Here is a 452,077-nt window from a genome sequence, read left to right as displayed (position 1 = left end):
GGAAAGATCGTGTTTACATCCGCAGAAGCGCAGGCCAGTGCCGCGCGCGGCGAGGCCTGCGTTCTGGTCCGCCGCGAAACCTCGCCCGAGGATGTGCGCGGGATGCATGCGGCCGTTGCGGTTCTGACGGAAAAAGGCGGGATGACCAGCCACGCCGCCGTGATTGGCCGTGGACTTGGCCTGCCCTGTATCGTTGGTGCCTCAGACATGCGGTTCCAGACCAAAAAGAAGATGCTGACCGCACCCGATGGTCGAGTTTTCAAGACCGGCGATATTCTGACCATCGATGGCAGTTCCGGTCAGGTGCTGGCAGGGCAGCCCGCCATGCTTGAGGCCGCGTTGGATGATTGTTTTCAGACCTTGATGGCGTGGGCCGATGCCGAGCGTGATATTGACATCCGCGCAAATGCCGACACACCGGCCGATGCGCAGACGGCGCGCAACTTTCAGGCGCAGGGGATCGGCCTGTGCCGGACGGAACATATGTTCTTTGAACCCGGTCGCCTGATCGTGATGCGCGAGATGATTTTTGCGCAAACGTCTTCGGGCAGGGCGGCTGTGCTGGAACGTTTGCTTCCGATGCAGCGTGAAGACTTTGTTCAACTGTTCAGAATCATGGAAGGGCAGCCCGTCTGCATTCGCCTGTTCGACCCTCCATTGCACGAATTCCTGCCAACCACACGCAGCGGCCAACGGGAATTGGCCGAGGCGCTGGATTTGCCGGTTTCCGATGTCGAGCGTCGGGTTGACGCGATGACGGAATACAATCCGATGCTGGGCCTGCGCGGTGTTCGTCTGGGTGTGACCGTTCCCGAAATCTATGACATGCAGGCGCGCGCGATCTTCGAAGCCACGCTGGATGCCAGAAAGAACGGCGCCCCCGTCGTGCCCGAAGTGATGATACCGCTGGTATCCGCGAAACGAGAAGTCGAACTGGTCAAGTCCCGCATCGATACGGTGGCGGCGGCGGTCGCGTCAGAACGCGGGCAGGAGTTTGAATATCGGCTGGGTGTGATGGTCGAAACACCGCGCGCCTGTCTGCGCGCAGAAGAGATCGCCCCGCAGACCGCGTTCATGAGTTTCGGAACGAATGACCTGACGCAGATGACCTATGGTCTGTCCCGCGACGATGCCGGCCGTTTCATGTCCGCCTATGTTCGCCAGGGTGTCTTCGGCGAAGATCCGTTCCACGTTCTTGATCCGGATGGGGTCGGGGAACTGCTGAAGCTGGGAGCCGAGCGGGGACGAGCCGCGAAACCGGATGTAACCCTGTCTGTTTGCGGAGAACATGGCGGAAACCCCGAATCAATCGCCATTTGCAGGGATTTGGGGTTCGACTATGTTTCGTGTTCGCCGTTCCGGGTTCCGGTCGCTCGGCTGGCTGCCGCTCAACTGGCGATTTCCTCCAGACTTGGGGGTTGACAGGGCCTGAAAACCCAAGGATTAGTGGGTTATCTGGACACTCGTAGGCGAAATTTATCTTCGCTACGGGCAAGATTCCACTTGCATTTTCCGAAAGACTGGACCTTTGCGCTCGATTGCGTTAAATGCCTCGTCGCGCCCGCCGGGGGAGGGTATGGCGCGTGAAGTGCCTGTGCGAGGTTATCTGATGCTACGTTACATAATGGCTGTTGCCACAATGGCGGCAACCGTGCTGCCCAGTGCGTCCTTCGCCGAGAGGGAAGCAATTGATACTGCAAAGAAAGAGCTTGTCGCCCGCAGCGAATTGCCGGCGCAAAGCTTTCGCGACTATTTCAAACTGTTCCAAGCGCGTAAGGCGGCCAAACCAGTTGAAGTAACATACTCCAAGGACTGGCTTGACCAGCAACCCAAGGCAACCGGTGACGAAAACTGGAAGTGCCTGTCCGAGGCATTGTACTTCGAAGCCCGTGGCGAAAGCGTGCGTGGCCAGTTTGCTGTGGCCGAGGTCATCTTGAACCGGGTCAAAAGCAGCCGCTTTCCAAGCTCTCTGTGTGGTGTGATCCGTCAGGGGACCGGCAAGAAATACCAGTGCCAGTTCACCTATACATGTGACGGTCGCAAAGAGGTCATCCACGAGAAGAAGGCTTATGAGCGCGTATCCAAGGTCGCTCGGGCAGCCATTGATGGTATTGGCCAAGAGCTGACCGAAGGGGCGACCCACTACCACACGACGGCGGTTCGGCCATCTTGGTCGCGGGTCTATAAACAGACCGCGCGGATCGGTGTGCACATTTTCTACCGCCACAACTATCGGACAGCGAGCAACTGATTGACGCACCCGCGCTGGAAGCTTGGTGGCGCGCGGCAGGTTGCAGTCTATATTGCGGGCCCAGGAGGCCCGTAATGCTTTTCACTCGACGACACATTCTGAAAACAGCCGCCGCCGCCACAATTCTGCCGGTTGCGGCCCGCGCCGGTTATCCGCCGCTCAAGGCGCATCTGAGCCGGCAGCGCGTTGCACCCGAAGGGTTTCCTGACACAACGGTCTGGAGTTACGGTGACACTGTCCCCGGAACGGTCCTAAGGGTCGAACAGGGCGCACGCGTTCAGCGCAAACTGGTGAATGACCTTCCGCAACCAACATCGGTCCACTGGCACGGGATCCGCATTGACAACGCCATGGACGGTGTACCCGGTCTGACGCAGGATGCCGTCGCACCGGGCAGTTCTTTCGACTATGACTTCGTTGCCCCGGATGCGGGCACCTATTGGTACCACGCGCACAACCAGTCGATGGAGCAGGTTGCCCGCGGGCTTTACGGGCCGCTGATCGTTGCAGAGGCCACGGCACCGGATGTCGATCAGGATCTGGTGCTGATGTTGGATGATTGGCGGTTGAACCCTGAGACCGCGCAGATAACGGATGATTTCGACAATGGCCATGATCTGAGCCATGCAGGCCGGCTTGGAAACATCCTGACCGTCAACGGATCATTCGATCCTGCGTTTGCGGTGCGAAGAAACGAGCGACTGCGACTGCGATTGGTCAACGCCTCCAATGCCCGGATATTTGATCTGGATCTTGATGGTCTTGCGGGGTGGATCGTTGCCTTGGATGGAATGCCCTTGGAAACACCACTGAGGCTGTCGGGCTCTTTCCCGCTGGCACCTGCGCAGCGCGCGGACCTGATTTTGGATGTCATCACCGAGGATGAAACGGCAAGCCTGGTCAGTGTCGAAAGAGATGGCTCCTATGGGCTGGCGCGGTTCGAAGTCGGTGGAACCGCTGCCGGGGCGCGCAGGCAGGGCGTGTCAGCATTGCCGCCTAACCCCTTGCCTGAGATCGGAAATATTCAAGAAGCACAAACGCACCAGATGCGTCTGCAAGGTGGTGCAATGCGCTGGCTGGAAAGTGCCCGGCTGGGTGAAACGGAACTGTCTGGCCGCGAGTTGGCGCAGTTGGGCAAGTTCTGGGCACTGAACGGGTACGCCGAGCGCCCGGAAGATCCTTTTCTGGATGCAGCCGTCGGCAGTTTGCACAGGATCGAGTTCGTGAATGAATCCGCGTTTGCGCACGCGATGCATCTGCACGGGCATCACTTCCGATTGATCCTGGGTGATGGTTCTCTTGGCCCCTGGCGTGATACCGTTCTGGTCGGGCGGGGACAGGCACGCCAAATCGCATTGATCGCGGACAATCCGGGGAACTGGTTGCTGCATTGCCATATGCTGGGGCACGCCGCGTCCGGGATGATGAGCTGGTTTCGGGTCTCGTGACGCCGCATTCGGCGGTTGGAATGGCGCTTGTTTGAATGCTATAGGCCCTCGCAACGCCTATAGTGGGCGAACTTTGAAACGAGCCCGAAAAGGCCTGACCCATGAGTTCTGAAATCCGTCTGGCATTCGCACACCCGTCCGAACGGTCCGAGGCGACGTCTCCTCGGGGGCCGTTGGATCGTATTTCGTTGCGCGACCATATCGTCGAAGTCGAAATCGGTGCCTTCCAGGCCGAGCGGGGAACAACCCAGCGGATCTGCTTCAACATCGTGGTCGAAGTCCGGCCTCTGACGGACCCGATTGATGATGATGTGGATCGCATCCTGTCATATGACCGGGTAACGGAATCCATCGCCTATGAGCTGGCAGCCGAACGCCTGAACCTGCTTGAGACATTGGCCGAACGCGTTGCGGAACGCATACTGCTTGAGCCTCAGGCTGTAAGGGTCTTTGTCCGCATCGAAAAACTGGATCGAGGTCCGGGCGCATTGGGGGTTGAGATCGTGCGCGGAAAAGACTCGGTCCATCATGAGGTGGCCGAAGAAGAACGCCCGCATCCCCGCCTTGTCTTCCTGTCGAATGACGCCATCGCCTCGGAAAACCTGAAGGGTTGGATCGATCAGTTGGAGAACCGCCAGCGCCCGCTGATCCTGTGTGTCGGGGCGTCGGAACTGGCGGCTCCGCAAACGGGTCATGCGATGACACAACGCCGAATTGATCTGTTGGCAATTGAACAGAATGCCTGGGTTCTGGCGGCACGGGATCATCGCTGTGTGGTGGTCTCAACGCGGACCGAATTGGATTGGGCGATGAAGAATGGCCAGATCTGTGTCTGGGCGCCATCCAAGATCGTACTGGACGCCGTTGACGGCCCGTCAGCCGCCCCGTCGGATGCCGTGGCGCTGGCTGCATGGTTCGCGGCGACCTTTGAAGCGAGCGAAATGATGGTGATCGGCGGCGCATTGCCGACGGAACCCAAAACGCCCTTGCGCGCTGTTGCGGTGGATCAGGCCCAGCTGTGAGAACCTATTTCAGACCACTGGTCCAGCATGGAGCGACCCGTCCCGCAGGCGCTGTGCCGCTGGCGGGGCAACCCCTTTGGTTCACCCATGTCGAGGCCCTGCGGCGCGGATCTGAACCTGAAATCGTCGCGGCCTCGGACGTTCCGTCAGATCACCTGAGCCGTTTGAGCCAACCGCGGGCTGACGTGGCGGGCCTTGATATGCAGGTGCCTCATATCATGGGGATTCTGAATGCCACGCCGGACAGTTTCTCGGATGGCGGTGTTCACAGCTCGGTGGATGCTGCTCGCGTGGCTGCGGTGAATATGGTGGCGCAGGGTGCCACGATCCTGGATATCGGCGGAGAGTCCACCCGTCCGGGTGCGGATTTTGTCCCGGCCGAGGAAGAAATCGCCCGAACCCGTCCGTTGATCGAAGCGATCCGGTCGGAAACAGGCGCATTGATTTCCATCGATACACGCAAGGTAGATGTCGCCAAGGCTGCCTGCGAGGCAGGGGCAGGGTTGGTCAACGATGTCTCGGGCTTCACCTTCGATCCCGAATTGGCGCCGTTCTGTGCCGCGCAGGGTGTGCCTGTATGTGTCATGCACATGCAGGGTGATCCGGCGACGATGCAGATCAATCCTCGATACGACAATGTTCTGCTGGATGTTTACGATTTTCTCGAAGGCCAGATTGCGCTGCTGGAACGTCTTGGCCTGAGCCGCGATCAGATCGTCGTGGATCCCGGGATCGGGTTCGGGAAGACCGAGGATCACAATTTGACCCTTCTGCGCAATATCAGCCTGTTCCACGGATTGGGCTGCCCGATCCTGTTGGGCGTGTCGCGCAAGGGCTTTATTGGTACCATCGGAAAAGAACCTCGCAAGACTGCCCGCGCGCCGGGATCAATTGCGGTGGCTCTGGCGGGATTGTCTCAGGGCGTGCAGATCATTCGCGTTCATGACGTGGCCGAGACCTCTCAGGCCTTGCGCCTATGGGCTGCTGTCCGGTAATCCGGTCGCACGGCAAATCACGGAGTGACACCTATGCGCAAACTGTTCGGAACCGACGGGGTGCGGGGCACCGCCAACACGCATCCGATGACGGCAGAGATGGCGTTGCGCATCGGGGCTGCGGTCGGGCGGTATTTCCGACGCGACGCGACAGGGGTGCACCGGGTTGTCATCGGTAAGGATACGCGCCTGTCCGGCTATATGCTGGAAAACGCGCTGACGGCCGGTTTGACGTCCACGGGAATGAACGTGTTGCTGCTGGGGCCCGTTCCGACACCCGCCGTTGGTCTCATGACCAGGTCCATGCGGGCTGATCTGGGCGTCATGATCTCGGCCAGCCACAACCCTGCCGAAGACAACGGAATCAAGTTCTTTGGGCCCGACGGCTACAAACTGTCCGATCAGGCCGAGGTCGAGATCGAAAAGCTGATCGACGAAGGCGTCAGACCCGCTCAGGCGCAGAATATCGGCCGGGCGCGCCGGGTTGATGACGCCCGGTTTCGCTATGGTGAACGTGTAAAATCGTCGTTGCCGCGGAACGTGAGTCTGGATGGTTTGAAAGTGGTGATCGATTGTGCAAACGGCGCAGCCCACCGCACCGCGCCGGAAGTTCTGTGGGAGCTGGGCGCAGAAGTGATCCCCGTGGGAATCGCGCCCAACGGCAAGAACATCAATCTCAACTGCGGATCGACCAAGCCTCAACTGGCCGCTGAAACCGTTGTCGCGCATGGTGCCGACGTGGGTATTTGTCTGGATGGCGACGCGGACAGGGTGGTTGTGGTCGACGAAACCGGCCAGGTGGCTGACGGCGATCAGCTTATGGCTTTGCTGGCGACGGCATGGAAGAAATCGGGCCAGTTGAAGGGCGACGCTCTGGTCGCGACCGTCATGTCCAACCTGGGTCTGGAACGCCACCTGACAGCGCAGGGTTTGCGCCTCGAGCGAACGGCCGTCGGCGATCGCTACGTGGTCGAACGGATGCGTGAAGGTGGGTTCAACCTTGGCGGGGAACAGTCCGGCCATATCGTGATGAGCGATTATGCCACCACCGGTGACGGGTTGATGGCTGGCCTGCATTTCCTGGCGGAAATGGTTCTGTCGGGGCGCAAGGCGTCGGATCTGTCCAAACAATTCGAAACCGTGCCGCAGTTGCTGAAGAATGTACGTTATTCCAGCGATCAAACCCCGTTGGAGGTGCAAAGTGTACAGGCGGCCATTGCCGATGCCGAGGCACGGTTGAATGGGCAGGGCCGGTTGTTGATCCGCAAATCCGGGACCGAACCGTTGATCCGCGTGATGGCTGAATGCGAAGATGATGGGTTGCTGACCCAAGTCGTTGACAGCATCGTCGCCGAGGTCGAGGCCGCCACAAGCTAGTGCCCGAACAGAACCTTGCGCAGGCTGAACCATTGACTGATGGCCATGCCTGTCAGTATCAGCGCAAGGGCGATGAAAAAGCGCAGGGGCAGGGCCTCGGACAGAATCCAGGCGCCGAATACCATTGACCAAATGGGCACCTGATAGTTCACCAGTGTCAGAAACACGGAACCTGCGCTGCGGGTGATGGACACGCGCAGCAGGGTGGCGAACGCCGTTGGCACCAAGCCCAGCACGATCAGAGCAAGTGTGGGGCGCGTGCCTTGCCATTTGGGCAAGCCTTCGGTCATCAGCATGATGGGCACCAACAACGCAGCCCCAACCAGCAGGGTCAGCGCAGCAAGCGCCAACGGGTCGACAGGCGGACAGCGACGGGTCAAAATCGACGAAGACGCATAGCACAATGCGGCAGTGATACAGGCCAATTGGGCCAGAGGTTCGGCCCCTTGGCCAAGCTGTGCCAGACCGGGGCCGATCAATACCAAAGCTCCCGAGAAGCCCAGACACACGCCCAGCAGGCGACGTAGATTGAGCGGCTCGTCAGAAAAGAAATGCGCAAGTGGCAATACCATTAGCGGAATGGCAGCCATGGACAGCCCCGCAAAGGCTGATGGCACGAATTGCTGCCCCCAGCTGAGCAGCATGAAGGGTACGGCAGTAGACAGCACGCCGATAAGGACAATCGAAACACTCAGCGCCGGCGTCAGAACCGGCAGCTTGCGACCGGTCACCGTCATCATCAGCAACAGGGTAACAGCGCCCAGCGTAGTTCGTGAGGTGGCGACCGTGATCGGCCCATAGCCTTCCAGCGCCATGGCGACGACCATGAAGGTCGCGCCCCAGATCAGGCCCAGCGTGAAGACGCCGCTCCAGTCCTGTCTTGTCGGCTGTTGCACCATTGGTTTGTCCTGTCGGGCAGCGCAAGTTCGCGAAATAGATTGGTCTGATCGGGCGTTTATGTGCCGCGCCACTTTTTTGTGCAAACGAAAAAGGGCGACCGCCGTGGCCGCCCTTATGCTGACTAAGGTCTGGCTTAGTTCTTTTCTTTGTCGACCATCTTTCCGGCCGAGATCCACGGCATCATGCCGCGCAGCTTGGCGCCGGTTTCCTCGATCATATGCTCGTCATTGGCACGGCGCGCCGCTTTGATGGTCGGCTGGCCTACGGCGTTTTCCAGCATGAAGTCACGAACGAATTTACCCTGCTGGATGTCGTTTAGAACCTCTTTCATACGCGCTTTGGTCTCGTCGTATTTCAGGATACGCGGCCCGGTGACGTACTGGCCGTATTCGGCGGTGTTCGAGATCGAGTAATCCATGTTGGCGATGCCGCCTTCGTAGATCAGATCGACGATCAGTTTCACTTCGTGCAGACACTCGAAATAGGCCATTTCAGGGGCGTAACCGGCTTCGACCAGAGTTTCAAAGCCGCAGCGGATCAGTTCGACCAGACCACCGCACAGAACGGCCTGTTCGCCGAACAGGTCGGTTTCACACTCTTCACGGAAGTTGGTTTCGATGATGCCCGAGCGGCCGCCGCCGATGGCCGAGCAGTAGGACAATCCGATTTCCAGCGCTTTGCCGGTTGCATCGTTGTGGACAGCGACCAGGCAGGGCACGCCGCCGCCCTTGGTGTATTCGCCGCGCACGGTGTGGCCGGGGCCCTTGGGGGCCATCATGATGACGTCGACGCCGTCTTTCGGCTCGATCAGGCCGAAATGTACGTTCAGGCCGTGGGCAAAGGCGATGGCCGCACCGGGCTTGATGTTGTCGTGGACGTATTTTTTGTAGGTCTCGGCCTGAAGCTCGTCGGGCATGGTGAACATGATCACGTCACACCAGGCCGCCGCTTCGGCGATGCCCATGACTTGCAAACCCTCGGCTTCGGCCTTCTTGGCCGAAGGCGATCCTTCGCGCAGGGCGACGACCAGGTTCTTTGCACCGGAGTCGCGCAGGTTCAGCGCGTGAGCGTGTCCTTGCGAGCCATAGCCGAGAATGGCAACTTTCTTGTCTTTGATCAGGTTGATATCGCAATCGCGATCGTAATAGACGCGCATTTCGCCGGTCCTTTCTGGTTAGGTTGCGGCGGTTGTATCTGCCTGTTCGCGCAATGGCGATAGGGTTGGGCTTGAGTATTTGCAAAAAAGATGAAGAATAATTCGTGATAATCGGAGAATGTAAAAAAATCATGCTTGATGATATTGATCGGCGCATTCTGCGCCACTTTCAAGCAGACCCGAGCCTGACAACAGCGGAACTGGCCGATCTTTGCCGGATCAGCGCGGGTGTCTGCTGGCGGCGGATCGAAAAGATGCAGGCCGCAGGGATCGTCCAAGGGCAGGAGGCCGTGATAGACTGGGCCGCGATGGGATATGCTGTCGAGGTCTCGCTTCGGATCACGCTTGACAAGACGCAGGCCCGAGCTTTCGACGATTTCACGCAGGCGGCGCGTGACGTGGCAGAGGTGATCGAAATTCAGACCTTTCTGGGTCGGGTCGATGTTCGTCTTTCCGTCATTGCAAGAGATATGAAGCACTATCAACAGCTCTATCGCGACCGGATTCTGACCCTGCCTCACATCGCCGATATTGAGGCCCTGATGCATATCGCGAGGGTCAAGCGGGACGAGGTACTGCCGGTATGATCGAATTGGATGAGATTGATCGCCGCCTTCTTCGCGCACTGCAACAGGATGCCACGCAAAGTGCCGGAGCATTGGGGCGCAGGTTCGGGTTATCCCAACCCGCAACGTGGCGTCGCATTCGCCGGTTGGAAGAGGCAGGAATAATCAAGGGCCGTCGGCTGCGTCTGAATGCCGAAGCGCTGGGGTTCGGTGTTACCGTCTTTCTGGGCATCAAGCTGGGGCGCAAGGGCCAAGTCAGTCTTGAAGATTTTGAGCGCGCTGTCAGTGCCATTCCCGAGGTGCAGACAGTCGAGCATGTGCTTGGACTGTATGACTATCGACTGCGTGTGGTGGCCCGAGACCTGGCCGATTTCGAGCGTGTATTGCGGCGCCGGATCATGACTCTGCCGGGTGCGGGCGATGTCGAGGCAAACGTGCTGCTGAGCGAAGAACGTCTGCCCGGTCCCATCGGCTGAACAGAGTCAGTACTTGGTGCGGATGCAATAGCCCGGATGATGCGTCATGCGCGCAAAGGTAAGCGGCCTGTCTTCTTTCCAGGTGGTGCGTTCCATTTGAATCATGGACGTTCCCGCCGTGGTGCCCATGAATTCTGCCAGTCGCGCATCTGCGGATATGGCGCAGAAAGCGACCTCGGCGTCGGTGAAAGGTGCGGCCGTCAACAGCCATTCATGTGGCCCCTGTTCGACCAGGTCCGCGTCCTCTACATCTGGAACAGCCTCGATGTTGATCCACCGTTCTTCCATCTGGAAGGGCCGATTGTCTGCATAGTGCATACAGATTACATGTAGAACACGCGCATCCGGTGCCACGTTGATCTGCGAGGAAAGCCATCCAGGGCTGGTGACCACATTTCTTTCAACAAGCGCATAACGATAATTTGCATTCTGGTTTTCGACCACTTGCCGCGCCAGTGACAATTCGAGTTTGGCGTGTTTGCTGGGCTCTTTCTTGACGCGTGTGCCGCTTTTGCGTTTGCGCTCGACAAAGCCTTGGTCGGCCAGTTCTCTCAAGGCTCTGTTCACAGTGGCCCGGGCGCAATTGAACTCCTCTGCCAGCTGGGTCTCCGTCGGCAAAAGCGATCCTTGTGGCCAGACACGGCTTTCAATGCGTCGTTTTACTTCGTCTCGAACGAACTGGAAGCTGATCCGCTTTTGTATCGTCACGGGTGAATCTATCCCTTCAAGTATAAAGTGTGCGCATCTGTTCAGAAGCAAGTAGAAGTGTAAAGGGGAAGTGACACTGGTTGGCGTCATTTTCCAGTTCTCAGGAAACTAAGTGAGAAAAATTAAGTGTTTGTTAAGCTTTACGTCAGGTCAAATTTCGCCGCGAAAAGGCTTTACCCGCACTGACAAAGCGGACAAGACTTCGAAAACGCTTTGGAAAGGATGCGCCATGCCAGGCTTGCTGGAAACCGTTGACCCGGACGGGCTCGAAGAATTCTCGGTCGTATTTACCGACCGTTCGTTGAACCATATGTCGCAGAAGTTTCAGCAGGTGATGCGCGACATTTCGGACATGCTGAAAGACGTGTACAACGCGGATGGCGTTGCCGTTATTCCCGGCGGTGGAACCTATGCCATGGAAGCGGTCGCCCGACAGTTCGCACGCGGCGCGGATGTGCTGGTGGTTCGCAACGGATGGTTCTCGTACCGGTGGAGCCAGATCATTGAGAGCGGCTCTCTGACAAACTCGACCACGGTCATGAAAGCGCGAGAGACTGGCAATGCCAGCCCATCGCCTTTTGCGCCTGCTCCGATCGAAGAGGTCGTCGCCGCGATTCGCGAACAAAAACCCGGCGTTGTTTTTGCGCCGCATGTCGAAACCTCAGCGGGGGTCATTCTGCCGGATGATTATGTGACCGCGCTGGCAAGCGCGGCGCACGAGGTGGGTGCATTGATGGTGTTGGATTGCATTGCGTCGGGTTGCGCCTGGGTGGACATGAAAGCCACCGGTGTCGATGTTCTGATCTCGGCGCCGCAGAAGGGGTGGAGCGCGTCGCCATGTGCCGGTCTGGTCATGTTGTCTGAACGGGGCGAGGCACGTCTGGAGCAGACCAGTTCCGACAGTTTCGCCCTTGATCTGAAGAAATGGCGGCAGATCATGCAAGCCTATGAAAACGGCGGCCACGCCTATCACGCCACGATGCCGACCGATGCGTTGCTGGCTTTCCGCGACACCATGGCAGAGACGCGTGAATACGGGTTCGAAAAGCTGCGTGCGGCGCAATGGGCGCTGGGTGACGGTGTGCGGTCGATGTTGAAGGACAAGGGCGTCGTTTCGGTCGCGGCCGACGGTTTTGGCGCGCCTGGAGTTGTGGTCAGCTACACCTCGGATCCCGAAATTCAGAACGGCAGGAAATTTGCGGCGCTGGGTATGCAGATTGCCGCTGGTGTCCCGTTGCAATGCGATGAGCCAGAAGGGTTCAGCACGTTTCGGTTGGGCCTGTTTGGGCTCGACAAGCTGTACGACGTGGACGGCACCATCGCGCGTTTGAAACGTGTGCTGGATCAGGTTCTGTAAGCAGCCCGGGCCTTAGCGAACGCCAAGGCCCATCTGCATCAACGTCTTGCGCACTGGTGGCAGGGAATAAAGTGCGCTCAGCCCCATCGCCCGTGCATCCCGCAGCGGGCGTGCCTCGATCATCGAGGCGCGGTTCAGCAGATCAATGCCTTTGACACGCATCTCGACCTCGGTGTGACGGCCCTTGTGATACGCGTCCAGCATCTGTGCGTCTCCCAGACTTTCGGGCCGGGCCTGCGCCAAATCCAGCAGGCAACGCAGATCGCCCAGCGACATGTTCAAGCCCTGTGCTCCGATGGGTGGCACCACATGCGCGGCCTCAGCCATCAGGGCGATGCGTTCCCCCGCCAGCCGTTCCGCCGATTGGCTGATGATCGGCCAGATCGTTCTGCGGGATGCCAGTTTCAGCGGGCCGAACAAACCGCAGGACCGAGAGGTCATGGCGGCCTCGAATGCATCGGGTTTCAGGTTCAGGAGTTCAACGGCCTTCGGTCCGCGTTCCATCCAGACGATGGCGGACGAGGGCTGCCCGTTCCAGTCCGGTAGAGGCACCAGCGTGAACGGCCCCCCGGATCTGTGAATTTCGGTCGAAACATTCTCGTGTGGAATTGGGTGCGACACCGCAAATGCCAGCGCCTTTTGCCCATATCGTGTTGTGTGCACCTTGATGCCGGCTGCTTCGCGCATTGGCGAGTTGCGACCATCGGCAGCAAGCACAAGCTTGCACCGGACGCGGCTGCCATCACTCAGGCTCACGCGGGCCTCGGCGGTTCGGGTAAACAGGCTGGTGGTCGCGGTGCCGGGACGGAAATCGACATTTGGCAACTCGGCCAGTCGGGCCACCATTTCACGGCGCAACAACCAGTTGGGTAGGTTCCAGCCGAAAGGTTGTTCGGAGATGTCGGCCGCGTTGAAGTCGCGAACGACGCGTGGCTCGGGCAAGTCGCCCCCGGCGTCAACGATCCGCATGACTTGCAACGGGGCCGCCTGTGCATCCAGTCTTGCCCACAGACCGCATTGTTCCAGCAGGCCGCGCGCAGGCTGCAAAAAAGCCGTGGTGCGCAGGTCTGACCCGTCCACGTCCCGCTCGGTGATTGGAGGGCTCGGATCAACGCAGATCACTTGAAAACCTGCCGTTCCGAATACCGCCGCAGCGGTCAGACCGGCGATCCCGCCACCGGAAATCAGGATGTCACAGCTGTCGGACATGGCGCCTCTCATCATTCTGGGCAGAACCTAGTTCGGATCTGCCCCGAGTGCCAAGTGACATCCTGTCCCGTATTTCAGCCCCGTGAAATCAGGATGAGGATCAGAAACATCAGCGGCACCATCATAAGGGCAGGGATGTAGAGGCCGGGAAGGCCGAACAACATGATGGAACAGCCCCACATGCTGAAAATCGCAGCGGCGGTGTAATACAAGTCTTCTGCCTTGGCGTTGACCGCCTCGCGCGCCAGCCATCCAAAGACGGGAATTGCAAAGAAAAGGCGCTGCCAGATCGGCAGGCGCAGCGGCATGTCAATCGCGCTCATCGGGGTCTCCATCTGTTCGTCGCTGCAGCGCATATAAGGACGCAGATGCGTGTGCAGAACGTGCAGATCGTCGCACTGTGACAGCCTATCGCAGGCGCGCCAGGAACGCGGTCAGATCGTCCGTGTGATGGTGGATGTGATCGGCTTCATGCGGGTCGGGAGAAACATGAACCGTGCGCATTCCCATCTCGTGTGGGGCCGCGAGATTGCGTGGTTCATCTTCGAACATGGCTGCCATTTCGGTCTGAAGACCGTCTTTTTCAAAAATCGCTTCGAACGCAGCTTTTTCGGGTTTTGGTCGGTACCCTGCATGTTCAACACCGTATATCGCGTCGAACAGGCCTGTCAGGCCGCGTGCCTCAAGGACTCGTTCCGCGTAGGGCGCGCTGCCGTTGGTGTAGACGATCCGCCGGCCGGGAAGGGCGCGGATGTGATCGGCCAGTTCCGCATCCGGGTCCATGTGGCTCATGTCAACCTGATGTACCGCGTGCAGGTAGGGGTCGGGGTCCAGATCATGTTCGGCCATCAACCCGGCCAGCGTGGTCCCGTATTCCCGCCAGTAATGCGCGCGTAGCCGGTCGGCTTCGGCCCGGTCAACACCGATGGCTTGCACCACATAGTCCGTCATCAGAACTTCTATCTGATCGAACAGCCGCATATGCGGTGGGTATAGGGTGTTGTCCAGATCGAACACCCATTGTGTGACATGACTAAACGAAGGTTTGACCATGGCTTGGGTTTAGGGCGCAGTCGGTCGGTTTTCAATGCTGTACTTGATCGCCGCCCCCTGTCACGGCTAGACATGTCCGAACGAGGAGACAAACGATCCCATGAGCCAGACCCGATCCCCGACCAAGGACGCCTACAGCCTTATCCTGGAAGCCATCGATGTGGGTGTTTACAAACCCGGTGATCGGTTGGTCGAAAGCGAACTGGCAGAGCGTTTCGGAGTGTCACGCACCCCGATCCGCGAAGCGTTGCAACGCCTGGAAACCCAATCCTTGCTGGAACGGGACGGGAGGTCATTGATCGTGGCGTCTCTGGACCACAACCAGATGGCCGAGCTTTACATCGTGCGCCGGGAACTTGAAGGTCTTGCCGCACGGCTGGCCGCAAAACACGCCACCGAAGAAGAAATCAAGGTTCTTCAGGACATGGTCGTCGAAGACGACAAGCTGATCGATGACCCAACGGCTTTGTCGCGCGCCAATCGACGGTTTCACGAACAGATTCATCTGGCGTCACACAACCGCTACCTGGTTCAGCAGCTTGATCTGGTCCATCGGACCATGGCTTTGATGGCGACCACTTCGCTGGCTGTTCAGGGGCGTGGCGAGATTGCGCAAAGTGAGCATAAGGGAATCGTCGAGGCCATCGCCGCCCGAGACGAGGAAGCCGCAGGGCGGGCGCTGAAGGAACATATTTCAATCGCCTTCATGACACGTCTGAAACAGGATGCCAGTCGTCGCGATAAATGAACGTCAGGCCAGCGTAACGTCTTCGCTGGCCTGTCCGTGTTGGGTTTTGTCCCAAAAAAACGGATTTGTCGCCAGTTCCCACAGCGCTTTGTAACCGGCAACCACCCCCAGAGGGAAATACAGACACATCGTCGGGACCCACGGCAGCAAAAACCGACGTTCACGCGCGGAAACGGCGATGACCCCAACGCATATGTTCAGCGCCTCGGTTGCCAGAAACAGGCAGATCAGCGCCGTCGTGATCTGTTGCGGCAGGATTTGCTCCATCGGATTGGGCATGCCCAGGGCGAATAGCCAGAAAATCCATAGAACAGGGGCCAGCAGGAACTGACCCAGAGTGCCCAGAAAGAACGCCTGTAGGCCGAAAAACTTCGCCGCACCCAAATCAGCATACAATTTCCGCGGGTCGCGCATGTGCACAAGATAGGTGACCATGAACCCCTTGAGCCAGCGTGAGCGTTGCTTGACCCACGGCCAGGCGCGGAAATTCGCCTCTTCGAATGTCGTGGTATCCACCATCTCGGTCCGATAACCGGCCCGGCAAAGCCGCACACCCAAATCGGCATCTTCGGTGACATTGTGGGCGTCCCAGCCGCCCAGTTCCAACAGCTTTTCGCGGCGGAAAAAGAACGTCGTTCCTCCAAGCGGGACGACCAGCCCCATACGTGCGATGCCCGGCAGGATCACGCGAAACCAGCTGTTGTATTCGATGGTAAAACAGCGTGACCGCCAGTTCGTGCGGGGGTTGTAGTAATCCAAAACACCTTGCAGGCATACCACCTCGGGCGAAGCTTGGGTAAAATGCGCAACCACACGTTCGATCTGATCTGGCTGTGGTGCGTCTTCGGCATCCCAAACGCCAACGATGTCACCACGGCAAAAATCCAGCGCGTAATTCATGGCGCGCGGTTTGGTGGTCAACCCGTTCAGTTCCGGGACTTCAACAACACGCATCCAACTGGGCAGAGCCACCCGCGCAAGGGCGTCGCGCGTCACGTCATCGGTTTCCTCAAGCACGAGAATGACGTCCAGCAGTGCTTTGGGATAGGTCAGCCTTTGAAGCCGTTGCACCAGAGCACTCGCGATTTCTCGTTCCTTGTACAGCGGCACCATGATGGACACGCAGGGGTGCCGAAGTGCGATTGCCGCCTCGGGTGGCTCGGTCGGCTTTTTCATGTGGTCGCTGAGACAGGCCAGCGCGCCGATTATCCGAAAGGCGGTAAAAAGAACCAAACTGCCTAGGGCTGCGCCCAACAAAACCATCAATCCAAACGAGGGGAACAGGGCGAAAAGAAACAGCACACCTAGCGTTGTTGCAGATGATACGAGCCGGGGCCCGGCGGTCCAGTTGCGGCAGCTTTGAGCGGCGTTCACCCGGGTTTCGGCCGCTTTTGCAAGTGTCCGCGAGAAGTGCTGTGCAATGACCCGGTCGATCTGATGAGAATCCGCAAGAACCGGCAGGATGGCATAGTCGCAATCCTGCATCTCGGCGACCACGGTTGCAAAACGATCGGGCCGGGCAGTGGCGACCAAAACCAGAGGGCCGATGCGCATCCAGGGAATGACATTGTGCTCAAGCCAGAAATCCACCGGCTTCAGGTTGCACAATCCGGGCATCGGTGGAATTTGTTCGAGGTCCGCGATCTGCCACCCGAACTGCGTGGATAGGGCCTTCAGTACGTCCTGCCTGGTGGCATAGCCCTCGCCAACCAGAATTTCGCCAAGCGGCGCTTTCTGCCTGGTCTGCAAGCTCAACGCATGGTCCAGTTGCGAGCGCGTGATGACCTCGGTTTCCAGCAGGCAAGTTCCCAGCGGTTTGCGAAATCCGGGCGCCGGGATCGGGGCAGCGGTTGTAAAGTCCTGGAGATTAAGTTCAACCATAAAGAAACCCTGGCACAGTTACCTGCGCTCAGGGTTGATCAAACAAGGTTAATGTGCCGTTAACTCTGGTAACTTAAGGGTTTATGCCTGCTCTTTTTTCTTTTCCATCGCATCGGCGAAACGCTCGAACAGATAGAAACTGTCCTGGGGTCCGGGTGACGCTTCGGGGTGGTATTGTACCGAGTATACAGGTCTGTCAGTCATTCGGATACCGCAGTTCGAGCCGTCAAACAGCGATCTGTGTGTCTCGACCACGCCTTCCGGCAAAGACTGCGCGTCCACGGCAAAACCGTGATTCATCGAAGTGATTTCGACCTTGCCGGTTTCCAGATCCTTGACCGGGTGGTTCGCGCCGTGGTGACCGTGGTTCATCTTGACTGTCTGACCGCCCAACGCCAGTGCCAGCATCTGGTGGCCAAGGCAGATACCAAAGACGGGCAGATCGGTTGTGTCCAGAATTTCCTTGATCATCGGCACAGCATAGGCACCCGTTGCAGCCGGGTCTCCGGGACCGTTCGACAGGAAAACGCCATCCGGCTGATGGGCCAGCACTTCGGCTGCGGTCGCCGTCGCTGGCAACACGGTTACATCACATCCAGCAGAGGCGAGACAGCGCAGAATGTTGCGCTTGGCGCCGTAATCGACAGCCACGACTTTGTGGGCAGGGGCCTCTTGTCGCTTGTACCCGTCAGGCCACGCCCACCGCATTTCATCCCAGCGATAGCTTTGGGCACAGGTGACTTCCCTGGCCAAGTCCATACCTTCCAGCCCGGCAAAACCGCGGGCCGCAGCAACCAGGGCTTCGATGTCGAAATTGCCCTCGGGGTCATGCGCCAGCGCCACATGCGGCGCGCCCTGCTGGCGGATGGCGCGGGTCAGTCGGCGGGTATCAACGCCGCCGATGGCGATGCGTCCACGGCGGGCAAGCCAGCCCTTGAGTTCCTCGGCCGAGCGCCAGTTGGACGGCTCGGTCGGATCCCATTTGACAACCATGCCAGCGGCGACCGGATCGCCGGTTTCGTCATCCTCCGGGTTCACGCCGACATTGCCGATATGGGGGAAGGTAAAGGTGACGATCTGCCCGGCATAGGATGGATCGGTCATGATTTCCTGATATCCGGTCATGGCTGTGTTGAAGCAGAGTTCGGCCACGGTCTGTCCGGTTGCACCGAAACCGAGGCCGTAAAACAGCGTTCCGTCGGCCAAAGCCAGACATGCGGTGGGCTTGGACGGGGCGTTCTGGGCCATGGCGCGACTCTCCTGCAAGGTAAACCGGCGCATACCTAAGGGGGTTAAGCGCCTGGGTCAAGTCTGTTCAATTTTTGGGCTATCGTTATTTTTCAATGGGTTAAGCCTGATCGCCCCCGGTTGTATCACGCTTTTTGTTTAGATATGTTCGGGGTTCCGTTGTCATGGGGATGGACAAGCCAAATGGATATGCGATCACGGGTGAATGCCGCCCTGAAGCAAGCTATGAAAGACAAAGCAGCCGAGCGTCTGTCGACACTGCGGTTGATCAACGCGGCCATCAAGGACCGCGACATCGCCGCGCGCGCCTCGGACAATGAAGAGGTCAAGGGCTGCGGTGATGCAGAGGTGCTTGAAATTCTTGGCAAAATGACCAAGCAACGCAAGGAAAGTGCGCGCGCCTATGAAGAGGGCGGTCGCCTGGACCTGGCCGAACGCGAGATGCAGGAAGTCGCCGTCATCGAAGAGTTTCTGCCCAAGCAGCTGGATGATGAAGAAGTGTCAAAGGCGATTCAGGCCGCGATCACTTCAACCGGTGCCGGTTCCATTCGGGACATGGGCAAGGTCATGGGCGAGCTGAAGACCCGCTATACCGGACAGATGGACTTCGGCAGGGTCGGACCCATGGTCAAAGACCAACTCTGTGCCGCATCAAACGGCGATTGCTGAGACATCAGGCTGAAACACCTACTGCGCGACAGGATCGCGCAGTTTCCTGGCCAGGTCGTCGTAGAGCGTGATACGCTCGTCTTCCGACAGAAACGCCCCGATTTCCACCTCACGCCCGTCTCCGACGAGCGTGACGTAATGTGGAACCGGGCCGCCTTCTTCGTACATTTCAGGTCGTGCCCAATAGCGATTGCACGACCATTCCTGTTGGTCCTTGCCAGGGGTGTGATGCACCAGGCGGGCTTGTGAATCGGACAAGGTAAAAACCTCAAACGTACTGCGCGCGCGATAGTTCGCCTGAATCGCCAGCCAAAGCCCAAGCACCGTCAATAACAGAAACGGTAACAGACCCCACAACACGACCGACCCAAGCACGGCCAACAATGGGATCAAACCGAACAGAAACACGGACAGGATGGCAATCATCGCCCCACGTCGCGGCAGTGAGTTATGCGGCCAGAGGCGCAGCTCGTGTACGGTTTCGGATGTCTGATTCCATTTGTAGGGCATACCGGAAACATATCGCAGTGCTGCGTCATGTCGACGGGTTTTGATCAGACCACGTGGCCCACCCGCGCCCACGACAAGGCGTCATCCAAACGGTCGTCGCCCCAGAATACCTCTTGCCTCACCACGAAGCTGGGGGCACCGAAAACACCCAGTTTCACTGCGATGTCTGTTTCAGCTTCCAGTGCCGCGACGATATCCGGGCTGCGTGCGCGTGCCAGTGTCAGACGGGGATCCTGCTGGCACCGCAGCAAAGCTTCGGACAGGACGCTTTCGCTGCCCGCTTCGACGCCATCCTCGAACCAGATGCGGTAAAGGTTTTGGGTAAATGACTTGCCCCATCCATCCATCATACCAAGCAGAGCGACCTGATTGGCCAGGGCAAGATCGGAAATCGGATAGGGTGCGGGCAGGCTGGCGTGGATGTGATACTTGGCACAGCGCCTTTCGATATCGCGCCACATATATGCGGATTTTTCCGGTTTTCCGGCAAACGGGATATTCTGCTGTGCTGACATGACCGTGCGCACATTGAAGGGCCGCCAATTCACGGTGGCGTCATGTTCAGCGCACCAGTCGTCCAGACGCATCACGGTAAGGAAGCTGTAAGTGCTGCCGATTGAATACCAAAAGTCGATTTCCGGCATTGCCGATCCTCCGACTGTTCTGTGGGGGTATCATAGCGGATTTTGATACACTTGGCGAACCGGCAGAGGTGAAAACGAAAAACCCCGCCACTTGGGCGGGGTTTCCTTGGATCAGATCGGGATCAGTGGGCGTGGCCTTTGTCCCAGTCTTCCTGCTTGGGCAGCTGCTCGAACGTGTGCTCGGGCGGCGGCGAGGGCAGGGTCCATTCCAGCGTGTCCGCGTATTCGTTCCACGGGTTCGGGCGTGTCTCTTTCGCGCCACGCATCAGGGCGTAGATCACGATGCCGAAGAACAGCAGGAACGAGGCGAACGAAATGAACGCGCCAATCGACGATACAAAGTTCCACTGGGCAAATGCCTCGGGGTAGTCGATGTAGCGACGCGGCATGCCCTGACGGCCCAGGAAGTGCTGCGGGAAGAAGGTCAGGTTGGCGCCGATGAAGAACATCCAGAAGTGAACCTTGCCCCAGAACTCGGAATACTGACGACCTGTCATCTTGCTGAAGTAGAAGTAGACGCCCGCGAAGATCGCAAAGACAGCACCAAGCGACATCACATAGTGGAAATGCGCAACCACGTAGTAGGTGTCGTGATAGGCGCGGTCTACGCCAGCCTGGCTCAGAACCACACCGGTCACACCGCCGACGGTGAACAGGAACAGGAAGCCGAAGGCGAACAGCATCGGTGTCTTGAACTCGATCGAGCCGCCCCACATGGTGGCGATCCACGAGAACACCTTGACCCCCGTCGGAACCGCGATGACCATCGTGGCCAGCATGAAGTAGGCTTGCTGACGCAGCGACATGCCGACGGTGTACATGTGGTGCGCCCACACGACAAAGCCCAGCACGCCGATCGCGATGATCGCCCAGACCATCGGCAGGTAACCGAAGATCGGCTTGCGCGAGAAGGTGGCGATGACATGGCTGATGATGCCGAATCCGGGCAGGATCACGATATACACTTCCGGGTGGCCGAAGAACCACAGGATGTGCTGATACAGGATCGGGTCACCGCCACCGGCCGGATCAAAGAAGGTGAAGCCGAAGTTGCGGTCCATCAGCAGCATGGTGATCGCGCCCGCCAGAACCGGCAGCGACAGCAGAATCAGCCACGAAGTGACGAAGATCGACCAGCTGAACAGCGGCACCTTGAACAGGGTCATGCCCGGGGCACGCATGTTCAGGAAGGTGGTGATCATGTTGATCGCGCCGAGGATCGAGGAGGCGCCCGATACGTGCACGGCAAAGATCGCAAGATCCATGGACATGCCGCCTTCGGTCGTCGACAGCGGCGGATACAGAACCCAGCCCACGCCCGAGCCGGCCTGGTCGTTGCCTCCAGGCGCCAGCAGCGACGCGACACCCAGCGAGGTGCCGGCGACATACAGCCAGAAGGACAGGTTGTTCATCCGCGGAAACGCCATATCCGGCGCGCCGATCTGCAACGGCATGAAATAGTTGCCAAATCCGCCGAACAGGGCCGGGATGACAACGAAGAACATCATCAGAACACCGTGATAGGTGATCATGACGTTCCACAGATGCCCGTTGGGTGTACATGGGTCGGCCATGAAGCCTTCCAGACACATGTACTGAACGCCCGGGTGCATCAGCTCGAGCCGCATGTATACGGTCATCAGAACCGAGATCAGACCGGCCAGCGCCGAAACGACCAGGTACAGAATCCCGATGTCCTTGTGGTTGGTCGACATGAACCAGCGCTGGAAAAAGCTGCGCTGATCTTCATGGTCGTGACCGTGAATGGCTGCGTCTGCCATTATAGGTGCCTCCTGTTGCAACTGCACCGCGCAGTCGGACCTCTCCAACGCGCGGGATTCCTGCTGTTTTTAGAATGTGACGAGGGCACCTTCAATGGCCGAGTTTGATCTGGATCAAGATTAATTGTCGCGGGCAGGCGGGTGCCGCACGATTTTCCGGCCTTGAACGTGGGTTATCTGGGCATGGCGGATGAGAATTCAAGCCCGGCCTGTCGATGCGGCACGGGCGCTGGCAGAGTTCCGCCTTGACCGTTGCCCGCACGCGTCTCAGAACTGTGCCAACACCCGCAATCCAGAGGTTTGAGATGGCTGATTACGACCCCGACAATATTTTTGCGAAAATCCTGCGCGGAGAAATCCCGTGCACGCGCGTGTACGAGGATGATGAAACGCTGGCTTTCATGGATATCATGCCGCGCACGGACGGGCATCTGTTGGTGATCCCCAAAACACCGTGCCGCAACGTACTGGATGCTACGCCCGAGCAACTGACGGCGGTTGTGAAAACGGTGCAGAAGATGGCCCGGGCGGTCAAGTCCGCCTTTGACGCGGACGGGGTGACGATTCAGCAATTCAACGAGGCGGCAGGCGGGCAGGAAGTCTTTCACCTGCATTTTCACGTCCTGCCGCGCCACGAAGGGGTTTCCATGCGCCCGCCGGGCAAGATGGGGGATTTTGACCTTATCGGAGAGCACGCGAAAAAGATCAGCGCCGCACTCGCCTGATCATTCGGCGCCATGTGGCCCCATGCATTCGCCGTGATCCTGAAACGCGTGCAGCACGGCACAGACATGGTCGTGTTGCCCGTCGCAGGCCGCTGAAATTCGGGTCAGTTCCGCCTCGAGGTTTTGCAGGCGGGCTATACGATCCCGGAGGTCGGCTAGTTGTTTTTCGGCAATTTCGTGCGCCCGGTTAAGATCGCTTCCAGACGCGCCCTCAAGGGACAGCAAGCCCACGACGTCGGCCAGTGGCAATCCCAGATCACGGCAATGGCGAATGAAGATCAGCCGTTTTAACGCGGCATCGTCATACCGGCGTTGATTGCCCGCGGTTCGCTCTGGCTTGGGCAACAGGCCTTTGTCTTCGTAGAACCGGATTGTGGGAATTTTCACTCCGGTTCGGTGCGACAAGTCCCCGATCGAGTACATTTTTTCGTTGCGACCTCTTGAACCTCTAGTGGCTAGAGAAATTACATGCTCTGGGAAGCCGTAACAAGGGACATGAAACGATATGGCACACCAGCATCCCCACACCGGGCATGGTCACAAGCACAACCACATCGATCCGGGCGCAGGTGATGCGCGCGTCGCCTGGGCGATTGCGGTGAACATGTTCCTGACATTGGCTCAGGTCATCGGAGGCATCATTTCGGGTTCTCTGGCCCTGATCGCCGACGCATTGCACAATTTTTCGGACGCAGTCGCGCTGATCATCGCCTTTGTCGCCCGCAAGATCGCCCGCCGCCCGGCAGATCCCCGGATGAGCTTTGGCTATGGCCGGGCCGAGGTGGTTGCCGCATTGGTCAATTACACCACGTTGATCGTGCTGTCGGTTTATCTGTTCTACGAAGGTGTGATGCGGTTTTTTGAACCCGAGCCGATCAACGGGTGGATTATGGTCTGGGTCGCCGCGCTGGCATTGGTGGTCGATCTCGTAACCGCTGCGCTGACGTATGCTCTGGCCAAGGAGAGCATGAATATCCGGGCCGCATTCATTCATAACGTTGCTGACGCATTGGGATCAGTCGCCGTGATCGTAGCGGGCACCGCAGTGATCCTGCTTGGCTGGACATGGGTGGACCCGGTGGTGACGATCCTGATCTCGGTTTACATCATGTGGCATGTCAAAGAAGAGATAGGTGAGACAGTCCGTGTTGTGATGCTGGGCGCTCCGCCCGACCTGGAGCCAGAGCAGGTTGCGGCGGCTATCGAAGAAACAGAAGGGGTGGCCGAAGTGCATCACGTGCATTTGTGGAGTATGCAGGAACGGCAGCCCGCGCTGACGGCTCATCTGGTCGTCGATGCGAACGCCTGGTCGAATGCCGAAGTGGTTCGGGACAGTGTCAGGCAAACGCTGCAAGTTCGTTTCGGGGTTGGCCACGCGACGCTCGAACTGGAACAGGCCGGCCGCGCCTGCGTCGGTTCGTCCCGATTTGGGCACCATGAGGAATAGCGGCGCCGCAAAGAGAATTGCCGTTCCGATTTGGGGTCGGAACGGCAGACTCGTAACCAAACACTTCTCGGATTTCGAGGGCGAGCCCTGGATCACCGGTTAACATACCACTCACTCTTGATTGGCAGTTCCATATTACTCGTTAACGGAGCCTTTGTATCTAGCTGAGTTAAAAAATGCTTAAAGACTTCCCTAAATCCACCGAATTCAGGGTTAATTGCCTTACGCATGGGAAACAGAGCCAGCCGGTCACAGGGATTGTTGTTTGCAACAGTGGCGCGCAGCGATTCGCTGCGCAGTGATCGGCAGATGGAATCAGGGTGCCACAGGGCCAAATACGTCTGCGAATGTCTTTTTCAGTGCGGCATCAAGGTCTGCCATCGTTACCGGCAAGCCCAGATCGACCAATGAGGTCACGCCGTATTCGCTGATCCCGCAAGGGACGATGCCGGAAAAATGGTCCAGATCAGGTTCGACATTCACCGAGATTCCGTGAAAACTGACCCATTTGCGCAGGCGCAGACCAATGGCGGCGATCTTGTCTTCCGCCGGTTTGCCGGTCGCCGTCAACGGCTTGTCATCACGCCGAACCCAAACCCCCACGCGCCCGTCACGAATCTCACCTTTTACATTGAATTCCGCCAGCGCCGAGATCACCCAGGTTTCAAGCTGCTTCACAAACTGACGCACGTCGCGGCCGCGTTTGTTCAGATCCAGCATGACATAGGCCACACGCTGACCGGGCCCGTGATAGGTGTATTCGCCGCCGCGTTTGCTTTCGTAAACCGGAAATCGATCGGGGTCGGTCAGATCCTCGATTTTGGCCGAAGTGCCGGCCGTATAAAGCGGCGGGTGTTCCAGCAGCCAGACGCATTCCTCGGCTTCGCCATTTGCGATTGCGGCGACGCGCGCCTCCATAAAGGCAACGGCGTCGTCATAGCTGGTCAGACCATCGGTGATTTTCCATTCCATGCCGGTCTCATATCCGTCTGGATCGGTCAAGAAAAGGGGTCAGGCGGCCTCGGACAGGCAACGTTGCAGCACCTGGGCATAGGTTTCAGAACCCTGCGCGCCGGTCAGCAGGTATTTCCCGCCAAAAACCATGGATGGCACGCCTGAAATGCCCCGGCTGGTCCAGAACTGCTGCTTTTCACGTACCGGGTCAATGTGTTTTCCGCTTTCAAGCGCTTGTTGCGCCGTATCCGCGTCCAGCCCGATGTATCGAACAACTTCCAGCAGAACATCCATATCGGAAACATCCCTCTGCTGAGTGAAATACGCGTCGAACAGAGCCAGCTTCAGAGGATGCTGCCGACCCAACCCTTCCGCCCAATCCAGCATCTGATGCGCCGCGAATGTATTCACCATTCTGCTGTCATCGTCGAAGTTGAAGGCAAAGCCGAGCTTGGCCCCGATCGAGGTAAGCCGGTTCCGGGCCTGCTGGCTTTGTTCAGCGGTCGTGCCGTATTTCTCCATGATATGTTCACGCAGATTCTGGCCCTCGGGCGGCATGTTCGGGTTCAACTCGAACGGATGCCAGCGAAGCCGGGCAAGGACACCCTGTTGCCGCAACGCCATGTCAAGCTGTCGAAACCCGACAACGCACCAGGGGCAAACAACATCCGAGACGATATCGATCTGAACGATCGGGCGGTTATCGGGCGAGGGCATCTGCGGCTCCTGTCAGGTCAATAGCGTGTTGTCCAGTGGCAGAGATAAGCCCGTGGTGAAGGAATTTAAACCACTGCGTTTTTGCCTCTTCACATCGCGCGCACCAACGTCTATACGCCGCTTTACCAAGTCATTGGCAGTGCGGTCGTGGCGGAATTGGTAGACGCGCAGCGTTGAGGTCGCTGTGGGGTAACTCCCGTGGAAGTTCGAGTCTTCTCGACCGCACCAACTTTCAGTGAAAGAACATGAAATTGAGGGCGGGTGCGAAGATTGCATCCGGTGTGGCGCCCGCTGTGCGATGTCCGAAAGGGTGGCCGAAGACATCGGTTCCACGTGAAAGATCCGCTTTCAGAACCTGAATCAGTTCCATGTTTTGGACGCTCATCGGGATGTTGAGGGTTCTACCCCGGTAGCACCCACCAAGGGTGTCAGCTTGGTCGGCCATTCTGAAACACGAACAGGCCGCAGCCTTGCTGAGCGTGAGGTTTCAGGTGTTCAGGTGACGGGCGCCGACGTCGGCAGCGCCCGCAAGTGGCGGGCGCAATCTGACCCATGACCTGAACCCAAGGCCTGGTCCTTTCTAGACCTTTTGGAAATAGACGCCCACACCATCGATTTCGTTGATCGCGGGTGGCTGATAACCCACTTCGTCAAGATAGTCATGAACGGCAGCTTTGGCTGCGGGAACCACGTGATAATCGTCAACGATGATCCAGCCGCCTTTCGAGACTTTGCCGAAAAGGTGCCGCAAAGGATCTATGGTTGATTCATACATGTCGCCGTCAAGACGCAGCACTGCAATCTGCTCGCTGGGCACCAGTGGCATGGTGTCTTTGAAGAAGCCCTCGATGAACACGACATTATCGTCCAGAAGCCCGAACTTTTCAAAATTGGCCCTTACAGAATCGGCTGACACGGCCAGAGCGTCGTACTTGTGGAAATCAGACCCCTTGTCGTGAGGATACAGTTCTTCATTCGGCTCGGGCAGCCCCTGGAAAGAGTCACACAGAACGACGCGTCTGTCATTCTGGCCATATGTAAAAAGAACCGCTTTCGCAAAGATGCTGGCACCGCCACGCCATACTCCGGTTTCGACAAAATCGCCGGGAATCTGGTTGCCAATGACGGATTCCACCATGGCGCGAACATTGGCCAATCGCTTGCTGCCTACCATAGTGAACGCAACAGACGGCCAATCCCAGCCGTATTCACGGTTTTTGGAGTTGTAATCCGGTTTGGTGTCTCCAAACAGAATTGGTGGGTCTTCATAGATCGTGCCATCCAGGGCACGGGCAACCGTGGTCAGATATTGTTCCCGAAGTTCCGCGAGCATAGAAAAAAACCTTGCATAGATGTCGGGCTGGTTCTGGCCTTTCTACTGTAAAGATTCAACAAGAATCGCGGGAAATGGCCTGGGGGCATGGCTAATCAGAGTCACATTTTCGGCAAAATGTGCCCTGTTCAACTCAGGCATGCGGTTTTATTCAGCTTCGGCGTGCAGAATGAAACATATCTTTTTCAACGCTGGGCAATACATGAAAGCTTGCAGCGATTTCGGCGATTATGCTCTGGCCCAGCCCATTTTCGGGGCCGTGCAACGCCTGCCTCGCGCTTCTTTCTGCGTTTGATGTAAAGGAAGCTTGTAAACCCGTGCCTTTCAGGAGATGAAGCACGCAAGCCATCAGGTAAGGGCATAGTGGTGAGCAGATTTACGGAAATTGTCTCGACTGTCTTGCGCTCGGTTTCGGGCGGTTCAAAAAAGAAGATAATTCAACCGGTAGTCTGGTCGGAGCGGAACAGATGTACCGTTGACGGTGTCAATTTTTTCGCCACGGTCGACATCGCGGAATACCACGAAATCACATCGAACGATAGCGAGTTTCTGCTGGTGAAAACCCGCGAAATGATCGAGGCCGAACTGGATTGCACCTCGAGGATAGATGTTCGCAATATCGTCGATATCGGAGTATGGCAGGGCGGGAGCGTCGTGCTCCTCGATCGTGTTTTTCGACCTGACAAACTGGTTGCTGTTGAGTATTCGACGCGCGAACTGCCTCACCTTGACGCCTATATCGAAAGGCATTCTCGACAGGACAACGTGCGTCTTTACAAGGGGGTAAGTCAGGCTGACGTCAATCGGTTCGGGGAATTGCTGGATGCAGAGTTCGGCAACGAGAAGATTGACCTCGTCATAGATGACGCTTCGCACCAGTATTTGGAAACCTTGTTGTCGTTCAACCTCGTTTTTCCGCGCATGTCTGAAGGGGGCGTCTTCGTCATTGAAGACTGGCAATGGTCCACGATGGACGAACATTACAACTCCGACTATTTCGACGGGAAAAAGGCGCTGGCGAACCTGGTGCTTCAGTGCGTCATGTCCTGCGCCTGCCGGCCAGATATCGTTCGCGAAGTCATCGTGAAAAATCACTCAGCTATGATTGTTCGGGGCGAGGCTGAACTGCAAAGCGGTGTTTTTGACATTACCGAGATCGCCCGCAATCGAGGCGAGATTATTCCCCTGGTACTATAGATCCGCATTGTGTCGGTGGGCGCGCTCTGCCGTCACGACGCCAGTCGTTGTGACACTGTATCTCTCAGTTCTGGTTTGGTTATCCGGCGGGCCAGACGCATGAACGGAACTTCGACGGCATAATAGATAACAGTTGCAATGGGTACTGCCACGGCAAGGGTAACTGCGCAGACCACGGGCACCACAAGATCCGGGTTGTCCGTAAGCGTTGCGGCCCATCTGGTCAGATGTGTCTTATAGATCAAAAACGGATGCATCAGATACAGGCTGTAACTGATCTTTCCCAGAAAACGCGTTGCAGAGTTGTACAGTGCAGAGACAGGTCGAAGCGCTTGCGATAGCACGAGACTTGCAGAGGCAACGCCCCAGCCCAACACAAACTCGAGCGGGACCGGCTTGTACAGTTTCTGTGCCTCATCAGGGATCGGCCCGAACAGAAACATGAAAACCAACCCGGCCAGACCCGCGACGAGGGTGGCATAGCCAAGAAGGCCCGCGTGCGAAGTCGGTGTCAAACGGTAGATGCACCAGACGATCAGGCCCAACGCAAAATACGGGGCATTCGTGAAAAAGCTGGTCCAATAGTAGTAATCGGGAACTTCGCCCTGACCAGACAAGTTTACAGACGCCCATCCCAAGCAGGCGAGCAAGAAGAGAATTATCGCTGACCAAATATTCCGCCAAATCCAAAGGAAGGGGAACAGAAGATAGAAGATGACTTCGACGCCGATTGACCAACCCGCCGGAACAAGACTGGTTTGTTCACTGGGGACAAACCCGAACAGAAATGTCATATTCCTGATGATCGTACCCGTTTCGGCTTGGACACCTATATACAGCCAGGCGAAAAGCATCAGGTAAAAGAGCGGGGTAATTCGAAAAAACCTGCGCAAGGCATAGGCCCAACTTCGATCAATGGAAACTCCATTTGGATAAGCCAGCGACATGGACATCGCGCTGATTATGAAAAACAGCGGCACCCCCATCGAAAAATAGTCGACGCCCCAGTCTGTGTAATCGACTCCAAGTGGATGAATGAGCACTGCGTGTACAAACACGACCGCAGCCGCTGCGATACCGCGCAGAGCATCAAGGCCATGCGCCCTTTGGTCTTTGAGATTACCTGTCATGATCTACTCGAGATGCCGCAACCTTGCTGCCAAATGACTTCGGCAGCAGTGAACACCAGCTATAGATGTCTGGCGCGCGAAGGCAATCCGAATGACGGTTTCAAGGCAGAGGCACGCTGCGGGATCGCTGTCTGCGGCGTCGTGGCCGTCTGCGGAGTTTTGCAGTTGGCAGTCACTGAACCGGCGGGCTCGTCCACTTGCAATGCAATTCCGGGGCCCGTAACAAAGCCGCAGGCAGGGATGCGCGCTATACATCTGCAAAGATGCGTTTTTTCCCGCTATCCTGAATTTGCGGGCCACGGGTACAGGTAGACGCGATGAGACTTGTCATATCCACGATGAAAGACGAAGGGCCGTTCATCCTGGAATGGATTGCATATTATCTTTCGATCGGCTTCACGCATTTTATCGTCAATTCGAACGATTGTTCCGATGGCACCGACGCGATTCTTCGGCGATGCCAGGAACTGGGGTTTCTGGCGCATATCGACAATCCCGGTCCGTGGGAATTTGGACCTCAGGCTTCAGCTTATGCAAACGCCATGGAACACCCCTGGAGCAAAGAGGCCGAATGGATATTGGTCTGCGACGTGGATGAATTTCTTGATATTCGCGTCGGCGACGGGACGCTGGACGATTTGTTTCGTGCATTGCCGCATGCGGACGGATTTGCCGCGATCTGGCAGTTGTTCGGGCACAACGGAATCGTCGAGTTCGAAGACAGGTTCATTGTCGAGCAATTCACCCGTGCGGGCGAGCTTGGCGCCGTCAGCCCCCATAACTTGCGGGCGTTCAAATCGCTGTTCCGCAACAACGGATCGTATCGCACGATAAGCACGCATCGACCGCGCGGCCCGATACCCAACAAGGCGGATCGATTTGCCTGGGTCGACGGGGACGGGGATCCGTTGCCGCCGGCCATGCGAAGACGCGGGTGGGCGTATTCATCAACGGGCGCCGGGTTTGGTCGCAGGCTTTTTCGGATGAACCACTATGCGGTGAGGTCCGTGGAAAGCTATCTGATGAAACGGTTGCGCGGGGATGTGAATACCTCGAGCTTTCATCCGAAGATGGAGGCAACCGGTCAGGCTTACTGGAAGCTGCATTGCTATAACGACATCGAAGAAACCTCGATCCTGTCCAAAGTCGCGCGACTGCGGGAGGTTTACGAAAAACAGCGATCCGATCCTGTTCTGGGGCAATTGCATCATCAGGCGGTTGCATTTCACAAGGAACGTATTGCAAGCCTCAGAAAAACCGAGGTGGCGCAGGATTTCGTTGCAAAGTTCAGCCGTTTTCGCAGCGGGCGCTATGTCAAGGCGCTGGACCTCGGCGTGATGGAAGAGGGCGATCTGTCCTTCAACGCCGAAATGTACAAGGACCCGGAAATCACATTTGCCCAGGTCGCGAAATGGACGCGGCTTGGCAAGATGTCCAAGCCTGAGAACTCCAGGCCATACAATTTCCCCTGGTTTGTTCGGCTCGACTCCCTCGAAACCTCGTTCGATTACGAAGAGGCCGCCGCGCAGCACGCGCAAATCACGGATGCCAAACAGGTTTCGGTGCCGTTTGATCCAAAGGATCCTGTCTACCTGCCTGCTGTCCCCCCGGAAGTTGAAAGAACAAAAGACCAGCGGCAGAGTTTTCTTCGATCGATCAGTGGCAAGAAGAACTGGGTGCTGATCGGACATGTTGAGACTGAAATCATTGAAGAAATACTTGACCTTGACGCTGTCGAGAGATTGACGGTCATAGGACCGTGGGGGCTGTCATGGGACGGTTTCACCTGCCCGGATGCAACCCAGGATCCCGAGCTACAGGCGTTGGACCGCACGTTCTATGCACTGCTGGAATACTTCCGCGACCCCATTCTTGCCGGACGATTGCGTGTCTACCGGGCGCTGCCCCCCTTGATGCTGAAGCTGTTTGAAGACGAAAGCGTCGGTGTCGTCATCATCCGCGGGGTGCGGGCAGAGCAGGTGATGACCCAGCTGTTGCGCCGCATCGACCGGGTTCTTGCACCCGGGGGCAGTATCGCATTCACTTCTTATCGCCGTCATGGTGGCGGGTCGTATACGGGTATGAATGCGGCAATAAACAGTTTTCTGGGGCGCAATGCTGCGCGGTACCGGGTAACCAGCTTGCAGCCACCGTGGCTTGGTATCGACAAGTTGCCACCACTTGACAAAAAGGATGCATAGCTTCTGGTTCTTGCGCCGACGGCGTGGTAGCCATGTTTCAATAAACAAAACGGGTTCTGCGTGAACAGGATACCCGTCTGCAAGTGAGGTCGAGATGTCAAACGAATCCAAGGTTATCGGTGTTGCGCCCGGCAGCCAGAAGAAACCGAAGGCTGACAAGGCGACCAAGCGCAAGAACAGCAAGGAAGCAATCCGTCGCACATTCCTTTCGCGTTTGCCAAAGGGGGGCTTGGCCGTTGAAATCGGTGTCTGGCAGGGTGAGTTCTCTCCGACCATTCTGAAACTGATCGAGCCCAGTCAGCTTTTTCTGATCGACCCATGGAAGCATATTGGTGAGGAATCGCACACAACCGCGTTTGTGGGCCGGACAGAAGATGAAAAGATGGAGGCCATCTTCCAGAAGGTCGTAAAGTCTTTCGAGGCCGAGATCGAAGAAGGCAAGGTTGGTATCATACGCGATTTTTCGGTACCTGCGTTGGAGCTTTTTGATGATGACAGCATCTCGTTTGCCTATGTTGATGGGGATCATTCATATGAAGGCGTGACCGCCGATCTGGCCGCTTTGTTTCCCAAGATCAAACCCGGTGGGATCATGGCATTCGACGACTACCACCGCCGCGGCTGGTGGGGCGACGGCGTGATCCGTGCGGTCAACGAGTTTCTGGGCCAGCACCCCCGAGAGCTGCGCATCCGCGCGATTGCCGGCGCGCAGATCGCCATCGAAAAGATTGTCCCGCAAGATGACAGCAAAGGTCAGAACGACTAGGCGGCGGGGATAAGTGGCAGCGATGGAAAAGCCTGAAAAGATCCTCATCACTGCGATGAAGAACGAGGGTCCTTATATTCTGGAATGGGTGGCCCATCACAAGGTGCTGGGGTTTGACCGGATCATTGTCTACACCAATGATTGTACAGACGGCACCAACCAGATTCTGAGACGCTTGCAGGACTTGGGGCATGTGGAGTTTCACAGGAACCGGGTTGGAACCGGTGGGATACATCGATCTGCGCTGAGGCAGGCACGACGCTTGCCGGTGGTGAAAGACGCAAAATGGATATATGTCGGCGACGCGGATGAATTCCTGAATATTCACGTTGGAAAATACAAGGTCGATGATCTGATCGAGGCAACGCCCGGCGTTGACGTCATTTCCATCCCCTGGAAGATTTTCTCGAACAGTGGTCGGCATGTTATGCGCGATACGCTGGTGACGCGGCAGTTCTACGATTGTGAACTGGATTTCGAACAAGGCGGGGCAGGGCGCCGGTTTGTCAAATCCCTGTTCCGGCAGGGTGATTTCTATCTTCGCTTCGGGTTGCACAACCCGCACCCCCGCCCCGAGCTTCAGGCTGGCGTGTTCCGGTCCGTGCCCGGAGGGCATGCCACGGAACCTGCCCCATTCGGCAACCATGTCTCGCCCCCGTTCGGTTTTGAAGTCGCACAGATCAACCACTATGCCGTCAGATCCACGCAGGCCTATCTGGCCAAGCGCAGCCGAGGTCGGGCAAATCATTCCTCGCAGACACTTGGAACCGAATATTGGGACCGCTGGAACCGTGGCGGTGCCAAAGATGAAACAATCCTGCGGTACAAGGATGAAGTGGATGCGGTGCTGGAAGAGTTTCGCGCTGATGACAGGCTTCGACGGCTGCATAGAAGAGCGTTCCGCTGGCACAAGGCGCTGATCAACGATCTGCTGAAACTGCCAGAGTATGATGAGCTGTACCAGAAACTTCTTGAAAAACCGGCTGTGGATTTTGTCGCAAAGGACCGCGGCGTAAGGGAGCGCCTGTCGGCAGGCTCTCCATCTTCTTCTGACGAAAACCGGACAGAGTCCTGACAACACAGCCCCTGGAGAAATAGACGAATGGTTGCGGATCGCTCTCTTCCGACGATTGGGATGCTGTGGATGGAAGGCAGCCTGAGCTTTCTGGAGCAGATGTGCATGCTGTCCTTCGTGGAATGTGGGCACAGGGTCGTTTTGTTCCACTATGGGCAAGTCGACAACGTTCCGGATGGTATCGAACTGGTGTCGGCAAACGAAATCCACGAGCCCAAGCAGTTCATCGTAAACAACCAGTTCAAGACGCCCGTGCCCCAATCCGATATCTTCAGATTGCATCTGATGAAGAAAACGGACTTTCTGTGGTGCGACACGGATGTGTTGGCGCTTGCCCCGATACCAAGGGCAGATCATGTCTTTGGGTATTTCAACCGTGATACCATCTGCAATGCCGTCATGCGGCTGCCATCCGACAGCCCCACGTTGAATGCGTATTCCGAATACTGCCAGGATCCCTATCCGATCCGCCCCTGGGTTAAAGGTGAAGAACGGGAAGAACTGGAACGCCAGAAACGCGCGGGTGAATTGCCGCATGCGTCAGATCAGGAACACAGCGTCTACGGCCCCGGTGTCATGACGTGGTTTCTGCGCCACCACGACGAACTGAAACATGCCAGCCCCATACCGGTCTTTTATCCTTTGCCGTTCAGACGGGCAGGGCAGGCCAATGACATTCACGTCCGAGAGTTCAGGGACGCGTACATCAAAGAGGAAACGCTTGCCGTACATCTGTGGGGGCGTCGGATGCGATGGTGGATTGCAAACGGGATCAAGCGGCATTCGTTTCTGGACCGACGTCTGAGGAACCTGGGTGTGCGACCCGGCGACGCGCCTTTGCCACGCCACGGCCGAGGGGGCCTGAAACCGGTGGAGTTTCCGGCAAACCTGCCCACGTTGCGCGCTACGACCGAAGAAATCCACGACGCCACCGGCGGCGTTGTTTCCGTTGCTCTGCTCTCTGACCGGGAAGACTATCTCAAGGCGGCGCAGGCTGATCTCGAAGCGATTGCAACTGACAACCTGTACGGTGCCAACACCCCGCCACGCGTCGGTTTTTCGCGCGGTTGGGAACATTACGGCAGTGGCCCTGCACGGCTGAATGCGCTTGGTATGTCTTTGTACAACTATGCGGATAGCCATCGGTCTTTGCCTGACCTGCGCGCGCCAAAGACATTCGCCGAAAAATTGGTGGTCATGAAGCTGTTTGGCGAAGTCCCCGATGCGTTGATCTCTGACCGGTCCAAATACTTGGGCAACGCCTCGGAACTGCTTGCCTGCCCACAGCGCATGTGGGAGGCGCATATTCCGGCATTGCCCGAAACACTCGACCTCGGGCCAGGCCAGTATTGGTTGAAAGGAACGATGAGTCCTGGTCACAAGCTGGCCCTGTCGTTTCCGCTGGATGGCACGCAGCGCGACGATGCCAACCAGAAACTGGCCGCGTGGCACAAGACGAAAACGCCCGAAGGGTTCTGGACAGGCGAATGGTGGCGTGCCACGCGGAAGCCCCTCTATTACATCGAAGAAGACTTGTCCGCCGGGGATCGACAGGCCGGCAGCTGGAAATTCTGGGTGATCGCCGGACGCGTGCAGCTGGTGCAGGTTGACCGTGACCGGGGGCGAGGCCGCATTCAAATGCTCCATGATCGCAACTACGATTACCTTGCAGATGAGTTGTATTCACCAACCAGCAACACCGTCGAACCCCGACCCGAGCGCTTTGAAGACATGATCCGGATCGCTGAAACCCTGGGGCAAGACCTTGAATGCGCCTGCATAGAGCTTCTCCCGGCCGGTGACAGGATTTGCTTGGGCGACATCATGTTGGCGCCGGTGTCGGGCAAGCACAAGATACGGTCGGATGCGCTGGATCTGCGTCTGGGTGCTGCGTGGACCGGAACTCGGCTGTTTCCCGGCTGAGGCTGGACGATCCCCTGATCTTTCATGCCGCCGGAACAGGCGGCAGGGCCTATTCGACTGCGATTTCCTGGCGCAGTTTTCCTGTTGTTTTGTCAAAGATCAGAATGCGATTGTCATCGGTTGCGACGGCATACCAGTTCGACCCGATGGTCAGGGCCTGCGCCCGGGCGCCGTCGGGCAGCTCGATCTGATCCGGCAAGGTGGGGGTGCGGTCCGATAGGCGGATGACAATCAGGGCGAATGTCACTAGAACCCCGCCAATCATCACCGCGGTCAACAGCATGACCATCCGCCGCAGCAGTCGCAGTTGCGGAGTTTCCTGCGGTTCTTGAGGTTCGGAAGGGACAGTCATGGGCACCCGCCAGATTGAGTTTCACATCGCGGCCGATCCGCCGCCTCGCCTTGATAAGGCGCTTTCCCGGGATGTGCCAGACGGGGAAAACCTGTCGCGCACCCGGCTGGCGCGTCTGATCGAAGAAGGGGCGGTTCAGATCGACGGTGCCGAGACACGCGATCCCAAGGCCAAGGTGGTCGAAGGGGCGCGGGTCACGATTGTCGTGGCCGAGGCCGAAGACAGCCATATCGGCCCCGAGGACATCCCGCTCGAGGTCGTATTCGAGGATGCGGACGTAATCGTCGTCAACAAACCCGCAGGCATGGTCGTACACCCTGCGCCGGGATCACCCAGCGGTACTCTGGTGAATGCTTTGCTCCACCATTGCGGAGACGATCTGTCGGGCGTCGGCGGGGTGAAACGCCCCGGTATCGTGCATCGCATCGACAAGGAAACAAGTGGCCTTCTGGTGGTCGCGAAATCAGATGCGGCGCATCACGGTCTGGCCACGCAGTTCGCAGCGCATAGCGTCGAACGGTATTACCGCGCGGTGTGTTACGGGGTGCCGGATGCCAACGATCCTCGTTTGCGCGGTGTCAAAGGGATCAGCTTTGAACCCGGCAACATCATGCGCGTGACAACGCAACTTGCGCGGCACAAGACCGACCGTCAGAGACAGGCGGTTCTGTTCCACGGTGGGCGCCATGCCGTGACGCGTGCGCGTGTTGTCGAAACCTTTGGAACTCCGGCGGGTCTTGCCCTGATCGAATGTTGGCTTGAAACGGGCCGAACCCATCAGATTCGGGTTCATATGGCCCACGCGGGACACGGGCTGGTGGGCGACCCGGTTTATGGCGGTAAACGCAAGCTGTCCGCCAAGGCTTTTTCCGCCGCCGCCGCGGGTTCTGTAAGCGCTTTTCCCCGTCAGGCGCTTCATGCCGCCGTTTTGGGGTTCGAGCACCCTGTCACCGGTGAATCCCTACGGTTCGAGGCTGATTTGCCGCAAGATATGCAATGCCTTGTCGAACGTCTGCGCACACCGCTGTCATAATTAGCAAAGTCCTGTGAATAGGGGCTTTTTACCTTTCCTTAACGCAAGATTAATTTCAGACTGTTAGCAGCACCTCTTGAATGGGAAGGGTTCCTTACCCATATCCTATGTTAAATACCTAAACATTTGTCGGAGGGACACAATAATGGCAAACTACGCAAATCTTCCCGCACCGACGCCCGAGGGCGGCCTGAATCGCTATATGCAGGAAATCCGCAAGTTTCCTCTGCTGGAGCCGGAAGAAGAATACATGCTGGCCAAGCGCTGGGTCGAAGAGCAGGACACTGAAGCCGCGCACAAGATGGTGACATCTCACCTGCGTCTGGCGGCCAAGATCGCCATGGGCTATCGCGGCTATGGTCTGCCGCAGGCCGAAGTGATTTCCGAGGCCAATGTGGGCCTGATGCAGGCGGTCAAACGGTTTGACCCTGAAAAAGGCTTTCGTCTGGCGACCTATGCCATGTGGTGGATACGTGCCTCGATCCAGGAATACATCCTGCGGTCTTGGTCTCTGGTGAAACTGGGCACGACCTCGGCGCAGAAGAAACTGTTCTTCAATCTGCGCAAGGCCAAGGCCCGTATCGGCGCATTGGAAGAGGGCGACCTGCGCCCGGAAAACGTCAAGCGGATCGCCACTGATCTGGGCGTGACCGAAGAGGAAGTGATCAGCATGAACCGCCGGATGTCCGGTGGCGATGCGTCCCTGAACGCCACGGTCGGGTCCGAAGGCGAAGGCACAATGCAATGGCAGGACTGGCTTGAGGATGAGGATGCCGATCAGGCCGGTGATTACGAAGCGCGCGATGAGTTGGAAGCGCGAAGGGAACTGTTGGCGGCGGCTTTGGATGTGCTGAATGATCGGGAAAAGGATATCCTGACCCAGCGCCGTTTGATGGATCAGCCTGTCACGCTCGAGGAATTGAGCACACAGTATAACGTAAGCCGCGAGCGCATTCGCCAGATCGAGGTGCGCGCATTCGAGAAACTGCAAAAGAAAATGCGGGATCTGGCGCGGGAAAAAGGCATGCTGGGCACCGCCTGACAGACTGGCCCTCGGGCCGACCCTGTCGCGTTTACGCGAAGACAGAAAACGCTCTCTGAAGATCAGGGGGCGTTTTTTTGCAAATGTTAGCAGCCACTGACGCTGAGGCGCGAAAAAGTGGTTGAAGACCGGAAGCTGTGCTACGAGAAAGTACAGTTTTCTTCTTTGATATTGTGGCAGGTCAAGCCTTCGGGGACCCTTTGGATGCGCACAATCTGAAACAAGCCGAGTACGGAGGGCGCAATGCAGAAACCGGTTCAATTTGGCGTATTGGGTGCCGCGAAATTTGCCCGCGAATACATGGCCCCAGCGATACATGCCGCCAACGGGGCGCGCTTGGCCGGGCTGGCAACGTCCGATGCCGCAAAGGCCGAACCGTTCCAGTCTTTTTGCCCGGATTTACACGTGTATGACAGCTATGATGCGTTGTTGGCAGACACCGGAATCGACGCAATCTACATCCCGTTGCCCAACCATATGCATGCGGAATGGAGCCTTAAGGCTTTGAAGGCTGGTAAGCATGTTCTGTGCGAAAAGCCCATGACCATGAAGGCGGATGAATTCGACGCGTTGATTCAAAAGCGGGATGAAAGCGGCCTGCAGGCCGCCGAGGCATACATGATCGTCCATCACCCTCAATGGCAGCTTGCAAGGAAACTGATCGCTGATGGTGCCATCGGCAATTTGGTACATGTGACCGGTGCATTCAGTTTCGACAATCGTTCTGACACTCGGAACATTCGAAACCGCGCGGAAACGGGCGGCGGAGGATTGCGTGACATCGGGGTCTACGTGATCGGTGGAGCACGCTTTGCAACCGGGCAAGAGCCTGTGTCAGTGCAGTCAGCGATCCGGTGGCAGGATGACATCGACATCTTTACCGAAATACGCGCGCAGTTCCCCGGATTTACCTATTCCAGCTATGTGTCCATACGGATGCATCCCCATCAGGAGATGGTGTTTCACGGCGAAGGTGGTTTGGTCCGTCTGACGACCCCGTTCAATGCACGTGTTTTCGGAGAGGCGCGGGTCGAACTGCACCGGCCGGGGCTTGAAGTTCAGGTCACTCGCTTCCCCGGAGCAGACCATTACAAGTTGCAAGTCGAGGCCTTCTGCCGTTCGATCCGGGACGGGGCGGAATACCCTTGTCCTTTGGAATTCTCACGCGGAACGCAAAAGGTGATTGATCGTGTATTCGAAGGCGCGGTTTCACTGTAACTTGCGTTGCGGCCAACGGCTCAGCTATTCTGCATGTCACAATTTCAGGAGATGACCGATGGCCGGAGGTTGGGCACGCGACGGCGCTGTGAGCGAACAGATCGAAGCGTCGATCTCAGATGAACTGGCGCGGATGCAGGCGCAAAAGCGGCCCCAGGGCGAAAGCATGACCCATTGTGCCGAATGCGAAGAACCCATACCGGAAAAGCGTCGCGTCGCGTTGCCGGGAGTAAAGTTGTGTCTGGATTGCCAGCAGGAACGGGACGGCGCGTTCAAGGCACGTGGCGGTGTCAATCGGCGGGGGTCGAAAGACAGTCAGTTGAAGTGATCTTGGGTATGGCTGCTATGAGCCCAAAGCGTCTAATGCTGCGATACGTATTAACTGGCATGAAGCGACATATAGCTATCGCCGTACCAGTCATTTTTCGGCTTGTGATATGACCAGAAAGCGGTTTGCCGCGTCCTGCGAAAACAGATCCCTCAGGCTGTCGGTGAAGTATTTCACGATGCGGCGTGGATTGTCTGGCAGGTATCCAAGAACAATTTTCAGCGGGTCGGTGGCCGGGTACAACGGCACCTCCAGGACGTTTTCGCCCGCGTAGGTCTCATGCGTTTTGGGGCGCATGTGCAACAGTGAACAGCCTACGCCCACGCCAACCAGACTTCGAACCATTTCGAGCGTCGTTGCAGTGCAAACCACATGCGGAGTGACTTCGGCGGCCTGGAACATACGGCTGTAGTAGTCGCTGATCACAGGCTGATCGAGGAGAATCATGGGCTCGCCATCCAGCTCGGAAAGGGAGACGCTGCTTCTGGATGCAAACGCGTGCTGTTTTGGGACAAGAAGGTAGCCGGGCACTTCTATCAGGGTCTCAAAGGCCACTTCCGGGGCCAAGCTTTCGGCAACACAAAGTATGACGTCGAAGTCACCGGACAGCAAACCGGCCTGGGCGGATTGGGTGTCACATTCGATGAACTTGATATCGACACGTGGATTGTCCGCCAAAAGATTTCGCGCGATGGCAGGTAAAAAAGCTGGGGCAACAGGCGCGTAGTATCCCACCCGCAATGTGCCGATCAATTGCGTACGCATCTCGGCGCCCTGGCTCATCAGTGCCTCGTATTCATCGAGCAGATGCCGGACACGGGCCATGATGATTTTCCCCGTGGATGTCGGCGCAATCCCCTTGGACCGGTGTCTGATGGTGAGCTGCATCCCAAAGGCCTCTTCCACCTGGTTGACCGCAGCCAGCACGGCGGATGGCACCACGTGCATCTTCTTGGACGCCTCTGTCAGGCTGCCGCTTTCAGTGGCCGCCATGAAATATCGAAGGGCTTTCAGACTAATATCCATACTCGCTCATAATTCACTATTTATGATCTTTGTATTTCAAATATTCAGTTTTTCAAAAGATATAATCCGGCTGATACTATCCAGAAATCTGAATTTCTGGAGGTGGCTCATGCAAAGCCATGCGCGGGTTGTCGTTGTTGGTGGTGGCATTGGTGGATTGTCGGCGCTTTATCACCTTGGTCTGGAAGGCTGGACCGACGCAGTCCTGCTGGAACGCAACGAGTTGACCAGCGGCACCACCTGGCATTCGGCGGCGCAATGCCCCAGTGTGGCGTTCAATCAACTGCTGCTGTTGCTGCGGGATTACACCATCAGGCTTTACAAGGAACTGGCCGATGATCCGGCCTATCCGATCAATTATCACCATGCCACGGGTGGCATGCGGCTTTTGACCAACCCCACTCACGTTGACGAAGTGCATCACATCATGTCCGTGGCCAAGGGGTTGGGGATCGAGTTCGATCTGCTTGATGCGGCCGAAGCAAAGCGGCGCAATCCCTTGCTGAATATCGACGGTGTTCTGGCGGCGATGTGGGATGAACAGGACGGGGACATTGATCCGGCACAACTGTGCCAGGCCTTGGCCGCCCGGTCTCGCAGGATGGGTGCGAAAATTCACCGCAACACACCCGTTACTGCGCTGAAACAACTGCCCAATGACGAATGGCTGGTGACGACAGAAAGCGGCACGATCACCGCTGAGCATATCGTGATCGCGGCCGGCTATCGCGCCAACGAAGTCGGCGCGCTGATGGGCATCGAATACCCCGTCATTGCGATGGAGCACATGTATTTCGTGACCGAAGACATCCCTGAACTGGTCGAGCGCGACACCCGCGTGCCCATGGTGCGCTGCCCGCGTGACACGTTCTATATGCGGCAAGAAAAAAAGGGGCTTCTGGTCGGCATCTACGAACATGACTGCAAGACCTTCGGGATGGACGGGATCGACCCTGATTTCGTCAATGCGCTCTGCCCTGATGATCTGGACCGCTTGCTGCCCAAGATGGAACCGATCTTTGACCGTCTGCCCTGTTTGCAGGAGGCCGGCATCAAATCCGTAGTGAACGGGCCGATTGCCTATGCCTCGGATGCCGGGCCGCTGGTGGGCAAGCAACCGGGTCTGCGCAATTGCTGGTCGATGAACGGGTTACGAGTGGGCATCGGCGAAGGCGGTGGCTACGGCAAGATGCTGGCGCAGATGATGGTGCATGGGGAAACCGAGTGGGACAGCTGGCAGCTTGATCCGCGCCGCATCACCAGTTTTGCCAATACCGAGTTCACCGCGCTGAAATCAATCGAGGATTACCGGCACGAGTTCCGCTGGCACCTGCCGCATGAACACCGCCCGGCCGGTCGCCCGGCCAAGGCATCTCCGCTTTACCCGGTGCTGAAAGCCAAAGGTGCCAAGTTCGGCGTCGTCAATGGCTGGGAGCGGACAGAGTTCTACAAACCTGACGCGGATTTCCAAACCACTCACGGATACGCATTCCAGAACTGGCACGATGTTGTGGGGGCCGAGATCGAGGCGCTACGTTCGGGTGTCGGGTTGGCCGAACTGTCAGGTTTCAACCATTACCGCATCAGCGGAACCGATGCGCTCGACTGGCTCAGCAGTCTAACCTGCTCCAAGGTGTCGACCCAAACCGGCAGGGCAAGCCTGTGTTTTTTCCTGACACCGAAAGGCAATATCTCGGGCGAGGCGACAATTGTGCCACTTCCGGACGGGAGCATCTTCTATGGCTCCGCCGCGTCTGCCGAGTATCATGACATGGACTGGCTGACCGAGCACCTTCCCAAAGGGTCGGATATTCGCATCGAAAGTCGCACCAACACCCATACGTTGATGGTGATTGCAGGCCCCAGAACCCGAGACCTGCTGGCCTCTGTGTCGCCGCGCACCAAATGGGGGCAGTCTGACTTCCCCTGGCTGACGGCGCGGCGTGTTTTTATCGGCCATGTCGAGGCGCTGGCTATCGCCATCAGCTTTTCCGGAGAGCAGGCGTTTGAACTGCACATACCCAACACTCAGCTTTATGCCGCCTATGACATCCTGACCAAGGCGGGCGAAGCGTTTGGGCTGTCGCATTTTGGCATGTTCGCAATTGACTCGATGCGCCTGGAAAAAGGGTATGGCCACTGGAAAGCTGATTTCATCACCGAGTTCAATCCGATCGAGGCAGGGCTGCATCGCTACGTAGACATGAACAAGGATTTCCCAGGAAAATCAGGGCTTAAGGCGCAAATCGACGCAGGTACCCGCAAGAAACGTGTAGTTCTGGAAATCCACAGCGCCAAGGGAACAGCACGTCCCGGCGAAGGAGTGTTCGCTGATGGTAATCCAATCGGATCGATAACCTCTGCCGCATGGGGCTATCGCACCGGGAAGAACCTTGCCATCGCATACATCGATCCGACTCATGCCGAAACCGGCACGGAAGTTGAGGTTCTGCTCATTGGCGAAACCATTCTAGCCACAGTCTGTCCACCCTGCCTTTTTGATGCTGAAAACGCCGTGCCCAGAGGTATCTCATGATCTGTGGCGCTCCAGATCCAGAGTGTTTTTCTACAATGGGGTCTACCGCAATGTGCCTATGGAAGGCATTAATTCGAACACAGCGAACGGCATTAAAGCCCGCTTCGCCGACCGTCATCCTCCGAAAATTCTGCGCCATGGACGAATGACCGCAATGGCGTATCGCATTGCAGCATTCTGAAGTGGTGGCCAACGGCGGCGCAGGGCCGTCCGTGAAGACGGCCCAAGCCTTCAGATTTCTACCGCCTCTGCGATCGCCAATGCATCCTCCAATTCGACGCCAAGGTACCGGACGGTGCTGTCCATCTTGGTGTGACCAAGCAGAAGTTGTACCGCTCGCAGATTTCCTGTCTTTCGGTAGATTTGCGCAACCTTGGTCCGGCGCATCGAATGTGTTCCGTACGCACTCGGCTGCAGACCGATCGGTTCCACCCAATCCCGAACCAGGCGCGCGTATTGTCGCGTGGAAATGTGAAGCCGTTCGTGGAAACGCCCAGGCCAGAGGTACTCCGATCCGGTCATCAGCGGTTGTTCCATCCAGCACAGCAGCGACTTTCGCGTGCCCTTGGTGATCTCAAAACGGACAGGCTTCTGTGTTTTGCTCTGAATGATTGAGGCGCGTTCCTTAACCTGACCAGCGGCGTAGACATCCGCGACCTTCAGTTTGACCAGATCGCACCCGCGTAGTTTGCTGTCGATCGCCAGGTTAAACAGCGCCAGATCGCGATGGTACGCGACAATTTCCAGGCGCACTCGGATCGCCCAGACATGTTTGGGCATAAGTGGGCGTTTCTGACCTATAATGCGTCCCTTGTTCCAAGCGGGCAGCGGGCTCGAATGGCAGGTAAGTTTGGTATTTGCATGGTGGTTCTTCCAATCCACCACGCCCTTCCACAACGCCAACCCGACGTTGACAGGGCAACCTATCATGGATTGGTGCTGACGCAGAAATTGGCCGCTCCGAGCCCATTTTGCCGGATGCTGCAGGCCAAATGGAGGCACGCAAATGCGCCAGAGCAGCCATTCAATTTCCAAGTTCAGGAAGGTGCCTGTGATGCAAGGGTAGGACGGAGCCTTGTGAGCGCGACAAATCGCAAACTGCGTCATCCGTTCGATACGCTATGCAGTTTACGGTATTCAGTCGGGGATTGCTGATGTTTCTCTCGAAACGCACGGTTGAACGGCCCAATGGAGGCGAACCCGACATCGTAGGCGATTGACAGCACAGGTGTATCGGCCCGCGCAGGATCGGACAGAACCTCACACGCCGCCCCTATCCGGTGTTCGTTCACGAATTGGGCGAAGTTGCGATACCCGAGCCCCTTGTTGATCACGCGTCGGACCCTGTGCTCAGGCGCATCCACGGCTGCTGCGAGCCGCGCGATTGTAAGCCCTTCCTGTCGCCAGATACCATCCGCCATCGCCGCCTCGACCCTTTGCAGAACTGCGGCATCGGCGCCTGACAGTGGCATGGCAGGTCGCGGTTCGGGCTCCCGCCGAAGGGGCCAGAGATCGGGTGCGATCCGCACGGCCCAGGACAGGAACAGCAGCGTCAGCACCAGAAATCCCGAGGCATGGAGCGGGTACATCACGGGTGGCAGATCGGCATCGAGCTTGAGGAACTCGACCACCGAGATTCCGAGGCCGGTCAGGGCCATGAGCGCCACGAACCACCTGCGGAACCGGCGGCGGGGTTCGACCAGATCGTCGGCGGCGGTGGACAGCGCGATATAGAGCAAGCCCGCATAGAGCAAGACGACAAGGATGCCCCGGAGCGTCGCCGCGAAGGGCAGGATGGGTGCAAGCCAGGCACCTACGGTGACCAAGACTGCCAGCACGCCGTGCCACGGCCGGTAAACCGGCCGGTCGAGGAATATCTCGGCCCCGGCCCAGACCGCCAGGACCGGCACCACACCGGCCATCATGACGAGACCGGTCTCGGCCCTGGTTCCGGAGAGCCCCAGGTTCGGCGACGACACAAGCAAGTAGGCACCAAGTCCGAGGCAGAGGGCAGGCACCGACAGGCCCCTGGGCCAATGGGCACGATTGGCCAGGAAGATCAGCGCACAAGTCGCCAGCGCCGTCACCGCGCCGCCCCTCAAGAAGAGATCAGCTCTCACCGTGAAGTCATCCATGGATCGAGCGAAGCCGAGACCAGTGATCCAGTCAACTGGTATGGGCGCACCGATTCCGGAAAAGCCACGTCGATTCCTGAAATCATTGAGCGATTTTCAAAGACAGCGAGAGCGGTAAACCGATGCGCTCCAATGTATCGGTCGGCATTTCAGACCGGAGACCATCATGGAAGATCAATGCATCATCAGCCATCTCGCCGGGATTTTCTCCGGCGTTCTTGCCACGGACCTTCTGCGCTACGCCGTCGGTGCAGGTGGCGTTTACCTGACAGTGAACCTGGCGCTGGCGGCCCGGCTCCGGGCGCGGAAGATCCGGGCCGATGAACCGCCGCAAGGCCAGATCGGCCGCGAAATCCTCGCAAGCCTGCGTACGGTTCTGATCTTTGCGCTGAACGGGACGTTGATCGTAGTCGGAGCGGAGGCGGGACTCGTCCCGATCTATGCCGAAATCGCCACCTACGGCTTGACCTATCTCATTTTCAGCACGGTGGTTCTGATCGTCGCCCATGATACGTGGTTCTATTGGTCGCACAGGCTGCTGCACTACCCGCCGCTCTTCCGGCGCTTTCACAGGTTGCATCACAAGTCGCACAACCCGACGCCCTTTACCTCCTACAGCTTCGATCTGGGCGAGGCGGTGGTGAATGCGGTCTACCTGCCACTGATCTTGCTTGTCCTGCCCGCGCATCCGGCGGCGATCCTGGTATTCGCCACGCACATGATGCTGCGGAATGCGATCGGGCATTCGGGCTACGAACTTTTCCCGGCCAACCGGTCCGGCAGGCCGCTGTTCGACTGGATGACGACCGTCACCCATCATGACCTGCACCACGCCCATGCCGGCTATAACCTCGGCCTCTACTTCACATGGTGGGACCGGCTGATGGGGACGGAGCATCCCGGCTATCGCGAAGCTTTCCGCCGGGCGGCCAAACCGGTTCCGGCACAGGGCGTCCGTAGGGCACTCCGGCGTGCCCTGGACAACGCCGAATGAAATCCCCCTGCTGGAGCAACAGAGATGAGGAAACCGGAATTCATCGCCCGTCAGAGCCGCCGACCTACAGGTCTGCTTGGTGCAATTGTCGCCCGGGTCATGGCGCGCGAGACACGTCCCGAGAACGAACGCGCGCTGCACCTCCTCGATCTGGCAGATGGCGACAGCCTCATCGACATCGGCTGCGGCCACGGCGAAACGCTTTTCGAGGCAGACGCGATGGTACGTCTTTCGGACAGCGCCGGCGTGGATTTCTCCGAGGTTATGCTGGAGCGTGCTCTCGCGAGGAACCGTGATGCGGTCTGGGACACGCGCCTGACGTTTCATTCTGCCGACACTGATGCGTTGCCCTTTCCGGACAAGCGGTTTGGCAAGGCGCTTTCGGTGCATACGGTCTATTTTTGGCCGGACCCGGCGACCCATCTTGCCGAGGCGTTTCGCGTTCTTCGCCATGGTGGGCGATTCGTGCTCTGTTACCGATCGACCGCCGACAGACGGGCTGTGCATGGGTTCCCCGACACTGTCTATCGTTTCCCGAGCGTTCAAGAATTGGAGGAGACGTTGAAGCTGGTCGGGTTCCTGGACCCAGAGACCACAACTGAGGAGATCACAGGACATTTGACGCATTGGAGTATCGCGGAGAAGCCGTGAAGCGAAGGGCCGCAAAGGCGGGCTGAGCCGTCGCTTCGGCTCGTGCTGCGAATTGGCGCGATGTCCGCGATCTGTGAGTTCGAGCAGTGCCAAATTTTGCACATGCGGCGAATGACCGGAATGCGGGCTGCGACCGCAGAATGCCAGCTGGGTGCCGAATGTCTCTTGTCGGCCGTAGAAGTAGGTTAGCTACGCAAGCTCGCTGGCCATCAATTTCAGATGGCGCATGTCTGTTCCACAGCACCCTCCGAATACTTGAACCGAAGGATTGCTCCGAGCAATCTTGGCAATCTGCTTACCAAGTTCAACGGGATCGCCTTCGTCCAGTTCATCTGCTTCGTCAAGTTCCGCATGAGAGCAAGTTGAAGCGTTCGCCACAATACCTCTCAGCCTCGGGTGGTTGCCAAGCGCTCCGGCGAAATGGGTCGGATGAGCGCAATTGACCATAAAAAACATTGCCGCCGTGTCCGATTCCCCATCGATCTGGTCAATTGCATCCACAAGTTTGGTTCCGTCCGCCAAGCATCCATCTGTCTCAACAACCAGAGACATGATGATCGGCAGACCAGCATCTCGGGCGGCGAGGATGCATCCTGTTGCCTCACTTGGACGGTTGAATGTATAAGCGGTAACCAGGTCGACAGTTGTGCCTTTCAGGCTGTGCATTTGAGCGGCATGGTATTGCCGTGCATCTTCGACGGATATCGGCGGGATGTCGGCGTAAGGATCAAAGCGTGGGCCTATACAGGCCGACAACAATACATCTTCGCGAGCGGCGGCCCGGCGCACGTCTTCCATTAGACTGACCGCATCTTTGTTCACCGCTACAAGCCGTTCTGCATCGTACCCCAAAGGTGCCGCCCGGTCGGCATTCGCCATCCATGTGGGCGCATCAAGAATACATCCGACATTCATTTCGCTGGCGAGATCGACAAGAGCCTGCATCTGACCGGCAAGTATCGCTCTAGTGTCAGGCTGTTCGAGCAAAGGAAACGAGGCAAATCCGGGTAGCTCAAGTCCATGATTGAATACCAGGTCGGTGCCAGTACCGGCATAAACCAGAAAGGTCTTGTCACCTTCGTTTAGGAGCTGTCGTGCCATTCTAATCTACACCCTTTTCCCTTTCTATTCACAAGAAACCTACATTTTCTCGGGTCTCCTGTGAACCTTTGGGCAGTGGAGTATTTTCTGTACGCATGCCCTAATCTGTCCGAGCAGCTCGCAAACATAGCGAATGTCTGGAAAGCGGGCTGCAGTTGCTGCAATCTAGGGGCATGTCGAGTGGCCGGTATGGGCCGTTCTTGTCGCCAACTGACGCCAAGATTGAGCAAATGCCGCGCCGCATCAGAGGTCCACAAAGAGCCCGAAACCACCGATGCTGCAAGATGCATAACTGGCAACCAAGCACGGAAAGCCGACATCGTCGATGACAAGCTCAAATCGCGCCGGCGACCAGCGGTGCTCTCAGCCTCACTATCATTGGACCTAAACCGACCGAGTAATTCCCCCATCAATCCGGGTATTCTGACCGGAAATGTAGGCTCCGCCATCCGAAGCCAGAAAGGCCACGACACTTGCGATTTCGGCAAGCGAGTTGCCGTAGCGGCCCATCGGGATCATTTAGCGGAATTCTTCCTTTTTCTGGCAGCCTGTCTAAGAATCCTGGCAGCACGTTGTTCATGCGGATGTTTTCGGCTGCGTATTTGTCGACAATGAGTTTTGTGAAGGCGGCAAGCCCGGCGCGCATCACGCCTGAGGTTGGAAACACCGGGTTCGGCTCAAACGCGGCAATGGTCGAAATATTGATGATCGCCCCGCCACCCTGTTTTTGCGTGATCAAAATGACGAGACGCGAGGGGCGCACGGCGTTCAGGAAGTAGGCCTCCATGCCCTCGTGCCAGTCCTCATCGTGAGCTCGAGGACCGGTGCGCGCGGTCCGTGACCGGCGGAGATTATCAAAACACCAATACGGCCCCAGTGGTACATGGCCGCATCGACCAGCTTTTGCAGGTCTGCTGCGGACTTGTTGGTGCCCGTGACGCCAGCACCGCCAAGTTCTTTGGCAAGCGCTTCGCATTTGCCGGAAGCCAACAGAATTCCGACCTTAAAGCCATCTGCGGCCAAGGCCCGCGCTATCTGCGCCCATGCCGGATCCGCCCGCTGTGATCAATGCAACGGTATCTACGGCCCTAGTCCTTTCCGGTGTCGTTTTCGTCGAGGTTGAGATGCGCCATCCCGCTGTTGCCAAGCGGCACAGCCGCGAATGGGCCGCCATGGTGCGTGTTGGCGGGATCGTGCGGGTCGAGCGGGCCATCTGCGGCATAGATTTCTTCGGCGAATTGTTCGGCATTGTCCTTGGGTCGGTAGCCCAAATGTTGCGCCTTGGCGTTGTCGACCGGCGCGCGGTCGTTGTTCGAGACGCCATAGACCACGCTGAAGCCGGTAATGGGCGTGGTGATCGCGCGTTCCACCAGGTGGATCAGGTCGTCATAGCTGAGCCAGGTTCCCACGGCGCGCGAATTGGTCGGCTGCGCGCAAGACAGGATGCGCATGCAGACCGCTTCCAACCCGCGTTTGTCCCAGTAGAGCGAGGCGAGGTCTTCGGCAAAACACTTGGCAAGCCCGTAGAAGGTGTCGGGCTTGTGTGGGGCGTCAATGCCAATGAAATCCGTCTTCTTGTGCATGCCAACCGCGTGGATGGACGACGCATAGACAACCCGGCGCAGCTTGTTGCGATAGGCGGCCTCCCACACGGTATATGCGCCGTAGAAGTTCGGCCCCCAAAGCACATCCATGGGGGCTTCGTCGCCAATTGCACCGAAATGCACCACCATGTCCGCGCCCTCCAGAAGGGCGACCATGGCGTCCAGATCGGTGATGTCGGCTTTCACATAGGTCTCGTTGGGCGCGAGGTTCGAGACACTGTCGGCAATGTCCGACGAGACGAATTCATCGCAAAGTTTGGACAGCGGCTCGCGCAGGTACGAGCCAAGGCGGCCAGCCGCGCCGGTGAGTACAATCTTTTTCATGGGTTAAGTCCTTTCAGGTCGCCAACAGCGCGGGCGATGCGATCCATCGCGGTGCTCAACACCTCTTCCGAGGCGGCTGTTGAAATGCGGAAAAACGGTGAAAGATCATAAGCGCTGCCCGGAACGGCGGCAACGCCAGCGGCCTTCAGTAGATAGGCTGTGACATCCGTATCGGTTGCGAGCGTCTCGCCCTGAGGGGTCTTTGCCCCGATCAGACCCGCGCAGCCGATCAGGCCGTAAAATGCGCCGCCCGGCGCGTCGAGTGTCAGCCCCGGGATTTTTGCCACACGCGCGACCACAAGATCACGGCGTGCTTCGAAAGCCCGACAGAAATTGCGGACGTCATCTTGCGGCCCGTTCAAAGCCGCCGCCGCCGCCGCTTGGGCGATGGAACACGCGCCTGACGAGATCTGGCTTTGCACCTTGGTCATCGCCGCGATCAGATCCTTGTGCCCTGCGCCATAGCCAATGCGCCATCCAGTCATGGCATAGGCTTTGGACACGCCATTGACCGTCAAAGTGCGGTCTTTCAAGCCCGGGCAAAGCGCCGCAAACGATCGGAACACGCGCCCGTCAAACAGAATATGTTCATATATCTCGTCCGACAGAACCAGCACGCGGTCATGATCGGCCAGCACGTCGCCAAGTGCCGCAATCTGGGCATCTGAATAGACCGCGCCAGACGGGTTCGACGGCTGGTTCAAGAGCAGCCACCGGGTCCTGGGCGTGATGGCGTCGCGCAATTGGTCGGGCGTCAGCAGAAAGCCAGCTTCAGCCGGGCATTCCAAAGGCACCGGCACACCGCCGAGGATGAGCACGATGTCCTTGTACTGACCGAAATAGGGAGCGCAGAGCAACACCTCGTCACCCGGCTCCAGCGTGGCCATGAAGGCGTTGAACAGTACCTGCTTGGCTCCGTTCGATACGATTACTTCGTCAAGCGCATAGTCCAGGTCGTTCTCGCGTTTGAACTTGTCCACGACGGCCCGCCGCATCGCAAGCGTGCCATTCGTGGGGGGATACTTCGTCTCGCCCCTGAGAGCGGCTTGATGTGCCGCCTCTTTGATATGGTCGGGCGTGTCGAAATCCGGCTCTCCAAGACCAAGATCAATGACATCTTCACCACGCGCCTTGGCCTCTTTCGCAGCCTGGCTGACCCAGGCCGAGGCGGACGGCTTGACCGGTTTCAGACGCGATGCCGCGAAACTCATTGCAACCCGCCTTTTGTTTGCGCCAGTGCCGCATCTGCGGCCCGCGCCAATAACCCCGTGTCTGTCGCAATGGCAACAAAGGTGAAGCCTTCGTTCAAAAGCTCAGCCGCAAAAGCGGGGTCCGTGACCAAGGTGCCGACCGGCATGCCTTTGGCAATCAGTCTTTGCGCAGCCGGTTTGATCAAGGCCCAAACATCCGGGTCCATCGGTTTGCCCAGTTTGCCAATATCGGCCGCAATATCCGCAGGGCCAAAGAAGATGCCGCTGACACCATCGACCGCGCCGATGGCTTCGGCCTGCTCGACGGCTGCGCGGGTTTCCAGTTGCAAGAGAACAGCGGTTTCTTCCTCAACCCGCACCACATAGTCGGAAACGCGCCCAAAGGCCGTTGCTCGGGTCGCACCAGACACGCCCCGAATGCCGCGAGGCGGGTAGCGTGTTGCGGCCACCGCACGTTCGGCCTCTTCCACCGATTGGATCATCGGAAACAACAGGCCCGGCGCACCCAGATCCAACAGCCGCTTGACGGCGACTGCGTCGTTCCATTCCACACGCACAAGGGCCGTGGTCGGGGACGCCGCAAAGGCCTGAAGCTGACCCAGCACGCTGAAATAGTCGTTGGCGCTGTGTTCCATGTCGATCAGCGCCCAGTCGTATCCGGCGGTCGAGACCACCTCTGCGGCGAAGTTGCTGCACAGGCTGATCCAAAGGCCAACCTGTTTCTCTCCGGCTGCAATGGCGCGGGTGAATGGATTGGCGGGAAGCTTCATCAGATAATGGCTTTCTCGATGATCGGCCTGTTTGCCGGGATCCGCTCGTAGTTGAACGGCGACAGATCAAGTGTGCGGTATTCGCCATAGGTCAGCCATTCGGCCGTCCCGCGCCCCATCGCAGGCGACTGCTGAAGCCCGTGGCCGGAGAAGCCATTGAGGAAGATGAAGTTCGAAAGCTCGGTGTGCGGCCCCATGATCGCGTTGTGATCAAAGGTGTTCATGGCATAGTGTCCGGCCCATTCGGCTTGCACCTTGATGGCTTCGAATTGAGGAATACGGGTCGCAAGGATGGGCCAGACGTGGTTTTCCCAGAGGGAATGGTCCATCGCATAGTCGTCATAGTCCACAGTCGGGTCATGGTCGGAATGGCCGCCGCACTGATATGTTCCGCCGCCGTTTTCGCGCACATGCACGCCCGAGGGGTCGATGGTCAGCGGCAGGTCCTGATCAAGTGGCTGTTCGGCCTTGAATATCCAGGAATAGCGTTTGCGCGGCTCGACCGGCACGTCGATGCCCGCCATCCGGGCGGTGCGCGCAGCGCGGGGACCCGAGGCATTGACGACCTGACCGCAGGCGACCACCTCGCCCGAGGCAAGAGTGACGCTTTCGACCTGTGTTCCGGCGGCGTTGCGGGTGATCGCCACAACTTCGTTCTGGATCCATTCGACGCCACGCTCGCGGCTTTGGCGTCGCCACCAATCATTTACGGCGCCCCCGTCCCAATAGCCTTCGTCCACCAGGTTGATAGACCCCAGCACGATGTCATCAACATTGTAAAAGGGATAAGCGGCCTTGATCTCTTCGGGCGTCATAAGCTGGGTGGCAGCACCGGCAGCCAGTTGCACTTGCTGATTTTCGCGCAGCACATCGGCAAAGCCGTCGTTGTCCGCAAAGTACATGTAACCGAAAGAGCGGATGCCAAGCTCCGGCACGCGTTCATCGCCGCCCATATAGCTGCGGATGTTTTTGACGAAGTCGGCGGCAAACTGGCTGATACGGACGTTCAACTCGGCTGAGAATTGTTGTCGCATGCAGGAGTTCGTGTGCGTGGTCGAGCAGTTCTCATAGGTCATGTCCCGTTCGACAACGAGGACCGAGCCATCGAAATCCTTGTTGTCCGACAGGAACCAAGCGGTCGAGGCCCCCATGATGGCGCCTCCGATGATGATCACGTCATAGCTTTGCTTTGATGGGCTTTGGTTGCTCATATCTGTTCCCCCCTGGCGACGGCAGATTGCACCGCCGCGATGTCCTCAGCGGACAAGCCATAGTCCGTCCGAGCCGTTTCTTCAGAAATATATCCCCGCGCCAGATCGCGTTTGACAAGCTCTTTCGGGCGTTCGGCCGGATCACCGTAGCCAGCGCCTCCCGGAAAGGCCATCACCACCTTACGCCCGTGTGGGACGAACTGCTTGCCCTTGACCCGCATGGCCGAGCCATCGTCCAGAGCGATGGTCGTTGGTGCACCGTTCTGGCCTCCTCGGCGGCCCCGAGCGGGGTGCTGGCTGCGGTCGAACATGGCTTGGATGTCAAACTCGTGGCCTTCCTGCGCGCCGACTTCCATGTATTGCCCCAAACCGCCGCGCGTTCTGCCCGCGCCGCCGCTGTCGGGGCGCAATTCCTTGCGCCAGATGATGACGGGACCTGCGTGTTCCGTGGCCTCGATGGGCATCGTCATCACGCCCGAAGGGAAGGCTGTCGCGTTCATGCCGTCGTGTTCGGGCCGTGCACCAGAGCCGCCCGAGTTGAAGGTCAGCACTTCAGACCGGCGCGCATCAGGCGGGGCAGGCGCGTCGGTGCGCGGGCGCAAGGAGACCTGGAAATTGCACAGACATCCGGCGCCTTCGGCGGGCACCAGGCCCGGCACGATCTTGTCAAAGGCGTCATAGACCGCGTCTGGCACGAAATGCCCCACGATATGGCGCAGGGCGACTGGCGCGGGGTGCAGCGCGTTGACGATGGAGTTTTCCGGCGCCGTGACCTCGAACGGCGCAAGTGAGGCGGCGTTGTTGGGGATTTCCGGCGCAATCGCCACCTTCAGCGCATAGCAGGCATAGGCCTTGGTATAGACCAGCGGGCAGTTGATGCCCTTCTTGTCCAGGCCGGAGGTGCCGGTGAAGTCGGTCACGATCCGGTCGCCTTCGACGCTGACCTTGACCTTGAGTGTGATCGGCACGTCGAAGCCGTCCATCGTCATCTCACCTGTCGCGGATGTCTGCGGCAGGGCGGCAATGGCTTCAATCGTGGCCCGGCGCGAGTTGTCGAGGATGAATTCGGCGATACCGTCCAGATGGTCGAGACCAAACTCCTCCATCATGTCGACCAGGCGGCGGTGGCCGATCTCGTTGCAAGTGGCGAGCGCGTAGATGTCACCGATCAACTGGTCCGGTTCACGAACGTTGCCCCGGATGATCCGCACCAACGTCTCATCCACCTCGCCCTTTTCAGCAAACTTCATGATCGGGATGTAGAGACCTTCCTCGTAAACGCTCTGTGCGTCCGCGCCAAAGCCGCGCCCGCCGATATCGACGATATGCGCCGTGCAGGCAAAGAACCCGACCAGGGTGCCGTTATGGAAAGAGGGCGTAACCATCGTGATGTCGTGCAGGTGCCCTGTGCCCTCCCACGGGTCATTGGTGATGTAGACATCACCCTCGAACATGTTTTGTCGCCCGATCCGACGGATGAAATGCGCGACGGCATCGGCCATAGCGTTCACGTGACCCGGCGTGCCGGTCACCGCCTGTGCCAGCATGTTGCCATGCGTGTCATACACGCCTGCCGACAGGTCCCCGGCCTCGCGGACCGAAGTCGAAAAGGCCGTTCGCACCAGTGCCTGAGCCTGTTCTTCCACGACCGAAATCAGGCGGTTCCACATGACCTGATAGGCGACTTTCGAGTGTTCTTGGGTCATTGGTGGGCTCCCTTGGCACCTTCTGATGCGCTCGGTTTGCGAGCGACGACGTCGATGCAGCCGTCAGGCTGCCGGATCGCATCCCGACTGGCGGGCACGATGATGGTCGTCTCAGCTTCGGTTACGGCGGCTGGTCCATGTGCGCGCTGGCCTGCCTCCATGCGGCTCCTGTCGATGACATGAGCCTCAAGGTATTTGCCCGACGCCGGATCAAAGAGCTGCCGCGTGCCGTTCAGAGCAACAGGCGTGCTGCCGTCTGTCGTTTCAATGCGCGCGACGTCTTCGGGTGGCGTCGTGGCGTTCACCGACCAGACGGTGATCTCGATATCCATGCCTGCGACGGGGCGGCCAAAGAGCTTTGTGTAATCCTCCTCGAACCGCGCTTGAAAGGTCGCGGCGTCGGGGTTCATCGCCTGTTCTTCGGTCAAGGCGATCGGGACTTCCCAACCCTGACCGGTGTAGCGCATGTAGACCTTGAACTCGGACAGGATCGGGCTGACTTCATCGCAGGTGCGCACAAAGCCTGTCGCCTCGGCCTTGAGATCGGTCAGCAAGCCCTTGATCTTGTCCGCATCGAAATCGCTCAGCTTCATATAGACCGACCGATTGGCCTCAAAGCTGAACGGCGCGCGCAGGAAGCCGATGGCCGAGCCGACGCCGGCACCGGGCGGCACAAGCAACCGCTCAACCCCAAGCTTTTCGCAAAGTCGCCCGGCATGCAGCGGGGCCGCGCCGCCAAAGGCGATCATGGTGTATTCGCTCAGGTCTTCGCCATTTTCGACGGCGTGAACGCGGGCGGCATTGGCCATGTTTTCGTCCACCACCTCGGCCACGCCAAAGGCCGCCTCGACCGCGTCCATATCCAGCCTGGCGCCCACATGTGCGCGCAACGCCTGTTCCGATTTATCGCGATGAAGGGCGATCGAACCACCGGCGAAATTGTTCGGGTCCAGTTTGCCCAGGACCAGATCGGCATCCGTCACGGCGGGTCGTTCGCCCCCGCGCCCATAACAGGCGGGCCCGGGCTCGGACCCGGCGCTTTCGGGGCCGACGCGGATCTGCCGCATCCCGTCCACATGGGCAAGGCTTCCGCCGCCCGCACCAATTTCGACCATATCAATCACCGGGATCGAGATCGGCATGCCAGAGCCCTTTTTGAACCGGTAGGTCCGCGCGACCTCAAAAACGCGACTGGTCTTGGGCGTCTGGTTCTTGATCAGGCAGATCTTGGCTGTGGTCCCGCCCATGTCGAAGGAGAGAACCTTGTCCAGACCATAGCGGGCCGCGATATGGGCCGCGAATACCGCGCCACCCGCAGGGCCGCTTTCAACAAGCCGAACAGGGAAATCCGCGGCATTCTGGATCGAGATGATCCCGCCACCGGAATGCATCAGGAAGATGCGACAGGCGACACCTTCGCCGCGCAGGCGGTCCTCCAGCCGTCCAAGGTAGGAGGCCATCAGCGGTTTGATATAGGCGTTGGCCACGACCGTGTTGAACCGTTCGTATTCGCGCATCTGCGGCGATACCTCGGACGAGATCGACACCGAAACATTCGGCAGCTTTTCGAACAGAACATCACGGACCAACTGCTCATGTTTGGGGTTGAGGTAAGAGTGGATCAAACCAACCGCGACGCTTTCGAAGCCCGCTTCTGCAATGCGGTCCACAACGGCTTCGACATCCGCACGTTCAAGCTCTACCAGGATTTCTCCCTTGGCATTCACGCGTCCGGGGACGGTGAATCGCATGTGGCGCGACAACAGCGGATCAGGAAGATTGAGGTTCAGATCATACTGCTCAAACCGGCTTTCGGTCCGCATCTCGATCACATCGCGGAAGCCTTCCGTCGTTATCAACGCCGTTTTGGCCCCGCGACGCTCGATCAGCGCGTTGGTGGCCAGTGTGGTCCCATGGATGATCTGTTCGATTTCGCTGGGGTCAATGCCCGCCTTGGTGCAGACCTGGTGCATTCCGTCGATGATCGCGTTTTCGGGGGCCGCGTAGGTCGTCAGGACTTTGACCGAATACTGTTCGCCCGCCTTTTCCAGAACGACATCTGTGAATGTGCCGCCAATATCGACGCCCATTCGAATGGATTCGGCCTTCATCTGTCTCTCCACATGCACACAAGGTCAGCATGTCCACATGGGACCATGGCAGATCAGAAATCAAATCAATTGATTTTCTTCACCCTATAGATTATTTTAATCTTCAGCTGCGCTCGGCCGAAGAGCCGCCGCAATGTCACTCGCCCTTTCGACAAACCGTGGCGCCCGGTCCGCGTTGAAGCGCGCGAAAAAGATCAAAGGCGGCGCAGTCCAATCCGAAATGAGCGAATTCAACCGGCCTGCGTCCAACTCCCCTTGCACAAGCGACCTGGGAAGAAGCGCCACACCCATCCCCTCGCTGACCATCGGCAGACATGCGGACAGCGCGCTGGAATGGACGATCTTGCCAGCATCGTAGCCACGCACCTTCGCCAATTCATGCAAGGCATTCCCCGCTGCCGTGTGACGCGCATGGGTCAATACAGCGCGGTCAAAGAAACGCCCGACCGAGGCTCCGCCCGCAAGGCCATCGGCAACTTCTTCATTCGCCACCCAGACATATGTTTCGCTGGAAAGCATTCTTTCGCCTGACGTCCGCGACGTAAACGGGGCATTCTGCAGGGCAAGGTCAAGCTGCCCTTCTCGAAGGCGTTCTTCGATTTGGCGAGACAAGTCGACCTGAAGTTCAACCCGAAGGTTAGGGTATTCCCGCCGCAGCTGGCGGAGGAAGGGTTGGAGCCAAGTACAGGCGACCAGTTCTGTCACACCAAGCCGCAAACGTTCTTCGATAAGCTCCTGTCGACCGGCCGCTTCCAGCAACGCCTCTCCCGCCCGAAGCACGTCCCGCGTCCGCTCAAGAAGCTCTTTGCCTTTGGTGGTCAGACGTACGGAACCGGCGTCGCGATAAAGAAGCGTGACATCCAAGGCAGCTTCCAATGCAGAGATCCGCGACGAGATGTTGGGTTGAGTTGTGCCAAGGGCAGCGGCTGCCGCTCTAAAGGTTCCCATGTCCACAACAAATGAAAAGGCTTCGAGCTGCTTAAGTGTGATCCGGCTTTTTATCATCTTCAATCTCATGATCAGTTTTCATGATCATGCACGGCACCGACTTTTCAGCAACTTCAATCGGGCAGACACCACTTTTCGAACACACGACTTCGTCCGCACGGCGTGCTGAGCAGACGTTGGTTTTGCTGAAGGCAAGGGCTGCTCCGTCCCGCGTAGCGGGCATTCAAGAGCTCCTTGGGTGCGACATCGCCGAGAATGGAGGGTTTCCGCACGGCGGATGTCGCTACCCACTGTCACGGGCGTCTCAGCTCTCCATCGCCTCCAACTCGTCAATGAAGCCTGAGATCATCGACAGGCCCTTGTCCCAGAATTTCGGGTCGCTGGCATCCAGCCCGAACGGGGCCAGCAGTTCCTTGTGGTGCTTTGATCCACCTGCGCGCAACATTTCGAAATACTTGTCCTCGAACCCCTCGGCGCCGCTTTCATAGACCGAGTACAGCGCGTTCACCAACCCATCGCCGAAGGCATAGGCATAGACGTAGAAGGGCGAGTGAACAAAGTGCGGGATATAGGCCCAGAAGGTCTCGTACCCGTCCATGAATTCGAATGCGGGGCCAAGGCTTTCGGCCTGAACGCTCATCCACAGGGCGTTGATGTCGTCCGGGGTCAGTTCCCCCTCGCGACGGGCGGCATGCAGCTTGCATTCAAAGTCGTAGAAGGCGATCTGGCGGACCACCGTGTTGATCATGTCCTCGACCTTGCCCGCCAGCAGCACCTTGCGCTGTTCGGGGGTTTCGGCCTTGTCCAGCATCTTGCGGAACGTCAGCATCTCGCCGAAGACGCTGGCGGTTTCGGCCAGCGTCAATGGCGTTGACGACAGCATCTCACCCTGATCGGCGGCCAGAACCTGGTGAACACCGTGGCCCAGCTCATGCGCCAGAGTCATGACGTCGCGCGGTTTGCCCAGGTAGTTGAGCATCACATAGGGGTGCACATCGGTCACGGTGGGGTGCGCAAAGGCGCCCGGGGCTTTGCCGGGTTTCACCGCAGCGTCGATCCAGCCTTTCGAGAAGAACGGGGCCGCGATGTCACCCATGCGCGGGTCAAAAGCGTTATAGGCATCCATTACCGTCTTTTCGGCTTCGTCCCAATTGACAATGCGCGTATCTTCCATCGGCAGCGGTGCATTGCGGTCCCAGACCTGCATGACGTCCAGACCCAGCCATTTGCGCTTCAGCTCATAATAACGATGGCTCAGTTTGGGATAGGCGGCCACGACCGCCTCGCGCAGGGCCTCGACCACTTCGGGCTCGACATCGTTCGACAAGTGACGCCCTGTTTGCGCGGTCGGCATCTTGCGCCAGCGATCGACGATTTCTTTCTCTTTGGCCTGCGTGTTGTGGACTCGGGCAAATGTTTTGATGTTCTCCTGAAACACGCGGGCCAGTTCGCGCGCCGCTGCCTCGCGTTTGGAGCGGTCCTGTTCTGTCAGCAGGTTCAGGGTGCCTTCGATGTTCAGTTCATTACCGTCCACATTGAACGTCAGACCGGCGATGGTTTCGTCGAACAGACGCTCCCACGCGTCGCCGACAACGCCCAGATCGTGCAGGAATTTCTCAAGCTCATCAGACAGCTGATAGGGCTTCATCGCGCGGATGCGGCGGAACACGGGTTCGTATCGGGCGAGATCCGGGTTGGCAGCAAAATGCGCCCCAAGCACATCATCTTCAATCCGGTTGATCTCGAGCGTGAAAAACACCAGAGGCGTTGTGAAAACGGTGATCTTTTCCTGCATGTCCGACAGGAACTTGGCCCGCTCTGCGTCAGTGGTCAGCTGATAATAGCGCAAACCGGCAAAGGACATGATCCGGCCTGCGATGGAGTTGATCTTTTCATTGCGCTGAACGCAGGTCAAAAGGGCCGCGGCGTCCAGTTCTGCAAGCTTGCCTTCATAGTCAGCAGCGAAAGCCGCACATTCGCCCTCCAGCCAGTCCAGGTCGCGCGCCAGTTCGGGCGCCTCTTCGGATGCGTAGAGATCCGTCAGATCCCATTCGGGCAGATTGCCCAGATTGTCGGCACCGCCCATTGCGTTTGCGTCACGGACGGGAAAGGGAAGGTCGCGCATGGATCACCTTTTGTAGACTGCTTTTGCAAACATCTAGGGCTGGCGCGCCCGGATCACAAGCGGCCAGTCCCGAAGGTGAAAAGGTTTACGATGAAACCAGCCTGGACGCCCCATTTGATTGGTTGGCCAGGAAATGCTTGGCAAGCTGGTCCAGAACCGGCCCCCGAACGTCGGGTGCTTCCATCAGCACCTCGTGTTCCCCGTCCGGGATTTCGATCAATGTGCCGTTCGGCCAATTGGCCATACGTGCCCGTATGGCCTTGCGATCGACGATTTGTTCGTGGCTGCCCAGAAAAGTCAGACAGGGTGTCTTCGGCGCGGGCTGTTCCATCAACCATTCACATTCGTCCAGCGACTCGCGCAGCCAGCGGTTTGAGGGGGCACCAAGTGCCAGTTCGGGATGCGCATTCAGCTGTTCTTGCATCATCCGGTACATGTCGGGGTCGCGGGTCAGCATATTCCCGTCGAAAGGTTGCGACAGGACATAGCTTTCAAGCGTTGTGGTCGGGGGGGTGCGTTCGCCAAGGCCAAGCGCCGTGCCCCAATAGGCCGTAACGCGGCTCAGGGGTTTCATCACCGGAGTGAAGAAAATTCCCCACATCGGGCCCGTGAACGCGCAAGCGGCAAAGCACCCTTTTTCGATGACGGCACGCAACCCGATGGCGCCGCCCATCGAATGCCCCACGACGTACCACGGTTTTGGCAAATCCAAAGCGTCTGCAAGGTCCAGGGTTGCCTGAACATCGTGCTGGTAATCGGTGAAATGATCGACATGGCCGATGCGTGGGTTTTCCAGCAGCCGATCCGCAAGACCCTGACCACGCCAGTCGACGGCCAGCACCGCGAAGCCACGATTCACGAATTCTTGGGCGGTATTGCCATACTTTTCGATGTATTCGGTGCGTCCGGGAAACACCATGACGGTGCCATGGGCGCGACCAACCGGACGCCAGTGACCCACGCGAATGCGTTTTTGGTCAGACGTCATCAACCAATGGGCCTGTCCACCGGCAGGTCCGCCGGCCACGTCTTCAAAAAAGGGGGCCGGCGACAACTCCATCAGGCCAGCACCGAGGCAAGCTTCATGGCAACACCCATGTCGCCATCAATGCTCAGCTTTCCGGACATGAACGCGCCGGTCGGATTCAGTTCACCGCTGAGGATCTGTTCGAACGTTTCTACGTCAGCGCTCATGGTGACACTGGCCTCTTCATCGCTGACCCGCGCACCGTTTTCGTCCAGAACGATCGAACCCAGATCGGTGATGGCAAACTTGGCCGTGTCATCAAACGCGCCGCCATCCAGTTTTTCGTTCAGCGCGGCAGCTGCCTTTTCAAGAGTCTCGCTCATGCTTTTCCTCATATTGTTAGTGCGCCGTGAATGGACATCCCCGGTCGCAACGCTACACTGACTATTGTTATGAGCATTGCAATTCACAATCTCAAAGGTACCGTTGCGGCACTTTTTGTCCTAGTCACGTTTTCCACCAGTTGTTTCGCGCAACAGGCGGATTCACGGGACGAGGATGAACTGCTGCAAAAGCTGGCACAGTCGACTCCCGAACAGGCAATTGCACTGGATCGGCAGTTGCAGGCGTTGTGGTCGCAATCCGGCTCGCCGTCGGCTGATCTGTTGCTGGAGCGGGGACGCGAGGCCTTGGACGAGGGCGATGTCGACGCTGCTCTGGATCACCTGACGGCGCTGACGGATCACGCGCCTGATTTTGCCGAAGGCTGGCATCTGCGCGCATCTGCCTTTTTCGGGGTCGAGCGGTTTGGTATGGCGGCCGCCGATCTGGAACATGTGCTGACGTTGAATCCAAATCACTATGAGGCGATTTACGGTCTGGGGCTGATCTTCGAAGTTGTCGGGGAACCTCGGAAAGCCTACGAAGCATATTCTCGGGCCTTGGCTATACATCCCCATCACGAAGAAGTAACCAATGCCGTGAATCGGCTGAAGCCTCAGGTTGAAGGCAAGGCGCTGTAGGGCTCGGGGCAGGGGGCGAATGTGAGCGGGTCATCCCGAATCGTGGCCGTACTTGGCCCGACCAACACCGGCAAAACCCATTACGCTATCGAGCGCATGCTGGGCTATCGGACAGGCGTGATCGGTCTGCCGCTGCGCCTGCTGGCGCGCGAGGTCTATGACAAGATCGTTGCGATCCGTGGTCCGTCGGTGGTGGCGCTGGTTACCGGCGAGGAACGGATCGTACCACCCCGCGCCCAGTATTGGGTGTGCACGGTTGAGGCGATGCCGGAAGGCATGGGCGCTGATTTTGTTGCCATCGATGAGATCCAGCTCTGCGCCGATCCGGAACGGGGTCACGTCTTCACCGACCGTCTGCTCAGGTCACGCGGCACGAACGAGACATTGTTCCTGGGCTCGGACACAATGCGTGGCCCCATTGCGGCGCTGGTCCCCCAGGCACAGTTCGTGCGGCGAGAGCGGATGTCGCAACTGGTCTACTCTGGCTCCAAGAAGATCAGCCGGATGCCCCCGCGCAGCGCCATCGTCGGGTTCTCGGTCGAAAACGTCTATGCCATCGCCGAATTGTTGCGCCGCCAGAAAGGTGGTGCTGCGGTGGTTATGGGCGCGCTCAGCCCGCGGACCCGGAATGCACAGGTAGACCTGTACCAAAACGGCGAGGTTGACTACCTGGTTGCTACGGACGCTATCGGGATGGGGTTGAACCTGGATGTGAACCACGTTGCGTTTTCATCCCTGTCCAAGTTCGACGGGCGCCGGATGCGTCCACTTGCGCCGAACGAGCTGGCGCAGATCGCTGGCCGGGCAGGTCGCGGGATGTCGGATGGCACCTTCGGCGTAACCGGAGAGGCCCCGCCGCTGGACGAGGGCGTGGCGCAGGCGATCATGGACAGCCGGTTTACGCCGATGAAAAAGCTGAACTGGCGGAATGCCGCCCTTCGGTTCGGCTCGATTGAAGCGCTGATCGACTCGCTTGAGGTCAGCCCGGATGATGAACACCTGATCAAGGCCCGCCCTGCCGACGACCTGAACGCGTTGAAATCGCTGTCGCAAGTGACCGAGGTTGTCGCCCGTGCAGGCGACGGCCCGTCCATCCGGTTGCTGTGGGATGTGTGCAGAATCCCTGATTTTCGCGGTATCAGCCATGCGGAACACGCCAGTTTGCTGGAGGTGATCTATGGCCATCTGCATGAACGGGGAACTATTCCCGACGAGTTCATGGCACGGCAGATCAGACGGATCGATCAGACCCACGGCGATATCGACGCGTTATCTAAAAGATTGGCATATATTCGCACGTGGACATATGTTGCGCAGCGAAAAGGGTGGGTTCGTGACGAATCACATTGGCGTGACGAAACCCGCATTGTAGAAGACAGACTGTCCGACGCTCTGCATGAGCGTCTCACGCAAAGATTTGTGGATCGGCGCACATCCGTTTTGTTGCGCCGGCTCAAGCAGAAGGAGGCCCTTTTGGCCGAAGTAAATGACAAGGGTGAAGTGACCGTCGAAGGCGAATTCGTCGGTCGTCTGGAAGGGTTCCGGTTCATCCCGGACAAAAGCGCGCAGGGAACCGAGGCGAAAGCTCTGAAATCGGCGTCTCTGCAAGCACTCGCGCCGCAATTCCATCTGCGCGCCGATCGCTTCTACAACGCGCCCGATACTGAAATTGATTTCACTGATCAGGGTGGTCTGATGTGGGGTGAATACGCCGTCGGCAAGCTGGTTGCCGGGGCAGAACCTCTCAAACCTATGGTCGAAGTTTTCGTTGATGAAGCCGCAGGGCCGGATGTCGAGCAGAAAGTGCAGCGCCGTTTGCAGCACTTCATCGACCGCAAGGTGGCCGCTCTGTTCGAGCCGCTGCTGAACCTGTCCCGCGATGAGGAACTCAGCGGCCTTGCCAAGGGTTTTGCTTTCCGCATGGTCGAAGCTCTGGGTATCCTGCCCCGCGCACAGGTCGCACAAGAGGTCAAGGATCTTGATCAGGACGCCCGTGGCGCCTTGCGCAAGCATGGTATCCGGTTCGGCCAGTTCACCATTTTCATGCCGCTGCTGCTGAAACCGGCCCCCACGCGTCTGCGTCTCGTGCTTTGGGCGCTGTCCAGCGGTTTGCAGGAATTCCCCGAAGCGCCACCTCCGGGCCTGGTGACCGTGCCGGTCGCAAAGGATGCACCGCAGGGCTATGACACCATGTGTGGCTACCGCGATGCGGGCGAGCGTTCGATCCGTATCGACATGCTGGAACGATTGGCGGACATGCTGCGCGCTGAAGACAGCCGCGGCGGGTTCGAAGCCAAACCCGATATGCTGTCGATCACCGGGATGACGCTGGATCAGTTCGCTGATCTGATGCAGGGGTTGGGATACAAGGCAGAACGCGGCGAGCGGCCGAAAGTCAAACCTGCACCGGTCGAACCGCCAGCGGCAGATGAGGCTGACAAACCGACCGCCGAAGAAGCCCCGGCAAGTGAAGTCGCGGCAGAAGAGGTCGCAGCACCCGCCGAGGCAGCAGCCGAGGCCACCGAAAGCACCGAGGCGGCAGCCGAGGCTGGCGCGGAAAGCCATCCCGCAGAACCAGTTTCTGACGAACCCGAGGTTGAAGTGTTCTATACCTTCACTTGGGCCCGTCAGCGACAGCCCAACCGGGCCCCGCGTCGCGAACAGGGACAGGGCAAGGGCAAACCGCGTGGCAAACCGCAGGATGGCCGTGGCAAACCTCACGGCAAGAAGGGCGGCAAACCTCAGGGCGCCAAGACCTTCTCGTCACGGCCTCCGAAAAAGGAAAAGGCGATTGATCCCGACAACCCGTTTGCTGCTGCGCTGATGGGTTTGAAGGACGGTAACTGATCCGAAATGGCCGAGGCCAGGCTGCGGGTTGACAAATGGTTGTGGCAGGCGCGGTTCTTCAAGACCCGCAGCCTGGCCGCCAAACAGGTCGGCGCCGGCCATGTCAGGTTGAACGGAAACCGGGTTCTGAAACCGGCGCAGGTCGTGGCCCCGGGCGACGTTCTGACCTTTCCTCAGGGCCGTATCGTCCGCGTCGTGCGCATCGAAAGAATCGGGGATCGCCGTGGTCCGGCCCCCGAAGCGCAAACGCTGTATTTCGATATGACAGAAAAACAGGACGTCCCGCCCAAAAATCCGGGGTTTGAGGGAAAAGGTCGCCCGACCAAGAAAGATCGCCGCTCACTTGATCTTTCTCGCACCAAAGATCGCTGATCATATCTTGAAGAGTAGGCCAGACTGAATTAGCTAAACGCTCAAACCGCAAACGGGAATCCGATCATGACCTATGTTGTCACCGAAAACTGTATCGCCTGCAAATACACCGACTGTGTCGAAGTATGTCCGGTGGACTGTTTCTATGAAGGTGAGAACACGTTGGTCATCCATCCCGATGAATGCATCGACTGCGGTGTTTGCGAACCGGAATGCCCGGCCGACGCGATCCGCCCCGATACTGAACCGGGCATGGATCAATGGGTCGAATTCAATCGCAAGTATTCGGAAATGTGGCCCGTGATCGTCACCAAGAAAGATCCGCTGCCCGATGCGGAAGAACGCGACGGTGAAGAAGGCAAGATGGAGAAGTATTTCTCGGAAGCACCGGGCGAAGGTGGTTGAACGATTCGCGCTCAAACCCCTGTTTGATGTGCAAAGAACACGGCACAACCTGTTGAAAACAGGTTGAATATGAAAATTTACCGCAGGGTAAACTTTCGGGTGTCGTATTTTTGTGATATACTCGGTTCTTGTATGATGACCGAGATTGGGATGCGCTCCACAAGTATGCTCGCTTTGGAGATTTGAATTTGTGACAATATCGCCGCCTGTCGGGGCTGAAACAGTCCCCGCATGTGGTGTTTTTGTTGTCCGTGTCCCGTCCGTAAGCAAGGAAAAAACTGAATGACAAAGTCGAAAAAGCTCGAGTTCCGCCCGAACGACTATGTTGTCTACCCCGCCCACGGCGTAGGCCAGATCATCTCGATCGAAGAACAGGAAGTCGCGGGATTCTCTCTGGAGCTGTTTGTCATCTCATTTGAGAAAGACAAGATGACTCTGCGCGTGCCGACCAACAAGGTTACCGAATCCGGTCTGCGGTCGCTCAGCTCGCCCGACGTGATCAGTCAGGCGATGAAAACACTGAAGGGAAAGGCAAAGGTCAAACGCGCCATGTGGTCGCGCCGTGCGCAGGAATATGAGCAGAAAATCAACTCGGGCGATCTGATCTCGATTGCGGAAGTGGTCCGCGATCTGCACCGCACGGACGATCAGCGCGAGCAGAGCTATTCCGAGCGTCAACTGTACGAAGCTGCCCTGGAACGTCTGACCCGCGAGGTCGCGGCCGTTTCTGGTGCGGGCGAGGTATCCGCCGCCAAACAGGTGGACGAAGTTCTGACCTCACGCGCTGCCTGATAGCGAACTCTGTGATTAAACGGGCCGCTCCAAGTTTGGGGCGGCCTTTTTTCGTGGCTTGGTGAATTCCGCGAGTGCCGCTAATTTCACTGTAGATGCAGCAAGCTACAGGGCGGACATGAAGCAGACAGTTAGATATCTGTATATCGGGCATGACCCGATTTCGGTCTGGTTTCGGTACGCGCTGATCCTGTTCGATGTTGCGACAATCGTTTTCTTTGTCGCGACGGCTCACGTCCCTCATGGTCCCGGGTTGGTTCTTGCAAGCCAGTTGATCGGTTTATTGATATTGTTGGACTTCTCTGCGCGGCTTTGGATTTCAAAAGACCGCTGGAAGTTGCTGCGCCAGATTTATACGCTGGCGGATATTGTCGTCATCGTCTCGCTGGTTCTGGATCCGTTCCTAACGGGCAACCTGGCTTTCCTGAGGATTCTGCGTGCCTTGCGCCTGATCCACTCATACCATCTGCTCAGGGACTTGCGACGCGACAGCAGCTTTTTTCGCACCCATGAAGACGCGGTGATTGCAGCAATCAATCTGATGGTATTTGTCTTTGCCACCTCTACGGCGGTTTTGGTGTTCTTCATTCCGGAAGACGTACAGACGCCTTACATAGATGCGCTGTATTTCACCATGGCGACCCTGACCACGACCGGCTTCGGTGACATCACGCTGGACACCCCTGGCGGGAAGCTGTTCTCGGTCTTCATAATGGTCGTGGGTGTCGCGTTGTTTGTCCGTTTGGCGCAGGCGATTTTCATGCCGCAGAAGGTACGTCACAAATGCCCAAGCTGCGGGTTGTATCGGCATGATCCGGATGCCGTGCATTGCAAGCATTGCGGTGGAACACTGCGGATCGAAACAGGCGGCGCGTCCTAAATCTGCGCGCTGATGGCAAGCAGAAACGCGATCTCTGCCAGTTGTTGCGATGCCCCAAGTATGTCCCCGGTCTGGCCGCCGATTTTCTTGCGCGCTGTCAGCGCCAAGATGGCTGCAACCAAGGCAGCAGATAAGATGGCGGTGATCGCCGCACCCCCGCACAGGAAAACGGCGATTGGAACGGCAAGGCCCAAGGACACGCTGACCGAAATCGCGCCGGGGGTTCCCACCGAATGGCTCAGCCCGGATTTTCTGGCGTTTGGCAGGGATGACATCAAAACCGGCATCAGGGCGCGTGAGAACACGCAGGCTGCCAGAATCGCCCAAATCGACCCGGTTGCCAAAATCGTGGCAACGGCCGAAACCCGAGCAAGCTGAGAAAAAACCAAAGCAAGAACACCATAAGTTCCGATCTGGCTGTCTTTCATGATTTCAAGTCGACGTTCAGGGGTGAATCCGCCCCAGAGCCCGTCGAACGTATCGGCAAGACCGTCCTCGTGCATCGCGCCCGTCATCATGATCAAAGTCGCAACCAACAAGGTCGCGGCAACAAAAGGGGGTAGATGAAAAACCATTGCCAACCATCCAACCAGACAGGCCATCCCCCCGACGACCAGCCCGGCGATGGGGAAGGCCCATGCCGCCTGTGCCTGCCGTTTGAACACAGGTTCGGGCAATCGGGGCAGGGGCAGGCGGGTCAGCAGCACCAGCGCCAGCGGAATATCCCACAGGGAAAAGGGATTGGTGTCGTTTTTTTGCACGCCCGTGCCTTTCGGGGTCTTGTTGGATTCATTGCTTCGGTTAAACACACTGGACCACTCTGATGCAATGAGGCTTTCATGTTGCCTGAACTGAATGATTTGAACGCGTTCCGCGCTGCGCTCGCAGCGGCTCCGGGGCCGGATGCCACCGCGGCGCAGGGCGCGGCAGAGCGAAACGGACAACTGACGAAACCCCCGGGTGCGCTGGGGCGACTTGAAGATTTGGCAATCTGGTACGCTGGATGGCGAGGAGATGCCCGGCCACAGATCACGGCGCCACAGGTCATCGTCTTCGCCGGAAACCACGGAGTCACCGCACAGGGGGTTTCGGCTTTTCCGTCGGAAGTGACCGTGCAAATGGTGATGAACTTCGAACATGGTGGTGCGGCGATCAACCAGCTGGCGCGGGCGGCCGGTGCGGCGATGGATGTACACGCGCTGGATCTGGACAACCCGACCGCAGATTTCACCAAGGCACCGGCCATGACGGAAGCCGAACTGCTGGATGCGCTGCGCACCGGCTGGCAGGCCGTGGACCCGCAGGCAGATCTTTTGGTCGTGGGCGAGATGGGCATTGGCAACACCACCCCGGCAGCCGCCATTGCCTGCGCGCTGTTCGGTGGTGACGCGGCCGATTGGACAGGTCGCGGGACGGGCGTCGATGATGCAGGGCTGACCAACAAGACCCGCGTTGTGGCCGAAGGTGTAGCGTTGCACAGGTCAGAGGATGGCCTTGAGATCCTGCGCTGCCTGGGAGGGCGTGAGATCGCAGCGATGGCCGGCGCGATTGCCGCCGCGCGGATATTGCGCATTCCTGTGATCCTTGATGGGTTCATCTGCTCGGCCGCCGCTGCCTGCCTGTTGAGGCTGTCGGATACCGCGCTGGATCACGCCGTGGCGGGCCACCAAAGCGCCGAGGCCGCGCACGGTGCCGTATTGGCGAAGCTGGGCAAGGAACCGCTGCTGAGCCTTGGTCTTCGGCTGGGCGAAGGCTCGGGCGGCGCACTTGCAATCAATATTCTCAAAAGCGCCGTGGCCTGCCATTCCGGTATGGCCACCTTTGCCGAGGCAGGAGTGTCTGACGGTTGACTCCTTGCCTGACCCGGGCACAGGCTTGGGTCAGGCGGATTTCTTGGCGTGCTTTTCAGCCAGTTCCAGCAGCGCGGTTTCCAGATCCTTTTCCAGCTGCTGGGCGCGCTCGATGTATTTCTGGTTTTCGGCTGTCGGCAGACCCGGGACCCATAGTTCGGCGAGATCGCGAACAGACATCCGGTCATGGTGATAAAAGGTCTGTTCCGCCTGTGCGGCCTCATACTCACTCAGCCCGATATTCTCCAGAACATAGCGGCCGGCGCGCAAGGAGCTGTCGAACAGTTCCCGCACGATGTCATTGGCGCCAGCCTGATAAAGCTCGTACACATGGGTCCGGTCGCGGGCGCGGGCGATGATGTGCAGGTCAGGGCGCTGCCGTCTGGCATAACTGACGAGCCGTGTGACTTGCTTGTGGTCATCCATGGCGGCGACAAGGACCGACGCTTTTTCCAACCCCGCAGCGCGCAGCAGCTCGGGGCGAGTGGGATCGCCCAGAAAGCCTTTGACGCCGAAACGGCGCATCAACTGAATGGTTTCGATGTTGTGGTCCAGCACGACCGTCTTGAATCCGCTGGCCCGCACCAGCCGGTTTACAATCTGCCCGAACCGACCAATCCCGGCGATGATGACGGGGCCTTTTTCGTCAATTTCGTCCGGCACAGGTTCTTTGGAAGTGTCGCCGATCTTTCGCGACAGAAGATCGTAGATGATGAACAGAAGCGGTGTGATCAGCATCGTCAAAGCGATGATCATCAGCAGTTTTTGGGACAGGTCGGGGGGGATGACATTCTGTTGCGTGGAAAATGCCAGCAGCACAAAGCCAAACTCACCCGCTTGCGCCAGCCCCAGGGTGAACAGCCAGTGATCGCGCCCACGCAACTTGAAGGCCTTGCCTACAAGATACAGGATGATCCCTTTTGCAAGGATCAAAAGAAGCGCCAGACCGATCAGGTCAAGGGGGTCATCAAAGAAATAGGCAACATCGATGCCGGCACCGACCGTGATGAAGAATAGCCCGAGCAGAAGCCCCTTGAATGGCTCAAGGTCACTTTCCATTTCATGTCTGAACTCGGAACTGGCCAGAACCACGCCCGCCAGAAAAGCGCCCAGGGCAGGGGAAAGCCCGACGAGGGTCATCAGGAAGGAAATCCCGACCACGATCATAAGCGCCAGGGCGGTATACATCTCGCGCAGGCGGGTCGCGTGGATGAAGCGAAACAGCGGGCGGGTCAGGTAGACACCGGCCAGAATGACAAACACAACTGCGCCGATCGTGACCAGCGTGACGGCCCAACCCGGCAAACCTTCGACCAGAGAAAGGCTGTGATGGTCCGCACCGTGAAGGTCTCCGGCCCCGCGGTCGATCGAACCATCCGACTCGATATGAGGCATGGCAGGTAAGGCCAGAAGTGGCAGCAAGGCCAAGATCGGAATGACAGCTATGTCCTGCGTCAACAGCACCGAAAACGTAGCTCGACCGCCATTTGTCTGCATCAGGCCCTTTTCAGACAGGGTCTGAAGAACGATTGCCGTCGATGAAAGCGACAAGGTCAGCCCGACGGCCAGAGCGACCGACCAGGGGTGGTTGGCGTACATTGCCACGGCGGCGATTGCAGCCGTTGACAACGCAACCTGCAACCCGCCCAATCCCAGCAATTTGTCACGCATATCCCACAGGGCGCGCGGTTCCAGTTCCAGACCGATCAGGAACAGCATCATCACCACACCGAATTCGGCAACGTGCTGAAGGTTTTCCGTTTCCGCGCCGACAAGCCCGAGAACAGGGCCAATGATGATCCCGGCGGCCAGGTATCCCAGCACCGATCCCAACCCCAGCCGTGCAGACAGGGGAACGGCGATCACCGCCGCCGCCAGATAGATCGAAGCCTGATATAGGAAAACGTCCATAAATGTCCTCTCGGGCCCGTTCAGGTGGGCAGGGGCGCGTCGCGTTTCAGTTGGTCCATTACGATCTGGCTCTGAACCCTTGCAACGGCAGGATGCGGCAGGATGATCGAATGTAGCAAGCTGTTGAGCGCGGAAAGATCGTCACAATAGATGTGCAGCAGGTAATCTGCCTCTCCGGTCATCGTCCATGCGCTGGTAATTTCGGGGCGGGTGTCGACCATGCGCGCGAAGCTTGCGGATTGTTCAGGGCCATGCGTCCCCAGATGGACTTGAACAAAACCTTGCACTTGCAGACCAAGTTTCAACGGGTCCAGCCGGGCGGCATACCCGGTGATGTACCCTTCGGCCTCAAGCCGCTGGCGGCGGCGTCCTGCCTGACTGGGCGACAGGTTCAGCATTTCGCCCAGCTGGTGCGCGGTCAGGTGTGCGTCCTTTTGCAGGGCGGAAAGCAATCGCTTGTCGGTCGCGTCCAGCATGTGCGGAAAAATCCTGCCTTTATTGACTTTTATGCGCGTTTTGCGCGCCTGTTGGCAGTTTACACGAAAACAATGCGCAGAAACAGCGTCATAAAAGTCATATTTTTGAATCAGCAAAGAAATTCCTGTTTTTGAAGGAGACGCGCCATGGGTCCTTTCCCACACAACGCCCCGAAATCTGTTATCAGCGAGGAAAACCCAGCCGGAACCGATGGGTTTGAATTCGTCGAGTTTGCCCATCCTGAGCCGCAGGAACTGCGGGACCTGTTCGCAAAGATGGGGTTCGACCTGGTGGCCCGCCACAAGGAAAAACCCGCCGTCGAGCTGTGGCAGCAAGGGGATGTCACCTATATCCTGAACGCGGATCCCGACAGCTTTGCCGCGAGGTTCGTGGACGAGCACGGCCCTTGCGCGCCATCCATGGGCTGGCGCGTTGTTGACGCGCAAAAGGCCTATGACCATGCGGTATCGAAAGGTGCGGAGCCTTACGACGGCGCTGACAAGAGCATGAATGTACCTGCGATCAAGGGCATCGGCGGATCGTTGATCTATTTCATCGATCAATATTACGACACATCGCCTTACAATCAGGAATTCGAATGGATCAAAGAATCCAAACCACGGGGTGTGGGTTTCTTCTATCTCGATCACCTGACGCACAACGTTTACAAGGGCAACATGGACAAGTGGTTCAAGTTCTACGGCGACCTGTTCAACTTTCGCGAAATCCGATTCTTTGACATTCAGGGCAAGTTCACCGGGCTTTTCAGCCGGGCGCTGACATCTCCTTGTGGCCGCATCCGTATTCCGATCAACGAAGATCGTGGTGAAACGGGTCAGATCGTGTCTTACCTGAAGAAATACAAAGGTGAAGGCATTCAGCATATCGCCGTCGGCAGTGACGACATTTACGCCTCGACCGATGCAATTGCGGAAAACGGCCTGAAATTCATGCCGGGCCCGAACAAGGCGTACTACGAGATGTCCAAAACCCGCGTGGCCGGCCACGAAGAGCCGCTGGACCGGATGATGAAACACGGCATCCTGATCGATGGTGAAGGCGTTGTCGACGGTGGTGAGACCCGGATTCTGCTACAGATTTTCTCGAAAACCGTCATCGGACCGATCTTCTTCGAGTTCATTCAGCGCAAAGGCGACGACGGTTTCGGCGAGGGAAATTTCCAGGCGCTATTCGAATCCATCGAACGTGAACAGATCGAAAGCGGCGAGATTTCCGCAGCCTGATTGCAACGCACTGACACGCCGGGGGCAGTTCATCTGCCTTCGGCGCTTTTATGTGACAGTTGTTGCGTCAGAAGATCGGATGCCGGTTTCAGCTGCGCGGCATCGCCAGGGTCACGTTGCGGCCCTTTTTCTGATATCGAAGCTCACTGTCGCTGATCGCGATGACTTTGCCGCCATCAAGGCGGTCTCCGACTTTCAGTTTTTTGTAACGCCCGCTGGGAAGTCGCACCAATGCGCGTCTGTTGGCTGGCGTGCCGTAGACCCCGATCAGGTTCAGCCTGCGCAGGTTGATTGCGTTGTCGATCGTGGCTTGTCGTGCGACCGACGCGGTCGAAGGGATTTTGGGTGCGACGGTCTTTGGTTGGAACGATCCTGCGTCATCGGATTTCTGATCCAATGCTGCGGTAGACCCCAGATTCGACCGGTTTGAAGCAGATGCTTTGGCAGGGGTCAATCCGGCTGGGCGGGACTTGGGGCGCGGGACCCTTACGACAGCCAGGGCCGTAGGTGCCTCATCGACCTGTGGCTTGACCTGAAGGCTTTCCGGGCGCGCTTTCGGTCGCTTGGATGCCAATTCCTCCAATGACCGGCCACCCAGCTGACCGCGCTCGAAACTCTCGACCAGATCAGCCGGGCGCGGCTTTGGCCGAATACCTGCCAATCTGTCGTCGGCTTCGTCAACCAGCGGTTCTTCTTCGAAACGAACCGGGGTTTCAGGCGGAACCTTGGAGGGGCGCCCCAGAAAAACAACGACCCCATCCGGATTCACGCTGCCTTCCGGTGTTGGCACGACCAGGCCGTTCGCATCCAGATCAAATCGTGTGCCAGCAATGTTTGGGGATACGTCGGGTTCAAAAGGAGCGTCGGTGTCAAAACTGGGGTCGGGCGGCAGGGCAACCGCATCCTTGAACAGATCGGCGTTGTCGAGCGATGCCAGATACAATTCCTGCGGTTCTACTGTCTCGGGTGTTTCCGGCGCTGCGGGCGCTGACGTGCTGACGCCCGTAACGGCCTGGACATCCTTCAGTGTCTCGGGATCCCGAGCGACGGAGTCCACCGCGGTGGGGGCAACCTTGAGGGCCTCCAGAATGGCTGCATCTGTTGCAGTCAGATCCGGCTGCGTGCCGGTCTCGGTTTCTGAGGCCGCTTTCTCAGGCTCTTCGGCGTCATCGGTCGCAAGCTTTGGAGCGACTTGTTGCGGGGCTTCCAGCGCAGCCGTGTCCAGCTCTGGTTCAGAGGCCGGAACCGCAATCTGCGCCGGGCTCTGTTCCGCCTGATCCTGTTCAGGGGCGGACCCCGATGCCAGCCATACGCCAACAAGCCCACCAACAAGAAGCACAGCGGCAAAGACAGGAATGGCAGACCGGTTTACCCCTGAAGATGTATCAAGATTGTTCGCTGTTTCCCGGGGTGCACGGAAAGCCTCGGGCGCGGCGGTGCCGGCAATCGGATGGGTGGGCAGGCCGGAATCATCGGCTTGTTCAACTGCGTCCATTTCCACCGGAGATGGCTGGTTTTCCGGGTGTGACAGATCGGAAGCGTCCGAGGTTTCGCGAAACAAGGCCTCACGCGGGAACGCGCCCTTGCTGTCTTGGGCGGTGAACGCCACCACAACAAAACCATGTTCTGCGGCAAAGGTCCGTGCTTCGGCCAGCGTTTCAACCGCCACGGCAGCAACACAGGTCGTGTCGCCTTCGGTCTGGCTGTCATAACTCAGTTCCGACAGGGCGTAAGGCGTGGCTTCGACCAGAGCACTTTCGATACGTTCCGTCCGGTCTTGCGATGGCAACCCATCAGTCGAAACCTGTAGAAACCGAACCTGATCTTCTGGCAGCACGAGCTTGCAGCTCAGATCATTTTCCAGCGCAAATGCTTTTTCCCGCAACGCCTGCATCTGCCCGGACAAGTCCTGAACATCCAGCGGAATCGTACCGATGACAAACCAGTCGTCATCGGAACGGTGGTGCAGTGTTATTCCGGTCGCAGAAAAAGACAGCGCAAAGGCGGGTTTCATATTCCGGAGGAACCATAATTATCAACGTCAATGCAAACGACTTTGCGTTTGCAGGCCGACATTAAAGCAGGAACCCGCCGAGGGAAAGAAAAAGGCGGTATCTCCTCTTGTATGGCCAAGCCCTGCCAACCCATCTTAGTACAGAACAAATTGGAGTGATAACCTTGAAGACATTCGCTTTTCTGGCCGCGATGATGGCGGCTACGGCTGCCGGGGCCGCTCATGCGGAAGAACGTCGCATCAACGTTGATGCAACCGGAACAGTGCAGATTGCTCCTGATATGGCGACGATAACCCTGGGCGTGACCCACGAAAACGCCGAAGCCTCGGCTGCGATGCAGGCGACGTCGGATGCCGTTTCCAAAGTTCTTGCGCGCCTGACCGAGATGGGTATCGAAGATCGTGACGTCCAGACACGGGACCTTTCATTGTCGCCCGTCTGGTCGGGTCGTCATGGACAGAATGGCGAGAAGCCTGAAATCACCGGCTTTACAGCGTCCAACCGCGTGTTTGTGCGTGTGCGCGACCTGACCCAACTGGGGAAGGTCATGGACGCGGTCATTCAGGACGGCGCCAATGATTTCGGGGGCCTGAGCTTTGGCGTGCAGGATCCCAAACCGATCGAGGCGCAGGCGCGCGCCAAGGCCGTCGGCGAAGCCACTGCCAAGGCCCAGCAGTTGGCACAGGCCGCGGGCGTGACGCTCGGCCCGGTTCAGTCGATCTCGGAACAATCGGCAGGTATCCGTCCGATGGCAGAAATGCGCGCGCTGAGCATGGCGGATGCGGGTGGTGTTCCCGTCGCGGGCGGCGAGGTTTCGATTTCCGTCAGCGTCTCGATGGAATTCGAGATTTCAGAATAGGGTCAATCCTTTGCACGGGCCATCAGCGGTTTGCGCTGCTGGCCCGTGCTGTCAAAATTGTCGGGCGACAGCCAGGCTTCGAATGCATCGCGAATGCGCGGCCATTCAGTGTCGATGATCGCGTACCATGCCGTGTCCCTGTTGCGGCCCTTGTAATGGGTCGCCTGCCGAAACACCCCTTCGAAAGCAAACCCCAGCCGTTCAGCGGCATTGCGTGACGGTGCATTCAGTGCATCGCATTTCCACTCGTACCGGCGATAGCCAAGCTCGTCGAAAACCCGTTTCATCATGAGGTACATGACCTCGGTCGATTGCGGCTTGCGTTGCAGCAGCGGCGAAAAGTGGATGTGACCGACTTCGATGGCACCCGCCGCGGGTTCGATCCGAAGATATGAGGCCATGCCCACCGGCACTTCGTCCGCATCCAGTACGGTATGAAACATCGGGTCCGCATCCATGCAGTTGGCGCGGGCCCAGTCTTCAAACTGCGGCTCACTGTCAAACGGGCCATAGGGCAGGTATGTCCAGTTGCGGCCATCCTTGTCATTTGCAAACGCCCGGAAAAGTCCGGGCGCATGGCGATTCACATCCAGCGGCACGACAGAACAGTACCGGCCTTCCATCGGTGTATAAGGCGGTGTCGGGCGCGGAAAGTCACCCGTCACCGGCAAACCGATGGGCTGGCCCAGTGCGTTTGTGGCGTGCCCGGCCATTGTCAGGCGCTGGCCTTGGCGAGGGCCTGATCTAGGTCCGCGATCAGGTCGTTCACGTCTTCGATGCCGATAGACACCCGCACGACACCCGGACCTGCCCCGGCAGCCTCTTGCTGTTCCGGTGTCAGTTGACGGTGGGTGGTCGAGGCCGAATGGATGATCAACGAGCGGGCATCGCCCAGATTGGCCACATGGCTGAAAATCTCAAGAGCGTTGACCAGTTTGATACAGGCGTCATAACCGCCCTTCACCGCAAAGGTGAACAGCGCACCGGCGCCACGTGGATACTGCGATTTGACCCGGTCTTTGTAAGGTGATGACGGCAATCCCGCATAGGTGACGTATTCCACCCGGTCATCCGCTTCCAGCCACGCAGCGATTTTCTGGGCGTTTTCAACGTGACGCTCCATCCGCAGCGACAGTGTTTCGATTCCCATCAGCGTGTAATGCGCCGCCTGCGGGTTCATTGTCATACCCAGATCGCGCAGGCCAATGGCAATACCGTGGAACGTGAAGGCCAGCGGGCCAAAGGTCTCGTGGAACTTCAGGCCGTGATAGGCTGGCTCGGGTTCGCTCAGTGACGGGAATTTGTCATTCGCGGACCAATCGAACTTGCCAGAATCCACGATGCACCCGCCGGTGACGGTGCCGTTGCCGGTCAGGTACTTGGTGGTTGAATGCACTACCAGCGTCGCGCCGTGCTCGATCGGACGGCACAGGTAGGGCGTGGCCGAGGTGTTGTCGACGATCAGCGGGATGCCCGCTGCATCAGCAACATCCGCCAACGCACGGATATCAGACACATAACCGCCCGGGTTGGCGATGGACTCGCAGAACACGGCGCGGGTGTTTTCGTCGATGGCATCCTTCACGGCATCCAGATCATCGGTGTCCACGAATTTGGCGGACCAGCCAAAGCGTTTGATCGTCTGGCTGAACTGCGTGACCGTGCCGCCATACAATCGGGTCGAAGCGACCACGTTGCAGCCGGGCCCCATCAACGGGAACAGCGCCATGATCTGTGCCGCATGCCCGGACGAACAGCACACCGCCCCGACGCCGCCTTCAAGCGTCGCCACGCGTTCCTGAAGAACGGCGACGGTTGGGTTGGTCAGGCGGGAATAGATAAAGCCCACCTCTTGCAGGTTGAACAGGGCCGCTGCATGGTCTGCATCACGGAACACATAGGCAGTTGTCTGATAAATCGGTGTCTGGCGTGCTCCGGTCGCCGGGTCGGGGCGGGCGCCCGCATGAATTTGCAATGTGTCGAAACCGTAGGTCGGGCCGTCAGACATCTTGAAAATCTCCTGTTGGTATCTGTCTTGCGGAATCTGTAGGCCATTGCCCGCCTGCGCACAACGATCCTGTCAGCGCAACCAGAGGCCTTTGCTTTTGATCGCATTGCGCAGCGCCTGTTCCCGCCGCGGCAGATTGTCCTGATCAAACAGGGCGCGGATTTTTGCGCCTTTGCCCTGAAGAACCAGCTTTTTCAGCGGGTCATATTGCTTGAGCACTTTTTTGACCTTGTTGGGGGCCACGACGGTTTCCAGCACATCGATAACATGGTCGCTTTCGCGGGCATAAAGCAGAGGGAACAGGCGATAGTGGCAGCTGACGGACCCATCCAGAAGCCCGTCAGGCAAAGCATCCCGCCCGCCGCCGAAAGAATGAATGACCAGCGGCAGGGCCGCCTGATCCAGCCATGGGTCAAGGTTCTGGCCCGTCAGTTCGGGAATGCTCTCATCCCGGATCGTTCTTGCGTAGTCCAGATAACGTTCACCGAACATCCTGGGGCATTTGTAAAAGAAGTAACCCGCGTTGAAGTAAAGGTAGCGCCGCCAGTAACCATCGGGTTGGTCCGGATCCACCGAGCTTTCGAAATCCAATCCGAAGCGCGCATAAAGCGCCCGCCAGATACCATCAAAGCCGGGGCCGTACAGCGTCGGCTTTGGCCACGTGCCCTCGACCTTCAATGACGCTCCGGGGCGGTCGAAATCGAACGGGACGCTTGTGATGTCGCCGGTGATCAGCGTGTCCGTATCAAAGAACACAAAGGGTTCCCTTTCCGGCAGGGCCAACAAAGCCTCGATCTTGTTGCCATAAGGGTAGCTTTCGCCAAAAACATGCGAGTCGAATGGCAGGATTTCGGCATCCAACTGTTTCAGGGCCTTCAGAACGTCTTCGTCCTGGATGCTGGGGGTGTGGGTCCAGCGCGGGCCCGGGTTGGGTGTGGCGACAAACAGCCTGCCTTTGAACCCGGGCGAACAATGGCGAAGCGAGGCCGCGAACAACAGGGCCTCATATTGCAAACGGTTGTTTTGCCCGACAACCGCGATGTTGAATTTCCGAGAATTTGCCTGCATCTATGCCCATTCCTGAAAGCTGCCGGAACCGGCACCCTTTGATCCGGATTACAGCAAGCGGGGTGGGGCGTCAAAAGCCGAAAGCTTGATTTCTTTTTATCTATGGCATTCCTCTCATCGCGCCGAGGAAGCGGCGAGCAAGGTCATTTTGCAGGTTTTCCGAGGTTGGCCCGGTTCCTGTCGAAAGGTGAAATCGGCGGTGAGCCATGCTCACAGAACCTTGTTTGCCAATCCCCGCACAGCCCTTTCTTGGCCAAATCCTGCATTTGGACCCAATGATTCAACGCTTTTCATGCTTAATCCGCAGGCGAAGTGCCCAAAAACACAGTTGTTTTAGCAAGGCTTTTCATTTTTTGATCATTTGGCAAATTTTACCAATTGATAAAAAATTTATTTGTGGCAAGCTGAGAGCATAACAAACATATCTACAGGGAGTAGAGTGATGGCACAGGGCCAGATGGCACCCGGTATCGTAGCCGGGCGGCTTTCAAGCGATGAGCTGACCTCGAATTTCACCGATCTGCATCCGCCACTTGCCCAGCATGAGGCCGCAGTAGCCGCAGATCGCTGTTATTTCTGCTACGACGCACCATGCGTAACGGCCTGTCCAACGGATATCGATATCCCGTTGTTCATTCGCCAGATTCAGGCCGGTCAGCCGCAATCAGCAGGGCGCACGATCCTGGAACAGAATATTCTGGGCGGAATGTGCGCTCGGGTCTGTCCAACCGAAACACTGTGCGAAGAGGCCTGCGTTCGCGAAGCCGCCGAAGGCAAGCCGGTTGAAATCGGGCGGCTGCAACGTTTTGCCACCGATGAAATCATGGCCTCGGGTGTGCATCCGTTCGAACGTGCGCCTTCTACCGGTAAGACAGTTGCGGTTGTGGGGGCCGGGCCTGCGGGTCTGGCCTGCGCCCACCGGCTGGCCATGCTGGGCCATGATGTGGTGATCCATGAAAGCAAGCCCAAGCCCGGCGGCCTGAATGAATACGGTATTGCGGCCTACAAATCGACCAACGATTTCGCACAGGCCGAGGTGGACTGGCTGCTGAAAATCGGAGGGATTTCAATCGAGACCGGATCGGTTTTGGGCGAAAGCATCTCATTGGATGGGCTGGTCGAAAACTACGACGCGGTGTTTCTGTCCATTGGTCTTGCTGGCGTCAACGCCCTGCGTGCGGACGGGGTGGACAAGGACGGTGTGCGGGACGCGGTCGATTTCATCTCGGACGTGCGGCAGGCCAGTGACCTTGCCGATCTGCCCGTTGGACGGAATGTGGTCGTCATCGGCGGAGGCATGACAGCTGTGGATGCCGCTGTGGAATCCAAGCTTTTGGGGGCCGAAAACGTCACGATTGCCTATCGCCGTGGCCGCGACGCCATGGGGGCCAGCCGGTACGAGCAGGACCTGGCAGCGTCGCATGGCGTTCGGATCATGACAAATGTTCAGCCAGTGGCCATCCACGGCAATGGTGCAGCAGCCGAAATCGAGCTGGAATATACATCCAGCCAGAACGGTCGGCTCATCGGAACCGGAGAAACGATCCGCTTGCCGGCAGATCAGGTGCTCAAGGCCATTGGTCAGACGCTGAAGGGCGCACCCGAAGGCCTGACGCTGGATGGCGGCAAGATCGCCGTCAGTGGGGCCGGCCGAACCTCCTTGGCTGGTGTCTGGGCCGGTGGTGACTGTGCTGCGGGTGGCGAAGACCTGACCGTAACGGCCGTTGCCGAAGGTCGGGATGCGGCAATGGACATCCACGCGACGCTCGTTTCGTGATAGGGTGGGGTATTCACCCCATTCCTTTCGCTGCTGAGGTATTCCCATGTCCCAGATCGAACAAGCCGTTGCTCAACACTATACCACCGGTGCACTGACCGAACGCGTCCGCGCGGCGCTGGAGGCCAGCGGCATCGATCCGGATGCGGCCACCGTTGCGGATCTTAAGGCTGGGGATGAGTTCCATACAGGCGGCGTTCTAGCAACCGACAACCTGTTTGCGCAACTTTCGCCGACCCATGCGACACGCGTCCTGGATATCGGATGCGGCATCGGAGGCACATCCCGGTACATAGTGGACAAATACGATTCAACGGTGACAGGGGTCGACCTGACGCCCGAGTTCGTGGAAACCGCAACTGCGCTCAGCGATTTGGTCGGGCATTCCGAAAAGACCAGCTTTCACGTTGGCAGTGCGCTGGACATGCCTGTGCCGGATGCCGGGTTCGACCTTGCCATCATGATGCATGTGGGCATGAATATCGAAGACAAAGCGGGGCTGTTCGCGGAAGTGTCACGGGTTCTGGCCACCGGTGGCACCTTTGCCCTGTTCGATGTCATGGGCGGAGAGGTGGATGAGCCGCTGGCTTTTCCGCTTCCCTGGTCCACATCGCCGGAAACCTCCTTTGTTCACGCGCCGGATGTATACAAGGACGCCGCGGCCGCGGCTGGTCTTGAGCTGGTTGCTGAAAATGACCGCACCGCGTTTGCGATCCAGTTCTTCGAAGATGTGTTTGCCAAGATAGCCAAGACCGGACCAGCGCCGCTGGGTATCCACCTGATGATGGGCGAAACGGCGCCCGAAAAGTTCCAAAACTACGTCAAAAACCTCAAGGCCGGGCGTATTCGCCCGACCGAAATGATATTCAAAAAAACCGGCTGAGCCGGGAAGGGAGAAGCCATGGCCGATCTGACGACAAACTTTCTGGGTATTTCCAGCCCCAACCCGTACTGGCTGGCCTCTGCGCCGCCGACGGACAAGGAATACAATGTGCGCCGCGCCTTCGAAGCCGGGTGGGGCGGGGTTGTCTGGAAAACGCTGGGATCCGAGGGACCTCCGGTCGTGAACGTGAATGGCCCGCGTTATGGCGCTATCTACGGGGCCGACCGCCGTTTGCTGGGCCTGAACAATATCGAACTGATCACGGATCGTCCGCTCGAGGTGAACCTCGAGGAAATGGCGCGGGTCAAATCCGATTACCCGGATCGCGCTTTGATCGCGTCGATCATGGTTCCGTGCGAGGAAGAGGCGTGGAAGGCCATTCTGCCGCGTGTGGCCGAAACCGGTGCGGACGGGATCGAGCTGAACTTCGGCTGTCCGCATGGGATGAGCGAACGCGGCATGGGCTCGGCCGTGGGGCAGGTTCCGGAATATATCGAGATGGTCACGCGCTGGTGCAAACAGTATTACGACCGTCCGGTCATCGTTAAGCTTACGCCGAACATCACTGACATCCGCAAGCCGGCTGCGGCAGCCAGAAACGGTGGCGCGGATGCGGTGTCACTGATCAACACCATCAATTCGATCACCAGCGTCAATCTGGACACGTTCAGCCCAGAACCGTCCATTGACGGCAAAGGCAGCCATGGTGGATATTGCGGCCCCGCAGTCAAGCCCATTGCATTGTCGATGGTGTCCGAGATCGCACGGGCCGAGGCGACCCGAGGCCTGCCGATTTCCGGCATCGGCGGCGTCACCACATGGCGCGATGCGGCCGAGTTCATCTCGCTGGGCTGCGGCAACGTTCAGGTGTGCACCGCTGCAATGACCTATGGCTTCAAGATCATCGACGAACTGACGGCAGGGCTGTCGGAATGGATGGATGAGAAAGGTTATTCCAGCATTGATGAGGTGATCGGACGTGCGGTGCCCAATGTCACTGACTGGCAGTATCTGAACCTCAACTACGTCGCCAAGGCCAAGATCGATCAGGATCAGTGCATCAAGTGTGGCCGGTGTTATGCAGCCTGTGAAGACACCAGCCATCAGGCGATTTCCATGTCCGAGGACCGCGTCTTCGAGGTGATGGATGACGAATGCGTCGCCTGCAACCTCTGCGTCGATGTTTGTCCGATCGAAGGCTGCATCGATATGGTGCCGATGGCAGCGGGCGAGGTTGACCCCCGTACCGGAAAAGAAGTTCAGCCAACCTATGCGAACTGGACGACGCATCCGAACAACCCGATGGCCAAGGCGGCCGAATGAGGGGATTGCGACAGATCATCAAGGGGCCGTTTTTTCGGCCCCTTTTTTCAAGGGCTCAGAAGTTTGCGATACATGGTATCAACAAAGGTTTCCGCGCCCTCGAACGGATCTTCGTTGCCCAGAATTGCACGAACCTGAACATCGAAATCGGCATAGTGCTGCGTCAAGGCCCAGATCGAAAACACCAGGTGGTAGGGATGCACCCGCGCGATTTTTCCCTGATCCATCCAGCCGGTAAGGATCGTGACTTTTTCGTCGACCAGTGCCTTGAGATCATTGGACAATGCATCATGAATGCGCGGCGCGCCCTGCACAAGCTCGTTGGCAAAAAGGCGGCTTTCCCGTGGTAGCTCCTGACTCATCTGCAACTTGCGCCGAATGTATGCCAGGATTTCCTCCAACGGATCGCCGTTTGCGTCCAGGTCGTGCAGCGGGGCCAGCCAGGTATCCAGCAGGCCGGACAGCAATTCAGTGTGGATCGCTTCTTTTGATGGGAAATAGTACAACAGGTTCGGCTTGCTCAGACCTGCTTCTGCCGCGATCTGATCAACGGTTGCACCGCGAAACCCGTGGGCCGAAAACACGTTCAGGGCAGCCTCTAGAATCGCGGCGCGGTTCTTTTTCTGAATACGGGTCGGTGCGCGGTCTTTTGGCATGTTTTCAACGTGTCTCTTTTTTCGTCGAACAGGTGCGGAATACACTGAAAATTTCAGCCGTGCCGCGCAAATTCTTGACTGATACCGAACCCGTGATAGCGTGAGTTTGACCATATGGTCAAATCAAGACACCAAAAGCGAGCCAAATCGCAAGCAAACAGGGAAGATGAACATGGCAGCTCCGGCGCAGAATCTCAGGATCAATGGCGACAGGTTGTGGGACAGCCTGATGGAGATGGCCAAGATCGGCCCGGGTGTTGCCGGTGGCAACAATCGCCAGACCCTGACGGATGAAGACGCGGAAGGCCGCGCCCTGTTCCAGAAGTGGTGCGAGGAAGCGGGCTGTACCATGGGGCTTGACCAGATGGGCAACATGTTCGCCCGCCGCGAAGGCACCGACCCGGACGCGCTGCCGGTTTACGTGGGATCGCATCTGGATACGCAGCCGACCGGCGGTAAATACGATGGTGTGCTGGGTGTTCTGGCCGGCCTGGAACTGATCCGGACGCTGAACGACCTGGGGATCAAGACGAAACATCCGATCGTCGCCACCAACTGGACGAATGAAGAAGGCACACGTTACGCACCGGCAATGCTGTCCTCGGGCGTGTTTGCAGGGATGCACACGCAGGATTGGGCATATAACCGCGAAGACGCTGAAGGCAAAAAGTTCGGGGATGAGCTGAACCGGATCGGCTGGCGAGGTGATGAAGAAGTTGGCGCCCGCAAGATGCATGCGTTCTTTGAGTTGCATATCGAACAGGGGCCGATCCTTGAAGCCGAAGGCAAAGATATCGGCGTCGTCACCCATGGTCAGGGGCTGAGTTGGACGCAGATCACGGTAACGGGCAAGGATGCGCATACCGGATCGACACCGATGCCGATGCGCAAGAATGCCGGGCTGGCCATGGCGCGGATCCTGGAGAAGGTCGACGAGATCGCATGGTCTCATGCTCCGCATGCGGTGGGTGCGGCGGGGCATATCGATGTCTACCCGAACTCACGCAATGTGATCCCGGGCAAGGTGGTGTTTACGGTCGATTTCCGCTCGCCCGAGCTGGAGGTGATCACCGACATGGAAAACCGCCTGCGGGTGGCTGCCGAGGATATCGTTGACGAGATGGGCCTTCAGATCGAATTCGAGAAAGTCGGCGGGTTCGATCCGGTGAAATTTGACGATGCTTGCGTGTCGGCCGTGCGAAACGCAGCTGAACGGCTGGGCTATTCGCATACCGATATCATTTCGGGTGCGGGGCATGACGCCTGTTGGATCAACCGGGTTGCTCCGACCGCGATGGTCATGTGCCCTTGTGTTGACGGGCTGAGCCACAATGAGGCCGAGGAAATCAGCAAGGAATGGGCGGCAGCCGGGGCGGATGTTCTGCTGCATGCCGTGGTCGAGACCGCCGAACTCGTGGAATAGGGGGCGCTGCCCCCGTCGCCCCGAGGGCGACACCCCCGGGATATTTTTGGCCAGATGAAGCAAGCGGCGCAGACCGCATCAGGGAGTTCAAAATGAGTACTGTCATCAAAAACGGAACCGTTGTCACCGCGGATTTGACTTACAAGGCGGACGTATTGGTCGAGGGTGGCGTGATCACCGAAATCGGTATGAACCTGACGGGGGACAAGGAACTGGACGCCACCGGCTGTTTTGTCATGCCGGGCGGGATTGACCCTCATACCCATCTCGAAATGCCGTTCATGGGCACCTATTCCAGCGATGACTTTGAAAGCGGGACGCGGGCGGCGCTGGCTGGCGGCACGACCATGGTTGTCGATTTTGCACTGCCCAACCCGGGTGAAAGCCTGCTGGATGCGCTGAAACGTTGGGACAACAAGTCGACACGGGCGAATTGTGACTATTCGTTCCATATGGCGGTGACCTGGTGGGGGGAACAGGTGTTCGACGACATCAAAACCGTGATCGAGACGCGCGGCATCAACACCTTCAAGCATTTCATGGCCTACAAGGGCGCGCTGATGGTGAATGATGATGAGTTGTTCGCCTCGTTCAAGCGACTTGCCGAGCTTGGCGGTACCGCTCTGGTACATGCCGAGAACGGGGATGTGGTGGCAGAGCTGAGCGCCAAGCTGCTTGCCGAAGGGAACACCGGCCCCGAAGCACATGCGTATTCCCGCCCGCCGCAGGTGGAAGGCGAAGCCACCAACCGGGCAATCATGATCGCGGACATGGCGGGTGTGCCACTGTATGTTGTACACACCTCGTGTGAAGAGGCGCATGAAGCCATCCGCCGGGCAAAAATGCAGGGTAAGCGAGTATGGGGAGAGCCCCTGATCCAACACCTGACATTGGACGAAAGTGAATATTTCAATCAGGATTGGGACCACGCGGCGCGACGGGTCATGAGCCCTCCGTTCCGCAACAAACAGCATCAGGACAGCCTGTGGAATGGCCTGCAATCGGGAACGCTGAGTGTGGTTGCCACCGATCACTGCGCCTTCACAACCGAACAGAAACGTTTTGGTGTTGGGGATTTCACCAAGATCCCGAACGGCACCGGCGGGCTGGAAGACCGGATGCCGATGCTGTGGACCCATGGGGTCAACACTGGACGCCTGACACCGAATGAATTCGTGGCTGTCACTTCAACAAACATTGCCAAGATATTGAATTGCTATCCTAAAAAGGGTGCAATTCTGGTGGGCGCAGATGCTGATCTTGTCGTTTGGGATCCTGAGAAGACCAAAACGATAAGTGCCGGTTCCCAGCAGTCCTCGATTGATTACAATGTGTTCGAAGGCAAAGAGGTCAAAGGTCTGCCGCGCTTTACCCTGACACGAGGACAGGTGGCGGTGCATGACGGTGAAATCCGCACGCAGGAAGGTCATGGGGGCTTTGTCGCGCGCGAGGCGAACACTACCGTCAACAAGGCGCTGAGCACCTGGAAAGAGCTGACGGCCCCAAGGCCCGTCGAGCGGACGGGAATTCCGGCGACCGGTGTTTGATCAGTCGGGGCGGCCTTGCAGGCGGCCCCGGCACCACTCTTCTCAAGGCAATAAAATGAACACTGAAAGCACGACCCAGCCCGTCATCGAGGCAAGGCAGCTGGACCTGACATTCCAGACCAATGATGGGCCAGTACAGGCGCTCAAGGACGTGAACCTGACAATTGAAAAGGGCGATTTTGTCAGTTTCATCGGGCCGTCCGGTTGTGGCAAAACCACCTTTCTACGCTGTATCGCAGCCCTTGAGACACCTACGGGCGGGACGCTGACCGTCAATGGCATGACGCCTGATGAGGCGCGTCGAAACCGGGCGTATGGGTATGTTTTCCAGGCGGCGGGCCTTTATCCTTGGCGCACAATTGCCAAGAACATAAAACTGCCTCTTGAGATAATGGGATTCACCGCTGTCGAACAGGATGAGCAGGTGAAGAGGGTCTTGGAACTCGTTGATCTGGAAGGGTTTGGCGGAAAGTTTCCCTGGCAGTTGTCGGGCGGGATGCAGCAGAGGGCCAGTATCGCGCGGGCCCTTGCGTTTGACGCGGATATCCTGCTGATGGACGAGCCGTTCGGGGCGCTGGATGAGATCGTGCGGGACCACCTGAACGAGCAGCTTCTTGAGCTCTGGGCGCGGACGGAAAAGACGATCGGATTCGTGACACACTCCATTCCCGAGGCGGTTTACCTGAGCACAAAGATCGTGGTGATGAGCCCGCGGCCCGGGCGGATTGCAGATGTGATTGACAGCCCGCTGCCCAAGGAACGACCGCTGGATATCCGTGACACTCCGGAATTCATTGAGGTCGCGCATCGCGTCCGAGAAGGTTTGCGGGGTGGGCATTCCAATGAAGACTAACCTGAATGCGGATAAAATCCGGCGCGCGGCACCAGGCGATGTGCCAGCCTGTGCCAGGGTTGTTCATGACTGGGTCACGCAAACAGACTGGATGCCCGACGAACTGCCGGTGGACGAGCTGGCGAAACTGATCAGTGACGCATTCGACGACCGTGAAATGTGGGTCGCCGGTGATCCGGTCGATTGCTACATGTCAGTGGACCCGGCACAGAACAAAATCGGCGCGCTGTATTGCAGCCGGACGGGGCAGGGTATCGGCAAGCGCCTTGTCGACAAGGCAAAAGAGGGCCGGGATTTTCTCTGGCTGACGACGCATCGGCCCAATACGGCGGCGCAACGCTTTTATCGCCGTGAAGGGTTTGAAGTGACGGCCGAGGAACCTCCTGTGCCACCGGATACCGTTCCGGTCTTCAGAATGGAGTGGCGTGCATGAAGCAGGTCATCGCCGTATTCACAGTCATCGCCGCAATTGTTCTGTTCTGGTACGTGGCCTGTATTCCGATGAACATAAAGGGCGTGTTGACCGAACAGGAACGTGCCGGGGCCGTCGTGCAGCCGCCATCCGCCAAGGACCGGCGTGACATGTCCGAGGTTGGTCTTGTTTTGAACAACACTTTCGCCATCCCGGCCACATGGGAACAGGACCGGCCTCGACTGCCGGCCCCGCATCAGGTCGCCATCGAGATGTGGGAAACGACGGTCCAGAAAAAGATCACCTCGAAACGGTCACTGATCTATCACGGCTGGGTCACGCTGAGTGCAACGATGCTTGGGTTTGCGATTGGCACCGGGCTGGGGATCCTTCTGGCCGTGGGTATCGTGCATAGCCGTGTAATGGACCTGTCGGTCATGCCATGGGCCATTGTCAGTCAAACCATTCCGATCATCGCGCTGGCGCCGATGATCATTGTGGTGCTGTATTCCGTTGGTATTCAAGGGATCATTCCCAAGGCGATCATATCGGCCTATCTGAGTTTCTTTCCGGTTGTCGTCGGCATGGTCAAAGGATTGCGCAGTCCTGATGCGATGCAGCTGGATTTGTTGCGGACGTATAACGCCAGCCGGTCTCAGGGTTTCTGGAAGCTGCGCCTGCCGGCATCCATGCCGTATCTGTTCACCTCGCTGAAAATCGGTATCGCTGCGTCGCTGGTCGGTGCCATTGTTGGTGAGCTTCCGACAGGGGCTGTTGCCGGTCTGGGCGCGCGGTTGCTTGCTGGCAGCTATTACGGTCAGACGGTACAGATCTGGTCGGCTCTGTTCGCGGCTGCCATTCTGGCGGCGTGCCTGGTCGGGCTGCTGGGGCTGATTGAACGGGCCGTACTGAAACGAATGGGGATGGCGCAATGATACTGGTTTTCTGTGCTGTCCTGCTTTGGCTCTTTGGCTGGTGGTTGAACAGCCGGTTGGCCAGCGGGCCTTACGCCGACACCCGAATGGTGCGGCTTCTGGCCCCGCTGATCTTTGGCCTGACGGTCATCGGGATCTGGGAACTTCTTGTGCGCGGGCTTGAGGTTCCACTGGTCATCCTGCCAGCGCCATCGGTGATTGCGGTGCGGTTTGCGGACAGCCTTCCGATCCTGTGGGCTGACTTTGTGCAGACCATCATCAAGGGCGCGCTCAGCGGCTATGTCATTGGGTGCATTGCCGCCTTTCTGATGGCGATTGCCGTGGACCGCTGGGATTTCCTGCGCCTGGGCCTGTTGCCGGTTGGCAATTTCGTGGCCGCCCTGCCGATTGTCGGAACCGCCCCCATCCTGGTGATGTGGTTCGGGTTCGACTGGCACTCCAAGGCGGCGGTGGTGGTTGTGATGGTGTTCTTTCCGATGCTCGTGAACACCGTGGCCGGGCTACGTGAAGCCACCTCGATGCAACGCGATCTGATGGAGACCTATGCCGCAACCTATTGGCAGAGCTTTTTGAAGCTGCGACTGCCTGCGGCGATGCCATTCATTTTCAACGGGCTGAAGATTTCCACCACTTTGGCGCTGATCGGCGCTATCGTGGCCGAGTTCTTCGGCTCGCCGACACTTGGTATGGGGTTCCGGATCTCAACCAGTGTCGGGCAACTGTCGTTGGACATGGTCTGGGCCGAAATCGTTGTTGCGGCACTCGCAGGTACAGCCTTTTATGGGCTGGTGGCGGGGATCGAAAAAGTGGTGACCTTCTGGCACCCGTCACAGCGCGGATAAAACAAAGAAATCAACAGACCCCGAAATTGGGGCACAACAAGCAACGAGGAGAAATGAAGATGAACAAGCTACTCAGCGGGGCGGTTGCCGCCTTTGGTCTGGCAGCCAGTGCGGCGCTGGCGGCGGATGAGGTGACATTGCAACTGAAATGGGTCACGCAAGCACAATTCGCGGGCTATTACGTTGCCAAAGACAAGGGCTTTTATGAAGAAGAGGGGCTGGACGTCACCATTCTGCCCGGCGGGCCTGACATCGCGCCGACGCAGGTGATTGCAGGCGGTGGCGCCGATGTCACCGTCGAATGGATGCCCGCCGCGCTTGCTGCCCGTGAAAAAGGGCTGCCGCTGGTGAATATCGCGCAACCGTTCAAAAGCTCTGGCATGATGCTGACCTGCTGGAAAGACGCCGGGATATCGTCGCCCGAGGACCTCAAGAACCGCACGCTGGGTGTCTGGTTCTTTGGCAACGAGTTTCCCTTCATGAGCTGGATGAGCCAGTTGGGCATCAGCACCGATGGCAAAGGCGAAAACGGCGTGGAAGTTCTGAAACAGGGCTTTAACGTCGACCCGTTGCTTCAGCGTCAGGCGGATTGCATCAGCACCATGACCTACAATGAATACTGGCAGGTCATCGATGCCGGTGTCAGCCCAGATGAGCTGGTGACCTTCAAATACGAAGACCAGGGCGTGGCGACGCTGGAAGACGGTCTTTACGTTCTGGAAGAGAACCTGAGCGATGCGGCTTTCGTCGACAAGATGGAGCGGTTCGTTCGCGCGTCGATGAAGGGTTGGAAATATGCCGAGGAGAACCCGGACGAAGCGGCGGAAATCGTTCTGGAAAACGATGCAACCGGTGCTCAGACGGAAGAGCACCAAAAGCGTATGATGGGTGAGATAGCCAAGTTGACCGCTGGGTCGAACGGCGCGCTGGACCCGGCTGATTTCGACCGCACCGTCAACACATTGCTGGCAGGCGGGTCTGATCCGGTTATCACCAAAACGCCTGAAGGGGCCTGGACGCATCAGATCACTGATGCAGCATTGAACTGACGCACGCCGTCAATTCGAAAAATTACAGCGCGGTCCCAAACGGGGCCGCGTTTTTCATTTTGAATGCCGGATATGTGTCTGTACTCGATCTGAAAACAGAGTAGTATTTACCTGTAAACGAACGCATTTCATACGAAATGTGAAGTTAATGGGAAGAAATGCAGGGATTTGCATCAGAATTCAGCTCTGCAATCGCGCTGATCTTTGAGGGAGACTCAGAGCTGTGGGCGATTGTGCTGTTGTCCCTGAAAGTATCCGTGTTTGCGGTTCTGATTTCTGCCCTGATCGGCATGCCCGTCGGCGCCGCCCTGGCCGTGGCGAGGTTTCCGGGGCGGCGGATGCTGATCGTTCTGATGAATGCCTTGATGGGGTTCCCACCCGTGGTCGTGGGGCTGCTGGTCTATCTGATGCTGTCCCGCTCCGGCCCGTTGGGTGTGCTCGAGCTTTTGTATACCCCGACGGCCATGATCATTGCTCAGGTCGTGTTGGTCACTCCCATTATTGCGGCATTGACCCGGCAGGTGGTCGAAATGCTGGCCGAGGAATACTCCGAGCAGCTGCGATCACTGGGCGTGTCACGGCTGGCATCGGTCCCTGTGCTGCTGTGGGATGCACGGCTGGCATTGGTCACGGCCTTGCTTGCGGGGTTCGGGCGCGCCATTGCCGAGGTGGGCGCGGTGATCATCGTGGGCGGCAACATCAACCATGTGACGCGCGTGATGACCACGACGATCGCGTTGGAAACCTCGAAAGGAAATCTGGCGCTGGCACTGGCCTTGGGGGCAATCCTGATCGGGATCGCGGTGGCCGTGAACGCGATGGTCAGCGCGGTCAGCCTGCGGGCCGAACAGGAAGGGGTGCGTCATGCGTGACCTGCGCTGCGACATGGTGAATTGCCTGAAGGTCGAGAACCTGCAAATCCGCAGTAATGGCAAGGCGTTGTTGGAGGTCTCGTCATTGGATCTGGATGGGCCGGGACCAACCTTGATTCTTGGCCCCAACGGCGCAGGCAAAAGCCTGTTGCTGCGCTGTCTGCACGGGCTGATCACGCCGGATCGGGGGCGGGTCGTCCAGGATGGAAAACCGCTTGGCGCGGCACATAAAGCCCGCCAGGCGATGGTATTTCAGAAACCGGTTCTGCTGCGTCGATCGGTTGCGGCAAACCTTGACTTCGTTCTCAAGCGTCAAGGCATGGGGCGAAGGGCCCGAAAGGCCCGCATCGCCGAATTGCTGACCGAAGGAGGGCTGGACGGCAAGGCCAGACAACCCGCGCGGTCATTGTCCGGAGGGGAGGCGCAGCGATTGGCGATTCTCCGTGCGCTGGCATTGAACCCCGAGACCTTATTTCTGGACGAGCCCACCAGCGCACTGGATCCAAGCGCGACCCAGATGATTGAACGAATGATATTGCGGGCTTCGGCTCGGGCTGTGCGGATCGTGATGGTGACCCATGATATCGGTCAGGCACGTCGTTTGGCCTCGGACGTGGTCATGATGCAGGGCGGGCATGTCGTGGAACACGGTGTGGCAAAACAGGTTTTGGATTCACCCGAAAGTGATGCGTCGCGCCGCTATTTGGCAGGCGGATTGGTTACATGAAATACAGAAAGCGGAGAGTGTGATGTTCCGGGAATCAATTCGGGCAGCGGTGGTGGCTTTGGGCCTGTTGACCAGCGCGGTTTCGGCGGAAGAGCCGTTTATTGTGGTGCAGTCGACAACGTCCACACAGAACTCGGGACTGTTGGATTACATCCTGCCGTGGTTCGAAGCTGATTCAGGTATCGATGTCCGTGTTGTGGCGGTTGGAACCGGTCAGGCCATCCGCAACGCCGTCAACGGGGACGGGGATGTTCTTTTGGTTCATTCCAAACCGGCCGAGGAGAAATTCGTTGCTGACGGTTGGGGCGTAGAGCGGAAGGATCTGATGTACAATGATTTCGTTCTGGTCGGCCCCAAGTCTGACCCTGCCGGAATTCGCGGCGGCGCCGATGTTTTGGCCGCGCTCTCAAAAATCGCCGAGGCGGAAGCGCCGTTTGCATCACGCGGTGACGACAGCGGAACGCACAAGGCCGAACTGGGCTATTGGTCCGCGGCCGGGCTGGACCCTGCCGACGCCTCGGGTACGTGGTATCGAGAAACCGGATCTGGCATGGGGGCGACCCTCAATGTGGCCGGTGGAATGGATGCCTATACGCTGACGGATCGGGCCACGTGGTTGTCTTTTGGAAACCGGGGAAACCTTGACGTTCTGGTCGAAGGGGATCCGCGCCTGTTCAATCAATACGGCGTGATCCTCGTGAATCCCGAAAAGCACGCGCATGTGCGGGCGGCAGCCGGCCAACGTTTCATCGACTGGCTGACGGGGCCGGACGGGCAGGAGGCGATCGCGTCGTTCAGGCTGGACGGGCAGCAGGTGTTCTTTCCCAACGCCGACTAAGCCGGCCTGTGGCGTGCGTATCCTGACAAGGTAAAAGGCGGGCGAGGGGTCATCCGCTGGCACCGTTGTGGTGTATCGTGCCCAGGCCTGACAGGTCGTAGCCACCGAATTCACGGGCCCGTTGCGCAAATTGATCCGAGCGCAGCAGAGTTATCAGTTTTTGCATTGGCGGATCAAAATATGACCTGCGCCAAACCGCCAGATCCAGCCTTTCGGAATGGGTGGGGACGAAACCCAGGTTGTAAAGCCCTGCCAAAGCACCCAGCCCGAAGCCGGCCTCGGCCTTTTCGCCGTGAAGGGCGATGGCCAGTTCTTCTTCGGTGCGCGCGCAGCCGGGGGTTACGTCCAGATCGTCTCGGCTCATGCCATGGGCTTCCAGCTGGCTATCGAAGAGGTGTTGGCTGGCCGCACTGTCCTGACGCATGATCACGCGGCGCGATTTGAGATCCTTGAACGTTTTGATATCCGATATGCCCGGGGCAAGAAGTAGCCCGCGCTTGCGCCGGGCGACTTCGTACAGCACCACCGGCCCTTCGCCCAAGGCGTCTCGCAGGGATTTTTCGTTGAACCCTCCGTCTTCGTGGATGTGCAACACAGCCGCCTGTGCGCTGCGTTCGCTCAGCCGTGTCAGCCCGTCAAAGGAGCCGTCGTAATAGGTGGCAAGCCCCGATCCGCTTTCACGCAGCGCCCAATCCAGCAGGGGATCGTGGCTGCCGGCAACAATCTGTGGCAGGGGCGGTTCGGCGACCTGCGGACCGGATCGCGACGCGTTGAGCCAGGCAATGATTTCGGCCCGCGGGAACAGCAGCTTGCCCATGGCGCGTACACAGGGCACCTCGCCCGAGGCGGCAAGATCATAAGCTTTGCGCTCGCCGATGCGCAGCAGATCGGCCAGTTCGCGGGTGGTCAGGTAGTGCGACATTCAGTCGAGGCGCACGGCAGAGCCGGACGTGGCGTCGGCGGCGGTGAACCCGATCCGATCCAGCACGGCAGGGGCTGCCACGGCAATGACGACCATTGCGGCGACCGCGGCAAGAAAGGCTTTCATGGTCTCCTCCAGTTCAGTTCCGGGCGCTTGTTGCGCGGCGCAGAAAAGCAATAAGATCCTGACGATCCTGAGCTTGTGTAATTCGCTGCATCGGCATCTTGGACCCTGGAATGTAATGGTCAGGCCCTTCGTCGAAAAGAGCATTTATTGTTTCGTCATTCCAAATGATATCAGAGCCTTGCAGCGTATCCGAGTACAAATATCCCGGTAACGTGCCCGCGCGTCTGCCGAAAACCCCGTGCAAGGAGGGACCTGCGCGGCGTTGGCTGTCGGGTGTCAGGCTGTGACAGATCGAGCATTTCCGCGCGAACTGACGCTCACCATTGTCCATCTCGTCGGGGTTTTGCAGAAAACTCGGCTCGGCAGAAGCCATCTGTTGCCGGTCGGACAAGGTGGTGACTGGCCAACTGTACATGGCCTCGTCAATTCCGCCCGCATGGATGTTTTCACCATCGACCGAAAAGGCCAGGGCCCAGACTGGCCCCCGCAACGTTGCGCGAAAGTCCTGCGCGATGCGCCAGTCCGAGGTATCGATGACCATGATATAGCCTTCACCGTCGCCCACGGCCAGAAACCGACGATCCGGGCTGAGCGCCAAGGCAAGGATCGGGCGACGATCCAGAGTGAAATCGCGTTCTTCACCGGTGGAAAGGTCCAGTATTCGGGTCACTCCGTCAACGGCACCGTAAGCGATCCAGTTGTCCTGTTCATTCAGGACCAGTTCGTTGATGCCGAACCCGTGTTCGATGAGCCGGGTGATCTCTTGTCCACTCCTTACGTCCCAAATGCGCAGCGATCCATCCATGCCCGCTGAATAAAGCTGTGTGCCGTCTGAAGAAAACACCACGGCGTTCACACCGCTTCCGGTCGGCCCAAGAGTTGTGGGGGCAGTTCCGTTCACGGGCCAAACCCCAATCGTTCCGTCCCAACTGGCGGTTGCGACGTGGGTCTTGGACGCTGCCAAACCCACGATCTTGCCCTGATGTCGCCCAACCACGTCGCCGCCGGGCCACTTGCGCAGGGTGAAGTCATCTCCGGCCGAGTAGATGGCCGTGCCATTGAAGGCAACGGCGTTCACGGCGGCTTCGTGACCTTCCAGCCATTCGGGGGTCCGATCAGCCCAGAGCCCGACGGAATTGTCGAAGCTGGCTGTTGCGATCCGCCCGTCCGGGGCTGTGGCGATCCCCATGATTGGGCCGCCGTGTCCCTTGAGTGTGAAGAATTCGGCCAAGGCGGGCAGAGGGATCAGCGCCAGGGCCAGAACCAGCCCCCGCATCTATTCAGCGGGCGAGGTGGCGGTCTTGCCAGCCTCTTTTTCCTGAACTTCTTCCAGCCACAAAGAGTGGTGTTCACGGGCCCATTGTTCTTCGACCTCGCCGGTGCCCATGGCGTCAAAGGCGCCCTCCATTCCGACAGAGCCGAGATAGATATGCGCCACGATGATCGCAATGAACACATAAGCAACCATCACGTGCCAGACTTGGGCATATTGCATTTCTTCCTGCGGCGACATCTGCACCGGCAGGTTCAGGCCCATCATTTGCGGAATACCGGTCGAATTGGCGATCTGGAAGGTTTTGGCAAACAAGGGCATCTCGAACGGGAACAGCAGCGACAGACCCGACAGGCTGATCGAGACGCCCAGCAGGATGCAGGCCCAGAATATGATTTTTTGTCCGGCGTTGAACTTCTTTGCCGGTGGGTGGCTGTTTTTGGTGAACAACCCGCCACCTGCGGCCAGCCATTTCAGATCGACGCGGTTGGGGATGTTGTGGGCAATCCAGTTTACCGTGACGATGATCAGGCCCAGCATAAAGGCCCAGGCCAGATTGTTGTGCAACCACTTGCAGCCCTGCGCGAGGGTCGCAAAGCCCTCTTTCCCGAAAACCGGAATCAGGAAGTCGCGCCCATAAAGCGTCAGCAGGCCCGTGATGCCAAGGATCAGGAATGACCCGGCAAACAGCCAGTGGCCGAAGCGCTCGAACCCGTTGAAACGCGTGACCGTGCGTCCGGTTTTCTCGCCGTCGATGCGAATCTTGCCGCGGATCAGGAAAAACAACAGGATAATGCCCAGCATCCCGGCAATGACATAGGTGCCGTATTCGCGCAGCGGTCCGGTGCGGAAGGTCAGCCACCACATGCCGCCATCCTGAATCAGCACGCTGTCTGCCGGACCATGAGAAGACACCGTCACATCAGCCGAGCCATAGCGCAAAGCGCGATACACGTCACTGTCCGAGGCCACACCGCGCGTGCCAAGCTGACCCAGCAACCCCTCGGCATTTCCCTGACCTGTGTTCTCGGAACGATAGCTGTTGTCGACGGTTTCACCTCGCTGCCGGGCGAGAATGTCTTCCAGGGTTGTTGCTCCGCCGGTCGAGGTGCGCTCATCTGCCGTGGGTTCAGAGGTCTCTTGCGCCCATGCGGCTCCGGTCAGAAAAATCGAAACCAGCAGATACTGGATCAGACGCATAGGGGTATCCTCCTGTGCAATTTCATATCAGCGGTCAAAACCGCCAATTTGCTGGTGAAAGACGGCGCCGACCGGTGCGAGCGCTTCGCGAAGATCATCCTTGGCCGGACCATACACGTCCAACCCCACTGGCGTCAGAAGGGCCAGAAACCGTTCAGCAAAATTGGCACCGAAGTTTTGCATATGTATCATGGCATCTTCGGAACTGGCGTAGCGTTCGAAGATATGGACGGCCGAACCGGTCATGTGCCATTCATAGCTTCTGGCGCCGGTCTCGTGCTGCGTGGCCGTGACCATTTCTGCCATAAGCGCTTCGAACTCATCCTTTTTATCCAGATCGAGGTCAAGCTTCAGCAGCCAGTAAACATCATTGGTCATGCGTGCCTCTCAAATATGTTTGGTGTGACGTTTCAGGAAACGGATCCCCGATCACATCACCTGAAAGGCCCCCCGCAAAGGGCGGGAGGCTGTTTTTTCAAGGCCGGACTTCAGCCGTCTTTCTGGTCGTAGGCCGTGCCCCAACCCCAGGCGCCCGAACCGAAACCGCGCGCCACGACGCGTTCGCGGTAAACTGCGGAAACCACGTCGCCGTCACCGGCGAGCAGGGCCTTGGTGGAACACATCTCGGCGCAGATGGGCAGCTTGCCCTCGGCGATCCGGTTGCGACCGTATTTGGCGAACTCTGCGGTCGAGTGCGTTTCCTCGGGGCCGCCGGCGCAGAAGGTACATTTGTCCATCTTGCCACGCGATCCGAAGTTGCCCGCCTGCGGGTATTGCGGCGCACCGAACGGGCACGCGTAGAAGCAATAGCCGCAGCCAATGCACAGGTCCTTGGAGTGCAGCACGACCCCTTCTTCGTTCTGATAGAAGCAGTCGACCGGGCACACCGCCATGCAGGGCGCATCCGAACAATGCATGCAGGCCACCGAGATCGAGCGTTCGCCCGGGTTGCCGTCATTGATCGTCACCACCCGGCGGCGGTTGATGCCCCACGGCACCTCGTGTTCGTTCTTGCACGCGGTTACGCAGGCGTTGCACTCGATGCAGCGTTCAGCGTCGCAGAGAAACTTTGCTCTAGCCATTTGTCGTCCTCCTTACGCTGCCCAGATCTTGCAGAGAGTCGCCTTGGTCTCCTGCATCTGGGTCACTGAATCATAGCCATAGGTCTGGGCGGTGTTGGTGCTTTCACCCAGCACATAGGGGTCTGCACCAGCGGGGTATTTCTCCCTCAGGTCCTCGCCCTGGAAATGGCCGCCGAAGTGGAACGGCATGAAGGCCACGCCGGCACCGACCCTGTTGGTCAGCATTGCCATCACCTTGACCTTTCCGCCCTCGGGACCTTCGACCCAGACCTGTGATCCGTCCCGAATGCCAAGGTTGTTGGCGTCGCGCGGATTGATCTCGACGAACATGTCCTGCTGAAGCTCGGCCAGCCACGGGTTCGACCGGGTTTCATCACCGCCGCCTTCATACTCGACCAGACGACCTGACGTCAGGATTATCGGGTAATCCTTTGAAAAGTCGTTCTTTTGAATCGATGCGTAAAGGGTGGGCAAGCGATAGGCCTGACGGTCCTCGTAGGTCGGATAGTCGGCCACCAGATCGCGCCGGTTCGTATAGAGCGGTTCGCGATGCAGCGGGATCGGATCCGGGAAGGTCCAGACAACCGCGCGGGCCTTGGCGTTCCCGAAGGGCGCGCAGCCATGTGCGATCGCGACCCGCTGGATACCGCCGGACAGGTCGGTTTTCCAGTTGGTCTTTGGCCCCGCCACGGCGTCGATGGCCGCGCGTTCCTCGGCCGTCAGATCACCGTCCCAGCCAAGATCCATCAGCATCTGCATCGTAAATTCAGGGTATCCATCCTGAATTTCCGATCCAACGCTATAGACCCCTTCGGCCAGCAGGTTGTCGCCGTCGCGCTCCACACCGAAACGGGCACGGAAGGTCAGGCCGCCTTCGGCCACCGGTTTGGACATGTCATAGAGGTTTGGTGTCCCCGTATGGCCCATTTCCGGTGTGCCCCAGCACGGCCACGGCAGACCATAGTATTCGCCGTCGTTTGGTCCACCAATGGCTTGCAACGTGGTTCTGTCGAACGTGTGCTGGTTGGCCATATGGCTTTTCAGACGTTCCGGCGACTGACCGGTATAGCCGATGGTCCATAGGCCCGCGTTGAACTCGCGCGTGATGCTTTCAACATTCGGGGTTTCGGGGTCTTCCATTTCGATATTGCGGAAGAACCGATCCGCCCAGCCGAACTTGTTGGCGAACTTGGCCATGATGACCTCGTCCGGCAGGCTTTCGAACAGCGGGTCAACCACCTTGTCACGCCATTGCAGCGAACGGTTCGACGCCGTGACCGAGCCACGCGTTTCGAACTGCGTACAGGCCGGCAGCAGGTAAACGCCATCGGTGCGGTCATGCAGAACGGCAGAAACGGTGGGATACGGGTCGATCACGACCAGCATGTCCAGCTTCTCCATCGCCGTCTTCATTTCCGTCATCCGGGTCTGAGAGTTGGGCGCGTGGCCCCACAGAACCATGGCGCGGACATTGTTGTCCTGATCCATGTTCGCCGGGTCTTCCAGAACACCGTCGATCCAGCGGGAAACCGGGATGCCGCGCTCGTTCTGCAACGGCTTGTCCTTGCCGTCCTTGTCCTTGATCGTGGCGAATTGACCGGCCAGCCACTCCGGGTCTTCTCCCCAGACGCGGGCCCAGTGACCCCATGCGCCTGCGGACAGGCCATAATAGCCGGGCAGGGTGTGGGACAGAACACCAAGGTCGGTTGCGCCCTGAACGTTGTCATGGCCGCGGAAGATGTTGGTGCCTCCGCCCGAGGTTCCCATGTTGCCCAAAGCAAGCTGAAGTACGCAATAGGCGCGGGTGTTGTTGTTGCCGTTGGTGTGCTGGGTGCCGCCCATGCACCAGACAACCGTACCCGGACGGTTGTTGGCCATCGTGCGGGCAACACGCTTCAACTGCGACCCCGGAGTACCGGTGACGCGTTCCACCTCGTCCGGATTCCACTTGGCAACTTCTTCGCGGATCTGATCCATGCCCCAGACGCGGGTGCGGATGAACTCTTTGTCTTCCCAACCGTTGTCGAAGATGTGCCAGAGGATACCCCAGATCAGCGCAACATCTGTGCCGGGGCGGAAACGGACATATTCATCCGCATGCGCCGCGGTGCGTGTAAAGCGCGGGTCGCAGACGATCAGCGGCGCGTTGTTCTGCTCTTTTGCGCGCAGAATATGCAGCAGCGAGACGGGATGCGCCTCGGCCGGGTTGCCGCCGATGATGAAGATCGCCTTGCTGTTGTGCATGTCATTGTACGAATTGGTCATGGCGCCGTAGCCCCATGTATTCGCAACACCCGCAACGGTGGTCGAGTGGCAGATACGGGCCTGATGGTCCACGTTGTTCGTGCCCCAATAGGCCGCGAACTTGCGGAACAGATAGGCCTGTTCGTTGTTGTGCTTGGCGGAACCCAACCAGTATACGCTGTCTGGCCCGGATTCTTCGCGGATGCTCATCATGCCGTCGCCGATCTCGTTGATCGCCTCTTCCCAGCTGATGCGCTTCCACTCTCCGCCTTCCTTTTTCATCGGATATTTAAGGCGGCGTTCGCCATGGGCGTGCTCGCGAACCGATGCCCCTTTGGCGCAGTGTGCACCCAGGTTGAACGGGCTGTCCCAACCGGGTTCCTGCCCGATCCAGACCCCATTCTGAACTTCGGCAACGACCGTACAGCCGACCGAGCAATGCGTGCAGACGGATTTGATATTTTCAACGGCTTGGTTTGCCGCTGTCTGGGCACTGGCTTGTGTCACGGTTCCACCCGTGGCGCTGATCGCGGCGAGGCCGCCGATCGTCAGGCCCGAGCCACGCAGAAATGCGCGGCGATCGACGGTTTTCTCGCCGACCTGGGACAGGATACTTGTCCGCTGGGGGCGTCTCGCAACCCCGTTGGTCTTTTTCCTAAGCATTTGTTTCCTCCCTTGCGCGCCGTGTATGCCACGGCTGGCTTGGTACTGCTGAAGCCGACGTCGGGGCCAATCGCAACCGTCAGTCGGGTGTGAAAACGTCCGATCCTAGAACCGGGTGCTCTCGATGTAGGCGCGCGTATGCGCGGTATCCTGAATGCGGGTATCGTCTGTCGGCAGTTCGGCCGCTTCGGCTTTCCCGGTCAGGCTGGCGGTGGCAACGGCAGCTGGTGCTGCGGTTCCGGCCAGTTTGAGGAAGTCGCGGCGTGTGGCGCCTTCTTCCTTGGTCTTGCTCATGGGCTCCTCCTGTCCCAATTGCGGTTTGGTGCCCACAGGGCACCGGCGATGTGCGGGCTACCCCGCCGTCATCCGGAACGCTTCGCGCTCGATCTCCATGAACACCCGACCGGCGGTGCCGACGGATGCATAGAGAACCGAGTTCTCGGCAGCTTCCAAATCCGAATAGAAATGTGCGGCCCAGGGGCCGATATGTTTGTTCCAGAACGCTTTCTGGTCACCAAGGGATGCCGGGCCGCCAAAACGCCCAACGATCATGCCTGCCATCATCTCCATCAATGAGGCGATGTTGTCCTCGGGCTCAAACACGTTCTGGGCGCGTGTGATCCCACGCACCGCCATGTCATTGCGAAGCTGCGCCAAAGGTTTCTCGTTCAGGAAGCCCGTGAGGTAGAAGCTGGCATAGGGCAGCAATTCGCCCCGACCCAAACCGATGAACAATGCATTGAATTCCCGTTCAGCGGCGGCGGGCTTGGTGACCTTGGCGACCCGCGCCATGGCTTGGATGGCCTGACCAAGATCAGTGTCATCACCGCTGAGGCCCGCCATTTGATCCAGCAGCATCTGGTCGGGCGGGCCGGCGAGCAGCAAGCCCAGAAAGTTGTAGAAATCCGCGCGCAGGCGATCCTCGGCTGAAACGTCCAGAGCGTGCGCGTCACTTGCGGTCATTCGGTCATCCTTCAAATTCAAATGTCATTCGACGTGGCACCGGGGGAAGGTCGACTTCTTCCGGCTCTTCCACCCGAGCGACGGAAACCGGCTCGGGAACGGGATCGGGTTCGACCGGCGCGGCCTCGGGTTCAGCGCGCATACCGGCTTCGCCTTCGGGTGCATCATCTTTGGCCTCTTCCGCGTCGGCCGCCAGTGCTTCGATATGCGCCAGCATGCCTTTGCCAACCTGATAGGCAGTCTGCATGTTTTCGATCACGCAGGCCGCATCGGTATAGTCCTCGCCGTAATCAACCAGCCCGTCGACATTGGCCAGAACCGGGTTCAGCCGCCACAGCCGACGCAGGGCGCGGCGACGCAGGCGATCGGGCACGGCCTTGGCCATGAAGCCCGAAACATCGTCACCGGGTTGCAGGGTCTCTGGGTCGGGAAGGTTGAACTCGGCCAGAATCTCGGCGTCATCCTTTTCTTCCAGCTCCGCTTGCCGTTCTGCGATTACTTGTTCTTCAAGGGCCAGCGCTTCGGCTTTGGCTTCGGCCTGAACGGCGGCCTTTCGGCGAGACCAGAAACCATCGGGCCGGGTCATTGCAGCGCCTTTCTCGGGGCGCGGTACACGTCCGACGTCTGCCGGATGCGCGCGTCACCCTTGCCGTCTTCAACCAGATCTGTCCGCTTCTTGTCGCGGCGGCGCTTGACGAACACTTCGTGCTGATGATGTTTCAGAGCGAAATCGCGAACCCAGGCAATCAACCCTTCGGTCATCGGGATCTTCTCGACAATTTCTTCGCCGGTATCCGCATAGTCCTGCCCCTCGAACGGAGAGGCGGTGATCAGCACTGCATTCAGGGGTGTTTCGCCCTTCAGTTCGTCCCGCAGCACAAGGTACAGCGAAGGCTGCCCATCCGACAGGTTGACCATGTAGGCTTCGGTTTCATCTGCCCAGAGCGTCAGGGGCAGGGTGGCCGCGTGATACTCGACCGCATCGCCTTCGCGGCGCAACTCCTGCCAGTCGGCCGGCCCGGCGCCGGGTAAAAGGGCCACGGCACGCCAGTTCCACCGGGCCCAACGTGTGACCCCGGGTGTTTTGCGCACGATGACGCCAACCGGCATTTCACTTTGGCTTGCGGCCTTGGCCACTGGCTCCTCCCCGAAAGGCTCTCACGTGCCTTTCCGCGTCCACTATGGTACACAAACTGGCTTTGTGCCAAGCCTATGCTCTACGACTTTGGTCGTAGTCCAAGGTAGCAACTGCGTGAGCAGGCCCCGTGAATGCTTGTGTTTCCTGGCATTTATTGCCGAAATTCAACCCTGTGCAGGAAATGCGGCAAGGGGTTGAAGTTGCTTTCCCGGGGGTACAGCCTAGTGTGCATGGAACCGGGACGGTTTCCCGAGGAGCGGATATGGCCACGAAACTTCTGCTATGTGATTGCGCCGGTACTCAGGCGCTGGACCCGGACATGATTGAGAGCGCTTGCAGTATCAGGTGTTCCAGAGTGCATACCGCGCTTTGTACATCCGAACTGCAATCAGCCGCCAAGCTGATGCAGGAAGGCGAAACAGTCATTGCCTGCCTGCAAGAGCAGGAAGTTTTTCGGTCACTGGCCGAAGATCTGAATATCGACGCGCCCGGGTTTGTCGATCTGCGCGATCGGGCCGGGTGGTCCGACCAAGGTGCGGATGCGACCCCCAAGATTGCCGCATTGGCGGCCGAGGCCGTTCTGGCGCAACCGGTAACACCCAGTGTGGATGTCTTCAGTGAAGGCACTTGTTTCATCATCGGGCCCGGTGCGGTGGCCTTTGATCTGGCTGAGCGTCTGGCGGATTCGTTGGCAGTGACCGTTATGACGACGGATCTCACGGAACCTCTGTCGCGTGACTATGACGTGGTGCGGGGGCGGTTGCGTTCGGTTTCCGGTGCGCTCGGTGGATTTTCGCTGCGTCTGGACGCGCTTCAGCAGGTCGTGCCCGGTGGGCGCGGCGCGTTTGCATGGACCGATCCAAAGGACGGCGCGCATTCCGCGTGCGACATTGTCATTGACCTGGCAGGAGAAACACCTTTCGTACAGGCCCCGGCCAAGCGCGAAGGCTATCTGCGGGCTGATCCCAGGGATGCGGTTGCGGTGGAAAGGCTGGCTTTTGAAGCCGCGCAATTGGTGGGAACATTCGAAAAGCCACTTTATGTGCGGGTTGAAGAAACCCTGTGTGCCCATTCCCGGGCCGGGCAGGTGGGCTGTTCCAACTGTCTGGATATCTGCCCAACCGGAGCGATTTCCCCGGCGGGCGAGTATGTTGCCGTCGATCCGATGGTATGTGCAGGCTGTGGTGCATGCGCCGCGCTGTGCCCTTCGACGGCCATAACCTATGAAGACCCACCTGTTTCGGCGCTGTTGTCGCGGATGCATATTCTGGCTCGCACCTATCGACGGGCCGGCGGCACCGCGCCTCGGCTGCTTGTCCATGACGCCCACGGGGCCGAGATGATTAGGTTGGCCGCGCGTTTCGGGCGTGGATTGCCTTCGGACGTCATCCCTTTGGAACTGAACGTGATATCCGGCTTTGGCCATGCCGAGATGCTGGCGGCTCTGGCGCATGGGTTTGCACGGGTGGATGTTCTTTTGGCACCGTCGACCGAACGCGAAGCGCTGAACCGGGAACTTGAATTGGCACATGCCATTGCAGGCCCAGAGGGCACCGGCCTGATTGATGAGGCTGACCCCGATGCGATGTCCGATCTGCTGTACGGGCAAGCGGTGCCCCGGCCTTTGTCCGATCCGGTTCTGCCTATGGGCAATCGCCGGCAAATTGCACGGCTGGCAGCGCAGGCGCTGAACCCGCAGGCCGACGCGCCTTTGCCATTGCCTGAGAATGCGCCTTACGGGGCGGTTGCAGTGAATACCGACAGCTGCACCCTGTGCCTCAGCTGCGTGTCGCTATGCCCATCCGGTGCCTTGATCGACAACCCGGACAAGCCGCAACTGAACTTCCAGCAAGACGCCTGTCTGCAATGCGGGATGTGCAAGACCATTTGCCCCGAGGATGCGATCACGCTTGTTCCACAACTTGATCTCAGCGACGCGGCCCTGTCACAGCAGGTTCTGAACGAAGAAGAACCTTTTGCCTGTGTGGAATGCGGGGCGCTGTTCGGCGTGAAATCCACGGTCGAGCGGATCATGGAGAAGCTGTCGGGCACGCACCCGATGTTCGCGACTTCGGATCAGGCGCGGATGATCCAGATGTGTGACGATTGCCGGGTGAACGTGCAGTTCCAACACCAAGACAATCCGTTCCAGTCAAATCCCAGGCCTCGGGTCGTCACGACCGAGGATTACTATTCAGACAGAAAGGATCACTGAAGCTTAAGGGGGGCGCCCAAATCTGCGGCGTCGATGCGCGATACGAACGCCAGAATCGCGTCAAGATCATCCAATGTCATCTCAACCGGGTGAATTGGGGAAGGGCGTTCGGGATCAAAAGGGGGCGTCAGCCCGTCGATCTGCGTGAATGCAGGGTGGGGGTTCAGGGCGAAAAACGCCTCGAACCGCCGCGACCAGTCAGGCATTGCGCGCAGAACGGCGAAAGAGGGCGTCGACCCCAGGCCATTCATACGGTTCCTTGGCCCGATGACATGACAGCGCCCGCAATGGGTCATCGACAATTCTTCGCCGAGTTGGGTGTCGCCTTCGACGATGTCACCGGACTCAACCTCGAAAATATCAAAATTGGCAGAGTAGGGCTCTCCGTCTGCCGGGGCAAAGCTTTCCACCGTGCGCTTGCCGATGTCCGACTTCAGCCATTCCAGAAAACGGGCCTGGCGGTCACTGTCTTCGATACGCAGGTGATAGATCACGTCGTTGCGGGCAAAGACCGGATCACCGGGCGGCGCGGTTTCCAGCACCATAACCCCGGCGTCGTCTGCAATAACACGGATCCCGGTCTTGAGAGAGAAGCGAGGAAGGATATGTTGCAACAGGCCAGAGTCTTTAACCTCGGCCGGGGCCGCAAGGCCAATCGCCTCTTGTGACCAAGAGGGGGTGGCAGAGAGCGTCAGGCTCAGGCACAAGAGGACAAAGCGCATGGCTCAACGTAACTTCGCGGGGCGGGATGCGTCAAATGAACAGACAAAGACGGAGACACGTGCAATGAGCGGCGAGTCGATATGCGCGCCCCTGTCAGCAGGGCACATCAAGGGGAACAAGCATGAGTGTTCGTGACGCGGTTCTGGCGAACCTGAAAAAGATCACCGACCCGGTATCCGGGCAGGACATCGTAAGCGCGGGCATCGTGCGCGCCCTGAATGTAGATGGCGACACGGTACGCTTCGTGCTTGAGATCGACCCGAAGCACGCGGAAAAGATGGAACCCGTCCGCGCCACGGCTGAAAAGGCCGCTCAGATGGTGGAGGGCGTTGTAAATGTTTCGGCCTTGATGACCGCGCATTCCGATAAGGCCCCGCCGGAACTGAAACCGAAACCCAAGCCATCGCAAACCGGGCCGCAGGCGGTGCCGGGTGTGGATCGGATCATTGCCGTTGCGTCCGGCAAGGGTGGGGTAGGCAAATCAACCGTTTCGGCCAACCTTGCCTGCGCATTGGCTGCGGAAGGGCGACGTGTGGGTCTGCTGGACGCCGATGTCTACGGGCCGTCGCAGCCCCGGATGCTGGGTGTCTCGGGCCGCCCGGCCAGCCCTGACGGCAAGACGATCCTGCCGCTGCGCAACCACGGCGTCACCATGATGTCGATGGGTTTGATGACCAATGAAGGTCAGGCGGTTGTCTGGCGCGGGCCGATGCTGATGGGTGCGCTGCAACAAATGATGAGCCAGGTGCAATGGGGCGCGTTGGATGTTCTGATCGTCGATCTGCCACCCGGTACAGGCGACGTGCAACTGACGCTGAGCCAGAAGTTCCAGGTGGACGGAGCCATTGTCGTCTCGACGCCGCAAGACGTGGCCCTGATCGATGCCCGCAAGGGGATCGACATGTTCAATCAGCTCAAGACACCCATCATCGGGATGATCGAAAACATGTCCACGCATATCTGTTCGAACTGCGGGCATGAAGAACACGTTTTCGGTCATGGAGGTGTCAAGTCCGAGGCAGAGGCGCTGGGCGTGCCGCTGCTGGGCGAAATCCCCTTGCATCTGGACATCCGGGTCGCCGCTGACGGAGGCGCGCCCATCGTGGTCAGCAAACCTGACAGCCCGCAGGCCGAGGCATTCCGCAAGATCGCCCGCGACATGATTGCCAAAGGCAACGCATGAGCCAGCCGGTTTTCCCACCCTTGCTGACGGGCCACCCGGTTCAGGGTGAGGAAGACCCGTTCGAGCGCGCGCTGGCAATGGCTGCGCTGGGCTGTGATGCGGGGACGGTGGTTTACAATATTCAGGCGGATTTCCTGCGGGTGGCAATTGTTTTTGCCCCCGAGGTGCCATTGCAGGATGCGGTGGTGATGTTGCCACTCTGCGCTGTGGGATTCCAGAACGCGCTGGGCGCTTTGGCCCCACCAGAAGTTGCGGTGCATCTGGGTTGGGATGGCTTGATTTGCGTGAACGGGGCGCGGTGCGGCCGGCTCCGCGCGGCTGGGTCAGCATCAATGCCCGAGGAAGAGCCGGACTGGCTGGTCGTCGGTTGGGAGCTGACGCTGTTGCAAACCAGTGATGCGCCGGGTGAAACCCCAGATATCACCGCGCTGTACGATGAAGGCTGTGCCGAGGTTTCTGCAACGCAGTTGGTGGAAAGCTGGTCACGACACATGTTGACCTGGCTCAACCGTTGGCAGGAGGATGGCAACGCGTCCTTGCACGCCGAATGGATGGGCCTGCTGCGCGGCGTGGGCGAACCGCTGATCGATGGTGGCGTATTCCTTGGAACGGATGAACGTTTCGGGATGCTGATCCGCGACGGGGTCGATACGCATCTGCGCCCCCTGACCGACTTGTTGGAGAACCGAGAATGAAACTGGCCCGAGCGATCCATTTCGACGAAAGCGACATGAACGTGTTTCATTCCCCGGCGCGCACCGGTGAGTGGTGCGTTTCGGGCGGGTTCGAGTTTTCGAACTGGGGTCAGGGTGATCTTGAAGGCAAGGCGCGACAGGCCTTTGCGAACGGTTGGCTGGGATTGGAAACCTTTGGCCGGGTAACTTTTGTGGCCGTGACGCAGATCGAAGCCGCAGAGAAAAACCAGATCACGCGTGATCTGGCCGAACATTTTGTGCAGTTCTATGGCGCACCTTCGGTCGAGGCCGCATTGGGCGTTGCGCAAGCTGAAATCGACCACATGTCAGAGTTGTGCGAAGACCATACGGCCAACACGCTGTTGACCGTCGCAAGGGAACTGACCGACACAGGCGTGCACGAAGCTTTTCGGGTCATCACTCCGCAGGACGCGGAGCTGGAGGCGTTGGCGGTTCACGGGTCGTTGGACGATTAGATCAGGTCGACAAACCCGCCGAACTGCCCGCGTTTGAAGATCAGGCCTTTGCCGGTGCGATACATGACCTGTTCCACCTGACCCACGATGATCAGATGATCCCCGGCGTCATGACGGGCATGAAGGCGGCAATCGAACCGGGCCAGACACTGGGCCAGATGCGGACGCCCGGCCTCATCCTCGGTCCAGTCCGCATGTGAGAAATCCGCCCCATCGCGTGCAAACCGCAACGCCTGTTCCTGCTGATCCTGCGCCATGACGTGGATCGAATAGAGATCACAGGTACTGAACGTATCGAATCGGAATGATTCCTTGGCCAGACACCACAGGACCAGTGGCGGCTCCAATGAGACCGAGGCAAATGAATTCACCGTAATGGCACGCGGACCGTTGTCGGATTGCGCGGTAATTACCGTGACGCCGGTGCCAAAGCATCCCAGCGCTTCCCGAAAGGCGGGGCTTTGATCCGGGGTCGGTGTAAAGGTCTTTTCGGTCATTGCGCGCTTAATCCTTGGCCGCGCATCAGGTGCCATGCGCCGCCCGGATTGTCCATGAAAAGCTGACTGCCGGGTGCAATTTATGCCGTCAGTTCAGATCTTCCAGCAAACGACCATGTTTGCGGGTTTCCATGATCACCTCTCCAAAAGTCGTCAGGCCACGGGCTTGCAGGATCGGCAGCATCTTGACCAATGCCTCGGCCGTGGCAACCGCATCGCCAAGTGCGGTATGGCGCAACGTTTCGGGGATCGTGATTTCCAGCCGTTCACACAAGGCATCCAGTGTGTGCGTGTCGCTTGCCCCGAACAGCACCGCAGACAGCAAAACCGTGTCGAGTATCGGATGATCCCATTCAACACCCATCCGATCGGCATAGCGGCGCAGGAACGCCATGTCGAACGGGGCGTTATGCGCCACGATCACCGCGTCACGCGAAAACTGATGAAATACGCGCCCGGCTTCGGCAATATCGGGCGCACCCTGAACCATGCGATCGCTGATCTTGTGTACCTTGGTCGAGGCAGGTGGAATTGGAATGCCGGGATCAACCAGCATGTCCAGATGCTCACCCTGAACGATTTTGCCGTTCAGAACGCGTACTGCGCCGATCTGCACGATCTCATCCTTGTGTGGCAGCAAACCGGTTGTTTCCGTGTCGAAGACCACGAAGCACAGATCCGACAGGGGGCGGTTCTCGAACGCATCATCCCCCGGCGTATTGAGAAGTTCGAAATCATAGACCAGCGGGCGGGCATCATCTGGTGACATTTGCGCTGCGCTGTCTTCGAAGACCAACATATACCCGGGTGCATCCCCCAAAGGTTTCATCCGGGCGGAATATGTCTGCCGCCCGTCCACGCTGGACAGGGTGCAATAGACGTCCTTTCCGGTTTTGCACATCTTGGCATAAGCGTCTGTCAGGCCGGTGGCTTCGAGATATTCGAAAAGAGAGGCGTTCAGACGAGGATGCGCGATCTGGGCGAGAACCTCGGCGGCCTGCCCATCGTACAGAACGATCTGGTGCTTCGGACTGGCCAGCAGCATGGCCACGGGGATCTCGGTCAACAGGGCTGTCAGGCGTTGTTTTTCTGCGGCCAGATGCGCGGTTTCGGCGGCCACGGCCTCGGCTGTGCGCATGGCGTTCGAGGCGAGTTGTTCCGCCAATCCCGCCGCAGCCGGGGCAAGATCGCCCAGATAACGCGCGGCCTGCATGTCCAGGTCGGTGCTTACACCGGCATGAGCACGGGCACGCAGCTGGGCGGAAAGCCGTTCGATCGGTTTGGCGACGTTGTCGTCAAACAGCAGCCAAACACCTGCAACCAGTGCCAGCAATCCAAATCCGATCAGGATTTCAGCAAAGACGAAATCATTCAAAAGATCAGGATTTCCCGCGCGGGAATAGGTGATCCAGAGAGCGGTGGCACTTATCGCAACCCCTCCAAAAGCCAGGAGGCAGAAGAACAGAAAAATCCTGAGCCTCAAACTCAATCCGGTCAGCATGATCACACCCCGCAAGTGGCTGCGATGACGGGGTCATTGGCTCCGGCTGCAATCCAGTCAGCGTTCACCAGACGCCCGTCCTCGGCAAATTCGGCACCATCCGCAAGGTTGGCGCGGCGGTTTTCTGCACAGTTCACGGCCACCGGCAGTTTCGAAACCGGAGCCCAGCGGCCAAAGAAGTAAAGATCGACAAGCCGTTGTTCCGGAACGTTTTCATTTGTCCGCACAGATACGGTGTCGATTGCCGCAAAGCGATCAACGAACGGCACCGCGTAGGTCCAGGGACGATAAAATGCGCGGCTTTCGACTTCTTGCACGATTGTCATCTCTTCGGGCAGTTGGTCGCGCGTGCGGTCATACCAGGAATATTCGCTGGTGATGGTCATTCCGATCATTCCAAGACCGGCCGCAACCGGAGTGGTCCATTTCGGCAAACGTCCTCCGGTCAGCTTGTTCAACAGAAGAACGATGCCTGCAAATGCGATCCCCGCAAAAACCGTGCCGATCAGTTCCAGAAACATGTGGTCTCTCCGTTCCTCAGACGCATGTCAGCCCAGCATTCCCTTGCCGTGGCCAACTGCCGATTGCATCGTTTTTACCACCACGAAAGCATCACGCAGATGACTTCGCTCAAAGTCCGACAATTCGGACGGTGGCAGGTAGTTGTCGGGCATCGCTCCGGATTTAACCAGCCGAACCTGATGCTCCAGCCGGGTTTCTGCGATCAGATCATAGGCATCCAGCAGGTCACGCGCACCAGAGGGGCTGAGCACGCCGCTGGACTCGGCTGCTTTCAGGCGGGCGCGGGTGTTGGCCTCGGTCAGCTCGCCTTGCAGCGCGTAGATGCGCGCCAGATCGACGACGGGAACCACTCCGTTGTGTTTCAGATCCAGCGTGTTGCGATGCTCGCCCGAGCGGATCGTCGCGAAACCGCGCAGCAGGCCCAAAGGGGGCGTATGTTTGAGCGAGTTCGAAATCATGTGCGCGACGAAGATCGAGTTTGCCCTGGCCGCTGCCAGAGTGTCCGCTTGCAGATCGGCAAACAACTCAAACGCGCCGCCGATGGGGCGCAGGTCGAACATGACCGAGGCCAGCATCTGCGCCTCGGGGTTTGGCTTGGCAATCCAGCCCTTGAAATAGTCGCGCCAGACACGAACCGGCTGACACCAGCGCGGATTGGTGGCCATCATGTCGCCGGGGCAGTAAAAATACCCGCAGACGTCCAGCCCGTCAGAGACGAATTTGGCCAGTTTGGTGAAATAGGACATATCGGCGTCGGTGACGCTGTCATCCAGCATCAGGCAATTGTCCTGATCGGATACGCCGGTCTGTTCTTGCCGCCCCTGTGAGCCGCAGGCAAGCCACAAATAGGGTACAGGGGGCGGCCCCAGTTCGGTTTCAGCCAGTTTCAGCAGGCGGCGGGTAACGGTGTCGGCAATATCGGTGATCAGCCGCGTGACAATCTCATGCCGGTTCCCACCAGCAACCAACTGAACCAGCAACTGCGGAATTTCCGCCGTCACCCGCGCCATTTCTTCAGCGCTGCCGGCCTTTGCGATCCGACCAACCAGCTCGGCCGAGTTGACGGCCTGATAATGGGTCAGATCGGTCTGTGTCACGATCCCGACCAGACGACCGCCTTCGGAAATCGGGATGTGGCCAATGCCGCGCTCCATCATGATGTGAAGAACATCCGAACCGACATCGCTGGGCGACAGGGTCACGGGGTTTGCGGTCATGATTTCGGAAACCCGTGTGGTTGCGGGCAATCCGTCGGCGACAAATTTGCCCGAAATGTCCCGCAGGGTGGCGATGCCCTGCAACTTTTCTCCATCGGTCACGCAAAGCGACGAGATATGTTTGTCGCGCATGATCCGTGCCGCTTCCTGAACCGACGTGTCCGCAGGGCAGGTGGCGGGATTGCGTGCCATCAGAACGTCAATCGAACTGGTCGCAAGGCTTTGGGGGCCGCTGCGATCACCTCGGGTTCGGTTGAAGAATTTGGCGACGACGTCGTGGTTGTCGATCAAACTCCGCACCAAATCCGGTGGCAGCACCACCAGGACCGATGGTGTATGCGCGCGGGCTTTGGTGGCGGCCTTGCCGTCTCTCAGCAGGCCGCGCTCACCAAAGGAATTGCGCAACCCCAGATGAGAAACGACTGCACCGTTCTCGTCGGTGATCTCAACCTGTCCTTCATAGATCACGAACACACCGGGCAGGGTATGGCCGAGTTCATAGACTGACGCGTTTTCCTCAACCTCCCAGACCTCGATCTGCTTGACGATCTGGTCCAGCGCGTCAGCGGGCAATGCGTCATAGGGATGAACGGATTTCAGAAACCGGACAATTTCATCGTGGGTCAGGGGCATCTGATGTCTCCGGTGTTCTGTTTGAAAAATCCCGCCCGGTGGTGTGCCGGGCGGGAACAGTGGATCGAAAGACGCGGTCGAAGGCAAGTGCCGACAACCGCATCATACTCAGTGATCCTGAGCTGCGCCCGCACCACGGGGAATGCGTACGCTTTCGACCAGATCCTTGATCTCCTGCGGAGTTTCCTTGGTCATGCCTGCAACGATGTAGGCCGTCGCAAAGTTGACCATGGCACCAATCGCGCCGAACGAGGTCGACTTGATCGGACCCAGCAGGGGGTCTGCATCGGTGAACGAGTTGGTGCCCGGAATGAACAGCCAGCCCTTGTGCAGGAAGATGTAGACCAGGGTGACGGTCAGACCAGCCAGCATGCCTGCAACCGCGCCGGTGTTGTTGATGCGGGTCGAGAAGATCCCCATCATCAGCGCCGGGAAGATCGAAGCCGCCGCCAGACCGAAGGCCAGCGCCACTGTCTGCGCCGCAAAGCCCGGTGGGTTCAGACCCAGATAGGTTGCGACAACGATGGCAACAGCCATTGCGATCCGCGCCGACAGAAGCTCGCCTTTTTCCGAGATCTGCGGGTTGATCGCACCTTTGATCAGGTCATGCGACACGGCCGACGAGATTGCCAGCAGCAGACCCGCAGCGGTGGACAGGGCAGCCGCAAGACCACCAGCCGCGACCAGACCGATCACCCAACCCGGCAGGTTGGCAATCTCGGGGTTGGCCAGAACCAGGATGTCGCGGTTGAACTTGGTCAGCTCGTTACCGACCCAGCCTTTTTCTTCGGCAAGTGCCTGCATGTCGGCATTCTTGTCGTTGTAGTACTGGATCTTGCCGTCGCCGTTCTTGTCTTCCCAATCCAGCAGACCGGTTTTCTGCCACGTGGCCATCCAGTCATAGCGGGCGTCATTGTCGATTTGTTCAACAGACACAGCTCCGCCTTCGATGCCGCCATTGGGCCACATCATGTCACTGATGTTCAGACGCGCCATGGCACCAACCGCGGGGGCGGTCAGATACAGCAGAGCGATGAAGACCAGCGCCCAGCCAGCAGACCAACGTGCGTCAGCCACTTTGGGAACGGTGAAGAAGCGCATGATGACGTGCGGCAGACCCGCCGTACCGATCATCAGCGACAAGGTGAACAGCACCATGTTCAGTGTGTTCGAGTGGTGGGCCGTGTATTCATTGAAGCCCAGCTCGGTCACGATGGCGTCCAGCTTAGTCAGCAGGGGTTCACCGCTGGCGGTGTCACCAAACAGACCCAGCGCCGGAACCGGCGTGCCGGTCAGCTGCAACGAGATGAAGATCGCCGGAATGGTGTAGGCGGTGATCAGCACGCAGTACTGAGCAACCTGGGTGTAGGTCACGCCTTTCATTCCGCCAAACACCGCGTAGGCAAACACAACCGCTGCACCGATCAACAGGCCCGAGGTGTTTGACACTTCGAGGAAGCGGCCAAAGGCCACGCCGACGCCGGTCATCTGACCGATCACGTATGTCACCGAGGCAACGATCAAGCAGATCACCGCAACGATACGCGCGGTCTGGCTGTAGAAGCGGTCGCCGATGAACTCGGACACGGTGTACTTGCCGAATTTGCGCAGATAGGGCGCAAGCAGCAGAGCCAGCAGCACGTAACCACCGGTCCAGCCCATCAGGAACGAGCTGTTGTCGTAGCCGGTGAAGGCAATCAGACCCGCCATCGAGATGAACGAAGCCGCAGACATCCAGTCTGCCGCCGTTGCCATACCGTTGGTGACAGGATGGATGCCGCGACCCGCAGCGTAAAATTCAGATGTGGACCCCGCCCGGGCCCAGATCGCGATGCCGATGTACAGCGCGAAGGATGCGCCGACAAACAGCAGGTTGATGGTAAACTGATCCATGGGGTTTACTCCTCAACACCGTATTCGGCGTCTAGCTTGTTCATGCGCCAGGCGTAGTTGAAGATCAGCACCAGAAAGACCAAAATCGATCCCTGTTGTGCGAACCAAAAGCCCAGATCGGTTCCGCCGACGGCGATCCCCGACAGCATCGGACGCAGCAGAATGCCGAATCCAAACGACACCAGCGCCCAAATCGCGAGGCTGATGTAGATGAGGCGCAGGTTGGCCTGCCAATAGCCCTTGTCGGACTCGGCAGTCTGCGCGGAGTTTGTTGAATGATCCGCCATCGCGGGTTCCTCCTTCGCTTCCTCGTTGGACGGCCCGATGCCTACATCCTCCAGTGCGTCGGGCCGCTTCTCACTTGCGCCAGACGCCACGTGACGTCAGGCAAAACTCCACCAGTCCGCCAAGGCGGTCTTTTGAAGTATTCTGTTTGGGATCAGAGCCTTGCGGCTCTTATCCACCCCCTAATTCATTGCTTCGCCAACGATCCCTTCAAGTTCATTGGCAATGTCTTCGATCCTGCCCATGGCGTTTGCACGCTTCAGCACGCCCTGACCGTCATAGTAGGCGATCAGTGGTGCTGTCTGCGCGTGGTACGCTGCAAGGCGCGAGGCCACCGTTTCGGCATTGTCATCCGCGCGGCGCTTGAATTCGGTATGACCGCATTTGTCGCATTTGCCTTCTTCGGCAGGCTTCTTGAACTGGTCGTGGTACCCTTCGCCACAGCCGGCGCAGGTGTAGCGGCCCGAAATACGGGTCACCATTTCTGCGTCTTCCACCTCGAGGCTGATCGCGGCGTTGATCTTCTGGCCGTTGGAGGCCAGCAGGCTGTCCAGCGCTTCGGCCTGAACCGTCGTGCGCGGGAAACCGTCCAGAATGACGCCCTTGGCGCAATCCGGCTGTGCCATGCGGTCGCGCAGGATGGCGATGACGATCTCGTCGCTGACCAGATCGCCGGCTTCCATTACGGCCTTTGCCGCTTTGCCGGCTTCGGTTCCGGCCGCGACGGCTTCGCGCAGCAGGTCACCGGTGCTGAGTTGAACAAGTCCGAATTTCTCTTCCAGCATCCGGGCCTGTGTACCTTTCCCGGCACCCGGAGGGCCGAGAAGGATGACAACGGCGGGCGTGGTGATCGTGGCAGCGTCCATCACATCCTCACTTGTTCGCACGGTTTTCGATCAGGTCTTCGACCACCGACGGATCGGCCAGTGTCGAAGTGTCGCCCAACGATCCGAAATCGTTCTCGGCGATCTTGCGCAGGATACGGCGCATGATCTTGCCCGAGCGCGTCTTCGGCAGGCCGGGTGCCCACTGGATCACATCCGGAGACGCAATCGGGCCGATCTCGGTGCGGACCCATGTGCGCAGCTCTTTCATCAGCTCGTCCGAAGGCTCGCGATCATTCATCAAGGTGACGTAGCAATAGATGCCTTGCCCTTTGATTTCATGAGGGTATCCAACCACGGCAGCCTCGGCCACAGCAGCATGCGCAACCAGCGCGCTTTCCACCTCGGCCGTGCCCATGCGGTGACCGGACACGTTGATCACGTCATCTACACGACCGGTGATCCAATAATCGCCATCTTCGTCGCGACGGCAGCCGTCACCCGTGAAGTAATAGCCTTTGTAATCCGAAAAATAGGTTTTCTCGAACCGCTCATGATCGCCCCAGACGGTGCGCATCTGGCCGGGCCAGCTGTCTTTGATGCACAGAACGCCCTCGACACCGTTGCCTTCGATTTCGACGCCGGATTGCGGGTCCAGAACCACCGGTTCGATGCCAAAAAACGGCTTCATGGCCGATCCGGGCTTCATCGCATGTGCGCCGGGCAGCGGCGTCATCAGGTGGCCGCCGGTTTCGGTCTGCCACCAGGTGTCGACGATGGGGCATTTGCCTTTGCCGACAACGTCGTTGTACCAGGTCCAGGCCTCGGGGTTGATGGGCTCGCCCACGGTGCCCAGGATGCGCAGGCTGGACAGGTCGCAATTTTCGACGAACTCGTTGCCCTGACCCATCAGCGCGCGGATTGCGGTGGGGGCGGTGTAGAACTGGTTCACCTTGTGCTTTTCGCAGACCTGCCAGAAACGCGAGGCATCGGGATAGGTCGGCACGCCTTCGAACATCAGCGTGGTCGCGCCATTGGCCAGCGGCCCATATACGATATAGCTGTGGCCAGTCACCCAACCCACGTCCGCAGTACACCAGTACACGTCACCTTCGTGATAATCGAATGTGATCTCGTGTGTCATCGCAGCATAAACCAGATAGCCGCCGGTCGTGTGCACAACGCCCTTGGGCTGACCGGTCGAACCCGACGTGTAAAGAATGAACAACGGATCTTCGGCGCTCATCTCGGCAGGGGCGCAGTAGTCGTCCGCCTCAAGCGCCATTTCGTTGTAGTCATAGTCGCGACCGTCGATCCAGGTGGTCTGACCGCCAGTGCGCTTGACCACAAGGCATTTCACCGTGTCCTTGCAGTGCAGCAGGGCGGCGTCTGCGTTGGACTTCAGCGGCGTTTTGCGACCACCGCGCGGGGCCTCATCTGCCGTAATCACGACCTTTGCGTCGCACCCATTGATCCGTGCGGCCAGAGCGTCGGGCGAGAAGCCCGCGAAAACGATCGAGTGAATTGCGCCGATCCGCGCACAGGCCAGCATGGCATAAGCGGCTTCGGGGATCATCGGCAGATAGATGACGACGCGATCGCCCTTGCGGACACCCAGGGATTCCAGAATGTTGGCCATCCGGCAGGTGCGCCGGTGCAATTCTGCGTAAGAGATATGCTGGGCCGGGTCATTCGGATCATCCGGTTCCCAGATGATCGCGGTCTGGTCGCCGCGGGTTTTCAGATGACGATCCAGGCAGTTGGCCGATACATTCAACGTGCCATCGGCATACCAGTTGATCTTGACCGAGCCAAATTCGTAACTGACGTCCTTGACCTGAGTGAAGGGCTTGATCCAGTCGATGCGCTTGCCTTGCTCGCCCCAGAACGTGTCGGGGTCGCTGATTGAGGCTGCGTACATGTCGGCATACTTTGCGGCATCGACATGCGCACGAGCGACGGTTTCTGCGGATGGCGGATAAGTCTTGGCATCTGCCTGGGCAGCGGTGGTCATCTTTGAGGCTCCTCCCTCTGGACTGGATTGCATGTGGATTTTTTGCCTGTCATTCAGGCAATGTCGATCCTGTTCCTCCCCAAGTTTGAATATTACCGCGTTCTGAAAATAAATAAATAAATTGGTGTAATCCTTGGATTTCTTTGTAAAGAAATTTTTGCAATTTGGATTAATTTGTAAAAAAGCTGGAAAGAAGATCGTCAAAATATAGCGAAAACAGAAACTTGAATGTAATGAGTATTGTGGGTGCTGCCTGTCAATTGTGTTTGCAAGGACGGCTGAGCTCAGCGCTTCTGTCGTTTTAGGTCATTTTGGGTCTACTTCCCAAAAATTACGCAAATCCCGGACAGGGTTGGCACGATCGAATGTTGGCGCTAGCTTGATCGACAAGCGCCTCGGTAGGGGGCGCACCTATGGGAGACGAAACTATGAAAAAGATGTTGAGCGGTGCCGCAATCGCCGCCCTTGCCGTTGCTTTTGTGACCGAAGCCGCCGCAACGGAATGGAACGCATCCGTCTGGGGCAAGCGCCGCGCCTTTACGGAACATGTAGAAAAACTGGCCGAACTGGTCAGCGAGAAAACCGGTGGCGAATTCACCATCAATGTCAGCTATGGCGGGTTGTCCAAACCCAAGGAAAACCTGGACGGGATCGAAATCGGCGCCTTCGAGATGGCTCAGTTCTGTGCTGGCTACCACCGCGACAAGAACCGGGCGATCACCGTATTGGAATTGCCGTTTCTGGGTGTGAACAACTTGCAGGAAGAAGTAGCGGTCAGCCATGCGGTATACGACCATCCGGCAGTCAAGGAAGAGATGGCACAATGGAATGCCCGCATCATCATGACCTCGCCAATGCCGCAGTATAACCTTGTCGGCACCGGCGAGCCGCGGGATGAACTTGCTGAATTTGACGGAATGCGGGTCCGGGCGACCGGTGGCCTTGGTCAGGCCTTCGAGGCGGTCGGAGGAGTGCCCACATCGGTTCCGGCGACAGAAGCCTTCAATGCGATGGAATCGGGCGTCGTCGACACCGTGGCCTTTGCCCAGCATGCGCACCTTTCGTTCGGAACGATCAACGAAGCGGACTGGTGGACCGCGAACCTGAATCCGGGAACGGTGAACTGCCCGGTTGTGGTCAACATCGATGCCTACGAGGCGCTGCCAGCCGAACATCGTGAAGCTCTGGACAGTTCGATCGATGAAGCGATCGACCATTACCTGGCGAATTACGGCGGCCTGCTCGAACAATGGGACAGCGTCCTGGAAGAAAAGGGTGTCCAGAAGGTCATGATCGACGACGCGGTAATTGAAGAGTTCCGCACGAAGGCCGCTGATCCGATCCGTGAAAAATGGATTGCGGACATGACCGCACAGGGTCTGCCGGCGCAGGACCTTTACGATCTTGTCCAGACGACGCTGAAGCAACAGCGCGGCGGCAACTGATCCACAAGGCCGGGTGCTTTCACGGCGCCCGGCAACAAACAACAAGGAATCACCGGAATGGCAGGACAAGCCACGGTTCTGGTAGACGGCAGCCGTCTGAGCCAGCTGGATCAGCGTTTGCTCGTGCTCGAACGGTTTCTGGCACTGATCAGCGGATTGGCGGTTTTTTCACTGATGGTGTTGGCCGTCGTGTCCGTCAGTGGTCGGAATGCACTGAATGCTCCTTTGCCGGGCTATGTTGACTGGATAGAACAGGCGATGCCTCTCATCGCTTTTCTGGGCATTTCATATGTTCAGCGCGATGGGGGGCATATCCGTATGGATATCGTCATTTCCCGCTTGCACGGACGAGCGTTGTGGCTGTTTGAACTGCTCTCGGTGGTTCTGATCCTGATCCTGATGCTGGCTCTGGTTTGGGGCAGCTGGTCTCATTTCGACCGGTCGTTTGATTTCGGCGCCCCAATGTGGAGCCGGGACAGTTCGATCGATATCGGCATTCCCTTGTGGCCGGCCAAGCTTCTGGCACCCGTTGCATTTTCCGTTCTCTGCCTGCGCCTTGCGCTGCAAGTCTGGGGGTATGGCCGGGCGTTCTGGCTGGGGCTGGACGCTCCGGCGGCCGTTCCGTTGATACAGGATGCAGCGGCGCTGGCAGCGGCCGAGGCCGAACAGTTCGAAGGGCAGGACTGATACATGGACACGATTGAGATTGGCCTCTGGGTCACAGGCGGCCTTCTGGTTCTTGTCGTGGCGGGCATGCGGGTTGCCTTCGCAGCCGGTTTGGCGGGACTTGTCGGACTGTTTTGGATTTTCTGGGCCAAGTTCGGTTACGATCCGGAACGGTTTGGCAAGGCGCTGACAGTGGCGGTCAAGACCGCGGGGCAGGTGCCACATTCCAAGGTCGCGTCCCACACTCTCAGCCTGATTCCGACCTTCATCCTGATCGGGTACCTGGCATATTACGCGGGGCTTACCCGCGCTTTGTTCGAGGCCGCAAAACGCTGGGTCGCATGGGTGCCCGGAGGGTTGGCGGTGTCGACCGTTTTCGCCACGGCCGGCTTCGCTGCGGTGTCCGGTGCTTCGGTCGCGACGTCCGCCGTCTTTGCCCGTATCGCGATTCCCGAAATGCTGAAGGTGGGCTACAACAAACGCTTCGCAGCCGGTGTGGTTGCCGCAGGCGGGACGCTGGCATCCCTGATCCCGCCTTCGGCCATTCTGGTGATCTACGCGATCATCGTCGAGCAGGATGTCGGGAAGCTGCTGTTGGCGGGTTTTATTCCGGGCGCGTTTTCCGCAATCGTATACGGCCTTCTGATCGTCGGGATCGCCGTGATCTTCAAATCCGTTGGCCCGCCGGTCACGGGGTTTACCTGGAAACAGCGCTTTGCGGCACTTCCCGGTGCCTTCCCGATTGTCGCCGTCATCCTGATCATCATCTGCTTTGTCTACAATCCGTTTGGTGAAAAGGCGTGGGGCACTCCGACGGAAGGCGGTGCCATTGGTGCCTTCATCGTGTTCTGTTTTGCCTTGTTCCACGGAATGCGCTGGGCCGAGCTCAAATCCGCGCTGTTGGAAACCGCCAAACTGACGGCGATGATCTTTTCGATCATCTGGGGCGTTCTGATCTATGTGCGCTTTCTTGGTTTTGCAGACCTGCCGGGTGCTTTCTCGGATTGGATCACGGGGCTCGAGATGTCGCCGATGATGATCCTCATCTGCATTCTGCTGGCATACGCGGTGTTGGGCATGTTCATGGATGCAATTGGAATGCTGCTTTTGACCTTGCCCGTGGTCTATCCGGCGGTGATGGCCTTGAATGGTGGTGAAACCGTCAGTGCCGCCGACAGCGCGTTTGGAATGTCCGGTCCGATGTGTGCGATCTGGTTTGGTATTCTGGTTGTCAAAATGGCCGAGTTTTGCCTGATTACACCACCTATCGGGCTGAATTGCTTTGTCGTTGCCGGTGTACGCCCTGACCTGAGTGTTCAAGATGTGTTCAAAGGCGTCACGCCCTTTTTCATCGCTGACGCCCTGACCATCGCAGCGCTCGTTGCTTTCCCGGGTATTGTCCTCTACCTGCCATCGCTTGCGGGATAGCTCGGAAGCGAGGCTCTGCCTCGCGCTCCGGGATATTTGTGGCCAGATGAAGTTCAGACCCCTTGCTTCATCTGGCTGAAAATATCCCGGGGGAGGCGCGCGCAGCGCGGCGGGGGCAGCGCCCCCAAGATTGCGTGCTATCCGGCTCGCATCAACATTCCGAACAGATCGCGGGGATCGTCCGGGTCGGCCAACATGTCCAGAGGTTCAAAGAAGGTTGTACCTTCAATCGCCTGTTTCACATAGCGCAGGGCCGAGAAATCCTCGATGGCAAAGCCTACACTGTCGAACAAAGTGATCTGCCGCTCATCGGTGCGCCCCTTGGCCGCGCCAGTGATGACCTGCCACATCTCAGTCACAGGGTGATCTGAATCCAGCGCCTGAATTTCGCCTTCGATCCGGGTTTGTTCAGGGTACTCGACGAAGATGTCCGAACGTAACAGGATGTCGCGATGCAACTCGGTCTTGCCGGGGCAATCGCCTCCGATGGCGTTGATGTGCACACCGGGCCCGACCATGTTGTCGGTCAGGATCGTTGCGTATTTCTTGTCTGCCGTGCAGGTGGTGATGATCTGGGCACCTTCGATGGCGTCTTCCGGCGTTTTGCAAGGGATGACTGTCAGGCCCTTGCCCTGCAAGTTCGCAGCGCATTTCGACGTGGCATTCGGATCGATGTCGTAAAGCCGAACGGTGTCGATCCCGCACATTGCCTTGAAGGCGAGGCACTGGAATTCGGACTGTGCGCCATTGCCGATCATGGCCATTGTCCTGGCATTTTTAGGGGCCAGATAGCGCCCGACCAATGCCGAAGTCGCCGCCGTGCGCAGCGCAGTCAGCATAGTCATTTCGGTCAACAGCGTCGGATATCCGGTGTAGACATCCGCCAGCAGGCCGAATGCAGTAACGGTTTGCAGCCCTTCGGAGGTGTTCTTGGGGTGGCCGTTTACGTATTTGAACCCGTACGCCTCGCCATCCGAAGTTGGCATCAGCTCAATCACGCCATGAGGAGAATGCGCTGGAATGCGCGGTGTCTTGTCGAAGCTTTCCCATCGTTTGAAATCGGCCTCGATCTGAGCGGCAATCTGCGTGATCATCTGTTCGACGCCAATGTGGTGAACCAGTCGCATCATGTTGTCGACGGAAACGAATGGTACCAGGGCCTTGTCTGAAGGTTGCATGGTGCTCTCCTATCGGCGGGCAAGGTGAACGCCTGCAATCATGCAGCGCACGGACCCACCGGCGGTTTCAATTGTTGGAACGGACAGCGGCAACGGTGTTGCACTGTCCTGGATTGTTGCGATTTGGTCTGGTGTGAGGGCGGCAAGTGCCCTGCTGGACAGGGCCAGCACCAACCCATCACGCCCGGTCAGTTCAATGGCGTTACCTGCGAACTCGGCGATTTGGTCGTGCGTCAGGTCAATGACCGTTCGACCGGATTCCTCCAGCCGGTTGCGAACGGTCACGCGGCGAGCCGGGTCCGATATCATATCGAGGCAGATCAAGGCGTAATGCGCGCCGATACCCATCAATACGTTGGTGTGATAAACGTCCCGGCCCTTGGCATCGCGGGCCTCAAAGGCGATTGGCTCATAGTTGAAATGTGTGCAGAACCGTTCCAACAGGACCGGATCGGCGCGATTGGACGTCACCGTGTAAGCGATGCGGGCCACGTGATCCAAAACCATCGCGCCGGTCCCTTCCAGAGCCAGGTTATCTTGTTCCAACCCGGAATAGTCGATGACATCCTGCACGCGGTATTCCTGTTTGAGCAGTTCGATTACATCGGTCCTGCGTTCGCGTCTGCGCGATGGCACGAACATCGGGTAGATCGCCACATGGCCGCCGGGATGCGTTGAGAACCAGTTGTTGGGAAAAACGCTGTCAGGTGTGTTGAGGTCGCCGAAATCGTCAAACACATGAACAGTGACACCGGCGTCGCGCAATTGCTGTACCGCCCGATCATGTTCATCCCTGGCCGCGTCCGATGTCGCCTCGGCAGATACGGTGCTCAGCGTTTGAAAGGCGTTGTCATCACGTGTTTCCGGGTTGGATGCAAAAGCGTGTGGCCGGATCATGACAACGGCGGATGGCGCTTGAAGTGACAGCATCAGAAACTCCGGGTTGGGCGATCGAAGATACGGCGACCCATCAGAGAGGCAGCCAGATCGACCATCAGTTTTGCGGTTCGGCCCCGGTCATCCAGAAACGGGTTCAGTTCGACCAGGTCCAGCGAGCAGACAAGCCCGCTTTCGTGCAGCAGCTCCATGGCCAAATGGGCTTCACGCTCGGTCGCACCACCGGGCACGGTCGTGCCGACTGCGGGTGCCACTGCCGGGTCGAGGAAATCGACATCCAACGACACATGTAGCAAAGCGTTTTCTGCCCTGACGCGATCCAGAAAGGCCAACAGGGGGGCTTTGATGCCGTTTTCATCGATGCTGCGCATATCTGCCAGCATGGCGCGGTCGTGTTCCAGCGCCGCCCGTTCTGCCGGGTCGACAGAGCGCAACCCGATCATGCCGACGCGATCCGTCGGTATGACGGCGGACAAAGGGGGAAAGTCCTCGAATCCGGGTCTGCCGGTGAAATACGCCACCGGCGTTCCGTGCAGGTTGCCGCTGCCGGTACTGTCCGGAGTGTGAAAGTCGCTGTGGGCGTCAAGCCATAGTACGAACAGGGGGCGATCGATCCGAGCAGCATGGGCGGCCATTCCGGCCACCGTCCCCATGGACAGGGCGTGATCACCCCCCATGAAAATGGGAATTCCCTGACCTGCCGCGTCTTGCGCAACCTTGCTGAGAGCGCGCGTCCACCCCACACATTCGGGCAGGGCGAACAGGTGCGGGTGTTGGGGAATGTCGACGATCTCGGCCCGCACGTCGCCCCAATCGTGAACGGTGTGACCAAGATCAGACAGCGCTTGATCCAACCCTGCCACGCGATACGCATCAGGGCCCATCCGGCATCCCTGACGACGTTTCCCGGCGTCCATCGGGGCGCCAACCAGTATGATATCCTTGAGTTCCATGTGTTCATTTAGGCCGTCGGACTGTCTTGCGTGAAGTCGGCAAAATGCTCAAAATGGTCTCGGAAAATCCTTTATGAGAAAGAGCTATGGACGAATTGGACAATCGGCTGCTCAATGCGTTGCAACGGGATGCACGGGCAAGCCTGTCAGAGCTGTCGGAAACACTGGGCGTGACGCGTACCACGGTGCGCAGCAGGTTGCAGCGGCTGAAACAGTCCGGTGAAATCGTCGGCTTCACCGTCTTGACGCGTCGCGATCTGGCGCAAAGCCCGGTGCGCGGGTTGATGATGCTCGAGATTGAAGGGCGTGGTACGGAACGCGTGATGGCCCGGATCGGAGCCATGCGTCAGGTGACGGCGGTTCATTCGACAAATGGCAGTTGGGATCTGATCGCCGAGATCAGCACCGAAACCCTGGCCGAACTGGATGAAGTTCTGTTTCAGATACGAAAAATCGACGGCGTGACGCGTTCGGAAACGAACCTTCTGCTGTCAACACGCAAGGGGCGGCTCTAGCGCTTTGAGATAAATACAAAATGTGCCAGTGTTGGTCTGCAAGTGAAGTCTTGATGACCGACGGGCGGGTGAGCCGGGCGTGGTATCTGTGATCGGAAACTGGCGGGGACGTGCAGCATGACCAATGCGGAAAGTGACGGTGAACCTCTGGCGGTGCACTGGGTTGAAAAGCTCACGGCCATGTTGGAAAAACCCTGGTTGCGGATTGCGATACCGGTACTTGTGACCGGGATCGCACTGACGGTTTTGCATGATTTGTCGGCGCATGTGAAATGGTCGGATGTCCAGACCGATGTCGCGATGACGTCGTGGAAACTCATGCTTTTCGCCTTGCTCTGGACTGCGTTCAGTTTTCTTTCTCTGTCGCTCTATGATGTGTTTGCCGTGCAGAGTGTGGCAGGCGGCAAAGTGCCTTTGCCTGTAGCCGGATTGGCAGGGGCCAGCGGCTATGCCGTATCGAACTGCCTGGGGTTTTCCTACATCACCGGAACGGCGATCCGATACCGGATTTATGCGTCTCTGGGATTGGATCTGGGGCGGGTGGCCGGGGTCATCGCAACGTCCTGGGTCGCGTTCTGGATGGGGCTTGTTCTGGTTCTGGGTGTGTTGCTGACCGTGCATCCGGACGGAATCTCCAAAGTGATGCCTGTCAGCGAAACGGTGGAAACCGCCATCGGATTGTGCCTTCTGGGGGCATTGGTCGCGATGTTCATATGGTTGTCCAGCGGGGGCAGGCGATTGGCCGTCGCAGGTATCGGATTTGACTTGCCGGGTGGCAAACTGGCCAGCCTTCTGACACTGGCCGCTATCGGAGATCTGGTTGGCGCGTCCATGGCGCTCTATGTCCTGATGCCGGACGATCTGGGCGTCGGCTATCCCTATTTCTTCACGATCTACATCGCCGCCATCGCCGTTGGAATCCTCAGCCACGCACCGGGCGGGCTTGGGGTATTCGAAGCCACGCTGATCGCGGGGCTTGGGGCGTCGGGGCGTTCGGATGTGATCGCAGCCTTGTTGCTGTATCGGGTCGTTTACACCTTCTTGCCCTTCGGTATCGCCAGCGTGTCCATAGCGGTCGCGTCGGCACTGACGCAGAGGCACAGGATCGGCGGGGCCGCGACATGGGTCTATCGGGTCATCCGCCCCATCGTTCCCATGGTTGCAGCCGGGGTTGCGGCAGTGGCCGGAGTGATCCTGCTGGTGTCCGGAGCGTTGCCAGCGGGCACGCAGAACCTTGGCGTTCTGAGAGAGGTTTTGCCGCTGTCCTTCGTCGAGGCATCGCACCTTGCCGGCAGTGCTGTCGGAGTGCTGCTTTTGCTGGTGTCTCGCGGTTTGTTTCGAAAGCTCTACCGCGCATGGGTGGTGGCAATGTTGTTGATGGTGGCCGGGTTCTTTGCCTCGCTGGCAAAGGGGCTGGACACTCACGAAGCGCTGTCGATGCTGGGCACGATTGGCCTTCTGGCGATGTTCCGCGGGGCGTTTTACCGGGTCAGTGGTGCGTCGATCTTCAGGCTGAATATTCCCTGGTTGGTCAGTGTCGTGGCGCTGCTGGCGGTGATTTTCTGGATCGGACTGTTCGCCTATTCCCATGTCGAGTACCAGAACGCCCTGTGGTGGGAATTTGCCTGGAACGGAGATGCTTCGCGCTTTTTGCGCTCCAGCCTCATCGTGGCGGTGATCGTGGGCATCGTGGCCGTGAACTCTCTGTTCGGGCGAGAGATTCCGACACCTGTGCGCACGGAAATCCCCGGAGTGGTCGAACGGCTGGTGATGGGGTGCGAAGATACCGAATCCCAAATCTCGCTTACCGGTGACAAACAGTTCCTGATTTCACCGGATGAGACCGCATTCATTGCCTATGCAGACACGGGCAACGCTCTGATCTCGAAGGGAGAGCCGGTTGGCGATGAAGCAGCGGGGCGGCAATTGATCTGGCAACTCAGGGAAATGGCGGACCGAGAAGGAAAACTGTGTGCCTTCTACAGTGTTTCAACCAAATACCTGCCGACATTTCTGGATCTGGGCCTGTCGATCCTGAAGATCGGCGAGGTCGCGCGGGTGCCGCTCAGGGATTTCTCGCTGGACGGAAAGTCGCGCAAACGGTTCCGGCAGGCCAGGAACCGGGCCGAGCGGGAGGGCTATGTATTCGAGATCATTCCGAAAGAAGACCTGGCCCCGGTCTTGCCGGAATTGCGCGCGATTTCAGATCATTGGCTGGCGCAAAAGGCAGGTGCCGAAAAGGGTTTTGCGCTTGGGGGATTTGACGATCAGTACCTGTCTTATTTTGATCATGCGGTTCTGCGTGACGGTGAAACAGGCAAGATCATGGCCTTCGCCAACCTGTTTCAGGGCGGCAATAAATCCGAGCTGTCACTGGATTTGATGCGCTATGAACCTGACAGCCCAAGCTTTGTCATGGACGCGCTGTTTGCAGAGATGATGAACTGGGGATCACAGCAGGGGTTCCATTGGTTCTCGCTGGGTGCGGCGCCGTTTTCGGGTATCGAAAACCGTCAGCTTGCCTCGCTTTGGAACCGCATCGGCGGCTTTGTCTATGAGCATGGCGAGCAGTTCTATCATTTCGAAGGGCTGCGCGCCTTCAAACAGAAATTCGATCCGGAATGGAGCCCCAACTATCTGGCCAGCCCCGGCGGGCTGGCCGCGCCCCGCATCCTTTACGAGGTCAATATCCTGATCTCGGGTGGTCTGCGCGGGTTGACCAAGTAGCGCTTAGTTCAGGCTGGCTCGGGTCGGGGTTTTTTCAAGCAGATCGCCCCAATCAGTGCGATAGGCCATTTCCGCCAGCACGGTTTCAGGCAGGAATTCCTGGTTCTGACGGATCTGCCATCCGCCTCCCAGACCCTTGTAAACCGCAACCAGATTGCTGGACACCTGCTGCCGCGCTTCGATCAGGTTTGCCTGCGACCGCAGAAGCGCGGTCTGGGTGTTCAGAATGCGTGAATAGCTGGCGATACCGTCCCTGTACTGGCTGACGGCGATATCAGCGGCCTTGCGTGAGGCATCGACGCTTTTCTGATAGAATCCAACCTGTTTGCGCGCCTGTGCATAGGCGACCATTGCGCTTTCCACCTCGGAATACGCGGTCAGTACGGTGTTCTGGTAATTGGCGATCAGCGCCTGATAGGCAGCGTCCTGAGCGCGGACATTGTTCTTGATGCGGCCATAGTTGAGCACGTTCCAGACCACGCCGGCACTGGCCAGACCGGTGGTGCTGTTGCCGCTGAACAGATCGCGCCCACCCGATGCCTGCAAACCGATCGCGCCCGACAGCACGAACTGAGGATACAGGTCAGCCATTGCGATGCCCACCTGCGCCGATTGAGTCGCGGCGGCCAGTTCTGCCGCGCGGACATCCGGGCGGCGGCGCAGAAGTTCTGCCGGCACGCCAACGGCCACATTTGTTCGCGCAAACGGGATACGGCCAGAATTTCCCAGAAGGCTGGTCATCCGGGACGGCGTGGTTCCCAGCAGCACGGCCAGGGCATTCTTGGTCTGTTGCAGGTCGCTTTCCAACTCGGGCACCAAGGCCTTGGTATTGTTGAGCAGCGCAGTGGATTCCTGAACGTCCAGTTCGGTCGTGACTCCGTTGTTGAATCGCAGCTGTGTCAGGTCCGCCGATTCCTGCTGCAATTTGATGTTTTCCCGGGCGACCGCCAAAGATTCCTGCAACGCGCGGATATTGACGTAGAGCGCGGCCACGTCGCCGGTCAGTGTCACCAATGCGTCATCATAGTTTGCGACCTGCAAGGCCAGATTTGACCGAGCCGCCTGAACACCGCGCCGCTGCGCGCCCCAGACATCCAGTTCCCACTGGGCATCGAACCCAACCTGCGACGTCGAAAACTCGGTATCCAGAGGGATGATCCGGTTGATATCGGCAACAGGGCCTAGGTTGTCGCTGATTTGCCGTCTCTGCAACGACCCGCCAATCGCTTGTGATTGTGGATAAAGCTCTCCAAAAGCGATCCCCAACTGCGCCCGCGCTTGCAGCACCCGTGCCCCCGCGACCTGAAGCGTCAGGTTCTGGGCATAAGCTTCGGCAATCAGCCGGTTGAGAGTCGGGTCATTGAATGTCTCCCACCATTTCACCACGGGTGCGCTGCGCGATGTCAGGCCGCTTTGGCCAACGCTTGGGCTGTTTACCTCGATCCATTGCTTCACGACCGGAGAGTTCGGGCGCACGAAATCTGGCCCCACGGGCGTGCAGGCCGCGAAAGTGGCGGCGCAAAGAGCGGTTCCCATCAACCGGCGGAGTGTCATGGCGCGCATCCTCAGATATCCAGCGGTCGGATGAAGTTGGCGAAGGAATAGAGACGGATGTTGATGCGTCTCAGGAACTCAAAGCTTTTGCCCTGTCCGGTGTAGATCGCCACTGCGGCGTGGCCGCCAGCCGGGAAAGTGTGCCCTTCAGGGACATCGACGGTGATCTGCACGGCAATTCGACCGGGCAGTTTCGGCAGTTCAAAGCCGGGCAGGCGGCCTGAAGGGATCAGTTGCCCCTGGCGCGTGGCCCACCAGATCGCCTCGACCTTGCCCGTCAGGATTTCGCCCGGGTAAAGATCAAGCGCCACTTCGACCTCTTGCCCCGGTTCCACGAATTTCAGGTTCTGCTGGCGAAAGGTCGCAAGAATATAGGGGCTGTCCTCGGTCACGAAACTGGCAATCGCGCCCAGTCGAACATCGCCCACGACCAGCCCGGGGCGGGCTTGCTGCGATACGATCATGCCGTTTTCAGGCGCATAGATCGTTGTGTTTTCAAGAAAATACTCAGCCTCGGCCAACTGCGCCCTTGCCTGAAGAATACCCGTGTTCACACCGTCTATCTGGGACTCCACGGCCAGTTGCGCCTTTTCCAGATTTGCTTCGGCCTGTTTCACGGCAGCAAGGTCTTCGGTCACTTGCTCGTTCCAGCGGTCCAGTTCGTCTTGCCGCGCTCCACCGGCGGGCACAAGAGTTTCATAGCGTGCTTGCTGAGACTGCGCATAGGCCAGTTGCGCTTTTGCGCGTTCAACAGCTTCGGTCGTCGCGATCACATCCTGTTCCAGAATCTTGGCATTCTGTTCAGCGGCGACCAATTGCGCCTTCGCATTGTCCACCGCCAGTGAAAACACCGTGTCGTCAAAGCGATAGAGCGGATCACCCTTGGTGACCGGTGTGTTTGGTTCCACAAGAACTTCGGTCAGGATCGTCGGCTGTGTCAGTTTGGGAATGATCTGTATGGTCGAACGCACCACGTGGCTGTCGGCCGAGAAGGGTTGAAAGAACCGCAATGCGACCAGAAAAATCAGCAACAGGTGCGCGCCAACCCAAAAGGATACGATGCCCCAGGCGATGTTGAATTTCAGCAGTTCCAGCTTGAAGAAAATAAGCCAGACGAAAATGATGTAAAATAACGTGATGCCAAGGGCGACGAACATGTTTTGTGACTTCCTTTGGCCTTAGCTTTGTTGGGGATCGTCTGTGTCCAGACGATCTTGATATTCAGGCCGGACATCACCACCCAGACGTTTGATTTCATCACGAATGGCGTCTTTTTCCTCGTCAGGGCCACGGCGAATGTCGACCGTAACGCCATCATGGAACGCCCACATAAAGGCATGGACCCAGGGCACCACGGCCAGAAATCCCATCCAGCCCATGATCTTTACCGCCTCGGCATGGGGATGGTTGCGTTTGATGGCGATCCGACCCGGAAGGCCCATGAGAAAGAGAAACAGTGCCATCACCGCCGCCAGAAGCAGGATCAATGCCACGAAAGTCAGATAGTCATAGTAGCCAAGCGGCTGTCCCAATAGTCCCATGCTCGCGCCTCCTTTTGGGGAAGGTTACGGTATCTTCAGTTGCCGGCGTCCAATTCGTCAATCAACTTGTAGCTTGTCGGCGGGTCGGCGCAGATACCCGGTCCGCATTCCAACAAGGTTGAACCCGCGTTCAGCACCGCCAATGCCAGCATGACGAAAAACGCGATCTTGGCCAGAGTATTTCCGCCGAACCTTGGTTCCTGACCAGAAGGGTCGGCGTATTGGCGATCAAACAACAGCATGATCGATGTGCCCAGCAACACAAGGAAAAAGGCGATCCCGGCCCAGGTATAGTAGTGCAGGCCCAAAACAGGTGAGCCATAGTGCCCGGTGCCGGGTACGATATGCAGAAGAATTTGGCGGATCGATACAGTGCCGCCATACAGGGCCGCAATCAGCACAATGGCATAGTGTTGCGGCCGTGGACCGTAGAGCAGGTTCAAACCAAGCCCCACGCCGACGGCAACGAACCCAACACGTTGCAGCAGGCAAAGCGGGCAGGGCAGTTCATACAGGACAAGCTGATAGAAAAACGCCAGCGCCAGTACAAGGCAGACGGCAAGCATACCGATCGCGTTGAGGGTGCGGGACAGTTCAGGTGTCATGGCAAGCCCCTCAAAGTTGAATTGTCAGCGGTGTGGTTGCGTGGAATTTCAGCCAGTAGATACACATGGCCAACGTGACGAAAAACAAGGCGTTGCCCGCCCTGGTCAACTTGAAATAGTTCAGCCCCATCGTGGCAATAAACAACGAAAACAAAAGCGCAATCATGGCCCGGTCCTCCCCTCCCGTGCACAAATTCCTGTATGAAGGATAGTGTCAGGCCGGGTCCCATCTGGCAAGCCGCGCAACTTGCCCGAACGTTGTTGTTTGCCCGCCTCTAGTCGCAGACGATGACGTCTGTTTGCCACTCGCGACAGTGCTCTGGCAGCTTTCCGGGCAGGGGAAGGTCGGTATAGACCGTGTCAAGTTCGGCGATTGATCCTATTCGCGCCGGGGCCGAGCGTTGAACCTTCGAATGATCGGCAACCAGAAAAGTGCGGCGCGCCTGTTCGATGATGGCCTGGCTGACCTGAACCTCCTGAAAGTCGAAGTCCAAAAGATCGCCATCCGTGTCCAGGGCCGAACATCCTATGACAGCGATATCGAACTTGAATTGCCGGATGGCCGATACGGTCAGGTTGCCGATCAGACCCCCATCAGACCGGCGCAGAACGCCACCGGCCAAGATAACTTCGCAGTCCGGGTTTTCGACAAGGATGTTTGCGACGTTCATGTTATTCGTCACAACCAACAGGTTTTTGTGGTCTAGCAATTGCCTTGCCACAGCCTCGGTCGAGGTTCCGATATTCATGAAGATTGACGCGCCGTCGGGGATATCAGCCGCACATGCCTGTGCGATACGGGTCTTGGCCTCCGCGTTCAGCGCGCGGCGGTCTTCATATCCGATATTTGAAACGCCTGATCGCAGAACGGCGCCCCCGTGAACCCGGTCCAGCTTGCCCGCATCTGCAAGCTCGGTCAGGTCGCGCCGGATCGTCTGAACGGTGACGCCAAAGCGTTCAGCAAGCCCGTCGACGGTGACACGCCCTTCGGTGCTGGCGATTTCCAGAATGTCGGATTGGCGAAAGGACAAGGACATGGGCGGTTCCGGTGCAGAGGATTGGTTTTCGTTTTTGTTCTTTTTGTTGATTTAGGCAAGCCGGATTGCTCAAAAATCATAACAGTGTTGCAAAAGGAAAATAAACGAACATAAACATTGACGAAGCGAAAGCCATTCTGGCTAATGCCCGCAACCGGGTCAGGCAGGGAATCAATGGATATGCAGTCAACGGACAACCAGATCACAGACCTTTTCATCATCGGTGGCGGGATCAATGGCTGTGGAATTGCTCGGGACGCCGCCGGGCGGGGTCTTTCGGTGATGCTGGCCGAGATGAACGATCTGGCTTCTGCCACATCTTCGGCCTCAACCAAATTGTTTCACGGCGGATTGCGATACCTTGAGTATTTTGAAATTCGGCTGGTGCGTGAGGCCCTGATCGAGCGTGAAACCCTGCTGCGCGCCATGCCACATATCAGCTGGCCAATGCGTTTTGTGCTGCCCTACCACAAGGACATGCGGTTTGATTCCGAAACGCCGACCTCGCGGTTGCTCAGCACGGTCATGCCGTGGATGCGCGGGCGGCGTCCGGCCTGGCTGATCCGGTTGGGCCTGTTCATGTATGACAATCTGGGCGGGCGCAAAATCCTGCCGGGAACGACATCATTGAACCTGCGGTCGGCACCGGAGGGGGGCCCGTTGCAGGACAAGTTCGAAACGGCTTATGAATATTCCGATTGCTGGGTCGAAGACTCGCGACTGGTGGTCCTGAATGCGCGTGACGCCGAGGCACGCGGCGCGCAGATCATGGTGCGGACCGAGGTGACCTCGGCCGAGCGGGTCGGTGATCTTTGGGAAGTGTCCATTCGGGATCGAAGCAGCGGTGAGACACGTTTGGTCCGGGCCAAAATGCTGATCAATGCAGGCGGACCCTGGGTGGGCGACATCATTCAAACCAAGATCCGCGTGAACTCTCGCGAGGGCGTACGGCTTGTGCGGGGCAGTCATATCGTGACGCCCAGGCTTTACGATCACGACAAATGCTACTTTTTCCAGGGTGAAGATGGCCGCATCATTTTCGCCATACCATACGAGCAGGATTTTACTCTGATCGGCACAACGGATCAGGACCATCCGGACCCGGCCACGAAACCGGTCTGCACCGAAGCCGAGCAGGATTACCTGTGCGCCTTCGCATCGAAATACTTCAAACGCGCCGTGACCCGCGACGATGTCGTTTGGACCTATTCCGGCGTACGGCCTCTTTATGATGACGGGGCAAGCAGTGCCACTGCCGCGACACGGGATTACACGTTGAAAGTCGACGCGCAGGGCGGGGCGCCTGTTTTGAATGTGTTTGGCGGCAAGATCACAACCTATCGCAGGCTTGCAGAAAGCGCGCTTGAGAAGGTTGGAGAGTTTTTCCCGAACCTGCCCGGCCCCTGGACCGCTGGTGTCGCTCTGCCGGGGGGGGATTTTCCGGTGGATGCTGTCGAAACCCTGAAAGGCGATCTTCTGGCGGCCTATCCCTTTTTGACCGATACCTGGGCTGCCCGCCTGATCAGAGCTTACGGGACAGAAGCAAGGGATGTTTTGGGAGATGCGAAACAGGTATCCGATCTGGGAGAGGACTTTGGCGCGACCCTGACCGCGCGAGAGGTCGCTTGGCTGATGGACAAGGAATATGCCCGTTCCGCCGAAGATGTGGTTTGGCGCCGCAACAAATTGGGCTTGCGGCTGAGTGCCGAGCAGATTTCGCGGATCGATCAATGGATGTCCGCACGGCCTGAGGATGAAAGCTAGCTTAAAAACGTCTGAAGCCGATTAGCGGAATTGCATAAAAGCCCCACCAGCTCAGGTGGGGCTTTTTTTGTTCAGGCGGCTTCTTCCGTAGGGTCGGGGTCCTTTTTGCTGCCCTTCAACCATTCTCGCAAGCCCTGCATCAGCGCGTAGAGCACGGGCACCACGATCACTCCAACCAGCGTCGCGGCCAGCATCCCGCCGAACACCGCGACACCGATCGCTTTCTGACTGGCGGCACCGGCTCCGTTGGCAGCCAGCAGTGGTACAACACCGAGGAGGAAGGACAAGGCAGTCATCATCACAGCGCGGAAACGCTGATACGCAGCCTCTGCGGCGGCCTCTTTGATGGAAAGCCCCTTGGCGCGTTGTTCCATGGCGAACTCGACGATCAGAATACCGTTCTTCGAGGCCAGCCCCACAAGCATGATCATTCCGATCTGCGTATAGAGGTTGATGTCACTGCCCACGATGGCCACCGCCGCCACGGCCCCAAACAAGGCCACGACAACGGAAAGCAGGATTGAAACAGGCAAGGTCCAACTTTCGTACTGACCCACCAGGAACAAATATCCAAACAGGATGGCAAGCCCGAGGATGATGATCACCAGACTGCCCGAGGCCAGCTGTTGCTGCGCCGTCCCTGTCCATTCGAACGCATAACCCGGGGGCAGGGCGGTTGCGGATTCCTCCGTCATCACGTTGATTGCGTCGCCGCTGGACAAGCCGGGTGCAGGGACCGCCGTCACCGTGGCAGACCGGAACAGGTTGTGGCGCTTCAGCAGAACCGGACCCAAAACGTTTTCCACGTCGATCAGTGTGCCCAGCGGCACCATGTCGCCGTTTTGAGAGCGGACATAGAGGTTCGCGATATCCTCGACATTGTCCCGATAGGTGCCATCGGCCTGAATCATCACGCGGTAGACGCGGCCGAACAGATTGAAGTCATTGACATAGTATGACCCCAGTTGTGCCTGCATGGTCTGAAAAATCTCGGCGACCGAGACATTCAGCGTTTTGGCTTTTTCGCGGTCCAGATCAACGAACAGCTGCGGGACGTTGGCGCGGAAGGTCGTATAGGCCTGCCCGATCTCGGGCCTCTGATTGGCCGAATACACGAACGAACCCACGGCCGAGGCCAGATCCTGCGGTGTGCCACCGCCGGTTTGCTGAACCTCCATTTCTACGCCCGCTGACATACCAAGACCCTGGATGGGTGGTGGGTTGAAGGCCAGGATCGAAGCTGCTGATTCACCATTCGCAATCGCCAGTACCTTGGCCAGAATGGCATCAGCGCTCAGATCGTCTTCTTGCCGTTCGCTCCAATTGTCGAGATTGACGAAAATCGCAGCGCCATTGGTGATCGTGCCGTTCAGCATCGAAAAGCCGTTGACAAGAACCGTGCTCGCAACGCCCGGGATTTCACTTATCTGTTCGTCCAGACGAGCAGTTACCGCCTCGGTCCGTTCCAGTGTGGCAGCATCCGGCAACTGAACATCAACGAACAAGTACCCGTTGTCCTCAAGCGGGATAAACCCGGCAGAGGTGTTGGACATGATTGTCCCCGTACCAAAACCAAGACCGACAACGATGGCCAGCGCGATGGCAGGGAAAACCAGCAGTTTTCGTACAATTGCCACGTAGCCGTTGCGCACGGTGCCGATGAAGCTTTCGAACATCGCAAGCACCCCTTTGGGAGGGCCGGATCTGGCACGTAGGACCAACCCGCACAGGGCAGGCGAAAGGGTCAGCGCGTTGATGGATGAGATAACGACTGCGGTCGAGATCGTGACCGCAAATTGGGAATACAACCGCCCCGAGATGCCGGGCATGAACGTCACCGGCACGAACACCGCCAGAAGAACCAAAGTGGTCGCGATGACCGGACCAGTTATCTGGCCCATGGCTTTTCGGGTCGCTTCAGCAGGGGGCAACCCTTCATCCGCAATGATGCGCTCCACGTTCTCGACGACGACGATGGCGTCGTCCACCACGATACCAATGGCAAGCACCAGGGCGAACAGCGAGATGGTGTTCAGGGACATCCCAAATGCCAGCAGGAAGGCAAAAGTGCCGATCAGGGACACCGGAATTGCCACCGCCGGAATGATCGTTGCGCGCCAGCTTCCCAGGAACACGAACACAACCGAAATAACCAGAATGAAGGTCAGGATCAGGGTCGAGACCACGTCGTTCAAAGAGGCCTCGACAAAGTCGGTCGTATTGAAGGGGACATCATATTCGACATCCGTCGGAAAGGCGCGGGACAGCCGCGCCAATTCCGCCTGCACACGTTCCGAAACCGCCAAAGCGTTTGCACCGGGGGCCTGATAGATGCCGATGACCGTGGCAGGAACCGCCTGAAAATAGCCCGAAGCCGCATAGTACTCTGCGCCAAGCTCTACCCGGGCGATGTCTTTGACGCGGACGATGGCGCCGGCGTCACCGGTTCGGATCACGATGTCACCGAATTCTTCTGCGGATGTCAGGCGGCCTTTGGATTTGATCGTGTATTGAAACGTCTGCCCTTCGGGTACAGGTGGTGCACCGATCGAACCGGCAGACACTTCGATATTCTGTTCCCGGATTGCATTGATGACATCCCCCGGTGTGATGGACAGCGCCGCCATCTTGTCCGGGTCCATCCAGATCCGCATGGCGTATTCAAGGTTGGTCAGAACATCGGCCTTGCCGACGCCCTGCACACGCGCCAGCGCATCGCGCAGATTGATCGAGGCATAGTTCGACAGAAACACACTGTCATAGGTCCCATCGGGTGAGGTCAGAGTGACCAACATCAGCATGTTGGTCGAGGATTTCTGTGTCACGACGCCGGACGAAGTGACCTCGGCTGGCAATGACGACATGGCCTGCGCCACCCGGTTTTGAACGTTGACCGATGCGATGTCGGGATCGGTGCCCACCTCAAAGGTCACATCCAGCGAATAGGACCCGTTGTCCGACGATCTGGACGTCATGTAGATCATGTCGTCCACACCGTTGACCTGCGCTTCGATCGGCGCGGCAACGGTGTTTTCAACGGTTTCGGCATTTGCACCGGTATAGGTGGTTGAGACGTTGACCACAGGCGGTGTGATATCCGGAAACTGCGCGACCGGCAGTACCAGGTACCCGATGCCGCCCATGATGGTCAGCACCAGTGAGATGACAAGCGCCAGCTTGGGGCGGCTTATGAACAGGGCTGAGAACATCTGTTACTCTCCCGGCTGCTCAGAGGCCACGACCGCGTCAACAGCGACACCGGGGCGGACCCGCTGCAAGCCCTCGACAATGACGCTTTCACCTTCACGCAGCCCGTCCAGCACAATAATCGCAGTATCAAAAGTGTCACCTGTTGTGATGTAGCGCTGTTCAACCATTTGCTTGTCGTTGACCACCAGGACAAAATCGCCCCGCTGATCGCGCTGCAAGGCGGCTTGCGGCACCAGAACCTGCAAGGTCGGTTCAAGCGCTTCGATCTGCACATTCACGAAAGCGCCGTCCAGGATCAGCCGGTCCGTATTGTCGAATTGGGCCCGCATCGTGATTGCCCCGGTCAATGGGTCGATACGGTTGTCAACGAATACAATTCTGCCGGTTTCATCCAACTCTGTTCCATTGGGCAGTTTGACATGGACGTTTGGGCTTTGCGGACTATCCGCAAGAGAGGCTGAGTTTTCGCCAACGGTCTGCAAAACCGAGGTAAAGAGCTTTTCGTTCAACGAGAAATTCACGTAGATCGGCGACTCGCTGACGATATTGACCAGAGGAGGGTTGTTTGGGCCAACAACATCGCCGACGCTTGTGGTGATCCTGCCGATACGGCCATCAAATGGTGCGTGGATCTGCGTATAGCTCAGGTCAAGCTCGGCCTGCCGGATCGCAGCTTTGGCTGCTTTCACCTCTGCCTCTGCGACCAGTTCATTGGCGCGGGCAATGTCGCGTTCCGATTCCGGCGTCGCGTCACGTTTGTAAAGCTCTTCTTTACGCGCCAGATCAACCTTTGCCAGCTCAAGATTCGCTTCCGCCCGGTTCAGATCGGCCTTTCGGGCCTCAAGCGTGGCCTCATACAGGTCGGGTTCGATGGTGAACAGCAGGTCGCCTTCCTTTACCGTCGCTCCATCCTCGACTTCGCGGCTGTTGAGAAACCCGTTCACGCGCGCCACGATATCGACTTTGTTGATTGCCTCGGCGCGCCCGATGAACGTGGCCTCGTCGGTGATTTCCTCGGTATAGGCCGCCGCTATGGAAACCTTTGGCGGTGCCCCTTCTTCTTGCGCGATCGCAGGATGCGCCAAACCCAAGGACATCAGCATGAATACGGCGGCCAAATGCCTGCTGGTCTTGTTGGGCGAAATGAATGCTGGGGACATGGCGAAAGCCTCGTTCGATGCAGAAACAAAAGATACCGACCCGGTCGCCAGGGCGACCCGAGTCGGAGGAACTTGGTCTCAGGATGACTTTTTTGTGCCGATATCTCAAGCGTGTTGAATCTTGAGTCGATCGGGGCCGATGTCAAAAATTTCAGCACTTATGCTGGCTTAGGTCCCGGCGTGGTCATCGGGCCCGAACGAGAAGGGGGCCGGAATGGCCCCCCCTGGTTCTTGGTATCGGATGGTTCAGTCGCGGGTCCCAGCGAATTTCTCTTGCCATTCTTCACGCTGTTCATCCGTTATTTTGGCGAACAGAACGTCGGGCACGGTGAAGTCGTGGCCGGACGGCAAAGCGTTCAACGCAGTGGCGACATCGTCCGGCCAGCTGGTATCCAGCGTGTTCATCGCGCTCAGCATACGGGCCGAGGTGTCGGGGATGAACGGCGCGCTGAGAACGGCGTAAAGCCGGATCAGGTTCAGGCCAAGACGTACCTGCGCGGCGGCCTGCTCGGGGTCTTCCTTGAACGTGGACCACGGAGCTGCGGCCTGTAGATATTCATTTCCTGCAACCCAGATTGCCCGTAGCTCCTGCGCGGATTTGCGAACTTCCATCGCCTCCATGTGGCCTTCATAGGCGCGGACGCGTTTGGTGAGCTCTTCGATCAAGGCCTGCTCGCGCGGGCCGAACTGTCCACCGTCGGGCACGGCCTCACCAAATTTCGAGCGGCAGAATTTGGTGATCCGGCTGACAAAGTTGCCCAGAACGTCTGCAAGGTCCTTGTTCACCGATTGCTGGAAGTTCTCCCATGTGAACTCACTGTCGCTGCTTTCCGGCGCATGGCTCAGCAGCCACCAGCGCCAATAATCGGCGGGCAGAATGTCCAGCGCCTGATCCATGAACACGCCACGGCCCTGGCTGGTCGAAAACTGGCCGCCGTCATAGTTCAGGTAGTTGAACGACTTGATGTAATCGACCAGCTTCCAGCGTTCGGGAGATCCGGTCTCTTCATTATGCGTATTGGTGCCTAGGATGGTGGCCGGGAAGGACAGGGTATGGAACGGCACGTTGTCCTTTCCCATGAACTGGACATAGCGCACATCATCCGCGCCCTTGTCGGTGCGCCACCAGCGTTCCCAATCCGCATCGGCCCTTCCGTTGGCGTCCGCCCATTCCTTGGCGCAGGCGATGTATTCAATGGGGGCGTCGAACCAGACGTAAAAGACCTTGCCTTCCATCCCCGGCCAATCCTGATCGCCTTTTTTGACCGGCACACCCCAGTCCAGATCGCGGGTGATGCCACGGTCCTGCAAGCCGTCACCGTCATGCAGCCACTTCTTGGCAATTGACGTGGTCAGGACCGGCCAGTCCGTCTTGCTGTCGATCCACGCATCCAGCTTGTCCTTCATCGCGGATTGACGCAGATACAGGTGCTTGGTCTCGCGCACTTCCAGATCGGTGGATCCGGAAATGGCCGAGCGCGGCTCGATCAGGTCCGTCGGATCCAACTGCTTGGTGCAGTTCTCGCACTGGTCGCCGCGCGCGCGGTCATAGCCGCAATTGGGGCAGGTGCCTTCGATATAGCGATCAGGCAGAAAGCGGCCATCGGCGTTGGAATAAACCTGTTTCTCGCTGACTTCGCGGATGAGGCCCGCGTCATCCAGCTTGCCCGCAAAGTGCTGGGTCAGGCGCTTGTTCTGTTCGCTGGACGAGCGGCCGAAGTGATCGAAGCTGAGCCCAAACCGGTTGGCGATATCGGCCTGAATCGCATACATGTCGGCGCAGTATTCCGCCACCGGCTTGCCAGCCTTGGCTGCCGCCAGCTCGGCGGGTGTGCCGTGTTCATCCGTGGCGCACAGGAACATGACCTCGTTCCCCCGGCCGCGCTGGTAACGTGCATACAAGTCGGCAGGCAATTGCGAGCCGATCAGATTGCCGAGGTGCTTGATCCCGTTGATATAGGGGATCGCCGAGGTGATGAGAATCCGAGCCATGATCCGTTTCCGCGTAACTGTCTGCGCGCCCGTCTACATGATGTGATCGTCCAGCAAAAGCCCGACATTGACCTGCAAGTCAATTTGGACGCCGAATGGTCCGAAAACCGCGCTGCCCCGGCGATCTGGTGCGCGTTCCCGGACCTGGGCAATCGCAACGCGTTGGATCTGAGATGGACAGACCCGTCCTTGTTTCATGCAAGGCCGACCGAAAAGACCGGGCCAATCACGAAAGGCATGCAAAAACCAGCGGGTGTCTAGTTTTTCGAGTTTTCCCGCGACCGTTTCAAAAGACGACCAATCGTGAATGAGGTCCGCGGGGCGTAAACATAATTCGTGCGCTCCTCGGGGGTGGGGCGGGACCGCATCCGCGCCAGACCAAACACGATCAGGAAGACGTGCCCGAACGCCACGAAGGCAAAAAGGGCACCGGGCCCAAATTGCTGGATCAGGTTCGAGGTTACGTAGGGCGATGCAATCGCCCCCAAGGCAAACCAGAACATCAGGGCCGCAGACAGCTCCACCCGTTCCTCGGTCGTGGCGAAGTCATTTGCGTGGGCGGAAGAGACCGAGAAGATCGGGAAGGTTGTCAGGCCAAAGAACACCGCCGCCGACATGACGCCGATCGTTCCGGTGCCGCTTGCCGCCATGGTGACGCCGCAGCTGAGTACCGCGGCAGCCGACAGCCAGATCAGGACCCAGCGCCGGTCATATTTATCAGCCAGCCAGCCGACGGGGTATTGAGCAAGCGCACCACCCAGTACGAAAGAGGCCAGGAAGAATGCGATCTGATCGACGCCAAGGCCGACCTCTTGCCCGTAAACCGGACCCACCATTCGGAACGAGGCCGAGCTGAGCGCGGCCACGATCACGCCTGCCACGGCCAAGGGTGAGCTGCGCCAAGCCAGTCCGGGTTTCAGGCGGGGCGCGTCAGGTGTTTTGGGCTGGCTTGCTTTGGTCAGGGTCAGCGGCAGCAGCGACGCACAGCACAGGATCGCCAGCAGGTTGTACGAGACGTAAGAGGCCGGGGGCAGAACGGCGATAATCAACTGGGCGCACAGGGACGCGCCCATATCCGCGATCCGGTACGTGCCCATCGCACGCCCCCGGGTTTCATTGGTGACCTTTGCGTTCAGCCAGGCCTCGATCACCGTGTACGCGCCTGCCACGCAGGTGCCCGAGGCCACACGCAAGGCCGCCCAGATATATGGGTTTTCCGTCAACGTGTGCCCAATCAAGCCCATTGCACCCAACGCGGTGCAAACTGCGAAGGCACGCGAATGACCAACATTGCCCATCAGACGGGGTGCCCACCAGCAGCCGATGAAAAACCCCAGAAAATGCGAAGACCCCAAAAGGCCGATCTGTTCGGTCGTGAAATCCAGCGTGATGCCGGAAATGGCATCAAGTGGCCCGACGCCTCCTGTCGAAAGCTGTAGCAGAATGACCGAAAGAAACAGGGCGGCAAATGAAATGATCGTGCGCATGGTTGCCTCAGATTGGCAGGGTCGCCGCACAATGCGCGCATCAAATCGACTTTCGCGAGTCGTTTTTTGCCGTTCGGCGGTCAGGTCGCGCGGATAATCTCTGCGTGGATGTCCAGGCCGACAGTGTCATGAACCAGGTCAGGATAGCCCGAAGCGCCGAAGTCGTGCCGGTTCAGGGCGCCCTTCAGACCAATGGTCAGACGGCTCAGATCGTTCACTTCACTTCCCGCCTGCCGGTACAGATTGGCCTCCAACGTGATCGGGCGGATCACGCCGCGGACCGTCAGATCACCCGTGATCCGAGCGCCATCCGATATTCGCCCTTCCGGGCCCAGCTGTATGTCCGTCGACACGAACCGGATCGTTGGGTGCTGTTTCGCGTCCAATACGCTGGGGCTGAGCATGGGCATACGGGCAAAGGGCAGCCGCGTTCTGGCTTTGCTGACGTCCAGTGTCACTGTGACCTCACTGTTCTGTAGCCGACCTGTGTCAATCTGAACATCGGCGGTCCGGATCGGCATTGTCCCTGACTGAGCCACCCCCGCAAGATCAAAAGTGAACCCGATCCGGGTGCCTTCATCCGACAAGATATATGGCCGCAATGCGGCATGTGCCGCCCGGGTCAGGGGCAGGGTTGCCAACCCGGCAAGCAGGCTGCGACGGGTCAGAAGGGTCATGCCATAACCCGCTCTCGTCCGGGGCGGGATCTCCTGAGCAGCATCAGAACGATCGCAATGTTCAGGCCATTCCAAAGAATGCCATTCACGAACGCCAGTTGGTAGTTTCCGGTGAGGTCGTAGATCCATCCTGACATCCAGCCGCCGAGAGCCATGCCAAGAATGGTCATCATCATGACGAACCCGACCCGTGCGCCAGCTTCCTGCGGCGGCATGTATTCGCGGACAATCAGCGCATAGCTGGGCACGATGCCGCCCTGTGCCAGGCCAAAGAGCAGGCTGATGGCGTAAAGCGATACCATTCCGTCGTAGGGCAGGAACAGGAACAGGGCGATGCATTGCAGGAGCGAACCGATCAAAAGCGTCATGACTCCGCCCAGCCGGTCAGCCAGCAGACCCGAGATGATGCGGCTGACAACGCCACCCAATAGCATCAGCGACAGCATCTCGGCCCCGACTGCGGGCCCATATCCCAGCCCGACGCAATACGAGACGATATGAACCTGCGGCATCGACATGGCGACGCAACAACCGATCCCGGCCAGGCCCAGAATATATTGCAGCGCGCGTGGTGATACACCGACGCTTCGTGCATTGATGTGGGCGGATGCTGCGGCGGTGCCGTGAGCCTCGACCGGAACCCTGCGGCGTAGCAGCAGCGACAGGGGAATGACGACGACAAGCGTCAGCACGGCGAGCGTCAGATAGACCTGTTGCCATCCATCCCGCGCCAGAATTCCGGACAGCATGGTGGGCCAGATGGCGCCGGACAGGTAATTCCCACTGGCGACCAATGCGACGGCAATGCCGCGCCGTTTCATGAACCAATGTGAGATATCGGCGATCAGCGGGCCAAACCCAATCGACGTGCCCAGCCCAAGCAAAAGATGCGCCGCGGATAGCAACATTATGCTCGGTGCCAGCGTTGCCAGCACATAGCTCAGCGCGCTCAAGACGGCTGCTCCGATCAGGGCGCTGGTGACGCCCAGCCGGTCCACCACCTGCCCCAGCCACATGTTGCCCAGGGCAAAACCGATCATCGCCAGAGTGTACGGCATCGAGGCTTCGGCACGACCGGCCCCGAATTCGGCTTCAACTGCGGGCATGACCACGATCACCGCCCACATGCCCACATTCGCCACTGTTGCAATGGCGAGCGTGATCAGAAGGCGAAGCCAGGAATAGCGGCTGTCATGGATCGGATGGCTCATGTGGTGACGCTAGGGCGCGGCCCGGGTTTTGACCAGTCACATCTTGCGTGATCCGTGTGGCTTTATGCTGGTGTGTCTTCGGTTTCGATCCGTTCCAGATGCAACCCGGCACGGGCGGCGGTCATGGTGGCCTGCCATGTGACCTGGGGCAGGGCGCGGGCGCGGCGGCGGGTCAGGGTCCAGATCCGAGCCTCGTCTCGATGGGTGGCCGCCATGTGCCAGCGCGTCTCAACCCCTTGCGCGCCACCGTCTCCGGGTGTCAGCAGCAAACCAAGCGGAGCCCGTCCCATCGCCCCCCCTTGTTCGGCGGCCAGATGCATCCGGCGTATCGGTGTCAGCCCCGGCGCGCCGGGCAGGTCGCCGACGATCAGCGGAATGGCCCCGCTGCGCAGCGCCTCCTCCAGACACCACAGCAGATCTTCGGCGCGGGTGGGCTGAACAAAGATGAACCGGGCCGGATCGGCAAAGGCCATCATCCCATCGGGGTTCAGCTGGCCGGGTTCCCACGCGGGGGAAATCCACAAGACCGGCCCCTGTGTCTGACTGGCCAGCCACATGGCAAAGCTGCGCCGGGCGGGGCCGCATGCCTCGTGCACGCGGCCCAGTTGCAGGGTGATCTGCGGATGGAGGCTTACCCCCGGTGCCTGACGCGCAGGTTTGTGGCCAAGAAGCTGAGTGGACATGCCGGAACATTAGCATGTTCTATTTTTGTTCTCAAGCGACCAGGGCCGTCAACGGGACAAGATCAACTTGCCATTTGCAAATTGGACGCTCGAGAAACGATGCAGGTATTCCATTCCCAAAAGCGATTTATCCAGTTCGCCTTCATTGACCCAGGCCGATACGTTCTGATCGGTAATGGGGCCTACGGTCAGGGTCTCAAGCCGCACCGGCGCTGTGCGGACCTCGCCGTTGGCGGTCAGGGCGCGGCCGAAATAGTTCAACTGATCAGGATCGATACCTACGCGCGCAGCGTCCTGAGCGCTGAGCACGATCTGGCTGGCGCCGGTGTCGACAAGAAAGTTGATCGGCTCACCATTTACCAAAACCGGAAGGTAATAATGACCATCATAGGCACGAGGCACCTCGATCGCGTTGCCGGTGACGGTCATCTGCGGGGCAGGGCCAACCGAAGACCGGATGTCTTCCCACAGGCCGATGACGGCGATGACGCCAACGAAAATGAACACCCAGGCCATCACCTGTTGCAACGTCTTGTTCAGCGACTGGCGGTTTTGCGAAACGAACCAGAACGCGACGGCCAGCCCAAGCACGACCAGATAGACCAGTTGTCCGATATCGACGCTGTCCACAGGGTTCACCCCACTCAAGTTGCACGTCACATATATGGGGGTTTAAGACGCAAAACCAAAGGCCTTGAGGCCATCGAGAATGAACTGCACCGACAAGGCGGCCAGCAGCATTCCCAGCAGCCGGGTCAACACGTTCAGCCCGGTCTTGCCCAATATCCGTGCGACCGCGCCAGAGGTCAGATACATCACGAAGACCATCGCCAGCACAACCAGCATCACGCCGATGACAATGGCAAGGCCCTGAATGCCCGGCTGCTGGCCCGCAAGCAGAATCATCGTTGCAATCGATCCGGGGCCTGCAATCAGCGGGATGCCCAGGGGAAAAACGGACGGGTCCGGGTGTTCCTCTTCCTCGGCGCTGCTTTCGCGTCGCTTGGTGCGGCGTTCAAACAGCATGTCCAGCGCGGTCAGGAACAGCAGGACGCCTCCTGCAACGCGGAACGCCTCCATCGAGATGCCAACAAACCCCAGAAGGGCTTCGCCAAAGGCGGCAAACAGGGCCAGGATGAAGCCCGCCGTCAGGCAGGCCCGAACCGCGATGGAGCGGCGCGTATGCCAGTCCATGCCCTGAGTCAGAGCCACGAAGATCGGCGTTTGCGCGGGCGGGTCGAGGACCACGAAAAGCGTTGTGAACGCGGTAATCAGAAATGCACTGTCCATTGTTATCTGCTGCTCCGTTGCAGGTCTTGCAGGATACGCATGGCATCTTGCGAACACCCTGATGGGACATAGACGTGATCGTGGTGATACCCCGCGACCATGTTTGCGGGAATGCCGTCCCCAGCCAGCGCGCTGGAAACGGCGGCGGTCAGACCAACACCTTCCAGCGAGGAATGGACCTGCAACGTGATGCATCGCATCGCGACGGCACCTTGCGGTGCCGCACTGATCGGGACGATGAGAGACAACCCTTCGTCCTCGACACAGCTGGCCCGCGTGCCCTTTGGCCAGGGTTTGTCTTCAGGCCATACGACAAAGGCAAACTCACCGGGCTGCAAGTGGGGATGCATACCGGCAATCATAGCGTCGGTGTCTTTGACGGGTGTTTTCATGCTGTTTCTGCCTGTTCAAGCCGTTCGGCGGCGGCGATCCATAAAGCCTCGGCTTTTTGCATGGCCTCGGTGACTTCGGTGAACTTGCGGTTCCAGGTTTCTAGGTCGTTGATCCTGTCGTCCTCGTACAGCGCCGGATCGGCCAGTTTGGTCGAAAGCTTGTCATGCATTTCCGCCAGCTTCTCGATCCGGTCCTCGCATTTGCGCAGATCCGCGCGCAAGGCCAATATCGTCTCGCGCGGGGGGCGTTTCGATTTGGCCGTCCGGTGCTTTTCCCTGGCGGGTCTGTCGCGCGCCAGCAGCAGGGACCGATAGGCTTCAAGGTCGCCGTCGAAAGGTTTGACGGTACCGTCCGAAACCAGCCAGAGACGATCCGCGACAAGGCTCAGCAGATGCATGTCGTGGCTGACCAGAACCACCGCGCCGGAATAGGCCGTCAGCGCCTCGACCAGCGCCTCGCGGCTTTCGATATCAAGGTGGTTGGTCGGCTCATCAAGGATCAGCATATGGGGCGCGTCGATCGTGGCGAGCAGCAGTGAAAGGCGCGCTTTCTGTCCGCCCGACAGACGTCCGACCTCGGTTTCCGCCTGATCCGCGTTCAACCCGAAACCGGCCAGTCGCGAACGCCACATGCCGGGCGCCTCGTCGGGGCGCAGACGGCGCAGGTGGTCCAGCGGTGTTTCGTCCACATAGAGCTCATCCACCTGATGCTGCGCAAAATAGCCGATGCGCAGCTTGCTGCTGCGGGTCATCTTGCCCGCCAAAAGGGGCAGCCGGTCCGAAAGCAGTTTGGACAGGGTCGACTTGCCCTGTCCGTTCTTGCCCAACAGCGCGATTCGGTCATCCTGATCGATACGCAGGTTCAGGCGACGCAGCACTTCGGTTTCGCCATAGCCTGTGACGCCACCTTCGATCTGGATGATCGGTGGAGACAGTTCCTCGGGTTCCGGAAAGCTGAAGGCGCGCAGGGCGGCCTCTTGTGGGGTCGAGACCAGTTGGATGCGTTCGATCATCTTCAGGCGCGACTGGGCCTGAACGGCCTTCGACGCCTTGTAGCGGAACCGGTCCACAAAGCTTTGCAGATGTGCGATGCGGGCCTTGGCCTTGGCGTTTTCCGATTCCGCCTGTGCCAGCCGTTCCGCACGGCGTTCCGCGAACTTGTCGTAGGGCACGGCGTAATAGGTCAGCTTGCGGTCTTCCAGATGCAGGATCGACCCCACGGCGCGGTTCAGAAGGCCGCGGTCGTGGCTGATGATGATCACCGTGTGCGGATATTTGGCCAGATAGCTTTCCAGCCACAGCGCGCCTTCGAGGTCCAGATAGTTTGTCGGTTCGTCCAGCAGCAGCAGGTCGGGCTGAGAAAACAGCACCGCCGCCAGCGCAACGCGCATCCGCCAGCCGCCCGAGAAATCCGAGCACGGGCGCTGCTGGTCTTCGTCGTCAAAGCCCAACCCCTTGAGGATCGAAGCCGCGCGGGCCTCGGCGGACCAGGCGTCGATATCGGCCAGACGGGTCTGGATCTCGGCGATACGTGTCGGGTCTTCGGCGCTTTCGGCCTCGGCCATCAATGCACTGCGTTCGGTATCGGCGGCCAGGACCGTGTTGATCAGCGAAACGTCAGAGGAGGGCACCTCTTGCGCCACACCGCCAATCCGAGCGCGCTTCGGGACCGAGATACTTCCCGATTCCAAAGCCAACTCGCCCCGGATCAGACGGAACAGCGTGGTCTTTCCGGTTCCGTTCCGACCGACAAGGCCAACCTTGTGACCATCGGGAATCGTCGCGGTTGCGCCATCAAACAATGGACGACCTTCAACGGCATAGGTGATGTCTTCGATCCGTAACATGGGTCGAGCACTGAGGCACGGCCCACGGCTTGTCAATGGGGGCAATGGGCCAATTGGCCGTCAATCCAACACGCTGGCAGCCTTTTCGAATGGGTAGGATTTGAACCCGACCAGAGGCTGATCGCCGTCCTCGCTGAAAGCGAAAACGTGTATTTCGTCATGGTGCACGGTCGCGCGGCAGAAAGTTCCCGGGCCCTGCAACGCCACGGGACATTCCTCGAGGTCGACATGCGGAACCGCAGTTTCGAACAGTTCATATTCCATCGGCAAGGGGGCCTGATCTGCCAGCGCGGATGAGGCAAGAAGACAGGCGGGGATAACGATTTTGTATGTCATGGTCGTGTCTTTCACAGGTTTCGGAATCTGTTAGCAGAAAGAAACTTACAAAAATAGTCAGAATATTGAATCCGAAATCTCCGTGTGCGACATTCCACCGCTTCGGAACGGGCGATCAGATGACCAGGGCATTGGGCATGGGCTTGCAGCCCCGCATGTGGTAGCCGTCTCGGGAACGCAAAACGGTAGTTGGAATGCGCGCGGCACAGACTTCGCCCTCTTTGGTGACCCTTGTCCTTGCGACCGGTCTGTCGGTGCTGTCGCTGAACATGTTTCTGCCGTCTCTTGCCAACATGGCGGTCGATTTTCGCGCGGATTATGCACTGGTGAACCTGTCCATCGCGGGCTACCTGGCGGTTTCCGCGGTTCTGCAACTGATCCTTGGGCCGATGTCCGACCGGTTCGGGCGCAGGCCGGTTCTCTTGGTCTGCATGACGGTTTTCGTGGCGGCGTCACTGGGCTGTGTTCTGGCGGAATCGATCTGGACCTTTCTGGGGTTTCGTCTGATGCAGGCCGCCGTGGTCGGGGGCTCGGTGCTGTCTGCCGCGTCGATCCGCGACCAGTTTGCGCCCAATGAGGCCGCCAGCAAGCTGGGATATGTTGCCATGGCAATGGCTTTGGCACCGATGCTGGGCCCTATGCTGGGCGGCAGTTTGGACATGCTGTTCGGATGGCGGGCCGGGTTCGTCTTTTACACTGTTGCAGGGGCGGCGCTGCTGACGCTGCTCTGGGCGGACATGGGCGAGACCAACCACAACCGGTCGGCCACCTTCGCCGCGCAGATGCGCGAATTCCCGCACCTGTTTCGTGCCCGGCGGTTCTGGGGCTACGCGTTGTGCGCGGCGTTCTCGATCGGGGGATTCTACAGTTTCATCACCGGGGCGCCCCTGGTGGCCGCCGCCTGGTTCGATCTGAGCCCCGCGACGCTGGGCCTGGGGATCGGAATCATCACCGGCGGTTTCATGGTCGGCAATTTCGTGACGGGTCGGATCGCCGCGCGTACTCGGTTGACGACGATGATTCTGGCCGGACGTATCATCGCCTCGGTCGGGCCGTTCTGCGGGCTGTTGCTGTTTTTAGGTGGGATGGGGTCGGTTTGGGTATTTTTTGGATCAGCCATCTTTGTCGGTTTTGGAAACGGTTTGACGAACGCTAACGCGTCTGCGGGCGTCATGTCGGTTCGACCGAAACTGGCCGGCAGCGCGGCGGGCCTTTCAGGGGCCCTGATCGTCGCGCTCGGTGCGGTCATCACTTCGATTACCGGAGCGGCGGTCAGCCCCGAGAACGGCCCGTATCTGGTGCTGTCGATGATGGCAGCCAGCAGCTTTCTGGGTCTTCTGGCGGTTCTGTATGTCCGTTGGGTGGATGCACGAGACCCGCTTCCCGACGCAATCTGACGCCCAAAGGCGCAATCGCGCCATCATTCCACTTTTCACCGGCGAAATACCGTGTTAGGCGGCGCGCGATGAATTTCGCGCGGCCCAGCCCGCGCCGTCAGACCAAGGAGAGGCCCGATATGGCACTGGAACGCACTTTTTCGATCATCAAACCCGATGCAACCCGCCGCAACCTGACCGGCAAGATCAATGCCAAGTTCGAGGAAGCTGGCCTGCGCATCATTGCGCAGAAGCGCATCCACATGACCAAGGAACAAGCCGGCAAGTTCTACGAAGTTCATGCCGAGCGTCCGTTCTATGACGAACTGTGCGAGTTCATGTCGTCGGCTCCGGTCGTTGTTCAGGTTCTGGAAGGCGAAGGTGCCATTGCCAAGAACCGCGAAGTCATGGGCGCAACCAACCCGGCGGACGCAGCACCCGGCACCATCCGTGCGGAATTTGCTGAATCGGTTGGCGAAAACTCGGTCCATGGTTCGGATGCACCGGAAACCGCGGCTGTTGAGATCGCATATTTCTTCTCGGGCATCGAACTGGTCGGCTAAGCCGGTTTTATGCCGAAAGATCGGGCCGCTCCGTCAGGGGCGGCCTTTTTTGTTCAGACCTGCTTTAGATCTTTGGGTGCAACGCGGACCCCGATGGCATCCAGATCAGCAACCATCCGGTTTTCCGGCGCGGTGATGTTGCCGGCCTTGATCGCGTCGAAACGCTGTCGCAGCTTCTTTTTCTCTTCACCCTTGCAATCATTCCAGGGGCGTCCCTGAAGCCCCATCACCAAAACATAGTAGCCGATGAAATGTGCTTTGGTGCCAGCCCGCAAAAGCCGAGCATAGGCCTCATCCGCTCCCAGCTCTCGCAGTTCATCAGCCGAGTGGATGCCGGCACGCGCGCAGGCCTGCTCGAAAGCCGGGCCAAGGTTGCGGATCGAAGAAACCGGATCGCTCATGCGCCTGTCTTAATTGCACCTCCGGGGTCTGTCACCCATGTTTGCGCATTGTCGAAACATAATGTCTTGCTGTCTTGTGGTGTTTCCGCTCTCATGAGGTCATGCTGCCTCGGCGGTCCGGGTTTCAAAAGCCGAAAGACACAAAAGCGGGTCGGTCCAGGGCCAGACAGTCTGCTGGCCAAGGTAACAGCCGAATAGGCTGAACGTGATGAAGGATCAGAACCGTCGAAGAAGGAACCAACGTGCCGAAGATCGTTGAGACCAGCGTCAATGAATACCTGAAAACGCCCCGGATTGGTGGATCATGACGGAACCTTCAGGTATTCAGTGCATTCTGTCCCAATCCATTGACCAGTCGCTTGTTGAAAAGCTCATTCCCGGGTTTGCGATCAGGATCGGCCCACCGACGGAATCGAGATCTTTCGTGCTTTTGGATTGCCACGATCAATCGTTGCGGAATTCAGGTTGTGTTCTGCTTGAGGTCGGAGAAACACTGTGGCTTTTCCGAAATGGCCGTGCGCCGCTGTCTCAACGCTGCAAGGGGCAGGGGCGGTTTGTTCAAGAGCTACCGCAGGGCCCCGTGAAAGCGGCTTTGAAGGGTTTCCCCAAACTGCGCGCGCTGATGCAGATCGGAGCCGGGGAGATTCAGGTGAAATCCCTCGCCGTATTGGATGAGCTTGACAAAACGCTGGTCAGGGGAACGGTCTGGTGCCTGTCTTCGCAGACGGGTCAGGCAGCAATCGTTCAGCTTCAGCGGCTGCGGGGGTATGAGAAAGAATTCCAAAAGGTGAACACCGCGATTTCCACCGCGTGCGAGGGGCAGGCGGGTGTCGAAGCGTTTTGCGCCGGGCTTTTCCCGGGCATGGCTGCCTATCGCGCCAAGCCAGAAATCCAGTTGGGAAAAGCTGAGCCATCCATTCAGGTCGCGGCAGATATCATTCAAACCTATCTGAAAGTTGCCCGGCAAAACGAAGAAGGAATTATCGCCGATATCGACACGGAATTTCTGCATGATTACCGGGTGTCTCTGCGGAAGGTCCGATCCGTGATCAGCCTGTTCAAAGGCGTTTTTTCAGACGCGCAGACAGTGCAATTGAAACGTGTCTTTTCCGATCTCATGGACGCCACCGGGCGCATGCGTGATCTGGATGTCTATCTTCTGGAAAAAGATAAATACTTCAGTCTGGTACCGCCCAGTCTTCACGCGGGCCTGCAAGAGATGTTCGACCTTTTCGAGGAGGAGCGCGCCAAGGAGCTGTCACGTTTGTCTCGCCGGTTGCGCAGTGACGAATACAACGCCCGTATGTCCGATCTGACGGCGATGTTCAACGGATCGGATCGCCTGACGCCCGGATCTAACGCGAAACGGGCAGCACATGAATATGCGTGCGCATTGATCTGGAAACGGTATCGAAAAGTCTGCAAAACCGCACGCGGTATCACCGACGAGACGCCGGACGAAACCGTGCATGACCTTCGTATTGATTGCAAGAAGCTGCGCTATCTGATGGAGATATTTGGGCCTCTGTTCGATGAAAAGAGCTTCAAGAACATCATCAAGCCATTGAAAAAGCTACAGGACAATCTGGGCGTGTTCAACGACTGCTCTGTTCAGCAAAAGTCCTTGTTGGCTTTTGTCGCGCAGCACAGCGACACGCGGGGTCATGTGGATGCGCGGATGGGTCTGGCCGTGGGGGGATTGATTGCGGTTCTGGATCAACGCCAAAAGGCCGAGCGGAGCCGCGTGATTGCCAGCTTTCAGAAATTCGACGGGCCGGAAACCCGGCACTTGTTCCGGACCTTGTTTCACCGACAAAAGGAGTGAGGAATGAAGATCATTGCCTGTTACAGCAACAAGGGCGGTGTCGGCAAAACCGCAACTTCGGTGAACCTTGCTTATTCCTATGCGCAGGCGGGGCAACAGGTGCTGTTGTGTGATCTCGACCCCCAGGGCGCATCGGGGTTCTACTTTCGGGTGAAGCCTTCGAAAAAGCTGACGGATGCGCGGTTTTTCGAAGATGTGGGACGGTTTACCAAGGCAATCCGGGCCAGCGATTTCGAAGGGCTGGACGTTCTTCCGGCGAACCTGACCTTCCGCGACTTCGACGTGTTCCTGTCGCGGATGCGAAACAAACGTTCGCGGCTGAAAAAAGCTTTGATTGCCGCGGGCAGCGACTATGACGTGATCATTCTGGATTGCCCGCCCAATTTTTCGACCCTGTCCGAGAATATCTTCAAAGCTGCCGATGAAATCGTCGTGCCGGTCATTCCGACGCCCCTGTCCGAGCGGAGTTTCGATCAGCTGGTGAGCTTTTTTGAACAACACAAGCTGCGCAAGAAAAAACTGCGGGCCTTTTTTTCGATGGTGCAACACCGGAAGGTTTTGCATCAGGAAACCATGAAGGCGATGCGCAAGCTGTATCCAAAACGCTTTTTGCAGACGGTGGTTCCTTTCGCTGCGGATATCGAAAAGATGGGTCAGTATCGTGCCCCGGTCTGTACCTATGCCGGGCGCAGTGCGTCTTGTGCGTCTTACAGGGCGCTGTTTGAAGAGCTGGAAAACGGAGTGATTTCGAACCAATGAGCAAGGAAATCGAGCGCAAATTTCTGGTTTCAAACCTGCCGGACCTGAGCAAAGCGAAAAAAGCCGTTGTAAGACAGGGTTATCTGACCGCGCCCGACGATTCCACCGAGCTGCGGCTGAGGCAAAAAAACGATGCGTATTTCCTGACCTTGAAAGGGGTTGGTGGCCTGGTCCGGGTAGAGCGCGAGGCCGAGATCACCGCGGATCAGTTCGAAACCTTCTGGCCGGAAACGGAAGGGCGCAGGGTTGAAAAAGAGCGCTACACCGGTCATTTGCCCGGTGGTCTGCTGTTCGAGCTGGACGTCTTTTCAGGCGATCTGGCGCCGTTGCGTCTGGTCGAGGTGGAGTTCACTTCGGAGGAGCAGGCCAAAGGATACGTGCCACCGGATTGGTTCGGCGCGGATGTCACCGCCGACACGCGTTACAAGAACAAGACCATAGCGATACACGGTGTTCCGGATTAACGCTGTTGTGCCAGATTGATCGTGGTTTCCAGCCCGGGATCGCAGTTCCGGGCGGCAAATTTCCCACCGTGCATATGTGAAATTGCGGCCACCAGCGCCAGGCCCAAACCCGCATTGCGTTCCGTCCGCGCGGGGTCAAGTGTCACGAAGGGAAGCTGAAGGCGATCCAGTTCTTCGGGCGGAACGCCGGGGCCACGATCCCTGACGCTCAGTTGGGTGAAACCGTCGCGAGAACCGATCGAGATCGTGATCGTAGTATGTTCCGGCGCGTAGCGCATTGCGTTTTCCAACAGATTGGAAAGAGCTTGCGACAGAAGCGGCCGGTGCCCCTGAATGGCAGGGGCGGAACCCCTGACTTCAAGTTGCACACCTTGATCGGCGGCGACCGGCTCATAAAGCTCGACAACATCACCAACAAGTTGCTGCAAATCTATGGTTTCGAATTGCTCGCGCCCCAGACCGGCCTCGGCCCGCGAGATTTCAGTGAGTTGCCCCAGCACGCGCAGGACGTGATCAATTTCACCCGTCGCCCGTGCAATGTCGATCTCGCGATCCAGATCGCTTTTGCCAGGTTCAGAGAGGGCCTCGACCCTTTGCCGCAGACGAGACAAAGGCGAGCGAAGATCATGTGCTATGGAATTCGAGGTGGTCCGAAGGTTGCTGATCAACTCCTCGATCCGGTCAAGCATGTTGTTCAATGTGCCCGAAACCTGATCGAATTCGTCCCCGGTTCCGCGCAGCGGCATCCGCTTTGACAGATCGCCTGAAACGATATTCTCGGCCGTGCTGGCAATATCCGAAAGGCGCGAGAATACCAACCGCGTGAACAACCAGCCGGTGATGACGCTCAGAACCAATGCAATCCCCAGCGCCAGGGCAACCGAGCGAAACAGAACCCTGTCGAATTGCTGGCGTGACGTAGCATCCCGCCCAACCAGAAGGCGCTCACCGCCCGGCAGGCGGATCGATGCGGCTGAGACGGACACGAACTGATCATTGTCTGCCCGGCGCAATTCCAAGTCTACCCAACCGCTTCCGGCGGCAATGTTCACCGGCCAGGACTTGAGATTGCCCGCAAGTTTGAGGCCCAACCGATCTGTCAAAAGATAGAGCGCGTCCCGCTCTGGGGCACTTGGCAAACGGCGCTCAATTGCAGTGATCAACCCAATCAGCCCGCGTCTTTCGTATTCATCTGCAAGCCCCGTCAACTCTGCTGATACGACCGAGCGGGTCTCGGCCTCGATGCTTCGGTTGGCGGTCACATAGACGAACGCAAGCACTGATGCCGTCAGAATCGTGCTCAGAATCATGCTGGTTGCGACCAGCCTTGTTCTTGAATTGTTTAACGAAAGCGGCAGGTTATCCATCGGACATCATGTAACCTGCTCCGCGGACGGTTTCAATCAACGGGGCATCGCCGCCTTCGTCCAGCTGACGCCGCAACTTCGAGATATGCACGTCGACGACGTTGGTGTTCGGGTCAAAATGATAATCCCAAACGCCTTCAAGCAACATGGTGCGCGATACCACACGGTTTTTGCGGCGCAGGAAAAACTCGAGAATCTGAAACTCACGCGGTGTCAGGGTGATCTCGTGCCCATCGCGTGTGACCTTGCGGGTCAACAAATCCATCTGAAGGTCTTTGCAGGTCAATGTCGGCGTCTCTTCGGATTCCTGAGGGCGACGCAACAGGGCTTCGATTCTGGCGTGCAGTTCCTGAAACGAAAAAGGCTTGACCAGGTAATCGTCAGCGCCCGAGCGCAGCCCTTTGACCCTTTCGTCCACGGCGCTCATCGCCGTCAGCATCAAAACCGGGGTTTTCAAACCGGCGGCCCGCATGGACTTGATCAGCGACAGCCCGTCCAGACCGGGCAGCATCCTGTCAAGAACAATGGCGTCGAACCCACCATCCGTGGCATGGTACAACCCCTCACGACCGTCAGCCGCGGTTTCGACCACATACCCTTCTTCGCCAAAACCTTTGGCGATGAAGTCCTTGGTGTCAGCATCATCTTCGACGATCAACAGACGGCGGCTCATGCTCGGGCTCCTTTCTTCCGATATCTAATCACAAATTTTAACTAAAGCATATGGTTAGAAGAAGTTCTTGCCGGGTGCTGGGCCGGCACCCGGCAAGCCCGGCGGATAGTGGACAACTCTGATCCGCCGGGTGAGGCGTGCGCCGAAAATCCCCATCAAGCGGCGCACGCATGTTCAGGTCAGGCCAGTTCGACCGCGACGAAGATCTGGCTGCCGCCACGGTTGATCAGCACCAGGGCAGGATCGGTTTTCTCACTGTCCAGCGCAGCCTTCAGCGCGTCCGGAGTAACAGTGTCCTGATTGCCGAGCTTGACGATCACATCGCCGCGCTTCAGGCCGGCCTTTGCCGCCGGGCTGTCGGGCTTCAGGTCGGTGACGACGACGCCCTCGACAGTTTCAGCAACACCGGTTTCTGCCCGAACCGCTTCGGTCAGGGGAGCCACGGTCACACCCAGCGTCGTGCCCGCAACTTCTGCCTCGACCGGTTTGTCTGCCTCGGCCGATGCGGCCTGATGCTGGCCAACCGTCAAGGTCACCGTTTCCATCTTGCCGTCACGCAACACGGTCAGAGTGCTGTCGGTGCCGACCTTGGTCGTGCCCACAAGGATGGGAAGGTCACCGCTGGAGTCTACGGCATCGTCGTTGAAGGTCAGGATAACGTCTCCCTGCTTCAGGGCACCATCTGCCGGGCTGCCTGCAACCACGTCAGAGACCAGCGCGCCCGAGGAAGCCTCGATTCCCAACGCGGCCGCAAGTTGCGGGCTTACGTTCTGGATCGACACGCCCAGCCAACCGCGGCTCACCTGTCCGTCATCCCGCAGATCGGCTGCGATGTGTTCAACGATGTTCGACGTGACGGCAAATCCAAGCCCCACAGAACCACCGCTGGGCGAATAGATGGCCGAGTTCACGCCAACCACTTCGCCTTCCATATTGAACAGGGGGCCGCCCGAGTTGCCCTTGTTGATTGCCGCATCCGTCTGGATGAACTCGGCATAGGGTCCTTCCGAGATGTTGCGGCCCTTTGCCGAAACGATGCCTGTGGTCACGGTCGAGCTCAGGCCGAAGGGATTGCCGATGGCGACCACGTCTTCGCCCACGCGGATTGCGTCACTGTCGCCAAGTTCCACGGCTTGCAGGTCAATCCCCGCGTCGATTTTCAGAACCGCGATATCCGTCAGCGGATCCGTTCCGACCACTTCGGCGTCGAAGGTGCGATCATCGCTGAGCCTTACGGTCACGGTCGAGGCATTGTCGACGACATGGTGATTGGTGATGATGTATCCGGCCTCATCCAGAACAAATCCCGAGCCCAAGCCCTGGGACGGGCCACGTTGCGGCATGTTGAACCCTTCGGGGCCGCCGAAGCGTTTGAAGAATTCTCCAAAAGGGTGCCCATCGAAGTCAAAGTTCTGACCCTGGGCCGGGGTCGGCGCTGCCTCGTGTTCGGCGATGATGGTCACGACCGAAGGTGAAACGGTCTCAACCAGATCAGCCAATGCCTCGTCCGCCATGGACGGCATGGCCGTCGTTGCCAGAAGGGCCGCGCCGAGCGCGCTGGCACCTGCCCAGTTGGAAGCGCGGGGAAGTAGAAGCGAGGATTTGCGGATGCTCATTTGTGTCTCCTGTTATCATCACGCAGTTGCGGCTGCGCGTTGAGACAACAGATGCCCGCTCAGAATTGGCGTTTCCTGACTGATCAATTAATAAATCTTAATTTTGCCACAAAGTCGGTGTTGTGTTGCGGTCGACGTTGATCGGGATTCGCGGATTTTTACCGATCCGAACCAGAGCGAATCGGAGGATTGTTGCTAAAAATGGCGTCAAACTTTCAAAAACATTGAATTTGTTTTGTTTTGTTGACAATCATCCTTCCGAATGATGGGAAAAAGGTCTGCTCCTCCAATGGTTGTGGGTGGGTTTGGTCGAGACATGGCTTGACACAAAAAAAATGTTGTTGATTGCGGATAATGGCAAATAAGTTTGCGCTTAATCCCGAATCGCTACCGCTTGTGAAAACAGTCGATCGCCTTAAGGTTGATTTCAGTTTGGCGCGATGTTGCGTAAAAGCCATTTGCAGAAGACCCAAATTAACCCTTCCTTCCAATTTTACGTTGTTTCAAACGATCGGATAGGTGAGGATGAAGGTGCCCAAGTGAGGGGAGCTAAAAGCGCTAGGGGGCGCTGGCGGCTAACTCGATCACCATAAGTGATAACGGCGTGTTAACGAGGGGGTCTTGTTTAGGTTTGGCTGTTTGAGAGCCGGGGTGTTTCTGAAAGCACACTGGCCGCGCTTTGGAGATTGAGCAAAGTGGTAGTCCTGTTTTGGGCACCGGCCCGGTCGACAAGACCGGGCCGTGTTTGTTCAGAGGGCATGTTTTCTGTGCCAGTCCTTCCAGTCATCCGGGGTATCCAGATCCAACAGCGCGTTTCGGCCGGGCAGGGGATGCAGATAAACACTGTCTTGATACTTTCGCACGATCTCCTGGGCACCGTCGTCCCCTTGCAACTGTGACAGTTGATCAAAAAGGGATCTGTCAAACACCACCGGATGACCGGGCTTTCCATCCTCGGTTGTGCCACGCCAGATCAGGTTGTCGGGATGGGTTTGTCGCGCTTTCAGGATTGTTGCCAGGTCAGCTTCCGTAAGATCGGGCAGATCGGCCAGCAAAACCATGGCGGCGGGTGCATCCGGCGGCAGTTTTTGGATCGCGGCGCGCAAACTGGCGTTCATGCCTTCTGCCGCATCCCGGACCGGAACGATTTGAACATCCATGCCATCAAGCGCGCCATATCTTGGATTTGGTTCAGGGGGCAGGGCGACAATCACAGGTCCCACGGCGCAGGCCACGCTTGCCGAGCGGGCGACCAACGGGATGCCGTTGATCGGCTGCATCAATTTGTCGATGCCGCCCATACGGCTGGATTGGCCCGCCGCCAGAAGGATAATGGGTATTTCAGTCATTTCAGTACAATGCCGTCGGCCCGCGCCCAAGTCAGCCCCTCATTCGGGCGCCGTCTGCGTCAAACAAGGGTGTCGAGATGACCTTTGCCTTGCGCATCTGGCCCAATATTTCGATCTTTGCTTCAAGCCCATCTGTTGCGCGTTCGGGTGGCAGAAAACCGATGGCGACGGATCTTCGGGCACAATGCGAATAACCGCCCGAGGTGCAAAAACCCACGACCTTGCCCTCCAACCAGATCGGTTCATAGGCGTTCACGTCGGCATCGACTGCATCAACCTCGAAGGCCACCAGCCTACGCGAAGAGCCTGTCGCACGTTCGGCCTCGGCGGCGGGGCGGCCGATGAAGTCCGCACTCTTGTTGAAGGCGATGAACCGGTCCAGCCCGGTTTCGGCCGCCGTGTAGTCGGGTGAGAATTCGCGCATCCATGATCCGAAGAACTTGTCGAGCCGCAGGCTCATCATCGCGCGCATGCCGAAGGGTGTGATGCCGTGCGGCTGGCCGGCCTGCCACAGGGTCCACCACAGCTGGCGCTGCGCCATCGGATCGCAATAGATCTCGAACCCCAGATCGCCGGTATAGCTGACCCGCTGCACGATGCAGTCGGTCATGCCCACGACCATGCGCCGCACCTCCATGAAGCGCATGTCGCTGATATCGGCGCGGGTGCAGGCGGCCAGAACCTCGCGGGCCTTGGGGCCGGCAATCTGGAATCCGTTGCGTTTGTCGCTGATATTCTCGACGGTTACGCCGTCTTGCTGATGCTGCCGGAACCAACGCATGTGGAAGTTCTGCGCGCCGTATGAGGCGGTGAGCTGGAACTCCTCCTCGGCCAGACACGACACGGTAAAATCCCCGATCAGCTTGCCCTTGGGCGACAGCATCGGGGTCAGCGACAGGCGGCCCGGGGCGGGGATGCGCCCGGCCATGATCCGATCCAGCCAGTCGCGGGCGCGAGGGCCGGTGATCAGGTATTTGCCGAAATTGTGCACCTCGTTGATGCCGACGCCTTCGCGCACGGCACGTACCTCGCGGCCCGTTGCCTCGAACGCATCCGAGCGGCGGAAGGACGGGGTTTCATAGCCCGGTTCGTCCTCTTGCGCGAAATAGTTTGGCACCTCGAGCCCGTATTGCTGGCCCCAGACCGCGCCCAGATCGGAAAAGATGTCGTACATCGGCGTGGTGCGGTTGGGGCGGGCGGCGGGCAGCTCCTCGTTCGGGTAGGCGACGCTGAACCGTTTCTGATAGTTCTCAATCACCTTGGGGCGGGTATAGCCGGGGGTGATCCAGTCGCCGAAGCGGGCCACGTCCATGGCAAAGACGTCGCGCTCGGGCTCGCCCTCGATCATCCATTGCGCCAGCGTCAGGCCGACCCCGCCGCCCTGGCTGAACCCGGCCATCACGCCGCAGGCCGACCAGTAGTTGCGCACGCCCGGCACCGGCCCGACCAGCGGGTTGCCGTCCGGCGCAAAGGTGAAGGGGCCGTGGATCACCGACTTCACGCCCGCTTCGGCCAGAACCGGGAAGCGGCGATAGGCGAACTCGATACTGTCGGTGATCTTGTCGAAATCATCCGGCAACAGCTCGTGCCCGAACTCCCATGGCGTACCGTCCACGGCCCAGGGTTTGCAGGGCTGTTCGTAAAAGCCGATGCACAACCCGCGCCCTTCTTGCCGCAGATAGCTTTCGCCGGCCGGGTCCATCACATGCGGATGCTCGCCGCCCGCGTCGATGATCGCCTCGATCTGAGGGATGTTGTCGGTGACGAGGTATTGATGCTCCATCGGGTGCAGAGGGAAGTAGATGCCCGCCATCGCGCCCACCTCGCGCGCCCAGAGGCCGCCGGCGTTGACGATATGCTCGGCGTGGATGGTGCCCTTATCGGTCACAACGTCCCAGGTGCCGTCGGGGCGCTGGTTGGTTTCACGCACCATGCAGTGGGTTTCGATCGTGGCACCGCCCATCCGCGCGGCCTTGGCATAGGCGTGGGTCGTGCCCGAGGGGTCGAGGTGCCCGTCCAGCGGATCATACAGCGCGCCGATGATGCCGTCGGTGTTGGTGATGGGGGCGATCTTCCTGATCTCGTCGGGGCCGACGATCTCGGTCTCCAGCCCCATGAAGCGGTGCTTGGCGCGTTCGGCCAGCAGCATGTCGAACCGGTCCTGATTGTCGGCCAGGGTGATGCCGCCCACATGGTGCAGCCCGCAGGACATGCCGGTGATCTCTTCCAGCTCTTTGTACAGCCGGATGGTGTAGCCTTGCAGCGCGGCCATGTTGGTGTCGCCGTTCAGCGTGTGAAACCCGCCCGCCGCATGCCAGGTCGATCCGCTGGTCAGTTCGGACCGCTCCAGCAGCATCACGTCCGACCAGCCCAGCTTGGTGAGGTGATAGAGCACCGAACAGCCGACGACGCCGCCTCCGATGACGGCAACCTGACAGGTGGTTTTCACAGTGCTCCTCCCCATGGTTTTGGAAAAACTGTCCAGCCGATGGGGATATTACTCGTCTGTTAGCGACAACAAGTGTCGCATGTCACGTATTGCACCAGCTTTGGATTTGCAGTGCCTTCTCGCACAGCCAAAGCGCGTCGAAACCTATAACCGAGCGAAACAAAACGGCGGCCTGCGTCTTTTTCAGTGCGGCATCGCCCAGTGGTTTTTTTCTGCCTTGAAGGCGGCTTTTTCACTGTACTGCACAGCTGAAACCAAGCCGGGGTGATCAAACTGGCCGTCGTGCCCGGCTCCGTGCTTGGGCCGGACAGTGCGATGATCGGAATATCCGCGCCCGGTTCAGCGCCATTGGGTCGTTCAGTTGACGCCAGGCGCTTTGCCAGTGCTCGGAACGTTTCGGAAAAATCGCAGGCGTTACAGGGGGCGCACTTTCAATCCGGTGATGCGGTTGCCTTCACGCGCCGTGACCTCGAACCGGAAACCGTGGAACGAAAACACCTGACCGACGTCAGGGATCATCTGTGCCTCGTGAATCACCAGGCCGGCAAGTGTGTTCGCCTCGTCATCCGGCAGAGACCAGTCCAGTGCCCTATTGGCATCCCGGATCGTCATGGAACCTTCGACCAGATACTGGCCATCTTCGGTGCGTATTACAGGCACCTCTTCGTCTATGTCGAACTCATCGGCGATCTCGCCCACGATTTCTTCAAGAATATCTTCAAGCGTGATCAGGCCCCGCAGTGACCCATATTCATCCACAACCAATGCAAAATGGCTGTGCATGCGCAGGAATTCCCGCATCTGGTCGTCCAAGGTCGTGGTCTCGGGCACAAAGTAAGGGGCGTTTGCCACCTTTCCGATGTCAAAGCTTGCCAAACGGTCGGTCCCGCCGTCGCTGCTGCCTGCCTGCGCATACATGGCGCGAAAGAGGTCCTTGGCGTGGACAACACCCACGATGTTTTCCGGCTCGTCCCGGAACACAGGCAGGCGGGTGTGCGGGCTTTGCAGACATTGTTTCAGGATCGCCTCGGGGGCAGCATTGGCGTCGATCATCTCGATATTCGAGCGGTGCAGCATGATCTCTTCCACCGTCCGGTCGCCCAGATCCAGCGCACCCAAGATGCGGTCGCGGTCTTCTTTTTCGACCACGCCTTCGGAATGACCAAGTTGCAGAGCGCCGGCAATCTCTTCGCGCACGGCCAGAATGTTGCTGTCGGGATCGATCTGCACGCCGAACAGACGCAACACACCGCGCACCAGCAGCCGCACCGCGGCCACAATGGGTGAAAACACCGTCACGACGACGCTGATGATCGGCGCGACAGCCGCCGCGGCCTTTTCGGAATTGGTGATGGCATAGGTCTTTGGCAGCACTTCGGCAAAGATCAGCACCAGCAGAGTCATGACCAGTGTCGCCAATGCCACGCCGCTTTCGCCGAACAGCCGGGTGAACAAGGCCGTCGCCAGCGAGGCCGCCAGAATGTTGACAAGGTTGTTGCCCAGAAGAACCGAGCCGATCAGGCGTTCATTGTCATCGGTGATTTCTAGCGCCTTTTTCGCCCCGCGTGATCCCTTGTCGGCCTGAGCCCTCAGTTTTCCGCGAGAAGAGGCTGTGAGCGCTGTTTCCGAACCCGAAAAAAAGCCGGACAAAACGAGCAACAAGAGGATCGCACCTGACGTAAACCAGAATGTGCTGTCGATCAGAGAAGGTGAGGGTTCCATTGGTCCTTGGTGGGTTAGGGTGATGCATCCGTTATGGGGATGCCGCCCCGCTGGATCAAGGGCTTAGCCCCGGTCTTCGTCAGGGTCTTTGCTCAGCGGGTGGTGTTGCAACACCAGTTCAGTCAGCCGTTCATCCAGAACATGAGTATAAATCTCGGTCGTTGCGACGTCGGCGTGGCCCAACAAGGTCTGGATCGAACGCAGGTCAGCGCCGTTGGCCAGCAGATGCGTGGCAAAGGCGTGACGCAGGGTATGCGGGGTGACTTTCTCGGGCGAAACACCACCCTGAACGGCCAGTTCCTTGACCAGCAGAAAGAACCTGTGCCGCGTCAGGTGCCCGGACTTGCCGCGCGACGGGAACAGAAAGCGGGATCTTTGACCGCCTTTCTCGACGGTCTGGTCTTCGGCTTCGTCCCGTACGGTCAACCAGGCGGCCAAAGCATCCCGCGCCGGTGGGGACAGGGGCACCATGCGTTCCTTGCCACCTTTACCCAACACCAACAGCATGCGCGGATCGCCACGGGCCGAGGAAACGGGCAGGGACACAAGTTCGGTCACGCGCATCCCGGTGGCATAGAGAACTTCCATCAAACAGGTATTGCGAATGCGATCGGCCTTGCTGCGCCCGGTTTGTCGGGCGGCTTCAAGAAGACGGTCGACTTCGGGCACGTCCAGCGTTTTGGGCAATCGCTTCTGCCGTCCCGGACCTTTGATCTGGATGGCGGGGTTCGTCTCGTTCCAGCCTTCCTCGAACGCAAATCGGTAGAGCTGTTTGATGGCTGACAATCGCCGCGCGCGGGTAGAGCGCGACAAGCCCTCTGCCTCGCAGTCGATCAGGTAGGCTTCGATCTGATCACGATCTGCCTGATTGAATCCGGATCCCCTGTGCTCCAACCAGGACGCAAAGTCCTTCAGGTCGCGCCCATAGGCCAGCAACGTGTTTGTCGCTGCGCCAAGTTCCGCGGCCTGTGCCTGTAGAAAGGTCGAAATCCAAAGTTCGTTTGTCGCCGGGATAGCCATCTTCAACGCTCTTGCAGGATCAACAGGCTCAGCGCGGCGCGCCGCGCGGTGTCTTCTAGGCCCACGCGTCGGAAGGTTGCGATTGCTGCGGTCAGATCCACCAGATTGCCCCGTGCACCATGCGCAAACAGCTGCATGGCTTCCAGTATGGCTTCACCAAGCTGACCGTTGTCCAGCAAGGCGTCAATGTCGTTGGGTGCGGGCGCCGCCCATTCAAACCCCTGAGAAACCGCATCCGCCAACGGAGAAGGAGAAACCGCCCGCCCCGGATCGCCTTGTGCCAGCGCCGCAAGAAACAGGGTATCGATCGAGTTGTCCGGCGCGGATAGTGCTGCCTGTTCGTACAGGTCAGACAACATCAGAATGCGCCAGCGCAGGTTTTCAGTTGCCGGCACCGACAGCGAAACCTTCGACAGACGCTCGGCGAACAATTCGGCGAAGGGTACTTCAAGCCCGACGCTGCGCATCTGCTGCCAGACCGGAGGCAATGTTTTTCCAATGGCTTCAGCGTTTCGCGTATCCAATGCACTTTCAAATCGTTGGATGGCCGCGACTCTGTCCCAAACTGCGCCGGACGCAGCCGGGGACCGCTCGGTATAAAGTCCAAGCAATTGATTGGGCGTCAAAGCGCCAATGCGTGTAAGCCGTTCGGCGGCTTCGATCTGTGCTTTCCATCCGGCCACATCCCGAAGATCCGCGTTGGCGAAAGCTCGTGGCAACGAGGCGGACGGAAGCCGTTCTCCGATCGCTTCGAACAGTCGGAAACTCAATGGATCAGGGTTTTCAGGTTGGGGCAGATAAGCCGCGCCTTCATAGAGTTCAGGGCTTAGAAAACGATCCAGAACCGCCAGTTCTTCCGGTGGCAGGATGTCCAGGGCATGCGCGGCTTCAAGCGTCAGCGCGGCCGATGCCCAATCTCCGCGCCGGGCTTTGCAGAACACTTGCGCGGCGTAGTCCTTTGACAGGTGCGGTTCGGCGATAAGGGCGGTGCAGCTGCGATCCTCATCGCCGGTCAGCAGCGTTGCGTCAAACCAGCGCTGAAACCGATCCTGTGTATCGGTCGGCCCGGCCAGTTGAACCAGCGATTGCACGGGATCAGCCGCGCCCAGTTGCATCAGACGGTCCAGCCGCGCCAGCAGCATGACCTCTTGCGCATCAGGACCCGCCGGTGCGCGGGTTTCCGACAGAAGCAATGTAAACAACAGGCGTTGCATGGCCGGGTTGTCGCGAACGGGCGTCTTCGCGATCAGCTCCGCCAGCCGGTTCGCATCGCTGCCTTGCCACAAATCCACGGGCAACCCGGTGACGGATGATGCGACCAGGCCCAAAGGTTGCGACAACGCTTCAAGCGGCGTGACCTCAATTTCGGGCAATCCGCCGTTCTGTGCCACCGGCGGTTCCAGCAATACGGTTCCGGGCAGGTTTTGCGGCGGATCCGCAAGCCACTCGATCGCGGATAACGGGGTCTGCGCATGTGCCGATCCCGCCAGAAAGACCGCCAACAGCGCCTGTCTAGTCGACATCCAATACGACCGGTTCGCGGATTTCACTTTGAGGCGCAGAAAAATCCGCACCAAAGAATGGGCCAATATAGGCATAGGCGACCAGCCCAATGAAGACCAGGCAAAGAACATATATCAGGAATTTGATCAGTCGGCCCATGGCGCCACGCTGCCTCAATTTTTGATTTTGGCCAAGTTATAACTGGCATTTTTCCCAAGATCACGTCATTCACGTTTAAATGAGCGAAATTAAGCATAACACACATTCGACAGACACACAGGGCGGCTTTGATCTGCACAAAACCGTGGTTCTGGTGGGTATGATGGGGGCTGGCAAGACCGCGGTGGGGCGCGCATTGGCTGCCCGGCTGGGCGTTCCGTTTCTGGACAGCGATGCCGAGATAGAATCAGCCGCCAATATGACGATTCCAGAAATTTTTGAACGTGACGGCGAACCTTTCTTTCGCGCCAAGGAATCGCAGGTCATCAGGCGCTTGCTGGATGAACAAAAAGGCATCCTCTCGACGGGGGGTGGGGCGTTTCTCCAGCCGGAAAACCGTCGCATCATCGCCGAAAAGGGCGCTGCCGTCTGGCTGCGCGCGGACCTGAATGTTCTGTGGAACCGTGTGCGCCACAAAGACACACGTCCTCTGCTGCGCACGGCCGATCCGTATGCGACATTGAAAGCCCTCTATGAGGCCCGCGTGCCGGTTTATGCTCAGGCCGATCTGGCTGTGGATTCGGATGGTGAGACCTCGATCGAAAATATGGCAGGCCGCGTTGTCGACGCCCTGATGACACGCCCTGATGTTTTGGAACTCAAATAAATGCACCAAACAGTACATGTAGACCTGGATGACCGTTCGTATGATGTTGAAATCGGTCCGGATCTTCTGACGCGGGCGGGGGGCTGGATCTCTCCACTTCTGGCCCGGCCAAAAGTCGCGGTTCTGACCGATGAAAACGTGGCCGGTCTGCATCTCGAGGCGCTGCGCGCCGGGCTGAATGCCGCGGGGATCGAGATGACCGCGCTGGCGCTGCCCGCCGGAGAGGCAACCAAAAGCTGGCCGCATTTCGAGCGCGCCGTCGAGTGGTTGCTCGCTGAAAAAGTCGAACGCCGGGATGTTGTCGTGGCCTTGGGCGGCGGCGTCATCGGAGACCTGGCAGGCTTTGCAGCGGCGGTTTTGCGGCGTGGTGTTCGTTTTGTGCAGATTCCAACGTCTTTGCTGGCGCAAGTGGACAGCTCGGTTGGTGGAAAGACCGGCATCAACGCACCGCAGGGCAAAAACCTGATCGGCGCGTTTCATCAACCGTCTCTGGTTCTGGCCGACACCTCTGTCCTTGGGACCATGACCCAGCGAGATTTTTTGTCCGGGTATGGCGAAGTCGTGAAATACGGTTTGCTTGGCGACGCGAAATTCTTTGATTGGCTAGAGGCGAACGGGCCAAGCATTTCCTCGGGTGACATGGCGGCCCGCGTGCGCGCGGTAACGCGTTCAGTGCAAATGAAAGCCGATATCGTCGCGCGGGATGAAACCGAACAAGGCGACCGGGCTCTTCTCAATCTGGGGCACACGTTCTGCCACGCTCTGGAGGCCGCAACAGGCTATTCCGACCGTCTTCTGCATGGTGAAGGTGTGGCAATAGGCTGTGCGCTGGCGTTTGAACTGTCGTCTCGGCTGGGTCTGTGTTCACAAGAGGATCCAAGCCGGGTGCGCGCGCATTTGCGTGCGATGGGGATGAAAACGGATCTGGCCGATATTCCGGGCGAATTGCCAAGTGCCGACACGCTGGTGGATCTGATGGGACAAGACAAGAAAGTCGTGGACGGTCAGCTTCGGTTTATTCTGGCGCGTGGGATCGGACAGGCGTTCGTGACGTCAGATGTGCCGAAAGATGCGGTTCTTTCGGTTCTGTCAGATGCGCTTGCCACGGCTTGACCTGAAAGCCTAGCGCCCCTGAATGACCATCAGTTCACCGATGTTCTCGCGCGTGATGTAACCGATCATGCGACCACCCCGAGTGACCACAGCGATGGCCGGAGCGCCGTTGTGCAGATGTTCCAACACGGTCTCGAGGCCGGTGGTAAGCGAAACTGCGGGGACATCGGCATTCATGATCGAGGTGGCAGGTGCCGATCTGGGCTGATCGCCTGCGAGCGCGGCAAACAGTCGATCTCGGGTCACAAAACCAAGCAGAGACTGATCCGTATCCAACACAGGGAACTCGTGCTGCGTGGTGTGAATTACGGCTTGTGCTGCCGTGCTCAACGTATCGTTGGGGGAGAGCGCGTGAAACTCGGTGATCATCGCATCCCGGGCCAGAACCCGGCGTGCCGCAGATCGCAGGGCGACGTCCTGGCTTTCGGCGTTGGCGGCGATGAACACGAACACGGCGATGAGCACCAGAAACGGGTTGCCTGAGCTCAGCCCCAAAAACCCCAGACCCACCGCAACGATCTGACCTCCGACCGCAGCCACACGTGTTGCTTTGACGCGATCCATGCGCAGGCACAGAAGGGCGCGGAACACGCGCCCTCCGTCCATGGGGAAGGCCGGGATCATGTTGAATACGGCCAGCAGAAGGTTGATGTAGGCCAACCTGTTCAGAAACCCGATGCCCGGTGAATCGATCTGGGAAAGCGTCTCGATCGGCAGTCCAGCACCAAAGGCGACCAGAATGACCCAGATCACGATGTTCACCGCCGGACCTGCAAGTGCCACCAAGACTTCTTGCAAAGGCTTTTCCGGCATCCTTTCAAGCCGGGCCAACCCACCGATCGGCAACAATGTTATGTCTGGGGTCTTGATTCCATACCGCCGCGCCATGAGGGCATGACCGAACTCATGGGCGACCACACAGGCAAACAAGGCCAGAACAAACAACAGGTTGTCTATGGCGGCCGGCAGGCCACCGGCGGAATAGGCCGCAAAGCCCACCCAGGCCAGAAGCAGAAAAAACGTGACATGGACTCTCAGTTCGGACCCGAGCAATCGGCCGAGAGAAAAGGACCATGTCATGTCGTGTCTCCGAATTGCCTAGAACGGAATCTCGTCGTCGTCGATTCCGCCCGATGCCGGTGCCGGTGCCGGGGAACTGGACGGACCACCGTAGGGGTCTCCGTACCCGCCGCCACCGGCCTGGCCGCCGCCGTAACCACCGCCGCTGCCGCCGCCTTCACCGCGCGCATCCAGCATCACGAGGGTTGAGCCAATGCCCTGAAGGACAACTTCAGTAGAATACCGGTCCTGGCCAGACTGGTCCTGCCACTTGCGGGTCTGAAGCTGCCCTTCGACATAGACTTTAGAGCCCTTGCGCAGGTATTGCTCGGCCACACGGACCAGACCTTCGTTGAAGATGGCGACCGAGTGCCATTCCGTCCGTTCGCGGCGTTCGCCCGTGTTGCGGTCTTTCCAGGTCTCTGACGTTGCAATGCGCAGATTGCATACTTTTCCGCCGTTCTGGAATGTCCGCACTTCGGGATCACGACCCAGATTTCCGACCAGAATGACCTTGTTGACTGAACCCGCCATGAAAATCCTCGTTCTGTTTTCGCGTATGTGCGCCGAATCTGGCGCGACTTGTTCCGTGAGACCCTATACGGCCTGCATCATGGATGAAAACAGTAGATACAACAGTGTTGGGCAAGAGTCTTACTTTGGCCTTTACCAAGCTTTCATTTTTTGTGGGAATACCTATAATCCGACTGGTTTCTTATCGAGCAGGATAGGCATTGATGCGTTCTTGGGTTGCTGGGTTTTCTGTTGTCTGCCTTGTGCTGGCCGTTTTGCCTGTGCAGGCGCAAACTCTATCTACCAAAAGCCGCAAGGATATCTTCCTTAAGCAGTCGAAGATTCTGGATTCCCGTGCGGCGACGCAGTATCGCGACTCCGCGAGGTTGAAACCCAAGACATCCCGTGCGCATACCGGCAAGCGATATACTGGCAAGTATCGCGGCCAGTATCTGGATCTGGCGAAACAGGCTGCCCGCCTTCACAACATTCCCGAAGACTTGTTCCTGCGCCTTGTGCAGCAGGAAAGCGGATGGAACCCGCATGCGAAGTCTCACAAGGGTGCTCTGGGATTGGCGCAATTGATGCCTCAGACCGCCGAGCTTCTGGGGGTCAACCCGCATGACCCCAAGCAGAATCTCGAAGGTGGGGCCAGATACCTGTCCTGGCAGTATCGCAAGTTCAAATCCTGGCCACTGGCTTTGGCCGCCTACAATGCCGGCCCAAAAGCGGTGGAAAAGCATGGCGGCATACCGCCATACAAGGAAACCCAGAACTACGTGAAGGTAATCTGGGGCGGTTAAACCCGATGCCGCGGCGCAGAACGTCCGGTTCTTGATCAGGCTCAACCAGTCCAACTAACCTGAAAGGGTATCGTCCAGTAACTGGTGAGGTCGCCTCATGCCTGTTAAACACCCCGAGATTCCGCAGGAAACGCTGGCCAACTGGCAGCAACTGGTCGATCTGGTCGCGGAATTGGCGGATGTGCCCGCAAGCCTGATCATGAAAACCGACGCACCGGATCACGCGGTGCTGATCACCTCGGATCATCCCGAAAACCCGTATCCGGTTGGTTTGAGTTTCCAGTTGAATCCCAAACTTTATTGTCAGGGCGTCCTGCAACGGGATGGAGAATTGGTGGTCAAAGATGCTGCATGCGATCCGGTTTGGGCCGACAATGACGATCTGGAACACGGGATGACATTTTACATCGGCCTGCCGCTGAAATGGCCCGATGGATCGGTATTCGGAACGATTTGTGTTCTGGATCGCAAGCAGAACCGCCGTGCCTTGTTGTTCCGCGAAGGGCTGGCGCAGTTCGCACGCATGGTCGAGTCGGATTTGGCTTTGTTGCAAGAGGTTTACCTGCGCCGCGCGCTGGAAGAAAAGCTCAACGAAACACTGGCGCAGCTTGAAACCCGTGTCGCGGATCGTACCCGCGAGTTGCAGGAAACCAACACGGCGCTGCGCGTCCTGCTGTCCAGTCTGGATGACGAACGCAAAGACCGCGATCACGAAATAGTCGAACAGGTGCGCGGCCGGGTTTTGCCATATCTCGAAAAGGTCCGGGCGCAGCTTGCCGGGGACGAAGCGCAGTATGTCTATCTTGAACTGGCCGAGAAAAACCTGAACGAGCTCACGTCTGCACTGTCGGACAAACTGACAGATGCATTTGCAGTGATGACCCCGACCGAGATCGAGATTGCACAGATGGTCATGTTTGGAAAAACGACCAAAGACATTGCCAAGGCCCTGTCGCGGGAAACATCGACAATTGATTTTCACCGCAACAACATCCGCCGCAAGCTGGGCCTCGAAGGGCGCAGCCAGAACCTGCGCAGTCATTTGCTCTCGATTTCGTGAATGCGGAATATGGGGTTTTCCCCCACATTCCGCCCCCATTTTTTCGGTCTGAGCCAATATGCCTTGACTTGTTACCTTTGGTTGGGACGCGCGGAAAAACTGCGCGGGTCCAACAGAGAGGTAAACGAAAATGGATCGCAAAGATCTGAAACCAACCATCCTGAACGGGGACAAGGATCATCTGGCGCCGGGGCTGTCGCGCCGGTCTTTCTTCATGGCGGCAGGCGCTGCCGGGGTCGGCGCGACCGCTTCTGTGCTGGGCGCACAACCGGCCCAGGCGCAATCTCAGGCGTGGCTACAGCCGGGCAACAACAACCATGTGATCGATCTGCAAGGCACAACGGGTCAGGCCAGCACCGGGACGGTTGGCATCGACTATTATGGTCATTGTGCGATCAAGATCACCTCGCCCAACGGGGCAACAGTGCTGTTTGATCCCTGGCGCGATGATCCGTCGGGCGCGTGGGGTCTTTGGTTCCGCAACGAATTCCCGCAAATCCCGGTGGACATCACCCTGTCGACCCATGCCCATTTCGATCACGATGCGATTGAACGCCCAAGCTCGACCATGGTGCTGGATCGGATGGTCGGCAATTTCGAGTTTGCTGACATCAAGATCACCGGCTTTGCCGACAAGCACGCCTGTGTCGCGCCGGGATGGTATGACTGGACCAATGCGCTGGCCGAGTTCGGCGTGGAAGCCTGCCCGCCGAACAACGTGGGCCACATGGATATGGTCGTCTATCTGGTCGAGACCGGCGGCATTCGAGCGCTGATCTGGGGCGACAACCGCCACAACCCGCCGCAGGAGTTCTGGGACGCAATCGGTCAGGTGGATGTTCTGACCCTGCCGGTGGATGGCTCGGAACATATCCTCAGCTTCGATCAGGGCAACGACATCGTATCCAAGCTCAAGCCCAAGGTGATCATCCCCACACATTACCTGAATGAGGTCACATCCTACACGCTGACCACTCTGCAATCCGCCGACGACTGGGTGAAGGGGCAGCAGAGCTACAAGATGCTTGACAGTGCCAGCCTTCATCTTGAAGCCGGTGACATTGCCGGCATGAACCAGGAGTTCATGCATTTCGGCAACAACGTTTTGACCGGCTGACGAATTACCGGAGGCTGCCACTCACGCCACTCCCAAGCGCCGTCTGTCTCCCCACAAATCACGGCGCCAAAAAAAGGCCGGTTACTGACCGGCCCTTTCCAAGGTTCAGAAACGGGTTTACTCCGCCGCGACTTTTATCACCGGCTCCATCCGGGCCAGAATACCCTCGGCCAGGTGACATTTCACCTGATGCCCATCTGCCAGCGTCTGCACCGGCGGCACATGCGATTCACACCGTCCGTCAGGCACTTCGGATTTCCAGCGGCACCGCGTCTGGAACGGGCAACCCGGTGGCGGGTTCATCGCCGAAGGAATATCACCATCCAGAACGATGTGCTGTTTCTCGACCGAGGTATCCGCAATCGGAACCGCGCTCAGCAACGCTTCGGTGTAAGGGTGATAGGGCGGGGCAAAAACCTGATCCGTAGTGCCCAATTCCACAACATGGCCCAGATACATCACCATGACCCGGTCGCTCAGGTAACGCACGATAGACAGGTCGTGGCTGATGAACAGCAGCGTGGTTTTGTGCTCTCGCTGAATCTCCATTAAAAGATCCGTCACGGCGGCCTGAACCGACACATCCAGCGCCGAGACGGGTTCGTCCGCCACAACGATACGTGCATCGCCGGCAAAGGCGCGTGCGATACCCACGCGCTGTTTCTGACCACCCGACAGCTGTCGCGGCATTCTGTCCGCGAAGGCGCGCGGCAGCTTCACCAGATCAAGCAGTTCCAGCATCCGCTTCTTGCGCTCGGCCTCAGAGTTTCCGACACCGAATATCTCCAGCGCCCGGATGATCTGACGTCCAACGGTCATCGACGGATTCAGCGTGTCGAACGGGTTTTGGAAAACCATCTGAACTTCGCCGATCGTCTTGGCATCGCGTTCTTCGATGGGCACCTGTTCGATGTTGCGGTTGTCCAGCAGGATCTGCCCGTCTGTGGCCGTCTCCAACCCCATCAGAACCTTGGCGAAGGTGGACTTGCCGCAGCCGGATTCCCCCACGATGGCCAGTGTCTCGGATTCGTGCGCCTCGAAGCTGAGCGTTTCGTTGGCCTTCACAACCTTCTTCTCACCACCGCCAAACAAGGCATTTGCCGCAACCTCGTAATATTTCTTGAGGTTGTCTATTTTCAGAACCGTTCGGCCGATGTCGCCTTTTTCTTTCTGATCGGCCAGTGCAAGTGGGGCGTTCCAGTCGATTTCCTGGAATTTAAGACACCGGGTGTGGTGCCGGTCATTGCCGGGCACCGCCTCCATCAGGATGTCTTTCGCGTCACACCGACCCTCTTCGAAATAGTCGCAGCGCGGTCCGAAGTTGCAGCCCGGAGGCCGCTCGTGGGGCAATGGGAAGTTCCCCGGAATGGCCACCAACGGACGCGAATTCTTGTCAGCGCCCGGCAGCGGGATCGAACGGAACAGCGCCTGTGTGTAAGGGTGCTGCATCTCGTCGAACACATCCTTGATCGAGCCGCGCTCGACCGCTTCCCCCGAATACATCACGCACAGACGGTCGCAGGTTTCCAGAACCAGCCCGAGGTTGTGCGAGATAAACAACATCGAGGTGCCGTATTTCTTGCCCAGATCCTTGACCAGTTCGACCACAGCGGCCTCGACCGTCACGTCCAAAGCGGTTGTCGGCTCATCCAGGATCAACAGCGCCGGTTTCGACATCAGCGCCATCGCAATCACGATGCGCTGCTGCTGACCGCCCGACAACTGGTGCGGAAACGAATTCAACATGCGCTCGGGGTCCGGCAGGCGAACGTCCGTCACCACTTCCAGCGCGCGCGAATAAGCCTCTTCCTGACTTACACCCTCGTGGATCATCGGCACTTCCATCAACTGTTTGCCGATCTTCATCGCCGGGTTCAGCGAGGCCATCGGCTCCTGATAGATCATCGCGATTTCATTGCCGCGAATGTCGCGCAACTCCTCGCTCGACATCTTTGCCAGATCGCGGCCCTTGAACTTGATCGTGCCTCCGACGACGCGGCCGTTCTTGCCAAGATCCTGCATGACGCCCAGCGCCACGGTCGATTTACCGCAACCGGATTCACCAACCAGCCCCACGGCTTCGCCGGGCTCTACGCTGACTGAGAAATCCATCACGGCGGGGATTTCCCGCAGGCGGGTAAAGAACGAGATGGACAGCTTGTCGATCTCCAGGATCGGGCCGTCATAATCCGCCATTTTGCTCATTTTGCTTACTCCTCACCAAATGCGGGGGTCCCCTTCATCTGGCCAAAAATATCCCGGGGGGTCCGGGGGGCTGGCCCCCCGGCCTCGATCACATCAGTCCTTCAGGCTTTCCTCGCGAAGACCGTCAGCCAGCAGGTTCAGACCAAGAACCAGCGACAGCAGGGCAAAGGCAGGAGGAAGGGCAGGGTGCAGGTAGATCGACAGCAGCTTGCGCCCCTCGTTGATCGTGGATCCCCAGTCCGGGCTCTCCGGCGGCAGGCCCAGTCCGAAGAAGCCCAAAGTCCCCAGAAGAATGGTGGTGTACCCGATGCGCAGACAGAAATCGACGATCAGAGGGCCACGGGCGTTGGGCAGGATTTCCCAAAGCATGATGTACCACGGCCCTTCGCCGCGTGTCTGGGCCGCAGCCACGTAATCGCGGGTTTTGATGTCCAGTGCCAGGCCGCGCACGATACGGAAGACCGTGGGCGAGTTGACGAAGACCACAGAGACGAACACCACAAGAATACCGCCGGGAATATCGAACAGGTCCAGATAGATCGGCAGGCCCCAGATCCGGTAGGCGTCGGTATTGATGATGTAGCCACCGGTCGAAATCAGCGACAGATACAGCCAGATCGCAACACCCAGAACACCGATCAGCAACGGTGTACGGAAATTCGGGCGCGTGTAATAGCGTGAATTCAGCAATACGCCGATGAACAGGATTGGGAATACGAAGAGCACGGCCGCCATGTAGTTCGGCACCCCGGTCGCCACGATTTCCGGCGTCACCAGCAGGTAGAACAGCAGGATCACCGGGAAGGCGAGGATCAGGTTGGCGAGGAAGGACAGGAACGTATCAAAACGCCCCCCATAGTAGCCGGCGGGAAGCCCCAGCGTAATGCCGACCATGAAGGCGAACATAGTTGCCAGCGGTGCAATCTGCACCACGACCCAGGCCCCCTTGACCATCCGGCTGAATACGTCGCGCGCCAGATTGTCGCCGCCCAGAAGATACCAGGCATACTCGCCGTCCTCCAGATTCGGCAGAGGCGTTCCCGGCACTTTGTTCTTCATGCCAGAGATCTGTGTCAGCGGGTCATGGGTCACGATCAGATCAAGGGCGCCGAAGATGCCGGTAAAGACCCAGAACATCACAAGGCCAAAGCCGATCATTCCGATGGGACTGTCATACAGTTTGCCGTACAACCCCAACCGTCTCTTGAAGGCGATCGACATGGCGAACATGATGATCAGCGCGACCCATACAGGCAGGAATTGCTGGGAAATGGCGCCGATGATCCCTGCACCTGTGCCCATCAGGATGCCCAGCACCAGATAAGCCACGGCCAGTCCCACGCTGGCAAGGAAACTGTAATACAGCGCAAGCTGGATCAATCCACGGACACCGCCGCCAGAACTGACGGATCCATCCGGATTCACGACAATCTGCTGTTCAGGCAAAAAGATACTGGCGATGATCCAGACCAGGATCGACAGGAAAAGCGCTGCCAGTGCGATCATCAGCAGCGGGTTCAGGAAGGCGATAGAGCCGGTCCAGGTTAGTGGTTCCATAATCTCACCCTCCTTATGAAATGCGAATGCGCGGGTTGAGGTAGACGTAGCCGATATCCGAGATCAGCTGCGTTATCAGAACCACAAAGACCGACACGACCGAAATCGCCAGCAGAAGCTGGATGTCGTTGTTGCCAGCGGCCTGAACCAGCGCCCAGCCGAAACCCTTGTAGTTGAACAGGGTTTCAACAATCACCACGCCGTTCAGCAGCCACGGGAACTGCAACATGATAACCGTGAACGGCGCGATCAACGCGTTGCGCAAGGCGTGTTTCATGACGATGTTCGGGAACGAGACACCCTTCAGCCGTGCGGTTCGGATGTATTGCGCCGTCATCACTTCGGTCATCGAAGCGCGGGTCATCCGGGCGATGTAACCCATACCGTACAGCGCAATGGTCAGAACCGGCAGGAAGAAGTTCTCGAATGTCGGGTTCTCCATCGCTTGCGTCGCGGTTCCTTTGAACCATTTCAGCCCCACGGTGGACGAGGTGAAGATCGCGATGAAGATAACGCCCGATACGTATTCCGGCGTTGCTGTCGTGATGATCGAGAATGTCGACAACGATCGATCCAGGGCTGATCCCTCTCGCATACCGGCCAGAACACCAACGATCAGTGCAGAAGGAACCATCAGGACCAAAACCCAGAACATCAGGTAACCTGTGTTGCCCAGACGCTTGCCAACAATGGTTCCGACTTCGTCCTTGAATACGGTCGAATATCCCCAATCGCCCTGAAGAACACCGCAATATCTTGCCGTGTCCTCTGCCGTCGAACCGGGTCTCGTGCAGGTTCCCACAAACTGGCCGTCTTCAAGCGTTTTCTGAAAACCGGGCATCACGCCCAGCCATTGGCCGTATTTCACGAGTGTTGGCTGTAGGTAACCGCGGTTTTCCAACCAGGCTTCGACCTGCTCGTCCGACATACGCTGGTTGCCCTGCGTTTTCGCCAGCTTTTCAAGGTTCGGGTATAGGTTGGTCAGGAAAAAGACGACGAATGTCAGACATAATGCCGTAAGCAGCATCACTCCGAACCGTCGTAGGATGAATAGTCCCATGGTGGCCCCTGTTGTTCAGGTATTCCGCAGATCATTGGACCATTTTCTGGCCTCGGACGTCCGACCCCGCGTCGGCAAGTCTGCGGCTGGAAAGGGGCGCCCGTGTCAGGCGCCCCTTGTGTGTCATTGGCAGTGCTTAGGCAGCCCAGCCCCACTTGTAGTGATGGTGTTCGAAGGTCACATGCATGTCGGTTCCAACAAGACCCTCTTTCATGTGACGATAGAGCGAGCGCCAATAGGGCTGAATGGTAACCCCGTCTTCCTGCAACAGTGCTTCGCCACGTGCCATGACCTCACGACGCTTGTCCGCGTCGGCAATGGCCAGAGCCTCTTCCAGAAGAGCGTCGAACTCGGGGCTGGCATAGCCAAACTCGTTCCAGGCTTCGCCCGAACGATAGGCAAGCGCCCAGACCTGCACACCCAGCGGACGCGGGTTCCAGTTGGTCGAGCTGAACGGGTACTTGGCCCAGTCGTTCCAGAAGGTATTGCCCGGCAGAACGGTCCGCTTGACCTTGATTCCGGCATCGCGCAGCTGCGCGGCAACGGCATCTGTGGTGTTGCGACGCCAGTCATCGTCGATCGAGATGATCTCGTGCTCGAAATCTCCAAAACCGGCTTCGTCCATAAGCGCCTTGGCTGCCGCGGGATCAACCTTTTGCGGCGGAAGCTCGGCATATTCCGGATGCAGCGGCGCCACGTGATGGTTTTCCGCCGGGGCTCCGCGACCGCCATAGCCCAGTTCCAGACAAACTGAATTGTCTACGGCCATCTGAAGGGCTTGCCGGACACGTTTGTCCGCATAAGGCTTTTGCCCGTCGATCTCGGCCAGCTGGTTGGGACGAATAACGATGGTCGCGGCGGTCACCACTTCTGACTTCACATAGCCAAGCCCGTCCATCACGTCGATGAATTCACCCACCGATTCATACAGCATGTCGACTTCGTCGGATTCCAACGCTGCCAACCAGGCAGAAGGGTCGGTTCCGTAGTCGATGTATTCGATACGGTCCAGGGCAGGGCGGCCGTACACTTCTTCGCCCCACCAGGTGTGATCCGGGTTGCGAACCAGAACGGCTTTAACGCCAACCTCAAGTTCGTCCATCAGATATGGGCCGGTTCCCACATTGTTCAGCAGGTCTGTCTCGCTGAACGAGCTGTGAACAATCGCGCCGGGATAATCGGCCATGCCAGGAATAAGAGTGATATCCGGCTTTGGCAGGTTCAGTTTGACCGTGGTTGCGTCGACGACTTCGATGACACCCTCACCGGCCTGACCGGTTTCCGCGTCAATAAGGGTTGCAAAGCGGCCCGCCATCGAGTTGGTTTCCGAGCTCTTGTCACACCAGCGCGCGATGTTGCGGGCAACGTCGTCAGCCGTGAAATCGTCGCCATTGTTCCACTTGACGCCCGGACGAACATTCAGAGTGTAAACGGTCGCGTCGTCGTTGACTTCCCAGCTTTCCAGCAGCATGCCACGGAACGATCCGTCCGAGTTGTACTCGACCAGATATTCCAGCGTGCCGCGCGTCACGTTTGCGATCTGCGACCAGTCATAGGTACGGGGGTCTTTGAGGGCGCGGACTTCCTGCTGCACACGCAGCGTGCCGCCTTCCTGTTTTGCTGTTTCGGCCAAAGCAGGTGTCGGCAATCCGATCATGCCATAGGCCGCTGCGGCAGTAACCCCAAGACTGGTTGCGCGTGTCATGAATTCCCTTCGGCTTAGCTTGCCGTCGCGGTATTCCTGAGCGTGCATCGCTGCCGCCCAGTGCACCTTGTCTTCGGTGGATACGGTATTCGTCATGGATGTCTCCCTGTGACACTGATTTTGTTGATTGATTATGGCTCTACGCGACCCGGATTTTCACGGTCGCCAGAGCGAAGGATTTTGTTTTTTGGACTCTGGTCATCCCCATGTCGTTATTCGGCACCAGATTTCTGATAAGGTCAATGTTCGAAATCGTCATAAGTAGTACAAAAACGACATTCGCGATCAGTTGAAGTCGTTGAGACGCATTTCTTCAGGCCGTCCAAAACGATGCCGACTTCCCCATTCTTTTCCCGGTTTGTTAAGGGAAACCGCAGCAAATCATTAAGTTCTCTTAAGCTTTGAGACTTGGCGGGCGCCTTGTTCGTGCAACGTCAGACGTGCCGGGTATCACACAGAGGGATCGACGTGATTCCAGGCCTTCATACGGGCGCGGAACCAGGTGCGCTGACGCTTGGCGAATTGCCGCGTCGCAATGGTTGCGCGCTCTCGCGCTTGATCCAAAGTCATCGTGCCGTCCAGATATGCCCTGAGTTCCGGCACGCCTATGGCCTTGCAGGCCGGAAGGGTGGGATCGAACCGGTCCTGCATGGCGCGCACTTCCTCGATCGCGCCCTGTTCCAGCATCTGGTCAAAGCGGCGTTCTATCCTGTTCAGCAGCCACGTTTTATCAACGTCAAAAACGATCGGTAGGGAATCGCTCAGCCGAAGTTCCGGTGGCGGCGTTTCGGCCTGCCAGGACAACAGGCTGCGACCTGTGGCGCGCTGCACTTCCCAGGCGCGTTGCACGCGGGCACGGTTCTGCGTGTCCAGCTTTGCAAGCGTCTCGCCATCGACCCCCTCCAGAAGGTCTGCCATGGGCATCTGATCCGCCTCGGCTCGAACCGCCTGTGGAGTCGCTGGAATTTGCGCCATGCCTTCGGTCAGGGCCGAAAAATACAGGCCCGTCCCACCGACAATGATCGGGCGCTGGTGCCCTTTCAGCAGAGGCAGGACCTCGCGCAGCCAATGGCCGGTGGAATAGTCCTGATCATAGGCGACATGTCCGTACAGCAGATGTTGCGCGCGGGCTTCTTCCTGGGCGGATGGCCTGGCCGAGATGACGCGCCAGCAGTCATAAACCTGACTTGCATCCGCGTTGACGATAACCCCGCCATGCCGTTCGGCAATCTCCAGCGCCAACGCTGATTTTCCCGATGCCGTAGGCCCCGCAATCAGAACCGGCCTGTCGTCGGAAATTGGAGGCAGTTGCCGAAAAAGCAGGTCTGTTGATCGCCGGGTCATGCGCGGTTGCCTCTATCCTCACCAACCGCATTGAACCTGCGGAGCTTTTGCTTCATTTTGCGCCGGAAATTAACCCCGTGCCAGCCCGGAGCGCAACATGAGCCTTTCCCCTTCTTCTGAAACAGCCGAGACCCCGAAAACAACGTACAAACGGGTCATGTTGAAAATCTCAGGTGAGGCGTTGATGGGGGATCAGGGATTCGGTCTGCACCCGCCAACCGTTCAACGCATCGCGCAAGAAGTGAAGTCGGTTCACGATCTGGGCGTCGAGATATGCATGGTCATCGGCGGCGGCAACATTTTTCGGGGCCTGAGCGGTTCAGCCCAGGGCATGGAGCGGACCACGGCCGATTACATGGGCATGTTGGCCACGGTGATGAACGCGCTGGGGATGCAATCCGCACTGGAAGAGATCGGAGTGTTCACCCGCGTGATCTCGGCCATTCGCATGGACGAGGTGTGCGAACCTTATATCCGCCGCCGGGCTGTTCGGCACCTCGAAAAAAAGCGGGTCTGTATTTTCGCCGCCGGTACTGGCAACCCGTATTTCACGACAGACACCGCAGCCACCCTGCGCGCCAACGAAATGGCGTGCGAGGCGATCTTCATGGGCAAGAACGGAGTGGATGGGGTGTATGACAAAGACCCTGCGGAACATGCTGACGCCGTGCGATATGATACCGTGACCTATGATGACGTGCTGGCCAAACGGTTGCGTGTCATGGATGCTTCGGCCATCGCACTGGCGCGCGACAACAATCTGCCCCTGATCGTCTTCGGACTTGATGAGCCCGGCGGCTTCCGCGGAATTCTCGCGGGCGAGGGGACCTATACCAAGGTTCAGGGGTGAGGTCTGCGTAAGCGTCCGACAACTCTGCAAGCTTTCAAAGCCCCGGCATCGCGCCGGGGCTTTTGCGTTTTGCTTTCGCTTGACGGTTGTGGGCGGCCCTGTCTAAGTATCGGTGTCCTTCCAAGGCGAAGGGCTGCCCCGTGTTTCGTCGGCCAAAGGCCCAAGCACAGGCTGGGCTGGAAGACCTGCCATGATTTCTGAGGTGTCCGGAAACATGCGCGGGCATCTCATTGATCTGACTGCACAACTAAGGAGCAATGAGGCATGAGCTCTCTGGATATCGATTTCGTTCGGGCGCAATTCCCGGCCTTTTCCGAACCCAGCCTTCAGGGCCAGGCGTTTTTCGAGAACGCGGGCGGGTCTTACACCTGCAAACCGGTGATCGACCGGCTGACGCGGTTCTACACGCAGCGCAAGGTTCAGCCTTACGCCCCATATGAGGCCAGCCGCCTTGCGGGCGCCGAAATGGACGAAGCGCGTGCGCGCATGGCCGCCATTCTGGGCGTAGACTCGGATGAGCTGAGTTTTGGCCCCTCAACCACCCAGAACACCTATGTCCTGGCGCAGGCGTTCCGGCAATGGATGAAGCCCGGCGAGGCAATCGTCGTGACCAATCAGGATCACGAAGCCAACTCTGGCCCATGGCGTCGTCTGGCTGAGGCCGGGATAGAGGTGAGGGAATGGCAGATTGATCCGGAAACCGGGTCGCTGAACCCTCAGGATCTTGAAAACATGCTGGACGAAAAAGTGCGTCTGGTCTGTTTCCCGCATTGCTCTAATGTGGTTGGCGAGATCAATCCGGTCACCGAGATCACTGCCATTGCGCATGCGGCGGGTGCGTTTGTCTGCGTTGATGGCGTATCCTACGCCCCGCACGGATTTCCAAATGTTGGCGATCTTGGGCCGGATATCTATTTGTTTTCTGCGTACAAGACCTATGGCCCGCATCAGGGGTGCATGGTCATCCGCCGCACATTGGGAGAGCTGTTGCCCAACCAGGCGCATTATTTCAACGGCGATGTCTTGTATAAACGATTTACCCCCGCTGGCCCCGATCACGCGCAGATTGCGGCCAGTGCAGGTATGGCGGACTATGTTGAGATGCTTTGCGCCCACCACGGCGGGCCCGACACGGGTGCGGCAGAACAGGGCGTATTTGCCCACGATCTGATGCGTTCGCACGAAGTGTCGTTGCTGCAACCGGTTCTGGATGCGGTAAAGGATCGAAACGCGGTGCGTCTGATCGGTCCTTCCGACGCCAGCCGGCGCGCACCCACCGTTGCGCTTTCGTTGAACCGTCCGGCTGAACCGGTTGCGGCGGAACTGGCGCAATATGGTGTCATGGCAGGTGGCGGAGATTTCTATGCGGTGCGCCCCTTGCGGGCGATGGGCGTTGATCCGGCGCAAGGTGTTTTGCGTGTCAGCTTCACCCATTACACCACACAGCAGGAAATTGATCAGCTTCTAGAGGCTCTTGAGCGCGTTTTGTGATCCACTACCCTTGAGGGTGCGTAGAACCTAAAAAACTCAAGGGCGGATTGTGGTGCAAGAGCAGGCTCCGATCATTATGTGGTTTCGACGGGATTTACGTCTGTCGGATCACCCCGCGTTGACCGCGGCGGTCGAAAGTGGCCGTCCGGTTATACCGCTTTTTATCCATGACGATATTGTCGACCAGATGAGGGCCGCGCCAAAGTGGCGTTTGGGCTTGGGGTTGGAGGCATTCAAAGCGTCACTGGCCAATATGGGCAGTCGACTGATCCTCCGACGCGGTGATGCGCTTGAACAGTTGCAGCAGGTCATGGCCGAGACCGGCGCAACCTCAGTCTTCTGGTCCCGCGCTTACGATCCTGCCTCGATTGAACGCGACAAGAAGATCAAGTCTGTACTTGCAAAAAAAGGCGTGACTGCAAAGTCGTTTTCCGGGCATCTGCTTTTTGAACCCTGGACTGTTGCTACCAAATCGGGTCATCCGTTTCGGGTTTTCACACCCATGTGGCGTGCGGTTCAGGGTCGGGAAGTACAACTTCCTGACGCGCCAGTTACTGCGCTTAAGGCACCTGTGTCGTGGCCTGCTTCTGACGGCTTGAGCGATTGTCGGTTGGGGGGTGCAATGAACAGGGGAGCGAGGGTCGTGCGCCCTCAAGTGCAACCTGGCGAGCGGGCCGCTCTGGATCATCTGGAAGAGTTTCTCGACCGGATCGTTCAATACTCCGATCTTCGGGACAGGCTTGATCAGGATGGGACCTCCAACCTGTCAGAGTACCTCTCTTTGGGTGAGATCGGGCCACGCACCGTCTGGCACGTGATCCAGCGGGCCGCGTTGACCGGAACACGGGGAACCGACGCCTTTTTGCGCCAACTTGTCTGGCGTGAATTCGCTTATCATCTCATGTTCCACACGCCCCAACTGGTGACATCCAACTGGAAGCCAGAATGGGACAGTTTTCCGTGGAATACCGATCCGGACCATCCCGAAGTCACTGCCTGGCGGCAGGCCAGAACCGGAATCCCCGTTGTCGATGCCGGGCTGCGGCAAATGTATGTGACGGGTCGGATGCACAACCGGGCGCGGATGATCGTCGCAAGCTATCTGACCAAGCATCTGATGACTAATTGGAAAATAGGGATGGAGTGGTTCGAGGATTGCCTGATCGACTGGGATCCGGCCTGCAACGCGATGGGCTGGCAGTGGGTCGCTGGCTCGGGGCCCGATGCATCCCCGTTTTTCCGGATTTTCAATCCACAGACACAAGCAGAGAAATTCGATCCAGACGGGGTGTTTGTGCGCCACTGGATCACTGAAGGCCAAGCCGAACCCGGCAAAACCGCCCTGTCTTATTTTGATGCCGTCCCGCGATCATGGGGTCTGCGCCCGGATGCGGATTACCCCAAGCCGATCGTCGGATTGTCCGAAGGTCGGACCCGCGCCTTACGCGCATATGAAAGCCGAAAACCCCACTAAGGAACTGAAAACTTGCCAGAAACAATTTCGCCGCCTAGCTTTGTACACGTACCGCAGAGGGGAGAGCGGATGATCCTGACGACGACCGAAGGGCAGAAAAACCTGCCCAGATATTTCGCCCAAGTCTTCAAAATGTTGAACCGGATGGATTCCGGGCGACTGGATATCAAACTGCCCGATGGTCGCACGTTTCGCGCAGAAGCCGCAAAACCCGGACCGGTTGCGCAGGTCGATATTCACGACGACGATGTCTTTGCGCGCCTGATCCGCGAAGGCGAACTGGGTTTTTCCGATGCGTATCTGGACGGGCATTGGAGTACGCCTGATCTGCGGTCTTTCATGGATCTTGTGCATCTTGGAACCGAGACTGTTTATGACGGGTTTACGGGCCAGTTTCTTGTTCAGGCCTATGAAAGGCTGCGGTTCTGGCTGCACCGAAACAACAGGGCGCAAGCCAAGAAGAACATCTCGTATCACTATGATCTGGGTAATGATTTTTACAGTTCGTGGCTGGACGAGACGATGACCTATTCCAGTGCGATATTTGAAACCGGGCAGGAAAGCCTCGAGAATGCGCAGACAGCCAAATACGCCAGTCTTGTGGATGAGATGGGTGCAAAACCGGGGGATCATGTTCTGGAGATCGGATGTGGCTGGGGCGGTTTCGCGGAATATGCCGCAAAGGAACGGGGTTTGCGTGTCACCGGCCTGACCATCAGTCAGGAGCAATTCAAGTACGCCAAGGAACGTATTGAAAAGGCAGGATTATCAGATCGAGTCGAGTTCAAGCTGCAAGACTATCGGGATGAACGTGGGGTCTATGACGGCATAGCGTCCATCGAGATGTTTGAGGCGGTGGGTCAAAAATACTGGCCGGTCTATTTCGAAACCGTTCGTGAACGGTTGAAGCCTGGCGCTCAGGCGACCTTGCAAATCATAACGGTGGGTGATCACCGTTGGGATTTTTACAAGAACGGCGTTGATTTCATTCAGAAATACATCTTTCCGGGTGGGATGCTTCCGTCACCGACTATCTTGCGTCAGCAGATAGATCAGGCCGGATTACAGGTTGTACGCTCGAAAGAATTCGGGAAAAGCTATGACCTGACCCTGCGACGCTGGTATGAAACGTTCAACGACAAATGGGATCAGATCTCGGACATGGGATTTGATGAGCGTTTTCGCCGCATGTGGAATTATTATTTGACTGCATGCGGTGCGGCCTTTGACACGGGCAATTGCGATGTGACACAGATCACAATAGCAAAACCAAGTTAACCCACGGACCGTCACATGCCCACTGCCTCGCGTCTCGTAGCCGCTGTTTGTCTCATCGTGCTGGCCTTTCTTGTTTCAAGCATGGTTATCGAAAACGGCGAAGAGGGTAAGGACTATGGTTACTTCACCTATGTGAACATGGCTCTTGGTGCGATCTGTGGTTGGAAAATCATGGGCAAGCGCGCCGGGCGCGGCTGGACCGCGGGCATAAACAATGGCCTGACCGGCGTTGCCTCGCTGATATTCTGGGCACTGTTCGTGCAGGGGTGCTACCGCATGTTCGACCTTGCGATGCGCAATCGTTATGGTGGCCCGTTCGAAGCTGTGATGGCCATCTTTTCGATTGGAATCGATTATGGCAAGCAGCTGATCTATCCCGAAATTCTGGTTACGCTTGCTATTGGCGCCGTTGTCGCCGGTCTGGCCACGGAACAGGCCAGCCGCAAATGGCGCTGAACCGTTTCGTCACAAGAGAGATTGAATTTGTCTGATTTGTTCTTCTATGGAACGCTGCGGTACCTGCCGCTGTTGCAGCGTGTCTTGGGCCGTCCGCTGAGCGAAATCACGTTTCATTCTGCCAAGCTGCGCGACCACGCGGTTCACGCGGTTCAGGGGCAGGATTTCCCTATGATCCTGTCTGCTGAAGGTGCCGTAGCCGAAGGGTTGCTGGTGCAGGGCTTGTCATCCGATGATCTGGCCAGGCTGGCCTATTACGAAGGATCCTTCGACTATGACCTGAAATCGTTGAAGGTCATTCTGGAGGATGGGGGCGAAGTACAGGCGCAGGTCTTTTTCCCGACACCGGGCGCATGGCAACCCGGTGAGTTGTGGTCGTTGCAGGGCTGGGCGGACAAATTGGGCGAGGTTACGGCGCTCGCCGCCGAAGAAGAAATGGCCTATTTCGGTAAAGTCGATCCCAAAACCATGGCGCGCAGCGTGCGTGCCATTCAAACCCGTGCCTGGGCTAAGATCATGGCCGGGCAACGGCGAACCGGCGACCCGCGGAACATAGCCGAAGACGTGATCGTGCACCGTCACGAACGCGTTTACGTCGACTATTTCGGGATGGAGGAAATCGATCTTCAGTTCCGACAACATGACGGCAGCATGGGCCCCGTGCTGCACCGGGGCGGTTTGATGCAGGGCAGCGCCGTGTCGGTTCTGCCCTATGACCCGATCCGTGACACCGTGCTTTTGGTCGAGCAGTTCAGACCGCCGGTGTTTTTGATCAACGATCCAGAGCCCTGGCTTTGGGAGGCAGTTGCCGGGATGATCGACCCCGGCGAAACGCCTGAACAGACGGCGCATCGCGAGGCCATGGAGGAAGCAGGAGTTAGATTTGACAGGCTGGAATATGCGGGCGGCGCGTATTCCTCCAGCGGGTCGTCTACGGGTTTCATGTATCTTTATGTCGGGCTTGGCAGTTTAACTGAGACAACAATCACCGGTGGCTTGGACACTGAGGGTGAAGATATCCGCAGCCGGATTCTGCCATTCGACGAATTTATCGATATGACGGACCGCCATCTTTTCAAGGATTTGCAATTGGTGTCCCTGGCGTACTGGCTGGCCCGCCATCGGGATCGTTTGCGCGCGTGACTATCTCGCTTGTGGTCGCGGCGGTGCGGCTGTAAATCTTCGAAGATACCAAATGACAAGGGGCGACCATGCGCATTGCACGAGATCTTGCTGACGCAGTAGGAAAAACACCGTTGATCCGGCTGCGCCGCATCAGCGAAGAGACTGGATGCGAGATTCTTGGCAAAGCCGAGTTCATGAACCCGGGACAGTCGGTAAAGGATCGTGCTGCTCTTTTTATCATCAAAGATGCCATCGCACGCGGGGATCTGAAACCGGGCGGTACCATCGTGGAAGGCACTGCCGGCAATACTGGTATTGGTCTGGCTCTGGTCGGTGCGTCGATGGGATTCAAAACGGTTATCGTTATCCCCGAGACACAATCGGAAGAAAAGAAGGATATGCTGCGTCTGGCTGGCGCTCAGTTGGTTCAGGTGCCAGCAGCCCCGTATCGCAACCCCAACAATTTCGTGCATTATTCCCGCCGTCTGGCCGAGGAACTGGCGCAGACAGAACCCAATGGCGCCATCTGGGCCAACCAGTTCGACAATGTGGCGAACCGTCAGGCACATGTGGAAACCACGGGGCCCGAGATCTGGGAACAGACAGGCGGCAAGGTTGACGGGTTCGTCAGCGCGGTCGGGTCGGGTGGGACATTGGCAGGCGTGGCCCAGGTTTTGCAGCCCAAGGGCGTCAAAATCGGTCTTGCCGATCCCATGGGGGCTGGCCTGTATTCGTATTACACGACGGGTGAGATCGCGATGGAAGGTGGGTCGATTGCCGAAGGCATCGGGCAGGTGCGTATCACCAAGAACCTGGAAGGGTTCACGCCAGATTTTTCTTATCAGATCACCGATAACGAAGCGCTGCCCTACATCTTTGATCTTCTGCGTGAGGAAGGTCTGGTCATGGGCGGCTCAACCGCGATCAACATGGCAGGGGCGGTGCGCCTGGCCAAGGAAATGGGGCCAGGTCATACCATCGTGACCATCCTGTGCGATTACGGCACTCGGTATCAATCAAAGCTGTTCAACCCCGAGTTCCTGCGAGAAAAAGAGCTTCCGGTTCCGGATTGGATGACCGAGGCACCACGCAGCATTCCCGGCGTTTTCGAGGACGTGTGATGCTTGGACAGGTCCGCCTGTTTCTGACCCTGCTGTTCCTGAGTTTCGTCGGCTTTTCGAATAGCGCTGTCGCGCAACTGACGGATCGTCAAAGCGAGTATTACCAAGGTTGGATCAAAACCGCGAGCCGGGCCGAAGCCGTTATCGAGGCGAACCGGGCATCTGACGCTGCGCTAGAGAATTTACGTTCGGAAATAAGCAGATACAGGGAAGACTTCAATCGGGCTCGTGGGGCAAATACCGACCGGATCACAACGCTTGAAAGTCAGCTAAAGGCGTTGGGCCCCAAACCCGAAGGGGACGCGACCGAACCCGAAGATATAGCCAAGCTTCGCGCGCATTTGGAAGAACAGCTCAACAGTCTGCGTGTGCCGCGCATCATCTCCGAAGAAGCCTACAGTCGAGCAAATGGGCTGATCAGCGAAATTGATCAGATCATTCGCGCGCGGCAGAAAAAAGAGTTCTTCGAACAGGGCCCGTCGCCGATCAACCCGGCGTATTGGGGGCCGGCATGGGTGGACGTCAAAGAGGCCATTCAAAGCCTGGCAAACGAAACGATCACTAACTTTCGTTCAGATGTCGTACGCGAACAAATTCGCGCGCGCGGGCTCGCGATCTTCATACTTCTGATCATTTCAGCCGTGCTGCTGATCTTTGGCAAACGGTGGTCCGAACTTGGAGGCGACTACCTGAGGTTGCTCGGCGGGGCCGGGACGGGGGTCTGGTCGTTCGTAATCTCACTACTGCGCATTCTGTTGCCATGGATCGGTGTGGTGGCCGTGGTCACGGCGATCAGTCTCACCGGCGTTCCGGGGCTGCGGGGCAGCCTTTTGCTTCAGAATGTTCCGTATTGGGCAGCGATCGTGTTTTTCTATGACTGGATTGGTCGCCAGGTTTACGTGATCGGCGCGTCGCAAGGGTTCAAACGTCTGTCCGCGGCACGCATCACCGAACTGCGCGTGTATATCGATCTGCTCGCCCTGATGCTGGTTCTGCACGAATTGGCGTTGCTGTTCGAACGGATCGAGAACATCTCCGACGCGACCCGTGCCGTGGTCAGTTTCCCGATCATTGTCGCTACGGCTTTGTTGTTGTTGCGAATACGCCAGATTCGAACAACGGACGGGCCACCGGATCAGGCTGCCCCGACCCGTTCCGCGGGGTTCAGCCAATTGGTCGAATTCCTGCGCCGGGCTTTGTTCCTGTTGGGGATCGTGTCTCCTTTGTTGGCAATTTTCGGATTCACCAATGCGGCCGAAGCCATCGTGTTTCCTGCGGTCAAGACACTGGTGCTGATCGGGGCCTTGGTCATCCTGCAACGGTTCATCAGTCAGATTTACGGTTGGATCACCGGGCAGGGCGAAGCCGCGGGGGATTCGCTTTTTTCCGTACTGGTCGGGTTTGCATTGGCCATCTTGGCGCTGCCAATTCTGGCGATCTATTGGGGTGCGCGGGAAACTGATCTGCTGGAAGCATGGTCGCGCCTGCTGCTTGGGTTTGATATCGGCGGGGTAACGATCTCGCCCAGCAACTTTCTGACCTTTGTTGCCGTGTTTGCAATCGGTTATACGCTGACGCGTCTGTTGCAAAGTGGGTTGCGCAATTCGCTTCTGCCGAAAACCAGCATAGACCCCGGTGGGCAAAACGCGATTGTCGCGGGTTCGGGATACGTTGGCATATTCCTTGCCGCGTTGGTGGCAATCATGGTGGCCGGATTTGATCTGTCGTCGCTGGCGATTGTCGCCGGAGCGCTGTCCGTCGGCATCGGCTTTGGTTTGCAGACAATCGTGTCGAACTTCGTTTCAGGCATCATCCTTTTGGTCGAGCGTCCGATATCCAAAGGGGATTGGATCGATGTGAATGGCATGATGGGATATGTGCGGGACATTTCCGTTCGCTCGACCCGGATCGAGACGTTCGACAGGACGGATGTCATCGTTCCGAACTCTGACCTGATCAGCGGTGTTGTAACAAACTATACCCGCGGCAACACGATCGGGCGGGTGATCGTTCCGGTGGGTGTTGCATACGGAACTGACACGCGGCTGGTGGAAACCATTCTGGGCGAAATCGCCAACAACCATCCGATGGTTTTGGCCAACCCGGCGCCAAGCGTTGTGTTCCAGGGGTTCGGAGCAGACTCTTTGGACTTTGAAATACGGGCGATCCTGCGGGACGTGAACTGGGTTCTGTCGGTGAAATCCGACATGAACCATGAAATCAACCGCAGATTCTCGGAGGCGGGGATCGAGATCCCGTTCGCACAACGTGATGTCTGGTTGCGAAATCCCGAAACCCTGCGGGCCTCTGACCCGAGCAAGCAGGACGCTTCCATATCTGAGCAGGATGAGCCACGCAAAGTCGCAGAAGCTCCGGCGGATTTGACCGAGGCGGATATGGACTCGGATTCGGGTGATGAGGTTTGAGCGACCAGATCCCAGCATGCGTCGGCCTCTTGTCATCCCTCTGTGGGTGTACAGAATTATTTAAGCCATTCCCCTGAATTCGCAGAATTGGGGCCTTGCAAATCCGATTGCATTCGTCCAAATATCGCCGGCACGGAGAGGTGGCCGAGTGGTCGAAGGCGCACGCCTGGAAAGTGTGTAGGCGGGAAACCGTCTCCAGGGTTCGAATCCCTGTCTCTCCGCCATTCCAAAGTGAATCAGGGAACTGCTGAGCGCTCGACTTGTCGAGCAACCACTGCCGTTTCTATCCTAGCTCACCGCCCCTTATGCGTGCCAGGTCATCGCCGACTTCGATGGCGTCCATGAAGCGCCGGAGATAACCCCGTTTGTATCTTTGGACTGTCTCTCCTGCATTGCCGGGAATGCGTATGCCGTATTTGGAACCCATCATAAGATGGTCTGTTCGAATGGGCTTAAGATCGCCGTACGGGTGCTTGGAAACCCGCCCCGAAACCACAAGTCCTTGCATCATAACGAGCTGGGCTCAGAGAGCTTGGTGCGATGGACAAGCGCAAGACCTGCGCTTTCAAAAGGACACTGAAACAAACTCTTGTCAGCGTATGACGAACGGGTTCGACATTGGCTGCTCTGACGTATTCAGCCAGACGGTTTTGGTCCTTGTGTAATCGTGAATGGCCTCGATTCCTGCTTCCCTGCCATAGCCGGATTGGTTGTAGCCACCAAACGGAGCAATCGGGGACACTGCGCGGTACGTGTTGATCCAACAAATTCCCGATTTCAGACGGGATGAAACCCGGTGGGCGCGGGCGACATTTTCAGTGAAAACGCCGGACCCAAGCCCGAACTGCGAGTCGTTGGCCAATGTGATCGCTTCCTCTTCCGTATCGAATGGCAGCAGAGACATCACGGGGCCGAACATTTCGACCTTCAGCGTCTCTGTCTCTGCGCTCGTGCATTCCACCAGCGTAGGGGCCATGAAGTTGCCCGGCCGGTCCAGAGGTTTTCCCCCGAAGCGGATGCGTGCGCCTTGTTCTGTGGCTTTCGCCAAAGTCGCCTGAATTCTTTCCACCTGATCAGTGGTGCAAAGCGGGCCAATATGGGTGGCCGTTTCCAATGGATCTCCGATTGCGATGCCCTTCATCTTCTCTTCGATCTTGTCAACAAGCGCTTCCAGTACCGGGCGATGTATCAATCCGCGCGAGCCGGCCACGCAGCTTTGACCCGAGGCGCCGAAATTTCCCGCAATCAAGCCATTGGCGGCGCCATCCAGATTGGCATCATCAAAAACGATGATCGGGGATTTCCCGCCCAGTTCCAATGTGGTCACCGCAAAGTTTTCAGCCGAATTGCGCACGACATGGCGCGCTGTTTCCGGGCCGCCGGTGAATGCGATCCGGTCCACGTCCGGGTGCCGGGTAAGCGGGATGGCGCAGTTTTCGGCATCCCCCGTAATGACAGAGACGACACCTGGCGGAAAGCCAGCTTCATCGATCAGCCGTGCGAATTCCAGCATCGGAGCGGGCGCAATTTCAGAGGCCTTCAACACGACCGGACATCCTGCCGCCATCGCGGGGCCAAGCTTGGTTGCGGTCAGGAACATCTGTGCGTTCCAGGGGACGATAGCGACCACCACGCCAATCGGTTCGCGCTTGGTGAAGACGTGCATGTCCGGTTTGTCGATCGGAAGAACCGCTCCTTCGATCTTGTCCGCGAGCCCTGCATAATATCGATAATAGTCACCGACATAGGCTGTTTGGCTTGCGGTTTCGGCAAGCAGCTTGCCGCTGTCTGTGGTCTCAAGCTGGCCCAGGTGACTGGCGTTTTCCTCGATCAGTTCCGCAAGTTTGAACAACAGTTTGCCGCGTGCGGTTTGCGTCATGTCGCGCCACGCGGGATCATCAAGTGACCGACGCGCCGCGGACACGGCGCGGTTCACGTCTTCGGGTGCGGCACAGGCGAAACTGGACCAGTCTTGGCCCGTCGCCGGGTTTTGCGAATGCATCACTTGCCCGTGTGCCCCTTCGGTCCACGCGCCGTCGATATAAAGCTGGAAATGTGGTTTCTGATGCATCATCGATCCTCACTGAAACTTTGGCATGATGTCGTCGATGAAACGGGCCAGCGATGCGCGTTTGCGTTCGAAACTCATACCGCTGTCTATCCAGAACGAATACTCATCATAGCCCAGATCTTCATAGCGTTTCAGACGTTCCGTGACACCATCTGCGGTTCCGATAGTCAGATCGCGAGCCAGGTTTTCCGGGGCCATCATCGTATTGGCCGCCATCTCTTCGTCGGTCAGCTTCTGGATCAAGCCCTGCCGGACCGGCCGCTTGTTTTGAAACCAGGCCCCGAAGTAGTTGTAGAAGCAAGACAATTCCCGAGCGGCCCGATCCAGATCAGCATCGTCATTGCCAACATAGGTGTGGTGCAGAAGCATGATCTTGGGGCGCGGCCCCTCATAGTTTGCGCAGGCATCCTCAAAGCGGCCCATCAGCGTTTCAATCTCATGCATGCCCTGCCAGAGCGGTGTGACCTGAATGTTAAAGCCGTTCTGCACACCGAATTCATGACTGTTCGGATCCCGCGCCGCGATCCAGATGGGCGGCCCTCCGGGTTGCACCGGCTTGGGGGCCGAGGTGGTGGCAGGGAACTTGAAGAACTCTCCATCATGGGCACAGTCACCCTCCCACAGCCGGGGCAAAAGCGGCGCGATTTCTCGCATGCGCTGGCCAGCATCCCATGCATCCATTCCCGGCATCATCCGTTCATATTCATACGAATAGGCGCCGCGGGCGATGCCCAGCTCGATACGGCCGCCTGTCATCAGGTCCGCCGCAGCCGTTTCGCCGGCCAGTTTGATCGGATGCCAGAACGGTGCAACCACTGTACCGGTGCCAAGCCGCACATTCTTGGTGTGATGTGCGATATCTACCAAAGACATCAGAGGGTTGGGCGCGATCGTAAAGTCCATCCCGTGGTGCTCACCGGTCCAGACGGCACGCATTCCCGCCTCATCGGCCATTTTACACAGCGCGATGAATTCTTCATACAGCTTCTCATGGGGTTGATCGGGGCTCAGCCGCTCCATGTGTGCAAAAAGGGAAAACTCCATCCATCAGGTCCTTTCAGAAAAGCTGTGCACGTCGCCCTGCTGCGCACTGCCCAGATAAAGTGAGAAGTCGCGGGTTCGGCTTTCCAGCGCAAAACGGGAAATCATGGTGGTGATTGGCGTCGTCGTGTAGGAAAGGGCCGCCAGGTCTTCAATCGCGACGGCCTCAAGCTTGCCGTGTTTGGGAAGGTCCGGTGCATTGCCCAATATGTAGACATGATGCGCTGTGGCATCGTCATAGACCGAGTAGACGACGCCGAGATTTGCGTCGATGCCTCGATCATGCAGATCCTGCCAAAGGCTGTCCCGCAACTGTCGCCGGTCGGACAATGTGACCTGCGGCGGCCTGAAACCGGCATCCGTTTTTTCAAGCAGCACGCGACCTTCGTGTTCGATGATTGCGCCACAGACGATCCTGCGCCCCGTCGCTTCAAGCGCGCCGCGTTCCAGACCAAGGCTGAAGTACCGCCCGTTCGCGTAGCCCAGCGCCGGGCGGTCGTTGTGGGAATAGGCTTCGACCTGTCCGATCAAAACGCAATGGTCTCCTGCCTCGACCACTCGATGGGTCCGGCAGGAAAATGTCGCAACCGCGCCGGTGATCAACGGGATCTCGCGCGCGTCAAGGCTATGGTCGGTTTTGGCGAACCGATCACCTTTGAAGCTGGCGAAGGTGTTGGACACATCCTCTTGCCCCTCGGCCAGAACACTCACCGTGAAATGGGTGCAGGCCGAGAATTCGCCGTAGGAAGACAAGTTCTTGCCAGGGCAGACGATCAACAGCGGCGGGTCGAGCGAAACCGAAGTGAAGGAATTCGCCGTGAAGCCCAGGGCCATGCCAGAGGCGTTGCGCGTGGTAACTACGGTCACGCCGGTCATGAATTTGCCAAATGCCCGCCGAAGGTCGCGGGGGTCGAGTTCGGTCATGATTGCACCTCGCTTTGAAAGCTGGAGATGGCGGCGTTGACCTGACTTGCATGTGTCATCGGCATCATATGGGCCGCCCCATCGATGATCAGGGCGCGTCCGTTCGGGGTGACTTCGGCCATTCTACGCGACATGTGTGGTGTGGAGTTCGGCTCCTGACTGCCGGTTATGAACAGCGCGGGGCAGCCAAGTTTCTCCAACGCGCCGCGCCGCGGATTTTGGCTTTGGGCAAAAACCGTATAGGCCAGCTTGTAAGCCGCCGGATCCATGGCCGTCAGCCATTCGCGGCAGGCATCACGTTCAGGCGAACCGATGTCACCAAACCACCGGCGCAGCGTGCTGGTTGGATCAACCGGTGTTTCACCATCCAGTCCCGCAGCACGTTCCTGAACGGCCTGCGCTGCCTTTGCACTGCGTTCAAAAACAGCATTCATTGCCACGACGCCGCAAATCCGATCTGGTGCCTTGGCGGCAAGGTCCAACGCGATCATCGCGCCCATCGAGTGGCCGACAACAAGGACCGGCCCGTTCAGACTGCCCAGCACATTCCTTGCAGCATCACTGTATTCCGACAGTTCCGTGCCGATAAAGCCAAGCGGACTTTCCCCGTGACCGGGCATGTCCGGCGCTGTCAGGCGCGCTTCAGAGGCCAACCCGTCCAACTGCGCGCTCCAGGCTTCGGCCCGCAGGCCAACCCCGTGAAGCAACAGGATGTCCGGACCTGCGCCAGTTTGGATCGCGGCCAGCCCGCCGATTTCAGACCGCGGCCGGGTTGTCCACGTCATGGCCCAAATCCTTGAGATCCTGATACCGGTCGCCGATGCGGTGATGCGGTCTGCCCGAGGTTGCGGCCCCCAATACGACGACAATTTCATCGTCGCGTGGTGCGTCCGGGATCGAGAATTGTACGGTCAGGTAGTGAGAACGCCGCCCGGCATCGTTTTTGTCCATCAATGGAACCATGATCGGCGCATTCGCGGGGCCGCGCGTGTTTGTGAAAGCCAGATAGGATTTCGCGCTGACCGCCTGCCGGTAGTGGTTGCCGAACCGAAGGGTATGAATAATGCCCGAGGCGTGTTCGACCTCGCCGTTCAGCCCGACAATGGCTGCCTTGCCATAGGCTTCGATTGCGTCACCACTGCCGGCCAACGCGATCATGCGGTCCGTCATCATCTTTCCCAGTACGGGGCCATATGCGTGGATTTCCGGTTTAAGGTCTTCGACATATCGACCCGCCCAGGGATTGGTAATCACTGCGGCCACGGCAAACATGCGCCATGGGATTTCCGCAGGGCGAAATCCCTCGACAAGAACTTCCTCGTCGTAGGTAACAATCTTGCGTATTTCCGGCTTCATCACACCTCTCCTGTCGCGCTGGGAGAAGGTAGAAACGGGTGTGGTTTTTGACAAATGATTGAATTATGTGCTTTCGCATTAGAAAGATTAATGGCTAACTTGATCAATGGGAAAATCACTTCCACCGCTGACCTGGTTCCGATCCTTCGAGGCAGCAGCCCGGACCCTGAGTTTTACTGCGGCTGCCGAGGAAATCGGCCTGACCCAATCGGCCGTCAGTCAGCAGGTGAAATCCCTTGAGATGCGTCTGGGGACAGCACTTTTTGTAAGGCATCCGCGCAGTCTGGCCCTGACGGATGCCGGGCGAAAACTGTTGCCCGAAGTCGGCAGCGCGCTTGAGGCGCTTGCCGCCGCCGCCGGAAGGGCCGACGCAAGCGCACCAGGAGATGTCCTGACGGTGGCCACATCTGTCAGCGTCGCGCAATGGGTCATCGCCCCAAACCTCGCGGACTTCACCGCACGCAATCCAGAGATCAGCGTGCGGCTGCTCAGTGCAATCTGGCCTGACGATTTTCACGCGTCGCAAGCTGATGTTCAGGTCAGGTTCGGGTCAGAAAAACAAGTGGGCAGGGGGGCCGAGCGCCTGAGACCTGACAGGCTTGTCGCTGTCAAGGCGCCGACGCTTGCCGGGGATCCGTTTGACCTTCCCCTGATAGAAGCAGTCGGCACGTCCAGTGGATGGAAAACGTGGCTCGACAAGCAGGGCGTGCAACGGCAGCCTGCTGTTTTCGTCGATACGTTCGGCATGGCGCTTCATTTGGCCGTTCATGGCAGCGGGGTTGCCCTGATCAGCGAGTTTCTGGCGAAACATGCGATGGCAACCGGTCTTGTCGAAAGCGCACATGACAGCACTGTCGAATGCAACGAAGGGTATTATCTTTCCGCCGACGCCAGCAATCCGGCGGCCGCATTGTTTCGTGACTGGTTGCTTGAACAGATACGGGTTTGATCCGGCGCGGGCCTGCAATCGTTCGTGCACCTGTCAGGGCTTGACAAATATTTTGCGTGGTCGTTTGCACAGACACTCTGCGGGGCCGTTTTCCTTGATCAGGATGGTCTCGGTGATCGCAAGCCCCCAATCATCCATCCATAGCCCGGGCATAAAGTGAAATGTCATGCCAGCTTCGAGGATCGTATTGTCTTCGCCCCGCAACGAGATCGTGCGCTCGCCCCAGTCCGGAGGATAGCTGAGGCCGACAGGATAGCCGCAGCGGGCACCGCGTTCGATCCCTGCACGTTCGAGAGGCGCCGCCAGCGCTTTGGCGATATCTTTTGCGCGATTGCCGGGGCGCGCAGCCTCCAGACCCGCTTCCAACCCCTCGACCAAGGCCGCCTCGGCCCTTCTAAGATGATCAGGCGGTTGACCCAGAAATACCGACCGGCAGAACGGAGCATGATATCGGCGATAGCAGCCGGAGAGTTCGAAGAAGGTGCATTCACCCGATTTGAACACATCTCCATTCCAGGTCAGATGCGGCGCGGCGGCGTCTGAGCCGGACGGCAAAAGTGGTACGATGGCCGCGTAATCCCCCCAGTCATCCCCGACGCCCGTTATCGCGTCATGGTATATCTGTGCGACCAGCTCGTTCTTGCGCAGGCCGGGTTCAACGCGTTCAAGCACGCCGTCAGTCACAAACTCTGAAATTCGGGCCGCCTTGCGCATCAGGGCGATTTCTTCGTCGGATTTCACGACCCGTTGCCAGTTGACCAAGGCCGTTGCATCCATCAGCGTCGCCTCGGGCAGTTCCGTTGTCAGTGTAATATGGGCTTTGGCCGAGTAGTAATAATTGTCCAGCTCCACCCCAATTCGGCTGCGGCCGTGTCCGCAGTCCGCAATAAGCTGGGCCAGATCCTGCATAGGATGCCGCGTGGTCGACTGCACAAAGTGATCGGCGTATCCGAAAACCCGATCGTCCCCCATCCACACCGTGCGCAGCGCACCGTTTGCATCCTGCCGGCGCCCCCACCAGATCGGGTCCGCGTCAAGAAAGATCAAGACACCCTGGTGAACGTAAAAAGACCAGCCCTCATACCCGGTGAGCCATCCGATGTTCGAAGGGTCTTCGACAAAAAGGCAGTCAATTCCTTTTGCGGCCATCGCCTTTCGGGTCTTGGCAAGACGACGATCATATTCCGCCCGGCTGAAGGCTGGATCAGAGTGGGTCATTGGCGCCTCCGGTCAACAATAGACTTTGGTTGACAGAACCCTACCGATCCGCTCACGTCAACGAGCGAAAACTCGGGGGGCTGCATGAAAACCGATATCAATTCACATCGAACGGGCCGAAAGACCGGGCCATTCAGGCTGCGACGTTTCAACGGTTCAGCCCGCATGCGACGCATCACCGCTGAGGTCGCCGGATGAGAGGGTTCGAGCCAGCAGAATTTGCCGCGCGTACCGAACGCGCACAGGTGTTGATGAATGCCGCGGGCCTGTCGGCGCTGCTGCTGACCACGGAAACCGATGTGCGCTACTTTACCGGATACCTGACCAGATTCTGGGAAAGCCCGACCCGCCCTTGGTTCCTGATCCTGCCTGCGGCTGGCAAACCGGTCGCGGTCATCCCCTCGATCGGCGCCTCATTGATGGGGCAAACCTGGATCGACGACATCCGAACGTGGAGCTCACCCGACCTTCAGGATGACGGCGTCTCGCTTTTGACGGATGCCCTGACGGAACTGACGCCCGCCAACGGCCGTATCGGAATGCCCGATGGTCACGAGACGCACGCGCGTATGCCCCTGTCGGACATTGAACGCCTGCGAAACAGGCTCGGTTCGCGCTGCATCACCGGAGATCAGGGTATTTTGCGCCAGCTTCGCATGGTCAAATCCGGTGCAGAAATCACCAAGATCGAAACTGCATGCGCCATAGCTGGTCGCGCGTTCGCGCGCGTTCCCGAGATTGCACGGGTCGGCGTGCCTTTGGATGAAGTATTTCGCGGTTTCCAGATACTGTGTCTGGAAGAGGGTGCCGACTGGGTGCCGTATCTCGCAGGTGGGGCAGAGCAGGGCGGTTATTCTGACGTGATTTCGCCGGCGTCTTCGTCCCCCTTGAAAGATGGCGATGTACTGATGCTTGATACCGGCTTGGTCTGGGATGGTTACTTCAGTGACTTCGATCGCAACTGGTCGGTTGGCCCAGCAAGTCCCGACGTGAAATCTGCTTATGCCAGGCTGATAGACGCGTCAGATGCTGCATTCGAAATCGCCCGGCCCGGCGCAACGGCCGCAGAGTTGTTTCATGCCATGAACACGGTGCTGACCAAGGCATCCGAAGGCACGGATGCCGGTCGGCTGGGGCACGGGTTGGGCATGTCTTTGACTGAATGGCCGTCCCTCATCCCGACGGACAAGACCGTTCTTGAGCCTGGCATGGTGCTGACCCTGGAGCCTGGTATTGCGGTTGGTGACAAGATATTGGTTCACGAAGAAAACATCGTCGTAACAGACAAAGCCCCGCGCTTTATCAGCCCGCGTATCGGGCCGGAGATGATCGAGCTATGACCTACGTGCCTTACACGCTTGACGAAGACGACCCGCAAACCCCGCCGCTTGGATTGATCGTACTTCAGGTCGACGAGACGATTGAGCCGGAATTCAGCGCGTATTTCTCGGACCGGAAAAACCCGTTGTTTGTAACACGGATACCCAGCGGCATCGAAGTGACACCAGAAAGCCTGGCCGAGATGGAAGAGGCCCTGCCGGCAGCGGCAAGATTGTTGCCCAGCGCGCGTCCTTTCCGGGTGGTGGGTTATGGCTGCACGTCGGCAAGTTCGGTCATTGGATCAGAGCGTGTGGAGGAACTTGTCAAACAGTCGTGCAATACAAAAGAGGTAACAAACCCTTTGCGCGCGGCCACGGCCTGTGCCGCGGATCTTGGGGTGTCGAAGTTTGCGCTTCTGTCGCCTTATGTCGAAGAGGTCAACGCACCGCTGCGAGCCGCGTTTTCAGAAAACGGGATAACCATGGATGTTTTCGGGACATTCGGGCAGGCCGAAGAGGCAAAGGTTGCTCGGATTTCGGTGCAGTCCGTGATCGAAGCCGCGACGAAACTGGGATCTGATCCATCGGTGGAAGCGGTTTTCCTCAGCTGTACCAATCTGCGCACGATTGAAGCCATCCCCGAGATTCGCAAGCGGATTGGCAAGCCTGTTCTTTCAAGTAATCAAAGCCTTGCATGGCATATGTGCCGCCTCAATCTTGCTGAGTGAAGCAGCAAATATGACATGAAAATTCGTAATTGCGTCATCTATTGTTGCCAAGTGCCCACTGCATGGTCTTAACTGCTGACTACAGATCAATGAAATCCGCAACTCTCGGATAATCATTTGACGCAACAGGGGGTCTTGTGACCGACACAAATACCGATGCCGCGTTTGTTGAGTTTCAACGCGTACAAAAATCTTATGATGGCGAGAATCTCGTTGTCAAAGATCTCAACCTTGCAATGCCAAAAGGCGAATTCCTGACCATGCTCGGGCCGTCCGGGTCTGGAAAGACAACCTGCCTGATGATGCTTGCCGGATTCGAAACCGCGACCCATGGCGAAATTCTTCTTGATGGGAAACCCATCAATAATATCCCGCCGCACAAGCGCGGGATTGGCATGGTTTTTCAGAACTATGCACTATTTCCACACATGACGGTGGCCGAAAACCTTTCGTTCCCTTTGGAGGTCCGCAAATTGGGCAAGTCTGAACGGGAGGAAAAGGTTCAACGTGCTCTGGACATGGTTCAGATGGGTGCGTTTGGTGGGCGACGCCCGGCTCAGTTGTCTGGCGGTCAACAACAGCGAATAGCCTTGGCGCGCGCTTTGGTTTTTGAACCCGAACTGGTGTTGATGGACGAACCTCTGGGCGCTTTGGACAAACAACTGCGTGAGCATATGCAGTTCGAAATCACGCGTCTTGCGCATGAGCTGGGGATTACCACGGTCTATGTAACGCATGACCAGACCGAAGCATTGACCATGTCGGATCGTGTGGCCGTGTTCGACGATGGCCGCATTCAGCAGCTTGCACCGCCCGATCAGCTCTATGAAGAACCCGAAAACAGCTTCGTTGCGCAGTTCATCGGGGAAAACAACACAATGGAAGGCGTCATCAAGACGATCGATGGCGATACATGCCTCGTCCAGCTGGATGATGGCTCGGAAATTGACGCTGTTCCGATCAATGTTCGCGAACCCGGCGAACGGACAAAAGTATCGATCCGGCCCGAGCGGGTAGAATTCAACAAGGATCGCCTGCACGCCGATGCACATACGCTGAAGGCAACCGTCAAGGAATTCATTTACATGGGTGACGTGTTCCGTTTCCGCATGTCCGTTGCCGGAAATGATGAGTTCATCGTCAAGACCCGGAACGCGCCAGACGCAATCCGCCTGTCCCCGGGGCAGGAGATCGAGATCGGCTGGCTGGCTCAGGATTGTCGTGCGCTCGACGCATAGGCCAAGTCGCGCGGAACAAGCGCGACCTCACTGAGGGACCGGCTGGTGAAAACCCGTGCATCAGCCGACCACACACATAAACGGGAAAAACTGGGAGCAATTCATGAAGACAACCAAAACATTGTTGACAGCAGCGGCACTTGGGGCAGTTGCTGGCGGTGCATTCGCAGAGGAAATGACGATCGTTTCCTGGGGCGGCGCTTATTCCAAATCGCAGCTTAAGGCGTATCACGAGCCCTATTCGGAAAAGACAGGTGTCACCATCCTGAATGATGACAGCTCGGCCGAAGCAGTTGCGAAACTGCGCGCGATGAACGAAGCCGGCAACATCACCTGGGATGTGGTTGATGTTGTGGCCGCAGACGCAATTCGTCTGTGTGACGAAGGTCTTGCGCTGGAAATCGACTTTGACACCCAGCTTGCGCCGGCGCCGGATGGCACACCTGCCTCCGAAGATTTCGGCGACCTTTTGGTCAGCGACTGTTTTATCCCACAGATCGTATATTCAACCACCTTCGGGTACCGCACCGATCTGGTCGGAGACACTCCGCCCAGCGATGTCTGCGCCGTATTTGACCTGGAAGCCTATCCGGGCAAGCGTTCGCTTGAAAAGCGTGCGATCAACAACATGGAATGGGCCCTGTTGTGCGATGGCGTCGCAAAGGACGATGTCTATGACGTTCTGGCCACTCCGGAAGGACAGGATCAGGCGCTTGCCAAGCTCGACACGATCAAAGACAGCGTAGTCTGGTGGTCCGCTGGTGCGGATACACCGCAACTTCTGGCTGATGGCGAGATCGTCATGGGTTCGACCTATAACGGTCGTCTGTTCAGCGTGATCGAAGAGCAGAAGCAGCCCGTTGCCATGTTGTGGGACGCGCAAATCTTTGACCTGGACGGTTGGATCATCCCTGCTGGTCTGAGCGAAGAGCGTCAGCAGCGCGCGCTGGACTATATCATGTTCGCGACCGATACCCAGCGTCTGGCGGATCAGGCCAAGTACATCTCGTACGGTCCGGCCCGTGCATCGTCGGCTCCGCTGGTGGGTAAGCATGCCGAATTGGGTATCGATATGGCGCCCCATATGCCAACCGATCCGGAAAACGCCAAGAACACGTTCCTTTACAACTACGAGTTCTGGGCGGATTACCGCGACGACATCGAAGCCAAGTTCCAAGCTTGGTTGGCGCAATAAGCGCGCGTTTTCATGAAAAAGTCGAGGGCGGCTCGCCGCCCTCAGACTCAAGCAGAGCCAAGGGGCACAGATGACTGACGCAAGCCAAAATGCAGGGCCGATGCTGGCAGCGGACGGAACGCCGCTCAAGCAATCGCTGGCACGTTCACTGCGGCGGCAGAAATTGCGGGCGTTGATGCTCGTCGCTCCGCTTCTGCTGTTCGTCATGTTTTCCTTCATCGTGCCGATTGCGTCGATGCTGTTTCGTTCGGTGGAAAACAGCATGGTGTCGGAAACCCTTCCACTTACTGTGGAAACTCTGAAGGGTTGGGATGCTCAAAGCGGCGAGCTTCCGGATGAAGCGGTTTACGATGCTTTCGTTCGCGATATGGTCGTTGCGGTCGAAAACAAAGAACACACTCGCCTTGGTTCGCGTCTGAACTATGAAGAAACAGGTATGTCTTCGCTGTTCCGCAAATCCGGGCGTCAGATCAAAAAACTGGATCCTGAAACGGATGGGCCTTTCAAGGAAAAGTTGATCGAGATTCACGAAGGATGGGGAGATCCGCAAACCTGGCGCGTGATCAAGACCCACTCACCGGCGATTACCAATGGCTACTTCCTGAATGCCGTCGATATGCGCAGAACCCCGGAAGGCGCGCAGGCCCAACCCGAAGACAAGCGGATCCTGATCAAGCTTTTCGGACGTACTCTGTTCATGTCGCTCGTGATAACGGGCGCTTGTATCCTGCTTGCTTACCCTGTCAGTTATCTGTTGGCGACACTTCCGATGCGGGTGTCTAACCTGTTGATGATACTGGTCCTTTTGCCCTTCTGGACGTCTCTTCTGGTGCGAACGTCCGCGTGGAAGGTCATGTTGCAGCAACAGGGGGTTATTAACGATACCCTCGTTTGGCTGGGTCTGGTCGCTGATGATGCCCGGCTGATCATAATCAACAACCAGATCGGCACCATCATCGCGATGACGCATATCCTTTTGCCGTTCATGATCCTGCCAATGTATTCGGTGATGCAGACCATTCCGCCATCTTATACGCGTGCGGCCAAATCCATGGGCGCGACGAACTGGACGACATTCTGGCGTATCTATTTCCCGCAATCCGTGCCCGGGATCGGGGCCGGTTCGATCCTCGTGTTCATTCTGGCAATTGGGTACTACATCACGCCCGAGATCGTGGGCGGCACAAAGGGTGTCTTCATCTCGAACCGGATCGCCTATCACATTTCGTCCTCACTTAACTGGGGGCTGGCCGCGGCCTTGGGTACGATCCTTCTGGCGGTCGTGCTGCTGCTCTACTGGGTCTACGACAAGATCGTGGGCATCGATAACGTGAAGTTGGGATAATCAAGATGGCCGCACTGACACCGATATCCCGCAAACCTATGTCCATGGTTTTGCCCAGTGTCGCACTTGCCGGGGCATTTGCCGGTATTTTCGTCGGGGCCGGAAATGGTTCGGTCCTTCTGGGCATACTGGGCGGAGCCGTCCTGATCGCGGGGCTGGCTTGGGTCTACATAAACATCGTGAAGAACGAAAACCTCGCACGCTGGATCAATATCATCGGATTCGGTGTCGTGGGTTTCATAGTGGCCGGGCTGATGGGTGGTGTATTGGGGCTGCTCGGCGGTTGGTTTTTTGCCTGGTTTATCTTCTGGCTGTATGAGGGGCGGTATCGGCGCAAGTTGCTGCCATACCTCACGGCACAACAGGTTTTCTATCACTACCTGTTTCGCGTGATCTGTGGTGCGATCTTCGTCTTCCTGATCACACCGATCCTTGTGGTGTTGCCGCTGTCTTTCAACGCAGAGGATTTCTTTACATTCACCCCCGAGATGCTGCGGCTGGATCCGGAAGGCTATTCGCTGAAGCATTACCGAGATTTCTTCACCAACAACGAATGGCAGCGCAGCTTCAAGAACTCGCTGATCATCGCGCCGATTGCGACGGTTATTTCGGTAACGTTGGGAACGCTGGCCGCCATTGGGCTCAGCCAGTCTCACGTTCCCGGGCGCCGTGCGATCATGGGGATCCTGATATCGCCGATGATTGTTCCGCTGATCATCTCGGCGACGGGCATGTTCTTTTTCTACAGTGATATCGGGCGCTTCCTCGAAGGTACGCTGGGCATGAACAAGAACTTCGTAGGTTATCTGAAAGTCATCCTGGCCCACGCGGTTTTGGGTATTCCCTTTGTGATCATTACCGTGACGGCGACCCTGGTGGGCTTTGATCGATCTCTGACCCGGGCGGCGGCCAATATGGGCGCGGGACCGGTGCGAACCTTCTTCAAGATTCAGATGCCGTTGATCCTGCCGGGTGTGATATCTGGCGGTCTCTTTGCCTTTATCACATCATTCGACGAAGTGGTCGTGGTGCTGTTTGTAGGCTCTGCCAGCCAAAAGACCTTGCCGTGGCAGATGTTCACCGGCCTGCGGGAGCAGATCAGTCCAACCATTCTTGCGGTTGCGACAATCCTTGTGGTCCTGTCCATTGCTCTGCTGACGACGGTCGAACTGTTGCGGCGTCGATCCGAACGTCTGCGGGGTCTTTCGCCTGCTTGACGCAGCAAACCGTCTGATCTAACGATTCACCTGTTCATCTCCGCTGCGATGGCGTCGCGGCGACTACGGAGGTGATCGGCTCTCGGACCCCGAGACCGCCTGTCCTGAACGCCGGGACATGTGGCCGGGAAATGCACGCCCGGCATAGATGAGAGACCAAGGATGACTGACATTTCTAACCGCCCTCAGTTCTTCACCTGCCACAATGGTGAAAAGGCCCCGTTGCCGTTCAGCAAATCCGAGTATGACCGCCGTCTTGGCAAGCTGCGCGCCATCATGGCCCAGCGGGATATCCCGGTGGTGCTGCTGACGTCGATGCAGAATATCGCCTATTATTCAGGCTTTCTGTATTGTGCGTTCGGGCGCCCCTATGGCTGCGTTGTGACCCAGGACAGTTGCACCACCGTGTCCGCCAATATTGATGCCGGGCAACCCTGGCGCCGGTCGGTTGAAGACAACGTGATTTATACCGACTGGAAGCGCGACAACTACTGGCGTGCAGTTGCGAGCCTGATCGACAATGCAAAACGGATCGGCATCGAAGGCGACCACATGACGCTTGCGGCGCGCGACACGGCGCTGAACATGCTGGGTGAGCCTGAGTTGGTTGACATCGCGGCCGACACCATGGCCGCGCGGATGATCAAATCCGCTGAAGAAATCGAATTGATCAAAGGCGGTGCCCGTACTGCCGATGTGGGTGGTGCTGCGATCCATGCCGCAATTCGCGAAGGCGCAACCGAAATCGAAATTGCGATGGCCGGCCGAGACGCGATGGAAGTGGAAATCGCGCGGGCCTACCCGGAAGCCGAATACCGTGACACCTGGGTTTGGTTTCAATCGGGTTTGAACACCGACGGCGCCCATAATCCGGTCACCAAACGCGCGTTGCAAAAAGGCGATATCCTGTCACTGAACACCTTTCCGATGATTTCGGGCTATTACACCGCCCTGGAACGGACCTTGTTTTTGGGCGAGCCGGATGCCGACAGTCTGCGCCTGTGGAAGGCCAATGTGGCCGCACATGAACTTGGCCTAAGCCTGATCAAACCCGGTGCCACCTGTTCCGGTATCACCGCCGAGATCAACCGGTTCTTTGCCGACGAAGGCCTGCTGCAATATCGGTCCTTCGGCTATGGCCACTCGTTTGGTGTTCTGAGCCACTACTATGGTCGCGAGGCCGGTCTGGAACTCCGCGAAGACATCGATACAGTGCTGGAACCCGGCATGGTGGTCTCGATCGAGCCGATGCTGTGGATCCCCGAAGGCCAGCCCGGTGCGGGCGGCTACAGAGAGCACGATATTCTGGTGGTGGGCGAAGACGGAGCCGAAAACATCACCGGATTCCCCTACGGACCGGGGCACAACATTATCGGCGCCTGATGCTTTGGGGTGGAGCTTTGGCTCCACCCGCTTATCACGTGCGCCGGGCACGTTCGTGAAATATGAAACCCAGAAAATTCAGCAGAAGCTGCGCCGCCAGAATCTGAGTGCTTTCGGTGGGATCGTAGGCAGGGGCCACTTCGACAAGATCGATGCCGACCACGTCACCTCTTTTCGCCAGCCCCTGAAGAATCTCCAGAACGTCATAGTACAGAAACCCTCCGTGGCTGGGGGTTCCCGTTCCTGGTGCGATCGAGGGACAGAACGCATCGATATCAATAGTCACGTAGTACCGTTTTCCCTCGGGTATGCGGTCAAGAACAGCCTGTGTTCCCAATCTGCGAACCTGCCGTACCGACAGGATATCCGATCCGCGCGCACGCGCGTCGTCATACCCTTCCTTGGACGTGGACGAAACGTTCCGAATACCCAACTGGGTCATCCCCGAAACATAGTCTTTTTCTATCGCGCGGCGCATGGGGTTTCCGTGCCCGCTGGTGACGCCATGACGTTCATCGACAAAGTCCAAATGCGCATCGATTTGAACGACATGTATCGGTCCGTTTTCGGCGCAGTTGCTTTCAAATGCGGAAATGCAGGGGATGTTTACCGAGTGATCACCGCCAATCACCAGCGGAAGTGCCCCGGCCTCCAGGATCTTTCGCACACCAAAGGCTATGTTCTCGTGGCTCGCCTCGGTCTTGGTGTGGACAATATCCGCATCCCCCAGGTCGACGATCCGAACCGAGCTATCCAGATAGGTTGCGTCATCCTCATGATCATAGGCGCCGGCATGGCCAAAACTGAAAAGGGTCGATGCCTCTCGAACGGCCCGAGGACCAAAACGGGCGCCGGGGCGCCACTGCGTTCCAAAGTCGAACGGCGCGCCGAGCACGCAAACATCGGCCTCAATTCCGTCCCAGTTTTCGACATATGGAGATTTCGCGAAGGTCGATATTCCGACGAAAGGTAGATTCAGGCGCCCGGACGCATATCCATGTTCCTGCACTTTTGGTCCTTTCAATGGTTGTGCCACATCTTCTGCATGTGAACATGAGGACACGCCGTATTGAAACTAAATTCTCTTTGATGGCGGGTTACTGAGGGTATCAGAGGAAGCTTTCTTCCAGAAGGGCGGGCTGGCTTGCATTCAAAACTGACCCGGCCCAGCCCATCAGAGCGCTTCAAGATCAGTCAAAAGACAATCCCGCTGATGGTTTGCCTTTCCTTCGTTTCCCATCCCCAAAGAACGTATGAAAGCTTTGTTTCGGTCTCAGTGATGCTCTGGCAGGTTTTCCTGTGCGGAAAGACGGTTTTTGATCCTTCCCGGCCAGAAAATCATAAGCGTTAACAAAAATATCGATTTGATATAGAGTTGTGGGGTTATTGATTGGTAACGCGCGGGTATTCGTGTGGCACAGACACTTTATGAGAAATATGGCGGTTTCAAAACGATCAGCCGGGTCGTGATGACCTTCTATGAAATGGCGCTGGATTCGGATGAGATCGGCCATCATTTCGAAGACATTGATATGCCGCGTTTGATCGACCATCAAACCAAGTTCGTCTCGTCCTTGATTGGCGGGCCCGCATCTTTCAGTGATGACAGGATCGAAGCAGTTCATCGGCATCTGAACATTTCGCACAATGAATTCGACGTCATGGCCGAGCTGTTTGGCGACGCGCTGAGTCAGCATGGTATGTCGGACGGCGACATCAAAACTGCGCTGAACGCGATCGAGGGAAAACGTTCTATCATCGTCGCCCGGAATGCGGCATGAGCATTCTTGCAATAAACGAACAATTGCTGCGTGCGATCGGAGTGGGCGTCGCCGTGGTGCGCGCATCCGACCTGCAATTCGTGTTTTACAACGGGCCTTTCACGGAATGGTTCGGTACTCCTGAAAAGGGCAGCGCCTTGAGCGACGTTCTGTCGGATCTCGACCCCAAGGAACTGGAGGATGTAAAGCAGTCCGGCCTTCGGTACTCGGTCGAATTGCAGATCAAACCAAAGCGAAGGACACTGATCTTTGCGGTCACGGTCTCGCTGGCCAGCGGATTGTCCGAACAGGTGTTGATCGTTGAATGTCAGAACATCACCCGCATTCGCGAGTTGGAAAGCATGATCGACAGCTATTCCACCATGGTCGAGCGAAATACCCGAGAGCTTGAGCGCGAAAAGGAGAGGGTGGAACGGCTGTTGCTGAACCTGATGCCACGAGCGGTGTATGAAGAGTTCAAGACGTTCGGCGTTGTCACACCGCAGCTGTATCAGCAGGTTTCGGTGGTGATGCTGGATTTTGTCGGGTTCACGGATTTTGCGGCCAAGACCGACCCGACAGTCACCTTGAGTGAGTTGAACGACATCTTCACGGCCTTTGACCGGATCGTGGAACAATTCGGGTGTGAGCGGATCAAGACGATTGGCGATGCCTATCTGGCCGTGTCGGGCATGCCCGATCCCACACCGGATCATGCGACCGCCGTGGCGCATTGTGCGGTAAGGTTCCTGCGCTATCTTGAACGCCGCAACGAAAGCCATCCGCACAAGTGGCAGGCCCGGATCGGATTGGGAATGGGGGCGGCGGTCGGATCGGTCGTGGGCATTCAGAAATATGTCTATGACGTGTTTGGCCCTGCCGTGAACATCGCATCCCGGTTGCAGGTCTTTGCCAACCCCATGAACATCGTGGCCCCGGAAGAGATGAAATATGCCCTGATCGACGAGTTTCAGGTCTCGGAGCTTGGGTGCGTTGATATCAAGGGGATGGGTGAGATGGATCTGATCAACGTGACATCGGGCTTGAGTATGCCGCAGGGCAGTCGTTCGTTCTGACCGCGTCACTCATCCTGAGGGATCAGACCCAGACCGCGCAGGTAGATGCCGATACCGCTTTCCAGCAAATCTTCGGGGGGAAAAGGCGAAGTTGCGCCGGTGTTTCGGGCATACAGCTCGACGACTCCGTGGCTCATCGCCCAGATATGGGCGCTGAACATCGACGCGGGCGGGCGCTTTTCCGGCGGAATATGCTGGGACAGGTCCGCGGCCGCTTTTTCAAGAACGGACTTCGCCCGATTGGCGGCCAGGGACAATTCGGGCGTGCGGTTCAGGGATATTCCACTTTCGAACATGGCGATGTAATGCCCGGGATTTTTGCGCGCAAAGGCCAGGTAAGCACGCCCCGTTGCTTCAAAAGCCGCAAGGGCTGAAGGCTGTCCCTCGTCATAGGCGTACTGCATCAGGTCTGCGAACATTTCAAACCCCTGCCGTGCGGCTTCGGCGATCAGGTCCTCGCGCCCTTGAAAATGACGGTAGACGGCGGCAGGCGTTACACCGGCAGTTTTTGCGGCCTCGGACAACGTGAAACCGGTTGGGCCCTTGTCTTCGATCAGGGACAAGGCTGCCTCGATCAGGGCTTGCTTCAGGTTTCCGTGGTGATAACCGCGTTTCGTCATCCCGGCCTCAGGTGCATTGATTGGGTGTTGGAAGACAAGGACATAGACCACCGATGCATTGTCGTCCAATACATGCTCGTGATGGCATCAACAGGGCAGGGCAGAGCAGCATTTTATGCCTCCCACACGTCCGGGCCACCGCAGATACGGGCATCAACCTCGCCGATACTCTTCTTGTCCTTCTCATCATAGTCCAAGGCATGCAGAACCGTTCGGATGGCCGCAAGGCGTGCGCGTTTTTTGTCGTCAGAACGGACAATTGTCCACGGGCAGGCATCAGAATGCGATCGGGTCAGGGTTTCCGAGATCGACTGCGTGTATTCGTCCCATTTGCTCAGCCCGGCCACGTCGATCGCGCTGAGCTTCCATTGCTTCAAAGGGTCGTTTTCGCGCGCAAGAAAACGGTTCAGTTGTTCTGCACGACCGACATTGAGCCAGAATTTGAAAAAATGGATGCCGTCATTCACCAGGCCCGTTTCAAGTGGCAGGACCTGACGAAAGAACCGCTCACGCTGTTCCTGTGTGCAGAAACCAAAGACATTCTCGACGACGCCTCGGTTGTACCAACTGCGATCAAAGAACACGATCTCTCCTGCGGCGGGCAGATGGGGGATGTAGCGCTGGAAATACCATTGGCTGCGTTCGGCGTCTGACGGCTTGCTGAGAGCCACATTGCGCGCGCCGCGGGGGTTCAGGTTTTCGCGAAACCGCTTGATGGTGCCACCTTTGCCCGCGGCATCGCGGCCTTCGAATATGATGGCAACCCGCTGGTCGGTTTCCTTGACCCAGGATTGCATTTTGACCAATTCAATCTGAAGCAGGTCCATCTGCTCATCATAATCCTTGGTCTTCATTTTTTCGGAATACGGGTAAGTCGGGTTCAGGATATCGCCCTTTTTCGCGTTTTGAATCTCTTCCCGTACAGATTTGGGCGCGTCTTTCCGAAAATACTTCTCGATTGAACCTTTTCCTGACCGGGCCATATGTCACCTCGCGATAAAATCCATATCTGACTATGGATTAGAGCGTGGGCTAACGCAAACCCGCGCGCTGCGCCGCGCGATCTATCGCGGCGGCAACTTCGGGTGCTGCGACCACCTGCGGCATATGACCGATACCCGGTAACTCGATCAACTCGGCCCCGGGGATTTGTTCGATCAGACGTTCAGAATGCCATTCAAGACCAACGGTGTCGTCGGCCGTTCCGTGAATGATCTCGGTCGGAACGGAGATCTCGCCATATCTGGGTTGCAGACGGGTAATTTCGTCCAGCAGGTTTGCGCGCTGCTTGGCATTTGCATGCATCGAACCACGCCGGATCGTCAGCCCGGGCCCGAAATGTTCGGCATAGCCTTCCGGTGCCGTTTGCGGTGCAAACACCTTGTCCAACGCCTGCGTAACGTACCATTCGGGCACGAAAGAGCTGATCAGGGGCAAGGCCAGCACATTGCCCGCCGTGGTTGACGCAAGCCGGTTGAACCCATCCAAAGGTGTTTCCCATGGGATAGCGGCCGGAGCGATCAGAACCAGAGCCGAGATATTCTCGGGTCGGGTCACGGCCCAGGCCAGCGAGACCGATCCGCCATAGCTCTGCCCGGCCACTATGGGCTTTATCGCACCAAGCTGAGCCGCCGCCCGTTGCAGGATATCCGCCTGTTCAATGAGGGTTTCGCCATCCGGGTTGAAGCTTTCGGAATAGCCCAGGCCCGGTCGGTCAAAAACGATCACACGGTATGACCTGGCCAGAATGGGGGCCAGCGCGAAGGTCATGTCACGCGTGTTCCCGCTGGAGCCATGGATCAGAACAACATCGGGACCGTCCCCCATGACCACGGCGTGTACGGCGATGCCGCCCACATCCAGAAGACGACCTTCGGGGGGGAAAGAAGCCTCGGCCAGCGCTTCGTTCCGGGCGCTGCGCCAGGTTGTCAGTATGACAAGGCCCAGAACGGCCAAGCCAAGGGATATCAGAACTTTAGTGGCCAATTTTCGTTATGTCGAAAGGCGTGGTCTGATAGATTTCGTTGATCCAGTTTCCGTACAGCAGATGTGCGTGACTGCGCCACCGGTTCTGCGGCGTTTTGGATGGATCATCGTCGGGATAGTAGTTGATAGGTACGTTGACAGGCGTGCCGTTGCTGACGTCCCGATCATATTCCTGTTTCAGCGTGTCGCTGTCATATTCGAAGTGATTGAAGATATACAGCGCGCGATGGCCGGGATCTTCGACCAGACAGGGGCCGACATCGTCGCTGCCCAACAGGGTCCTCAGCCCGGGTGCGCGATCGATTTCATCCTGTTTCATTTCCGTCCATCGGCTGACCGGAATGACGCAGTCATCCGAGAACCCCCGCAGGAACGGAGACGCCGGATCCAGGTTACGATGCCGGAAACACCCAAAGGCTTTTGCGTCCAGCATGTGCTTTTTGACACCGTGAAAATGGTTGATCATCGCCATCCCGCCCCAGCACACACCAAAAGTGGAATGTACGTTGGTTTGGGTCCAGTCGAAGATCTCGCAGATTTCATCCCAATAAGTGACATCACCAAATTCCAGATGCTCGATCGGGGCACCGGTGATGATCAGGCCGTCGAACTTCTGATCCTTGATCTCCTGAAACGGGCGATAGAACTCGGACATATGCTCGGCGGCGGTGTTCTTGGTCCGGTGTTCGGTCATGCGGATCAAAGACAGATCGATCTGCAACGGGGTTGCCCCGATCAGACGCGCGAACTGGTTTTCGGTCTGGATTTTCTTGGGCATCAGGTTCAGCAAACCGATGCGCAGCGGGCGGATGTCCTGACGCATTGCCTGATCTTCGTCCATGACCATGACGCCCTCTTTGGTCAGGACGTCAAAAGCAGGCAGTTCCGATGGGATTTTGATGGGCATATGTCAGGCTTCTAAGAGATCAGTGAAAACTGATAGTTAGGCGTTATTGCGCGTGGTCTCAAGGGTGTGTTCGATCAACTCATCGAAATCCGCCGCATCGCGGATTTGTCCGATGTCGTTGGCGGCAATCGTCACGCCCCAGTTGTTCGCCATGGCTTCATAGCGCGGCTGGCGATGCGCCAAGGCCTGGGCATAGGTCCAACGGACGAAATCATCGGGATCCACATCTGCTTCCGAACAGCCTTGCAGATCCAAATAATCCGTCCAGGCCTTGGTCAGAAACTCGGCCTGATAGGACATCGGCTTTGGGGCTTTGTCAAAACGGCGTACAAGCTCTGCCGTGTGTTCCTCATCCCCCTTCAGCCAGATCATCAGGGTATGTTGCGAAAGCTCGGACAGTACCCGATCGTTCGGATCGTCTGGGTCCACCCATTCGCAGATCGATCCACCGGTGTCGCAGATGAAATGGGGGTATTTGTACAGACGCTCGGCCCGGTCGATGAAATACTCGGTATCCAGCAGAGCGTGTATTTCGGCCAGTCGAAACTGTTCCTGCCTGCGGCGGTATTCCGGCATTTCCAATCCGCCAAGGTCAGGGTTGCCCGGTTTGCCCAGATAGGCTGCGACCGGGGTCAGGTTTGCGAACGAGATATTGGAGCCGATATAAATCGAATCCGACAACAACAGGTCACGCAAGAACGGGACTTTCATCGCCTCGGCCTTTGCATTGTCGGTAATGTATTCGCCCATGTACCGTGTGCCGATGCGATAATCGATCGAGTAGTGAAACCAGTTCCCTGAGTCCCGAAGAATGTTCGAGACATATGTCTTGCCCAGACCGGACATGCCAAAGAACAGCACCTTCTTGCGGCGTGCCGTGCGCCAGTCTTCGGCTGAGTTGTAGATCATCTTGTGCTGTCCCTTTTTTGCCTTTGCTAAATCGGGCAGCGCACGGCGTCAATCACGGCGGCCAGCTCGGTTCAATACCAGAAGACCCATGGCAAGGATGACAAAGCCGAAATAGGCATTCGACGGCAGCGCTTCGTTCCGCACAATCGCGCCAAGCACGATGGCGACAGGAGGGATGACAAGCGTCACCAGCATCAGGTTGCCGCTGCCCGCCATCGCCAGCACGCGATAGTACAAAAGGTATGCCCCCGCTGTTGCCACAATGGCGTAATAGCCAATCGCAGCCCAGGTGATTGCGGGCAGAGCAAGCGTTGGCACCCCGTCCGTCATGAGCGCCAGCGGCAGGATCAGCAGGGTCGAACCCGTCAGCATTCCCGCTGCCGCGACAACGGGGTGAAGGCCAGACAGATGATACCGCGCCCAAGCCGCGGCAAAAGCATACGAGAGCGTTCCGGCCAACACGGCAAGCTGGGCTGTGTTTTGCAGGCTGAAAGACGTGAAGGTCTGTATTCCGATGATGATCGAGACACCGAGAAAACCCAAAACGACTCCGATCACGCGTGCTTGTGTCAAACGTTCATCCTTGAAAAACAGCGCCGCAACCAGAACACCAAAGATGGCCGTGGTTGCGTTCAGAATGGCCGTAAGCCCCGAGTCGATGTAAAGCTGACCCCATGCCATCAAGCTGAACGGGATGACATTGTTCAGCAACCCCATGATCAGAAATGCACCCCAGATGCGAGCTGAGCGGGGTAGGGATAGTCCCTTTGCCCAGGCCACCAGCCAAAGCACCAGCATCGCCCAGAACGTGCGGTGCAAAACCGATGTCATAACGGGAATGGAATCCAGGGCGATCCGGATGGCCACAAAGGACGCGCCCCAGATGACGGCCAGAAGAAGAAGTTCGACCCAGGCGCGCCGAGAAAGGTGTTTTTGCGTGTTCATGGCCGCACAATTCCATTCATTCGACAGATATACGACCCGAAACCTGCGCATAAAAAAGGCCCCGCTGAAACAGCGGAGCCTTGAGGTTAGTCACCTTTGGATTAGTTCAGCGCGTATGTAATCTGGAAGCCAACGCTCCAGGCGCTGTTGCCAGTGAATGTTCCGCGCGCATTCGGGCCAGCGCCATTGGCTGTCGCGTCACCGATGTCGGTGTAACGAACACCGCCGGAAATCTTGGCATTCTCCAGCGAGTACGTTCCGCCCAGACCAACGCTCCAGAACCCGTCGGTTGGGCCGAGGTTTGATACTGGCGTGCCCTGGGATGTCTCGTAGCCCAACGTCACAGCGCCGCTGAACTCTTCCGAGAATTGATATCCCAAGCCCAACGAATAGGTGAAGGTCGCATCGGCGTAGTCAACAAGGTTGCTGGTCGGCGGGTAGTTTGGCGGATTGTACACCAGCTGTGGCCAGTCGACCCAACGGATAGAACCAAACAACAGCGTTTTGGGTGCGACGCCTGTCTGGAAATCCAGGTTGATCGACTGGGGTGTCTCGATTTCGCTGTTTGTGTTGAAGGTGGCCACGGTTCCCGGCGGAATCGGCGGGACCGGTGGTGGGTTCAGAGTTTCTGTTTGCGACAGATCGTGGCTGATCTTGGAGTTGTATGTCAGTGCCACACGTGCCGCGATTTCCGGTTTCTCCCATGCAACCCCGATCACGTAGCCGAATGCTGTGTCGGTATTGGTGTCAACCTGGTATCCGGCTGCAAGCGGGACGGTTACCGAAGCCTTCACACGCTGCGCACGAATACCGCCGATTGCGCTGAACCCGCCATCGAATTTGTAGCGCAGCAATGCGGTGATTGCGTCCGTGTCCGCTGTGGCCCTCAGAGTGTCGGTGCGACCACCCGGAATAGGGTTGATCGAAAGAGGGTAGGTGTTTGCGTATTCAATGTCTGCCCCAAAGGGCTGGTCATACATGATCGCGAAATCGAGTTTTTCGGTCAGTGACGTTTTGTAGCCCAGATGCGGAGTGAAAAAGTCGTTCGCAACCTCACCGGAATCGACCGGTTGCCCAATGTTTGGTCCGGCCAAAGCTGGCATGGTGCCCGTTACGCTGGGGTTGGTGTATCCCAACCGAAACTGTACCACTGATCCTTCTTCGAAGATCAGGTTGATGCCCTGACCGCTTCGATCCAGTCCGCCTGCGTATCCTGCCGTCGCTCCAGCACACAAAGCGCAGGTCGCGAGTAGTGTTTTTTTCATTCTGTCCTCCCTAACAATCCCTGGCGGGCTTCAATGGCGTCTGGCTGAGTGTGACGAACGCCGATCCCGTGTATGATGAGCAATACTCTCTTTTTGGTTACTTTAAGGTCAACTGGTGACGGTGCGTTACGTATTGCGACTAGTGTTTTCAACTGTTGCTAAACTGTTACGGCTTTCAGACCAGATATTCAGGAAAATTCCCGAAAAGATGACCGCCGCACCGATCAGAACCCAATGGTCAATGGGTTCGTGGTACAGGATCATCCCGACCACCGCGATCGTAGGAAGTCTTGCAAAATCAAATGGGATCACGACTGTCGCCGGGGCAATAGCCAATGCATTGGTTATACAGAAATGGGCCAGCAGCCCCGCCAGCCCGACCAGAACCAAAAACGGAACGGTTTGCGCCGTAGGCAAGGCAATCTGCCCATCAAAACCGGCCGCGACGGCCCCAAGCACCGCTTGCATGGAAGTAAGCCAGAAAACGATGCATCCGATGCTGGCAAAGCGTGTGAGCTTTTTGGTCGTGATCGTTGTAAATGCAAAGAAAACCGCAGACGCGGCTGCGGTTGCAAGGCCGGGACTCAACGGTGCCGCACCCGGTCGCGTGACAATCAGAACGCCCGCAAAACCGATAAGCGCTGCTGTTATCTTGAGGGTCGTCAGGCGTTCATTCAGCAGCAGCGGCGACAGCAGGATCACCCAAAGCGGCTGTGTGAATTCCAATGCGAACACCTGCGCCAAAGGCGCAACAGCGACCGCATAGAACCAGAGGTTCTGCCCCGTGAAATGCAAGGTGTTTCGCAAAGCGTGCAACCCCAGGCGTTGCGTGGAAACCTGAACCCAACCGCCTGTGGCCGTGAGTACGAGGGCGACAACAAGAAACCCGACGAGGCTCCGGTACATCATGATCTCGAACGTGTCGTGCACGAGGCTCAGTTCGCGACCGGCAACCGCCATCGAGGAGAAGGACGCAATGGCTCCGGTCATCCACAAGGCGGCCTTGAAGGTGTTTTTTTGTGTCTGATTCACGTGCCGCACCCCGACCTGGCCGCGTGGTCACGTCCCCGGTATCAGGGCCTTCGCTACGCGATCAAAAAGATTGAATTCGTTGAATCATTGAAACGCTTATGAAGCGTCAGGTTCAAGGTCGTGCCCGACATTTTCAGGCACGGCTTGGGAAGAATTCCTGGAATCGGGTCGTTTTGGCGTCGAACGCAGGTGCGTTTTGCCCGATCATTCCCACTCGATGGTTCCGGGGGGTTTCGAGGTGATGTCATATGTGCATCGGTTGATGCCCTTGACCTCGTTGATGATCCGGGTTGCCGTTTCACCAAGGAACTCATGGCTGAACGGGTAGTAATCCGCCGTCATCCCGTCGACCGATGTGACGGCGCGCAACGCGCAGGCGTAGTCATAGGTGCGCCCGTCGCCCATCACGCCGACGGTGCGGACGGGAAGGATGGCGACGAAAGCCTGCCAGATGTCGTCATAAAGCCCGTGTTTGCGGATCTGATCGATGTAGATCGCGTCGGCCTCGCGCAGAATCTCCAGCTTTTCGCGGGTGATCTCGCCGGGGCAGCGAATGGCCAGGCCCGGTCCGGGGAAGGGGTGGCGCCCGATGAAGCTCTGCGGCAGACCAAGCTCGCGACCCAAGGCACGTACCTCGTCCTTGAACAATTCGCGTAGCGGTTCGACCAGTTTCAGGCCCATCTTTTCCGGCAGGCCACCCACGTTGTGGTGGGACTTGATCGTTACAGAAGGCCCGCCCGAGAACGACACCGATTCGATCACATCAGGATAGAGAGTGCCCTGAGCCAGGAATTCGGCGCCGTCGATGGTATCGGCGTGTTTCTGGAACACGTCGATGAACAGTTTTCCGATGATCTTGCGCTTGGTCTCGGGGTCGCTCTGACCTTCCAGTTCGCCAAGGAACAGCTCGGATTCGTCGGCGTGGATCAACTGAATGTTGTAGTTGTCCCGGAACATGCCGACGACTTCTTCGGCCTCATTCTTGCGCAGCAGCCCGTGATCGACGAACACGCAGGTCAGCTGATCCCCGATTGCTTCGTGAATAAGGATCGCGGCAACCGAGCTGTCGACGCCACCGGACAATCCGCAAATGACCTTTTTGTCTCCGACTTGTTCGCGGATCTTGCGGATCATCTCTTCGCGATAGGCGCCCATGGTCCAGTCACCCTTGAACCCGGCCAGCTTGACGAAGTTTTCATACAGTTTCGCGCCCTTTGGCGTATGGTGTACCTCGGGGTGAAACTGCACGGCATAGAAATGCCGCGATGGATCAGCCGTGATCGCATAAGGTGCGTTGGGCGAGGTTCCGAAAACCTCGAACCCCGGTGCGATTTCACTGACATGGTCGCCGTGGCTCATCCAGACTTGTTCATCGCCGTCCGCGAACCAGCCTTCCAGGATATCCAATTTGTCTTTGGGTGTAACAAAGGCGCGACCAAACTCGGCTGTGCCATGGCCGCTTTCGACCTTGCCGCCAAGCTGATGCATCATCACCTGCTGTCCATAGCAGATGCCCAGGATCGGAACGCCAAAATCAAAAATCTCTTGCGGAACACGGGGCGAGCCATCGCGCGTCACGCTGTCCGGACCGCCCGAGAAAATCACAGCGCGTGGCGCCATTTCCCGCACGAAATCCATCGTGACATTCTGGTAAGGGTGAATTTCACAATAGACATTCAACTCGCGCAGGCGGCGGGCGATAAGCTGCGTAACCTGGCTGCCGAAGTCGATGATCAGAAGGCGGTCGTGGGATGTCTGGGTCATAACCGGCTCATAAGTTGCAAGCCTTGCATGTGCAAGCGGTATGGCGTCATTTGGTGCAAAAGCTGAGTCAATCCGGCGGAAAGATCAGGTGCCATGTCAAAGATCGAGTTCAGAAAGGCTGCTGTGGTGGATGCAGACGAGGTAACGCGTTGTCTGGGAAGTGCCTATGCAGATGCGATGAGCCGGATCGAGGATCTGCCGGACGTTACTGCCGGAATCGCGGATGACATCAAGACCCACCGTGTCATGCTTGCGATATCCGGTGGTATAGTCGGGGTCATCGTTTTTGACCAAGTTGACGACGCAATCATGGTGTTCAACCTTGCGGTTTCGCCCGAAGCCCAAGGGCAGGGGGTTGCGCGGCGATTGATGCAGTTTGCCGAAGAAGAAGCACAGGCGCGGAATCTATCCAAGTTGAAGTTGCGAACTCATAAAATGATGAAAGACACGATTGCGATGTATCGGCACATGGGCTGGAAAGTGACGGATCAGGTGGGCAGCGGCCTTACCATGGAGAAAGCGTTGGTGGTCGATCCTGACTGACCGGTTGCTTCTTGGTGGGGCGGCAATGTCGCTTTTCCCCCCAGAGCGCCGCAATCCCTATGCTTGAGTTCCGGCAAACCTGTATCAAAACGCTCAATCTAACCAATCAGACGGGATTTTCTCATGGCAGAGGCAAACACCCGGCGCAGGGCGAGAGGTGGCGGTGGCGCTGCCCGCCGTGCCGAGCGTACCGCAGTTCGTATCGAGACTGCGAAATACATCGAACGCAACATTCCGAATTTCGAGATCCTCAACGAAGAGGCGCTTGAGATTATCGAAAACAACGCTGAAACCGTGCTGGAAGAAATCGGCGTCAACTTTGTCGACAACCCGGCCGCGCTGGAACGTTGGCGCGACGAAGGCGCGGATATTGACGGTGAGCGTGTGCGCATTCCGCGAGGTCTGGCCCGTGAACTGATCAAGACAGCCCCCAGCCAGTTTACCCAGCACGCCCGCAACCCCGAAAAATCGGTTGTGATCGGTGGCCGCAACATGGTTCTGGCCCCGGTCTACGGTCCTCCGTTCGTACGTGATGCGCAGGGTGGACGCCGCTATGCAACCATGGACGATTTCAACAAGTTCGTGAAACTTGCCTATATGTCCAAGTGGTTGCACCACTCGGGCGGTACGGTGTGTGAGCCGACCGACATACCGGTGAACAAGCGCCATCTGGACATGCTGAAGGCGCATATGACCCTGTCGGATAAGCCCTTCATGGGCTCGGTGACCGATCCCAGCCGGGCACAGGATTCGGTTGAAATGTGCGAAATCCTGTTCGGTAAGGAGTTCGTGCAGGAAAACACAGTGATGACTTCGCTGACCAACATCAACTCGCCGTTGACATTCGACGACGTGATGATGGGCTCGCTGGAAGTTTATGCGCGCAACAATCAGGCCTGCATCATCTCGCCCTTCATCGTGGGCGGAGCGATGGCGCCGGTCTCGGTGGCCGGTACTTTGACGCAGGTTCTGGCCGAGGTCATGGCCGGCGTTGCCTACAGCCAGATCATCCGTCCGGGTGCCCCCGCGATTTTCGGTGCATTCGTGACATCGATCGATATGAACTCGGGTGCGCCGACCTTCGGCACACCAGAAGCCGCGCATATCACGTATGGTGCAGGCCAGCTGGCACGTCGTCTGAACCTGCCATACCGGTCGGCCGGGTCGTTCTGCGGCTCGAAGCTGCCGGATGCGCAGGCAGCGTATGAAACAGCGAATTCGCTGAACATGGGTCTGCTGTCGGGCGTGAACTTCATGCTGCATTCCTGCGGCTGGCTGGAAGGCGGTCTGGTCGCCGATTTCGAGAAGTTCGTCATGGATGCGGATCAGTTGGGAGTGCTGCATTCGCTGGCCAAGGGCGTTGCATATGATGAAAACGCGCAGGCCATGGACGCAATCCGCGAAGTCGGGCCGGGTGGTCACTATCTCGGTTGTGCCCACACGCAGGCCAACTTCAAGGAATCCTTCTGGAAATCCGAAGTGCTGGATTACAAGCCATATGAAACCTGGCAGGAAGAAGGCGCGCGTGACACACGGGCTTTGGCGACGGCACGGGTTGAACATTTGCTGGCCAATTATCAGCAACCCCAGATTGACCCGGATATCGCAGCGGCGCTGGAAGCCTATATCGCCGAGAAAAAGGCCTCCATGCCGGATGCATTCGGTTGATCATTGAAGAACCGAGGCGCGGCTGGCCTGATACAGCTGCGCCTCACCCAACAGCGCAATAAGAAGATCCAGATGCCGCACCAATGAATAGGCGGCATCATCTTCTTTTCGCAGTTCATTTACCTCTCTTTCCATCTCGAGCAAACGCAGCAGCGCCTGACCTGAACCGGGCAGCGACCCGTATCCCAGGATGCGTTGCAGATGCCTGTCCCGATTGTAATCCCGCGCCCCGAATCTGGCAGCACGCGCCAACATGCGTGGGCGGCGGAGGGTTGCGATCATTGTCATCAGGTCCTGCATGTCATGTGTCCCTTTTCAGAAAATTGATGGGTCCTGTTTGACACAACCTAAGCGGGTGTTGCCTTAGTCAGAGTCTCCCCGAACGATGGTTTCACGACTGTTTATCTTTTTGAATCAAATCTGGTTCTTGCCTTGTGTGGTTAACGAACGAGTAACGAATGGACCTCTAGTTAGATTTGGTTAACCCACATTCCGAGGGCGAAAAGTGGCAGTTTGTTTTGTCGACGAGGGCAAATAATTATGGAAAACAACATGGCTTTCACCATTCCGGCATGGGTTCCAGAAGGGGCGCAAAGATACCTTGCTCATACCGAGACCGGTCGCTCGATCCGCGATATCGCGCGATCAGCCGGGTGCCATGCGTCAACTATCCTCAGGCAAATTCGACGCATCGAAATGCGCCGCGACGACCCATTGGTGGATGCGGCGTTGCAATCGCTTGCAGAGACACATTTTTCAGCTTCGGATTGCGCCGACGGTCCGGCAAGCGGGTCAGAAAACGCGGCTGAAGAAGAGTTTGAAAATGAGGCATTGCGTGTGTTGCGCCGCCTGAGCGAGACGGGTTCGGTCCTTGCCGTGGCCGAGGAAATGGACAAGGCGGTCGTCGTACGCGACACCGGCAATGCTGGGGCAACAAGAACCGCGGTCGTAGAGTGCAGGATCGCGCAGGCCTTGGCCTTGAAAGACTGGATAACCTGTGACAATCCCGGTCGTATTTCGCGATATCGGATTTCCGCAGCCGGGCGAACGGCGCTAAGTCATCTGATCGCCAAGGCAGAAAACAAGGCGCGTGCCGGGACTGACTTTGGTTTTGCCGAAGCTCAAACTCCCTTTCAGGGCAGGTCTTCAGGCGGGTCCGCCGAGCGGGTCAAGCGCATTCGGTACAGTGCCGCGGAAAGCCCGTTGATTGCATTGTCGCGCAGACGGGATCGTGACGGAAAACCGTTTCTGGATGAATCCCTTGTCAGCGCCGGCGAGCGCTTGCGCGAAGATTTCGAGCTGGCACAGATCGGGCCTCAGGTTTCACAGAACTGGGATCGTTTTCTGACGACAGGTGGTCGAAGCAGCTTTGACAGTGAAAGCCATGGAGGAAAGGGGGTTTCTGATGCGAAGGACCGCGTTGCTCGCGCCTTGTCCGACCTGGGGCCGGGGCTGAGTGATGTTGCGTTGCGATGCTGTTGCTATCTGGAAGGGTTGGAGCTGGCGGAAAAGCGAATGGGTTGGTCAGCACGGTCCGGAAAGATCGTCCTGCGGATCGCCTTGCAACGGCTGAAACGGCATTATCAGGAACAGGCGGAACGAGATCGGATGATCGGCTGAACAGAAAAAAGGCCCGGTGTATACGGGCCTTTTCTTTGGATTCGCGGCTTAGGCCATTTCAGGTTCTGCCGACGCCTTCAGGTGCTTCATCAGGTTTTCCGGCGAGGACACGCCATAGGGGTCTTCCGGGCAGTTATCCATCAGCCCCGGCTCTTCGAACCACGCCTCGACAACGCCATCATTGACGATGGCCGCGTAGCGCCACGAACGCATTCCGAAACCCAGATTGTCCTTTTCGACCAACATGCCCATTTTCCGGGTGAACTCCCCCGATCCGTCGGGGATGACTTTTACGTTCTTCAGGTTCTGATCCTGGGCCCATTTGTTCATCACGAAGCTGTCGTTGACGGACATGCAGTAAATCTCGTCGATCCCCATGGCCTTGAAATCGGCATAGCCGTTCTCAAATCCAGGCAGCTGATAAGTCGAACAGGTCGGGGTGAACGCACCCGGCAATGAGAACAGGATCACGCGCTTACCGGCGAAATAGTCGGCTGTCGTCTTGTCTTCCCAACGGAATGGGTTTGGTCCTTCGATGGAATCGTCGCGGACACGGGTGTGAAAGGTCACGTCGGGCAGTTTTGCGCCGGTTTTCATAGTCAAACTCCTGTGATTCACATATGATTTTGGTGTGAGTTAAAACAGTTCCAAACCGCATTCAATCGCGTAAACGCTGGGATGGCGAATAAGGCCAACCTCTTGCTAAATATCGGATTTAAATCGCAAATACGAATATGCGCATGATGCCCTTCTGCGCTTGCGAGGATGCAACGCATAGCGGCTATGCGCCGCTGGTGTAACACCGCGCTTCTGTCTATGTTATGAGCGACAAGAGTTGACCCAAAGTCAGGAAAACGACCGTGCGAGATCTGAAGATCCCCGAACAGCGCCATCCGGAAAAAGCCCACCGTCCGGACAATGCACAGCCCAAGAAACCAAGTTGGATCAGGGTCAAGGCACCTGGCGGCAAAGGCTATGCGGATACGCGGCGGATCATGCGCGACAACAATCTGGTGACGGTCTGCGAAGAAGCAGGGTGCCCCAACGTAGGGGAATGCTGGAGCCAGGGTCATGCCACCATGATGATCATGGGCGAGATTTGTACGCGCGGCTGTACTTTCTGCAACATTGCAACCGGTCGCCCCGACGACCTTGACGCGTTTGAGCCCGGTCGCGTGGCCCATGCGGTGGAAAAACTTGGCCTGAACCACGTGGTGATCACCTCGGTGGACCGTGACGATCTGCAAGACGGTGGGGCCGAGCATTTTGCGCAGACCATTCGTGCGGTGCGTCATCGGTCTCCGAAAACCACGATTGAGATTCTGACGCCTGACTTCCTGAAATGTGATGAGGATGTCCTTGAGATTGTGGTCGAAGCGAAACCGGATGTGTTCAACCACAATCTGGAAACGGTGCCAGGTCTCTACCCCGAAGTGCGCCCGGGTGCGCGATACTTCCATTCCCTGCGCCTGCTACAGCGCGTGAAAGAGCTTGATCCGTCGATCTTCACCAAATCGGGCATCATGGTCGGGTTGGGTGAAAACGAACAGCAAGTGCGTCAGGTCATGGACGACATGCGCGCGGCGGATATCGATTTCCTGACCATCGGCCAGTACCTGCAACCGACCCCGAAACATCACGGAGTGGATCGGTTCGTAACCCCGGAAGAGTTCGCATCTTACGAAAAGGCGGCCTATGGCAAGGGGTTCCTGATGGTATCCGCGACACCTCTGACCCGGTCTTCATACCATGCGGGCGACGATTTCGCCCGGCTTCGCGCGGCCCGGCAAGCAAAGCTACAGCAAGCGTGACGCCAGAGCGGATCGCGCAGCTCATCCGCCTGCGCCACGAGTTTCATCAACAGCCAGAGCTTTCGGGGCAGGAGGAGAATACCGCAGCGTGGGTTGCGGATCTTTTGCGCCAAGCGGATGCGGACAGGGTTCTGTGCGGCATCGGCGGGCACGGTGTTGCCGCCGTTTACGACAGCGGCGTTCCCGGCCCCACAGTTGGAATTCGATGCGAACTGGATGGGCTGCCAATTCAGGAACACTCGGATCTGGCTTATGCGTCTCAGATTGCAGGCAAGGGGCATCTGTGCGGCCATGATGGTCACATGGCGATGGTCCTCGGGGTGGCAGAAGCGTTGAAGGACCAGCGCCCGAAGTCCGGCCGCGTGGTTCTGATTTTCCAACCCGCCGAAGAAACCGGACATGGTGCGATTGCTTGCCGGGCCGATCCTCAGTTCGCTGAGGTTTCGCCTGACATCGTGCTGTCTCTGCATAATTTGCCGGGGCTGGAGCTGGGGGCGGTAGAACTGTGTGAAGGCCCCGCGAACTGCGCCTCGCGCGGGATGCAAATCGTTCTGACAGGCAAGACCTCACACGCAGCCGCCCCCAAGGACGGCGTGTCACCGGCAGGTGCTTTGTCCACGTTGATGCCGGCATTGGCCAACCTGGGGGCGGGCGGTGACTTGGATGACACCTACGCTCTGACCACGGTCACCCATGCCACTCTGGGCGAGCGGACAGTTGGCGTCGCACCGGGGCAGGCCGAGTTATGGGTGACCCTGCGCACGGTTTCGGACGCGCGGATGGAGAGCCTGATGGCCGAGGCCGAAGCTTTGGTAAAAAACACGGCGAAGTTCGAAGGGCTGGCGGTGGAAATCAGCTATCACGAGGTGTTCGAAGCCTGCGTCAATAACCGAAAAGCCGTTGCTGTTTTGGCAAAGGCCTGTGCCAAACAGGGCGTCGCGTGCAGGCTGGTCCATCAGCCACAGCGCTTTTCCGAAGACTTCGGCCAGTTTGGCAAAGGCGCGCAGGCGGCCATGTTCTGGTTGGGGGCGGGGCAGGACCATCCGCAACTGCACAACCCGGATTACGATTTCCCGGATGCGCTTATTCCGATTGGAACCGGGATTTTCCTGAGCGCGATTGATGTCGTGCTTCGCAAAACCTGCTAGTCTCGATCCACTTACTTGACCAGATCACCAACGATTCCAACGGCTTCTATAACTGTCTTCGTATCGTCAGATATAGAGAGAATTTCATCATCTACCCGGATATAGCGCTGGCCGGGGCCCAACGGCTTAAGCTTCCAGTTGCCGAGGTCGTCAATGTAATCGAAACTCAGATCATCGGGCAACTTCTGGCCACGCGTATATCTTTTGATTTGACCGGGCGGAACAGCTTTGCCGTTTGACTTGATAGATTTCTCTACCTTGTTTTTATTGGCACCTTGCCCTTTGCCCTTGTTATCCTTTGCAGCACCCGAACTTGCAAGTGCCACGATCGCCATAACGACAGCAACTGTCGCGACTACACGCTTCATCCATAGTCCTCCCAAGCTGATAGGAAGGGTAAGGGGGGCAATGATGCCTGTCTATTGTTATTCGGTTTTTTGAATTTGGGGCGCTGGGTCGACACTCAAGTTGCCCGACAATAGTACATTTAGTTGTCGGTAAACCGAACCTTGCCGATAAACGGCAGGTTGCGGTTGCGCTGCGCGTAGTCGATCCCGTAACCCACGACGAATTCATCCGGAATTTCAAAGCCAATCCAGTCTGACCGGAAATCAACTTCGCGACGGCTGGGTTTGTCGAGCAGGGCAATCGACTTGAGCCGTTTCGGCTTGCGGCTTTGAAGCAACTTGGTGACATGGTTCAGCGTGTGTCCGGTGTCGACGATATCTTCGACCACCAGCACGTCGCGGCCTTCGATCGCGCCGCGCAAGTCCTTGAGAATGCGCACTTCCCGGCTGCTCTCCATCGAATCGCCGTAAGAGGACGCCTCAAGGAAATCTACTTCGATCGGCAGGTCCAGTTCCCGCACCAGGTCGGCGATGAAGACGAAACTGCCGCGCAGCAATCCTACGACGACAAGCTTGTCCGTATCGCCGAACTCATCCGTTATCTCGCGGCATAACTCCTCGATTCGGGCGGCGATGGCCTTGGCCGAGATCATCTCATCTATCACATATGCGCGGTTAGTCATCGCAGCCCCCTTGATCTTTGGCGCGCAACATACGACATGACGCGCCATTGTCACCTGCAAATACCGGACATCATGCCAATCCATTCGGAAACCCGCCACCTGCCATACACAGCCCAGCAGATGTATGATCTTGTTGCGGATGTGGGCAGTTACCCCAAGTTTCTGCCCTGGTGCGCCGCGGCCCGGATCCGCAAGACCTATGCGGTTGGTGAGGCCGAGGTGATGGAGGCCGATCTGGTCATCTCGTTCAAAGTGTTCCGCGAACGGTTCGGCAGCCGGGTGACCCTGTTTTCCGATCAGAAAAAGATCGATACCGAGTATCTGGACGGGCCTTTCAAATACATGAAATCCGACTGGCAGTTCGAGGACGCGCCCGATGGGGGCTGCAACGTCTCGTTCCATGTGGATTTCGAGTTCAAGAACGCCATCCTGCAAGGGATCATCGGCGTTGTGTTCAACGAAGCCATGCAGCGGATCGTCCGCGCCTTCGAGGCGCGTGCGAAAGAACTCTACGGCTAGGCCTTTACCCTGCAAGGGCGCACGCTAGACTGCGCCCATGACGGATTTCACGGCAGCATTGGCCACCTTCGCGGCGGGCCCGGTTTCAACGACGGCTCAGGCGCGGATTGTCACGTCGCTGTCCGTTCTGGATTGGATGGCAGTTGGTCGTGCTGGGGCGTCCGAGCCGGTGTCCTGCATCGTTCGCGATATGGTCCTGGCCGAGGGCGGGAACGCTCAGGCCCACCTGTTCGGAGGGGGCGCGGCCCCATTGCGCGGCGCGGCTTTGGTGAATGGAACCATATCCCACGCGCTGGATTACGATGACACGCATTTCGCGCATATCGGGCATCCGTCAGTCGCCATTCTTCCTGCGGCCCTTGCCGTGGCCGAGTGGGATGACCGCATTCTGGTCGATCTTCTCGAAGCCGCGCTGGTCGGTATGGAAACGTCAATCCGTGTCGGCCTGTGGCTGGGCAGGGGGCATTATCAGGCCGGGTTTCACCAGACAGCGACATCCGGTGCATTCGGGGCCGCTGTTGCCGTGGGGCGGTTGCTAGGATTGGATGAAACCCAGATGCGCTCCGTATTGGGTTTGACGGCAACGCGCGCGGCCGGGCTCAAGGCCCAGTTCGGAACCATGGGCAAGCCTTACAATGCCGGGCTAGCCGCTTCGGCCGGGGTCGAGGCGGCTGTGCTTGTTCAGCGTGGATTTCAGCCCAACGCCGACGCGTTGGAAGGCACGTACGGATTTGGCGCGACCCATCAGGGTGCAGCGGATCAAGGCGCGCTGGAGGGTTTGGGCGATGAATGGTTGTTCGAAACGGTAAGCCACAAGTTCCACGCCTGTTGTCACGGCCTGCACGCGGCCTTGGAAGCGGCGCGCGCGCTGGACATCGCGGAACCCGAAGTGGCCGAGATCAAAATCAAAACCCATCCCCGTTGGATGAGTGTGTGCAATCAGCTGTCGCCCACAACCGGGCTGGGGACCAAGTTCTCTTACCGGACGGTCATCGCGATGCAGGCGCTGGGGTACGATACGGCTTTGCCGGGCAGCTACACCGACAAGGTCTGCGCGGACCCGCGCATTACGTCTCTGCAAGACCGCATCACGGTCGAAGCGGATGAAAGCCTGTCGGAAACGCAGGCGCATCTGGCCTTGCTGCGTCGTGACGGTATTCGCCGCGAGGCAACGCATGACCTGATGACCCCAATGTCGCTGTCTGACCGCGAGGATCGTGTGCGCGCCAAAGCGTCGAAGCTGATCGGAACGGATAAGGCGGACGCGATCTGGTCGATGCTGCGCACCGGCGGTCGCGCCCGTGATCTGGCCGAACGTATGGCGGGTTAAGCCACGCGCCAGTGCAGCGGAAAGCCCGGGTCGAACACAGTGACAGGTCCATCGCCCGTGTCGATCTTTGACGGGTATGCAACCGGCTCGCCCTTGGTCAGGGTGATCTTTTCCTCGTTCACGGGCAGGCGGTAAAAGCCCGGCCCGTTCAGCGAGACGAACGCCTCGAGCTTGTCCAGCGCACCTTCGCGGTCGAACATCTCGGCCACCAGAGACATGGTATTCGTCGCGGTGAAACACCCCGCGCAGCCGCAGGCCATTTCCTTGTTGGCATCCGTGTGCGGAGCGCTGTCCGTGCCCAGGAAGAACCGCGCGTCACCCGACGTGGCGGCCGCCAGCAGGGCCAGGCGGTGTTCCTCGCGCTTGGCGACCGGCAGGCAATAGTAATGCGGTTTGATCCCGCCAACCAGAATATGGTTGCGGTTGATGATCAGGTGGTGCGCGGTGATCGTCGCGCCCAGATCCGCCTCGTTGGCTTTGACATAGTCCACACCATTGGACGTGGTAATATGTTCCATCACCACGCGCAGGCCCGGCGTCGACTTGCGGATCGGGTCCAGAACGCGGTCGATGAACACGGCCTCGCGGTCAAAGATGTCGATCTCGGCGTCGGTCACTTCACCATGAACACACATGGGCAGGTCGATCTCGGCCATTTTCTCCAGTACGGGGCGCACTTTGTCAAAGTCACGCACGCCCGAGGCCGAATTGGTCGTGGCCCCCGCCGGGTACAGCTTGACCGCTTTTATCAGCCCGCTGGCATGGGCGGCCGCGACGTCCTGCGCATCTGTATCCTCGGTCAGGTACAGGGTCATCAGTGGCTCGAACGTCATGCCGTCGGGCAACGCAGCCATGATACGGTCACGGTAAGCGGCGGCCTGATCGCCGCGTACAACCGGTGGCACGAGGTTCGGCATTATGATCGCACGAGCGAAATAACGGGCGGTTTCGGGCAGAACGGCCTGCAACATGGCGCCATCGCGCAGATGCAGATGCCAGTCGTCGGGGCGGTGGATCGTGAGGGTATCAGTCATGATCTTCCGCTAGCATAGCTGCCCTGAAAGACCAACCAGCCCGGAACGTGTTGGCGAAAAAACTTGTCAACCAACCGGAACGTCGTAGCTCTGACAGGGGCTAGGGCCTTGACGCAAAGGCGCATGCGTGACCTGTTTGTCCGCGAAGAAGAGAGGGGTTCCATGACGCAGCCAAATTCCATCGATGCCGTACAGCAGATGCTGGGAAGTCAGGGCTATGTCTGCGGTCGCGCCCTTGCCACGGTTGTGTTCCTGTCGCTGAAGCTTGGACGCCCGTTGTTTCTGGAAGGCGAAGCAGGTGTCGGAAAGACGGAAATCGCCAAGGCGCTGGCATCCGGTCTGAACCGCCGCTTGATCCGGTTGCAGTGCTACGAAGGTCTGGACGCGTCCACGGCCGTTTACGAATGGAATTTTCCGGCTCAGATGGTTGCGATCCGAACAGCCGAGGCTTCGGGCGGGGCCGACCGGGGCGCGTTGCAGGCGGAACTGTTTTCGGATGAATACCTGATCGAACGCCCGCTGCTTCAGGCAATGCGCCCGGACGAAAACGGTGCACCGGTTCTGTTGATTGACGAATTGGACCGGACCGATGAGCCGTTCGAAGCCTTTCTGCTGGAGGCCCTCAGTGATTTTCAGGTCACGATCCCTGAACTGGGCACTGTTGCAGCACCCGAACCACCCATTGTGATTGTCACGTCGAACCGGACGCGGGAAGTGCACGATGCCCTCAAGCGTCGCTGCCTGTATCACTGGGTCGATTATCCCGATTTCGAACGCGAGATCGAAATTCTGCACGCGCGCGCGCCCGAGGCCGCCGATGCGCTCAGCCGCGAAGTCGTGGCTTTCGTTCAGCGTCTGCGCACCGAGGACCTGTTCAAGAAACCCGGCGTGGCCGAAACCATTGACTGGGCCAAATGTCTGCTGGCGCTGGACGTGATGAACCTCAGCCCCGAGGTGATCGGTGACACGCTGGGGGCGATCCTGAAATATCAGGACGACATTCAAAAACTTCAGGGGTCCGAGGCCAAACGCATCCTCGACGAGGCCAAGGCCACGCTCGAACCGGTCTGATGTTTCATCTTTTTTCAAATACTCCGGGGGCATGGGGGCAGAGCCCCCATTACGTCTGATGGCCGAGCAAATCCCGCTGGATATTCCCGACAACCCGAAGCTGGCGCAGAACATCACCCATTTTGCCCGCGCGCTGCGGAAGGCGGGGCTGCCGATTGGTCCGGGGCGCGTGATCGATGCAATTCGCGCGGTACAAGCTGCGGGTTTCACCCAGAAACGGGATTTCTACTGGACGCTGCACGCCTGTTTCGTGAACCGCCCCGAACATCGCACGGTGTTTGCACAGGTCTTCCGAATGTACTGGCGCGACCCGCGATATATGGAACACATGATGGCCATGATGCTTCCTGCCATTCGGGGCGTGCAGGAGGATCGCAAGGCGGATGCTGGCGAAAAACGCGCGGCTGAGGCCCTTCTGGACGGTGTCGAACAGGACACGCCCGAACAGCCGGTGCAAGACGAAGGCGAAACTGAAATCGAGATTGACGCCACGCAGACGGCATCGTCCGAGGAGCGTCTTCGCAATCTGGACTTCGAACAGATGAGCACCGCCGAAATCGCGCAAGCCAAGCGCGTTCTGGCGCGGTTGACCCTGCCGGTCAAACCGATTGAATCGCGCCGCGGACAGGCCAGTCATCTGGGGCACCGTATCGACCGCGCCCGCACCTTGCGCGCAGCCATGCGGCAAGGGGGCGAATTGCGCGATATCGCCCGGCTAGAGCCCAAACCGCGGTGGCCAAACCTTGTGGCCCTGTGCGACATCTCAGGTTCAATGAGCCAGTACAGCCGTGCCATCCTGCATTTCCTGCACACGGTCTCGAACGCCAAGGGGGCAGGTTGGGCCAAGGTTCATGCCTTCACTTTCGGCACACGCCTGACCAATATTACCCGCCACCTGCATCATCGGGACGTTGACGCAGCGCTTGCAGCTGCCGGGGCCGAGGCGCAGGATTGGGAAGGGGGCACACGCATCGGCGACTGTCTGCATCAGTTCAACAGAGACTGGTCAAGACGTGTCATGGGGCAGGGGGCCGTTGTTCTGCTGATCACCGACGGTTTGGAGCGGGGTGACCCGGAGAGCCTCGAGAAAGAGATCGAGCGGCTGCACCTGTCCTCAAAACGCCTGATCTGGCTGAATCCGCTGCTGCGCTGGGACGGGTTTGCCCCCAAGGCTCAGGGGGTGGCAGCCATGCTGCCCCATGTCGACAGTTTCAGGGCAGGGCATTCCATAGCCTCGCTCGAAGATCTGGCCTCTGTGATCTCACAACCCGATGACCAGGGGCAGAAAGCACGGCTGTTGGCCGCGCTTTCCGAATAGTTGCCTATGACAACTGTTCTTCGTTGCACTTACGCGCCATCTCCATGGCTTTGTACGTGCCGGTCAGATCGACGGTAAATGCATAGGATGTCTCGGGAAACACGATCATGACCTTTTTCTTGGCCAGATCATCCGCGAATTGCGGGCTGTCTGACAGGACATAGCCACCGGAATAGCCCTTGGTGATATTGCCTTTCATGCCTGTGGCTTCACCCAGATAGATGTTGTCCCCGATCAGGATGGCCACTTCTTGCGTCTCGCCACGTTTGATGTCGGTCTCGGCTTTGGTGAACACCCCCACATATCCCACGCCGCGATCTTCGGTCAGGCCCATCTGAACGACGTTTTCCGCATCGTCCACGGCCTCGATCAGGCAGGACTTCTTTTCGTTGTCGATGAAGACTTTCCAGCCTTCTACTTCTCCGTAGCGTTCGAATGTGTCAGCCCACGCTGCGGTTGAAGTCAAAAGGCCAACCACTGCGCCCAGTGCAAGAAAATGTTTCAACTGCTTGTCTCCGAAAAAATGTGTTTGATACGTGGCTCGGTCGCTTGGCCGGCTGCCCGCGCAGGCTAAAACCCGTGGCACTAACAATCAATGCTGTGATTTCTTGAATGCAGTTCAGGCCTTAGCTTCTGCTCGCTGGGTTCAATATAGACGTTTTGACAGGGGCGTCGCGCTTTTCATCACGCCAATCCTGCTTATGTTGGGAAACAGACGACGTCTGGAGGTTCTGATGGAGCGATTCGACAACAGCCCGGAAACGGCACTGAAGTGGCACCGCGATGGCAGCGGCGCCGCCCTTGCCACGGTTGTCGAAACCTGGGGCAGCGCGCCGCGTCGGGTTGGTTCCCAGCTGGTGATCGGCGGCGATGGCCGGATCGAAGGCTCGGTGTCGGGCGGCTGTGTCGAAGGCGCGGTGATCGTCGAAGCGCTTGAGGCCATTGACGAAGGCGAAGCCCGCTTGCTGGAATTCGGGGTGAGCGACGAAGATGCCTTTGCGGTCGGGCTGGCTTGTGGTGGAACCATTCGCGTCCTCGTCGAACCCGTTGGAAAGGTTCTGCCCGAACCGATGCTGGCGGAACTGGTTGCAGCCCGCGCAAGGCGCGAACCCATCGCTTATGAAGTCAATACCGATACCGGGCACAGAGCCTTGCGCCGAAACGCCTATGCCGAACGGCTGCGCATGGATCGATCAGGTTTTGAAGAAGATGGCCGGACCTTTGTGGCCGTTCACAACCCGCCGCTGCGATTGATCATTGTCGGTGCGGTTCACATCGCGCAGGCGCTGGTGCCGATGGCGCGAATTGCCGGGTATGATCCGACCATTATCGACCCGCGCGACGCATTTGCCTCCAACGCCCGTTTCCCGGGGGAAACGATCCTCACGGATTGGCCGGATGAGGCCGTTGCAAAACTCGGGCTGGATGCGCGCACCGCAATTGTCCTGCTGACGCATGATCCAAAGCTGGATGATCCGGCATTGCAAGCTGCACTGGATGCGGATGTGTTCTATATCGGTGCATTGGGATCGACACGCACCCATTCCAAACGCGTCGAACGTGTGAAGGCGGCGGGTTTCAGTGATAAGCAAATCTCGAGGATTCATGGGCCAATCGGGTTGGATATCGGGGCTGCCGGCCCATCCGAGATTGCCGTTGCAGTTCTGGCGCAGATGACGGCCGTTCTACGAGGCAGGGCATGAGGTTTGGTCCGGTAGCAGTCTCCGAAGCGATAGGTGCCATTCTAGCCCATTCGGTGACGGCTGACGGGCAAAAGCTGCGCAAGGGGCTGTCACTGCGGGCAGAGCATGTTGCGCAGTTGACGCAGGCGGACATCCGCGAAGTGATCGTTGCCCGCCTTGAACCCGGCGATTGCCACGAAGACGAGGCCGCACGTCATTTGGCCGCAGCTCTTGCGCCAGATGCGGCGTCGGCCAATCTGCGCGTGACCGATGCGTTCACCGGCCGGGTCAACCTGTTGGCGGACGGGCCGGGCGTGGCGGTTCTGGATGTGGATGCGCTGGAAATGTTCAATCGGGTCAACCCGATGATTACGGTTGCGACGGTTCCGCAGTACCAGCAGATGGGCCCGAAGGGCATGGTCGCTACCATCAAGGTAATCTCGTATGCCGTGCCAGAGGCTGATGTTCGGCGGGCCGCCAATCTGGCGCAAGGGGCCGTGCGTCTGGCAAGACCCGTTCACAAGACGGCAGGTTTGATCGTTACGGATATCCCCGGAGGCCCCCCCAATGACAAGGGGATCGCCGCCATTCGCGGACGGACCGAAGCCCTGGGTTTGGATTTGTGTGATGTGCAGATCGTGCCGCATCGCGTGGATGCGCTGGCCAAGGCGGTTTCCAGAACGACCGGTGATTTGCTGATGATCCTGACTGGTTCCGCGACCTCGGACCCGGACGATGTTGCGCCGTCTGCTGTTCGGCTTGCCGGCGGGCAGGTGGATCGGTTCGGTATGCCGGTTGATCCGGGGAACCTGTTGTTTCTGGGTTCGATGCAGGATCGACCGGTGATCGGGTTGCCCGGGTGCGCGCGATCTCCGGCGTTGAACGGGGCGGATTGGGTTCTGTCACGGGTTGCCTGCGGGATCGAAACGACCGGGGCAGATATTGCCGGAATGGGTGTCGGAGGATTGCTGAAGGAAATCCCGACCAGACCTCAGCCGCGCGCCAAACGAAAAGAATGATCCGCTGCTGATCCTGAGCGGGGCTGAATTCTGAGGTTGACGCCAGAGGCTTAGACGGATCCGGCCTATGGTTTTCTGAGCTTTGGCAATACGCCGGGTCGCCAATATGCTCCGGTATCCTCCCGCGCTTTCTGATAGGCATCCACTCTTTCTCTGGCGGTCTCTCCGCCGGCGTCAAACAGATGTCCCAGCAGACACTCCAGGACGGCCATTGCCCCCGAAAAACTTGAAAACGGGTGCAAGGTTCGTGTGCTGACAGGCAGGACGACATCCGGTTCCACCCCCGGCGCGATAACCTCGCTATCCGACAACAGGATGATGCGCATCGAACGGTCCCGAGCATACCGCATCGCGTGAATCGTGTCGGCCGAATAGGGGTGAACCGTGATGGCGAACAGACAATCCTCGGCGGTGGCTTCGACCAGATCGTCAATGGCCGAACCCATGTGGCGGGGCACCAGCTGAAGCCCGGGATGGGCCATGCGCCCGGCGTAGTGAAAGTAATAGGCCAGCGCATGGCTGGATCGTGTGGCCGTCACATAACAGCGGCGCGCCGACCTGATGTGCGCGACGGCCTGTTCCGTCAAATGGGGGGCCATGAGGCGCAGCGATCTGGACACGACGTTTATTTCGTTCTGCGCAAACCGTGCCTGCGCCGCACCAGACCGCCCTTGTTCCTTTAGGTGTTCCAGCCAGTCCTGCCCAAACCTGTCCTCACCGTCAGTTGTCAGAGCGTTTCGAAATGGGCGTCGAAAAGCGTCAAAGCTGTCATACCCCATGCGTTGCGCCAGCCGGATCAGAACGTTCGTGCTGATGCCGATGCGATCGGTGGTGGTTCGGATCGAATTCAGCGCAAACTCGGCGGGATGATCGATGATGTACTTTACAGCGACCTGCATTTGCGCAGGCATTTCATCGATCTCGCGGCGCATTTGCGTAACGATGGCAGTTAGAGCGCGGGTCATGCGACAAGCAAAACATATGTTTTCCAATTGGTAAATTGAAAACGAAACTTGAGATCATTAGCTGAGGACAGACGAACACGAGGGCGCAATGACCGAGAGCACAGTGAAAACCACCGGGCAGCCATATATACTGGTTGCTCCGAACGGGGCCCGGCGGGGCCGCGCGGATCACCCGGGCTTGCCAGTCACGACGGATCAGATCGTCGCAACGGCGCGGGGCTGTCACGAGGCTGGTGCGAATGGCATACACCTGCATGTACGGGATGCCGACGGACACCACACGTTGGATGCCGGATTGTATCGCGAAACAATCGCGGAACTGAAAAGGGTGGTGCCGGGCATGGATGTTCAGATCACCACCGAGGCAGCAGGCGTGTTCGACGTCTCGTCGCAGTTTGAATGTTTGCAACGGGTCCGGCCTGAATGGGCCTCGATTTCAGTCCGGGAAATCGCGCGGGCCCTTGATCTTGCGCCTCGGGTCTATGCGCTATGTGCGGCTCAGGGCACGCGGGTTCAGCATATTCTCTACGATTCAGAAGATGTGAAGCTGCTGGAAGACTGGCAGTCAAAAGGTATCGTCCAGACGGACCAGACAGACCGGTTGCTTGTGTTGGGGCGCTACAGTCAAAATCAGCAATCCGTGCCAGCGGATCTGGATGCGTTTCCGTCCAGCCCGGCCAATTGGATGGTGTGCGCTTTTGGGACGCAGGAACATGACTGTCTGATCGAAACCGCGCGGCGCGGCGGCGATCTGCGTGTTGGATTCGAAAACAGCCTGACGGCACCGGATGGCACGCTCTGGACGGACAACGCGGCCTCGGTCGCGGCTTTGGTTGAAACACTTGGAAGGACCGGAACATGAGCCATGTTTTCCCACGCCACACCAAATCTGAACTTCCCGTCGCGGCGGGTGGCGACGGCGCTTACCTGATCGATGCCGACGGCAAGCGATATCTGGATTGCGGCGATGCGGCCGTGTCCTGTCTGGGGCATTCCAATCCGGCAGTGATCCGGGCCGTGCAACAGCAGGTGGAGCAGATCGCATTTGCCCATACCGGGTTCATGACCTCGGAGCCGGCAGAGGCATTGGCGGATCTGCTGATCCAGCACGCGCCGGGGGATCTGGACCGGGTGTATTTCGTCTCGGGCGGGTCCGAGGCGACCGAAGCGGCCATCAAATTGGCGCGCCAGTATTTTCTGGAAATCGGGCAGCCCGAGCGCCGCCACGTGATCGCGCGCAAGCAAAGCTACCATGGCAACACTCTGGGGGCCTTGTCTGCCGGGGGAAATGCCTGGAGACGGGCTCAATTCGCGCCGATGCTGATCGAAATGACCCATATCTCGGCCTGCTATGAATATGCCGAAAAGCCCGGGGATGAGAGCAGCTTTGACTATGGTCAGCGCGTCGCCAACGAGCTGGAGGCGGAAATTCTGCGCCTTGGGCCTGAAACGGTTATGGCCTTCATGGCCGAGCCGGTTGTCGGCGCTACGCTTGGCGCGGTTCCGGCGGTTGAGGGGTATTTCAAACGCATCCGGGAAATCTGCGACCAATACGGCGTGCTGCTGATTCTGGATGAGGTGATGTGTGGCATGGGGCGCACCGGTCATTTGTTCGCCTGTGATCACGACGGTGTTGCACCGGATATTCTGTGCATCGCCAAAGGGTTGGGCGCAGGATATCAACCGATCGGGGCGATGCTGTGCACCGATAAGATTTTCGGTGCGATTCGGGATGGGTCAGGGTTTTTCCAACATGGGCACACCTATATCGGCCATCCTGTCGCCACGGCAGCCGCCCTTGCGGTGGTCCGTGAACTGACAGAGCGTGATTTACCGGCGCGCGCCGGACGCATGGGCAGCAAACTGCAATCCGCACTGGAAGCCGCGTTTGGACAGCACCCGAATGTGGGCGATTTGCGTGGCCGTGGCCTGTTCCGGGGTGTGGAACTGGTGGCGGATCGCGAGACGAAGACCCCCTTTGATCCATCCCTGGGCATTGCCGGAAAGATAAAGAAGGCAGCACTTGCCGAAGGGTTGATCTGTTATCCCATGGCGGGCACCCGGGATGGCCGGAACGGAGACCATATCCTGCTCGCGCCGCCTTTCATCATAGAAGAGGACCAGGTAGGCGAACTTGTCAGCAAACTGGAACGCTCTTTTTCAGCCGTTCTCTGACAATACCGTGAGCACCCTGTTTGCCTGCGACACGTTTGCTATGTGTCGTGGGCAATGGATCTGGAAAAGGCGACGTCCATGGTGCTGGATATCTGGCGCAGTTTCCGAGCGCTCGCTTCCTGGGTGCAGATCTGGGTGGCCGTTGTTTTGGTGCCGGTAAACCTGCTTCCGCTGGCTTTTCTGGATCAGCCACAGGGGTACCTGATTGCATTGCTTGCAGTTTCAGGCATGGCGCTGAACGTACCGATCATGGTGGCTGCCCGCGGGATGAGCGGTGCGATGGCCTTGCCGCACATTCTGTGCTGGGTGCCACTGGTCATCATCGTGACACTTCTGTTGTTTTCCGAAGACCCCCTGAGCCCAGCCTTTGCCGGCTTTCTCCGGGTGCTTCTGATCGTCGATATCACCTCGCTGGTGTTCGATTTCCGGGACGCGGCCCGTTGGTTGAAAAGCAGGAAGGCGACTTAAAAAAAGCCCCTTCAAAGGCGAAGGGGCTTTGTTCGTTTCGGTATTTGGGCAGGGTTATTTCTGCGGAAGGGGGCCGATCATCATGATCATCTGACGGCCTTCCATTTTCGGCATGTTTTCGATCTTACCCAGTTCTTTGACGTCCTCAGCGACACGCTCCAGCAATTCGCGGCCCAGGTTCTGGTGTGCCATTTCGCGGCCACGAAAACGCAGGGTGACTTTCACTTTGTCGCCGTTTTCCAGAAACTTGAAGACGTTGCGCATCTTCACGTCATAGTCATGCGTGTCGGTGTTGGGTCGGAACTTGACCTCTTTCACCTCGATGATCTTTTGCTTCTTGCGGGCTTCGGCTTCGCGTTTCTGCGTTTCATATTTGAATTTGCCGAAGTCCATGATCTTGCAGACCGGTGGGTTCGCATTGGGCGAAATTTCGACCAGATCAAGACCGGCATCGGCGGCCATCTGCATGGCTTTGGCGGGATGAACCACCCCGACATTTTCACCTTCGGCACCAATCAGGCGGATTTCGGGGGCACGGATCTTGTCATTGACGCGCGGGCCGGTGTCACGTTGTGGCGGCGCGTTGTGAGGTCTGCGGGCTATGGGTTCATTCCTTTGATAATTGCAGAATTTCGAGCCCGGAATTTAAACCGGGCCGAGCCGCACTTCAAGCGTCATAAACACCGGCAGTTGCGAAAAAACAGTGTTTTGTCCGGTGTTTTTTGCGTTCGGGGCCACAAAGCTCTGAACGCAGCCTGCCTTTAGCCGACAAAGGCTTTTTCAATCACGAACTCCTTGGGTTCGGAATTCGCGCCTTCGCGCAGACCGAAACCCTCAAGGATTTCCTTGATGTCCAGATTGAATGCCAGCGAACCGCAGACCATGGCGCGGTCGGTTTCGGGCTTGATTCCGCCTTCGATGCCCAGATCCCTGAACACGGTACCATCCTTCAGCAGGTCGGTGATCCGACCCATCTTGGGGCTCTCTTCGCGCGTGGTCGTCGGGTAATAGCGGATCTTGTCAGCGAAGCCTTCGCCAATCAGTTCGGCCAGCATTTCATCCTGACGGATGCTGTCGATCAATTGGCGGCCATATTCCAGTTCAGCCACTTCGCGGCAGGTGTGGGTGATGATGACCTCGTCATAATCTTCATATGTTTGCGGTTCACGCAGCAGCGAAGCAAACGGGGCAAAGCCGGTGCCGGTTGCAAAGAACCACAAACGCTTGCCCGGCAGCAGGGCGTCATGCACCAATGTGCCAACCGGCTTGGGGCGCAGGATGATCTGGTCACCGGGCTTGATATGCTGAAGCTTCGACGTCAGCGGGCCGTTCTGAACCTTGATCGAATAGAACTCGAGCTCATCGTCCCACGAAGGCGAGGCGATTGAATAGGCGCGCAGCAATGGCTTGCCATTGTCGCCCAGCAGACCAATCATCACGAACTCGCCCGAGCGAAAACGCAGCGAGGCGGGGCGCGTCACCTTGAAAGAGAACAGGCTGTCGGTCCAATGCTTGACCTCGGTTACGGTTTGCGCGTCCGGCAGGACGGGGGCCTTCACGGCAGTTGCTTCGCTCACGGGCTTCATCTCTGTCATCGTTTACCTGCCGGTCTGCTAAACCGACATCTCCGTTTAATCATTGATCCAGGTCAGGAAAAGGGGACAGATTGCCCCCTTTGTGTCACAAGCCGGCGATGTGCGGCTTTTAACCGCGCAAACGGGCCTGATAGTTGTTCTCTTTCCAGTTGGCCCGGGAAAGCCACTGATCTTCGGGCTGGCGGTCTGCCAGGTCTCCGTCAATCTCAACTTCGTCAAAGCCGCTGCGACGCGCCACGGCGTATTGGTCTGCCAGAACATGACCCTTGGCGCGCAAGCGTCCCGTATAGCCCTTCAGGCGCAGGGTGCGGGCGATGGTAAAGCCGCGACCGTCGGCAAAGGATGGAAAATCCACCCGGACCAACCTGGCACTGCCCAAACGGTCAAAAAGCTCATCCGGGTCCGTGTCCGAGCTGACGTCCAGCGCAACCACGTCATTTGCGGCATCGTCCAGAGTGACAAAGCCGTCGGTCCAGTCATCGGGCGAAAAGCCCTCATCCGTTACGATTACGTTCATGTTTTCTCTCCGATGCGCACCATCTTGCCATCAACAAAATGTATGCCGCATTCTTCCTTGTTCTGATCGCGCCAGCGTCCGGCGCGGGGGTCTTCGCCTTCTTTGACCGGCGAGGTGCAGGGCGCACAGCCGATCGATGGGTATCCCTTGGCCACCAGCGGATGCCGGGGCAGGTTGTTTTCTTCCATATAGGCGCGCACATCGTCCGGCGCCCAATGGGCCAGCGGATTGACCTTGATCCGGCCCGTGCCATCTTCGACCTCGAAAAACTCGAGCGCGGCGCGCGTGCCGGACTGGAACCGTTTCCGGCCGGTAATCCAACCGCAATAGCCTGTCAGGGCTTGTTGCAACGGAAAGGTCTTGCGCAGGTTGCAGCACGCATCCGTATCCCGCAGGCGTAGCGATCCATAGGGGTCGTCGCGTCGAATGTCTTCGTCATCCGCCCGAATGATCTTGATGTTCCTGAGCCCCAGGCGCTCGCTGACTTCCTGTTGGTATTCCAGCGTTTCGGTAAACAGCAGTTGGGTATCCACGAACAACACCGGTGTCATCTTGTCGACCACCGCAGCCATATGCAGCAACACCACCGATTCCGCACCGAAGCTTGAGACCAGAGCAAGTTCGTCGATCTCTTCAAGGGCGCCATGCATCACGTCATGGGCGCTGTGGTGACGGAACCGGGCATTCAATGCGTTGACCTTCTCAGTCAGGTCGCTGCGGTCTTTGCCCAGTTCCGTTTGGATCAGGTCAAGCGGCATTCGCCCGAGCCTCGGGGTAGAGGGCGGCCTTGAACGGCTCCATGCCGACGCGGCGATAGGTCATCAGAAAGGTCTCTTCAGCACTCTCGCGCAGATCCAGGTAGGTGTCGACGATGCGTTCCACGGCCGGCACGATCTCATCATAGGCAAAGCCCGGACCGGTGCGGTCGCCGATTGCGGCCGTCTCGGTGGCGTCACCACCCAGGGTGATCTGGTAGTTTTCGACGCCTGCACGATCCAGACCCAGGATGCCGATATGGCCCACATGGTGGTGGCCACAGGCGTTGATGCAGCCCGAGATCTTGATCTTCAGGTGCCCGATGTCATGCTCCAGCTTCAAATCCTCAAAGCGGGCCGCGATTTCCTGAGCAACCGGGATCGAGCGCGCCGTCGCCAGCGCGCAGTAATCCATGCCTGGGCAGGCAATGATGTCGCTGATCAGGCCGATATTGGCGGTGGCCAGTTCGTGTTCCTTCAGCTTGGCGTGGATCGCGGGCAGGTCCGATTTGTGGACATGCGGCAGGATCACGTTCTGCTCATGGCTGATACGCAGCTCGTCATAGGCGAACTCTTCGGCCAGATCGGCCATCACGCGCATCTGCTTGGCGGTCGCATCACCCGGTGTTGCCCCGTGCTTCTTGATCGAGATCGTGACGATCGCGTGGTCCGCCTGCTTGTGCGGCGCGATGTTGGTATCGACCCACGACCGGAAAACCGGATCGTTGGTATAGGCGCTTTCAAACGACGCAACCGAACCTTCGCGGAAGGCCGGAGGCGCAAAGTGGCCCTTGATCTCATCCAGCAGGGCCATGTCGGCGCCCTTGAACTGCGGGCGCACCTGCAAGAAACGCGCGTTCACCTTGGCGCGGATGGCGTCGATGCCGTGTTCATGCACGGTGATCTTGATGCGCGCCTTGTACTTGTTGTCGCGGCGACCGATCTGGTTCCAGACCGACACGGTGGCTTCCAGATAGGCCAGCAGATCGTCGAAGGCGACGAATTCGGACAGTTCCTTGCCGATCATGGGCGTCCGGCCCAGGCCGCCACCGACGATGACGCGCGCGCCCAGAACGCCGTCACGTTCGACCAGTTGCAGGCCGATGTCATGCGCTTTGATCACGGCGCGGTCGTTTTCCGAACCGGTAATCGCGATCTTGAACTTGCGCGGCATGAACTGGAATTCCGGGTGGTCGGTCGACCACTGGCGCAGAAGCTCAGCATAGGGGCGCGGGTCGGCGACCTCATCCGCTGCGGCACCGGCGAAATGGTCGGCGGTCACGTTGCGGATGGTGTTGCCCGAGGTCTGGATGGCATGCATGCCGACCTCGGCCAGTGCGTCCAGCATGTCCGGCACATCTTTCAGTTTCGGCCAGTTGTACTGGATGTTCTGACGGGTGGTGAAATGGCCATAGCCCTTGTCCCACTTTTCAGCCAGCAGGGCCAATTGGCGCATTTGTGCGCTGTTCAGCGTGCCGTAGGGAATGGCCACCCGCAGCATGTATGCGTGCAGTTGCAGATACAGGCCGTTCATCAGGCGCAGCGGCTTGAATTCGTCTTCGGTCAGCGAGCCGTCAATGCGGCGCTCGACCTGAGCACGGAACTGCGCGTTACGCTCTGCCAGAAAATCTTTGTCAAACTCGGAGTAGCGATACATGTCTAGCTGTCCTTGGTTGCAGCCCCGAACCCGGGGCCTTGAAGGGGAGAGAGAAGGGCCAGAGGTCAGGCCCGGGGCTGCGGGGAAGTTTCCTGTTTGCCGTGGGCATAGTTGGACGGACCAGTGCGGCGGAAGTCTTCCCGGAAATGGGTGGGCTCGGGGCCGTTTTCGCCAGCAACGGCATCGGCCAGATAGGCGCCCACGATTTTGTTTGCCTGACGCGCGGCATCCAGCAGGCGAACCTGCGCATGTGCCTCGTCGGTGATCAGTTCTGCTTCGCTCAGGTCACGGGACCAGCGGTCATCTTCGGTCAGATAAATCACGTCACCTTCGAGCAAGTCATTTGCAGTGACGACTTTGGGGGTAAAAGCGCGGGCCATCAGGCAAGCTCCTTGTTGAATTCGGTTACAGCCTGCGTCGCTTGGCGCGGGGCAAGGCCATAGAAAGTCAGGGCCGGTCCATCCATTTCGGCGGCGGCCAGATCGGTGGGCAACTGGTCCAAGGTGGTGGCCAAAATCCGTTGGTCTGGGCGCGATGCATTCTCGACCAGGGTAATGGGCGTGGCGCGATCGGCGCCGTGCATGATCAGACGGCCCTGAATGAACCGAGCGGATTTCTTGCCCATGTAGATCGCTGCAACGGAACCCGGCTGAGCCAAAGCGTTCCAATCGTGATCCGCGAATCCTTGCATGTCGTGCCCAGTCAAAAACCGCACCGATGAGTTGCGCCCGCGGCGGGTCAGGCTTTGGCCGATGCCAGCCACTGCGGCAGAGGCCGCCGTGATGCCGGGAATGATCTGCCAGGGTATACCGGCCGCATCCACGGCCTCGATTTCTTCGTCCAGACGACCAAAGACCGTGGGATCACCCGATTTCAGCCGCACCACGCGGTTGCCATTCAGGGCGTATTCAACCAGAAGCGCGTCGATATCACTTTGCTTCCACGAGGGGCCGAACCCGGCCTTGCCGACATCTACCAAAACGGCCTTTTGAGCGGCCATGTCCAGCACGGGTTTGCTGATGAGGCGATCGTGCAGCACCACTTCCGCCTGCTCAAACGCAGTCAGCGCCTTGAGCGTCAGCAACTCGGGGTCACCGGGCCCAGCGCCGACAAAGTCGACATGGCCTATGGGGTTGAGTGTGTGAAAATCCTGCATCGGATCGTCTCGGGTGTTGTTTGACTTGACCCTCAATATAGGAAATATTCCCACCAAAGCGCCATACCTCGGCTGAAATAAGGACATATGTTCCGAAATTCGGGAAAACCGGAACAGGGGCATCGAAACAGAAGGAAAATTGGAATGTCGGTGCGGATAGACGACACGGATCGAAAAATTCTGGCCGAGCTGCAACGCGATGCGGGCCAATCATTGGACGAAATTGCGGCTCGGGTTGGCAGTTCAAAGACGCCTGTCTGGAATCGCATTCGCAAGCTCAAAGGGGCGGGAATCATCGGCCAGCAAACGGTTCTGCTGGATGCCGAGGCACTTGGGTTTGAAGCCACCTTTTTTGTCTTGATCCGCACCTCGGAACATGAGGCGGATTGGCAACATAAATTCCTGAAAGCATTGAAGGATCACCCCGAAGTGCAAGAGGCGCACCGGTTGGCCGGTGATATCGACTATATTCTGAAGGTCCGGGTCAAGAACGCCCGTGCCTATGATCAGTTCTATCAGTCGCTCATCTCGGAGGTGCGCGTGCACAACGTCACGGCGTTGTTGTCCATGGAAGAGATCAAATCCACGACGATGCTGCCGCTGAATGCGTTGGCCAAAGGGGCTTAGAAACCGAGGCTCTGCCGCCTCCACCCGTTCCGCGCGCGTCCTTCGGGGTGTTTTGAGCCAGATGAGTTGATGGGGGGCATCCGGCCGGATTCATAAGCGCCAGAGGCATCGGCAATCTGCGCGAGTTGGAATGGTCAAGTTCTGACCAACAGCTGATTCAACCCGTGAAAGTGATAGCTGTCCGAATAATGCGGTGGTGCAGCCAGTTGCAGGTCTGGACAGCTTTCGAACAGGATCGGCAATGCGATACGCATTTCCAGACGCGCCAGAGGTGCCCCCACACAGAAATGAATCCCGCCCCCAAAGCTTGTGTTGACTTCAATCGGACGGCTTGGCTGAAACGTGTTCGGTTCAGCCCAGACAGCGGGGTCGCGGTTGGCTGCGCCAAGCAACAATGCCACCTGATCGCCGCGTTTGAATGAATGGCCGAACAGGTCGACGTCCTCATAGGCGTAACGCGTGAACATGTGCAGAGGCGGGTCATAGCGCAGGATCTCTTCGATGGTTGCGTCGAGTCCATCCGGTGCCAGGACGTCGGGGGCGGCACCAGTCTGCAACAGGGTTTTCACCCCGTTCCCCAGTGAATGCACAGTAGCCTCGTGGCCTGCGTTCAGCAGCAAGATGCAGGTGGCAACCAGTTCGTCCAGTGACAGTTTCTGGCCTTCTTCTTCGGCGCTTATCAACCGGGTTATCAGATCGTCCCGTGGATCATTGCGCCGCAACGCTATGTATTCCTTCAGGAATTCGGTGAACTCCTGTGATGATTTGGCGGCCCTGTCTTCTGTGTCCTTCGTGCGGTTGGCCTGATACATGGCAACCATATCGTGTGACCACTGTAACAGGTCGGGCGCCATAGCTTCTGGGACGCCCAGAAGCCGGCAGATCGTGATCACGGGCACCTGAGTGCAATAGGCTTCCAACAGATCGAACGACTTATGAGGGAAGCCTTTGATCAGGTCGTGGCAAAGGTCTTCGATGGACGGTTGCAGCGCAGAAATCGCCCGTGACGTGAAGGCGCGCATCACCAATGATCGAAGGCGTGTGTGCCTGGGTGGTTCTGCTTCAAGCAGTGAATGGGCCTCGATGGCCAGCCAGGGCGCCAGGTGGGCTGGACCTTGCTCTGCCAGTTCGGGCGGTACCTCGCGGCCAAATCTGCGGTCCCGAAACAGGGCGCGAACTGCGCGGTATGAAACCGCGGCGACCATATCGTAGTCCTGCCAATAGAACAGATCGCCTGCGCGTCGCGTCTTGTCGTAGAACGGGTAGGGGTTTTGGACGAAACCCGGGTCTGTCGGCGATTGCGAAAAGGACTTCATGCGCCGCACACTTGCCATGCGACGCGTTGAATGCAAGACCCTGTCTATGCACAGGGTTTGGTTCATTTCCGGTTTTTTGCTCGCCGTCGGGCTATTGTCGGGGTTTGTCTGGTCTTATGGCTATCGACAGGCCCTGTCTCAGTTGAGCGAGAAGGCAGAGGCCGATCTTGAGCTGGCGGCTGACCGGCTGAGCACGCAGATGCAGGTGTACCAGGAACTTGCCGTGCTGATGGCGACACATCCCGTTTTGCATGAACTTGAAACACAGGCCGACAGACGCCAGGCTCGGGAAATGCTGCTGGACGTTGCAGACAAGACTGCCGCCGTAAACATGATGTATCTGGATAAGAACGGGCAGGTTTTGGTGTCGGCGCAGCCGGTGTCCCAGCGCAGCATGGCCGGGCACCCAGCTTTCCGCCGCGCGATGCAGGGCGCCCTGGGCAGCGCGCATGAGGTTGTGCCCGCGGGCGATGACCGGATCTATTCCTACGCCGCCCCCGCTTTTGGCCCGTCTGGCCAGATCGAAGGCGCGCTGATGGTTGTTGCTGATGTTCAGGACGTTGAACAGACGTGGCGCGGCAGTACCGAAGCGGTTTTCTTTGTCGATTCCGATGGAGTTGTATTCATTTCCAACAGATCCGACCTGTTGTTCTGGCGCCGGGCGGACGGTGAGGCGGGATTGACGCCGCCAGATGGCGCGACCGTTGATTTTTCTTCAAAACAGGTCGGCAGGCACGAGTTGTGGCATTTGAACTGGGGGCGTTACCTGCCACGCGATGCGCTTCATCTGACTCTTGATTTGCCGGTTATCGATATGACTGCGGAAGTTCTTGTGGACGTGGCACCGGCCCTTCAGCTTGCCAGGCTACAGGCGGCGGCCGTCGCGGCGATCTGTCTGGCCTTCGGGGCAATGCTCTTTCTTGCCATGGAGCGGCGGCGGGCACTGGCAGAAGCGAATGCCGTTCTGGAAAGCCGCGTGGCCAAACGTACCCATGACCTGACGGTTGCAAATGCCAGCTTGCGCAAGGAAGTGACGGAACGGGAAGAAGCCGAGGCGGCGCTGCGGCGGGCCCAGGCGGACCTGGTTCAGGCGGGGAAGCTCAGCGCTTTGGGACAAATGTCGGCGGGGATCAGTCATGAACTGAACCAGCCGCTTATGGCCATACGGCAATTTGCGGATAACGGTTCAGCGTTCATGACGCGGGGAAAACCTGAAATGGCCGCCGAGAATCTGGGCCGGATCTCGGAAATGGCGGCGCGGATGGCGCGGATCATCAAGAACCTTCGCGCCTTTGCCCGCAACGAAAGCGAACCAATGGGGCGTGTTGACCTGATACAGGTTCTCAACACCGCTGTTGAACTGACAGAGGCCCGCCTGCGAGACGACGATGTAACCCTGAACTGGGCCCCCCCGAACAGCGCTGTGTATGTGTGGGGGGGTGAAGTACGTTTGGTGCAGGTATTCGTGAATCTGATCAACAATGCGGCGGATGCAATGCTGGGGCGACCAAAACGAATTATTACGATAACGCTGCGAAAAGGTGCACGATTGAGCGTTTCCTTGCAGGATACTGGCCCGGGCATTGAAGACCCCGATCGGATGTTCGAGCCCTTCTATTCGACGAAAAGCGTTGGATCGTCGGAAGGTTTGGGGCTGGGGCTTTCGATTTCATACGGGCTGGTTCAAAGTTTCGGTGGTGATATTCGGGGCGCGAACACGGCGGATGGGGCCATGTTCACCGTCGAACTGGAACCTTGCGACAAGGAAGAGGCCGCATGATGCGCAGGGTTTTGTTGGTCGATGATGATGCAGCCGTACGCGAGGCCCTGTCTCAGACTCTGGAATTGGCGGACTATCTGCCAACGACTGCGGGGTCTTTTGTGGCGGCCAAGGATCACATCAGTCGCGATTTTCCCGGTGTCATCATCTCGGATATCCGCATGCCGGGGCGGGACGGATTCCATCTTTTGTCATATGCCCGAGAGGTCGATCCGGATCTTCCCGTGGTTCTTCTGACGGGTGAGGGCGATATTCCCATGGCCGTCGATGCCATGGGAAAGGGTGCGTTCGATTTTCTGGAAAAGCCATGTGCCGCGTCCGACCTTCTGGAGGTGCTTGAACGCGCCTTTGCATCCCGTTCGCAAGTATTGGAGCAAAGGGCGGCGAAATCCGAGCTGGAACGAGGAGACCCGGCCGCGCGTTTGCTGTTCGGTCTGTCGCCGCAGGCCGAGGCCCTGCGCGAGCGGGTTCGGACCGTCGCTCCGACAGGTGCCGAAGTTCTTGTGACGGGACCGCCAGGCAGCGGCATCTCGAAGGTCGCCGAGGTCGTGCATCTGATGTCACCAGCAGGGCAGGGCCCGTTTGTCAAACGCACGGCCTCCAGCCTCAGCCCCGACGACCTGGCCAAAAGCTGCGAGGATGCGGCAGGTGGGTCATTGTTTCTGGACGAAGTCTCGGCCATGCCCCATGCCACGCAATTTGCGGCTTTGGAGATCATCGAGCAGGGGCCGGGCGGGCGTATCATTGCGGGAACGACCGCTGATCTGTCGGCGCTGAGTTCCGAAGGCCGGTTCAATGCTGACCTGTTTTACAGGCTGGATGTCATGCGGGTGCGTATTCCATCGCTGGCAGAACGTCCCGACGACATTCCGGTGATCTTCCGCCATTACGTTGCACAGGCCGCGGAACAGGCGGGGATCGTGGCGCCGGACATCTCGTCCGAGCATCTGGCGTCGCTTATGGCCAGCGACTGGCCGGGGAATGCGCGATCCTTGATGTCAGCCGCGATGCGCTTCGTGCTGGGAATGCCGGAAGAAGTCGCGCAGGCAACAGACCTGGGCCTCAGCGAACAGATGGCGCGGGTGGAGCGGTCGCTGCTCATCGCGGCGCTGGGTCGTCACAACGGCAAGGCATCAGATGCGGCGAAGGCGTTGAAACTGCCGCGCAAGACATTTTACGACAAACTGGCACGGTACCAGATTCGGGCCGAAGATTACCGGCGGTAACGGCCGGGCTCCCGCCACCTTTTTCCGCATTAACATGCGTCTAAAGCTGTTGGGCCGGGCAGCCCGCAGATGCGGGCTGCGGATTCGCCTCGGTTGATTCGGGGGTTTTGATTCGCAGGGTGTGCGGATTTTCGCACAAACTGGAAAATTGCTGTGCGGAATCTCGCACTCGGGGTTTTGAGTGCGTCGACGGTGCATTGCAAAGTGCTTTTTAAGCTCTTGAAACAAAATAGCTAAATAGAAAATCGAGGGGCAAAAAACAAAACGTTGAGTGGATTGTGCCGATTCGTTTCACTTCGCTGCATCTGATACCGAATTGGTGTCGAAGAACAGTTTCAAGGAAGTCTGGGAGGAAAAGACAGATGAAATTCCTGACAACAGCCGCAACCGCTCTGGCGCTGACAGTCACAGCCACCGCAGGCATGGCAGCCTGTGACGATGGTGAAATCGTCGTCAAGTTCGCGCATGTGACCAACACTGACAAGCACCCCAAGGGCATCGCCGCATCGCTGCTGGAACAGCGCGTCAATGATGAGATGAACGGCGTGATGTGCATGGAAGTCTATCCGAACTCGACCCTGTACAACGACGACAAGGTACTGGAAGCGATGTTGCAGGGCGACGTTCAGCTGGCCGCACCTTCGCTGTCGAAATTCGAAAAGTTCACCAAGCAGTTCCGCCTGTTTGACCTGCCGTTCATGTTCAAGAACATCGACGCAGTGGATGCATTCCAGGCTTCGGCTGATGGTCAGGCGATGAAGGACAGCATGCAGCGCCGTGGCCTTCAGGGGCTGGCCTTCTGGCACAACGGCATGAAGCAGATGTCGGCCAACAAGCCGCTGGTCGATCCGTCGGATGCAAACGGCCTGAAATTCCGCGTGCAGTCTTCGGACGTTCTGGTGGCACAGATGGAGGCCATTGGAGGCAGCCCGCAGAAAATGGCGTTCTCGGAAGTCTACGGCGCGCTGCAACAGGGGGTTGTGGATGGGCAGGAAAACACCTGGTCGAACATCTATGGCAAGAAGTTCTTCGAGGTGCAGGACGGCATCACCGAGACCAACCACGGCATCATCGACTATCTGGTCGTAACATCTGTGGACTGGCTGGACAGCCTGGATCCGGACGTGCGTGACCAGTTCCTGACCATTCTGGCCGAAGTGACCGAGACGCGGAACAAAGAAGCCTTTGCAGTGAACGAAGCAGCAAAAGCTTCGATCGTTGAAGCAGGTGGTGTCATCCGCGAGTTGACCCCGGAACAGCGTCAGGCATGGGTTGATGCGATGAAGCCGGTCTGGGAACAGTTCGCTGGTGACGTGGGTCAGGACAAGATCGACGCCGCACAGGCAATCAACGCCGGATTCTGATCCGGATAAGGCCGCGCGTCCGGGGACTGGGGAGTTATCGACGCGCAGGCCGGGCGGGCTGACGAAGCCCGCCCCAACCCTTCTCATCAATAAAAATGTGGGGATAGAGAGATGTCTGGTGCGAACTCCGGCCAAGGCGGGCTGGTCGACCATATCGAAGAAACCCTGATCGCGTGCCTGTTGGGCCTGATGACGGTCGTGACATTTGCCAACGTGATCGCGCGGTTTGTTTTCAATTCCAATATCCTGTGGGCGCTTGAACTGACAGTGTTCACTTTTGGCTGGCTGGTGCTGCTTGGCGCTTCTTATGCGGTCAAGAAACACTCTCATCTGGGTGTTGACGCGATTCTGAACATGCTGGCCCCGGCGCCGCGTCGCATTCTCGCGCTGATCGCCGTGGGGTGCTGTCTGGTGTTTTCGCTGCTGTTGCTGAAAGGCGCTTATGATTACTGGGCCGTCTTCGCGGATCTGCCGCCGACATCCGGACGGTGGTTCCCGACGGGGTTCAATTTCGACGCCCGCAGCCAGAGTTTCTACGAAGTGGACGATATCCCAATGGTCGCTCCGCTGCGGTTTCTGGAAGACCTGATCAACTATGGCGAAGGGTACGAGAAGCTGCCCAAGGTTGTGCCATACCTGGTGCTTCCGGTGTCGATGTTGCTGCTGGTGATCCGGTTCGCCCAGGTTGCCGTTCAGATCTGGCGTGGTGAAACAGACCGCCTTGTTGCCAGCCACGAAGTCGAGGACGAGATCGAAGAAGTCCGCGCTCAGCAGGGAGAGCACAACTGATGGACGTCGTACTTCTTTTCTCGATGGTCATTGGCCTGTTGCTGATCGGTGTTCCGATTGCAGTTGCGCTTGGCCTCAGCTCGACTCTGTTCCTGCTGATCTACTCCGATAGTTCGCTCGCATCTGTGGCGGGCACTCTGTTCGAGGCTTTTGAAGGGCACTTTACCCTGCTGGCGATCCCGTTCTTCATTCTGGCCTCGTCTTTCATGACGACCGGCGGTGTGGCGCGGCGGATCATCCGGTTCTCGATTGCCTGTGTCGGGCATTTGCCCGGCGGTCTGGCGATTGCCGGTGTGTTTGCCTGCATGCTGTTCGCAGCACTGTCCGGGTCGTCCCCGGCGACCGTGGTCGCCATCGGCTCGATCGTCATCGCAGGGATGCGTCAGGTGGGTTACTCCAAGGAGTTCGCCGCCGGTGTGATCTGTAACGCGGGTACGTTGGGCATTCTGATTCCGCCATCCATCGTGATGGTCGTGTATGCCGCAGCCGTTGAGGTCTCGGTTGGGCGCATGTTCCTTGCAGGGGTCATCCCCGGTCTGATGGCCGGTTTGATGCTGATGATCACCATCTACGTCATGGCCAAGGTCAAGAACCTGCCCAAGGGTGAATGGAAAGGCTGGGGAGAGGTCTTTGCCTCGGCCCGTGAAGCCGGTTGGGGGCTTTTCCTGATCGTCATCATTCTGGGTGGTATCTATGGTGGTATCTTCACCCCGACCGAAGCCGCCGCAGTCGCCGCGGTCTATGCGTTCTTCATTGCCAGCTTTGTGTACAAGGACATGGGCCCGCTGAGCACGGAAGAAGGCTCACGGAACCTACCGCTGCTGAAAAAGCCCTATGCGCTGATCACGGCGTTCTTTCATCCGGACACCAAGCATACGCTGTTCGAGGCGGGCAAGCTGACGGTCACCCTGCTGTTTGTCATCGCCAACGCGCTGATCCTCAAGCATGTTCTGACCGACGAGCAAGTACCGCAGCATATTGCCGAGGCGATGCTGTCGGCGGGTCTTGGCCCGGTCGCTTTCCTGATCGTGGTGAACGTGATCCTGCTGATCGGCGGTCAGTTCATGGAACCGTCTGGCCTGCTGGTCATCGTGGCGCCCCTGGTGTTCCCGATCGCTATCGAGCTGGGCATCGACCCGATCCATCTGGGTATCATCATGGTGGTCAATATGGAGATCGGGATGATCACGCCTCCGGTCGGTCTGAACCTGTTCGTGACTTCGGGCGTTGCGGGCATGCCGATGATGAGCGTTGTGAAGGCGGCGCTGCCGTTCCTGGCCGTGCTGTTCGTCTTCCTGATCATGGTGACGTATATTCCATGGATTTCGACCTTCCTGCCCAACACGTTCATGGGCCCCGAGATCATAACGAACTAGCAGGAAAAACCCGTTCCGAACCGGCGCGCCGGTTTGGAACCCTCAGGTCGGGTGGCCGTATTTCGCCAGATAGTCCCTGACCCACCGGATACCTCCGTACGCCCGCCGCCGGCGCGCGCCCCAGGATCCGATGTTGTCATTGACAAGTTCGTGCGGATTGGGCCGTCCGTTGAAGATCACGATCTTGGGACGTCGCGGCAGTTTCCGGTATGGCTTGTAGATCAGGCCGAACGGCCAGTACGGCACCAGGTGAATCAGGCCGGTGCACCAGTTCTTGGGGAAACACCGGCGTTTGTAGGCCTGGGCCGAGATATAGTCCTGGTCGTTTTCGTATTTCGGCAAATGGATGTCACCGTCAAAGGCGTCGAACAGGTGGAACTGCTCTGACGGGAAAAAGGCCACCACGGATGAATTTCCACGGGTGACCTTGTTCATCAGCCACGGCACAAGGTCCCAGACGCCAGCCGGAATCATCCGCCAGACGAAGCCCCGGAACTTGGGCATCAGATACAGCCCGCCCTTGTCCAGCGTAATCTGGAACAGCGGATCGAGATCACCGGTGATCAGCAGGTCGAGGTCCAGGAACAGTGCCGCATCGTATTGGCCGACGATCCGGCGGTCGAACATCTGAAGCTTGGGCCATTTTCCATGCGCCCACAGCGGGCGGTCCAGCTGGGGAAAGGCAAAGGGCTGCTGTTTGATGCCGGGTTCGAGCCCCGTGAAATCATCGGAAATACAGATGAAATCATGTTCAAGCGACAGGTTGTCCTGAACCGCCCTGTACAGCAGGTTCACGTATTCGGGGCCATAGGCATCGCCCCATTTCATGCAGATGACACAGACTTTCATTGTTTCCGGTCCCAGGTTTCGGGTGATCGTGCGGCCAGGCCGCATTCAAGTGGCAGTAGATGGGTCAGGCCTGTTCGAGCGCCGAGATGATGCCCGAGAAATCACGGGCCTTCAGACTGGCCCCGCCGACCAGCGCACCGTCCACGTTCGACACGCCGAAAATTTCGGCCGCATTGCCGGGTTTCACCGAACCACCATAAAGCAGGCGGACGGAACGGCCCACACCTTCGCCAAAGCGGCGCTCCAGTCGGGCGCGCATGAAGTCGTGAACTTCCCCGATTTCTTCCAGGGTGGGAACTTTGCCGGTGCCAATTGCCCAGATCGGTTCATACGCGACGATCAGGTTCTCGCCGGTCGACTGATCCAGGATCGACCCGGACATCTGGCCGCCGATGATGTCGAGCGTATTGGCCGCTTCGCGCTGCTCAAGGCTTTCGCCGACGCAGATGATCGCTTTCAGCCCCGCATCCATCGCTGCGCGCGCCTTGGCCCGCACATCCTCGTCATGTTCTCCGTGGTCCACACGGCGTTCGGAATGGCCCAGGATGACCGATGTTGCACCGGCATCCACCAGCATATCCGCACTGATATCTCCGGTATGCGCGCCTGATTTTTCGGCATGACAGTCCTGACCGCCGACAGAGATGGCAGTGCCCTGAACGGCAATTGATGCGCGGCTGAGCAATGTGGCCGGCGGGCAAATCAGGATATCCACAGATGCTGTCGGGTGGATCTGAGACAGTGCCTTCAACTCGGTCAGCTCAGCGCCGGTCCCATTCATTTTCCAGTTCCCAGCCGCCAGTTTCTGCCGCATTTCGGTATCTCCCTGATCATCCGATGATTTTGGGATGCGGATAGCATTGTCAGGACCATCTTACAATTCTGCTCGCAGGTTGATCCCGGGCGGAAAAATCGAAGATCGGTCCGCATGCGACGTTCAATTGAAAGGTAATGAGGCGGGCTTAGCCTTGTTGGGCGATGTTTTCATCGAACTTGATCGATTCTCCGCAGCCGCAGGCATCGACGACGTTCGGGTTCTTGAATTTGAAGCCGGCTTCCAACAACGACACTTCGTAATCGATCTCGGTTCCGAACAGGAACATCTGGGCCATGGGCGCAATCATGATGCGCGCGCCATCCTGTTCGACGACTTCATCATGAGGATCTGCCTGATCGACATATTCCATGGTGTATTCCATGCCTGCACAGCCGCCTTTTTTGACGCCGATGCGCAAACCAGCGTGACCGCCTGATTTCATCAGGCGGGTAATCTGCTCTGCGGCTTTGGGCGTCATAGTCACAGCCTGTTTGCCGGGGATGCCGAACATGTAAGTCTCCGTTGTCGCGCGTTACACCCAATCTAGGGTCCAAGGCTCTTATGCTCAAGGCAAGGAAGCGCAAAGAATCCGAATTCGCTGTAAAGCTCTGGTGTGTCCGCGCAGCCGATCCGCAAACTTGCTTTGACGCACGATGCAGGAGTAGCATTGGCCCAATGGATTGATGACCCTTCATTTGGACGCTCGTGCAGAAAGAAAGAGAAATAAAATGAATAAGTTAACTGTCGATATTAAGGCATCAACGCTCATGATGGCACTGGTTTCCGTGACCGCCTGTGCGATGTCCGACGAAGCTTGGGCAGCCACGGGATCAGAACGGCATCCGGTGAATTGTGCAACGGCGGAAGGGGATCTGCGTGCGATTGCATCGGAAAAGAAACATGCGGAAGACAAACAATTGGAAAGCATTGCTGCCATAACTCCTGCCGGTGCTCTGTTGGGGCTGGTCACGGGGACCGAGCAAAAAAGGCTGCAAATGCTGTCAGGTGACTACATCAAGCACCTGGACGCCAGAGCGGCAGAGATCAAGGAAACCTGCAAACTGAATTGATCGCCGTTGTCGGAACGGCAAATGAAAAAAGGACCGTTCTCGGGCAAGAACGGCCCATGTTCTTGAGCTGGGAAGCGGGGGGCGGTCATGGCATACCCAGCCGATGGCACAGCAAACGCGAATGCCACCGTCAGATGTTATCCGTCAGGAATGTGACAGGGACTGCATGATAAGGTGACGAAAATGCCAAAGTTTCGTGACAGTTGGCTGGGGCCTGTGCCGGATGGCTACATAAAGCCCAATTCTAGGCGCGCCTCATCTGACATCATCTCCATGCCCCAGGGCGGTTCCCAGGTCAGTTCGACATCAACTTCCTTGACGCCCGCAACAGGCTCAATGGCCTCGACAATCCAGCCGGGCATGTCGCCCGCGACCGGACATCCGGGTGCTGTCAGGGTCATGATGACCTTCACTGCGTTGTCCGGAGAAATGTCGATCGTATAGATCAGGCCCAGGTCATAGATGTTGACCGGAATTTCCGGATCGTAAACCGTGCGGCACGCTTCGACGACAGCCTCGTAAAGCGGGTGTTCAATCGTTGACGGCGCAATCAGCGGGGTGCCTTCAAACTGTTCGCTCGGGTGGGTCATCTTTGCCTCGGGTCAGTTGCCTGAGTGATTATATAGGGAATACCTGCAACAGCGTCCAGTGGGGGAGTGACGCTCGGGTGAGCGTCACTGTGTCTTAGTCGTTGATGTCATGCGTGAAGGTTTTGACCTGACCATGCGGCAAGGCAAACAGCCTGCGCAGGACAAGCCATGCGATCAACGAAAGAACTGCGAAGATCAGCGCGAGAACATGCAACGATACTGTCATGCCGGGGATGACCAGGATTAGACCGGTAATCGCGGCCCCGATCGCAAAGCCCAGAAAGATGAACCCGGGCAGAACGATTTCCAGGATCCCCAGAGCCAGCGCGGCCGCCAGCCAGATCCACCAGGTCAGCCAAAAGGGATCAGCCATCATCTACCTCCTTTGAGCATTTTGAACGCGTCACCAAAGGCTTCGAGTGCATTGGCAGGCACAACTATGGTCTGCTTGCCGGAACCGTTGCCCAGTGCATTAAGGGCCTCAACCTGCTTCAGCGCAACCTGATACTGTGCCGCTTCTATGCCATTGTCCTGAATTGCCTTGGCAACAACGCCGGTCGCATAAGCTTCGGCCTCGGCCTGAATGCGGCGGGCCTTGGCTGTTTGCTCGGCGGCATACAACTCGGCATCGGCCTGTAGCTCGACCGAGCGTTTCAGACCTTCGGCCTCGGTCACCTGCGCGCGGCGGGCGCGTTCTGCGTTCAGCTGTTGCAGCATGGCATCGCGGGTGGCCTGATCCAGATTCACATCCAGAATCTCGGCACGGGTCACTTCGATTCCCCAATCATCCACTGCGGTTTCAACGCTTTCCTGAATGCGTGAAATCAGTTGCGATCGGTTCGATTGTACTTCGTCGAGATCCATCTTGCCAATCTCGGCCCGGACAATGCCAGCAACGGTGGTTGCAATCGCACCATCAACATCGCGGATTCGATAGACTGTCTTTTCCGGCTCGAGAATGCGGTAAAAGACTGAGGTGTCGATCTGCACAAGAACGTTGTCCTTGGTGATCGCGTCTTGCGTCGCGTTCGGCAACTGGCGTTCAAGGATCGAGATCTTGTGGCGGGCAACGTCCAGAAACGGAACAATGAAATTGATGCCGGGGCCAAGCACCGAATGCAGTCTTCCAAACCGTTCAACCACATATTTTTCCGATTGCGGAACGATCTTAATGCCCTTGAAAATAACGATGACCACCAGCACGGCGGCCAGCAGGTAAATGATGTTTGACGAAAGCAGTCCGATGATCTGATCTTCGGTCATTCTGTCCTCTTTTTATTGTGTACTATGGTATACATATGGGAATTGAGTCGCGGGTTTTCAACTCTGGTATGGAGGGAAAACCGCCAGATGCAAACGCCTCACTATGGGAATTCAGCATTGAGCTGAACTGCTGTGACTGCTTTGCATCCCGGCTTGTTTGCGGTATCGGGCGGGGATGAAATTGATTATCGATACGGATCCCGGCATCGACGATGCCATGGCGATCGCCTATGCCGCCGCTGCGTCTGAATTTGACCTGATCGGCCTGACCACGGTGTTCGGCAATACACATGTTCAACAATCCAGCCGCAATGCCCGTTTCCTGCTGGACAAGCTGGGCTTGGACCTTCCTGTGGCAGAAGGCGCGCCTTTCCCGCTGGGGGCTGACATGCACGTCCCCTCGGACCATGTCCACGGCCCTGAAGGGTTTGGCGATCTGATCGAAATTCCCCAGATCGGACGGAACCATGATCTTCCTGCCGCAGAGTTTCTGGCCGAGATGGCCCGGATGCACAAAAAGGAATTGGTCGTGTGTGCGGTCGGACCACTGACCAACATTGCCAACGCCATGCGATTGGACCCGGAGTTTGCCGGTAATCTTGGCCGGTTGGTGATCATGGGCGGTGCCGTCTACTGCAAGGGCAACGTTACCGACCATGCAGAAGCCAACATCTATCACGATGCGGTTGCCGCGGATGAGGTCTTTTCCGCACCGCCCGAGACCGTGCTGGTTGGTTTGGACGTTACCCTGAAAACGCTGTACGAGACCGCAGATTTCGAAGCCTTGGCGCTAAAATCGCCCGGCATGGGGTCTTTTCTGCGCGATATCTCTCGTTTTTACCTGAAATTCTATAAAGAAATCGGCGGATTGGAAGGGTGCGGGCTGCATGATTCAACCGCCGTGATCGCCTGTTCGCACGGGGCCATGTTCGACATGGTCGAAACCGGGCTGCGTGTCGTGACGGAAGGCGACCGGATAGGTGCGACGCAACCTGACTCGGATCGTCCTGTGGTTCGTGTGTGTCGCGATGTGGATGGGGCAGGGGTCGTGCGTCTGTTTACCGAACGTGTTGCGTCCTTGCCCTGACGGGTTGCAAAGACCGATCGGATCGGGCAAATCCTGCCCGGTTCGGCGATCCGAGGCGATGACATGACCCAGCAATTCTCTTTCAAGCTCAAGGCCACAGACGGCAAGGCCCGTACCGGTGTTATCAACACACCGCGTGGCGAAGTGCGTACACCTGCCTTCATGCCAGTTGGTACTGCGGCGACGGTCAAGGCGATGATGCCCGAAAGCGTTCGGGCCACAGGGGCCGATATTCTGCTGGGCAACACCTATCATCTTATGCTGCGTCCCACGGCCGAACGCATTGATCGTCTGGGCGGGTTGCACAAATTCATGAACTGGGACCGTCCCATTCTGACGGACTCGGGGGGGTTTCAGGTCATGTCATTGGCCGGTTTGCGCAAGCTGACCGAAAAGGGTGTGACCTTCAAATCCCATATCGATGGGACGAAACACGAGCTAACGCCGGAACGGTCAATGGAGATTCAACGCCTTCTTGGCTCCGATATCGTGATGTGCTTCGACGAATGCCCTGCATTGCCTGCAAATCGCGACCGGATCGCCGAATCCATGCGTTTGTCGATGCGTTGGGCCGAGCGGTCCCGTGACGCATTCGGGGATCGCCCGGGGCATGCTCTGTTCGGTATCATGCAGGGCGGTCTTGAGCAGGACCTGCGGGAAGAAAGCGCCGAGGCGTTGAAGAGCATCGGCTTTGAAGGCTACGCCGTTGGCGGTCTGGCGGTGGGCGAGGGGCAGGAGGCCATGTTCGACTGTCTCGATTATGCGCCTGATTTCCTGCCCATGGACAAGCCGCGTTACCTGATGGGCGTTGGCAAGCCGGATGACATAGTCGGAGCAGTGGCGCGCGGGATCGACATGATGGATTGCGTCTTGCCCTCCCGCTCGGGTCGTACCGGTCAGGTGTTCACCCGCTATGGCGTGGTGAACATCAAGAACGCGCGCCATGCGGACGATCCGCGCCCGCTGGATGAAAACTGTTCGTGCCCGGCCTGCGCGAATTACTCACGCGCCTACCTGCACCATGTGTTTCGCGCCAACGAGATGATCTCGGGTATGTTGCTGACCTGGCACAACCTTCATTACTTTCAGGAAATCATGCAGGGGATGCGGGACGCGATCGCTGAGGGCACCTTTGATGCGTGGCAGGCTGCGTTCCATGCGCAACGCGCGCAGGGCGATATCGAGCCCCTGTAACCTGCCCATTCGGGTGACATTTGCGTGGTTTTCCGGTATTCTGAAACAACTTTGTTCAAAGTTGTTTTTGTTTGTGGCCCGGAGAGTTTTTCATGTTTCGCTTTTTCCTCGGCGCAGTTGTTTTTTGCGCCACCCCTGCAGTTTCAGACGTCTGGACTTTTGAAACCCCATCCGAAAACATTCAGTGTTCAGTGGGAGAAAGCGCGGATTCATCGGACATCCAGTGCACGATTATTGAAAAATACGGCCCGCCTGCGATGCCGCGCCCCGCGAATTGTCAAACTGACTGGGGGCATGATTTCCTGATGTTCGATACCGGCCCAGTGGAAATGCTGTGCCAGCCGCTGAACCGGAACCAGGACGGATTCGACCGTGCGGAATACGGTGTCACCGGTCGGTTCGGAGGATTCACCTGCGCCTCTTCCACGAAAGGTCTGGAATGTCGCAACCGGGACGGCCACGGGTTTTTTCTGTCTCGGGCGATGCAGCGGGTGTTCTGACCCTGAATTTGCGCATTGCATATTCATGTCGCACTAATTTCGGTGGATATGTCCCCGGGACATCTTGCAGTCCCGAAAACCTCGGTTCATGCTGCGACACATTACATGGCGGTAAGGTTGAAAAAGGGCGATGAGGCCCCACCTTTATCGTCCAAGACAGGAGATGGCCGGATGTTGCCTCGATGAGGGACAAGCGCCATCTTGCCAACGATAAGGATAGAGCATGCAAGAGCCTCTGAACTCCTCATACCCCGTTCTGCCGCTGCGCGATATTGTGGTGTTCCCGCATATGATCGTGCCGCTCTTCGTGGGCCGAGACAAATCCGTCCGCGCGCTGGAAGAGGTCATGCAGGACGACAAGCAAATTCTGTTGTCCAGCCAGATTGATCCGGGCGTCGATGACCCGGATGAGGACGGTATTTACCGGTCCGGCGTCCTGGCCAATGTGCTGCAACTGCTGAAACTGCCCGACGGCACCGTCAAAGTGCTTGTCGAAGGACAGGCGCGCGTGCAGATCACCGAGTTTCTTGAAAACGAAGAGTTTTTCGAAGCACGGGCGGAATATCTGACCGAGATTCCGGGTGACGTCACCACGACTGAAGCCCTGTTGCGCACCGTCGCGGACGAGTTCGAACGCTATGCCAAGGTGCGCAAGAACATCCCTGAAGAAGCGCTGACGGCCGTGGGTGAAACCACCGAGCCGGCAAAACTGGCCGACCTTGTGTCGGGCCATCTGGGCATCGAGGTCGAACAAAAGCAGGATCTGCTGGAAACACTCAGCGTCAGCGAGCGGCTTGAAAAAGTCTATGGTCTGATGCAGGGCGAAATGTCGGTCTTGCAGGTTGAGAAAAAGATCAAGACCCGCGTCAAATCCCAGATGGAGAAGACGCAGCGCGAGTATTATCTGAATGAGCAGATGAAAGCCATTCAGAAAGAGCTTGGCGATGGTGAGGACGGCGCGAATGAGATCGCCGAACTGGAAGCCAAGATCGCCGAGACCAAGCTGTCGAAGGAAGCGCGCGAGAAGGCGGAAGGCGAGCTGAAGAAGCTCAAGAACATGTCGCCCATGTCGGCCGAAGCAACCGTGGTGCGCAATTATCTGGATTGGATTCTGTCTTTGCCGTGGGGCACCAAATCCCGCGTCAAAAAGGACTTGGCGCGCGCGCAGGACATTCTGGACGCCGATCACTATGGCCTTGAGAAGGTCAAAGAGCGGATCGTTGAATATCTGGCCGTTCAGCAGCGTTCGAGAAAGCTGAAAGGCCCGATCATGTGCCTCGTGGGCCCTCCGGGCGTGGGTAAGACCTCGCTTGGTAAGTCCGTTGCGCGGGCGACCGGGCGCGAGTTCATTCGTATCAGCCTGGGTGGTGTGCGCGACGAATCCGAGATCCGCGGCCACCGCCGGACCTATATCGGTTCGATGCCCGGCAAGATCATTCAGGCGCTGAAAAAGGCGAAAACCACGAACCCGCTCATTCTGCTCGATGAGATCGACAAGATGGGGCAGGATTTCCGTGGTGATCCGGCTTCGGCGATGCTGGAAGTGTTGGACCCGGAACAAAACAGCACGTTCATGGATCACTACCTTGAGGTCGAATATGACCTGTCCAATGTGATGTTCCTGACCACGTCCAACAGCTACAACATGCCAGGGCCACTGCTGGACCGGATGGAGATCATTCCTCTGGCCGGCTATACCGAGGATGAAAAGCGCGAGATCGCCAAGCAACACCTGATCGCCAAACAGGTCAAAAACCACGGTCTGAAAGACAAGGAATTTGAACTGACCGACGAGGCGCTGACCGCGATCATCCGGTTCTACACCCGCGAAGCCGGCGTGCGGAACCTCGAGCGTGAAATCGCCAAAGTGGCACGGAAGGCGCTGACCAAGATCATCAAGAAAGAGGCGGAATCCGTTACGGTCACGCCTGAGAACCTGGATGAGTTCCTGGGTGTGCCGAAATTCCGTTACGGTCTGGCCGAGCAGGACGATCAGGTCGGTGTCGTGACCGGTTTGGCCTGGACCTCGGTGGGGGGCGATCTGCTGCATATCGAGGCGCTGAAGTTGCCCGGTAAGGGTCGGATGAAGACAACCGGCAAGCTGGGCGATGTGATGAAAGAATCCATCGATGCGGCATCGTCTTATGTGCGGTCGATTTCTCCGAAGATCGGAGTGAAGCCGCCGCAGTTCGACAAGATCGACATCCACGTGCACGTGCCCGATGGCGCAACGCCCAAGGATGGTCCGTCGGCTGGTCTGGCGATGGTGACTTCGATTGTCTCGGTTCTGACAGGTATTCCTGTTCGTAAGGACATCGCCATGACGGGCGAGGTCTCGTTGCGCGGGAACGCAATGCCAATTGGCGGCTTGAAAGAGAAACTGCTGGCTGCGTTGCGCGGTGGTATCAAGACGGTCCTGATCCCGGAAGAAAACGAAAAGGACCTGGCGGATATTCCGGACAATGTGAAGGAAGGCTTGAAGATCATCCCGGTCAAGCACGTCTCGGAGGTTCTTGAGCATTCTCTGGTTCGTACACCGGAACCGGTTGAATGGGACGAAGCCGCCGAGGAGGCCGCCGCCGCCGCAGCAGCCTCGTCAGAGGCGACGGGACCCTCGGCCACGGCACATTAAGCAGATTGAGCGAATGAAAAAGGCGGGGCGAATACCCCGCCTTTTTTACAATCCAATGACCGGTTGCTTTGGATCAAGTATTTCTTCTTCCGCTATGTATTCCTTGAACTTTTTAGGTGGCAGAGCCGAACGAACGGCAAGTACGAATATGATCGACGAAAACAGGATGCAAAGCAGAAGGTCCCACCCAAACGGGATCTGCTTCAACGATCCGGCTCCGAATTGCCCAAGGAATGAGATCAACCCAAGACCTGAGAAATAAGGCACAAGCCACAGGGCTTCGGTAACGTCCATTTCGTCCAAACGTCCCCGGAACCGGATCAGCAACAGAATACTGCCGACAATCAGCGCGATGCCAAGCCGCCAGACCGTGTCCCATCCGCTCCAATAGACGATCAGCGTGGCGATGGCGAAAGCGGACAGCGCGACAAGACGCACGGCCGGTATTCGGATCGATCTGGGATGATCTGGCAACAGGTTTCTCAGGCAAACCACGGCTATTGGCCCGACGGCAAATGACAAGACGATGGCTGCACCGTTCAGGGCAATGACGGTGGTAAAAGGTACTGTCAGCATGAAAACCGTTCCGATCAGAAAGTTCAGCGCCAGCGCCCACAGCGGAACCCCGAATGACGACAATGTCTGCAACCGTCTGGGCAGGAAACCGTTTTTTGAAAGGGCGAGGGCGATACGGGCGTTCGACCCGGTTGCGACCAGCCCGTTGCCAAAGGGGCCTATCACGGATCCGACATTCAGCAGGCTCAGAAACCAGACCAGCCCGACAGACATGATGATGGCGTCCAGTGGTCCTTCGCCCCCAAAGCTCAACTGTGCCCATCCTTTGGACAGCATGGATGGGTCCAGCGCACCGATGAAGGCCACTTGCAGACCAAGGTAGATGAAGGCGCAAAGAACAATCGACAACACCAATGCGGCCGGAATCGCGAACTTTGGATTTCGAACTTCACCAGCCATATCAACCACATGGCGAAAGCCAATGAATGAAAAAATAACGCCCCCGGTTGAAACGGCGGCCATGATACCCTGCGCGCCGTAGGGCGCAAACCCTTCCGGTTGCGTGAAGTTCTCGATGTTGAACCGGCTTGCGACAAGAACAACCGACAGGACAACAGGGATGGCGATCTTGGCCCAGGTCAGCGCTGCATTGACGCGCGTAAAGAACTTGACCCCAAGCGCATTCACCGCGACGAACAGCAGCATGAAAACCAGCGCGACGAAAACACCCGCCCCGGTCAAGCCACCTGTCTCGGCCGTATGCAACCAAGGCGCATACGGCGCCAGGTATTTCAGCATGGCTTCGACTTCGATGGGTGCTGTGGTGTTGTAGCCGATCCAGGCAGTCCATCCCATGGCCATCGAAACGATGTTGCCATGCGAAAAATGTGGCACGCGCGCGATCCCTCCGGGAATGGGCAGCATGGCGGAAATCTCTGCGAAGGTGATGGCCAATATGAACATGGCAACCGCGCCGATTATCCACGAGATCGTGGCCGCAGGCCCGGCATGCTGAACCGCCAGAAGAGGGCCGAACAACCAGCCCGAACCGATGATTCCTCCGACTGAAATGAAGGTCAGTCCCAGCAGGCCGATGTCGCGCTTCAACCCCGCCATGTTGATCTCAGCCTTTGTGTGTGGCCTGTTTTCGGGCCAAATAGGGCACGATAGCCGCCGAACGCGCGACATGGCAAGCCCGCTGGTTCCAAGCGAAAATCCGAAAAGGGGGTGGTGGGTGATAAGAGATTTGAACTCCTGACATCTTCGATGTGAACGAAGCGCTCTACCACTGAGCTAATCACCCATGACACGCGGTCATATCTTCCCCGGGGGTGCGCTGCAAGCGAAATTGAACAATTCGCGAGGGCAAAAAACAGCGGGCAAACAAAAAACTGGATTCTGACAAAAAACTGCAAAACGCCGCTTGACGCTGCCCGAGCGTGGCCATAATACACCCAAACGTTCAGCAATGAACATGCAGCGGGCGGTTGTAGCTCAGTTGGTTAGAGTACCGGCCTGTCACGCCGGGGGTCGCGGGTTCGAGCCCCGTCAACCGCGCCATCGCTGCCAACCTTGGTCCAGGATAAAGGCCATGAAATAGATGCGCGGTTGTAGCTCAGTTGGTTAGAGTACCGGCCTGTCACGCCGGGGGTCGCGGGTTCGAGCCCCGTCAACCGCGCCATTTTCTTTTCAAAACCATCGGTCCGCCAGATAGCCAGGCATTGCGCTGTACGATTCCATGCCCATGGTTTGATTTGGTCGGCGAAAACCTGTACGTTCACTAAATGTTCTAACTTTTCTGTTGGAGACTCGGGCAAGCTCGCCTATCTCTAAACCACTTGTTTGTTGGGGGCCGGAAATGGCTGAGCTGAAGAATATAGAGGTGCGCGGCGCGCGCGAGCATAACCTCAAGGGCATTGATGTCGATATCCCTCGGGATCAGTTGGTGGTGATCACCGGGCTGTCCGGTTCGGGCAAGTCGTCGCTGGCGTTCGACACGATTTATGCCGAAGGTCAGCGCCGCTATGTCGAAAGCCTGTCCGCCTATGCGCGGCAGTTTCTCGACATGATGGAAAAGCCCGATGTTGACCATATCAGTGGACTGTCTCCGGCGATCTCCATTGAACAGAAAACGACCTCGAAGAACCCGCGATCAACCGTGGGAACCGTCACCGAGATTTATGATTACCTGCGCCTGCTGTTCGCGCGCGCAGGTACGCCGTACAGCCCGGCCACCGGCCAGCCGATCGAGGCGCAGCAGGTGCAGGACATGGTCGACCGCATCATGACGATGGAGGAGGGCACGCGGGGTTTTCTGCTGGCTCCAATCGTGCGCGACCGGAAAGGTGAGTACCGGAAGGAATTTCTGGAACTGCGCAAGCAGGGGTTCCAGCGTGTGAAGGTGGATGGCCAATTCTACGAACTGGACGAGCCCCCGACATTGGACAAGAAGTTCCGCCATGACATTGACGTGGTCGTTGACCGGATCGTCGTGCGCGAGGGGACGGAGACCCGCCTTGCCGACAGCCTGCGCACCGCGTTGGACCTGGCCGATGGCATCGCGATTCTGGAAACCGCGCCACGGGAAGGGGAGCCGGAACGTATTACCTTCAGCGAAAACTTTGCCTGCCCGGTCAGCGGTTTCACTATCCCCGAGATTGAACCACGCCTGTTTTCGTTCAATGCGCCATTCGGAGCCTGCCCGGATTGTGACGGGTTGGGGGTCGAGCTGTTCTTTGACGAGAGACTCGTGGTGCCGGATCAGACGCTGAAACTGTATGACGGGGCCCTGGCGCCATGGAGGAAAGGCAAGTCGCCGTATTTCCTTCAGACCATCGAAGCCATCGCGCGCCATTATGAGTTTGACAAGAACACGCCCTGGAAAGACCTGCCCGGCAAAGTGCAGCAGGTGTTCCTGCGGGGCTCTGGCGATGAGGAAATCCAGTTCCGCTATGACGAGGGCGGACGGGTGTACCAGGTTACGCGCAGTTTCGAGGGCGTGATTCCGAATATGGAACGGCGATATCGCGAAACTGACAGCGCGTGGATCCGTGAGGAATTCGAGAGGTACCAAAACAACCGTCCATGCGGCACCTGCGAAGGGTATCGTCTGCGCGCCGAAGCCTTGGCCGTGAAAATCGCCGGGCTGCATGTCGGTCAGGTGGTGCAAATGTCCATCCGCGAAGCGCTTGCCTGGATCGAGGATGCTCCGAACCATCTGAGCGCTCAGAAGAACGAGATCGCCCGGGCCATTCTGAAGGAAATCCGCGAGCGGTTGGGCTTCCTGAATAACGTTGGGTTGGAATACCTTACGCTGTCTCGTTCAAGTGGAACGCTGTCTGGCGGCGAAAGCCAGCGTATTCGTCTGGCCAGCCAGATCGGCTCGGGCCTGACCGGGGTTCTTTACGTATTGGACGAGCCCTCGATCGGCTTGCACCAGCGTGACAATGACCGGTTGCTTGGTACGCTCAAGAATCTGCGGGATCAGGGCAACACCGTGATTGTTGTCGAACATGACGAGGAAGCCATCCGCGAAGCCGATTATGTGTTCGACATTGGTCCCGGTGCGGGCGTGCATGGCGGGCAGGTGGTCAGCCACGGCACGCCCGAGCAGATCGCGGCCGATGCGGCCTCGATCACGGGGCAGTATCTGTCGGGCGTACGCGAGATTCCAGTGCCTGCCGAGCGGCGCAAGGGGAACAAGAAAAAGGTAACGGTGGTAAAGGCTTCGGGCAACAACCTCAAGAACGTGACGGCCGAGTTTCCCTTGGGCAAATTTGTTTGTGTCACGGGTGTATCTGGCGGCGGCAAGTCGACCCTGACGATTGAGACGTTGTTCAAGACCGCCTCGATGCGCCTGAATGGCGCGCGTCAAACGCCTGCGCCGTGTGAGACAATCAAGGGTTTGGAGCATCTGGACAAGGTCATCGATATCGACCAGCGCCCGATCGGGCGGACTCCGCGTTCGAATCCGGCAACCTATACCGGCGCCTTCACCCCAATCCGCGACTGGTTCGCCGGGCTGCCCGAGGCCAAGGCGCGGGGATACAAGCCGGGTCGTTTCAGCTTCAACGTCAAGGGCGGCCGCTGTGAGGCCTGTCAGGGCGACGGCGTCATCAAGATCGAGATGCACTTCCTTCCCGACGTCTATGTCACCTGCGAAACCTGCAAAGGCGCGCGGTACAATCGCGAAACGCTCGAGATCAAGTTCAAGGGCAAGTCCATTGCGGATGTGCTTGATATGACGGTGGAAGACGCGCAGGAGTTCTTCAAGGCCGTTCCATCAATCCGCGACAAGATGGATGCGCTGGCCCGCGTTGGTCTTGGCTATATCAAGGTTGGTCAACAGGCGACCACGCTTTCGGGTGGTGAGGCGCAGCGTGTAAAACTGTCCAAGGAACTGTCGAAACGGTCAACCGGGCGGACGCTTTATATCCTGGACGAACCGACCACGGGTCTGCATTTCGAAGATGTGCGCAAGCTGTTGGAAGTGCTTCATGAATTGGTCGATCAGGGCAATACCGTCGTGGTGATCGAGCATAATCTCGACGTGGTGAAAACCGCCGACCATATCATCGACATCGGGCCTGAAGGCGGCGACGGCGGTGGTGAGATCGTAGCCGTCGGAGCACCGGAAGAAATCGCTCAAGTCGAACGCAGCCATACCGGTAGGTATCTGAAAACCATGCTCAACCCGGATCGGGTGGCGGCGGAGTAGGCGGCTTCAGGCTGTCTTCGCTCCACCGCCTGTCCAATCTAGTTTTTCTTGGTTGGGCAGGTGCTGATGCCCAACACCGAGTATATCGGGCATGTATTCAGAAGACCCGTGACCAACGGCACGATGCCGATCCACATCCAGGTTCCGTATCCCAACAGAGCGCCCAGAATAAGCGCGATGCCTATTGCGATCCGAAGCGTTTTGTCGAGTCCACCCATGTTTTTGGTCATCACGTAAGAATCCTTTCCAATAGGTTGCACCCTTTGGATACCAAACATTCCGTGGGTGGAATATGACTTGGATCAACTTCGCCCACGCTTTTCAAACCGAGGCAGCATGGCGCTGAAATCGCGGCCCAGACCGTCCTCGTTTTCGACGAATTGCTCGTAAAGTGCAGTCGCGGCCTGTCCCATCGGTGTATCCGCATCCGCACTGGATGCGGCTTGTTGGCTGAGGCGCAGGTCCTTCAGCATCAACTCGGCTGCAAATCCAGGAGTATAGTCATTGTCGGCAGGGCTTTGCGGGCCAACGCCTGGGGCAGGGCAATAGGCGTTCATCGTCCAGCTGTACCCCGATGATGTGCTGACCACGTCGAACATCTTTTGGCGGTCAAGACCCAGTTTGTCGGCCAGGGCAAAGGCCTCGCACGTGGCGATCATGGTGACGCCGAGGATCATGTTGTTGCAAATCTTGGCGGCCTGGCCTGCTCCGGCTTCGCCGCAGTGAACCGCTTTCTGCCCCATGATGTCGAACAGAGGAGCAGCCTTTGCAAAGGCGGCTTCTGACCCGCCGGCCATGAATGTCAGGGTGCCACCTGCCGCGCCGCCGACACCCCCCGAAACCGGAGCGTCGACGAACAGCAGACCAGCGCCGCTGGCCTGTTCCGCGACTGCGCGTGCGCTGTCCACGTCAACTGTCGAGCAATCGATCAGCACAGCACCCTTCGCCATGGCGGGAATGATCTGATCCGCAACTGACCGCAGGATGGACCCATTCGGCAGCATGGTAATGACTGCATCGGCAGAGGCGACGGCTTCGGTCGCAGTACCGGCCTGCGTCACCCCGTCAACGGCAACGCCTGCCGTGTCGAATCCGAGAACCTGATGGCCGGCCTTTGCCAGATTGGCCGCCATGGGTGCCCCCATGTTTCCCAGCCCTATGAACCCGATCTGCATCTCTCAGTCCTCCTCGAATGTCAGGGTGTCCGCACCCAATGGCTGCAACAATTTCGAGACGGCCACCAGAGGGACGTCCATATCGGGAAACTGCCAGTTCGGGTTGCGGTCTTTGTCTATGATCTGCGCGCGGATGCCTTCCAGAAAGTCACCATGCTCCATCGCCCGGTGGGTAAAGCGGTATTCCATCTCCAACGCGCGCCGCATGGTCAGCGAGGGGCCACGCAGACGGTGCAGCATCTCGATCGTGCAGGCCACGGAAAGCGGCGCGTTTTTCGTTATTTTTTCCAGAGTTTTGTCTGCAAATTCCTGATCGTCATTGCGCAGGCTGATCAGGATGTCGCCCAGAGTTTCACCGGAAAAATGCTTGTCGATTTCGGTTTGCAACTCTGCCAATTCGCCCTTGGGTGGTGTTTCGGCATGATCGGCCACCAGTTCCGCATTTCCAGACGCTTCCAGCAATTCGATCAGATCAGACCATTGCGATTGCGGTATGAAATGGTCGGCAAACCCCGCAAAGATCGCGTCCGCAGGCCCCATTCTGAAGCCCGTGGTCCCAAGGAATTCACCCAGTCGCCCCGGTGCAAGGGCCAGCATCAAAGACCCGCCGACATCCGGAACCAAGCCAATCGAGCATTCCGGCATTGCAATCTTGGAGCTTTCTCCGACGACGCGGTGGCTGCCATGGCAGCCGATTCCGACACCTCCGCCCATGGTAAACCCCTGAAGAAAACTGATGACCGGTTTGGGATATTCGAAGATCAGGGCATTCAGACGATATTCATCGCGCCAGAACTTCTGACCATAGGCATAATCGCCCTTGGTGCCCGTTTCATAAAGTTCGGCGATGTCACCCCCCGCACAAAAGGCTTTTTCCCCCTCGGCGTCCAGAACGATCAGGTCAACGGCATCGTCTTCCCGCCAGTTGCGCATCGCCGTGTCGATGGCCATGCACATGTCATAGCTCAGCGCGTTCAGCGCATGAGGACGGGTCAGGGTGATGCGACCGGCACGGCCTGTGGTGCGGATTTCAATATCTGACATCGGGGCCTCAGCGATTGGCGAGCAACTGGCGTGAAACGATCACGCGCATAATCTCATTCGTGCCTTCCAAAATCTGATGCACGCGAAGATCGCGCACAAGCTTTTCGATGCCGTAATCCGCAAGATATCCGTACCCGCCATGCAGTTGCAGGCACTGATCCACCACCTTCGATCCAGTTTCGGTCACGAATTTCTTGGCCATGGCGCAGAATTTCGTGGCATCGGGCGCGCCGTTGTCCAGTTTCCACGCCGCCTGACGCAGGAAGGTGCGGGCGGCCTGCAATTCGATCTCCATATCCGCCAGACGGAACTGAAGCGCCTGGAACTGATCGATGGATTGGCCGAACGCCTTGCGCTCGGACATGTATTGCAGAGTCATATCAAGCCCGGCTTGGGCAGCCCCAAGAGAACAGGCCGCGATATTGAGCCGCCCGCCATCGAGGCCCATCATCGCGTATTTGAAGCCGTCGCCTTCGGTGCCCACGAGGTTGCCTGCGGGAATTTTGCAGTCGTCGAACTGAACCTGCGCGGTGGGTTGGCTTTTCCAGCCCATTTTCTGTTCCAGCGCCCCAAAGCTGAGCCCCGGCGTGCCGTCTTCGACATATACGGTCGAGATTCCCTTGGGCCCATCCTGACCGGTGCGTACCATGCAAACATAGGCATCCGAATAGCCACCGCCCGAGATGAACGCCTTGGTGCCATTCAACGTATAACCTTCGTTGGTCCGTTCGGCGCGGGTTTTCAGCGCCGCCGCGTCAGAGCCGGAACCGGGTTCCGTCAGGCAATAGCTCAGAACCGTATTCAGGCTCAGAACATCCGGCATGATGCGTGCCTTGAGGTCGTCATCCGCGAAATTGTCCAACATCTTGGCGCACATGTTGTGGATCGACAGGAAGGCAGCGACCGAAGGACAGGCCATCGACAGGGCCTCGAAAACCAGCGTGGCATCCAGGCGGGTCAGGTTTGAGCCTCCGCTTTCCTCGGATACGTAAAGCGCGCCGAAACCAAGTTCGCCTATCTGGGGCCACAAGGTTTTGGGAATGGTTCCGTCTGCCTCCCACTGGCGCGCAAAGGGGGCGATGTTTTCCTGCCCGAACGCGTGCGCCATGTCGAATATGGCTGTTTGCTCCTCGCTGAGTGCGAAATCCATGACGCTCCCTCCCGTCGGCAATGAATTGAACGGTTGTTTATTTCTGAATTCTTACAGAAATTTTGCAGGCGCAACAATGAGTCGGTTGAAACGGATCACAAGCCGGAAACGTTCAGAGATCGGCGTGAAACTCCTCGATCAGGTGGCGCACGACGGCTTGCCCCGGATCGTCCCCCCGCGCTGTTGCCTCGGCATGAATACGGCGTTGGCGCGTGGCAGAGGTGCCGTTTTCAGCAATCTGCCTGAGCCGTGCGAGTTCAGTCATCGTGCCAAGCGCTTCGGTGTCTTCAGCCAACAACCCCATGAGGTCGCCGATCAGTTCAGACATGGGCTTGACCGACCGGTCGCCGAAATCGATCAGCCCTTCACCCACTCCGTATCGTTGAGCGCGCCAGCGGTTTTCGCCGATCAGGAAACGATCATATTGCCGCCAGCGCAGGTTGCGGTCTTTCAGGCGGCACAGCATCCGGGTCAATGCCTGCACCAGTGCCGCCAAAGACAACGTGTGCTCCAGCCGGGGCTGAACATCCATGATCCGTGTTTCCAAAGTCGGGAAACGATGCGAAGGGCGCAGATCCCACCAGATCTTGGTGGTGTCTTCTATGACGCCAAGCTCGACCAGAATACCCGTGGTCCGTTCATACTCGCTCCAACTGGCAAAAACTGGCGGCAGCCCGGTGCGGGGCAGGTTGTCGAACACCGTCAGCCGGTATGAAGACAGGCCGGTATCCTCGCCGTTCCAGTAAGGCGAAGATGTGGACAGCGCCAGGAGATGCGGCAGAAAGTATGACAGTTGCGGCATCAGGTCGGCCCGAAGCGCAGGGTCTTCGACCCCAACATGAACATGCATCCCGCAGATCAGCATCCGCCGGGCAACGCCGCCGAGTGCGTGTTGCAACGCGTCATACCGTTCTTTCCGGGTGTGGTGTTGATCTTTCCAGTTGGCGAAGGGATGGCACGAGACGGCGATAGGGGACAGGTTGTATTCACCCGCCCGTTTCGACACGCATGACCGCAGCCGCTTCAGATCTTCGCGCGCTGAAGCGACCGTGGTGTGTGGTCTGGTTCCAACCTCTATCTGGCATTGCAGGAACTCGGGGCTGACCTGACCTTCGAAATCGCTTTGGCAGGCCGCCATCAACGCTTCGGGGGCTTCGGACAATTGCAGGCTGTCACGATCCACCAACAGGTATTCTTCTTCGATCCCGAGTGTAAATTCCTGCTGCATGGGGCCCCTCCCAGTTGTCAGTTCCATCAGTGAATACGGAAATTTTCGTTTTGCCAAGGGTTTGCCCGGCTTGCCCTTGCAGTGAAACGGTTTGCAACGGTAAGGAACACTGCATCACAGATCGCGGAGCCAGCGCCTTGAAACCCAGAAAATTCCCGAAGATCAACGCAGCCCTTGAAGAATTGGGGGTGAAACTGGTCGACAGAGTTACGGAACAGGATGAACGGGCGCGGCTGGAAGCCTTCGAAGCGGCAGGAGGGTTGACGCGCCCCGCCTATGCGTTGTCGCCGGGGATGGAGGGGTTCGACATCTCTCAACTTGTGGCGGAATACGAGCGTCACAAAACAGCCCTTGAGGCGCTGAAAGATCCCGCACGCAACCAGACCGGTTATCGTACCGGCAATGGTTACTATGACAGCCCGGATGCGGATGCGTTGTATCTGATGATCCGCCGCTTTCAGCCCAAACGCGTGATCGAGGTCGGATGCGGCAATTCCACCCGGGTGACCCGTCAGGGAATCATCGACGGCAATCTGGATACCACCATTACCGCTGTTGATCCGTACCCACGCGCCGATATCGCCCATGTGGTCGACCGGTTCGAACAGAAACGTCTTGAAGATACAGACCCGGCCCTGTTCGCAGAGCTGGAGGCCGGAGACATTCTGTTCATCGATTCCAGCCATGTTGTGCGGATGAGCAACGATGTCGCCCATCTGTTCTGCCGCATCATACCTTCGCTCAACACCGGCGTGGTGATCCACGTTCACGACGTGTTTTTGCCCTACGAATACCCCAAGCGCTTCTTCTATGACTGCCCAGGTTGGGGAGAGCAGTACGTGTTGCACAGCTTGCTTCAATCTGGCGCGTATTCAATGCTTTGGCCGGGATATTACCTGCAACAGGATCGGCCCGATGCCGTTGCCGCCTTGCCGTTCCTGGCCGAGGGGCGGGCGCAGAGCATCTGGGTGCAGCTCAAGGAAAACTGAAACCAGAGTGATCCATTGCGGCAAAAGCCCCGTACCCCTTTCCATAACAAGCTGGAGAGGAGAAGACAGCCATGTTCCGTCGTACATTCATGGGCGCAGCCGCCGCACTTGCATTCGCCATGCCGCTCAAGGCTCAGGCCGCTGATATCGTCGACACCGCCGTTGCCGCCGGGTCGTTCAACACTTTGGTTGCCGCCGTTCAGGCCGCAGGTTTGGTTGATACACTGAAAGGGGAAGGTCCGTTCACCGTATTTGCACCCACGGACGAAGCCTTTGCCGCGCTTCCTGAAGGCACTGTCGAGACGCTTTTGAAACCCGAAAACAAGGATCAACTGGTCGCCATCCTGACCTATCACGTGGTTCCGGCCAAGGTTATGTCCGGTGATATCGCAGGCAAACGCGCCAAGGTTCTGACCGTTCAGGGCGATCGATTGAGCGTCAATGCCAAAAACGGCGTGAAAGTGAACGACGCCAAAGTCGTGCAGGCAGACATTGAAGCCAGCAATGGAGTGATCCACGTCGTCGACGCGGTGATCCTGCCGGAATAAACGCCGGGTTCCGAAAACAACAAAGCCCCGGCGATCGACCGGGGCTTTGGCTTGTCAGAAGGGGGGATCAGACCAGACGAACCTGTGTTCCGACCTTGACCAGCGGATACAGTTCTTCGACATGCTGGTTGTACAGGCCGATGCAACCTGATGAGCTTTGGCGACCGATCTTTCGCGTGTCGTGCGTTCCGTGAACCAGATATGCAGGCCAACCCAGATACATGGCGCGGGTTCCCAGCGGGTTGCCTGGGTCGCCACCTTCCATCCGAAGCGGCAGCGAAGGGTCCCGTTCGCGCATCGAGGCCGTGGGGGTCCAACTTGGGAATTCGGTTTTGCGCACGACTTTCGTGTACCCGCGTTTGGTAAGCTCTTCGCTCATGGGTACGGAGCTTGGGTACAGTTTGTAGGTGCCGTCAGGCCCCCAGTAATGGACGGCGCGGCTGGTGATATCGGCCAACAGGCACCCGACGCCCAATTCATCGAAATGGTCCTGCCAGTTCTGCTGCGAGAAGGACGATATGTTGCGCCGGACCGGCAATTGCGTACTGATCGCGTCTTCCGTTTCCGGGAAAGCATCCGTGCTTTGCGCCCGAACAAGGGAAGGTGTTGCCACCAAAGAGGCCACGCCCAGCAAGGCAGAGCGACGGGTCATACGGGATTGGGACAAGTTTGCCTCCGATAAGTTCACTGCTCGGTAATCTGTTGGCGCCAAAATATGGGCATTGGTTGGTTTTTTCCAGAGTGAACCACTTGAATTTCCTGTGACCGGGCGGACGACAGCAGGTTTTTCGGCGGAAAGATGCAAAAAGCCCAGCCGTTGAACGGGCCGGGCTTCAAGCGTCAGGAAACTGTGGGATCAGTCCATGGCCTTGAAGTTGAACTCGCCACCTTCCTTGATGCCCGACGGCCAGCGTGCGGTCACGGTTTTGGTGCGGGTGTAGAACTTGAAGCTGTCCGGGCCGTGCTGATTCAGGTCTCCGAACATGGATTTCTTCCAACCGCCAAAGGTGTGATAGGCCAGCGGAACCGGGATCGGAACGTTGATGCCCACCATGCCGATATTGACCCGGCTGGCAAAGTCACGTGCGGTGTCGCCGTCACGGGTAAAGATCGCGGTGCCGTTGCCGTATTCGTGATCCATCGCCAGTTTCAGCGCTTCTTCGTACGAACCCGCGCGCACGGTGGACAGAACCGGGCCAAAGATTTCCTGTTTGTAGATGTCCATCTCGGGGGTCACGTTGTCGAACAGGTGCGGGCCGACAAAGAAGCCGTCCTCATAGCCTTGCAGGCTGAAGTCGCGGTTGTCGACAACCAGTTTCGCACCCTGTTCGACGCCTGAGTTGATCAGGCCCAGAATGCGCTGTTTCGCGGCAGCGGTCACAACCGGGCCCATGTCGACATCATCGCCGGCAGTGTAGGGACCAACCTTCAGCTTTTCGATGCGCGGCACCAGTTTTTCGATCAGTGCGTCCGCGGTCTCTTCGCCCACGGGAACAGCCACCGAAACGGCCATGCAGCGTTCGCCTGCCGCACCGAAACCGGCACCAACCAGCGCGTCAGCGGCCTGATCCAGATCAGCGTCGGGCATGACGATCATGTGGTTCTTGGCGCCGCCGAAGCACTGGGCGCGTTTTCCGTTCGCCGTTGCGCGGCTGTAGATATACTGCGCGATCGGGGTTGAGCCGACAAAACTGACGCCCTGAATGATCTCGCTGTCGAGAATGGTATCAACCGCTTCCTTGTCGCCGTTTACGACCTGGAAAACGCCTTTGGGCAGGCCGGCTTCGACGAACAGTTCAGCCAGCATCAGGGGCACGGACGGGTCGCGTTCGGACGGTTTCAGAACAACGGCGTTACCGCAAGCCAGCGCGGGGCCAACGTGCCAGAGCGGCATCATGGCCGGAAAGTTGAACGGCATGATCGAGCCGACAACACCCAAAGGCTGACGCATGGAGTACATGTCAATTCCGGGACCCGCGCTGTCGGTAAACTCACCCTTCAGCATCTGTGGCGCACCAATGCAGTATTCGATCACTTCCAGACCACGCTGCAAATCACCCTTGGCGTCTGGAATGGTTTTGCCGTGCTCGCGGCTCAGCGCTTCGGCCAGTTTGTCCATGTCGCGGTTCATCAGGCCGACCATGGCCATCATGACGCGCGCGCGCTTTTGCGGGTTGGTTGCGCCCCATGCGGGCTGGGCGGCGGCGGCGGCCTCGATCGCGGCGGCGGTTTCCGCCGCACTGGCCATCGGGCACTTGTATTGAACTTCGCCCGTTGCCGGGTTGTAGACGTCGTCGAAACGACCGGACGTTCCGGCGACCATTTCGCCGTTCAGGAAATGGGTCAGGTCTTGCATCAATAGCTCCTCCGATAGATTTGCGCGCAGAATAGGCTTGCAGAAATCCGGCGAACAGAGGCAATGTCTCAAAAGAGTTTTGCAAAAATGCAAAAGGGATCAAAATGACCCCAAATTGGGATGATATGCGGGTTTTCCTGGCTGTCGCGCGCGAGGAAAGCCTGTCTTCCGCTGGTCGCATCCTGAAGATCGACCCTGCCACCGTCGGTCGGCGCATTGCGCGCCTGGAGGCGACGCTGGATTCCACATTGTTCACCAAGTCGCAGCAAGGCTATGTTCTGACCCCGGCGGGACAGCGGCTGTTGGAACACGGGCTGCACGCAGAAGAAGCGATGCGCGCGGCGGCCGGGGCGGTAACAGGACCGACGAAAACCCTGAGCGGGCAAATCAGGATTGGTGCGCCGGACGGCAGTGCCAACTATCTGCTGCCGCAGGTGTGTGCCAAAATCAGCGACGCAAACCCTGATCTGGACATCCAGATCCTTGCGCTTCCGCGCGTGATCAACCTGTCCCGTCGCGAGGCGGATATGGCGGTTACGGTCAGTGCGCCGACCGCCGGTCAGCTGCTGGTGAAGAAAATCAGCGACTACAAGCTGCACATGGTCGCGACCGAAGAGTATCTGAAACGACATGATCCGATCCGGAGCATCGCTGACCTGAAGGGCCACAGGTTGATCGGCTATATCCCCGACATGATCTTTGACCGGGAACTGGATTACCTGAATGATATTGGCGTTGACCGTGTCGCTCTTGCATCGAATTCGGTGTCGGTTCAACTGCGGCAGGTCTGCCTGGGAACTGGCGTTTGCGTGGCGCATGATTTCACCTTGCCGTTCCACCCGGGGCTTCGGAAAATCCTGACGGATCAAGTGAGTTTGACGCGCAGCTTCTATCTGGTCCGGCATCAGGGAGACCAGCGCAACGAGCGGTTGAACCGCTTTGCTGATGCCCTGACACGCGGCATTCGCGATGAAGTGCTTCGTTTGGAAGCAGGCCCCGACGCTTGACAGGTCGCGGCAATCGCGCAACGCTTTGGAATAAGTGTTATTATTCCGGAGGTATTCTTCATGCTAGTTCAGGCCATCCTGAAGTCCAAAGCGACAGATGGTGTCGTGACCGTGGCGTCAACGGCGACAATCTCAGAGGCCTCGAAGATTCTTGCGGACAAGCGCATCGGTACGGTCGTTGTTTCCGACGACGGTGGCGAAACCGCGGCCGGCATATTGTCGGAACGTGACATCGTCCGGGAACTGGCGGCCAGCGGCAGTGGTTGTCTGAACCAACCGGTAAAGTCGTACATGACGCAGAACCTTGTCACGGCGACGCGCCAGACCACCGTGGAAGACATCATGTCCCGCATGACAGAGGGGCGCTTTCGCCACATGCCGGTGGTTGAAGATGGAAAACTCGTAGGCATTGTCACTTTGGGTGATGTGGTGAAGGCCCAGCTTGCCGAACTTGCGATGGAAAAAGATGCCCTCGAGGGCATGATAATGGGGCACTGACGCCACGGGTCGCCCAAGCAATCACTTGCACCCGCAGCAAAGTTATGTTTGCTTGCGCAGAAATTTTGTTGCGCAGGAGGGCGCGATGCGGGTTGGATTGTATCCTGGAACCTTTGATCCCATCACGATGGGGCATATCGATATCATCCGCCGGGCGGCAGCTTTGGTGGACAAACTGGTTATCGGTGTGGCCATCAACCGGGACAAGGGCCCTCTGTTCTCGCTGGAAGAGCGCGTGGCCATGATCGAGGCGGAATGCGCCCGGCTTTCAGAACAGACCGGAACCGAAATCATCGCGCATCCCTTCGAAAACCTTCTGATTGACTGTGCGCGGGATGTAGGCGCGCAAATCATCGTACGGGGCCTGCGGGCGGTCGCCGATTTCGAATACGAGTTTCAGATGGTCGGTATGAACCGGGCTCTGGACGATTCGATCGAGACCGTCTTTTTGATGGCCGAAGCGCGCCATCAGGCGATCGCGTCCAAACTGGTGAAGGAAATCGCCCGGTTGAACGGGGACGTGTCGAAATTCGTCACGCCCCGTGTCAATGATGCGCTGAAACAGCGGTTAGGCTAGGGCACCCATTGCGGCCGCCGTATCCAGCATCCGGTTCGAAAAGCCCCATTCGTTGTCATACCACGCCAGCACACGAACCAATGTGCCATCAGTGACTTTGGTTTCAGCCAGTGAAACGGTCGAGCTGTGCGGATCGTGATTGAAGTCAATGGAGACCAGAGGGCGGCTTTCCGCGGCAAGCACGCCGGGGATTTTGGCAGCCGCATCGACGAACAGCTGGTTGACCTCTTCTTCGGTCGTGGGGCGTGAAACCTCGGCCACAAGATCAACGACCGAGACATTCGGGGTTGGAACACGGATGGCCTGACCGGTCAGTTTCCCTTTGAGTTGCGGCAGCACCAGGCCCACGGCAGCGGCCGCACCGGTTGTCGTGGGGATCATCGACAGCGCCGCTGCTCGGGACAGGTAGGGATCTTTTCCAACTGTATCATGCACCGGCTGGCTGGCAGTGTAAGCGTGAACAGTGGTCATGTTGCCGTGCTTGATACCAAGGCCGGCATCCAGAGCCGCAGCAACAGGAGACAGACAGTTGGTGGTGCAGGACGCGTTTGAGACCACCAGATCCTCGGCGGTCAGTTCGCTATCGTTGACACCAAAGACGATGGTTTTCACACCGCCGTCGCCCTTTGCAGGGGCAGAGATCAGAACTTTCCGGGATCCGTTTTTGAAGTGACGTTCCGCCGCCTCGCGCGTACGAAACACACCCGTGCATTCCAGAACGACGTCAATATCTGACCAGGGCAGATCCTCGGGGTTGCGCTCGCTGCTCAGCCGAATTGGACCACGACCCACGTCCAGACCTGCATCGCTGAGCGTGACCGGGTTGGGGTAGCGGCCGTGAACGCTGTCAAATTCAAAGAGATGCGCGTTCATGTCGGGTTTGCCAAGATCGTTGATCGCGACGATCTCAACGTCCGTACGTCCGCTTTCCATCACCGCGCGCAGAACCCCGCGCCCGATCCGTCCAAATCCGTTGATCGCCAGTTTCAAGGTCATGGTCTGCTCCGTCCAAATGTCTCAGCAAGATGAGTTAGCGCTAACAAAGCCAGATCAGGCGAAATGTCAAGGAAAACCTCAGTCACCGCCAGAAAGCGAGCCAGTCCAGGAAGTCGTAAAGCTTCTTTCCGAGGAAAAGCAGATCTTCGGTGCCATACAGCGCCACATCCAGCATGATACCGCCGAGCAGAAGAAGGCCGAGCCAGATAGCGATTTGGTTGGTCATGGCTGTCCCGAACGTAAAATGCCCGCTCAGATAACCTGAGCGGGCATCAAGGTACAAGCGAAGTCCGAAGGGTCAGTTAAGGCGGCCCATCGCAACAGCAACGTCGGCCATACGGACCGAGAAGCCCCATTCATTGTCATACCAGGCCAGAACGCGGACCATGCGGTCATCGACAACGCGGGTCTGATCCGGTGCAAAGATCGAGCTTTCCTCGGTGTGGTTGAAGTCGGTCGACACCAGCGGAGCGGGCTCATATCCCAGAACGCGCTGCATCGGGCCTTTGGCGGCCTCTTCGACGATCGCGTTGATTTCCGCCGTCGAGGTGTCGCGTGAGGCACGGAACGTCAGGTCTACCGCCGAAACATTCGGGGTCGGAACGCGAATGGCGGAACCGTCCAGACGGCCTTTCAGGTTTGGCAGAACTTCACCCAGCGCCTTGGCCGCGCCGGTCGAGGTCGGGATCATCGACATTGCCGCAGCGCGGGCCCGGTAGAGGTCGCTGTGGCGACGGTCCAGCGTAGGCTGGTCGCCTGTATAGGCGTGGATGGTGGTCATGATGCCGTGTTCGATGCCGACGCCCTCGTCCAGCACCTTGGCCAGCGGGGCGAGGCAGTTGGTCGTGCACGAACCGTTCGAAACCATGTTGTCATTGGCGGCCAGCGTGTTGTGATTGACGCCGAAAACGATGGTCTTGTCCACGTTCTTGCCCGGAGCCGACAGCAGTACCTTGCCAGCACCACGTTCCAGATGTGTTTTGGCCTTCAGGCCATCGTTGAACTTGCCGGTGCATTCAAGAACGACGTCACAGCCTTCCCAGTCCAACTCGGTCATGTCGTAGGTCGAGAACATCTGCATCGGGCCGCGACCCAGATCCATGGTATTGCCGTCAATGGTGACGTCGCGCGGAAAACGCCCGTGAACACTGTCATATTTCAGCAGATGAGCCGAGGTTTCCAACGGGCCAGTTGCGTTGACTTTGATCACTTCGATGTCGTTGCGCCCGGACGCGGCGATGTGCGACAGGGTGCAGCGGCCAATACGGCCAAAACCATTGATACCGACCTTGATGGTCATATGACGTCTCCAGATGCGCTTGCTTTGAGGGCCATATAACGGCGAAAAGGGAATCTCAAAAGGGCAAAAACGGCATATTTTTAAGGTGTTAGCGCAAACCTGCGCCGGTTGCGCTAACGCTTGCGCTAGCCGTTGGATCAGGTAGGGTCCGGTTGGCGACAGCAGATTGAAGGGAAACACGATGAGTGGTCTTTTGGCCCTGTTGGATGATGTGGCGGGCATTGCCAAAGTTGCGGCGGCATCAGTGGACGATGTGGTCGCGGCGGCAGGCAAAGCGGGGGCCAAAACCGCCGGTGTGATCATCGATGACGCAGCAGTGACGCCGAAATACGTGCAAGGTTTCGCCCCGGCGCGCGAGTTGCCGATCATCTGGCGCATTGCGCGCGGGTCGATCTTCAACAAGATCATACTCTTGCTGCCCGTCGCCTTGTTGCTGGCCAATTTTGCGCCGTGGCTGATCACGCCCTTGTTGATGCTTGGCGGGTCATATTTGTGTTTCGAAGGGGCCGAGAAGATTTTTCACGTTCTGTTTCCTCATGGCAGCCATGTGATTGAGGAAGACATGAAGAACCGCGATCCGGGCCATCTGGAGGAACAAAAGGTCAAGGGCGCCATCAAAACTGATTTCATTCTGTCTGCCGAGATCATGACCATTGCATTGGCGGCAATCGAAGCCCCGAACCTGTGGATGCAGGCCGCGACGCTGGCCGTTGTCGGGATCGGCGTGACGGTGGCCGTCTATGGGTCGGTGGCGTTGATCGTGAAGATGGATGACGTGGGGCTGTTTCTGGCGAATAACGCTCCAACTCCTGTTGGTCGTGGTATGGGCCGCGGCTTGGTCAAAGCGATGCCCGGGGTGATGAAAACCCTGTCGATTGTGGGAACCGCGGCGATGCTGTGGGTCGGCGGCTCGATTGTGATCCACGGGATGGAGGTGCTTGGATTTGGCTGGTTGCAGCATCAGATCTACGACTTGGCCAAGGTGATTGCGTATTCCGCACCTGAAGGCTGGACGGCTGCGGTGAAATGGTTGTCCAAGGCGACGATGGATGGGGTTCTCGGTCTGGCCTGGGGATTGGTTTTGATCCCGGTGGCAACCCGGATCATTTCACCACTGTTAAACAAGAAGGCGATACACTGAGTTGACCCGTTATCGTCTGGCCGCAATGATTGATGGCCCTCTGGTTCGGCAAGTCGGTAAGCGCGGATCAACCGGCGGAGCTTCATTTCTATCGGCTTTGAGTGTTGCGGCCGACGAAGTCCCATTCGATGAAACTGAGCTGTATGGTTTCTTGCATTTCCGTATTGATACCGCGTTGAAGGCGCAGAAGCGTAGTAATTGGTTCGGGGGACGCTTCTACAACGCTTTGGTGGGGCAATCGGCCACCTATGTTCCGCTGTCCGGAACACATCTTCGCCAGGCGTTGTCATGCCTCGGTTTGCAAGCCCCTGAGAAAGTGGTGGTGCAAGGACGGTATGAGTTGCGTTTGGATTACGCTCTGAAAGCCTACGAAGAACTTGCACTTCGGGTTAACGCTGAACCCAATTGAAAAGGGCGGCCAGGGCCGCCCTTTGCTCGATCAGATGGGACTGATTTACTGCCCCAACAATTCCTTGACTTTGGCAACGGTTGCTTCGGCCGTGATGCCGAAATGCTTGTACAGCTCACCGGCAGGGGCCGAGGCGCCAAAGCTGGACATGCCGATAAAGCCTGCCTTGGCTTCGCGACCACGCTCGCCCAACAGCCAGCGATCCCAGCCACCGGCGCGCACGGCGGCCTCGATGCCGACGCGAACCGGACCGGCGGGCAGAACGCGCTTGCGATAGGCTTCGTCCTGCTGTGCGAACAGCTCCATGCAGGGCATGGAGACGACGCGGGTGCCGATGCCTTCGGCCTCGAGCATCGCCTTGGCTTCCATTGCCAGCGAAACCTCTGAACCTGTTGCAATCAGGATCGCCTGACGCTTGCCCTCGGCCTCGGCCAGAACATAGGCGCCTTGTGCGGTCAGGTTCTTGGTCTTGTGATCCTTGCGCACGGTCGGCACGCCCTGGCGGGTCAGCGACAGCACCGAGGGGCTGTCTTTGAAGGTCAGTGCCAGTTCCCAGGCTTCGGCGGTTTCGATCGTATCGGCGGGGCGGAACACATAGGTGTTCGGCGTCGCGCGCGAGATGGCCAGGTGTTCCACCGGCTGGTGGGTTGGTCCATCCTCGCCCAGACCGATCGAATCGTGGGTCATCACGAAAACCGACGGGATCTTCATCAGTGCCGCCAGCCGCATGGATGGGCGGGCATAATCGGTGAAGGCCATGAACGTACCGCCATAGGGGCGGATGCCACCGTGCAGGGCCATACCGTTCATCGCTGCGGCCATGCCGTGCTCGCGGATACCGTAGTGAATATAGCGGCCCTTGCGGTTTTCCGGCAGGAAGACACCCATATCAGCCGACTTGGTGTTGTTCGATCCGGTCAGGTCAGCCGAACCGCCAACGGTTTCGGTCATGATCGGGTTCACGACGTTCAGAACCTTCTCAGAAGAGGCGCGGGTGGCCAGTTTCGGCTGTTCTTCGGACATCTGCTTTTTGAACGCACGAATGGCACCAGCCAATCGCTTGGGGGCCTCAAACGCATAGGCGCGGTTGAACTCGGCCTGCTTGCGCTCGGACAATTGTGCGAAACGTTCTTCCCAAGCGGCACGCTCGACTGCGCCACGTGCGCCAATGGCTTCCCAAGCGGATTTGACGTTGCCAGGAACTTCGAAAGCGCCGTGGGGCCAGCCATAGGCCTCTTTCGCGGCTTTCAGCTGATCCTGATCTGTCAGTGCGCCATGACCTTTCGAAGTGTCCTGCGCCGCATGACCCAGAGCGATATGCGTTTCACAGGCGATCATGGTTGGTTTCCTGGACTTTTTCGCCTGAACAATGGCCGCATCGATGGCTTTGGGGTCATGGCCGTCGATTTCAATCACATGCCAGCCCGAGGCCGCGAAACGGCGGACCTGATCGGTGCGATCCGCAATATCGACGGTGCCGTCGATGGTGATGTTGTTGTTGTCCCAGAAGACGATCAGTTTGCTCAGCTCGTGGCGGCCGGCCAATGTGATCGCTTCCTGACTGACGCCTTCCATCAGACAGCCGTCGCCCGCGATCACGTATGTATAGTGATCCACGACTTTCTTACCGTAATGCGCGCGCTGGATTTCCTCGGCCATGGCAAAGCCCACCGCGTTGGAAATGCCCTGACCAAGAGGCCCGGTGGTGGTTTCAACACCGTCGATCAGAAAGTTTTCGGGGTGACCCGCGGTCTTTGCGCCCAACTGGCGGAAATTCTTGATCTCGTCCAGCGTTACATCGGCGTGACCGGTGAGATAGAGCAGCGAATAGACCAGCATCGAACCATGGCCAGCCGACAGGATGAACCGGTCGCGGTCCGGCCAGTTCGGGGCCGAGGCATCAAATTTCAGGTGCTTTTCGAACAGAACGGTCGCAACATCGGCCATGCCCATGGGCATTCCGGAATGGCCGGAATTTGCGGCGGCGACGGCGTCAAGGGTCAGGGTGCGGATTGCCGCAGCTTTGTCCCAGTGTTCGGGGTTGGCTTTGCGCAGCGCAGTCAGGTCCACGGGCGTTGTTCCTTTGGATAAAAAGCAGATTGCGCGCTCAATATCATTCAGCACCCAAAGTGCAAGCGGAACTGGGCCTTGATTGCACCGGGCGGGTGAAGAGTGCGGCCCAAGTGGTTGAAACCAAACAGTGGGTATTTTCTGTCGCATTCCGTTAGACTGTCAGCAGGCGGGATTCGGTTTTGATTCGGATCACTTCGCGACAGAATGAACCTTGATAAAGAGGTGACAGGGGCATGAGCCAGTTAGAGGAACTACAGCACCGCATTGTTGCGGCGATGGACCGTATCAGTGCGGGCGTCGAGGGGTTGGGCGGTGCGTCCCGGAATGCTGAGGCAAGTGAGAGGCTTCAAGCCGAACTTGAAGACGAAAGAGTCGCCAATGCACAGCTTCAGGAACGACTGAAAACCCTGAAGGAGCAGCACGAACAGCAAGTGGACGGGCTGCGTGCCGATCTGGAAGAGTTGAGGACAGCCCCAGCCGACTCTGACGAAACAGATGCGTTGCGCGCAGAGTTGGAAGAAGCCAGAGCAAAAATCACGTCTGTTGAAGCAGCCCGCGCCGAGCTGGCCGAGGCCAAGGCGGCGTTGGACAACAGTGCTGAACTGGAAGCGTTGAAGGCCGAGAACGAAAGGCTGCGTGCCGAACTTGACGGCGTCGAAGATCCTTCGGCGTTGAAGGCCGAGATTGAGCAAATGCGTGAATTGCTTGCTCAGGCAAAAGAAGTTGAGGCGGAAAACAGCCGCCTCAAGGCCGAGCTTGAAGATACCGAGCGGGTCAATGAACTGAGCGCAGAGCTTGAGATGCTGCGGGCCGAACGGGCCAGCCATGGCGCTGCAATGTCCCGGCTGGATGACGATCTGCAACGTATGCGCAAGGCGAACGAGCAGTTGCGGAATTCGGTCGAAGAATTGCGCTCTGCGGCGGCAGAAGGGCTGACGGATGCTGAATTGCTGAACCGCGCCACCGTCGCCGAGTTGGAGGCGACACGTGCCGCGCAGGCTTCGGATGCCGCCGAAGCGCAGGCCGTGTTGGCACGGTTGGAACCTCTGCTGTCGCATGCAAAACTTGTAGAAGGTGAGGTAGAGTAATGCCCGAGGTAACAATTCATATCGGCGGGCGCGGTTTTGACGTGTCCTGCCGGGACGGGGAAGAGCCCTTTCTGCACGCGGCTGCCAAAATGCTGGATGACGAAGCGCAGGTACTGTCCGATCAGATCGGGCGGATGCCGGAAGCGCGCATGTTGCTGATGGCGGGGTTGCTGCTGGCCGACAAAACGGCGGCAACGGAAGATAAGGTCAAGGCGTTAGAGGCCAAGCTGGCCGAGGCCGAGGCCGAGCTTCAATCGCTGCGAAACGCGCCTGCGCCGGAGCCCGAGCGCATTGAAGTCGCGGTCGTCCCGCCATCCGTCACGGATACGCTGGCAGAACTGGCGGCACGTGCAGAAGCGCTGGCTTCGGTGGTTGAGGAGAAAACAGCACAATGACGCACCTGCGCAATCTCTTCTGCGGTGCTCTGCTTGTTTTCCCGGCAACGGCGGCGCTCGCCGAAATCGACATTCTGTCTGTCACCTTTACCTGTGAGAACGGAGTTCCGTTGCCGGTGACCTATTTCAACGCGCCCGACGGTTCAGGCGCGGCGGCGACGATGGTGGACAACACTCTGGTTGCGATGCGCCAGGTCGAAAGCGGGTCGGGCATCCGCTATGAGTCTCTCGGAGCCGAAGGAACCTATATCCTGCGCTCAAAAGGCTGGAACGCGTCAATCAGCTATTTGGCGGCAGGCGCCGCCAATGAGCAGGTGATTTATCAGGACTGTTCCAGCCGGTAGGCCGGATTACGCGTTTGCTTCGCGGATTTTGTCGGCTGCTTCCTTGTTGTAGCCGACACCGTTTTCGTCAAACAACGTGTCCAGTTCGCCGGACAGGGTCATTTCGGTGATAATGTCGCAACCGCCTACGAATTCGCCCTTGACATACAGCTGCGGCACGGTCGGCCAGTCGGAATAATCCTTGATGCCCTGACGCACGTCTTCGTCGGCCAGTACGTTCACGTCGGTGTATTCAACACCCATGTAGTTCAGAACGCCGGCCACGCGGGACGAGAAACCACATTGTGGCATCTCCTTGGTGCCTTTCATGTACAGCACCACGTCATTGGCTTTGACGGTTTCGTCGATCTGGGTTTTCACGTCGGTCATTTTGCGTTTCCTGTTCGTTTCTCCAACGGGAGAGTCATATGTTCGCCTCGAAAGACGCCGAGAAGCTTATTCCGGCACTTTGGTGGTCAGCGCCAGCGCGTGCAACTCACCATCCGGGCCATCCATCTTGCCTTTCAGCGCGGCATAAACGGCACGCTGCTGTTGTACCCGGTTCTTTCCGCGAAAGCTCTCATCCACCACCATGGCAGACATATGAACACCATCCTGGCCGCCGACCTGAATCTCGGCATCAGGAAAGGCTTCGCGCAGCAGGTGTTCGATTTCGTGGGCACTCATCGGCATGTAGGTAACTCCAGAAGGTCTTTCCCAAGATGTAGAGCGCATGAACCGGGCGTGCAAGGGCACCGGCACATGCAATAACAACGAAACCCGCTCCGGATCACAGCGCGGGTTTCGATTGGTTTTCGTGTCGCGTTGTCAGGCCACGGCGTCGGCAAAGCTGTTGCGGTAAATCGCGGCAAGTTCATCAAGCGAGGCTTCCGAGCTGCCGATCCTGACCGTCTCGCCGGTGAAACGACCAACCGCATTCAGCGGAACACCGGCCTGACCGGCCGCAATCATCAATGCCTCGGCCTGATCGAAGTTGCAGGCAACAAGATAGCGGGCCTGATCTTCACCGAACAGGAATTCAGTCGGGGCGTCGTCCAGACATACGCCAACGCCTGCGGCTTCTGCCAGTTCGAAGGCAGCCAGAGCGATACCACCATCGCTGAGGTCGGTGCAGGCCTTGATCATCTCGCGGTTGGCGCGGATGAAATCACCGTTGCGCTTTTCGGCATCCAGATCGACATGCGGGGCGTCGCCGTCTTCGCGGTTGAACACCTCGGCCAACAGGGCGGATTGACCCAGATGACCCTTGGTTTCACCGATCACCAGCGCGACATGACCTTCGCGCACCTCATTGCCGATGACTTCGTCCGAGTGCTGCAACAGGCCGACTGCACCAATGGTGGGGGTCGGCAGAATGGCCTGTCCGTCGGTCTCATTGTACAGAGAGACGTTGCCCGACACGATCGGCATATCCAACGCGCCGACTGCGGCGCCGATGCCCTGAATGGCGCCGACAAACTGGCCCATGATCTCGGGCTTTTCGGGGTTGCCGAAGTTCAGGTTGTCCGTGGTGGCCAGCGGCTTGGCTCCGACGGCGGTGAGGTTGCGATAGGCCTCGGCCACGGCTTGTTTGCCGCCCTCAAAAGGGTTTGCGCGCACATAGCGCGGGGTCACGTCGGATGTGAAGGCAAGCACCTTGTCGGTCCCGTGGACGCGGACCATGCCCGCACCCAGACCCGGCGTGCGGACGGTATCCGCCATCACCATGGTGTCGTACTGTTCATAGACCCACTGCTTGCCTGCGTAGTTGGGCGAAGCGAGCAGGGCGCGCAGCCCGTCAATCGGGTCGATCTGAGGCACTTCGGCCAGTTCTTCTGCCTCTGGCGTAGGCTCCCATGGGCGGTCATACTCCGGCGCGGTAGAAGACAATTTGGACAGAACCAGATCGGCTTTGACTTCACCGTTATGCATGATCAGGAAGCGGTCTTCGGCAATGGTTTCGCCGACGATCGCGAAATCGAGATCCCATTTTTCGAACACGGCGCGGGCCTCGGCCTCAAGCTCGGGCTTGAGGACCATCAGCATACGCTCCTGAGATTCGGACAGCATCATTTCATAGGCTGTCATGTTTTCTTCGCGCTGTGGGACGTTTTCCAGATCAAGGCGCACGCCAAGGCCACCCTTGTCGCCCATTTCAACGGCCGAGCAGGTCAGGCCCGCCGCGCCCATGTCCTGGATCGAGATCACCGCACCGGTCTGCATCAGTTCCAGCGTCGCCTCCATCAGGCGTTTTTCGGTAAAGGGGTCGCCGACCTGAACGGTGGGACGCTTTTCTTCGATGGTGTCGTCGAACTCGGCGGATGCCATGGTTGCGCCGCCCACGCCGTCGCGACCGGTTTTTGCACCCAGGTAAACGACGGGCATACCTACGCCCGAGGCTGCCGAGTAGAAGATCTTGTCACTGTCGGCCAGACCGGCTGCAAATGCATTCACCAGGCAGTTACCGTTGTAGGCAGGGTGGAAGCGGACTTCGCCGCCGACGCAAGGCACGCCGAAGCAGTTGCCATAGCCGCCGATACCCTCGACCACGCCGTTGACCAGTTGACGGGTCTTGTGGTGGCCGGGTTCGCCAAAGGACAATGCGTTCATGGACGCGATGGGGCGTGCGCCCATGGTGAAGACGTCGCGCAGGATGCCCCCCACGCCGGTTGCCGCACCCTGATAGGGTTCGATGTAAGACGGGTGATTGTGGCTTTCCATCTTGAAGACCACAGCCTGACCGTCGCCAATATCGACCACGCCTGCGTTTTCACCGGGTCCGCAAATCACCTGAGGCCCAGAGGTGGGCAGGGTGCGCAGCCATTTCTTCGAAGATTTGTAGGAACAGTGCTCGTTCCACATGGCCGAGAAAATGCCAAGCTCGGTGAAAGTAGGTTCACGCCCGATGATCTCGAGGATCATGTCATATTCCTCGGGCTTGAGCCCATGTGCGGCAATCAGATCGGGTGTGATGGCGGGCTCTTGCATCTTCTGTCCTGTGTCCAAGTGGGCCGAGATTGCGCGCCTTGTAGGGCAAGCGCGCGCGTGTGGAAAGGGTCAAGACGGCGCAGGTTGCGTCTTTCAAAGAAAAACGGAACCGGCATCACTGCCGGTTCCGAAGGAATGCACCACGGTACTGGCGCAAAATCCAAGGCGTAAACCGTGACGGTTACGCTGACCCCTGGTCTTTGTTGAGTTGAGCTGCGGCTGCGGCGCCTACAGCGGCCTTCTGTTCCGGGGTAAGGTTTTCGGCCTCTTCCTGCCCCGGTATCGCCACGCGCACCTCTCGGCGGGCAAAGTCGATGCCGTTTTCCTTGAAGGCCGCCTTGACCCGGTTGAAGATCTCTTTGCGCAGGGTGAACTGCTTGCCGGGTTTGGCCATGAACTTGCCACGGATGATCATGCCGACATCGTCGAAGTCGAACACGCCCTGCGATTTGAACGGTTGCAGGAAGCCATCCTTGTGGGTTTCGTCCTCCATCATTTCGGCGCCGATCTTTTTGAAGATCTTCTTGACCTTGTTGGGGTCGGTATCGAACGGCACGGTGAACTTCAGCTTCATGATGACCCAGTCGCGGCTGAAGTTTGTCAGCTTCTGAATCTCACCATACGGGATCGTATGCACGGCACCTCGGTGGTGACGCAGCTGCATCGAGCGAACCGAGATCTTCTCGACCGTTCCCATCGTGCCGCCGACGTCGACATATTCTCCGACGCGGAAGGCATCGTCTATCAGGAAGAAAACGCCGCCCACGATGTCAGCAACCAGTTTTTGCGCACCAAAACCGATCGCCAGACCCAGAACACCGGCACCGGCCAAAAGCGGTGTGATATTGATGCCCAATGCGCCCAGCGCCAACAGGCCAAAAATCACGGCAATCGTGATCTGGGCCGTGATCCGCATCAGGGGCAGAACCGTCGCCAGACGAGAACCGCCGGCTCCGCCGCCTTCACCGCCTGCTTCTTCGTCCAGCGCCTCGGCCGCAGTCTGTTCCCTGGCCAATCGGCGGTTGATCCACAGCGAGACGACCTCGTTCAGGATATAGCCAACGGCGATGATCAGCAGGAATTCGATCACGGCACCGCCAACTTCGGCACTGACACCGGCCGACGCGACATTGCGCAGGTCAAGGTGCCACGCGCGTGCAATCATGAAGAGCACGACCAAGCCCGCAATAACGCGACCAATCCGGATATAGCTGCGTTTCGCGGAACGGTAGGCGCGTTCGGCAAGAGGGCCTTCGCCCGACATGGGCGGTTGCAAATGTCGCACGAGACCACGGATCAGCGTATCCAGCGCAGGGGCAATCAACAACCAGAACATCGTCGTGAAATGCGCGCCGCCGGTCAGCAATCTCAATGTCGCTGGATCACGCTGTGCGACCAGAAATTCGACCAGCAGCCAGATTGCCACCGAAACGCCGATGGCAAAATAGGGGTAATAGTGCGCAACTTCTTCATCGAATTTCGTGTGATCCGGGTCCGTCCCCAGCATCATCTGCGACAGACCTTCACGCGCGGTCCAGGCGATTACGGCGATATAGACGTGAATTGCCGCGTTCAGCCAGAAGCCAATGCGGGTATCGTCACCCGTGATGCCATTGAGCGCGTTGAACCGAACGACGAACAGCGTGAATCCGATCAGGATCAACAATCCGATCAGGTTGCGATGCAGGTACTTGGCCCAGTGGTCGTCGATATTGACCAACCGGAATTGCGGCTTCTCCGGCGCCAGAACAAACCGTGACGCAGCCGCGCCCAAACGCGGCACCCAGATAAGATAGAATACAAACGGTGCAGCATAGGTGATCTGTTCCGTCGTCAGAAGACCGCGGCCAACCGCGCGGATCACGACATAGAATACGATCAGACCGGCGATTTCGCGGCAGAACCGGCGAAACAGGTAACTGACGGCGCCCCAAAGGTCGGCCTCGCCCGCCGCTTCGGTTGCTTCATGCCAGCGACGGGTCAGGAAGATGAACAGCTTTTCCGCTATGAACCCGACGACAAGCACTGAGAGGACAAGCCCAAACAGAGTAAAGACACCAGTCGTTCCGAACGTATCGCTAAAATTGCTGAACGCGGTTATCTGTGCCGTGATGATGTTGGGAGCGGTGGTCAGAACATGAGTCCAGGACGTGACCATGGCTGCCCAGATATCGCTTATCTCAGTCAACGGGTCTTCTACGTTCGCTTTCTCGGCAGCTTGTTTTTCCGCCACGGCATCAAGGCGTTCCAATAGAATGGCGCGAACCTGGTCATCGGACATGCGCGCGACCAGATCGTCGACCTGTTCGGGTGTCAGGTCTTCCGGAATGGTCACAGTAGAAGTTGAACCGGTGTCTTGTGCGTATAGCGGCACCGCCAAGAATACTGCGGAGATGATCGCCAGAACGAGGCGGGGTAGGTGGAACATGTATTTTCCCTCAAACACGAATTTGTATCGTTTTTTGGGGATCATATTCCTATGCGTGTATTTTTCCCAGAGCTTTCGCTGACTTAATGCAGGGTCCGGCCAAAAAAAAGGCCGAGCTATAAGCTCGGCCGTAGTCCAACAGGGAGGTATGAAGATGATGAGCGTTTCAGCATCACCGCCTTCGAGTGCTCATTTAGGGGTCAGTTTGTTAACGTTCAAGACAATTAACCCTGTGATCTATTCATGTCCGATATGCTGTTTGCGCATAGCTACAATTTTCCCATCTGTTTCAATTGCTTGCGCTGCGCGATGATTTCGTCTTGAACAAAGTCACGAAACGCGCCAACGCGCTTTGAGTGTCGCAATTCTTCAGGGTAGGCCAGATAGACCGGAACATCTGCGGCTTCGATGTCTGACAGAATGGGCACGAGGTGCGGAAAATCCTGTGTTACGTAATCGGGCAGAACACCGATGCCCAGATTGTGCAAAACGCCCTGAAGCACGCCAAAATAGTTGTTTACCGTCAACAAGGATGCCGGATTGTAGGTCATCAGGTGGCGCACCATGGCTGCGCCGGCCCCAACCTGCGGTGCCGCAGGGGTCTGGCAGATCAGACGGTGGTTCTTGATCTCTTCCAGGGACTGCAACATGCCGCCGTGGCTTTCGATATAGTCCTGGGTTGCATATAGTACCATCTGAACTGTCATCAGGCGCTTGCGCACCAGGTCGGCCTGGCTGGGCTCTTTCATGCGGATGGCGACGTCCGCTTCGCGCATCGGAAGATCCAGAACGCGTTCTTCAAGCATCAGGTCGATGTTCAGATCAGGGTATTGCTCGTACAGTTTGGGCAAACGCGGTGCCAGCCAGAGTGTGCCAAAGCCGAAGGTCGTCGTGACCCGCAAAACGCCAAAGACTTCTTCCTCGCTGTCCCGAATGCGCGCCGCTGCTGCATCCAGCCGTTTCGACATGGCGGATGTGGCGTCGAACAACAACTCGCCCTGTTCGGTGAGAATCAGCCCCCGTGCATGGCGGTGGAACAGTGTGGCATCCAGAGACTCTTCCAATGCGCGGATCTGTCGGCTTACGGCGGATTGAGACAGATTAAGCTTGTCTCCGGCGTGCGTGAGGCTGCCGGCATCCGCCACCGCGTGAAATATTCTAAGCTTGTCCCAATCCATCGCCGCAACTTTCGTTATCTTTCAGAAGCCCTATATGAAATAGGTAACAAGTTCTACATTCAAAGGACGAAATCGTTACATATCAGTGGATAAATTCTATACAGGTCAGAAATTATGACCTAAAATGAACCCAAGTAAAGCACACTGATCTGACGAGGGGAGACGTCTGATGAGCCAGCCACAGATAACGCTGAACGACCGGTTCGATCTTGAAAAAAGCCCGGTTCTTCTGAACGGAACACAGGCGCTTGTGCGCTTGATGCTGATGCAAAAGGCCAGAGACCGGCAAGCGGGTCTCAACACCGCTGGATTGGTCACTGGATACCGCGGGTCTCCTTTGGGGGCCGTAGATCAGCAAATGATGCGGGCCCAGAAGCCGCTGGCCGAAAGCGATGTCACGTTTCAGTTCGGTTTGAACGAAGACCTGGCAGCCACCGCGCTTTGGGGTAGCCAGCAGGCGGGGCTGCGCGGCGACGGCAAATTCGATGGGGTATTCGGGCTTTGGTATGGCAAGGGTCCGGGCGTCGACAGGTCCGGTGACGTCATGCGCCACGCAAACATGGCGGGTACGGCCAAACATGGCGGTGTGCTCATGGCGATGGGGGATGACCATACCGGCGAAAGCTCGACGGTGCTGCATCAATCCGAATGGTCGCTGGTCGACATGTATATGCCGATCGTCAGCCCTGCCGGCGTTCAGGAAATCCTCGACTATGGCATTTATGGATTTGCACTCAGCCGATTCGCAGGTGTCTGGGTTGGCTTGAAGACGATGAAGGACACGATCGAAGTCACCTCGGTCGTGGATGGCAGTCCGGACCGGATGCAGGTGGTCATCCCTGAATTCGATATGCCGGATGGCGGATTGAACATCCGGTTGGGGGACACGCCGCACATGCAGGAAACGCGTGTCATCGACTACAAGAGGTTCGCGGCCGAGACGTTTTCGCACGCCAACAAGCTGGACAGGCGGATGTGGGGCAAATCCGGCGCCAAGATCGGCTTTGTCGCGGCTGGCAAGAACTGGCTGGACCTGACACATGCGCTTTCGCTTCTGAATATCGATGAAGCCGAGGCCGAGCGTCTGGGCATTACCACCTACAAGGTGGGGCAGACCTTCCCGCTGGATATGGCCGGATTCCACGACTGGGCCGAGGGGCTGGATCTGATCGTGATCGTCGAGGAAAAGCGCAAGCTGATCGAGGTTCAGGTCAAGGAGGCCATCTTTGACGACCGGCGCGGACGCCGGGTCTATGGCTGGTACAAAGGCGGGGCCGGGGCGTTGCACCGGGAAGAACTGTTCCCGACGCGCGGTGCGCTTGACCCGATCATGATCGCTGAAAAGCTGGGCGAAATCCTGATTGAAGAGGGTCGAGAGACCGATGGTATCCGGGCCGGGCTGGCATCTTTGTCAGAAGCGCGCCGGGCTGACAACGCGCAGGAAATTGCGACACGGCTTCCGTATTTCTGTTCCGGCTGTCCGCACAACAGCTCGACCAAGGTACCGGAAGGCAGCCGCGCCTATGCCGGCATCGGCTGTCACTACATGGTACAATGGATGGATCGCGAGACGACCGGATTCACGCAAATGGGTGGGGAAGGCGCCAACTGGATCGGCGAGGCGCCGTTTTCGACGACCAAGCACGTGTTCCAGAACCTTGGCGATGGCACGTACAACCACTCGGGCGTTCAGGCGATCCGGGCTGCGTTGTCCGCAGGAACGAACATCACCTTCAAGATCCTGTTCAACGACGCGGTTGCCATGACCGGCGGGCAGGAGAATGAAGGCGGCCTGACGGCCGAACGGATCGTTGCCGAGGTCAAGGCAATGGGTGTCCGAGAAGTGGCCCTGGTTTATGACGAAAAGGAAGACGTCAACTTCAAGGCTCTGCCCGACAGCGTCCAGACATGCGAGCGTGCCGACCTCATGCAGGTGCAGGAGAAGTTTCGCGAGATCGAGGGCGTATCGGTCATCGTTTATGTTCAAACCTGCGCCGCCGAAAAGCGCCGCCGACGCAAGCGCGGTACATTCCCCGATCCCGACAAGCGGGTGTTCATCAACACCGATGTATGTGAAGGCTGTGGCGATTGCGGTGTACAGTCAAACTGCGTGTCGATCGTTCCCAAACAGACTGAGCTGGGCCGCAAGCGGGCCATTGATCAATCGAGCTGCAACAAGGATTTCTCGTGTCTGAACGGTTTCTGTCCTTCGTTTGTAACGCTTGAGGGCGCGAAAATTCGCAAAGAGGCGACGACCGAAATTGATCTGCCGGATTTGCCGATGCCGGATCTGCCGAAGATCACCGGTACGCACAACGTCGTGATTACCGGCGTTGGCGGTACGGGGGTCGTCACCATCGGCGCGATCCTTGCGCAGGCGGCGCAGATCGACGGAAAAGGCGCGGGCATGATGGAGATGGCGGGCCTGGCGCAGAAAGGCGGCGCAGTCCACATCCACTGTAGATTGGCCAACCGCCCCGAGGACATCAGCGCGATACGCGTCGCCACAGGCGAGGCCCATGCGCTGATCGGCGGTGATCTGGTGGTCTCGGCCGGCGCCAAGACGTTGGGCCTGACGCGCACCGGACGTACGGGGGCCGTCGTGAACAGCCACGAAACGGTGACGGGCGATTTCACGCGTGATACCGAGTTCCGCATTCCGGTGGATCAGCTGGAACTGGCCCTGCAAGCGCGGCTGAAAGAAGATGTTTCGCTGTTTGATGCGACCGAACTGGCGCGCGCGGTGATGGGGGATTCAATCTATTCCAACATGATGATCTTCGGCGCGACCTGGCAGCGCGGACTGTTGCCGGTCAGCCATCAGGCGATATTCGAGGCCATCGAGTTGAACGGCGCAGCGGTCGAACGCAACAAGCGCGCGTTTGATGTCGGCCGTTGGGCGGTTCTGCATCCAGACGAAGTACAATCCATCCTTTCGCCAACCGTGGCCGAGATGCCCAAGACGCTGGACCAGATCATCGCGTTTCGTGCGCAGCACCTGACGGACTATCAAGGTGCACGGCTGGCCAGGCGGTACCGCAAGCTGGTGGACAGTGTAGAGGACGCGGATGTGTGCGAAGCGGTGGCAAAAGGCTATCACAAACTGTTGTCGTACAAGGACGAATACGAAGTTGCGCGCCTTCTTCTGACCAGTCGGGAAAAAGCGGCGGCCGAGTTTGATGGTGACTTCAAGATGACCTTTCACCTTGCCCCGCCGATATTCGGCGGATCGGGCAGCAATGGCAGGCCGAAAAAGCGTGCCTTCAGCGAATCCATCATGACTGCGTTGAAACTGTTGACCAAACTCAAGGCATTGCGCGGCACACCACTTGACCTTTTCGGGTATTCATCCGAACGCAAGATGGAGCGCGCCCTGATCCGACAGTATGAAAAGGATATGCGCGAGGTTCTGCCCCTTGTGTCGCAGGGCACCCGTGATGCGATTGCCGCCCTGGCCCGCTTGCCGCTGGATATCCGCGGATTTGGGCCGGTTCTGCGGGAAAACGAGGCCAAGGCTGCCAAACGGCGAGAGGAGCTGCTGGCGGTCATCCGCAGCGGTGGGCCTGAATTGCAAGCCGCGGCAGAGTAATTCGTCACAAGGGTGTCACGATAGCTGGTCAAACCTGTTGCTTGCATTTATTTTGCGCGCAGCAAAACGGAGCCCTACATGTCTTCTCGCCGTCATGTCGTTCGTGACATCTCGTATGCGCATTCCGCCGAAACCAAGGGGGGTCGGCTGGTCATCAGGCTGATGGAGAACACCACAGGACGGTTGCGTCTGATCAAACGGGCGGACGGCTACGAACAAGAAGTTGCAAAGGGTCGGGATTTCTGGTCGGTCATGGTCGATCGCTATGGATTGACATTGGATGTCGTTGGTGGCGCACTGGAGAATATCCCCAAAGAGGGTCCGCTTATCCTGATTGCAAACCATCCGTATGGAATTCTGGATGGGCTGATGATGGGGCATATATTGTCGCAGACCCGTGGTGATTTCCGGATTCTCGCAAATCGCGTTTTCCGCAAGGCCGAAGACCTGAACCGTATCGTTTTGCCTGTTTCGTTTGATGAAACCAAAGAAGCGGTGAAACTGAATCTGGATACGCGGAAAACCGCATTGAATTACCTCGGCGATGGCGGCGCGATCGGGATTTTCCCTGGGGGTACGGTCAGCACCGGCGTCAATCCGTTCGCGCATCCCATGGATCCGGGGTGGCGCGGTTTCACGGCCCGCATGGTGGCGAAATCCAATGCCACCGTCGTTCCGGTGTTCTTCGACGGGCACACGTCACGTTTGTTTCAGATAGCAAGCCATATGCACAACACCCTGCGCATGGGCTTGCTGATCAAGGAGTTCAAAAAGCGTGTCGATACCCCGGTCAAAGTGGTGATTGGCACGCCTATCGGGCGCGACATTCTGGATCCGCTGGGCAAGGATACGCGCAAGATGATGGATTTCCTGCGCAAAGCGACGTATGAGCTGTCTCCGACACCGCTGAAGTCATATGACTATGGCTATGAATTTGAGGAACGGCATCGCGCCTGAAGGGGCTAATGGCAGTAGGTATCTTTGATTCCGGATTGGGCGGTCTGACCGTCCTGAGCGCCGCGCAGACACGTCTGCCTGACGTTGATTTCCTGTATTACGCGGACAGCGCGCATGCCCCGTACGGTGTGCGCGATGCCGAGGACATCTATCAGCTGACCCGAAAGGCCGTGCAGGACCTTTGGGATCGCGGCTGCAATCTGGTGATTCTGGCTTGCAACACCGCCAGCGCGGCGGCGCTGCGTCGGATGCAGGAAGAAGGCGTGCCCGACGGCAAAAGGGTTCTTGGTGTCTTTGTCCCATTGATCGAAGCCCTGACCGAACGGCAATGGGGCGACAACTCCCCACCACGCGAAGTGGCGGTCAAGCATGTTGCCTTGTTCGCCACGCCCGCCACTGTGTCCAGCCGTGCCTTTCAGCGCGAGCTGGCGTTCCGGGCAATTGGCGTGGATGTCGAGGCGCAGGCATGTGGTGGCGTCGTGGATGCCATCGAAGACGGTGACATGATCCTTGCCGAGGCGTTGGTGCGCAGCCATGTGGAAGCCCTCAAGCGCAAGATGCCCGAACCGCAGGCGGCCATTCTGGGCTGTACGCATTACCCGCTCATGGCCGAAGCATTTCAGGCGGCATTGGGACCTGATGTGCAGGTCTACAGCCAGGGAGAGCTGGTTGCTGAAAGCCTTGCGGATTACCTGCATCGCCACCCCAACATGCTGGGTACCGGCCCGGGAGGCTTCCTGACGACGGGGAAACCCAATGTGGTGAGCGATCGGGCGACCCAGTTCCTCCGACGACAAATCACATTCGAAGCCGCCTGACTTAGGTCAAGGACGCGGCCGTTCTGCTTTCATTATTCCAAGACCGTCGCATCGGCGGTCGTAACATGTGACACACGTTGAGAAGAGGTCTGACATGACCCATAAAATCGCAATTCTGGGCGCCTCGGGCTATACCGGTGCGGAACTGGTGCGGCTGATCGCCGAACACCCGAACATGGAAATCGTCGCGCTGGCCGCCGAACGCAAGGCGGGGATGACCATGGCGCAGGTTTTCCCCCATCTGCGCCACATGGACCTGCCGGATCTGTGCAAGATTTCCGAGATTGATTTTTCCCGGGTCGATCTGTGTTTTTGTGCCCTTCCGCACAAGACCAGCCAGGAAGTGATCAGTGCGCTGCCCAAGGATCTGAAGATCATCGACCTGTCTGCTGACTTCCGGCTGACTGACCCGGACGAATATGAAAAGTGGTACGGAAACCCGCATACCGCGCTCGCGCAGCAGGAAGAGGCCGTTTATGGCCTGACCGAGTTCTACCGCGACGAAATCCGGGACGCGCGGCTGGTGGCGGGCACAGGGTGCAACGCGGCAACCGGTCAATACGTTCTGCGGCCGCTTGTTTCTGCCGGGGTGATTGATCTGGACGATATCGTGCTGGATCTGAAATGCGCTGTTTCCGGGGCAGGGCGGTCGCTGAAGGAAAACCTGCTGCATGCCGAACTGAGTGAGGGCACCAACGCCTATGCCGTCGGCGGGACCCACAGGCATCTGGGTGAGTTCGATCAGGAGTTTTCCAAACTGGCCGGGCGTACGGTTCATGTGCAGTTCACCCCGCACCTGATCCCTGCAAACCGGGGCATTCTGGCCACGACCTACGTAAAAGGTGACCCGCTGAGCATCTATGAAACGCTTGCAAAAGCTTATGCGGATGAGCCTTTCATTCAGATGCTGCCGATGGGCGAGACACCGTCGACCCACCATGTGCGCGGGTCCAACTTCTGTCATATCGGTGTTGTGGCAGATCGGATCGAACGGCGCGCGATCGTGATCGCGGCGCTGGATAACCTGACAAAAGGTAGCAGCGGCCAAGCCTTGCAGAACGCCAACCTGATGTTAGGTGAGATTGAAACCCGGGGCCTGATGATGGCACCGTTATTCCCGTGAGGATGGTATGAAAACGCTCAAGAAACGTCGCCGAGTACAAGTCATTCTGGTAGCTATCGTTGCCTTGGTGGCATCGACGGCGTTGATTGGCTATGCCATGCGCGACGGGATCAACTTTTTCCGCTCGCCAAGCCAGGTTATTGCCGAACCGCCCAAGCCGACCGAGGTTTTTCGGATTGGCGGCTTGGTCGAAGAAGGTTCGATCATCCGTGGGCAGGGCGAAACCGTACATTTTGTCGTCACCGACGGCGGCGAAAGCGTCAAGGTTTCTTTCACCGGGGTTCTGCCTGATCTGTTTTCGGAAAATCAGGGCATGGTCGGCACCGGGCGTTACGTGAACGGTGTGTTTGAAGCCACTGAAATTCTTGCCAAACATGATGAAACCTATATGCCGAAGGAAGTCGTGGACGCGTTGAAAGAGCAGGGCGTCTACAAAGAGGCTGAAGAAAGCTGACCTGACCAATATCCATGTTGAGGGCGTTGCGCGCGGGATGCGGGCAGCGCCCTTGGTCGTTCAGGCTTGTTAATTCTTTTTCGGGATCGTCAGTGCCATTCAGCGAAATGAGGGCGCTATGCAAACGGTTCGGCAGATTGCCAAGGAAATTGTGCGTCGGGAAGGCGAATTCGTGAATGACCCGGACGATCCGGGCGGGGCAACCAAATATGGTGTCACGATCCACACGATGCGCAGGCTTGGACTGGATCTGTCCGGCGATGGGCTGGTTGACGTGGCGGATGTCCGGGCGCTTACTCAGCGCGAGGCGGTCGATATCTTTGTTCAGCACTACTTTGAAAAGCCACGCATCGCGCTGTTGCCGGATATTCTGCACGCCCCTGTCTTTGACATGTACGTCAATGCCGGTGCGCAAGCAGTAACAATCCTGCAACGGCTTTTGCGTGAAATGGGGTTTGACGTCGTGGTAGATGGCGTGATCGGCACGCAAACGGCGCAGGCGTGCGAAGACGCGGCCCGACCTGATCCCAACGCGTTGCGCGATGCGTACGGCGTGGCGCGGCGGAACTATTATTTTCGGCTCGCCGACAAACGTCCGACATCCAGAAAATACGCGCGCACCCGATCCGGTGGCAAAGGAGGCTGGATCAAACGCGCCGAAGAGTTTCTGTCGCCACGCTATCGTCTGACGGAAAGTGAATTCAAGGAAAGGGTTGCGGCATGGGGTTGATCTCGGGGGTATTGGCGCTGCTGTTCGGGGGCGGTCGCAACGCTGTGCGTGAGACGGTTGAAATATACCGGGAAAACGCCGAGTCCCGTGCTGAGAGAACAACAGCGTTGCAAAGCCAGGCAATGACGCAGTTCGGCGGAGAGTTCGTGGTTCGTCAAAAAGGCCTGTTCGACCGCGTCATGGATGGTGTGAACCGGTTGCCGCGCCCGGCATTGGCGCTTGGAACGCTGGGATTGTTTGTTGCAGCAATGGTGGATCCGCTGTGGTTCGCCGAACGCATGCAGGGCATTGCACTGGTGCCGGAACCTCTTTGGTGGTTGCTGGGCGTGATTGTGTCTTTCTATTTTGGCGCGCGCCATCAGAGCAAAATGCAGGATTTTCAGCGGGATATAGGCGCAGCCATGCAACGCCTGCCGACGGTCATGGAGAACATAGAAACGGTGCGGGCCATGCGCAGCGACAGCCCGGGCGTCGCCGACCCCGGCCCCGATGCCAACCTGATACAGAACGCCTCGATTCCTGACGCGAATCCAGCGTTGACCGATTGGCGCAAGCTTCGGGGGCTTTGACCCGCGACACTATGTGCCCCCGGATCATGCGAAAGTTAATGGCCCCCGGTTCGGCCTCGGAGTATATTCCGGGGCATGATTACAGAGCTTGGCCACTTCGCCCTTATCCTCGCCTTTTTCGTCGCCATCGTGCAAAGCGTGGTGCCTCTGATCGGTGCGTCAAAAAACTGGACCGGCTGGATGGCTTTTGCCGAGCCTGCTGCCATCGTCCAGTTCCTGCTGACTGCTTTTTCCTTCGGTGCGCTGATCTGGGCTTTCATCGTGTCGGACTTTTCGCTGCGGATCGTGGTCGAAAACAGTCATTCAGCAAAGCCGATGATCTACAAGATCAGCGGGACGTGGGGGAACCACGAGGGGTCGATGCTGCTGTGGGTGCTGATTGTCACTCTGTTCGGAGCGATGGCAGCTTTCTTCGGGGGCGGGTTGCCCCCAAGCCTGAAGGCGCGTGTGCTGGCGGTACAATCATCCATCGCGGTCGCGTTTTTCGCATTCATTCTGCTGACTTCGAACCCGTTTGACCGGCTGGCAATTGCGCCGTTTGACGGGCGGGATCTGAACCCGCTGTTGCAGGATCCCGGTTTGGCCTTCCACCCGCCATTTCTGTATCTCGGCTATGTGGGGCTGAGCATGGCGTTCAGTTTTGCCATCGCCGCGCTGATCGAAGGGCGTATCGATGCGGCATGGGGCCGCTGGGTTCGCCCATGGACACTTGCTGCCTGGGTGTTTTTGACCATCGGTATCGCGCTGGGGTCCTGGTGGGCCTATTATGAGCTGGGCTGGGGCGGTTTCTGGTTCTGGGACCCGGTTGAGAACGCTTCGTTCATGCCGTGGCTTCTGGCGGCAGCACTGCTGCATTCGGCAATCGTTGTCGAGAAGCGCGAGGCGCTGAAAAGCTGGACCATCCTGCTGGCAATCATTGCCTTCGGGTTTTCGCTGATCGGGACATTCATCGTTCGTTCGGGGTTGCTGACCTCGGTTCACGCCTTTGCCAATGACCCGGAACGCGGGGTGTTCATCCTGTTCATTCTGGTGGTTTTCATCGGTGGGGCGCTGACTTTGTTTGCCGCGCGGGCGCAGGCGATGGAGGCCAAGGGTGTCTTCGGCATGGTCAGCCGCGAAAGCGCGCTGATCGTAAACAACGTCCTGCTGGCGGTCAGCTGTTTCGTGGTCTTTGTCGGCACAATGTGGCCGATGGTGGCCGAGATGATGTTTGATCGCAAACTCTCGGTCGGGGCGCCGTTTTTCAACGCAGCATTCTCTCCTTTCATGGTTTTGTTGGGATTGATCCTTCCCATTGGGGCCATGTTGCCGTGGAAACGGGGACGGATTGGAAAAACGGCCTGGTCGCTGCGCTATGCCTTTGGTCTGGCCTTGGCGATTGCTTTGCTGGTTTGGGCGATGCAGACCGGCCGCAGCGCTTTGGGGCCGGTGGGTCTGTTCCTTGGGGCGTGGATTACGTTTGGCGCCATCGTTGATCTGTGGAGCCGTACGGGGCGCAACGGCAGCCTGAAACGCTTGCTCCGTCTGCCGGGGGCGGATTGGGGTAAAGCCGTCGCTCATACCGGGCTGGGAGTTACCATCTTTGCCATCGCAGGTCTGACTGCGTGGGAGGACGAGGATATTCGCGTCGCCCAACTCAACCAACCTTTCGAAGTCGGACAGTTCACGCTGACATTGCAAGACGTCCGTCAGGTTGAAGGGCCGAACTATTTCTCGACCACGGCGGATGTTCTGATTGAAAAGAATGGCCGCCCGATCGGGACATTGCATCCCGAAAAGCGGGATTACCCCGTTGCGCGGATGCCCACGACCGAAGCGGCGATCGATTATCGTTTCCTCGGGGACCTTTACGTCGTGATCGGCGATCGACAGGCAGATGGTGGCTGGGTGATGCGAACTTATATCAAGCCGCTGGCAAACTGGATCTGGGGCGGCTGTATCCTAATGGCGCTTGGCGGTGTCCTGAGCCTGTGTGACAGGCGCTTCCGCGTGGCCGCAGGCGCAAGAAAAACCCCGGTCGGCGGAGTACCTGCGGAATGAAACGGTTTGTTCTGATTCTGATGATGCTCGCAACCCCTGTCTTTGCGGTGCAGCCTGACGAAGTTCTAGATGATCCGGTTCTGGAACAGCGGGCGCGGGATCTCAGCGCCGGGCTGCGCTGCCTTGTGTGCCGCAATGAGAGCATCGACGAAAGCAACGCGGATCTGGCGCGTGATCTACGCGTGTTGTTGCGGGAACGGTTGGTGGCTGGGGATACGGATGAACAGGCGATCGCATTTATCGTTGACCGGTATGGCGAATACGTACTTCTGAAACCGACTGCCAGCGGCTCGAACCTGTTTTTGTGGCTGGCCGGGCCAATCATGCTGTTGATCGCTGCCGCGGTTGGGCTGAACTTTCTCCGCACCCGGGCCAAGGCCCGTGCTTCGGTGGACTCTGTCGCGTTGAGTGAGGACGAAAAAGAACGTCTGCGTCAAATTCTTGAAGACTGACGCGTGGTTCTGCTTTTCCCGTCCCGTCCGGGCCAGTAAGTGTGCAAAAACACATGGCGCGACGGGAGGGTTTTCATGAATTACGAAACGGTTGCTCTGGAGATTGCAGACGGTCTGGCGGTTCTGACGCTGAACAGGCCGGACAAGATGAACGCGCTGACCACCCAGATGCGCGCAGAAATTACGCACGCCATGAAAGATGCAGCGGTCAAGGCGCGCTGTGTCGTCATCACCGGTGCTGGCCCCGCGTTTTGTTCGGGGCAGGATCTGGGTGATGCGTCTTCAACCGGCAAGATCGATCTGGAACGGTCGCTGCGCGATGAATACGAACCGATGTTGGAAGCGATCCACAATTGCCCGGTACCCACGATTGCCGCGGTGAACGGACCGGCGGCCGGGGCAGGCGCGAACCTTGCCCTTTGTGCCGATGTGGTGATTGCCACGGAGAGCGCCTATTTTCTTCAGGCATTTGCCCGTATCGGTCTGCTTCCCGATGCCGGGGGAACATGGTTCATGCCCCGTCAGATGGGGTTGGCCAAAGCGATGGGCGCGGCCTTGTTTGCCGACAAGATCACTGCAAAGCAGGCGGATGAATGGGGCATGATCTGGGAAGCCGTGCCGGATGACGCTTTCGCCGATCATTGGCGCAAAAGGGCAGGGTATCTGGCAAAAGGACCCACGGCCGCCTATGGCGCGATCAAGCGGGCCATTCGCGGAACGTATGAAAACACCCTGCAACAGCAGCTTGCGACCGAGGCGCACCTGCAAGGCGAATGTGGCCGTTCCAGGGATTTTGCCGAAGGTGTCGTCGCCTTCATGGAAAAACGCCCTCCGAAATTCGAAGGGCGCTGATCAGGCTGGCATCATGCGCGGCGGCGGCGGCGTGTGCGGCGTTCCGGTGCCGCATCGTCATCCGTCCCGTCCGAGGCGGATGTGAACGGACCCAGCGCATCAGTGATCTGATCGAGCGTCGGGCGTTCACCACGCGGCGTGGTGTCCAGCGCCTCACGCATCTTGCGCAGGTGGTCGGGCATGGTTCCGCAGCACCCGCCAATGATGGTCGCGCCGGCATCCCGCGCCATGGCGGCATACTGCCCCATCAGTTCAGGCGTTCCGTCATAATGGATGTGACCATCCACGTATTTCGGAATGCCTGCATTGCCCTTCGAGATCAGTGGGCGTTCAGTGCCTTGCGCGGCAAAGCCCAGCACGGTGCGCAGAATGTCGGACGCGCCGGTGCCGCAATTTGCACCGAAGGCGATGGGAGGATTCGCCAGAGTTTCAACCAGCTGGGCCAGATCGGCCGAGGTGACACCCATCATCGTGCGTCCGGCCGTGTCAAAGCTCATTGTGCCGCACCAGGGCATGTCGGTCAGGGCAAAGGCTTCGGCGGCGGCGCGAAACTCTTCGGGGGCGCTGATGGTTTCCACCCACAGAACATCCACGCCACCTTCTTTCAGCGCTTCCGCTTGTTCGTGGAACATTTCCACGGCTTCCGCGTGCGACAGGCTGCCGACCGGCTCCATGATTTCCCCGGTTGGGCCGACCGATCCTGCAACGACGACTGGTCGTCCGGCCTTGTCGGCGATTTCGCGTCCCAGCTCGGCGCCGATGCGGTTCAACTCGCAAACTCGGTTGTGCGCGTCATGCAGTTTCAGCCGTGCCGCCGTGCCGCCGAATGTGTTGGTCAGGAACAGGTCGCTGCCTGCATCAACCGACCCCTGATACAGAGCCCGGATCTTGTCCGGGGCATCTACGTTCCAGAGTTCGGGAGCGTCACCAGATTGCAGGCCCATGTTGAACAGATTCGTTCCCGTGGCACCATCGGCCAGAATGGCGTCATTGGATTCCAGAAGCTTGCTCAGCGCGTTTGTCATACGGTTGTTCCAGGAAAAGGCGCAAAACGCCGTTAAAAAAAGAGACGCCCCGTGTCTCATGACCAAGGCGTCAAATCAAATTCATAAAACTCATGAAGATCATGAGTCAGACGCCCTAGGCTCAGTTGGTCTCGCTCAGGACCTGTGCCTTGGCTTCCGGCAGTAGCTCGGCCATTTTTGCGCGGATTTCCTCGTCCGAGGACAGGTTGCCCAGATCGCCCGAAACCTTGCGTACGACATCTTCGTGCCCGGCTTCCTCGAAGTCGGAAATCACGACCGTCTTTGCATATTCATCGGCGTCGGCACCGGATTTACCCAGTTTTTCAGCAGCCCACAGACCCAAAAGCTTGTTGCAGCGGGCTTGTGCCTTGAACTGCATCTCTTCATCATGGGCAAATTTGGCTTCAAAGGCGTTTTCGCGTTCGTCGAACGTCGTCATAGGGCAAGGACCTCTTGGGTTATGTCTTCTTTCCTGATGATATGACTATACGACGTCTCTTACGCAAGGGATTTGCGCTGCGTCAAAGCCTCTCGGGTACATGAACTTGCGGGAAATGGGTGCTTGGACTATGAGGACGCCAACGTGAGGGGACTCATTCCCTCTGTGCAGAGTGGAAAGGTCGCTTATGGCGCGTCGCAAGAAAATCTATGAAGGCAAGGCCAAGATTCTGTACGAAGGCCCCGAACCGGGCACGATCGTCCAGTATTTCAAGGATGACGCCACCGCCTTCAACGCGGAAAAGAAGGACGTGATCGACGGCAAGGGTGTGCTCAACAATCGCCTGTCCGAATTCTTCATGACCGGCCTGACCCAGATCGGCATTCCAAACCACTTCATTCGCCGCCTGAACATGCGTGAACAGCTGGTTCGCAACTGCGAAATCGTTCCGCTGGAAGTGATCGTGCGCAACTATGCCGCCGGATCGATGTCCAAGCGCCTGGGAATCGCAGAAGGCACTCAACTGCCGCGTCCGATCGTCGAGTACTGCTACAAGGACGATTCGCTGGGTGATCCGCTTGTCACCGAAGAACACATCGCCGCCTTTGGCTGGGCCAGCCAGCAGGACATGGACGATATCCTCAGCCTCGCCCTGCGGGTGAACGATTTCATGAGCGGTGTGATGCTGGCGGTGGGCATTCGTCTGGTCGACTTCAAGATCGAGATCGGCCGCGTGTTTGAAGGCGATTATCAGCGACTGATCGTTGCTGACGAAATCAGCCCTGACAGCTGCCGCCTGTGGGATATCGAAACCGGCCAGAAACTGGACAAGGACGTCTTCCGCCGCGATTTGGGCAGTTTGACCGACGCCTATTCCGAAGTTGCACGCCGACTGGGTGTCCTGCCCAGCAACAATGTCACCAAACCGACATTGATCAACTGAGCAGGGTTGGGTCGGAACCTCGCCAAAGCGCCGCAACCGTGTTTGCGGCGCCTTTTCGTTCGCGGTTGAATTTGACAGCTTCCCGTTTCCCAAGCATGTTTGCCACGGGCAGACGCAAAAGGTTCAGGATGGGTGTCAAATGGCGGAACTGTTTGATCAGACAGTATTTCTGAAGTTTCTGGCCGCCGTGCTTGCAATCTTCAATCCGCTTTACAACATCCCGATTTTTCTGAGCATGACGAAGAACTGCTCGGCGGCTGAACGCCGCCACGTTGCGGTTGTTGTCATGATCTCGGTTACCGTCATTGCGCTGACCGCTGTCGTGATCGGGGAAGAAGTGCTTGGGGTGTTCGGCATTGATGTGCCGGCTTTCCGGATTGCCGGGGGGATCATCATTTTCGGTATCGGGATGTCGATGTTGAAGGCCGAAGACCGGCCACCGGGCGATCAGGCCGCGATGGAAGACGGGCACGAGCGGAAACTGAATTTCGCCGTCGTACCGCTGGCGATACCTTTGACCATCGGGCCGGGCACAATTGCCATCACGATCGTTTTTTCGCACCAACTGTCGAACGGCGCCGAAATCGTGACGCTGGGTTCGGCGATCCTGATTGCCTGCGCGATCGTGGGGCTGGGATTGTTGTTCGCAGATCAGATCTCGCGCCTGTTGGGTGAGACAATGATCAATGTCCTGACCCGGATCATGGCAATCCTTCTGGTCGCCGTCGCGGTCGAGATGGTTCTGACCGGCACGTTCCATGCGATTGACGCGCATTATCCGGGATTGGCCAAAGAAGGCGGATAGTTGGATTGCTGCGGCAAACTGCTTTGCAAACAGGGTTGTCGAAAGCCATTTGGCGCGCTATCCCCCGCGCAACGAAATGGGCCTCGGATTGCGGGCCGCAGGTGGAGTTGCCAAAATGAAAGCACGGGTTCATGTGATGCTCAAGAACGGGGTGCTGGACCCGCAGGGCGAAGCAGTTCGGCACGCATTGGGTGCAATGGGCTTTGATCAGGTCGAAGGTGTCCGCCAGGGCAAGGTGATCGACCTTGAACTGGCCGACGGCGCGACCGAAGCAGATGTGACCGAGATGTGCGAAAAGCTGTTGGCCAACACGGTTATCGAACGCTACGAGATCGAACTGGTCTGATGGAATGCGGGCCGCGCGTCTGATCACCTCCCGACAACCGCTCGAGGTAATGACGATCCCGGACCCCGCACCTGCGGAGGACGGCGTGGTCGTGCGGGTTCTGGCCTGCGGCGTGTGCCGGTCAGACTGGCACGCGTGGTCTGGTTCGGATCCGGACGTCGTCTTGCCCATCACCCCCGGGCATGAGTATTGCGGAGAGGTGGTTTCCGTCGGCGCGCGCGTCACCCGGTGGCGTGTCGGGGATCGGGTGATCGCACCTTTCATTCTGGCTTGCGGCCGGTGTCCGGATTGTGCGCAGGGTCATCAGACGATCTGCCCCGATCAGGTTGTACCGGGGTTCACCTGTGACGGCGCTTTTGCGGAATATGTCGCGGTGGCCCATGCCGATGCGAACCTGACGCCCTTGCCGGACAGCATAGCGCCGGACATTGCGGCCGCGTTGGGATGCCGCGTGACGACAGCCTGGCAGGCATTGGTCGGACGGGCACAGGTGCAGGGCGGTGAATGGATTGCCGTCTTCGGCGGCGGTGGTGTCGGGATTTCCACTTTGCTGCTGGGCAAGGCGCTTGGCGCACGTGTCGTGGTTGTCGACATCACGGATGATAAACTGAATTATGCCAAAGCTCTGGGCGCTGACGCGGTGGTCAATGCGGCAACCTGCGATGCGCCGCAGGCGGTGAAGGATCTCACCGGTGGCGGTGCCCATGTCGCGATCGAGGCGCTTGGCGTTGAAGTGACGACCGTTTCCGCAATGCGTTCCCTGCGTAAAATGGGGCGCATGGTGCAGATCGGGATGCCAGCCGGGGATCACACGCAGATGGCGTTACCGATGGATGTTCTTTATTCCGGTCAGCTTTCCGTCTTCGGAACGCGCGGCATGCCAAGTTGGCGCTATCCGTCTTTGCTGTCGCTGATCGCGGGTGGCGGAATTGACCTGAGCCCGTTGGTCACGCGAAAAATATCTCTCAACCAGGTGAGCGCCGAGCTTGCCGCCTTTGACCATCCAACCCCTCCGGGCGTTGCGGTCGTCACCGATTTTGTCTCGTAGGAGGGCCCGCCATGCGCGCAGCCGTAATCGTTTTCCCCGGATCAAACTGTGACCGAGACCTTGCGGTCGCTTTCGAGCAGGCCGGTTTTCAGGTCGACATGGTCTGGCACAAGGATGCCGCGCTGCCGAAAGGCATTGATATCGTGGGCGTCCCAGGTGGTTTTTCCTATGGCGACTATTTGCGCTGTGGTGCAATTGCCGCGAAATCTCCGATCTGCAAGGCCGTGATCAATCACACCGAACGCGGCGGTTACGCCTTGGGGATTTGCAACGGATTTCAGGTTCTGACGGAAACGGGGATCCTGCCGGGGGCGCTGTTGCGCAATGCAGGGCTCAAATACATCTGCAAGACTGTGGGCCTGAAAGTTGAAACCAGCGACAGCGTGTTTACCGGCGGCTACAATGCGGGCGACGTGATCGGTATTCCGATCGCGCATCACGACGGCAACTATTTCGCGGATGACGCAACGCTGGCGGCGTTGAGAGATCAGGACAGGATCGCATTCACCTATACCGAGAACCCCAATGGCTCGGTCGGTGATATCGCGGGGATCCTTTCCGAAAACCGTCGTGTTCTGGGTATGATGCCGCACCCCGAACGCGCGGCCGATCAAGGGCATGGCGGCACCGACGGGGCGGCGCTGTTCCGCGCATTGTCAGGTGTGTTTGAAGCGGCGTGACTTGAGGTCACGCGCGCCCGCGCGTAACGTCTGATCATGAACTCGGACGTGCGATCAGGCTGGTCAAAGCTGCTGAAACCGTTTCGCGGCGCCCCGTTGGGGTGGCGGCTGCGGCTGGCTGTTCTTGTTTTGATGGTGGCAACAATCGCAACGGTTTGGACCACCAACCGCTTGTTGACTGACAGGTTCACCGAATCCACCCGCAACCGGGCCGAGCTGCGCCTTGCGCTGTATTCCGGCAATTTGCTAAGCGAATTGCGCCGCAACTCGATCGTGCCCCAGTTGCTGGCGCGGGACCCGACCCTGATTTCGGCACTGCAATCCAGGGACTATTCGCTGTCGACGCAGCGTTTGATTTCGTTCGTAGAGGAAATCGGTGCGGCGTCGTTGATGCTGTTGGATGGAGACGGGCGAACGGTTGCGGCGACGGACCGGAACAGGCTGGGTGAGGCGCACCGGAATATTCCTTATTTTGTGGACGCGATCCGGTCAAATGCGACGATCTTTTCCGTTATTCCCAAGGAATCCGGCGGATACAGCTTTGTCTATTCCCGCCGGCTTGAAAACAGCGCGGAAATACTTGGCGTGATCGTTGTCGAAGTTGATCTGCAAAAGTTTGAACAGGCATGGGCCGGTATTTCGGATGCGGTGATGGTCACTGACAGCACCGGAACCATCATTCTGTCCACCGAACCGCGCTGGCGGGGTCTGGATGAGGGGGCGGCCCTGCTGCGTCAACCGCCGCAAGGGGCGATCCAGCGGGCCATTCGCGCAACGACCGACTGGACCGCTTTGCCGCCTGACGCCTACCTTCAAGGCGAGGCGGTAATGCGTCTGGAAACCCGCATACCGTTCCGCGGCTGGCAAATGACATCATTCACGACCTATGCCTCGATCCGCGAGAAAGTGAACAGCGTTCTGGCGCTCGAGATCATGGGCTTTGCGATTCTTCTGGCACTGGCGTTCTACGCGCTGAGCCGACGCGCGACGTTGCGCATGACCCTGTTTCAGCGCGAGTCGGCAGAGCTTCGCGCATTGAACGCCAGGCTACAGCGGGAAATCGCTGAGCGCGAACGGGTTGAAAAGACGTTGGATTTGGCCGAACAGACCCTTGCCCAAAGCTCGAAACTTGCTGCTCTGGGTGAGATGTCAGCGGCCGTCAGTCACGAGCTGAATCAACCGCTGGCTGCAATGAAAACCTATCTGGCCGGCGCCCGTCTGCTGTTGCGTCGAAACCGGCCGGAAGAAGCGTTGGCAAGTTTCGGGCGCATCGATGGTCTGATTGAACGGATGGGGGCGATTACGCGGCAGCTCAAATCTTACGCCCGCAAGGGGGCGGATGCGTTTTCACCTGTAAATCTTGGCGAAGCGCTGGCCTCGGCCTTGTCGATGATGGAACCGCAGCTGCGCCAGCGCCATGTGAAGATCACCCAGATCCTGCCGGAAGAACCGGTGGTGGTGATGGGGGACCGGATGCGGATCGAGCAGGTGATGGTCAACCTCTTGCGCAATGCGCTGGACGCCACCAAATCAGTGGCAGAGCCGGATGTGGAAATCATTCTGGCGGCGGGTGACACGGCTGTGCTGACCGTGCGCGACAACGGGCATGGGATCGAAGATATCGAGAACCTGTTCGAACCGTTCTATACCACCAAACAACCCGGAGATGGAGTTGGGCTGGGGCTTGCCATCTCGTCGGGGATCGTGAACGACCATGGGGGACGGCTGACTGCGCGCAACGGCCAATACGGCGGTGCGGTGTTTGAAATGCAGTTGCCGGCACTGGGAAGCGACGGCCTCGAGGCCGCGGAATAACGAGGAATGACTATGGCACAGGCCATGAAAATTGCCATTGTGGATGACGAACAGGACATGCGCCAATCGATCAGCCAATGGCTTGCTTTGTCCGGATATGACACGGAAACCTTTGCCAGCGCGGAAGATGCGCTCAAGGTTCTGGGTCCGGATTATCCTGGGATTGTTATTTCGGACATCAAGATGCCCGGAATGGACGGCATTCAGCTTCTGAAAAAGCTGATGGGGGCCGACAGCACCCTGCCGGTGATCATGATCACCGGTCACGGCGATGTTCCGATGGCGGTCGAGGCGATGCGGGTTGGCGCGTTTGACTTCCTTGAAAAACCGTTCAATCCAGACCGTATGTCCGAGCTGGCCAAACGCGCCAGCAATGCGCGCCGACTGACACTGGACAACCGTGCGCTGCGGCGCGAGCTGTCCGGTGGCACGCAGATCATGAACAAGCTGATCGGTGCCAGCCCGGTCATGGAGCGGCTGCGCGAGGATATTCTGGATCTCGGCCAGGCCGACGGCCATGTGTTGATCGACGGTGAAACCGGTACCGGGAAAACGCTTGTGGCTCACGCGCTTCATGCCGTTGGCAGCCGTGCAGGCAAGAAATTTGTCCTGGTGTCCTGCGCCGCGCTTGAAGAAGATGCACTGGCCAAGCGTCTCTTTGGCCCCATGATGCCCGAGGATGCGCAACTGCCTGCCATCGAAGAGGCGCGGGGTGGAACGCTGGTTCTGGAAGATGTGGAAGCGTTGAGCGATACGTTGCAGGCCAAGCTGCTGAGCGTGATGAACGAACAGGGCACACCTGCGGAGACCCGGATCGTAGCCATCTCGAACCTGCAGGAGGCGGGCAAGACGTCGGAAGACGTGCTGCGCCCGGACCTGTTCTATCGCCTGGCGGCGCTGCGCATCACCATGCCGCCGTTGCGGCAGAGGGGCGAAGATATCCTGACCCTGTTCACCCGCCTCAGTGAGCAGTTTGCCGAGGAATACGGTTGCGATGCACCCCAGGTGAGCGCGCAGGAGGCTGCGCAACTGTTGCAGGCCCCTTGGCCCGGCAATGTGCGTCAGTTGATCAACATTGCCGAACGGGCGGTGCTTCAGTCGCGCCGTGGCTCGGGCACCATCGCGTCTCTGTTGATGTCCGATCACGAAGAGATGCAGCCGGTGATGACGACCGAGGGCAAGCCGTTGAAGGAATATGTCGAAGCGTTCGAGCGAATGCTGATCGACAACACGATGCGCAGGCACAAAGGCTCGATTGCGTCCGTCATGGACGAGCTTTGCCTTCCTCGCCGGACGCTGAACGAGAAGATGGCCAAATACGGCCTTCAGCGGTCGGACTATCTGTAAGCGATGCGATTTGGGGGCTCTGCCCCCGTCGCCTGTGGCGCCTCCCCCGGGATATTTTGGGCCAGATGAAGGGGGGGCGCAACATTGGTTTTGGGCGCGGAATGCAGTTTGCCCATTGTCTTTTCCACAGGGTTGCTTTTATTGTGGCGGAACGGGCCGGGCGAATTTGACGCCTGCAAGTCCCGAATCTTTGAGTTTCGCTGCTGATCCGTTGGTGAGGGTCAAGACCTCGCGGTTCAGCAGACCGATTATGCCCCTGAAGGGGCAGTGGAGTACCTGAGCCCGGGATCCCCGGGCGAAAGGAATAAATGGGCAGGCAGCGTTCAGACGCACCTGTCGGAGAAGAACCGCGATGACGCGCGCGCAACGATTGAGAGAACGGGCAGGGGGCCACAGCGCCAGACCCTGCCGCGCGCCGTCTGATATCGCCCTGACAAGACACCTCCCCAAAAGCGCCTGTCCGCCTGGACAGGTCAGGACAACGCGTTTGGCGCGGTGCACCAAGGACAAATGGCTAAGAAAATGCTTATCGATGCCACCCACGCGGAGGAAACCCGTGTCGTGGTGGTTGACGGAAACAAGGTCGAGGAGTTCGATTTTGAATCCGAAAACAAACGCCAGCTTGCCGGCAACATCTATCTTGCAAAAGTAACTCGGGTTGAGCCATCGCTTCAGGCGGCCTTTGTGGACTATGGCGGGAACCGGCATGGTTTCCTGGCATTCTCGGAAATCCATCCGGACTATTACCAGATCCCCGTCGCCGACCGTGAGGCGCTGATGGAGGAAGAGCGCGCCTATGCCGAGGCAATGAAGGCGCGCGATGAGGCAGAAGAGGCCAAATCCAAGAAGCGGCGGTCTCGGTCTCGCTCGAAGGCTGCTGACGTGAAATCGGATGATCCGGTTGAAACGATGGAGGTTTCGACCGAACCAACCGGCATGGAAACCATCGATCTGGACGAGGGTGAAGAAGCAGGTGTTGAGGTTCCGGAAGGAACGTCGCCGATGGAAGTCGTCGCTGAAACTCCGGTAGAGGAGCCAGTTGACGATGACGCGCCGGCCACTGATGACGCAACCGAAACCGCATCGGATGAGGCTGCGTTAGACGACGTAGCCGAGGAAGCCACTGAACAGGCTGTCGAGGCGTCGGACGACGACGCGGAGGACCAGGCCGAAGAGGCAGTGGAAGCCGGTGAAGAGGTTCAATCGGAAGGGGAAGAAGCCCAATCCGAGCCCGAGCAAACAGAAGAACTTGTTGAAGCTGCGGATGATGAACTGGACGCGGATGAGGACGGCAGCGACAGCCAAAGCACGGACGCTGCATCAAAAGACGCATCGATTGAATCGGTTGCCGATGAGGATGACAGCGAAGACATTCGGCCGCCGCGCAAACCGCGTCCGCGTCGTTACAAGATACAGGAAGTCATCAAAGTACGTCAGGTTCTGCTGGTGCAGGTTGTCAAGGAAGAGCGCGGAAACAAGGGTGCTGCGCTGACGACCTATCTTTCGTTGGCAGGACGGTATTGTGTTTTGATGCCCAATACCGCACGTGGCGGTGGCATCAGCCGCAAGATTACCAATGCGGCGGACCGGAAAAAACTGAAAGAGATCGCAACGGATATCGATGTGCCGACCGGGGCGGGTTTGATCATTCGAACCGCCGGGGCCAAGCGAACCAAGTCCGAGATCAAGCGCGACTATGAATACCTTCAGCGCTTGTGGGAGCAGATCCGGGCGCTGACACTGGAATCCATCGCGCCGGCAAAGATTTATGAAGAAGGCGATCTGATCAAACGGTCGATCCGAGATCTTTACAACCGCGATATCGACGAAGTCTTGGTCGAAGGCGAGGGCGGGTACCGCATCGCCAAGGATTTCATGAAGATGATCATGCCGTCTCACGCCAAGAACGTGAAACGGTATGAAGATGCGCTGCCACTGTTCGCGCGCTATCAGGTGGAAAGCTATCTGGCGGGGATGTTCAACCCGACCGTACAGTTGAAATCCGGTGGTTATATCGTGATCGGCGTGACGGAAGCGCTGGTGGCGATCGACGTAAACTCGGGCCGTGCCACCAAGGAAGGGTCGATCGAGGAAACCGCACTCAAGACCAACCTTGAGGCCGCTGAAGAGGTTGCACGCCAGTTGCGCCTGCGCGATCTGGCCGGTCTTATCGTGATCGATTTCATCGATATGGATGAGCGCAAGAATAATGCGGCCGTTGAAAAGCGCATGAAAGAGCGGTTGAAAACCGACCGTGCGCGAATCCAGGTGGGGCGTATTTCGGGCTTTGGCTTGATGGAAATGAGCCGTCAGCGTCTGCGCCCCGGCATGATCGAGGCAACGACACAGCCGTGCCCGGCCTGTCACGGCACCGGCCTGATCCGCTCGGACGACAACATGGCCTTGTCGATCCTGCGTCAGATCGAAGAGGAAGGTACCCGTCGCCGTTCGCGCGAAGTCTTGGTACGCTGCCCTGTCAGCATCGCCAACTTCCTGATGAACCAGAAACGAGAACATATTGCGCAGATCGAAGCGCGGTATGGGCTTTCGGTGAGGATTGAAGGGGATATCCATTTGGTCAGCCCGGACTTCTCGATGGAGAAGTTCAAGACGGCCAGCCGGATCGTTCCCGAGGCCACGGCGCCCGTTGTTTCTGTTGATGCGTCACTGATGGATCTTGTCGATTCATCGGACGCGGAAGAGGCCGAAGAGGAAACCGTTCAGACCGAAGAAGAGGCAAAGCCCAAGCGCAAGCGCCGCCGTCGTCGCCGCAAGAAAGGCGCGGGCAATGGCGATGCGCCCGAGCAGACCGTGGAAGAGGGTGAAGCGCCCGCACAAGAAAACGCAGAGGGCGATACGCCTGTCGTTGAAAATGCTGAACCGGCTGAAGCTGAGGCTTCGGAGGAAGAAAAACCGGCCAAGCCCAAGCGCAAACGCGCCCCGCGTCGTCGCAAAAAAGACGCGGTTGCCGAAGAAGTTGCGGAACAGTCTGAAGAACCAGCCGTCACGACGGCGGACGCCGTGACCGAAGAACCGGCAGCCGAGGAAACCGGTGAGCTCATCGAGGGCGAAAGCGCCGAGTACGTGGCGGAGCAGGTCGAGGTGGTCGCCGAACCAGCCGAAGTACAGGCTGATGCTTCGCTGTCGGCAGAGCAACCTGCAAACGGTGTGGATGCGGCACCAGCGGTTGAAGAAGCGGATGAGGCGGAAAAGCCGTCCGCGGAAGCTGTAGAAGCCTCTGAAATTACGGAAACCGACGATCCTGCCGAAGACGGGCCAGCAGAAGCAACAACCGAGCCAGTGCTTGAAGGCGTAGCGGAAGAGCCTGAGCCTGTACCGGCCAAGCCCAAACGACGCGGTTGGTGGTCGCTGGGAAGCTAACGAAAAAGGCGGGCTGATTGGCCCGCCTTTTTTTGACCTGAAACAAAGATCAGCTGGATTTTTGGATCAGATAGATCTGATGTGCGCCGTCAGTGTCCTGCGAAAGCAGTCTATGCCCGGCCTCGGCACAAAAATGCGGAACATCCACGATGGCCGCAGGATCATCGGCCAGAACCCGCAGAACGGCGCCGTCCGGCATGGATTTCAGTCGTTTGCGGGCTTTCAGGACGGGCAAGGGGCACAACAGGCCCAAAGCGTCCAGGGTATCTGAAATTTCTGACATGATTTTCGGGATAGGGTGAAGTTGTAATATTGTCCAGATTCCGTGCACGAGGATGTGACCGTTTGGCCCCGTGACGGATCGCTCTTCATCACATATGTGCAGAAACATGTTCGGAATCGAAATCATAGACGCGGGACTTCTGCCCGCCATGTTCGTCGCGCTACTGGGTGGCCTGATCAGCTTTCTGTCGCCTTGCGTATTGCCCATCGTACCGCCTTATCTGGCCTATATGAGCGGCGTTACCATACATGAGATGCAGGACGAGGCCCGCGCGCGGCGCAAGGCGACCATGTCGGCGCTGTTCTTTGTCATGGGCCTGTCGACCGTCTTTTTGCTGCTTGGCTTTACCGCATCGGCCTTTGGTGCGTTTGTGCTGCAAAATCAGGTGCTGTTCGCCAAGCTGTCCGGTGCCGTCGTCATCGTCTTTGGCCTTCACTTTCTGAATGTCTTCCGGATTCCTTTTCTGGATCGCGAAGCACGGATTGAAACCGGCGATTCCGGTGGGTCGGTCTTTGGTGCCTATATCCTTGGCCTTGCTTTTGCATTCGGCTGGACCCCGTGCATTGGGCCACAACTGGGGGCGATCCTGTCACTGGCGGCGAACGAAGCGTCGGTCGCGCGTGGCACGTTTCTGCTGGGGGTTTACGCTGCGGGCTTGGGTATTCCGTTCTTGTTGGCAGCCATGTTCCTGAATCGCTCGATGACCGTGATGAACCGGATCAAACCGTATATGGGCACGATCGAGAAGGTCATGGGCGGCCTGCTGTTGTTTGTCGGAATAATGCTGATCACGGGTCTTTTCACCCGCTTCAGCTGGTGGTTGCTGGAGACTTTTCCGGCGCTGGCAAACTTCGGGTGATCAACTGACGCACTTACCTTGACCTCAAGCCTGCGTTAACTTGCGCATTAGAAGGTAAGGGCATGAGCAGTCACAAAAATCAGCCGCAGGTGCGCAGACGTCGGGTGTTCTATATTCCCGGCTATGATCCGATGCCGCCCCGGCGATATCGCGAGCTGTATCGCACCGAGTCTCAGAAACAGGCCCGGATCTCGGGGTACGAGATCGCAATCGCCCCAAAGACAACGGACGGACGTTTTGGCTGGCGCGTGACCTCGGAACAAGATGGCCTGACCGTTGAAACGGAATTCGAGGTTCTGGTGTGGTCCGACATCGTGCGCGACAGCATGTCGGTCTCGATCCCGGCGACCTATTGGCAATTGGCCCGCACGGCGTGGATTTACATATCAACCGGTACGTTGTGGCGTCTGATGCGATTGCGCAAGGGCCCGGTGATCGCGGCGTTGTATCCAGTGGCGATGTTGGTGTCTCAGCTGCTGATCGCGCTTGCGGTGGCATGGGCATGCATAGCCATGGCCGGTTGGTGGGGGCTGTTCCCGGGAGCGGCCGCAGCCGTTGCGCTGTTGTTATGGTTTCGCAAGGTCGACAACCGGCTGTTTGCTTATTACCTGATGCATGATTACGCCTATTCAGCGCAGTTGAACGGGCAAATGCCGGTCGAGCTAAGGGACAGGTTGGCTTCGTTCCGAGAGACGATCGAAGCTGCGCTGAAGTCCGATGTGGATGAGGTGCTGGTCGTTGGCCACAGCTCGGGCGCGCATCTTGGGGCGTCTGTTCTGGCCGGGCTGATCCGAAAAATGAACGTGCAGGAGCGGCGGGCAGCACTGTCTTTCCTCAGCTTGGGGCAGGTGGTTCCGATGGTTTCGTTTCTGCCTCGGGCATACGATTTGCGGTCCGATCTGCATTTCCTGTCCACGCGGTCCGAACTCACCTGGATCGATGTCTCGGCCCCCGGTGATGGCTGCGCCTTTGCGCTTTGCGATCCGGTTGCGGTCACGGGCGTGGCCGACGCCGACAAACGTTGGCCGCTGGTCCTGTCGGCGGCTTTCACGCAAACCTTGTCTCCGGAACGCTGGAAGGCGTTGCGATGGCGGTTTTTTCGCCTGCACTTTCAGTACCTTTGCGCGTTCGACAAGCCGGAAAGCTATGACTATTTCCGGATAACGGCTGGCCCTTTGACGCTGAAGCAAAGGTTTGCGGATCGAGAGGCTTCGCGCAGCCGCATCGAGACGCCTGTGTCCAAGTTCACCTCGGTACGCCCATGACCCCGCCCAAGCCAGACCCGCGCCCTGATAAGGTTTCTTTGCTGCGCTATGTGAAACTGTTCAGACATGACCTGCTGTCGGCGCAGCCAGCCCGGTTGTATCGCGCGTGGATGGCAGAATTCAAAACCCCGTTCTTCCGATCGTTCCTGATCAATCAACCGGACCTGATTCAAACCGTTCTCAGGAAACGGCCTGACGATTTCCCCAAATCCGGCAGGATCAGCGAGGGCCTGCGGCCGTTGCTTGGCAATTCGGTGTTTCTGACCAATGGCGAGGTCTGGAAACGACAGCGGCGGATTATCGATCCGGCGTTCGAAGGCGGGCGTCTGAAGGATACATTCCCGGCCATGCTGGCCGCTGCCGAGGCATGTGTGGAACGGCTGCGACCTTGTGTCGGCGGGGAACTCGAATTCGAAGAACAGACAAGCCATGCGGCGGCGGACGTCATATTCCGCACCCTGTTTTCCGTTCCCATCGAAAACGCTATCGCCAGCCAAGTGTTTGAAAAGTTCCGGGCCTATCAACGCGCGCAACCTTTGCTAAATCTCGCGGCTTTTGTTCCATTGCCAAAGTGGCTGCCCCGGTTTCATTCCAGGGCGACCAAACAAAACGCGCGGGATATCAGGGCGCTGATTGCCGAACTGACCAGAACACGCGCAAAGGCCATCAAGGACGGAACGGCACCTGATGATCTTGCGACCAAGATCATGACGACGGCTGATCCCGAAACCGGACAGTTCTTCGACCCCGACGAAATGGTTGATCAGGTAGCGATCTTTTTTCTTGCCGGGCATGAAACCAGTGCGTCGGCCTTGGCCTGGACGCTGTACCTGATGGCCCTTTACCCGGAATGGCAACAGAAGGTTGCAGATGAGGCCGCCGTTCTGGATGATCCTTCATTCGCCTGTGTTTCAAAACTCCGGATCAGCCGGGATGTGTTTCGCGAAGCGCTGCGTCTTTATCCTCCGGTGCCCATGATGGTTCGCGAGGCCACGTGCCCCGAACGGTTCCGTAACCGGGATGCGCCGGTTGGCGCGCAGATCGTGATCAGCCCGTGGCATTTGCACCGTCAGGCGCGTTTGTGGGACAATCCGGACGGTTTTGATCCTATGCGTTGGGGCACGGAAAACGGCAAGCGCTGCCAGCGCGACGCTTACATCCCGTTCTCTGCGGGCCCCCGAGTGTGCACCGGGGCCGGGTTTGCAATGGTCGAAGGGCCGCTGATCCTGTCGATGCTCTTGCGCCGTTTCAGGTTCGAAACAATCCCGGGAAAAACACCTGTTCCGGTCGCGCATCTGACGGTTCGATCCAAAGATGGCATATGGTTGCGCCTGTTTGAGCGCTAACAACCTACCATCGGTTCACGCCCTGTTGTATGCGGGGAGGAACATCGGAATCATCATTGAACGGGAAAACAATATGTCCAAAGCAGAACAGCGCGCGCAGATGATCAACGGCACGGGCTTTATCGCGGCACTGGATCAAAGCGGCGGATCAACCCCGAAAGCGCTTGCGTTGTATGGTGTCGAGGCATCCGACTACAACTCAGACGAAGAGATGTTCGGTGAAATCCAGAAGATGCGTGCCCGCATCATTCTGGCCGACGATTTCACAAAGGACAAAGTGATTGGTGCAATCCTGTTCGAACGTACCCTGGGCGAAGAGATCGAAGGCCGCAAGGTTGCCGATTACCTGTGGTCGGTCAAAGGTATCGTGCCTTTCCTGAAGATCGACAAAGGCTTGGAAGAACAGGCAAATGGCGTTCAGATGATGAAACCGATCCCCGGTCTGGCCGAGACCCTGGCCAAGGCCGATGGTGTGTTCGGCACCAAGGAACGCTCGGTCATTCACGAAGCGAATGCCGACGGCATCGCGGCGGTGGTTGCGCAACAGTTCGACGTCGCCCGCGAAGTCACCGATGCCGGTATGGTTCCGATCGTGGAACCCGAAGTGAACATCCATTCGGAAACCAAGGCCGAAGCAGAAGACATCCTGAAGGCTGAAATCCTCAAAAACCTCGATCAACTGGCCGAGGGTCAGGAAGTGATGCTGAAGCTGACGATCCCGACAAAGGCGAACCTGTATGACGCGCTGGCAGACCACCCGCGGGTATTGCGGGTTGTGGCCCTGTCGGGCGGTTATTCGACGGAAGAAGCCTGCGACCTGTTGAGCCGAAACGGCAAAATGATCGCATCCTTCTCGCGGGCTTTGACCGAAGGTCTGTCGAAGCAGCAGTCAGATGCCGAATTCAACGCGGCTCTGGGTGGCAACATCGACAAGATTTACAAAGCCTCGGTCTGATCCGTCAGGCAGGTTTGATGAAAGAGCGGCGCATCTGTGCCGCTTTTTTTCTGCCGATGCAGCCCTCGGCGTGGTCATTGACCAACCCCATGGCCTGCATGAACGCAAACACGGTTGTAGGGCCGACAAACTTCCACCCCCGTTTCTTGAGATCCTTCGACATGGCCACGGATTCGGGTGATGTGGATGCTGTTTGCGGGGGCGGAGGCGTTTCAGCCTCATAACGCCAGACATAAGCCGCCAGAGATCCTTCGGCGGCCACAAGGTCCTGCGCGCAACGCGCATTGTTGATCACCGCTTCAATCTTGCCGCGATGACGGATGATCCCGGCGTCCTGTAGCAGGCGTTCCACATCTGCATCAGAAAACGCGGCCATCTTGTTGAAATCAAATCCGCAGAAGGCTTTCCTGAAGTTTTCGCGCTTGTTCAGGATTGTCCGCCAGCTGAGGCCTGACTGAAAGCTTTCGAGGCACAGTTTTTCAAACAACCGTTGGTCATCGTCGACAGGGTAACCCCATTCATTGTCGTGATATTCAAAGAATTCGGGCGCGGCCTGACACCATGTGCATCTTTGCTGCCCATCCGGCCCGGTAATGGTGTCGCTCATGGTTGTACCCTTTTTGTTCCAGCTCACGTTACACGTCGAGGCGACGACGTGACAAGTCTCAATCAGGGTTTCGGAACCAGTTCAGCACAAAGACGCGTATGGCGGATGCAAGACCCGTTTCCGGGTCGCGCTCCACATCAATCTCAGCCGCCAAGACATTGATTGGCTTATCTTGTTCCTGAGCGATCTCGCGAAAAGCACGCCAGAATTCATCCTCGAGTGATACCGAGGTTCGATGCCCTTTCAGGGTCAAAGAGCGTTTGACAGGGCGGCCGCTCATTCGTCCAGCTCATGATTGTCGAGGTCGCGCTTTTGTTTTTTCTGTTGAAGCTTCACGACTTCTTTTTCAGCTTTCGTTCGCCCAAACGCGACGGCGTTCCGGTCGGCGCGGGCCTTTTTCACGGCCCGCGCTTTTTCTTTTCGATACCGGTTCAGATTGACCGGCTTGCCCATCAGTCTTTCGGGCCGATCATCTGTTCGGGACGGACGACGGCATCAAAGGTCGCTTCGTCCACGAAGCCCAGTGCGATGGCTTCTTCCTTGAGGGTGGTGCCGTTCTTATGAGCGGTTTTCGCAACGGTGGTCGCATTGTCATAACCGATTGTAGGGGCAAGCGCCGTGACCAGCATCAGCGATTCCTTCATCAGTTTGTCGATGCGCGGCTCGTTCGCTTTGATGCCCAGCAGCATCCGCTCGGTAAAGCTGTCGGTGGCATCCCCTAGCAACTGGATCGATTGCAGCAGGTTGTAGGACATCATCGGATTGTAGACGTTCAATTCGAAATGACCTTGCGACCCGGCAAAATTCATCGCCGCGTTGTTGCCCATCACATGCGCGGCGACCTGCGTCAGCGCTTCGGCCTGCGTTGGGTTTACCTTGCCGGGCATGATCGACGAGCCGGGCTCATTTTCCGGCAGGATCAGCTCACCCAGGCCGGAACGAGGCCCGGAGCCCAGGAAACGAATGTCGTTTGCGATCTTGTAGCAGCTGCCGGCAATCGTCGCCAAAGCGCCCGACAGGAAGACCATGGCATCATGGGCGGCCAGCGCTTCGAACTTGTTCGGTGCCGTGACGAAGGGCAGGCCGGTGATCTGGGCCATATGGCCTGCGACGGCCTTGTCCCAGCCGTGCTGGGTGTTCAGGCCGGTGCCAACGGCCGTACCGCCCTGGGCCAGTTCATAAATCCCCGGCATTGCCGCGTGTACACGTGCGATCCCCTGACGAACCTGGTGGGCATAGCCACTGAATTCCTGACCCAGTGTCAACGGTGTCGCGTCCTGCGTATGGGTTCGGCCGATCTTGATGATGTCCTTGAATTCCTCGGCCTTCTGCTCGAGCCCGGACGCCAGTTTCTCAAGCCCCGGAAGCAGCACGTCGCGCACGCTCATCGCCGTTGCGATATGCATGGCGGTAGGGAAGGTGTCGTTCGACGACTGTCCCATGTTGCAGTGGTCATTCGGGTGTACCGGGTCTTTGGATCCGATCTTTCCGCCCAGAATCTCGATGGCTCGGTTGGCGATGACCTCGTTCGCATTCATGTTCGACTGGGTGCCCGAACCCGTCTGCCACACGACCAACGGGAAGTTGTCGTCGAACTTGCCCTCAATCACCTCGCCTGCGGCCTGAATGATCGCATCTGCTATCTTTGCGTCCAGTTTACCCGTTGCCTTGTTTTCCATGGCGCAGGCTTTTTTGATCACGCCCAGCGCGCGCACGATGGTGACCGGCTGTTTTTCCCAGCCGATGGGAAAATTCATGATCGAGCGCTGCGTCTGCGCGCCCCAATATTTGTCGGCAGGAACCTCGAGCGGGCCAAAGCTGTCGGATTCTGTGCGGGTTTGAGACATCGGTCACTCCGTCTGGTATGCAGTTGTATGCCGTTTAGCCGCAGCCACGCCGTGACGCAATCGGCCAGTTGCGCGCACCTTAAACTCAAGGACGCCAAAGGTATAGGCGCGGGGTGCGTCACTTTAATCGTTATTGGCGGGGAATGTGCATTGTTTGCGGACACCTCTGGGCTACAATAGAGAAATGACCGCCCAGGAGGATAAAATGCCAAATTTACATCGCCTTAAGCTTGAAAAAGCTGCCGCGATACTTGCAGTTTGCGCTTTGTGGCTGTCGATTCTGAGTTTGCAGGCCCGCGCAGCAGAGATTACACCGTTCATAGGAGATTATGTCGGTTCAGCCGAAGTAGTAGACGCGGATGGCACGACAACGCCCCGCGACATGAGCGTTTCCATCGTCGAGACCAAGAACGGCTTCAACGTCAGTTGGCGGACGACGACATACAAGCCGGACGGACGTGTTAAGGACCAGAAATTCTCGATAGATTTTGTTCCGTCAGACCGCCCGGATGTGTTTTCGGCGGCGATGAAGCGCAATGTCTTTGGTCACGAAGTGCCATTGGACCCGATGAAGGGCGAGCCGTTTGTATGGGGCCGCATTGTCGGCGACACGCTGACTGTGTTTTCGTTGTTTATAGATGAGGACGGAGGATATGAGTTGCAGCAATTCGACCGTACGCTGGCCGAGGGCGGGCTGAACCTCGCATTTTCACGATTCATAGATGGTCAAAAATCCCGGTCGGTCGAGACTTTTCTGATGAAACGATAAACCCCGCGCCGGGCGGGGTTTGAAGGTTCATTTCCGGAAGCTGTCCAGCGACACGATATCCGCATCGTGATGTATTTCTTCTTCTTCGACTTCGATGTCGTCTTCGATGATCTGATCTTCTTCGATTTCGTCTTCCGGGCTTTCAAAGCGAAGGCCGAATTCCACGGATGGGTCCACGAAAGTCTTTATTGCGGAATAGGGGACGTACAGCGGTTCCGGGGCGTCGCCAAAGTTCAAAGTGATGGAAAAGCCGACGTCTCCGACTTCGAGGTTCTCGAACCAGTGCTGCATGACGATGGTCATTTCTTCGGGATAGCGTTCACGCAGCCAGTCGGCGATTTCTACACCATCTTCACGTGTGTCGAAGGTGATGAAAAAGTGATGCGCCCCGGGTAGACCGGTTTCAGAAACTTCCTTCAGCACTGTTTTGATCAAGCCGCGCATGGCGGTGTGCATCAGGTTTCCATAATCGATGCCTTGCGACATGTGTGATCCTCAAAAGTGGTTATGCTCAGCATAGGGGTTTTGTTCGGAAACGAAAGGGCGGGTATGACCGGATTGATCAGATATTGTGTGCAACCAGCCCGGCCACCGACATCAGAACCAATACAATTCCCATCCCTAATTTCAGTCGAAAAATCAAGGCCCCAGCAAGAATAGTTAGACTTACTGCGGTAATATCCAACGCGGATAACTGCGGCGTGGGGATTGCCACAGGACCCCATGATTTTTCAGTCACCGATTCGAAAAGAACATTCAGGGCGAACCACACGGAAAGGTTGAGAATCACTCCGACGACGGCCGCGGTGATTCCATGCAGGGCCGCAGACAGGCGGGGACGCGCGGCCAGACGGTCGAGATATGGGGCCGCAAGAAAAATCCAAAGAAAGCACGGAACGAACGTCGCCCACAATGCAACCGCGCCGGCGGCAAGCGCCAAGGTGTACCCGCCGGTCAGTTGCCCGGTCAGCATGGCGACAAACTGAGTGACAAGTATGAGCGGCCCCGGAGTCGTTTCCGCCAGACCCAGCCCATCAATCATCTGATCCGTGCTGATCCAGTGGTACTGGTCGACAACGGTTTGGGTCATATAGGCCAATACGGCATATGCGCCGCCAAAGGTCACAACGGCGAGTCGGGCAAAAAACCAGCCCAGATCGCTCAGCAGTTGATGGCCTGTGACGCTCAGAGCGACAAGCGGGCCCAACCAAAGTGGCAACCAGACAGCAATCGTTCGCAGAGACCGCGCCAGTTGTGGTGTTCCTTCTCGTTTCGGCGTTTCAACGGATCCTTTGAAGGTCACATAGCCCCAGAAAGCGGCAGCGAAAATGATAGCCGGAAACGGGAGGTTCAGCAGAAAAATGGACAGGAAGGACAGAATTGCGATTGCCCGATGCTCTCGATCGTTCAATGCCTTGCGCGAAAGATTGCGAAGCGCCTGCAAAACGATCACGATGACGGTTGCCTTGATGCCCGTAAAGGCCGACTGCACCAAGGGAATATCGCCAAACGCTGAATAGAGCGCGACCAGAACCGCAATCACCACCGCGCCGGGCAACACGAACAAGCTGCCGGCAATCAGCCCGCCGGCAACACCGCGCAGACGCCACCCCGCATAGGTTGCCAGCTGCATCGCCTCGGGACCCGGTAGCAACATGCACAAAGACAGGGCGCGCAGGTACGTCTGTTCATCCAGCCAGGGTCGACGCTCGACCAATTCCTGATGCATCAAGGAGATCTGAGCCGCAGGGCCGCCGAAAGACAGCAGGCCGATCCTGCTGAAGACCTTGGTAATCTCGGCCAGTGTCGGTTTCATGACGTTCGCCCGGTGGGCCAGTCATGGCTTTCGTCAAACCCATCGCGCGCCCAGCGATACAGCGCGTCGTAAAGGGTTATCCCGGCCTCCAGGTTTTCATGGTCATCACGATACTGCCTTGAAAGCCCGACCGACACCGCCAACAATCCCGCCGCTTCGGGCGCAAGCATGTGCCGGTTCGTGTCCGCTGCCCGGATGACCGTCGCCAACCGGTCCAGCGCAGGAGAGTGAAGATCGAATTCATCCAACATGGTGTCAAACGTGCAATTGTCGCCCCGGTGGCTCCAGAACGTGTTCTCGATATCAAATGGTGACGCCCCGAAAGCAGTCGAAACGCTTTCGACTTCGCCGGGTGCCACAAACAGGAATTTGGCGTCGGGATCTACAAACCTGCGTATCAGCCAGGGACATGCGATTCTGTCGATCTTTGGTCGGTGACGCGTGACCCACAGCGTATGGCCTCCAATTCGATCAGGAATGCGTGCTGCGGGCACACGTGGCGCGTCGGTCAATTCGCGCCAGGCCTGCATTCCACCTTCCAGATATTCGGCTTGATGCCCTTCGCTGCGCAACCAGGAGACAACGCCCTGGCTCAGCTTTTTGCCCTTTTGACAGATAATCACGGCCGAGCGGCCGGAGATCTTGCATTTCAGCCCCTGAAGATCTGTGACCGGGTGCCGGACTGACGCGGGGATCAGATAGGGATCTTCTTCAAAATCGTCATTCAGGCAGACGTCGAATAGAACGGGCGCATTCGGAGTGCCAATCAGACGCAGAAGTTGCTTGGGGGAAATAGAGTTGGGCGATGCCATGGCATGTTTCCTTGTAACCGCGGATACATGCGAAACTTGGGCTGTCGCCTCACGGGGCGTTCGCAATCTTACCCCATGGCACTTGCTACCGCGCAAGGGTCATGGGGGTCAAGATTGCGTTGGGTTCACGCCCAGTCCAGGCGTTGCCCGGTCATGCATACGGGCAGGGTGTCCGATGGAAACTGGCCCAGTTCTTCAAAAAACGAGATGAAGTCAAAATGATTGTAAGCCTCGACCATCTTTTCGTCTTTGAACCGCGCCATGACCTGGCCCGTGACTTCCAATGGCGCGCCATTGTCGGCACGAAAAGTACGAACATGCAGAATGGCAGACACCCAGTCGCCGTTTTCGATGATCTTGGGCAACTCGACCTTGATGTCCCCCAGAATATGGCGGAACGCCATGACCAGATCCCGGAAATCGTCCGCACCGACCTGCATTTCCGGAATCAGCCCCTCGGCCATCGTTTCGGGCGCGAAAAACTGATCAATTGCTTCGGTGTTTCCATTTTCCCAAACTTCGGAGTACCACTTTCTGAGTATCTCTGAATTCGTCATCCCAGTTCTCCTGTCCAAGTGCAGGCACGATGGCAAAAAGGAATGAATAAACTCTGAATCCGCCAAGGGACGGGTAAATAAATTCAGACATGTGGGGGATTAATGCAGGTTTCTGTTGCCAGGTACCTGCGAACCCCGCCTTACGCGGCTAGGCGCAAGGGCTTAAGTTTCGGTCTTGCTACTGCTTACGCAGCAACTGCAACCGGAGCACGATTGTCGTTTGCAATTGTACTGTTTTCGCCGGTAACGGTGGCAGACAGCCGGGACAAAGCTAACCCCTTTAGACGTTCGTCGATCCTATTTCGGCCCCCCGGTTCTGAAAGTGATCCCCAAACGAAGGATGCCCCCAGAAGGTGTATGGTGGAGCCGCCGGGTACCGCCCCCGGGTCCGATCCGCTTATTACGAGCGCGTTTATGTCCATAGTCCCGAAGGACATCTCTTATATAGGTGAGGTGATGGATGGATGCAAACTCAGAATGAAGTCTGCCGTATCCTATATTTCCAATCTGTTAGGTGGCTTTGTTGAAGTTTGCAGAGATAAGCCAAACCGCCAGAGCCAGTTCGATTCCCCCAAAGATCAACGCCTTGGCCAAGGGCGGATTGTCCAGCGCGACCGACACAAATCGGCCCAGCGCTGCACCGGAATAGACAATGCCCAGCATGACATAGGCCATTGGGTTGTTCAGCCAGATAACGGCGATCCCGGTCACAACAAACAAACCACCGACCGAGGCGCGCATCTCGGACAACCCCATCGTGCTGTTGGTCGGGGCCAGATCCAGGGCCGACGCGGTGTGGGCCGGGGCTAGAAACCCGAACGCGCCGAACCCGATGGTCAGCAATGCTGCAATGACGTTCAGAGTTGCGACCATGGCGGCCTCCTGGGTTCAGGCCGCGTAGGCGGCGTCAAAGAAATCACGTTCCAGCTCGATGGCGCGATGAAACAGTCGCGTGACCTCGGCCTGTTCAGCCGCATCCAGCGTCGGCCAGACGTTGTCCAACTGACTGCGCAGATATTCCACGACGCTTTCGAACCCTTCGCCCGCATGTAGCGTGATCCATTCCGCAAACCAGAACGGCAAGCCGTCTTTGGGCGGGTTTTCCGGGCTGGCCCAGCTCAGGTAAACCCATTCCACCACGACGAGTACCGCCAGCATGTTCTGATAACGGCCAGAGGCTGCGGCTTCGGCCATCAGATCCTGAAACGCCCGTGTGGCGGGCGCGGGCTCGGTGCTGGGCTCAGTGCCCAAAGCGTCCATCGCGCGCAGGAAATAGGTGTTCTCGGGGCCTGTGATCACCGCCAGAAACTGCGCGGCCGGGACGCTGTCTGCAAGGGTCGGCGCATGCGCGATGGCGCTGGCCAAAAGACGCACGAAGCCGTCGACGAACTGATAATCCTGTTGCAGGTACCAGCGCATTTTATCCTCGGGCAGGGTGCCGTCAGACAGTTCGCGGGTGAAGGCATGGGTCGTGGCGGCCGTCCAGTCGTCGATTTTACCCTGACGCAGCACATCGGTTGGGCGGGTTTGGTCCTGCATTCGGAAGCTCCGTTTTGTCTTGATGCAGACAAAGCCCGTTTCAAAACAAAGTACAAGGTCAGCCGAGTGCGGACCAAAGACCCAGACCACCGACCAGAATGAGGCTCAGGGCCCAGATGAGCTCCAGGTTGAACCAGCTGCGCGACAGGAATTGCAGGCCAAGCCAACGATAGACCGCAAAGGCCAACAGCCCGCCACCCAGAACCATGGCGGCCGTATGCAGCGCGGCGACGCCCAGAACCAAAAGGGTGTTCGTCGTCATGATCTGGGAAATCGCTTGATGTCCCGCGTCCAGTTCATCCACGGCACAAAGGCCCAGATAGATTGGAACCAGCATCAGGGCGGCCCCGTGGGCAAGCGCCACGAGAAAAGACCAAAGCGCAAGCCTGCTTGGCGGGATCCGCGAAAGAAAGCGGGGATGACGGCGGGTTATCGCGATGTACAGGCCCATGCCAATGACGACCAGGGCCGCGCCGATACGGATTTCATTTTGATAATCGACCAGTACGGCCATCAGGGCAAAAGGCAGAAGTACGCCCAGCATGGCCACGAAATGCCCGCCAGCCAAAGCCGCGAGTGCGCTCCACAGGGCGGATTGGTGTTGTTCCATCAAAGCCGAAGACACCGCCAGCGGCCAGCCCATGCCGGGGTTCAGGCCGTGATAGGCGCCGCTCAGAACAACGGCCAGCCACAGGCCAGCCGTTGATGACATCAAAAATTCCAACTCAGACCGACGGATAGCAGAAGCTGTCGGTTGAACAGTCTCCGCCCTCCAACCGGATCTGGTGGCTGCGATAGCCCTTGGGGAACTCCACCCAGAACTTCGGATCCAGCGTCAGCCCGCCATTCTCGCCGACATCAGCTTTGACCATGGCCGCACCGGCTTCCTCGGGGTAGAACTGGTCGTCCCACGTGGAATAGAGCGAATTGGTCCAGTAGACGCGTTTGCCGTCGCGGCTGATTTCGACCATCTGTGGACCATATCCAAACGTCTGGCCGTTGGGGTGTTTGGTCTTTTTTACAATCCCTCCAATTTCGACCTTGCCGGCAAGGGTGGGGTTCATCGGGTCGGATACATCGTATTGATGCATCTCGCCGGTACCCCAGCAGGCGACGTAGAGGTACTTGTCGTCCAGGCTCAGGTCGATATCGGTAACCAGCGGCGGAACGGCAGAGAAGCCCTTCAGAAGCTCAGGAAGATCATCGGGATCAGCGGGTTGCGGATCGATTGTTATGGTCTTCTCGGCTTCGAACGTGCCGTCTTCATTGCGCCACCAGGTGAAGATTGCACCTTGCAGGTTCGTTGTATCGACGACAACGCCGCAGAACCCGTATTGCTTTACGGGATCATGAGCGGGACGGATTTCCAAGGCCATCTGATGGTTTTCACCCAGATCGATGGTTTGAATATTCGTCCGGTTTCGAAGGTTCCAGAAATGGATGCGGTGGCCGTATTTATTGGACAACAGGTCTTCGGCCACCAGCCCGTTTTCGAATTGCGGTGGCAGGCCCCATTCGGAACTGACCATGTAGTCACGCGGCAGGTTCCACCAGAAATCATAATGCTTGTCCTGTACGCCGCGCTCGATCTCATAGCGCCCGATGATGTCGAAGGTTTCGCAATCCATGATGAAAATGCCCGGAGGGCCATCTGTGCCGTCAGGGCCGCCACCGCCAAGGGTGCTGACATAGATGCCTTCAGGCCCGCAATGGATCGTGTGCGGACGGGAATACCCTGTCTTTGCAAAGACTTCTTCGGGTTCGATGATCTTGTGAATCTTGGCTTCGAGCGGGTTTTTGACATCGATTACATAAATCCGGCTGGACCGGATGCCCGGGATGATCAGATAGCGCCGCTCCAGAAACGCGTGACCGCTGAGCGGCGACAGGGCCGAAGAACAGGCGTTCCAACCGAAATGGTGAAACTCGTCGCCCTTTTCGGGCATGATCACCTGATGCACGATCTTTCCGAAATCGTCCGAGCTTGGATCGACATTCACAACCGCCAGTCCGTCGGGTTGTGAAAAGTCAGGGCTGAGCATCAGCGTGAATGCAAGTGTTTCAGCGGGGCCCTCCATCGCCAGTTTTGCGGATGGATAAAAACTTGGGTCCGGTCTTTGGTTCATAACGTCCTCCCGTAAGTCATTGATCTTCAATTCATATTGAGAGTTCCGGTCTTGGCGCCGGATGACAATCTGCCTGCTCGTGTGCCCCTTGTTCTGATCTTGTTTCGAATGCCGCCCTCAGTTGGGTTTACGTTTGCTCTTGGCCACGTCATGGGCCAGCCGTCGTGTGTAACGTTCCAGACCGATCAGGGCGGAGTCTACGGTGTCCGCGTCTTTTGCCTCTAGCGCGTCCACTATTCTGCTGTGCAGTCCGATGATCTCTTCGCGGGATCGCGCCGTGAAGGTGATCATATTCATCAAGGGCTGCATCGCTTCCACGGCACCCGCCAGCTGATAAGACAGGACCGGGTTTCCAGCCCCATCCACCAGCGCGCGATGGAAAGTCACGTCCGAGGCGCAAAAGGCTTCGTCCGTCAGGCCCGGTTGGGACTGGCGGAATATTTCCGCCCGCATGGTCGCCAGGTGATCTGCCGTGCGCCGCTGCGCGGACAAGGGCGCACAGGCCCTTTCCAGGGCATATCGCGCCTCGCATGCGGTATCGAAGCTGACCGCATTCATCGACAGCAACAATGTCGAAGTCGTGACTTGCTGAGAATAGGCGTCCTCAAAGCTCAGGCGATTTACAAATGCGCCGCCGGAAGCACCGCGTTGTGTGCGGATCAGGGATTGTGCCGCCAGCCGTTTCAATGCTTCACGCACGGTCGGGCGAGAGACCTGGAACTGATCCGACAGTTCGGCTTCGGAGGGCAGGCGCGCGTCCACGATCAGCTCACCCGAAACGATCGCATCCCGAATGGCCTGGGCGATCTGGGCAGACAGGTCTGCGGTTTTTCGGGGCGCGGTTTTCATCTTCAGACGACCTTGGGCAAATTTTTATTTGTCTGACATTTAAAAGTCTGACATTTGAAAAGCAAGGGAGTTGAGTCGGGAGGCCGAAGTGAGTCGTACGTGGCTGCGCAGCGGAATGTGGCTGGGCTTTTATGTTCTGATCCTGTGGGCGTGGTGGGTCATGTTCTCGATGAGCCGGGACATGGACCTCGATCTGATCGGCCGTCCGGGGCCGATGGGGCAGGCGATGGCCGCGATGGATCCGCGCATGGATATGTACATGCCCATGGCCGAGTTCGGCCCGCTGTTTTCAATGTGGGCGATCATGATGGCGGCCATGATGCTGCCCACCCTGATCCCGACCCTGCGCAGTTACGATGACCTGATCCGCAGTGCAAATGGCACCCGCGCCGGCTGGCTGGGGGTTCTGGCCGGGTATTCCGTCGTCTGGGTCGGGTTTGCGGCTCTGATCGCAGGAATTCAGCTGGTTCTGCTGTTTGGCGGCGTTGTCGATATGCTGGGAATTGCCAAATCCGGCTGGGTCGCGGGCGGTCTGATGATTGCCGTGGGCGCCTTCCAGTTTTCCCGCGTCAAAGAGGTTTGCCACGGTGTCTGCCATGCCCCGATGACCTATTTCCTAGGACATTGGAGAACCGGTTTTGCAGGTGGCGTGCGCATGGGCCTGGGTCTTGGCGCCTTTTGCGTCGGCTGTTGCTGGGGCTTCATGGCACTTGGCTTTGTCGGCGGTGTCATGAGCCTGTTGTGGATGGGGCTCGCGACCCTGTTCATGGTTTTGGAGAAACTTCCTCAGATCGGGCACGCCGTGACCCGTCCGATGGGGTTTGTGCTGATTGCGGGCGGTCTTATCCTGCTCGTGTATCCAATTAGCTACGGAGGATAAACCAATGGCTAAAAACAGAAAACCAGACGCCGATCGGCTGCCCGTCAGTCAGCGCATCGACAGCCGCATGCCCAATCCCAAGCGGCGAGAGATGAGCCCGACGGAATGGGCCATCAAGGGCGAGCTGATCCTGAACTGTTCATGTGACGTGTTCTGCCCCTGCGTGGTGTCACTGGGCGCGCATCCTCCGACGGAAGGTCATTGTCATGCGTGGATGGGTATCATCGTTGATGAGGGCCACTATGAAGGCGAGGATCTGTCGGGTCTGAATGTCGGGTTGCTGGTCGATATTCCGGGCCGGATGGGTGAAGGCCAGTGGAAAGTCGCCGCTTATGTCGACGAGCGCGCAAGCGGCAAGGCTTATAACGGTTTGTTGCAAATCTTCAGCGGTCAGGCGGGCGGCACCACCGGTCTGTTTACCATGCTGGTCAGCGAGATCATTGGCGCGGAACGGGCGCCGGTCCAGATCGAGCGTGACGGAAACAAACGTCGGATCGCGATTGGTCGCAAGATCCAGGGTGAGATCGAGATGCTTGCGGGCAAGGATCCGGAGCATCCGGTGATGGTTTCAAACTCCAAATACTGGATGGGACCTGACATCATCGTGGCGCGTGGCACCAAATCGAAGGTGCGCGACTATGGCCGGGTCTGGGACTTTGGCGGCAAGTCCGCTGAAATCTGCCCCATCGACTGGCACGGGCCAAAATGATGATCACGGGCGCGTATGCGCAGGAAATGGCGCGGTACAATCACTGGCAGAACAAGCAGTTGGCAGAGTTTTTGCAATCTCTGACATCCAAGGAACTGACCCTTGAACGCGGGGCGTTCTTTGGCTCGATCATGGGCACGGTAAACCATTTGTTGTGGGGCGACTGGATGTGGATGTCGCGTTTCGAAAAGCGCGACGGGCCCGACGGCACGATTCACAAGGCCGGCGGGGGTATCCATGAAAGTGTATACCTGTGCCCGGACCTGCAAAGCTGGTTGGCGTTACGCGAAAAGATCGACGCGCGTATCCTGAACTGGGCCGAAGGGTTGGGGGACGATCCCCTGACCGGCTCGTTCACGTGGTATTCCGCCGCGAAAGAGGCTGATGTCACAATGTCTTACGCGTTGTGCGTGATCCATTTCTTCAATCACCAGACCCACCACAGGGGACAAGTGCATAAAATGCTGACCGAGACGGGCTCGGAAGCGCCTGTGAGTGATATCGTCTTTATGCCTCAGGAGGTATGAATGCCACAGATTTCCGCGTCACGCCGCTTGCGGCGCACTCCGTTCTCTGAAGGGGTCGAAGCTGCCGGGGTCAAGGGCTATACGGTCTACAACCGTATGTTGTTGCCGACGGTTTTTGAAAGCGTTGAAGCCGATTACCGGCATCTGAAGAACCATGTGCAGGTCTGGGATGTGTCGTGCGAGCGGCAGGTTGAATTGCGTGGCCCTGATGCTGCGCGCCTGATGCAGATGCTGACCCCGCGTGATCTGCGCGGTATGCTTCCGGGGCAGTGTTTCTATGTGCCTATCGTTGATGAGACAGGCGGCATGTTGAACGACCCGGTCGCGGTGAAGCTGTCTGAAGACCGCTGGTGGATCTCGATTGCAGACAGCGATCTGTTGCTCTGGGTCAAGGGTATCGCCGTTGGCTACCGTCTGGATGTGCTGGTGGACGAACCGGACGTGTCGCCGCTTGCCGTTCAGGGCCCGAAGGCGGACGAGCTGATGGCCCGTGTCTTCGGGGACCGCGTGCGCGACATCCGGTTTTTCAAATTTGATATGTTCGAGTTCGAGGGGCGCGATCTGGCCGTCGCGCGATCCGGTTATTCGAAACAGGGTGGTTTCGAGATATACGTGGAAGGTGGCGATATCGGCATGCCTTTGTGGAACGCCCTGTTTGCCGCCGGCGAAGACCTGCACGTGCGCGCGGGTTGCCCGAACCTGATCGAACGCATTGAGGGCGGTCTGTTGTCCTATGGGAACGACATGACCGATGACAACACCCCGCATGAATGCGGTCTGGGAAAGTTCTGCAACACGCACACCGCGATCGGCTGCATCGGTCGGGACGCTCTGTTGCGTGTCGCCAAGGAAGGGCCGGTGCAGCAAATCCGACCTATCGCCATTGATGGTGATCCGGTGCCGGGTTGCGATCGTCCCTGGGGTATGCTTGCGGACGGAAAGCGTGTGGGGCAGGTGACTTCGGCGGCCTGGTCTCCGGATTTTGAAACCAATGTGGCGATCGGTATGGTGCGCCTGAGCCATTGGGATGCCGGGACGGAACTGGAAGTGGAAACACCGGCCGGGATGCGCCGCGCGACCGTGCAATCGCATTTCTGGATCTAGCAGAGCCAAGGACGCTGCCGCGTCGACCTCGGGATATTTTGAACCAGCTGCCGACATGGGCTGGTCACTGAACACGAAAGGAATGACAGATGTTCAATGCACTTGTGATGGACAAGGATGAAGAGAGCGGAATTGCCACCGGCTCGATCAAACAATTGTCGGTGGATGACCTGCCACATGGTGATGTTACGGTTGCGGTCGAATATTCCACGGTGAACTACAAGGACGGCCTGTGCCTGTCTCCGAAAGGGGGCGGGCTGGTGCGAGCCTATCCACATGTCCCCGGCATTGATTACGCCGGCACGGTCGAAGCCTCATCGGATGACCGCTACAAACCCGGTGACAAGGTTGTTCTGACCGGATGGCGCGTGGGCGAGGCTCACTGGGGCGGCTATTCGCAAAAAGCCAACGCGCGGGCCGATTGGCTGGTGCCGCTGCCCAATGGGTTGACAACGCGTCAGGCAATGGCCGTGGGCACCGCCGGGTTCACTGCGATGCTGGCGGTCATGGCGCTGGAGGATCATGGGCTGACCCCGGATCGTGGACCGGTATTGGTGACCGGGGCCGCGGGTGGTGTCGGGTCGGTGGCCACGGCCATTCTTGGCAATTTGGGCTATGAGGTCGCTGCGGTCACCGGACGGCCTGAAACCGGGGACTATCTGAAATCACTTGGTGCGACGACCATTGTGCCGCGCGACGACCTGAACGAGACCACAAAACGCCCCCTTGAAAGCGAAACCTGGGCGGGCTGCGTTGATGCTGTGGGCGGTGCCATGCTGGCGCGTGTTCTGGGCCAGATGAAATACGGATGCTCCGTTGCCGCGGTTGGTTTGGCAGGGGGCGCTGCTTTGCCTGCGACAGTGATTCCGTTCCTGCTGCGCGGTGTGAACCTTTTGGGTATCGACAGCGTGATGCAGCCCTATGACAACAGGGTGCGCGCGTGGAAACGGATCGCCACGGATCTGCCGATGGACAAGCTTGAAGCGATGGTTCAACCGGCCGGTCTGTCCGATCTGCCGCAATTGGGCGCCGACATTCTGAAGGGCCAGGTCAAGGGGCGTGTCGTGGTGGACGTGAACGCCTGAGGCTGACCCGTGAACTCGACCTGGCCGGAGGAACTCGGCCAGGTTCCGGAAAACGATGTTTGTCCGAATTGGTCGCAACACCTCTGGCCATTGATACAATTCCCGATCATGATTGCTATACATCCCAATTGCGATGGCGTAAGACCCATCCAAAGAGTACCTGAAGACGGGGAGTGAGCAGAATGTCTGACGACTTCGAACTGGACACCGATGATCTGCAGCGCCGCATGGATGGCGCAATGGCCAATCTGAAAACCGAATTTGCATCATTGCGAACAGGGCGTGCTTCGGCCTCGATGCTGGAACCTGTCATGGTTGACGCTTACGGCTCGATGACACCGATCAACCAGGTGGGCACCGTGAACGTGCCCGAACCGCGTATGGTTACTGTAAACGTCTGGGACAAGTCACTGGTCGGTAAGGTGGAAAAGGCCATCCGCGAAAGCGGCCTTGGTATCAATCCGCAATTGAACGGCACCATCATAATGCTGCCGATACCCGAATTGAACGAAGAACGCCGCCGCGAATTGAGCAAGGTCGCGGGTCAGTACGCGGAAAGCGCGCGCATTGCGATCCGCAACGTGCGTCGCGATGGCATGGATCAGATCAAGAAGGCCAAAGCGGACGGCATGTCGGAAGATGACCAGAAGCTTTGGGAAAGTGAAGTTCAGGACATGACGGATGAGATGATCAAGGCCGTGGATACTGCGCTTGAAACCAAGCAAGCCGAAATCATGCAGGTCTGAGCCGGACTGATGCCAAAAGACCCGCAAACCGAGCTGGAGTCCGGCCCGCGCCATGTGGCCATCATCATGGATGGCAATGGTCGTTGGGCGCAGGCGCGCGGCCGTCCCCGGCTGTTCGGCCACCATGCCGGGGCGCGGCGCGTGCGTGAGGTTGTCGAGGCCTGCCCGGGATTGGGAATCAAGTACCTGACGGTGTTCGCGTTTTCGACTGAAAACTGGAAGCGGACCCAGGTCGAGGTGGCTGGTCTGATGAACCTGTTCCGCCGCTATATCATCAAGGAAACCCGGACACTTGCGGATAATGGCATCCGGGTTCGGTTCATCGGAGACCGGGTCCGGCTGGATTCCAAGTTGATCGAGTTGATGGACTCGCTGGAAGAAGAAACCAAAAACAACGATCTGGTTCATTTGACCGTCGCGCTGAATTACGGTGGGCGCGACGAGGTCGCGCGCGCCACCAAGCGTCTGGCGCGGGATGTGGCTGAAGGGCGGCTGAAACCCGAAGAGGTGGATGAAGAAACCCTTCCCAAGTATCTGGATACGCGTGTTCTTCCTGATCCCGACCTTGTGATTCGAACCAGCGGTGAAGCGCGGATTTCAAATTTTCTTCTGTGGCAGTCGGCTTACTCGGAATACGAATTCATCGATACGCTCTGGCCGGACTTCACCGCTGATGAACTGGCCCGTCTGTGCCAGAATTACGGCTCAAGAGATCGGCGGTTCGGAGCGGTTCTGGCATGAGAGACGGCCGATGGTCTGACCTGACAACACGGGTTCTTTCCGCTGCTGTTCTGGTCGTGATCGGATCAATCGAGGTCTGGCTTGGCGGGTGGTGGTTCGAAACCTTCATCGCCGCAGCCTGTGGTCTGATGACGTGGGAATTGGTTCGGATGATCGACCCGCAGGCCCGCGGCGTGGCCGTGCAATTGGGAATTCTGACAAGCGTCACCGTGGTTCTCAGCTATCACTTGCCGCCGATTTATACTTTGCCGGTCATACTCGCGCCAGCGCTTGTGGGTGTGGGGCAGATCAGTCGCTCGAAGGTACTGTTCGGGCTGTTTGTGGTCTGGATCGTCGGGGCCGGGCTGGGTTTCATTTCGATCCGGGAAAGCTTCGGTTTTGGCTGGATGGTTTGGCTGATCGCGGTCGTGGTCGCCACGGATGTCGCGGGCTATTTCGTGGGCAAGGCGGTTGGCGGCCCGAAGTTCTGGCCAAGGGTAAGCCCAAAAAAGACGTGGTCGGGAACCGCCGGCGGGTGGGCCGCCGCGGCATGTGTCGGCGCGGTTTTTGCAAGCATGGCCGGCTTTGGATTCACTTTTGTCGTTGTTTCCGTTTTGGCCTCAATGGCAAGCCAGGCCGGTGATATTGTTGAAAGCGCAGTCAAACGTAAGTTCGGCGTCAAAGACAGTTCGAACCTGATACCGGGTCATGGCGGCTTTCTGGATCGGTTTGATGGCATGATGGGCGCCGCGCTGTTCGTTTTGATCGCAGGGCTGATCTATTCGCCGGGTGAAATGTAATGCGAAAGGTATCTGTTTTCGGGGCCACCGGGTCGATCGGGCAGAATACGATTGATCTGATTTCGCGCGCACCGTCCGAGTATGACGTCGTGGCTTTGACCGGTGGCGCCAATATTCAAAATCTTGCGGATGATGCGCGTCGGTTGGGTGCCGATATTGCCGTCACCGCTCATGAAGACCGGCTTGATGACCTGCGTTCCGCTTTGGCCGGCAGTGGCGTCGAGGCGGCTGCGGGCCCCGGCGCCATCGTCGAAGCTGCTGCGCGTCCGGCGGATTGGACTATGTCGGCCATTGTCGGCTCGGCCGGGTTGGCACCGGGAATCGAAGCGTTGAAACAGGGAACGACCCTGGCACTGGCCAACAAAGAGACATTGGTCTGCGCCGGGTCATTGGTTCTGGAAACGGCCAAACAGCATGGAGCGCGATTACTGCCGGTCGACAGCGAACATTCGGCGGTGTTTCAGGCGCTGGTCGGTGAAGACGTTGAAACAGTCGAGCGTGTGATCATCACCGCCAGTGGCGGGGCGTTCCGTGATTGGCCCCTGAGTGAACTGGTAAACGCGACTGTGGAACAGGCCTCCAGCCATCCGAATTGGGATATGGGGCAGCGTATCACGATCGACAGCGCCTCCATGTTCAACAAAGCGTTGGAAGTCATAGAAACAAAAGAATATTTCGGTGTCGAGCCGGATCAGATCGAAGTGCTGGTGCATCCGGAATCCATAGTACACGCCCTTGTCGGGTATCGTGATGGTGCGATGATGGCCCATATGGGGGCACCCGATATGCGCCACGCAATCGGTTACGCGCTGCATTGGCCCGAAAGACGGGACTTGCCGATACAGCGGCTTGACTTGGCCCAGCTTGGGCAATTGCGTTTCAATGAACCGGATTTAGCGCGGTATCCGGCCCTGAAGCTCGCGCGGGACGTGATGGAGCGTGGCGGCCTGGCAGGCGCTGTTTTCAATGCCGCCAAGGAACGCGCGCTGGATCATTTTATCGCACGCCGGATCGGGTTTCTGGATATGGCTGATGCCGTCGCCGCGGTTCTGGACAGGTTTGACGCGTCAGACAGCCTTATTGATGCCCCGATGACCCTTGATAACGTACAGCAAACCGACCATCTGGCACGTCAGTGGGTCGATGACACTGTGGTGGAACGAGCAGGATAGAATTTTGGACGTACTTTCGCTAATCCCCCAATTTGGCAATCTTCTCTGGACGATTGTCGCGTTTGTCATCGCGTTGTCGGTCATCGTCGCGGTGCACGAATACGGACATTACATTGTGGGGCGCTGGTCCGGTATCCATGCCGAGGTCTTCTCGATCGGGTTTGGCCCGGTTCTGTGGAGCCGTATCGACAAGCGGGGAACCAGATGGCAGATCGCGTTGCTGCCGTTTGGGGGCTATGTAAAGTTCCTGGGCGATGCCAATGCCGCATCCGGCAAGGATGAAGAGGCGATGGAAGGCATCGCAACCCAAAGCCCGGAAGAACTGCGCCGCACCATGCACGGCGCCCCTTTGTGGGCGCGTGCCGCCACGGTCGCGGCCGGGCCTGTCTTCAATTTTGCAATGTCCATTCTGGTTTTCGGTCTGATCTTCTGGTCACAGGGCGTATCGAAAGAGCCGCTGACAGTCGGATCGTTGCAACCCTTGCCCGGCACCGTGCAGGAACTGAGAGAAGGTGATGTGATCACGGCCATCGCCGGTATTCCGACACCTGATTACGATGAAGAGGGGGCCTGGCAGGACTTTATCGAGGCGCTGCCTGTGGAACCGGTTCTGGACTACACGGTTATCCGGGACGGTGAAACCCTGGATGTTCAAGCACCATGGATGTTTCCACCCCTGATCCGCCAAGTGGCCCCACGCAGCGCGGCGATGGATATTCAACTGAAACAAGGCGATGTCATCACGGCGGTGAACGGGGAACCGATCTTTGCCTTCGAGCAGCTGAAGGATTTTGTCGAAGGGTCCGACGGCCGGGTTCTGCTGTTGGACGTCTGGCGGGATGGATCCGAGCTGGAATTCGCATTGGCCCCCCGACGCACGGATGAACCTCAGCCGGAAGGCGGTTTCGTCACCCATTGGCGGATTGGGATCATCGGGGGCATGATGTTGGAGCCGGCAACTGAACCAGCTGGTATTCTGGATTCACTGACCGGCGGTGTCAGGCAGACGGGTCGCATTATCGAAGGGTCGCTGTCGGGCATGTGGCACATGGTGACGGGTGCAATCAGCACCTGCAACATCTCGGGGCCGATCGGAATCGCCGAAACCTCGGGGGCAATGGCCAGCCAGGGGGCGCAGAACTTCATTTTCTTCATCGCGGTTCTGTCGACGGCGGTCGGATTGCTGAACCTGTTTCCGATCCCGGCATTGGATGGCGGGCATCTCGTGTTCTACGCCTATGAAGCCATTGCAGGGAAACCACCCAGTGACGGGGCCTTGCGGGTGCTCATGGGGCTAGGGATCACGATAATCCTCACCCTCATGCTGTTTTCAGTAAGCAACGATCTGTTCTGCTGATTGTGGCGCTCGGTGCAAAATTGAGCCGCATTATCGCCTTAATTGGGCGCTATTCTCTTTGCGTCTGAGGGAAAAGCCATGACCAAAACGCTGAAAAGATCGTATCAGAGCTTTAGCTTCCTGTTCGTGTTGAATTGGGATGTTCTGCTGAGCTTTGCGGTTACGGCTTTGGCTATGGCAGGTGCCGCCTATTTGGCGGCCATGTGATTCTTGCTGAAATCAACGTCGACAAATTGACTGGCAGTCTGCGCGGTTGCTTCGATTTCGCCTTTTGACAAGCTCATTCAATCCCGCTACTCAGCATTAAAGTCTTAAATTCTGGGTAGAGCATAAAATGACTGACAGGCGAGGGGCGGGCACATCCTGCGGGCAGCAAATGCCAACAAACAATATTTTGTGGCAGGCGCTAGCGGTTCTTTTCCTTTTTGTTGCTGCAAGCTTAATGACTTTTCCGCATGCAGCACAGGCGCAAAACTATACGATCAATTCGTTTGATGTTGAGGGCAATCGCCGGATTGAAACCGGTACGATCATCGCCCGAACGGGAATCGAACCTGGCCAGACCGTAACTGCGGGCCAGCTCAATGATGCCTATCAGCGTTTGCTTGACAGTGGTGTATTTGAAACAGTCGAACTGACGCCGCGGGGGTCTACGCTGGTCATCACGGTTCAGGAATATCCGACGATCAACCAGATCAGCATCGAGGGCAACGCCCGTGTCAAGGACGACGTTCTGCTGGACGTCATCGAATCTCAGCCGCGCCGCGTCTTTACCCCGCAGGTGGCCGAGTCTGACGCCGATATGATTGCTGAAGTGTATTCAGCCCAAGGCCGTGTTGCCGCGACCGTGATCCCTCGGATTATCCGCCGCAGCGACAACCGGGTTGATCTGGTTTTTGAAGTGGCCGAAGGCACGACCATCGAGGTGGAACGTGTCAGCTTTGTCGGCAACCGTGCCTTTTCCGACCGACGCTTGCGCCGCGTTCTGGAAACCAAGCAGGCAACGTTTCTGCGGACGTTCTTCCGGAACGACACGTTCATCGGCGATCGTATCGAGTTCGACAAGCAGGTCATCCGGGACTTCTACCTGTCACGAGGCTATGTCGACTTCCGCGTGAACAGCGCCAACGTCGAATTTACCCGTGAACGGGATGCGTTTTTCCTGGTGATGAATGTAACCGAAGGCCAGAAATTCTCGTTCGGTAAGATCACGACCGTCAGTGAGATTCCGGGCGTGGATCCGGCCCCTTATCAGGACGCGCTGAAGATCAAGCCCGGCGTAACCTATACACCGTCTCTGGTTGAAAACTCCATTACACGCCAGGAACGTCTGGGTCTGAAACAAGGCGTGGATTTCCTTCGGGTGGAACCACGTGTCACACGCAATGACCGCGATCTTACTTTGGATATCGAATTTGTCCTGACAAAAGGTCCTCGGATTTTTGTCGAGCGGATCGATATTGAAGGCAACACAACCACCCTTGACAGGGTGATCCGCCGTCAGTTCGACACCGTCGAAGGAGACCCGTTCAATCCCCGCGAAATCCGTCAGGCCGCCGAGCGCATCAATGCCCTGGGTTTCTTCGCTGTCGCGGAAGTCGAACCGCGCGAAGGATCTTCGCCCAGCCAGGTCATTCTGGATGTGGACGTTGAAGAACAACCTACCGGCTCGCTGAGCCTTGGCGGCAGCTACTCGGTTACGGACGGTTTCGGGATTGCGGTCGGTCTGAACGAATCCAACTTCCTGGGTCGTGGCCAGAACCTCGGTGTGTCGATCTCGACCGCGCAGGACTCGGAACAATACACGCTCAGCTTCACCGAGCCTTACCTGCTGGGCCGCAAGCTGCGCTTTGACATTGGTCTGGGGCTGTCGGCCACCAATTCCGGGTTTGCAAGTTATGACACAAGCAGTCTTTTCTTTGCACCACAGCTGACCTATGCGATTGGTGAATTGTCGGCGCTGCGGCTCCGTTATCGCTGGGACCGCAGCGAGATGACGCAGCAGGACAACGAAGTTAACGGCGCGGTGATTGCTTCTGAAATCGCGCAGGGCAAACGGACGTCCAGCTCTTTGGGACTGTCTTACATTTATGACAGCCGTCTCGGCGGTCTGGACCCCAATACCGGCTTTCTGTTCGAGATTGGCGTTGATGCCGCCGGACTTGGTGGGGACAACAAATACTTCAAGACCACGGCGCGTGGTATCGCGCAAACCCGAGTATGGAACGAAGAGGTGGTGCTTCGGGCAACGATGGAGCTGGGCGCTCTGCATTGGCGCGGAAACGATTTCAGCCGTACTGTGGACCGGTTCGTGCTGGGGCCCAATACCTTCCGGGGTTTCGAACCTGCTGGTATCGGACCGCGTGACCTGTCCAACGGTCAGGATGACGCAATCGGGGGCAACTATTATTGGGTTGCCCGGTTCGAAACCGATTTCCCGCTGGGACTGCCCGAGGAACTGGGGCTGCGTGGTGGCCTGTTCTATGATGTCGGCAACCTCTACAACATCGACAACGTCAATACGGCAGGTTCAACTATTGTAGGTGCAAACGGATCGATCCGCCACGTGATCGGCATTTCGGTGCTGTGGGAAACTCCGTTCGGGCCGTTGCAGTTCAACTTTTCGCAGCCTCTCAAGAAAGAATCTTTCGACAAGGAGCAGAACTTTGACTTTACGATCCAGGCCCGGTTCTGATCCGCGATGCTGAACAGATTGCTTGGCAGAACACGGGGCCCGCTTTGGGCCCTGTGTGCATTTTTGACGATGGTCCTGGCGCCTTTGGCAGATGCTCAGCAGCTTGGTGTGCCTCAAGCCAGTGTGGTCACCCTGTCCAGTGAAGAGCTGTTTGCCAAGTCTGCCTTCGGACAGCGCGTTTTGCGCGAAATCGAAAAGGAAAGCGCGTTACTGGCCGAAGAAAACCAACGGATTGTCGCGGAACTGAGCCGCGAAGAAAAGGAACTCACCGAGCAGCGCGCCATCATGACGGCCGACGAGTTCCGCCCCCTGGCCGAGGCGTTTGATCTCAAGGTTCAGTCCCATCGCGAGGGGCAAAGGGCAAAGCTGGACGTTCTGGCCCGTCGCAGCGAAGAAGCCCAGCAGACCTTTTCCGAGATCGTGCGCCCTGTACTTGTCGATCTGTTGCGCGAAATTGGGGCCAGCGTGATGATCGAGCGATCCAATGTCGTCGTCAGCACGTCCGACATCACCGAAGCCGCGATCCTCCGAATAAACGCCGCGATTGGTGATGGAAGCGATTTGCAAGAGGGGCAGGGCGAATAGGTTCGCTTGCCCTTGCAGTGCTGTATTGCTAACCACGCAAAAAAAGAAACATCCAAAACGGGATATCTGCACCATGAGCACAGAAACCAAAAGCGCAGACATTCAGCTGATCCAGAGGATTCTGCCGCACCGCTATCCGTTTTTGCTTGTCGACAAGGTGGTAGATATTTCGGGCTATCAGTCGGCGCGCGGAATCAAGAATGTCACCATGAATGAACCGCATTTTCAGGGGCATTTCCCCGGAACGCCGATCATGCCGGGCGTCACCATTGTCGAGGCAATGGCACAGACCGCCGGTGTGATGCTGGGTGTTGGAATGGACGTCATCGACACCGAGCTGTTGATTTACTTCATGAGCATCGACAAGTGCAAATTCCGTCGCAAGGTCGTGCCCGGTGATGTGCTGGAAATGCATGTGGGAACCGTGCGCGGGAAAAAAGGCGGCAAGCTGTTCAAGTTCAGCGGCCGTGCCACCGTCGAAGGTGACGTGGCCGCCGAGGCGGAATTCTCGGCCTATGTCGACTGGGATATGGAAAAAACAACATGAACGGAGTCCATCCCAGCGCAATTATCGAAGACGGTGCGCAGATTGGACAGGATTGCATCATCGGTCCCTTCTGCCATGTGGGCGCACAGGTGAAACTGGCCGATCGGGTCGAGTTGAAATCGCACGTGGTCGTGACGGGTGACACCTCGATCGGCGAAGATACCGTTGTGTTCAATTTCTCGGTGATTGGTGAGATCCCTCAGGATTTGAAGTTCAGTGGCGAAAACACCCGTCTTGAGATTGGCAAACGCAATCGCATTCGCGAGCATGTGACAATCAATACCGGAACCCAAGGTGGCGGTGGTGTCACGCGGATCGGTGACGACTGCCTGCTGATGGCGGGGGTTCACGTGGCCCATGATGTTCAGATCGGCAACCGTGTGATCATGGTCAACCATGCAGGCGCGGCGGGGCATTGCATCGTCGAAGACGACGTGATCGTTGGCGGCATTTCTGGGCTGCATCAATGGGTGCGCGTTGGGCGCGGGGCCATTATCGGCGCGCTGACCATGGTGCCCAAGGATGTTATTCCTTATGGCCTGGTACAGGCGTCGCGAGGTGAGCTGGATGGCTTGAACCTTGTCGGTCTCAAGCGCAAGGGTGTATCACGCGAAGATATCTCGGCGCTGCGCGCGGCCTTCAAGGAATTGTCCGACGGCGAAGGCACCTTTATGGATCGCGCCAGCCGGATCGGTGAAGGCAACGAAAGCGACTATGTGCAGCAGATCGTGGATTTCGTCACCGGCCATAGTGACCGATCATTCCTGACCCCGAGGAAATAGGGTCATGCTTGCGTTGATTGCGGGAACCGGGGCGCTGCCGACCGAAGTTGTTGCGCAGTTGGCAGAACGTCCCCTGATCTGCGCGATGGAGGGGTTTCTGCCGGACACCCTGAGCGCAGATGTCGTGTTTCCTCTGGAACAGTTGGGCAGTTTCATCGCTGACCTGAAGACGCGGGGCGTGACTGAAATCTGCCTTGCCGGCGCTGTTCGGCGCCCGCCAATCGACCCCTCGCGCATCGACGCCGCGACGCTGCCACTGGTTCCGATCATCCAAAAGGCCATCCTGTCCGGGGATGACGGAGCTTTGCGCGCCGTGATCGGAATTCTCGAGGGGGCCGGTCTACACTTGCGGGCCGCGCATGAGATCGCGCCCGGTTTGTTGCCGCCTGTGGGATGTCTGACCGAGGCCCAGCCCTCGGATGCCGACATGGCCGACGCTGACCGCGCCGCCGGGATTCTTCGGGTAATGGGGGCGGCGGATACCGGGCAGGCCTGTGCCGTGTCCAAAGGGCAGGCGCTGGCTATCGAGGGGGTGTTCGGTACCGCGTGGATGCTGCACTCCCTGACGCAACGCCCCGACGCAGGCGGCGGCATTCTGTTCAAAGGTCCCAAACCCGATCAGGATCGGCGCGCCGATTTGCCCGCCATCGGGCCGGAAACCGTCACCGATACGGTTGCGGCAGGTTTGTCCGGGATCGTATTGGAAAAAGGCGGTGTGCTGGTTCTGGAAAAAGATCGTGTCATCGCTGAATGCAATCGCCTGGGTCTGTTCCTTTATATCCGCGAGCGGGCGGTCTGATGCGTGTCTTTCTGGTCGCCGGTGAACCTTCGGGTGACCGGTTGGGCGGTGCGCTAATGGAGGGGTTGAAAACCCTGGTGCCTGATGTTGAATTCGACGGGGTCGGTGGCCCGTTGATGCAAGCGCAGGGTCTGCGCAGCCGGTTTCCCATGTCCGAGCTTTCGGTCATGGGGCTTGTTGAAGTTCTGCCGAAGTTTTTCCACCTGAAACGACGTATTTCCGAGACAGCACAGGCGGTGCTAGACACGAAACCGGATGTATTGATTACGATAGACAGCCCTGATTTCAGCTTGCGCGTCGCCAAGATCGTCAAAGCCAACAGCAAAATCCGAACCGTGCATTATGTCGCGCCCAGTGTCTGGGCCTGGCGCCCCGGGCGTGCAGACAAGATGGCAAAGGTCATCGATCATGTGCTGGCGCTTCTTCCTTTTGAACCTCCGTACATGCAGCGGGCAGGGATGGACTGCGACTTTGTCGGTCATCCTGTGGCCAGCGAGCCGATTGCCACACCAGACGAGATCGCGGCCTTTCGGAACCGCTTCGATCTGGCTGACGCCCCAATCCTGCTGGCTTTGCCCGGGTCACGGCGGGGTGAGATCGAACGCCTTGCAGAGTCTTTCGGCGGCGCGTTGCGGTTGTTCATCGATGCCCACCCGAATTACCGCGTGGTGATCCCGACCGTTGGTGCGACAACCGATCTGGTAAATGACGTGGTGCGAAAATGGCCCGGCACCCCCGTGGTGCTGGACCCTCGCAATGCAGGCGCAGAGCAAGCCACAGCCGACAAACGTGCAGCCTTTGGCGCCGCAGATCTTGCCCTGGCGGCCTCGGGGACGGTTTCGCTGGAACTTGCGGCGCAGAATACGCCGATGGTGATTGCGTACAAACTCAACTGGCTGACGCAGAAGGTGGCAGAACGGATGGTCAATCTGGACACCGTTACTCTGGTCAATCTGGTCTCGGACACGCGCGCCGTGCCGGAATGCCTGCTGGATGATTGTCAGCCTGAAAAGATCGCCGAAGCCTTGCGAAAGGTAGCCGACGCACCCGACGCGCAACAGCACGCCATGAACCTGACAATGGACAGGTTGGGGCGAGGGGGCGAAGCACCCGGCTTGCGCGCGGCGCGGGCGGTTTTGAACAGAATGCAGCCACGCAATGCTTGATCACGCGCTGTTTGCAGTCTCTGCGGGGATCGCGATGATCTCTACCAATCTGGACAATCTTGCTGTCTTGTTGGGCTTGATTCTGGTGATGGAACAGCGCCGTGCGATCGTGGGCTTTGCGGTCGCTCAGACGATCGTACTTTCCCTGGCCATGACCGTGGCCGTGGGCCTGAACCAGAGCGGCCTTCCGTTTTGGATCGGCTACCTTGGCCTTGTCCCATTGGTGTTTGGCTTGCGCGGAATCTGGCATCAGTTTCGCGAGGCGGACAACGAAGGTGCTGTGTCAAAAGGGGCCGTGACTTCGGTGGTGACGCTTTTCCTGAGCCTCTCGATAGACAGTTTTGCGGTAATGACCCCTCTGCTTGCGGATTCGGCGCCGTCCTATCGGGTCGTGGCGTTGATCGGTGCCGCCAGCGCGGCCGCCTTGCTGGTTGTTGTTGCGGCATGGGGGGCCCCCCACGCCAAAAGCCTTGGCCCGCGCGTTGCCCGGCTGGATCGGATTGCGCCATATATCATGGTCTGCGTCGGGCTCTATATTCTCTTCAACTCTCCCACCGACATGCTGTGACCCGGCAAAGAGAGCGCTTCGTCTCGCATATGTGACCTGCAAAGGTCTGTTGCAGTGATGCAGGTCCAAGGTATCGTGATCCAGAAAAAGGAGCTTTCGACATGACCCGCATTCCCCCTTTGTCGGATCAGGACATGACCGCCGACGCGCGCGCATCCCACGCAGCATTGGGCGCGTATGGTCCGTTTGACAACTGGGCCCGCGTCGCGGCGTATTGCCCTCCGGTTCTGAACCATGTCACGGGAATGCTGACAACCTTGCGAGAGCAGGAGAACCTGCCGCGCCGTGCGTTGGAACTGGCCATGGTGACGGTTTCGAAACTGAATGCCTGCGATTATTGCGTCTCGCATCACACACCGCTGCTGACCGTGGCGGGGCTGAGCCCCGAAGGTGCGGCGCGTCTGCCAGACGTCGAGGATCATCCGGAACTGGATGCCTGTGACAAGGCGGTTGTCCGCTATGCCGAAGCCGTGACGATCCGGTCGGGCCGTATGCGGGATGCCGAAGTGGCGGAGCTGAGGGAATGGTTCACGGATGCTCAGATCGTCGAACTGACCTGGCGCATCGCCTTGTGCGGTGCGTTCAATCGGTTCAACGATGCATTGCAGATTCAGATCGAACCCGAGGTCAAACCGGTTTCAGCTTAATACCCGCGCCAGATCCAGCCGCCGCCGAATACGCGGCTGCCCTCGTTCGCGTAAAACACACAGGCCTGCCCTGGCGAGATGCCTTCCTCGGGGGTCAGCAGTTCGACCTCGGCCGTGGTGTCCGACAGCGGCCGAATGATCGCCTCGCGCGGCGGGCGGGTCGAGCGGACCTTGACGGACAGGTGCCATTCATCGCGTGACGTGAAGGGTTCATCGCCCAGCCAGTTGATCTCGCGCACCGGAACGACGCGCGTTGCCAGCATCTCTTTCGGGCCGACAACGACCTGCTTTTTGTCTACGTCCAGTTTGACGACGTAAAGCGGCTCGCTGAGGCCGCCGATACCAAGACCGCGACGTTGCCCGATCGTATAGTGGATTACACCGTTGTGCTGCGCCAGAACGCGGCCATCGGCGTGAACGATCTCGCCGGGTTCCGCGGCTCCGGGGCGCAGTTTTTCGATGACGCTGGCATAGTTGCCGTCAGGTACGAAGCAGATATCCTGACTGTCGGGCTTGTCCGCCACGGACAGCCCATACTTCGCCGCCATCTCACGGGTTGCATCTTTTGACGGCAGGTGGCCCAGCGGGAAACGCAGGAAGTTCAGTTGCTCGGGCGTGGTCGAGAACAGGAAATAGGACTGATCGCGTTTGGCGTCTTCGGCGCTGTGCAGTTCTGGACCGTTGGCGCCCATCTTGCGCTGAATGTAGTGGCCGGTAGCCATGCAGTCTGCCTCAAGATCCTTGGCGGTTTCCAGAAGGTCCTTGAATTTCACGCGCTCGTTGCAGCGGATGCAGGGAACCGGCGTTGCGCCTGCCAGATAGCTGTCGGCGAACTCGTCGATCACGGCATCCTTGAAGATGTTCTCGTAATCCAGAACGTAATGTGGAAATCCACGCTCTTCCGCCACGCGGCGCGCATCATGAATATCGATTCCAGCGCAACAGGCACCTTTCTTGGCCAACGCCGCGCCGTGGTCATAAAGCTGCAACGTCACACCGACCACATCATAGCCCTGATCGGCCAGATAGGCCGCGACAACGGAACTGTCGACGCCCCCCGACATCGCCACAACGACCCGCGTTTCCGAGGGCGGTTTGGCAAAGCCAAGCGAGTTCAGCGGGGTCTCGGTATCGAGGGCCATTGCAGATTCCAGTCCGGGTTAAGAAAGACCGGCAGAATATAAGAAAATTCTACACACTCTCAAGGGGCGGTTTCACGCGACTTTAAGTAGGCTGAGGTCAGCTTTGGTGCAGCAAGAAGGGTAAAGCGATGTATTTGCACAAAGTTGAAGGGCCAAGGTCTGTTGCTCTGCCGGATGGATCCATTTTGACGCATGCGGATTTACCGCCGGCGAACACAAGGCGATGGGTGGCGTCACGCAAAATTCTTGTCGTGCGCGGCGTGCTTTACGGGCTGATCAGCCTGTCTGACGCAAAAAAGAAATACGGCCTGAGCGACGAAGAATTCAACGGTTGGGTTTCCTTGGTCGCGGAACACGGCGTCGAGGCGTTGAAAGCGACGGCGCTAAAAAAGTATCGACAACCTAAAGGAGAGCGTGAATAAATGATTCAACGGTAACGTCAGATTAACCATTCTTGATCAGGTTTAATTTCAATTGGAATTATTGACCCGAATTGGAGCAGTGAAAAATGCGCATACTTCTAGTCGAGGATGATCCGACCACGTCCAAAAGCATCGAATTGATGCTGACGCATGCGAACCTGAACGTCTATGCGACGGATCTTGGCGAAGAAGGAATCGATCTGGCGAAACTCTATGATTACGACCTGATCTTGCTGGATCTGAACCTGCCGGACATGAACGGGCATGAGGTTCTGCGCCAGTTGCGGATCGCAAGGGTGGAAACGCCGATTCTGATTCTGTCCGGCGCTGATGATACTGAAAGCAAGATCAAAGGCTTTGGATTTGGTGCGGATGATTATCTGACCAAGCCCTTCCATCGCGAAGAACTGGTGGCGCGCATCCATGCCATTATCCGCCGTTCCAAAGGGCATTCGCAGTCGATCATTCATACAGGGCGTATTGCGGTGAACCTTGATGCAAAAACCGTGGAAGTGGATGGCAAGACCGTTCATTTGACCGGCAAGGAATACCAGATGCTCGAGCTGCTCAGCCTGCGCAAGGGGACGACTCTGACCAAGGAAATGTTTCTGAATCACCTCTATGGCGGCATGGATGAACCCGAGCTGAAAATTATCGATGTGTTCATCTGCAAACTGCGCAAAAAGCTCAGCAATGCGACCGGCGGTGAGAACTATATCGAAACCGTCTGGGGCCGTGGCTATGTGCTGCGAGATCCGCAAAGCAACACGCTGGACGAAACACGGATGGCAGTCGGTCTCTGATTTGAAACACCAGTGCCGCCGGTGGTCCAGGGCGGCACATTGCACTCACGGCTCAGCACGTCTGGACCTGGCCATGGCCTCGCCCTATCACTGAGGTCCAAGTACGCGTGACAGGGCGAGGCCATGAGTAAACCGATTTCCATATCCGAGCTGACAGAAGATGAGGCACGTGCCGAACTTGCACGTCTGGCCGAACTATTGTCGAAAGCGAACACGCTGTATCACACGGCTGACGCGCCTGACATGTCGGATGCCGACTATGATGCTCTCAAACGGCGCAATGCCGAGATAGAGGCGCGCTTCCCTCATCTCAAACGTCACGACAGCCCGACGGATCAAGTGGGTGCAAAGCCTGCTGATGGTTTTTCGAAAGTCACGCACGCCGTGCGCATGATGTCGCTGGGCAACGCTTTCGATGATGAGGACGTGGCAGATTTCGACAGATCGATCCGGAAATACCTGGGCCTTGGCTCTGGGGAAAGCCTTGCCTACACGGCCGAACCCAAGATTGACGGCCTGTCCCTGTCATTGCGGTATGAAAACGGTCAGCTTGTTCAGGCTGCGACGCGTGGAGATGGTGAAGTCGGTGAAAATGTAACGGCCAATGCCCGCACGGTATCCGATATCCCGCAACACCTGCAAAACGCGCCCGAGGTTTTGGAAGTCAGGGGTGAGGTTTACATGTCTCATGCGGATTTCGAGGCGTTGAACGCGCGGCAGGCCGAGCGAGGCGGCAAACCCTTTGCCAATCCAAGAAACGCGGCGGCGGGGTCTTTGCGGCAACTGGATCCGGAAATCACGCGCTCGCGCCCGCTGCGTTTCTTTGCTTACGCCTGGGGAGAGGTTTCGGAACCATTGTCCGACTCGCAGATGGGGGCGATCGAGCGGGTTAAATCACTTGGTTTTTCGACGAATCCGCTGACCCGTCTGTGCGCAACGACGCAAGAGATGTTGGAGCATTACCGGGATATCGAAGCGCAACGTTCCACCTTGGGCTATGACATCGACGGGGTTGTCTACAAGGTGAATGATCTGTCGCTTCAGGCGCGTTTGGGGTTTCGCTCAACCACGCCGCGATGGGCGATTGCACACAAGTTTCCGGCCGAACTGGCCTGGACGAGGCTGGAGGCGATCGACATTCAGGTCGGTCGCACAGGCGCGCTTAGCCCGGTTGCCCGGTTGCATCCAGTGACTGTGGGTGGTGTTGTCGTGTCCAACGCCACATTGCACAACGAAGACTATATCGCGGGACGCGATGCCAAGGGCGGCACGATCCGCGATGGCAAGGATATCCGTGTCGGTGACTGGGTTCAGGTATATCGCGCCGGGGATGTGATCCCGAAGCTGTCTGATGTTGATCTGTCCAAACGCCCGGCCGGTTCGCAGCCATTTGTCTTTCCGACACGGTGTCCGGAATGTCAAAGCGAGGCGATCCGCGAAGAAGGCGATGCGGTCCGCCGCTGCACCGGTGGCTTGATTTGCCCCGCGCAGGCCGTTGAAAAACTGAAACATTTCGTCTCGCGCAAAGCGTTTGACATTGAAGGCCTTGGCGCGAAACAGATCGAGATGTTCTATGATGATCCGATCCTTCCGATAAAGACTCCGGCGGATATCTTTACATTGGAACAGCGTGACAGGGCCAATCTGGCTCGGCTGAAAAACCGGGATGGGTGGGGGGAAACCTCGGCCAGAAATCTGTTTGCCGCGATCGACGAAAAGCGGACCATTCCGTTTGCGCGCCTGTTGTTTGCTTTGGGTATTCGACATGTAGGTGAAGTCGGAGCACGCGATCTGGCGCTGTATTACCGCGATTGGGAGACCCTGACACAAGCCCTGGACACCGCGCGCCCGGCAGCTCTGGCGCAGCGGCAAGCGGATGCGGCGGAAGATGCCGAACGGGCGGCCGCGCTGGCAGAAGGTCGTCGGGCGCGTGTCAAGGAAGCGCGGGATGCTGCCATCGCTGCGGCGTGTGTTCCGCCGGATGCCAATGCCGCCTGGTCGGAATTGATCGGAATTGACGGGATCGGCGCAACGCTGGGTCTGTCTCTCTCCGATGCGTTTTCGAACGTGGAAGAGAGGCGCGCGTTCGATACGTTGCGCAAAGAACTGACAATCGTCGCACCTGATGCACCGGCCTCAGACAGCCCGGTGGCTGGCAAGACGGTTGTGTTCACCGGGACGTTGGAAAAGATGACCCGCGCCGAGGCCAAGGCCCGGGCCGAGGCGTTGGGTGCGAAGGTTTCCGGTTCCGTCAGCAAGAAAACCGATATTCTTGTCGCCGGGCCCGGTGCGGGTTCGAAAGCCAGGAAAGCGGCAGAGCTGGGTATCGAAACCCTGGATGAGGATGGCTGGTTGCAGCTGATCGAAGGCGCATGAGCGGGAGGCCGGAACAGCTGTTCCCGCTGTTTGCGGGGCTGGAAACACTCGAGGGCGTTGGCCCCAAAACCGCGCAAGTCCTGGAACAGGCTGGCGTTGAGAGCCCACGCGACGTTCTGTTCGGCCTGCCTTATGCCGTCGTCGACCGACGTCGGCGAGAGACGATTCAGGGCGTCGATCTGCCCGCCACGTTGACCGTCGAAGTGACGGTCGGCCCACACAGGCCGCCGCGCAACAAGGGGGGCGCTTACCGCGTGCATGTCGAAGACAGTCAGGCCGATTTTCAGCTGGTGTTCTTTCACGCGCGCGGGGACTATCTGAAGAAACTGCTGCCTCAGGGCGCGCGCCGTGTGATCTCGGGCAAGCTGGAGCTGTTCGACGGCATGGCTCAGATGGTGCATCCGGATCATATGTTGCCGGTCGAGCAAGCCGGTGAGATTCCGGAATTTGAACCGGTATACCATCTGACACATGGGTTGACCCAGAAGACGGCGTTCAAGGTCAGCCGCAGCGCGTTGACGCGTGCGCCTGAGCTGGCGGAATGGATCGACCCTGCGCAGATGGCACAGCAAAACTGGCCGGATTGGATTTCGGCAATTCGAGCCGGTCACAATCCTCAAGGGGCTGATGATGTCTCAGCGTTTGCGCCCGCGCGTCAGCGTCTGGCCTATGACGAGCTGTTCGCGCATCAGATGACGTTGGCTCTGGCGCGTCAGCGAGAGCGGAAATCCCGTGGTGTCGTCAGCGTAGGGACAGGCGCGTTGCAATCCAGGGTGTTGGCCAGTCTTCCTTATCGTCCGACCGGCGCGCAAAGCCGCGCGATCGAGGAAATCGCGGCCGATATGGCATCGGACGCCCGCATGAACCGATTGTTGCAGGGTGACGTGGGGGCCGGCAAGACATTGGTGGCCTTCATGGCCCTTCTGATCGCGGTCGAGGCAGGCGGACAGGGTGTGATGATGGCCCCGACCGAGATCCTTGCGCGCCAACATCTGGAAGGGTTGCGCCCGTTGGCGGAAGAGGCCGGAGTGGTGCTTGAACTGCTCACCGGGCGTGACAAGGGCGCAGAGCGGCGCGCCAAGCTTGAGGCTTTGAAAAATGGCAATATCCAAATTCTGGTCGGCACCCATGCCGTGTTTCACAGTGATGTTGAATTCAAAGCGCTGCGCTTGGCCATAGTTGATGAACAGCATCGGTTTGGCGTGCGTCAGAGGATGGAGCTGTCGGAAAAAGGGCAGGGCGCGGATGTATTGGTGATGACCGCCACACCTATTCCACGCAGTCTGGCGCTGGCGCAATATGGCGACATGGATGTGTCGGTGCTGGACGAAAAGCCGCCGGGGCGCAAACCGATCAAGACGGCGATAGTCAGCACGCAGCGCATGGACGAGGTCGTATCCCACCTGCGTCGCGCGATCGATGAGGGGCGGCAGTGCTATTGGGTCTGCCCCTTGGTCGATGAATCAGAGGTTTCGGACCTGACGGCCGCTGAAGAACGATTCAAACGCTTGCGTGCCATATTGGGCGAAGGTGTGGTCGGGCTGGTTCATGGGCAGATGCCGCCGGCCGAAAAAGACGCGGCAATGTCTGCATTCCAGAATGGGGCCACCAAGGTTCTTGTGGCCACGACCGTCATTGAAGTGGGGGTCAACGTGCCCAATGCCACGATCATGGTCATCGAACGGGCCGAAATCTTTGGTCTGGCCCAACTGCATCAATTGCGCGGTCGCGTGGGCCGTGGTGATGCGGAATCGACGTGTTTGTTGATGTATCAACCACCGCTCAGCGAGGGGGGACGTAAGCGGTTGGAGGTTCTGCGCGAAACCGAAGACGGGTTCCGTATCTCGGAAACCGATCTGGAAATGCGTGGTGCCGGAGATCTGATCGGAACCGCTCAGTCCGGTCTGCCGAAGTTCCGGATTGCGGATCTGGAGCGTCAGGCCGGCTTGATGGCCGTGGCCCAATCCGATGCCCGGGCATTGCTGAATGCGGATCCCAAGCTGGACTCGGACCGGGGCCGCGCGGCGCGCGTAGTTTTGTGGCTGATGAAACAGGATCAGGCGATCCGTTTGATTTCAGTAGGTTAGGCAGGAAGCTCCGAAAAGTTCACAAATGTTCTCAAAAAGTTCTTTACCGACTCGGGTAAATATGAGAACAAAAGGTCAACAAAGGATTAAAACTCTGACCGGAGGTGACCCTATGCTGACCCAGATCAAGACTGTATTCAGCCGCTCGCAATCGACAATCCTACAGGATGCCGTGGGCGTGATGTCTCTGGTCGTGATCCTGATGGTCGCCCTGCACCTTCCGGTTGGATTCTAAGCCTTTCTGCCTGCGATCTCGTGCCGAAAAAACCGCGCTGTCATCCCCATTTCAGTCAAGGGTGACCTGCCTGTCCCAAACCCCTTGAGGGGCCATGCCTCGGCCCCGTGCGGTAATCCGGACCCCACGCGAGACACGCAATGCCTGCCGCCGCCCTTTCGCCCGGAAGGTGCGGCGGCTTTTTTACAGCTGGCCGGTTTTGAAAATCTCAAGCAATGCGGACAGGACCGAATTGACCGCGACCGAGGCCAGGATCATCCCCATGATACGGCTGATGATCGCTGCTCCTGAGTGACCAATCAGGCGAATGATCGGTTCCGCCAGAAGCATGAGAATAAAGGCAACAACCAGAACCGAGAGCATGACCAACGCGGTAATTCCTTGATCTACCGCACTGTATCGATGGTTGTCCGTCAGGATGACGACCGCCAGCATCGCACCGGGTGAAGCCAGAGATGGAACGGCAAGAGGAAATATCGCGGGATTCTGCTTGTGGTACTTGTCTTCCTGATCCTCTTCTGCCTGACGCTGTTCTATTTCCTGTTTGCTTTCGCCAAAGATCATGGTCAGAGCGAACAGGAACAGGATGATACCGCCTGCGACCTGAAATGAATTCAAACCGATATCCAGCGCTTCGATCAGCAGTTGCCCAAACACTAGGAAGAACAAAAGAACACCGGCACTTATTATCGATGCCAACAAAGCTGTCTTGCGACGCGCGGCGGCCTCCAGCCCCGCAGTGACGGCAATGAAAACGGGAATTGTACCAATTGGGTCAATGACGACCCAAAGGGTCACGAAATGCTCAAGCAGATTATTCAATACCCATCCCTCCTTAAATCTGTGCGGAAGGTAAACGGGTTTGTCTCAAATAGCTACAATCAGGCGCAATGGGCCTGTTCCGCCTTCGCCATGGCTTCCGCAGTGGCGTCCAGTGCCAGCAGTATTGACGCGTGGCGGTTCTTGTAGTCCCGCGCCGGCATCAGAACCTCGAGACCGTCAAAGGGCGCATCCGGGGCGGGGCCATCCTTTTTCAACATCGCAGCAAGCTGATCGCGCGCCGCTTCGACCTGAGCACGCGTTGCGCCAATGATTGCGTCGCCAACCAACGAAGCGGATGCCTGACCCAACGCACAGGCCTTCACGTCCTGTCCAAAGGCACTGACGCGACCATCCTGAACCTTCAGATCAACCGTCACGGTAGAGCCGCAAAGAGGCGCGCGTTTCTTGACCGTTGCATCCGGGTTTTCCAACCGGTCCAGATGCGGGATGTCCGCCGCCAGCGCCAGAATGCGTCCGGAATACAGCTTGATCAGGTCGTTCTCGCCGCTCATGGCTTTCCCTCGTCGTGTGTTCCTCATACATAGTGGCCAGCCCAACGGATGCAAAAGGTTTTTGTCATGTCTCACCCCGTCGCGTTTGATCCATCGACTCTGAAATATAACGAAGCGGGACTGATTCCGGCAATTGCGCAGGACGAGGTGTCGGGTGAAGTTCTGATGATGGCATGGATGAATGCGCAGGCCGTTGAAAAGACACTGGAAACGGGCAGGGTGACCTATTGGTCACGCTCGCGCCAGTCCTTCTGGATCAAGGGCGAAACCTCGGGCCATGTGCAGGAACTGGTGGACTTCCGCATCGATTGTGACCGCGATTGCCTGTTGGTTCTGGTGCGTCAAACCGGTGCTGCCTGTCACACCAACCGCCGGACGTGCTTTTATACTGCGGTGCGGGACGGGGCCGAGACCGAACTGATGGCCCCAATGGAGTAACCGAGCCAGATCAAAGCCCCACCATGTGCCGGATGTCTGCCGGGCTGGCACCTTCGGCCCGGTATTTCGCGATCGCACGCGCATCGTCGCGTTTCGCCAGCCGTTTGCCGGCGTCATCGCGGACCAGATCGTGGTGGAAATACTCGGGTGTAGGCAAATCCAACAGCACCTGAAGCAGAACATGGATGCGGGTGGCTTCGAACAGATCCTGACCGCGAACCACACGGGTGATCCCCTGGGCCGCGTCGTCAAGAACGACGGACAAATGGTAGGACGTGCCCATGTCTCGGCGAGCCAGAACGATATCGCCCACACTGGTTTCCATCTCATCCGGGGTAAAAGCAATTGTTCCTGCTTCGCCACCGGGGCCGGAGCCCAGTTCCAAGAATTGGAACCTGGCCGGATCGCGGATTGTTCGACAGGCTTTGGCAACGTCCAGTCGCAACACTTGGTCTCTTGGATGAGGTTTCTGGCGTAAGTCTTTACCCTGGTGTACTTTTCGGCACGTACCGGGATAAATAATTCCGTCTGGCCCAAGCAAGGGCGCGCCTTCCTGGGGCGCGCTTGCGGCGGCGGCAATATCTTTGCGATTGCACAGGCAAGGATACAGAAGACCCTTTTTCCACAACCGATCCAACGCGCGATCATAGATACTCAGCCGATCTGATTGACGCAGAACCGGTTCCGGCCAGGTCAGCCCCAACCAATTGAGGTCATCGTAGATCTGATCCTCCCAGTGCGGACGCGAGCGGGACCGATCGATATCTTCAATGCGCAGCAAGAACTGTCCATTTTCGGATCTGGCCATGTCGCTGGCGATCATCGCAGAATAGGCGTGCCCAAGGTGAAGCGGGCCAGTCGGGGATGGCGCGAAACGCGTTACGAAAGTCACGCTTTTTCTAATACATACACGTCAGAGTTAAGGTTGATGCCGGGCAAGTGCGGCCCGTATTCACGAAATAGCAAACGTGCGGCACCCATGTCGACCCAATCCGTCACTCGGCAGGTGAATTTGTGATCTGACAGCGCATGGTCGTTCAGGGAAAACGCCAACAACCCACCTTTTGGCAAGGCATGCATCAACAGGTCGAATGTCTCGGGCGGCGCCGCGCCCTGGCCGATGACACCGATGGCCGTGATCACCGAAAACGCTCCGGGCCTGAGCGGGGCTGGATTGGTGATGTCAAACCCGGTCAGGGTTCGGTAAACACCCTTGGCCTCTGCCTCTTCCAGCATTTTGGGGGTGGGGTCGATACCATCGATGACCTCAAATCCCACCGCCCGCAGGGCGAGACCGGAAAGCCCCGTTCCGCAGCCGAAGTCCAGAATCGGAGTTTGGGGGTGAGGGTGGAATAGCCACAATGCCGCGGCCACCCGTCCCGGGGTTGCATATCCCTGTTCCGCGACCTCTTTTTCATAGGTCGCGGCCCAGTTCTGATAATGCGTTTCAGTGTCTTCAGGCGTGTCGAGATTGTAGGTGCTGTCCAGGAACTTATCGCTCATCCCGGCATGCTAGGCCGAGATCACGCCGCGCGTCCAGTCAGCATTGATCCAACCAGGTTTGCCATTCTGCCTTGGCACGATCGGTATAGGCCTTGTACCGGTCCTTCCGGCCGCGCCGCCCGCCTTTCAGGCCGTCCACGGGGCGGAACAGGCCGAAGTTTACGTTCATCGGTTGAAACGTCTTGGCTTCGGCCCCGCCGGTAATGTGATGGATCAACGCACCCATTGCACTGTCCTTGGGCACTTCGGGCAAGTCACGACCCAGTATTTCCGCGGCGGCCATGCGACCGGCAAGCAATCCCATCGCGGCACTTTCAACATAGCCTTCGACGCCCGTAATCTGCCCGGCAAAGCGGATGTTGGGCTTGGATTTCAACCGCATCTGCGCATCGAGCAGGGTGGGAGAGTTGATGAACGTGTTGCGGTGGATGCCACCCAGCCGGGCAAAGCTGGCGTTTTCCAGACCGGGGATCATGCGGAACACGTCGGTCTGGGCTCCGTATTTCATCTTAGTCTGGAACCCTACGATGTTGAACAATGTGCCCAATGCGTTATCGCGCCGCAACTGAACAACGGCATGAGGTTTAACGTCAGGCGCATGAGGGTTTGTCAACCCAACCGGCTTCATCGGACCGTGGCGCAGGGTCTCGCGTCCGCGTTCGGCCATGACTTCAATCGGAAGACAGCCATCAAAATAGCCTGCGGTCTCACCTTCGTGAAACTCGGTTTTGTCCGCAGCCAGAAGGGCGTCGATGAAAGCCTCGTATTGATCACGGTCCATCGGGCAGTTCAGGTAAGCCGTGCGCTCTTCCTCGGTCTCGCCTTTGTCGTACCGGGATTGCATCCACGCTTTGCTCATGTCGATGCTGTCGGCGTAGACAATCGGCGCGATCGCATCGAAGAACGCCAGCGCGTCCGATCCCGTTTCCGCCCGGATGGCTTCCCCCAATGCGGGTGAGGTCAAAGGGCCGGTCGCGAAGATCCACTGCCCATCATCGGGAAGGGTGGTCACTTCTTCGTCTGTTACCGTCACACGCGGATGTGCGCGGAGTTTTTCGGTGACATCTTCGGCAAAGGGATCGCGGTCTACGGCGAGCGCACCACCGGCCGGCAGGCGATGTTCATAGGCCGTGGTCATGATCAACCCATTGGCTGCCCGCATTTCCCAATGCAGCAGACCGACGGCATTCTGTTCATCGTCATCCGATCGGAATGAGTTTGAACACACCATTTCCGCCAGGTTTCCTGTCTGATGTGCGAAGGTGCCAACGGTGGGACGCATTTCATGAATGATCACGTCAACGCCCATTTCAGCGGCTTGCCAGGCCGCTTCGGACCCGGCCATTCCACCGCCCACGATATGCAAAACTTGTGTCATGTGCAGCCACATAGGGCACCGCACAGACAGGCGCAACTGCCGTATTTTTTGTGACCGATCTGGTGGAGGGGTCTTGGGGTCGCCGCTGCGGGAATGTCAGCGCTGGTGAGAGAGACCAGCTGGAGGGACCTTCCGCCCACGGCGACCCAAAAGTGTACTGAGGCCTTAGCCTCGACCCAGCTTTGCCACAGAGTTGCCCTTTTGGAAAGTGCTAAAATGAAAACAGTGGCAAAAAATGTTCAAAACAATTGCGTCATTGGGTCCAATTCGGGGGGCGCTTTTCAATAAAGGCGGAAATGCCTTCTTCTGTATCGCGGTACAACATATTCTGCGCCATTGCGTCTCCGGTATAGGCATAAGCCTGATCCAAAGGCATTTGCAGCTGTTGATAGAACGCTTCCTTGCCGATCTTCACGGCCACGCCAAGCTTGGATGCGACCAGTTCCGCCAGCCCGTTGGCTTCTTGTTCCAGCGCCTCTTCAGGAACGACACGGTTTACCAAGCCCAGGTCGGCGGCGCGTTCCGCTGAAATGAACTCGCCGGTGGTCAGCATTTCAAAGGCCTGCTTTCTGGGGATGTTGCGGCTGAGAGCCACCATCGGCGTGGAACAGAACAGGCCGATATTGACCCCGTTGACGCCAAACCGTGTACCTTCCGCGGCCACCGCCATGTCGCAGGTTGCAACCAGCTGACACCCGGCGGCGGTCGCAATGCCATGGACTTGCGCGATAACGGGTTGCGGCAGGGATTGGATCGACATCATCATCCGGGCGCAACGGGAAAAGAGATCTTGAAAGTAGGCCTTGCCGCCATCTTCCGACTGGCGTCCGGCCGTCATCTGTTTCAAATCATGCCCGGCACAAAACGCCTTTCCTGCCCCCGACAGGACCACGGCCCGGATCGCGCTGTCGTCGCGCAGTGCATCAAGCTCGGCTTGCAGCGCAGCCAGCATCTCGTCACTCAATGCGTTCAGCCGGTCCGGCGCGTTCATCGTAAGCCTTGCAACCGCGCCAGTGTCGTTACGTTCCAGAATTGTCATCTTGCCCTCCGATCCCAAGTTGGGCCAACTCTAGGTCGGCAAGAGCAGGAGGGGAAGTATGGCTTTGGAAATGAACCGGGACGAACTGTCACAATACCTCAAAGAGGTGTTCCCTCAGGTGCACAAGGATTTCGTCGTCGAAGACTTGACCGAAGACACGATCACCATGCGCCTTGTGGTTCAGGACCAACACCTGCGCCCCGGAGGCACGGTGTCAGGCCCGTCGATGTTCGGGCTTGCCGATGTCAGTGTCTATGCGATGGTTCTGGCACGAAAAGGGCGTCAGTCATTGGCCGTTACCACCAACAGTTCTTTTGATTTCCTGCGCAAACCGGATGGTGGCGCCGATATGATTGCGGCCTGTCGTCTGTTGAAGCTGGGAAGAACACTGGCCGTTGGGGATGTGCTTTTGTACTCGGAAGGCAGTGATCTTCCGGTTGCGCGGGCAACGATGACCTATTCCCTGCCGCCGGCAGGGTCTGCTGCCGCGAATTTCGGATAAAAAAGGCCGGGGACAGGCCCCGGCCCAGGAAGAGGTCCCAATAAATTGGGACTGGGGATCAGTCAGGGCTGCCAGAAAAAGCGCTTTGTTTCCCGGCCAGCCTGATGGCGGGTCAGCCCGACGTCCTGAAGCAGACGGTCATCCAGATAGCCCAGATTGACGCGGCTGCGGCGGCGGCGTTCCCATTGAGTGACCGCCGCCGCAAACCGCACGGCCAGAGCAGCGAGCAGAGGCAGCCGTGGGCTGTCGTTCAGCAGCAGAAGGGCGGGGGTGTGCATTGTGCGTGTCATCTCGGAATTCCTTTCAAATTGTATTGACACAAAACAGTATTGTTTGGTACATAAGTTTGATACATTTGAAATTGTGTCAAAGGCAAAGGAAGAATTGTAATGGATACAATTTGGCCAAGCGCGCTGCCAAAGTCCAAGGGGCCAAAGTATACTTTGGTTGCCGACACAATACGAAAAGCTATTGATAACAAAACTTTGGATATCGGCACCAAACTGCCACCGGTGCGGGAGCTGGCGTATCGATTGCAAATTACACCCGGCACTGTCGCGCGCGCCTATACGATTCTCACCGATGAGGGGTTGCTACAAGCCGAGGTCGGACGTGGTACATTCGTAGCCCCGCCAAAATCTCCGATTCTGGATGATGTCTGGTCCCGGCAGCTTCATCTGGCCGAGGCGCAGAACACCCACCATGTCAGCCTGTTCAGCCCCAGGCTGGTGGATATGGGGCAGGTGTCGTTGATCCGCGAGTGCTTGCAGAAAGTCTCTCAATCCGATCCCGCATTATTCATGAACTACCCCACACGCGATGCGTATCAGCCCATGCGACAGGCTGTGGTTGACTGGCTGTCGGATCTTCCGCTGGGCCCGCTGAACGATGATGACATTGTCCTGACCCATGGGGGGCAGAATGGGCTTTGCTTGGTGTTTCAAACCATCCTGCAAGGGCCCAAGCCGGTCGTTTTGGTTGAAGACCTGTCTTACGCCGGTTTCCGTCGTGCCGGAGAGTTGATGCGCGCCGAGGTGGTCGGAATTCGAATGGACAAATGGGGTATCGATCCCGAAGCAATGGAACATGTTCTGCGCCAAACCCCGACGCAGGCGGTATGCGTGTCACCCGAAGTTCAAAACCCGACCGCAACACACACGCCTTTGGAAAGACGCAAAGAAATCGTTGAGATCGCACGGAAATTTGATGTCCAGATCGTTGAGGATGATTGCTATCGAATGGGGGACGCCAAAGAACCCAGCTTTCGCGCCCTTGCACCCGAGCGAGGGTGGCACGTGTCGTCCATTTCAAAGATACTCACACCGGCGCTGCGCGTGGGTTTCGCCATTGCTCCAAAGGATCGCAGTGTCGATCTGCGTCGATCTGCCGAATATGGGTATTTTGGCTTGGCTCAACCCCTGGCCGAACTCACGCGGTTGCTGCTGTCGGACCCGCGTACCCGCCAAATTGCCCAGGATGTGCGCAAGCGGATGGGTGACTATGTCCGGATTGCCGTCAATGCGCTGGGGGGGTTCGATCTGAACTGGGCTCCTGACGTGCCTTTTGTCTGGCTGAACCTGCCATCGGGGTGGCGCTCTGCCGCGTTCAGCCGCGCGGCCGAACGAGAAGGTATTCAACTCAGATCAGCGGATGAATTTGCCCTGCGCGATGGGCGCGCGCCGAATGCAGTACGCATCGCCATGAATGGTCACGTTTCTTTGGAACGGTTCGAAGACGCAATGCTGAGGCTGCGCGCGTTGCTGGACAATCCACCGGAACAGATCAGCGTCTAGCATTCAGGTCAGCGGGGGCGGATCGCCAAAAAATCCGGCCAGATGAGCGATCTTTCCATCTTCGTCCAATCGAATGAAATCATGCCCGGCCACCATGATTGCGCCGTCGGGCGCCACCATATGCCAAGTGAAGTGAACGACATCGTGGTGCGAAACCGGACTGCTGGTGATTTCAACGCGCCCATTCGAGCTTTCAAGAATCTCTCCAATATGAGCATTCAAACGCTCACGCCCCGAAACATCAGCTGTTGGATCCACATATCGACCGTTTTCCGCAAAACAATGCGCCAAGAACTCAAACCGTTTTCCTGAGGACTTTTCCTGCCATGCGGCGCCGTAGCTTTCAATTGTGTACATCAAATCCTGCATGCAACTCTCCGTGGCTGGACGCGATCAATTCCTATCTAGTGTATCAGAGTGTTGAATTTGGGAGAATTCCACATCAGAAATATGGGGTAAAATAATACCTATTTTGTAAGTTAATGTTTTAAAACTATTTAATTAGCATTGGGTCGCTTGACGTGGCAATCGTGGGTGTCTAGATACGCATCCATCGAATTCGGGCCGCCTCGCTTGGGGCGGTCTTTCACATCAAACAGGACTATCCTGCCATGAAAACCTTTTCTGCAACACCTGCAGACATCGACAAGAAATGGATCCTGATCGACGCCGAGGGCGTTGTTCTGGGCCGTCTTGCCTCGATCGTCGCCATGCGTCTGCGTGGCAAGCACAAAGCGTCGTTCACCCCGAACATGGACATGGGCGACAACGTCATCGTGATCAACGCTGACAAGATCCAGATGACCGGCAAGAAGCGCGAAGAGAACTTCTACTGGCACACTGGCCACCCGGGCGGCATCAAGTCGCGCACCAAACAGCAGATCCTGGAAGGTGCACATCCCGAACGCGTCGTGACCCAAGCGGTCAAGCGCATGCTGCCGGGCAACCGCCTGTCGCGCAAGCAGATGACCAACCTGCGCGTTTATGCCGGTGCCGAGCATCCCCACGAGGCGCAAGCGCCCGAAGTTCTGGACGTCAAGTCCATGAACAAGAAAAACACCCGGAGCTAATGACCGATGGCTGATCAGATCAATACTCTCGAAGAGCTGAGCGCCGTCGCAGGCGTTGAAACCGTGGCCGAAGAAGTCATCGTGCGTGAACCCGTACGTGACGAGCTGGGCCGTTCCTACGCAACCGGCAAGCGTAAAGACGCTGTTGCCCGCGTCTGGATCAAGCCGGGTTCCGGCAAGGTCACCGTGAACGGCAAGGATCAGGACGTCTATTTTGCACGTCCCGTTCTGCAACTGATCCTGCGCCAGCCGTTCCAGGTTGCTGGTGTCGAAGGCGAGTTCGACGTTGTCGCCACCGTCAAAGGTGGTGGCCTGACCGGTCAGGCCGGTGCGGTCAAGCACGGCATCTCGAAAGCGCTGCAACTGTACGATCCCAACCTGCGCGGCGCCTTGAAAGCCGCTGGCTTCCTGACCCGCGACAGCCGCGTTGTGGAACGTAAGAAATTCGGTAAGCGCAAAGCCCGCCGTTCGTTCCAGTTCTCCAAGCGTTAATTCGCCGGGAAAACCCAATAAGAAAGGGCTCGCAATTGCGAGCCCTTTTGCATTGTTTTTGTGGGAAATCTTATTCTTCGTAAACCAGCTTCCACGCGCCGTTTTCAACGACGTTGACGAAAACCGTATCCGCCCCCTGGTGATCGTCCGGGCCATAGGAAATATGGTTGCCGACCAGATCATCCTGATAGTCCAGTGACTCCATCGCCTCGATAAAGCTGTCATGCGTCAGGTCAGGGCCCGCGGCCTCAAGCGCTTTAACCATCATTTCGGCGGCGGAATAGCCCAACATGGCGAATCCAACCGGGTCTTCGCCCGTGGCGGCCTTGTATTCTTCGATAAACGCCGCCGGGGCAGGTTGATCTGCACGCGCCCACAGATCCTGCCACGAGGCTGCCGCATAGAACCCGTCAGTCACCCCTCCGGGAACCTGTGCCACGACAGTCAGGAAACTGGCCGAAGTGCCGAGGAACTTCATGTCCGTCAGGCCCATCTTCTTGGCGGTGCCAACTACGGTGATCGCCTGACGCACCCCAAGCGCCATGGTGACGATATCGCAGCCTTCTTCCTTGAGCTTGCTGAGCGATCCGACAAAATCCGTCTCATCCGGCTTGTGGGTCGTTTCAGATCCAAAACCGATCCCGGCCTCTTCGGCGCCGGCCTTGCTGCCTTCAAGAATTTCTTCACCGAAATCTGTCGGCAGATACATGGTGCAGACCGTCTTTGATCCAAATTCGCCGGCCAGATATTTCACACCGACACGCGCCTGATCATAGTAGGTCGAGAAAGACGTGAACTTGTTCCGCATCGGCTCCTGCAACATCTGACGCGCGGCGGTCAGAGGTGCAACGTTGGGAATACCCTTGGGATCCAACAGCTTGAACCCGGCCATGTTCATCGGCGTGCCAAGCGATTGCAGCATGGCGAACACCTTGTCGCGGTTCAGCAGCTTGTTGTAGCCTTGCATCGCACGCGGCATCTGATAGCCGTTGTCCTCGACCACATAGCGGATTTTGCGCCCGTGTATGCCACCGGCTTCGTTCACGCGGTCGAATACCACGTTGGCACCTTTGGTTGCCGGAACACCCACTGCGGCAAAGATGCCGCTCAGGTCGTTGACGGACCCAATGACTATCTCTTCGTCCGTAACGCCCTGTGTCTGAGCCGAACCGATGCTTGCCGAGGCGGTCAACGCCGTGGCTGCGGCCAGCCATTTGAGTGACTTCTTCATCTTTCTCCTCCCGAAAATTCTTTGGCTAAGTGTACATGTCTTCAATCAGATGTCCGTGTTTCTTTTCGACCAGGCCGCGTTTCAGCTTCATCGTGGCGGTAAGCTCGTCATCCTCGGCGGTCAGCAGAACGTCGATCAGGCGAAAATCCTTGATCTGTTCGACCCGTGCGAATTCCTTGTTCACCGCGGCCACTTCGGCACCGATCAGTTCGCGCACCTCGGCCGCGGCGCAGAGCGAAGCAAAGTTCGAGAATGGGATTTTCTGGTCCTGCGCATATTTCTCGACATTTTCCTGATCGATCATGATCAGCGCCGTGAGGTATTTGCGCCGATCACCGATGATCACCGCGTCCGAGATGTAATGGCTGAACTTCAGACGGCTTTCGATTTCGGCCGGGGTGATGTTCTTGCCGCCGGCGGTGATGATGATGTCTTTCAACCTGCCGGTGATGGTGACAAAACCGTCCTCGTCGATATGCCCCATATCGCCGGTGCGCAGCCAGCCGTCGGCGGTAAAGCTTTCCGCCGTCTTGGCGTTGTTGCGCCAATAGCCCTGAAAGATGTTCATGCCCTTGAGCTGAATTTCACCTTCGTCCGAGATACGGATATCGCACCCCGGGACGACCTTGCCGATGGTTCCTATCTTGTTGCTTTCCACGGTGTTGAGTGTGGCAAGGCCGGACGTTTCGGTCATGCCGAAGCCCTCGACGATCGGCACTCCGATGGCCCAGTACCATTTCAACAAATCCGCCGAGATAGGCGCGGCACCCGTGCCACCCCGGCGCAGCTTGTCCAAGCCCAGCATCCGGCGCAAATTCTTCAGAACCAACTGATCCCAGAACCAGAACCGGGCCGCGATGGCGGCGGGAACGGGTTTTCCCGAACTCACGTAATCGGCCCGGCGCGCGCCGGCCTTCAGGGCAAGACCGTATGCCATTCGACCCAGCGCCGTTGCATCCTGCGCCAGGATTTGCACCTGCGCATGGATCTTTTCCCAAACTCTCGGCACAGCCGTGAAGGTCGAGGGCGAGACCTCTTGCAGATTCGCAAACACCGTCTCGGGGCTTTCCGCGAAATTCACGGTGCAGCGGGCGGCCAGAGGGTAATAGACAGACACGTCGCGTTCCAGAATATGGCAGAGCGGTAGAAAACACAGCTGTTCGTCACTGGCCTGTGTTGGCAATGACCAGGCACCGGCCTCGATGCCGGCCAGGATGTTTTCATGGCTCAACATCGCACCCTTGGGTTGGCCGGTGGTGCCGGATGTGTAAACCAGCAAAGCTGTGTCCTGAGGTTTGGCCTGTGCGATTTCGGCTTCGAACCGTCCCGGATCTTCCTGTTCGGCCTGCTGGCCCAAAGCGTAAAGGTCGCCGATCATCATGCAGCGTGGATGGGTCAGGTCATGCAAGCCCTCGCCCTCCAGAATGATCACCTTGACCAGATCCGGAACTTGATTTTCGACTTCCAGAAACTTGTCCAGATGCTCTTCGTCCTCGACGATCAGGAACTTGCTGCCACTGTCGTTGACCAGATATTGCAACTGATTGGCGGAATCCGTGGTGTAGACGCCAGAAGAAATGCCCCCGACGCACTGAATGCCCATGTCGAACCACATCCATTCCTTGCGGTCCTCGGACAGGATCGAAACAACGTCTCCGCGCTTCAAACCCAGCTTTCGCAGGGCAAGCCCGATCAACTTGGCGTGCTGCCAGTAGTCGGCCCAGGAATATGACTTCCAGATGCCCAAGTCCTTTTCACGATGGGCCGTTCGATCCCCCATTTCCGCACAACGGCTTTGAAACAGCGCACTGATGGTGGTGCACCCATCCACGCGCAACGGGCGTTGTCCGGGTGTTGCATTAAGCTCAATGCCGTTGATCCTGATCTGCCGGGCGAGGGGCGTCGCATCCATCTTGCTTACCTCCACGTCTTCTTGCGCTTCCAACGGCGGTTTTCGCGCGCGCCTTCTTCCCGCACGCCTAGATAGAAGTTCTGGATGTCCTCGGACTTCAGCAACTCATCCGCAGCGCCGTCCATGACGATGCGCCCAACCTCCATCACGTAACCATGATGCGCCAGTTCCAATGCAGCATTGGCGTTCTGTTCGACCAGCAGCATTGTCATATGCTGTTCTTCGTTCAGACGTTTCAGAATGGCGAATATTTCCTGCACCAAAAGCGGTGACAGACCCAGTGACGGTTCATCCAGCAGCATGATGCGGGGGCGGGCCATCAGCCCACGTCCGATTGCCAGCATCTGTTGCTGCCCACCTGACAGGGTGCCGGCCTCTTGCGTGCGGCGATCTTTCAGAACGGGAAAGTAACTGAAAACCAGCTCGCGATCCTGGTCGATCAGCGCCTTGTCCGATCGCGTATACGCGCCGAGGCTCAGGTTTTCATCGACGGTGAGCAGGGGAAACACCTCGCGCCCTTCGGGTACATGCACGATCCCGCGCTGGACGACGGTATGCGGCTCGGCCCCCTGAATGTCGTCTCCATCAAAGGTGATCGTGCCTTTTTCCGGGTCCATCACACCCGAGACGGTTTTCATCAACGTCGTCTTGCCGGCACCGTTTGCGCCAAGAATCGAGACAATCGCACCTTCGTGAACATCCAGAGAAACGCCACGAATGGCCATTATCGGGCCGTAGAAGCTTTCGACATTTCGGATTTTCAGGATTGGCGCGCTCATGAGGCTTTCCCCAGATAAGCTTCAATCACCGCCGGGTGCGATTGAACTTCGGCCGGGGTTCCAAGCGCCAGTTTGGCACCATCTGCCATGGCCAGAACCCGGTCTGACACGGCCGAGACCAGGCCCATGTCATGTTCTACCATCAAAACGGTGATGCCCATCTGCCGTCGGATATCATCGATCCACCAACGCATGTCCGTTGTCTCTTCGACGGACAACCCCGAGGCCGGCTCATCCAGTAGCAGCAATTTGGGGTCGGTTGCCAAAGCGCGAGCAACTTCAACCACTTTGCGTACGCCGTAGGGCAGCCCGGATATCATCTTGTCGCGATAGGCTTGCAGGTCGAGAAAATCGATGATCCGTTCCACTTTCTCGCGGTTTTCCAGTTCCTGTTGCTTTGCGGACGGGGTGAACAGAATCTCGGAAATCAGGTTTGTCCTGCGGTGGCGGTGCCGCCCGACCAGCAGGTTTTGCAGAACGGTGGCGTGTTCGAACAGTTCGATATTCTGGAAGGTCCGCGCCACGCCATAGGCGGCGACGCCGGACGGTTTGACCTGAAGCAGATCATGTCCGTCAAACCGGATCGCCCCGTCAACGGGATCGTAGAACCGGGAAATCAGGTTGAAAACAGTGGACTTGCCCGCACCGTTTGGACCGACGATGGCGAAAACCTCACCTTCCCGAACATCGAATGACAGGTCATCCACCGCCGTCAGGCCGCCGAACTTGAGGGTGACATTTTCGAACTCCAGCAAGCTCATCTCAGACGCTCCGTCTTGAGATAAGACTTCTGCCGTTTGAACATGTCCTTTCGATAGAAGGGGAACAGCTCGAACCAGGTGCGGATTTTCAGCCAGCGGCCATAGATGCCCATGGGTTCGAACAGGATGAAGGCAATCAGGATCATGCCGAAGATGCCGAACTCCAATCCCGGAATGGCCACCGTACTGCCACCGAACAGAGCGCCGGCATATTCTTTTGAGATCGACAGAAACTGCGGCAGGAACCCGATCACGATCGCGCCCAGAAACGCGCCGTGGATCGACCCAAGCCCACCGATCACGATCATCATCAACAATTGGATCGAGATCAGAACACTGAAGGTTTCGTTGTTGAACGCTCCGGCGAACAACCCCATCAGTGCCCCGGCCCAGCCCGTCACCGCGCAGGACAAGGCGAAAGAGATCATCTTTGTCCGTGCGATATCGATTCCCATCGCCTGGGCCGAAACCTCAGAGTCGCGCACAGCGATAAAGCTGCGGCCCAAAGGCGCGCGCAGCAGGTTGATATATCCCAGTGTGACCAGAACGGCGACGGTCAGGACCAGCCAGAAGAACTGATCGGGCGTTCCCAAGCGGTCTACCAGATGGCCGAAGATTTCGACCCCGCCGACATACTTGCCCGCAACACCGCCGGTGATGGGTTCGGACAGAACGATGATGTCGTCCATCAGGATCGAAAGCGCCATGGTGAAGATGGCCAGATAGATGCCATGCAGGCGCAGGGCAGGGATCGCGACCGTCACGCCCGCTATCCCGGTCAGAATGCCCGCCAGCGGGAAAGCAACCAGAAAGGGCACCCCGGCTTCTATCAGGGCGACGTTGGCATAGCAGCCAAAGGCCAGAAAGGCCGCGTGGCCCAGACTGACTTGCCCTGTATGCCCGGTCAGGATCATCAGGCCCAACCCGGCAATGGCCCAGATCAGGACGTTGGTCAGTTCACCCAGATAGAACTCGTCAAGCCACCAGGGGGCTGCGGCAACAACCGTCAGAAGGATCAGATACAGGACAAGCTGATAGCGGTCTTTCCACGGGCGGATATCCTGCATGTAGTCGGTTTTGAAGACGATCCGCATGGCTCAGACCTTTTTGACCCGAACCTGACTGAACAACCCGTTGGGGCGAAAGATCAGCACGGCAAGCAGCAGGGCGTATGGCGCGATCTGGCTGTAACCCGCCGCGATATAGCGGCTGGCAAAAGGTTCGATCACGCCGACGATAAGTCCGCCGGCCAACGCACCGGGCAGGCTTCCGAATCCTCCGATAACGGCGGCGGCAAATGCCTTGATGCCCAGCAATCCGGTTGTCGGATCCACCGCGCCCTTGGCGGCGAACAGAATGCCCGCAATCCCCGCAACGACACCGGCCAGCGCCCAGATGAACCCCTGAACCCGCTTGACAGGTACACCCATGTAATACGCTGCCAGCTGGTTCTGCGACGCCCCCTGCATCGCCAGCCCAAGTTTGGAGCGTTTGAAAAAGACGTAAAGGCCCCATGTCAGCAGGATGGTCACGACGATCACGGCGACATCCTCCAGCCCCAGCACAAGGCCGCCAAAGCGCAGATCTTTCCCCGCCAGCGGGTTTTGCAGTGTTTGCGGTTCGTGCCCCCAGATCAATCCGGCCACGAAACGGATCACAAAGCCCAGGGCGATGGTCAGGATAACAACGGCTGTCTGACTTTCGCCAAACAGGCGACGGATGATCAGGCGATCCAGAAGATATCCCAATGCCCCCATGATCCCCAGTGATATCGGCAGGGCCAGCCAGAACGGCAGGCCCATGTACTCGGTATTGGTCAGGCCGATGGTGACAAAGGCCCCCAGCATCATGAAATCGCCCTGCGCGAAATTTACCGCTTCGGTCGCCTTGTAGATCAGAACAAAGCCAAGCGCGATCAGGCCATAGACACACCCGTTTGCCAGTCCGCTGATCAGCAGCTGTGCGTTATCCAAACTGTCCTCCCTCGACCGGTTTGCCGGTGTCGCGTTCTGCCCGCACGTATCCTGCGGTGACGCGGGTTTGTTCTACTATGGCGTGATAATCACCTTGCCGTCACTCTTTTTCAGCGCATCCGCCAGATTTGGCACAAGATTTTTCAGCCTAAGATGTTCCGAAACATCCGTTTTCCAGCGGCCGTCGGCAAACCGGGCCTGAACCTCGGCCACGACGCGCATCTGATCGGCGGGCGGGGTCGACATCATCCAGTTTGTCAGCCAGAAGCCTTCGATCCGCTTGCTCATGAAGATCAGTTGACTGGTCTGCGTCAGCGTCGGCGCCTCGGTAGACAGCTTGCCATAACTGATCCAGCGCGCCCGGTTGGGCATGGCGCAGAACAGTTGTTCAGACAACTGGTCCGTCACGGCATCCAGAAACACGCGCGGTTTCAGCTGCGCGCTCAGATCCGCAAACTTGGCGACAACGTCTTCATCGGTTGTCACCAGCACTTCGGCCGCGCCAAGGTCTTTCAACATCCCTGTCGTCTCGGCCCGGCGCACCAAGGCGATCGGCTTCAACCCCAGGTCGCGGCCAAGGCTGCACATCAGCTTGCCCAATTGGCTGGTCGCGGCTGATACGACAAAGGCATCGCCGTCAGCCTTGGCCATATCCACCATGGCCATCGCCGTCATTGGATTGACGATCTGAGCAGCCCCATCATCGTCCGAGATATCAGGGCGCAGAGGGATGCACATCTGCATCTGCGTAACGACATATTCCGCCCAGGCCCCCGATCCGGCGGCAACAAACGCGACGCGTTGCCCTTGCAGGGCTTCGGCGCCCTTGCCGGCGGCCACGACGTCTCCGCATCCTTCAAAGCCGGCGGGGGATCCCTTGACCCTCGGCTGCCCGTATTCACCCTTGATGAAATGCAGATCTGACGGATTGACCGAAGCCGCGCGCAACCGGATCAGCACCTGACCCGGGCCGGGTTCCGGCGTGGGAACCTCGGCTTTTTCCAACCAGTCGGCGGCGTTTTCAATGGCCGGTCCGTTGGCCGTGCCGGAATACCCGTCATGTTTCAGGATTGCGGCGAACATTGTCTGGGGCAGGTCGGTCATCGGGTCATCCTTGAAATGGCTAAAGCACAGCGCGCACCATATCTGGAAAGCCCCCGATAGTACGGGCAAGGTGCGGGCTGTTTGTCAGGCACAGCCAATCAAAAGCCGCGAAGGAGGTCAATTCAACCACGCCCTAACGTAGGGGCAGCGCAGATGCGCTCTGGGGCAAAGGCCGACCCGTGGATCGGCCTTCAAAACTTTACTGTTGGGTCAGCAGGTTGGTCAGTTCCTGAATTTTCTGAACAATCGTTTCAGGCGAGTCCCTGATATCATTCACAATCTTGATCGCCTGATCCTTCAGATCGGTGGCCAGAGTGCTGTCCTGAAGGGATGCCATAATGCCATCATAGTCGAAGTTGGTCGGGTCCAGCTTGCCTTCCTGAATCCATGAGTTCAGCAACTCCTGCCCCTGACCGGCCAGCGCGGCCACCTGATCGCTGGCCTCCTGGGCGGTGTCAGCGGCCTGATCCGCAACCGATGACGCCGCTTCGCTTGCCTGATCCGCCAACGACGAAGCTGCTTCGGCGGCTTGTTCGGTCGCGGCATCAACAGCGTCAGAGGCAGCGTCCTGTGCGGATGAAGCCGCGTCTGTCACCGCTTCGGCGGCTTCTTCTGCCGCCGTTTCCAAACGTTCAGCGGGTGTGGGTTCGGGTTGATTCAGATAGAAATACCCGCCAGCGCCAATTGCGGCGATGACGATGGCAAGAATGAGAGTACGCGACATGTGTGTCTCCTTTGGAAAATGTGTCGCCGGGATGCGCCAAAAATAACTCAGGTACAAAGGGGAATTCCCAATAATTCTCAGCAGAATAGAGTATAAGCCGGGCTATGCTCATTGCCCCTGGAAACGCGGCAAGAACACGCCTGCACAAAGGTGACGCGCCCTGTTTTGGCAGCGATCCGCCGGGAAAGGACCGCAGGCGCAACCAATTTTCAGGCGTTTATCGTGAACCCAAAAGGCAGCATTGAGCCAGCATTGGAAAAGTGGCGGAGAGACAGGGATTCGAACCCTGGGTGGGCTTGCACCCACAACGGTTTTCGAGACCGCCCCGTTCGACCACTCCGGCACCTCTCCGCGGGGGTCTGTGAGGGGGGGATTTAGTGAGGAACGGGCAGGGGTGCAAGCAGAAAATTCGGGATTTTGCGAAACCGGGGATTTTCCGTTGCCTGCCAGCGCAAAACTCCTAGTCTGATAGGTATGACACAGTTTCTACGCCGCTCTGCCTTTTGGTTTCTGGCCCCGCTCTTTGCGCTTGTTCTGATCCCTTTGGAACTTTCCGCCGCCAGCCGCGATCGGATAGAGGCCTTTCTGACCACAACCGGGTTTGACGTCGCCCTGGACAGCATCGCGCTGAGCTCGAGGTCCGCCCCTCAGATGCTGGGGATCGACCCTGAGGGATTTGGCTCGGACTGGGCCCGCCTGGCGGACGAAGTTTTTGATGTCGGCGCCATGCACGAGACCGCAGTTTCCATCCTGGAACAAACACTGAGTGATGAGGCGCTGACGCACGCGGTAGACTTTTATGCATCCGACCTGGGTCAGCGCCTGGTCGAGGCCGAAAACGCCTCGCATATGCTTGAGGACGATGAGGCCAAGCAGTTGGAAGGTCAAAAAATCATTTCAGACCTGATCAAAGACGGATCGCAACGGGTCGAAAGTTTCAAGCGCATGAACAAGGCGATCGATTCGACCGGCACCGCGGTGCGGGCCCTGCAAGAAATTCAGGTGCGTTTTCTTCTGGCAGCCAGCGCATCAGGTGTCATCGAACTGCAACTGGATGCCGAAGAATTGCGTGCATTGATGAAGCGGAACGAAGCCGGTATGCGCCAGTCGCTGCAACTGTCCAGCCTTGCAGGCGCAGCTTATACCTATCAGGACTTTTCCGATGCGGATGTCGACTCGTATGTCGAGGCGCTGGAACAACCCCTGATGCAGGAAGTGTATGAATTGCTGAACGCGATCCAATACGAGATCATGGCCATGCGGTTCGAAGTTCTTGCGGCCCGAATGGCCGAGCTGCATCCCGCACAGGATATTTGATGCACCGCGTTTTTCTGACGATTGCGTTTGTTCTGTGGGGCGCACAATTGCTGGCCGATCAAAGGGTCGACCGGCTGGCGCAGGCCATGCACCTTTCGCATGTGATGGAAATTCTCGTACAGGAAGGGCAGGGGCACCGCGAGGAACTTGACGAAACGCTGTTGGACAATACCGGCGGCGCATATTTTGAAGCGCAGGTCAAAGATATCTACGACCCGGTCTGGATGCAGCAATTCCTGACGGATGCCTTTGAGGCAGGTCTTTCAGTTGCGCAGCTTGATCAGGCGATCCTGTTTTTCGAAAGCGATCTTGGTCAGACGATCGTGTCGCTGGAAAACTCGGCCCGGCAGGCGATGTCGGACCAGGCCATCGAGGACATGGCCCGTGAATCCTATGAGTCCGTTGAACGCGACTCGACTCGGTTCGAGTTGGTCGATGAGTACATCCAGGCCAATGACCTTGTCGAAAAGAACGTTCAGGGGGCGCTGAGTTCAGATTACAGCTTCTTTCAGGGTCTTGATATCGACGCGCAAGGCGATGATCAGGAATTGCTGGCCGAACTTCTGTCACAGAAAGAGAGCCGCGCAGCTGAAACCGAGGCGTGGCTTTATTCTTTTCTTCTGATGGCCTATCGGCCTCTGGACGAGACCCAGATGCGCGAGAATATCGCGTTTTCCAGAACCGAAACCGGGCGCGCCCTGAATGAGGCGCTGTTCGACGGCTTTGACCGCATGTTCAACGATATATCTTTCCGGTTGGGGCGGGCGGTCGCACAGACGCTTAGGGCGTCTGATCTCTGACGACGCTTTGGTGTTGACTTTTCTCGGCGATCCATGGATAAGCGCGCATCCCGGCCGGTATTCCGCGCCGGGTATCGTTATTATTTGACCCTTGGGATGTCCTGATGGTCATTCACACAGCCCGAAAAGGGCGCGCTGTTCGAGGTGGCTTTCAAGTGTCTTGGAGCCGGAAACTCCCGTAAGGGGACCACAGAACGCGGTTAGACAAAGGAAAGACGCATGTTTGCGGTCCTCAAGACTGGCGGCAAGCAGTACAAGGTTCAGGCGGGTGATATCCTCCGCGTTGAAAAGCTGGCTGCCGACGCAGGTGAAAAAGTTCAATTCAACGATGTTCTGATGCTGGGTGGCGACGCTCCGGTCGTTGGCGCACCGTTCATCGAAGGCGCAGGCGTTCAGGCCGAAGTGATCGAACAGATCAAAGGTGACAAGGTCATCAAGTTCGTCAAGCGTCGTCGTAAGCACAGCTCGAAGCGTACCGTTGGCCACCGTCAGAAGCTGACACTGGTCAAGATCACCGACATCCTGTCGTCGGGCGCTGACAAGTCGGGCATCAAGGCTGCAACCGGTTCGGCTCCGGCTGGCGAAGCGGCACCTGCTGCAAAGCCTGCCAAGAAAGCCGAAGCCAAGGCAGTGGCACCTGCCGCTGCTGCTGCGGACGATCTGACCAAGCTGAACGGCGTCGGCCCTGCCGCTGCCAAGAAGCTTGCCGAAGCCGGAATCGAGAGCTTTGCCGCTCTGGCCGCCTTGTCGGACGAGCAGATTGCTGCTATCGAAACGGTCAAAGTGAAACCCGAATGGGTTGAGCAGGCCAAAGAGCTGGCCAAAGGCTAAGGAGAGAGAGAATGGCACATAAAAAAGCTGGCGGTTCCTCCCGTAACGGCCGCGACTCAGCGGGTCGTCGCCTTGGCGTGAAACTGTATGGTGGTCAGGCCGCCATCGCAGGCAACATCATCGTGCGTCAGCGCGGCACCAAGTTCTGGCCGGGCGAAGGCGTCGGCATGGGCAAGGATCACACCATCTTTGCAACCACAGATGGCGCCGTAAAGTTCCACAAGGGACTGAAAAACCGCACCTTCATTTCGGTCCTGCCAGTGGCGGAGGCCGCAGAGTAAGCCGAAACCCAGAAGGTTTAAGAAAAATTCATGGGGGACCGGCACAAAGTGCCGGTCCCTTTTTCGTTTTAACGCAGTCGTGATCAAACAAACCGATGACAGTCGCAACCACCAGTTTCCTGATCTTTGCCGCCAGCCAGGTCGGCACGCCGGGACCGGCCAACATGGTCCTGCTGGGTACTGGTGCGCGTTTTGGCTTTCGCGCCGCGTTGCCTTTTGTCGGGGGTGTTATCCTTGGGAAGCAGCTGATCATTTGGCCGGTCGGTTTTGGGTTGCTGCATCTCTCGGATCAGGCACCCGCGGTGTTTGCGGTACTTAAATACGCGTCAGCGGCCTATATTTTTTGGCTGGCGTGGAAGATTGCCAACACGCGGTTGTCGCGACAGCAGGCTGAGGGGAACGCCCCCGGCTTTCTGGCCGGGCTGATTGTTCATCCGCTCAACCCCAAGGCCTGGGCCATGATCATTGCCGGGTTCACCGGGTTCGTGGCTGCGGGCACCCCCAGTTTCGAAGCGACGGTTACGATTGCTCTGTGTTTGTTGTTTTGCCAGGTGATCCTTCATCCGATCTGGACTTTTGCGGGCGATAGAATTGCCCACGCGGTTGAAGGACGACCCGTTGAAAAATATCTGATGTGGACATTGGCAGGCCTTACGGTTGCGTCCGTACTTTTCGTGTTGTTCGGAGGAGGAACACACCCATGAAACTTGAAACAATAATAAATCAGCCGGTCATAGAAACCGAGCGGTTCGATCTGCGTCCTCTGCGTCGGTCGGATATGGGGCTGATCGAGCACTATGCCGGTGATGAGCGTGTGGCACGTATGACAACCAGTATCGCACATCCTTTGGCCCCCGGCTCGACCGAGGCCTTTGTGACGCGCTCGATGGCCGAGGACCGGGACGAGGACGTCTGGGTCATGGATGCCACCAAGGACGGCGGTCCGGAACTGATTGGTCTGATCACGCTGAAACGGCTGGATCGGAATCAGTCCGAAGTCGGCTATTGGGTTGCGCCGATCTATTGGAATACCGGCATTGCCTCTATGGCTGTCGAAGCACTGGTAAATGCCAACCCGCTGAAAAACGCGACGATGTTTGCCAGTGTGTTTCAGGACAATCCGGCCTCGGCCCGGGTCCTGACTCATTGCGGGTTCCAGTATCTTGGCGATGCAGAAAGCTATTCGGTGGCGCGTGATGCGAATGTGCCCACCTGGACGTACAGCAAAAAACTCTGACTTGTGGCCGATGGGGCCTTTGCAGTAGGGGACAGACCATGAAATTTCTCGATCTTGCAAAGGTCTACATCCGGTCCGGGGCCGGCGGTAGCGGCTGCGTCAGCTTCCGACGCGAAAAGTACATCGAATACGGCGGCCCTGATGGCGGGGACGGCGGTAAGGGCGGTTCCGTCTGGGTCGAGGTCGTGGACGGGCTGAACACCCTGATCGACTTCCGCTATCAACAGCATTTCTTTGCCAAGAACGGCCAGCCGGGCAGGGGGCAGCAACGTACCGGCAAGGACGGTGATGACATTGTCCTGCGCGTGCCCGTCGGCACCGAGATTCTGGACGAAGACGAGGAAACCGTCATCTGCGATCTGACCGAGGTGGGCCAGCGCGTTCTGCTGGCCAAGGGCGGCAATGGCGGTTTCGGCAACCTGCACTTCAAATCGGCCACCAACCAGGCCCCCCGGCGTGCAAATCCGGGGCAGGCAGGCATTGACCGTACGATTTGGCTGCGTCTGAAACTGATTGCCGATGTAGGACTGCTGGGCATGCCGAATGCAGGCAAATCGACCTTTCTTGCAGCCACGTCCAACGCGCGGCCCAAGATCGCGGATTATCCGTTTACCACGCTGCACCCAAATCTGGGTGTCGTGGGGGTCGACAACGTGGAATTCGTGGTGGCCGACATCCCCGGCCTGATCGAAGGCGCCCATGAAGGGCGCGGGATCGGAGATCGCTTCCTTGGTCATGTCGAGCGCTGCGCCGTGCTGCTGCATCTTGTCGATGGTACCTCGGAAACGGTTGCCGATGATTACCGCACGATTATTCACGAGCTTGAGGCCTATGGCGGCGAACTGGCCCAGAAACCCCGGATCACCGTTCTGAACAAGGTTGATGCGTTGGATGATGAAGAACGTGATCTGGCCAAAGCCGAACTGGAAGAGGCCGTTGGCGGCCCCGTGATGACGATGTCCGGCGTTGCTCATCAAGGTGTAACCGAGGTTCTGCGCGCGTTGCGCGGCCAGATCGACGACAATCGTGTTCGTCAGAAACCCGCTGAGGAGGCGCAGCCTTGGCAACCCTGACTTCTGCGCGCCGATTGGTTGTCAAAATCGGGTCAGCTTTGCTGGTTGATCGCGAAACCGGCCAGTTGCGCAATGAATGGTTGTTTTCGTTGGCGCAGGATGTCGCGTGGCTCAAGGGGCAGGGGACAGATGTAATCCTTGTCTCGTCCGGATCTATTGCACTGGGACGCGGCGTTTTGGGGCTGTCCATGGCGACATTGCCATTGGAAAAGTCGCAAGCTGCCGCTGCCGTCGGGCAAATTCGTCTGGCGCGTGCATATGAAGAGGCATTGACGCCTCATGGGATTACCACGGCTCAGGTTTTGGTGACATTGGAAGACAGCGAGGATCGTCGCCGCTATCTGAATTCACGGGCGACCCTGGAAACTTTGCTGGGCTTGGGTGTCGTGCCGATCGTCAACGAAAACGACACCGTGGCAACGGATGAGATCCGGTATGGCGACAACGATCGTCTGGCCGCGCAAATCGCGGTAACGGTCGGGGCGGATCAGTTGATCCTGCTGTCAGATGTCGATGGCTTCTATTCGGGCAACCCCAACGAGGACGCCTCGGCCACGCGTTTCGAAACGATCGACATGATCACGCCCGAGATCGAAGCCATGGCGGGCGATGCGGGCTCTGGCCTGTCAAAGGGCGGAATGAAGACAAAGCTGCTGGCCGCCAAGATGGCCACCGCGGGCGGTTGTGCGATGGCGATCACGGAAGGATCGGTTCTGAACCCTCTGAAAACGCTGGAAAATGGCGCGAATTCGACGTGGTTTACCGCAACGCTGGACCCGCATGCTGCGCGCAAACGCTGGATTTCAGCAATGAAACCGCGTGGCGAAATCACCATCGATGAAGGGGCTGCCAACGCGCTGGCAAATGGCAAAAGCCTGTTGCCCGCAGGTATTGTCGAAGTGACCGGCGATTTCGGGCGCGGCGACCCCGTCGCGATCCTTGACCCCAAAGCTCGCCGGCTGGCGCAGGGAATCAGCCGTTACACCGCGCAGGAGGCTGACGCGATCAAGGGGCGCAAGTCGTCCGAGATCGAGGCGACCCTTGGATATCCCGGCCGTGCGGCCTTGATCCACCGGGATGATCTGGCCCTGTAGATACTGAAAAAGACGACCTGAAAGGCACGCGACATGAAAGATTTCGACAGCATTCCGGCTCTGATGGCTGATCTTGGAAAACGTGCCAAAGCGGCATCGCGCGATCTGGCTTTTGCAAGCTCTGAACGCAAACATGCCGCCCTGATTGCGGCAGCCGACGCGGTTTGGGCCAATCGGGCGCAGATCATCGAAGCCAACCGGAAGGATCTGGAGTTCGGCCGCGAGAAGGGCCTGAGCCCGGCGATGATGGACCGCCTTATGCTGGATGAGGCGCGTGTTCAGGGCATGGTCGATGGTTTGCGGGCGGTGGCTGATCAGACCGATCCGGTAGGCGAAGTGCTGGCCGAATGGGACCGTCCGACTGGATTGAATATTCAGCGCGTACGCACCCCGCTGGGTGTGATCGGCGTGATCTATGAAAGCCGCCCGAATGTCACCGCTGACGCAGGCGCGCTGTGTCTGAAATCCGGAAATGCCGTTATCCTGCGCGGAGGGTCCGAGAGTTTTCATTCTTCGACCGCGATTCATGCCTGCCTGGTTGAAGGGCTGAAGGCCGCCAATCTGCCGGAAGATGCGATTCAACTGGTGCCGACACGTGACCGCGCGGCGGTTCAGGAATTGCTGACCCTGACCGACTATGTCGACGTCATCGTTCCGCGCGGCGGCAAGGGGTTGGTCGGGCTGGTCCAGCGTGAGGCCCGTGTGCCTGTCTTTGCGCATCTTGAAGGCATCGTGCACATCTATGTCGACAAGAGTGCTGATCCGCAGAAAACACTGGACGTGGTGCTGAACGCCAAGACGCGCCGTACCGGCATCTGCGGCGCTGCCGAATGTCTGCTGATTCATCAGGACATCGCCGAAACGCTGGGGCGAGACGTGATCGCCGCACTGCTGAAAGCAGGAGTCGAAGTTCACGCCGAAGGCACACTTGCGGTCGAGGGCACAGTTTCCGCGACGGCGGAGGATTGGGGAAAAGAGTTTCTGGACAGCGTAATCGCGGCCAAGCCCGTCGCTGATATCGACGCCGCCATTGCGCATATCCAGCGATACGGATCAAACCATACCGATTGTATCATGACCGAGGATGACACGGCCGTAGCCCGTTTCTTTGAGCGCCTCGATAGCGCGATCCTGATGCACAACGCTTCGACTCAGTTCGCCGATGGTGGCGAGTTCGGGATGGGCGCCGAGATCGGTATCGCCACGGGCAAAATGCATGCCCGCGGCCCGGTGGGGGCCGCCCAGTTGACCAGTTTCAAATATCTGGTGCGCGGGAACGGAACGATTCGGGATTAAAAACGCAGCGCTACGCGGGTTGCGGCGGTTTCCACCGCAACGCGCCGACCCATCGCATTTGCCGTTTCGGGCAGCAGAGCGAACTGGACCTGCGCGGGTGTAATCTTGTTGGGAAACCGGCCGGTTGCAACGTGTTTCCACAGTTCAGTGTCCACGTTCAGCTTGTCCGCTGTCCCGATGACCGACCATTTTCCATCCTGGGTCGTGATTTCGACTGTGCCGCCCAGTGGCATGGCGCTTTCGAAACACATGATTGCCAAAAAGGCCAGTTTGACCTGATTCCGGGGCACGGGTTCCTTCAGGTTCCAGATAACCCTCACCCGTCCGGTGCGTTCGATGTCCTTGAGCAGCTCGGCCACTTCGGCACGGCCCAGCGGCTGTTCGCCTGCTGATCCGAAGGCAACCCGGAAAAACCGGATACGCGCGCCCGCACTGCCGACACTGCCCGAGATCAACTCCATCTCGGGGCCCTGGACAGCACCAACCATGTCCAACAGCTCCAGCCCGTTGGTGATGGCACCGATCGGGCTGATCAGATCGTGGCAGATCCGTGAGCCGATCAATTCAGCCAGGTTGACGTTCGTGTTGCCCATGCGTACCTCCTGCGGTATCTGCCGCAGGAACCGGAAGCCCCAAATGACAGACATGAATGCTATTCTTGCACCGGGCATGTTTGTTCGCCACCCGGATTTCCCCGAATGGGGCGTCGGACAGGTTCAGTCCAACATCGCAGGCAAGATCACCGTGAACTTTCGCGAGCAGGGGAAAGTGGTAATCGACGGAACGCGCATCGCCCTGATGCCGGTCTTTGATCCGTGAAACTGGTTTAAGAAGAGTTAACAGAAAAGGCCAGATGCCCACTTGTTGCCTTCCCCTGAGGAACTGGGGTATCAGCCGCGTTGATAAAACAGGATCGATAAGTCTGACATGCCGGACGCTGGCCCCTCGTTCACGATCAAATTGGCAGAAACCCAGGACGAACTGCGCGCCGCGCAGCGGTTGCGTTATGACGTGTTTGTGCGTGAACTCGGCGGCGGGGGTGAGCTGATCGATCATGTGACCGGGCTGGAACGGGACCGGTTTGATCCCTATTTCGATCACATGCTGGCCATTGATGATGCGACCGGAGAAGTTGTCGGCGTTTACAGGCTGTTACCGGGGGATCGCGCCGCTGACTTGGGGCAGTTTTATTCCGAGGACGAATACGATCTGAGCGTTCTCAAGCAAAGTGGCCGCAAGTTGCTGGAACTGGGCCGGTCCTGCCTGCACAGGGACTACCGGGGCGGTACGGCCATGTATCATCTCTGGAATGGTCTCTCTCGGTATGTGGCCGAACGTCAGATCGAAGTTCTGTTCGGCGTCGCCAGTTTTCATGGCACGGATGTGCAGGAACTGGCCCAGCCATTGTCCATGCTGCATCACAATCATCTGGCACCGCCAGACCTGCGGGTGCGGGCTCAGCCGAGCGTGTTTCAGACCATGGATCTTGTCGCACCGGACGGGCTGGATCGCCGCCGCGCCATGGTGCAGGTTCCGGCCCTGATCAAAGCCTATCTGAGGCTTGGCGGTTTTGTGGGTGAAGGGGCGTTCATCGATCATACCTTCAATACCACCGATGTGTGCCTGATCCTGGATACGACCCGTATGAACGAGCGGCAGAAGCGCATCTATGGCGGGGCTTGATCCGGTGAATGATCCGCTTTGGAACAGTGAGGATGCGCCGGATCCGTTCGAACTGGGTTTTGTCGGCTGGATTCTTGTGATCCTGAGGGGCTTGCCCCTGGCCATCCTTGTGTTCGGTGGGCTGCTTGTTCTGTTGGCCATTCGACTGATCGAGCTGCCGCTTTGTGGCGTTCGACGCCCTGTCACACCGTTCATCAGCCAGTTCGTGTGCCGAAACGCGTTCCGAGTCCTGGGAATCGGATTCCGCTGCTCGGGCGCGTTGATGAAGGAACACGGCGCAGTTGTTGCCAACCACACATCCTGGCTGGATATCTTTGCCCTGAACGCCCGCAAAAGGGTCTACTTCGTGTCCAAGGCAGAAGTCGTAAACTGGCCGGGTATCGGATGGTTGGCACGGGCCACCGGAACCGTATTCATCGAGCGGGATCGCAAAAAGGCGCGCGAGCAGACGGCGATCTTCGAAGAACGTCTGAAGGCCGGACATAAACTGTTGTTTTTCCCCGAGGGCACCTCGACCGACGGATTGCGTGTTTTGCCATTCAAAACAACGCTCTTTGCCGCTTTCTTCGCGGATGAATTGCGGGATTTCATGTATGTGCAACCGGTCTCGGTGATTTTCCACGCGCCGAAAGGTCAGCCTGACCGGTTCTATGGCTGGTGGGGCGATATGGATTTCGCGCCGCACCTGCTCAAGACATTGGGTGCGCGCAGACAAGGATCCGTTGAACTGATTTATCATTCGCCGGCCCGGGTCAGGGACTTCGCCAATCGCAAGGAACTTGCGGCCCATTGCGAAGCGGCGGTGCTCCACGCGCATGCATTGGCGCGGCTTGAAAAATAAGGGCATTGACCCTTGCACTGCGTCCAAACCTGCCGTATACGCGCGCCATTCAAACCCGCAGGTGGGGTTTGGGCCTTGTAGGGGAGACATCCCTATCCGGCCCGCCGGTTGGAGCATCCGCTTCTTTCACCCCCGCCGAGGCGTAAACCGGAAAAGGAAAACAAAGCATGGCTCTTCCCGAGTTCACCATGCGTCAGCTGCTGGAAGCTGGCGTGCACTTCGGTCACCAGACACAGCGTTGGAATCCCCGCATGGGCCCGTTCATCTACGGCTCGCGCAATGGCATCCACATCATGGACCTGACCCAGACCGTTCCGATGCTGGACCAGGCGCTGCAAGCCGTTCGTGACACCGTCGCAAAAGGTGGCCGCGTTCTGTTCGTCGGCACCAAGCGTCAGGCTGCCGGCCCGATCGCAGAAGCGGCTGAAAAATCGGCTCAGTACTACATGAACCACCGCTGGCTGGGCGGCACCCTGACCAACTGGAAAACCGTTTCCCAGTCGATCAATCGTCTGAACCAGATCGACGAAGCGATGGAATCGGGCGCCGAAGGCCTGACCAAGAAAGAGCGTCTGGGCATGGAGCGTGACCAGGCCAAGCTGCAAGCTTCGCTGGGCGGTATCCGCGAGATGGGCGGCGTTCCGGATCTGCTGTTCGTCATCGACGTCAAGAAAGAAGCACTGGCCATCGCAGAAGCCAACAAGCTGGGTATCCCGGTCGTGGCTGTTGTCGACACCAACTGCTCGCCCGATGGCGTTGACTACATCATACCCGGCAACGACGACGCAGCGCGTGCAATCGCTCTGTACTGCGACCTGGCCGCACGTGCCGCTCTGGACGGCATGACCGCTCAGCTGGGTGCCGCAGGCGTTGACCTGGGCGCGTTCGAAGAAGCACCGGTTGAAGAAGCCGTTGCGGAAGAAGCACCCGCTGAAGAAGCTGCTCCGGAAGCCAAAGCCGAAGCGTAAGCTGCCCGTCACGTAAATGACATATGGGGCAGGGTAGACCTGCCCCAATTCCATTTGAATTGAGGAGAGCCTAAAGATGGCAATCACAGCAGCAATGGTTAAAGAACTGCGCGACTCGACCGGCGCAGGCATGATGGACGCGAAAAAAGCGCTGACTGAAACCGGCGGCAACATGGATGAAGCCGTTGACTGGCTGCGCACCAAAGGTCTGGCCAAGGCGGCCAAGAAATCGGGCCGTACCGCAGCAGAAGGTCTGGTTGCAGTCCACGTCGATGGCGGCAACGGTGTAGCTGTTGAAGTGAACTCGGAAACCGACTTTGTCGCAAAAAACGCCGAGTTCCAGGAAATGGTCGGCAAGATTGCTTACGCGGCTGAAGGCGTAGACAACGTAGAAGAGCTGCTGGCAGCTGATCTGGGCGGCAAATCCGTCGCCGACACCCTGACCGACAAGATCGCCACGATTGGTGAGAACATGTCGGTGCGCCGCATGGCGAAACTGTCGGGCGACACCGTCGTGTCCTACGTCCACAATGCGGCCACCAACGGCATGGGCAAAATCGGCGTTCTGGTTGCTTTGACCGGTGGCGACGAGGCAATCGGCAAGCAGGTTGCAATGCACATCGCGGCCGTGAACCCGGCGGCCCTGTCCGAAGCAGACATGGACCCGGCCGTTGTCGAGAAAGAAAAGCAGGTCCAGATGGATATCGCCCGCGAATCCGGCAAGCCGGAGCAGGTGATCGAAAAGATGATCGAAGGCCGCATGAAGAAATTCGTCGCGGAATCGACTTTGCTGAACCAGCAGTTTGTCGTGAACCCGGACCTGACCGTCGAAGCAGCGGCCAAGGAAGCGGGCGCGACCATCACCGGTTTCATCCGTCTGGAAGTTGGCGAAGGCATCGTGGTTGAAAAAGAAGATTTCGCCGCCGAAGTCGCCAAAGCCGCGCAAGGCTAAAAGGGCACAGGGAAAGTGCCGGCAACGGCCTTTCCCAACAAAATTGAAGGGTTGCGCGCCGCGTAACCCTTTTTTTTTGCCACCGGCGGACTTGAAAGTACTTTAGAGAAGAATTGGAGGGCCCCGCATGATGGGGATGGTCGAGGCCCCCCAAAATTCCGACACCGGCACGCGGACAAATAGGCGCCCCCTTGTCAGATTGATCGGAGAGCTTTGTTATTGCAAAGATCCAATCCAATGTTCCCTGGCTAAAGCCACCACTCACGGAACACTCTCACTTTGCAACTTTTAGGATTGGTTTGAAAAGTAGTGATTTCCTTACCTAAGGTAAACTGACGCGGGATAGCGTCAAAATATTGCGGTTATGCTTCCATAATGAACATCTGGTTGTGCAGTGACGCCTTGAGAACCGCTTGCGCCGTCGTTTCGACCGAAAGAGCTTCGCGCGCGAGTCGCAGGTGCTTTTCTACCGTTGCCGATGTCAGTCCCATCAACAGCGCGATATCCTGAGTGGTTTTCCCGTCACCAACCCATTGCAGAGCTTCGCGTTGACGTTTGGTCAGTGCCCGGTTCGGCGGATGGAACGGCAATGTCAGGATTTTCAGGTGGACGACATTGTTCATGAGCAAAATGTCGTCGCCGTGCTCTTCCCAGACCGCATCCACATCTTCCTGGCTGAGCCCATTGGCGGCCGACAGAGAAATCGCCCCTTTCGAGCGCATGGAAACCGAGTTGAAGCTGACGGTATAGCCGGAAACCACGCCCATGGATTTGTTGAACTCGAAAACTTCGCGCTCCTTGGCGGTCATCGTTCCGCCCGAGTTCATCTCCTGCAACATTTTCCAGCTGGCGGCGCCTTCGTTGTCCAATGCCCACTTCAACATCGGAGCGTGAAAATACAGACCATCCTTGAGGAATCCGTCCACATAAGCCCGTTTGTGGTTCGTCAGGATTACGAAATCTTCCGGATCACCCAGAGACGTCTCTGTCCGGTATTGCGTGTACCCATAGATCAGGCGGGTAAATCCGAACTCGGCCATTTTGCGGCAATGAGCATCCCAAAGGTCTTCCAGGGTTTTGGTGTAGCTGACAAACCGAAGATATTCCTTGAGCTTCATGTCGTGTTGCCCGCTTTCAGATGAGCCGCGAGCGCGTCCAGCGCGAGGATATAGCTTTGGGCACCGAAGCCACAGATCTGACCCAATGCGACAGGGGCTACGTAGGACCTGTGCCGGAAGGCTTCTCGGGCATGAATGTTGGAAAGATGCACTTCGACAACCGGTAACTCTACTGATGCAATGGCATCCATGAGGGCAATCGACGTATGCGTGAACGCCCCTGCGTTCAGTACCAGCCCGCTTTGCACACCACGGGCCGCATGAATGGCGTCAAGCAGCACACCTTCGTGATTGGATTGCAGATGCGTTACATCCAGCCCTATGGACGCCCCATGCTGAACGCAGCGGTCCTCGATCATGTGCAATGTTGTGTCGCCGTAAACCTCGGGCTGCCGTGTACCAAGCAGATTGAGGTTAGGGCCATTCAATACCAAGACGTTATGCATGTTTTCACGATCCCCATACTATGGTTCATAGACGCGAAAAGGCCGGGTTGTCTACCTGACATTAACGGATTGAATACAGACAGGTGCCAGGAAAACAGAACTTGTGATGGAAGAGAAAACCATCTTCAGTCATTCGGCATGACGATACCGCACGTCCGTTTGGAATTGGGCCGTATATTTACGTCCGTTTTTCGTTTTTGGGAAAACAGGATTTCAGGCGCATTGCCGTCGAGTTCACGATCTGAAAACAGGAACTGTCCGGGGTTTTCGGTCGGCCCCTTGCGACGCTGAGTAATACTTGCAAACCGTCTCTGATGCGATTGTAGATTGTCGTGTGAAGTTTTGGTGCAACCCGGGTTCGTGTCAACGCAGCGGGCGGCTGATTGCCGCAAAGACGATAAGGCTTTGAACCGGGTCGGAATGCAAACGAAATCAGATTTGGCAGAGGAACACGACAATGACCCCGGATACCCTTTTCTCGCTGCCCGGCAAAACCGCATTGGTAACAGGCGGCGCCACGGGTATCGGTCGAATGGCCGCTGAAGCGCTGGTCAGGGCCGGTGCGCGTGTTTTGATTGCCTCCCGAAACGGGGACGCGTGTGTCGCGGCCGCCGCCGAGTTGAATGCGCTGGAGGCACCGGGAAGTGCCGAGGGGTTTGCCGGAGACATCGGCAGCGAGGCAAGTATCGCCAAACTGGTTTCAGACATTCAGGACCGAACGGAAAGGCTTGATATTCTTATGAATAACTCTGGCGTGACCTGGGGGGCACCCTTGGGGCAGTTTCCGTATGACGCGTGGGACAAGGTGATGTCGGTCAACGTGGCCGGGGTTTTCGAGCTTACCCAGAGGTTGCTGCCGATGTTGATGCAATCCGGAACCGCAGACGATCCGGCCAGGGTCGTGAATGTCGGGTCCGTGATGGGAGAGGTTCCCATGGGGGATGGCGCCTACAGCTATTCAGCCTCGAAGGCTGCGGTTCTGCATCTGACGAAAATCATGGCCAAGGAACTGTCGCCTTACCACGTGACGGTCAACGCGCTGGCTCCGGGGCCGTTCGTATCGCGGATGACGGCCTTTGCTACGGCGGATGAGGACAAGCGTGAAAAGGTCGGCAAGTCAGTGCCGCTTGGGCGCGTCGGCTGTGATGAAGATATAGCGGGATGTGTTCTGTTTCTGTGCGGACGCGGCGGCAGTTACGTAACCGGTTCGATTATCCCGGTTTCCGGTGGGATCAACGTAGTTACGTCGGGCAACATCTTTGCCGAAGCCTTCTAAGCCACGCTGCGGTCAGAGCTGATCCCGTTCACAACGTGTTGGATTTGTGCCGTTTCTTGTGTTTCGACAGCTCAATTTCTAGGTTCGGCAAACTGTTCTTGCCAAAGAACATTTCAGATCCGTAAAACAGGCTGGGAACGCCAAAAACGCCGCGTCGCACGAACGATTTGGTCTGATCCTTCAGATCCTGTTTGATTTCAGGGCTTGTCATTGCCTCGCGCAGCTTGCGAACCGGCAGTTCGTTTTCTTGCAGAATATCGACGAGAACAGCCAACTCGTCAGCTTTTTGTCCATGCACCCAAATCGCATCAAAAACAGCGCTTATATATCGATTTTCCCATGATTTTCCTCTGGCAAAGTGGGCGCCCCGCATCGCAAATTTTGTATTGATCGGAAAATGCGGGCTCATGTGAAAGCTCAGCCCGCGACGTCGCGCGAACCGATGCAAGTCATGGGTAAGATAGGCGGTTTTCTGACGGTTCTCGGAAAACGCCTGAAACGGGCTCTGGTTGTGCGTTGCCTTGAAAACAACAGGCAGAAGGACAGGGGAATACGTGATCCTGGCATTATGCCGCGCGGCCAGCTCTGGCAGCATCTTGTGAGCCAGAAAGGCATTTGGGCTGCAAAAATCGTAAACGAAATCTATGTTTTGCGTCATGATGTTCCTCCAGGCCGGTCCGACATGACCCCATCCAACAATTTACAAGCGAATCTGTATCGGTTTCATTGTATCACCTGGATGAAAGGCGTGCCTCTTGGCTCTACTTGTATAACCATTCATTTCAGCCCGGGTTCTGCTGTTGTTTCAGGCCCCACGCACGCACGATATTAGTCAACTTCTGGTGGAACTCAAAAAATGCTTCGAAAACAAGCCATGTTCGATGAAACGCGTCTGAACCGGATTCGCATCTGGATGGACCGCTATGTTGATCAGCGTAAATACGCGGGCTCGTCCTTTTTGCTGAAGCACAAAGGGGATGAGGTTTTTTTCCACTCCAGCGGTTTTCGAAACCTGGAAGAGGCTCTGCCGTTCCAACGCGACACGCTGGCGCGCATCTACTCGATGACCAAACCCGTCACCTCTGTTGCCTTGATGATGTTGGCGGAACGTGGGCTGTTTCACCTCGACGCGCCTCTGTCCGATTTCCTGCCCGAATTCAATCAGATGCAGGCTCTGGTACCCGGCGCGGAAAGGCTGGATCAAACCGAAGACGCAGCCCCCCCAACTCTACATCAGTTACTCACCCACACCAGTGGTCTCAGCTATCCGTTCAATCCCGGGATTCTACCGGACGCGATGGATGAAAAGGGTCTTATCTTCAAACCGGATCAAGGGCCTCTGAAAGATCGCGTACGTGACCTGGCAGAGTTACCTTTGGCATTCCAGCCCGGAACACGGTGGGAATACTCTGTCGGAACCGACGTGCTTGGGCGCGTTGTCGAAGTCGTCTCGGGACAGACCCTGGAACAATTCTTCCGGCAGGAAATCTTGGCGCCCCTCGAGATGCGCGAAACCGGGTTTTCAGTACCAGCCGGGGCAGGGGACCGGTTCGCATCCCTTTACACGCCGCTGGCCGGCGATGCGATGGCGTTGAACTCGCTTGACCAAGGAAGTGACTCACTACGATTGATCGATTCTTACGAGGGCTCGCCATTCGAGAACGCGACGACCTTTTCAGGAGGCGGCGGGCTGGTGTCCACAATCGACGACTATGTCAAATTCGTCGAGATGCTACGTAATCGAGGGGCCGGAAATGGCCATCAACTGCTTGGCCCGAAAACGGTGGACTTCATGATGCGCAACCACTTGCCGGGTGATATCGCTTCGATGGGACCAAAGAGCTTTGCAGAACAGCCGATGGAAGGCATGGGGTTTGGCCTTGCCGGATCGATTGTTCTGAATCCGGGTCGGGTGCGTGTGCCCGGTTCCGTTGGTGATTTCAGCTGGGGGGGCATGGCCTCGACCTATTTCTGGATCGACTGGCAGAACGACCTGACGGCTGTGTTCTTAACGCAACTGTCGCCGTCCAGTTCTTATCCATCCCGGGCTGAACTCAAGGCATTGGTGCACGCCGCCATGATTGAATGATCTTGCTCAGGCTGATACCCGGGTTTCAAATAATCAGCCTGAGAGCAAACAATGACCGAAGCGGAACGCATCTTACTGGATCTTCTGGATATCGAACGGCTTGAAGTCGATCTTTTCCGCGGCACAGGATCAGGTGGAGAAACACCAACCCGGATTTTCGGCGGTCAGGTCATTGCGCAGGCCTTGGCCGCGGCGTACAGAACCGTGGAAGACCGGTTGTGCCATTCCCTGCACGCCTATTTCATCCGACCCGGAGACCCAGATAAACCCGTTATTTATCAAGTTGATAGGGCGCGTGACGGGGGGTCGTTCACTACCCGCCGCGTCGTTGCCATTCAGAATGGCAAACAGATCCTGAACATGTCGGCATCCTTTCACGTTCAGGATGAAGGTTGGGATCATCAGCATCCGATGCCAACCGTGAATCCACCCCAGACATACCCATCCCGCTCCGAGCTTCGACAAGCATATGTAGATCGCGTGCCCGAAGGTTTTCGCGGTGAACTTCTGCGTGAACGCCCGATCGAAGTCCGGGAGGTGGATCATCTGGATCCGTTCAACCCCGAAGTGTCAGACGACCGCAACCAGACATGGTTTCGCATGGCGGCCGCCGCGTCTGCGGATGCGAAAACTCAACATCTTCTGTTGGCCTATGCGTCGGATATGAACCTCATGTCGTCGGGCTTGCGACCTCACGGGCTGAGTTGGTTTTCCGGAGAGTTCAACGGCGCCAGCCTGGACCATGCTCTGTGGTTTCATGCACCCGTTAAATTTCAGAACTGGCATCTGTATGTGATGGATTCTCCGTGGACAGGGCAGGGACGCAGCTTCAATCGTGGATCGATTTATTCAGAAGACGGAACCCTTGTCGCGTCGGTGGCTCAGGAAGGTCTTATGCGGAAGGCGCAGGGAAAACGTTAAATATCTGGCGTAAAGCGTTGATTCAACTTGCGCATTCCGCCCAGCCAGCGATCATAATCGGCCGCTTTGAGTTGCAGATAATCCAGAACCTGCGGATGTGGAAGAACCAGAAACCGTTCTTCCCGGATGGCTTGTACGCAGGCTTCAGCGACGTCTTCGGGCTCCAGCATTCCGTCGATCGATGCCACTGAAACCTCGTGTCCTTCAGTCATCTGCGACCGAACCGCCTGAGGACAAAGAACCGAGACCCGCAGACCTTTGGTGCCATATGTCAGCGACAGCCACTCGGCAAATCCGACCGCCGCGTGTTTCGTGACGCCGTATGGCGCCGCACCTGGTTGGTTCAGCAAACCCGCCGCAGAGGCCGTTGTCAAAATATAACCGCCGCCGCGACCGATCATGCGAGGCACCAGATGTCGCGCTGTCCACACGTGTGACATCACGTTGATTTTCCAAATTTTTTCCCATTGATCGTCCGGAACATCCAGACCGCCAAGCGTCAGGATGCCGGCATTTGCGCAGAACAGATCAATTGGGCCGACAGTGTTTTCGGTGTAATCAATCAACGCCTTGATCTGATCCTCATCCGAGACGTCACATGTGAAGGCAACGCCGCCAGTTTGGGTTGCGACTTCACGGGCTCCGGCTGCGTCAATATCCGAACAGATGACGCGCGCACCTTCCTGAGCAAAGCGTTCCGCCAAACCCCGGCCAATGCCATCTGCGGCGCCGGTCACGATGACAGTTCTATCTCTGAGCTCCATAGCGCATCCCAAAACAAATCTTGTGTGTCCTGGTCAACGTGTTCACTTTGCGGTCAAGTCACAAGCGGACATTATTAACCATAATACCAATTATGCGACCATTAGGTGAGCATGGTGAATTCACAAACGAAGTGCGACCCCTGTTAAAATTCAATTGTTTTGCACGTTACAAGCCCACACCAAATAGCTACCCCAATGCGTATCCTGCGCCGCGGACGGTTCGCACTGGATCGGTTCCGCCATATTGCGTCAGAGCTTTGCGCAGACGCCCGATATGCACATCGACCGTTCGGGTATCGACATAGATGTCGCGGCCCCAAACCCGGTCCAGCAATTGCTCGCGGCTCCAGACCCTGCCCGGCTTTTCCATGAACGTGCTGAGAAGCCGGAACTCGGTCGGCCCGAGCTTGAGTGGTTTGTTGTCCCGGCTGACTTTATGCGTCTCGGAGTCAAGAATAATGTCATCGAATTCCAGGCGCAAACCAACTGTCGAAGGACGGACGCGGCGCAATTGCGTGCGCACGCGCGCCATCAGCTCGACCACGGAGTATGGCTTGACCACGTAGTCATCCGCCCCGGTTTCAAGACCGCGAACCTTGTCCACTTCCTCGGACCGGGCCGACAGCATGATTATCGGGATTGAACGCGTGTCCGGGCGGCTTTTCAGACGACGACAGACCTCGATACCGCTCAGATTGGGCATCATCCAGTCCAGGACGATGATGTCCGGACTGTCTTCATCCACCAACAACATGGCTTCTTCACCGTTGGCAGCCTTTGAAACCCGAAATCCTTCTGCTTCAAGATTGTAGGCCAGAACTTCGCGCTGAGCCATTTCATCCTCTACAACCAGAACGGTAGGTTGATCTGCGGACATCTCGCTCGCCTCCTACACGGTTTGCGACGTGTTGTCGGCCTTGGGCCGAGCCTCGGTCGGGCGGTCGCCGGTGACCAGGTACACAACCTGTTCGGCGATCGAGGTTACGTGATCGCCCATGCGTTCGATATTCTTGGCGATGAAATGCAGGTGCATACAGGCCGAGATATTGCGTGGGTCTTCGGCCATGAAGGTCAGAAATTCCCGGAAAAGGCCGTTATACATCTGGTCAACTTCTTCATCGCGGTTGATGACGTCTGTGGCCAGTTCCGCATCGCGCTGAATATAGGCATCCAGCGCATCACGCAGCATCCGTTCGACCTCGCGTGCCATCCGGCGCAAGGCCGCAGCGCTTCCGGAGATCTCGCTGGCATTGACCAGAACCGTGGTTCGTTTGGCGATATTCTTGGCATAGTCGCCAATGCGCTCAAGGTTGCCGGATACCTTCAGAACCGACAGGATCAGCCGCAAGTCACCGGCCGTGGGTGCACGCAGCGCAATCAACCTGGCGGTTTCTTCATTGATCAGTTCTTCAAGCGCGTCGATGGCTTTGTCGCCTTTTCGCACCTCTTGCGCCAACTCTTCATCGCGGGTTTCCAGCGAGCGGGCCGCGCCTATGATGGCGGCCTCGACCAGCCCGCCCATCTTCATGATATGCGCTTGGATCGCCTCGAGGTCGCGGTCAAAAGCAGTTGCAATATGTTGTTCGCTCATTGTCAGATACCTGTGCTTAGCCGATGCGGCCGGTAATGTAGCTTTCCGTGCGCGGATCTATCGGATTGGTAAAAATCTGCCCGGTTTCACCGAATTCAACCAGATTGCCCAAGTGGAAAAAGGCCGTTTTCTGACTGACCCGCGCCGCCTGCTGCATCGAGTGGGTGACGATCACAACGGAAAACCGCGACCTCAGTTCATCGATCAACTCTTCGACCTGTGCTGTCGCAATCGGGTCAAGGGCCGAGCACGGCTCGTCCATCAACAGAACTTCGGGTTCGGTGGCGACGGCCCGGGCGATGCACAAACGCTGCTGCTGGCCGCCGGACAGGCCGGTGCCAGGTGCATCCAGACGATCCTTGACCTCATCCCAGATTGCGCCGCGGCGCAGGGATTTTTCCACGATTTCATCCAGTTCCGCCTTGTTACGGGCCATGCCGTGAATGCGCGGGCCATAGGCCACGTTGTCATAGATCGACTTCGGGAACGGGTTGGGTTTTTGGAACACCATTCCGACCTTGGCGCGCAACTGGACCGGATCGACACGCTTGTCATAGATATCTTCACCATCCAGCAGGATGTCGCCTTCGACACGGCAGATATCGATGGTGTCATTCATCCGGTTCAGGCAGCGCAGGAAGGTGGACTTGCCACAACCAGATGGCCCGATGAAGGCCGTGACGGTCTTGTCTTCGATCTCAACGCTCACGTCCTTGATGGCATGGGTCTCACCGTAGAAAACCTGTACGTTCCTGGCGTTGATCTTGATGTCTTTGGAGTCCACGGTTCTCTCCACTCGTGTCATGTCGTTCATTCCAGCCCCCATTTACCAGCGGCGTTCAAAGCGGCGGCGCAAGATGATTGCGATGATATTCATGGTCAGCAGGAACATCAAAAGTATGATGATCCCACCCCACGCCTTCTCGTAAAAGCCCGCGTCAGCGCGTGCGGCCCATGTATAGATCTGGGCGGGCATGGCCGAGTTCGGCTCGGTAAAGCCTGCAAGAAAGCCGTCAGGATAACCGCGCGCGACAAATCCAACCATGCCGATCAGCAGGAGGGGCGCGGTTTCTCCCAAGGCTTGCGCCAGACCGATGATGGTACCTGTCAGAATGCCCGGCGCGGCCAGTGGCAGCACGTGGTGAAACACCGCCTGCATTTTCGACGCCCCTACCCCCAACGCCGCATCGCGGATCGACGGAGGCACGGCCTTCAAAGACGCACGGGTCGAGATGATGATCGTCGGAAGCGTCATCAGGGTCAGAACCAGACCGCCGACCAGCGGCGCCGATTGCGGCAGGTGCATGAACTGAATGAAAACGGCCAGGCCCAGAATGCCGAAGACGATGGACGGAACCGCGGCAAGGTTCGAAATGTTCACTTCGATCAGGTCAGTCAACTTGTTCTGCGGCGCAAATTCTTCGAGGTAGATCGAAGCTGCAACGCCAATCGGAAGCGACAGACACAGAACGACCAGCATCATGAAGAATGATCCCACAACCGAGACACCGATACCTGCGCCGCCGGGGTTGTCCACGCCTGCGTCCGCGCCGGTGATGAAGGGCCAGTTGAATACCTGCCTGATGATGCCTGCCTGTTCCAGCGCATCGACCAGATCCAGATCGCTTTTTTGCAGAAACCGGCTGTCCTGTATCGTGTCGCGGGATACGCGGCCTTTGAAATACCCGTCCACCCGGCTGGATGCCGCCAGATCGAAACTGACCGCCTCACCCAGCTTGTCTGGATTTTCGGAATAGAAGGTCCGGATCGTCCCGCCGACTTTTCCCAAAAGACGCTCGATCGCGGCCTCATCAAAATCAACGCTGATTCCGCGTTCGGCAAGTTCACTGTTCAACTGGGCGACGAACAGGTTGGAATAGACTTTTGTCTTGAAAAGGGCCCCTTCGGCCTCGTCCCGCTGCGGTTCGGTCAGTGTGAAATCAATGCTGACGACCGTGCGTTGGAAGGCCGGGATACCCTGCGACAGGATCGAAGCAAACAGAACAACCAGAAAGAACAGACCGGTTGCGATTGCGGCGATGCCATAAGCACGGAACCGTTTCTCGGCCTTGGCGCGTTTCTTCGTGCGTTCATCCGAAGCCGTAAGCGAGATCGTATGGCGACCGGATTGGGGGCTTTGCATACTGGTGTCGGTCATTCGTACTGCTCCCGGTACTTGCGCACGATATAAAGGGCACACACGTTAAGCCCCAAGGTGAGAATGAAAAGGGTCATGCCAAGTGCGAAGGCGACCAGCGCCTCGGGCGAGGCAAAGTCGGCGTCCCCCGTCAACTGGCTGACGATCTTGGCTGTCACGGTTGTCATGGCTTCGAACGGGTTCAGGCTGAGGCGGGCCGCGGCCCCTGCCCCGAGAACCACGATCATGGTCTCGCCGATGGCGCGTGATGCCGCCAGAAGGATCGCGCCGACGATACCGGGCAACGCGGCGGGCAGAACGACCTGACGGATGGTTTCCGATTGCGTGGCGCCAAGGCCATAAGAACCGTCGCGCATGGCCTGCGGCACTGCGTTGATAATGTCGTCAGACAGCGATGAGACAAACGGGATCAACATGATCCCCATCACCAGACCCGCAGTCATGACGGCAGTGCCGGCTTTCATCCAGCCCAGGCCACTTTCACCAAATACGTCCAACAGCAGCGGGCCAACGGTCAACAAGGCGAAGAGACCGTAAACGATGGTCGGAATCCCGGCCAGCACCTCAAGCAGCGGCTTGGCGACAGAGCGCAAGCGGGACGAAGCGTATTCGCTGAGATAGATCGCGGCGAACAATCCGATCGGCACTGCAACCAGCAGCGCCACGACAGAGATGTAGAGCGTCCCCCACAGCAGCGGCAAGATACCGAGTTCGGACAACCCGCCGCGGCCCGAAAAGCTGGGTGCCCAGGTCATGCCGAAAAAGAAATCTGACGCCGGGTACAGTTTGAAGAATTCCCAGGTGTTGAACACAAGAGACAGGACAATGCCCACCGTTGTCAGAATGGCAACCGACGCGGCCGCCAGAAGCAGGACACGGACCCCCTGTTCCACAACGTTGCGCGCACGGTATTCGGCGTTGGTTTGCAACCAGCCCGCTACGGCACCGATCAAGGCAACCGCGACAACGGCAACGGACATGATTGCGTACCCGGTCGAACTCATGGCGCGATAGCTCTGCGCAGCGCGCAGTACCGGTTGGGTGATGTCCGAAGTCACAACCTGCCCCGCGTCCTTCAAAAGCTGGGTGATCTCGGCGACATTTGCATCGGCATCACTGGCGGCGTTCTGGGTCAGAGTGCCTTGCGCAACCGCGTTGTCCAGCCCGGCAGCGGTGCGGCGTACTTCGGCCATCACCAGGCTGCGGGAGGAACCTTCCTTTATCACAGAGTCCGGTATCATGTCCGACACCTGCGCATTGAGGAAGAAAGGCTGCGCCAACAGCCACACGATCAAGAGACCGAAGGCCGGCACAAGTGTCTTCAGTGCAACGTTTGCACCGTAAAAAGATGGCAGGGAATGCAGGTTCCGACTGTCACCCCCTGCGTTTTGCAGTGCGCGCGTACGTCCCAGTAGATAGCCGACAGCCGCGATCGCCGAAACGATCAGAAAGAGCCAAAGTATCGGCATGACACCCCCATTGCCTTCGATTGCGAGTAGTAAAAAGACAGTGAAGGGGCGACTGATCCGTCGCCCCCATTTGCGTTACACTGACGTCAGGCTCAGCTGCCCGAACCCATGGTGACTTCGTTGGCGATTGCGTCCTGAGTTTTTGCCAGTTCAGGATCGGCGACCAGGCCATAGTTGGCAAGCGGGCCCGACGGACCGGCGATTTCGTCATGGGTGAAGAACTGCGCGTATTCCTTCAAACCGGGGATCACGCCGATATGAGCTTTCTTCACGTAGAAGAACAGCGGGCGGGAAACCGGATATTCGCCGGTCGAGATGGTTTCGGTCGACGGTGCGACACCCGACATGGTGGCAACCTTCAACTTGTCGGTGTTGTTCTCGTAGAACGCCAGACCAAACACGCCGATACCGTTGGGGTTGGTGTCGATACGCGCCAGGGTTTCGGTATAGTCACCGTCGATATCGACCGATTTGCCATCGGTGCGAACCGCCAGACAGGCATCTTCAGCGTCGTCTTCGCTCATGCCGCCCGCGATCATGGCTTCCATCGCGCCGGTTTCTTCACAACCGATCAGCAGAACCTTTTCTTCGAACACTTCGCGGGTGCCGTGCTTGGTGCCCGGGATGAAGCCTGCGATTTCAACATCGGGCAGTTCCGGGTTGAACTCGGCCCAGGTGTTGTACGGGTTGTCAACGATCTGACCGTCTTTCAGAACTTTCGCGCCTAGTGCGTTGAAAATGTCGGACGGCTCGAACGCGGTGAAGTCAGGCCCGGTCTGCTGGCTTGCGAATACGATGCCGTCATAACCGATGCGGACTTCCATGATGTCGGTCACACCGTTTTCGGCGCAGGCTTTGATCTCTTTTTCACGGATCGCGCGCGACGCGTTTGCAACGTCGATGGTGTTTTCGCCAACGCCTTCGCAGAAACGCTTCAGACCAGCCGACGACCCGCCGGATTCAACAACCGGAGTTGGAAAGTCTGTGTTTTCACCGAACAGTTCGGCCACGATCGAGGCATAAGGCAGAACGGTCGACGAACCGGCGATCTGAACGTTGTCACGCGCCGCAGCAGTGGTCGCCGAGACGGCAGCGATAGCCAGCGCAGATGCCGACAGTTTTACAAAGGACATTTCAGTCTCCCTGAAAAGGTATGCTTGATCACCACCATGATGATCCTGCGGGGACCCCTATGGCTCGTGCGTAAGCCTTTTGTGACACATGCGTAACGGTTTTATGACAGGAGGCGATTTTTTGCGTTTTATTCAAAGAAACGCCAATGCCCCAAAGGGTCAGAATAAAAGCAGACTTGCATTCCAAGTTGTTTCAACGAGGTAAAACAACTGTAAAAACAGAGCCTTTTCCCAATTCGCTTTCGACGCGAAGTCTTCCACGATGGCGATTGACGATGTGCTTCACAATCGCAAGACCAAGCCCCGTTCCGCCCAGTTGCCGCGACCTGTGGCTGTCGGCGCGATAGAATCGCTCAGTCAGGCGCGGCAGGTGAACGGCATCTATGCCGGGCCCCTTGTCTATGAACTGGATTCGGACAGCCGGGCCGCGCATCGCCGGATCCCTGTCCACAGGCAAGACACGTACGGTGACGCTGCCGCCACTAGCGCCATATTTGATCCCGTTCTCGATGAGATTGGTGAAAACCTGTCGCAATTGATCACCGTCGCCGGTGACTGAAAGCGGACCGTTTTTCACGTCCAGCGACAGAACCACGCCAGCGTCTTCCGCAAGGGGCCGCAAAGAGTTTATCGTGGATTGAAGAAGACCGGTAAGCTCCAGCTGTTGCCTGGGTCGAACACGTTCTTCGCTTTCGACCCGGTTCAACGACAACAGATCCCCGACCAGACGGTTCATCCTGTTGGCTTCATCGGCCATGATCTTGAGGAACCGATCCCGTGCCTCGGGGTCTTCGCGTGCCGGACCACGCAAGGTTTCAATGAAACCCATCAAGGCGGTCAACGGCGTGCGCAATTCATGGCTGACATTGGCTACGAAATCCCGTCGCATCTGGCTGGCGTGTTCCAGATGGGTGGTATCCTGAAACGTGACCATGACGGCCCCTTCGGAAGCGACACCGTTCATGTATCTGCATTCGACTGTGTATGTTGTGTCCTGCGCGCCGTCATTGGACAGATGACGTGCTTTCTTTGCGCTTTTGCTTGTCAGGCTTTGCTCGATCGCGTCCAGAACCTGCGGCTGTCGCAATATGGTCGCAAAATGACGTCCAACAATGTTCTGGCCCAGAAGAGACGTTGCATCCGTGTTCGCGGCAATGATCCGTTCAGTCTGATCCACCATCAGCGCCGGCAACGGGATCGCAAGAACAATGTCCTCAAGAACGTCTTCGGTCATGGTTCAAAACCCACTCATTCCGCCGCGTCAAAGCGCAGGTTTCAGGGTTTCACGGAATTTGCGCATGTTTTCCTGATAGTGCAGCGCACTGAACGTGATTTTTTGGGCCGCGGCCTCATCCAGTTGGCGCACGACCTTGCCCGGCGATCCCATGACAAGCGAATTGTCGGGAATTTCCTTGCCCTCGGTGATCAGGGCCCCTGCTCCGATCAGACAGTTCCGGCCGATCTTCGCCCCGTTCAGAACGATTGCGCCCATTCCGACCAACGTGTTTTCGCCTATGGCGCAGCCATGCAGCATCACCTTGTGCCCGATGGTGCAATTTCGACCAATCGTCAGGGGAAAGCCGGCGTCGATATGCATCACGCAGTTTTCCTGAACGTTGCTGCCTTCGCCGACCCGGATTTCTTCGTGATCCGCGCGAATCGTGCAGCCGAACCAAACCGAGGCCCCCTTCTCGAGCACAACCTTGCCAATCAGATTGGCATCGGGCGCGACCCAGGTGTCCTCGTGAATGTGCGGAGCGTGCTCGCCCAAAGCGTAAATGGTCATGACAGTCCCTCGAATTCTCTCTGCAACTTGCGGACGTGCTGTTGCAACCTGGGTTGCTGAATGCGGCGCATCCGCTCAGCGCTGACGATTGTTTTCAGCTTTTCTTCGGTTGCCTCTAGGTCATCGTTGATCAGGACGTAATCGTAATAGCCCCAGTGGCTGATTTCATCCCAGCTTTTGAGCATACGGCGGCCGATAACGTCATCACTGTCTTGCCCGCGCGTTTCCAGCCGGCGGCGCAGCTCGGGGATGGACGGCGGCAGAATGAAGATCGACAACGCGTGCTTGCCCAGATCCGAATTTCGGATCTGCACTTCACCCTGCCAGTCGACGTCGAACAATACGTCCTTGCCGGCATTGATCGAATTTTTGACCGGCTCGGCAGGCGAGCCATAGAAGTTTCCGAATACATGGGCATGTTCCAGCATCTGCCCATCAGCGACCTGCTGTTTGAATTCGTCCTCGGACAGGAAGAAATACTCGCGCCCATGCTCTTCGCCGGGGCGCGGAGCCCGGGTCGTCGCCGAGATCGAGAATTCCAGATCCGTATCCCAGGCCATCAGCCGTCTGGCCAGGGTCGATTTGCCCGCTCCGGACGGAGAAGACAGGATGATTAGTAGGCCTCGGCGGTCCGCCATGTCAGTCGTTCCCATTCTTATTCCACGTTCTGCACTTGCTCGCGCATCTGATCGATCACCGCTTTCAGTTCCAGCCCGACCGATGTCAGGTCCGAGCTTTGCGCCTTGGAACACAGCGTGTTGGCCTCGCGATTGAACTCTTGCATCAGGAAATCCAGCTTGCGGCCCACGGCCCCGTCCTGTGCCAACAACTCACGCGCGGCCCCTACATGCGCGGTCAGGCGGTCGATTTCTTCGGTGATATCCGCCTTGACCGCGATCATCGCCAGCTCTTGCGCGACACGATCAGGATCCGCGCCTTGCGTGTTCTCCAGCACCCGCGCGAGATTCTCACGCAGCCCCTCGGTCATCTCGTCCTTGCGTTGCTCGGCAATGGCCGCGGCTTGCGTCGTCAGTTCCGCGACCCGTCCCAGTTGCGTGTTCAAGACCACCGCCAAAGCTGCCCCTTCGGTTTTGCGCATATCTATGAACGCCGCCAGAAGATCTTTGAACTCGGACGTCAGATGAGCAACAAGCGGAGCCGGATCGTCAGCCTCGGTTCCTGCGTCCATCATCCCCTTGAGCGCCAAAAGATCTGACGCACGCGACGGCGCCAGCGTGATGCCGCGCGCAACTGCCAGCGCTTCCGTTCGTTCAAGAGCAGTCAGGGCCGCAGCCATCGCGGCTTCGTTCAAGGCCAGGTCCGGGGCAGAATCCTCGCGGTTCAAGCGCATCGACAGGGTCACGTTTCCCCGGCTCAGGGATTTGGACAGCGACGCCCGCAACGCGACTTCGAGACCGGTCAACCAGTCGGGCACGCGCAGTCGCATGTCCAGCCCCTTGCCGTTTACGCTGCGAAGTTCCCACGACCAGCTGTGCGGTCCGAAAGTTCCCTTCCCCGAGGCAAATCCGGTCATGGATCTGATCATGATGGCCCTTTCCTGTTCCCTTGCTGTTTCGAGCATGTGCCGCACCTAATGCTATTGACTGGTGCAGAGCAAGAGTTTGCTGAAGACGCATTTGTTTGGCGCAAGTTAACCATTCGTTAAAGAATTGCTCCAAAATTGAATTAACCCGAGTCAAACTGCCCATAGCAATGGTTTGCGGGCCGTTGATGCTTCCAATGTGTTGCATTTTATGAAAAAGGCGGCCAATTGACGTTAGGGTGATGAAAATGAAAACCTTTTTCGGGATAGGTTCCGGGTCAGAATTTGGAAAGATCGTCGCAATGGATCGCTTTGACAGTGGGCGCAGCCTATCGCCGATCCGCCAGGCCGAGGCGTATTGGATCGCGTTGTTGAGCGGTGACAGCGTACCAATGCGGTCTCAAATCGACCCGCGCGGTCTTGAGAATGTTCTTGAATATACTTTCATCCTGGAACGCATCGCACCCGGCCTGGCCCGATTTCGTCTGGCAGGCAGCCATCTGAACGCACTAGCAGGGATGGAAGTGCGAGGGATGCCGTTGACCGCGTTCTTTCAACCGGATGCCCGTGCGCAGACCAAGGATGTTCTGGAGCAGGTATTTGCATCCCCCGCTGTTGCCGAATTGAGTCTGACCTCGGGCGGGGTGTTGGGACGTACCCGGATGCAGGCCCGGATGATCCTTTTGCCACTGAAAAGCGACCTTGGGGATGTCAGTCGTGTTTTGGGGGTCATGATCGCCGATGGCGCAATCGGCAAGACACCGCGCCGGTTTTCACTGTCTGATACGCGGATCAAACCGGTTTCTGAAATTCAGGTACCCGCGCCCACTCTGCGCCGTCCTGTGGAAGGTTTTGCCGAGGAACAACGCGAATTCAAACGCTCTGCCGGCCATCTTCATCTGGTGGTGTCTCGCGACGATTGAAACACGTAAGACAGCCGTGAACAAAAAACAGCGGACCGATGGCCCGCTGTTGTCAGTGTTACAATTGCGCTTAGCTTACCGCGCGTTTCGAGCCGTTGCGGCGCAGGTTGGTCAGCTCTTCCGCCACCAGGAACGCAAGTTCCAGCGATTGCGACGCGTTCAAGCGCGGATCGCAGGCGGTGTGGTAGCGATCCGACAGATCCTCTTCGGTCACGGCGCGTACACCACCGGTGCATTCGGTCACATCCAGGCCGGTCATTTCGAAATGCACGCCGCCGGGGATGGTGCCCTCGGCCTGATGCACACCAAAGAAGTCACGCACCTCGCGCAGAACTGAATCAAACGGGCGGGTTTTGTAACCCGTGGCCGATTTGATCGTGTTGCCGTGCATAGGGTCGCAGACCCAGGTCACCTTGGCGCCCTCTTCCTTGACCGCCTTGATCAGACGCGGCAGGTGCTCGCCCGCCTTGCCCGCGCCAAAGCGCGCGATCAGGGTCAGACGCCCCTCTTCGTTGTCGGGGTTCAGCTTGGACATCAGAACCTTCAGGTCTTCGGCCGTGGTGGTCGGGCCGCATTTCAGACCGATCGGGTTCAGAACCCCGCGGCAGAACTCGACATGCGCGCCATCGGGCTGACGGGTTCGGTCGCCGATCCAGATCATGTGACCAGAGCCGGCCAGCCAGTTGCCCGAGGTCGAATCCAGACGCGTCAGTGCCTCTTCATATTCCAGCAACAGCCCTTCGTGGCTGGTGTAGAATTCAACGGTCGAGAATTCATGGGTTGTTTCCGCAGTGATACCAGCGGCTTCCATGAAGTCGATGGTGTCCTGAATACGGTCCGCTACCTCGGAGTATTTCTGAACGTCCTGTTCATCCGCAAAACCCAGAGTCCAAGCGTGAACGCGGCTCATATCCGCGAATCCACCGGTTGAGAAAGCGCGCAGCAAGTTCAGTGTCGCCGCCGCTTGCGTATAGGCCTGCAACATCTTGTTGGGATTCGGAATCCTGGCTTCGGGTGTGAAGGCCAATTCGTTGATGATGTCGCCGCGGTAGCTGGGCAGTTCCACACCATCCACAACTTCGGTCGGGGCACTGCGTGGCTTGGCAAATTGCCCGGCCATACGACCGACTTTGACCACCGGCACCTTGGCGCCATAAGTCAGAACCATCGCCATTTGCAGCATCACCTTGAACGTGTCACGGATCGCATCAGCGCTGAATTGTTCAAAGCTTTCAGCGCAATCCCCGCCTTGCAGAAGGAAGGCCTCGCCGCGACCGGCGGCACCCAGATGCTGTTTGAGACGCCGCGCCTCGCCGGCAAAGACCAGCGGGGGATACTTTGAAAGCTGAGCCTCGACCTTGGCCAGCGCGGCCGCGTCGGTATAATCTGGCATCTGAACCCGGGGCTTGTTGCGCCAGTTCGATTTTTGCCATTCGGTCATAGCTTTGGTCTCCGCTGAAGTTTTCAGGTGGTCTCTATACAAAATGCAATGAAGAGTGACCATATCCCATTTGCGCCTCTTGACGACGTAAACAAGCTTTGATCATGGTGGCTGTCAAATCTGCTGCTGAATAATAAACTGACCAGCAGCGAAGCAAGGACATCTCGCCATGCAAGAGCAACGCCAAGTTGTCACGGTGGAAGACACTGCGGCCCCACCCCGGAATTTCGTTTTTGTCCTTTTGGACAAATTCTCGCTGCTGTCCTTTGCTTCGGCGCTTGACAGTCTGCGCATCGCCAACCGCATGGCGAACAGACAGCTTTATACCTGGAAGCTGATGGGAGAAGGCGGGGAAACGGTAACCTGCTCGGCCGGGACCGAGTTCAAGCTGGACAGTGATCTCGTAGAGCTACAGCGCGACGACGTTGTTCTGATTTGCGGTGGTGTGGACGTTCAGGCGGCCACCACCAAGCGCGTGCTGAACTGGCTGCGGCGCGAAGCCCGAAGGGGCTTGCGGATCGGGGGCCTCTGCACGGCGGCCTATACTCTGGCAAAGGCCGGGTTGCTGGACAACAAGAAGGCGACGATCCACTGGGAGAACTCTGACAGTTTCATCGAGGAATTCGATGAGGTCGAACTGACCAAAGCCGTCTTTCAGATCGATGGCAGCCGCATGACGACCGCGGGCGGCACCTCGTCGATCGACCTGATGCTCAAGCTGATTGCGGATGACTATGGCGAGGATCTGGCCAACGCGGTGGCGGATCAGATGATCTATTCCTCGATCCGAACCGACCAGGACACGCAGCGCCTGTCAACTCCGACCCGAATCGGTGTGCGGCATCCGAAGTTGAGCCAGGTTATCCTGATGATGGAAAAGAACATCGAAGAGCCGATCTCGCCCTCGATTCTGGCCAAGGACGTGGGTATGTCGACCCGCCAGTTGGAGCGTCTTTTCCGCCGGTACCTCAGCCGTTCCCCCAAGCGCTATTACATGGAGCTGCGCCTGCACAAGGCCCGGAACCTGCTGATGCAGACCGATATGAGCGTCATCAACGTGGCGCTGGCCTGTGGGTTCGCCTCGCCCAGCCATTTCTCGAAATGCTATCGGGCGCATTACAACACCACGCCCTATCGCGAGCGTGGTGCGCAGAGCGGACGGCTGTCGGTCTAAAGCCCAGCGTCAAAGCTCTTTGACGAAATAGTGCAAGTACGGTCGGAGCATGGGCTGATCTTTGTAGGTTGTTGTCTCGATCGGAGAGTCCAGTTCAACAAACCCAAGCTTGGGATACAAAGATCGCATTTCCACATTTGGGGTGAGTGTATCTGCGATTAACCGCTTCAGCCCCATGGCTCTGGCGGCTTGTTCTCGTGCTTGAATCAATGCGCGCCCCACTCCGGAGCCCCGAGCGTCTTCGGTTACAAATACACGTTTCAACTCGCCGGTATACTGATCAAACCGTTTCATCATTCCACACCCCACGATTTTGCCACCGCGGTTTCTTGCGACGATCAGGCATCCGTTCGGAGGCATGTAGTCATCCGTATTTGCCCAGAATTCCGCAAGTGCGCTTTGCGGTGCGGAAGGATCCAATTCAAACCCCATATCCTGCATTCTTTGAGCGATAAGAGCATAATATTGCATCAAAATCTTATTCAGCTCGGTTCTTGGCGGGATACTTGTGCACAATTCAATGTCGAAATCACTCATTGATATCCCCTTAACCGTGTAACCTGTTGGACAGAGTGACTGCGACGATGAAAACGCGCAAATGGAATTGTGGAATCTGCTGGCATGCCTCGTATGTCACTGTTTCACAGACATCCTGTAAACCGCACTCTGCCCGACCGAGATGAACCAGATCGCCCCATCCGGGGCCTGCACGATGTCACGGACCCGTTCGGTCTCGGGGCCCTTGATCTGCTCGACCTCGCGCAGCGGGTCTCCGGACAGCCGCGCGATATAGTCGAATTTCAGCGAGCCCACGAAAATGTCGCCCCGCCATTCAGGAAACATGGTACCCGAATAGACCATCAACCCCGACGGCGCGATCGACGGGTCCCAATACAGGCGCGGCTGTTCCATGCCGGGCTTGCTGGTGCCTTCGCCGATCTTCTCTCCGGAATAATGCGTGCCGTACGAGATGACCGGCCAGCCGTAATTGGCGCCGGGTTTGACAAGGTTCACCTCGTCGCCGCCGCGCGCACCGTGTTCCGACACCCACAATCGGCCGCGCCTATCCAGATCGGCCCCCTGTGGGTTGCGGTGCCCATAGGACCAGATTTCAGGTCGGATCTCTGCCTGTCCGATGAAAGGATTGTCTGACGGCACAGAGCCGTCGCGGTTGATACGGATCACGGACCCGATGGCGTTCGAGAGATCCTGCGCCTGCGGCCCATCCCCTCGATCTCCGATGGTTAAAAAAAGCGTGCCGTCATTGGCTTCTACTACGCGAGAGCCGAAATGCCGCCCGCCTGATCCGCCGGGAGAAGCCTCGAAAATGACCCGCAGATTCGTCAGGCGCGTGCCGTTCTCGGACAGGCGTGCGACTGCGACAGCCGTGCCTGCGCCACCCTTTTGCGGTTTTGAAAAGGTCAGAAAAACCTCGCGGCTTTTATTGAAATCGCGCGGGATCGTGACGTCCAGCAATCCGCCCTGCCCCGAAGCTGCAACCTTGGGAGCCCCGGATACGGCATTCGCCTCTCCGTCCTGAACATACAGCAGGTTTCCGTCCCTTTCGGTGACAAGAAAACTGCCGTCTGGCAGGATGCCGACGGCCCAGGGCGTATCTAGCCCGCCTGCCATTTCGGTGATTTCTGTATTCCCGACCGAGGTCGACAACACCTGTGCCAAGGCACTTTCGGTGCAAAAAGTGACGAACAGAATCGCGGCAGCTCTGAGCATGTTGATCCTTCTCCGGACAATCCAAGGCAAACCCTAACAAAACAGATAGATTTCCGATCGATAAAAACACGATTGCGTTAGGACTTTTCTTTTCCGGGCAGCTTGCCTAGGTTCGTGGCCAGAACGAACACGTTCACAATAGGGAGTAACCATATGAAAAAGCTGCTTACAGCAACTGCAGCATCCGCTTTGCTGGCCGGACCTGCGTTGGCCGAAGACATCACGCTTGGTGTTTTGTTCGGATTCACCGGCCCAATTGAATCGCTGGCACCTGCAATGGGTTCGGGCGCTGAACTGGCGATGGCGGAAGTCACCGAATCCGGAAAACTGCTGGATGGATCCAAAGTGACCGCATCGCGCGCTGACACCGGCTGCATTGATAACGGTCTGGCCACTTCGAACGGCGAACGCATGATTGCGGACGGTGTTGCCGGCATCATCGGCGGCGATTGCTCGGGCGTGACCGGTGCGATCCTTCAGAATGTCGCGATTCCGAATGGCATGGTCATGATCTCGCCCTCGGCGACCTCGCCGGGCTTGTCGACCATGGAAGACAACGGCCTGTTCTTCCGCACCGCGCCGTCAGATGCGCGCGAAGGCCAGGTGATGGCAGATATCCTGAAAGATCGCGGCATCAACTCGATCGCTCTGACCTATACCAACAACGACTACGGCAAGGGTCTGGCGGACGCGATCCAAACCTCTTTCGAGGCAGCAGGTGGTGAAGTGACCATCGTTGCAGCGCACGAGGACGGCAAAGCCGACTACTCGGCCGAAGTTGGTGCTCTTGCCTCGGCCGGTGGCGACATTCTGGTTGTTGCGGGCTATCTGGATCAGGGCGGCCTGGGCATCATCCAGTCGGCGCTGGACAGCGGTGCGTTTGACACCTTTGGCCTGCCGGGCGGCATGATCGGTGACTCGCTGCCGGCCAATGTCGGCCCCGACCTGAACGGCTCGTTCGGTCAGATCGCCGGTTCGGGCGGTGAAGGCGCCGAGAAGTATTTCGCCATGGCCGAAGCCGCAGGCTTCGACGGTTCGTCGCCCTATTCGCCCGAATCCTATGACGCTGCGGCTTTGTTCATGCTGGCCATGCAGGCTGCCGAATCGACCAATCCGGCCGACTATGGCGGCAAGATCATGGACGTTGCCAACGCTCCGGGTGAAAAGATCTATCCCGGCGAACTGGCCAAGGGTCTGGAATTGCTGGCAAACGGTCAGGACATCGACTATGTCGGTGCGTCCGGTGTCGAACTGATCGGCCCCGGCGAAAGCGCTGGTTCCTATCGTGAGATCGAAGTGACCGACGGTGAAAACAAGACCGTCAACTTCCGTTGATTGATCGTCAAAGGCTATGAATGAAAGCAGCCCGGGCCTTGTGTCCGGGCTGTTTCAATGAAAAAAGACCGCACCCGATCAACGGGGTCGAGACAACAGCGCCGGACAGGCGGCAAGGGGAAAAGATGATCGTCGTCGAGGACGTGCACAAGCATTTCGGCGGATTTCATGCGGTGGACGGGGCATCGCTGGAAATCCAGAAAGGGTCGATCACCGGCCTGATCGGGCCCAACGGGGCAGGAAAAACCACTCTGTTCAATGTGATCGCAGGTGTTTTGCCGCCGACCAGCGGCAAGGTGGTGATGGACGGCGAGGATATCACCGGCCTGCCCCCTCATGAGCTGTTCCACAAGGGGCTGTTGCGCACGTTTCAGATTGCACATGAATTCCCGTCGATGACCTGCCGTGAAAACCTGATGATGGTGCCTGGCGCGCAATCAGGCGAGTCGCTGTGGAACACGTGGTTCGGCCGCAAACGCATCGCTGACGAAGAACGCGCACTGAAGGCCAAGGCCGATGAGGTGCTGGAGTTTCTGACGATTGAACATCTGGCCGATCACAAGGCGGGTCAGGTCTCGGGTGGTCAGAAAAAGTTGCTGGAGCTTGGCCGCACCATGATGGTCGACGCCAAGATCGTGTTTCTGGACGAGGTCGGCGCAGGTGTGAACCGCACCCTTCTGATGACCATTGCCGACACGATCCTGCGTCTGAACAAGGAACGTGGATACACCTTCGTCGTCATCGAGCACGACATGGATTTCATCGGCAAGATCTGTGATCCGGTCATCTGCATGGCCGAAGGCAAGGTACTGGCCGAGGGTACCTTGGACGAGATCAAGGCGAACGAGCACGTGATCGAAGCCTATCTGGGCACCGGCCTAAAGAACAAAGACAAACTGGAGGCAGGCGCGTGAGCGACAACCCCTATCAGGATGACAAGGGCAACAAGGACGCCTCGATCACCAATCCGCACGGTGTCGGCACCATGACCCCGGCCCATCGCAAAAGTGGTGCGACCCATAAGGTCGAAGGTGGCCCGTTTCTGATCGGCGACACCATGACGGGTGGTTACGGCAAAGGGCCGGACATTCTGCATGATTGCACCATCGCCGTGGACAAGGGTGAAATCGCAGTCATCGTCGGCCCCAACGGTGCGGGCAAGTCGACGGCGATGAAAGCTGTGTTCGGGATGCTGGATGTCCGTTCAGGGTCCGTGCGTCTGGATGGCGAGGATATCACCAATCTCAGCCCGCAAGACCGGGTCATGCGTGGCATGGGTTTCGTGCCGCAGACACAGAACATCTTTACCTCGATGACGGTGGAAGAGAACCTTGAAATGGGTGCCTTCATCCGCCGCGACGACATCAGTCAGACGATGGAGCAGGTCTATGACCTCTTCCCGATCCTCCGCGACAAGCGCAACCAGGCCGCCGGAGAGTTGTCGGGCGGACAACGTCAACAGGTCGCAGTTGGCCGCGCGCTGATGACCCAGCCCAAGGTGCTGATGCTGGACGAACCGACTGCGGGCGTTTCGCCGATCGTGATGGATGAACTGTTCGACCGGATCATCGAGGTGTCCCGCACCGGCCTGCCGATCCTGATGGTCGAACAGAACGCCCGCCAGGCTTTGGAGATTGCCGACAAGGGATACGTTCTGGTTCAGGGGCGCAATGCCTATACCGGCACGGGCAAGGAACTGCTGGCCGATCCGGAGGTTCGGAAGAGTTTCTTGGGTGGGTGAGTTGAAGGCCGTGGCGACGCTCGCGTTTACCGCAATTGGCAGTACAGCGCTTTCATCTCCCTGCGTCTTGCAAGAAACCTGCGCGTATGTGGAGGACTGCGAGGGCGCTGAACTCACGCTCGAACTTTTGGGTACTCCACCAGAACTTGTTCAAAGCAATTTTGGTGACTTTTCTGTGGGTCAGATAGCAAGGGCAGGCGAAATCACTTCGAAAATCCGTTTATCAAATGGACAAGAGTGGACCGCCACCGCAAAAAACGACTTGCTGACCGCATCTCGGACACAGGACGACAAACACATAAACATGTATGTGACGAAGACCTCAGACACCGAAGTGGCAGTGACACTTCTTACCCTGCCAATGCGCTATGTCGATTATGCGCAAGCAGGCCAAGCAAGACGCGCATTCTCCGGAAAATGCGGACTGGAGTTTTAATGGAGTTCCTCAATGCCATTATGGCGCTCTCCAACGTCATCCTTGTTCCCGAAATTGTCTGAAATCAATACCCGAAGTTTCCCGAAATTCTCCTACCATCCCAAGATTTCCACGCCTCAGCTGCAATCCGGTCACATTGTGCGTTTAGCGCCGGGCTTTGTGAAGGAAACGGTTTCCCGGTCAACCAAAGTTAGCTCCGTGAAATCAAGCGAACCTTCTGAATAGAAACTCTGTTCAGGACCCAAAAATGAAAAAATGGATGTGTGTGGCCATTGCCACCTTGTGCGCGACCGCCGCAACTGCGGAAGAACGTCACTTTGTCTGTGTGTCGGATCGTGACGGCAGCGAAGTGCGCCTCAACCGGGCACCGGAAGGAGACAAGGGCAATATCGAAACTGCGAATGTTTCAGGCGACGCGATGGTGTTCAAAGGCGTTGGCAACATGACGTTTGTCCATATTGAAGGCGAAGATGTCATGACCTTTGTCGTGCATTATGACGACATGTCCTTTGACCTCTCGGTCAAGGGTCCTCACGCGGGAACCGATCATGGCACCTGCACCGAGACGGACGCCTGATCCCGCTTCTTACCATCTCAGTCACCCACCGGAATTGGCCGGTGCGTGACTGAGCCAGGCCAAAACTGAATAGTCTTGCCTGCTTCCGGTTTTCTCGTGGATTTTTTTTCACAACCAGCAGAAAAATATGACGCAAAACAGCGCAGGAAACATTGTGCCTGCGCGGACCGTCATGCCATAAGACCGCACCCGGACAGTGAGAAGAAATAATGGATCTACTCAACGCGCTTGTTGCGCTTGCGAATTTTGTGTTGGTGCCTGCGGTCGCTTATGGCAGTCAACTGGCGTTGGGCGCGCTTGGCGTGACCCTGATCTACGGCATTCTGCGGTTTTCGAACTTTGCCCATGGCGACACAATGGCCTTTGGCGCGATGATCGCCGTGCTGGTCACATGGGGGTTGCAGGCCGCCGGGATCAGCTTTGGACCGTTGCCAACCGCCCTGCTCGCCCTGCCCTTTGCCATCCTGGGCTGTATCGTGCTGGTGCTGATCACCGACAGGCTGGTCTACAAATTCTACCGTGAACAGAAGGCGAAGCCCGTCATTTTGGTGATCGTTTCAATGGGCGTGATGTTCATCATGAACGGCCTTGTCCGGTTTATCATCGGGCCGGACGACCAAAGGTTTTCGGACGGTGCCCGGTTCATTGTTTCGGCACGCGATTTCAAGGCGATGACCGGTCTGCGCGAGGGGCTGGCCATCAAGACGTCGCAAGGTATCACGGTGATCGTGGCCGTTGTTGCCGTGGCGCTGCTGTTCTGGTTTCTCAACAAAACGCGCACCGGCAAGTCGATGCGGGCCTATTCGGACAACGAGGATCTGGCGCTGTTGTCAGGCATCAACCCGGAACGTGTGGTGATGATCACATGGATTATCGTTGCGGCACTGGCCACAACTGCCGGCGTTCTTTACGGGCTGGACAAGAGCTTCAAACCCTTCGTGTATTTCCAGCTTCTGCTTCCAATCTTTGCCTCGGCCATCGTGGGTGGTTTGGGCAATCCTCTGGGCGCCATCGCAGGCGGGTTTATCATCGCGTTTTCCGAAGTGACGATAACATACGCCTGGAAGAAGGTGCTGACCTATCTTGCACCGGAAAACCTTGAGCCGTCAGGATTGGTGCAACTTCTCTCGACCGATTACAAATTCGCCGTCAGCTTTGTCATCCTGCTGATCGTGCTTCTGTTCAAGCCCACGGGCCTTTTCAAGGGGAAAGCAGTATGACCGACGCTGTCAAAAATTCGCTGCTCTTCGCAATTGTCGGCGGCCTGATCCTGTTGACCGGTTTCACGCAAAGCTGGAACACCGCGATCCTGATCCTGAATATGGGGCTGATTTCCGCCATCATGGCAATCGGTGTAAACCTGCAATGGGGTTTTGCCGGTCTGTTCAATGTGGGCGTCATGGGCTTTGTCGCCCTGGGCGGTCTGGCCGTCGTGCTGGTTTCAACACCGCCTACGCCCGGTGCATGGGCTGCGGGCGGCTATGGTATCGTTCTGGCTTTGCTGCTGGGCGCCGCGACAGTGGTGGCGGCTGTTCTGGTAGCAACGAGAATACCGAAAGGTCGAGTGCAAACCCTCACCATCATCGCAGTTCTGGTCGTCGGCTTTTTCGTCTATCGCGCGGTTTTCGACCCCAGCATTTCAGCGGTCGAGGCAATCGACCCGGCGATTTCCGGCAATATCGGAGGTCTTAACCTACCCGTTCTGCTGGCCTGGCCGGCGGGCGGTTTGCTGGCGGCGGGCGCTGCGTGGCTGATCGGTAAAACGGCGCTGGGCCTTCGTTCGGATTATCTGGCGATTGCCACATTGGGTATCGCCGAAATCATCATTGCAGTCATGAAAAACGAAGACTGGCTGGCCCGAGGCGTCAAGAACGTCTACGGCATCCCACGCCCGTCCCCTGTTGTGGGCTACGAAGTGGATTTGCAGAACGACCCGGCCTTTCTTGCGCGGGCTGAATGGTTGGGATTGGATCCCGTCACCGCGTCCACCCTTTCGGTCAAACTCGGTTATTCGCTGCTGTTCATGATCGTGCTTCTGGTGCTGCTCTGGATGGCTCAGATGGCGCTGAAAAGCCCGTGGGGCCGGATGATGCGCGCAATCCGTGACAATGAAGTCGCGGCCGAGGCCATGGGCAAGGATGTCACCCGTCGTCATCTGCAAATCTTCGTACTTGGTTCGGCTGTTTGCGGTATCGCTGGTGCGATGATGACAACGCTGGACGGCCAGCTGACGCCAAGCGCCTACCAACCGCTGCGCTTTACCTTTCTGGTCTGGGTGATGGTGATCGTGGGTGGTTCGGGCAACAACTTCGGGGCCGTTCTGGGTGCATTCCTGATCTGGTTCCTGTGGGTTCAGGTTGAACCGATCGGGTTGTGGCTGATGAATGTCGTTACCGCGGGCATGCCGGACGGAAGCGCACTGAAAGCCCACCTGTTGGACAGTGCTGCACATATGCGTCTGTTCACGATGGGTCTGATCTTGTTGATTGTTCTCAGATTCAGCCCAAGAGGGCTGATCCCGGAGAAATAGGCCACTTCCCCCTTCAATAAGCGAAACCGTGCCTTTACTTCGGCACGGTTTCTTGATTCTTAACGATTTTCTGAATAAACGGACCCACCGCAGTGTTTTCTTTTTGCGGTATGTTGCCGGCACTCACACACGTCTACACCGATCTGTAACGATCACTCACACGTTTTGAAAAGAGTCAAAAATGAAAGCACCACGGTTCAAGACACTGCTTCTGTTTCCGGTTGTTGCCATCGTAACATCCGCCTGTATTCCGTCTCCGGAAGACCTTGAGACGACCCCCGTCAAGGTCCAGACGCCCAAGGGTGTCGTAACCTGTCAGCTGTATCGTCACGATCGGGTGACCTGGGACCGGGCGATTGACCTGCCAGCTACGAAAATGTCCGTGTCAGAGGCTGACGCCTATTGCCGTCAGGAAGGCCAGCGCCGTCTGAAGTGAACATTGCGGCGCCCGTGATGGGCGCCGTTCCGTCATCTGTTGCGGAACAAACCGCCAAGAATACCACGAACGATCCGGCGTCCGGTCGTTCCCTTCAATTCCTTGATCACCGCGTCGGTCATCGCCGATGCAAACGTGTCTTTCCGGCGCTGCACCCGGGACGAGGATCTGCCGACCCGGCTTCCCGAATATCTGCGAGCCGAAGAATATTCTCGCTCCATCGGTGATTGTGCCTCCAGCACTTCATCGGCCTCTGCCTGTTCAGCGGCCTTGGCGGCAGCCTCAGCCCGGGCCTGAAGGATTTCAAAGGCCGACTGTCGATCAATACCATTGTCATATTTCGACGCCATCGGAGAGGCATCGAGAATGGCCCGCCGCTGGGCATCGGAAATAGGCCCCAACTGGGACCCCGGCGGACGAATCAATGTGCGCTCGACGATTCCGGGAACGCCTTTTTTCTGAAGCATCGACGTGATAGCCTCACCGACGCCCACCTCGCGGATTGCGGCTTCGGTGTCGAAGGCGGGGTTTTCGCGATAGGTTTCCGCCGCCAGACGCAGGTTCTTTCGGTCACGCGCCGTGAACGCCCGCAAAGCGTGCTGAACGCGATTGCCCAACTGTCCCAGAATATCCTCGGGTATATCGGCGGGATTCTGGGTGATGAAATAGACCCCCACCCCTTTGGACCGGATCAGGCGGGCAACCTGTTCGACCTTGTCCACCAGCACTTTCGGAGCGCCGTCAAACAGCAGATGCGCCTCGTCGAAGAAGAACACCAGCTTGGGTTTTTCAGGATCACCGACTTCGGGAAGCTCTTCAAACAATTCGCTCAGCAGCCACAGCAGGAACGTCGCATACAGCCGTGGCGCGGCCATCAGTTTGTCCGAGGCAAGGATGTTCACCATCCCCTGCCCGTTTTCATCGGTGCGCATCAGATCGGACAGATCCAGCGCGGGTTCGCCAAACAGCTTTGTTCCACCCTGGTTTTCCAACACCAGCAAACGCCGCTGGATCGCACCGACCGAAGATGTCGATACATTGCCATATCGCAATGAAAGCTGGGCCCGGTTCTCGCCGATCCAGACCAGCAGCGCCTGAAGATCCTTGAGATCCAGAAGCGGCATTCCCTCTTCATCGGCCACGCGGAACGCGATGTTCAAAATACCTTCCTGCGCTTCGCTCAATTCCATCAACCGGGACAGCAGCAAAGGGCCCATTTCAGTGACCGTCGTCCGCACCGGATGGCCCTGTTCGCCAAAAAGATCCCAGAACGCAACCGGACAGGCAGAATAGGAAAAATCGTCGAACCCAATGCGTTTGGCACGATCCATAAATGCCTGATGCAGTTTGTGCGCGTCGCTTCCGGGCAAAGCCAGGCCCGACAGATCACCTTTGACATCGGACAAAAACACCGGAACCCCGGCTTGGGAAAAGCCTTCCGCGAGGATTTGCAAAGTTACGGTCTTACCGGTCCCGGTGGCGCCGGCAATCAGCCCGTGGCGGTTCGCATATTTCAGCGCCAGTTCCTGCGGTTGGCCATAGCCTTCGCCTCCGCCACCCAAAAATACATTCTTGCCCATTAACACTGCCTTATGTTTCACCGATCCGTGACCAGCATACAAAGTTAACCTTTGACTGCGATAGTCAATTTGCCCCGCGCTTGTTTCCCTCACGTGGGGCAGACTTCCTCCCTGTCGACTGGCCGTGCCTTCGGGCACGGCTTTTTTGCAGGTTCAAAAATGGTTTCAAAGCTCTGACCGCAGTATTAAAATTTGAGGATAGCTGTTGACCCGTCTGCGACCCTCTCGTAGGGTTTGCGCATAAATAAGTCGGCCAGTCCGACGGGGAGAACCTTTTGGAGAAGAGAGCTGGTTTATACAGCTCTCTTTTTCTGTCTCAGTGCAGGTCGTTTCTGGTGTTCTGGCAAGAATCCGTTCACGTTCAGACCTGCCGTTCTGTTAGTGCCTGACACCAGTTCAGAAGAGTGTTAAACGAAGCAAAAAGCTCAAGCATCAAATCGAGGCACTCATGATCAAGCAACTTCTAACCGCAAATGCAATGGCCGTCGCCTTTCTAAGCAGCGCAGTCTACGCCCAGGAGGCCAACGACGAAAGCCAGCAGCAGGACGAGTCGGCCCAAACCGAAGCTGCACAGGAACTGGATCTGGGAGAAACCGGCCCACGTATAGGCGAACAATACGTCAAAGAAACAAGTGGTGCCTGGAGCATAACCTGTCTACGGACCGAAGAGGGCGATGATCCTTGCCTGCTGCGTCAAGTTCTTTCCGGTGCCGAAGGCCAGCCGATTGCGGAAATCTCGATAAACAAGCTTCCCGAAGGTACAGAGGCCGTTGCCGGAGCTAGGTTGACTGTGCCGCTGGAGACCATGCTGCAAGCGCAAATTGCTGTGTCCATAGACGGCGCACCGGGCAAAAGATACAACTATCATCACTGCAACCCGGTAGGCTGCGTCGCGCAATTGGGCTTTACGCAAGGCGATATAGACGCCATGAAAGCAGGCAGTAAGGCAACGATTTCGCTGGTGTCCATTCTGGCCCCCAGCCAACTTTTGCAAATCGAAATGTCGCTGGATGGATTCACCAGTGGTTACGACCAGTTGGAAGTCCTGCAAAACTGACACATCGCAGACAAAGGCCGCTCTGAATGCGGCGGCCTTGTTTTGAGCGTTGTTCTTTAAACTCGCTTCAGCGCCAAAACCGCGTTCAGCCCGCCAAAGGCAAACGCATTGCTGAGCGCGACGTCGACTTTGGCTTCCCGAGCTTCGTTCGGCACAACATCAAGCGCGCATTCCGGATCGGGTTCCTCGTATCCTATGGTGGGTGCAATCACTCCGTCCCGCAGCGCCATGATACATGCCAACAGTTCCACCGCACCGGTTCCACCAATCAAGTGACCATGCATGGATTTGGTCGACGATATCATCAGATCGTCGGCATAGGGTCCAAATACATCCGCCACTGCGGCACATTCGGTTTTGTCATTCGCTGCCGTTCCGGTGCCATGCGCGTTGATGTAGCCCACATCGCTGGCATTCAACCTGGCATCGGCCAAAGCACCTGACATGGCCCGCGAAGCCCCTTGTTTGCTGGGCATCACGATATCGGCCGCGTCTGACGACATAGCGAAACCGACGACTTCGCACATTATCTCGGCGCCCCGGGCACGGGCGTGTTCGTATTCTTCGAAAACAAAGATACCGGCCCCTTCCCCCTGTACCATTCCGTTGCGGTTGGCACTGAACGGTCGGCATGCGTCCTTCGACATCACGCGCAGCCCTTCCCAGGCTTTGACGCCACCGAAACACAACATGGATTCGGACCCGCCTGTGACCATGACCGGTGCAATACCGCTGCGGACCATCTGAAAGGCCTGAGCCATGGCATGGTTCGACGATGCACAGGCGGTCGACACGGTGAAGCTGGGGCCCTTGAGGTTGTGTTCCATGGAAACATGGCTGGCCGCCGCGTTGTTCATGAGTTTGGGAACAACAAAAGGGTGTACCCTGTTCTTGCCATCCTCATAGACCGATCGGTAATTGTCGTCCCAGGTCGACACGCCCCCCCCGGCGGTCCCCAGGACAACACCTGACTTTGCAGCAAGCTCTCCGTGAAACTCGATGCCCGACTGATCAATGGCCTCTTTGGCGGCGGTCAGAGTGAACTGGGTGAACCGGTCATACAGCGACATCTGTTGACGGTTGAACCGCCCTTCGGCCTCAAAGTCACGAACCTGCCCGCCGATCTTGATGGCCAACCGGTCAACGTCCCGGAACTTCAGTTCCGAGATCCCACAGCGACCTTCTCGCATGGCTTCCAGCGTGTCAGGAACCGAATGGCCCAGTGAATTGATCGTACCTGCGCCGGTAATGACAACACGTTTCATGAGCGTTTGTCAGACCTTTTCCGACACGAGCTTTTCGATCCCGGCAATGATCGCAGCAACATTCGAGATATCAAAATCGTTGGCCTCGGGTTCATTGGCGTTGAACGGAATTGAAATGTCGAACTCTTCCTCGATGGCGAATATGCTTTCGACCAGACCAAGGCTGTCGATTCCCAGATCTTCCAGCGTGCTTTCGGGCGTCACGTCCGATGGCTCCAGCACGGCCTGCTCTGCAATGATTGCGATGACGCGGTCGCTGATGCTCATGTCGATCCCCTGATTTTCAGTTTGACGATGATTTAATCGCTTGGGGTCTGTTTGAAAACAGCCTTTTTCAATGCCTCAACGTCGCGTGCCATGCGGGGCAGTCGCCGCTGCGCCTTGTAGACATCGGTATGGGTCTCCATTTTGATGCCCGGATACCCCATGATGACGCGCCCGGCGGGCACATTTGACAGAATCTTCGTGCCCCCGCCCGAAATGACGCCGTCCCCTATGAAAATATTGTCGACCACTCCGGTCTGACCACCCAGAACAACGTTGTTGCCGATCTCGACCGAGCCGGACACACCCGTCTGACCGCACAGCAGACAATCCTGCCCGACGCGGGTGTTGTGCCCGACATGGACCAGATTATCCAGCTTGGTGCCGTCACCGATCCGCGTGTTGCGGATGGTTCCATTGTCGACGGTGCAATTGGCGCCAACCTCGACATCGTCCCCGATCTCAACTGCGCCCAAAGAATGGATGCGAAGCCAGCTTTGGGCCTTGGCGTCGCCCTGGTCGCCCAACGTTTTTCGGGCGTTCTCGGCGCCAGAGACCTCGGGCGTTACGAAACTGAATCCGTCACCGCCAATCCTTGCGCCGGGCTGCGCGATGAACCGATCCCCGATTTGGGCCCGCGCGCCAATGCTGACCATTTCCCGCAGCAGGGCCTGTTCGCCCAGAACGGCGTCGATACCCACCACGCAGTGTGCTCCGATGACCGAGCCCGAACCAATTCGCGCCCGCGCACCAACAACGGTCAGCGGTCCTATGGCCACGTCAGATCCGATTTCAGCCGTTGGATCGATTACCGCGGAAGGGTGAATGCCCGGTTCAATCCCTTGCCCGCGATCCAGCATTGCGGTGATCCCCGCCATCGCCATGCGCGGACGTTTCACGAAAACGGCCGCCCGCAAGCCCATGGCCTGCCAATCCGCGCCTTCCCATAGAACGGCGGCGCGCGCGTCCCCTTTCGAAAGCGCTTCGGCGTATTTCGGAGACATGGCCATGGCCAGATCGGTTGGGCCGGCATCGCCCGGTTCGGCCGCCCGCACGATCGTCAGGCCGCCATCACCTTGGCACTCGGCACCCAAAGCGTCGGCGATTTGCTGAATGGTAAACTGCATCACGGGCTTCCTTTTGGCAGGATTTGCCCTGTGCTTAACCCTGAACGTCCGGCAGGGCCACCCCTGCCTTTTGCAGGGCCTCCCAAATCTTGCGGTCCCGGCCATAGACATCACGGCGATACTGCACGTCGCCCTTTGGTCCGACATAGGCTGTTCGATAGATCAGGTGGACCGGAACTTTTTGCTCCAAATCGACCTTGGTTTCCTTTCCCGTGCTCAGAACACGATGAAAGAAGGCCTTGGGATCCTCTTCCTGTTTGGCCAGCAATGCATAGGCAAACTCGAAAGGCTGCGCCAGCCGGATGCAGCCGTGCGAGAACGCCCGCACCTCACGCGCGAACAGGCTTTTCTGAGGCGTATCATGCAGATAGATATTGTACTTGTTGGGGAACATGAACTTGACCAGCCCCAAAGCATTGCTTTTGCTGGGCGGCTGGCGCATCGCAAATGGAAAGCTCCGGGCGGTGAACTGATTGAAATCAACCGCCCCGCGATTGACCTGCCGCCCCCTGCTGTCCGTGATCTGGATATGACCGACCGCGTTTGGGTTCGCTTTCAGCTTCGGCAGGTATTCCTTGGTGATGATCGAGCGTGGAACATACCAGCTGGGGTTTATCACCATATGCTCCATCACATCCGAGAACTCCGGGCTGCGGCGATCATGCGTGTTCTTGCCGATAACCGCACGGGTTTCAAAAGTGACTTGACCGTCATCCACGATCTTTGCCGAAAAATCTGTCTGGTTGACAAGAATATGACGTGCGCCGCGATCCCGAGGCAGCCAGCGTTCCCGTTCCAGAGCGACATATACAGCCTTGAGCCGGTCCACGGCCGGGCGATTCAACTCGGCAATCGTGCCCTTGCCTGCAACGCCATCAGGTTCCAATCCATGCGCGATTTGAAAGGCCCTGACCCCTTCCAGCAGCGCGGCGTCGAAGGAGGGGCTGGCCGATGGCTTCATGTAGCCCATCAACACCAGCCGATTGCGAAGCTTCACGACATTGGGCCCGGTATCACCGTATTCCAGCTTGGTTTCCGGGACAGTTGCCCCCCAACCGCCTTGATCTATCAAGGCCTGAAGCGCCAGCTTCTGCTTCATCAGAGCCCGGTACTGACGGCTTTGAGGAGCAAGCTGCGCAAAATACCCGGCGCCATGTATGTTCAGGCCGTTCAGATGCTCGGCCGCGCTGCGACGATCCACCGACCGAACAAGTCCGTCGTCGATGCTTCCCGGTCGCAGAACACCCGAGTACAATGCGTCGGCAAATTCCACGAAAACCCGGGTCAGCTCCGCTTCGACGGCGCCAAGGTCACGTGTCGAGCGTGCATCCTGCATTTTCTGCATCAAGGATGAAACTGTCACATCGGCCTGCGGCAGACCGTGCAGATGCGCATGTGACAGTGCCTGGATCAATGCCGCCCGGCGTTGCATATGCTCATCGGATTCGCCCACCCAAATCGGCGAAAACCCGTTTGTCCGGTAAAACTCTGCGATCTGAGAGTCCCGTGGAGTATGTTCTGCGACGGCCATCTGAAACGCCGTGTTGTGCGTGGGTTCAGAGGTGGTATTCGCCACACTGGCCGTGGCCGTAAAACAGGTGGCAAGCAGGATACTGGTACTGGCTCGGAAAACAGAAAGCATTGGATGGCCTTGGAATCAATGACTTGGTTGGTGATACATGCGTCGAACAACTATGAATTCGACTGCGCAGACTTGTCTATTCACAAATTCCTTACCAAATTGCTTCTGTTGTCGTCTGATGCGCGTTTGCATCGACCCGGTGGCGCGCAGCCGACACCTGCCAATATTCTGCGCCCGCCTGTGACATTTGCGCAAAAAACTGCCGAAAATTCCCCCTTGAAAAGATGACTGTGAATCACTTCTTGGCCGCCGAATCCGATTGTGTCATAAATTCCGCATCTGGGATGGGAAAAAATTAAGACAGCGCGCGTAACATCGTGCGCAGGCAGGAACAGTACGGGACGAACCAAAATGACCAAGAGCAGTTCCTCGGGCTTGACCCGGCGTGCCCTTTTGGGGGCGTTTGCAGCAACCGCAGTCGCAGCCGCACCCACCTACTCCAATGCAGCAGGCTTTTTGCGCGGCGGCGGCGATATCCGTCGCATTCGCATGTATTCCGGTCGCACAGGCGAACGGTTGGATATGATTTATTGGGTCGATGGTAAGTATATCAAGGACGCTGTCAAAGAAGTGAACCATTTCATGCGGGATTGGCGCACGGATCAGGTAAAATCCATCGATTTACGCACGATTGATATCATGGCGGCATCACACAACCTTCTGGATGTCAATGAACCTTATATGTTGCTGTCGGGCTATCGCTCTCCACAGACCAACGCCATGCTCCGCGCCCGCTCTCGTGGCGTCGCCCGGAAATCGCTTCATATGCAGGGACAAGCCGCAGACTTGCGCCTGGCGTCCCGCTCTGTCTCGCAGATGGCCAAAGCAGCTATGTCATGCCGGGCCGGTGGTGTCGGCCAATACTACGGGTCCAATTTCGTGCATATGGACTGCGGCGTCGTGCGCACCTGGCGCGGCTAAGACAGCGCCTTCGCAATCTCGGCCAGTCTGACAGGGGCTTGCCGGGAAGGCCGGCTACATCCCTGCGTCTCCACCTCCGCCGCCGACATCCCCACCACCGGTATCATTGCAGGAAGCCGTTTCCGTGGTGGCGCTGGTCTCACGGGACTTTTCATCCCCGGTATCAGAGGCAGCATTGGGGTTGGAAGCATTGTCGCCTTCTGAATCCTCGTCGCTGTCGGGTTCTTCGTTGTCGGTCAGCTTGCCAAGGATGAACGCCAGAATTACGGCGACCACGATCCAACCCAAAAGGTTTAAGAGTGAAAGGCCCATAATTGTGCCGCCCAACACCAACAGGGCCACAATCACGACGGCCATCAACATTTTTTTTGAAGAGATGACTTTCACGTTCTTTCCTCCGTTAAAGCTGACGCAAGCCAGCCTTGTTCGGAAAGTGTACATCAAGAAACCACTGACAGAGAGGTCAAGCCTCGAAAGCGATCGTCAACTGCGATCAGCATGGCGGCGCTGGCAAGTTTGAAAAGGCCGCCTGCGCAGCGATAAGACGGAAAGGCGCTGACATGATCAATGCGAGAGGTCGTGTCTCGAGATGCAGTCGCCGAACTCAATCAATCTGACATCTCCCAGACGCAAATTCATGGAACAATCGCGGCAACCCTGTCTCGATCATGTTCGGGACTTGCGAAAAGGATTGCAGCCCGGAACACCGCACGCACCCCTGAACACGACCCTCCAAACACTGACCTAGGGCCTCAAGGGGGCTGCCTGAATTAAAAAGGATGCTTTATTGACCCGAGAATCTGTTCTTCCAAAGCGCAAGGCGCTGCTGATCGCGTTTTTCATACTCGGCAAGGCGGCATGTTCTCGGAGCAGAGCAGGCCTCTCTTCCTTCACAGCGAAACGAGCCTGAAAAAAATCCTTTCCGCTGATCTGAGCAACGTCCTTAGGGAACCTTCGTTTGAACCTGAAGCCTTCCTTGAGTTTGTCGAGATATTTGATCTTCATCACGATAGCCATGTGGCACTTAAACTCCTGCAAATGTGGTACAGAAGCGGCTGTTTTTCCCAACAAACCTTAGAAATATGGCGATGGTGGCGCACCTGAGAGGATTCGAACCTCTGGCCTCTGCCTTCGGAGGGCAGCGCTCTATCCAGCTGAGCTACAGGTGCCTTGGCCGTTAGCTAACCTTGTTCCAATCCGGGTGCAACTGAAAATCGTGATTGTTGCACCCTCTTTGAAACCAAAATCAGGCGAAAAGATCATGCGCCAATTCAAGCGCTTCGATCAGCGTGTCGACCTCATCCGTCGTGTTATACAGACCGAAGCTGGCACGACAGGTCGCCGTGACACCCAGATGATCCATAAGCGGGCCTGCGCAGTGATGCCCGGCGCGGACGGCAACGCCTTTTTTGTCCAGAATGGTGGATACATCATGCGCATGGCCGGCCCCGTCCAGCGTAAAGCTGAAGATGGCTGCCTTGTCTGGCCGCGTGCCCTGAACCTGAAGCCAGTTGAGACCGTTCAGGCGCTGCATCGCATAGTCCCGCAAGCCGGATTCATGGGCGGCAATGTTTTCCATTCCCAAATCCATCATGTATTCCAGCGCAACGCCCAGGCCGATGGTTTGGACAATGCCGGGTGTTCCGGCCTCGAACTTCATAGGCGGATCGTTGTAGATCACCTGATCCTTGCTGACCTCTTTGATCATGTCACCGCCACCGATAAAGGGGCGCATCTCGGCCATGCGTTCGGACTTGATGTAGATCGCACCCGACCCCGACGGGCCATACAGCTTGTGGCCGGTGATGGCGTAAAAGTCGCAACCGATGTCCTGCACGTTCACCGGCATATGCACCGCGCCCTGACTGCCATCAACCAGCACCGGAACGCCCCTGGCATGTGCACCTTCGGTGATGGATTTGACATCCACGACAGTACCCAGAACATTGGAACATTGCGTCACGGCCACAAGTTTGGTTTTCGGGCCGATCGCATCGATCACCGCCTGGGGATCCAGTCCTCCGTCCGCGTCCACATCCACCCACTTCAGAACGACGCCCTGCCGTTCCCGCAGGAAATGCCAGGGCACGATGTTGGCGTGATGCTCCATGACGCTCAGGACGATCTCATCCCCGGCTTCGAGGCGCGGCATGGCCCAGCCATAGGCAACAAGATTGATCCCTTCGGTCGTTCCGGAATTCAGAACGATCTCATCCTCGTTCGATGCCCCCAGGAAACGGGCGATGATGCCGCGAACGGCTTCGTATTTCTCGGTCGACAGATTGGACAGATAGTGCAATCCACGGTGAACATTCGAATACTCTTCGGAATAGGCACGGGTCACCGCATCGATGACGACCTGAGGCTTCTGAGCCGACGCACCGTTGTCCAGATAGGTCAGCGGCTTGCCATTCACCTGACGTGACAGGATCGGAAAGTCAGAGCGAATTTTCTGCACATCATACATGATACGGTTTTCCTAGACAGGCGCGGCCGGTGTTAAATACAGGACGAAGGGAACCGCAATCAGGGCTGACAACAGAATTACGGCGAAGGATTTCCAAAGGGATCCGAATTGATGCGCTTCGTTCAGGAAATGAAGCGTGATGTAAAGGCTCAGGATCGCCGTCGCGAACAGCATCATCATCATCAGAAACGGCATCGTCAGGCTTAGAACAAGGGTCATGACCAGGGCAACGATTTGCAGGAACTGCAACCACACTGTCAGGACCATCAGATCGTCAAAGCTTGCTTTGCCGCCTATCGCTTTTCCAACGACGAAGAACGCGAGGATGCTCAGCAGCATTGCTCCGGCGGACCGCAGCAAAACAACGGGGATACTTTCGGGTGGCGGTGCGATTTGACCTTGCGGCACGGGCACCGACAAATCGATGCCCAACTGCACGAGACAGTTCAGAACCACTGCCAGCGCAAAGGCCAACCACAAACCTTCCCGCCCCGGCTTCAGGGACAACAGCTGGCGGGCGGCTTGGTCGGGGCTTCTGATCGTCAGAACCGCCAGAGCGCCAAGGGAATTGATCGTCATGCAGCGGACCTTTGTACTTGTCTCAGACCGGATAACCAGAACCAGACAAAAACAGCAACCCAGGCGACACCCACAATTGTCAAAGCGGGCCCGGGCCCGATGAACCCGGCAACCAGACCATTCAACAAGACCAGGGGGGCGGATGCCAACAACGCCCAGAACAGGGCCAGTCGTGCGCCATAGGCTGTGCCCTGCCCGCCCGCCATCCGCGCCGCCCAATAGGAAACCAGCGCCAGCGTATAGAAAAACAACGGCAATATGAACACCGACCCCAGCAAGGCGCCGCCCAGAAGCATGTTCAGCTCGACACCTTCAATATGCGCTTTGCGGGCAAGGCTGGGCATTTGCGCAACAAAGGCCACCACGCAAAAGGCCATGACAAACACCAGCGCCCTGTCTTCCCGCTGACCCATTTCTAGAAGCCGGTGCACCACGCGCCCCGGCCCCCGGTATGTGGCCAGTATGTCAGACGAGACAGCCATCAGCCACGACGCGCCAGCCACCCTTCCAGACGGCTTACGATCTCGTCCGTCAAGGCGCTGTCTTCGATCTCATCCACCGCTTCGGCAAGAAAGGCCAAAGTCAGCATGTTGGTCGCGTCCTTGACCGGCACGCCACGGGACCGCAGATAGAACAGCGCGGTTTCGTCTATCGCACCCGAGGTCGAACCATGCGAACACGCCACGTCATCGGCATAGATCTCAAGCTCGGGCTTGGCGAGGAACTGGCTGTCACCGTCCAGAAGCAGCGATTGGCTGATCTGGTAACCGTCAGTCTTCTGGGCGCCTTCCTTGACCAGGATCTTGCCCTGGAACACGCCGGTCGCCCCGTTGCGCAGCACTTTCTTGAACACCTGCCGGCTTTCGCAGTTTACCGCGTCATGGGTGATGAAGACCGTGTCGTCATGATGGAAGTCGCCATCGCCAACACAGGCCCCGGCCACATGGGCGACCGCGTCATCGCCGGTCAGCTCGACGACCTGCTCATTGCGGGTCAGCACGCCATTCACAGTCAGTGTGAAGGACTTGTAGACCGATTCCGTGCCCAGACGGGTGAACATATGCGTCGCGGCCCGGCGTTCATGGTCCCTGCCCTGCGCGCGCACATGATGCAGCGTGCCCTTGTCGGCAATGTCGATCTCCATGCACTTGTTGAAGCGTGACGCAGCCGGGCCGGTTTCCAGAATGGTGGCCTCGGCCCCGCTTTCCACACGAACGACATGATGCAGGATCGCATCCGAGGTCGGCGACGCATGACGATAGATCAGGTTGATCGGTTTGGACGGTTTGCCAGTAACGTGAATCGCCACACCATCCGACGCAAAGGCCGTGTTCAACGCCGCCAACGGGCGCTGGACCGGGGACTGACCGCGCGCTTCAAGTACGCCATACAGGTCTTTCGCCCAATGAATGTCCTTGCAGCAGATATCCTCGAGCCGGTCGATGGTCACGCCTTCCAGCGACAGGTCGTCCGACTCTTCGGCACTGAATTCACCGTCCACGAAGACGATGTTCAGCCGGTCGAGCTCGCTGAACATCAACGGCTCATCATCGGCAAACACCGCCGCCGGAGGCGCGTCTGGCGAGACAAGCGTATCCGGTTGAGTGTATTTCCAATATTCGTCACGCCGTCCGGGCAGACCGGTTTCCAGAACACGGGCCAGCGCGTCTTCGCGCGCGGCGCGGGTGCAGCCCGCATCGGGCATGGTCAAGGCAGACAGCCGGGCCTCGGTTGCGGATTGTTTGACTTCGGGCAAGGCCATCAGTTCACCTCGGCAAGAATGTCGGCATAACCGTTGTTTTCAACCTCAAGCGCCAGTTCGGGGCCTCCGGTCTTGACAATACGGCCATCGGCCATGATGTGCACGACGTCGGGTTTGATGTGATCCAGCAGGCGCTGGTAATGGGTGATGACCAGGAACCCACGACCTTCATCGCGCAGGGCATTCACACCTTCGGCGACCAGCTTCATCGCGTCCACATCCAGACCCGAGTCGGTTTCGTCCATGATGCACATCTTGGGTTCCAGCATGGCCATTTGCAGGATTTCATTGCGCTTTTTCTCGCCGCCCGAGAAGCCCACATTGACTGGACGCTTGAGCATATCCGCGTCGATCTTCAACGTCTTGGCTTTGGCACGCACTTCCTTGAGGAAATCCGCCGCGGACAGCTCGTCGTCACCACGCGCCTTGCGCTGGGCATTCACGGCGGTGCGCAGGAAAGTCATGTTGCCCACGCCCGGAATTTCCACGGGGTACTGGAACGCCAGAAATACGCCAGCAGCGGCGCGCTCTTCCGGTTCCATCTCCAGCAGGTCCTCGCCATCCAGCGTGGCAGAACCCTCAGTCACTTCGTACCCGTCGCGGCCCGACAGCACATAGCTGAGTGTTGACTTGCCTGACCCGTTCGGCCCCATGATCGCGTGTACCTTGCCGGCCTCAACCGTCAGGTCCACACCCTTGAGGATCTGCTTGTCTTCTTCTTCAAGCTTCACGTGCAGATTCTTGATTTCCAGCATTTTTTATCCTTTTGCGTATCGCAAGGGGCACCGTGGCCCCGAAACCTTCCTATCCCAGAAACTTGCGGATCAGCCGCGCGACGATCCAACCCAGGATCGCCCCTCCGCCAACCGCCCAAACCGGGTTGATGAATTCCATGTGGTTGATGTTGACGTAAGCCATACCCAGCAGACCGCCCAGAACCGGCAACGCGTACCCCAGCCAGGTCAGCACGTCCTCTTTCCGGATGCCGTTTCGTGACGCCCGCGTCATCAGCCAACCGACCCTTCCAGCGAGATTGCCACCAATTGCTGCGCTTCCATGGCGAACTCCATCGGCAGTGCTTGCAGAACGTCCTTGCAGAACCCGTTGACCACCAAGGCCACGGCCTCTTCTTCGTCCATGCCGCGCTGACGGCAGTAGAACAGCTGATCGTCATCCACCTTGGACGTCGTCGCCTCATGCTCAACCCGGGACGTGTTGTTCTTGACCTCGATATACGGAACCGTATGCGCGCCGCATTTGTCGCCGATCAGCAAACTGTCGCATTGGGTATAGTTGCGGCTGTCCTTGGCTTTCGGATGCATCGAAACCAGACCGCGATAGGTGTTCTGCGCCTTGCCTGCGCTGATGCCCTTGGACACGATGCGCGACTTGGTGTTCTTGCCCAGATGGACCATCTTGGTGCCGGTATCGGCCTGCTGATAGTTGTTGGCAATCGCGATCGAATAGAACTCACCCTGGCTTTCGTTGCCGCGCAGAATGCAGGACGGGTATTTCCACGTCACGGCCGAGCCGGTTTCGACCTGCGTCCACATCACCTTGGACCGGTCGCCCCGGCAGTCGGCACGTTTGGTCACGAAGTTGTAGATGCCGCCCTTGCCGTTCTCATCCCCGGGGAACCAGTTCTGGACGGTCGAGTATTTCACCTCGGCGTCTTCCTCGACGATGATTTCGACCACGGCTGCGTGCAACTGCGCGGTGTCGCGCTGGGGCGCGGTGCAGCCTTCCAGATAGGACACGTACGAGCCTTTGTCCGCGATGATCAATGTTCGTTCGAACTGGCCGGTGTTTTCGGCGTTGATGCGGAAATAGGTGCTCAGCTCCATCGGGCAGCGGACACCGGGCGGAATGTAGACGAAAGACCCATCCGAAAACACGGCTGAATTCAGTGTCGCATAAAAGTTGTCCGACACCGGAACTACAGTGCCCAGATACTTCTTGACCAGTTCAGGATGTTCCCTGATCGCTTCTGAAATCGAACAGAAGATCACGCCGGCCTTTTTCAGTTCGGCCTGAAAAGTCGTGCCAACCGAAACCGAGTCAAAAACCGCGTCGACAGCAACCTTGCGACCCTCGGCCGGTGCGTCTTCAGCACCTTCGACGCCAGCCAAAATCATCTGTTCTTTCAGTGGGATACCCAGCTTTTCGTATGTGGCCAACAGCTTGGGATCGACCTCATCCAAGGACTTTGGCTTCTCTTCCATCGATTTCGGACGGGCATAGTAATACTGGTTCTGAAAATCGATCTCGGGATAGGTGACCATGGCCCATTTCGGTTCTTCCATCTTGGTCCAGCGCTCAAACGCGGCCAGACGCCATTCGGTCATCCATTCCGGTTCTTCATTCTTTTCCGAGATCAGTCGGACGATGTCAGGGTTCACACCTTTCGGCGCGTACTCCATCTCAATGTCAGTCTCCCAGCCGTATTTGTAGGTTCCGGCCTCGCGCACCGCATCCACGGTTTCCTGATCGACACCTTCTTTAACCTGGGTCTGGTCCAAAGCGGCCATGACTTGCCCTCCGTCAGATCACGCGGCCCGCGCGCGATGCTTTTTCTCTTTCTCAAGCCACGTCTCGGCGAAACGCAGCACATCTTCTTCCGTTGTCCGAGGTCCCAGCGATACGCGGATTGCGCTGCTGGCAGTTTCCTCGTCAAATCCCATTGCGGTAAGCACCGCGCTGGCACGAACCTTGCCGCTGGAACAGGCAGAGCCCGCACTGACGGCAAAACCCGACAGGTCCATCTGCATGACCTGGGTTTCCCCCTTCCAACCGGGCACAGCAAAACACAGGGTGTTCGGCAGGCGTTGCCGCCCTTTCCCGACAAAAATAGGTGATTTTACAGCAGCCTCAAGAGCGTTTTCTAGAATATTTCTAAATTCTTCGATCTGCTCCCAAACGCCATTGGCCAGATCCCGTGCAGCAGCTTCAGCTGCGGCGCCGAACCCCGCGATACCAATGACATTTTCGGTTCCTGACCTGCGGCCCATTTCCTGACCGCCCCCCTTGATCTGCGCCGCCAGATCGGTTCCGCGATGCATCACAACGGCACCGACACCCTTTGGGCCGCCCAGCTTATGGGCGGAAATCAAGGCCATCTGCACATTCATCCAGTTGAACGCGACGGGCAGCTTGCCAAAAGCCTGTGTGGCGTCTGTCACGGCCAGACCGGGCGGCAGTGTTTGAACAATCCCCGTCTCAGAGTTTGCCAGTTGCAACGTCGACGTTTCAGGTGCGGCCACCTGCACGTCTCCGGCCTCGGAAACCGAAAGATCCTCTTTGATCCAGGCTCTTACCGCGTCATGCTCAATCGCTGCGCCGTGCAATTTGCGCCCCGACAATGCCAGCGCCGCGCCTTCGGTAGAACCAGATGTAAAGACGATATCCGCTCCATCCGCCCCAAAGGCCGATGCAACCTGAGCCCGAGCACGCTCGATCAGAGCTTTGGCGGCCCGACCTTCAGCATGAACCGACGAGGGGTTGCCGCAGACATCCATCGCGGCAATCATCGCGTCCCTCGCTTCGGAGCGCAGCGGCGTTGTTGCATTGTGATCCAGATAAACACGTTTCATGGATACATCTTTTTGCCGACAGACTTCATTTCGTATCCCGCCCGTTCAGATCATTCATCTACGACAGAGAACAGGCTCGGCACGGCCGGGCATGGGGCGAGGTCGTTCTTGATCACATCCGACAACCGGGTTTGATGCAGGAACACATAGACATGCGCGCTGAGACTTTCCCAAAGCCGATTGGTCAACGATTGTGCGCGGCTACCGGACGAAGCCCCGGACGCTCCTGCCCCTTTTTGCAGCGCATCAACGGTTTCGTCCACGGCCGCCAGAATCTCGACAACGCGAATTTCGGACGCCGGGCGCGCCAGTCGATACCCGCCGCCGGGCCCACGCACGGAGGACACCAAGTTCGCCCGGCGCAGTTTGACGAAGAGCTGCTCGAGATATGGCAACGAGATGTCCTGCCGCTCGGAGATTTCCCCGAGCGTTACCAGTCGTTCCGTCGGCTGAAGCGCAATATCCGCCAGAGCGACCATTGCGTAACGCCCTTTGGTCGACAGCTTCATTCCATGTCCCCTTTCAGCAGGATTTGCGCGAAATCATTGACGCCGACGTTGCCAGTGCGTATCTCCGACTGACAGCGCAGAAAAGCGCCATGCAATGCAATTAGAACCGTTCTAAGGTGCCCGACGATTATCGTCAAGTATATCCGGGCATCTGTACGAAAAAGACAGGACCAAAGCACACATGCCCGAGGTGATTTTTCCCGGACCCGAAGGCCGCCTGGAAGGCCGCTACCACCCGCAAAAGGAAAAAGACGCACCGATCGCCATCGTGCTTCACCCGCACCCTCAGTTCGGCGGGACCATGAACAACAAGGTGGTCTACAACCTGCACTATGCCTTCTACAACATGGGCTTCACCGTGTTGCGCTTCAACTTTCGCGGCGTCGGTCGCAGCCAGGGCGAATACGATCAGGGCGTGGGCGAGCTGAGCGATGCGGCGTCGGCGCTGGACTACCTGCAATCGATGAACAACAATTCGAAACACTGCTGGGTCGCAGGTTTCTCGTTCGGTGCGTGGATTGGTATGCAACTGCTGATGCGCCGCCCTGAAATCACGGGATTCATCAGTGTATCGCCCCCTGCAAACATGTACGACTTTTCGTTCCTTGCCCCCTGCCCGTCTTCCGGCCTGATCATCAACGGCACGGCTGACAGGGTGGCGCCGCCGGCTGACACGACCTCGCTGGTGAACAAGCTGCACGAGCAGAAGGGAATCACCATCACGCACACCGAAGTGGAAGGTGCGGACCACTTCTTTCAGGATCGTCACATGGACACGCTGATCACCAATGTCAGCGACTATGTGAAACGCCGCCTGACCGAGAACACCCGCTGATGTCCGACACCATCACATCTCTTGCCGCCAAACTGGCCGAAGATACGATGAAGGTTATGGATGAGACAGGCGAAGACAGGTTCTTCGTCGAAGTTGGAGAAGTGCTCGGGGCTGCGTCTCAGTCTCTGGAAGAGGCGTTTCTGACGGAAATTCGTGTTCGGCTGGCGGAGCGGAAAGCCAGGCAGTTCGTGATCAAACGCTTGTCTGCGCATCGTGCGAAGCAGAAAGCGATCGAAAAACAATGACCGACCGTTTGTCGGCGCAAATCGCATTTCTGAAACGGGCCGACGAACTGAAAATGGTCGAGCGGGCAAATGTTCTGCTTGACCAGTCCAGACCCGAGAATTCCGCGGAGCACAGCTGGCATCTGGCCTTGTGGGCCCTGGTCATGGCCCCGTTGGCAGGGCCGGATGTCTCGATTGATCGGGTCATCCGTATGCTGTTGCTGCATGACCTGGTTGAGATCATCGTCGGCGACCACCCCATTCATCTTGAAACCGATTGGAACTCGGTTGCCGAGGCTGAGCAAGCCGCAGCCAAAGATCTGTTTGGGCTGTTGCCAAAGGATCAGGCCGATGCGTTTCACGCTGTCTGGCGTGAATTTGAAGAGGATCAGACCGCCGACGCCCGGTTTGCAAAAGTTCTGGATCGGTGTCAGCCGCTGTTTCAGGTTCTGTGTGCCCCGAACCCCGATCCGGACCACGTGGATATAGCGCGCTCAAATCTCGAAGGCGGTCGCGCCGCCTATCTGGCACAGGTTTTTCCACTGGCCTACGAGCACGCCGCAAACCTGCTGGCTGGTGCAGATACGAAGGCCAACGCGTTTACGACACGGCTGGCGTTTCTGACCGAAGCCGATCAGTTGAAATCCGTTCTCCGCGCCTCGCGGTTGATGGCGGGAGATCGTTTCGAAAACTCGGCAGAACACTCGTGGCACATCATGCTCTACGCCTGGGTTCTGGCTGAAAATGCGCCCCCAGAGATCAGTGTTGATCGGGTCCTTCAAATGCTGCTGCTGCACGATATCGTCGAAATCGACGCGGGCGACAATCCGATCCACGGGCAGGTCGACCACGCAGCGCAAGCAGCCAAGGAACAAGCGGCGGCCAAGCGTTTGTTCGGGCTGCTGCCCGACACGCAATGCAGCACCTTCACGACACTGTGGCACGAGTTTGAAGCGGCAGACAGCCCGGACGCCAGGTTCGCCAAAGCCGTTGATCGTTTTCAGACACCTGTCGCCAATCTGGAAACCGGTGGCGGGTCGTGGGTCGATTACAAGGTTACATATGCCCAGCTTGAGGCACGCGTTCAGCCTGCGATTGCAGCAGGTTCTCCTCGGCTGTGGGATTGGCTGCAACCGCAACTGGCAGCACATTTCCAAAGCGTCGAGGCTGTACATCACTAGACGGAAAAGAAAAAAGGAGCCCGACGGCTCCTTTTTCCCTGCTAAGCTCTACGTGGCGCTTAAAAAACACTACTACCATCAAACTGTTCAACCATGTTGGCTGCTTCAACTTCGACGGACCCCCCGTCAGCAAGCCACCCAATCGCCACTATCAGACCCGCAGCAAATATCACGGATTTCGAAAATGTCGTCATAACTCAATACTCAATAACAAATCCTAAAATACGCTGAGAACATTACACTAATTCGATTCTCTGAATAGTCAGGTATACCTGACCTCAAGTGGTTTTCTTCCATCTTCAGACCCAAAATTGCCTTGTCCACCCCTTCGGTTTCATGCTCAACGCGGGGTATCTTTCCTGTTTCGAGGATCAAAATGCCCCAAGCCTATCTGTATCTGATGCTGGCTGTTGTTGCGGAAACCATTGGCACCACGGCCTTGCAGGCCAGTCAACAATTCACGCGGTTCTGGCCATCCGTCCTTGTGGTCATGGGGTACGGAGTCGCATTTTACCTCATGGCGCTGACGCTGAAATACATGCCTGTCGGCATTGTCTATGCAATCTGGTCAGGTCTGGGCATCTTTCTGATCGCCGTGATCGGATTCATCGTGTTCGGCCAAAGGCTGGATTGGCCTGCGATCCTGGGGTTGACGTTGATCTTGTCCGGAATCCTGATCATTCACCTCTTTTCCAAGACTGCCGGCCACTGATCCACGGTTAGGGCTGGTATATTTTGTCGCGCCGCGCTATGCGCGCGGCAACTTCCCGTTCAAAGGCTGACCTCTCATGGACCTGCGCAATATCGCAATCATCGCTCACGTGGACCACGGCAAGACGACCCTGGTGGATGAGCTGCTCAAACAATCCGGCGCGTTCCGGGAAAACCAGGCCGTGGCGGAACGCGCCATGGACAGCAACGACCTGGAACGCGAGCGTGGCATCACCATTCTGGCCAAGGCAACTTCGGTCGAATGGAAAGACACCCGCATCAACATCGTCGACACGCCGGGCCACGCCGATTTCGGTGGTGAGGTCGAGCGTATCCTCAGCATGGTCGATGGCGTTGTCCTGCTGGTTGACGCCGCCGAAGGCCCGATGCCGCAGACCAAATTCGTGACGTCGAAAGCCTTGGCGCTGGGCCTGCGCCCGATCGTGGTTCTGAACAAGGTCGACAAGCCGGATGCGGAGCCTGATCGCGCACTGGATGAATGCTTTGATCTGTTTGCCAACCTCGGTGCCGATGATGATCAATTGGATTTCCCGGCCATGTATGCCTCGGGCCGTTCGGGCTGGGCGGATATGGAGCTGGACGGCCCGCGCAAGGACCTGAGCGCCCTGTTTGATCTGATCGTCGATCACGTTCCTGCCCCGAAACAGATCGCGCATAAAGGTGAGCCGTTCCGGATGCTGGCCACCACTTTGGGCAGCGATCCTTTCATCGGCCGCATTCTGACCGGTCGTGTGGAAAGCGGCACATTAAAGGCTGGCGACAGCCTGAAAGCCCTGAGCCGCGATGGATCGTTGATCGAAAACTTTCGCGCCTCAAAAATATTGGCATTCCGTGGGCTGGCACAGCAACCTATCGATGTGGCCGAAGCCGGTGACATCGTCACCATCGCCGGCATGAGCAAAGCCACCGTGGCGGATTCTCTGGTTGCTCCGCAGGTCGAAGAAGCCCTGCCTGCACAGCCCATCGACCCGCCGACGATCACCGTAACTTTTGGCATCAATGATTCTCCGCTGGCCGGTCGTGACGGCAAGAAGGTTCAGTCGCGCGTCATCCGTGATCGCCTGATGAAAGAAGCCGAATCGAATGTCGCTATCCGCGTCACCGACACACCCGGCGGCGAGGCTTTCGAGGTCGCCGGCCGAGGCGAATTGCAGATGGGTGTTCTGATCGAGAACATGCGTCGCGAAGGGTTCGAACTCAGCATTTCGCGCCCGCAGGTTCTGTTCCGCGAAGAAAACGGACAGCGTCTGGAACCCATCGAAGAAGTCACCATCGACGTGGATGATGAATACTCGGGCTCGGTGATCGAGAAGATCACAGGGGCGCGCAAAGGTGAGTTGGTCGAGATGCGCCCCGCTGGGGCCGGCAAGACCCGCATCATCGCGCATGTACCGTCCCGTGGTCTGATCGGCTATCACGGCGAATTCCTGACTGACACCCGCGGCACAGGCGTTCTGAACCGCGTGTTCCATGGCTGGGCGCCGCACAAAGGCCCGATCCCGGGTCGCCGGGCCGGCGTTCTGATCTCGATGGAGAACGGACAGGCCGTCGCTTACGCCCTGTGGAACCTGGAAGAGCGTGGCCGGATGTTTGTCGGCCCGCAAACGGATGTCTATCAAGGCATGGTGATTGGTGAGCATTCTCGTGACAATGATCTGGAAGTGAACCCGCTGAAGGGCAAGAAACTGACAAACGTACGCGCCAGTGGCTCGGACGATGCGGTTCGCCTGACACCGCATGTTCAATTCTCGCTGGAAGAGGCAATTGCCTATATTGACGACGATGAACTGGTCGAAGTCACACCGAATGCGGTGCGCTTGCGCAAGCGTTATCTTGATCCGCACGAGCGCAAGCGGATGGCCAAGTCGGCCTGATTTTCCGGGCAGACCACCGTCGCGATCAGAAACAATTGCCCAAGTGTGGCAATTTTGCGTCCAAACGGACAAAAGATGAAAAATGGACAACCGGGCACTGCGCCCGGTTTTCTTTTGATAACAGGCGGCTTTCTGCTTCCGGTTGCATTAATTCTTCACCACTCCCCCGGCCCACATATTGTGATTGAGACCCGTTTAAGGTGAAAATATGCCAGTTGTGTGACGTCGTTCATAAACACTCTCGCTTCGGTGGTTCATATGAACACGTAGTAAAGTATCGAGTTTCGAGGAGTTCCAAATGGGTATCCGGTCCCGCAATATCCCGCTGTTTTTTGTTGCTACGACGTTTTTGTTTTCGCCTGCGGGCGAAGCTTTCGCAGCCGGGACATGTACCGTTCAAACAGCCAGACAATCCGCAGCTTCCGCACAGGTGTTATGTGAGTGCGACGCGGTGACATCGGGTATGATCCGGTACATTCAACGCCGGCACGATTTCGATCAAATTCTGGCGCGAGTCGGAGCTGAATGCACACCACTTGCAGATTTGCTTTCTGATTTTCCCACGGCATCGATCGGCGCAAGTGATCAACGGTCCGGAGATGGTCCGTCTGATGAGACTGTCGACAGCAGCCCGGCTTTCGGTGGCGGCGGTGGTTCAGGCGGTGGAACTGGCACCACTGGCGCTGGAGGCGGTGGCACTGGCGGTGAAGGTGGCGGCACTGGTGGTGAAAACGAAGGCGGCGGTGAAACCGAAGGCGGCGGCGAAGGTGAAGGCGGCGGCGAAGGCGAAGGTGGCGGCGAAGGTGAAGGCGGCGGCGAAGGTGAAGGCGGCGGCGAAGGCGAAGGCGGCGGCGAAGGCGAAGGCGGCGGCGAAGGCGAAGGCGGCGGCGAAGGTGAAGGCGGCGGCGAAGGTGAAGGTGAAGGTGAAGGTGAAGGCGGCGGCGAAACCTTCTGATTTGGAAGCAAAAATACCGGTGCAAGATTCGATTGCACCGGTTTTCACTTTCTCAAAAAAGTTTTCAGTTTTCCTCAGCTATGCCCGTAAACACCAACCCAACGTCCGGGCCGGTTCGGGTCTTGCATGCGAAGAAACAGGTACCGCGTCGCTGTCCAGGGTTTGATACGGTTTGTGAGGTTGTCCAAAACCAAATCACCGTTTGAAGAGCGGTACACCAGCACCGCATGAGGCACTCGGCGCGTGTCCAGAACAGTAGCGATCAAGAGTTTGCTTGGATCGACGCCGGCATGGATCAAATCCCTTTTCTTCAACAGCACGAAGTCTTCGCAATCGCCGCCCCTGGCCGTCGGAAGCGCCCAACGCTCGGTCGTTTTATACTGAGATTGATCGGTGACTTCACGCGTCGATCTGTTCACGCGCCGGTTTATCTGTTCGACAACCTTCAGTTCTTGCTGGCTGGACATGGACACGGATCGCTTTCCAGCACAGGCCCAATTGTATTGAGCGCACAAGTTGGCGGCTCCGGACGGAGGCGGTGAAGACGCAACACTTGGGATAAACCCGTTCCCAGACGCATGCGCAGCAGGGGTCATGGTAATGGCACAGATGCTCAAAACACTGATGCCAGCGACCCGCGCTGAAACTGGCAGAAATTTGGCGCCAAGCTGCCTGGCCAGAATTACAAAGTGCTTCATGCCTGTACCCCAATCCGATGTTTTTCGCACGATTGCACGTCAAACAGGGTCGCATTCCGATTCGTGAAACTATCCGCGAACAAACCCGCCCAGGCAATCACCTGAAAAGTTGAAGGGGAAAAAGGGCGGAAATTCGTCCGTCAATCTGACCTTTTTGCGCAAGAATTTGGGTGGCGCAGCCACAATTCAGGCGCAAACCGCGCATATCCGCAACAGCGCGGCCTGATAAGCAATTGAAATAATAAAATAATAAACTCAGCCCATATTTGTGGGCTGAGTTTCCCTGACCGATCGTGGCATAAGCCAATGATTGCCTATTCGCTGCCCGTTTACCGGGCAAACCGCGCTACAAGCCGTGAAACCTGACGTTCACTCCGTGATTTCAACCACGACCAACTCACGTTCACTGGCGTCGCGCGCATGACTCAATGCTTGCTGATAATCATCCGAGTTGTAGCATTCGACGGCTGCTTCGAGCGACGGGAAACGGGCAACCACGTTGCGTGGCCGTTCCTTGCCTTCCAACTGAACGTAACGCGCCGCACGGGCGATGAAAGTACCCCCGTGCTTGGCAATGGCTGGCCCGGCCAGTTCGGCATATTTTCCATACGCCTCGGCATCGGTCACCGTCACATGCGCAATCCAGAGTGCAGCCATCTTATCCTCCCAAAACCTGTTCTGCGGCCTTGATCGCCGAATCCGCGTTCGACGCATCCCGACCACCGCCCTGGGCCATGTCCGGGCGGCCGCCGCCGCCCTTGCCGCCCAATTCCACCACGGCGGCCTTGACCAGGTCGACCGCCGAAACGGTTCCTGTCAGGTCTTCGGTGACGCCAGCCGCAACCGCGGCCTTGCCGCCGGTATCCGCGATGAGCAGTACCGCCCCCGACCCAAGACGCGCCTTGTGTTCGTCGATCAATGCCGGAAGATCCTTGCCGGAAACGCCGCTGAGGGCCTGCGCTATGAACTTCACGCCGTTCACATCACGCGCTTCGGCACCGCCGCCCTGCCCGCTCCCGCCGGCCATCGCCAGATCTCGACGCAGTTGAGCCACTTCGTTCTGCAATGACTTGCGTTCCTCCAGCAGGCTTTTCACGCGTGCCACCACATCATCCGGCTGCGCCTTCAGTTCCGACGCCACCTGCGCAAGACGGTGATCCTGTGCCGAAAGGTAACGGAACGCTTCATCCCCGGTCAGTGCCTCGATGCGGCGCACGCCGGCACTGCTTGCGCTATCGCCCAGGATGACAAAGGTGCCGATGTCACCCGTCTGACGCACATGAGTACCGCCGCACAGTTCGATCGACCAGGTTTCGCCATCATGGCCCTTGCCCGTCGGTGCCTTGCCCATCGAGACAACACGCACCTCGTCACCGTATTTCTCGCCGAACAGTGCCTGCGCGCCCAGTTTGCGCGCGTCATCTGGTGTCATGACCCGTGTCTCGACGGCCGAGTTCTGGCGGATGAAGTCGTTCACCTCACGTTCGATCTTCTGGATTTCCTCCAGGCTTAGCGCCTTGGAATGGCTGAAATCGAACCGCAGACGATCCGCCGCATTCAACGAGCCGCGCTGCGCCACATGGTCGCCCAGCGTTTCCCGCAGCGCTTCATGCAGCAGGTGCGTGGCCGAGTGGTTGGCACGGATTGCAGTGCGGCGTGCGTGATCGACTTCCAGCTCGACAGCATCGCCTTTTGACACGGCACCGCTGACAACCGTCACCTTATGTGCATAGACTTTCCCATCGGCGAATTTTCTGGTGTCCTCCACCCGGCTGAGGTGATCGCGATCTTCAAGGCGCCGCATCTCGCCAGTATCGCCCACCTGGCCACCAGCTTCGCCGTAGAACGGCGTCTGGTTCACCACGACCCAGCCGGTGCTGCCCGCGTCGATCTTGTCAACCAAGGCACCGTCGACAACCAGTGCCGCAACCTGAGCTTCGGCTTTCTCGGTGTCATAACCAAGGAAGTCGGTCGCCCCGGCACTGTCCAGAACATCGAACCAAACCGCCTGATCCGCGGCTTCACCTGACCCGGCCCAGGCAGCCCGCGCCTTGGCCTTTTGTTCGGCCATCGCCGTTTCAAAGCCTTCGGTGTCCACTGTCCGGCCTTTTTCACGCAGCGCATCCTGCGTCAGGTCCAGTGGGAAACCGTAAGTGTCATACAGTTTGAAGGCCGCTTCACCGGACAAAGGCGCACCCTCGGAAAGGCCGGACACCTCATCGTCCAGCAGCCTCAACCCCCGGTCCAGCGTCTGCTTGAAGCGGGTTTCTTCAAGCAACAAGGTCTCTTCGATCAATGGCTGTGCCTGGGTCAACTCGGCATAGTGACCGCCCATCTGTTGTACCAATGACGGGACGAGCCGGTGCATGACCGGATCCTTGGCGCCCAACAGATGCGCATGACGCATGGCACGACGCATGATGCGGCGCAGAACATAACCGCGGCCATCATTGCTGGGCATCACGCCATCCGCAATCAGGAACGAAGTCGAACGCAGGTGGTCCGCAATCACACGGTGGTGTACGTTCTGATCCCCGTAAGGATCCACGCCAGTCGCATCGGCCGAGGCCTCGATCAGTGCCTTGAACAGATCGGTGTCATAGTTGTCATGGCTGCCCTGCAACAATGCGCCGATCCGCTCGAGCCCCATGCCCGTATCGATCGACTGCATGTCGAGTTCCACCATCGAGCCGTCTTCGAACTGCTCGTTTTGCATGAAGACGACGTTCCAGATTTCAATGAACCGATCGCCGTCCTCTTCGGCAGAGCCCGGAGGACCACCCCAGATGTGGTCGCCATGATCATAAAAGATTTCGGTACACGGGCCGCAGGGGCCGGTCGGACCCATCTGCCAGAAATTGTCGCTGGTGGCGATGCGGATGATCCGGTCTTCGGGAACACCGACCTTTTTCCAGATTTCAAACGCCTCGTCATCGGTATGATAGACCGTTGTCAGCAGGCGGTTCTTGTCGATCCCGAATTCCCTGGTGATCAATTCCCACGCGAACGGGATCGCTTCGCGTTTGAAGTAATCACCGAACGAGAAGTTCCCCAACATCTCGAAGAATGTATGGTGGCGCGCGGTGTAACCCACATTGTCGAGATCGTTGTGCTTGCCGCCGGCACGTACACATTTCTGCGCCGTGGTGGCGCGCTTGTAGTCACGTGTTTCCAGGCCGGTGAACAGGTTCTTGAACTGCACCATGCCCGAATTGACGAACATCAGCGTCGGGTCGTTGCGCGGCACCAGCGGGCTGGACGCCACGACCTCATGCCCCTGTTTTTCAAAGTAGTTCAGAAAGGTCGATCGGATGTCGTTCAGGGTTGGCATAGGGCTCTCTCGGCGCACAAAAAAATTGGTCCCCGCAGGTTTATCCCCCTGTCAAACGAGTGTCCACAGCAGAGGCGTATCCGAACGAAACAAGGCGGCCCGGGGGACCGCCTTGTTCATGGTGTTTTCAACACAACACGTCGGACCGGAAACGTAACGCCCCCCGTCAGCGACCGTCAGGCTTCAAGGATGTCATCATCTTCGGCTGCGCCCGGAGGCATGTCGAAATCCAATCCGTGAGCCGCCCGAATCTTGTCTTCGATCTCAAAGGCAATGCGGCTGTTGTCGCGCAGATACTGTTTGGCGTTCTCACGCCCCTGCCCGATCCGTTCGTCGCCGTAACTGAACCATGACCCTGACTTTTCGACCACACCGGCTTTGACACCCAGATCCAGCAGTTCGCCCATCTTGCTGATACCCTCGCCGTACATGATGTCGAATTCCACCTGCTTGAAAGGCGGCGCAACCTTGTTCTTGACGACCTTGACGCGCGTCTGGTTGCCGACAACTTCGTCCCGGTCCTTGATCGCGCCGATGCGGCGAATATCCAGACGGACCGAGCTGTAGAATTTCAAAGCATTCCCGCCGGTGGTGGTTTCGGGGCTGCCGAACATCACGCCGATTTTCATCCTGATCTGGTTGATGAAGATCACCATACAGTTCGAGCGGCTGATCGAGCCGGTCAGTTTCCGCATCGCCTGGCTCATCAGACGGGCCTGAACGCCAACATTGCTGTCACCCATATCGCCTTCCAGTTCGGATTTCGGCGTCAGCGCCGCAACCGAATCGACCACGACCATGTTGACCGCGCCCGAGCGCACCAGCGTATCGGTGATCTCAAGCGCCTGCTCTCCGGTATCGGGCTGCGAGATCAGAAGCTCATCCAGATCAACGCCCAGCTTTCGCGCATATTGCGGGTCCAGCGCGTGCTCGGCGTCGACAAAGGCGCAGACGCCGCCGCGTTTCTGCTGTTCTGCAATGCAATGCAGCGTCAGCGTCGTCTTCCCCGAGCTTTCGGGGCCGTAAATCTCAACGATCCGCCCCATCGGCAGACCACCAATTCCCAGCGCTATATCCAGCCCGAGCGAGCCTGTCGAACTTGCGTCGATGTCCTGTTTGGCGCCTTCGCCCAGCTTCATGATGGAGCCCTTACCGAACTGCCGTTCGATCTGGGCCAGCGCGCTGTCGAGCGCCTTTTGCTTGTCTGCGTTTTTCTTGTCGCTCATTGTCAGAAGATCCGCCATTGTCCTGTCGCCTTCCCTTTTGTCACACCCTTGATCGGGCGGCAATCTCTGCTTTGTTCGCCTCTTGTTCCTTATGGGACCAAAAAGAGAACATTTCAATAAAAACTTACAGGGTTTACTCTTCTTCAATTGTATTAAGGAGTCGTTTACGACAATCTGCGCGCATAGCCGGGTGACAATTGGAGCAATTAAATGCTTGTTTTCTATGAGGAACGCCTTGCCTTCCTTGCCGTTCCGAAAACCGGCAGCACGGCTTATCACACAGCGTTGCGGGATCGCGCTGATATCGTCGTCACTCATCCGCCCGAGCTCAAACATGCTCCGGTGCGCAGGTATGATCGGTTTTTCCAGAACATTTTTCGCAAGATGTACGATACCGAGATGGAGATCCTGGCAGTTGTTCGCGAACCCGTTGACTGGCTGGGCAGCTGGTATCGATTTCGCAGCCGCGCCGACCTGATCGGTCACGTCCATTCGACCCGAGACATGAGTTTCGACACGTTTGTGCAGGCCTATATGACAAACCCGCGCCCGGATTTTGCCGATGTTGGCAGCCAAAGCCAGTTTTTCCGTACCCGCAGCAATGGTCGCGGTGCCACTCATGTCTTCAAATACGAAAACCAGGGCAAAATTCTCGACTTCCTGCAAGCGCGACTGAACATGCAGATCGACCTGCCGCAAGAGAATGTATCACCATCGGGTGATCTGACGTTGACGCCCGAGACACGGCAGAAATTTCATAAAAGACACGCAGAGGAATTCGCGCTCCACGATGCAGCATTGTAGGATGTTCAGTTTAATTGTTGGAAAACCGCCTCGGTCAACTGGTTGAGAGAAAACGGCTTGGGCAGGAAGGTCGAATTGGCGATCTCGGGTTCTGAATCGCCAAAGGCACCTTCCGTATAACCCGATACGAAGACCACGCGGGCGTCCGGGCGTGTTTCCCGAGCTTTGCGCACCCAGGTCGGCCCATCCATGCCGGGCATGACCACATCCGTCACAAATACGTCGACGTTCAAAGACGGATCCTCCAGAAGCCGCAGTGCTTCCTCGGCCGAATCCGCCTCCAGCACGGTATAGCCCTTGAGCCGCAGAGCCCTGGTTGCGAAGGCGCGGACCGGCGCTTCGTCTTCAACCAAAAGCACGACGCCCTCTCCTTGCCGGGCACTTTGGGATTCGGGTTGCGCCGGAGAATGCTGTTCCGCCTCTGCCACTGTGGCGCAAACCGGTAGAAAAACGGTGAATTCAGTGCCTCGGCCCACCGTGCTGTCGACAAAGATGAAACCGCCCGTCTGCTTGACGATGCCATAGGCCGTTGAAAGCCCAAGCCCTGTACCCTCGCCCGTACGCTTTGTCGTATAGAACGGCTCGAAGACCTTTTGCAGTTTGTCGGCAGGTATTCCCACGCCGCTGTCCATTACCCTGACCGTAACATATTCGCCTGGCTGGACGGTCGCCCTGTCCCTGCTGAGCGGTTGCGACAGGTTCAACACTTCGGTCTCGATACGTATTTCGCCCCCGTCCGGCATGGCATCGCGCGCGTTGACGACCAAGTTCATCAACACCTGTTCCAACTGCCGTTTGTCCGCCCGAACCGGCTTTAATACCGGATCATGGCTGAGGGTCAGCAGAACTTTCTCGCCCACCAACCGGTTCAACAAGTGAATGAGGTCCGAGATCGTGTCACGCAAATCCAGAACTTCGGGCCTGAGAGTCTGTTTGCGCGAGAATGCCAGAAGCTGGCTGACCAGCGCAGCGGCCCGGTTAGCGTTCTGATTGATCTGCACCAGATCCCCGTAGTCCGGGTCATTCTGATCGTGGCGCAACAACAGCAGATCGCAGTGCCCGGAAATGGCCGTCAGCAGGTTGTTGAAATCATGCGCGACCCCGCCGGCCAATTGACCCACAGCCTGCATTTTCTGCCCTTGGACAAATTGAGCTTCCAGAGTTTTCAACTCGGTCGCATCATTCAGGACCGCGATAAGACAGATCTTGCCATCGACAACGACACGGCTCAGCGTGACCTGTACGAAGACCTCCTTGTCTTTTCGGGTCAACTGAAGAAACTCGGATCGTTGCGCATCTTCTTGCGCGGCTGTCCGCGCCAGCCAATCAAGAATGGGGTGCCCCATACCCCGCATGATGTCGGCTATGTTCGTGCCTTCCAGGTTTTCATTTCCCAGCAACTTGTTCGCCAACCTGTTGGCATTCAGAATGGTCCCCGCCGGAGACAGGGTGAGAACCGGAACCGGAAGATCTGCAAAAGACGTGCTGGCCCCGGGCGCCTGAGTTTCAATGAGCGGCACCAACCCAAGGCTTCGTTCCTTGCTGGATCGGGAAAGTTCCGTCACAGCCACCGGAATCAACCCGTCCTGTGACTTGATAATGTTTGAGGCTCCGACCTGGGGGTCAACATCACCGAAGATGTCGCGAACCCGTTCGGGACGCGGCCCAAGCAACTTTTTCGCCGCCGGATTCGGGCACACCACGTCATCCACGCATCCGATGGTCAGAACCGGCAGGTTGAGAGACTGCCAGCTTTCCTGTTCTGACTGTTGAAACCGCCAGCAAAAAATGTCGGGAGCCAATTGAAACACGGTGACACTGTTTGTGTTTCCCCTGATCACGCAGTCTTCGCGGGCCCGACCGAAGGATCGGGCCTGAGATTGCAACCTCAACAAAATCACCTGAGGGGTCGAGAACGTCGAACCGAGGCAGCTTTCAAGGCTGGCTCCTTTCGCCGCGCCGAACTGTTCCCGCGCTGATGCGTTGGACGCCAGAATGTCGCCATAAGCATTTGCGATCAGGAAGGGTGACTCTTCCTGTTCTGCAAAAGCGGCCATGACGGCAGTGGTTTGTTGCGCGTGTCTGGCGGCGACCTGGCCTTTGATCAGGACGCACAATACCACAATCAAAAGCGAAATCCCCGCGACCATCATGCCCGTGGTCCAATCCGGTGGCAGCAACCCGACCAAGGGCGCAATGCCGATCAACAACGCCACCGCCACCAACGACCAAAGACGAGATGTCGGGGGCGTGTGGGCAAGAGATGGGTCGCTGAAAAATTCTGCTGTGTCAGACATAAACGGCTCGGGCGCAAAGTTATCGGCTATAACGGCCAAAATAGGTTAATTCCCGCTTAACGGCGTTTGGAAAGCGACAATCTACCCAAGGTTGTTATTTGCCAAAAGCTCAGCGCGTCAAGTGCGACGTAAAGAACCCATCAGATTCGTGTGTAACGTGCCACGTTTTCCGGTAGGTTTCCCGCCACTGGGAAAAATGATCCAGAAAACCGTCTATGATCACGCCGTTTTCATCGTTCAGAACCGAACAGGTTGCGTAAGCCAGCAGGCCGCCCGGATGCACCAAAGGAACAATGTCGGATAAAATCCGGGCCTGAATGGTGGTGAGGTCCCGCAAGCGATCCTCGGTCAAGGCCCATTTTCCGGCTGGCGCCCTTCGCCAAGATCCGCTGCCAGAGCACGGCGCATCAACCAAAACCACATCAAACGGATCAACATCTGAAAGGTCATCGGAGTTGAGGATGGTTATCTTTGCGCCTGCTCGTTCCGCCCGCGTCGGAATATCTTTCATGCGGCCGGAGTTCACATCATGTGCGTACACTTCGACGCCCTCGTGCGCTGCAAGTGCCAGCGCCTTGCCGCCACCACCCGCGCAATAATCCAGAACGCTCATTCCCGGCCGCAGATCCAGCGCGGCCACAACCGCCTGGCTTGCAGCGTCCTGAAGCTCGACCAGGCCCCGGGCATAGGCCTGACTTTGGGCAATGCGCCGGGCCCCCTCTGTCACTTCAAGGGCGGTTTGGCATACCTGAACCGGATGGGCGACAATACCCTCGGACTTCAAGGCGTCGATGGCCCCGCCCAGATCGGTTTTAAGGAAGTTGACCCGCAGATGAACGGGCGCCCGGTTCTGCAATGACATCGCGCAAGGAACCAAGGCGTCCTTCAGAGAGTCAACGAACCGAGGCCACAGCCACTCCGGAATGTCATATCTCTCGGCCTCGGACGCGAAATCCCGCGCCGTTTCCGTTTCCTGAACCGGCATCGGAGCGTGACGGTTGCCGGTGAACAACTCGGCCAGATCACCGCCTGACGCACGGGTCGCACCGATCATCAAACCACGCCCGGTGTCGGACCCTCCCAACGCTGCGTACGAGCGCTTGCGTCGCAACGCGTCGAATACGTGATCGCGAATGGCCGCCCGATCCTTGGACCCTGCGAAACGACTGCGTCGCGCCCAGCCGGTGAGCGCTTTTTCGACCGGCGCGCCAGCCAGAATATCATCCAGAATTTCGATCGAGGCCTGAACACGGGCGGCGGGTGTCATGGTGGAATACCTCGGCGGAAATGGGCCCGGCTGGCCGATCCAATTGGTAAAATGCCACCCGCTCGCGGGTGCCTTGTGTCTTGCTGGATGGCTTACATGACCCGGTAGTTCGGGCTTTCGCGGGTGATCTGAACATCGTGCACGTGGCTTTCCTTCAGACCGGCGCCGGTAATTTTCACGAAATTGCAGTTCTTGCGCATCTCTTCGATGGTGGCGCAGCCGGTGTATCCCATCGCCGCGCGCAAACCACCAACCAGCTGGTGGATCACGGCACTGGCCGAGCCTTTGTAGGGCACCTGCCCTTCGATGCCTTCGGGCACCAGCTTGTCATTGGCTGCATCTTTCTGGAAATAGCGGTCGGCTGATCCGCGCGCCATTGCGCCCAGGCTGCCCATCCCGCGATAGGATTTGAACGAACGACCCTGATACAGAATCACCTCGCCCGGGCTTTCGTCGGTGCCTGCAATCATCGACCCGACCATGGCACAGGATGCCCCGGCGGCAATCGCCTTTGCAAAGTCACCCGAGAACTTGATACCGCCATCCGCGATGACCGGAACGTCGCCCGCTGCTGCCGCACAATCGCTGATCGCGGTCAACTGAGGAACACCAACCCCCGCCACCATCCGTGTGGTACAGATCGACCCCGGGCCGATGCCCACCTTGATCGCGTCGGCACCAGCATCGATCAGCGCTTTGGTCGCCTCGCCGGTTGCAACGTTCCCGGCAATAATCTGAACCTCGTTCGACAGGGCCTTGACCCGCCTCACAGCGTCCAGCACGCCCTGAGAATGACCATGCGCCGTATCGACGACGATGATGTCGACACCCGAATCCACCAATTGTTCGGACCGTTCGAACCCGGCATCACCGACCGACGTCGCCGCAGCGACCCGCAGGCGACCCAGACGGTCCTTGCAGGCGGTTGGGTTCAAAACGGCCTGTTCCGTATCCTTCAGCGTCAGAAGACCGGTCAGCTTGCCTTCGCCATCGACAACCAGCAGCTTTTCGATACGGCGCGCCCGCATCAGACTTTTGGCTTCTTCCAGATCGGCCGGTTCCTGTAGCATCGCCAGGTTTTCCGAAGTCATCATCGCGTGTACCGGCGTATCGTCCGAGTTCGCAAAGCGCATGTCTCGGTTGGTCAGGATACCCACCACGCGGCCCTGCTCGTCGACGACTGGAAAACCGGTGAAGTTGTAGCGCTGTACCAGCGCGTTGGCGTCGGCCAATGTCTGATCCACCCGCAACGTCACGGGGTTATAGACAATACCGGATTCGAACCGCTTGACCCGGCGGACTTCGCGGGCCTGTTCTTCCACCGAAAGGTTCTTGTGTACCACACCGATGCCGCCCGCCTGCGCCATGGCAATGGCCATTCGCGCCTCGGTCACGGTGTCCATGGCCGAACTCAGCAGCGGGATGTTCATGGTGATCTCGCGCGTCACACGCGTGGTCGTATCCGCCGTTGCCGGCAGCACGGAAGATGCGCCCGGAACCAGGAGAACGTCGTCAAAGGTAAGTGCCTCACGAATCTGCATCTGAATACCCCATGCAAAAGCCCGTTTGGCGGTGACCCTATTACACGGATTGAACCAAAGGAAAAGCCCTTGGGGGCAACTCTTTGGCTCTGGCTGTCGATGCAGTGGAAGAAAACGACGCTCGTTGTGCAGATCGTGCCGCTGATGGCCTTTCCCTTTTCGCTCAAACCCATATCTTGCCCGGCATACGCGCGAATATGAAAAGGTATGTCACTGATGACCACCGACCCTCTTGTCGTCTTTACCCCGTCCGGCAAACGCGGGCACTTCCCCGTCGGCACCCCAATACTGACGGCGGCCCGTCAATTGGGGGTGGATCTGGATTCGGTCTGTGGGGGCCGCGGCATCTGTTCAAAGTGCCAGATCACACCCAGCTATGGCGAATTTCCCAAGCACGGCGTCACGGTGTCCGAGGGCGCGCTGAGCGAATGGAACGCCGTCGAACAGCGTTATGACGACAAGCGCGGGTTGAAACCGGGCCGCCGTCTGGGCTGTCAGGCCTCGGTTCAGGGCGACGTGGTGATCGACGTACCGCCGGAAAGCCAGGTACACCGGCAGGTCGTGCGCAAGGCGGCCGCCGCGCGTGCCATCACGATGGACCCGGCCACGCGCCTTTATTTCGTTGTGGTGGAAGAACCCGACATGCATTCGCCCACCGGCGATCTGGAACGGCTCGAGCGGGCGTTGCGCGAGCAGTGGGACATTGATGCCGTCACGGCGGACCTGACGCTGATGTCCAAACTTCAACCGGTTCTGCGCAAGGGCAAATGGGAAGTCACCGTGGCGGTCCACAAAGGTCACAAGGACAGCGTGGCGCGTATCGTCGAAATCTGGCCCGGCCTGCATGAAGGCGGGCTGTATGGTCTGGCCATCGACCTCGGATCGACCACCATCGCCGCGCATCTGACCGATCTGGAAACCGGCGAGGTCAAGGCATCCTCCGGCCTCATGAATCCCCAGATCCGGTTCGGTGAAGACCTGATGAGCCGTGTTTCGTATTCCATGATGAACCCCGGCGGTGATCAGGAGATGACCAGGGCCGTGCGCGAGGCGATCAATGACCTGGCCACGTCGATTGCCGAAGAGGCGGGCATCGATGCCTCTCTGATCGTGGAAACGGTATTCGTCTGCAACCCGGTCATGCATCACTTGCTGCTGGGGCTGGACCCGGTGGAACTGGGTCAGGCGCCGTTTGCACTGGCAACGTCGGAAAGCATCTCCCTGCCCGCGCGCGAGATGGATCTGACCACTATGAACCCACGCGCGCAGGTCTATATCCTGCCCTGTATCGCGGGCCATGTGGGCGCGGACTGCGCGGCGGTGGCCCTGTCCGAAGAACCCGGCAAGTCCGAAGATCTGGTTCTGATCGTCGACGTGGGCACCAACGCTGAAATCCTGCTGGGCAATACCAGCCGCGTGCTCGCCTGTTCCTCGCCTACCGGGCCTGCCTTCGAAGGCGCTCAGATCAGTTCGGGCCAGCGCGCCGCGCCCGGAGCCATCGAACGGATTGAGATCGACCCCGTCACCAAGGAACCCCGGTTCCGCGTCATCGGGTCCGATAAATGGTCCGACGAAGAGGGCTTTGATCTGGATATCGCCACGACCGGGATCACCGGCATCTGCGGTTCGGGTATAATCGAGGCAGTGGCCGAGATGCGTATCGCTGGCCTGCTGGACGAAAGTGGTCTGATCGGATCGGCGGAACAGACCGGTACGGCCCGCTGCGTGCCCGAAGGTCGCACACACGCCTATCTGATCCACGACGCCAGCGCCGAAGGCGGCCCCCGCATCACCGTCACGCAGGGTGACATCCGTGCCATTCAGCTTGCGAAATCCGCATTGTACGCAGGCGCACGCCTGCTGATGGACGAAATGGGCGTCGAAAAGGTGGATCGCGTGGTTCTGGCCGGTGCGTTCGGCGCGCATATCTCGACCAAACACGCCATGGTGCTGGGGATGATACCCGATGCGCCGCTGGAGAAAGTCTCGAGCGCGGGCAACGCCGCAGGTACCGGCGCGCGTATCGCGCTGTGCAATATCGGATCGCGCGCCGAGATCGAACGCGTCGTGCGCGAGATCACCAAGATCGAAACCGCCATCGAGCCGAAGTTTCAGGATCATTTCGTGGCCGCCAATGCGATCCCGCACAAGACCGACCCGTTCCCGGAACTGGCCCAGGTTGTCACACTGCCCAACCCAAGCTTCAACACCGGCGGCGAGACCGAAGCAGGTGGCGGACGTCGTCGCAGGCGCCGCGGTTAAACCGACAGTTCAGTGACCCGTGGGAAACCTCGGGTCATTGTCCTCACCGATAACAGGCGTTGCGTCGGACCTCGTCCAGCGACGTGACGCCTAGTTGGGCCATGGCGATGCTCATTTCTTCGCTGAGTACCGACCATAGCTGTTCAAGGCCCGCTTCGCCTTCGGCCGCTATTGCAAACTGAAGGATACGACCGAAAAAGGCAAAGTCCGCCCCGTTCGAAAGTGCCTTGAGAACGTCTTCACCCGACCGCAACCCACTGTCGTAGAAAAGCGGAAAATCCGGACCGACGGCCTTGCGTATCTCGGGCAGAACCGTGATTGGCGCGGGCGCACTTTCCAACTGGCGTGCACCATGGCTTGAGACCTGAATGGCGTCCACGCCCGCTGACTTGAGCCTTTGCGCGTCGTCTGCATCCAATATGCCTTTGACCACCAGATTCCCGGCCCACTGGTCGCGCAGGCGGGCCAATGTCTCCCACGTGGCCTTGGCGCGGCTTTCGGTCCGGTCGAAATCGTAGCCATCCATCAGGAAATTCGCCATTTCCGGCTTGCCTTTCAGCAGCACCGGCAAGGACCACCGCGGGTGCAAGGCAAAATCCATCACCTGCTTGGGACCCATTTTGAAGGGCATCTTGAACCCATGGCGCAACTCGCGCGGGCGTCGTCCAACCTCGGGCACATCCACGGTCAGCACCAGTGTTTCATACCCCGCAGCCTTGGCGCGATCGACAAGCTTGAACGTGCCGCTGCCATCGCCGCTGAAATACAGCTGAAACCAGGCATGGCCTTCAGCTTCGACGATCAGATCCTCCATCGCGGTCGAGGCGACAGTCGAAACCCCAAGCGGCACTTCATGGCGTGCTGCGATGCGGGCCAGCATCAAGTCGGCCCCCGGCGCGGACAAATTGCACATGCCCATCGGCGCGATACCAAACGGGCGTTCCGCGGGCCGGTCGAACAGGGAACTTGCCAGAGATCTTTCGCTGACGTCGCGCAAGATACGCGGGCGCAAGGTCATTGCATCCAAAGCGGACCGATTGCGACCGGCACCCATCTCGGCCCCGGCTGCACCATCAATATAGTCGAACACCATCCACGGAAGACGCCGCCGCGCCAGGCGGCGGGCGTCCTCGGCACTGTGGATGGCGCTTGCGCCCATCAGGCCTGAACGGCCTTCATGAATCGGTCGCGGATGACGACCGGATCCATCGTGATCGGCGGCATCTTGGCGTTGCCGCTTTCACATTTGCTGACGACAATGGTCATCTGTTTGGCATCCAGCGCCTCTTGCAGCACGCGTCCGGTGTCTTCGGCGGCACATTCGATCACGCGCTCACACCCGGCTGCTTCGGCCATTTTGGCCAGAGAGGTCTTTTGCCCGGCATAGGTCGGCTGATCGCCGGTCGAACCGTACGAACCATTGTCAACAATCAGCAGGATATAATTGTCTGCCACGTTGTTGGCGATGGTCGGCAACGTCCCCAGATTGGTCAGAATCGAGCCATCCCCATCAATGACGATCACCGGTTTAGGCTGGGCCAGCGCAAGCCCCAGACCGATCGAGGACGCCAGGCCCATTGTCCCCAGCATGTAGAAATTGCTCGGCTGGTCGTCGATGGCGTGCAGTTCCTGGCTGGGAATGCCGATGTTGCAGACAACCAGTTGATCACGCAGGATCGGGGCGATTTTTTTTAGTATTTCAGAACGGATCATTGGTCGCCATAGCCTCCCCAGAAATTGGCGTCGGTCAGGATGGCGACCGGCTTGTTGCACATGAATGTGTATTTCAGGATCGCGTCGAGCTCCTCGACATCCGCCTGATGGTGGAAGTGGTAGGTGGGGATGTTCAGCTGGGCCAACAGCGCCTTGGTGTGAACCGCCATTTCAACCTGGCAGGCAATGGGCTCGCGCAGTTCGCCCCGGTACGAGATCAGCATCGGCAGCGGCATCCGGTAATACTGGATCAGCGTCGCCAGCGTGTTGATCGTCACGCCAATGGCCGTGTTCTGCATGATGATCGCGGGACGCTTGCCGCCCATCCACGCCCCTGCACACAGGCCCATCCCTTCGTCTTCCTTGTTGGACGGAATGTGATAGATGCCATCACGCTCATCGATTTCCGCGATGACACCTGCCAATTGCTTGCACGGGACAGTGGTGACAAACGAGATATCGTTCGCCACCAGATCGTCGGTGATCTTCTTGTCTATGTTCATGATCCAGCTTTTGGTCCTGTTTGGGGCGCTAGACGCGCGATTGAGGAATTCACGCCCTTCGGTGCACGTGCACGGCACAGGGGGCATGGCGGACGACGCGCGAAGCGGTCGATCCAAGGAAGTAGTCGCTCAGGTCCGGTTTGTGCGAGCCGATTACGATACAGTCGACATCTTTGCTGCTGGCATAATCGATGATGGACCGCGCGGTATGGCCTTTGACGATTTCGGCCGTGACCCCTTCAAGCCCCTCGATTTTTTGCAGCAATTGCAAACGGGCCCGTTCGAAACCTTCGGCGACAACCGATTTGTCCAGATAGGCGCTGACCGATCCCTGAGGCATCTCGTAGACATGCAGCGCAATTATTTCCGCGCCCTTTCCTGACAAGGCCCGTGCGATTTCCAGCGTGTGTTGCGATATGCCGTGATCCAAAGCCAACGGGACCAGTATTTTCGTGTACATGAAGGTCTCCAGTTCTGTCAGTTCTATCCCCAGGGTTTCAGGATAATCTTGGGTGCGGCCACGGCGCCAGATCGGATATCGCAAAACGCCTGCGCGCCGTCGGCCAGGGCTCGTTCTTCGATCCAGTCCAGAGCCCCCAGCCGCCCGTCAAAGATC

At 58.0% G+C, this 452,077-nt stretch carries 443 protein-coding genes, 7 tRNA genes, 1 other RNA gene and 2 pseudogenes (2 of these 453 cut by a window edge); 214 read left to right on the top strand and 239 right to left on the bottom strand.

The genetic code is table 11. The features are described from left to right. From ACR0DJ_RS08770 to glmM, 6 genes are all read left to right on the top strand, one after another. On the top strand, positions 1-1,422 hold the 3' portion of the coding sequence (locus tag ACR0DJ_RS08770) for a putative PEP-binding protein (protein WP_170346601.1). Its footprint begins 1,119 nt before the window's first position; 1,422 of the gene's 2,541 nt are visible here — the last part of the coding sequence; its start codon lies beyond the left edge, outside the window; it ends in the stop codon at positions 1,420-1,422. Between the two features lie 187 nt (positions 1,423-1,609). Further along, on the top strand, positions 1,610-2,251 hold the full coding sequence (locus ACR0DJ_RS08765) for a cell wall hydrolase (RefSeq protein ID WP_480684593.1): 642 nt from the start codon (positions 1,610-1,612) through the stop codon (positions 2,249-2,251). Between the two features lie 74 nt (positions 2,252-2,325). Further along, the gene (locus ACR0DJ_RS08760) at positions 2,326-3,699 is read left to right on the top strand and encodes a multicopper oxidase family protein (protein ID WP_480684592.1); all 1,374 of its coding nucleotides are present in this window, start codon (positions 2,326-2,328) and stop codon (positions 3,697-3,699) included. 101 nt (positions 3,700-3,800) lie between these two features. Then, positions 3,801-4,721 carry a dihydroneopterin aldolase gene (locus tag ACR0DJ_RS08755; RefSeq protein WP_170346604.1) on the top strand — a complete coding sequence of 307 codons (921 nt, stop codon included), beginning with the start codon at positions 3,801-3,803 and terminating at the stop codon, positions 4,719-4,721. Continuing rightward, entirely contained in the window at positions 4,718-5,716 is a 999-nt protein-coding gene (gene folP / locus ACR0DJ_RS08750; protein WP_480684591.1) for a dihydropteroate synthase, read from the top strand. Before ACR0DJ_RS08755 ends, folP begins: the two co-directional genes overlap by 4 nt. 33 nt (positions 5,717-5,749) lie before the next feature. Then, entirely contained in the window at positions 5,750-7,093 is a 1,344-nt protein-coding gene (gene glmM / locus ACR0DJ_RS08745) for a phosphoglucosamine mutase (RefSeq protein WP_257600487.1), read from the top strand. Here glmM and ACR0DJ_RS08740 read toward each other — a convergent pair. Together ACR0DJ_RS08740 and ilvC are read right to left on the bottom strand one after the other, a co-directional pair. Beyond that, positions 7,090-7,992, bottom strand: a complete 903-nt coding sequence (locus ACR0DJ_RS08740) for a DMT family transporter (protein ID WP_425078048.1) — start codon at positions 7,990-7,992, stop codon at positions 7,090-7,092. The two genes, glmM and ACR0DJ_RS08740, sit on opposite strands and share 4 nt — an antisense overlap. A gap of 134 nt (positions 7,993-8,126) precedes the next feature. Continuing rightward, positions 8,127-9,149 carry a ketol-acid reductoisomerase gene (gene ilvC, locus ACR0DJ_RS08735; RefSeq protein ID WP_170346608.1) on the bottom strand — a complete coding sequence of 341 codons (1,023 nt, stop codon included), beginning with the start codon at positions 9,147-9,149 and terminating at the stop codon, positions 8,127-8,129. 131 nt (positions 9,150-9,280) lie between these two features. Here ilvC and ACR0DJ_RS08730 point away from each other — a divergent pair, with 131 nt between their 5' ends. Together ACR0DJ_RS08730 and ACR0DJ_RS08725 are read left to right on the top strand one after the other, a co-directional pair. After that, the gene (locus tag ACR0DJ_RS08730) at positions 9,281-9,736 is read left to right on the top strand and encodes an Lrp/AsnC family transcriptional regulator (RefSeq protein WP_170346609.1); all 456 of its coding nucleotides are present in this window, start codon (positions 9,281-9,283) and stop codon (positions 9,734-9,736) included. After that, entirely contained in the window at positions 9,733-10,191 is a 459-nt protein-coding gene (locus tag ACR0DJ_RS08725; RefSeq protein ID WP_170346610.1) for an Lrp/AsnC family transcriptional regulator, read from the top strand. Before ACR0DJ_RS08730 ends, ACR0DJ_RS08725 begins: the two co-directional genes overlap by 4 nt. Before the next feature lie 6 nt (positions 10,192-10,197). Here ACR0DJ_RS08725 and ACR0DJ_RS08720 read toward each other — a convergent pair whose 3' ends face one another. Further along, positions 10,198-10,899 carry a GntR family transcriptional regulator gene (locus ACR0DJ_RS08720; RefSeq protein ID WP_257600491.1) on the bottom strand — a complete coding sequence of 234 codons (702 nt, stop codon included), beginning with the start codon at positions 10,897-10,899 and terminating at the stop codon, positions 10,198-10,200. Between the two features lie 229 nt (positions 10,900-11,128). Between ACR0DJ_RS08720 and ACR0DJ_RS08715 the strand changes: the two genes are divergently transcribed. Continuing rightward, the gene (locus ACR0DJ_RS08715; protein ID WP_480684589.1) at positions 11,129-12,256 is read left to right on the top strand and encodes an aminotransferase class V-fold PLP-dependent enzyme; all 1,128 of its coding nucleotides are present in this window, start codon (positions 11,129-11,131) and stop codon (positions 12,254-12,256) included. A 12-nt stretch (positions 12,257-12,268) separates the two neighbouring features. Here the strand turns inward: ACR0DJ_RS08715 and ACR0DJ_RS08710 are convergent, their stop codons facing one another. The 3 genes from ACR0DJ_RS08710 to ACR0DJ_RS08700 all read right to left on the bottom strand — a co-directional run bounded on the left by ACR0DJ_RS08710 (position 12,269) and on the right by ACR0DJ_RS08700 (position 14,518). Then, complete coding sequence (locus ACR0DJ_RS08710; RefSeq protein WP_480684588.1) at positions 12,269-13,465, bottom strand: UbiH/UbiF family hydroxylase; 1,197 nt, start codon at positions 13,463-13,465, stop codon at positions 12,269-12,271. Positions 13,466-13,539: 74 nt separating this feature from the next. After that, a complete protein-coding gene (locus ACR0DJ_RS08705) occupies positions 13,540-13,788 on the bottom strand; it encodes a hypothetical protein (protein ID WP_171231849.1) in 249 nt (82 codons plus the stop codon). Positions 13,789-13,873: 85 nt separating this feature from the next. Then, positions 13,874-14,518: a pyrimidine 5'-nucleotidase gene (locus tag ACR0DJ_RS08700; RefSeq protein ID WP_171639688.1), complete on the bottom strand. Its 645-nt coding sequence runs from the start codon at positions 14,516-14,518 to the stop codon at positions 13,874-13,876. A 100-nt stretch (positions 14,519-14,618) separates the two neighbouring features. Here ACR0DJ_RS08700 and ACR0DJ_RS08695 point away from each other — a divergent pair, with 100 nt between their 5' ends. Next, entirely contained in the window at positions 14,619-15,266 is a 648-nt protein-coding gene (locus ACR0DJ_RS08695; protein WP_117869320.1) for a GntR family transcriptional regulator, read from the top strand. 3 nt (positions 15,267-15,269) lie between these two features. Here ACR0DJ_RS08695 and ACR0DJ_RS08690 read toward each other — a convergent pair whose 3' ends face one another. Further along, a complete protein-coding gene (locus tag ACR0DJ_RS08690; protein WP_480684587.1) occupies positions 15,270-17,147 on the bottom strand; it encodes a glycosyltransferase in 1,878 nt (625 codons plus the stop codon). Between the two features lie 81 nt (positions 17,148-17,228). After that, positions 17,229-18,395, bottom strand: coding sequence for a glutamine-hydrolyzing carbamoyl-phosphate synthase small subunit (carA, locus tag ACR0DJ_RS08685; RefSeq protein ID WP_257600496.1), 1,167 nt, complete (start codon positions 18,393-18,395; stop codon positions 17,229-17,231). Between the two features lie 183 nt (positions 18,396-18,578). Here carA and ACR0DJ_RS08680 point away from each other — a divergent pair, with 183 nt between their 5' ends. After that, the gene (locus ACR0DJ_RS08680) at positions 18,579-19,064 is read left to right on the top strand and encodes a GatB/YqeY domain-containing protein (RefSeq protein ID WP_170346618.1); all 486 of its coding nucleotides are present in this window, start codon (positions 18,579-18,581) and stop codon (positions 19,062-19,064) included. 18 nt (positions 19,065-19,082) lie between these two features. Here the strand turns inward: ACR0DJ_RS08680 and ACR0DJ_RS08675 are convergent, their stop codons facing one another. The 3 genes from ACR0DJ_RS08675 to ctaD all read right to left on the bottom strand — a co-directional run bounded on the left by ACR0DJ_RS08675 (position 19,083) and on the right by ctaD (position 21,999). Next, positions 19,083-19,574 carry a DUF2244 domain-containing protein gene (locus ACR0DJ_RS08675; RefSeq protein ID WP_425078054.1) on the bottom strand — a complete coding sequence of 164 codons (492 nt, stop codon included), beginning with the start codon at positions 19,572-19,574 and terminating at the stop codon, positions 19,083-19,085. Between the two features lie 44 nt (positions 19,575-19,618). Then, positions 19,619-20,218, bottom strand: coding sequence for a DsbA family protein (locus ACR0DJ_RS08670; RefSeq protein WP_480684585.1), 600 nt, complete (start codon positions 20,216-20,218; stop codon positions 19,619-19,621). Between the two features lie 122 nt (positions 20,219-20,340). Continuing rightward, a complete protein-coding gene (gene ctaD / locus ACR0DJ_RS08665) occupies positions 20,341-21,999 on the bottom strand; it encodes a cytochrome c oxidase subunit I (RefSeq protein WP_257600497.1) in 1,659 nt (552 codons plus the stop codon). A 305-nt stretch (positions 22,000-22,304) separates the two neighbouring features. Between ctaD and ACR0DJ_RS08660 the strand changes: the two genes are divergently transcribed. Beyond that, positions 22,305-22,724 (top strand): HIT family protein, encoded by a 420-nt coding sequence (locus tag ACR0DJ_RS08660; protein WP_480684584.1) that lies wholly within the window; start codon positions 22,305-22,307, stop codon positions 22,722-22,724. Here the strand turns inward: ACR0DJ_RS08660 and ACR0DJ_RS08655 are convergent, their stop codons facing one another. Continuing rightward, a complete protein-coding gene (locus tag ACR0DJ_RS08655) occupies positions 22,725-23,147 on the bottom strand; it encodes a MerR family transcriptional regulator (RefSeq protein WP_425078056.1) in 423 nt (140 codons plus the stop codon). An 82-nt stretch (positions 23,148-23,229) separates the two neighbouring features. On the opposite strand from ACR0DJ_RS08655, the gene ACR0DJ_RS08650 reads away from it, so the two are divergent. Next, complete coding sequence (locus ACR0DJ_RS08650; RefSeq protein ID WP_480684582.1) at positions 23,230-24,171, top strand: cation diffusion facilitator family transporter; 942 nt, start codon at positions 23,230-23,232, stop codon at positions 24,169-24,171. A 315-nt stretch (positions 24,172-24,486) separates the two neighbouring features. On the opposite strand, the gene lipB is transcribed toward ACR0DJ_RS08650, so the two are convergent. Together lipB and ACR0DJ_RS08640 are read right to left on the bottom strand one after the other, a co-directional pair. After that, the gene (lipB, locus tag ACR0DJ_RS08645; protein ID WP_480684581.1) at positions 24,487-25,143 is read right to left on the bottom strand and encodes a lipoyl(octanoyl) transferase LipB; all 657 of its coding nucleotides are present in this window, start codon (positions 25,141-25,143) and stop codon (positions 24,487-24,489) included. Between the two features lie 39 nt (positions 25,144-25,182). Continuing rightward, the gene (locus ACR0DJ_RS08640) at positions 25,183-25,842 is read right to left on the bottom strand and encodes a DsbA family oxidoreductase (protein WP_480684580.1); all 660 of its coding nucleotides are present in this window, start codon (positions 25,840-25,842) and stop codon (positions 25,183-25,185) included. A 141-nt stretch (positions 25,843-25,983) separates the two neighbouring features. Between ACR0DJ_RS08640 and ACR0DJ_RS08635 the strand changes: the two genes are divergently transcribed. Continuing rightward, positions 25,984-26,070, top strand: a tRNA-Leu gene (locus tag ACR0DJ_RS08635). A gap of 4 nt (positions 26,071-26,074) precedes the next feature. Here the strand turns inward: ACR0DJ_RS08635 and ACR0DJ_RS08630 are convergent. Together ACR0DJ_RS08630 and ACR0DJ_RS08625 are read right to left on the bottom strand one after the other, a co-directional pair. Next, positions 26,075-26,212, bottom strand: a complete 138-nt coding sequence (locus ACR0DJ_RS08630; RefSeq protein WP_425078059.1) for a hypothetical protein — start codon at positions 26,210-26,212, stop codon at positions 26,075-26,077. 210 nt (positions 26,213-26,422) lie between these two features. Next, positions 26,423-27,175: a TylF/MycF/NovP-related O-methyltransferase gene (locus ACR0DJ_RS08625; protein ID WP_257600501.1), complete on the bottom strand. Its 753-nt coding sequence runs from the start codon at positions 27,173-27,175 to the stop codon at positions 26,423-26,425. Between the two features lie 570 nt (positions 27,176-27,745). Between ACR0DJ_RS08625 and ACR0DJ_RS08620 the strand changes: the two genes are divergently transcribed. Further along, complete coding sequence (locus ACR0DJ_RS08620) at positions 27,746-28,372, top strand: class I SAM-dependent methyltransferase (protein ID WP_480686245.1); 627 nt, start codon at positions 27,746-27,748, stop codon at positions 28,370-28,372. Positions 28,373-28,404: 32 nt separating this feature from the next. Here the strand turns inward: ACR0DJ_RS08620 and ACR0DJ_RS08615 are convergent, their stop codons facing one another. Then, on the bottom strand, positions 28,405-29,502 hold the full coding sequence (locus ACR0DJ_RS08615) for an acyltransferase family protein (protein WP_480684578.1): 1,098 nt from the start codon (positions 29,500-29,502) through the stop codon (positions 28,405-28,407). Between the two features lie 317 nt (positions 29,503-29,819). Between ACR0DJ_RS08615 and ACR0DJ_RS08610 the strand changes: the two genes are divergently transcribed. The 4 genes from ACR0DJ_RS08610 to ACR0DJ_RS08595 all read left to right on the top strand — a co-directional run bounded on the left by ACR0DJ_RS08610 (position 29,820) and on the right by ACR0DJ_RS08595 (position 35,467). Continuing rightward, the gene (locus ACR0DJ_RS08610; protein ID WP_480684576.1) at positions 29,820-31,703 is read left to right on the top strand and encodes a glycosyltransferase family 2 protein; all 1,884 of its coding nucleotides are present in this window, start codon (positions 29,820-29,822) and stop codon (positions 31,701-31,703) included. Between the two features lie 94 nt (positions 31,704-31,797). Further along, positions 31,798-32,469, top strand: a complete 672-nt coding sequence (locus ACR0DJ_RS08605) for a class I SAM-dependent methyltransferase (protein ID WP_170346632.1) — start codon at positions 31,798-31,800, stop codon at positions 32,467-32,469. Between the two features lie 22 nt (positions 32,470-32,491). Further along, a complete protein-coding gene (locus ACR0DJ_RS08600; RefSeq protein ID WP_480684574.1) occupies positions 32,492-33,544 on the top strand; it encodes a glycosyltransferase family 2 protein in 1,053 nt (350 codons plus the stop codon). A 27-nt stretch (positions 33,545-33,571) separates the two neighbouring features. Further along, positions 33,572-35,467: a hypothetical protein gene (locus ACR0DJ_RS08595; protein ID WP_480684572.1), complete on the top strand. Its 1,896-nt coding sequence runs from the start codon at positions 33,572-33,574 to the stop codon at positions 35,465-35,467. Between the two features lie 49 nt (positions 35,468-35,516). Here the strand turns inward: ACR0DJ_RS08595 and ACR0DJ_RS08590 are convergent, their stop codons facing one another. Next, positions 35,517-35,819, bottom strand: coding sequence for a DUF6476 family protein (locus ACR0DJ_RS08590; protein ID WP_224855318.1), 303 nt, complete (start codon positions 35,817-35,819; stop codon positions 35,517-35,519). On the opposite strand from ACR0DJ_RS08590, the gene ACR0DJ_RS08585 reads away from it, so the two are divergent. From ACR0DJ_RS08585 to ACR0DJ_RS08570, 4 genes are all read left to right on the top strand, one after another. Then, positions 35,818-36,852: an RluA family pseudouridine synthase gene (locus ACR0DJ_RS08585; RefSeq protein WP_170346636.1), complete on the top strand. Its 1,035-nt coding sequence runs from the start codon at positions 35,818-35,820 to the stop codon at positions 36,850-36,852. The genes ACR0DJ_RS08590 and ACR0DJ_RS08585 overlap by 2 nt on opposite strands. A 145-nt stretch (positions 36,853-36,997) precedes the next feature. Next, on the top strand, positions 36,998-37,894 hold the full coding sequence (gene rpoH / locus ACR0DJ_RS08580; RefSeq protein ID WP_170346637.1) for an RNA polymerase sigma factor RpoH: 897 nt from the start codon (positions 36,998-37,000) through the stop codon (positions 37,892-37,894). Positions 37,895-38,137: 243 nt separating this feature from the next. After that, a complete protein-coding gene (locus ACR0DJ_RS08575; protein WP_480684569.1) occupies positions 38,138-39,112 on the top strand; it encodes a Gfo/Idh/MocA family protein in 975 nt (324 codons plus the stop codon). Positions 39,113-39,170: 58 nt separating this feature from the next. Continuing rightward, entirely contained in the window at positions 39,171-39,440 is a 270-nt protein-coding gene (locus tag ACR0DJ_RS08570; protein ID WP_480684568.1) for a DksA/TraR family C4-type zinc finger protein, read from the top strand. Positions 39,441-39,530: 90 nt separating this feature from the next. On the opposite strand, the gene ACR0DJ_RS08565 is transcribed toward ACR0DJ_RS08570, so the two are convergent. Beyond that, positions 39,531-40,466 (bottom strand): LysR family transcriptional regulator, encoded by a 936-nt coding sequence (locus ACR0DJ_RS08565; RefSeq protein WP_480684567.1) that lies wholly within the window; start codon positions 40,464-40,466, stop codon positions 39,531-39,533. 109 nt (positions 40,467-40,575) lie between these two features. Here ACR0DJ_RS08565 and ACR0DJ_RS08560 point away from each other — a divergent pair, with 109 nt between their 5' ends. Continuing rightward, positions 40,576-43,002 (top strand): FAD-dependent oxidoreductase, encoded by a 2,427-nt coding sequence (locus ACR0DJ_RS08560; protein ID WP_480684566.1) that lies wholly within the window; start codon positions 40,576-40,578, stop codon positions 43,000-43,002. A gap of 231 nt (positions 43,003-43,233) precedes the next feature. Here the strand turns inward: ACR0DJ_RS08560 and ACR0DJ_RS08555 are convergent. Further along, positions 43,234-43,865, bottom strand: a pseudogene (locus tag ACR0DJ_RS08555) (tyrosine-type recombinase/integrase). 240 nt (positions 43,866-44,105) lie between these two features. Then, positions 44,106-45,089: a helix-turn-helix domain-containing protein gene (locus tag ACR0DJ_RS08550; RefSeq protein ID WP_480684565.1), complete on the bottom strand. Its 984-nt coding sequence runs from the start codon at positions 45,087-45,089 to the stop codon at positions 44,106-44,108. Positions 45,090-45,303: 214 nt separating this feature from the next. Here ACR0DJ_RS08550 and ACR0DJ_RS08545 point away from each other — a divergent pair, with 214 nt between their 5' ends. Both ACR0DJ_RS08545 and ACR0DJ_RS08540 read left to right on the top strand, forming a co-directional pair. Beyond that, entirely contained in the window at positions 45,304-46,131 is an 828-nt protein-coding gene (locus ACR0DJ_RS08545) for a sterol desaturase family protein (protein ID WP_480684564.1), read from the top strand. Between the two features lie 24 nt (positions 46,132-46,155). Next, positions 46,156-46,782, top strand: a complete 627-nt coding sequence (locus tag ACR0DJ_RS08540) for a class I SAM-dependent methyltransferase (RefSeq protein WP_480684563.1) — start codon at positions 46,156-46,158, stop codon at positions 46,780-46,782. A 189-nt stretch (positions 46,783-46,971) separates the two neighbouring features. Here the strand turns inward: ACR0DJ_RS08540 and ACR0DJ_RS08535 are convergent, their stop codons facing one another. From ACR0DJ_RS08535 to ACR0DJ_RS08475, 13 genes and pseudogenes are all read right to left on the bottom strand, one after another. Continuing rightward, positions 46,972-47,883: a homocysteine S-methyltransferase family protein gene (locus ACR0DJ_RS08535; RefSeq protein ID WP_480684561.1), complete on the bottom strand. Its 912-nt coding sequence runs from the start codon at positions 47,881-47,883 to the stop codon at positions 46,972-46,974. Between the two features lie 384 nt (positions 47,884-48,267). After that, a pseudogene (locus ACR0DJ_RS08530) lies at positions 48,268-48,928 on the bottom strand (SDR family oxidoreductase). A 43-nt stretch (positions 48,929-48,971) separates the two neighbouring features. After that, positions 48,972-49,811, bottom strand: a complete 840-nt coding sequence (locus ACR0DJ_RS08525; RefSeq protein ID WP_480684559.1) for an NAD-dependent epimerase/dehydratase family protein — start codon at positions 49,809-49,811, stop codon at positions 48,972-48,974. After that, on the bottom strand, positions 49,808-51,022 hold the full coding sequence (locus tag ACR0DJ_RS08520; protein WP_480684557.1) for a pyridoxal phosphate-dependent aminotransferase: 1,215 nt from the start codon (positions 51,020-51,022) through the stop codon (positions 49,808-49,810). The genes ACR0DJ_RS08525 and ACR0DJ_RS08520 overlap by 4 nt, the downstream gene beginning before the upstream one ends. After that, positions 51,019-51,792, bottom strand: coding sequence for an HpcH/HpaI aldolase family protein (locus ACR0DJ_RS08515; protein WP_480684555.1), 774 nt, complete (start codon positions 51,790-51,792; stop codon positions 51,019-51,021). Before ACR0DJ_RS08515 ends, ACR0DJ_RS08520 begins: the two co-directional genes overlap by 4 nt. Continuing rightward, entirely contained in the window at positions 51,792-53,003 is a 1,212-nt protein-coding gene (locus ACR0DJ_RS08510; protein WP_480684554.1) for an NAD(P)/FAD-dependent oxidoreductase, read from the bottom strand. Before ACR0DJ_RS08510 ends, ACR0DJ_RS08515 begins: the two co-directional genes overlap by 1 nt. Beyond that, positions 53,000-54,709 carry a hydantoinase B/oxoprolinase family protein gene (locus ACR0DJ_RS08505; RefSeq protein WP_480684552.1) on the bottom strand — a complete coding sequence of 570 codons (1,710 nt, stop codon included), beginning with the start codon at positions 54,707-54,709 and terminating at the stop codon, positions 53,000-53,002. The genes ACR0DJ_RS08510 and ACR0DJ_RS08505 overlap by 4 nt, the downstream gene beginning before the upstream one ends. Further along, on the bottom strand, positions 54,706-56,820 hold the full coding sequence (locus ACR0DJ_RS08500; protein WP_480684551.1) for a hydantoinase/oxoprolinase family protein: 2,115 nt from the start codon (positions 56,818-56,820) through the stop codon (positions 54,706-54,708). The genes ACR0DJ_RS08505 and ACR0DJ_RS08500 overlap by 4 nt, the downstream gene beginning before the upstream one ends. A 96-nt stretch (positions 56,821-56,916) precedes the next feature. After that, the gene (locus tag ACR0DJ_RS08495) at positions 56,917-57,768 is read right to left on the bottom strand and encodes a LysR family transcriptional regulator (protein ID WP_480686244.1); all 852 of its coding nucleotides are present in this window, start codon (positions 57,766-57,768) and stop codon (positions 56,917-56,919) included. Positions 57,769-57,799: 31 nt separating this feature from the next. Next, positions 57,800-57,991 carry a hypothetical protein gene (locus ACR0DJ_RS08490; protein ID WP_425078080.1) on the bottom strand — a complete coding sequence of 64 codons (192 nt, stop codon included), beginning with the start codon at positions 57,989-57,991 and terminating at the stop codon, positions 57,800-57,802. Between the two features lie 81 nt (positions 57,992-58,072). Next, positions 58,073-59,893 (bottom strand): M3 family oligoendopeptidase, encoded by a 1,821-nt coding sequence (locus ACR0DJ_RS08485; protein WP_257600522.1) that lies wholly within the window; start codon positions 59,891-59,893, stop codon positions 58,073-58,075. An 85-nt stretch (positions 59,894-59,978) separates the two neighbouring features. Further along, positions 59,979-60,953 carry an alpha/beta fold hydrolase gene (locus ACR0DJ_RS08480; RefSeq protein WP_480684547.1) on the bottom strand — a complete coding sequence of 325 codons (975 nt, stop codon included), beginning with the start codon at positions 60,951-60,953 and terminating at the stop codon, positions 59,979-59,981. Continuing rightward, positions 60,953-61,243 (bottom strand): SCP2 sterol-binding domain-containing protein, encoded by a 291-nt coding sequence (locus tag ACR0DJ_RS08475; RefSeq protein WP_425078082.1) that lies wholly within the window; start codon positions 61,241-61,243, stop codon positions 60,953-60,955. Before ACR0DJ_RS08475 ends, ACR0DJ_RS08480 begins: the two co-directional genes overlap by 1 nt. A 30-nt stretch (positions 61,244-61,273) precedes the next feature. Here ACR0DJ_RS08475 and ACR0DJ_RS08470 point away from each other — a divergent pair, with 30 nt between their 5' ends. From ACR0DJ_RS08470 to ACR0DJ_RS08445, 6 genes are all read left to right on the top strand, one after another. Beyond that, positions 61,274-61,882, top strand: coding sequence for a tetratricopeptide repeat protein (locus ACR0DJ_RS08470; RefSeq protein ID WP_425078083.1), 609 nt, complete (start codon positions 61,274-61,276; stop codon positions 61,880-61,882). Between the two features lie 21 nt (positions 61,883-61,903). Further along, positions 61,904-64,729 (top strand): helicase-related protein, encoded by a 2,826-nt coding sequence (locus ACR0DJ_RS08465; RefSeq protein WP_480684544.1) that lies wholly within the window; start codon positions 61,904-61,906, stop codon positions 64,727-64,729. 6 nt (positions 64,730-64,735) lie between these two features. Then, positions 64,736-65,101, top strand: a complete 366-nt coding sequence (locus tag ACR0DJ_RS08460; RefSeq protein WP_480684542.1) for an RNA-binding S4 domain-containing protein — start codon at positions 64,736-64,738, stop codon at positions 65,099-65,101. A gap of 66 nt (positions 65,102-65,167) precedes the next feature. Continuing rightward, positions 65,168-65,506 (top strand): ferredoxin FdxA, encoded by a 339-nt coding sequence (fdxA, locus tag ACR0DJ_RS08455; RefSeq protein WP_152457680.1) that lies wholly within the window; start codon positions 65,168-65,170, stop codon positions 65,504-65,506. Positions 65,507-65,788: 282 nt separating this feature from the next. Next, entirely contained in the window at positions 65,789-66,298 is a 510-nt protein-coding gene (locus ACR0DJ_RS08450) for a CarD family transcriptional regulator (protein WP_152457681.1), read from the top strand. A gap of 118 nt (positions 66,299-66,416) precedes the next feature. Next, a complete protein-coding gene (locus ACR0DJ_RS08445) occupies positions 66,417-67,178 on the top strand; it encodes an ion channel (RefSeq protein ID WP_480684540.1) in 762 nt (253 codons plus the stop codon). Here the strand turns inward: ACR0DJ_RS08445 and cobS are convergent. Next, positions 67,175-67,939: an adenosylcobinamide-GDP ribazoletransferase gene (gene cobS, locus ACR0DJ_RS08440; protein ID WP_480684539.1), complete on the bottom strand. Its 765-nt coding sequence runs from the start codon at positions 67,937-67,939 to the stop codon at positions 67,175-67,177. The genes ACR0DJ_RS08445 and cobS overlap by 4 nt on opposite strands. 78 nt (positions 67,940-68,017) lie before the next feature. On the opposite strand from cobS, the gene cobT reads away from it, so the two are divergent. Beyond that, entirely contained in the window at positions 68,018-69,028 is a 1,011-nt protein-coding gene (gene cobT, locus ACR0DJ_RS08435) for a nicotinate-nucleotide--dimethylbenzimidazole phosphoribosyltransferase (RefSeq protein ID WP_480684537.1), read from the top strand. Positions 69,029-69,058: 30 nt separating this feature from the next. Here cobT and ACR0DJ_RS08430 read toward each other — a convergent pair whose 3' ends face one another. Both ACR0DJ_RS08430 and ACR0DJ_RS08425 read right to left on the bottom strand, forming a co-directional pair. Beyond that, the gene (locus ACR0DJ_RS08430) at positions 69,059-70,939 is read right to left on the bottom strand and encodes a monovalent cation:proton antiporter-2 (CPA2) family protein (protein WP_170344686.1); all 1,881 of its coding nucleotides are present in this window, start codon (positions 70,937-70,939) and stop codon (positions 69,059-69,061) included. Between the two features lie 20 nt (positions 70,940-70,959). Next, positions 70,960-71,415 (bottom strand): Lrp/AsnC family transcriptional regulator, encoded by a 456-nt coding sequence (locus tag ACR0DJ_RS08425; protein WP_425078089.1) that lies wholly within the window; start codon positions 71,413-71,415, stop codon positions 70,960-70,962. Positions 71,416-71,562: 147 nt separating this feature from the next. On the opposite strand from ACR0DJ_RS08425, the gene hppD reads away from it, so the two are divergent. Next, a complete protein-coding gene (hppD, locus tag ACR0DJ_RS08420) occupies positions 71,563-72,660 on the top strand; it encodes a 4-hydroxyphenylpyruvate dioxygenase (protein WP_480684535.1) in 1,098 nt (365 codons plus the stop codon). Positions 72,661-72,748: 88 nt separating this feature from the next. Here the strand turns inward: hppD and ACR0DJ_RS08415 are convergent, their stop codons facing one another. After that, positions 72,749-74,674, bottom strand: coding sequence for a hypothetical protein (locus ACR0DJ_RS08415; protein WP_480684534.1), 1,926 nt, complete (start codon positions 74,672-74,674; stop codon positions 72,749-72,751). Between the two features lie 164 nt (positions 74,675-74,838). Between ACR0DJ_RS08415 and ACR0DJ_RS08410 the strand changes: the two genes are divergently transcribed. Further along, positions 74,839-75,534 (top strand): SIMPL domain-containing protein, encoded by a 696-nt coding sequence (locus ACR0DJ_RS08410; RefSeq protein WP_480684533.1) that lies wholly within the window; start codon positions 74,839-74,841, stop codon positions 75,532-75,534. A gap of 2 nt (positions 75,535-75,536) precedes the next feature. On the opposite strand, the gene ACR0DJ_RS08405 is transcribed toward ACR0DJ_RS08410, so the two are convergent. From ACR0DJ_RS08405 to ACR0DJ_RS08395, 3 genes are all read right to left on the bottom strand, one after another. Further along, a complete protein-coding gene (locus ACR0DJ_RS08405; protein ID WP_480684532.1) occupies positions 75,537-76,247 on the bottom strand; it encodes a GNAT family N-acetyltransferase in 711 nt (236 codons plus the stop codon). Between the two features lie 2 nt (positions 76,248-76,249). Next, on the bottom strand, positions 76,250-77,542 hold the full coding sequence (locus tag ACR0DJ_RS08400) for an O-acetylhomoserine aminocarboxypropyltransferase/cysteine synthase family protein (RefSeq protein WP_152457691.1): 1,293 nt from the start codon (positions 77,540-77,542) through the stop codon (positions 76,250-76,252). Positions 77,543-77,614: 72 nt separating this feature from the next. Then, a complete protein-coding gene (locus ACR0DJ_RS08395; protein ID WP_480684531.1) occupies positions 77,615-78,610 on the bottom strand; it encodes a hypothetical protein in 996 nt (331 codons plus the stop codon). A gap of 442 nt (positions 78,611-79,052) precedes the next feature. Here ACR0DJ_RS08395 and ACR0DJ_RS08390 point away from each other — a divergent pair, with 442 nt between their 5' ends. Genes ACR0DJ_RS08390 through preA form a run of 3 tightly spaced genes read left to right on the top strand, consistent with a single transcriptional unit; the run spans position 79,053 to position 82,593 of the window. Beyond that, positions 79,053-80,387 (top strand): NAD(P)-dependent oxidoreductase, encoded by a 1,335-nt coding sequence (locus ACR0DJ_RS08390; RefSeq protein ID WP_480684529.1) that lies wholly within the window; start codon positions 79,053-79,055, stop codon positions 80,385-80,387. A 46-nt stretch (positions 80,388-80,433) separates the two neighbouring features. Continuing rightward, positions 80,434-81,270: a methyltransferase domain-containing protein gene (locus ACR0DJ_RS08385; RefSeq protein WP_480684527.1), complete on the top strand. Its 837-nt coding sequence runs from the start codon at positions 80,434-80,436 to the stop codon at positions 81,268-81,270. 18 nt (positions 81,271-81,288) lie between these two features. Further along, positions 81,289-82,593, top strand: coding sequence for an NAD-dependent dihydropyrimidine dehydrogenase subunit PreA (gene preA, locus ACR0DJ_RS08380; protein ID WP_170344677.1), 1,305 nt, complete (start codon positions 81,289-81,291; stop codon positions 82,591-82,593). A 47-nt stretch (positions 82,594-82,640) separates the two neighbouring features. Here preA and ACR0DJ_RS08375 read toward each other — a convergent pair whose 3' ends face one another. Next, complete coding sequence (locus tag ACR0DJ_RS08375; protein WP_257600536.1) at positions 82,641-83,249, bottom strand: TetR family transcriptional regulator C-terminal domain-containing protein; 609 nt, start codon at positions 83,247-83,249, stop codon at positions 82,641-82,643. Positions 83,250-83,421: 172 nt separating this feature from the next. Between ACR0DJ_RS08375 and ACR0DJ_RS08370 the strand changes: the two genes are divergently transcribed. The 10 genes from ACR0DJ_RS08370 (at position 83,422) to ACR0DJ_RS08325 (ending at position 92,747) form a co-directional block, all read left to right on the top strand. Beyond that, a complete protein-coding gene (locus ACR0DJ_RS08370; RefSeq protein WP_480684526.1) occupies positions 83,422-84,672 on the top strand; it encodes a Zn-dependent hydrolase in 1,251 nt (416 codons plus the stop codon). 92 nt (positions 84,673-84,764) lie between these two features. After that, entirely contained in the window at positions 84,765-86,219 is a 1,455-nt protein-coding gene (gene hydA, locus ACR0DJ_RS08365; protein ID WP_480684524.1) for a dihydropyrimidinase, read from the top strand. 55 nt (positions 86,220-86,274) lie between these two features. Then, positions 86,275-87,072 (top strand): ABC transporter ATP-binding protein, encoded by a 798-nt coding sequence (locus ACR0DJ_RS08360; protein ID WP_425078097.1) that lies wholly within the window; start codon positions 86,275-86,277, stop codon positions 87,070-87,072. Then, positions 87,062-87,505 (top strand): N-acetyltransferase family protein, encoded by a 444-nt coding sequence (locus tag ACR0DJ_RS08355; protein WP_480684523.1) that lies wholly within the window; start codon positions 87,062-87,064, stop codon positions 87,503-87,505. Before ACR0DJ_RS08360 ends, ACR0DJ_RS08355 begins: the two co-directional genes overlap by 11 nt. After that, on the top strand, positions 87,502-88,419 hold the full coding sequence (locus tag ACR0DJ_RS08350; protein ID WP_170344671.1) for an ABC transporter permease: 918 nt from the start codon (positions 87,502-87,504) through the stop codon (positions 88,417-88,419). The genes ACR0DJ_RS08355 and ACR0DJ_RS08350 overlap by 4 nt, the downstream gene beginning before the upstream one ends. Next, the gene (locus ACR0DJ_RS08345; protein WP_171168553.1) at positions 88,416-89,261 is read left to right on the top strand and encodes an ABC transporter permease; all 846 of its coding nucleotides are present in this window, start codon (positions 88,416-88,418) and stop codon (positions 89,259-89,261) included. Before ACR0DJ_RS08350 ends, ACR0DJ_RS08345 begins: the two co-directional genes overlap by 4 nt. Before the next feature lie 59 nt (positions 89,262-89,320). Then, entirely contained in the window at positions 89,321-90,310 is a 990-nt protein-coding gene (locus ACR0DJ_RS08340; RefSeq protein ID WP_480684521.1) for an ABC transporter substrate-binding protein, read from the top strand. 158 nt (positions 90,311-90,468) lie between these two features. Beyond that, positions 90,469-91,182, top strand: coding sequence for an ABC transporter permease (locus ACR0DJ_RS08335; protein ID WP_257600543.1), 714 nt, complete (start codon positions 90,469-90,471; stop codon positions 91,180-91,182). Continuing rightward, positions 91,175-91,909: an ATP-binding cassette domain-containing protein gene (locus ACR0DJ_RS08330; protein WP_425078101.1), complete on the top strand. Its 735-nt coding sequence runs from the start codon at positions 91,175-91,177 to the stop codon at positions 91,907-91,909. The genes ACR0DJ_RS08335 and ACR0DJ_RS08330 overlap by 8 nt, the downstream gene beginning before the upstream one ends. A 22-nt stretch (positions 91,910-91,931) precedes the next feature. Then, a complete protein-coding gene (locus tag ACR0DJ_RS08325) occupies positions 91,932-92,747 on the top strand; it encodes an ABC transporter substrate-binding protein (protein WP_480684519.1) in 816 nt (271 codons plus the stop codon). 49 nt (positions 92,748-92,796) lie between these two features. Here ACR0DJ_RS08325 and ACR0DJ_RS08320 read toward each other — a convergent pair whose 3' ends face one another. The 11 genes from ACR0DJ_RS08320 to ACR0DJ_RS08270 form a co-directional block, all read right to left on the bottom strand. Continuing rightward, positions 92,797-93,669, bottom strand: coding sequence for a helix-turn-helix transcriptional regulator (locus ACR0DJ_RS08320; RefSeq protein WP_171725235.1), 873 nt, complete (start codon positions 93,667-93,669; stop codon positions 92,797-92,799). Next, complete coding sequence (locus ACR0DJ_RS08315; RefSeq protein WP_256367494.1) at positions 93,670-93,795, bottom strand: hypothetical protein; 126 nt, start codon at positions 93,793-93,795, stop codon at positions 93,670-93,672. Positions 93,796-93,808: 13 nt separating this feature from the next. Further along, entirely contained in the window at positions 93,809-95,071 is a 1,263-nt protein-coding gene (locus ACR0DJ_RS08310) for a c-type cytochrome (protein ID WP_257600545.1), read from the bottom strand. Next, the gene (locus ACR0DJ_RS08305; RefSeq protein WP_480684516.1) at positions 95,072-96,268 is read right to left on the bottom strand and encodes a formate dehydrogenase subunit gamma; all 1,197 of its coding nucleotides are present in this window, start codon (positions 96,266-96,268) and stop codon (positions 95,072-95,074) included. It abuts the gene before it with no gap. Between the two features lie 27 nt (positions 96,269-96,295). Continuing rightward, positions 96,296-96,646, bottom strand: a complete 351-nt coding sequence (locus tag ACR0DJ_RS08300; RefSeq protein ID WP_425078106.1) for a putative quinol monooxygenase — start codon at positions 96,644-96,646, stop codon at positions 96,296-96,298. A gap of 110 nt (positions 96,647-96,756) precedes the next feature. Then, on the bottom strand, positions 96,757-97,350 hold the full coding sequence (fdh3B, locus tag ACR0DJ_RS08295) for a formate dehydrogenase FDH3 subunit beta (protein ID WP_010439472.1): 594 nt from the start codon (positions 97,348-97,350) through the stop codon (positions 96,757-96,759). 12 nt (positions 97,351-97,362) lie between these two features. After that, entirely contained in the window at positions 97,363-100,257 is a 2,895-nt protein-coding gene (locus ACR0DJ_RS08290) for a formate dehydrogenase subunit alpha (protein WP_425078107.1), read from the bottom strand. A 105-nt stretch (positions 100,258-100,362) separates the two neighbouring features. Then, a complete protein-coding gene (locus tag ACR0DJ_RS08285; RefSeq protein WP_257600549.1) occupies positions 100,363-100,551 on the bottom strand; it encodes a twin-arginine translocation signal domain-containing protein in 189 nt (62 codons plus the stop codon). Positions 100,552-100,608: 57 nt separating this feature from the next. Further along, positions 100,609-101,220, bottom strand: a complete 612-nt coding sequence (locus ACR0DJ_RS08280) for a TorD/DmsD family molecular chaperone (protein ID WP_425078108.1) — start codon at positions 101,218-101,220, stop codon at positions 100,609-100,611. Positions 101,221-101,224: 4 nt separating this feature from the next. Continuing rightward, positions 101,225-101,806 (bottom strand): DUF3306 domain-containing protein, encoded by a 582-nt coding sequence (locus ACR0DJ_RS08275; protein ID WP_480684513.1) that lies wholly within the window; start codon positions 101,804-101,806, stop codon positions 101,225-101,227. Then, positions 101,803-102,357, bottom strand: a complete 555-nt coding sequence (locus ACR0DJ_RS08270) for a DUF3305 domain-containing protein (RefSeq protein ID WP_257600552.1) — start codon at positions 102,355-102,357, stop codon at positions 101,803-101,805. The genes ACR0DJ_RS08275 and ACR0DJ_RS08270 overlap by 4 nt, the downstream gene beginning before the upstream one ends. A 263-nt stretch (positions 102,358-102,620) precedes the next feature. On the opposite strand from ACR0DJ_RS08270, the gene ACR0DJ_RS08265 reads away from it, so the two are divergent. Then, positions 102,621-104,573, top strand: a complete 1,953-nt coding sequence (locus ACR0DJ_RS08265; protein ID WP_425078110.1) for a 4Fe-4S binding protein — start codon at positions 102,621-102,623, stop codon at positions 104,571-104,573. Here ACR0DJ_RS08265 and ACR0DJ_RS08260 read toward each other — a convergent pair. Beyond that, the gene (locus tag ACR0DJ_RS08260; protein ID WP_480684511.1) at positions 104,567-105,295 is read right to left on the bottom strand and encodes a c-type cytochrome; all 729 of its coding nucleotides are present in this window, start codon (positions 105,293-105,295) and stop codon (positions 104,567-104,569) included. The two genes, ACR0DJ_RS08265 and ACR0DJ_RS08260, sit on opposite strands and share 7 nt — an antisense overlap. A gap of 122 nt (positions 105,296-105,417) precedes the next feature. On the opposite strand from ACR0DJ_RS08260, the gene ACR0DJ_RS08255 reads away from it, so the two are divergent. From ACR0DJ_RS08255 to ACR0DJ_RS08245, 3 genes are read left to right on the top strand one after another with little or no spacing between them, the layout of a single operon-like run. Continuing rightward, positions 105,418-106,479, top strand: a complete 1,062-nt coding sequence (locus tag ACR0DJ_RS08255; protein WP_480684510.1) for an Mrp/NBP35 family ATP-binding protein — start codon at positions 105,418-105,420, stop codon at positions 106,477-106,479. Next, the gene (locus tag ACR0DJ_RS08250) at positions 106,476-107,174 is read left to right on the top strand and encodes a biotin/lipoate--protein ligase family protein (protein ID WP_480684508.1); all 699 of its coding nucleotides are present in this window, start codon (positions 106,476-106,478) and stop codon (positions 107,172-107,174) included. The genes ACR0DJ_RS08255 and ACR0DJ_RS08250 overlap by 4 nt, the downstream gene beginning before the upstream one ends. Beyond that, positions 107,171-107,650, top strand: a complete 480-nt coding sequence (locus ACR0DJ_RS08245) for a DUF6505 family protein (RefSeq protein WP_480684506.1) — start codon at positions 107,171-107,173, stop codon at positions 107,648-107,650. The genes ACR0DJ_RS08250 and ACR0DJ_RS08245 overlap by 4 nt, the downstream gene beginning before the upstream one ends. Here ACR0DJ_RS08245 and ACR0DJ_RS08240 read toward each other — a convergent pair. The 8 genes from ACR0DJ_RS08240 to acs form a co-directional block, all read right to left on the bottom strand. Beyond that, positions 107,647-108,147, bottom strand: a complete 501-nt coding sequence (locus ACR0DJ_RS08240) for a flavin reductase family protein (RefSeq protein ID WP_170344652.1) — start codon at positions 108,145-108,147, stop codon at positions 107,647-107,649. The two genes, ACR0DJ_RS08245 and ACR0DJ_RS08240, sit on opposite strands and share 4 nt — an antisense overlap. A gap of 88 nt (positions 108,148-108,235) precedes the next feature. Further along, positions 108,236-109,648, bottom strand: coding sequence for a 3'-5' exonuclease (locus ACR0DJ_RS08235; RefSeq protein ID WP_425078115.1), 1,413 nt, complete (start codon positions 109,646-109,648; stop codon positions 108,236-108,238). Between the two features lie 2 nt (positions 109,649-109,650). Further along, complete coding sequence (locus ACR0DJ_RS08230) at positions 109,651-110,169, bottom strand: hypothetical protein (RefSeq protein WP_170344650.1); 519 nt, start codon at positions 110,167-110,169, stop codon at positions 109,651-109,653. A gap of 27 nt (positions 110,170-110,196) precedes the next feature. Next, positions 110,197-112,020 (bottom strand): DUF294 nucleotidyltransferase-like domain-containing protein, encoded by a 1,824-nt coding sequence (locus ACR0DJ_RS08225; RefSeq protein ID WP_425078116.1) that lies wholly within the window; start codon positions 112,018-112,020, stop codon positions 110,197-110,199. A gap of 108 nt (positions 112,021-112,128) precedes the next feature. Then, on the bottom strand, positions 112,129-113,913 hold the full coding sequence (locus ACR0DJ_RS08220) for a sodium:solute symporter family protein (RefSeq protein WP_170344648.1): 1,785 nt from the start codon (positions 113,911-113,913) through the stop codon (positions 112,129-112,131). Positions 113,914-113,918: 5 nt separating this feature from the next. Then, on the bottom strand, positions 113,919-114,200 hold the full coding sequence (locus ACR0DJ_RS08215) for a DUF4212 domain-containing protein (RefSeq protein WP_170344753.1): 282 nt from the start codon (positions 114,198-114,200) through the stop codon (positions 113,919-113,921). A 180-nt stretch (positions 114,201-114,380) separates the two neighbouring features. After that, positions 114,381-115,064, bottom strand: coding sequence for an adenylate kinase (locus ACR0DJ_RS08210; RefSeq protein ID WP_170344647.1), 684 nt, complete (start codon positions 115,062-115,064; stop codon positions 114,381-114,383). 7 nt (positions 115,065-115,071) lie between these two features. Next, on the bottom strand, positions 115,072-117,036 hold the full coding sequence (acs, locus tag ACR0DJ_RS08205) for an acetate--CoA ligase (protein ID WP_170344646.1): 1,965 nt from the start codon (positions 117,034-117,036) through the stop codon (positions 115,072-115,074). Between the two features lie 428 nt (positions 117,037-117,464). Between acs and ACR0DJ_RS08200 the strand changes: the two genes are divergently transcribed. Genes ACR0DJ_RS08200 through ACR0DJ_RS08190 form a run of 3 tightly spaced genes read left to right on the top strand, consistent with a single transcriptional unit; the run spans position 117,465 to position 120,575 of the window. Continuing rightward, complete coding sequence (locus ACR0DJ_RS08200) at positions 117,465-118,481, top strand: C4-dicarboxylate TRAP transporter substrate-binding protein (RefSeq protein WP_480684503.1); 1,017 nt, start codon at positions 117,465-117,467, stop codon at positions 118,479-118,481. Positions 118,482-118,538: 57 nt separating this feature from the next. Further along, positions 118,539-119,168 carry a TRAP transporter small permease gene (locus ACR0DJ_RS08195; protein ID WP_170344644.1) on the top strand — a complete coding sequence of 210 codons (630 nt, stop codon included), beginning with the start codon at positions 118,539-118,541 and terminating at the stop codon, positions 119,166-119,168. 3 nt (positions 119,169-119,171) lie between these two features. Beyond that, the gene (locus ACR0DJ_RS08190) at positions 119,172-120,575 is read left to right on the top strand and encodes a TRAP transporter large permease (protein ID WP_257600563.1); all 1,404 of its coding nucleotides are present in this window, start codon (positions 119,172-119,174) and stop codon (positions 120,573-120,575) included. A gap of 137 nt (positions 120,576-120,712) precedes the next feature. On the opposite strand, the gene ACR0DJ_RS08185 is transcribed toward ACR0DJ_RS08190, so the two are convergent. From ACR0DJ_RS08185 to rocF, 3 genes are read right to left on the bottom strand one after another with little or no spacing between them, the layout of a single operon-like run. Then, entirely contained in the window at positions 120,713-121,753 is a 1,041-nt protein-coding gene (locus tag ACR0DJ_RS08185; protein ID WP_257600565.1) for an ornithine cyclodeaminase, read from the bottom strand. A gap of 9 nt (positions 121,754-121,762) precedes the next feature. Then, a complete protein-coding gene (ctlX, locus tag ACR0DJ_RS08180; protein WP_480684501.1) occupies positions 121,763-122,683 on the bottom strand; it encodes a citrulline utilization hydrolase CtlX in 921 nt (306 codons plus the stop codon). Then, positions 122,683-123,603 (bottom strand): arginase, encoded by a 921-nt coding sequence (rocF, locus tag ACR0DJ_RS08175; RefSeq protein WP_480684500.1) that lies wholly within the window; start codon positions 123,601-123,603, stop codon positions 122,683-122,685. Before rocF ends, ctlX begins: the two co-directional genes overlap by 1 nt. A gap of 86 nt (positions 123,604-123,689) precedes the next feature. Between rocF and ACR0DJ_RS08170 the strand changes: the two genes are divergently transcribed. Beyond that, positions 123,690-124,118 (top strand): Lrp/AsnC family transcriptional regulator, encoded by a 429-nt coding sequence (locus tag ACR0DJ_RS08170; RefSeq protein WP_170344639.1) that lies wholly within the window; start codon positions 123,690-123,692, stop codon positions 124,116-124,118. 117 nt (positions 124,119-124,235) lie between these two features. Beyond that, positions 124,236-126,845 carry a bifunctional lysylphosphatidylglycerol flippase/synthetase MprF gene (mprF, locus tag ACR0DJ_RS08165; RefSeq protein ID WP_480684498.1) on the top strand — a complete coding sequence of 870 codons (2,610 nt, stop codon included), beginning with the start codon at positions 124,236-124,238 and terminating at the stop codon, positions 126,843-126,845. A 3-nt stretch (positions 126,846-126,848) separates the two neighbouring features. On the opposite strand, the gene ACR0DJ_RS08160 is transcribed toward mprF, so the two are convergent. The 6 genes from ACR0DJ_RS08160 to ACR0DJ_RS08135 form a co-directional block, all read right to left on the bottom strand. Continuing rightward, complete coding sequence (locus ACR0DJ_RS08160; RefSeq protein ID WP_425078120.1) at positions 126,849-128,399, bottom strand: efflux transporter outer membrane subunit; 1,551 nt, start codon at positions 128,397-128,399, stop codon at positions 126,849-126,851. An 11-nt stretch (positions 128,400-128,410) separates the two neighbouring features. Continuing rightward, entirely contained in the window at positions 128,411-129,556 is a 1,146-nt protein-coding gene (locus tag ACR0DJ_RS08155) for an HlyD family secretion protein (protein ID WP_480684497.1), read from the bottom strand. A 21-nt stretch (positions 129,557-129,577) separates the two neighbouring features. Further along, on the bottom strand, positions 129,578-129,940 hold the full coding sequence (locus ACR0DJ_RS08150) for a DUF3302 domain-containing protein (protein WP_170344636.1): 363 nt from the start codon (positions 129,938-129,940) through the stop codon (positions 129,578-129,580). 35 nt (positions 129,941-129,975) lie between these two features. Continuing rightward, entirely contained in the window at positions 129,976-130,545 is a 570-nt protein-coding gene (locus ACR0DJ_RS08145) for a disulfide bond formation protein B (RefSeq protein ID WP_170344635.1), read from the bottom strand. 10 nt (positions 130,546-130,555) lie between these two features. After that, the gene (locus ACR0DJ_RS08140) at positions 130,556-130,711 is read right to left on the bottom strand and encodes a DUF5993 family protein (RefSeq protein WP_170344634.1); all 156 of its coding nucleotides are present in this window, start codon (positions 130,709-130,711) and stop codon (positions 130,556-130,558) included. A 109-nt stretch (positions 130,712-130,820) separates the two neighbouring features. Then, complete coding sequence (locus ACR0DJ_RS08135; RefSeq protein ID WP_480684495.1) at positions 130,821-131,582, bottom strand: DeoR/GlpR family DNA-binding transcription regulator; 762 nt, start codon at positions 131,580-131,582, stop codon at positions 130,821-130,823. A 174-nt stretch (positions 131,583-131,756) separates the two neighbouring features. On the opposite strand from ACR0DJ_RS08135, the gene glpD reads away from it, so the two are divergent. Continuing rightward, the gene (gene glpD / locus ACR0DJ_RS08130) at positions 131,757-133,346 is read left to right on the top strand and encodes a glycerol-3-phosphate dehydrogenase (RefSeq protein ID WP_480684493.1); all 1,590 of its coding nucleotides are present in this window, start codon (positions 131,757-131,759) and stop codon (positions 133,344-133,346) included. 71 nt (positions 133,347-133,417) lie between these two features. On the opposite strand, the gene ACR0DJ_RS08125 is transcribed toward glpD, so the two are convergent. The 13 genes from ACR0DJ_RS08125 to ACR0DJ_RS08065 all read right to left on the bottom strand — a co-directional run bounded on the left by ACR0DJ_RS08125 (position 133,418) and on the right by ACR0DJ_RS08065 (position 147,631). Next, positions 133,418-136,555: an efflux RND transporter permease subunit gene (locus tag ACR0DJ_RS08125; RefSeq protein ID WP_480684492.1), complete on the bottom strand. Its 3,138-nt coding sequence runs from the start codon at positions 136,553-136,555 to the stop codon at positions 133,418-133,420. Between the two features lie 3 nt (positions 136,556-136,558). Next, complete coding sequence (locus tag ACR0DJ_RS08120) at positions 136,559-137,659, bottom strand: efflux RND transporter periplasmic adaptor subunit (protein ID WP_374041617.1); 1,101 nt, start codon at positions 137,657-137,659, stop codon at positions 136,559-136,561. A gap of 303 nt (positions 137,660-137,962) precedes the next feature. Continuing rightward, positions 137,963-139,708: a methionine--tRNA ligase gene (gene metG / locus ACR0DJ_RS08115; RefSeq protein WP_257600571.1), complete on the bottom strand. Its 1,746-nt coding sequence runs from the start codon at positions 139,706-139,708 to the stop codon at positions 137,963-137,965. Between the two features lie 33 nt (positions 139,709-139,741). Continuing rightward, on the bottom strand, positions 139,742-139,906 hold the full coding sequence (locus tag ACR0DJ_RS08110; RefSeq protein ID WP_480686243.1) for a hypothetical protein: 165 nt from the start codon (positions 139,904-139,906) through the stop codon (positions 139,742-139,744). A 59-nt stretch (positions 139,907-139,965) separates the two neighbouring features. After that, on the bottom strand, positions 139,966-141,195 hold the full coding sequence (locus ACR0DJ_RS08105) for an MFS transporter (RefSeq protein ID WP_480684489.1): 1,230 nt from the start codon (positions 141,193-141,195) through the stop codon (positions 139,966-139,968). Between the two features lie 80 nt (positions 141,196-141,275). Beyond that, positions 141,276-141,872, bottom strand: coding sequence for a YceI family protein (locus ACR0DJ_RS08100; RefSeq protein WP_425078125.1), 597 nt, complete (start codon positions 141,870-141,872; stop codon positions 141,276-141,278). Further along, entirely contained in the window at positions 141,869-143,083 is a 1,215-nt protein-coding gene (locus ACR0DJ_RS08095; RefSeq protein WP_480684487.1) for an MFS transporter, read from the bottom strand. Before ACR0DJ_RS08095 ends, ACR0DJ_RS08100 begins: the two co-directional genes overlap by 4 nt. A 62-nt stretch (positions 143,084-143,145) precedes the next feature. Then, on the bottom strand, positions 143,146-143,766 hold the full coding sequence (locus tag ACR0DJ_RS08090) for an ImuA family protein (protein ID WP_480684485.1): 621 nt from the start codon (positions 143,764-143,766) through the stop codon (positions 143,146-143,148). A 48-nt stretch (positions 143,767-143,814) separates the two neighbouring features. Beyond that, on the bottom strand, positions 143,815-144,396 hold the full coding sequence (locus ACR0DJ_RS08085) for a retropepsin-like aspartic protease family protein (protein ID WP_170344624.1): 582 nt from the start codon (positions 144,394-144,396) through the stop codon (positions 143,815-143,817). Between the two features lie 42 nt (positions 144,397-144,438). Beyond that, positions 144,439-145,056, bottom strand: a complete 618-nt coding sequence (locus ACR0DJ_RS08080; RefSeq protein ID WP_170344623.1) for a MarC family protein — start codon at positions 145,054-145,056, stop codon at positions 144,439-144,441. A 2-nt stretch (positions 145,057-145,058) separates the two neighbouring features. Beyond that, a complete protein-coding gene (locus tag ACR0DJ_RS08075; RefSeq protein WP_480684483.1) occupies positions 145,059-145,448 on the bottom strand; it encodes an ACT domain-containing protein in 390 nt (129 codons plus the stop codon). Continuing rightward, complete coding sequence (locus ACR0DJ_RS08070; protein WP_480684482.1) at positions 145,445-147,295, bottom strand: ABC-F family ATP-binding cassette domain-containing protein; 1,851 nt, start codon at positions 147,293-147,295, stop codon at positions 145,445-145,447. Before ACR0DJ_RS08070 ends, ACR0DJ_RS08075 begins: the two co-directional genes overlap by 4 nt. A 60-nt stretch (positions 147,296-147,355) precedes the next feature. Next, the gene (locus ACR0DJ_RS08065; RefSeq protein ID WP_425078131.1) at positions 147,356-147,631 is read right to left on the bottom strand and encodes a hypothetical protein; all 276 of its coding nucleotides are present in this window, start codon (positions 147,629-147,631) and stop codon (positions 147,356-147,358) included. Positions 147,632-147,825: 194 nt separating this feature from the next. Here ACR0DJ_RS08065 and ACR0DJ_RS08060 point away from each other — a divergent pair, with 194 nt between their 5' ends. Both ACR0DJ_RS08060 and ndk read left to right on the top strand, forming a co-directional pair. Next, positions 147,826-149,028 (top strand): multidrug effflux MFS transporter, encoded by a 1,203-nt coding sequence (locus ACR0DJ_RS08060; protein ID WP_480684481.1) that lies wholly within the window; start codon positions 147,826-147,828, stop codon positions 149,026-149,028. A 119-nt stretch (positions 149,029-149,147) separates the two neighbouring features. Beyond that, positions 149,148-149,570, top strand: coding sequence for a nucleoside-diphosphate kinase (ndk, locus tag ACR0DJ_RS08055; protein WP_170344618.1), 423 nt, complete (start codon positions 149,148-149,150; stop codon positions 149,568-149,570). A gap of 53 nt (positions 149,571-149,623) precedes the next feature. Here the strand turns inward: ndk and ACR0DJ_RS08050 are convergent, their stop codons facing one another. Further along, positions 149,624-149,971, bottom strand: coding sequence for a TfoX/Sxy family protein (locus ACR0DJ_RS08050; RefSeq protein ID WP_480684480.1), 348 nt, complete (start codon positions 149,969-149,971; stop codon positions 149,624-149,626). 304 nt (positions 149,972-150,275) lie between these two features. Here ACR0DJ_RS08050 and ACR0DJ_RS08045 point away from each other — a divergent pair, with 304 nt between their 5' ends. Genes ACR0DJ_RS08045 through ACR0DJ_RS08035 form a run of 3 tightly spaced genes read left to right on the top strand, consistent with a single transcriptional unit; the run spans position 150,276 to position 153,019 of the window. Then, the gene (locus ACR0DJ_RS08045; protein ID WP_480684478.1) at positions 150,276-151,796 is read left to right on the top strand and encodes a CHAD domain-containing protein; all 1,521 of its coding nucleotides are present in this window, start codon (positions 150,276-150,278) and stop codon (positions 151,794-151,796) included. 3 nt (positions 151,797-151,799) lie between these two features. Further along, positions 151,800-152,555 (top strand): ParA family protein, encoded by a 756-nt coding sequence (locus ACR0DJ_RS08040; protein WP_480684477.1) that lies wholly within the window; start codon positions 151,800-151,802, stop codon positions 152,553-152,555. Beyond that, positions 152,552-153,019, top strand: a complete 468-nt coding sequence (locus tag ACR0DJ_RS08035; protein ID WP_480684476.1) for a CYTH domain-containing protein — start codon at positions 152,552-152,554, stop codon at positions 153,017-153,019. Before ACR0DJ_RS08040 ends, ACR0DJ_RS08035 begins: the two co-directional genes overlap by 4 nt. On the opposite strand, the gene ACR0DJ_RS08030 is transcribed toward ACR0DJ_RS08035, so the two are convergent. From ACR0DJ_RS08030 to ACR0DJ_RS08010, 5 genes are all read right to left on the bottom strand, one after another. After that, complete coding sequence (locus ACR0DJ_RS08030; protein ID WP_480684474.1) at positions 153,016-154,329, bottom strand: ATP-binding protein; 1,314 nt, start codon at positions 154,327-154,329, stop codon at positions 153,016-153,018. The genes ACR0DJ_RS08035 and ACR0DJ_RS08030 overlap by 4 nt on opposite strands. 49 nt (positions 154,330-154,378) lie before the next feature. Then, entirely contained in the window at positions 154,379-155,059 is a 681-nt protein-coding gene (locus tag ACR0DJ_RS08025) for a response regulator transcription factor (RefSeq protein WP_299896413.1), read from the bottom strand. Positions 155,060-155,238: 179 nt separating this feature from the next. Continuing rightward, entirely contained in the window at positions 155,239-156,675 is a 1,437-nt protein-coding gene (locus tag ACR0DJ_RS08020) for a DegQ family serine endoprotease (RefSeq protein ID WP_480684473.1), read from the bottom strand. Positions 156,676-157,424: 749 nt separating this feature from the next. Further along, positions 157,425-158,024, bottom strand: a complete 600-nt coding sequence (locus ACR0DJ_RS08015; RefSeq protein WP_425078139.1) for a nucleotidyltransferase family protein — start codon at positions 158,022-158,024, stop codon at positions 157,425-157,427. Between the two features lie 31 nt (positions 158,025-158,055). Continuing rightward, the gene (locus ACR0DJ_RS08010; RefSeq protein ID WP_480684472.1) at positions 158,056-160,473 is read right to left on the bottom strand and encodes a GcvT family protein; all 2,418 of its coding nucleotides are present in this window, start codon (positions 160,471-160,473) and stop codon (positions 158,056-158,058) included. A 13-nt stretch (positions 160,474-160,486) separates the two neighbouring features. Between ACR0DJ_RS08010 and ACR0DJ_RS08005 the strand changes: the two genes are divergently transcribed. Next, positions 160,487-160,741, top strand: coding sequence for a hypothetical protein (locus ACR0DJ_RS08005; protein ID WP_480686242.1), 255 nt, complete (start codon positions 160,487-160,489; stop codon positions 160,739-160,741). Positions 160,742-160,887: 146 nt separating this feature from the next. On the opposite strand, the gene ACR0DJ_RS08000 is transcribed toward ACR0DJ_RS08005, so the two are convergent. From ACR0DJ_RS08000 to ACR0DJ_RS07985, 4 genes are all read right to left on the bottom strand, one after another. After that, complete coding sequence (locus ACR0DJ_RS08000) at positions 160,888-162,195, bottom strand: HlyC/CorC family transporter (RefSeq protein ID WP_170344609.1); 1,308 nt, start codon at positions 162,193-162,195, stop codon at positions 160,888-160,890. 63 nt (positions 162,196-162,258) lie between these two features. Then, the gene (locus tag ACR0DJ_RS07995) at positions 162,259-163,215 is read right to left on the bottom strand and encodes a site-specific tyrosine recombinase XerD (RefSeq protein ID WP_480684468.1); all 957 of its coding nucleotides are present in this window, start codon (positions 163,213-163,215) and stop codon (positions 162,259-162,261) included. Positions 163,216-163,217: 2 nt separating this feature from the next. Next, positions 163,218-164,738 (bottom strand): hypothetical protein, encoded by a 1,521-nt coding sequence (locus ACR0DJ_RS07990; protein WP_257600587.1) that lies wholly within the window; start codon positions 164,736-164,738, stop codon positions 163,218-163,220. Continuing rightward, complete coding sequence (locus tag ACR0DJ_RS07985; RefSeq protein ID WP_257600588.1) at positions 164,728-164,877, bottom strand: hypothetical protein; 150 nt, start codon at positions 164,875-164,877, stop codon at positions 164,728-164,730. The genes ACR0DJ_RS07990 and ACR0DJ_RS07985 overlap by 11 nt, the downstream gene beginning before the upstream one ends. Positions 164,878-164,956: 79 nt before the next feature. Here ACR0DJ_RS07985 and ACR0DJ_RS07980 point away from each other — a divergent pair, with 79 nt between their 5' ends. Beyond that, a complete protein-coding gene (locus tag ACR0DJ_RS07980; RefSeq protein WP_170344605.1) occupies positions 164,957-165,544 on the top strand; it encodes a shikimate kinase in 588 nt (195 codons plus the stop codon). Further along, entirely contained in the window at positions 165,545-166,657 is a 1,113-nt protein-coding gene (gene aroB / locus ACR0DJ_RS07975; protein WP_480684466.1) for a 3-dehydroquinate synthase, read from the top strand. A 9-nt stretch (positions 166,658-166,666) separates the two neighbouring features. Here aroB and ACR0DJ_RS07970 read toward each other — a convergent pair whose 3' ends face one another. Both ACR0DJ_RS07970 and ssb read right to left on the bottom strand, forming a co-directional pair. Further along, a complete protein-coding gene (locus ACR0DJ_RS07970; protein WP_480684465.1) occupies positions 166,667-167,737 on the bottom strand; it encodes a site-2 protease family protein in 1,071 nt (356 codons plus the stop codon). 18 nt (positions 167,738-167,755) lie between these two features. After that, the gene (gene ssb, locus ACR0DJ_RS07965) at positions 167,756-168,250 is read right to left on the bottom strand and encodes a single-stranded DNA-binding protein (protein WP_480684464.1); all 495 of its coding nucleotides are present in this window, start codon (positions 168,248-168,250) and stop codon (positions 167,756-167,758) included. A 203-nt stretch (positions 168,251-168,453) separates the two neighbouring features. Between ssb and ACR0DJ_RS07960 the strand changes: the two genes are divergently transcribed. The 3 genes from ACR0DJ_RS07960 (at position 168,454) to ACR0DJ_RS07950 (ending at position 171,209) form a co-directional block, all read left to right on the top strand. After that, positions 168,454-169,032, top strand: a complete 579-nt coding sequence (locus ACR0DJ_RS07960; protein WP_152457765.1) for a lytic transglycosylase domain-containing protein — start codon at positions 168,454-168,456, stop codon at positions 169,030-169,032. A gap of 97 nt (positions 169,033-169,129) precedes the next feature. Next, on the top strand, positions 169,130-170,092 hold the full coding sequence (locus ACR0DJ_RS07955; RefSeq protein WP_480684463.1) for a LuxR C-terminal-related transcriptional regulator: 963 nt from the start codon (positions 169,130-169,132) through the stop codon (positions 170,090-170,092). Positions 170,093-170,222: 130 nt separating this feature from the next. Then, complete coding sequence (locus ACR0DJ_RS07950; RefSeq protein ID WP_480684462.1) at positions 170,223-171,209, top strand: MBL fold metallo-hydrolase; 987 nt, start codon at positions 170,223-170,225, stop codon at positions 171,207-171,209. 117 nt (positions 171,210-171,326) lie between these two features. On the opposite strand, the gene ACR0DJ_RS07945 is transcribed toward ACR0DJ_RS07950, so the two are convergent. From ACR0DJ_RS07945 to miaA, 5 genes are all read right to left on the bottom strand, one after another. Further along, positions 171,327-173,414, bottom strand: a complete 2,088-nt coding sequence (locus ACR0DJ_RS07945; RefSeq protein ID WP_257600593.1) for a dipeptide ABC transporter ATP-binding protein — start codon at positions 173,412-173,414, stop codon at positions 171,327-171,329. Between the two features lie 93 nt (positions 173,415-173,507). Then, positions 173,508-174,971, bottom strand: a complete 1,464-nt coding sequence (locus ACR0DJ_RS07940) for an ABC transporter permease (protein WP_425078148.1) — start codon at positions 174,969-174,971, stop codon at positions 173,508-173,510. Positions 174,972-174,984: 13 nt separating this feature from the next. Next, a complete protein-coding gene (locus tag ACR0DJ_RS07935; protein WP_480684460.1) occupies positions 174,985-176,031 on the bottom strand; it encodes an ABC transporter permease in 1,047 nt (348 codons plus the stop codon). Between the two features lie 136 nt (positions 176,032-176,167). Continuing rightward, the gene (locus tag ACR0DJ_RS07930) at positions 176,168-177,832 is read right to left on the bottom strand and encodes an ABC transporter substrate-binding protein (protein WP_480684458.1); all 1,665 of its coding nucleotides are present in this window, start codon (positions 177,830-177,832) and stop codon (positions 176,168-176,170) included. Positions 177,833-178,186: 354 nt separating this feature from the next. Then, the gene (gene miaA, locus ACR0DJ_RS07925) at positions 178,187-179,080 is read right to left on the bottom strand and encodes a tRNA (adenosine(37)-N6)-dimethylallyltransferase MiaA (RefSeq protein ID WP_480684457.1); all 894 of its coding nucleotides are present in this window, start codon (positions 179,078-179,080) and stop codon (positions 178,187-178,189) included. Positions 179,081-179,177: 97 nt separating this feature from the next. Between miaA and pyrH the strand changes: the two genes are divergently transcribed. The 9 genes from pyrH (at position 179,178) to ACR0DJ_RS07880 (ending at position 189,525) form a co-directional block, all read left to right on the top strand. Further along, on the top strand, positions 179,178-179,930 hold the full coding sequence (gene pyrH / locus ACR0DJ_RS07920; RefSeq protein WP_257600598.1) for a UMP kinase: 753 nt from the start codon (positions 179,178-179,180) through the stop codon (positions 179,928-179,930). A gap of 264 nt (positions 179,931-180,194) precedes the next feature. Next, positions 180,195-181,421 carry an aminotransferase class V-fold PLP-dependent enzyme gene (locus ACR0DJ_RS07915; RefSeq protein ID WP_480684456.1) on the top strand — a complete coding sequence of 409 codons (1,227 nt, stop codon included), beginning with the start codon at positions 180,195-180,197 and terminating at the stop codon, positions 181,419-181,421. 76 nt (positions 181,422-181,497) lie between these two features. Then, positions 181,498-182,895 (top strand): cryptochrome/photolyase family protein, encoded by a 1,398-nt coding sequence (locus ACR0DJ_RS07910; protein ID WP_480686241.1) that lies wholly within the window; start codon positions 181,498-181,500, stop codon positions 182,893-182,895. 69 nt (positions 182,896-182,964) lie between these two features. Then, a complete protein-coding gene (locus tag ACR0DJ_RS07905) occupies positions 182,965-184,173 on the top strand; it encodes a class I SAM-dependent methyltransferase (RefSeq protein WP_425078154.1) in 1,209 nt (402 codons plus the stop codon). A gap of 15 nt (positions 184,174-184,188) precedes the next feature. Then, positions 184,189-184,629 carry a TrgA family protein gene (locus tag ACR0DJ_RS07900; RefSeq protein WP_257600602.1) on the top strand — a complete coding sequence of 147 codons (441 nt, stop codon included), beginning with the start codon at positions 184,189-184,191 and terminating at the stop codon, positions 184,627-184,629. A 27-nt stretch (positions 184,630-184,656) separates the two neighbouring features. Next, positions 184,657-185,772, top strand: a complete 1,116-nt coding sequence (locus tag ACR0DJ_RS07895) for an NUDIX domain-containing protein (RefSeq protein ID WP_480684453.1) — start codon at positions 184,657-184,659, stop codon at positions 185,770-185,772. 68 nt (positions 185,773-185,840) lie between these two features. Beyond that, positions 185,841-186,875: a cysteine synthase A gene (locus ACR0DJ_RS07890; protein WP_171632905.1), complete on the top strand. Its 1,035-nt coding sequence runs from the start codon at positions 185,841-185,843 to the stop codon at positions 186,873-186,875. Beyond that, complete coding sequence (locus tag ACR0DJ_RS07885) at positions 186,875-189,301, top strand: DUF3772 domain-containing protein (RefSeq protein WP_480684452.1); 2,427 nt, start codon at positions 186,875-186,877, stop codon at positions 189,299-189,301. Before ACR0DJ_RS07890 ends, ACR0DJ_RS07885 begins: the two co-directional genes overlap by 1 nt. A 134-nt stretch (positions 189,302-189,435) precedes the next feature. Beyond that, positions 189,436-189,525: transfer RNA gene (locus ACR0DJ_RS07880), tRNA-Ser, on the top strand. A gap of 368 nt (positions 189,526-189,893) precedes the next feature. Here the strand turns inward: ACR0DJ_RS07880 and ACR0DJ_RS07875 are convergent. The 5 genes from ACR0DJ_RS07875 to ACR0DJ_RS07855 are packed head-to-tail and all read right to left on the bottom strand — an operon-like array spanning position 189,894 to position 194,693. Next, complete coding sequence (locus ACR0DJ_RS07875) at positions 189,894-191,372, bottom strand: aldehyde dehydrogenase (protein ID WP_480684450.1); 1,479 nt, start codon at positions 191,370-191,372, stop codon at positions 189,894-189,896. A 9-nt stretch (positions 191,373-191,381) separates the two neighbouring features. Continuing rightward, positions 191,382-192,416 carry an LLM class flavin-dependent oxidoreductase gene (locus tag ACR0DJ_RS07870; protein ID WP_480684449.1) on the bottom strand — a complete coding sequence of 345 codons (1,035 nt, stop codon included), beginning with the start codon at positions 192,414-192,416 and terminating at the stop codon, positions 191,382-191,384. Between the two features lie 3 nt (positions 192,417-192,419). Further along, positions 192,420-193,337: a flavin reductase family protein gene (locus ACR0DJ_RS07865; protein WP_480684447.1), complete on the bottom strand. Its 918-nt coding sequence runs from the start codon at positions 193,335-193,337 to the stop codon at positions 192,420-192,422. Next, positions 193,334-194,122 carry an alpha/beta fold hydrolase gene (locus ACR0DJ_RS07860; RefSeq protein ID WP_480684445.1) on the bottom strand — a complete coding sequence of 263 codons (789 nt, stop codon included), beginning with the start codon at positions 194,120-194,122 and terminating at the stop codon, positions 193,334-193,336. The genes ACR0DJ_RS07865 and ACR0DJ_RS07860 overlap by 4 nt, the downstream gene beginning before the upstream one ends. After that, on the bottom strand, positions 194,094-194,693 hold the full coding sequence (locus ACR0DJ_RS07855; protein ID WP_480684444.1) for an amino acid synthesis family protein: 600 nt from the start codon (positions 194,691-194,693) through the stop codon (positions 194,094-194,096). Before ACR0DJ_RS07855 ends, ACR0DJ_RS07860 begins: the two co-directional genes overlap by 29 nt. Positions 194,694-194,799: 106 nt before the next feature. Here ACR0DJ_RS07855 and ACR0DJ_RS07850 point away from each other — a divergent pair, with 106 nt between their 5' ends. After that, complete coding sequence (locus tag ACR0DJ_RS07850; protein ID WP_425078160.1) at positions 194,800-195,642, top strand: LysR family transcriptional regulator; 843 nt, start codon at positions 194,800-194,802, stop codon at positions 195,640-195,642. Between the two features lie 33 nt (positions 195,643-195,675). Here ACR0DJ_RS07850 and ACR0DJ_RS07845 read toward each other — a convergent pair whose 3' ends face one another. Next, entirely contained in the window at positions 195,676-196,860 is a 1,185-nt protein-coding gene (locus tag ACR0DJ_RS07845; RefSeq protein WP_480684442.1) for a M24 family metallopeptidase, read from the bottom strand. Positions 196,861-197,054: 194 nt separating this feature from the next. Here ACR0DJ_RS07845 and ACR0DJ_RS07840 point away from each other — a divergent pair, with 194 nt between their 5' ends. From ACR0DJ_RS07840 to ACR0DJ_RS07810, 7 genes are all read left to right on the top strand, one after another. After that, positions 197,055-198,200, top strand: coding sequence for a M24 family metallopeptidase (locus ACR0DJ_RS07840; RefSeq protein ID WP_480684441.1), 1,146 nt, complete (start codon positions 197,055-197,057; stop codon positions 198,198-198,200). Beyond that, positions 198,197-198,907, top strand: coding sequence for a maleate cis-trans isomerase family protein (locus tag ACR0DJ_RS07835; RefSeq protein ID WP_480684439.1), 711 nt, complete (start codon positions 198,197-198,199; stop codon positions 198,905-198,907). Before ACR0DJ_RS07840 ends, ACR0DJ_RS07835 begins: the two co-directional genes overlap by 4 nt. A gap of 137 nt (positions 198,908-199,044) precedes the next feature. Continuing rightward, entirely contained in the window at positions 199,045-200,145 is a 1,101-nt protein-coding gene (locus ACR0DJ_RS07830; RefSeq protein WP_425078164.1) for an ABC transporter ATP-binding protein, read from the top strand. Between the two features lie 103 nt (positions 200,146-200,248). Further along, a complete protein-coding gene (locus tag ACR0DJ_RS07825) occupies positions 200,249-201,340 on the top strand; it encodes an extracellular solute-binding protein (RefSeq protein WP_171204651.1) in 1,092 nt (363 codons plus the stop codon). 70 nt (positions 201,341-201,410) lie between these two features. Then, a complete protein-coding gene (locus tag ACR0DJ_RS07820; RefSeq protein ID WP_170344574.1) occupies positions 201,411-202,685 on the top strand; it encodes an ABC transporter permease in 1,275 nt (424 codons plus the stop codon). Between the two features lie 5 nt (positions 202,686-202,690). Next, complete coding sequence (locus ACR0DJ_RS07815) at positions 202,691-203,902, top strand: ABC transporter permease (protein WP_425078165.1); 1,212 nt, start codon at positions 202,691-202,693, stop codon at positions 203,900-203,902. A 162-nt stretch (positions 203,903-204,064) separates the two neighbouring features. Further along, positions 204,065-205,285 (top strand): aminopeptidase P family protein, encoded by a 1,221-nt coding sequence (locus ACR0DJ_RS07810; RefSeq protein ID WP_480684438.1) that lies wholly within the window; start codon positions 204,065-204,067, stop codon positions 205,283-205,285. Positions 205,286-205,319: 34 nt separating this feature from the next. Here ACR0DJ_RS07810 and speB read toward each other — a convergent pair whose 3' ends face one another. Then, positions 205,320-206,294 carry an agmatinase gene (gene speB, locus ACR0DJ_RS07805; protein ID WP_170344750.1) on the bottom strand — a complete coding sequence of 325 codons (975 nt, stop codon included), beginning with the start codon at positions 206,292-206,294 and terminating at the stop codon, positions 205,320-205,322. A gap of 403 nt (positions 206,295-206,697) precedes the next feature. Here speB and ACR0DJ_RS07800 point away from each other — a divergent pair, with 403 nt between their 5' ends. Together ACR0DJ_RS07800 and ACR0DJ_RS07795 are read left to right on the top strand one after the other, a co-directional pair. Then, a complete protein-coding gene (locus ACR0DJ_RS07800; RefSeq protein ID WP_170344571.1) occupies positions 206,698-207,066 on the top strand; it encodes a group I truncated hemoglobin in 369 nt (122 codons plus the stop codon). Next, on the top strand, positions 207,063-208,121 hold the full coding sequence (locus tag ACR0DJ_RS07795; RefSeq protein ID WP_257600613.1) for an adenylate/guanylate cyclase domain-containing protein: 1,059 nt from the start codon (positions 207,063-207,065) through the stop codon (positions 208,119-208,121). Before ACR0DJ_RS07800 ends, ACR0DJ_RS07795 begins: the two co-directional genes overlap by 4 nt. A gap of 5 nt (positions 208,122-208,126) precedes the next feature. On the opposite strand, the gene ACR0DJ_RS07790 is transcribed toward ACR0DJ_RS07795, so the two are convergent. The 9 genes from ACR0DJ_RS07790 to guaA all read right to left on the bottom strand — a co-directional run bounded on the left by ACR0DJ_RS07790 (position 208,127) and on the right by guaA (position 217,549). Next, positions 208,127-208,741, bottom strand: a complete 615-nt coding sequence (locus ACR0DJ_RS07790) for a TetR/AcrR family transcriptional regulator (protein WP_170344749.1) — start codon at positions 208,739-208,741, stop codon at positions 208,127-208,129. Between the two features lie 113 nt (positions 208,742-208,854). After that, a complete protein-coding gene (gene ppk2 / locus ACR0DJ_RS07785) occupies positions 208,855-209,724 on the bottom strand; it encodes a polyphosphate kinase 2 (protein WP_480684437.1) in 870 nt (289 codons plus the stop codon). Positions 209,725-209,773: 49 nt separating this feature from the next. Beyond that, entirely contained in the window at positions 209,774-210,727 is a 954-nt protein-coding gene (locus tag ACR0DJ_RS07780; RefSeq protein ID WP_480684436.1) for an alpha/beta fold hydrolase, read from the bottom strand. After that, positions 210,717-211,634 (bottom strand): homoserine O-acetyltransferase MetA, encoded by a 918-nt coding sequence (metA, locus tag ACR0DJ_RS07775; RefSeq protein WP_425078169.1) that lies wholly within the window; start codon positions 211,632-211,634, stop codon positions 210,717-210,719. Before metA ends, ACR0DJ_RS07780 begins: the two co-directional genes overlap by 11 nt. A 36-nt stretch (positions 211,635-211,670) precedes the next feature. Continuing rightward, entirely contained in the window at positions 211,671-212,543 is an 873-nt protein-coding gene (locus ACR0DJ_RS07770) for an ATPase (RefSeq protein ID WP_170344563.1), read from the bottom strand. 48 nt (positions 212,544-212,591) lie between these two features. Beyond that, complete coding sequence (locus tag ACR0DJ_RS07765; RefSeq protein ID WP_257600617.1) at positions 212,592-213,488, bottom strand: DMT family transporter; 897 nt, start codon at positions 213,486-213,488, stop codon at positions 212,592-212,594. Positions 213,489-213,589: 101 nt separating this feature from the next. After that, positions 213,590-214,753, bottom strand: a complete 1,164-nt coding sequence (locus tag ACR0DJ_RS07760) for an OmpP1/FadL family transporter (protein WP_170344558.1) — start codon at positions 214,751-214,753, stop codon at positions 213,590-213,592. A 126-nt stretch (positions 214,754-214,879) separates the two neighbouring features. Further along, positions 214,880-215,785 (bottom strand): DMT family transporter, encoded by a 906-nt coding sequence (locus tag ACR0DJ_RS07755; protein ID WP_368040341.1) that lies wholly within the window; start codon positions 215,783-215,785, stop codon positions 214,880-214,882. 204 nt (positions 215,786-215,989) lie between these two features. Continuing rightward, on the bottom strand, positions 215,990-217,549 hold the full coding sequence (gene guaA / locus ACR0DJ_RS07750; protein WP_170344557.1) for a glutamine-hydrolyzing GMP synthase: 1,560 nt from the start codon (positions 217,547-217,549) through the stop codon (positions 215,990-215,992). A gap of 93 nt (positions 217,550-217,642) precedes the next feature. On the opposite strand from guaA, the gene ACR0DJ_RS07745 reads away from it, so the two are divergent. Then, complete coding sequence (locus ACR0DJ_RS07745; protein ID WP_425078170.1) at positions 217,643-218,092, top strand: GNAT family N-acetyltransferase; 450 nt, start codon at positions 217,643-217,645, stop codon at positions 218,090-218,092. A gap of 123 nt (positions 218,093-218,215) precedes the next feature. Further along, a complete protein-coding gene (locus ACR0DJ_RS07740) occupies positions 218,216-219,760 on the top strand; it encodes a trimethylamine methyltransferase family protein (protein WP_425078171.1) in 1,545 nt (514 codons plus the stop codon). Here ACR0DJ_RS07740 and ACR0DJ_RS07735 read toward each other — a convergent pair whose 3' ends face one another. Beyond that, positions 219,761-220,048, bottom strand: coding sequence for a DUF6477 family protein (locus tag ACR0DJ_RS07735; RefSeq protein WP_480686240.1), 288 nt, complete (start codon positions 220,046-220,048; stop codon positions 219,761-219,763). Between the two features lie 252 nt (positions 220,049-220,300). Here ACR0DJ_RS07735 and ACR0DJ_RS07730 point away from each other — a divergent pair, with 252 nt between their 5' ends. Further along, positions 220,301-221,380 carry a DUF6456 domain-containing protein gene (locus ACR0DJ_RS07730; protein WP_170344552.1) on the top strand — a complete coding sequence of 360 codons (1,080 nt, stop codon included), beginning with the start codon at positions 220,301-220,303 and terminating at the stop codon, positions 221,378-221,380. A gap of 48 nt (positions 221,381-221,428) precedes the next feature. On the opposite strand, the gene ACR0DJ_RS07725 is transcribed toward ACR0DJ_RS07730, so the two are convergent. Then, positions 221,429-221,977: a peroxiredoxin gene (locus ACR0DJ_RS07725; RefSeq protein ID WP_171116196.1), complete on the bottom strand. Its 549-nt coding sequence runs from the start codon at positions 221,975-221,977 to the stop codon at positions 221,429-221,431. Between the two features lie 263 nt (positions 221,978-222,240). Between ACR0DJ_RS07725 and lipA the strand changes: the two genes are divergently transcribed. After that, positions 222,241-223,191, top strand: a complete 951-nt coding sequence (gene lipA, locus ACR0DJ_RS07720; protein WP_117869117.1) for a lipoyl synthase — start codon at positions 222,241-222,243, stop codon at positions 223,189-223,191. Continuing rightward, entirely contained in the window at positions 223,188-224,339 is a 1,152-nt protein-coding gene (locus ACR0DJ_RS07715) for an amidohydrolase (RefSeq protein ID WP_480684434.1), read from the top strand. Before lipA ends, ACR0DJ_RS07715 begins: the two co-directional genes overlap by 4 nt. An 11-nt stretch (positions 224,340-224,350) precedes the next feature. Here the strand turns inward: ACR0DJ_RS07715 and ACR0DJ_RS07710 are convergent, their stop codons facing one another. Then, on the bottom strand, positions 224,351-224,707 hold the full coding sequence (locus ACR0DJ_RS07710; protein ID WP_425078173.1) for a hypothetical protein: 357 nt from the start codon (positions 224,705-224,707) through the stop codon (positions 224,351-224,353). A gap of 119 nt (positions 224,708-224,826) precedes the next feature. Then, positions 224,827-225,369, bottom strand: a complete 543-nt coding sequence (gene hpt / locus ACR0DJ_RS07705) for a hypoxanthine phosphoribosyltransferase (RefSeq protein WP_170344548.1) — start codon at positions 225,367-225,369, stop codon at positions 224,827-224,829. A gap of 72 nt (positions 225,370-225,441) precedes the next feature. Here hpt and ACR0DJ_RS07700 point away from each other — a divergent pair, with 72 nt between their 5' ends. Together ACR0DJ_RS07700 and ACR0DJ_RS07695 are read left to right on the top strand one after the other, a co-directional pair. Further along, complete coding sequence (locus tag ACR0DJ_RS07700) at positions 225,442-225,888, top strand: type II toxin-antitoxin system RatA family toxin (RefSeq protein WP_299642055.1); 447 nt, start codon at positions 225,442-225,444, stop codon at positions 225,886-225,888. A gap of 37 nt (positions 225,889-225,925) precedes the next feature. Further along, positions 225,926-227,218, top strand: a complete 1,293-nt coding sequence (locus ACR0DJ_RS07695) for an MmgE/PrpD family protein (RefSeq protein WP_480684433.1) — start codon at positions 225,926-225,928, stop codon at positions 227,216-227,218. Here the strand turns inward: ACR0DJ_RS07695 and pyrC are convergent. Beyond that, positions 227,215-228,252 (bottom strand): dihydroorotase, encoded by a 1,038-nt coding sequence (gene pyrC / locus ACR0DJ_RS07690; RefSeq protein WP_480684432.1) that lies wholly within the window; start codon positions 228,250-228,252, stop codon positions 227,215-227,217. The genes ACR0DJ_RS07695 and pyrC overlap by 4 nt on opposite strands. A gap of 162 nt (positions 228,253-228,414) precedes the next feature. Between pyrC and ACR0DJ_RS07685 the strand changes: the two genes are divergently transcribed. Together ACR0DJ_RS07685 and ACR0DJ_RS07680 are read left to right on the top strand one after the other, a co-directional pair. Further along, positions 228,415-229,323: an AAA family ATPase gene (locus ACR0DJ_RS07685; protein ID WP_170344543.1), complete on the top strand. Its 909-nt coding sequence runs from the start codon at positions 228,415-228,417 to the stop codon at positions 229,321-229,323. A gap of 58 nt (positions 229,324-229,381) precedes the next feature. After that, positions 229,382-230,641 (top strand): vWA domain-containing protein, encoded by a 1,260-nt coding sequence (locus ACR0DJ_RS07680; protein ID WP_480684431.1) that lies wholly within the window; start codon positions 229,382-229,384, stop codon positions 230,639-230,641. A 4-nt stretch (positions 230,642-230,645) separates the two neighbouring features. Here ACR0DJ_RS07680 and ACR0DJ_RS07675 read toward each other — a convergent pair whose 3' ends face one another. Next, on the bottom strand, positions 230,646-231,146 hold the full coding sequence (locus ACR0DJ_RS07675) for a hypothetical protein (RefSeq protein WP_171613864.1): 501 nt from the start codon (positions 231,144-231,146) through the stop codon (positions 230,646-230,648). 229 nt (positions 231,147-231,375) lie between these two features. Between ACR0DJ_RS07675 and ACR0DJ_RS07670 the strand changes: the two genes are divergently transcribed. Together ACR0DJ_RS07670 and ACR0DJ_RS07665 are read left to right on the top strand one after the other, a co-directional pair. Then, complete coding sequence (locus ACR0DJ_RS07670; RefSeq protein WP_480684429.1) at positions 231,376-232,344, top strand: XdhC family protein; 969 nt, start codon at positions 231,376-231,378, stop codon at positions 232,342-232,344. Continuing rightward, entirely contained in the window at positions 232,341-233,342 is a 1,002-nt protein-coding gene (locus ACR0DJ_RS07665) for a molybdopterin-binding protein (protein WP_425078178.1), read from the top strand. The genes ACR0DJ_RS07670 and ACR0DJ_RS07665 overlap by 4 nt, the downstream gene beginning before the upstream one ends. Positions 233,343-233,407: 65 nt before the next feature. Here the strand turns inward: ACR0DJ_RS07665 and ACR0DJ_RS07660 are convergent, their stop codons facing one another. Beyond that, positions 233,408-234,307: a MurR/RpiR family transcriptional regulator gene (locus tag ACR0DJ_RS07660; protein WP_480684428.1), complete on the bottom strand. Its 900-nt coding sequence runs from the start codon at positions 234,305-234,307 to the stop codon at positions 233,408-233,410. Positions 234,308-234,395: 88 nt separating this feature from the next. On the opposite strand from ACR0DJ_RS07660, the gene ACR0DJ_RS07655 reads away from it, so the two are divergent. Genes ACR0DJ_RS07655 through ACR0DJ_RS07645 form a run of 3 tightly spaced genes read left to right on the top strand, consistent with a single transcriptional unit; the run spans position 234,396 to position 236,950 of the window. Continuing rightward, on the top strand, positions 234,396-235,169 hold the full coding sequence (locus ACR0DJ_RS07655) for a beta-keto acid cleavage family enzyme (RefSeq protein ID WP_480684427.1): 774 nt from the start codon (positions 234,396-234,398) through the stop codon (positions 235,167-235,169). Next, positions 235,166-236,482, top strand: coding sequence for an aspartate aminotransferase family protein (locus ACR0DJ_RS07650; RefSeq protein WP_480684426.1), 1,317 nt, complete (start codon positions 235,166-235,168; stop codon positions 236,480-236,482). The genes ACR0DJ_RS07655 and ACR0DJ_RS07650 overlap by 4 nt, the downstream gene beginning before the upstream one ends. Before the next feature lie 54 nt (positions 236,483-236,536). Next, positions 236,537-236,950 (top strand): hypothetical protein, encoded by a 414-nt coding sequence (locus ACR0DJ_RS07645; RefSeq protein ID WP_171639582.1) that lies wholly within the window; start codon positions 236,537-236,539, stop codon positions 236,948-236,950. A 54-nt stretch (positions 236,951-237,004) separates the two neighbouring features. On the opposite strand, the gene infC is transcribed toward ACR0DJ_RS07645, so the two are convergent. The 7 genes from infC to cobA form a co-directional block, all read right to left on the bottom strand. Then, positions 237,005-237,466 carry a translation initiation factor IF-3 gene (gene infC, locus ACR0DJ_RS07640; RefSeq protein ID WP_438826499.1) on the bottom strand — a complete coding sequence of 154 codons (462 nt, stop codon included), beginning with the start codon at positions 237,464-237,466 and terminating at the stop codon, positions 237,005-237,007. A 245-nt stretch (positions 237,467-237,711) separates the two neighbouring features. Beyond that, complete coding sequence (locus ACR0DJ_RS07635) at positions 237,712-238,545, bottom strand: ferredoxin--NADP reductase (RefSeq protein WP_171639581.1); 834 nt, start codon at positions 238,543-238,545, stop codon at positions 237,712-237,714. A gap of 109 nt (positions 238,546-238,654) precedes the next feature. Next, on the bottom strand, positions 238,655-239,062 hold the full coding sequence (locus ACR0DJ_RS07630; RefSeq protein ID WP_480684424.1) for a DUF934 domain-containing protein: 408 nt from the start codon (positions 239,060-239,062) through the stop codon (positions 238,655-238,657). Beyond that, positions 239,059-239,820 carry a phosphoadenylyl-sulfate reductase gene (locus tag ACR0DJ_RS07625; protein ID WP_425078182.1) on the bottom strand — a complete coding sequence of 254 codons (762 nt, stop codon included), beginning with the start codon at positions 239,818-239,820 and terminating at the stop codon, positions 239,059-239,061. Before ACR0DJ_RS07625 ends, ACR0DJ_RS07630 begins: the two co-directional genes overlap by 4 nt. Next, a complete protein-coding gene (locus tag ACR0DJ_RS07620) occupies positions 239,810-241,474 on the bottom strand; it encodes a nitrite/sulfite reductase (RefSeq protein ID WP_425078183.1) in 1,665 nt (554 codons plus the stop codon). The genes ACR0DJ_RS07625 and ACR0DJ_RS07620 overlap by 11 nt, the downstream gene beginning before the upstream one ends. Before the next feature lie 65 nt (positions 241,475-241,539). After that, positions 241,540-241,854 carry a DUF2849 domain-containing protein gene (locus ACR0DJ_RS07615; RefSeq protein ID WP_152457837.1) on the bottom strand — a complete coding sequence of 105 codons (315 nt, stop codon included), beginning with the start codon at positions 241,852-241,854 and terminating at the stop codon, positions 241,540-241,542. Next, positions 241,854-242,630, bottom strand: coding sequence for a uroporphyrinogen-III C-methyltransferase (gene cobA / locus ACR0DJ_RS07610; RefSeq protein WP_425078184.1), 777 nt, complete (start codon positions 242,628-242,630; stop codon positions 241,854-241,856). The genes ACR0DJ_RS07615 and cobA overlap by 1 nt, the downstream gene beginning before the upstream one ends. Before the next feature lie 144 nt (positions 242,631-242,774). Between cobA and ACR0DJ_RS07605 the strand changes: the two genes are divergently transcribed. Continuing rightward, positions 242,775-243,257 (top strand): Lrp/AsnC family transcriptional regulator, encoded by a 483-nt coding sequence (locus ACR0DJ_RS07605; RefSeq protein ID WP_480684422.1) that lies wholly within the window; start codon positions 242,775-242,777, stop codon positions 243,255-243,257. A 134-nt stretch (positions 243,258-243,391) separates the two neighbouring features. Here the strand turns inward: ACR0DJ_RS07605 and ACR0DJ_RS07600 are convergent, their stop codons facing one another. Beyond that, positions 243,392-244,573, bottom strand: a complete 1,182-nt coding sequence (locus tag ACR0DJ_RS07600; protein ID WP_480684421.1) for a cytochrome P450 — start codon at positions 244,571-244,573, stop codon at positions 243,392-243,394. On the opposite strand from ACR0DJ_RS07600, the gene ACR0DJ_RS07595 reads away from it, so the two are divergent. The 5 genes from ACR0DJ_RS07595 (at position 244,572) to ACR0DJ_RS07575 (ending at position 251,108) form a co-directional block, all read left to right on the top strand. Next, positions 244,572-246,353 (top strand): sensor histidine kinase, encoded by a 1,782-nt coding sequence (locus ACR0DJ_RS07595; protein WP_480684420.1) that lies wholly within the window; start codon positions 244,572-244,574, stop codon positions 246,351-246,353. The genes ACR0DJ_RS07600 and ACR0DJ_RS07595 overlap by 2 nt on opposite strands. Further along, positions 246,350-247,579 carry a sigma-54-dependent transcriptional regulator gene (locus tag ACR0DJ_RS07590; protein ID WP_425078187.1) on the top strand — a complete coding sequence of 410 codons (1,230 nt, stop codon included), beginning with the start codon at positions 246,350-246,352 and terminating at the stop codon, positions 247,577-247,579. Before ACR0DJ_RS07595 ends, ACR0DJ_RS07590 begins: the two co-directional genes overlap by 4 nt. A 362-nt stretch (positions 247,580-247,941) precedes the next feature. Beyond that, on the top strand, positions 247,942-248,943 hold the full coding sequence (locus tag ACR0DJ_RS07585; RefSeq protein WP_425078188.1) for a DctP family TRAP transporter solute-binding subunit: 1,002 nt from the start codon (positions 247,942-247,944) through the stop codon (positions 248,941-248,943). 111 nt (positions 248,944-249,054) lie between these two features. Then, on the top strand, positions 249,055-249,732 hold the full coding sequence (locus tag ACR0DJ_RS07580) for a TRAP transporter small permease (RefSeq protein ID WP_152457843.1): 678 nt from the start codon (positions 249,055-249,057) through the stop codon (positions 249,730-249,732). Beyond that, on the top strand, positions 249,732-251,108 hold the full coding sequence (locus ACR0DJ_RS07575; protein ID WP_170344513.1) for a TRAP transporter large permease: 1,377 nt from the start codon (positions 249,732-249,734) through the stop codon (positions 251,106-251,108). The genes ACR0DJ_RS07580 and ACR0DJ_RS07575 overlap by 1 nt, the downstream gene beginning before the upstream one ends. 42 nt (positions 251,109-251,150) lie before the next feature. On the opposite strand, the gene ACR0DJ_RS07570 is transcribed toward ACR0DJ_RS07575, so the two are convergent. The 3 genes from ACR0DJ_RS07570 to ACR0DJ_RS07560 form a co-directional block, all read right to left on the bottom strand. Further along, on the bottom strand, positions 251,151-251,957 hold the full coding sequence (locus ACR0DJ_RS07570; RefSeq protein ID WP_257600643.1) for a hypothetical protein: 807 nt from the start codon (positions 251,955-251,957) through the stop codon (positions 251,151-251,153). A 64-nt stretch (positions 251,958-252,021) separates the two neighbouring features. Next, complete coding sequence (tpiA, locus tag ACR0DJ_RS07565; RefSeq protein WP_480684418.1) at positions 252,022-252,771, bottom strand: triose-phosphate isomerase; 750 nt, start codon at positions 252,769-252,771, stop codon at positions 252,022-252,024. 148 nt (positions 252,772-252,919) lie between these two features. Continuing rightward, a complete protein-coding gene (locus tag ACR0DJ_RS07560; RefSeq protein ID WP_170344510.1) occupies positions 252,920-253,285 on the bottom strand; it encodes a HesB/IscA family protein in 366 nt (121 codons plus the stop codon). A gap of 172 nt (positions 253,286-253,457) precedes the next feature. On the opposite strand from ACR0DJ_RS07560, the gene ACR0DJ_RS07555 reads away from it, so the two are divergent. After that, on the top strand, positions 253,458-253,844 hold the full coding sequence (locus ACR0DJ_RS07555; protein WP_425078191.1) for a hypothetical protein: 387 nt from the start codon (positions 253,458-253,460) through the stop codon (positions 253,842-253,844). Positions 253,845-254,071: 227 nt separating this feature from the next. On the opposite strand, the gene ACR0DJ_RS07550 is transcribed toward ACR0DJ_RS07555, so the two are convergent. The 3 genes from ACR0DJ_RS07550 to ACR0DJ_RS07540 form a co-directional block, all read right to left on the bottom strand. Continuing rightward, on the bottom strand, positions 254,072-254,434 hold the full coding sequence (locus ACR0DJ_RS07550) for an SUF system Fe-S cluster assembly protein (protein ID WP_152457849.1): 363 nt from the start codon (positions 254,432-254,434) through the stop codon (positions 254,072-254,074). Positions 254,435-254,528: 94 nt separating this feature from the next. After that, on the bottom strand, positions 254,529-254,807 hold the full coding sequence (locus ACR0DJ_RS07545; protein ID WP_170344509.1) for an NfeD family protein: 279 nt from the start codon (positions 254,805-254,807) through the stop codon (positions 254,529-254,531). Further along, a complete protein-coding gene (locus ACR0DJ_RS07540; protein ID WP_170344508.1) occupies positions 254,807-255,697 on the bottom strand; it encodes an SPFH domain-containing protein in 891 nt (296 codons plus the stop codon). Before ACR0DJ_RS07540 ends, ACR0DJ_RS07545 begins: the two co-directional genes overlap by 1 nt. Positions 255,698-255,872: 175 nt before the next feature. Here ACR0DJ_RS07540 and ACR0DJ_RS07535 point away from each other — a divergent pair, with 175 nt between their 5' ends. From ACR0DJ_RS07535 to lon, 4 genes are all read left to right on the top strand, one after another. Beyond that, positions 255,873-256,784 carry a nucleoside hydrolase gene (locus tag ACR0DJ_RS07535; RefSeq protein ID WP_480684416.1) on the top strand — a complete coding sequence of 304 codons (912 nt, stop codon included), beginning with the start codon at positions 255,873-255,875 and terminating at the stop codon, positions 256,782-256,784. A gap of 63 nt (positions 256,785-256,847) precedes the next feature. Then, a complete protein-coding gene (gene tgt / locus ACR0DJ_RS07530; RefSeq protein WP_480684414.1) occupies positions 256,848-257,978 on the top strand; it encodes a tRNA guanosine(34) transglycosylase Tgt in 1,131 nt (376 codons plus the stop codon). 92 nt (positions 257,979-258,070) lie between these two features. Beyond that, complete coding sequence (locus ACR0DJ_RS07525; RefSeq protein ID WP_480684413.1) at positions 258,071-258,478, top strand: DUF6636 domain-containing protein; 408 nt, start codon at positions 258,071-258,073, stop codon at positions 258,476-258,478. A 223-nt stretch (positions 258,479-258,701) separates the two neighbouring features. Then, positions 258,702-261,110, top strand: coding sequence for an endopeptidase La (gene lon, locus ACR0DJ_RS07520; RefSeq protein ID WP_480684412.1), 2,409 nt, complete (start codon positions 258,702-258,704; stop codon positions 261,108-261,110). A gap of 45 nt (positions 261,111-261,155) precedes the next feature. On the opposite strand, the gene ACR0DJ_RS07515 is transcribed toward lon, so the two are convergent. Both ACR0DJ_RS07515 and ACR0DJ_RS07510 read right to left on the bottom strand, forming a co-directional pair. Further along, complete coding sequence (locus ACR0DJ_RS07515; RefSeq protein WP_480684411.1) at positions 261,156-262,742, bottom strand: APC family permease; 1,587 nt, start codon at positions 262,740-262,742, stop codon at positions 261,156-261,158. Between the two features lie 112 nt (positions 262,743-262,854). Beyond that, positions 262,855-262,929: transfer RNA gene (locus ACR0DJ_RS07510), tRNA-Val, on the bottom strand. Between the two features lie 180 nt (positions 262,930-263,109). Between ACR0DJ_RS07510 and ACR0DJ_RS07505 the strand changes: the two genes are divergently transcribed. The 3 genes from ACR0DJ_RS07505 (at position 263,110) to uvrA (ending at position 266,343) form a co-directional block, all read left to right on the top strand. Beyond that, positions 263,110-263,186 (top strand) — tRNA-Asp (locus ACR0DJ_RS07505). 44 nt (positions 263,187-263,230) lie between these two features. Further along, positions 263,231-263,307: transfer RNA gene (locus ACR0DJ_RS07500), tRNA-Asp, on the top strand. A gap of 177 nt (positions 263,308-263,484) precedes the next feature. After that, complete coding sequence (uvrA, locus tag ACR0DJ_RS07495; RefSeq protein ID WP_480684409.1) at positions 263,485-266,343, top strand: excinuclease ABC subunit UvrA; 2,859 nt, start codon at positions 263,485-263,487, stop codon at positions 266,341-266,343. A 38-nt stretch (positions 266,344-266,381) separates the two neighbouring features. On the opposite strand, the gene ACR0DJ_RS07490 is transcribed toward uvrA, so the two are convergent. The 5 genes from ACR0DJ_RS07490 to ACR0DJ_RS07470 form a co-directional block, all read right to left on the bottom strand. Beyond that, a complete protein-coding gene (locus ACR0DJ_RS07490; protein ID WP_480684408.1) occupies positions 266,382-266,573 on the bottom strand; it encodes a YgaP family membrane protein in 192 nt (63 codons plus the stop codon). A gap of 72 nt (positions 266,574-266,645) precedes the next feature. Continuing rightward, positions 266,646-267,518: a 3-hydroxyisobutyrate dehydrogenase gene (gene mmsB / locus ACR0DJ_RS07485; RefSeq protein ID WP_480684406.1), complete on the bottom strand. Its 873-nt coding sequence runs from the start codon at positions 267,516-267,518 to the stop codon at positions 266,646-266,648. 3 nt (positions 267,519-267,521) lie between these two features. Next, positions 267,522-268,562, bottom strand: coding sequence for an enoyl-CoA hydratase/isomerase family protein (locus ACR0DJ_RS07480; RefSeq protein WP_480684405.1), 1,041 nt, complete (start codon positions 268,560-268,562; stop codon positions 267,522-267,524). 7 nt (positions 268,563-268,569) lie between these two features. Beyond that, positions 268,570-269,712 carry an acyl-CoA dehydrogenase family protein gene (locus ACR0DJ_RS07475; RefSeq protein ID WP_171725308.1) on the bottom strand — a complete coding sequence of 381 codons (1,143 nt, stop codon included), beginning with the start codon at positions 269,710-269,712 and terminating at the stop codon, positions 268,570-268,572. Between the two features lie 112 nt (positions 269,713-269,824). After that, positions 269,825-270,940 carry a carboxylate-amine ligase gene (locus tag ACR0DJ_RS07470; protein ID WP_171725914.1) on the bottom strand — a complete coding sequence of 372 codons (1,116 nt, stop codon included), beginning with the start codon at positions 270,938-270,940 and terminating at the stop codon, positions 269,825-269,827. A 137-nt stretch (positions 270,941-271,077) separates the two neighbouring features. Between ACR0DJ_RS07470 and ACR0DJ_RS07465 the strand changes: the two genes are divergently transcribed. After that, positions 271,078-271,929, top strand: coding sequence for a class I SAM-dependent methyltransferase (locus ACR0DJ_RS07465; RefSeq protein WP_480684404.1), 852 nt, complete (start codon positions 271,078-271,080; stop codon positions 271,927-271,929). Positions 271,930-272,000: 71 nt separating this feature from the next. Then, positions 272,001-272,477: a fasciclin domain-containing protein gene (locus ACR0DJ_RS07460; RefSeq protein ID WP_170344465.1), complete on the top strand. Its 477-nt coding sequence runs from the start codon at positions 272,001-272,003 to the stop codon at positions 272,475-272,477. 67 nt (positions 272,478-272,544) lie between these two features. On the opposite strand, the gene ACR0DJ_RS07455 is transcribed toward ACR0DJ_RS07460, so the two are convergent. Together ACR0DJ_RS07455 and ACR0DJ_RS07450 are read right to left on the bottom strand one after the other, a co-directional pair. Further along, entirely contained in the window at positions 272,545-273,129 is a 585-nt protein-coding gene (locus ACR0DJ_RS07455; RefSeq protein WP_480684774.1) for a L,D-transpeptidase, read from the bottom strand. Positions 273,130-273,333: 204 nt separating this feature from the next. Beyond that, entirely contained in the window at positions 273,334-274,833 is a 1,500-nt protein-coding gene (locus ACR0DJ_RS07450) for a CoA-acylating methylmalonate-semialdehyde dehydrogenase (RefSeq protein ID WP_480684403.1), read from the bottom strand. 104 nt (positions 274,834-274,937) lie between these two features. On the opposite strand from ACR0DJ_RS07450, the gene ACR0DJ_RS07445 reads away from it, so the two are divergent. The 3 genes from ACR0DJ_RS07445 (at position 274,938) to coaD (ending at position 276,915) form a co-directional block, all read left to right on the top strand. Further along, complete coding sequence (locus ACR0DJ_RS07445; RefSeq protein ID WP_480684402.1) at positions 274,938-275,840, top strand: LysR family transcriptional regulator; 903 nt, start codon at positions 274,938-274,940, stop codon at positions 275,838-275,840. 60 nt (positions 275,841-275,900) lie between these two features. Next, positions 275,901-276,338, top strand: coding sequence for a CBS domain-containing protein (locus ACR0DJ_RS07440; protein WP_170344460.1), 438 nt, complete (start codon positions 275,901-275,903; stop codon positions 276,336-276,338). Positions 276,339-276,423: 85 nt separating this feature from the next. After that, complete coding sequence (coaD, locus tag ACR0DJ_RS07435) at positions 276,424-276,915, top strand: pantetheine-phosphate adenylyltransferase (RefSeq protein WP_257600657.1); 492 nt, start codon at positions 276,424-276,426, stop codon at positions 276,913-276,915. Here coaD and gap (ACR0DJ_RS07430) read toward each other — a convergent pair. The 3 genes from gap (ACR0DJ_RS07430) to gap (ACR0DJ_RS07420) form a co-directional block, all read right to left on the bottom strand. Further along, a complete protein-coding gene (gap, locus tag ACR0DJ_RS07430; protein ID WP_170344458.1) occupies positions 276,907-277,911 on the bottom strand; it encodes a type I glyceraldehyde-3-phosphate dehydrogenase in 1,005 nt (334 codons plus the stop codon). The genes coaD and gap (ACR0DJ_RS07430) overlap by 9 nt on opposite strands. 82 nt (positions 277,912-277,993) lie before the next feature. After that, the gene (locus ACR0DJ_RS07425; RefSeq protein WP_170344457.1) at positions 277,994-278,137 is read right to left on the bottom strand and encodes a hypothetical protein; all 144 of its coding nucleotides are present in this window, start codon (positions 278,135-278,137) and stop codon (positions 277,994-277,996) included. A 72-nt stretch (positions 278,138-278,209) separates the two neighbouring features. Then, on the bottom strand, positions 278,210-279,211 hold the full coding sequence (gap, locus tag ACR0DJ_RS07420; RefSeq protein ID WP_152457871.1) for a type I glyceraldehyde-3-phosphate dehydrogenase: 1,002 nt from the start codon (positions 279,209-279,211) through the stop codon (positions 278,210-278,212). Between the two features lie 181 nt (positions 279,212-279,392). Between gap (ACR0DJ_RS07420) and ACR0DJ_RS07415 the strand changes: the two genes are divergently transcribed. Then, positions 279,393-280,352 carry a DUF808 domain-containing protein gene (locus tag ACR0DJ_RS07415; RefSeq protein WP_480684400.1) on the top strand — a complete coding sequence of 320 codons (960 nt, stop codon included), beginning with the start codon at positions 279,393-279,395 and terminating at the stop codon, positions 280,350-280,352. Between the two features lies 1 nt (position 280,353). Then, positions 280,354-280,761 carry a hypothetical protein gene (locus tag ACR0DJ_RS07410; RefSeq protein WP_480684399.1) on the top strand — a complete coding sequence of 136 codons (408 nt, stop codon included), beginning with the start codon at positions 280,354-280,356 and terminating at the stop codon, positions 280,759-280,761. A gap of 45 nt (positions 280,762-280,806) precedes the next feature. On the opposite strand, the gene tkt is transcribed toward ACR0DJ_RS07410, so the two are convergent. After that, positions 280,807-282,831 carry a transketolase gene (gene tkt / locus ACR0DJ_RS07405; protein ID WP_480684398.1) on the bottom strand — a complete coding sequence of 675 codons (2,025 nt, stop codon included), beginning with the start codon at positions 282,829-282,831 and terminating at the stop codon, positions 280,807-280,809. A gap of 236 nt (positions 282,832-283,067) precedes the next feature. Between tkt and ACR0DJ_RS07400 the strand changes: the two genes are divergently transcribed. The 3 genes from ACR0DJ_RS07400 to ACR0DJ_RS07390 are packed head-to-tail and all read left to right on the top strand — an operon-like array spanning position 283,068 to position 284,661. Beyond that, on the top strand, positions 283,068-283,922 hold the full coding sequence (locus tag ACR0DJ_RS07400; RefSeq protein WP_480684397.1) for a hypothetical protein: 855 nt from the start codon (positions 283,068-283,070) through the stop codon (positions 283,920-283,922). After that, positions 283,922-284,317, top strand: coding sequence for a cell division protein ZapA (locus ACR0DJ_RS07395; RefSeq protein ID WP_117869062.1), 396 nt, complete (start codon positions 283,922-283,924; stop codon positions 284,315-284,317). Before ACR0DJ_RS07400 ends, ACR0DJ_RS07395 begins: the two co-directional genes overlap by 1 nt. Then, positions 284,314-284,661 carry an MliC family protein gene (locus ACR0DJ_RS07390; RefSeq protein WP_425078206.1) on the top strand — a complete coding sequence of 116 codons (348 nt, stop codon included), beginning with the start codon at positions 284,314-284,316 and terminating at the stop codon, positions 284,659-284,661. Before ACR0DJ_RS07395 ends, ACR0DJ_RS07390 begins: the two co-directional genes overlap by 4 nt. Positions 284,662-284,667: 6 nt before the next feature. Here the strand turns inward: ACR0DJ_RS07390 and grxD are convergent, their stop codons facing one another. From grxD to ACR0DJ_RS07365, 5 genes are all read right to left on the bottom strand, one after another. Further along, the gene (grxD, locus tag ACR0DJ_RS07385; protein WP_171116094.1) at positions 284,668-285,030 is read right to left on the bottom strand and encodes a Grx4 family monothiol glutaredoxin; all 363 of its coding nucleotides are present in this window, start codon (positions 285,028-285,030) and stop codon (positions 284,668-284,670) included. Between the two features lie 66 nt (positions 285,031-285,096). Beyond that, a complete protein-coding gene (locus tag ACR0DJ_RS07380; protein ID WP_117869058.1) occupies positions 285,097-285,333 on the bottom strand; it encodes a BolA/IbaG family iron-sulfur metabolism protein in 237 nt (78 codons plus the stop codon). A 135-nt stretch (positions 285,334-285,468) separates the two neighbouring features. After that, entirely contained in the window at positions 285,469-287,628 is a 2,160-nt protein-coding gene (purL, locus tag ACR0DJ_RS07375; protein ID WP_480684396.1) for a phosphoribosylformylglycinamidine synthase subunit PurL, read from the bottom strand. A 181-nt stretch (positions 287,629-287,809) separates the two neighbouring features. Further along, positions 287,810-290,056: a mechanosensitive ion channel family protein gene (locus tag ACR0DJ_RS07370; protein WP_480684395.1), complete on the bottom strand. Its 2,247-nt coding sequence runs from the start codon at positions 290,054-290,056 to the stop codon at positions 287,810-287,812. Between the two features lie 269 nt (positions 290,057-290,325). After that, positions 290,326-291,234, bottom strand: a complete 909-nt coding sequence (locus ACR0DJ_RS07365; RefSeq protein WP_170344440.1) for a LysR family transcriptional regulator — start codon at positions 291,232-291,234, stop codon at positions 290,326-290,328. A 169-nt stretch (positions 291,235-291,403) separates the two neighbouring features. Here ACR0DJ_RS07365 and ACR0DJ_RS07360 point away from each other — a divergent pair, with 169 nt between their 5' ends. From ACR0DJ_RS07360 to ACR0DJ_RS07315, 10 genes are all read left to right on the top strand, one after another. Beyond that, positions 291,404-294,823: an indolepyruvate ferredoxin oxidoreductase family protein gene (locus ACR0DJ_RS07360; protein WP_480684394.1), complete on the top strand. Its 3,420-nt coding sequence runs from the start codon at positions 291,404-291,406 to the stop codon at positions 294,821-294,823. Between the two features lie 78 nt (positions 294,824-294,901). Further along, positions 294,902-295,780 carry a lysophospholipid acyltransferase family protein gene (locus tag ACR0DJ_RS07355; RefSeq protein WP_170344436.1) on the top strand — a complete coding sequence of 293 codons (879 nt, stop codon included), beginning with the start codon at positions 294,902-294,904 and terminating at the stop codon, positions 295,778-295,780. An 8-nt stretch (positions 295,781-295,788) separates the two neighbouring features. Then, on the top strand, positions 295,789-296,598 hold the full coding sequence (locus ACR0DJ_RS07350) for a glutamate racemase (protein WP_170344434.1): 810 nt from the start codon (positions 295,789-295,791) through the stop codon (positions 296,596-296,598). 94 nt (positions 296,599-296,692) lie between these two features. Continuing rightward, positions 296,693-297,721, top strand: coding sequence for an N-acetyl-gamma-glutamyl-phosphate reductase (gene argC / locus ACR0DJ_RS07345; protein ID WP_480684393.1), 1,029 nt, complete (start codon positions 296,693-296,695; stop codon positions 297,719-297,721). Positions 297,722-297,728: 7 nt separating this feature from the next. Then, positions 297,729-298,175 carry a cytochrome c maturation protein CcmE gene (ccmE, locus tag ACR0DJ_RS07340; protein WP_170344431.1) on the top strand — a complete coding sequence of 149 codons (447 nt, stop codon included), beginning with the start codon at positions 297,729-297,731 and terminating at the stop codon, positions 298,173-298,175. Positions 298,176-298,293: 118 nt separating this feature from the next. After that, entirely contained in the window at positions 298,294-298,905 is a 612-nt protein-coding gene (locus ACR0DJ_RS07335) for a holin-associated N-acetylmuramidase (RefSeq protein WP_480684392.1), read from the top strand. Beyond that, a complete protein-coding gene (locus ACR0DJ_RS07330; protein WP_480684391.1) occupies positions 298,896-299,474 on the top strand; it encodes a holin family protein in 579 nt (192 codons plus the stop codon). Before ACR0DJ_RS07335 ends, ACR0DJ_RS07330 begins: the two co-directional genes overlap by 10 nt. A gap of 75 nt (positions 299,475-299,549) precedes the next feature. After that, positions 299,550-301,514, top strand: a complete 1,965-nt coding sequence (locus ACR0DJ_RS07325) for a heme lyase CcmF/NrfE family subunit (RefSeq protein WP_480684390.1) — start codon at positions 299,550-299,552, stop codon at positions 301,512-301,514. After that, positions 301,511-301,966 (top strand): cytochrome c-type biogenesis protein, encoded by a 456-nt coding sequence (locus tag ACR0DJ_RS07320; RefSeq protein ID WP_480684389.1) that lies wholly within the window; start codon positions 301,511-301,513, stop codon positions 301,964-301,966. Before ACR0DJ_RS07325 ends, ACR0DJ_RS07320 begins: the two co-directional genes overlap by 4 nt. Positions 301,967-302,041: 75 nt before the next feature. Then, positions 302,042-302,818: an enoyl-CoA hydratase-related protein gene (locus ACR0DJ_RS07315; protein ID WP_480684388.1), complete on the top strand. Its 777-nt coding sequence runs from the start codon at positions 302,042-302,044 to the stop codon at positions 302,816-302,818. Positions 302,819-302,829: 11 nt separating this feature from the next. Here the strand turns inward: ACR0DJ_RS07315 and bmt are convergent, their stop codons facing one another. Next, on the bottom strand, positions 302,830-303,843 hold the full coding sequence (gene bmt, locus ACR0DJ_RS07310) for a betaine--homocysteine S-methyltransferase (RefSeq protein WP_480684386.1): 1,014 nt from the start codon (positions 303,841-303,843) through the stop codon (positions 302,830-302,832). Between the two features lie 121 nt (positions 303,844-303,964). Then, the gene (locus ACR0DJ_RS07305; RefSeq protein WP_480684385.1) at positions 303,965-304,282 is read right to left on the bottom strand and encodes a DUF1476 domain-containing protein; all 318 of its coding nucleotides are present in this window, start codon (positions 304,280-304,282) and stop codon (positions 303,965-303,967) included. A 187-nt stretch (positions 304,283-304,469) separates the two neighbouring features. On the opposite strand from ACR0DJ_RS07305, the gene purC reads away from it, so the two are divergent. From purC to ACR0DJ_RS07265, 8 genes are all read left to right on the top strand, one after another. Beyond that, entirely contained in the window at positions 304,470-305,225 is a 756-nt protein-coding gene (purC, locus tag ACR0DJ_RS07300) for a phosphoribosylaminoimidazolesuccinocarboxamide synthase (RefSeq protein WP_117869044.1), read from the top strand. 139 nt (positions 305,226-305,364) lie between these two features. Beyond that, the gene (locus ACR0DJ_RS07295) at positions 305,365-306,030 is read left to right on the top strand and encodes a MarC family protein (protein ID WP_170344416.1); all 666 of its coding nucleotides are present in this window, start codon (positions 305,365-305,367) and stop codon (positions 306,028-306,030) included. A gap of 115 nt (positions 306,031-306,145) precedes the next feature. Beyond that, a complete protein-coding gene (purS, locus tag ACR0DJ_RS07290; RefSeq protein WP_117872765.1) occupies positions 306,146-306,376 on the top strand; it encodes a phosphoribosylformylglycinamidine synthase subunit PurS in 231 nt (76 codons plus the stop codon). 49 nt (positions 306,377-306,425) lie between these two features. Next, the gene (locus ACR0DJ_RS07285) at positions 306,426-307,424 is read left to right on the top strand and encodes a zinc-dependent alcohol dehydrogenase family protein (RefSeq protein WP_480686239.1); all 999 of its coding nucleotides are present in this window, start codon (positions 306,426-306,428) and stop codon (positions 307,422-307,424) included. An 11-nt stretch (positions 307,425-307,435) separates the two neighbouring features. Beyond that, the gene (gene purQ / locus ACR0DJ_RS07280) at positions 307,436-308,104 is read left to right on the top strand and encodes a phosphoribosylformylglycinamidine synthase subunit PurQ (protein WP_425078215.1); all 669 of its coding nucleotides are present in this window, start codon (positions 307,436-307,438) and stop codon (positions 308,102-308,104) included. Positions 308,105-308,236: 132 nt separating this feature from the next. After that, a complete protein-coding gene (locus ACR0DJ_RS07275; protein WP_371809329.1) occupies positions 308,237-309,919 on the top strand; it encodes a sensor histidine kinase in 1,683 nt (560 codons plus the stop codon). Between the two features lie 12 nt (positions 309,920-309,931). Next, complete coding sequence (locus tag ACR0DJ_RS07270) at positions 309,932-311,266, top strand: sigma-54-dependent transcriptional regulator (protein WP_050603452.1); 1,335 nt, start codon at positions 309,932-309,934, stop codon at positions 311,264-311,266. Positions 311,267-311,776: 510 nt separating this feature from the next. Then, positions 311,777-314,647, top strand: coding sequence for an Rne/Rng family ribonuclease (locus ACR0DJ_RS07265; protein WP_480684383.1), 2,871 nt, complete (start codon positions 311,777-311,779; stop codon positions 314,645-314,647). A gap of 49 nt (positions 314,648-314,696) precedes the next feature. Here the strand turns inward: ACR0DJ_RS07265 and ACR0DJ_RS07260 are convergent, their stop codons facing one another. After that, positions 314,697-314,930 (bottom strand): sulfurtransferase TusA family protein, encoded by a 234-nt coding sequence (locus ACR0DJ_RS07260; protein WP_210092320.1) that lies wholly within the window; start codon positions 314,928-314,930, stop codon positions 314,697-314,699. A 106-nt stretch (positions 314,931-315,036) separates the two neighbouring features. On the opposite strand from ACR0DJ_RS07260, the gene ACR0DJ_RS07255 reads away from it, so the two are divergent. The 4 genes from ACR0DJ_RS07255 (at position 315,037) to ACR0DJ_RS07240 (ending at position 319,355) form a co-directional block, all read left to right on the top strand. Then, positions 315,037-315,789 carry a cytochrome c biogenesis CcdA family protein gene (locus tag ACR0DJ_RS07255; RefSeq protein ID WP_210092321.1) on the top strand — a complete coding sequence of 251 codons (753 nt, stop codon included), beginning with the start codon at positions 315,037-315,039 and terminating at the stop codon, positions 315,787-315,789. A 62-nt stretch (positions 315,790-315,851) separates the two neighbouring features. After that, positions 315,852-317,054 carry a hypothetical protein gene (locus tag ACR0DJ_RS07250; protein WP_425078217.1) on the top strand — a complete coding sequence of 401 codons (1,203 nt, stop codon included), beginning with the start codon at positions 315,852-315,854 and terminating at the stop codon, positions 317,052-317,054. Next, entirely contained in the window at positions 317,051-318,400 is a 1,350-nt protein-coding gene (locus ACR0DJ_RS07245) for a cytochrome P450 (RefSeq protein ID WP_480684382.1), read from the top strand. Before ACR0DJ_RS07250 ends, ACR0DJ_RS07245 begins: the two co-directional genes overlap by 4 nt. A gap of 73 nt (positions 318,401-318,473) precedes the next feature. After that, the gene (locus ACR0DJ_RS07240) at positions 318,474-319,355 is read left to right on the top strand and encodes a fructose bisphosphate aldolase (protein ID WP_170344395.1); all 882 of its coding nucleotides are present in this window, start codon (positions 318,474-318,476) and stop codon (positions 319,353-319,355) included. Between the two features lie 4 nt (positions 319,356-319,359). On the opposite strand, the gene ACR0DJ_RS07235 is transcribed toward ACR0DJ_RS07240, so the two are convergent. The 4 genes from ACR0DJ_RS07235 to fumC are packed head-to-tail and all read right to left on the bottom strand — an operon-like array spanning position 319,360 to position 321,809. Beyond that, entirely contained in the window at positions 319,360-319,962 is a 603-nt protein-coding gene (locus ACR0DJ_RS07235) for a DNA-3-methyladenine glycosylase I (protein WP_171613929.1), read from the bottom strand. A gap of 58 nt (positions 319,963-320,020) precedes the next feature. After that, positions 320,021-320,242: a ribbon-helix-helix domain-containing protein gene (locus ACR0DJ_RS07230; RefSeq protein ID WP_170344392.1), complete on the bottom strand. Its 222-nt coding sequence runs from the start codon at positions 320,240-320,242 to the stop codon at positions 320,021-320,023. After that, entirely contained in the window at positions 320,239-320,415 is a 177-nt protein-coding gene (locus ACR0DJ_RS07225) for a DUF4169 family protein (protein WP_170344391.1), read from the bottom strand. The genes ACR0DJ_RS07230 and ACR0DJ_RS07225 overlap by 4 nt, the downstream gene beginning before the upstream one ends. Beyond that, entirely contained in the window at positions 320,415-321,809 is a 1,395-nt protein-coding gene (gene fumC, locus ACR0DJ_RS07220) for a class II fumarate hydratase (protein WP_480684381.1), read from the bottom strand. Before fumC ends, ACR0DJ_RS07225 begins: the two co-directional genes overlap by 1 nt. Positions 321,810-322,014: 205 nt before the next feature. Between fumC and ACR0DJ_RS07215 the strand changes: the two genes are divergently transcribed. Continuing rightward, positions 322,015-322,578, top strand: a complete 564-nt coding sequence (locus tag ACR0DJ_RS07215; RefSeq protein WP_425078221.1) for a hypothetical protein — start codon at positions 322,015-322,017, stop codon at positions 322,576-322,578. A 27-nt stretch (positions 322,579-322,605) separates the two neighbouring features. On the opposite strand, the gene ACR0DJ_RS07210 is transcribed toward ACR0DJ_RS07215, so the two are convergent. From ACR0DJ_RS07210 to ACR0DJ_RS07165, 10 genes are all read right to left on the bottom strand, one after another. Further along, positions 322,606-323,064 (bottom strand): SspB family protein, encoded by a 459-nt coding sequence (locus ACR0DJ_RS07210; RefSeq protein WP_170344387.1) that lies wholly within the window; start codon positions 323,062-323,064, stop codon positions 322,606-322,608. Between the two features lie 76 nt (positions 323,065-323,140). Continuing rightward, positions 323,141-324,394, bottom strand: a complete 1,254-nt coding sequence (chrA, locus tag ACR0DJ_RS07205; RefSeq protein WP_480684379.1) for a chromate efflux transporter — start codon at positions 324,392-324,394, stop codon at positions 323,141-323,143. Beyond that, entirely contained in the window at positions 324,391-325,206 is an 816-nt protein-coding gene (locus ACR0DJ_RS07200; RefSeq protein WP_480684378.1) for a chromate resistance protein ChrB domain-containing protein, read from the bottom strand. Before ACR0DJ_RS07200 ends, chrA begins: the two co-directional genes overlap by 4 nt. A gap of 125 nt (positions 325,207-325,331) precedes the next feature. Then, the gene (locus tag ACR0DJ_RS07195) at positions 325,332-325,763 is read right to left on the bottom strand and encodes an ester cyclase (RefSeq protein ID WP_170344384.1); all 432 of its coding nucleotides are present in this window, start codon (positions 325,761-325,763) and stop codon (positions 325,332-325,334) included. Between the two features lie 101 nt (positions 325,764-325,864). Further along, positions 325,865-326,237, bottom strand: a transfer-messenger RNA (tmRNA) gene (gene ssrA, locus ACR0DJ_RS07190). A gap of 36 nt (positions 326,238-326,273) precedes the next feature. Then, a complete protein-coding gene (locus tag ACR0DJ_RS07185; RefSeq protein ID WP_425078224.1) occupies positions 326,274-326,636 on the bottom strand; it encodes a DUF4345 family protein in 363 nt (120 codons plus the stop codon). Positions 326,637-326,651: 15 nt separating this feature from the next. Beyond that, positions 326,652-327,302, bottom strand: a complete 651-nt coding sequence (locus ACR0DJ_RS07180) for a TenA family protein (protein WP_425078225.1) — start codon at positions 327,300-327,302, stop codon at positions 326,652-326,654. A 58-nt stretch (positions 327,303-327,360) separates the two neighbouring features. Then, entirely contained in the window at positions 327,361-328,014 is a 654-nt protein-coding gene (locus ACR0DJ_RS07175; protein ID WP_480684377.1) for a hypothetical protein, read from the bottom strand. Between the two features lie 13 nt (positions 328,015-328,027). Beyond that, positions 328,028-329,428: a selenium-binding protein SBP56-related protein gene (locus ACR0DJ_RS07170; RefSeq protein WP_480684376.1), complete on the bottom strand. Its 1,401-nt coding sequence runs from the start codon at positions 329,426-329,428 to the stop codon at positions 328,028-328,030. Between the two features lie 117 nt (positions 329,429-329,545). Further along, the gene (locus tag ACR0DJ_RS07165; RefSeq protein WP_480684375.1) at positions 329,546-330,277 is read right to left on the bottom strand and encodes a FadR/GntR family transcriptional regulator; all 732 of its coding nucleotides are present in this window, start codon (positions 330,275-330,277) and stop codon (positions 329,546-329,548) included. 115 nt (positions 330,278-330,392) lie between these two features. On the opposite strand from ACR0DJ_RS07165, the gene ACR0DJ_RS07160 reads away from it, so the two are divergent. The 19 genes from ACR0DJ_RS07160 to ACR0DJ_RS07070 all read left to right on the top strand — a co-directional run bounded on the left by ACR0DJ_RS07160 (position 330,393) and on the right by ACR0DJ_RS07070 (position 347,166). Further along, positions 330,393-331,157: a DUF2182 domain-containing protein gene (locus ACR0DJ_RS07160; RefSeq protein ID WP_425079028.1), complete on the top strand. Its 765-nt coding sequence runs from the start codon at positions 330,393-330,395 to the stop codon at positions 331,155-331,157. Between the two features lie 4 nt (positions 331,158-331,161). Beyond that, complete coding sequence (locus ACR0DJ_RS07155) at positions 331,162-331,866, top strand: DUF1326 domain-containing protein (protein WP_152457918.1); 705 nt, start codon at positions 331,162-331,164, stop codon at positions 331,864-331,866. Then, positions 331,863-332,393 carry a DinB family protein gene (locus ACR0DJ_RS07150; RefSeq protein WP_371808336.1) on the top strand — a complete coding sequence of 177 codons (531 nt, stop codon included), beginning with the start codon at positions 331,863-331,865 and terminating at the stop codon, positions 332,391-332,393. The genes ACR0DJ_RS07155 and ACR0DJ_RS07150 overlap by 4 nt, the downstream gene beginning before the upstream one ends. Next, complete coding sequence (locus ACR0DJ_RS07145; protein WP_425078227.1) at positions 332,394-333,497, top strand: dimethylsulfoniopropionate demethylase; 1,104 nt, start codon at positions 332,394-332,396, stop codon at positions 333,495-333,497. A gap of 89 nt (positions 333,498-333,586) precedes the next feature. Beyond that, positions 333,587-334,582, top strand: coding sequence for an acryloyl-CoA reductase (acuI, locus tag ACR0DJ_RS07140; RefSeq protein ID WP_425078228.1), 996 nt, complete (start codon positions 333,587-333,589; stop codon positions 334,580-334,582). A 182-nt stretch (positions 334,583-334,764) separates the two neighbouring features. Further along, entirely contained in the window at positions 334,765-335,328 is a 564-nt protein-coding gene (gene frr / locus ACR0DJ_RS07135) for a ribosome recycling factor (protein ID WP_170344373.1), read from the top strand. Positions 335,329-335,337: 9 nt separating this feature from the next. Next, a complete protein-coding gene (locus ACR0DJ_RS07130; protein ID WP_170344372.1) occupies positions 335,338-336,069 on the top strand; it encodes an isoprenyl transferase in 732 nt (243 codons plus the stop codon). Next, a complete protein-coding gene (locus ACR0DJ_RS07125) occupies positions 336,066-336,848 on the top strand; it encodes a phosphatidate cytidylyltransferase (protein WP_480684374.1) in 783 nt (260 codons plus the stop codon). The genes ACR0DJ_RS07130 and ACR0DJ_RS07125 overlap by 4 nt, the downstream gene beginning before the upstream one ends. Then, the gene (dxr, locus tag ACR0DJ_RS07120) at positions 336,848-338,020 is read left to right on the top strand and encodes a 1-deoxy-D-xylulose-5-phosphate reductoisomerase (protein WP_480684373.1); all 1,173 of its coding nucleotides are present in this window, start codon (positions 336,848-336,850) and stop codon (positions 338,018-338,020) included. The genes ACR0DJ_RS07125 and dxr overlap by 1 nt, the downstream gene beginning before the upstream one ends. Before the next feature lie 4 nt (positions 338,021-338,024). Continuing rightward, complete coding sequence (gene rseP / locus ACR0DJ_RS07115; RefSeq protein ID WP_170344366.1) at positions 338,025-339,377, top strand: RIP metalloprotease RseP; 1,353 nt, start codon at positions 338,025-338,027, stop codon at positions 339,375-339,377. Between the two features lie 78 nt (positions 339,378-339,455). Further along, positions 339,456-339,584, top strand: a complete 129-nt coding sequence (locus ACR0DJ_RS07110; protein ID WP_263618400.1) for a hypothetical protein — start codon at positions 339,456-339,458, stop codon at positions 339,582-339,584. A 169-nt stretch (positions 339,585-339,753) separates the two neighbouring features. Next, on the top strand, positions 339,754-342,072 hold the full coding sequence (gene bamA / locus ACR0DJ_RS07105; protein ID WP_480684773.1) for an outer membrane protein assembly factor BamA: 2,319 nt from the start codon (positions 339,754-339,756) through the stop codon (positions 342,070-342,072). Between the two features lie 6 nt (positions 342,073-342,078). Then, complete coding sequence (locus ACR0DJ_RS07100) at positions 342,079-342,657, top strand: OmpH/Skp family outer membrane protein (RefSeq protein ID WP_480686238.1); 579 nt, start codon at positions 342,079-342,081, stop codon at positions 342,655-342,657. Between the two features lie 73 nt (positions 342,658-342,730). After that, entirely contained in the window at positions 342,731-343,204 is a 474-nt protein-coding gene (gene fabZ, locus ACR0DJ_RS07095) for a 3-hydroxyacyl-ACP dehydratase FabZ (protein WP_480684371.1), read from the top strand. After that, positions 343,201-343,986: an acyl-ACP--UDP-N-acetylglucosamine O-acyltransferase gene (lpxA, locus tag ACR0DJ_RS07090; protein WP_257600698.1), complete on the top strand. Its 786-nt coding sequence runs from the start codon at positions 343,201-343,203 to the stop codon at positions 343,984-343,986. The genes fabZ and lpxA overlap by 4 nt, the downstream gene beginning before the upstream one ends. A 4-nt stretch (positions 343,987-343,990) precedes the next feature. Next, entirely contained in the window at positions 343,991-344,785 is a 795-nt protein-coding gene (locus ACR0DJ_RS07085; RefSeq protein WP_480684370.1) for an LpxI family protein, read from the top strand. Then, positions 344,785-345,951: a lipid-A-disaccharide synthase gene (gene lpxB, locus ACR0DJ_RS07080; protein WP_425078233.1), complete on the top strand. Its 1,167-nt coding sequence runs from the start codon at positions 344,785-344,787 to the stop codon at positions 345,949-345,951. The genes ACR0DJ_RS07085 and lpxB overlap by 1 nt, the downstream gene beginning before the upstream one ends. Then, the gene (locus ACR0DJ_RS07075) at positions 345,944-346,519 is read left to right on the top strand and encodes a hypothetical protein (RefSeq protein ID WP_171168233.1); all 576 of its coding nucleotides are present in this window, start codon (positions 345,944-345,946) and stop codon (positions 346,517-346,519) included. Before lpxB ends, ACR0DJ_RS07075 begins: the two co-directional genes overlap by 8 nt. Before the next feature lie 101 nt (positions 346,520-346,620). Further along, positions 346,621-347,166, top strand: a complete 546-nt coding sequence (locus ACR0DJ_RS07070) for a carboxymuconolactone decarboxylase family protein (RefSeq protein ID WP_480684368.1) — start codon at positions 346,621-346,623, stop codon at positions 347,164-347,166. Here ACR0DJ_RS07070 and mnmA read toward each other — a convergent pair. Continuing rightward, a complete protein-coding gene (gene mnmA / locus ACR0DJ_RS07065; RefSeq protein WP_480684367.1) occupies positions 347,163-348,308 on the bottom strand; it encodes a tRNA 2-thiouridine(34) synthase MnmA in 1,146 nt (381 codons plus the stop codon). The genes ACR0DJ_RS07070 and mnmA overlap by 4 nt on opposite strands. A gap of 128 nt (positions 348,309-348,436) precedes the next feature. On the opposite strand from mnmA, the gene sciP reads away from it, so the two are divergent. From sciP to ACR0DJ_RS07040, 5 genes are all read left to right on the top strand, one after another. Next, on the top strand, positions 348,437-348,730 hold the full coding sequence (gene sciP, locus ACR0DJ_RS07060) for a CtrA inhibitor SciP (protein WP_170344350.1): 294 nt from the start codon (positions 348,437-348,439) through the stop codon (positions 348,728-348,730). An 86-nt stretch (positions 348,731-348,816) separates the two neighbouring features. Further along, complete coding sequence (ctrA, locus tag ACR0DJ_RS07055) at positions 348,817-349,533, top strand: response regulator transcription factor CtrA (protein ID WP_152457936.1); 717 nt, start codon at positions 348,817-348,819, stop codon at positions 349,531-349,533. 123 nt (positions 349,534-349,656) lie between these two features. Beyond that, the gene (gene ligA, locus ACR0DJ_RS07050) at positions 349,657-351,909 is read left to right on the top strand and encodes an NAD-dependent DNA ligase LigA (protein ID WP_480684365.1); all 2,253 of its coding nucleotides are present in this window, start codon (positions 349,657-349,659) and stop codon (positions 351,907-351,909) included. Then, positions 351,906-353,996: an ATP-dependent DNA helicase RecG gene (gene recG / locus ACR0DJ_RS07045; protein ID WP_480684363.1), complete on the top strand. Its 2,091-nt coding sequence runs from the start codon at positions 351,906-351,908 to the stop codon at positions 353,994-353,996. Before ligA ends, recG begins: the two co-directional genes overlap by 4 nt. A 112-nt stretch (positions 353,997-354,108) precedes the next feature. Next, the gene (locus tag ACR0DJ_RS07040) at positions 354,109-354,231 is read left to right on the top strand and encodes a hypothetical protein (protein WP_256367496.1); all 123 of its coding nucleotides are present in this window, start codon (positions 354,109-354,111) and stop codon (positions 354,229-354,231) included. 183 nt (positions 354,232-354,414) lie between these two features. Here ACR0DJ_RS07040 and ACR0DJ_RS07035 read toward each other — a convergent pair whose 3' ends face one another. Together ACR0DJ_RS07035 and ACR0DJ_RS07030 are read right to left on the bottom strand one after the other, a co-directional pair. After that, entirely contained in the window at positions 354,415-355,053 is a 639-nt protein-coding gene (locus tag ACR0DJ_RS07035) for a MarC family protein (RefSeq protein WP_170344345.1), read from the bottom strand. Positions 355,054-355,112: 59 nt separating this feature from the next. Continuing rightward, positions 355,113-355,565 carry an iron-sulfur cluster assembly scaffold protein gene (locus tag ACR0DJ_RS07030; RefSeq protein ID WP_425078238.1) on the bottom strand — a complete coding sequence of 151 codons (453 nt, stop codon included), beginning with the start codon at positions 355,563-355,565 and terminating at the stop codon, positions 355,113-355,115. Between the two features lie 48 nt (positions 355,566-355,613). Between ACR0DJ_RS07030 and hisI the strand changes: the two genes are divergently transcribed. Beyond that, positions 355,614-356,003, top strand: a complete 390-nt coding sequence (hisI, locus tag ACR0DJ_RS07025) for a phosphoribosyl-AMP cyclohydrolase (RefSeq protein WP_425078239.1) — start codon at positions 355,614-355,616, stop codon at positions 356,001-356,003. A gap of 10 nt (positions 356,004-356,013) precedes the next feature. Here hisI and gluQRS read toward each other — a convergent pair whose 3' ends face one another. The 4 genes from gluQRS to ACR0DJ_RS07005 form a co-directional block, all read right to left on the bottom strand. Further along, positions 356,014-356,895: a tRNA glutamyl-Q(34) synthetase GluQRS gene (gluQRS, locus tag ACR0DJ_RS07020; RefSeq protein WP_480684362.1), complete on the bottom strand. Its 882-nt coding sequence runs from the start codon at positions 356,893-356,895 to the stop codon at positions 356,014-356,016. Then, entirely contained in the window at positions 356,892-357,506 is a 615-nt protein-coding gene (locus ACR0DJ_RS07015) for a class I SAM-dependent DNA methyltransferase (RefSeq protein ID WP_480684361.1), read from the bottom strand. The genes gluQRS and ACR0DJ_RS07015 overlap by 4 nt, the downstream gene beginning before the upstream one ends. Before the next feature lie 37 nt (positions 357,507-357,543). Further along, positions 357,544-358,884 (bottom strand): methylenetetrahydrofolate--tRNA-(uracil(54)-C(5))-methyltransferase (FADH(2)-oxidizing) TrmFO, encoded by a 1,341-nt coding sequence (gene trmFO / locus ACR0DJ_RS07010; RefSeq protein WP_480684359.1) that lies wholly within the window; start codon positions 358,882-358,884, stop codon positions 357,544-357,546. A 253-nt stretch (positions 358,885-359,137) separates the two neighbouring features. After that, positions 359,138-359,923, bottom strand: coding sequence for an enoyl-CoA hydratase (locus ACR0DJ_RS07005; protein WP_170344339.1), 786 nt, complete (start codon positions 359,921-359,923; stop codon positions 359,138-359,140). Between the two features lie 58 nt (positions 359,924-359,981). Here ACR0DJ_RS07005 and ACR0DJ_RS07000 point away from each other — a divergent pair, with 58 nt between their 5' ends. Next, the gene (locus ACR0DJ_RS07000; RefSeq protein ID WP_170344338.1) at positions 359,982-360,425 is read left to right on the top strand and encodes a PaaI family thioesterase; all 444 of its coding nucleotides are present in this window, start codon (positions 359,982-359,984) and stop codon (positions 360,423-360,425) included. A 62-nt stretch (positions 360,426-360,487) separates the two neighbouring features. Here the strand turns inward: ACR0DJ_RS07000 and ACR0DJ_RS06995 are convergent, their stop codons facing one another. Continuing rightward, positions 360,488-360,715 (bottom strand): DUF1127 domain-containing protein, encoded by a 228-nt coding sequence (locus ACR0DJ_RS06995; protein ID WP_117868993.1) that lies wholly within the window; start codon positions 360,713-360,715, stop codon positions 360,488-360,490. 99 nt (positions 360,716-360,814) lie between these two features. Here ACR0DJ_RS06995 and ACR0DJ_RS06990 point away from each other — a divergent pair, with 99 nt between their 5' ends. Beyond that, positions 360,815-362,218 (top strand): aminotransferase-like domain-containing protein, encoded by a 1,404-nt coding sequence (locus tag ACR0DJ_RS06990; RefSeq protein WP_480684358.1) that lies wholly within the window; start codon positions 360,815-360,817, stop codon positions 362,216-362,218. Between the two features lie 3 nt (positions 362,219-362,221). Here ACR0DJ_RS06990 and ACR0DJ_RS06985 read toward each other — a convergent pair whose 3' ends face one another. Further along, complete coding sequence (locus ACR0DJ_RS06985; RefSeq protein ID WP_170344334.1) at positions 362,222-362,587, bottom strand: nuclear transport factor 2 family protein; 366 nt, start codon at positions 362,585-362,587, stop codon at positions 362,222-362,224. Between the two features lie 242 nt (positions 362,588-362,829). Between ACR0DJ_RS06985 and rplM the strand changes: the two genes are divergently transcribed. Together rplM and rpsI are read left to right on the top strand one after the other, a co-directional pair. Then, entirely contained in the window at positions 362,830-363,288 is a 459-nt protein-coding gene (gene rplM / locus ACR0DJ_RS06980) for a 50S ribosomal protein L13 (RefSeq protein ID WP_152457950.1), read from the top strand. Between the two features lie 6 nt (positions 363,289-363,294). After that, on the top strand, positions 363,295-363,780 hold the full coding sequence (gene rpsI, locus ACR0DJ_RS06975) for a 30S ribosomal protein S9 (protein ID WP_152457951.1): 486 nt from the start codon (positions 363,295-363,297) through the stop codon (positions 363,778-363,780). Between the two features lie 70 nt (positions 363,781-363,850). On the opposite strand, the gene ACR0DJ_RS06970 is transcribed toward rpsI, so the two are convergent. The 9 genes from ACR0DJ_RS06970 to ACR0DJ_RS06930 form a co-directional block, all read right to left on the bottom strand. Continuing rightward, positions 363,851-365,011: an ABC transporter substrate-binding protein gene (locus ACR0DJ_RS06970; protein ID WP_257600713.1), complete on the bottom strand. Its 1,161-nt coding sequence runs from the start codon at positions 365,009-365,011 to the stop codon at positions 363,851-363,853. Positions 365,012-365,036: 25 nt separating this feature from the next. Further along, positions 365,037-366,923 (bottom strand): AMP-dependent synthetase/ligase, encoded by a 1,887-nt coding sequence (locus ACR0DJ_RS06965; RefSeq protein ID WP_480684356.1) that lies wholly within the window; start codon positions 366,921-366,923, stop codon positions 365,037-365,039. A gap of 5 nt (positions 366,924-366,928) precedes the next feature. Continuing rightward, a complete protein-coding gene (locus ACR0DJ_RS06960; protein ID WP_480487537.1) occupies positions 366,929-367,702 on the bottom strand; it encodes an ABC transporter ATP-binding protein in 774 nt (257 codons plus the stop codon). After that, entirely contained in the window at positions 367,699-368,463 is a 765-nt protein-coding gene (locus ACR0DJ_RS06955) for an ABC transporter ATP-binding protein (protein ID WP_480684353.1), read from the bottom strand. The genes ACR0DJ_RS06960 and ACR0DJ_RS06955 overlap by 4 nt, the downstream gene beginning before the upstream one ends. After that, positions 368,460-369,557, bottom strand: a complete 1,098-nt coding sequence (locus ACR0DJ_RS06950) for a branched-chain amino acid ABC transporter permease (RefSeq protein WP_480684351.1) — start codon at positions 369,555-369,557, stop codon at positions 368,460-368,462. The genes ACR0DJ_RS06955 and ACR0DJ_RS06950 overlap by 4 nt, the downstream gene beginning before the upstream one ends. 3 nt (positions 369,558-369,560) lie before the next feature. Further along, a complete protein-coding gene (locus ACR0DJ_RS06945) occupies positions 369,561-370,436 on the bottom strand; it encodes a branched-chain amino acid ABC transporter permease (RefSeq protein WP_170344324.1) in 876 nt (291 codons plus the stop codon). Positions 370,437-370,511: 75 nt separating this feature from the next. Further along, complete coding sequence (locus tag ACR0DJ_RS06940; protein ID WP_480684350.1) at positions 370,512-371,540, bottom strand: alcohol dehydrogenase catalytic domain-containing protein; 1,029 nt, start codon at positions 371,538-371,540, stop codon at positions 370,512-370,514. 199 nt (positions 371,541-371,739) lie between these two features. Beyond that, positions 371,740-372,264: a hypothetical protein gene (locus ACR0DJ_RS06935; RefSeq protein WP_480684348.1), complete on the bottom strand. Its 525-nt coding sequence runs from the start codon at positions 372,262-372,264 to the stop codon at positions 371,740-371,742. 261 nt (positions 372,265-372,525) lie between these two features. Next, a tRNA-Ser gene (locus ACR0DJ_RS06930) sits at positions 372,526-372,615 on the bottom strand. Between the two features lie 123 nt (positions 372,616-372,738). Between ACR0DJ_RS06930 and ACR0DJ_RS06925 the strand changes: the two genes are divergently transcribed. The 9 genes from ACR0DJ_RS06925 (at position 372,739) to ACR0DJ_RS06885 (ending at position 380,193) form a co-directional block, all read left to right on the top strand. Beyond that, positions 372,739-373,581 carry a DUF2059 domain-containing protein gene (locus ACR0DJ_RS06925; protein WP_480684347.1) on the top strand — a complete coding sequence of 281 codons (843 nt, stop codon included), beginning with the start codon at positions 372,739-372,741 and terminating at the stop codon, positions 373,579-373,581. Then, entirely contained in the window at positions 373,581-374,381 is an 801-nt protein-coding gene (locus ACR0DJ_RS06920) for a DUF2059 domain-containing protein (RefSeq protein ID WP_170344317.1), read from the top strand. The genes ACR0DJ_RS06925 and ACR0DJ_RS06920 overlap by 1 nt, the downstream gene beginning before the upstream one ends. A gap of 219 nt (positions 374,382-374,600) precedes the next feature. Then, positions 374,601-375,212: a 50S ribosomal protein L21 gene (locus ACR0DJ_RS06915; RefSeq protein ID WP_425078249.1), complete on the top strand. Its 612-nt coding sequence runs from the start codon at positions 374,601-374,603 to the stop codon at positions 375,210-375,212. Positions 375,213-375,223: 11 nt separating this feature from the next. Next, positions 375,224-375,493, top strand: a complete 270-nt coding sequence (rpmA, locus tag ACR0DJ_RS06910) for a 50S ribosomal protein L27 (protein WP_039535512.1) — start codon at positions 375,224-375,226, stop codon at positions 375,491-375,493. A gap of 95 nt (positions 375,494-375,588) precedes the next feature. Next, the gene (locus ACR0DJ_RS06905; RefSeq protein WP_425078250.1) at positions 375,589-376,197 is read left to right on the top strand and encodes a LysE family translocator; all 609 of its coding nucleotides are present in this window, start codon (positions 375,589-375,591) and stop codon (positions 376,195-376,197) included. Further along, complete coding sequence (locus ACR0DJ_RS06900) at positions 376,194-376,730, top strand: GNAT family N-acetyltransferase (RefSeq protein WP_152457964.1); 537 nt, start codon at positions 376,194-376,196, stop codon at positions 376,728-376,730. The genes ACR0DJ_RS06905 and ACR0DJ_RS06900 overlap by 4 nt, the downstream gene beginning before the upstream one ends. Before the next feature lie 38 nt (positions 376,731-376,768). Continuing rightward, on the top strand, positions 376,769-377,803 hold the full coding sequence (gene obgE / locus ACR0DJ_RS06895; RefSeq protein WP_170344313.1) for a GTPase ObgE: 1,035 nt from the start codon (positions 376,769-376,771) through the stop codon (positions 377,801-377,803). Then, a complete protein-coding gene (gene proB / locus ACR0DJ_RS06890; protein ID WP_170344311.1) occupies positions 377,791-378,897 on the top strand; it encodes a glutamate 5-kinase in 1,107 nt (368 codons plus the stop codon). The genes obgE and proB overlap by 13 nt, the downstream gene beginning before the upstream one ends. A gap of 33 nt (positions 378,898-378,930) precedes the next feature. Continuing rightward, the gene (locus ACR0DJ_RS06885) at positions 378,931-380,193 is read left to right on the top strand and encodes a glutamate-5-semialdehyde dehydrogenase (protein ID WP_480684344.1); all 1,263 of its coding nucleotides are present in this window, start codon (positions 378,931-378,933) and stop codon (positions 380,191-380,193) included. Here the strand turns inward: ACR0DJ_RS06885 and ACR0DJ_RS06880 are convergent. Further along, positions 380,190-380,786, bottom strand: coding sequence for a histidine phosphotransferase family protein (locus tag ACR0DJ_RS06880; RefSeq protein WP_170344308.1), 597 nt, complete (start codon positions 380,784-380,786; stop codon positions 380,190-380,192). The two genes, ACR0DJ_RS06885 and ACR0DJ_RS06880, sit on opposite strands and share 4 nt — an antisense overlap. Positions 380,787-380,829: 43 nt before the next feature. On the opposite strand from ACR0DJ_RS06880, the gene ACR0DJ_RS06875 reads away from it, so the two are divergent. From ACR0DJ_RS06875 to tsf, 5 genes are all read left to right on the top strand, one after another. Further along, positions 380,830-381,012 (top strand): DUF3553 domain-containing protein, encoded by a 183-nt coding sequence (locus ACR0DJ_RS06875; RefSeq protein ID WP_050602459.1) that lies wholly within the window; start codon positions 380,830-380,832, stop codon positions 381,010-381,012. A 108-nt stretch (positions 381,013-381,120) separates the two neighbouring features. Beyond that, the gene (gene olsB / locus ACR0DJ_RS06870; protein ID WP_170344307.1) at positions 381,121-381,876 is read left to right on the top strand and encodes an L-ornithine N(alpha)-acyltransferase; all 756 of its coding nucleotides are present in this window, start codon (positions 381,121-381,123) and stop codon (positions 381,874-381,876) included. After that, the gene (gene olsA, locus ACR0DJ_RS06865; RefSeq protein WP_480684341.1) at positions 381,863-382,717 is read left to right on the top strand and encodes a lyso-ornithine lipid O-acyltransferase; all 855 of its coding nucleotides are present in this window, start codon (positions 381,863-381,865) and stop codon (positions 382,715-382,717) included. The genes olsB and olsA overlap by 14 nt, the downstream gene beginning before the upstream one ends. A 167-nt stretch (positions 382,718-382,884) precedes the next feature. Next, on the top strand, positions 382,885-383,685 hold the full coding sequence (gene rpsB / locus ACR0DJ_RS06860; RefSeq protein ID WP_224855776.1) for a 30S ribosomal protein S2: 801 nt from the start codon (positions 382,885-382,887) through the stop codon (positions 383,683-383,685). Positions 383,686-383,761: 76 nt separating this feature from the next. Beyond that, the gene (tsf, locus tag ACR0DJ_RS06855; protein ID WP_152457972.1) at positions 383,762-384,637 is read left to right on the top strand and encodes a translation elongation factor Ts; all 876 of its coding nucleotides are present in this window, start codon (positions 383,762-383,764) and stop codon (positions 384,635-384,637) included. Positions 384,638-384,999: 362 nt separating this feature from the next. Here the strand turns inward: tsf and ACR0DJ_RS06850 are convergent, their stop codons facing one another. Both ACR0DJ_RS06850 and aroQ read right to left on the bottom strand, forming a co-directional pair. Next, on the bottom strand, positions 385,000-385,755 hold the full coding sequence (locus ACR0DJ_RS06850; protein WP_170344301.1) for an autoinducer binding domain-containing protein: 756 nt from the start codon (positions 385,753-385,755) through the stop codon (positions 385,000-385,002). Further along, the gene (aroQ, locus tag ACR0DJ_RS06845; protein WP_170344299.1) at positions 385,752-386,201 is read right to left on the bottom strand and encodes a type II 3-dehydroquinate dehydratase; all 450 of its coding nucleotides are present in this window, start codon (positions 386,199-386,201) and stop codon (positions 385,752-385,754) included. Before aroQ ends, ACR0DJ_RS06850 begins: the two co-directional genes overlap by 4 nt. Positions 386,202-386,658: 457 nt before the next feature. Here aroQ and ACR0DJ_RS06840 point away from each other — a divergent pair, with 457 nt between their 5' ends. Next, the gene (locus ACR0DJ_RS06840; protein WP_257600725.1) at positions 386,659-387,477 is read left to right on the top strand and encodes an SDR family oxidoreductase; all 819 of its coding nucleotides are present in this window, start codon (positions 386,659-386,661) and stop codon (positions 387,475-387,477) included. Positions 387,478-387,505: 28 nt separating this feature from the next. Here ACR0DJ_RS06840 and ACR0DJ_RS06835 read toward each other — a convergent pair whose 3' ends face one another. Continuing rightward, entirely contained in the window at positions 387,506-388,135 is a 630-nt protein-coding gene (locus tag ACR0DJ_RS06835; RefSeq protein WP_170344296.1) for a 2-hydroxychromene-2-carboxylate isomerase, read from the bottom strand. A 198-nt stretch (positions 388,136-388,333) separates the two neighbouring features. On the opposite strand from ACR0DJ_RS06835, the gene ACR0DJ_RS06830 reads away from it, so the two are divergent. After that, entirely contained in the window at positions 388,334-389,566 is a 1,233-nt protein-coding gene (locus tag ACR0DJ_RS06830; protein ID WP_480684337.1) for a serine hydrolase domain-containing protein, read from the top strand. Between the two features lie 51 nt (positions 389,567-389,617). Continuing rightward, entirely contained in the window at positions 389,618-390,487 is an 870-nt protein-coding gene (locus tag ACR0DJ_RS06825) for an acyl-CoA thioesterase (RefSeq protein ID WP_257600729.1), read from the top strand. On the opposite strand, the gene ACR0DJ_RS06820 is transcribed toward ACR0DJ_RS06825, so the two are convergent. The 11 genes from ACR0DJ_RS06820 to ACR0DJ_RS06770 form a co-directional block, all read right to left on the bottom strand. Continuing rightward, entirely contained in the window at positions 390,484-391,251 is a 768-nt protein-coding gene (locus ACR0DJ_RS06820; protein WP_480684335.1) for an SDR family oxidoreductase, read from the bottom strand. The two genes, ACR0DJ_RS06825 and ACR0DJ_RS06820, sit on opposite strands and share 4 nt — an antisense overlap. A 187-nt stretch (positions 391,252-391,438) precedes the next feature. After that, positions 391,439-392,128 carry a phosphate regulon transcriptional regulator PhoB gene (gene phoB / locus ACR0DJ_RS06815; RefSeq protein WP_170344290.1) on the bottom strand — a complete coding sequence of 230 codons (690 nt, stop codon included), beginning with the start codon at positions 392,126-392,128 and terminating at the stop codon, positions 391,439-391,441. A gap of 12 nt (positions 392,129-392,140) precedes the next feature. Next, positions 392,141-392,842: a phosphate signaling complex protein PhoU gene (gene phoU, locus ACR0DJ_RS06810; RefSeq protein WP_170344289.1), complete on the bottom strand. Its 702-nt coding sequence runs from the start codon at positions 392,840-392,842 to the stop codon at positions 392,141-392,143. Positions 392,843-392,858: 16 nt separating this feature from the next. Beyond that, positions 392,859-393,656, bottom strand: a complete 798-nt coding sequence (gene pstB / locus ACR0DJ_RS06805) for a phosphate ABC transporter ATP-binding protein PstB (RefSeq protein WP_171228332.1) — start codon at positions 393,654-393,656, stop codon at positions 392,859-392,861. A gap of 12 nt (positions 393,657-393,668) precedes the next feature. Continuing rightward, positions 393,669-395,000, bottom strand: a complete 1,332-nt coding sequence (gene pstA, locus ACR0DJ_RS06800; RefSeq protein ID WP_480684334.1) for a phosphate ABC transporter permease PstA — start codon at positions 394,998-395,000, stop codon at positions 393,669-393,671. Continuing rightward, the gene (gene pstC / locus ACR0DJ_RS06795; RefSeq protein WP_257600735.1) at positions 394,997-396,469 is read right to left on the bottom strand and encodes a phosphate ABC transporter permease subunit PstC; all 1,473 of its coding nucleotides are present in this window, start codon (positions 396,467-396,469) and stop codon (positions 394,997-394,999) included. The genes pstA and pstC overlap by 4 nt, the downstream gene beginning before the upstream one ends. Positions 396,470-396,561: 92 nt before the next feature. Beyond that, positions 396,562-397,602, bottom strand: a complete 1,041-nt coding sequence (locus tag ACR0DJ_RS06790) for a substrate-binding domain-containing protein (protein WP_425078261.1) — start codon at positions 397,600-397,602, stop codon at positions 396,562-396,564. Between the two features lie 193 nt (positions 397,603-397,795). Beyond that, the gene (locus tag ACR0DJ_RS06785) at positions 397,796-398,836 is read right to left on the bottom strand and encodes a sensor histidine kinase (protein ID WP_480684332.1); all 1,041 of its coding nucleotides are present in this window, start codon (positions 398,834-398,836) and stop codon (positions 397,796-397,798) included. Between the two features lie 27 nt (positions 398,837-398,863). Then, complete coding sequence (locus tag ACR0DJ_RS06780) at positions 398,864-399,388, bottom strand: gamma carbonic anhydrase family protein (RefSeq protein WP_480684331.1); 525 nt, start codon at positions 399,386-399,388, stop codon at positions 398,864-398,866. Then, positions 399,385-400,026 (bottom strand): guanylate kinase, encoded by a 642-nt coding sequence (gene gmk, locus ACR0DJ_RS06775; RefSeq protein ID WP_170344277.1) that lies wholly within the window; start codon positions 400,024-400,026, stop codon positions 399,385-399,387. Before gmk ends, ACR0DJ_RS06780 begins: the two co-directional genes overlap by 4 nt. 17 nt (positions 400,027-400,043) lie before the next feature. Continuing rightward, entirely contained in the window at positions 400,044-400,934 is an 891-nt protein-coding gene (locus ACR0DJ_RS06770) for a YicC/YloC family endoribonuclease (RefSeq protein WP_480684329.1), read from the bottom strand. Positions 400,935-401,173: 239 nt separating this feature from the next. Here ACR0DJ_RS06770 and ACR0DJ_RS06765 point away from each other — a divergent pair, with 239 nt between their 5' ends. Continuing rightward, entirely contained in the window at positions 401,174-401,854 is a 681-nt protein-coding gene (locus tag ACR0DJ_RS06765; RefSeq protein ID WP_480686237.1) for a PAS domain-containing protein, read from the top strand. A 70-nt stretch (positions 401,855-401,924) separates the two neighbouring features. On the opposite strand, the gene ACR0DJ_RS06760 is transcribed toward ACR0DJ_RS06765, so the two are convergent. Continuing rightward, positions 401,925-403,295 (bottom strand): class II 3-deoxy-7-phosphoheptulonate synthase, encoded by a 1,371-nt coding sequence (locus ACR0DJ_RS06760; protein ID WP_152457989.1) that lies wholly within the window; start codon positions 403,293-403,295, stop codon positions 401,925-401,927. 169 nt (positions 403,296-403,464) lie between these two features. Between ACR0DJ_RS06760 and ACR0DJ_RS06755 the strand changes: the two genes are divergently transcribed. Then, a complete protein-coding gene (locus ACR0DJ_RS06755) occupies positions 403,465-404,469 on the top strand; it encodes a GlxA family transcriptional regulator (protein ID WP_170344270.1) in 1,005 nt (334 codons plus the stop codon). A 9-nt stretch (positions 404,470-404,478) separates the two neighbouring features. Here the strand turns inward: ACR0DJ_RS06755 and ACR0DJ_RS06750 are convergent, their stop codons facing one another. Together ACR0DJ_RS06750 and ACR0DJ_RS06745 are read right to left on the bottom strand one after the other, a co-directional pair. Further along, positions 404,479-405,006, bottom strand: coding sequence for a GNAT family N-acetyltransferase (locus ACR0DJ_RS06750; protein ID WP_480684324.1), 528 nt, complete (start codon positions 405,004-405,006; stop codon positions 404,479-404,481). Between the two features lie 96 nt (positions 405,007-405,102). Beyond that, positions 405,103-406,200, bottom strand: a complete 1,098-nt coding sequence (locus tag ACR0DJ_RS06745; protein WP_480684323.1) for a PQQ-dependent sugar dehydrogenase — start codon at positions 406,198-406,200, stop codon at positions 405,103-405,105. A 153-nt stretch (positions 406,201-406,353) separates the two neighbouring features. On the opposite strand from ACR0DJ_RS06745, the gene ACR0DJ_RS06740 reads away from it, so the two are divergent. The 8 genes from ACR0DJ_RS06740 (at position 406,354) to ACR0DJ_RS06705 (ending at position 413,255) form a co-directional block, all read left to right on the top strand. Then, positions 406,354-407,535, top strand: coding sequence for an ABC transporter substrate-binding protein (locus ACR0DJ_RS06740; protein ID WP_480684321.1), 1,182 nt, complete (start codon positions 406,354-406,356; stop codon positions 407,533-407,535). A gap of 125 nt (positions 407,536-407,660) precedes the next feature. Beyond that, positions 407,661-408,449, top strand: coding sequence for an ABC transporter ATP-binding protein (locus tag ACR0DJ_RS06735; protein WP_152457994.1), 789 nt, complete (start codon positions 407,661-407,663; stop codon positions 408,447-408,449). Then, on the top strand, positions 408,446-409,276 hold the full coding sequence (locus ACR0DJ_RS06730) for an ABC transporter ATP-binding protein (protein WP_257600743.1): 831 nt from the start codon (positions 408,446-408,448) through the stop codon (positions 409,274-409,276). Before ACR0DJ_RS06735 ends, ACR0DJ_RS06730 begins: the two co-directional genes overlap by 4 nt. After that, on the top strand, positions 409,269-409,712 hold the full coding sequence (locus tag ACR0DJ_RS06725; RefSeq protein ID WP_170344262.1) for a hypothetical protein: 444 nt from the start codon (positions 409,269-409,271) through the stop codon (positions 409,710-409,712). The genes ACR0DJ_RS06730 and ACR0DJ_RS06725 overlap by 8 nt, the downstream gene beginning before the upstream one ends. 247 nt (positions 409,713-409,959) lie before the next feature. After that, positions 409,960-410,289, top strand: a complete 330-nt coding sequence (locus tag ACR0DJ_RS06720; RefSeq protein ID WP_170344260.1) for a hypothetical protein — start codon at positions 409,960-409,962, stop codon at positions 410,287-410,289. Between the two features lie 209 nt (positions 410,290-410,498). Continuing rightward, positions 410,499-411,509: a branched-chain amino acid ABC transporter permease gene (locus tag ACR0DJ_RS06715; RefSeq protein ID WP_170344258.1), complete on the top strand. Its 1,011-nt coding sequence runs from the start codon at positions 410,499-410,501 to the stop codon at positions 411,507-411,509. Next, positions 411,506-412,819, top strand: coding sequence for a branched-chain amino acid ABC transporter permease (locus tag ACR0DJ_RS06710; RefSeq protein ID WP_170344256.1), 1,314 nt, complete (start codon positions 411,506-411,508; stop codon positions 412,817-412,819). Before ACR0DJ_RS06715 ends, ACR0DJ_RS06710 begins: the two co-directional genes overlap by 4 nt. A 181-nt stretch (positions 412,820-413,000) precedes the next feature. Further along, a complete protein-coding gene (locus tag ACR0DJ_RS06705; RefSeq protein WP_170344254.1) occupies positions 413,001-413,255 on the top strand; it encodes a hypothetical protein in 255 nt (84 codons plus the stop codon). A 32-nt stretch (positions 413,256-413,287) separates the two neighbouring features. Here the strand turns inward: ACR0DJ_RS06705 and ACR0DJ_RS06700 are convergent, their stop codons facing one another. Further along, a complete protein-coding gene (locus tag ACR0DJ_RS06700) occupies positions 413,288-414,835 on the bottom strand; it encodes a helicase HerA-like domain-containing protein (RefSeq protein ID WP_480684317.1) in 1,548 nt (515 codons plus the stop codon). 478 nt (positions 414,836-415,313) lie between these two features. Between ACR0DJ_RS06700 and ACR0DJ_RS06695 the strand changes: the two genes are divergently transcribed. Then, entirely contained in the window at positions 415,314-415,892 is a 579-nt protein-coding gene (locus ACR0DJ_RS06695; protein WP_425078273.1) for an invasion associated locus B family protein, read from the top strand. Positions 415,893-415,948: 56 nt separating this feature from the next. Here ACR0DJ_RS06695 and ACR0DJ_RS06690 read toward each other — a convergent pair whose 3' ends face one another. Genes ACR0DJ_RS06690 through ACR0DJ_RS06675 form a run of 4 tightly spaced genes read right to left on the bottom strand, consistent with a single transcriptional unit; the run spans position 415,949 to position 420,190 of the window. Beyond that, positions 415,949-417,157 (bottom strand): beta-ketoacyl-[acyl-carrier-protein] synthase family protein, encoded by a 1,209-nt coding sequence (locus tag ACR0DJ_RS06690; RefSeq protein ID WP_480684316.1) that lies wholly within the window; start codon positions 417,155-417,157, stop codon positions 415,949-415,951. Positions 417,158-417,166: 9 nt separating this feature from the next. Then, a complete protein-coding gene (locus tag ACR0DJ_RS06685; protein WP_152458003.1) occupies positions 417,167-417,424 on the bottom strand; it encodes an acyl carrier protein in 258 nt (85 codons plus the stop codon). Between the two features lie 32 nt (positions 417,425-417,456). Beyond that, positions 417,457-418,548, bottom strand: coding sequence for a UDP-3-O-(3-hydroxymyristoyl)glucosamine N-acyltransferase (gene lpxD, locus ACR0DJ_RS06680; RefSeq protein WP_425078275.1), 1,092 nt, complete (start codon positions 418,546-418,548; stop codon positions 417,457-417,459). A 34-nt stretch (positions 418,549-418,582) separates the two neighbouring features. Beyond that, complete coding sequence (locus ACR0DJ_RS06675) at positions 418,583-420,190, bottom strand: L,D-transpeptidase family protein (RefSeq protein ID WP_480684315.1); 1,608 nt, start codon at positions 420,188-420,190, stop codon at positions 418,583-418,585. A 351-nt stretch (positions 420,191-420,541) separates the two neighbouring features. Here ACR0DJ_RS06675 and mepK point away from each other — a divergent pair, with 351 nt between their 5' ends. Beyond that, complete coding sequence (gene mepK / locus ACR0DJ_RS06670) at positions 420,542-421,111, top strand: peptidoglycan L,D-endopeptidase MepK (RefSeq protein ID WP_170344246.1); 570 nt, start codon at positions 420,542-420,544, stop codon at positions 421,109-421,111. Between the two features lie 54 nt (positions 421,112-421,165). On the opposite strand, the gene ACR0DJ_RS06665 is transcribed toward mepK, so the two are convergent. The 12 genes from ACR0DJ_RS06665 to iscR form a co-directional block, all read right to left on the bottom strand. Then, positions 421,166-421,468: a hypothetical protein gene (locus ACR0DJ_RS06665; protein WP_480684314.1), complete on the bottom strand. Its 303-nt coding sequence runs from the start codon at positions 421,466-421,468 to the stop codon at positions 421,166-421,168. A gap of 387 nt (positions 421,469-421,855) precedes the next feature. Beyond that, a complete protein-coding gene (locus tag ACR0DJ_RS06660; protein WP_480684312.1) occupies positions 421,856-422,128 on the bottom strand; it encodes a hypothetical protein in 273 nt (90 codons plus the stop codon). A 75-nt stretch (positions 422,129-422,203) separates the two neighbouring features. Beyond that, positions 422,204-422,280 (bottom strand) — tRNA-Arg (locus ACR0DJ_RS06655). A 77-nt stretch (positions 422,281-422,357) separates the two neighbouring features. Then, the gene (locus ACR0DJ_RS06650) at positions 422,358-423,578 is read right to left on the bottom strand and encodes a cysteine desulfurase (protein ID WP_480684310.1); all 1,221 of its coding nucleotides are present in this window, start codon (positions 423,576-423,578) and stop codon (positions 422,358-422,360) included. 12 nt (positions 423,579-423,590) lie between these two features. Continuing rightward, on the bottom strand, positions 423,591-424,157 hold the full coding sequence (locus ACR0DJ_RS06645) for a YIP1 family protein (protein WP_171168083.1): 567 nt from the start codon (positions 424,155-424,157) through the stop codon (positions 423,591-423,593). Further along, on the bottom strand, positions 424,154-424,639 hold the full coding sequence (locus tag ACR0DJ_RS06640) for a YIP1 family protein (RefSeq protein ID WP_170344241.1): 486 nt from the start codon (positions 424,637-424,639) through the stop codon (positions 424,154-424,156). The genes ACR0DJ_RS06645 and ACR0DJ_RS06640 overlap by 4 nt, the downstream gene beginning before the upstream one ends. Then, complete coding sequence (locus tag ACR0DJ_RS06635; RefSeq protein ID WP_170344240.1) at positions 424,639-425,919, bottom strand: SufB/SufD family protein; 1,281 nt, start codon at positions 425,917-425,919, stop codon at positions 424,639-424,641. Before ACR0DJ_RS06635 ends, ACR0DJ_RS06640 begins: the two co-directional genes overlap by 1 nt. Beyond that, positions 425,919-426,674, bottom strand: coding sequence for a Fe-S cluster assembly ATPase SufC (gene sufC, locus ACR0DJ_RS06630; RefSeq protein ID WP_171204773.1), 756 nt, complete (start codon positions 426,672-426,674; stop codon positions 425,919-425,921). Before sufC ends, ACR0DJ_RS06635 begins: the two co-directional genes overlap by 1 nt. A 49-nt stretch (positions 426,675-426,723) precedes the next feature. Next, a complete protein-coding gene (locus ACR0DJ_RS06625) occupies positions 426,724-426,927 on the bottom strand; it encodes a hypothetical protein (protein ID WP_170344237.1) in 204 nt (67 codons plus the stop codon). After that, complete coding sequence (sufB, locus tag ACR0DJ_RS06620; protein WP_480684309.1) at positions 426,927-428,447, bottom strand: Fe-S cluster assembly protein SufB; 1,521 nt, start codon at positions 428,445-428,447, stop codon at positions 426,927-426,929. The genes ACR0DJ_RS06625 and sufB overlap by 1 nt, the downstream gene beginning before the upstream one ends. Positions 428,448-428,465: 18 nt before the next feature. Continuing rightward, on the bottom strand, positions 428,466-429,509 hold the full coding sequence (locus ACR0DJ_RS06615; protein ID WP_480684307.1) for a cysteine desulfurase family protein: 1,044 nt from the start codon (positions 429,507-429,509) through the stop codon (positions 428,466-428,468). A 50-nt stretch (positions 429,510-429,559) separates the two neighbouring features. Further along, positions 429,560-430,018 carry a Fe-S cluster assembly transcriptional regulator IscR gene (gene iscR / locus ACR0DJ_RS06610; RefSeq protein WP_170344232.1) on the bottom strand — a complete coding sequence of 153 codons (459 nt, stop codon included), beginning with the start codon at positions 430,016-430,018 and terminating at the stop codon, positions 429,560-429,562. A gap of 181 nt (positions 430,019-430,199) precedes the next feature. On the opposite strand from iscR, the gene ACR0DJ_RS06605 reads away from it, so the two are divergent. The 5 genes from ACR0DJ_RS06605 to typA all read left to right on the top strand — a co-directional run bounded on the left by ACR0DJ_RS06605 (position 430,200) and on the right by typA (position 434,864). Then, positions 430,200-430,853: an alpha/beta hydrolase gene (locus ACR0DJ_RS06605; RefSeq protein ID WP_152458017.1), complete on the top strand. Its 654-nt coding sequence runs from the start codon at positions 430,200-430,202 to the stop codon at positions 430,851-430,853. Next, the gene (locus ACR0DJ_RS06600; RefSeq protein ID WP_152458018.1) at positions 430,853-431,098 is read left to right on the top strand and encodes a hypothetical protein; all 246 of its coding nucleotides are present in this window, start codon (positions 430,853-430,855) and stop codon (positions 431,096-431,098) included. The genes ACR0DJ_RS06605 and ACR0DJ_RS06600 overlap by 1 nt, the downstream gene beginning before the upstream one ends. Continuing rightward, entirely contained in the window at positions 431,095-432,258 is a 1,164-nt protein-coding gene (locus tag ACR0DJ_RS06595; protein WP_480684305.1) for an HD domain-containing protein, read from the top strand. Before ACR0DJ_RS06600 ends, ACR0DJ_RS06595 begins: the two co-directional genes overlap by 4 nt. Before the next feature lie 376 nt (positions 432,259-432,634). After that, positions 432,635-432,970, top strand: coding sequence for a DMT family transporter (locus ACR0DJ_RS06590; protein WP_480684304.1), 336 nt, complete (start codon positions 432,635-432,637; stop codon positions 432,968-432,970). Between the two features lie 76 nt (positions 432,971-433,046). After that, positions 433,047-434,864 carry a translational GTPase TypA gene (gene typA, locus ACR0DJ_RS06585; RefSeq protein WP_170344229.1) on the top strand — a complete coding sequence of 606 codons (1,818 nt, stop codon included), beginning with the start codon at positions 433,047-433,049 and terminating at the stop codon, positions 434,862-434,864. 655 nt (positions 434,865-435,519) lie between these two features. On the opposite strand, the gene ACR0DJ_RS06580 is transcribed toward typA, so the two are convergent. The 5 genes from ACR0DJ_RS06580 to recA form a co-directional block, all read right to left on the bottom strand. Next, positions 435,520-435,867 carry a hypothetical protein gene (locus ACR0DJ_RS06580; RefSeq protein WP_480686235.1) on the bottom strand — a complete coding sequence of 116 codons (348 nt, stop codon included), beginning with the start codon at positions 435,865-435,867 and terminating at the stop codon, positions 435,520-435,522. Positions 435,868-435,893: 26 nt separating this feature from the next. Further along, positions 435,894-436,415 (bottom strand): transglutaminase-like cysteine peptidase, encoded by a 522-nt coding sequence (locus ACR0DJ_RS06575; protein ID WP_257600845.1) that lies wholly within the window; start codon positions 436,413-436,415, stop codon positions 435,894-435,896. Between the two features lie 471 nt (positions 436,416-436,886). After that, positions 436,887-437,174, bottom strand: coding sequence for a DUF1330 domain-containing protein (locus ACR0DJ_RS06570; RefSeq protein ID WP_170344227.1), 288 nt, complete (start codon positions 437,172-437,174; stop codon positions 436,887-436,889). 1 nt (position 437,175) lies between these two features. Beyond that, positions 437,176-439,848, bottom strand: a complete 2,673-nt coding sequence (gene alaS, locus ACR0DJ_RS06565) for an alanine--tRNA ligase (protein WP_170344226.1) — start codon at positions 439,846-439,848, stop codon at positions 437,176-437,178. 176 nt (positions 439,849-440,024) lie between these two features. Further along, positions 440,025-441,092: a recombinase RecA gene (gene recA / locus ACR0DJ_RS06560; RefSeq protein WP_152458025.1), complete on the bottom strand. Its 1,068-nt coding sequence runs from the start codon at positions 441,090-441,092 to the stop codon at positions 440,025-440,027. Positions 441,093-441,284: 192 nt separating this feature from the next. Here recA and ACR0DJ_RS06555 point away from each other — a divergent pair, with 192 nt between their 5' ends. Further along, positions 441,285-441,878 (top strand): gamma-glutamyl kinase, encoded by a 594-nt coding sequence (locus tag ACR0DJ_RS06555; protein ID WP_480684303.1) that lies wholly within the window; start codon positions 441,285-441,287, stop codon positions 441,876-441,878. Positions 441,879-441,883: 5 nt separating this feature from the next. Here ACR0DJ_RS06555 and ACR0DJ_RS06550 read toward each other — a convergent pair whose 3' ends face one another. From ACR0DJ_RS06550 to guaB, 3 genes are all read right to left on the bottom strand, one after another. Continuing rightward, positions 441,884-444,175 carry an ATP-binding protein gene (locus ACR0DJ_RS06550; RefSeq protein WP_480684301.1) on the bottom strand — a complete coding sequence of 764 codons (2,292 nt, stop codon included), beginning with the start codon at positions 444,173-444,175 and terminating at the stop codon, positions 441,884-441,886. 109 nt (positions 444,176-444,284) lie between these two features. Beyond that, positions 444,285-445,442, bottom strand: coding sequence for an RsmB/NOP family class I SAM-dependent RNA methyltransferase (locus ACR0DJ_RS06545; RefSeq protein WP_480684300.1), 1,158 nt, complete (start codon positions 445,440-445,442; stop codon positions 444,285-444,287). A gap of 92 nt (positions 445,443-445,534) precedes the next feature. After that, complete coding sequence (gene guaB, locus ACR0DJ_RS06540) at positions 445,535-446,983, bottom strand: IMP dehydrogenase (protein ID WP_480684298.1); 1,449 nt, start codon at positions 446,981-446,983, stop codon at positions 445,535-445,537. Positions 446,984-447,199: 216 nt separating this feature from the next. Here guaB and ACR0DJ_RS06535 point away from each other — a divergent pair, with 216 nt between their 5' ends. Next, entirely contained in the window at positions 447,200-449,245 is a 2,046-nt protein-coding gene (locus tag ACR0DJ_RS06535) for an ASKHA domain-containing protein (RefSeq protein WP_480684771.1), read from the top strand. Between the two features lie 43 nt (positions 449,246-449,288). Here ACR0DJ_RS06535 and ACR0DJ_RS06530 read toward each other — a convergent pair whose 3' ends face one another. The 5 genes in view from ACR0DJ_RS06530 to ACR0DJ_RS06510 are tightly spaced (at most 49 nt apart) and all read right to left on the bottom strand, a layout consistent with a single transcriptional unit that may run on beyond the window. Next, positions 449,289-450,404, bottom strand: coding sequence for an alpha-hydroxy acid oxidase (locus ACR0DJ_RS06530; RefSeq protein ID WP_480684296.1), 1,116 nt, complete (start codon positions 450,402-450,404; stop codon positions 449,289-449,291). Beyond that, entirely contained in the window at positions 450,404-450,958 is a 555-nt protein-coding gene (gene comE / locus ACR0DJ_RS06525; RefSeq protein WP_480684294.1) for a sulfopyruvate decarboxylase subunit beta, read from the bottom strand. The genes ACR0DJ_RS06530 and comE overlap by 1 nt, the downstream gene beginning before the upstream one ends. Then, the gene (comD, locus tag ACR0DJ_RS06520; protein ID WP_117868908.1) at positions 450,955-451,461 is read right to left on the bottom strand and encodes a sulfopyruvate decarboxylase subunit alpha; all 507 of its coding nucleotides are present in this window, start codon (positions 451,459-451,461) and stop codon (positions 450,955-450,957) included. Before comD ends, comE begins: the two co-directional genes overlap by 4 nt. 49 nt (positions 451,462-451,510) lie before the next feature. After that, positions 451,511-451,921: a universal stress protein gene (locus tag ACR0DJ_RS06515; RefSeq protein WP_170344215.1), complete on the bottom strand. Its 411-nt coding sequence runs from the start codon at positions 451,919-451,921 to the stop codon at positions 451,511-451,513. A 23-nt stretch (positions 451,922-451,944) separates the two neighbouring features. Further along, positions 451,945-452,077 carry the 3' portion of a zinc-dependent alcohol dehydrogenase gene (locus ACR0DJ_RS06510; RefSeq protein ID WP_170344213.1) on the bottom strand. Its footprint extends 848 nt past the window's final position, so only the last 133 of its 981 coding nucleotides appear in the window; its start codon lies off the right edge, out of view — the gene reads right to left on this strand; it ends in the stop codon at positions 451,945-451,947.

This window comes from Ruegeria sp. BF10, from assembly GCF_056538725.1.
This window is presented reverse-complemented; position numbering and strand designations above follow the sequence as displayed.

Coding starts and splice junctions, on each gene's coding strand:
- dxr (WP_480684373.1), top strand. CDS start 336,848: ATGCGAAAGGTATCTGTTTTCGGGGCCACCGGGTCGATCGGGCAGAAT.
- ACR0DJ_RS07770 (WP_170344563.1), bottom strand. CDS start 212,543: ATGATCTACAACTCAGCCGAAGACTGGCGCACGGCACGCCGCAAGAAG.
- ACR0DJ_RS07185 (WP_425078224.1), bottom strand. CDS start 326,636: ATGGTCGCAACTCTGAACGTCATTGCAGCATTGCTGACCATCGGGTTC.
- ACR0DJ_RS06635 (WP_170344240.1), bottom strand. CDS start 425,919: ATGGCCTTGCCCGAAGTCAAACAATCCGCAACCGAGGCCCGGCTGTCT.
- rpoH (WP_170346637.1), top strand. CDS start 36,998: ATGGCAAACTACGCAAATCTTCCCGCACCGACGCCCGAGGGCGGCCTG.
- ACR0DJ_RS07195 (WP_170344384.1), bottom strand. CDS start 325,763: ATGACGAATTCAGAGATACTCAGAAAGTGGTACTCCGAAGTTTGGGAA.
- ACR0DJ_RS08615 (WP_480684578.1), bottom strand. CDS start 29,502: ATGACAGGTAATCTCAAAGACCAAAGGGCGCATGGCCTTGATGCTCTG.
- mnmA (WP_480684367.1), bottom strand. CDS start 348,308: ATGGCCCTCGATACCGAGACCCCGCTGAACTCGCTTGGCTTTGCCAAA.
- ACR0DJ_RS08690 (WP_480684587.1), bottom strand. CDS start 17,147: ATGGTTGAACTTAATCTCCAGGACTTTACAACCGCTGCCCCGATCCCG.
- ACR0DJ_RS08640 (WP_480684580.1), bottom strand. CDS start 25,842: ATGCCCTCGCCCGATAACCGCCCGATCGTTCAGATCGATATCGTCTCG.
- fumC (WP_480684381.1), bottom strand. CDS start 321,809: ATGTCTCAAACCCGCACAGAATCCGACAGCTTTGGCCCGCTCGAGGTT.
- lipB (WP_480684581.1), bottom strand. CDS start 25,143: ATGGAATGGAAAATCACCGATGGTCTGACCAGCTATGACGACGCCGTT.
- ACR0DJ_RS07740 (WP_425078171.1), top strand. CDS start 218,216: ATGGCAGAGGCAAACACCCGGCGCAGGGCGAGAGGTGGCGGTGGCGCT.
- fabZ (WP_480684371.1), top strand. CDS start 342,731: ATGAGCACAGAAACCAAAAGCGCAGACATTCAGCTGATCCAGAGGATT.
- ACR0DJ_RS08150 (WP_170344636.1), bottom strand. CDS start 129,940: ATGGGACTATTGGGACAGCCGCTTGGCTACTATGACTATCTGACTTTC.
- purL (WP_480684396.1), bottom strand. CDS start 287,628: ATGCAAGAGCCCGCCATCACACCCGATCTGATTGCCGCACATGGGCTC.
- ACR0DJ_RS06535 (WP_480684771.1), top strand. CDS start 447,200: ATGACCACCGACCCTCTTGTCGTCTTTACCCCGTCCGGCAAACGCGGG.
- pyrH (WP_257600598.1), top strand. CDS start 179,178: ATGAGCCTTTCCCCTTCTTCTGAAACAGCCGAGACCCCGAAAACAACG.
- ACR0DJ_RS07070 (WP_480684368.1), top strand. CDS start 346,621: ATGACCCGCATTCCCCCTTTGTCGGATCAGGACATGACCGCCGACGCG.
- ACR0DJ_RS07940 (WP_425078148.1), bottom strand. CDS start 174,971: ATGGAACCACTAACCTGGACCGGCTCTATCGCCTTCCTGAACCCGCTG.
- ACR0DJ_RS08190 (WP_257600563.1), top strand. CDS start 119,172: ATGGACACGATTGAGATTGGCCTCTGGGTCACAGGCGGCCTTCTGGTT.
- ACR0DJ_RS06825 (WP_257600729.1), top strand. CDS start 389,618: ATGACCGAAGCGGAACGCATCTTACTGGATCTTCTGGATATCGAACGG.
- ACR0DJ_RS07155 (WP_152457918.1), top strand. CDS start 331,162: ATGGCTAAAAACAGAAAACCAGACGCCGATCGGCTGCCCGTCAGTCAG.
- ACR0DJ_RS08480 (WP_480684547.1), bottom strand. CDS start 60,953: ATGGAGTTGTCGCCGGCCCCCTTTTTTGAAGACGTGGCCGGCGGACCT.
- ACR0DJ_RS08495 (WP_480686244.1), bottom strand. CDS start 57,768: ATGGGAACCTTTAGAGCGGCAGCCGCTGCCCTTGGCACAACTCAACCC.
- acs (WP_170344646.1), bottom strand. CDS start 117,036: ATGACCACCGCTGCCCAGGCAGATGCCAAGACTTATCCGCCATCCGCA.
- ACR0DJ_RS07745 (WP_425078170.1), top strand. CDS start 217,643: ATGTCAAAGATCGAGTTCAGAAAGGCTGCTGTGGTGGATGCAGACGAG.
- ACR0DJ_RS08575 (WP_480684569.1), top strand. CDS start 38,138: ATGCAGAAACCGGTTCAATTTGGCGTATTGGGTGCCGCGAAATTTGCC.
- ACR0DJ_RS08755 (WP_170346604.1), top strand. CDS start 3,801: ATGAGTTCTGAAATCCGTCTGGCATTCGCACACCCGTCCGAACGGTCC.
- rplM (WP_152457950.1), top strand. CDS start 362,830: ATGAAAACCTTTTCTGCAACACCTGCAGACATCGACAAGAAATGGATC.
- ACR0DJ_RS08060 (WP_480684481.1), top strand. CDS start 147,826: ATGCGCGCGGCACAGACTTCGCCCTCTTTGGTGACCCTTGTCCTTGCG.
- ACR0DJ_RS07535 (WP_480684416.1), top strand. CDS start 255,873: ATGAAATTGATTATCGATACGGATCCCGGCATCGACGATGCCATGGCG.
- ACR0DJ_RS07380 (WP_117869058.1), bottom strand. CDS start 285,333: ATGCCGATGAGTGCCCACGAAATCGAACACCTGCTGCGCGAAGCCTTT.
- ACR0DJ_RS07990 (WP_257600587.1), bottom strand. CDS start 164,738: ATGTCGACTAGACAGGCGCTGTTGGCGGTCTTTCTGGCGGGATCGGCA.
- ACR0DJ_RS08330 (WP_425078101.1), top strand. CDS start 91,175: ATGCGTGACCTGCGCTGCGACATGGTGAATTGCCTGAAGGTCGAGAAC.
- ACR0DJ_RS08020 (WP_480684473.1), bottom strand. CDS start 156,675: ATGAGCATCCGCAAATCCTCGCTTCTACTTCCCCGCGCTTCCAACTGG.
- ACR0DJ_RS07735 (WP_480686240.1), bottom strand. CDS start 220,048: ATGACAATGATCGCAACCCTCCGCCGCCCACGCATGTTGGCGCGTGCT.
- ACR0DJ_RS08290 (WP_425078107.1), bottom strand. CDS start 100,257: ATGCTTAGGAAAAAGACCAACGGGGTTGCGAGACGCCCCCAGCGGACA.
- ctlX (WP_480684501.1), bottom strand. CDS start 122,683: ATGCTGTCACTTCAAGCGCCATCCGCCGTTGTCATGATCCGGCCACAC.
- tsf (WP_152457972.1), top strand. CDS start 383,762: ATGGCAATCACAGCAGCAATGGTTAAAGAACTGCGCGACTCGACCGGC.
- ACR0DJ_RS06720 (WP_170344260.1), top strand. CDS start 409,960: ATGAAAAAATGGATGTGTGTGGCCATTGCCACCTTGTGCGCGACCGCC.
- ACR0DJ_RS06990 (WP_480684358.1), top strand. CDS start 360,815: ATGGATACAATTTGGCCAAGCGCGCTGCCAAAGTCCAAGGGGCCAAAG.
- hpt (WP_170344548.1), bottom strand. CDS start 225,369: ATGACTAACCGCGCATATGTGATAGATGAGATGATCTCGGCCAAGGCC.
- ACR0DJ_RS06740 (WP_480684321.1), top strand. CDS start 406,354: ATGAAAAAGCTGCTTACAGCAACTGCAGCATCCGCTTTGCTGGCCGGA.
- ACR0DJ_RS08560 (WP_480684566.1), top strand. CDS start 40,576: ATGCAAAGCCATGCGCGGGTTGTCGTTGTTGGTGGTGGCATTGGTGGA.
- ACR0DJ_RS07075 (WP_171168233.1), top strand. CDS start 345,944: ATGCTTGATCACGCGCTGTTTGCAGTCTCTGCGGGGATCGCGATGATC.
- ccmE (WP_170344431.1), top strand. CDS start 297,729: ATGAAAACGCTCAAGAAACGTCGCCGAGTACAAGTCATTCTGGTAGCT.
- ACR0DJ_RS07620 (WP_425078183.1), bottom strand. CDS start 241,474: ATGTATCGCTACTCCGAGTTTGACAAAGATTTTCTGGCAGAGCGTAAC.
- ACR0DJ_RS08095 (WP_480684487.1), bottom strand. CDS start 143,083: ATGAGCCATCCGATCCATGACAGCCGCTATTCCTGGCTTCGCCTTCTG.
- ACR0DJ_RS08310 (WP_257600545.1), bottom strand. CDS start 95,071: ATGCGGGGGCTGGTTCTGGCCCTGGCGCTGATCCCTCTGCCCGCCTTG.
- ACR0DJ_RS07600 (WP_480684421.1), bottom strand. CDS start 244,573: ATGAAGTCCTTTTCGCAATCGCCGACAGACCCGGGTTTCGTCCAAAAC.
- ACR0DJ_RS07200 (WP_480684378.1), bottom strand. CDS start 325,206: ATGGCATCGCCCAACTCTATTTCCCCCAAGCAACTTCTGCGTCTGATT.
- ctrA (WP_152457936.1), top strand. CDS start 348,817: ATGCGCATACTTCTAGTCGAGGATGATCCGACCACGTCCAAAAGCATC.
- ACR0DJ_RS06645 (WP_171168083.1), bottom strand. CDS start 424,157: ATGACGATCAATTCCCTTGGCGCTCTGGCGGTTCTGACGATCAGAAGC.
- bmt (WP_480684386.1), bottom strand. CDS start 303,843: ATGACAAACGCGCTGAGCAAGCTTCTGGAATCCAATGACGCCATTCTG.
- ACR0DJ_RS08260 (WP_480684511.1), bottom strand. CDS start 105,295: ATGCGCTTTGTCCTCTTGTGCCTGAGCCTGACGCTCTCTGCCACCCCC.
- ACR0DJ_RS07390 (WP_425078206.1), top strand. CDS start 284,314: ATGACGCACCTGCGCAATCTCTTCTGCGGTGCTCTGCTTGTTTTCCCG.
- ACR0DJ_RS08590 (WP_224855318.1), bottom strand. CDS start 35,819: ATGACTGTCCCTTCCGAACCTCAAGAACCGCAGGAAACTCCGCAACTG.
- ACR0DJ_RS07615 (WP_152457837.1), bottom strand. CDS start 241,854: ATGGCCCGCGCTTTTACCCCCAAAGTCGTCACTGCAAATGACTTGCTC.
- ACR0DJ_RS08375 (WP_257600536.1), bottom strand. CDS start 83,249: ATGCCAAAAGACCGCGCACCGACCCGTATTCAGAAAAAGAACCGCGCC.
- ACR0DJ_RS06830 (WP_480684337.1), top strand. CDS start 388,334: ATGCTTCGAAAACAAGCCATGTTCGATGAAACGCGTCTGAACCGGATT.
- gmk (WP_170344277.1), bottom strand. CDS start 400,026: ATGGCGGACCGCCGAGGCCTACTAATCATCCTGTCTTCTCCGTCCGGA.
- carA (WP_257600496.1), bottom strand. CDS start 18,395: ATGGCCCAGAACGCCCCGTCCAAGCCCACCGCATGTCTGGCTTTGGCC.
- ACR0DJ_RS07970 (WP_480684465.1), bottom strand. CDS start 167,737: ATGACATGGTCCTTTTCTCTCGGCCGATTGCTCGGGTCCGAACTGAGA.
- ACR0DJ_RS07650 (WP_480684426.1), top strand. CDS start 235,166: ATGAGCCATGTTTTCCCACGCCACACCAAATCTGAACTTCCCGTCGCG.
- ACR0DJ_RS07555 (WP_425078191.1), top strand. CDS start 253,458: ATGACCCTTCATTTGGACGCTCGTGCAGAAAGAAAGAGAAATAAAATG.
- gap (WP_152457871.1), bottom strand. CDS start 279,211: ATGACCATCAAGGTCGGTATCAATGGTTTTGGCCGTATTGGCCGCTGC.
- ACR0DJ_RS08350 (WP_170344671.1), top strand. CDS start 87,502: ATGAAGCAGGTCATCGCCGTATTCACAGTCATCGCCGCAATTGTTCTG.
- ACR0DJ_RS06665 (WP_480684314.1), bottom strand. CDS start 421,468: ATGGCCGTCGTGATTGTGGCCCTGTTGGTGTTGGGCGGCACAATTATG.
- ACR0DJ_RS07480 (WP_480684405.1), bottom strand. CDS start 268,562: ATGTCAGATATTGAAATCCGCACCACAGGCCGTGCCGGTCGCATCACC.
- mepK (WP_170344246.1), top strand. CDS start 420,542: ATGACCAAGAGCAGTTCCTCGGGCTTGACCCGGCGTGCCCTTTTGGGG.
- tpiA (WP_480684418.1), bottom strand. CDS start 252,771: ATGCGGCAGAAACTGGCGGCTGGGAACTGGAAAATGAATGGGACCGGC.
- cobA (WP_425078184.1), bottom strand. CDS start 242,630: ATGCAGGATTTTCACACACTCAACCCCATAGGCCATGTCGACTTTGTC.
- ACR0DJ_RS08425 (WP_425078089.1), bottom strand. CDS start 71,415: ATGCTGGACGCGACCGACAAGCGATTGCTTTCCGCCCTGCAAAAGGAC.
- ACR0DJ_RS08075 (WP_480684483.1), bottom strand. CDS start 145,448: ATGAAAACACCCGTCAAAGACACCGACGCTATGATTGCCGGTATGCAT.
- ACR0DJ_RS06685 (WP_152458003.1), bottom strand. CDS start 417,424: ATGAGCATCAGCGACCGCGTCATCGCAATCATTGCAGAGCAGGCCGTG.
- ACR0DJ_RS08510 (WP_480684554.1), bottom strand. CDS start 53,003: ATGAGCAACCAAAGCCCATCAAAGCAAAGCTATGACGTGATCATCATC.
- ACR0DJ_RS07125 (WP_480684374.1), top strand. CDS start 336,066: ATGAGAGACGGCCGATGGTCTGACCTGACAACACGGGTTCTTTCCGCT.
- ACR0DJ_RS08625 (WP_257600501.1), bottom strand. CDS start 27,175: ATGCTCGCGGAACTTCGGGAACAATATCTGACCACGGTTGCCCGTGCC.
- ACR0DJ_RS06970 (WP_257600713.1), bottom strand. CDS start 365,011: ATGAAGAAGTCACTCAAATGGCTGGCCGCAGCCACGGCGTTGACCGCC.
- ACR0DJ_RS08650 (WP_480684582.1), top strand. CDS start 23,230: ATGGCACACCAGCATCCCCACACCGGGCATGGTCACAAGCACAACCAC.
- ACR0DJ_RS08045 (WP_480684478.1), top strand. CDS start 150,276: ATGACGGAACCTTCAGGTATTCAGTGCATTCTGTCCCAATCCATTGAC.
- ACR0DJ_RS07885 (WP_480684452.1), top strand. CDS start 186,875: ATGCTTGGACAGGTCCGCCTGTTTCTGACCCTGCTGTTCCTGAGTTTC.
- ACR0DJ_RS06555 (WP_480684303.1), top strand. CDS start 441,285: ATGCTTGTTTTCTATGAGGAACGCCTTGCCTTCCTTGCCGTTCCGAAA.
- ACR0DJ_RS08140 (WP_170344634.1), bottom strand. CDS start 130,711: ATGATTGCGCTTTTGTTTTCGTTGTTTATTGCCACGATGGGGCTGAAC.
- ACR0DJ_RS07795 (WP_257600613.1), top strand. CDS start 207,063: ATGAGCATTCTTGCAATAAACGAACAATTGCTGCGTGCGATCGGAGTG.
- ACR0DJ_RS07015 (WP_480684361.1), bottom strand. CDS start 357,506: ATGAGCGATAAGTTCCTGGACAGCACCTACAATCTCGACACGCCTGAA.
- hisI (WP_425078239.1), top strand. CDS start 355,614: ATGCAAAAGGTTTTTGTCATGTCTCACCCCGTCGCGTTTGATCCATCG.
- ACR0DJ_RS06590 (WP_480684304.1), top strand. CDS start 432,635: ATGCCCCAAGCCTATCTGTATCTGATGCTGGCTGTTGTTGCGGAAACC.
- ACR0DJ_RS06605 (WP_152458017.1), top strand. CDS start 430,200: ATGCCCGAGGTGATTTTTCCCGGACCCGAAGGCCGCCTGGAAGGCCGC.
- ACR0DJ_RS08545 (WP_480684564.1), top strand. CDS start 45,304: ATGGAAGATCAATGCATCATCAGCCATCTCGCCGGGATTTTCTCCGGC.
- ACR0DJ_RS07820 (WP_170344574.1), top strand. CDS start 201,411: ATGACTGACGCAAGCCAAAATGCAGGGCCGATGCTGGCAGCGGACGGA.
- ACR0DJ_RS07295 (WP_170344416.1), top strand. CDS start 305,365: ATGGCGGAACTGTTTGATCAGACAGTATTTCTGAAGTTTCTGGCCGCC.
- ACR0DJ_RS08725 (WP_170346610.1), top strand. CDS start 9,733: ATGATCGAATTGGATGAGATTGATCGCCGCCTTCTTCGCGCACTGCAA.
- ACR0DJ_RS07395 (WP_117869062.1), top strand. CDS start 283,922: ATGCCCGAGGTAACAATTCATATCGGCGGGCGCGGTTTTGACGTGTCC.
- ACR0DJ_RS07240 (WP_170344395.1), top strand. CDS start 318,474: ATGTCCAAAGCAGAACAGCGCGCGCAGATGATCAACGGCACGGGCTTT.
- ACR0DJ_RS07725 (WP_171116196.1), bottom strand. CDS start 221,977: ATGAAAACCGGCGCAAAACTGCCCGACGTGACCTTTCACACCCGTGTC.
- ACR0DJ_RS07605 (WP_480684422.1), top strand. CDS start 242,775: ATGTCGGTGCGGATAGACGACACGGATCGAAAAATTCTGGCCGAGCTG.
- ACR0DJ_RS07160 (WP_425079028.1), top strand. CDS start 330,393: ATGTGGCTGGGCTTTTATGTTCTGATCCTGTGGGCGTGGTGGGTCATG.
- ACR0DJ_RS07960 (WP_152457765.1), top strand. CDS start 168,454: ATGCGTTCTTGGGTTGCTGGGTTTTCTGTTGTCTGCCTTGTGCTGGCC.
- sufC (WP_171204773.1), bottom strand. CDS start 426,674: ATGCTGGAAATCAAGAATCTGCACGTGAAGCTTGAAGAAGAAGACAAG.
- ACR0DJ_RS07905 (WP_425078154.1), top strand. CDS start 182,965: ATGATCCTGACGACGACCGAAGGGCAGAAAAACCTGCCCAGATATTTC.
- ACR0DJ_RS07985 (WP_257600588.1), bottom strand. CDS start 164,877: ATGGGCCGACTGATCAAATTCCTGATATATGTTCTTTGCCTGGTCTTC.
- ACR0DJ_RS07470 (WP_171725914.1), bottom strand. CDS start 270,940: ATGCAGCAGGAATTTACACTCGGGATCGAAGAAGAATACCTGTTGGTG.
- ACR0DJ_RS07815 (WP_425078165.1), top strand. CDS start 202,691: ATGGCCGCACTGACACCGATATCCCGCAAACCTATGTCCATGGTTTTG.
- ACR0DJ_RS08610 (WP_480684576.1), top strand. CDS start 29,820: ATGAGACTTGTCATATCCACGATGAAAGACGAAGGGCCGTTCATCCTG.
- ACR0DJ_RS07670 (WP_480684429.1), top strand. CDS start 231,376: ATGGAGCGATTCGACAACAGCCCGGAAACGGCACTGAAGTGGCACCGC.
- ACR0DJ_RS07590 (WP_425078187.1), top strand. CDS start 246,350: ATGATGCGCAGGGTTTTGTTGGTCGATGATGATGCAGCCGTACGCGAG.
- ACR0DJ_RS06640 (WP_170344241.1), bottom strand. CDS start 424,639: ATGGCTGTCTCGTCTGACATACTGGCCACATACCGGGGGCCGGGGCGC.
- gap (WP_170344458.1), bottom strand. CDS start 277,911: ATGACCTTGAAACTGGCGATCAACGGATTTGGACGGATCGGGCGCGGG.
- ACR0DJ_RS07910 (WP_480686241.1), top strand. CDS start 181,498: ATGTGGTTTCGACGGGATTTACGTCTGTCGGATCACCCCGCGTTGACC.
- ACR0DJ_RS08090 (WP_480684485.1), bottom strand. CDS start 143,766: ATGTCCACTCAGCTTCTTGGCCACAAACCTGCGCGTCAGGCACCGGGG.
- mmsB (WP_480684406.1), bottom strand. CDS start 267,518: ATGCAGATCGGGTTCATAGGGCTGGGAAACATGGGGGCACCCATGGCG.
- ACR0DJ_RS07665 (WP_425078178.1), top strand. CDS start 232,341: ATGAGGTTTGGTCCGGTAGCAGTCTCCGAAGCGATAGGTGCCATTCTA.
- ACR0DJ_RS08000 (WP_170344609.1), bottom strand. CDS start 162,195: ATGGAACCCTCACCTTCTCTGATCGACAGCACATTCTGGTTTACGTCA.
- ACR0DJ_RS08695 (WP_117869320.1), top strand. CDS start 14,619: ATGAGCCAGACCCGATCCCCGACCAAGGACGCCTACAGCCTTATCCTG.
- ACR0DJ_RS06710 (WP_170344256.1), top strand. CDS start 411,506: ATGACCGACGCTGTCAAAAATTCGCTGCTCTTCGCAATTGTCGGCGGC.
- ACR0DJ_RS07350 (WP_170344434.1), top strand. CDS start 295,789: ATGGCAGTAGGTATCTTTGATTCCGGATTGGGCGGTCTGACCGTCCTG.
- ACR0DJ_RS07265 (WP_480684383.1), top strand. CDS start 311,777: ATGGCTAAGAAAATGCTTATCGATGCCACCCACGCGGAGGAAACCCGT.
- ACR0DJ_RS08255 (WP_480684510.1), top strand. CDS start 105,418: ATGAGTGTTCGTGACGCGGTTCTGGCGAACCTGAAAAAGATCACCGAC.
- ACR0DJ_RS07130 (WP_170344372.1), top strand. CDS start 335,338: ATGCCAAAAGACCCGCAAACCGAGCTGGAGTCCGGCCCGCGCCATGTG.
- ACR0DJ_RS07225 (WP_170344391.1), bottom strand. CDS start 320,415: ATGGGCAAGCCGGTCAATCTGAACCGGTATCGAAAAGAAAAAGCGCGG.
- ACR0DJ_RS08170 (WP_170344639.1), top strand. CDS start 123,690: ATGGACGAATTGGACAATCGGCTGCTCAATGCGTTGCAACGGGATGCA.
- ACR0DJ_RS07625 (WP_425078182.1), bottom strand. CDS start 239,820: ATGCCGCTTGACCTGATCCAAACGGAACTGGGCAAAGACCGCAGCGAC.
- sciP (WP_170344350.1), top strand. CDS start 348,437: ATGTATTTGCACAAAGTTGAAGGGCCAAGGTCTGTTGCTCTGCCGGAT.
- ACR0DJ_RS08125 (WP_480684492.1), bottom strand. CDS start 136,555: ATGTTCTCAGCCCTGTTCATAAGCCGCCCCAAGCTGGCGCTTGTCATC.
- ACR0DJ_RS07695 (WP_480684433.1), top strand. CDS start 225,926: ATGACGGATTTCACGGCAGCATTGGCCACCTTCGCGGCGGGCCCGGTT.
- guaA (WP_170344557.1), bottom strand. CDS start 217,549: ATGACCCAGACATCCCACGACCGCCTTCTGATCATCGACTTCGGCAGC.
- ACR0DJ_RS08280 (WP_425078108.1), bottom strand. CDS start 101,220: ATGACCGCAAGTGACGCGCACGCTCTGGACGTTTCAGCCGAGGATCGC.
- ACR0DJ_RS06650 (WP_480684310.1), bottom strand. CDS start 423,578: ATGTATGATGTGCAGAAAATTCGCTCTGACTTTCCGATCCTGTCACGT.
- ACR0DJ_RS08675 (WP_425078054.1), bottom strand. CDS start 19,574: ATGCCCTACAAATGGAATCAGACATCCGAAACCGTACACGAGCTGCGC.
- ACR0DJ_RS06615 (WP_480684307.1), bottom strand. CDS start 429,509: ATGAAACGTGTTTATCTGGATCACAATGCAACAACGCCGCTGCGCTCC.
- ACR0DJ_RS08070 (WP_480684482.1), bottom strand. CDS start 147,295: ATGTTACGGATCGAAGACATCACCTATGCCGTTGAAGGTCGTCCATTG.
- lpxD (WP_425078275.1), bottom strand. CDS start 418,548: ATGCAGTTTACCATTCAGCAAATCGCCGACGCTTTGGGTGCCGAGTGC.
- pstC (WP_257600735.1), bottom strand. CDS start 396,469: ATGCCGATACTTTGGCTCTTTCTGATCGTTTCGGCGATCGCGGCTGTC.
- ACR0DJ_RS06545 (WP_480684300.1), bottom strand. CDS start 445,442: ATGACACCCGCCGCCCGTGTTCAGGCCTCGATCGAAATTCTGGATGAT.
- ACR0DJ_RS07730 (WP_170344552.1), top strand. CDS start 220,301: ATGGAAAACAACATGGCTTTCACCATTCCGGCATGGGTTCCAGAAGGG.
- guaB (WP_480684298.1), bottom strand. CDS start 446,983: ATGCAGATTCGTGAGGCACTTACCTTTGACGACGTTCTCCTGGTTCCG.
- ACR0DJ_RS07030 (WP_425078238.1), bottom strand. CDS start 355,565: ATGAGCGGCGAGAACGACCTGATCAAGCTGTATTCCGGACGCATTCTG.
- ACR0DJ_RS07250 (WP_425078217.1), top strand. CDS start 315,852: ATGAGCAGTCACAAAAATCAGCCGCAGGTGCGCAGACGTCGGGTGTTC.
- ACR0DJ_RS07210 (WP_170344387.1), bottom strand. CDS start 323,064: ATGTCGCAAGGCATCGATTATGGAAACCTGATGCACACCGCCATGCGC.
- purS (WP_117872765.1), top strand. CDS start 306,146: ATGAAAGCACGGGTTCATGTGATGCTCAAGAACGGGGTGCTGGACCCG.
- ACR0DJ_RS08680 (WP_170346618.1), top strand. CDS start 18,579: ATGGATATGCGATCACGGGTGAATGCCGCCCTGAAGCAAGCTATGAAA.
- ACR0DJ_RS08660 (WP_480684584.1), top strand. CDS start 22,305: ATGGCTGATTACGACCCCGACAATATTTTTGCGAAAATCCTGCGCGGA.
- ACR0DJ_RS07945 (WP_257600593.1), bottom strand. CDS start 173,414: ATGAGCAAAATGGCGGATTATGACGGCCCGATCCTGGAGATCGACAAG.
- ssb (WP_480684464.1), bottom strand. CDS start 168,250: ATGGCGGGTTCAGTCAACAAGGTCATTCTGGTCGGAAATCTGGGTCGT.
- ACR0DJ_RS08485 (WP_257600522.1), bottom strand. CDS start 59,893: ATGCGCGACCTTCCCTTTCCCGTCCGTGACGCAAACGCAATGGGCGGT.
- ACR0DJ_RS06850 (WP_170344301.1), bottom strand. CDS start 385,755: ATGAAGCTCAAGGAATATCTTCGGTTTGTCAGCTACACCAAAACCCTG.
- ACR0DJ_RS07170 (WP_480684376.1), bottom strand. CDS start 329,428: ATGAACCAAAGACCGGACCCAAGTTTTTATCCATCCGCAAAACTGGCG.
- ACR0DJ_RS07230 (WP_170344392.1), bottom strand. CDS start 320,242: ATGAGCGGCCGCCCTGTCAAACGCTCTTTGACCCTGAAAGGGCATCGA.
- ACR0DJ_RS06660 (WP_480684312.1), bottom strand. CDS start 422,128: ATGGCTATCGTGATGAAGATCAAATATCTCGACAAACTCAAGGAAGGC.
- ACR0DJ_RS08215 (WP_170344753.1), bottom strand. CDS start 114,200: ATGGCGGATCATTCAACAAACTCCGCGCAGACTGCCGAGTCCGACAAG.
- ACR0DJ_RS07515 (WP_480684411.1), bottom strand. CDS start 262,742: ATGGCGGGGTTGAAGCGCGACATCGGCCTGCTGGGACTGACCTTCATT.
- lpxB (WP_425078233.1), top strand. CDS start 344,785: ATGCGTGTCTTTCTGGTCGCCGGTGAACCTTCGGGTGACCGGTTGGGC.
- ACR0DJ_RS08185 (WP_257600565.1), bottom strand. CDS start 121,753: ATGCAACCTTCAGACAAGGCCCTGGTACCATTCGTTTCCGTCGACAAC.
- ACR0DJ_RS07260 (WP_210092320.1), bottom strand. CDS start 314,930: ATGTCAGAAATTTCAGATACCCTGGACGCTTTGGGCCTGTTGTGCCCC.
- olsB (WP_170344307.1), top strand. CDS start 381,121: ATGCCGGACGCTGGCCCCTCGTTCACGATCAAATTGGCAGAAACCCAG.
- metA (WP_425078169.1), bottom strand. CDS start 211,634: ATGCCCATCAAAATCCCATCGGAACTGCCTGCTTTTGACGTCCTGACC.
- ACR0DJ_RS08740 (WP_425078048.1), bottom strand. CDS start 7,992: ATGGTGCAACAGCCGACAAGACAGGACTGGAGCGGCGTCTTCACGCTG.
- ACR0DJ_RS08145 (WP_170344635.1), bottom strand. CDS start 130,545: ATGACACCTGAACTGTCCCGCACCCTCAACGCGATCGGTATGCTTGCC.
- ACR0DJ_RS07825 (WP_171204651.1), top strand. CDS start 200,249: ATGAAGACAACCAAAACATTGTTGACAGCAGCGGCACTTGGGGCAGTT.
- ACR0DJ_RS08305 (WP_480684516.1), bottom strand. CDS start 96,268: ATGCGTCTGATCCAGTATCTGCTGGTTTCGATTTTTCTGACCGGAGCC.
- ACR0DJ_RS06905 (WP_425078250.1), top strand. CDS start 375,589: ATGACAGTCGCAACCACCAGTTTCCTGATCTTTGCCGCCAGCCAGGTC.
- ACR0DJ_RS07175 (WP_480684377.1), bottom strand. CDS start 328,014: ATGTCATCAACGGCTGGCCTGTGGCTGGCCGTTGTTCTGAGCGGCGCC.
- typA (WP_170344229.1), top strand. CDS start 433,047: ATGGACCTGCGCAATATCGCAATCATCGCTCACGTGGACCACGGCAAG.
- ACR0DJ_RS08490 (WP_425078080.1), bottom strand. CDS start 57,991: ATGCCCGCTACGCGGGACGGAGCAGCCCTTGCCTTCAGCAAAACCAAC.
- ACR0DJ_RS08460 (WP_480684542.1), top strand. CDS start 64,736: ATGGCCGAGGCCAGGCTGCGGGTTGACAAATGGTTGTGGCAGGCGCGG.
- ACR0DJ_RS08230 (WP_170344650.1), bottom strand. CDS start 110,169: ATGTTTCTGGAACTGATCGGCACGGTTTTTGCGGGGATCGCATTTGCA.
- ACR0DJ_RS08385 (WP_480684527.1), top strand. CDS start 80,434: ATGTCCCAGATCGAACAAGCCGTTGCTCAACACTATACCACCGGTGCA.
- ACR0DJ_RS08705 (WP_171231849.1), bottom strand. CDS start 13,788: ATGAGCGCGATTGACATGCCGCTGCGCCTGCCGATCTGGCAGCGCCTT.
- ACR0DJ_RS08235 (WP_425078115.1), bottom strand. CDS start 109,648: ATGCTGACCGGATTGAGTTTGAGGCTCAGGATTTTTCTGTTCTTCTGC.
- ACR0DJ_RS06700 (WP_480684317.1), bottom strand. CDS start 414,835: ATGGGCAAGAATGTATTTTTGGGTGGCGGAGGCGAAGGCTATGGCCAA.
- ACR0DJ_RS07850 (WP_425078160.1), top strand. CDS start 194,800: ATGGGAAAATCACTTCCACCGCTGACCTGGTTCCGATCCTTCGAGGCA.
- ACR0DJ_RS06940 (WP_480684350.1), bottom strand. CDS start 371,540: ATGACCGACCTGCCCCAGACAATGTTCGCCGCAATCCTGAAACATGAC.
- purC (WP_117869044.1), top strand. CDS start 304,470: ATGGCGCGTCGCAAGAAAATCTATGAAGGCAAGGCCAAGATTCTGTAC.
- ACR0DJ_RS08565 (WP_480684567.1), bottom strand. CDS start 40,466: ATGGATATTAGTCTGAAAGCCCTTCGATATTTCATGGCGGCCACTGAA.
- ACR0DJ_RS08315 (WP_256367494.1), bottom strand. CDS start 93,795: ATGAAAGCCTTTCTTGCCGCGGTCGCCGCAATGGTCGTCATTGCCGTG.
- ACR0DJ_RS08360 (WP_425078097.1), top strand. CDS start 86,275: ATGAACACTGAAAGCACGACCCAGCCCGTCATCGAGGCAAGGCAGCTG.
- aroB (WP_480684466.1), top strand. CDS start 165,545: ATGCACCAAACAGTACATGTAGACCTGGATGACCGTTCGTATGATGTT.
- ACR0DJ_RS08470 (WP_425078083.1), top strand. CDS start 61,274: ATGGACATCCCCGGTCGCAACGCTACACTGACTATTGTTATGAGCATT.
- acuI (WP_425078228.1), top strand. CDS start 333,587: ATGTTCAATGCACTTGTGATGGACAAGGATGAAGAGAGCGGAATTGCC.
- iscR (WP_170344232.1), bottom strand. CDS start 430,018: ATGAAGCTGTCGACCAAAGGGCGTTACGCAATGGTCGCTCTGGCGGAT.
- ACR0DJ_RS07145 (WP_425078227.1), top strand. CDS start 332,394: ATGCCACAGATTTCCGCGTCACGCCGCTTGCGGCGCACTCCGTTCTCT.
- ACR0DJ_RS07550 (WP_152457849.1), bottom strand. CDS start 254,434: ATGACCCACCCGAGCGAACAGTTTGAAGGCACCCCGCTGATTGCGCCG.
- ACR0DJ_RS08025 (WP_299896413.1), bottom strand. CDS start 155,059: ATGAGCCGCCGTCTGTTGATCGTCGAAGATGATGCTGACACCAAGGAC.
- miaA (WP_480684457.1), bottom strand. CDS start 179,080: ATGACCCGGCGATCAACAGACCTGCTTTTTCGGCAACTGCCTCCAATT.
- ACR0DJ_RS08405 (WP_480684532.1), bottom strand. CDS start 76,247: ATGGCCGGGCACGCCACAAACGCACTGGGCCAGCCCATCGGTTTGCCG.
- ACR0DJ_RS08595 (WP_480684572.1), top strand. CDS start 33,572: ATGGTTGCGGATCGCTCTCTTCCGACGATTGGGATGCTGTGGATGGAA.
- ACR0DJ_RS07710 (WP_425078173.1), bottom strand. CDS start 224,707: ATGAAGCGTGTAGTCGCGACAGTTGCTGTCGTTATGGCGATCGTGGCA.
- ACR0DJ_RS07930 (WP_480684458.1), bottom strand. CDS start 177,832: ATGACGAATACCGTATCCACCGAAGACAAGGTGCACTGGGCGGCAGCG.
- ACR0DJ_RS08730 (WP_170346609.1), top strand. CDS start 9,281: ATGCTTGATGATATTGATCGGCGCATTCTGCGCCACTTTCAAGCAGAC.
- ACR0DJ_RS07875 (WP_480684450.1), bottom strand. CDS start 191,372: ATGCATCAGAAACCACATTTCCAGCTTTATATCGACGGCGCGTGGACC.
- ACR0DJ_RS08210 (WP_170344647.1), bottom strand. CDS start 115,064: ATGGACGCTGCCACGATCACCACGCCCGCCGTTGTCATCCTTCTCGGC.
- ACR0DJ_RS06925 (WP_480684347.1), top strand. CDS start 372,739: ATGACACAGTTTCTACGCCGCTCTGCCTTTTGGTTTCTGGCCCCGCTC.
- ACR0DJ_RS07950 (WP_480684462.1), top strand. CDS start 170,223: ATGGATCGCAAAGATCTGAAACCAACCATCCTGAACGGGGACAAGGAT.
- ppk2 (WP_480684437.1), bottom strand. CDS start 209,724: ATGGCCCGGTCAGGAAAAGGTTCAATCGAGAAGTATTTTCGGAAAGAC.
- ACR0DJ_RS08200 (WP_480684503.1), top strand. CDS start 117,465: ATGAAAAAGATGTTGAGCGGTGCCGCAATCGCCGCCCTTGCCGTTGCT.
- ACR0DJ_RS06985 (WP_170344334.1), bottom strand. CDS start 362,587: ATGCAGGATTTGATGTACACAATTGAAAGCTACGGCGCCGCATGGCAG.
- ACR0DJ_RS08040 (WP_480684477.1), top strand. CDS start 151,800: ATGAAGATCATTGCCTGTTACAGCAACAAGGGCGGTGTCGGCAAAACC.
- ACR0DJ_RS08120 (WP_374041617.1), bottom strand. CDS start 137,659: ATGCTGATGTCCTTGGGTTTGGCGCATCCTGCGATCGCGCAAGAAGAA.
- ACR0DJ_RS07445 (WP_480684402.1), top strand. CDS start 274,938: ATGACCCCAAATTGGGATGATATGCGGGTTTTCCTGGCTGTCGCGCGC.
- ACR0DJ_RS08710 (WP_480684588.1), bottom strand. CDS start 13,465: ATGTCCGACAGCTGTGACATCCTGATTTCCGGTGGCGGGATCGCCGGT.
- ACR0DJ_RS08275 (WP_480684513.1), bottom strand. CDS start 101,806: ATGACCCGGCCCGATGGTTTCTGGTCTCGCCGAAAGGCCGCCGTTCAG.
- ACR0DJ_RS06515 (WP_170344215.1), bottom strand. CDS start 451,921: ATGTACACGAAAATACTGGTCCCGTTGGCTTTGGATCACGGCATATCG.
- ACR0DJ_RS08515 (WP_480684555.1), bottom strand. CDS start 51,792: ATGAAGCTTCCCGCCAATCCATTCACCCGCGCCATTGCAGCCGGAGAG.
- cobT (WP_480684537.1), top strand. CDS start 68,018: ATGTTGCCTGAACTGAATGATTTGAACGCGTTCCGCGCTGCGCTCGCA.
- ACR0DJ_RS06880 (WP_170344308.1), bottom strand. CDS start 380,786: ATGGGCAACACGAACGTCAACCTGGCTGAATTGATCGGCTCACGGATC.
- ACR0DJ_RS08080 (WP_170344623.1), bottom strand. CDS start 145,056: ATGGACAGTGCATTTCTGATTACCGCGTTCACAACGCTTTTCGTGGTC.
- tgt (WP_480684414.1), top strand. CDS start 256,848: ATGACCCAGCAATTCTCTTTCAAGCTCAAGGCCACAGACGGCAAGGCC.
- ACR0DJ_RS07635 (WP_171639581.1), bottom strand. CDS start 238,545: ATGACAGAGATGAAGCCCGTGAGCGAAGCAACTGCCGTGAAGGCCCCC.
- ACR0DJ_RS07400 (WP_480684397.1), top strand. CDS start 283,068: ATGAGCCAGTTAGAGGAACTACAGCACCGCATTGTTGCGGCGATGGAC.
- ACR0DJ_RS08155 (WP_480684497.1), bottom strand. CDS start 129,556: ATGTTCGTCGCCCTTGGCATCACGTTATTTTACATCATTTTCGTCTGG.
- ACR0DJ_RS06960 (WP_480487537.1), bottom strand. CDS start 367,702: ATGAGCGCGCCAATCCTGAAAATCCGAAATGTCGAAAGCTTCTACGGC.
- ACR0DJ_RS06920 (WP_170344317.1), top strand. CDS start 373,581: ATGCACCGCGTTTTTCTGACGATTGCGTTTGTTCTGTGGGGCGCACAA.
- argC (WP_480684393.1), top strand. CDS start 296,693: ATGACCCATAAAATCGCAATTCTGGGCGCCTCGGGCTATACCGGTGCG.
- ACR0DJ_RS07415 (WP_480684400.1), top strand. CDS start 279,393: ATGAGTGGTCTTTTGGCCCTGTTGGATGATGTGGCGGGCATTGCCAAA.
- ACR0DJ_RS06595 (WP_480684305.1), top strand. CDS start 431,095: ATGACCGACCGTTTGTCGGCGCAAATCGCATTTCTGAAACGGGCCGAC.
- ACR0DJ_RS08670 (WP_480684585.1), bottom strand. CDS start 20,218: ATGCCGGAAATCGACTTTTGGTATTCAATCGGCAGCACTTACAGCTTC.
- ACR0DJ_RS08265 (WP_425078110.1), top strand. CDS start 102,621: ATGGCCACGAAACTTCTGCTATGTGATTGCGCCGGTACTCAGGCGCTG.
- ndk (WP_170344618.1), top strand. CDS start 149,148: ATGGCACTGGAACGCACTTTTTCGATCATCAAACCCGATGCAACCCGC.
- comD (WP_117868908.1), bottom strand. CDS start 451,461: ATGAACATAGACAAGAAGATCACCGACGATCTGGTGGCGAACGATATC.
- coaD (WP_257600657.1), top strand. CDS start 276,424: ATGCGGGTTGGATTGTATCCTGGAACCTTTGATCCCATCACGATGGGG.
- bamA (WP_480684773.1), top strand. CDS start 339,754: ATGCCAACAAACAATATTTTGTGGCAGGCGCTAGCGGTTCTTTTCCTT.
- ACR0DJ_RS07655 (WP_480684427.1), top strand. CDS start 234,396: ATGACCGAGAGCACAGTGAAAACCACCGGGCAGCCATATATACTGGTT.
- sufB (WP_480684309.1), bottom strand. CDS start 428,447: ATGGCCGCTTTGGACCAGACCCAGGTTAAAGAAGGTGTCGATCAGGAA.
- ACR0DJ_RS07900 (WP_257600602.1), top strand. CDS start 184,189: ATGCCCACTGCCTCGCGTCTCGTAGCCGCTGTTTGTCTCATCGTGCTG.
- hydA (WP_480684524.1), top strand. CDS start 84,765: ATGAGTACTGTCATCAAAAACGGAACCGTTGTCACCGCGGATTTGACT.
- ACR0DJ_RS08605 (WP_170346632.1), top strand. CDS start 31,798: ATGTCAAACGAATCCAAGGTTATCGGTGTTGCGCCCGGCAGCCAGAAG.
- ACR0DJ_RS07085 (WP_480684370.1), top strand. CDS start 343,991: ATGCTTGCGTTGATTGCGGGAACCGGGGCGCTGCCGACCGAAGTTGTT.
- ACR0DJ_RS08585 (WP_170346636.1), top strand. CDS start 35,818: ATGGGCACCCGCCAGATTGAGTTTCACATCGCGGCCGATCCGCCGCCT.
- ACR0DJ_RS06600 (WP_152458018.1), top strand. CDS start 430,853: ATGTCCGACACCATCACATCTCTTGCCGCCAAACTGGCCGAAGATACG.
- fdxA (WP_152457680.1), top strand. CDS start 65,168: ATGACCTATGTTGTCACCGAAAACTGTATCGCCTGCAAATACACCGAC.
- ACR0DJ_RS07765 (WP_257600617.1), bottom strand. CDS start 213,488: ATGAACACGCAAAAACACCTTTCTCGGCGCGCCTGGGTCGAACTTCTT.
- ACR0DJ_RS07215 (WP_425078221.1), top strand. CDS start 322,015: ATGCCAAATTTACATCGCCTTAAGCTTGAAAAAGCTGCCGCGATACTT.
- ACR0DJ_RS06820 (WP_480684335.1), bottom strand. CDS start 391,251: ATGGAGCTCAGAGATAGAACTGTCATCGTGACCGGCGCCGCAGATGGC.
- ACR0DJ_RS08430 (WP_170344686.1), bottom strand. CDS start 70,939: ATGGACGTTTTCCTATATCAGGCTTCGATCTATCTGGCGGCGGCGGTG.
- ACR0DJ_RS08325 (WP_480684519.1), top strand. CDS start 91,932: ATGTTCCGGGAATCAATTCGGGCAGCGGTGGTGGCTTTGGGCCTGTTG.
- alaS (WP_170344226.1), bottom strand. CDS start 439,848: ATGCCAACCCTGAACGACATCCGATCGACCTTTCTGAACTACTTTGAA.
- ACR0DJ_RS08525 (WP_480684559.1), bottom strand. CDS start 49,811: ATGAAAAAGATTGTACTCACCGGCGCGGCTGGCCGCCTTGGCTCGTAC.
- lon (WP_480684412.1), top strand. CDS start 258,702: ATGCAAGAGCCTCTGAACTCCTCATACCCCGTTCTGCCGCTGCGCGAT.
- ACR0DJ_RS06760 (WP_152457989.1), bottom strand. CDS start 403,295: ATGACCGAATGGCAAAAATCGAACTGGCGCAACAAGCCCCGGGTTCAG.
- ACR0DJ_RS07245 (WP_480684382.1), top strand. CDS start 317,051: ATGACCCCGCCCAAGCCAGACCCGCGCCCTGATAAGGTTTCTTTGCTG.
- fdh3B (WP_010439472.1), bottom strand. CDS start 97,350: ATGGCTAGAGCAAAGTTTCTCTGCGACGCTGAACGCTGCATCGAGTGC.
- ACR0DJ_RS06875 (WP_050602459.1), top strand. CDS start 380,830: ATGACAGACATGAATGCTATTCTTGCACCGGGCATGTTTGTTCGCCAC.
- ACR0DJ_RS07660 (WP_480684428.1), bottom strand. CDS start 234,307: ATGACCCGCGCTCTAACTGCCATCGTTACGCAAATGCGCCGCGAGATC.
- ACR0DJ_RS08475 (WP_425078082.1), bottom strand. CDS start 61,243: ATGAGCGAGACTCTTGAAAAGGCAGCTGCCGCGCTGAACGAAAAACTG.
- ACR0DJ_RS08630 (WP_425078059.1), bottom strand. CDS start 26,212: ATGGAACTGATTCAGGTTCTGAAAGCGGATCTTTCACGTGGAACCGAT.
- ACR0DJ_RS08500 (WP_480684551.1), bottom strand. CDS start 56,820: ATGAAGGCCGAATCCATTCGAATGGGCGTCGATATTGGCGGCACATTC.
- ACR0DJ_RS08335 (WP_257600543.1), top strand. CDS start 90,469: ATGCAGGGATTTGCATCAGAATTCAGCTCTGCAATCGCGCTGATCTTT.
- ilvC (WP_170346608.1), bottom strand. CDS start 9,149: ATGCGCGTCTATTACGATCGCGATTGCGATATCAACCTGATCAAAGAC.
- ACR0DJ_RS08520 (WP_480684557.1), bottom strand. CDS start 51,022: ATGAGTTTCGCGGCATCGCGTCTGAAACCGGTCAAGCCGTCCGCCTCG.
- ACR0DJ_RS08340 (WP_480684521.1), top strand. CDS start 89,321: ATGAACAAGCTACTCAGCGGGGCGGTTGCCGCCTTTGGTCTGGCAGCC.
- ACR0DJ_RS08100 (WP_425078125.1), bottom strand. CDS start 141,872: ATGACCCTTCTGACCCGTCGCAGCCTGCTTGCCGGGTTGGCAACCCTG.
- ACR0DJ_RS08760 (WP_480684592.1), top strand. CDS start 2,326: ATGCTTTTCACTCGACGACACATTCTGAAAACAGCCGCCGCCGCCACA.
- ACR0DJ_RS08135 (WP_480684495.1), bottom strand. CDS start 131,582: ATGTCCTTGTCCTTTCGCCAATCCGACATTCTGGAAATCGCCAGCACC.
- ACR0DJ_RS07450 (WP_480684403.1), bottom strand. CDS start 274,833: ATGCAAGACCTGACCCATTTCCTGAACGGCGAAATGGTCGCCGGAACG.
- ACR0DJ_RS07315 (WP_480684388.1), top strand. CDS start 302,042: ATGAATTACGAAACGGTTGCTCTGGAGATTGCAGACGGTCTGGCGGTT.
- frr (WP_170344373.1), top strand. CDS start 334,765: ATGTCTGACGACTTCGAACTGGACACCGATGATCTGCAGCGCCGCATG.
- ACR0DJ_RS07840 (WP_480684441.1), top strand. CDS start 197,055: ATGAGAGGGTTCGAGCCAGCAGAATTTGCCGCGCGTACCGAACGCGCA.
- aroQ (WP_170344299.1), bottom strand. CDS start 386,201: ATGCATAACGTCTTGGTATTGAATGGCCCTAACCTCAATCTGCTTGGT.
- ACR0DJ_RS07235 (WP_171613929.1), bottom strand. CDS start 319,962: ATGAGCGACACCATTACCGGGCCGGATGGGCAGCAAAGATGCACATGG.
- ACR0DJ_RS06705 (WP_170344254.1), top strand. CDS start 413,001: ATGAAAGCACCACGGTTCAAGACACTGCTTCTGTTTCCGGTTGTTGCC.
- ACR0DJ_RS07855 (WP_480684444.1), bottom strand. CDS start 194,693: ATGAAGCCGGAAATACGCAAGATTGTTACCTACGACGAGGAAGTTCTT.
- ctaD (WP_257600497.1), bottom strand. CDS start 21,999: ATGGCAGACGCAGCCATTCACGGTCACGACCATGAAGATCAGCGCAGC.
- ACR0DJ_RS07455 (WP_480684774.1), bottom strand. CDS start 273,129: ATGACCCGTCGCTCTGCCTTGCTGGGCGTGGCCTCTTTGGTGGCAACA.
- ACR0DJ_RS06835 (WP_170344296.1), bottom strand. CDS start 388,135: ATGACGCAAAACATAGATTTCGTTTACGATTTTTGCAGCCCAAATGCC.
- pstA (WP_480684334.1), bottom strand. CDS start 395,000: ATGACCGACACCAGTATGCAAAGCCCCCAATCCGGTCGCCATACGATC.
- ACR0DJ_RS07955 (WP_480684463.1), top strand. CDS start 169,130: ATGCCTGTTAAACACCCCGAGATTCCGCAGGAAACGCTGGCCAACTGG.
- ACR0DJ_RS08415 (WP_480684534.1), bottom strand. CDS start 74,674: ATGAAACCCGCCTTTGCGCTGTCTTTTTCTGCGACCGGAATAACACTG.
- ACR0DJ_RS08620 (WP_480686245.1), top strand. CDS start 27,746: ATGATCGAGGCCGAACTGGATTGCACCTCGAGGATAGATGTTCGCAAT.
- ACR0DJ_RS07630 (WP_480684424.1), bottom strand. CDS start 239,062: ATGAACGTAATCGTAACGGATGAGGGCTTTTCGCCCGATGACTGGACC.
- ACR0DJ_RS08600 (WP_480684574.1), top strand. CDS start 32,492: ATGGAAAAGCCTGAAAAGATCCTCATCACTGCGATGAAGAACGAGGGT.
- ACR0DJ_RS07595 (WP_480684420.1), top strand. CDS start 244,572: ATGCGCCGCACACTTGCCATGCGACGCGTTGAATGCAAGACCCTGTCT.
- obgE (WP_170344313.1), top strand. CDS start 376,769: ATGAAATTTCTCGATCTTGCAAAGGTCTACATCCGGTCCGGGGCCGGC.
- ACR0DJ_RS07865 (WP_480684447.1), bottom strand. CDS start 193,337: ATGACCGAACTCGACCCCCGCGACCTTCGGCGGGCATTTGGCAAATTC.
- ACR0DJ_RS08700 (WP_171639688.1), bottom strand. CDS start 14,518: ATGGTCAAACCTTCGTTTAGTCATGTCACACAATGGGTGTTCGATCTG.
- hppD (WP_480684535.1), top strand. CDS start 71,563: ATGGGTCCTTTCCCACACAACGCCCCGAAATCTGTTATCAGCGAGGAA.
- ACR0DJ_RS07685 (WP_170344543.1), top strand. CDS start 228,415: ATGACGCAGCCAAATTCCATCGATGCCGTACAGCAGATGCTGGGAAGT.
- ACR0DJ_RS08065 (WP_425078131.1), bottom strand. CDS start 147,631: ATGACATACAAAATCGTTATCCCCGCCTGTCTTCTTGCCTCATCCGCG.
- ACR0DJ_RS08450 (WP_152457681.1), top strand. CDS start 65,789: ATGACAAAGTCGAAAAAGCTCGAGTTCCGCCCGAACGACTATGTTGTC.
- ACR0DJ_RS08005 (WP_480686242.1), top strand. CDS start 160,487: ATGGTTTTGGAAAAACTGTCCAGCCGATGGGGATATTACTCGTCTGTT.
- recG (WP_480684363.1), top strand. CDS start 351,906: ATGAGCGGGAGGCCGGAACAGCTGTTCCCGCTGTTTGCGGGGCTGGAA.
- ACR0DJ_RS07440 (WP_170344460.1), top strand. CDS start 275,901: ATGCTAGTTCAGGCCATCCTGAAGTCCAAAGCGACAGATGGTGTCGTG.
- ACR0DJ_RS07890 (WP_171632905.1), top strand. CDS start 185,841: ATGCGCATTGCACGAGATCTTGCTGACGCAGTAGGAAAAACACCGTTG.
- ACR0DJ_RS07000 (WP_170344338.1), top strand. CDS start 359,982: ATGGCTTTGGAAATGAACCGGGACGAACTGTCACAATACCTCAAAGAG.
- ACR0DJ_RS08240 (WP_170344652.1), bottom strand. CDS start 108,147: ATGACCGAAAAGACCTTTACACCGACCCCGGATCAAAGCCCCGCCTTT.
- ACR0DJ_RS07845 (WP_480684442.1), bottom strand. CDS start 196,860: ATGACCCACTCTGATCCAGCCTTCAGCCGGGCGGAATATGATCGTCGT.
- ACR0DJ_RS07700 (WP_299642055.1), top strand. CDS start 225,442: ATGCCAATCCATTCGGAAACCCGCCACCTGCCATACACAGCCCAGCAG.
- ACR0DJ_RS06935 (WP_480684348.1), bottom strand. CDS start 372,264: ATGTCGCGTACTCTCATTCTTGCCATCGTCATCGCCGCAATTGGCGCT.
- ACR0DJ_RS07330 (WP_480684391.1), top strand. CDS start 298,896: ATGGGGTTGATCTCGGGGGTATTGGCGCTGCTGTTCGGGGGCGGTCGC.
- ACR0DJ_RS06550 (WP_480684301.1), bottom strand. CDS start 444,175: ATGTCTGACACAGCAGAATTTTTCAGCGACCCATCTCTTGCCCACACG.
- ACR0DJ_RS07165 (WP_480684375.1), bottom strand. CDS start 330,277: ATGAAAACCGCGCCCCGAAAAACCGCAGACCTGTCTGCCCAGATCGCC.
- ACR0DJ_RS07575 (WP_170344513.1), top strand. CDS start 249,732: ATGGACGTCGTACTTCTTTTCTCGATGGTCATTGGCCTGTTGCTGATC.
- ACR0DJ_RS07475 (WP_171725308.1), bottom strand. CDS start 269,712: ATGGATTTCGCACTCAGCGAGGAGCAAACAGCCATATTCGACATGGCG.
- ACR0DJ_RS07005 (WP_170344339.1), bottom strand. CDS start 359,923: ATGACAATTCTGGAACGTAACGACACTGGCGCGGTTGCAAGGCTTACG.
- ACR0DJ_RS08505 (WP_480684552.1), bottom strand. CDS start 54,709: ATGACCCAAGAACACTCGAAAGTCGCCTATCAGGTCATGTGGAACCGC.
- ACR0DJ_RS06695 (WP_425078273.1), top strand. CDS start 415,314: ATGGCCGTCGCCTTTCTAAGCAGCGCAGTCTACGCCCAGGAGGCCAAC.
- ligA (WP_480684365.1), top strand. CDS start 349,657: ATGAGTAAACCGATTTCCATATCCGAGCTGACAGAAGATGAGGCACGT.
- ACR0DJ_RS08195 (WP_170344644.1), top strand. CDS start 118,539: ATGGCAGGACAAGCCACGGTTCTGGTAGACGGCAGCCGTCTGAGCCAG.
- ACR0DJ_RS08390 (WP_480684529.1), top strand. CDS start 79,053: ATGGCACAGGGCCAGATGGCACCCGGTATCGTAGCCGGGCGGCTTTCA.
- lpxA (WP_257600698.1), top strand. CDS start 343,201: ATGAACGGAGTCCATCCCAGCGCAATTATCGAAGACGGTGCGCAGATT.
- ACR0DJ_RS06995 (WP_117868993.1), bottom strand. CDS start 360,715: ATGACACGCACAATGCACACCCCCGCCCTTCTGCTGCTGAACGACAGC.
- ACR0DJ_RS08370 (WP_480684526.1), top strand. CDS start 83,422: ATGGCAGCTCCGGCGCAGAATCTCAGGATCAATGGCGACAGGTTGTGG.
- ACR0DJ_RS06790 (WP_425078261.1), bottom strand. CDS start 397,602: ATGTCCTTTGTAAAACTGTCGGCATCTGCGCTGGCTATCGCTGCCGTC.
- uvrA (WP_480684409.1), top strand. CDS start 263,485: ATGGCTGAGCTGAAGAATATAGAGGTGCGCGGCGCGCGCGAGCATAAC.
- ACR0DJ_RS06950 (WP_480684351.1), bottom strand. CDS start 369,557: ATGCGGATCGTCTTCAAAACCGACTACATGCAGGATATCCGCCCGTGG.
- preA (WP_170344677.1), top strand. CDS start 81,289: ATGGCCGATCTGACGACAAACTTTCTGGGTATTTCCAGCCCCAACCCG.
- ACR0DJ_RS07255 (WP_210092321.1), top strand. CDS start 315,037: ATGTTCGGAATCGAAATCATAGACGCGGGACTTCTGCCCGCCATGTTC.
- ACR0DJ_RS07570 (WP_257600643.1), bottom strand. CDS start 251,957: ATGAAAGTCTGTGTCATCTGCATGAAATGGGGCGATGCCTATGGCCCC.
- rpmA (WP_039535512.1), top strand. CDS start 375,224: ATGGCACATAAAAAAGCTGGCGGTTCCTCCCGTAACGGCCGCGACTCA.
- ACR0DJ_RS07645 (WP_171639582.1), top strand. CDS start 236,537: ATGGATCTGGAAAAGGCGACGTCCATGGTGCTGGATATCTGGCGCAGT.
- ACR0DJ_RS08050 (WP_480684480.1), bottom strand. CDS start 149,971: ATGAGCGATCCGGTTTCTTCGATCCGCAACCTTGGCCCGGCTTTCGAG.
- ACR0DJ_RS08400 (WP_152457691.1), bottom strand. CDS start 77,542: ATGTCTGACGGCCCGACCTACGGTTTCGACACATTGCAAATTCATGCG.
- ACR0DJ_RS06575 (WP_257600845.1), bottom strand. CDS start 436,415: ATGACCCCTGCTGCGCATGCGTCTGGGAACGGGTTTATCCCAAGTGTT.
- ACR0DJ_RS07335 (WP_480684392.1), top strand. CDS start 298,294: ATGCAAACGGTTCGGCAGATTGCCAAGGAAATTGTGCGTCGGGAAGGC.
- phoB (WP_170344290.1), bottom strand. CDS start 392,128: ATGTCCGCAGATCAACCTACCGTTCTGGTTGTAGAGGATGAAATGGCT.
- ACR0DJ_RS08105 (WP_480684489.1), bottom strand. CDS start 141,195: ATGCGCACGATCATTTCATTTGCCGCCCTGTTTCTTTCGGTCATTCTG.
- ACR0DJ_RS06750 (WP_480684324.1), bottom strand. CDS start 405,006: ATGAGTGATTTCGACATTGAATTGTGCACAAGTATCCCGCCAAGAACC.
- ACR0DJ_RS08245 (WP_480684506.1), top strand. CDS start 107,171: ATGAAACTGGCCCGAGCGATCCATTTCGACGAAAGCGACATGAACGTG.
- ACR0DJ_RS07560 (WP_170344510.1), bottom strand. CDS start 253,285: ATGTTCGGCATCCCCGGCAAACAGGCTGTGACTATGACGCCCAAAGCC.
- chrA (WP_480684379.1), bottom strand. CDS start 324,394: ATGAAACCGACACTGGCCGAGATTACCAAGGTCTTCAGCAGGATCGGC.
- ACR0DJ_RS08535 (WP_480684561.1), bottom strand. CDS start 47,883: ATGGCACGACAGCTCCTAAACGAAGGTGACAAGACCTTTCTGGTTTAT.
- ACR0DJ_RS06915 (WP_425078249.1), top strand. CDS start 374,601: ATGTTTGCGGTCCTCAAGACTGGCGGCAAGCAGTACAAGGTTCAGGCG.
- rocF (WP_480684500.1), bottom strand. CDS start 123,603: ATGGAACTCAAGGATATCATACTGGTTGGCGCCCCGATGGACGCCGGG.
- ACR0DJ_RS08160 (WP_425078120.1), bottom strand. CDS start 128,399: ATGACACTCCGCCGGTTGATGGGAACCGCTCTTTGCGCCGCCACTTTC.
- ACR0DJ_RS06715 (WP_170344258.1), top strand. CDS start 410,499: ATGGATCTACTCAACGCGCTTGTTGCGCTTGCGAATTTTGTGTTGGTG.
- ACR0DJ_RS08220 (WP_170344648.1), bottom strand. CDS start 113,913: ATGGATCAGTTTACCATCAACCTGCTGTTTGTCGGCGCATCCTTCGCG.
- ACR0DJ_RS06785 (WP_480684332.1), bottom strand. CDS start 398,836: ATGACCGAAGACGTTCTTGAGGACATTGTTCTTGCGATCCCGTTGCCG.
- ACR0DJ_RS07790 (WP_170344749.1), bottom strand. CDS start 208,741: ATGACGAAACGCGGTTATCACCACGGAAACCTGAAGCAAGCCCTGATC.
- ACR0DJ_RS07460 (WP_170344465.1), top strand. CDS start 272,001: ATGTTCCGTCGTACATTCATGGGCGCAGCCGCCGCACTTGCATTCGCC.
- ACR0DJ_RS07915 (WP_480684456.1), top strand. CDS start 180,195: ATGAGCTCTCTGGATATCGATTTCGTTCGGGCGCAATTCCCGGCCTTT.
- ACR0DJ_RS08030 (WP_480684474.1), bottom strand. CDS start 154,329: ATGATTCTGAGCACGATTCTGACGGCATCAGTGCTTGCGTTCGTCTAT.
- ACR0DJ_RS06955 (WP_480684353.1), bottom strand. CDS start 368,463: ATGAGCTTGCTGGAGTTCGAAAATGTCACCCTCAAGTTCGGCGGCCTG.
- rpsB (WP_224855776.1), top strand. CDS start 382,885: ATGGCTCTTCCCGAGTTCACCATGCGTCAGCTGCTGGAAGCTGGCGTG.
- ACR0DJ_RS06625 (WP_170344237.1), bottom strand. CDS start 426,927: ATGACGCGGGCGTCACGAAACGGCATCCGGAAAGAGGACGTGCTGACC.
- ACR0DJ_RS06675 (WP_480684315.1), bottom strand. CDS start 420,190: ATGCTTTCTGTTTTCCGAGCCAGTACCAGTATCCTGCTTGCCACCTGT.
- ACR0DJ_RS07545 (WP_170344509.1), bottom strand. CDS start 254,807: ATGGCTGATCCCTTTTGGCTGACCTGGTGGATCTGGCTGGCGGCCGCG.
- ACR0DJ_RS06570 (WP_170344227.1), bottom strand. CDS start 437,174: ATGGCTGCACTCTGGATTGCGCATGTGACGGTGACCGATGCCGAGGCG.
- ACR0DJ_RS07305 (WP_480684385.1), bottom strand. CDS start 304,282: ATGACGACGTTCGACGAACGCGAAAACGCCTTTGAAGCCAAATTTGCC.
- ACR0DJ_RS08395 (WP_480684531.1), bottom strand. CDS start 78,610: ATGCAGGCAAATTCTCGGAAATTCAACATCGCGGTTGTCGGGCAAAAC.
- ACR0DJ_RS06690 (WP_480684316.1), bottom strand. CDS start 417,157: ATGAAACGTGTTGTCATTACCGGCGCAGGTACGATCAATTCACTGGGC.
- ACR0DJ_RS07270 (WP_050603452.1), top strand. CDS start 309,932: ATGGCACAGGCCATGAAAATTGCCATTGTGGATGACGAACAGGACATG.
- ACR0DJ_RS07355 (WP_170344436.1), top strand. CDS start 294,902: ATGTCTTCTCGCCGTCATGTCGTTCGTGACATCTCGTATGCGCATTCC.
- ACR0DJ_RS06770 (WP_480684329.1), bottom strand. CDS start 400,934: ATGATCAGATCCATGACCGGATTTGCCTCGGGGAAGGGAACTTTCGGA.
- ACR0DJ_RS07860 (WP_480684445.1), bottom strand. CDS start 194,122: ATGACGTGGACAACCCGGCCGCGGTCTGAAATCGGCGGGCTGGCCGCG.
- recA (WP_152458025.1), bottom strand. CDS start 441,092: ATGGCGGATCTTCTGACAATGAGCGACAAGAAAAACGCAGACAAGCAA.
- ACR0DJ_RS07580 (WP_152457843.1), top strand. CDS start 249,055: ATGTCTGGTGCGAACTCCGGCCAAGGCGGGCTGGTCGACCATATCGAA.
- ACR0DJ_RS07180 (WP_425078225.1), bottom strand. CDS start 327,302: ATGCAGGACCAAACCCGCCCAACCGATGTGCTGCGTCAGGGTAAAATC.
- ACR0DJ_RS07365 (WP_170344440.1), bottom strand. CDS start 291,234: ATGGATTGGGACAAGCTTAGAATATTTCACGCGGTGGCGGATGCCGGC.
- rpsI (WP_152457951.1), top strand. CDS start 363,295: ATGGCTGATCAGATCAATACTCTCGAAGAGCTGAGCGCCGTCGCAGGC.
- ACR0DJ_RS07100 (WP_480686238.1), top strand. CDS start 342,079: ATGCTGAACAGATTGCTTGGCAGAACACGGGGCCCGCTTTGGGCCCTG.
- ACR0DJ_RS08715 (WP_480684589.1), top strand. CDS start 11,129: ATGCCAGGCTTGCTGGAAACCGTTGACCCGGACGGGCTCGAAGAATTC.
- ACR0DJ_RS07585 (WP_425078188.1), top strand. CDS start 247,942: ATGAAATTCCTGACAACAGCCGCAACCGCTCTGGCGCTGACAGTCACA.
- comE (WP_480684294.1), bottom strand. CDS start 450,958: ATGATCCGTTCTGAAATACTAAAAAAAATCGCCCCGATCCTGCGTGAT.
- ACR0DJ_RS07680 (WP_480684431.1), top strand. CDS start 229,382: ATGGCCGAGCAAATCCCGCTGGATATTCCCGACAACCCGAAGCTGGCG.
- ACR0DJ_RS08300 (WP_425078106.1), bottom strand. CDS start 96,646: ATGACCAATGATGTTTACTGGCTGCTGAAGCTTGACCTCGATCTGGAT.
- ACR0DJ_RS07040 (WP_256367496.1), top strand. CDS start 354,109: ATGCTGACCCAGATCAAGACTGTATTCAGCCGCTCGCAATCGACAATC.
- ACR0DJ_RS07110 (WP_263618400.1), top strand. CDS start 339,456: ATGACCAAAACGCTGAAAAGATCGTATCAGAGCTTTAGCTTCCTGTTC.
- ACR0DJ_RS08285 (WP_257600549.1), bottom strand. CDS start 100,551: ATGAGCAAGACCAAGGAAGAAGGCGCCACACGCCGCGACTTCCTCAAA.
- ACR0DJ_RS07540 (WP_170344508.1), bottom strand. CDS start 255,697: ATGACCGAAGATCAGATCATCGGACTGCTTTCGTCAAACATCATTTAC.
- ACR0DJ_RS08250 (WP_480684508.1), top strand. CDS start 106,476: ATGAGCCAGCCGGTTTTCCCACCCTTGCTGACGGGCCACCCGGTTCAG.
- ACR0DJ_RS07935 (WP_480684460.1), bottom strand. CDS start 176,031: ATGGGACTATTCATCCTACGACGGTTCGGAGTGATGCTGCTTACGGCA.
- mprF (WP_480684498.1), top strand. CDS start 124,236: ATGACCAATGCGGAAAGTGACGGTGAACCTCTGGCGGTGCACTGGGTT.
- ACR0DJ_RS06765 (WP_480686237.1), top strand. CDS start 401,174: ATGAAAATGAAAACCTTTTTCGGGATAGGTTCCGGGTCAGAATTTGGA.
- ACR0DJ_RS07285 (WP_480686239.1), top strand. CDS start 306,426: ATGACGATCCCGGACCCCGCACCTGCGGAGGACGGCGTGGTCGTGCGG.
- ACR0DJ_RS07425 (WP_170344457.1), bottom strand. CDS start 278,137: ATGACCAACCAAATCGCTATCTGGCTCGGCCTTCTTCTGCTCGGCGGT.
- ACR0DJ_RS08540 (WP_480684563.1), top strand. CDS start 46,156: ATGAGGAAACCGGAATTCATCGCCCGTCAGAGCCGCCGACCTACAGGT.
- ACR0DJ_RS08570 (WP_480684568.1), top strand. CDS start 39,171: ATGGCCGGAGGTTGGGCACGCGACGGCGCTGTGAGCGAACAGATCGAA.
- ACR0DJ_RS07325 (WP_480684390.1), top strand. CDS start 299,550: ATGATTACAGAGCTTGGCCACTTCGCCCTTATCCTCGCCTTTTTCGTC.
- ACR0DJ_RS08035 (WP_480684476.1), top strand. CDS start 152,552: ATGAGCAAGGAAATCGAGCGCAAATTTCTGGTTTCAAACCTGCCGGAC.
- pyrC (WP_480684432.1), bottom strand. CDS start 228,252: ATGACTGATACCCTCACGATCCACCGCCCCGACGACTGGCATCTGCAT.
- ACR0DJ_RS07810 (WP_480684438.1), top strand. CDS start 204,065: ATGACTGACATTTCTAACCGCCCTCAGTTCTTCACCTGCCACAATGGT.
- ACR0DJ_RS06755 (WP_170344270.1), top strand. CDS start 403,465: ATGCAAGAGCAACGCCAAGTTGTCACGGTGGAAGACACTGCGGCCCCA.
- glmM (WP_257600487.1), top strand. CDS start 5,750: ATGCGCAAACTGTTCGGAACCGACGGGGTGCGGGGCACCGCCAACACG.
- ACR0DJ_RS08015 (WP_425078139.1), bottom strand. CDS start 158,024: ATGACTGAAATACCCATTATCCTTCTGGCGGCGGGCCAATCCAGCCGT.
- metG (WP_257600571.1), bottom strand. CDS start 139,708: ATGGCTCGGATTCTCATCACCTCGGCGATCCCCTATATCAACGGGATC.
- ACR0DJ_RS08320 (WP_171725235.1), bottom strand. CDS start 93,669: ATGTCGCACTACCTGACCACCCGCGAACTGGCCGATCTGCTGCGCATC.
- ACR0DJ_RS06885 (WP_480684344.1), top strand. CDS start 378,931: ATGAAAGATTTCGACAGCATTCCGGCTCTGATGGCTGATCTTGGAAAA.
- ACR0DJ_RS08345 (WP_171168553.1), top strand. CDS start 88,416: ATGATACTGGTTTTCTGTGCTGTCCTGCTTTGGCTCTTTGGCTGGTGG.
- pstB (WP_171228332.1), bottom strand. CDS start 393,656: ATGAACGACATGACACGAGTGGAGAGAACCGTGGACTCCAAAGACATC.
- ACR0DJ_RS07870 (WP_480684449.1), bottom strand. CDS start 192,416: ATGGAGTTTTCCCTTTTTGCACACATGGAGCGGCTGAGCCCCGATCAA.
- ACR0DJ_RS08445 (WP_480684540.1), top strand. CDS start 66,417: ATGAAGCAGACAGTTAGATATCTGTATATCGGGCATGACCCGATTTCG.
- ACR0DJ_RS08110 (WP_480686243.1), bottom strand. CDS start 139,906: ATGAAACAAGGACGGGTCTGTCCATCTCAGATCCAACGCGTTGCGATT.
- ACR0DJ_RS06780 (WP_480684331.1), bottom strand. CDS start 399,388: ATGACCATTTACGCTTTGGGCGAGCACGCTCCGCACATTCACGAGGAC.
- ACR0DJ_RS07980 (WP_170344605.1), top strand. CDS start 164,957: ATGAGCGAAATTAAGCATAACACACATTCGACAGACACACAGGGCGGC.
- ACR0DJ_RS07525 (WP_480684413.1), top strand. CDS start 258,071: ATGTTTCGCTTTTTCCTCGGCGCAGTTGTTTTTTGCGCCACCCCTGCA.
- purQ (WP_425078215.1), top strand. CDS start 307,436: ATGCGCGCAGCCGTAATCGTTTTCCCCGGATCAAACTGTGACCGAGAC.
- ACR0DJ_RS08225 (WP_425078116.1), bottom strand. CDS start 112,020: ATGCCCCTGACCCACGATGAAATTGTCCGGTTTCTGAAATCCGTTCAT.
- ACR0DJ_RS07835 (WP_480684439.1), top strand. CDS start 198,197: ATGACCTACGTGCCTTACACGCTTGACGAAGACGACCCGCAAACCCCG.
- ACR0DJ_RS07490 (WP_480684408.1), bottom strand. CDS start 266,573: ATGACCAAAAACATGGGTGGACTCGACAAAACGCTTCGGATCGCAATA.
- glpD (WP_480684493.1), top strand. CDS start 131,757: ATGGATATGCAGTCAACGGACAACCAGATCACAGACCTTTTCATCATC.
- ACR0DJ_RS06745 (WP_480684323.1), bottom strand. CDS start 406,200: ATGCTCAGAGCTGCCGCGATTCTGTTCGTCACTTTTTGCACCGAAAGT.
- trmFO (WP_480684359.1), bottom strand. CDS start 358,884: ATGACACAAGTTTTGCATATCGTGGGCGGTGGAATGGCCGGGTCCGAA.
- phoU (WP_170344289.1), bottom strand. CDS start 392,842: ATGAGCGAACAACATATTGCAACTGCTTTTGACCGCGACCTCGAGGCG.
- ACR0DJ_RS08355 (WP_480684523.1), top strand. CDS start 87,062: ATGAAGACTAACCTGAATGCGGATAAAATCCGGCGCGCGGCACCAGGC.
- ACR0DJ_RS06965 (WP_480684356.1), bottom strand. CDS start 366,923: ATGGATGCGACGCCCCTCGCCCGGCAGATCAGGATCAACGGCATTGAG.
- ACR0DJ_RS08655 (WP_425078056.1), bottom strand. CDS start 23,147: ATGTACTCGATCGGGGACTTGTCGCACCGAACCGGAGTGAAAATTCCC.
- ACR0DJ_RS07275 (WP_371809329.1), top strand. CDS start 308,237: ATGGTGGCAACAATCGCAACGGTTTGGACCACCAACCGCTTGTTGACT.
- grxD (WP_171116094.1), bottom strand. CDS start 285,030: ATGACCGACGTGAAAACCCAGATCGACGAAACCGTCAAAGCCAATGAC.
- ACR0DJ_RS06530 (WP_480684296.1), bottom strand. CDS start 450,404: ATGGGCGCAAGCGCCATCCACAGTGCCGAGGACGCCCGCCGCCTGGCG.
- ACR0DJ_RS08765 (WP_480684593.1), top strand. CDS start 1,610: ATGCTACGTTACATAATGGCTGTTGCCACAATGGCGGCAACCGTGCTG.
- ACR0DJ_RS06735 (WP_152457994.1), top strand. CDS start 407,661: ATGATCGTCGTCGAGGACGTGCACAAGCATTTCGGCGGATTTCATGCG.
- ACR0DJ_RS07370 (WP_480684395.1), bottom strand. CDS start 290,056: ATGTTCCACCTACCCCGCCTCGTTCTGGCGATCATCTCCGCAGTATTC.
- ACR0DJ_RS07995 (WP_480684468.1), bottom strand. CDS start 163,215: ATGGCTATCCCGGCGACAAACGAACTTTGGATTTCGACCTTTCTACAG.
- ACR0DJ_RS07360 (WP_480684394.1), top strand. CDS start 291,404: ATGAGCCAGCCACAGATAACGCTGAACGACCGGTTCGATCTTGAAAAA.
- ACR0DJ_RS06900 (WP_152457964.1), top strand. CDS start 376,194: ATGAAACTTGAAACAATAATAAATCAGCCGGTCATAGAAACCGAGCGG.
- ACR0DJ_RS07150 (WP_371808336.1), top strand. CDS start 331,863: ATGATGATCACGGGCGCGTATGCGCAGGAAATGGCGCGGTACAATCAC.
- ACR0DJ_RS07320 (WP_480684389.1), top strand. CDS start 301,511: ATGAAACGGTTTGTTCTGATTCTGATGATGCTCGCAACCCCTGTCTTT.
- ACR0DJ_RS07760 (WP_170344558.1), bottom strand. CDS start 214,753: ATGAAAAAAACACTACTCGCGACCTGCGCTTTGTGTGCTGGAGCGACG.
- olsA (WP_480684341.1), top strand. CDS start 381,863: ATGGCGGGGCTTGATCCGGTGAATGATCCGCTTTGGAACAGTGAGGAT.
- ACR0DJ_RS06840 (WP_257600725.1), top strand. CDS start 386,659: ATGACCCCGGATACCCTTTTCTCGCTGCCCGGCAAAACCGCATTGGTA.